This is a genomic window from Nocardia sp. NPDC006044, assembly GCF_042871115.1.
Lineage (GTDB): Bacteria > Actinomycetota > Actinomycetes > Mycobacteriales > Mycobacteriaceae > Nocardia.
This window is the reverse complement of record NZ_JBIAID010000006.1, coordinates 1-353,398: the sequence shown is the minus strand read 5'-3', so window position 1 is coordinate 353,398 and position 353,398 is coordinate 1. Positions and strand designations below refer to the sequence as shown.

Annotated in this window: 341 protein-coding genes, 7 tRNA genes, 1 pseudogene and 2 riboswitches; of the genes and pseudogenes, 203 read left to right on the top strand and 146 right to left on the bottom strand. The window is 68.1% G+C overall.

Annotated elements, in window-relative coordinates; all coding sequences use genetic code 11:
* Positions 1-254 precede the first annotated feature (254 nt).
* The gene (gene bla / locus ACFYO1_RS40965; RefSeq protein WP_387244079.1) at positions 255-1,178 is read left to right on the top strand and encodes a class A beta-lactamase; all 924 of its coding nucleotides are present in this window, start codon (positions 255-257) and stop codon (positions 1,176-1,178) included.
* Positions 1,179-1,221: 43 nt separating this feature from the next.
* On the opposite strand, the gene ACFYO1_RS40960 is transcribed toward bla, so the two are convergent.
* Positions 1,222-1,662 (bottom strand): hypothetical protein, encoded by a 441-nt coding sequence (locus ACFYO1_RS40960; RefSeq protein WP_387244076.1) that lies wholly within the window; start codon positions 1,660-1,662, stop codon positions 1,222-1,224.
* Positions 1,663-2,360: 698 nt separating this feature from the next.
* Between ACFYO1_RS40960 and ACFYO1_RS40955 the strand changes: the two genes are divergently transcribed.
* Positions 2,361-3,587: a cytochrome P450 gene (locus tag ACFYO1_RS40955; protein ID WP_387244073.1), complete on the top strand. Its 1,227-nt coding sequence runs from the start codon at positions 2,361-2,363 to the stop codon at positions 3,585-3,587.
* A complete protein-coding gene (locus tag ACFYO1_RS40950) occupies positions 3,584-4,174 on the top strand; it encodes a TetR/AcrR family transcriptional regulator (protein ID WP_387244071.1) in 591 nt (196 codons plus the stop codon). Before ACFYO1_RS40955 ends, ACFYO1_RS40950 begins: the two co-directional genes overlap by 4 nt.
* A gap of 56 nt (positions 4,175-4,230) precedes the next feature.
* On the opposite strand, the gene ACFYO1_RS40945 is transcribed toward ACFYO1_RS40950, so the two are convergent.
* The 12 genes from ACFYO1_RS40945 to ACFYO1_RS40890 all read right to left on the bottom strand — a co-directional run bounded on the left by ACFYO1_RS40945 (position 4,231) and on the right by ACFYO1_RS40890 (position 19,886).
* Entirely contained in the window at positions 4,231-5,463 is a 1,233-nt protein-coding gene (locus ACFYO1_RS40945; RefSeq protein ID WP_387244068.1) for an FAD-dependent monooxygenase, read from the bottom strand.
* Between the two features lie 216 nt (positions 5,464-5,679).
* On the bottom strand, positions 5,680-7,431 hold the full coding sequence (atzF, locus tag ACFYO1_RS40940) for an allophanate hydrolase (protein ID WP_387244065.1): 1,752 nt from the start codon (positions 7,429-7,431) through the stop codon (positions 5,680-5,682).
* Complete coding sequence (gene uca / locus ACFYO1_RS40935; protein ID WP_387244062.1) at positions 7,432-11,088, bottom strand: urea carboxylase; 3,657 nt, start codon at positions 11,086-11,088, stop codon at positions 7,432-7,434.
* 26 nt (positions 11,089-11,114) lie between these two features.
* The gene (locus ACFYO1_RS40930; RefSeq protein ID WP_387244059.1) at positions 11,115-11,816 is read right to left on the bottom strand and encodes a GntR family transcriptional regulator; all 702 of its coding nucleotides are present in this window, start codon (positions 11,814-11,816) and stop codon (positions 11,115-11,117) included.
* A 94-nt stretch (positions 11,817-11,910) separates the two neighbouring features.
* Complete coding sequence (locus tag ACFYO1_RS40925; RefSeq protein ID WP_387244055.1) at positions 11,911-13,050, bottom strand: Fic family protein; 1,140 nt, start codon at positions 13,048-13,050, stop codon at positions 11,911-11,913.
* A 229-nt stretch (positions 13,051-13,279) separates the two neighbouring features.
* Positions 13,280-13,783: a GNAT family N-acetyltransferase gene (locus tag ACFYO1_RS40920; RefSeq protein WP_387244052.1), complete on the bottom strand. Its 504-nt coding sequence runs from the start codon at positions 13,781-13,783 to the stop codon at positions 13,280-13,282.
* A gap of 184 nt (positions 13,784-13,967) precedes the next feature.
* Positions 13,968-14,705 carry an SDR family NAD(P)-dependent oxidoreductase gene (locus tag ACFYO1_RS40915; RefSeq protein ID WP_387244049.1) on the bottom strand — a complete coding sequence of 246 codons (738 nt, stop codon included), beginning with the start codon at positions 14,703-14,705 and terminating at the stop codon, positions 13,968-13,970.
* Positions 14,706-14,788: 83 nt separating this feature from the next.
* Positions 14,789-15,979 (bottom strand): DUF418 domain-containing protein, encoded by a 1,191-nt coding sequence (locus tag ACFYO1_RS40910; protein WP_387244046.1) that lies wholly within the window; start codon positions 15,977-15,979, stop codon positions 14,789-14,791.
* A gap of 223 nt (positions 15,980-16,202) precedes the next feature.
* Positions 16,203-16,841, bottom strand: coding sequence for a Uma2 family endonuclease (locus ACFYO1_RS40905; RefSeq protein ID WP_387244043.1), 639 nt, complete (start codon positions 16,839-16,841; stop codon positions 16,203-16,205).
* A 137-nt stretch (positions 16,842-16,978) separates the two neighbouring features.
* Positions 16,979-17,052 (bottom strand) — tRNA-Pro (locus ACFYO1_RS40900).
* A gap of 78 nt (positions 17,053-17,130) precedes the next feature.
* Complete coding sequence (locus ACFYO1_RS40895) at positions 17,131-18,885, bottom strand: hypothetical protein (protein WP_387244040.1); 1,755 nt, start codon at positions 18,883-18,885, stop codon at positions 17,131-17,133.
* A gap of 38 nt (positions 18,886-18,923) precedes the next feature.
* A complete protein-coding gene (locus ACFYO1_RS40890; RefSeq protein ID WP_150400780.1) occupies positions 18,924-19,886 on the bottom strand; it encodes a metallophosphoesterase in 963 nt (320 codons plus the stop codon).
* 158 nt (positions 19,887-20,044) lie between these two features.
* Here ACFYO1_RS40890 and ACFYO1_RS40885 point away from each other — a divergent pair, with 158 nt between their 5' ends.
* Complete coding sequence (locus tag ACFYO1_RS40885; RefSeq protein WP_387244037.1) at positions 20,045-20,509, top strand: GatB/YqeY domain-containing protein; 465 nt, start codon at positions 20,045-20,047, stop codon at positions 20,507-20,509.
* A gap of 75 nt (positions 20,510-20,584) precedes the next feature.
* Here the strand turns inward: ACFYO1_RS40885 and ACFYO1_RS40880 are convergent, their stop codons facing one another.
* Positions 20,585-22,885, bottom strand: coding sequence for a penicillin-binding protein (locus tag ACFYO1_RS40880; RefSeq protein ID WP_387244141.1), 2,301 nt, complete (start codon positions 22,883-22,885; stop codon positions 20,585-20,587).
* A 431-nt stretch (positions 22,886-23,316) separates the two neighbouring features.
* Here ACFYO1_RS40880 and ACFYO1_RS40875 point away from each other — a divergent pair, with 431 nt between their 5' ends.
* Positions 23,317-23,640 (top strand): WhiB family transcriptional regulator, encoded by a 324-nt coding sequence (locus tag ACFYO1_RS40875; RefSeq protein WP_014981178.1) that lies wholly within the window; start codon positions 23,317-23,319, stop codon positions 23,638-23,640.
* 97 nt (positions 23,641-23,737) lie between these two features.
* Here the strand turns inward: ACFYO1_RS40875 and ACFYO1_RS40870 are convergent, their stop codons facing one another.
* Both ACFYO1_RS40870 and ACFYO1_RS40865 read right to left on the bottom strand, forming a co-directional pair.
* Positions 23,738-24,868, bottom strand: a complete 1,131-nt coding sequence (locus tag ACFYO1_RS40870) for an ArsA family ATPase (RefSeq protein ID WP_387244034.1) — start codon at positions 24,866-24,868, stop codon at positions 23,738-23,740.
* Positions 24,869-24,941: 73 nt separating this feature from the next.
* On the bottom strand, positions 24,942-25,961 hold the full coding sequence (locus ACFYO1_RS40865; RefSeq protein WP_387244138.1) for an ArsA-related P-loop ATPase: 1,020 nt from the start codon (positions 25,959-25,961) through the stop codon (positions 24,942-24,944).
* A 256-nt stretch (positions 25,962-26,217) separates the two neighbouring features.
* Between ACFYO1_RS40865 and ACFYO1_RS40860 the strand changes: the two genes are divergently transcribed.
* Genes ACFYO1_RS40860 through ACFYO1_RS40850 form a run of 3 tightly spaced genes read left to right on the top strand, consistent with a single transcriptional unit; the run spans position 26,218 to position 27,697 of the window.
* Positions 26,218-26,379: a DUF4177 domain-containing protein gene (locus tag ACFYO1_RS40860; RefSeq protein WP_150400783.1), complete on the top strand. Its 162-nt coding sequence runs from the start codon at positions 26,218-26,220 to the stop codon at positions 26,377-26,379.
* Between the two features lie 12 nt (positions 26,380-26,391).
* Positions 26,392-26,859: a RidA family protein gene (locus ACFYO1_RS40855; protein ID WP_387244027.1), complete on the top strand. Its 468-nt coding sequence runs from the start codon at positions 26,392-26,394 to the stop codon at positions 26,857-26,859.
* A 46-nt stretch (positions 26,860-26,905) separates the two neighbouring features.
* A complete protein-coding gene (locus ACFYO1_RS40850) occupies positions 26,906-27,697 on the top strand; it encodes an MBL fold metallo-hydrolase (protein ID WP_387244024.1) in 792 nt (263 codons plus the stop codon).
* An 83-nt stretch (positions 27,698-27,780) separates the two neighbouring features.
* Here ACFYO1_RS40850 and ACFYO1_RS40845 read toward each other — a convergent pair whose 3' ends face one another.
* Entirely contained in the window at positions 27,781-28,455 is a 675-nt protein-coding gene (locus ACFYO1_RS40845; RefSeq protein ID WP_019044571.1) for a Crp/Fnr family transcriptional regulator, read from the bottom strand.
* A 214-nt stretch (positions 28,456-28,669) separates the two neighbouring features.
* Positions 28,670-28,897, bottom strand: coding sequence for a hypothetical protein (locus tag ACFYO1_RS40840; RefSeq protein ID WP_014981184.1), 228 nt, complete (start codon positions 28,895-28,897; stop codon positions 28,670-28,672).
* A 106-nt stretch (positions 28,898-29,003) separates the two neighbouring features.
* On the opposite strand from ACFYO1_RS40840, the gene nth reads away from it, so the two are divergent.
* Genes nth through ACFYO1_RS40820 form a run of 4 tightly spaced genes read left to right on the top strand, consistent with a single transcriptional unit; the run spans position 29,004 to position 32,369 of the window.
* Positions 29,004-29,837: an endonuclease III gene (gene nth / locus ACFYO1_RS40835; RefSeq protein WP_387244021.1), complete on the top strand. Its 834-nt coding sequence runs from the start codon at positions 29,004-29,006 to the stop codon at positions 29,835-29,837.
* A complete protein-coding gene (locus ACFYO1_RS40830; protein WP_387244018.1) occupies positions 29,834-30,466 on the top strand; it encodes a TlpA family protein disulfide reductase in 633 nt (210 codons plus the stop codon). Before nth ends, ACFYO1_RS40830 begins: the two co-directional genes overlap by 4 nt.
* Positions 30,463-31,179: an NUDIX hydrolase gene (locus ACFYO1_RS40825; RefSeq protein ID WP_387244015.1), complete on the top strand. Its 717-nt coding sequence runs from the start codon at positions 30,463-30,465 to the stop codon at positions 31,177-31,179. Before ACFYO1_RS40830 ends, ACFYO1_RS40825 begins: the two co-directional genes overlap by 4 nt.
* On the top strand, positions 31,176-32,369 hold the full coding sequence (locus tag ACFYO1_RS40820; RefSeq protein WP_387244012.1) for a MarP family serine protease: 1,194 nt from the start codon (positions 31,176-31,178) through the stop codon (positions 32,367-32,369). Before ACFYO1_RS40825 ends, ACFYO1_RS40820 begins: the two co-directional genes overlap by 4 nt.
* Positions 32,370-32,436: 67 nt before the next feature.
* Here ACFYO1_RS40820 and ACFYO1_RS40815 read toward each other — a convergent pair whose 3' ends face one another.
* The 4 genes from ACFYO1_RS40815 to acs form a co-directional block, all read right to left on the bottom strand.
* The gene (locus tag ACFYO1_RS40815) at positions 32,437-33,372 is read right to left on the bottom strand and encodes an alpha/beta fold hydrolase (protein ID WP_387244009.1); all 936 of its coding nucleotides are present in this window, start codon (positions 33,370-33,372) and stop codon (positions 32,437-32,439) included.
* A gap of 46 nt (positions 33,373-33,418) precedes the next feature.
* The gene (locus tag ACFYO1_RS40810; protein WP_387244006.1) at positions 33,419-33,925 is read right to left on the bottom strand and encodes a phage holin family protein; all 507 of its coding nucleotides are present in this window, start codon (positions 33,923-33,925) and stop codon (positions 33,419-33,421) included.
* Positions 33,922-35,178, bottom strand: a complete 1,257-nt coding sequence (gene nhaA / locus ACFYO1_RS40805; RefSeq protein WP_387244137.1) for a Na+/H+ antiporter NhaA — start codon at positions 35,176-35,178, stop codon at positions 33,922-33,924. The genes ACFYO1_RS40810 and nhaA overlap by 4 nt, the downstream gene beginning before the upstream one ends.
* A gap of 180 nt (positions 35,179-35,358) precedes the next feature.
* Entirely contained in the window at positions 35,359-37,344 is a 1,986-nt protein-coding gene (acs, locus tag ACFYO1_RS40800; protein ID WP_387244003.1) for an acetate--CoA ligase, read from the bottom strand.
* A 413-nt stretch (positions 37,345-37,757) separates the two neighbouring features.
* On the opposite strand from acs, the gene ACFYO1_RS40795 reads away from it, so the two are divergent.
* The 5 genes from ACFYO1_RS40795 to ACFYO1_RS40775 all read left to right on the top strand — a co-directional run bounded on the left by ACFYO1_RS40795 (position 37,758) and on the right by ACFYO1_RS40775 (position 43,972).
* Positions 37,758-39,347: an ABC transporter substrate-binding protein gene (locus tag ACFYO1_RS40795; RefSeq protein ID WP_387244134.1), complete on the top strand. Its 1,590-nt coding sequence runs from the start codon at positions 37,758-37,760 to the stop codon at positions 39,345-39,347.
* Between the two features lie 62 nt (positions 39,348-39,409).
* Positions 39,410-40,336, top strand: a complete 927-nt coding sequence (locus tag ACFYO1_RS40790; protein WP_387244000.1) for an ABC transporter permease — start codon at positions 39,410-39,412, stop codon at positions 40,334-40,336.
* Positions 40,329-41,306, top strand: coding sequence for an ABC transporter permease (locus tag ACFYO1_RS40785; protein WP_387243997.1), 978 nt, complete (start codon positions 40,329-40,331; stop codon positions 41,304-41,306). The genes ACFYO1_RS40790 and ACFYO1_RS40785 overlap by 8 nt, the downstream gene beginning before the upstream one ends.
* A complete protein-coding gene (locus ACFYO1_RS40780) occupies positions 41,303-43,009 on the top strand; it encodes a dipeptide ABC transporter ATP-binding protein (RefSeq protein WP_387243994.1) in 1,707 nt (568 codons plus the stop codon). The genes ACFYO1_RS40785 and ACFYO1_RS40780 overlap by 4 nt, the downstream gene beginning before the upstream one ends.
* Positions 43,010-43,225: 216 nt before the next feature.
* Entirely contained in the window at positions 43,226-43,972 is a 747-nt protein-coding gene (locus ACFYO1_RS40775; protein WP_387243992.1) for an oxidoreductase, read from the top strand.
* Between the two features lie 502 nt (positions 43,973-44,474).
* On the opposite strand, the gene ACFYO1_RS40770 is transcribed toward ACFYO1_RS40775, so the two are convergent.
* Positions 44,475-45,281 carry an HAD-IB family hydrolase gene (locus ACFYO1_RS40770; RefSeq protein WP_387243989.1) on the bottom strand — a complete coding sequence of 269 codons (807 nt, stop codon included), beginning with the start codon at positions 45,279-45,281 and terminating at the stop codon, positions 44,475-44,477.
* A gap of 450 nt (positions 45,282-45,731) precedes the next feature.
* Here ACFYO1_RS40770 and ssd point away from each other — a divergent pair, with 450 nt between their 5' ends.
* The 7 genes from ssd (at position 45,732) to ACFYO1_RS40735 (ending at position 53,187) form a co-directional block, all read left to right on the top strand.
* Positions 45,732-46,844: a septum site-determining protein Ssd gene (gene ssd, locus ACFYO1_RS40765; RefSeq protein WP_387243986.1), complete on the top strand. Its 1,113-nt coding sequence runs from the start codon at positions 45,732-45,734 to the stop codon at positions 46,842-46,844.
* Between the two features lie 217 nt (positions 46,845-47,061).
* Positions 47,062-48,246: a TadA family conjugal transfer-associated ATPase gene (locus tag ACFYO1_RS40760; RefSeq protein WP_387243983.1), complete on the top strand. Its 1,185-nt coding sequence runs from the start codon at positions 47,062-47,064 to the stop codon at positions 48,244-48,246.
* An 844-nt stretch (positions 48,247-49,090) separates the two neighbouring features.
* Complete coding sequence (locus ACFYO1_RS40755) at positions 49,091-49,867, top strand: type II secretion system F family protein (RefSeq protein WP_387244131.1); 777 nt, start codon at positions 49,091-49,093, stop codon at positions 49,865-49,867.
* Between the two features lie 789 nt (positions 49,868-50,656).
* Positions 50,657-51,280 carry a type II secretion system F family protein gene (locus ACFYO1_RS40750; RefSeq protein ID WP_387243980.1) on the top strand — a complete coding sequence of 208 codons (624 nt, stop codon included), beginning with the start codon at positions 50,657-50,659 and terminating at the stop codon, positions 51,278-51,280.
* 853 nt (positions 51,281-52,133) lie between these two features.
* Complete coding sequence (locus tag ACFYO1_RS40745; protein ID WP_387243977.1) at positions 52,134-52,358, top strand: DUF4244 domain-containing protein; 225 nt, start codon at positions 52,134-52,136, stop codon at positions 52,356-52,358.
* A 53-nt stretch (positions 52,359-52,411) separates the two neighbouring features.
* A complete protein-coding gene (locus tag ACFYO1_RS40740) occupies positions 52,412-52,726 on the top strand; it encodes a TadE family type IV pilus minor pilin (protein WP_387243974.1) in 315 nt (104 codons plus the stop codon).
* Between the two features lie 56 nt (positions 52,727-52,782).
* Positions 52,783-53,187: an Rv3654c family TadE-like protein gene (locus ACFYO1_RS40735; protein WP_387243970.1), complete on the top strand. Its 405-nt coding sequence runs from the start codon at positions 52,783-52,785 to the stop codon at positions 53,185-53,187.
* Positions 53,188-53,501: 314 nt separating this feature from the next.
* Here the strand turns inward: ACFYO1_RS40735 and ACFYO1_RS40730 are convergent, their stop codons facing one another.
* Positions 53,502-55,868, bottom strand: a complete 2,367-nt coding sequence (locus ACFYO1_RS40730) for a DEAD/DEAH box helicase (protein WP_387243967.1) — start codon at positions 55,866-55,868, stop codon at positions 53,502-53,504.
* A 436-nt stretch (positions 55,869-56,304) separates the two neighbouring features.
* On the opposite strand from ACFYO1_RS40730, the gene ACFYO1_RS40725 reads away from it, so the two are divergent.
* The 3 genes from ACFYO1_RS40725 (at position 56,305) to ACFYO1_RS40715 (ending at position 60,310) form a co-directional block, all read left to right on the top strand.
* Positions 56,305-56,511 carry a cold-shock protein gene (locus ACFYO1_RS40725; protein WP_011206895.1) on the top strand — a complete coding sequence of 69 codons (207 nt, stop codon included), beginning with the start codon at positions 56,305-56,307 and terminating at the stop codon, positions 56,509-56,511.
* A gap of 322 nt (positions 56,512-56,833) precedes the next feature.
* On the top strand, positions 56,834-59,740 hold the full coding sequence (topA, locus tag ACFYO1_RS40720) for a type I DNA topoisomerase (protein ID WP_387243964.1): 2,907 nt from the start codon (positions 56,834-56,836) through the stop codon (positions 59,738-59,740).
* A 66-nt stretch (positions 59,741-59,806) separates the two neighbouring features.
* Complete coding sequence (locus tag ACFYO1_RS40715) at positions 59,807-60,310, top strand: DUF664 domain-containing protein (RefSeq protein WP_387243961.1); 504 nt, start codon at positions 59,807-59,809, stop codon at positions 60,308-60,310.
* A gap of 6 nt (positions 60,311-60,316) precedes the next feature.
* On the opposite strand, the gene ACFYO1_RS40710 is transcribed toward ACFYO1_RS40715, so the two are convergent.
* Positions 60,317-60,754, bottom strand: coding sequence for a DJ-1/PfpI family protein (locus ACFYO1_RS40710; RefSeq protein ID WP_387243958.1), 438 nt, complete (start codon positions 60,752-60,754; stop codon positions 60,317-60,319).
* On the bottom strand, positions 60,751-60,861 hold the full coding sequence (locus tag ACFYO1_RS40705; protein ID WP_387243955.1) for a DJ-1/PfpI family protein: 111 nt from the start codon (positions 60,859-60,861) through the stop codon (positions 60,751-60,753). Before ACFYO1_RS40705 ends, ACFYO1_RS40710 begins: the two co-directional genes overlap by 4 nt.
* Before the next feature lie 118 nt (positions 60,862-60,979).
* Between ACFYO1_RS40705 and ACFYO1_RS40700 the strand changes: the two genes are divergently transcribed.
* Complete coding sequence (locus ACFYO1_RS40700) at positions 60,980-62,185, top strand: DNA polymerase III subunit delta' (protein WP_387243952.1); 1,206 nt, start codon at positions 60,980-60,982, stop codon at positions 62,183-62,185.
* Positions 62,186-62,256: 71 nt separating this feature from the next.
* A tRNA-Thr gene (locus ACFYO1_RS40695) sits at positions 62,257-62,332 on the top strand.
* A gap of 47 nt (positions 62,333-62,379) precedes the next feature.
* Here the strand turns inward: ACFYO1_RS40695 and ACFYO1_RS40690 are convergent.
* Positions 62,380-62,595 carry a hypothetical protein gene (locus tag ACFYO1_RS40690; RefSeq protein ID WP_387243949.1) on the bottom strand — a complete coding sequence of 72 codons (216 nt, stop codon included), beginning with the start codon at positions 62,593-62,595 and terminating at the stop codon, positions 62,380-62,382.
* A 99-nt stretch (positions 62,596-62,694) separates the two neighbouring features.
* Between ACFYO1_RS40690 and ACFYO1_RS40685 the strand changes: the two genes are divergently transcribed.
* The gene (locus tag ACFYO1_RS40685; RefSeq protein ID WP_387243946.1) at positions 62,695-63,114 is read left to right on the top strand and encodes a YciI family protein; all 420 of its coding nucleotides are present in this window, start codon (positions 62,695-62,697) and stop codon (positions 63,112-63,114) included.
* A 15-nt stretch (positions 63,115-63,129) separates the two neighbouring features.
* Positions 63,130-64,413: an RNA polymerase sigma factor gene (locus ACFYO1_RS40680; RefSeq protein ID WP_387243943.1), complete on the top strand. Its 1,284-nt coding sequence runs from the start codon at positions 63,130-63,132 to the stop codon at positions 64,411-64,413.
* An 82-nt stretch (positions 64,414-64,495) separates the two neighbouring features.
* Here ACFYO1_RS40680 and ACFYO1_RS40675 read toward each other — a convergent pair whose 3' ends face one another.
* The 3 genes from ACFYO1_RS40675 to ACFYO1_RS40665 form a co-directional block, all read right to left on the bottom strand.
* Positions 64,496-65,002 carry a hypothetical protein gene (locus ACFYO1_RS40675; protein ID WP_387243940.1) on the bottom strand — a complete coding sequence of 169 codons (507 nt, stop codon included), beginning with the start codon at positions 65,000-65,002 and terminating at the stop codon, positions 64,496-64,498.
* Between the two features lie 229 nt (positions 65,003-65,231).
* Positions 65,232-66,362, bottom strand: a complete 1,131-nt coding sequence (locus ACFYO1_RS40670; protein WP_387243937.1) for an alpha/beta fold hydrolase — start codon at positions 66,360-66,362, stop codon at positions 65,232-65,234.
* 241 nt (positions 66,363-66,603) lie between these two features.
* The gene (locus ACFYO1_RS40665; protein ID WP_387243934.1) at positions 66,604-66,876 is read right to left on the bottom strand and encodes a hypothetical protein; all 273 of its coding nucleotides are present in this window, start codon (positions 66,874-66,876) and stop codon (positions 66,604-66,606) included.
* A gap of 75 nt (positions 66,877-66,951) precedes the next feature.
* On the opposite strand from ACFYO1_RS40665, the gene ACFYO1_RS40660 reads away from it, so the two are divergent.
* The 3 genes from ACFYO1_RS40660 to ACFYO1_RS40650 are packed head-to-tail and all read left to right on the top strand — an operon-like array spanning position 66,952 to position 68,081.
* A complete protein-coding gene (locus tag ACFYO1_RS40660; RefSeq protein WP_387243932.1) occupies positions 66,952-67,329 on the top strand; it encodes a glyoxalase superfamily protein in 378 nt (125 codons plus the stop codon).
* A gap of 43 nt (positions 67,330-67,372) precedes the next feature.
* Positions 67,373-67,837 (top strand): DUF2752 domain-containing protein, encoded by a 465-nt coding sequence (locus ACFYO1_RS40655; protein WP_387243929.1) that lies wholly within the window; start codon positions 67,373-67,375, stop codon positions 67,835-67,837.
* A gap of 55 nt (positions 67,838-67,892) precedes the next feature.
* A complete protein-coding gene (locus ACFYO1_RS40650; RefSeq protein WP_387243926.1) occupies positions 67,893-68,081 on the top strand; it encodes a hypothetical protein in 189 nt (62 codons plus the stop codon).
* A gap of 1 nt (position 68,082) precedes the next feature.
* On the opposite strand, the gene ACFYO1_RS40645 is transcribed toward ACFYO1_RS40650, so the two are convergent.
* From ACFYO1_RS40645 to ACFYO1_RS40635, 3 genes are all read right to left on the bottom strand, one after another.
* Positions 68,083-69,417: a M1 family metallopeptidase gene (locus ACFYO1_RS40645; RefSeq protein ID WP_387243923.1), complete on the bottom strand. Its 1,335-nt coding sequence runs from the start codon at positions 69,415-69,417 to the stop codon at positions 68,083-68,085.
* Positions 69,417-73,334, bottom strand: a complete 3,918-nt coding sequence (locus ACFYO1_RS40640) for a Pls/PosA family non-ribosomal peptide synthetase (RefSeq protein WP_387243920.1) — start codon at positions 73,332-73,334, stop codon at positions 69,417-69,419. Before ACFYO1_RS40640 ends, ACFYO1_RS40645 begins: the two co-directional genes overlap by 1 nt.
* 340 nt (positions 73,335-73,674) lie before the next feature.
* Positions 73,675-74,322 carry a LysE family translocator gene (locus ACFYO1_RS40635; protein ID WP_387243917.1) on the bottom strand — a complete coding sequence of 216 codons (648 nt, stop codon included), beginning with the start codon at positions 74,320-74,322 and terminating at the stop codon, positions 73,675-73,677.
* A gap of 159 nt (positions 74,323-74,481) precedes the next feature.
* Positions 74,482-74,595, top strand: a riboswitch (SAM riboswitch).
* A gap of 46 nt (positions 74,596-74,641) precedes the next feature.
* Here ACFYO1_RS40635 and ACFYO1_RS40630 point away from each other — a divergent pair.
* The 3 genes from ACFYO1_RS40630 to ACFYO1_RS40620 all read left to right on the top strand — a co-directional run bounded on the left by ACFYO1_RS40630 (position 74,642) and on the right by ACFYO1_RS40620 (position 76,666).
* Positions 74,642-75,961, top strand: a complete 1,320-nt coding sequence (locus tag ACFYO1_RS40630) for an aminotransferase class V-fold PLP-dependent enzyme (RefSeq protein WP_387243914.1) — start codon at positions 74,642-74,644, stop codon at positions 75,959-75,961.
* A 62-nt stretch (positions 75,962-76,023) separates the two neighbouring features.
* Positions 76,024-76,380: a type II toxin-antitoxin system RelE/ParE family toxin gene (locus tag ACFYO1_RS40625; RefSeq protein ID WP_387243911.1), complete on the top strand. Its 357-nt coding sequence runs from the start codon at positions 76,024-76,026 to the stop codon at positions 76,378-76,380.
* The gene (locus tag ACFYO1_RS40620; RefSeq protein ID WP_387243908.1) at positions 76,373-76,666 is read left to right on the top strand and encodes a helix-turn-helix domain-containing protein; all 294 of its coding nucleotides are present in this window, start codon (positions 76,373-76,375) and stop codon (positions 76,664-76,666) included. Before ACFYO1_RS40625 ends, ACFYO1_RS40620 begins: the two co-directional genes overlap by 8 nt.
* Before the next feature lie 4 nt (positions 76,667-76,670).
* Here ACFYO1_RS40620 and ACFYO1_RS40615 read toward each other — a convergent pair whose 3' ends face one another.
* From ACFYO1_RS40615 to ACFYO1_RS40605, 3 genes are all read right to left on the bottom strand, one after another.
* A complete protein-coding gene (locus ACFYO1_RS40615; protein WP_387243905.1) occupies positions 76,671-77,222 on the bottom strand; it encodes a flavin reductase family protein in 552 nt (183 codons plus the stop codon).
* Positions 77,223-77,410: 188 nt separating this feature from the next.
* Entirely contained in the window at positions 77,411-77,887 is a 477-nt protein-coding gene (locus tag ACFYO1_RS40610) for a YbaK/EbsC family protein (protein ID WP_387243903.1), read from the bottom strand.
* Positions 77,888-77,940: 53 nt separating this feature from the next.
* Positions 77,941-78,282: a 2-oxo-4-hydroxy-4-carboxy-5-ureidoimidazoline decarboxylase gene (locus ACFYO1_RS40605; RefSeq protein ID WP_387243900.1), complete on the bottom strand. Its 342-nt coding sequence runs from the start codon at positions 78,280-78,282 to the stop codon at positions 77,941-77,943.
* Positions 78,283-78,626: 344 nt separating this feature from the next.
* Between ACFYO1_RS40605 and ACFYO1_RS40600 the strand changes: the two genes are divergently transcribed.
* The 5 genes from ACFYO1_RS40600 (at position 78,627) to ACFYO1_RS40580 (ending at position 83,902) form a co-directional block, all read left to right on the top strand.
* Positions 78,627-79,448: a crotonase/enoyl-CoA hydratase family protein gene (locus ACFYO1_RS40600; protein WP_387243897.1), complete on the top strand. Its 822-nt coding sequence runs from the start codon at positions 78,627-78,629 to the stop codon at positions 79,446-79,448.
* A gap of 88 nt (positions 79,449-79,536) precedes the next feature.
* Positions 79,537-80,043 carry a MarR family winged helix-turn-helix transcriptional regulator gene (locus ACFYO1_RS40595; protein ID WP_387243894.1) on the top strand — a complete coding sequence of 169 codons (507 nt, stop codon included), beginning with the start codon at positions 79,537-79,539 and terminating at the stop codon, positions 80,041-80,043.
* Positions 80,044-80,116: 73 nt separating this feature from the next.
* Complete coding sequence (locus tag ACFYO1_RS40590; RefSeq protein ID WP_387243891.1) at positions 80,117-81,925, top strand: MDR family MFS transporter; 1,809 nt, start codon at positions 80,117-80,119, stop codon at positions 81,923-81,925.
* 88 nt (positions 81,926-82,013) lie between these two features.
* The gene (locus ACFYO1_RS40585; protein ID WP_387243888.1) at positions 82,014-83,270 is read left to right on the top strand and encodes a sensor histidine kinase; all 1,257 of its coding nucleotides are present in this window, start codon (positions 82,014-82,016) and stop codon (positions 83,268-83,270) included.
* Positions 83,258-83,902, top strand: coding sequence for a response regulator (locus tag ACFYO1_RS40580; protein ID WP_387243885.1), 645 nt, complete (start codon positions 83,258-83,260; stop codon positions 83,900-83,902). Before ACFYO1_RS40585 ends, ACFYO1_RS40580 begins: the two co-directional genes overlap by 13 nt.
* 41 nt (positions 83,903-83,943) lie before the next feature.
* Here the strand turns inward: ACFYO1_RS40580 and ACFYO1_RS40575 are convergent, their stop codons facing one another.
* Together ACFYO1_RS40575 and ACFYO1_RS40570 are read right to left on the bottom strand one after the other, a co-directional pair.
* Positions 83,944-85,455, bottom strand: a complete 1,512-nt coding sequence (locus ACFYO1_RS40575; protein WP_387243882.1) for an alpha/beta fold hydrolase — start codon at positions 85,453-85,455, stop codon at positions 83,944-83,946.
* Positions 85,456-85,513: 58 nt separating this feature from the next.
* Entirely contained in the window at positions 85,514-86,704 is a 1,191-nt protein-coding gene (locus ACFYO1_RS40570) for a serine hydrolase domain-containing protein (RefSeq protein ID WP_387243879.1), read from the bottom strand.
* A 463-nt stretch (positions 86,705-87,167) separates the two neighbouring features.
* Here ACFYO1_RS40570 and ACFYO1_RS40565 point away from each other — a divergent pair, with 463 nt between their 5' ends.
* Positions 87,168-90,212: a BTAD domain-containing putative transcriptional regulator gene (locus ACFYO1_RS40565; RefSeq protein ID WP_387243876.1), complete on the top strand. Its 3,045-nt coding sequence runs from the start codon at positions 87,168-87,170 to the stop codon at positions 90,210-90,212.
* Between the two features lie 54 nt (positions 90,213-90,266).
* Here the strand turns inward: ACFYO1_RS40565 and ACFYO1_RS40560 are convergent, their stop codons facing one another.
* Positions 90,267-90,758, bottom strand: coding sequence for an inorganic diphosphatase (locus tag ACFYO1_RS40560; protein ID WP_387243873.1), 492 nt, complete (start codon positions 90,756-90,758; stop codon positions 90,267-90,269).
* Positions 90,759-90,931: 173 nt separating this feature from the next.
* Here ACFYO1_RS40560 and dacB point away from each other — a divergent pair, with 173 nt between their 5' ends.
* From dacB to hpt, 4 genes are all read left to right on the top strand, one after another.
* Complete coding sequence (gene dacB, locus ACFYO1_RS40555; RefSeq protein ID WP_387244128.1) at positions 90,932-92,371, top strand: D-alanyl-D-alanine carboxypeptidase/D-alanyl-D-alanine-endopeptidase; 1,440 nt, start codon at positions 90,932-90,934, stop codon at positions 92,369-92,371.
* Between the two features lie 13 nt (positions 92,372-92,384).
* Positions 92,385-93,515, top strand: a complete 1,131-nt coding sequence (locus tag ACFYO1_RS40550; protein WP_387243870.1) for a zinc-dependent metalloprotease — start codon at positions 92,385-92,387, stop codon at positions 93,513-93,515.
* A gap of 251 nt (positions 93,516-93,766) precedes the next feature.
* Positions 93,767-94,735 (top strand): tRNA lysidine(34) synthetase TilS, encoded by a 969-nt coding sequence (gene tilS, locus ACFYO1_RS40545; protein ID WP_387243867.1) that lies wholly within the window; start codon positions 93,767-93,769, stop codon positions 94,733-94,735.
* A 118-nt stretch (positions 94,736-94,853) separates the two neighbouring features.
* Positions 94,854-95,405 (top strand): hypoxanthine phosphoribosyltransferase, encoded by a 552-nt coding sequence (gene hpt / locus ACFYO1_RS40540; RefSeq protein WP_150401002.1) that lies wholly within the window; start codon positions 94,854-94,856, stop codon positions 95,403-95,405.
* On the opposite strand, the gene ACFYO1_RS40535 is transcribed toward hpt, so the two are convergent.
* Genes ACFYO1_RS40535 through ACFYO1_RS40525 form a run of 3 tightly spaced genes read right to left on the bottom strand, consistent with a single transcriptional unit; the run spans position 95,402 to position 101,276 of the window.
* Positions 95,402-96,121 (bottom strand): cyclase family protein, encoded by a 720-nt coding sequence (locus tag ACFYO1_RS40535; RefSeq protein ID WP_387243863.1) that lies wholly within the window; start codon positions 96,119-96,121, stop codon positions 95,402-95,404. The two genes, hpt and ACFYO1_RS40535, sit on opposite strands and share 4 nt — an antisense overlap.
* Positions 96,118-98,715, bottom strand: coding sequence for a serine/threonine-protein kinase (locus ACFYO1_RS40530; RefSeq protein ID WP_387243860.1), 2,598 nt, complete (start codon positions 98,713-98,715; stop codon positions 96,118-96,120). Before ACFYO1_RS40530 ends, ACFYO1_RS40535 begins: the two co-directional genes overlap by 4 nt.
* Positions 98,712-101,276 (bottom strand): serine/threonine-protein kinase, encoded by a 2,565-nt coding sequence (locus ACFYO1_RS40525; RefSeq protein ID WP_387243857.1) that lies wholly within the window; start codon positions 101,274-101,276, stop codon positions 98,712-98,714. The genes ACFYO1_RS40530 and ACFYO1_RS40525 overlap by 4 nt, the downstream gene beginning before the upstream one ends.
* 180 nt (positions 101,277-101,456) lie before the next feature.
* Here ACFYO1_RS40525 and ACFYO1_RS40520 point away from each other — a divergent pair, with 180 nt between their 5' ends.
* Positions 101,457-102,935, top strand: a complete 1,479-nt coding sequence (locus ACFYO1_RS40520; RefSeq protein WP_387243854.1) for an amidase — start codon at positions 101,457-101,459, stop codon at positions 102,933-102,935.
* Here ACFYO1_RS40520 and ACFYO1_RS40515 read toward each other — a convergent pair whose 3' ends face one another.
* The 3 genes from ACFYO1_RS40515 to ACFYO1_RS40505 all read right to left on the bottom strand — a co-directional run bounded on the left by ACFYO1_RS40515 (position 102,936) and on the right by ACFYO1_RS40505 (position 106,750).
* A complete protein-coding gene (locus ACFYO1_RS40515; RefSeq protein ID WP_387243851.1) occupies positions 102,936-103,829 on the bottom strand; it encodes a LysR family transcriptional regulator in 894 nt (297 codons plus the stop codon).
* A 438-nt stretch (positions 103,830-104,267) separates the two neighbouring features.
* Entirely contained in the window at positions 104,268-105,101 is an 834-nt protein-coding gene (locus ACFYO1_RS40510; RefSeq protein ID WP_387243848.1) for an SDR family oxidoreductase, read from the bottom strand.
* Positions 105,098-106,750, bottom strand: coding sequence for an aldehyde dehydrogenase family protein (locus tag ACFYO1_RS40505; RefSeq protein ID WP_387243845.1), 1,653 nt, complete (start codon positions 106,748-106,750; stop codon positions 105,098-105,100). Before ACFYO1_RS40505 ends, ACFYO1_RS40510 begins: the two co-directional genes overlap by 4 nt.
* A gap of 158 nt (positions 106,751-106,908) precedes the next feature.
* On the opposite strand from ACFYO1_RS40505, the gene ACFYO1_RS40500 reads away from it, so the two are divergent.
* Entirely contained in the window at positions 106,909-108,213 is a 1,305-nt protein-coding gene (locus ACFYO1_RS40500) for a PucR family transcriptional regulator (protein ID WP_387243841.1), read from the top strand.
* 16 nt (positions 108,214-108,229) lie between these two features.
* On the opposite strand, the gene ACFYO1_RS40495 is transcribed toward ACFYO1_RS40500, so the two are convergent.
* A complete protein-coding gene (locus tag ACFYO1_RS40495) occupies positions 108,230-108,451 on the bottom strand; it encodes a DUF2277 domain-containing protein (RefSeq protein ID WP_387243838.1) in 222 nt (73 codons plus the stop codon).
* Between the two features lie 134 nt (positions 108,452-108,585).
* Between ACFYO1_RS40495 and ACFYO1_RS40490 the strand changes: the two genes are divergently transcribed.
* Positions 108,586-109,422 carry a DUF1266 domain-containing protein gene (locus ACFYO1_RS40490; RefSeq protein WP_150401012.1) on the top strand — a complete coding sequence of 279 codons (837 nt, stop codon included), beginning with the start codon at positions 108,586-108,588 and terminating at the stop codon, positions 109,420-109,422.
* Between the two features lie 30 nt (positions 109,423-109,452).
* Here the strand turns inward: ACFYO1_RS40490 and ACFYO1_RS40485 are convergent, their stop codons facing one another.
* A complete protein-coding gene (locus ACFYO1_RS40485) occupies positions 109,453-110,307 on the bottom strand; it encodes a hypothetical protein (RefSeq protein ID WP_387243835.1) in 855 nt (284 codons plus the stop codon).
* Positions 110,308-110,911: 604 nt separating this feature from the next.
* On the opposite strand from ACFYO1_RS40485, the gene ftsH reads away from it, so the two are divergent.
* The 21 genes from ftsH to ACFYO1_RS40380 all read left to right on the top strand — a co-directional run bounded on the left by ftsH (position 110,912) and on the right by ACFYO1_RS40380 (position 131,904).
* Positions 110,912-113,317 carry an ATP-dependent zinc metalloprotease FtsH gene (gene ftsH, locus ACFYO1_RS40480; RefSeq protein WP_387243832.1) on the top strand — a complete coding sequence of 802 codons (2,406 nt, stop codon included), beginning with the start codon at positions 110,912-110,914 and terminating at the stop codon, positions 113,315-113,317.
* 174 nt (positions 113,318-113,491) lie between these two features.
* Positions 113,492-114,145, top strand: a complete 654-nt coding sequence (gene folE / locus ACFYO1_RS40475; RefSeq protein WP_387244125.1) for a GTP cyclohydrolase I FolE — start codon at positions 113,492-113,494, stop codon at positions 114,143-114,145.
* A gap of 11 nt (positions 114,146-114,156) precedes the next feature.
* The gene (gene folP / locus ACFYO1_RS40470; protein WP_387243829.1) at positions 114,157-115,053 is read left to right on the top strand and encodes a dihydropteroate synthase; all 897 of its coding nucleotides are present in this window, start codon (positions 114,157-114,159) and stop codon (positions 115,051-115,053) included.
* Positions 115,050-115,484 carry a dihydroneopterin aldolase gene (folB, locus tag ACFYO1_RS40465; protein WP_387243827.1) on the top strand — a complete coding sequence of 145 codons (435 nt, stop codon included), beginning with the start codon at positions 115,050-115,052 and terminating at the stop codon, positions 115,482-115,484. Before folP ends, folB begins: the two co-directional genes overlap by 4 nt.
* The gene (folK, locus tag ACFYO1_RS40460; RefSeq protein ID WP_387243824.1) at positions 115,481-116,035 is read left to right on the top strand and encodes a 2-amino-4-hydroxy-6-hydroxymethyldihydropteridine diphosphokinase; all 555 of its coding nucleotides are present in this window, start codon (positions 115,481-115,483) and stop codon (positions 116,033-116,035) included. Before folB ends, folK begins: the two co-directional genes overlap by 4 nt.
* Positions 116,032-116,502, top strand: coding sequence for a DUF3180 domain-containing protein (locus ACFYO1_RS40455; RefSeq protein ID WP_387244122.1), 471 nt, complete (start codon positions 116,032-116,034; stop codon positions 116,500-116,502). The genes folK and ACFYO1_RS40455 overlap by 4 nt, the downstream gene beginning before the upstream one ends.
* Positions 116,503-116,572: 70 nt before the next feature.
* Complete coding sequence (locus ACFYO1_RS40450; RefSeq protein ID WP_387243821.1) at positions 116,573-117,550, top strand: DUF6779 domain-containing protein; 978 nt, start codon at positions 116,573-116,575, stop codon at positions 117,548-117,550.
* A 359-nt stretch (positions 117,551-117,909) separates the two neighbouring features.
* Entirely contained in the window at positions 117,910-118,821 is a 912-nt protein-coding gene (locus tag ACFYO1_RS40445; RefSeq protein ID WP_387244119.1) for a Rossmann-like and DUF2520 domain-containing protein, read from the top strand.
* Complete coding sequence (panC, locus tag ACFYO1_RS40440) at positions 118,821-119,750, top strand: pantoate--beta-alanine ligase (RefSeq protein WP_387243819.1); 930 nt, start codon at positions 118,821-118,823, stop codon at positions 119,748-119,750. Before ACFYO1_RS40445 ends, panC begins: the two co-directional genes overlap by 1 nt.
* Before the next feature lie 27 nt (positions 119,751-119,777).
* Positions 119,778-120,197 carry an aspartate 1-decarboxylase gene (gene panD, locus ACFYO1_RS40435; protein ID WP_387243816.1) on the top strand — a complete coding sequence of 140 codons (420 nt, stop codon included), beginning with the start codon at positions 119,778-119,780 and terminating at the stop codon, positions 120,195-120,197.
* Between the two features lies 1 nt (position 120,198).
* Positions 120,199-120,996, top strand: coding sequence for a type III pantothenate kinase (locus tag ACFYO1_RS40430; RefSeq protein ID WP_387243813.1), 798 nt, complete (start codon positions 120,199-120,201; stop codon positions 120,994-120,996).
* A 182-nt stretch (positions 120,997-121,178) separates the two neighbouring features.
* A complete protein-coding gene (locus ACFYO1_RS40425) occupies positions 121,179-121,799 on the top strand; it encodes a cysteine dioxygenase (RefSeq protein WP_387243810.1) in 621 nt (206 codons plus the stop codon).
* A gap of 8 nt (positions 121,800-121,807) precedes the next feature.
* Complete coding sequence (locus tag ACFYO1_RS40420) at positions 121,808-122,230, top strand: rhodanese-like domain-containing protein (RefSeq protein WP_387244117.1); 423 nt, start codon at positions 121,808-121,810, stop codon at positions 122,228-122,230.
* Between the two features lie 262 nt (positions 122,231-122,492).
* On the top strand, positions 122,493-123,992 hold the full coding sequence (gene lysS, locus ACFYO1_RS40415) for a lysine--tRNA ligase (protein WP_387244114.1): 1,500 nt from the start codon (positions 122,493-122,495) through the stop codon (positions 123,990-123,992).
* A 115-nt stretch (positions 123,993-124,107) separates the two neighbouring features.
* The gene (locus ACFYO1_RS40410; RefSeq protein WP_029900677.1) at positions 124,108-124,467 is read left to right on the top strand and encodes an Lsr2 family protein; all 360 of its coding nucleotides are present in this window, start codon (positions 124,108-124,110) and stop codon (positions 124,465-124,467) included.
* A gap of 281 nt (positions 124,468-124,748) precedes the next feature.
* Positions 124,749-125,312, top strand: a complete 564-nt coding sequence (locus ACFYO1_RS40405; RefSeq protein WP_223884889.1) for an FHA domain-containing protein — start codon at positions 124,749-124,751, stop codon at positions 125,310-125,312.
* A 129-nt stretch (positions 125,313-125,441) separates the two neighbouring features.
* Positions 125,442-126,026, top strand: coding sequence for a DUF1772 domain-containing protein (locus ACFYO1_RS40400; protein WP_387243806.1), 585 nt, complete (start codon positions 125,442-125,444; stop codon positions 126,024-126,026).
* Positions 126,027-126,120: 94 nt separating this feature from the next.
* Complete coding sequence (locus ACFYO1_RS40395) at positions 126,121-127,062, top strand: esterase/lipase family protein (protein ID WP_387243803.1); 942 nt, start codon at positions 126,121-126,123, stop codon at positions 127,060-127,062.
* Positions 127,063-127,338: 276 nt separating this feature from the next.
* Positions 127,339-129,900, top strand: a complete 2,562-nt coding sequence (locus ACFYO1_RS40390) for an ATP-dependent Clp protease ATP-binding subunit (protein ID WP_387243800.1) — start codon at positions 127,339-127,341, stop codon at positions 129,898-129,900.
* 211 nt (positions 129,901-130,111) lie between these two features.
* The gene (locus ACFYO1_RS40385; RefSeq protein ID WP_387243797.1) at positions 130,112-130,978 is read left to right on the top strand and encodes a type IV toxin-antitoxin system AbiEi family antitoxin domain-containing protein; all 867 of its coding nucleotides are present in this window, start codon (positions 130,112-130,114) and stop codon (positions 130,976-130,978) included.
* Positions 130,975-131,904, top strand: coding sequence for a nucleotidyl transferase AbiEii/AbiGii toxin family protein (locus ACFYO1_RS40380; RefSeq protein ID WP_387243794.1), 930 nt, complete (start codon positions 130,975-130,977; stop codon positions 131,902-131,904). The genes ACFYO1_RS40385 and ACFYO1_RS40380 overlap by 4 nt, the downstream gene beginning before the upstream one ends.
* Positions 131,905-132,103: 199 nt before the next feature.
* Here the strand turns inward: ACFYO1_RS40380 and ACFYO1_RS40375 are convergent, their stop codons facing one another.
* Both ACFYO1_RS40375 and ACFYO1_RS40370 read right to left on the bottom strand, forming a co-directional pair.
* Entirely contained in the window at positions 132,104-132,895 is a 792-nt protein-coding gene (locus ACFYO1_RS40375; protein ID WP_387243791.1) for an LLM class flavin-dependent oxidoreductase, read from the bottom strand.
* Positions 132,892-133,158 carry a hypothetical protein gene (locus tag ACFYO1_RS40370; protein WP_387243788.1) on the bottom strand — a complete coding sequence of 89 codons (267 nt, stop codon included), beginning with the start codon at positions 133,156-133,158 and terminating at the stop codon, positions 132,892-132,894. The genes ACFYO1_RS40375 and ACFYO1_RS40370 overlap by 4 nt, the downstream gene beginning before the upstream one ends.
* 122 nt (positions 133,159-133,280) lie before the next feature.
* On the opposite strand from ACFYO1_RS40370, the gene ACFYO1_RS40365 reads away from it, so the two are divergent.
* Complete coding sequence (locus ACFYO1_RS40365) at positions 133,281-133,928, top strand: VWA domain-containing protein (protein ID WP_387243785.1); 648 nt, start codon at positions 133,281-133,283, stop codon at positions 133,926-133,928.
* Here the strand turns inward: ACFYO1_RS40365 and ACFYO1_RS40360 are convergent, their stop codons facing one another.
* Together ACFYO1_RS40360 and ACFYO1_RS40355 are read right to left on the bottom strand one after the other, a co-directional pair.
* The gene (locus ACFYO1_RS40360; protein ID WP_387243782.1) at positions 133,929-134,594 is read right to left on the bottom strand and encodes a response regulator; all 666 of its coding nucleotides are present in this window, start codon (positions 134,592-134,594) and stop codon (positions 133,929-133,931) included.
* A gap of 11 nt (positions 134,595-134,605) precedes the next feature.
* Entirely contained in the window at positions 134,606-136,054 is a 1,449-nt protein-coding gene (locus ACFYO1_RS40355) for a sensor histidine kinase (protein ID WP_387243779.1), read from the bottom strand.
* A gap of 220 nt (positions 136,055-136,274) precedes the next feature.
* Between ACFYO1_RS40355 and ACFYO1_RS40350 the strand changes: the two genes are divergently transcribed.
* Both ACFYO1_RS40350 and ACFYO1_RS40345 read left to right on the top strand, forming a co-directional pair.
* Positions 136,275-137,177: an ABC transporter ATP-binding protein gene (locus ACFYO1_RS40350; protein WP_387243776.1), complete on the top strand. Its 903-nt coding sequence runs from the start codon at positions 136,275-136,277 to the stop codon at positions 137,175-137,177.
* Positions 137,174-138,025, top strand: a complete 852-nt coding sequence (locus ACFYO1_RS40345; protein ID WP_387243773.1) for an ABC transporter permease — start codon at positions 137,174-137,176, stop codon at positions 138,023-138,025. The genes ACFYO1_RS40350 and ACFYO1_RS40345 overlap by 4 nt, the downstream gene beginning before the upstream one ends.
* A gap of 44 nt (positions 138,026-138,069) precedes the next feature.
* On the opposite strand, the gene ACFYO1_RS40340 is transcribed toward ACFYO1_RS40345, so the two are convergent.
* Positions 138,070-138,672, bottom strand: a complete 603-nt coding sequence (locus ACFYO1_RS40340) for a TetR/AcrR family transcriptional regulator (RefSeq protein ID WP_387243770.1) — start codon at positions 138,670-138,672, stop codon at positions 138,070-138,072.
* Positions 138,673-138,783: 111 nt separating this feature from the next.
* On the opposite strand from ACFYO1_RS40340, the gene ACFYO1_RS40335 reads away from it, so the two are divergent.
* The 3 genes from ACFYO1_RS40335 (at position 138,784) to ACFYO1_RS40325 (ending at position 140,344) form a co-directional block, all read left to right on the top strand.
* Positions 138,784-139,431, top strand: a complete 648-nt coding sequence (locus ACFYO1_RS40335) for an FMN-dependent NADH-azoreductase (protein ID WP_387243768.1) — start codon at positions 138,784-138,786, stop codon at positions 139,429-139,431.
* Position 139,432: 1 nt separating this feature from the next.
* Positions 139,433-139,753, top strand: a complete 321-nt coding sequence (locus ACFYO1_RS40330; RefSeq protein ID WP_387243765.1) for a DMT family transporter — start codon at positions 139,433-139,435, stop codon at positions 139,751-139,753.
* Positions 139,754-139,903: 150 nt separating this feature from the next.
* Positions 139,904-140,344 (top strand): OsmC family peroxiredoxin, encoded by a 441-nt coding sequence (locus ACFYO1_RS40325; protein WP_387243762.1) that lies wholly within the window; start codon positions 139,904-139,906, stop codon positions 140,342-140,344.
* Between the two features lie 59 nt (positions 140,345-140,403).
* On the opposite strand, the gene ACFYO1_RS40320 is transcribed toward ACFYO1_RS40325, so the two are convergent.
* From ACFYO1_RS40320 to mhuD, 4 genes are all read right to left on the bottom strand, one after another.
* Positions 140,404-140,895 (bottom strand): hypothetical protein, encoded by a 492-nt coding sequence (locus tag ACFYO1_RS40320; protein ID WP_387243759.1) that lies wholly within the window; start codon positions 140,893-140,895, stop codon positions 140,404-140,406.
* 35 nt (positions 140,896-140,930) lie between these two features.
* A complete protein-coding gene (locus ACFYO1_RS40315; RefSeq protein WP_387243756.1) occupies positions 140,931-141,719 on the bottom strand; it encodes a CbtA family protein in 789 nt (262 codons plus the stop codon).
* 44 nt (positions 141,720-141,763) lie between these two features.
* On the bottom strand, positions 141,764-141,958 hold the full coding sequence (locus tag ACFYO1_RS40310) for a CbtB-domain containing protein (RefSeq protein ID WP_387243753.1): 195 nt from the start codon (positions 141,956-141,958) through the stop codon (positions 141,764-141,766).
* Positions 141,959-141,984: 26 nt separating this feature from the next.
* A riboswitch (cobalamin riboswitch) is annotated at positions 141,985-142,140 on the bottom strand.
* A 78-nt stretch (positions 142,141-142,218) separates the two neighbouring features.
* Complete coding sequence (gene mhuD / locus ACFYO1_RS40305) at positions 142,219-142,533, bottom strand: mycobilin-forming heme oxygenase MhuD (RefSeq protein ID WP_378719923.1); 315 nt, start codon at positions 142,531-142,533, stop codon at positions 142,219-142,221.
* Positions 142,534-142,626: 93 nt separating this feature from the next.
* Between mhuD and ACFYO1_RS40300 the strand changes: the two genes are divergently transcribed.
* Positions 142,627-143,385 carry an alpha/beta fold hydrolase gene (locus ACFYO1_RS40300; protein WP_387243749.1) on the top strand — a complete coding sequence of 253 codons (759 nt, stop codon included), beginning with the start codon at positions 142,627-142,629 and terminating at the stop codon, positions 143,383-143,385.
* A gap of 14 nt (positions 143,386-143,399) precedes the next feature.
* Here ACFYO1_RS40300 and ACFYO1_RS40295 read toward each other — a convergent pair whose 3' ends face one another.
* On the bottom strand, positions 143,400-144,296 hold the full coding sequence (locus tag ACFYO1_RS40295; RefSeq protein WP_387243746.1) for an A/G-specific adenine glycosylase: 897 nt from the start codon (positions 144,294-144,296) through the stop codon (positions 143,400-143,402).
* Positions 144,297-144,386: 90 nt separating this feature from the next.
* On the opposite strand from ACFYO1_RS40295, the gene ACFYO1_RS40290 reads away from it, so the two are divergent.
* Both ACFYO1_RS40290 and ACFYO1_RS40285 read left to right on the top strand, forming a co-directional pair.
* Positions 144,387-145,010, top strand: a complete 624-nt coding sequence (locus tag ACFYO1_RS40290) for a carbonic anhydrase (RefSeq protein ID WP_387243743.1) — start codon at positions 144,387-144,389, stop codon at positions 145,008-145,010.
* A 122-nt stretch (positions 145,011-145,132) separates the two neighbouring features.
* A complete protein-coding gene (locus ACFYO1_RS40285) occupies positions 145,133-145,825 on the top strand; it encodes a hypothetical protein (protein WP_387243740.1) in 693 nt (230 codons plus the stop codon).
* A gap of 25 nt (positions 145,826-145,850) precedes the next feature.
* On the opposite strand, the gene radA is transcribed toward ACFYO1_RS40285, so the two are convergent.
* Both radA and ACFYO1_RS40275 read right to left on the bottom strand, forming a co-directional pair.
* Complete coding sequence (gene radA / locus ACFYO1_RS40280) at positions 145,851-147,263, bottom strand: DNA repair protein RadA (RefSeq protein WP_387243737.1); 1,413 nt, start codon at positions 147,261-147,263, stop codon at positions 145,851-145,853.
* 129 nt (positions 147,264-147,392) lie between these two features.
* Positions 147,393-148,124 carry a hypothetical protein gene (locus tag ACFYO1_RS40275; RefSeq protein ID WP_387243734.1) on the bottom strand — a complete coding sequence of 244 codons (732 nt, stop codon included), beginning with the start codon at positions 148,122-148,124 and terminating at the stop codon, positions 147,393-147,395.
* Between the two features lie 345 nt (positions 148,125-148,469).
* Between ACFYO1_RS40275 and carD the strand changes: the two genes are divergently transcribed.
* From carD to ACFYO1_RS40245, 6 genes are all read left to right on the top strand, one after another.
* On the top strand, positions 148,470-148,958 hold the full coding sequence (gene carD, locus ACFYO1_RS40270; RefSeq protein WP_011206964.1) for an RNA polymerase-binding transcription factor CarD: 489 nt from the start codon (positions 148,470-148,472) through the stop codon (positions 148,956-148,958).
* Between the two features lie 2 nt (positions 148,959-148,960).
* Positions 148,961-149,686 (top strand): 2-C-methyl-D-erythritol 4-phosphate cytidylyltransferase, encoded by a 726-nt coding sequence (gene ispD, locus ACFYO1_RS40265; RefSeq protein WP_387243731.1) that lies wholly within the window; start codon positions 148,961-148,963, stop codon positions 149,684-149,686.
* Between the two features lie 23 nt (positions 149,687-149,709).
* On the top strand, positions 149,710-150,177 hold the full coding sequence (ispF, locus tag ACFYO1_RS40260) for a 2-C-methyl-D-erythritol 2,4-cyclodiphosphate synthase (protein ID WP_387244109.1): 468 nt from the start codon (positions 149,710-149,712) through the stop codon (positions 150,175-150,177).
* 64 nt (positions 150,178-150,241) lie between these two features.
* On the top strand, positions 150,242-151,672 hold the full coding sequence (gene cysS, locus ACFYO1_RS40255; protein ID WP_387243728.1) for a cysteine--tRNA ligase: 1,431 nt from the start codon (positions 150,242-150,244) through the stop codon (positions 151,670-151,672).
* On the top strand, positions 151,672-152,652 hold the full coding sequence (gene rlmB / locus ACFYO1_RS40250; RefSeq protein ID WP_387243725.1) for a 23S rRNA (guanosine(2251)-2'-O)-methyltransferase RlmB: 981 nt from the start codon (positions 151,672-151,674) through the stop codon (positions 152,650-152,652). Before cysS ends, rlmB begins: the two co-directional genes overlap by 1 nt.
* 81 nt (positions 152,653-152,733) lie before the next feature.
* Entirely contained in the window at positions 152,734-153,012 is a 279-nt protein-coding gene (locus tag ACFYO1_RS40245; RefSeq protein WP_387243722.1) for a DUF4190 domain-containing protein, read from the top strand.
* Here the strand turns inward: ACFYO1_RS40245 and ACFYO1_RS40240 are convergent.
* Entirely contained in the window at positions 153,009-153,818 is an 810-nt protein-coding gene (locus ACFYO1_RS40240; protein WP_387243719.1) for an enoyl-CoA hydratase/isomerase family protein, read from the bottom strand. The two genes, ACFYO1_RS40245 and ACFYO1_RS40240, sit on opposite strands and share 4 nt — an antisense overlap.
* Positions 153,819-153,872: 54 nt before the next feature.
* Positions 153,873-155,045, bottom strand: coding sequence for an acyl-CoA dehydrogenase family protein (locus ACFYO1_RS40235; protein WP_387243716.1), 1,173 nt, complete (start codon positions 155,043-155,045; stop codon positions 153,873-153,875).
* A 206-nt stretch (positions 155,046-155,251) separates the two neighbouring features.
* On the opposite strand from ACFYO1_RS40235, the gene ACFYO1_RS40230 reads away from it, so the two are divergent.
* The gene (locus ACFYO1_RS40230) at positions 155,252-155,842 is read left to right on the top strand and encodes a dihydrofolate reductase family protein (protein WP_387243713.1); all 591 of its coding nucleotides are present in this window, start codon (positions 155,252-155,254) and stop codon (positions 155,840-155,842) included.
* A gap of 36 nt (positions 155,843-155,878) precedes the next feature.
* On the opposite strand, the gene ACFYO1_RS40225 is transcribed toward ACFYO1_RS40230, so the two are convergent.
* The 5 genes from ACFYO1_RS40225 to kstR form a co-directional block, all read right to left on the bottom strand.
* Positions 155,879-156,715 carry a metal ABC transporter permease gene (locus tag ACFYO1_RS40225; RefSeq protein ID WP_387244106.1) on the bottom strand — a complete coding sequence of 279 codons (837 nt, stop codon included), beginning with the start codon at positions 156,713-156,715 and terminating at the stop codon, positions 155,879-155,881.
* Between the two features lie 29 nt (positions 156,716-156,744).
* Positions 156,745-157,581, bottom strand: coding sequence for a metal ABC transporter ATP-binding protein (locus tag ACFYO1_RS40220; protein WP_387244103.1), 837 nt, complete (start codon positions 157,579-157,581; stop codon positions 156,745-156,747).
* A gap of 80 nt (positions 157,582-157,661) precedes the next feature.
* A complete protein-coding gene (locus ACFYO1_RS40215) occupies positions 157,662-158,546 on the bottom strand; it encodes a metal ABC transporter solute-binding protein, Zn/Mn family (RefSeq protein WP_387243710.1) in 885 nt (294 codons plus the stop codon).
* Positions 158,547-158,733: 187 nt separating this feature from the next.
* A complete protein-coding gene (gene otsB / locus ACFYO1_RS40210) occupies positions 158,734-161,304 on the bottom strand; it encodes a trehalose-phosphatase (protein ID WP_387243707.1) in 2,571 nt (856 codons plus the stop codon).
* Between the two features lie 375 nt (positions 161,305-161,679).
* Positions 161,680-162,336, bottom strand: coding sequence for a cholesterol catabolism transcriptional regulator KstR (gene kstR, locus ACFYO1_RS40205; RefSeq protein ID WP_387243704.1), 657 nt, complete (start codon positions 162,334-162,336; stop codon positions 161,680-161,682).
* A 140-nt stretch (positions 162,337-162,476) separates the two neighbouring features.
* Between kstR and ACFYO1_RS40200 the strand changes: the two genes are divergently transcribed.
* The 6 genes from ACFYO1_RS40200 to ACFYO1_RS40175 are packed head-to-tail and all read left to right on the top strand — an operon-like array spanning position 162,477 to position 169,423.
* The gene (locus tag ACFYO1_RS40200) at positions 162,477-164,630 is read left to right on the top strand and encodes an acyl-CoA dehydrogenase family protein (RefSeq protein WP_387243701.1); all 2,154 of its coding nucleotides are present in this window, start codon (positions 162,477-162,479) and stop codon (positions 164,628-164,630) included.
* Positions 164,631-164,656: 26 nt separating this feature from the next.
* Positions 164,657-165,721, top strand: coding sequence for an acyl-CoA dehydrogenase family protein (locus ACFYO1_RS40195; RefSeq protein WP_387243698.1), 1,065 nt, complete (start codon positions 164,657-164,659; stop codon positions 165,719-165,721).
* A complete protein-coding gene (locus ACFYO1_RS40190) occupies positions 165,706-166,866 on the top strand; it encodes an acyl-CoA dehydrogenase family protein (RefSeq protein ID WP_387243695.1) in 1,161 nt (386 codons plus the stop codon). Before ACFYO1_RS40195 ends, ACFYO1_RS40190 begins: the two co-directional genes overlap by 16 nt.
* A gap of 34 nt (positions 166,867-166,900) precedes the next feature.
* Positions 166,901-167,836, top strand: coding sequence for a bifunctional MaoC family dehydratase N-terminal/OB-fold nucleic acid binding domain-containing protein (locus tag ACFYO1_RS40185; RefSeq protein ID WP_387243692.1), 936 nt, complete (start codon positions 166,901-166,903; stop codon positions 167,834-167,836).
* Positions 167,833-168,258: a MaoC family dehydratase gene (locus ACFYO1_RS40180; protein WP_387243689.1), complete on the top strand. Its 426-nt coding sequence runs from the start codon at positions 167,833-167,835 to the stop codon at positions 168,256-168,258. Before ACFYO1_RS40185 ends, ACFYO1_RS40180 begins: the two co-directional genes overlap by 4 nt.
* A complete protein-coding gene (locus tag ACFYO1_RS40175) occupies positions 168,245-169,423 on the top strand; it encodes a lipid-transfer protein (protein ID WP_387243686.1) in 1,179 nt (392 codons plus the stop codon). The genes ACFYO1_RS40180 and ACFYO1_RS40175 overlap by 14 nt, the downstream gene beginning before the upstream one ends.
* Before the next feature lie 4 nt (positions 169,424-169,427).
* On the opposite strand, the gene ACFYO1_RS40170 is transcribed toward ACFYO1_RS40175, so the two are convergent.
* The gene (locus tag ACFYO1_RS40170) at positions 169,428-170,567 is read right to left on the bottom strand and encodes an agmatine/peptidylarginine deiminase (protein WP_387243683.1); all 1,140 of its coding nucleotides are present in this window, start codon (positions 170,565-170,567) and stop codon (positions 169,428-169,430) included.
* A 93-nt stretch (positions 170,568-170,660) separates the two neighbouring features.
* Here ACFYO1_RS40170 and ACFYO1_RS40165 point away from each other — a divergent pair, with 93 nt between their 5' ends.
* The 10 genes from ACFYO1_RS40165 to ACFYO1_RS40120 all read left to right on the top strand — a co-directional run bounded on the left by ACFYO1_RS40165 (position 170,661) and on the right by ACFYO1_RS40120 (position 177,934).
* Positions 170,661-171,236 carry a TetR/AcrR family transcriptional regulator gene (locus ACFYO1_RS40165; RefSeq protein ID WP_387243680.1) on the top strand — a complete coding sequence of 192 codons (576 nt, stop codon included), beginning with the start codon at positions 170,661-170,663 and terminating at the stop codon, positions 171,234-171,236.
* Positions 171,237-171,284: 48 nt separating this feature from the next.
* The gene (locus tag ACFYO1_RS40160; RefSeq protein ID WP_387243677.1) at positions 171,285-171,749 is read left to right on the top strand and encodes an NUDIX domain-containing protein; all 465 of its coding nucleotides are present in this window, start codon (positions 171,285-171,287) and stop codon (positions 171,747-171,749) included.
* 52 nt (positions 171,750-171,801) lie between these two features.
* A complete protein-coding gene (locus ACFYO1_RS40155) occupies positions 171,802-172,059 on the top strand; it encodes a type II toxin-antitoxin system Phd/YefM family antitoxin (protein ID WP_387243674.1) in 258 nt (85 codons plus the stop codon).
* Complete coding sequence (locus ACFYO1_RS40150; RefSeq protein WP_387243671.1) at positions 172,059-172,490, top strand: type II toxin-antitoxin system VapC family toxin; 432 nt, start codon at positions 172,059-172,061, stop codon at positions 172,488-172,490. Before ACFYO1_RS40155 ends, ACFYO1_RS40150 begins: the two co-directional genes overlap by 1 nt.
* 88 nt (positions 172,491-172,578) lie before the next feature.
* Entirely contained in the window at positions 172,579-173,577 is a 999-nt protein-coding gene (zapE, locus tag ACFYO1_RS40145; RefSeq protein WP_387243668.1) for a cell division protein ZapE, read from the top strand.
* A gap of 173 nt (positions 173,578-173,750) precedes the next feature.
* Positions 173,751-174,671, top strand: a complete 921-nt coding sequence (locus ACFYO1_RS40140; RefSeq protein ID WP_387243665.1) for a DUF4129 domain-containing protein — start codon at positions 173,751-173,753, stop codon at positions 174,669-174,671.
* On the top strand, positions 174,668-175,165 hold the full coding sequence (locus ACFYO1_RS40135; protein WP_387243662.1) for a hypothetical protein: 498 nt from the start codon (positions 174,668-174,670) through the stop codon (positions 175,163-175,165). The genes ACFYO1_RS40140 and ACFYO1_RS40135 overlap by 4 nt, the downstream gene beginning before the upstream one ends.
* A 29-nt stretch (positions 175,166-175,194) precedes the next feature.
* Positions 175,195-176,157, top strand: coding sequence for an AAA family ATPase (locus ACFYO1_RS40130; protein ID WP_387243659.1), 963 nt, complete (start codon positions 175,195-175,197; stop codon positions 176,155-176,157).
* 38 nt (positions 176,158-176,195) lie between these two features.
* On the top strand, positions 176,196-177,470 hold the full coding sequence (locus tag ACFYO1_RS40125; RefSeq protein ID WP_387243656.1) for a DUF58 domain-containing protein: 1,275 nt from the start codon (positions 176,196-176,198) through the stop codon (positions 177,468-177,470).
* The gene (locus ACFYO1_RS40120) at positions 177,467-177,934 is read left to right on the top strand and encodes a hypothetical protein (RefSeq protein ID WP_387243653.1); all 468 of its coding nucleotides are present in this window, start codon (positions 177,467-177,469) and stop codon (positions 177,932-177,934) included. Before ACFYO1_RS40125 ends, ACFYO1_RS40120 begins: the two co-directional genes overlap by 4 nt.
* Positions 177,935-177,964: 30 nt before the next feature.
* Here ACFYO1_RS40120 and ACFYO1_RS40115 read toward each other — a convergent pair whose 3' ends face one another.
* On the bottom strand, positions 177,965-178,828 hold the full coding sequence (locus ACFYO1_RS40115; protein ID WP_387243650.1) for a MaoC/PaaZ C-terminal domain-containing protein: 864 nt from the start codon (positions 178,826-178,828) through the stop codon (positions 177,965-177,967).
* Positions 178,828-180,546 carry a 3-oxosteroid 1-dehydrogenase gene (gene kstD, locus ACFYO1_RS40110; protein ID WP_387243647.1) on the bottom strand — a complete coding sequence of 573 codons (1,719 nt, stop codon included), beginning with the start codon at positions 180,544-180,546 and terminating at the stop codon, positions 178,828-178,830. The genes ACFYO1_RS40115 and kstD overlap by 1 nt, the downstream gene beginning before the upstream one ends.
* Positions 180,547-180,650: 104 nt before the next feature.
* Between kstD and ACFYO1_RS40105 the strand changes: the two genes are divergently transcribed.
* The 4 genes from ACFYO1_RS40105 to dmpG are packed head-to-tail and all read left to right on the top strand — an operon-like array spanning position 180,651 to position 185,075.
* Positions 180,651-182,285 (top strand): FAD-binding protein, encoded by a 1,635-nt coding sequence (locus tag ACFYO1_RS40105; RefSeq protein WP_387243644.1) that lies wholly within the window; start codon positions 180,651-180,653, stop codon positions 182,283-182,285.
* The gene (locus ACFYO1_RS40100) at positions 182,286-183,071 is read left to right on the top strand and encodes a 2-keto-4-pentenoate hydratase (RefSeq protein WP_387243642.1); all 786 of its coding nucleotides are present in this window, start codon (positions 182,286-182,288) and stop codon (positions 183,069-183,071) included.
* Positions 183,072-183,081: 10 nt separating this feature from the next.
* On the top strand, positions 183,082-184,026 hold the full coding sequence (locus ACFYO1_RS40095) for an acetaldehyde dehydrogenase (acetylating) (RefSeq protein ID WP_387243639.1): 945 nt from the start codon (positions 183,082-183,084) through the stop codon (positions 184,024-184,026).
* Positions 184,027-184,037: 11 nt separating this feature from the next.
* Positions 184,038-185,075 (top strand): 4-hydroxy-2-oxovalerate aldolase, encoded by a 1,038-nt coding sequence (gene dmpG, locus ACFYO1_RS40090; protein WP_387243636.1) that lies wholly within the window; start codon positions 184,038-184,040, stop codon positions 185,073-185,075.
* Positions 185,076-185,180: 105 nt separating this feature from the next.
* Here the strand turns inward: dmpG and hsaB are convergent, their stop codons facing one another.
* The 4 genes from hsaB to hsaA are packed head-to-tail and all read right to left on the bottom strand — an operon-like array spanning position 185,181 to position 188,753.
* A complete protein-coding gene (gene hsaB / locus ACFYO1_RS40085) occupies positions 185,181-185,747 on the bottom strand; it encodes a 3-hydroxy-9,10-secoandrosta-1,3,5(10)-triene-9,17-dione monooxygenase reductase subunit (protein ID WP_387243633.1) in 567 nt (188 codons plus the stop codon).
* Between the two features lie 50 nt (positions 185,748-185,797).
* Complete coding sequence (gene hsaC / locus ACFYO1_RS40080; protein WP_387243630.1) at positions 185,798-186,703, bottom strand: iron-dependent extradiol dioxygenase HsaC; 906 nt, start codon at positions 186,701-186,703, stop codon at positions 185,798-185,800.
* The gene (hsaD, locus tag ACFYO1_RS40075) at positions 186,703-187,581 is read right to left on the bottom strand and encodes a 4,5:9,10-diseco-3-hydroxy-5,9,17-trioxoandrosta-1(10),2-diene-4-oate hydrolase (protein WP_387243627.1); all 879 of its coding nucleotides are present in this window, start codon (positions 187,579-187,581) and stop codon (positions 186,703-186,705) included. The genes hsaC and hsaD overlap by 1 nt, the downstream gene beginning before the upstream one ends.
* Positions 187,582-187,589: 8 nt before the next feature.
* Positions 187,590-188,753 carry a 3-hydroxy-9,10-secoandrosta-1,3,5(10)-triene-9,17-dione monooxygenase oxygenase subunit gene (hsaA, locus tag ACFYO1_RS40070; protein ID WP_387243623.1) on the bottom strand — a complete coding sequence of 388 codons (1,164 nt, stop codon included), beginning with the start codon at positions 188,751-188,753 and terminating at the stop codon, positions 187,590-187,592.
* A 198-nt stretch (positions 188,754-188,951) separates the two neighbouring features.
* Between hsaA and ACFYO1_RS40065 the strand changes: the two genes are divergently transcribed.
* From ACFYO1_RS40065 to ACFYO1_RS40055, 3 genes are all read left to right on the top strand, one after another.
* Complete coding sequence (locus ACFYO1_RS40065; RefSeq protein ID WP_387243620.1) at positions 188,952-190,172, top strand: Rieske 2Fe-2S domain-containing protein; 1,221 nt, start codon at positions 188,952-188,954, stop codon at positions 190,170-190,172.
* Complete coding sequence (locus ACFYO1_RS40060) at positions 190,172-190,501, top strand: hypothetical protein (RefSeq protein ID WP_387243617.1); 330 nt, start codon at positions 190,172-190,174, stop codon at positions 190,499-190,501. Before ACFYO1_RS40065 ends, ACFYO1_RS40060 begins: the two co-directional genes overlap by 1 nt.
* Positions 190,502-190,595: 94 nt before the next feature.
* Positions 190,596-191,531 (top strand): NAD(P)H-dependent flavin oxidoreductase, encoded by a 936-nt coding sequence (locus ACFYO1_RS40055; RefSeq protein ID WP_387243615.1) that lies wholly within the window; start codon positions 190,596-190,598, stop codon positions 191,529-191,531.
* A gap of 3 nt (positions 191,532-191,534) precedes the next feature.
* Here the strand turns inward: ACFYO1_RS40055 and ACFYO1_RS40050 are convergent, their stop codons facing one another.
* A complete protein-coding gene (locus ACFYO1_RS40050; RefSeq protein ID WP_387243612.1) occupies positions 191,535-191,945 on the bottom strand; it encodes a cupin domain-containing protein in 411 nt (136 codons plus the stop codon).
* Between the two features lie 78 nt (positions 191,946-192,023).
* On the bottom strand, positions 192,024-193,082 hold the full coding sequence (locus ACFYO1_RS40045; protein WP_387243609.1) for a saccharopine dehydrogenase NADP-binding domain-containing protein: 1,059 nt from the start codon (positions 193,080-193,082) through the stop codon (positions 192,024-192,026).
* A 94-nt stretch (positions 193,083-193,176) separates the two neighbouring features.
* Between ACFYO1_RS40045 and ACFYO1_RS40040 the strand changes: the two genes are divergently transcribed.
* From ACFYO1_RS40040 to ACFYO1_RS40025, 4 genes are all read left to right on the top strand, one after another.
* Positions 193,177-194,094: an AraC family transcriptional regulator gene (locus ACFYO1_RS40040; RefSeq protein ID WP_387243606.1), complete on the top strand. Its 918-nt coding sequence runs from the start codon at positions 193,177-193,179 to the stop codon at positions 194,092-194,094.
* A 27-nt stretch (positions 194,095-194,121) separates the two neighbouring features.
* Complete coding sequence (locus ACFYO1_RS40035; RefSeq protein WP_387243603.1) at positions 194,122-194,979, top strand: phosphotransferase family protein; 858 nt, start codon at positions 194,122-194,124, stop codon at positions 194,977-194,979.
* Positions 194,980-195,192: 213 nt separating this feature from the next.
* Positions 195,193-195,447 carry a type II toxin-antitoxin system Phd/YefM family antitoxin gene (locus tag ACFYO1_RS40030; RefSeq protein WP_387243600.1) on the top strand — a complete coding sequence of 85 codons (255 nt, stop codon included), beginning with the start codon at positions 195,193-195,195 and terminating at the stop codon, positions 195,445-195,447.
* Positions 195,444-195,710 carry a type II toxin-antitoxin system RelE/ParE family toxin gene (locus tag ACFYO1_RS40025; protein WP_387243597.1) on the top strand — a complete coding sequence of 89 codons (267 nt, stop codon included), beginning with the start codon at positions 195,444-195,446 and terminating at the stop codon, positions 195,708-195,710. Before ACFYO1_RS40030 ends, ACFYO1_RS40025 begins: the two co-directional genes overlap by 4 nt.
* 14 nt (positions 195,711-195,724) lie before the next feature.
* Here the strand turns inward: ACFYO1_RS40025 and ACFYO1_RS40020 are convergent, their stop codons facing one another.
* From ACFYO1_RS40020 to ACFYO1_RS39975, 10 genes are all read right to left on the bottom strand, one after another.
* On the bottom strand, positions 195,725-196,477 hold the full coding sequence (locus ACFYO1_RS40020; RefSeq protein ID WP_387243594.1) for a DUF427 domain-containing protein: 753 nt from the start codon (positions 196,475-196,477) through the stop codon (positions 195,725-195,727).
* 95 nt (positions 196,478-196,572) lie between these two features.
* Positions 196,573-197,820 (bottom strand): MFS transporter, encoded by a 1,248-nt coding sequence (locus ACFYO1_RS40015; protein ID WP_387243591.1) that lies wholly within the window; start codon positions 197,818-197,820, stop codon positions 196,573-196,575.
* An 11-nt stretch (positions 197,821-197,831) separates the two neighbouring features.
* On the bottom strand, positions 197,832-198,275 hold the full coding sequence (locus ACFYO1_RS40010) for a MarR family winged helix-turn-helix transcriptional regulator (protein WP_387243588.1): 444 nt from the start codon (positions 198,273-198,275) through the stop codon (positions 197,832-197,834).
* 124 nt (positions 198,276-198,399) lie between these two features.
* Complete coding sequence (locus ACFYO1_RS40005; protein WP_387243585.1) at positions 198,400-198,816, bottom strand: type II toxin-antitoxin system VapC family toxin; 417 nt, start codon at positions 198,814-198,816, stop codon at positions 198,400-198,402.
* A complete protein-coding gene (locus ACFYO1_RS40000) occupies positions 198,813-199,076 on the bottom strand; it encodes a hypothetical protein (RefSeq protein ID WP_387243582.1) in 264 nt (87 codons plus the stop codon). Before ACFYO1_RS40000 ends, ACFYO1_RS40005 begins: the two co-directional genes overlap by 4 nt.
* A gap of 91 nt (positions 199,077-199,167) precedes the next feature.
* Positions 199,168-200,223, bottom strand: a complete 1,056-nt coding sequence (locus ACFYO1_RS39995) for an acyl-CoA dehydrogenase family protein (RefSeq protein ID WP_387243579.1) — start codon at positions 200,221-200,223, stop codon at positions 199,168-199,170.
* Positions 200,220-201,233, bottom strand: a complete 1,014-nt coding sequence (locus ACFYO1_RS39990) for an acyl-CoA dehydrogenase family protein (protein WP_387243577.1) — start codon at positions 201,231-201,233, stop codon at positions 200,220-200,222. Before ACFYO1_RS39990 ends, ACFYO1_RS39995 begins: the two co-directional genes overlap by 4 nt.
* Positions 201,230-202,372 (bottom strand): acyl-CoA dehydrogenase family protein, encoded by a 1,143-nt coding sequence (locus tag ACFYO1_RS39985; protein WP_387243574.1) that lies wholly within the window; start codon positions 202,370-202,372, stop codon positions 201,230-201,232. Before ACFYO1_RS39985 ends, ACFYO1_RS39990 begins: the two co-directional genes overlap by 4 nt.
* On the bottom strand, positions 202,373-203,254 hold the full coding sequence (locus ACFYO1_RS39980) for an enoyl-CoA hydratase (RefSeq protein ID WP_387243571.1): 882 nt from the start codon (positions 203,252-203,254) through the stop codon (positions 202,373-202,375).
* On the bottom strand, positions 203,254-204,807 hold the full coding sequence (locus ACFYO1_RS39975; protein WP_387243568.1) for a FadD3 family acyl-CoA ligase: 1,554 nt from the start codon (positions 204,805-204,807) through the stop codon (positions 203,254-203,256). The genes ACFYO1_RS39980 and ACFYO1_RS39975 overlap by 1 nt, the downstream gene beginning before the upstream one ends.
* Before the next feature lie 79 nt (positions 204,808-204,886).
* Here ACFYO1_RS39975 and ACFYO1_RS39970 point away from each other — a divergent pair, with 79 nt between their 5' ends.
* Entirely contained in the window at positions 204,887-206,098 is a 1,212-nt protein-coding gene (locus ACFYO1_RS39970) for an acyl-CoA dehydrogenase family protein (RefSeq protein WP_387243565.1), read from the top strand.
* Positions 206,098-206,892: an SDR family oxidoreductase gene (locus ACFYO1_RS39965; RefSeq protein WP_387243563.1), complete on the top strand. Its 795-nt coding sequence runs from the start codon at positions 206,098-206,100 to the stop codon at positions 206,890-206,892. Before ACFYO1_RS39970 ends, ACFYO1_RS39965 begins: the two co-directional genes overlap by 1 nt.
* A 6-nt stretch (positions 206,893-206,898) precedes the next feature.
* Here ACFYO1_RS39965 and ACFYO1_RS39960 read toward each other — a convergent pair whose 3' ends face one another.
* Entirely contained in the window at positions 206,899-207,351 is a 453-nt protein-coding gene (locus ACFYO1_RS39960; RefSeq protein ID WP_387243560.1) for a hypothetical protein, read from the bottom strand.
* Between the two features lie 388 nt (positions 207,352-207,739).
* Between ACFYO1_RS39960 and ACFYO1_RS39955 the strand changes: the two genes are divergently transcribed.
* The 3 genes from ACFYO1_RS39955 to ACFYO1_RS39945 all read left to right on the top strand — a co-directional run bounded on the left by ACFYO1_RS39955 (position 207,740) and on the right by ACFYO1_RS39945 (position 210,368).
* The gene (locus tag ACFYO1_RS39955; protein ID WP_387243557.1) at positions 207,740-208,468 is read left to right on the top strand and encodes a hypothetical protein; all 729 of its coding nucleotides are present in this window, start codon (positions 207,740-207,742) and stop codon (positions 208,466-208,468) included.
* A 73-nt stretch (positions 208,469-208,541) separates the two neighbouring features.
* Entirely contained in the window at positions 208,542-209,165 is a 624-nt protein-coding gene (locus ACFYO1_RS39950; RefSeq protein WP_387243554.1) for a TetR/AcrR family transcriptional regulator, read from the top strand.
* A 9-nt stretch (positions 209,166-209,174) separates the two neighbouring features.
* Entirely contained in the window at positions 209,175-210,368 is a 1,194-nt protein-coding gene (locus ACFYO1_RS39945) for an acetyl-CoA C-acetyltransferase (protein ID WP_387243551.1), read from the top strand.
* 73 nt (positions 210,369-210,441) lie between these two features.
* Here the strand turns inward: ACFYO1_RS39945 and ACFYO1_RS39940 are convergent, their stop codons facing one another.
* From ACFYO1_RS39940 to ACFYO1_RS39920, 5 genes are all read right to left on the bottom strand, one after another.
* Entirely contained in the window at positions 210,442-210,771 is a 330-nt protein-coding gene (locus tag ACFYO1_RS39940; protein ID WP_387244100.1) for a YbjQ family protein, read from the bottom strand.
* A gap of 223 nt (positions 210,772-210,994) precedes the next feature.
* Complete coding sequence (locus tag ACFYO1_RS39935) at positions 210,995-212,056, bottom strand: NAD(P)H-dependent flavin oxidoreductase (RefSeq protein WP_387243548.1); 1,062 nt, start codon at positions 212,054-212,056, stop codon at positions 210,995-210,997.
* Positions 212,057-212,153: 97 nt separating this feature from the next.
* On the bottom strand, positions 212,154-212,912 hold the full coding sequence (locus ACFYO1_RS39930; protein WP_387243545.1) for a CoA-transferase subunit beta: 759 nt from the start codon (positions 212,910-212,912) through the stop codon (positions 212,154-212,156).
* Positions 212,909-213,793 carry a CoA transferase subunit A gene (locus ACFYO1_RS39925; RefSeq protein ID WP_387243542.1) on the bottom strand — a complete coding sequence of 295 codons (885 nt, stop codon included), beginning with the start codon at positions 213,791-213,793 and terminating at the stop codon, positions 212,909-212,911. Before ACFYO1_RS39925 ends, ACFYO1_RS39930 begins: the two co-directional genes overlap by 4 nt.
* An 88-nt stretch (positions 213,794-213,881) precedes the next feature.
* On the bottom strand, positions 213,882-214,646 hold the full coding sequence (locus ACFYO1_RS39920; protein WP_387243539.1) for an enoyl-CoA hydratase family protein: 765 nt from the start codon (positions 214,644-214,646) through the stop codon (positions 213,882-213,884).
* A 99-nt stretch (positions 214,647-214,745) separates the two neighbouring features.
* Between ACFYO1_RS39920 and ACFYO1_RS39915 the strand changes: the two genes are divergently transcribed.
* The 5 genes from ACFYO1_RS39915 to ACFYO1_RS39895 all read left to right on the top strand — a co-directional run bounded on the left by ACFYO1_RS39915 (position 214,746) and on the right by ACFYO1_RS39895 (position 219,237).
* The gene (locus ACFYO1_RS39915; protein WP_387243537.1) at positions 214,746-215,531 is read left to right on the top strand and encodes an SDR family oxidoreductase; all 786 of its coding nucleotides are present in this window, start codon (positions 214,746-214,748) and stop codon (positions 215,529-215,531) included.
* Positions 215,532-215,563: 32 nt separating this feature from the next.
* Positions 215,564-216,475 carry an SDR family oxidoreductase gene (locus ACFYO1_RS39910; protein ID WP_387243534.1) on the top strand — a complete coding sequence of 304 codons (912 nt, stop codon included), beginning with the start codon at positions 215,564-215,566 and terminating at the stop codon, positions 216,473-216,475.
* Positions 216,476-216,807: 332 nt separating this feature from the next.
* The gene (locus tag ACFYO1_RS39905) at positions 216,808-217,692 is read left to right on the top strand and encodes a hypothetical protein (protein WP_387243531.1); all 885 of its coding nucleotides are present in this window, start codon (positions 216,808-216,810) and stop codon (positions 217,690-217,692) included.
* A gap of 10 nt (positions 217,693-217,702) precedes the next feature.
* Complete coding sequence (locus ACFYO1_RS39900; protein WP_387243528.1) at positions 217,703-218,230, top strand: ImmA/IrrE family metallo-endopeptidase; 528 nt, start codon at positions 217,703-217,705, stop codon at positions 218,228-218,230.
* Entirely contained in the window at positions 218,227-219,237 is a 1,011-nt protein-coding gene (locus ACFYO1_RS39895) for a hypothetical protein (protein ID WP_387243525.1), read from the top strand. Before ACFYO1_RS39900 ends, ACFYO1_RS39895 begins: the two co-directional genes overlap by 4 nt.
* A gap of 302 nt (positions 219,238-219,539) precedes the next feature.
* On the opposite strand, the gene ACFYO1_RS39890 is transcribed toward ACFYO1_RS39895, so the two are convergent.
* Entirely contained in the window at positions 219,540-219,956 is a 417-nt protein-coding gene (locus ACFYO1_RS39890) for a helix-turn-helix domain-containing protein (protein ID WP_011207048.1), read from the bottom strand.
* 362 nt (positions 219,957-220,318) lie between these two features.
* The gene (locus ACFYO1_RS39885; protein ID WP_387243521.1) at positions 220,319-221,482 is read right to left on the bottom strand and encodes a steroid 3-ketoacyl-CoA thiolase; all 1,164 of its coding nucleotides are present in this window, start codon (positions 221,480-221,482) and stop codon (positions 220,319-220,321) included.
* Between the two features lie 139 nt (positions 221,483-221,621).
* Here ACFYO1_RS39885 and ACFYO1_RS39880 point away from each other — a divergent pair, with 139 nt between their 5' ends.
* On the top strand, positions 221,622-222,881 hold the full coding sequence (locus ACFYO1_RS39880) for a cytochrome P450 (RefSeq protein WP_387243519.1): 1,260 nt from the start codon (positions 221,622-221,624) through the stop codon (positions 222,879-222,881).
* 90 nt (positions 222,882-222,971) lie between these two features.
* Here the strand turns inward: ACFYO1_RS39880 and ACFYO1_RS39875 are convergent, their stop codons facing one another.
* From ACFYO1_RS39875 to ACFYO1_RS39855, 5 genes are read right to left on the bottom strand one after another with little or no spacing between them, the layout of a single operon-like run.
* Positions 222,972-223,388 (bottom strand): nuclear transport factor 2 family protein, encoded by a 417-nt coding sequence (locus tag ACFYO1_RS39875; RefSeq protein WP_387243516.1) that lies wholly within the window; start codon positions 223,386-223,388, stop codon positions 222,972-222,974.
* Entirely contained in the window at positions 223,385-224,275 is an 891-nt protein-coding gene (locus ACFYO1_RS39870) for a TIGR03619 family F420-dependent LLM class oxidoreductase (RefSeq protein WP_387244097.1), read from the bottom strand. The genes ACFYO1_RS39875 and ACFYO1_RS39870 overlap by 4 nt, the downstream gene beginning before the upstream one ends.
* A 5-nt stretch (positions 224,276-224,280) precedes the next feature.
* Positions 224,281-225,447, bottom strand: a complete 1,167-nt coding sequence (locus ACFYO1_RS39865; RefSeq protein ID WP_387243513.1) for a thiolase domain-containing protein — start codon at positions 225,445-225,447, stop codon at positions 224,281-224,283.
* Complete coding sequence (locus ACFYO1_RS39860; protein WP_387243510.1) at positions 225,444-226,475, bottom strand: thiolase domain-containing protein; 1,032 nt, start codon at positions 226,473-226,475, stop codon at positions 225,444-225,446. Before ACFYO1_RS39860 ends, ACFYO1_RS39865 begins: the two co-directional genes overlap by 4 nt.
* Before the next feature lie 10 nt (positions 226,476-226,485).
* A complete protein-coding gene (locus ACFYO1_RS39855; protein ID WP_387243507.1) occupies positions 226,486-227,427 on the bottom strand; it encodes a Zn-ribbon domain-containing OB-fold protein in 942 nt (313 codons plus the stop codon).
* 133 nt (positions 227,428-227,560) lie between these two features.
* Between ACFYO1_RS39855 and ACFYO1_RS39850 the strand changes: the two genes are divergently transcribed.
* Positions 227,561-228,598, top strand: a complete 1,038-nt coding sequence (locus tag ACFYO1_RS39850) for an LLM class F420-dependent oxidoreductase (protein ID WP_387243505.1) — start codon at positions 227,561-227,563, stop codon at positions 228,596-228,598.
* Between the two features lie 22 nt (positions 228,599-228,620).
* Positions 228,621-230,177, top strand: coding sequence for an acyl-CoA synthetase (locus tag ACFYO1_RS39845; protein ID WP_387243502.1), 1,557 nt, complete (start codon positions 228,621-228,623; stop codon positions 230,175-230,177).
* 49 nt (positions 230,178-230,226) lie between these two features.
* Here the strand turns inward: ACFYO1_RS39845 and ACFYO1_RS39840 are convergent, their stop codons facing one another.
* Complete coding sequence (locus tag ACFYO1_RS39840) at positions 230,227-231,225, bottom strand: sigma-70 family RNA polymerase sigma factor (protein WP_387243499.1); 999 nt, start codon at positions 231,223-231,225, stop codon at positions 230,227-230,229.
* Positions 231,226-231,415: 190 nt separating this feature from the next.
* Here ACFYO1_RS39840 and ACFYO1_RS39835 point away from each other — a divergent pair, with 190 nt between their 5' ends.
* Complete coding sequence (locus ACFYO1_RS39835; RefSeq protein WP_387243496.1) at positions 231,416-231,829, top strand: VOC family protein; 414 nt, start codon at positions 231,416-231,418, stop codon at positions 231,827-231,829.
* A gap of 53 nt (positions 231,830-231,882) precedes the next feature.
* Here ACFYO1_RS39835 and ACFYO1_RS39830 read toward each other — a convergent pair whose 3' ends face one another.
* Positions 231,883-232,665: a crotonase/enoyl-CoA hydratase family protein gene (locus ACFYO1_RS39830; protein WP_387243493.1), complete on the bottom strand. Its 783-nt coding sequence runs from the start codon at positions 232,663-232,665 to the stop codon at positions 231,883-231,885.
* A gap of 61 nt (positions 232,666-232,726) precedes the next feature.
* Here ACFYO1_RS39830 and ACFYO1_RS39825 point away from each other — a divergent pair, with 61 nt between their 5' ends.
* Positions 232,727-234,379, top strand: coding sequence for an acyl-CoA synthetase (locus tag ACFYO1_RS39825; RefSeq protein WP_387243490.1), 1,653 nt, complete (start codon positions 232,727-232,729; stop codon positions 234,377-234,379).
* A gap of 28 nt (positions 234,380-234,407) precedes the next feature.
* Positions 234,408-235,238, top strand: coding sequence for a thioesterase family protein (locus tag ACFYO1_RS39820; RefSeq protein WP_387243487.1), 831 nt, complete (start codon positions 234,408-234,410; stop codon positions 235,236-235,238).
* Positions 235,239-235,297: 59 nt separating this feature from the next.
* Here the strand turns inward: ACFYO1_RS39820 and ACFYO1_RS39815 are convergent, their stop codons facing one another.
* The 3 genes from ACFYO1_RS39815 to ACFYO1_RS39805 all read right to left on the bottom strand — a co-directional run bounded on the left by ACFYO1_RS39815 (position 235,298) and on the right by ACFYO1_RS39805 (position 237,419).
* The gene (locus ACFYO1_RS39815) at positions 235,298-235,651 is read right to left on the bottom strand and encodes a hypothetical protein (RefSeq protein ID WP_387243484.1); all 354 of its coding nucleotides are present in this window, start codon (positions 235,649-235,651) and stop codon (positions 235,298-235,300) included.
* Positions 235,648-236,112: a hypothetical protein gene (locus tag ACFYO1_RS39810; protein ID WP_387243481.1), complete on the bottom strand. Its 465-nt coding sequence runs from the start codon at positions 236,110-236,112 to the stop codon at positions 235,648-235,650. The genes ACFYO1_RS39815 and ACFYO1_RS39810 overlap by 4 nt, the downstream gene beginning before the upstream one ends.
* Positions 236,113-236,231: 119 nt before the next feature.
* Positions 236,232-237,419 carry an FAD-dependent monooxygenase gene (locus ACFYO1_RS39805; protein WP_387243478.1) on the bottom strand — a complete coding sequence of 396 codons (1,188 nt, stop codon included), beginning with the start codon at positions 237,417-237,419 and terminating at the stop codon, positions 236,232-236,234.
* A gap of 102 nt (positions 237,420-237,521) precedes the next feature.
* On the opposite strand from ACFYO1_RS39805, the gene ACFYO1_RS39800 reads away from it, so the two are divergent.
* A complete protein-coding gene (locus ACFYO1_RS39800; protein WP_387243475.1) occupies positions 237,522-238,109 on the top strand; it encodes a TetR/AcrR family transcriptional regulator in 588 nt (195 codons plus the stop codon).
* Positions 238,110-238,156: 47 nt separating this feature from the next.
* Here the strand turns inward: ACFYO1_RS39800 and ACFYO1_RS39795 are convergent, their stop codons facing one another.
* The 3 genes from ACFYO1_RS39795 to ACFYO1_RS39785 all read right to left on the bottom strand — a co-directional run bounded on the left by ACFYO1_RS39795 (position 238,157) and on the right by ACFYO1_RS39785 (position 241,330).
* Positions 238,157-238,705, bottom strand: coding sequence for a hypothetical protein (locus ACFYO1_RS39795; protein ID WP_387243472.1), 549 nt, complete (start codon positions 238,703-238,705; stop codon positions 238,157-238,159).
* 292 nt (positions 238,706-238,997) lie between these two features.
* On the bottom strand, positions 238,998-240,101 hold the full coding sequence (locus tag ACFYO1_RS39790) for an acyl-CoA dehydrogenase family protein (protein ID WP_387243469.1): 1,104 nt from the start codon (positions 240,099-240,101) through the stop codon (positions 238,998-239,000).
* A gap of 35 nt (positions 240,102-240,136) precedes the next feature.
* Positions 240,137-241,330: an acyl-CoA dehydrogenase family protein gene (locus ACFYO1_RS39785; RefSeq protein WP_150403810.1), complete on the bottom strand. Its 1,194-nt coding sequence runs from the start codon at positions 241,328-241,330 to the stop codon at positions 240,137-240,139.
* A 156-nt stretch (positions 241,331-241,486) separates the two neighbouring features.
* Between ACFYO1_RS39785 and ACFYO1_RS39780 the strand changes: the two genes are divergently transcribed.
* The 12 genes from ACFYO1_RS39780 (at position 241,487) to ACFYO1_RS39725 (ending at position 253,111) form a co-directional block, all read left to right on the top strand.
* On the top strand, positions 241,487-241,675 hold the full coding sequence (locus ACFYO1_RS39780; protein WP_150403811.1) for a ferredoxin: 189 nt from the start codon (positions 241,487-241,489) through the stop codon (positions 241,673-241,675).
* A 45-nt stretch (positions 241,676-241,720) separates the two neighbouring features.
* Positions 241,721-242,620: a 3-oxoacyl-ACP reductase gene (locus tag ACFYO1_RS39775; RefSeq protein WP_387243465.1), complete on the top strand. Its 900-nt coding sequence runs from the start codon at positions 241,721-241,723 to the stop codon at positions 242,618-242,620.
* 342 nt (positions 242,621-242,962) lie between these two features.
* On the top strand, positions 242,963-243,727 hold the full coding sequence (locus tag ACFYO1_RS39770) for an ABC transporter permease (protein ID WP_150403813.1): 765 nt from the start codon (positions 242,963-242,965) through the stop codon (positions 243,725-243,727).
* Between the two features lie 4 nt (positions 243,728-243,731).
* Complete coding sequence (locus ACFYO1_RS39765) at positions 243,732-244,583, top strand: ABC transporter permease (RefSeq protein ID WP_150403814.1); 852 nt, start codon at positions 243,732-243,734, stop codon at positions 244,581-244,583.
* 6 nt (positions 244,584-244,589) lie between these two features.
* A complete protein-coding gene (locus ACFYO1_RS39760; RefSeq protein WP_387243460.1) occupies positions 244,590-245,786 on the top strand; it encodes an MCE family protein in 1,197 nt (398 codons plus the stop codon).
* Positions 245,783-246,805 (top strand): MCE family protein, encoded by a 1,023-nt coding sequence (locus ACFYO1_RS39755; RefSeq protein WP_387243457.1) that lies wholly within the window; start codon positions 245,783-245,785, stop codon positions 246,803-246,805. Before ACFYO1_RS39760 ends, ACFYO1_RS39755 begins: the two co-directional genes overlap by 4 nt.
* On the top strand, positions 246,805-247,869 hold the full coding sequence (locus tag ACFYO1_RS39750; protein ID WP_387243454.1) for an MCE family protein: 1,065 nt from the start codon (positions 246,805-246,807) through the stop codon (positions 247,867-247,869). The genes ACFYO1_RS39755 and ACFYO1_RS39750 overlap by 1 nt, the downstream gene beginning before the upstream one ends.
* Positions 247,866-249,134: an MCE family protein gene (locus ACFYO1_RS39745; protein ID WP_387243451.1), complete on the top strand. Its 1,269-nt coding sequence runs from the start codon at positions 247,866-247,868 to the stop codon at positions 249,132-249,134. The genes ACFYO1_RS39750 and ACFYO1_RS39745 overlap by 4 nt, the downstream gene beginning before the upstream one ends.
* The gene (locus ACFYO1_RS39740; protein WP_387243448.1) at positions 249,131-250,375 is read left to right on the top strand and encodes an MCE family protein; all 1,245 of its coding nucleotides are present in this window, start codon (positions 249,131-249,133) and stop codon (positions 250,373-250,375) included. Before ACFYO1_RS39745 ends, ACFYO1_RS39740 begins: the two co-directional genes overlap by 4 nt.
* On the top strand, positions 250,372-251,799 hold the full coding sequence (locus ACFYO1_RS39735; RefSeq protein ID WP_387243445.1) for an MCE family protein: 1,428 nt from the start codon (positions 250,372-250,374) through the stop codon (positions 251,797-251,799). Before ACFYO1_RS39740 ends, ACFYO1_RS39735 begins: the two co-directional genes overlap by 4 nt.
* Positions 251,796-252,614, top strand: coding sequence for a hypothetical protein (locus tag ACFYO1_RS39730; protein WP_387243442.1), 819 nt, complete (start codon positions 251,796-251,798; stop codon positions 252,612-252,614). The genes ACFYO1_RS39735 and ACFYO1_RS39730 overlap by 4 nt, the downstream gene beginning before the upstream one ends.
* An 11-nt stretch (positions 252,615-252,625) precedes the next feature.
* Positions 252,626-253,111, top strand: coding sequence for a h domain protein (locus ACFYO1_RS39725; RefSeq protein WP_387243439.1), 486 nt, complete (start codon positions 252,626-252,628; stop codon positions 253,109-253,111).
* Between the two features lie 13 nt (positions 253,112-253,124).
* Here the strand turns inward: ACFYO1_RS39725 and ACFYO1_RS39720 are convergent, their stop codons facing one another.
* From ACFYO1_RS39720 to ACFYO1_RS39705, 4 genes are all read right to left on the bottom strand, one after another.
* The gene (locus ACFYO1_RS39720) at positions 253,125-254,582 is read right to left on the bottom strand and encodes a sensor histidine kinase (protein ID WP_387243436.1); all 1,458 of its coding nucleotides are present in this window, start codon (positions 254,580-254,582) and stop codon (positions 253,125-253,127) included.
* A complete protein-coding gene (locus tag ACFYO1_RS39715) occupies positions 254,579-255,316 on the bottom strand; it encodes a response regulator transcription factor (protein WP_150403823.1) in 738 nt (245 codons plus the stop codon). Before ACFYO1_RS39715 ends, ACFYO1_RS39720 begins: the two co-directional genes overlap by 4 nt.
* Positions 255,317-255,382: 66 nt before the next feature.
* Positions 255,383-256,939: a trehalose-6-phosphate synthase gene (locus ACFYO1_RS39710; protein ID WP_387244094.1), complete on the bottom strand. Its 1,557-nt coding sequence runs from the start codon at positions 256,937-256,939 to the stop codon at positions 255,383-255,385.
* Between the two features lie 91 nt (positions 256,940-257,030).
* Positions 257,031-257,201, bottom strand: coding sequence for a hypothetical protein (locus ACFYO1_RS39705; protein ID WP_014981427.1), 171 nt, complete (start codon positions 257,199-257,201; stop codon positions 257,031-257,033).
* Positions 257,202-257,366: 165 nt separating this feature from the next.
* On the opposite strand from ACFYO1_RS39705, the gene ACFYO1_RS39700 reads away from it, so the two are divergent.
* The 3 genes from ACFYO1_RS39700 (at position 257,367) to ACFYO1_RS39690 (ending at position 258,803) form a co-directional block, all read left to right on the top strand.
* Positions 257,367-258,200 carry an alpha/beta fold hydrolase gene (locus tag ACFYO1_RS39700; RefSeq protein ID WP_387243432.1) on the top strand — a complete coding sequence of 278 codons (834 nt, stop codon included), beginning with the start codon at positions 257,367-257,369 and terminating at the stop codon, positions 258,198-258,200.
* 172 nt (positions 258,201-258,372) lie between these two features.
* Entirely contained in the window at positions 258,373-258,615 is a 243-nt protein-coding gene (locus ACFYO1_RS39695; protein ID WP_011207082.1) for an MbtH family protein, read from the top strand.
* A 116-nt stretch (positions 258,616-258,731) separates the two neighbouring features.
* Positions 258,732-258,803, top strand: a tRNA-Thr gene (locus ACFYO1_RS39690).
* 61 nt (positions 258,804-258,864) lie between these two features.
* On the opposite strand, the gene ACFYO1_RS39685 is transcribed toward ACFYO1_RS39690, so the two are convergent.
* Entirely contained in the window at positions 258,865-259,455 is a 591-nt protein-coding gene (locus tag ACFYO1_RS39685; RefSeq protein WP_387243429.1) for a hypothetical protein, read from the bottom strand.
* 148 nt (positions 259,456-259,603) lie between these two features.
* Between ACFYO1_RS39685 and ACFYO1_RS39680 the strand changes: the two genes are divergently transcribed.
* Positions 259,604-260,929 (top strand): DoxX family protein, encoded by a 1,326-nt coding sequence (locus ACFYO1_RS39680; protein ID WP_387243426.1) that lies wholly within the window; start codon positions 259,604-259,606, stop codon positions 260,927-260,929.
* 62 nt (positions 260,930-260,991) lie between these two features.
* On the opposite strand, the gene ACFYO1_RS39675 is transcribed toward ACFYO1_RS39680, so the two are convergent.
* Positions 260,992-261,417, bottom strand: coding sequence for an HIT family protein (locus ACFYO1_RS39675; protein ID WP_387243424.1), 426 nt, complete (start codon positions 261,415-261,417; stop codon positions 260,992-260,994).
* Between the two features lie 130 nt (positions 261,418-261,547).
* On the opposite strand from ACFYO1_RS39675, the gene ACFYO1_RS39670 reads away from it, so the two are divergent.
* Positions 261,548-262,615, top strand: coding sequence for an alpha/beta fold hydrolase (locus ACFYO1_RS39670; RefSeq protein ID WP_387243421.1), 1,068 nt, complete (start codon positions 261,548-261,550; stop codon positions 262,613-262,615).
* A gap of 25 nt (positions 262,616-262,640) precedes the next feature.
* On the opposite strand, the gene ACFYO1_RS39665 is transcribed toward ACFYO1_RS39670, so the two are convergent.
* Positions 262,641-263,018 (bottom strand): PH domain-containing protein, encoded by a 378-nt coding sequence (locus ACFYO1_RS39665; protein WP_150403830.1) that lies wholly within the window; start codon positions 263,016-263,018, stop codon positions 262,641-262,643.
* A 159-nt stretch (positions 263,019-263,177) separates the two neighbouring features.
* Here ACFYO1_RS39665 and purD point away from each other — a divergent pair, with 159 nt between their 5' ends.
* The gene (gene purD, locus ACFYO1_RS39660; protein ID WP_387243419.1) at positions 263,178-264,455 is read left to right on the top strand and encodes a phosphoribosylamine--glycine ligase; all 1,278 of its coding nucleotides are present in this window, start codon (positions 263,178-263,180) and stop codon (positions 264,453-264,455) included.
* Here the strand turns inward: purD and ACFYO1_RS39655 are convergent.
* Positions 264,448-265,461 (bottom strand): M23 family metallopeptidase, encoded by a 1,014-nt coding sequence (locus ACFYO1_RS39655; RefSeq protein WP_387243416.1) that lies wholly within the window; start codon positions 265,459-265,461, stop codon positions 264,448-264,450. The genes purD and ACFYO1_RS39655 overlap by 8 nt on opposite strands.
* Before the next feature lie 144 nt (positions 265,462-265,605).
* On the opposite strand from ACFYO1_RS39655, the gene ACFYO1_RS39650 reads away from it, so the two are divergent.
* From ACFYO1_RS39650 to ACFYO1_RS39625, 6 genes are all read left to right on the top strand, one after another.
* Complete coding sequence (locus ACFYO1_RS39650; protein ID WP_387243413.1) at positions 265,606-266,724, top strand: pyridoxal phosphate-dependent aminotransferase; 1,119 nt, start codon at positions 265,606-265,608, stop codon at positions 266,722-266,724.
* A gap of 128 nt (positions 266,725-266,852) precedes the next feature.
* On the top strand, positions 266,853-267,497 hold the full coding sequence (locus tag ACFYO1_RS39645; protein ID WP_387243410.1) for a TetR/AcrR family transcriptional regulator: 645 nt from the start codon (positions 266,853-266,855) through the stop codon (positions 267,495-267,497).
* 6 nt (positions 267,498-267,503) lie between these two features.
* Positions 267,504-268,925 carry an adenylosuccinate lyase gene (gene purB / locus ACFYO1_RS39640; RefSeq protein ID WP_387243407.1) on the top strand — a complete coding sequence of 474 codons (1,422 nt, stop codon included), beginning with the start codon at positions 267,504-267,506 and terminating at the stop codon, positions 268,923-268,925.
* Positions 268,926-268,989: 64 nt separating this feature from the next.
* Positions 268,990-269,526, top strand: a complete 537-nt coding sequence (locus tag ACFYO1_RS39635; RefSeq protein WP_387243404.1) for a hypothetical protein — start codon at positions 268,990-268,992, stop codon at positions 269,524-269,526.
* 219 nt (positions 269,527-269,745) lie between these two features.
* Complete coding sequence (locus ACFYO1_RS39630) at positions 269,746-270,168, top strand: HIT family protein (RefSeq protein WP_387243401.1); 423 nt, start codon at positions 269,746-269,748, stop codon at positions 270,166-270,168.
* Between the two features lie 136 nt (positions 270,169-270,304).
* A complete protein-coding gene (locus tag ACFYO1_RS39625) occupies positions 270,305-271,264 on the top strand; it encodes an alpha/beta hydrolase (protein WP_387243398.1) in 960 nt (319 codons plus the stop codon).
* A 26-nt stretch (positions 271,265-271,290) separates the two neighbouring features.
* On the opposite strand, the gene ACFYO1_RS39620 is transcribed toward ACFYO1_RS39625, so the two are convergent.
* On the bottom strand, positions 271,291-271,956 hold the full coding sequence (locus ACFYO1_RS39620) for a response regulator (RefSeq protein ID WP_387243396.1): 666 nt from the start codon (positions 271,954-271,956) through the stop codon (positions 271,291-271,293).
* Positions 271,953-273,158 (bottom strand): sensor histidine kinase, encoded by a 1,206-nt coding sequence (locus tag ACFYO1_RS39615; RefSeq protein ID WP_387243393.1) that lies wholly within the window; start codon positions 273,156-273,158, stop codon positions 271,953-271,955. The genes ACFYO1_RS39620 and ACFYO1_RS39615 overlap by 4 nt, the downstream gene beginning before the upstream one ends.
* Positions 273,159-273,313: 155 nt before the next feature.
* On the opposite strand from ACFYO1_RS39615, the gene ACFYO1_RS39610 reads away from it, so the two are divergent.
* A complete protein-coding gene (locus ACFYO1_RS39610) occupies positions 273,314-273,559 on the top strand; it encodes a hypothetical protein (protein ID WP_387243390.1) in 246 nt (81 codons plus the stop codon).
* 103 nt (positions 273,560-273,662) lie between these two features.
* On the opposite strand, the gene ACFYO1_RS39605 is transcribed toward ACFYO1_RS39610, so the two are convergent.
* Positions 273,663-274,751, bottom strand: a complete 1,089-nt coding sequence (locus ACFYO1_RS39605; RefSeq protein WP_387243387.1) for an alkene reductase — start codon at positions 274,749-274,751, stop codon at positions 273,663-273,665.
* Positions 274,752-274,798: 47 nt separating this feature from the next.
* Between ACFYO1_RS39605 and ACFYO1_RS39600 the strand changes: the two genes are divergently transcribed.
* Both ACFYO1_RS39600 and ACFYO1_RS39595 read left to right on the top strand, forming a co-directional pair.
* Positions 274,799-275,182 carry a MerR family transcriptional regulator gene (locus ACFYO1_RS39600; protein ID WP_387243384.1) on the top strand — a complete coding sequence of 128 codons (384 nt, stop codon included), beginning with the start codon at positions 274,799-274,801 and terminating at the stop codon, positions 275,180-275,182.
* An 89-nt stretch (positions 275,183-275,271) separates the two neighbouring features.
* Positions 275,272-277,446, top strand: a complete 2,175-nt coding sequence (locus ACFYO1_RS39595) for a S9 family peptidase (protein ID WP_387243381.1) — start codon at positions 275,272-275,274, stop codon at positions 277,444-277,446.
* Between the two features lie 68 nt (positions 277,447-277,514).
* On the opposite strand, the gene ACFYO1_RS39590 is transcribed toward ACFYO1_RS39595, so the two are convergent.
* Together ACFYO1_RS39590 and ACFYO1_RS39585 are read right to left on the bottom strand one after the other, a co-directional pair.
* Positions 277,515-277,913, bottom strand: coding sequence for a PIN domain-containing protein (locus ACFYO1_RS39590; protein WP_387243378.1), 399 nt, complete (start codon positions 277,911-277,913; stop codon positions 277,515-277,517).
* Between the two features lie 8 nt (positions 277,914-277,921).
* Positions 277,922-278,320: a type II toxin-antitoxin system Phd/YefM family antitoxin gene (locus ACFYO1_RS39585; RefSeq protein ID WP_387243375.1), complete on the bottom strand. Its 399-nt coding sequence runs from the start codon at positions 278,318-278,320 to the stop codon at positions 277,922-277,924.
* Positions 278,321-278,513: 193 nt separating this feature from the next.
* Between ACFYO1_RS39585 and ACFYO1_RS39580 the strand changes: the two genes are divergently transcribed.
* Positions 278,514-279,215 carry a DUF2334 domain-containing protein gene (locus tag ACFYO1_RS39580; protein ID WP_387243372.1) on the top strand — a complete coding sequence of 234 codons (702 nt, stop codon included), beginning with the start codon at positions 278,514-278,516 and terminating at the stop codon, positions 279,213-279,215.
* Between the two features lie 125 nt (positions 279,216-279,340).
* On the opposite strand, the gene ACFYO1_RS39575 is transcribed toward ACFYO1_RS39580, so the two are convergent.
* A complete protein-coding gene (locus ACFYO1_RS39575) occupies positions 279,341-280,738 on the bottom strand; it encodes a glutamate decarboxylase (protein WP_387243369.1) in 1,398 nt (465 codons plus the stop codon).
* Positions 280,739-280,932: 194 nt separating this feature from the next.
* On the opposite strand from ACFYO1_RS39575, the gene ACFYO1_RS39570 reads away from it, so the two are divergent.
* On the top strand, positions 280,933-282,297 hold the full coding sequence (locus ACFYO1_RS39570) for a dipeptidase (protein ID WP_387243365.1): 1,365 nt from the start codon (positions 280,933-280,935) through the stop codon (positions 282,295-282,297).
* A gap of 18 nt (positions 282,298-282,315) precedes the next feature.
* Here the strand turns inward: ACFYO1_RS39570 and ACFYO1_RS39565 are convergent, their stop codons facing one another.
* Entirely contained in the window at positions 282,316-282,960 is a 645-nt protein-coding gene (locus ACFYO1_RS39565) for an MBL fold metallo-hydrolase (RefSeq protein ID WP_387243363.1), read from the bottom strand.
* Positions 282,961-283,054: 94 nt separating this feature from the next.
* Between ACFYO1_RS39565 and purS the strand changes: the two genes are divergently transcribed.
* A complete protein-coding gene (purS, locus tag ACFYO1_RS39560) occupies positions 283,055-283,291 on the top strand; it encodes a phosphoribosylformylglycinamidine synthase subunit PurS (RefSeq protein WP_150403849.1) in 237 nt (78 codons plus the stop codon).
* On the top strand, positions 283,288-283,965 hold the full coding sequence (gene purQ, locus ACFYO1_RS39555; RefSeq protein WP_387243359.1) for a phosphoribosylformylglycinamidine synthase subunit PurQ: 678 nt from the start codon (positions 283,288-283,290) through the stop codon (positions 283,963-283,965). Before purS ends, purQ begins: the two co-directional genes overlap by 4 nt.
* A gap of 67 nt (positions 283,966-284,032) precedes the next feature.
* Here the strand turns inward: purQ and ACFYO1_RS39550 are convergent, their stop codons facing one another.
* Positions 284,033-285,109 carry a substrate-binding domain-containing protein gene (locus ACFYO1_RS39550; protein ID WP_387243357.1) on the bottom strand — a complete coding sequence of 359 codons (1,077 nt, stop codon included), beginning with the start codon at positions 285,107-285,109 and terminating at the stop codon, positions 284,033-284,035.
* Between the two features lie 51 nt (positions 285,110-285,160).
* Here ACFYO1_RS39550 and ACFYO1_RS39545 point away from each other — a divergent pair, with 51 nt between their 5' ends.
* Positions 285,161-285,592, top strand: a complete 432-nt coding sequence (locus ACFYO1_RS39545; RefSeq protein WP_378720722.1) for a MarR family winged helix-turn-helix transcriptional regulator — start codon at positions 285,161-285,163, stop codon at positions 285,590-285,592.
* Positions 285,593-287,577: 1,985 nt separating this feature from the next.
* Here ACFYO1_RS39545 and ACFYO1_RS39540 read toward each other — a convergent pair.
* Positions 287,578-288,573, bottom strand: a complete 996-nt coding sequence (locus ACFYO1_RS39540; RefSeq protein WP_387243353.1) for an alpha/beta hydrolase — start codon at positions 288,571-288,573, stop codon at positions 287,578-287,580.
* A gap of 430 nt (positions 288,574-289,003) precedes the next feature.
* Here ACFYO1_RS39540 and ACFYO1_RS39535 point away from each other — a divergent pair, with 430 nt between their 5' ends.
* The gene (locus ACFYO1_RS39535; protein ID WP_387243351.1) at positions 289,004-289,393 is read left to right on the top strand and encodes a hemophore-related protein; all 390 of its coding nucleotides are present in this window, start codon (positions 289,004-289,006) and stop codon (positions 289,391-289,393) included.
* 163 nt (positions 289,394-289,556) lie between these two features.
* Entirely contained in the window at positions 289,557-290,852 is a 1,296-nt protein-coding gene (locus tag ACFYO1_RS39530) for a M18 family aminopeptidase (protein WP_387243348.1), read from the top strand.
* Here ACFYO1_RS39530 and ACFYO1_RS39525 read toward each other — a convergent pair.
* The gene (locus ACFYO1_RS39525) at positions 290,804-292,108 is read right to left on the bottom strand and encodes a glycosyltransferase 87 family protein (RefSeq protein WP_387243345.1); all 1,305 of its coding nucleotides are present in this window, start codon (positions 292,106-292,108) and stop codon (positions 290,804-290,806) included. The genes ACFYO1_RS39530 and ACFYO1_RS39525 overlap by 49 nt on opposite strands.
* A gap of 197 nt (positions 292,109-292,305) precedes the next feature.
* Here ACFYO1_RS39525 and purL point away from each other — a divergent pair, with 197 nt between their 5' ends.
* Both purL and ACFYO1_RS39515 read left to right on the top strand, forming a co-directional pair.
* Complete coding sequence (gene purL, locus ACFYO1_RS39520; protein ID WP_387243342.1) at positions 292,306-294,600, top strand: phosphoribosylformylglycinamidine synthase subunit PurL; 2,295 nt, start codon at positions 292,306-292,308, stop codon at positions 294,598-294,600.
* 110 nt (positions 294,601-294,710) lie between these two features.
* The gene (locus tag ACFYO1_RS39515) at positions 294,711-296,405 is read left to right on the top strand and encodes an alpha/beta hydrolase (RefSeq protein WP_387243339.1); all 1,695 of its coding nucleotides are present in this window, start codon (positions 294,711-294,713) and stop codon (positions 296,403-296,405) included.
* A gap of 62 nt (positions 296,406-296,467) precedes the next feature.
* Here the strand turns inward: ACFYO1_RS39515 and ACFYO1_RS39510 are convergent, their stop codons facing one another.
* Positions 296,468-296,758 carry a YiaA/YiaB family inner membrane protein gene (locus ACFYO1_RS39510; RefSeq protein WP_387243336.1) on the bottom strand — a complete coding sequence of 97 codons (291 nt, stop codon included), beginning with the start codon at positions 296,756-296,758 and terminating at the stop codon, positions 296,468-296,470.
* A 154-nt stretch (positions 296,759-296,912) separates the two neighbouring features.
* Here ACFYO1_RS39510 and ACFYO1_RS39505 point away from each other — a divergent pair, with 154 nt between their 5' ends.
* The 4 genes from ACFYO1_RS39505 (at position 296,913) to ACFYO1_RS39490 (ending at position 301,456) form a co-directional block, all read left to right on the top strand.
* Positions 296,913-298,649 (top strand): alpha/beta hydrolase, encoded by a 1,737-nt coding sequence (locus tag ACFYO1_RS39505; protein ID WP_387243333.1) that lies wholly within the window; start codon positions 296,913-296,915, stop codon positions 298,647-298,649.
* Positions 298,646-299,284: a CPBP family intramembrane glutamic endopeptidase gene (locus tag ACFYO1_RS39500; RefSeq protein ID WP_387243330.1), complete on the top strand. Its 639-nt coding sequence runs from the start codon at positions 298,646-298,648 to the stop codon at positions 299,282-299,284. The genes ACFYO1_RS39505 and ACFYO1_RS39500 overlap by 4 nt, the downstream gene beginning before the upstream one ends.
* Positions 299,285-299,500: 216 nt before the next feature.
* Entirely contained in the window at positions 299,501-300,961 is a 1,461-nt protein-coding gene (locus tag ACFYO1_RS39495; protein WP_387243326.1) for a serine hydrolase domain-containing protein, read from the top strand.
* 105 nt (positions 300,962-301,066) lie between these two features.
* Positions 301,067-301,456: a sterol carrier family protein gene (locus tag ACFYO1_RS39490; protein ID WP_387243323.1), complete on the top strand. Its 390-nt coding sequence runs from the start codon at positions 301,067-301,069 to the stop codon at positions 301,454-301,456.
* 9 nt (positions 301,457-301,465) lie between these two features.
* Here the strand turns inward: ACFYO1_RS39490 and ACFYO1_RS39485 are convergent, their stop codons facing one another.
* On the bottom strand, positions 301,466-302,743 hold the full coding sequence (locus ACFYO1_RS39485; protein ID WP_387244091.1) for a YhgE/Pip domain-containing protein: 1,278 nt from the start codon (positions 302,741-302,743) through the stop codon (positions 301,466-301,468).
* 234 nt (positions 302,744-302,977) lie between these two features.
* Between ACFYO1_RS39485 and purF the strand changes: the two genes are divergently transcribed.
* The 6 genes from purF (at position 302,978) to purM (ending at position 311,879) form a co-directional block, all read left to right on the top strand.
* A complete protein-coding gene (gene purF, locus ACFYO1_RS39480) occupies positions 302,978-304,594 on the top strand; it encodes an amidophosphoribosyltransferase (RefSeq protein ID WP_387243320.1) in 1,617 nt (538 codons plus the stop codon).
* 486 nt (positions 304,595-305,080) lie between these two features.
* Positions 305,081-306,697 carry an ABC transporter substrate-binding protein gene (locus tag ACFYO1_RS39475; RefSeq protein ID WP_387243316.1) on the top strand — a complete coding sequence of 539 codons (1,617 nt, stop codon included), beginning with the start codon at positions 305,081-305,083 and terminating at the stop codon, positions 306,695-306,697.
* A gap of 122 nt (positions 306,698-306,819) precedes the next feature.
* Positions 306,820-307,830 (top strand): ABC transporter permease, encoded by a 1,011-nt coding sequence (locus ACFYO1_RS39470; RefSeq protein WP_387244088.1) that lies wholly within the window; start codon positions 306,820-306,822, stop codon positions 307,828-307,830.
* A complete protein-coding gene (locus ACFYO1_RS39465) occupies positions 307,830-308,891 on the top strand; it encodes an ABC transporter permease (protein WP_387243313.1) in 1,062 nt (353 codons plus the stop codon). The genes ACFYO1_RS39470 and ACFYO1_RS39465 overlap by 1 nt, the downstream gene beginning before the upstream one ends.
* Positions 308,888-310,579 (top strand): ABC transporter ATP-binding protein, encoded by a 1,692-nt coding sequence (locus tag ACFYO1_RS39460; protein ID WP_387243310.1) that lies wholly within the window; start codon positions 308,888-308,890, stop codon positions 310,577-310,579. Before ACFYO1_RS39465 ends, ACFYO1_RS39460 begins: the two co-directional genes overlap by 4 nt.
* A gap of 223 nt (positions 310,580-310,802) precedes the next feature.
* Positions 310,803-311,879, top strand: coding sequence for a phosphoribosylformylglycinamidine cyclo-ligase (purM, locus tag ACFYO1_RS39455; protein ID WP_107653981.1), 1,077 nt, complete (start codon positions 310,803-310,805; stop codon positions 311,877-311,879).
* 150 nt (positions 311,880-312,029) lie between these two features.
* On the opposite strand, the gene ACFYO1_RS39450 is transcribed toward purM, so the two are convergent.
* The 4 genes from ACFYO1_RS39450 to ACFYO1_RS39435 form a co-directional block, all read right to left on the bottom strand.
* Positions 312,030-312,236, bottom strand: a complete 207-nt coding sequence (locus ACFYO1_RS39450; protein WP_150403870.1) for a DUF3073 domain-containing protein — start codon at positions 312,234-312,236, stop codon at positions 312,030-312,032.
* Positions 312,237-312,412: 176 nt separating this feature from the next.
* The gene (locus tag ACFYO1_RS39445; protein ID WP_387243306.1) at positions 312,413-313,366 is read right to left on the bottom strand and encodes an asparaginase; all 954 of its coding nucleotides are present in this window, start codon (positions 313,364-313,366) and stop codon (positions 312,413-312,415) included.
* Positions 313,363-314,097, bottom strand: coding sequence for an MOSC domain-containing protein (locus ACFYO1_RS39440; protein ID WP_387243304.1), 735 nt, complete (start codon positions 314,095-314,097; stop codon positions 313,363-313,365). The genes ACFYO1_RS39445 and ACFYO1_RS39440 overlap by 4 nt, the downstream gene beginning before the upstream one ends.
* A gap of 116 nt (positions 314,098-314,213) precedes the next feature.
* Entirely contained in the window at positions 314,214-315,326 is a 1,113-nt protein-coding gene (locus tag ACFYO1_RS39435) for a YgfZ/GcvT domain-containing protein (RefSeq protein ID WP_387243301.1), read from the bottom strand.
* A 172-nt stretch (positions 315,327-315,498) separates the two neighbouring features.
* Here ACFYO1_RS39435 and ACFYO1_RS39430 point away from each other — a divergent pair, with 172 nt between their 5' ends.
* The 5 genes from ACFYO1_RS39430 (at position 315,499) to cydC (ending at position 323,031) form a co-directional block, all read left to right on the top strand.
* Positions 315,499-316,419, top strand: coding sequence for an aminodeoxychorismate lyase (locus ACFYO1_RS39430; RefSeq protein ID WP_387243298.1), 921 nt, complete (start codon positions 315,499-315,501; stop codon positions 316,417-316,419).
* A gap of 329 nt (positions 316,420-316,748) precedes the next feature.
* The gene (locus tag ACFYO1_RS39425) at positions 316,749-318,239 is read left to right on the top strand and encodes a cytochrome ubiquinol oxidase subunit I (protein WP_387243295.1); all 1,491 of its coding nucleotides are present in this window, start codon (positions 316,749-316,751) and stop codon (positions 318,237-318,239) included.
* A 9-nt stretch (positions 318,240-318,248) separates the two neighbouring features.
* Positions 318,249-319,280 carry a cytochrome d ubiquinol oxidase subunit II gene (gene cydB / locus ACFYO1_RS39420; RefSeq protein WP_387243292.1) on the top strand — a complete coding sequence of 344 codons (1,032 nt, stop codon included), beginning with the start codon at positions 318,249-318,251 and terminating at the stop codon, positions 319,278-319,280.
* Positions 319,281-319,283: 3 nt separating this feature from the next.
* Positions 319,284-321,065, top strand: a complete 1,782-nt coding sequence (cydD, locus tag ACFYO1_RS39415; protein ID WP_387243289.1) for a thiol reductant ABC exporter subunit CydD — start codon at positions 319,284-319,286, stop codon at positions 321,063-321,065.
* 250 nt (positions 321,066-321,315) lie between these two features.
* Positions 321,316-323,031 carry a thiol reductant ABC exporter subunit CydC gene (cydC, locus tag ACFYO1_RS39410; RefSeq protein WP_387243286.1) on the top strand — a complete coding sequence of 572 codons (1,716 nt, stop codon included), beginning with the start codon at positions 321,316-321,318 and terminating at the stop codon, positions 323,029-323,031.
* Positions 323,032-323,400: 369 nt separating this feature from the next.
* On the opposite strand, the gene ACFYO1_RS39405 is transcribed toward cydC, so the two are convergent.
* From ACFYO1_RS39405 to ACFYO1_RS39380, 6 genes and pseudogenes are all read right to left on the bottom strand, one after another.
* The gene (locus ACFYO1_RS39405) at positions 323,401-324,108 is read right to left on the bottom strand and encodes an FABP family protein (protein WP_387243283.1); all 708 of its coding nucleotides are present in this window, start codon (positions 324,106-324,108) and stop codon (positions 323,401-323,403) included.
* 192 nt (positions 324,109-324,300) lie between these two features.
* Entirely contained in the window at positions 324,301-324,606 is a 306-nt protein-coding gene (locus ACFYO1_RS39400) for a DUF1416 domain-containing protein (RefSeq protein WP_040730884.1), read from the bottom strand.
* A 5-nt stretch (positions 324,607-324,611) separates the two neighbouring features.
* Positions 324,612-325,445, bottom strand: coding sequence for a sulfurtransferase (locus ACFYO1_RS39395; protein WP_387243280.1), 834 nt, complete (start codon positions 325,443-325,445; stop codon positions 324,612-324,614).
* Positions 325,446-325,566: 121 nt separating this feature from the next.
* Positions 325,567-326,043, bottom strand: a pseudogene (locus ACFYO1_RS39390) (DUF4395 domain-containing protein); the annotation flags it as partial.
* Between the two features lie 287 nt (positions 326,044-326,330).
* Positions 326,331-326,771: a thioredoxin family protein gene (locus ACFYO1_RS39385; RefSeq protein ID WP_387243277.1), complete on the bottom strand. Its 441-nt coding sequence runs from the start codon at positions 326,769-326,771 to the stop codon at positions 326,331-326,333.
* On the bottom strand, positions 326,768-327,577 hold the full coding sequence (locus ACFYO1_RS39380) for a DUF2993 domain-containing protein (protein ID WP_387243274.1): 810 nt from the start codon (positions 327,575-327,577) through the stop codon (positions 326,768-326,770). Before ACFYO1_RS39380 ends, ACFYO1_RS39385 begins: the two co-directional genes overlap by 4 nt.
* A gap of 331 nt (positions 327,578-327,908) precedes the next feature.
* Between ACFYO1_RS39380 and ACFYO1_RS39375 the strand changes: the two genes are divergently transcribed.
* The 6 genes from ACFYO1_RS39375 to pstB all read left to right on the top strand — a co-directional run bounded on the left by ACFYO1_RS39375 (position 327,909) and on the right by pstB (position 333,909).
* Positions 327,909-328,673 (top strand): winged-helix domain-containing protein, encoded by a 765-nt coding sequence (locus ACFYO1_RS39375; protein WP_387244085.1) that lies wholly within the window; start codon positions 327,909-327,911, stop codon positions 328,671-328,673.
* A gap of 205 nt (positions 328,674-328,878) precedes the next feature.
* Positions 328,879-329,799, top strand: a complete 921-nt coding sequence (mshD, locus tag ACFYO1_RS39370; RefSeq protein ID WP_387243271.1) for a mycothiol synthase — start codon at positions 328,879-328,881, stop codon at positions 329,797-329,799.
* Between the two features lie 243 nt (positions 329,800-330,042).
* Positions 330,043-331,158, top strand: coding sequence for a phosphate ABC transporter substrate-binding protein PstS (gene pstS, locus ACFYO1_RS39365; protein WP_387243268.1), 1,116 nt, complete (start codon positions 330,043-330,045; stop codon positions 331,156-331,158).
* Between the two features lie 94 nt (positions 331,159-331,252).
* The gene (pstC, locus tag ACFYO1_RS39360) at positions 331,253-332,224 is read left to right on the top strand and encodes a phosphate ABC transporter permease subunit PstC (protein WP_387243265.1); all 972 of its coding nucleotides are present in this window, start codon (positions 331,253-331,255) and stop codon (positions 332,222-332,224) included.
* Positions 332,221-333,123 carry a phosphate ABC transporter permease PstA gene (pstA, locus tag ACFYO1_RS39355; protein ID WP_387243262.1) on the top strand — a complete coding sequence of 301 codons (903 nt, stop codon included), beginning with the start codon at positions 332,221-332,223 and terminating at the stop codon, positions 333,121-333,123. The genes pstC and pstA overlap by 4 nt, the downstream gene beginning before the upstream one ends.
* A 9-nt stretch (positions 333,124-333,132) precedes the next feature.
* Positions 333,133-333,909, top strand: coding sequence for a phosphate ABC transporter ATP-binding protein PstB (gene pstB / locus ACFYO1_RS39350; RefSeq protein WP_387243259.1), 777 nt, complete (start codon positions 333,133-333,135; stop codon positions 333,907-333,909).
* Positions 333,910-334,075: 166 nt separating this feature from the next.
* Here pstB and ACFYO1_RS39345 read toward each other — a convergent pair whose 3' ends face one another.
* The 6 genes from ACFYO1_RS39345 to ACFYO1_RS39320 all read right to left on the bottom strand — a co-directional run bounded on the left by ACFYO1_RS39345 (position 334,076) and on the right by ACFYO1_RS39320 (position 341,378).
* Positions 334,076-335,575 carry a hypothetical protein gene (locus ACFYO1_RS39345; protein WP_387243256.1) on the bottom strand — a complete coding sequence of 500 codons (1,500 nt, stop codon included), beginning with the start codon at positions 335,573-335,575 and terminating at the stop codon, positions 334,076-334,078.
* Complete coding sequence (locus ACFYO1_RS39340) at positions 335,572-335,865, bottom strand: type VII secretion target (protein ID WP_387243253.1); 294 nt, start codon at positions 335,863-335,865, stop codon at positions 335,572-335,574. Before ACFYO1_RS39340 ends, ACFYO1_RS39345 begins: the two co-directional genes overlap by 4 nt.
* A 156-nt stretch (positions 335,866-336,021) precedes the next feature.
* Positions 336,022-336,684, bottom strand: a complete 663-nt coding sequence (gene phoU / locus ACFYO1_RS39335) for a phosphate signaling complex protein PhoU (protein ID WP_387243251.1) — start codon at positions 336,682-336,684, stop codon at positions 336,022-336,024.
* Positions 336,685-336,784: 100 nt separating this feature from the next.
* On the bottom strand, positions 336,785-339,082 hold the full coding sequence (locus ACFYO1_RS39330; RefSeq protein ID WP_387243250.1) for an LCP family protein: 2,298 nt from the start codon (positions 339,080-339,082) through the stop codon (positions 336,785-336,787).
* A gap of 190 nt (positions 339,083-339,272) precedes the next feature.
* On the bottom strand, positions 339,273-340,415 hold the full coding sequence (gene dusB, locus ACFYO1_RS39325; protein WP_387244082.1) for a tRNA dihydrouridine synthase DusB: 1,143 nt from the start codon (positions 340,413-340,415) through the stop codon (positions 339,273-339,275).
* Between the two features lie 96 nt (positions 340,416-340,511).
* A complete protein-coding gene (locus ACFYO1_RS39320) occupies positions 340,512-341,378 on the bottom strand; it encodes an SDR family oxidoreductase (protein WP_387243247.1) in 867 nt (288 codons plus the stop codon).
* Positions 341,379-341,572: 194 nt separating this feature from the next.
* On the opposite strand from ACFYO1_RS39320, the gene ACFYO1_RS39315 reads away from it, so the two are divergent.
* Positions 341,573-341,863 (top strand): hypothetical protein, encoded by a 291-nt coding sequence (locus ACFYO1_RS39315; protein WP_387243244.1) that lies wholly within the window; start codon positions 341,573-341,575, stop codon positions 341,861-341,863.
* 88 nt (positions 341,864-341,951) lie between these two features.
* Here the strand turns inward: ACFYO1_RS39315 and ACFYO1_RS39310 are convergent, their stop codons facing one another.
* The 3 genes from ACFYO1_RS39310 to ACFYO1_RS39300 all read right to left on the bottom strand — a co-directional run bounded on the left by ACFYO1_RS39310 (position 341,952) and on the right by ACFYO1_RS39300 (position 344,095).
* On the bottom strand, positions 341,952-342,923 hold the full coding sequence (locus tag ACFYO1_RS39310; RefSeq protein ID WP_378723030.1) for an acyl-ACP desaturase: 972 nt from the start codon (positions 342,921-342,923) through the stop codon (positions 341,952-341,954).
* Between the two features lie 356 nt (positions 342,924-343,279).
* Positions 343,280-343,870, bottom strand: a complete 591-nt coding sequence (locus ACFYO1_RS39305) for a DUF937 domain-containing protein (protein ID WP_387243241.1) — start codon at positions 343,868-343,870, stop codon at positions 343,280-343,282.
* A gap of 152 nt (positions 343,871-344,022) precedes the next feature.
* A tRNA-Lys gene (locus tag ACFYO1_RS39300) sits at positions 344,023-344,095 on the bottom strand.
* Between the two features lie 859 nt (positions 344,096-344,954).
* Between ACFYO1_RS39300 and ACFYO1_RS39295 the strand changes: the two genes are divergently transcribed.
* From ACFYO1_RS39295 to ACFYO1_RS39275, 5 genes are all read left to right on the top strand, one after another.
* The gene (locus tag ACFYO1_RS39295; protein WP_387243238.1) at positions 344,955-345,620 is read left to right on the top strand and encodes a TetR family transcriptional regulator; all 666 of its coding nucleotides are present in this window, start codon (positions 344,955-344,957) and stop codon (positions 345,618-345,620) included.
* A 95-nt stretch (positions 345,621-345,715) separates the two neighbouring features.
* A tRNA-Glu gene (locus ACFYO1_RS39290) sits at positions 345,716-345,788 on the top strand.
* 28 nt (positions 345,789-345,816) lie between these two features.
* Positions 345,817-345,890, top strand: a tRNA-Asp gene (locus ACFYO1_RS39285).
* A gap of 59 nt (positions 345,891-345,949) precedes the next feature.
* Positions 345,950-346,026 (top strand) — tRNA-Phe (locus ACFYO1_RS39280).
* Between the two features lie 1,161 nt (positions 346,027-347,187).
* Positions 347,188-348,021 (top strand): hypothetical protein, encoded by an 834-nt coding sequence (locus ACFYO1_RS39275; protein WP_387243235.1) that lies wholly within the window; start codon positions 347,188-347,190, stop codon positions 348,019-348,021.
* A gap of 54 nt (positions 348,022-348,075) precedes the next feature.
* On the opposite strand, the gene ACFYO1_RS39270 is transcribed toward ACFYO1_RS39275, so the two are convergent.
* On the bottom strand, positions 348,076-348,747 hold the full coding sequence (locus ACFYO1_RS39270; RefSeq protein WP_387243232.1) for a GntR family transcriptional regulator: 672 nt from the start codon (positions 348,745-348,747) through the stop codon (positions 348,076-348,078).
* A 224-nt stretch (positions 348,748-348,971) separates the two neighbouring features.
* On the opposite strand from ACFYO1_RS39270, the gene ACFYO1_RS39265 reads away from it, so the two are divergent.
* The 9 genes from ACFYO1_RS39265 to ACFYO1_RS39225 form a co-directional block, all read left to right on the top strand.
* Positions 348,972-349,430: a hypothetical protein gene (locus tag ACFYO1_RS39265; RefSeq protein ID WP_387243229.1), complete on the top strand. Its 459-nt coding sequence runs from the start codon at positions 348,972-348,974 to the stop codon at positions 349,428-349,430.
* A 166-nt stretch (positions 349,431-349,596) separates the two neighbouring features.
* Positions 349,597-350,367, top strand: coding sequence for a DUF2637 domain-containing protein (locus ACFYO1_RS39260; RefSeq protein WP_387243226.1), 771 nt, complete (start codon positions 349,597-349,599; stop codon positions 350,365-350,367).
* A gap of 10 nt (positions 350,368-350,377) precedes the next feature.
* Positions 350,378-350,680 (top strand): hypothetical protein, encoded by a 303-nt coding sequence (locus ACFYO1_RS39255; protein WP_387243223.1) that lies wholly within the window; start codon positions 350,378-350,380, stop codon positions 350,678-350,680.
* Entirely contained in the window at positions 350,680-351,009 is a 330-nt protein-coding gene (locus tag ACFYO1_RS39250; protein WP_387243220.1) for a hypothetical protein, read from the top strand. The genes ACFYO1_RS39255 and ACFYO1_RS39250 overlap by 1 nt, the downstream gene beginning before the upstream one ends.
* Complete coding sequence (locus ACFYO1_RS39245) at positions 351,009-351,227, top strand: hypothetical protein (RefSeq protein WP_387243217.1); 219 nt, start codon at positions 351,009-351,011, stop codon at positions 351,225-351,227. Before ACFYO1_RS39250 ends, ACFYO1_RS39245 begins: the two co-directional genes overlap by 1 nt.
* Positions 351,227-351,640 carry a hypothetical protein gene (locus tag ACFYO1_RS39240; RefSeq protein WP_387243214.1) on the top strand — a complete coding sequence of 138 codons (414 nt, stop codon included), beginning with the start codon at positions 351,227-351,229 and terminating at the stop codon, positions 351,638-351,640. Before ACFYO1_RS39245 ends, ACFYO1_RS39240 begins: the two co-directional genes overlap by 1 nt.
* Positions 351,640-352,935 carry an FtsK/SpoIIIE domain-containing protein gene (locus ACFYO1_RS39235; protein ID WP_387243211.1) on the top strand — a complete coding sequence of 432 codons (1,296 nt, stop codon included), beginning with the start codon at positions 351,640-351,642 and terminating at the stop codon, positions 352,933-352,935. Before ACFYO1_RS39240 ends, ACFYO1_RS39235 begins: the two co-directional genes overlap by 1 nt.
* The gene (locus ACFYO1_RS39230) at positions 352,932-353,165 is read left to right on the top strand and encodes a hypothetical protein (RefSeq protein ID WP_387243208.1); all 234 of its coding nucleotides are present in this window, start codon (positions 352,932-352,934) and stop codon (positions 353,163-353,165) included. Before ACFYO1_RS39235 ends, ACFYO1_RS39230 begins: the two co-directional genes overlap by 4 nt.
* Positions 353,166-353,186: 21 nt before the next feature.
* A partial coding sequence (locus ACFYO1_RS39225; protein WP_387243205.1) for a hypothetical protein occupies positions 353,187-353,398 on the top strand: 212 nt, incomplete at its 3' end.

Here is a 353,398-nt window from a genome sequence, read left to right as displayed (position 1 = left end):
GACCAGCTGCCGCGCACCCGCCCGCACCCGCCCGCCCCCGGGGCCCCCCAAACCCGGCGGGGCGGGGGGGGGGGGGGGGGGGGGGGGGGGGGGGGCCCCCCGGCGGCGGGCCCGGGGGGGGGGGGGGGGGGGGCCCGCCGGGGGGGGGGGGGCCCCCCCCCCCCCCCCCCCCCCCCGCCTCGGTCATAGCCGCAGGTCATGCGGACTGCGGTCCCGGTTTGCCCGGCCGTCGGCCCTCCTGCGAAAGTGATGGGATGTTTCGGCTGACGCGTGACTCCAAGGTGGCCTTGACCACCGCCGCTCTCGTCCTACCGTTGCTCGCCGCCTGCGGCACCGATTCCACTGCGACACCGGCCGACTCACCGGCCTCCAGCACCAAGGCCGACTCCGCGTCGGCAGTGGAGCTGGCCGCTCTGGAGAAGAAATACGAGGCGCGGATCGGAGTCTTCGCGGTCGACACCGGCAGCGGTAAGACGCTGACCGCGCGCGGCGACGAACGCTTCCCGTTCCTGTCCACCTTCAAGGGCCTGGCCGCCGGCGCATTGCTGAAGGCACATCCGCTCGACACCGGCTACTTCGATCGGGTCATCCACTACACCGACGCGGACCTGCAGAGCTATTCGCCGGTCACCGGCACCAAGGTCGCCGAGGGCATGACCATCGCCCAGCTCGCCGAGGCCGCGATCACCCACAGCGACAACACCGCGGGCAACCTCCTGCTCCGCGAACTCGGTGGCCCGCAAGGACTCACGGACTTCCTGCGCGGCATCGGCGACCAGGTGAGCCACCTCGACCGCTGGGAGCCGGAGCTCAATACCGCCATCCCCGGCGACGAACGCGATACCACCACCCCGGCCGCGCTCGCCGCCGACTACCGCGCGCTGGTGGTCGGCGACGCGCTCGGCGCGCCGGAACGAGCCCGGCTGACCGGCTGGCTGAAGGCTAATACCACCGGCGACAAGCGAATTCGCGCCGGTGTGCCGGCCGGCTGGAGCACCGGCGACAAGACCGGCACCGGCGACTACGGCTGCGCCCACGATGCGGCGGTCACCTGGCCGGACGGCTCGGCCGCGCCGCTGGTCATCGCGATCCAGACGTGCAAGTCGGTCAAGGACGCCGAATCGAGCAACGACGTGGTCGCCGAGGCGGCTAGGGTGGCCGTCGCGGCTGTGCGCTGACGCTGGTCGCCATTCCGGTTGTCGGACAGCGTTTCCGGTGTCGTCAGGCCACCGACCGACGGGCGCGCAGGCCGGCGAAGCCGAGCAGCAGATCGGCGATGATCTCGAAAATCGCCGCGAACCAAGAGAATCCGTTGACCCTCGCCGCGGCGGGCGGGTTGATGAAGCTGTCGCTGAGCGGGCCGAACCAGTCCGGGCACAGGTGCACCAGGATGAACCCGGCCGCGCTGACGAAGCCGATCGCGACCGCCGCGAGAGCTGCCCATCGATGACCCGTGAACACCAGCGCGATGGTCGCGACCCCGAGCATGAATTGCACTGTGCCGAGCACCATTACGGTGCTGGAGACGGTGTCCATCCCGCGGCGCAGGTGATCGGCGCCGTGGGTGAGCAGCGCCACCGCGAACAGCGCGGTAGCCCAGCGTAATTCGGAGAAGGATGGACCGGCGGCGAGATCCTGCCGTGCGGCTGTCGGGTGCGTCATCGTGACCCCCATCGGAGTAGACGCGGCGGCAATGGTGCACGCCAATCTACGACCGAGTGTAGTAGACCTGGCCCGTTCAGGCCAGGCTCCGGTTCGCGGTTACAGCAGGCCCCACCAATAGAGCACGCAGGCCAGCACCCAGACCACCACGGTTTCCATCGTCGCTCCCAATCTCCTTCACGCACCTGTCTCCATCATCCGCCATCCGGGATTGGTTGCTACAAACGCAGCCCATCTGTTGCCTAGGTGACGCCTTTACCTGCGGTTTTACGCCTGCAAGGTGTTCTTAAGTCCGTGCTAAGCCCGCGCAGGCATTGTTTGTCTCAACACCGAACGCTCCGGTTTGGGGGAACCGGAGCGTTCGGTGGGTCAGTCCACCACCGGGGGTGGGGAACGGAGCGCGACCTGTCTTCGAGGGGTTGACAGGTCGGGCTCCGGGGGAGAGTGCTTGCCGGGCCGGTCCACGAGGGGTGACCGGCCTGGCGGGCCACTCGGGACAGCGGACACGTTTTCGCAGGCTCTTCCGGGAGCTGACCGGCAACGGACACCGAAGTTGCCACTGCCGAAGGTAACCGCGGGTGCGCGGGCCATGATCCCGAGGCGAGGGGCGGCCGGACCGGTTTCGGAGGGTAATCGGCCCGGCGCCACGGGTAGAACTCGTTCTAGACACTTTTGTATATTTGTCTTACCGTCACTACATGTTGATCGACGCGTATCGGCCGGCTCCCGTCTTCGAGCTCCGCTCCGGCGCCACTTGGACGTCGCCGTGGGAGATGTATGCCGCGCTGCGCGAACAGGATCCGGTGCACCACGTGGTGCCGCCGGCTCGTCCCGGCAACGACTACTGGGTGCTCACCCGGCACGCCGACGTCTACGCGGCAGCCCGCGACAGCGAGACCTATTCCTCCCGCGACGGCCTGACCGTGGAGTACGGCGAGCTGGAACAGATCGGGCTGACCGGCAATCCTCCGCTGGTCATGCAGGATCCGCCGGAGCACACCGACTTTCGCAAGCTCGTCGCCCGCGGGTTCACGCCACGGCAGGTCAGCGAGGTGGAACCGGTGGTGCGCCGATTCGTCCGCGACCGCCTCGACCGGATCGCCGCGGACGGCGGCGGCGATATCGTCAAGCAGGTATTCAAGCCGCTGCCGAGCATGGTGGTGGCGTACTACCTCGGGGTGCCCGAGGAGGATCGGGCGCGGTTCGACGGCTGGACCGACGCGGTGGTCGCGGGCAGCATCGATCGCGCGCAAACCCAGGCGTTGCCGGCGTCGATGGAGATGATGGGCTACTTCGCCGAGCTGATCAAGCGGCGGCGGACCGACCCGGGGGAGGACACCGTGTCGCTGCTCGTGCAGGCGGGCATGGCCGCCGACGACGCGGATGTGCGTGGGCTGGTGCAGATTCTGGCCTACACCTGGACGATGGTCGCGGGTGGCAACGACACCACCACGGGGTTGCTCGGTGGTGCGGTGCAACTGCTGCAACAACATCCGGACCAGCGCGCCGAGTTGGCCGCGGACCAGGATCGAATCCGCACGGCGGTAGAGGAATTCGCCAGGTTGACCGCGCCGGTACAGGGTCTGGCCCGGACGGTGACACGTGCGGTCGAGCTGGACGGCAAGACGATTCCCCCGGGGCGCAAGGTATTGCTGGTGTTCGGCTCCGCCAACCGCGACGAACGCGCGTTCGGCGACGACGCGGCAGAGCTGAATATCGACCGGAATCCGCAGCGCATCCTCACTTTCGGGCACGGAGCACACCACTGCCTCGGTGCCGCTGCGGCGCGGATGCAAGCCCGGGTGGCACTGGAGGAGCTGCTCGACCGATTCCCGAACTATGCCGTGGATATCGACGCGGTCGAGTACGCGCCGGGGCCTTACGTCCGGCGGCCGACCACCGTCCCGTTCCGGTGCGTGGCATGACCGGGGACTGGCTGGCGGACGGGCGCGCGGAACTGGCGAGCGAACGGATCCTCGACGCGGTACGCGCGTTGTTCATCGACAAGGGCGTCGCCGGTGTCGGAATGGCCGAAGTCGCCGAGGCCGCAGGATGTTCCAGGGCGACGCTCTATCGGTATTTCGACAATCGGCAGGCACTGTACGTCGCCTTCGCCGGTCGCGAGGCTCGGCAGGTGGTCGAGCGGGTGTGGCGCGATCCCGCGGTCACCGCGGCCGCCGATCCCGGCGAGCAACTACTCGACGGCTTCACCGCGTTGCTCGCGGAGGTCCGTAAAACTCCGCACCTGGCCGTGTGGTTCGCGCCGGCCAATGCGGGAATCGTTGCCCAGCTGTCGAATTCGTCGGAGGTGGTGGACACCCTCGCCAGCGGCTTCGTCGGCGGCTTGCGGCCCGACCTGTCCGCTCCTGCCGCGCGCCGGCTCGGACAATGGCTGGTCCGGGTGATGGTGTCGCTGCTGACTCTGCCGGGTGCGGGCGAAGACGACGAGCGGGAGCTGCTGCGCCATTTCGCGCTTCCCTTCCTGCTCGACCAGCGGCTGGCCGTCGAATAGCCGTACACGGCAACGACCGGAGCCGTACTGGACGGCTCCGGTCGCTGCGGATCGGACTACTGGCTGAGCGCCTGCACCGAGTAGTCGGGCAGGTCGTAGGACTCGGTCTTGGTGAGCATCTTCATCATCAGCGGCTTCATCGCCTTCGAGGTCATCAGCTTGCTGACCGTGTGCCCCGCGCGAATGCCGAAGCTGGACTTGGGGGTCATGGCCTTCAGGCCACCCGGCGGGAGCTCCTGAGCCTTCGCGATGAACGGACGGAGCACCTCCTCGTAGCGAGCGGTCGCCAGTGTGAGATCGCTTGGGTGCGTGGCGATCTCACCGGCGAGCACGTACGCGCCGATCAGCGCCATCGCGGTGCCGTTGCCGGTGAGCGGTGAACCGCAGTAGCCGGCGTCGCCGAGCAGCACCACCCGGCCCTTCGACCAGATCGGCATGTCGATGCGGGCCAGCTCGTCGAAGTAGAAGTCGCTCGCCTCGCCCAGCGCGTCGGTGATGGTGGCCGCCTCCCAGCCGCCGCCGGCCAGCCGCTGCCGGATCAGCGCCTGCTGAGCCGGAACATCCCGGCGCAGTGCGGGATCCGCGTCGGTGCGGATGGTGATCAGGGCCTTCGAGGTTGCCGGATCGGCGTCGGGGCGCAGCCCGATATTGGTCGCGCCGACCATCGAGTGCATGGTGAACCAGTTGTCCTCCACGCTGTCCGGGGACGGCAGGGTGAAGAAGGACATGTAACCGCCGAGGTAGGTGGAGAACTGCTCCTCCGGGCCGAACACCATCCGGCGGGTGCCGGAATGCAGTCCGTCCGCGCCGATCACGAGGTCGAAGCGCTCCCGCGCGCCGGAGGCGAAGGTGACGTCCACTCCGCTCTCGTCCTGCGCGATCTCGGTGATCCACTCGCCGTAGCGGTAGTCCACGCCGCCCGCCTCGGCCAGCGCGTCGAGCAGCACCTGGTTGAAATCGCCTCGGGTCAGCTCGATTTCGGCCACGCCGCCCTTGCCCTCGAACAGCTCGGTCGGCATGCGCACGATGTCGCGGCCCGCGGCGTCGACGAACTTCATGCCGCGCTCGTCGAGCTGGTACTTGCGGATGCCCGGCATCAGGTTCATCCGCTCGGCGACGTCGACGCTGGGCCCGCGCAGGTCCACGGCCTGTCCGCCCGGCCGCGGCGCCTCGGCCCGCTCCACCACGGTGGCGCGGATGCCTGCGCGAAGCAGTTGCAGCGCGACCGCGTTGCCGCCGATGCCGCCACCGGCGATGAGGATGCGGGGCTGGGTGGAGTTCGTGCTCATGATCTGGTCCCTTGCTTGGTGCTGAATGTCTTAGACATATGTCTACAGCACACTTGCACAAATGTATAGTACATATGTTCAAGACAATCGTACGCATATCGCCCGCGTCCCCCTCCGGCGCGGCGACAGGCAAGCCGACGACTGGCCGCCGAACGACCGAAGGCGCCCTTCGGCAGCCTGGAGGGGCTGAAGGGCGCCTCCGGCTAGCGGGCGGCACTATCTGGATAGGTAGGACTTCCAGCCGCCGAACGAGGTGATATCGGTGGCGGTGCGGGCGGCGTCGTAGGTGCAGGTGAAGCCGATTACCGAACGGCCGTCGGACAATTCGATGCTGGTGAGTGCCATCGGGGCGGGCAGGGCGGCGAGGAAGCTGCCGAGTCCGGCTTCGGAGACGCGGAAGAGTTCGCCGAGAATGGGGGCGCCGAGCCCGTCGCCGTGGCGAACAAGTCCAGGTTTCGGGGGTGTGGTGTCCAGGGCGGCGAGGCGGTAGGCGTCGGTGGTGCGGATCTCTCCGGCGAAGCGGGCGCCGATCTGTTCGAGTTGCCAGTGCAGCGGTTGGCCGCGCAGGTGGGCGCCGAAGACAGCCAGGTCGACACCGCGTTCGACCAGCAGGGGCGCGGGTTCGGCGCCGACCGTGCGGGCGGCCAGATCGAGGGCGACCTGGTCGGCGAACGCGGGTGTCACCAGCATGACGCCGAACGGCGCACCCTCGGTGGTGGGTTCGCCGGGAATCGCGATCGATGCCATGTCGAGCAGGTTGCAGAAGTTGGTGTAGGTGCCGAGGCGCCGGTTGATTCCGATCGGATCCGCCTGCACCGCAGCGATACTCGGGTGCTCGGTGGTGGTCGGCAGCAGCAGGGCATCGAAACCACCGAGCAGTTCGGCGGCCGCCGCGCGGGCGCGGGCCAGGGTGTCGAGATCCGCGACGAACGCGGGACCCGTTGTAGCACCGGCCGATTCGATAATGGCGGCGACCGTGGGGTCGGCTCCGGCGGGCTCGGTTTCCAGGAAGGCGCCGACCGAGGCATAGCGTTCGGCGACGATCGCGCCGTCGTACAGCAGCAGTGCGGCGTCGAGCAGGCCGGAGATGTCGACCTCCTCGATCTTCGCGCCGGAATCCGCGACCGCGGCGGCGGTCCGCGCGAAGGCCTCCCGATACGGTTCGCTCAGCGCGACGAGGTCGGCGGCGCGCGGGATGGCGATTCGCGCGGCCAGGGGCGCCGCCAGGCGGACGTCGGCCGGCCAGGTGCGACTGCGCGGATCGCGCGACTCCGGCCCGGCCATCACCGCGGCGGCCGCCACCGCGTCGGCGAGCTCGGTGGCGAAGACGGTGACCGCGTCGTAGTCCACGCAGGCGGGCACAACTCCGTGCGCCGGGATGATGCCCAAAGTGGCCTTGATGCCGACGATTCCATGCAGGGCGGCGGGCACCCGGCCGGAACCGGCGGTGTCGGTGCCGATTCCGATATCGGCGATGCCCAGCGCCACCGCCGCCGCCGAGCCCGAACTCGAACCGCCGGAGATCAGCTCGGGATCGAACGCGTTCCGCACGGCGCCGTACGGGCTGCGCGTGCCGACCAGCCCCGTGGCGAACTGGTCGAGGTTCGTCTTGCCGAGCACGATCGCGCCCGCCGCGACCAGACGCTCGATCGCGGAGGCGGTCACCTCGGCGGTATAGGCGAATTCGGGACAGCCCGCGGTCGTCGGCAGCCCGGCGACGTCGATGTTGTCCTTGACCGCCACCAGCACACCGGCCAGCGGCAGCGAGGCGCCGTCGGCGAGGCGCTGTTCGACGGCCGCCGCCTCGGCGGCGACCTCGCGCTCCGGGCGCAGCGTGATCCACACCTCGGGCCGATCCACCTCGGCGATCCGCCGGTACGCGGCGGCCACACGTTCGGTGGGTCGTGTCAGGGTGCCGGAGGAAACGGCAGCCGGTGGGGTGGGTAGGGAGAGCTCGCCGGTGGCCATTCAGTCGACTCCGATTACTGCTAGTGGGGTTCCCGGTTCTACCTTGGCGCCTGGCGTGGCCAGGACCTTCAGTACGGTGCCGGCGCCCGGGCTGTGCACCGGCAGTTCCAGTTTCATCGCTTCCAGCACGGCGATCGGCGCTCCGGCCGTAAGACGTTGTCCCGCTTCGACTTCGACTCGCCAGACATTGCCGATCATGGGTGCCGTCACCACCGTCGCGCCGGGCGGCAGGCCGGCCAGCGGATCGTCGGCGAGTTCGGCGACGGGTGCGGTCGCGGCGGGCCGGTCGAACTCGCCTGCCGCGCGCCAGGCGGCCTTCTCCGCCTCGAACGCCGCGGTCTGCCTGGTCGTGAACTCGGCGATCGAATCGGCCTCCGCGCGCAGCAGCGCCAAGTGATCGGCCAGCGCGAAGGTGCCGTCGCTGACCTCCGCGTCGAACCGGCCTGCCTTGGCCGCCGCACGGTGGTCGAGCAGTTGTTCGGCGCTCACCGGCTCCCAGACGATGCGGTCGAAGAACCGGAACAGCCAGGGCGTGCCCGGCTCGAACGGTGCGGACTGCCGATAGCTGGACCAGATCGGCACGGTCCGGCCGATCAGCTGGTAGCCGCCGGGCGAGGCCATCCCGTACACGCACAGGTACTTGCCGCCGATGCCGACCGCGTCCGACGGTGTCCAGGTGCGGGCCGGGTTGTACTTGGTGGTGACGAGGCGATGCCGCGGATCGAGCGGAACCGCCAGCGGCGCACCGAGATACACGTCACCGAGGCCGAGCACGAGGTATTCCGCGTCGAACACGGTCGCGCGGACGTCGTCGACGCTGCCGAGTCCGTTGATGCGGCGGATGAACTCGGTGTTCGACGGCAGCCACGGTGCGGTGTCGCGAACACCGCTGCGGTAGCGGTCGATCGCCTCGGCGATGGACGGATCGTCGAACGAGAGCGGCAGCCGGATGGTTCGGCTCGGCACCACCAGATCGGTGGTCGCCGGCAGGGCGAGTTCGATCTCTTGCAGCGTGCCGAGCAGCCGATATTGCGGCAGCACGTCGGGATCGAAGTGAATGTGCAGCGAGCGAACGCCCGGCGTGACATCGAGGATGCCGGGCAGGCCGGTGCTCGCCAGCGCCTCGGCGAGCGCGTGTACGCGCATGCGCAGGCCCAGATCCAGCACCATGTCGCCGTATTCGACCAGAACGTTGTCGTCACCGCCGCGCAGATAAGCGACGCGGGGCCGATCGGCGTCGCCGGTATCAGACCCTAGAATTCCGCGATCACGCAGTGCGGCAAGCGGATTCGGGACGATGTCATGCGCGCGGGCGGTATTCGACTCGCGCAGCAGTACGGCCTCGTCGTCGGTGACGGGCACGAACCGGAGCGTGTCGCCGGGGCGCAGCTGGCCGAGTTTCCAGCGGTGGGCCGAGATCACGGTCAACGGGCAGGCGAAGCCGCCGAGGCTGGGGCCGTCGGGACCGAGCAGGATCGGGGTGTCACCGGAGACGTTCAGTGTGCCTACGCTGTACGGGTTGTCGTGCAGGTTGGACGGATGCAGACCGGCGTCGCCGCCGTCGGTGCGTGACCAGGTCGGCCTGGGGCCTTCGAGCCGGATGCCGGTGCGGTTGGCGTGGCTGCCGACTTGCCAAGCGTGGGTGTAGAACTGGGTCATGTCGTCGTCGGTGAAATAGGCGGGGGAGGTCTGCGGTCCCTCGCCGACGGCGAGCTGCCAGTCGTGGGTGAAGTCGGGTCGCTCGTGCTCCGGCACCGCGGCGGGGGTGCTCAGGGTGTGCTCATCGGTCGGCGCGATGCCCAGAACATCGCCTGCCACAACGGCTTTGCCGGTCACACCGCCGAAACCGCCGAGGGTGAAGGTGGCGGCGCTGCCGTGGTAGAGCGGGGCGTCGATGCCGCCGCGCACCGCCAAGTAGGTGCGCAGGCCGGCGTCGGCCGGCGCGCCGATGTCGAGTACCGAACCGGCCGGCACGGTGATCGGCTGCCACATGGGTGCGGGTTGCCCGTCGATCGTGATCGGGGTGGGTGCGCCGGTCACGCAGACCACCGCGGGGTCGGAGAAGCGCAACTGCGGGCCGTGCAGTGTGCACTCCAGCGCGGGCACGCCCACCGGATTGCCGACGGCGGTATTGGCGAGGGTGAACGACAGGTCGTCCATCGGGCCGGACGGTGGAATGCCGACCTGCCAGAGGCCGATTCGGCCCGGGTGGTCCTGCACCGTCGTCATGGTGCCGCCGCGCAGTACGTCGATGCGGCGGCCGATCGGACGGATGTCGGCCAGCGTGGTCGTACTGTGCTCCGCGCGCAGCACGCGCGAATCGCTTGCCGCCTGGCGCAATTGCGGCAGGTTGGTCTGCACGCCGTAGATGTGGGAGTCCGTGAGTGCGCGGGTGAGGCGCGCGAAGGCGTGGTCGCGGCTGTCGCCGGTGGCGATCACCTTGGCCAGCAACGGGTCGTAGTACGGGCTGACCTCGGTGCCGGTGCCCACCCAGGTATCGACGCGGAGGCCTTGCGGCGCGGCGCCCGAGGTGGTGGCGCCGGTGCCGGTCTCGACCGGGAACGCCGCGGCGGTGATCAATCCGGCGCTTGGCCGGTAGTCGTGGCCCGGATCCTCCGCGTACACCCGGGCTTCCACGGCCCAGCCGGTGATCGGCGGGCCGCTCTCCGGCTGCTCGTCCACCATCGAGGTGTCGCCGCCGGCCAGGCGCAGCATCCAGGCGACCAGGTCGACGCCGGTCACCGCCTCGGTGACCGGATGTTCCACTTGCAGACGGGTATTCATCTCCAGGAACGAGGCGGTGCTGTGGTCGGTGTCGTAGACGAACTCCACCGTTCCGGCCGAGCGGTAGCCGACCGATCGGGCGAGTTCTCGTGACGCCGAGAGCAATTGATCGGTCAGCTCAGCGGTAAGACCGGGGGCGGGCGCTTCTTCCAGGACCTTCTGGTTGCGTCGTTGCAGCGAGCAGTCCCTGGTGCCCAGGCTGACCACCCGGCCGTTGCCGTCGCCGAACAGCTGCACCTCGATGTGCCTGGCCCGCGCGACGAAACGTTCCAGGAAGACGCCGGTCGAGGCGAAATTCGTCGCGGCCAAGCGCTGTACGCGCTGGTAGGCGGTGCGCAGTTGATCCGGGTCGAAACAGGCCTGCATGCCGATGCCGCCACCGCCGCCGACGGCCTTGAGCATCACCGGGTAGCCGATCCGGGTGGCCTCCTCAATCGCGTGCTCGGCCGAGTCGAGCAGGCCGCTGCCGGGGATGAGCGGAACGCCGACGGCCCGGGCCGCTTCGCGCGCCGTGTGTTTGTCGCCGAACACGCGTAGCTGCTCCGGTGTCGGGCCGACGAACCGCAGACCGGCCTCCGCCACCTTCGTGGCGAAATCGGCGTTCTCCGAGAGGAATCCGTAGCCAGGGTGAACAGCGCCCGCGCCGGTCGCCAGCGCGGCCTCGATCACCAGATCCGCGCGCAGATAGGACTCGGCGGCCGGGCCGGGGCCGAGACGCACCGCGACATCGGCGATTTCGACATGGGCCGCGCCGATGTCCGCATCGGAGTAGACGGCGACCGTCTTCAAGCCCAGCGCCTTCGCGGATCGCATGATGCGGCAGGCGATCTCGCCACGATTGGCGACCAGCACCGTATCGAATTCCAGCCTCACGTGTTTCTCCCTATTCAGTTGGCGGGTTATTCGGCGGCCATCGCCGCGATGGCGCGGGTGACTCGTTCGAGCACCACGTCGAGTGATTCGCCGATATGGGTGTGCAGCAGCCGGTAGGCGAGCGGAAGATCCTCGGCGAGAACGGCATCCAGAATGCCCAGGTGCTCGGCAATGGTGGTCTCGATGCGGTTGTTGACCATGAAGTCGTACATCCGGACGTGCCGGATGCGGGAATTCACCGCCTTCAGCGCGCGCACCATCTCGGCATTTCCCGCGGCGGTGAGCAAGATGACGTGGAATTCCTCGTCCCGCACGACGAATCCGGGCTCCTGCACCGGCGGGTCGGCCCGCAACGCCAGCCAAGCGTCGCGCTCGGCCTCGAGCAACGCCCGGTCGTGGGTCACCGCGGGGTTTGTCATCGCCCGCTGAATCCCGCCCAGCTCCACCGTGATTCGCAGCTCGTACAGGTCCCGGATCAACGGAATGCTCGGCCGCACCGGGCTGAACCCGTACTCCTCGCGCTGCAGCAAGCCGTCCGAACACAGCACGGTCAACGCTTCCCGGATCGGCGTCCGCGAAATCCCGAACCGCGCCGACAATTTCGGCTCCGTCAGCCGCTCCCCGAACTTGATGTCCCCATTCATCAGCTCGCTACGCAACGCCGCGTAAACCACGTCCCGCAACGGCTTCCCCGCCGCATCCTCCACTGTGGCCAACCGTGTCGACATACCTGTATACGCTATGGAGCTCGCGTTTCATCGATGTGACAACAGGTTAGCAAGGCGTAAGAGTCTCCTCACCGCACGAATTGGGCCTCCTCGTTCACCGCGTCAGCAATTCGGCCCTGAGGCCGGGATACGGATCGACTATGTGCCGCGGCACTTCCTGACGAAGGACAGATCGGAGTTCCATGAGCTGTGCTCCGGCCACATAGTGGCGGCCGCGCGTCTCCCCGCGCGCGGCGAGCAGCCCGAGGTCGGTCAGTGCCTTGAGGTCACGAGAAGCGGTTCGTTCATCGATCTGGGCACGGGTGAGGTATCCATGCCGGCGGATGCGAAACCCGATCAGAGCGTCGTACAAGATGTCGACGGACCGCTCCGGCAGTTTGTGGGTGCCGACGAGTTCATCGAGGCGCGACCACGCGCGCTCGGTGCGATGCATCCGGCCCTCGACGGTCTGGGCCTGGATGTCGTGCGCGCGCAGGTTGAACTTCAACCACAAGCCGGCGTCGCGCTCCGGTGACCAGGCGCCCGCTCCGGTCGCCGCCAGGATCCGGTAATAGTCGTCGGTGTTGACGCCGAGCCATTCCTCGATGCTGCAGAAGGTCGGCTCGGCGATGCCGCCGCGGGATACGACCAGGGTCTGTAGTGCGCGCGCCATCCGGCCGTTGCCATCGCGAAAAGGGTGGATCATCACCAGATTCAGGTGCGCCATCGCGCCGGCCACGATCGGGTCCGTGTCGGACTCGAGTGCCTCGGCGAGTTCGGCCATCAATCCGGGTACCAGCGCTGAGCCGGGACCCTCGTAGACGGTGTCGCCGCTGGTGTCCTCGCGCACATAGATCGGGCCGGTGCGGTATTGGCCGGGACTCTTCGCGAGGTCGTGCCCGAGAAGCATGAAATGCAATGCCCTGATGGTGGATTCGTCGACCGGTGCCGCACTCTGGGCAACTGTCAGTACGTACCCGAGCGCCTGCCGGTAGCCGCGGATTTCGGCGAAGGTCCGCTCATCGGCGGTGAGTGCTTCCTCGTAGTCGACCGCGGCGGCCGCGTCGTCGGTCTCGACCCGGTACCCCTCGATGCTGTTCGAGCCCTGGATGGCGCGGGCCATCAAATTGCGCCGCAGCAATCCCGGCCAGCGTTTCGGCACCCGCATGGCTGATGCGAGTCTGGCGCGTCGGCGATAGATGCCGCTCAGCACCGCATTGTCAGTGGAGTCGAGTTCGGGTGTCGCGTACAGCACGGGTCGGCCTCCGATGTCCTGATGTCTCTAATCTTAGGACAAAATCCTGATTATGTCTCTAGTTTAGAGACAGCGGGACAGTCGACGTTGTGCGGGGGTTGCTCGAAGACACACGAGCTGGAAGAGACTCTGATCCAGCGGCTGCGAGTTGCTCGGTGGGGCAGGTTGTCTCGTGGTGTTCCGGTCGAGCGTGATCGGAATGCCCCTGTGGTGCAGGGATATTGATCGATCAGATGTTGGCTAGCTTGTATTCCAGGATGTCTCGGGGTTCGCCTGCGCCGAAGTAGCGTTCCTCGTAGCCGGTCCAGGCGAAGCCGATGCGGCGGTAGAGGTTGTAGGCGGACTGGTTGGTGGGGCGGACGGTGATGAGGACGCTGCGCATCGCCTGGCGGCGGCATAGGTTGATCGCCTCGGCGAGCAGGGCGGATCCGTAGCCGCGACCGCAGCTGTGCGCGCGGACGGCGAGGCTGAGCAGCCAGCCGCGGCGGTCGGGGGTGAGCGCGACCAGGACATGACCGACGACGAGGCCGCCGACCTCGGCGATCAGCCAATTTGCGCCGTGCAAGTCGAAGAGTTGGCGCAGCACGAAGTACGGATAGGCCTGATCGCCGAAGCGTTCGGCCTCGATCGCCGCGACATCGGCGAGATCGGAAAGTTCGGCATTCCGATACACGGGCGTCGATGACGTCGTCGCGCTGTCCACTGTGCTCGCTTGCGCGGTAACACGAGTCATATTTCACAGCGTAAGCGTTTGCTCGCTCGGTCGCGGCGAACCCGGTGTGCACGATCCGGATCGAGATCGTTCACCCGGAGTCTCGCGGTCGCGCATAACGCTTCGCTGACCGGCCGATCAGGCGCGGCTGAGCGGCCCGCGTTGCCCGAGTTTCACCGGCAGTTTGCCTCAGTCATGGGATGTTTCAGGCGGTCGCGGCCTTGACCCGAATGTGCTGCGCGGTCACCGATTCTGCCTCGTCGCTCACCAGGAAGGCCACCGCGTCGGTGAGCTCGGTTGCCGCGCCGAGCCGTTCGGAGATGCCAGTCCCCATGACGTAACTCGGTTCGTGCTCGCCCTTGGCCGGGCCGCCGTTGTCCGCGCCTGCCGCCCCGGGGCTGACCGCGTTGACCGCGATGCGCCGTTCGGTGAAATCCGGGGCGAGCGAGCGGGTGAACTCCGCGATGGCCGCCGTCGCGGCGTTGTCGACGGCGTTGCCGGGCGCCGCCGGAGCGCCGACGGTGATGATGCGACCCCCGTCGGCGAGATGGACCGCGGCCAGCTGGATCCCGTTGAACACGGCCTTGGCCGGCGCCGCGAAGCCGAGATCGAACTCTTCGGCGGAGATCTCGCGCAGCGGCGTGGTGATCGCGCCCCCGCCGGTGTGCACCAGCGCATCCCAGTGCCCGCATTCCTCCAGCAGCGCCTGGACCAGCTCCGCGTATTCGTCCCGGTCGCCGATATCGGCGGCCAGGGCCAGCGCCGAACCGCCGGCGTTGGTGATCTCCTTGACCACGTCGGCAGCCGACTCGGGGCTGTGCGGGTGCTGGATAACCACCTGCGCGCCCTGTCCGGCAAGGGTTTTGGCGATGGACTTGCCGATTCCGGTGTCCGCGCCGGTGATCAGGGCGGTCTTGCCGGCAAGCGGGCCGGTCGGGTTCATGGCCTAGCCTTTCCGTGTTCGCCGCTGGGTGCCCAGCAGAGGCCCAGTATGCCGTCCCCGTCCGACCGAAATCGACCGCTTCGCTATACCGTCCGGCTTTCCAGCGCGCGCCAGGCGGGGCGGCGGCCGTTGGTGACCCAGCGCAGCAGCCACTCCGCGGGTCCGTATCGGTACCGGCGCAACCACACTGCGCTGACCGCCAATTGGGCCGCGAAGACGAGCAGGGCGACCGCGAAGGTGGCCAGCGGTGACAGGGCGCCCGCCGCGCCGAATCCGACGCCGGTGAACAGGATCAGCCCGATCGCGGATTGGCCGAGGTAGTTGGTCAGCGCGATCCGGCCCGCGGGTGCGAGCGCGGTGCGTATCCAGTTCGTGCGTGGACTGTGCATCAATCGCAACAGGGTTGCAACGTACGCGGCGGCGAGGGCGGGCGCGGTGACGACGCTGACCGCGACGGGCAGGGCCGTGCCGGTGCCGCCGCCGAGGGTGTAGATCACGCTGCCGGCCAAGCCGATCGGGAAACCGATCCATTGGATGCGGCGCAGGATCGGTTCGTCGCCGCGCACCTGAGCCAGCAGCTTCCGTCGCCCCGCGACCATGCCGAGCAGGAACATGGCGAGCGCGGTCGGCCCTTGCATGGTGACCGCCTGCAGGACGAGCAGCGGCAGTCCGGCGAGGTGTTCGCCGATGACGTCGCTCCACCCGCCGAGCATCGCCGCCGTCGCTTGCCGGCCGTTCTCCTGGGCCTCGGCGGTCGACGGCAGGATCGCCGACGTGTTCATGAGCAGACCGCTCAGCAGCAGGCCCGCCAGGACGAACCCGTACAGCCAGGCGGCCACCTTCAGCGCCGTGCGATCCCCGACCCCGCGCATCCAGAACAGCACCAGGCAGGCGACCGCGTAGGTGGTGAGCACGTCGCCGCCGTAGAGGAGCACGATGTGCAGCACCCCCAGGACGAACAGTCCCGCGATCCGCCGCAGCATCCGTGGCTCGAACGCCGCGCCCGCGCGAGCCGCCGCGGTCATCTGCAACGTGAAGCTGTAGCCGAACAGGAACGAGAACAGCAGATAGAACTTCATGTCGACGAACACCGAGGACAACGCGCGCACCAGATCATCGAGCGGTGAGTCGAAGGCTGGATCGGTGACCAGATTGCCCGGATACCCGGACGACATGAAGGTGATGTTGACGATGAAGATCCCCAACAGCGCAAACCCACGCAACGCGTCTACGTCGTAGATCCGCCCCCGAGGCGCAACCAGCTGATCGGTCATAGGACCCGACTTTCAGTCATTGAGACGAGAATAAGTATGTGAGGGATACTATATGACAGATACTAATTCCGCTCGCCGAGCGTCCACCCTGGTCTGATGGGTAGTGAAAGGCTTCGGAAACGGGTCTGCCCCCTGCCGGTGAGGGCAGGGGGCAGACCCGTTCCACCCAAGAGTCGCCGGCGCGGGGCCGGTTCGTCCGGTGGATTCGGACGGGGTGGCGGGATCAGTCCACGCCGAGGTCGAGGTCTTCCCAGGTGATCCGGACGTCTAATGGGCTCAGCGTCTCGATCGCAGTGTCGAGCGGTTCTGTACGGGTCCGGTGACCGCTCGGGACGTACCTTCCCTCGGAGTTCAGCACGAGCCGCTCGACCGAGATCGCGGGGCCGTCGTCATTGGCCATGCGCACGATCCAGTAGTGCTCGATGCCGAAGCGAGCGTATTCCGCACGCTTATCGATCATGTCCGCCGTTACGGTCGTCGGAGAGACCACTTCGACGACCAGGACGGTATCGGCAATGGTCGGCTTTTGCTTCCAGCGCCCGCGAGGCTGGTCGACGCAGTGGTACAGGATGACGTCGGGGCGCTTGTAGTGCAGCGGCACCTCTGAGACGAGCATGTCCACGTCGCGATTGATCCGAAGGCAGGGCTCGGTCGAGCCGCGTTTCGCTTCCGCGTCGAGCAATGCTCTTTCGATATTGCGTGCGACGGCATTGTGGTTGGGCGTGGCGGATTCGCAGAAGACGACCATCCCGTCCTGGACCTCGACGTTGCGAGCCAGATCCTCCGGCATCGCCAGATAATCGTCGATGTCGACGGGAAAGATGTAGGTCTTCGGCGAAGACCAGTCGAACGCTTCCGACACGATGACCGTCCTTCAGCTGGTAGTCGCTGCAATCGTAAGTCACGGCCAGCCTCGGACGTCTTTCGTGAAGGGCTCCGGAAACGGGTCTGCCCCCTGCCGGTGAGGGCAGGGGGCAGACCGTTCGTCTCAACCACGAGTCGGGGTGACAGGATTTGAACCTGCGACCTCTTCGTCCCGAACGAAGCGCGCTACCAAGCTGCGCCACACCCCGTGAATCGAACCTGGACTACCTTACAACAAGGACGGTCCAGACGTTAAACCCACTGGTCAGGAAGGGTATTTCAGAGGGTCAGCCGTCGTGCGGACGGATGCTGGTGAAGATGCGCTTGGCGGTGTCCGCGTCGACGGCGTTGGGGACGCCGGTGTCGGCGGCGATCACCATGACGAAGCTGCCGTTGTCGGTGGGGAAGGCGGCGGTGTAGACGGAGTACGCGGTGGCGCAGCCGGGCTTGGCCTGGGTGACGGTGCCCTTGGTCTCGACGAACATGCCGCGCTGCGTGCCGTCCAGCGATTCGAGCGGGACCGGCGGGGCGGGGTGGGCGTCGGCGGAGGCGGTGTAGGCGAGCTTGGCCGTCCTGGTGCCGAGTTCGGTTGCGGCGGTACCGGAATCGGCGTCCTTCGAACCGGTCAGGAAGGACGCGGTGCGGGTCGAGCCGGGGCAGTAGCCCTTGCCGTCGCTGGCATAACCCTTGCCCGCGACCGCGTTCGGTGGCTCGCCGTACCCGCCGATGGCGGTTTCCGGCGCGATGGTCCAGCCGGGGGGAACGTCGTAGGCCGCGCCGCGATCGGGCGCGACGACGACCTGATAGCCCGGGACGACCGGCGTCTCGTGCCGACCCGAACTGCTCGGTGTCGGGGAGGTCGTGCCGGACTTCGACGGAGTCGGCGCGCCCTCGCTGGTGGTGAGCGCGCTCACCATGGAAGGCGAGTTGCGTTGCGAGTCGGCGTTGTTGGCGCCGCGCTTGGCCAGGGTCACCGCGGTGACCGCGCCGCCCGCGACCAGCAGCACCACGAGCCCGATCAACAGCGCCGCTTTTCCGCGCCCGCTGGGCGGTGGGCCGCCCACACCGTGGCCGGGTGGCATCTGGTGCGGCGGCGAGCCGCCGAACCCGCTCTGCGGCGCGTACGCGCCGCCTACGGGCTGTCCGTAAACCGGCGGCGCGGTATAGGCGGGCACCGACTGCCATTGCGGCGCGGGATCGGGCTGGCCTAGTCGGGTGGCGTTGGGATAGCCGAGCATGGTCGGCGCCGCTTCGCTCGGCGTGTTCGGGCTCGGTTCCGGTGTGCCCAGGCTCGGCTGCCAGAGACCGGCTGGCTCGCTGCGCGCCTGCGGCTGAGCCATCAGGGTCGGATCGGCCTGCCCCGCGGGCGGCTGCCATTGCTGCTGCCCGCCGGATACCTGCTGCGCCAAGAGCGTCGGGTCGGCTCGGCCGGCCGTAGGCGCTTGCCATTGCTGCGGCTGCCCGTCGGACACGGGCTGTGCCATGAGCGTCGGATCGGCCTGCCCGGGTGCCTGCCATTGCGGCACCTGGGGCTGAGCCATCAGCGTCGGGTCCGCTTGCCCGGGCGTCTGCCACTGGGTGGCTTGCGGCTGGGCCATCTGCGTGGGGTCGGCTTGTCCGGGTGCCTGCCACTGCGGTGCTTGTGGCTGGGCCATCTGCGTGGGGTCGGCTTGCCCAGGCGCCTGCCACTGCTGACCGCCCGGCTGTCTCTGGGGCGCTGCCTGCCACTGCGAGTTCGTCGCGGCGGCACCGGGACTCGGCTGCCACTGATAGCTCGGCGGCGCGGGTGCGGCCGGCCCACCTTGCTGCCACTGAACGGTCGGATCAGGCTGCCCGGCCCCCTGCGGCGGCCATTGCACCTGCTCGTGGAACCCCGAATCGCGCTTCCAGGGCCGGGCGGGGGCGGGCTGCTCAGCGGTCTCGGCGTCCGACCCGGCCTGGTCGAATTGATCTGCGCCGTTTGCCGGTTGCTGATACGGGTGCGCCGCACCGGGCCGGCCCAGAACGGTCGGGTCGTTGCGCCGGTCGTCGAATCCACTCACAGTTGTCCCCTGCCTGACACACGTCTCGGCACGCGACCTTAGCGGGCGACGGCCTCCGAGGTGGACACGCCCTGGCCGCTGTCCGCGGACGGCCGCTTCGGCGGCGCGGCGACCAGCGTCAACAGGGTCGCCTCGGGCCGGCAGCAGAACCGGTACGGCGCCCACGGCGAGGTGCCCACGCCCGCGGAGACGTGCAGCTGGGTGTGCTCGCCCCACTTGGACGCACCCTTGACCCGGGACCGGTCGATGCCGCAGTTGGTGACCAGCGCGCCGTATCCGGGCAGGCACAGCTGACCGCCGTGCGTGTGCCCGGCCATGACCAGGTCGTAGCCGTCCTCGGCGAAGCGGTCGAGCACCCGCGGCTCGGGCGAATGGGTCAGGCCGATCCGCAAGTCGGCCAACGGGTTCGGCGCGCCGGCCACGGTGTCGTAGCGGTCGCGGTGCAGGTGCGGGTCGTCGACGCCGGCGGTGGCGATCCGGATGCCGGAAACCTCCAGGTCCCGGCGGATATGGGTCAGGTCGAGCCAGCCGCGCTCGGTGAAGGCCGCCCGCAGGTCCTTCCACGGCAGCGGGGCGCCGTAGACCCGGCGGTGATCCTTCTTGAAGTACTTCATCGGGTTTTTCGGCACCGGCGCGAAGTAGTCGTTGCTCCCGAAAACGAAAAGCCCCGGGCGGGAAAGCAATCCGCCGAGGGCCTGGACTACCGCGGGTACCGACTTCTGATGCGAGAGGTTGTCGCCGGTGTTGATCACCAGGTCCGGCTCCAGCCGGTCCAGTTCCCGCAGCCACTGCTGCTTGCGCTGCTGGCCGGGGGTCATGTGCAGATCGCTGATGTGTAGCACCCGCAGCGACGACGAACCCGGCGCGAGAACCGGCATCGTGGCCTCCCGCAGAACGAAGGCGTTGCGTTCGACCAGCGAGGCGTAGCCGATTCCGGCCACGGCCGCCCCGGCGGCTCCCAACGCGGTCGTGCGGACAGCAGAGGTCGAGATTACGGGCATTTGCCCAGCATAGGTGACCCCGTTGCGGAACGCCGAGTGTGTTTACGCACAACCGCTTGCATTCTCGTCGAGGACCGCCCCGGAAAACCGGGCCGGGATCTGCCGCAGCAGCGCAAATGTGGTGGGCGGGTCGCCGGGGACCGGCTACCGTGAGCCTCATGTCGGAACTCAAAGCGCAACTGCGGACGGACATGACCGCCGCGATGAAAGCCAAGGACACGCTGCGTCTCGCTACGCTGCGGATGCTGCTCGCCGCCATCCAGACGGCCGAGACCGCAGGCTCCGAGGCGCGCGAACTCACCGATGCCGACGTGATCGCCGTGCTGCAGAAAGAGGCGAAGAAGCGCAGCGAGTCGGCCGAGATCTACACCCAGAACGGGCGCGGAGAGCTGGCCGCCAACGAACACGCCGAGGCGCGGATCATCGACGAATACCTGCCCACCCAGCTGAACGAGGCGGAGGTCGCCGATGTCGCGGACACCGCGATCGCGCAGGTCGCCGAGGAGCTCGGCGAGCGGCCGGGCATGCGGCAGATGGGCCAGGTGATGAAGGTCGCCACCGCGCTGGCCGAGGGCAAGGCCGACGGCTCGCGCCTGTCCGCCGCGGTGAAGGCCCGGCTCTGACGCAGCCGCCGGGGTAGCCGCGTCCATACGCAACGCGAAAGGCCCGCGAACCTGATTGGTTCGCGGGCCTTTTCGTCAGCGTGGGATCGGGATCGGAATCGGGATCGGCGGCAACAGCGGGGGCGGCGGTGGCAGCCCCGGAAGTCCCGGCAGCCCCGGCGGCGGGCCCGGCGGCGGCGCGGCGCGCTGGGTGCCGTCGCTGATGTAGAGCGTGATCACCGAACCGGGGATCGCCGATCCGTTCGGCGAGGTGCCCATCACGGTGCCCTTGGCCTGCGCGCCGGGACCGGTCACCGGCGTCACCTGGAATCCGGCGGCGACGAGCGCGGCGGTCGCCTGCCCTTGGGTCTGCCCGGTCACGTCCGGCACCTGCGCGTTGTTCGACCCGCGGACGTACTTGTCGTCCAGCGGCGGCAGGGCGGGCGGCGGGAATCGGTTGAGCACCGGCTTGATCGAGTTGAACCAGGTGCGCGCGGGCTCGTTACCGCCGAACAGGTTTCCGTCGCCGCAGTTGCGCAGCGGGAACGAGCAGATCTCGCCGGGCGTCGGGCTGTCGCCGTAGACGTAGGTGGCGGCGGCCAGTGAGTTGGTGAAGCCGACGAAGGCCGAGGAGCGGTGGCTCTCGGTGGTGCCGGTCTTGCCGGACAGCGGCGCGTTCCAGCCGGCCGACTGGGCGGCGCCCGCCGCGGTGCCGCTGACGTCGTCCTTGCTCATCGCGTTGGCCAGGGTGTTGGCCAGGCCGGGCTCGATGACCTGCTCACACGCCTGCTGGGTGAGCGGCACCTGCTTGCCCGACCGGTCGACGACCTCCTTGATCGGGTTCGGCGGGCACCACTTCCCGCCGGAACCGAGGGTCGCCGCGACATTGGACAGTTCGAGCGGGTTGATCGCGACCGGGCCGAGGGTGAACGAACCGAGGTTCTGTTCCTTCATCATGTCGGCGAGGCTCTGGTTGCCGTGGCCCGAGCTGCCCGGCTCGGTGTAAGAGCGCATGCCGAGCCGGACCGCCATGTCGACGGTCGGCGTGACGCCGACGGCCTGGATGAGCTTGACGAACGCGGTGTTCGGCGAGGTCGCGAGCGCCTCGGTCACCGACATCGGCGACTTGTACTTGCCCGCGTTCTCCACGCAGTAGGTGGCGGCCGGGCAGCCGCGGGCGCCACCGTTACCCATCCCCTTGGCCTCGAACCGGGTCGGCACGTCGAGCTGGGCGTTGATGCCGAGACCCTTCTCCATGGCCGCGGCGGTGGTAAAGATCTTGAAGATCGAGCCGGCGCCGTCGCCGACCATCGAATACGGCTGCGGCTGCACGGTTTCGTTCGCGTCGCGGTTCAGGCCGTAGGTGCGGCTGCTCGCCATGGCGAGCAGCGGATGCGAATCCTGCCCCGGCGCGACGACGGACATGACCTGCGCGATGTTGTCCAGATTCGGATTGGCCGCGTCGGTCACCGACCGCTTCACCGAGTCCTGCACGGCCGGATCGAGCGTGGTCTTGATCAGGTAGCCGCCCTTGTCGATCTGCTCGCGGCTGATGCCCGCGTTGGCCAGATACTGGATGGCGTAGTCGCAGAAGAAGCCGCGGTCGTTGGCGGCGATGCAGCCGCGCGGCAGGCCCTTCGGCTCCGGCAGCACACCCAGCGGCTTGGTCTTGGCCTCGCGGAACTCCTCGGCCCGGCTGGGGATGTTCTGGATCATCGTGTCCAGCACGGTGTTGCGCCGGGCCAGCACGCCCTCGGAGTTGCTGTACGGGTTCAGCTTCGACGAGCTCTGCACCATGCCGGCCAGCATCGCGGCCTGCGACACGTTCAGCTCGGAGGCGTCCACGCCGAAGTAGGTCTGCGCCGCGTCCTGGATGCCGTAGGAGGAGTTACCGAACGGGACCAGGTTCAGGTACCTGGTGAGGATCTCGTCCTTGGTCAGCTCCCGGTCCAGGGTGAGCGCCATCCGGATCTCCCGGATCTTGCGGGCGGGGGTGGTCTCGATGGCGGCGCGGCGTTCGGCATCGGTCTTGGCCACGACGAGCAGCTGGAAGTTCTTCACGTACTGCTGGTCGAGCGTCGACGCGCCCTGCTGGACCTCGCCACTGCTGGTGTTGGTCAGGAACGCGCGCAGCGTGCCCTGCCAGTCGACGCCCTCGTGCTCGGCGAAGCGCCGGTCTTCGATGGAGACGATGGCCAGCTTCATGTCGTTGGAGATCTTGTCGCTGGGAACCTCGAAGCGCCGTTGCTCGTAGAGCCAGGCGATCGGTGTTCCACTCGCGTCGACCATGGTCGAGACGGCGGGCGCGGTGCCCTCCACCAGTTCCGAGGACACGTTGTCGACGGCGTCGGCGGCTCGGTTCGAGACGAATCCGAAGCCACCTGCGAGCGGGAACATCAACCCGGCGACGAGCACGGCGGCCAGCGCGCAGCTGCCGGCCAGCCTCGCGAGCGTATGTGTGATCGGCACGATCCCCAGCCTACGGGGTGGGGTTCGAACCCTCTTCCGTGCGTTTACCGGAAGGCGATTCGCATGGGCGTTTGGGCGTGTCGCGAGGGCGAGTCTGGCGTGTCGCGGGACGGCGCGCCGCGAATATGCCGGACCCGTCGCCGCTCGCGGCATTTTGCAGGGACGGACGTACCAAAAATTCCGGGGGCGGTCTTGCGCTGGAGCCCAACCTTTACCTAGATTGAGAACCCAGTGTGATAGAGCTAACACTCAAAGTGGAATGTGGTGCAGAGCGCAGCGGGGTTTGGGTTGCTGCGACGCTGACACGCGATTCTGGAGCGCCGTTGACCCGGTGTTCGGACTGCAAAGGGGCACACCAAATGCACATGACAACCCCCATCGCTCGATTGGACGTGGAGCAGGCCGAAGCAAGGATTGCCTGGGTAGCCCAGGCCCGATGCAAGGAAGTGGATCCCGATCAGTTGTTCGTTCGCGGGGCTGCGCAGCGCAAAGCCGCGACGATCTGCAGGCACTGCCCGGTGCTGATGCAGTGTGGTGCCGACGCGCTCGACAATCGAGTGGAGTTCGGTGTGTGGGGCGGTATGACCGAGCGGCAGCGTCGTGCGCTGCTCAAGCAGCATCCCGAGGTGACCTCCTGGGCCGATTTCTTCCAGGCCCAGCGCCAGCACCAGGTGGCAATGTAGCCCCGGCGAACATTCGGAACTGAGCCTGCGAAAGCGGGCTCAGTCCCGTTTGGGGGCAATTACTTCCGTTTGGATCAATAGCCGATGCGTCTATGTATCAAGCCGAGGCGCGGTGTCCGGTGAGCTGGTCACCGACGGCGCGCAGCGCCTCCAGATCCGACACTTCGAACGGCAACGCGGTCACCGCCACGATCGGTACCCGCGGATGCGCGCCGGTAAACCGGTGCAGCAGATGCTGTTCGCGCTTGTCCGTGGCGACCCGCCTGGCGTGGATGCGCAACACGGCCGAAGTGAGCGGGTCGCTGTCGGCCAGTTGCCCGGCCGCGGTCAGCGCGTGATCGCCGGACAGCGAACTCAGTGCCGGATGCGTGCGGTTGAGGATCAGGCCGGCCAGCGGCATGCGCTCGGTGGACAGGCGATCGACGAAGAACGACGCCTCCCGCAGCGCGTCCGGCTCGGCCGCGGCCACCACCAGGAAGTGCGTGCCCGGCTTGGACAGCATCGCGTAGGTGCGATCCGCCCGATCCTGGAAGCCGCCGAACAACGAATCCAGCGATTGCAGGAAGTTCGACGCGTCCTTGAGCATCTGCCCGCCGACGATGGTGGACACCCCGCGCACCGCCAGGCTCATCGCGCCGGTGACCAACCGGGTGACGCCGCGACCCGGCGCCATGATGACCCGGATCATCCTGCCGTTCAGGAAGTTACCCAGCCGCTTCGGCGCGTCGAGGAAGTCCAGCGCGTTGCGCGACGGGGGAGTGTCGACCACGATCAGGTCCCACTCCTTGCGCCCGGCCAGCTGACCGAGCTTCTCCATCGCCATGTACTCCTGCGTCCCGCCGAACGACGAGGCCACGGTCTGATAGAAGGGGTTGGCGAAGATCTGCTCGGCCTTGTCCGGGCTGGTGTGCTCGAGCACCATGTCGTCGAAGGTGCGCCGCATGTTCAGCATCATCGCGTGCAACTCGCCCTTGGCGTCCGGGCCGAGCGGCACCCGCTGCGGGGTGTTGCCGAGGTCGGCGACGCCGAGTGACTGAGCCAGTCGTCGTGCCGGATCGATGGTGAGAACGACCACCTTCCGGCCCTGCTCCGCCGCGCGCAGTGCGATCGCGGCCGCGGTCGTCGTCTTCCCTACCCCGCCGGAGCCGCAGCACACCACCACCTTCGCGGTCCGGTCGTTGATGATGTCCGAAACATCAAGCGACGCGGCCACACTCGGCGTGCTCATGACTCCGCCCGGCCGGTGCCCGGCTCCGTCACGAGCATCCCGAGGGTGGTGGTGTCGTCGGTTCGCTCGCTCATTATCGGACCCCTTGTTTACTGAGATGTTCGGCCAATTCGTAGAGGCCACCGAGGTCCATGCCGTCCGGCAGGGCGGGCAGATACATGCGCGACACGTCGACCTTGCCGAGCTCGGCGGCGCTGTCGTCCTGTGCCTGCAAAGTCGCCGCGTGCTCGATGGTTTCGGTGATCAGCCCCTGGAAGTCCTTGTCCGCCAGTGTGATCCCCGCCGCAGCCAGGCCCGCGCGGACGGCGTCGGTGTCGACCTCGCCCCGCGCCGCCTCGGCCCGCAACGCCTGCGGCAGCTGACCCTCGGTGGCGCGATTCACGATCACCGTGCCGATCCGCAGATCCGCCGCCGTCAATTCCGCGACGGCGTCGGCGGTTTCCTGCACCGGCAGCGCCTCGAGCAGCGTGACCAGATGGATCATCGTCTGATCCGAGTGCAGCAGCTTGGACACGCCCTCGGCCTGCGAGGCGATCGGCCCGCCCTTGGCCACTTCCAGCATGGCCTTGGTGACGTCGAGGAAGCCGGCGATCCGCCCGGTCGGCGGGGCGTCCACCACGATCTCGTCGTAAACCCGCTTACCGGCCTTGTCCACCCGGACCGCGCACTCCTTGATCTTGCCGGTCAGGATGACGTCCCGCAGTCCCGGCGCGATCGTGGTGACGAACTCGATCGCGCCCATCCGGCGCATCGCGCGCCCGGCGAAGCCGAGGTTGTAGAACATGTCCAGGTATTCCAGGAACGCGTGCTCGATGTCGAGCGCCAGCGCGACCACCTCGCCGCCACCGTCGGCGGTGGCGATCCTGGTCTCGGTGGGCGGCAGCGGCGGCAGGTCGAACAGCTGCGCGATCGACTGCCTGCTCTCCACCTCCACCAACAGCACCCGGCGCCCACCCGCGGCCAACGCCAGCGCGAGCGCCGCGGCCACCGTGGATTTGCCGGTGCCGCCCTTGCCCGAGACATAGTGCAGGCGGGCCTGCTCCGCGCGCTTCGGCCACCCTGTTTCCAGTCCCGGCTCGGCCGAAAGAGGCACTGCTGTTGGTACTCCCACGCTCGCGAGCCTATAACCCGTTCTGAGATCGCGCCCGAGGGATCCGCCTAGTGCCTGGTCCAGCGCGTGTGTCTGTACCAGACAGCACCCCCGTTGCGCCCTGGACAACACAACGTAGTCATCTGTCCCACCGCCGAATTCACGACCGGACCACTCAGCAGCCCGTCGGTTTCGAGCGCAGCGAGACGAACACGCAGCGCCGCAGGCGCTGCCATTTGGACAGAGCTACGCTCACCCCATGAGTGAAGCGACCGTATGGGAGTACGCGACCGTGCCGCTGTTGACGCACGCGACCAAGCAGATTCTCGATCAGTGGGGCGCCGACGGCTGGGAGCTGGTCTCGGTGCTGCCCGGGCCGACCGGCGAGCAGCACGTCGCCTACCTCAAGCGCCCGAAGTAAAGGAGAAGGGGAATGACCGCAGTGACTGAGTGGGAGAGCAATCTCGCGAAGCTCGGGGTGACCCTGCCTCCGGTCGTGGCGCCGGTGGCCGCCTACATCCCGGCGATCCGCACCGGTTCGCTGGTCTACACCTCCGGCCAGCTGCCGATGGCCGACGGTCAGCTGACCGTGGCCGGCAAGGTGGGCGCCGAGGTGAGCACCGAGCAGGCGAAGGAAGCCGCGCAGTTGTGCGCGCTCAACGCGCTGGCCGCGGTGCACGATCTGGTCGGGCTCGACGCGGTGGTGCGCGTGGTGAAGGTGGTCGGTTTCGTGGCCTCCGCACCGGGATACAACGACCAGCCGATCGTCATCAACGGCGCGTCGGAATTCCTCGGCGAGGTTTTCGGTGACGCGGGCGTGCACGCGCGCTCCGCGGTGGGCGTGTCGGAATTGCCGAAGAACACCCCCGTCGAAGTAGAGATCATCGTCGAGGTGCAGTAAACAAAGTTAAGTCCCGGACTGGGATTCGATCGACTGGGGTACATCGATGACGCTGACTCATCCCGCGTACGGACAACTACGGCAGGTCACCCCGACGGCGGCGGTGCTGCTGGCGGACAACCCGGGCCAGATGACGCTGCAGGGAACCAATACCTGGATCCTGCGCGCGCCGGGCCGCTCGGATTGTGTGGTGGTCGATCCCGGTCCGAAGGACAAGGCGCACGGCGCCAAGATCGCCGAGGTCACCGGGGGCGAGATCGCGCTCACGCTGATCACCCATCGGCATCACGATCACACCGGCGGCATCGACCACCTGGTGAAGCTGACCGGAACCACGGTGCGCGCCAAGGACCCCGAGTTCCTGCGCGGTTCGACCGAACCGCTGGTCGACGGCGAGGTGATCGAGGCGGCCGGGCTGCGCATCACCGTGGTGGCCACGCCGGGCCACACCGGTGATTCGACGAGCTTCCTGCTCGACGACGCGGTGCTGACCGGCGACACGATTCTCGGCAGCGGCACCACGGTGCTCGATTCGAGCGACGGCACCCTCGCCGACTACCTCGCCTCGCTGGACCGGCTGGTCGAGATCGGCGCGGGTAAGGCGCTGCTGCCCGCGCACGGCCCGGATCACCCCGATCTGGAACCGGTGGCGCGGTACTACATCACGCATCGGCGGGAACGTCTCGATCAGGTGCGCGAGGCGCTGCGGGTGCTCGGCCCGAACGCGGGCGCGATGGCGGTGGTCCGGCGGGTCTACGCCGATGTGGACAAGCGGCTGTGGCTGGCCGCGCGCAGCTCGGTGCAGGCGCAGCTGGAATACCTCCGCGCCGAAGGCTGATCGGGAGCTGCCCCGGACACGACAACACGCTGGGCTCTAGGAGCTAGGAACCCAGCGTGTTGTTCGGTCTGTTCGGTTGACGCTCAGCGCGCGCGGCGGGCCAGGCGCTCGGAGTCGGAGATGAGCACGCTCTTGCCCTCCAGCCGCAGCCAACCGCGGTGCGCGAAGTCGGCCAGCGCCTTGTTCACGGTCTCGCGGGAGGCGCCGACCAGCTGGGCGATCTCCTCCTGGGTCAGGTCGTGGGTGACCCGCAGCGCACCGGCCTCCTGGGTGCCGAATCGCTGTGCCAGCTGCAGCAGCGCCTTGGCGACCCGGCCGGGGACGTCGGTGAAGATGAGGTCGGCCAGGTTGTTGTTGGTGCGACGCAGGCGACGCGCGAGCACGCGGAGCAACTGCTCGGCGATTTCGGGCCGCTGATCGATCCAGGCCTTCAGGGCGTCCCGGTCCATGGTGACGGCGCGAACCTCGGTCACCGTGGTCGCGGTGGAGGTCCGCGGTCCGGGATCGAAGATCGACAGCTCGCCGAACATGTCCGACGGGCCCATGATGGTCAACAGGTTCTCCCGGCCGTCCGGTGATCTGCGCCCGATCTTCACCTTGCCCGAGGTGATGATGTAGAGCCGATCTCCCGGCTCACCCTCGTTGAAGATGACATGGCCGCGCGGGAAATCCACCGGCTGCAATTGCTTGGCGAGGGCGGCCACCGCAGTGGGCTCGACGCCCTGGAAGATGCCTGCTCTGGCGAGGGCCTCGTCCACTTATGTGCTCCTTATGGGAAATGGCTCTGTACTGGACCGAAAGCGACTCGGCCAACAGCGCAGTCTACGCGGCATGATGACAGCGTAGTGACAGACACCACGTAACGTGTGGATTGCGTGGCGCAGCGAAGAACCGTACCAGTTTCTGATCTCGGTATTCGCGGGCACCGGTGTGGTTACCCCAGCTCTAGCCGCCAGGTCTGTCGGTCACGCGTCAGCTTGCCCGTGCCACATCCAGCTCTTCGCCGCGGGCGCGGCGTTTACGCATCCGGGCAACGGCCGCTGGCAGGCCGAGCCTCGTCAGCTCTTTCACTTCTGCGTTGCTTGCTTTGTCCAGGTACTGCTGAACCTCTTCGTCGGGTTCGAGAAGTTTGCGGAGCCGGTTCTCGACCCGCTCCATACCCAGTGCGAACAGCATCAACAGCACTGGGAAGAGCACCACAGCGAGTCCTTGCATACGGAGGAGTAAACACGGTCTAGGTCTCAGATGGAACACGGCAACCGAACTGGACGGGCAACGTTCGCCGATGGTTCCGTATGGTGGACGGGTGCGTGTCACCCCCTCCACAGCCGCCGGGAACGGGCGTGCCCCCGCCCCCGAGGCGACCGATGCGCAACCAGCTCCGGTCGCCGCTCCGAAACGGAAATCCCGCGCGCGACAGGCGGAAACTCAACTAGGACTGGTGCGCCGAGCCCGCCGGATGAATCGCATTCTGGCCGACGCATTCCCGGACGCGCATTGTGAGCTGGACTTCACCACGCCGCTCGAATTGGCGGTCGCGACAATACTTTCCGCGCAGTCCACGGATGTGCGGGTGAATCTCACCACGCCCGCCCTGTTCGCCAAGTATCCCGACGCCCGCGCCTACGCCGAGGCGAACCGCGCCGAGCTGGAGGAATACATCCGCTCGACCGGTTTCTTCCGGAACAAGGCCAACTCGCTGATCGGTCTCGGCCAGGCGCTGCTCGAACACCACGACGGTGAATTGCCTCACACCATGGACGAACTCGTGCAGTTGCCCGGGATCGGCCGCAAGACCGCCAACGTCATTCTCGGCAACGCGTTCGGCGTGCCCGGCATCACCGTGGACACGCATTTCGGCCGGCTGGTCCGGCGCTGGAACTGGACCACCGAGGAAGACCCGGTGAAGGTCGAGCACATCATCGGCGAGCTGATCGAGCGCAAAGACTGGACGATGCTCTCGCACCGGGTGATCTTCCACGGCCGTCGGGTGTGTCACGCGCGCAAGCCGGCCTGCGGGGTCTGCGTGCTGGCCAAGGACTGTCCGTCGTTCGGGGCCGGTCCGACCGATTCGGACGTCGCCGCCGAGCTGGTGAAGGGTCCGGAGCGGGAGCATCTGCTCGAGCTGGTGGGCCGGTGAGACAACTCCCGGTCGCCTGGCGATGGGCGCTGGCGGGATTGATCGCGGTGATCGCGCTGGCGGCCGCCCTGTGGCCGCGCGGCCGCGACACCGCAGCGGACAACCGGCAGGAGGCGCACGCGAGCGCCGGGGTATCCGAGCAGCAACGCGCCGCCGCGGACCTCGCGGCGTGCCCTCGGCCCTCGGCGGGCACCGCGGGCTCGGGTCCGCTGGCCGGCCTGACGGTCGAGTGCCTGGCCGACGGCGGTTCGGTCGACCTGGCCGCCGCGCTCGCGGGTAAGCCCGCGCTGCTGAACCTCTGGGCGTACTGGTGCGGGCCGTGTGCGCAAGAATTGCCGTATTTGCAGCAGTTCGCCCAGCGCGCCGGAAACGCGATTACCGTGCTGACCGTGCACAGCGACCCCGATACGGCCAAGGCGATTTCACGGCTGACTGGACTGAACGTGAAACTGCCCGGCGTGCTCGATGCCGCCGCGCGGGTGCGCTCGGCCGTCGGCGCCCCCGCCGTGCTGCCGATCTCGGTGCTGCTGCGCGCTGATGGTTCGGTCGCGCGGGTCGAGGTGCGCGCGTTCACCGGGGTGGACGACATCGCGAACGCGGTCGACCGGGAGCTCGGGGTGGCCGCGTGAGCATCCCGGTGCCCCAAGACGTTCCGAAGTGGCTGAGCAAGGCCACCGAACCCGCGTCGGACAGCTCGGACACGCTTACGCTGGCGCGCACCCTGCGCCGCGCGATGTCCATCACATCGACGCCCCGGCAGGCGGCGGTGCTGGTGCTGTTCGGCGGCGCACCCGAACCCGATTCGAACGCGCCGGGCGGTCTGCCCGCAGACGCGGAGGTGCTGCTGACCCAGCGCGCCGCCACGCTGCGGCAGCATCGCGGTCAGGTCGCGTTTCCCGGCGGCGCGGTGGATCCCGGTGACACCGGGCCGATCGACACCGCGCTGCGCGAGGCGTGCGAGGAGACCGGACTGGACCGGTCCGGCGTGGAACCCCTTGCGCTACTGCCGAAGTTGTTCGTGCCGCCGTCGCGTTTCGATGTGACCCCGGTGGTCGCCTACTGGCGCACGCCGAGCGAGGTCCGCGTGGTCGACCGGAGCGAAACCGAACGGGTGGTGCGGGTGCCGCTGGCCGATCTGCTCGACCCGGCGAACCGCTTCCTGGTCCGCAGCGGTCTCGGCTACCAGAGCCCCGCCTTCCAGGTGGACGGCATGCTGGTCTGGGGCCTGACCGGTGGCATACTCGCTGGCATCGTCAAAGCCGCTGGCTGGGAACAGGATTGGGACCACAGGGACGTGCGTGACCTAGAGACCGCCCTCGCCGACGTCGGTATGACGTTATGAGCACGTCGGCCTGGCTCGATATCGCGGTGGTGCTGCTCGCGCTGCTGGCCGCCTCCTCCGGATGGCGGCAGGGCGCGGTCGCGTCCGCTCTCGCGTTTCTCGGCGTGGTGCTGGGCGCGGTGGCCGGCATCCTGATCGCGCCGCACATCCTGATCCACGTCGACGAGGGCCGCGCCCGGGTGCTCACCGGCGTGCTGCTGATCGTGCTGCTGGTGATCATCGGCGAGGTCGCGGGCATGGTGCTCGGCCGGGCCGCGCGCGGCGGCATGCGGCATCCGTTCACCCGCAGCGTGGACAGCGTGGTCGGCGCGGTGCTGCAGGCGGTGGCCGTGCTGGTCACCGCGTGGCTGCTCGCGCTGCCGCTGGCCACCTCGTCGCAGCCGTCGATCGCCACCGCGATCAACGGCTCCCGGGTGCTCACCGACGTCAACGACGTCGCGCCGAACTGGTTGCGCCGCCTGCCCAACGAGTTCTCCAAGCTGCTCAACACCTCCGGCCTGCCGGACGTCATCGGCCCGTTCGGCCGCGCCCCGATCGCGGCCGTCGAGCCGCCCGATCCGAGCGTGTTGTCGAGTCCGGTCGCGGCATCGCTGCAGAGCAGCGTGCTGCGCATCCGCGGCGTCGCGCCGAGTTGCCAGCGCGCGCTGGAGGGTTCGGGTTTCGTCATCGCGCCCGAGCGGATCATGACCAACGCGCACGTGGTCGCCGGCACCACCAGCATCCAGGTGGACACCTCCAGTGGTCCGCTGGACGCGACCGTGGTGCTGTTCAATCCGTCGGTCGACGTCGCGGTGCTGGCGGTGCCCGGGTTGACCGCCGCACCGATCCCGCAGGCGCCCACCGCGGCGCGTTCGGGTGACAGCGCGATCGTGCTCGGCTACCCCGGCGGCGGGCGATACACCGCCAGCGCGGCACGAGTGCGGGAAACGCTGGACCTGACCGGTCCGAACATCTATCGCGACGGCACGGTGGAGCGCGAGGTCTACACCGTCCGCGGTGCGGTACGCGCGGGCAATTCCGGTGGGCCACTGGTGGACACGGAGGGTGAGGTCCTCGGCGTCGTCTTCGGTGCCGCGGTCACCGACGATGACACCGGCTACGTGCTCACCCTCGCCGAGGTCCGCGCTCAACTCGACGCCGCGTCCGGCTCCACCGTCCCCGTCGGCACCGGCGCCTGCGTCCTCAGCTGACCCAGACCCAACCGACCGAAGGCGCCCTTCACCCCGGCAGACGGGCCGGAGGGCGCCTTCGGTCGGGTCAGTTCAGGAGTTTGGCCAATTCGGCGGTGACCAGGTGCGGGTTTTCCTGGTGGGCATAATGACCGGCGGCGGGGATGGTGGTGAGTCGGCGGTCGGGTGAAAGGTGTTGTCCGCGACGAAAGGTGCTGGGCAGGATGTAGGGGTCCAGCTCGCCGCGCATGGCGAGGACGGGGATTCGGATCGGGTCGCGCATGGTGGCCATGAAGCGGCGGCCGTCCGGCCGCCACTGGCTACGGAAGGCCCAGCGCTGATACTCCAGCGCACAGTGCGCGGCGCCGGGAATCTGGATGGCCGAGCGCATGCGGCGCGCGGTGTCGACGAATTCGGTGGTACCGGACCAGGATCCGCTCACCCGCCGGCGCAGCATCCGTTCGACCTCGAAACCGTCGCCGGTGGTCAGCAGCCGTTCGCCGTAGCGGGGCAGCTGGTAGCGCAGGAAGTTGGGCAGCCAGGTCGCGCGCTGCCTCCGATTGCGCAGCACCGCGCTCTTGAGCGCCGCCGGATGCGGTGAACCCACCACCGCGATGGACCGGACCAGTCGCGGATGCAGCACCGCGGTCGCCCAGCAGACCAGGCCGCCTTCGGCGTGCCCGACCAGGGTCGCGTCGGTGTAGCCGAGTGCGCGGATGAGCCCGGCGATATCGCCGGCCAGGGTCCAGCCGTCGTAGCCGCGCGGTGGTTTGTCGCTGTCGCCGTAGCCGCGCAGGTCGACGGCCACCGCGCGGTAGCCGAGATCGGCGAGCCCGGTCAGCTGGTGCCGCCAGGACCACCAGAAGTCGGCGAAGCCGTGCAACAGCACGACCAGCGGGGCGTCGGTGCGCTCGGGCGCGGCATCGACGACATGGAATCGGATGCCGTTGGCATGAACGTCCCGATGCGCCCAGGGCCCGTCGAAACGGACACTGGACGGATCCGGAATATGGTGCAACGACACGCCGAGGCAGCCTAGTAGTTCGGGGTATCCGCGCGCGAGCGTGCGGTTACGAAGCGGGTTTTTCCAGCGAGCGGGGCTCTTCATGGGCGCCGGCGCCGAGCCCGTGCGGCAGCACCGCGCGAGCCTGCTTGAGCGAGTCGATCGTCTTCTCCGGCGCGCGCAGCTTCTTCACCCGCAGATAGCCGAGCAAGGCGAGCAGCGCGGTCGCGACGATCATCAGCAGGAACACGATCAGGAACGCGGCCCAGCGGGCCAGCCACACATCCAGCAGTTCGCCGAGGAAGAAGAAAAAGAAGAACGTGCTGAACAGCAGGACGGTCAGCGCGAGGATGAAATAGACGCTGCCCTGCAGTCCCTTCTTGATCTCGCCGGTGACCTCCGCCTTGGCCAGCGCGACCTCGGCGCGGACCAACGTGGACATCTGCTCGGTGGCGTCGCGCACCAGCGTGCCGAAGCTGGCGCTACCGCTGGGATTGGCGTCGGACAAGGGAATGGAGGTCACCGTACGACCGCGCTGTGCGTCGTTCCCGTTACCGCCGTTTGTGAAACTCACTTGGTAGACCCTTCTCCCTGTCCAGGCACTGCTGCATCCTCTTCTCGTTGTAGCGCACGAGCGTCCCGCCGCGCCTGGTGGACACGCCCACGCCGCAACAGTAGCGCCGAACCGGCGAGCGACGCCGCCATTGATGTCACCAACACAGCCGCCTTCGCCAATTCGACCGCGGACCCGTCGTCGACGTCGGCCAGCGCGAGTTCTGCCACCAGAAGGCTAACGGTGAACCCGATCGCGCCGAGCACCGACAGGGCGAACATGTCCCGATAGCCCAGTCCGGCCGGGCGCTTGGCCACGCCGAACCGGATTGCGAGCCAGCTGATCCCGAAGATTCCGGCGGTCTTGCCGAGCAGTAACCCGAGAATGATGGCCAGCGCCAGCCTGTCGCTGAACAACTCGCCGAACACCTTGCCGTCCAACGGAACTCCGGAGGCGAACAACGCGAACAGCGGCACGCACAGCCCGGCCGAGATCGGCTGGATCAGATGCTCCAGCCGGGTGGCGGGCGCCTCGTCTTCACCGGGGTCTGTTCGCACCCGGGTGAGCAAGCCGAGCGCCACCCCGGCCAGTGTCGGATGGATGCCCGCCTCGTGCAGCGCGTACCAGGCCACCAGCGCCAGCGGAAGATAGAGCCACGGCGTGCTGATCCGTTTGTGCTGGGCCAGCGCCCAAGCTGCGAAGCAGGCCGCAGCAGCGAGCAGCCACAGCAACGCCAGGGTCGTGGTGAACAGAACGGCGATCAGAATGATGGCCATCAGGTCGTCCACCACGGCGAGGCTGAGCAGGAACACCCGCGCGCTCGCCGGGATGCGCGAACCGGTCATGGCCAGCACGGCCAGCGCGAACGCGATATCGGTGGCAACCGGAATGGCCCAGCCGCGATCCATCCCCGGCACGCCCAGTCCGACCACCAGGGCGATCAGGGCCGGCGTGACCACGCCGCCGGTCGCGGCGATGATCGGCAGTGCGGCGCGTTTCGGATCGGCCAGTTCGCCCACGACGAGTTCGCGTTTGAGCTCCAGTCCGGCGACGAAGAAGAAGACGGCGAGCAGGCCGTCCGCGGTCCACTCGGCCAGGGTGAGGTCCAGGTGCAGCGGTGCGATGGCGAGCGTCGTCTGGGTCATCGTCGTATAGCTGTCGCCCCAGGGGGAGTTCACCCACAGCAACGCCGCGGCGGCCGCGATGAGCAGGATTGCGCCGCCGACGGTCTCGGTGCGGAGATAGCGGGACAGTTCCGAGCGCACTTGCGTGATCACGGGGAACCTTTCGGCAGGGTCGGTCAACGCTGCGACCACGCCATCCGCCGAGTCGGCTGTCAGGTACGCGACCGCATGCCGACCAGACTTCCCGGCACACCTTACGCAATCCTAACGGGTAGGGCCGGTGACGAATCACGCCACCGGCCCTACCATGCCGTGCCTATCGGTTCGGGGTTACGCCTTGGTCGCCCGGATCGCCTCGAAGACGTTGGGGTCGACCAGCGTCGAGGTGTCGCCGAGTTCCCGGCCCTCGGCCACGTCGCGCAGCAACCGGCGCATGATCTTGCCGCTGCGGGTCTTGGGCAGCTCGGGCACCACGTGGATCTCCCGCGGCCGCGCGATCGGGCTGATCGCGCGCGACACCTCGGCCTTCAGCTCGGTCACCAGCTCCGTGCCGGTGTCCTTGGTCTCCGCGGTCAGGATGACGAACGCGACGATGCCCTGGCCTGTGGTCTCGTCACTGGCCCCGACCACGGCGGCCTCCGCGACGCCGGAGTGCCCGACCAGCGCCGACTCCACCTCGGCGGTGGAGATCCGGTGGCCGGACACGTTCATCACGTCGTCCACCCGGCCGAGCACCCACAGGTCGCCGTCGGCGTCGAGCTTCGCGCCGTCGCCGGCGAAGTACCAGCCCTGCTCGGCATAGCGCTCCCAGTAGGTGGCCCGGTAGCGCTCCATGTCGCCCCAGATTCCGCGCAGCATCGACGGCCACGGCTGGTCGAGCACCAGGTAGCCAACGACGCCGGAGCTTGCTGCGTCGTCCGGCGAGCCGGCCTCGGTTTGCGCTATCTCGAGCGGCTTGCCCTCCTCGTCGACCACCTTCGCCGAGATGCCGGGCAGCGGGGCCATCGCCGCGCCGGGTTTGGTCGCGGTGACGCCGGGCAGCGGGGAGATCATGATCGCGCCGGTCTCGGTCTGCCACCAGGTGTCCACGATCGGGGTGCGGTTGCCGCCGATGACCTCCCGGTACCAGCGCCAGGCCTCCGGATTGATCGGCTCGCCGACGCTGCCAAGCAGCCGGATGCTGGACAGATCGTGTGCGGCCGGAATCTCGCGGCCCCACTTCATGAACGTGCGCACCAGCGTCGGCGCGATGTAATAGATGCTGACGCCGTACTTTTCGATGATCTGGAAGTGCCGGTGCTCGTCGGGCGAGTTCGGGGTGCCCTCGTAGACCACCTGCGTGGTGCGGTTGGCCAGCGGCCCGTACACGATGTAGCTGTGCCCGGTGACCCAGCCGATGTCCGCGGTGCACCAGTAAACGTCCTGTCCCGCTTTGTGATCGAAGACGTTGTGATGCGTGTAGGACGTTTGGGTCAGGTAGCCGCCGGTGGTGTGCAGGATGCCCTTGGGCTTTCCGGTGGTGCCGGAGGTGTAGAGGATGAACAGCGGATGTTCGGCATCGAACGCCTGCGCCTCGTGCTCCGGGGAAGCCTGCGCGACCGTCTCGTGCCACCACAGGTCGCGGCCGTCGGTCCACGGCACCTCGATCTCGGTGCGGCGCACCACGAGCACGTGCTCGACGGAATGCGGCACATCGCCGTTCGCGAACAGCGCCTCGTCCACCGCCTCCTTGAGCGGGGCGGACTTGCCGCGCCGCCACTGCCCGTCGGTGGTGATGATCAGCCGGGCGCTCGCGTCGTCGACGCGCTGCCGCAGCGCGGTGGGGGAGAAGCCGGCGAACACCACCGAGTGGGTGAGCCCCAGCCGGGCGCAGGCGAGCATCGACACGATGGCCTCGGGCACCATCGGCATGTAGATGGCGACGCGGTCGCCGGCTTCGAGACCGAGCTCGGTGAAGTAGTTCGCGGCGCGGCTGACTTCGGCCAGCAGTTCGCGGTAGGTGATCGCGCGGGAATCGCCCGGCTCGCCCTCCCAGTGGATGGCGACCTGGTCGCCGTGCCCGTCCAGCACATGCCGGTCGACGCAGTTGTAGGCGACATTCAGCTTGCCGCCGGTGAACCACTTGGCCACCGGTGCGTCGCTCCAGTCCAGCACCTGGGTCCACGGCTGATGCCAGTGCAACCGACTCGCCTGCTCGGCCCAGAACGCGTCGCGATCGGCCGCCGCCTGCTCGTAGAGAGCGGCGCCGGCGTTGGCCGCCGCGGCGAACTCCGCGCTCGGCGCGTACGAGTCCCTGTGGTCGGCGGTTTCGGTCATCTCGTTTCTTCTTTCCACGTAGCCTGAGCACACGATTCAAACGCAGCACGTTCGACAGTAATCAACTGTGACCTACGCCGCGTCCGGTCCGTTCACCGGGTTTCGGTCTCGACACGCCGTCGCGTAATCCGCAACGGAAGGGTCGGCCCCGGAGACACCGGACGGTCTCTACAGAGGCAATGTTCCGGCCGTTAGGTCATATTTGTGCGATGTTTTTCGTGTTTCGGGCATGTTGCCGGATTGGTAACAAGTGGAACGAACCTTGGTCAATCCGATGACAAGCCCGGCTCTGGTGGATAATCTGCGAGGCACCCAAGGCGGATTGTGCCGGCATGCGCCTGGTGACCTCATGCGCGTGCCAAGGATTCCGCCCTTCTCGAAATCGGGAGAACGCGTTGAGATTCAACAGAGCAATGGCGCTGACTGCGGCAGCACTGCTGGCTACGAGCCTCGGACTGTCGGCATGCTCGTCGGACGACAGTGCCGACGCGAGCATCGTCACCACGAACGGTGGTGAGCCGCAGAACCCGTTGGTACCCACCAACACCAACGAGAACATGGGCGGGCGTGTTGTCGACCGGTTGTTCGCCGGCCTGAAATATTACGACGGCAACGGTGTCGCGCACGATGAGTTGGCGCAGAAGATCGAGACGACGGACCGGAAGAACTACAAGATCACCCTCAAGCCGGATTGGAAGTTCTCCGACGGCTCGGCGGTGACCGCGAAGTCCTTCGTCGACGCCTGGAACTACGGCGCTCTCGGCACCAATGCTCAGTTGCAGAGCTACGCGTTCACCCCGATTGTCGGGTTCGACGACGTGTCGGCGGAAAAGCCGAAGGCACAGACGATGTCGGGCCTGAAGGTGATCGACGACAAGACCTTCACCGTCGAGCTCAAGTCGCCGTCGATCGACTTCGAGACCGAGCTCGGCTACGCGCCGTTCTACCCGCTGCCCGAGGCCGCGTACAAGGACATGAAGGCGTTCGGCGAGAACCCGATCGGCAACGGCCCGTACAAGTTCGCGAGCAACGGCGCCTGGCAGCACAACGTGCAGATCGACCTGGTGCCGAACCCCGACTACAAGGGTGGCCGCCCGCCGAAGAACAAGGGTCTGCGGTTCGTGATGTACCAGTCCTTCGACACCGCCTACGCCGATCTGCTCGCCGGCAATCTCGACACGCTCGACACCGTGCCGGACAGCGCGCTGGCGTCCTACAAGAAGGACCTCGGCGACCGCGCGATCACCAAGCCGACCGCGCAGAACCAGCACATCGGCATCCAGGCCAACGTTCCGCACTTCTCCGGTGAGGAAGGCGTGTTGCGCCGCAAGGCCCTGTCCATGGCGATCAACCGCGAGCAGATCTGCGAGAACATCTTCCACGGTTCGCGCAAGCCCGCCCGTGACTTCACCTCGGCCTCGCTGCCCGGCTTCGACGGGAACCTGCCCGGCTCCGAGGCGCTGAACTACAACCCCGAAGAGGCCAAGAAGGTGTGGGCCCAGGCCAACGCCATCTCCCCGTGGTCGGGTCGCTACGAGATCGCCTACAACTCCGACGGCGGCCACCAGGCCTGGATCGAGGCGGTGGCCAACAGCATCAAGAACACCCTCGGTATCGAGGCCATCGGCGCCCCGTACCCGACGTTCAAAAACATCCGCGACGAGGTCAACGCCAAGAGCATCGGCAAGGCCTTCCGCTACGGCTGGCAGGGTGACTACCCGACCATGCTCCAGTTCCTGACCTCGCAGTACTACAGCTACTCCGAGACCAACAACGTCGACTGGAACAACAAGGAGTTCGACAAGCTGCTCGACGCCGCGCTCGCCGCGCCGACGCAGGCGGAGTCCTACAAGCTGGTCGCGCAGGCGCAGACTCTGATGCTCAAGGAAATGGCCGACATCCCGGTGCTCGACTACATCGCCGACGCCGGTCGTTCGGACAAGGTGAAGAAGGCCGAGCTGGCCTGGAACGGTCTGTTCGACTTCGAGAACATCGAGAAGTAGCCGCTGATCGAGCCGCGCCGCCCTCGGGCAGCGCGGCTCGTCACTGAACCCAGGAGGCGTAAATGGCCTGGTATATCGTGCGGCGTCTGCTTCAAATGATCCCCGTGTTCCTCGGGGCGACGTTGCTCATCTATGCCTTGGTATTCCTCATTCCCGGCGACCCGATTCAGGCGCTCGCCGGCGACAAACCGATGACTCCGGCGGTGGAAGCCCAGCTCCGCGCTCGGTACCACCTCGACCAGCCCTTCTTCGTGCAGTACCTGCTGTATCTGAAGGGCATCGTCACGTTCGACTTCGGCACCGCCTTCTCCGGCAGGCCGGTGCGCGACGAGCTGGCGCGGGCCTTCCCGATCACCATCAAACTCGCCGCCATGGCGGTGTGCATCGAGGCCGTGTTCGGCATCATCTTCGGCTTGGTGGCCGGGCTGCGCAAGGGCAAGCTGTTCGACTCGACGATGCTGGTCGTCAGCCTGATCGTGATCGCGGTCCCGATCTTCGTCGTCGGCTTCCTCGCGCAGTACCTGCTCGGGGTGAAGTGGGGGATCGCACCGGTGACCGTGACCGGCAAGGCGAGTTTTACCGAATTGCTGGTCCCCGCTTTCGTTCTCGGCTCGTTGTCGTTCGCCTATGTGCTGCGGCTGACCCGGAACTCGGTGGCAGAGAACATGTCCGCCGACTTCGTCCGCACCGCGACCGCCAAGGGGCTGAGCAGGCCCCGGGTGGTGACCGTGCATATCCTGCGTAACTCGATGATCCCGGTGATCACCTTCCTCGGCGCCGAACTCGGCTCGCTGATGGGTGGTGCCATCGTCACCGAGGGCATCTTCAACATCCCCGGCGTCGGCGGCACGCTGTACCAGGCGATCACCCGCGGCGAACCGCCGACGGTGGTCTCGTTCGTGACCGTGCTGATCATCATCTTCCTGGTCTCGAACCTGGTCGTCGACCTCCTCTACGCCGCCCTCGACCCGAGGATCCGCTATGCCTGACCTCGACAAAGGAAAAGGAATCGACCTCGCGGAGAGCGCGGCTCGCGGCAGGCAGACCTACTTCGTGGCACCGCCCGACGAGGTCGAGGTGCTCGCCACCGACATGGTCGTCGACGCCGGCTCGCCGACCAGTATCTGGCAGGACGCATGGCGACAACTGCGACGCAACCCGATCTTCATCGTCGCCATGCTGATGATCGTGTTCGTGCTCGTTGTCGTCATCTGGCCCGGCCTGTTCACCAGCCAGGATCCGCGCTACTGCAACGGCGACTTCAGCATGGATCCGCGCGGTCCCGGTCATCCGTTCGGTTTCGACAAGCAGGGCTGCGACATCTACGCCCGGACCGTGTACGGCGCGCGGGCGTCGGTGATGGCCGGCGTCGGGTCGACCATCCTCTTCGTGCTGATCGGCGGCACCCTCGGCGCGCTGGCCGGTTTCTACGGGGGGCTGCTCGACTCGATCGTGTCGCGCGTCGCCGAGATCTTCTACGCGATCCCGCTGATGCTGGCCGCGATCGTGATCATGCAGCTGCTCGATTCGCGGACCATCTGGACCGTGATCATCATCCTGTCCGGGTTCACCTGGCCGCAGGCCGCCCGGATCGCGCGCAGCGCGGTGATCCAGTCGAAGAACAGCGACTACGTCACGGCGGCAAAGGCATTGGGCGTATCCCGAATACGCACGCTGATCCGCCACGTGCTGCCGAACGCGGCGGGGCCGCTGATCGTGGTCACCACGATCTGGCTCGGCGTCTTCATCGTCACCGAGGCCACGCTGTCCTACCTCGGCGTCGGGTTGCCGCGCACGATCGTGTCGTGGGGTGCCGATATCGCCTCGGGGCAGAAGGAGATTCGCACCTCCGCGATCCTGTTCTATCCGGCGACCGCCTTGGCGCTCACCGTGCTGAGCTTCATCATGCTGGGCGACGCGGTGCGTGACGCCCTCGATCCGAAGGCGAGGAAGCGATGAGCGAATTCCGCAGCGCGCAGTCGCCACTGCTCGAAATCAAGGACCTGAACGTCTGTTTCACCTCCGACGGCAAGAAGGTGCCCGCCGTCCGTGACGTGAATCTGTCGGTGTACCCGGGCCAGACCGTCGCGATCGTCGGCGAGTCCGGGTCGGGCAAGTCCACTACCGCGCACGCGATCATCGATCTGCTGCCCGGCACCGGACAGGTCACCTCCGGCAGCATCATGTTCGACGGCAAGGATTTGGCGAAGGCGTCCAAGAAGGACGTCGTCGCGGTGCGCGGCAGCGGGATCGGACTGGTGCCCCAGGACCCGATGTCCAACCTGAACCCGGTGTGGAAGATCGGCTTCCAGATCCGGGAGACGTTGGAGGCCAACGGGATCGCCAAGGGCAAGGCGGCCAAGCAACGCGCCATCGAGCTGTTGCACGAGGCGGGCATGTCCGACGGCGAGCGGCGGGTGAACCAGTACCCGCACGAGTTCTCCGGCGGTATGCGCCAGCGCGCGCTGATCGCCATCGGATTGGCCTGCCGTCCTAAGCTGCTGATCGCGGACGAGCCGACGTCGGCGCTGGATGTCACCGTGCAGCGGCAGATCCTCGACCACCTCGACGGCCTGACCAACGAGCTCGGCACCGCGGTGCTGCTGATCACCCACGACCTCGGTCTCGCCGCCGAACGCGCGGAGCATCTGGTCGTGATGTATCGCGGCCGCGTGGTGGAATCCGGTCCGGCACTGCAGATTCTGCGCGAACCGCAGCACCTGTACACCAAGCGGCTGGTGAACTCGGCGCCCTCGCTCGCCTCGCAGCGACTGTCCTCGGTGAAGCAGCGCATCGAGATTCGCGAGCAGGCGGTGCAGGTGGCCGAGCAGATCGCGGCCGCCGACACCGAGCTGGCCAACGCCCCGGATGACGTCGTGGTGGTCGACAACCTCACCAAGAAGTTCAAGATCCGCGGCAGTGCGCCCTGGAAATCGACCGACTTCGTTGCGGTGCAAGATGTTTCGTTCCGGCTGCGGCGCGGCACCACGACCGCCATCGTCGGCGAATCGGGTTCCGGCAAATCGACTGTCGCGCAGATGATCCTGGGCCTGCTCGAGCCGACCTCGGGTAAGGTCGTGTTCGACGGCCAGGAAGTGGCCAAGCTGGACAGCAAGAGCGCCTTCGCGTTCCGGCGCCGGGTGCAGCCGATCTTCCAGGACCCGTACGGCTCGCTGGACCCGATGTACTCGATCTATCGCACCATCGAAGAGCCGTTGCGCACGCACAACATCGGCACGGCGAAGGAGCGCGAGACCACGGTTCGCGAACTGCTGGACAAGGTGTCGCTGCCGTCCACCGTGATGCGGCGGTATCCGAACGAGCTGTCCGGCGGTCAGCGGCAGCGTGTCGCCGTGGCCCGCGCCCTCGCGCTCTCGCCCGAGGTCGTGGTCTGCGACGAGGCGGTCTCCGCGCTCGACGTGCTGGTGCAGGCGCAGATTCTGCGGCTGTTGAACGATCTGCAGGCCGAGCTGGGCCTGTCGTATGTGTTCATCACGCACGACCTGGCGGTGGTGCGGCAGATCGCCGACGACGTGCTGGTCATGCAGACCGGCAAGGTGGTCGAGGCGGCCTCGACCGAGCAGGTCTTCGACAGCCCGCGCGAGGAGTACACGCGCCGGCTGCTGGATGCCATTCCCGGCCGAGATCTGTTGGTGAGCTGAAGAAGTCGGCCTGCCGCGATTGCCGGCACGCTGAAGAATGTGGCGGCCATCCCGACCCCGCCGGGTCCGGATGGCCGCCTCTTTCGTGTTTCCCGGGGTCTTTCGCTGCGCCGCACCGTGATCCGGCGGCTCGGTCGCGCACGGCGGTCTGCCGGGTCGTGAGCAGGGGCAGGGCTGGATCAGGCGTCCGGGCGGGCGCAAGTAGCCTCGTGAATCGTGACCGATCCGCTACAGCCCCTCGTCGATCTGCCCGGCGTCCGCGCCGCCGCCGATCGCGCCCGCGACGCGCTCGCCGAGGTGCACCGGCACCGGGCGAATCGGCGTGGCTGGCCGACCACCGCCGCCGAGGCCGCGGTGCGTGCGGCCCGATCCTCGGCCGCCATCGACGGCGGCAGTACCGAGCTGCCCGCCGACGGGCAGGTCGGCGATCCGATCCTGGCCGGATCGTTGCGGGTCGGACAGGCGCTCGACGGCGACGCACTGCGCAATCTGGTGAGCACCTGGCAGCGCGCGCCCTTGCAGGCACTGGCCCGGCTGCACTTGCTCGCCGCCGCCGACCTGGTGACCGACGAGGAATCGCTCGGCCGCCCGCGGGCGGACGCCGGGGTGGCGCAACGGTTGGATCTGCTGGTGCAGGCGGTGCTCGGGTCGAGCGCGCCGGCACCGGTGATCGCGGCCGTGGTGCACGGGGAGCTGCTCGCGTTGCGACCGTTCGGGACCGCCGACGGCGTGGTGGCGCGGGCGGCGTCGCGGCTGGTGGCGGTGTCGAGTGGGCTGGACCCGCACAGTCTGGGCGTGCCGGAGGTTTTCTGGCTGCGCCGCCGCGCGGCGTATCTGGAGGCCGCGGCGGGCTTCGGCAGCGGTGCGGTGGATGCGGTCGGCAGCTGGGTGATGCTGTGCTGCGGGGCGCTGGAGGACGGCGCCCGGGAGGCCACGTCGATCGCCGATTCGGCGTCGGGATAGGTCCGGACATCAAAACGGGCGGCGTTGTCGTTGCCGACCTCGCCGCCCGCGTAGCACGGACTACCCGGTTACCAAGCGTGCTGAGTGGGTTGTGTTCTTGCGGCCTCGGCGATCATCCGAACTCCGCCGGTTCATCCCCGCAACCTGTGCGAGGCCCTCGCCGACGAAGACCCGGATTTCGCAGGCCCACAACGCTTCTGCCCTTGTCGCGGCGCGCTCCGCGTGGGTGCCTGGTGCCCGTGCTGGGAAGGATGGTTGGGAGACTGAACCTTCTCTTCCGGTCCTGCCTTGGCCTTCCGGCCTTCCGTAGTTACCTTTCTACCCTGTGACGGCCCTCACATCAAGAGGTGGTAAGACATTCTATTTTCGGCGTGTCGATCGGCGTTTCGTGGTTCAATGCCTGGTCGCGAGTTCTTCCGCGTTCCGTCAGCAAATCTCTCGGCAAGCACCCGGCTCTCGCTAGAGCAGGACGGGCCGATGCGTCTCGGGTCGTGGCAAAGACTCAGTTGCGCCGACGCAGCAATCTATAACTGATCGCGCCGGCCAGCAGCGCGCTCAGGCCGACCACCGCGGTCGCGGCAAGGGTGGTGGACGAGGGCGCCTGGAAGCGGGCCCACAGCGACACCGGATTCGAAAAGGTCAGGATCGGCCAGTGTTCGGCGATCGCCTCGCGGCGCAGGTTGCGATCCGGATTGACCGCCGTCGGATGGCCGACCGCGCGCAGCAGCGGCAGATCGGTCACCGAGTCGGAGTACGCGTAACACCGCGCGAGGTCGTATCCCTCACTGGCGGCGAGCTTTTCGATCGCCGCGACCTTGCCCTCCCCGTAGCAGTAGAACTCGACCTCACCGGTGTACTTGCCGTCCTCGACGACCATCCGGGTGGCCGCGGTGTGCGACGCGCCAAGCACCTCGGCGATCGGGCCGACGATCTCCTCGCCCGAGGCGGACACGATCACCACGTCGTGACCCCGGATCTTGTGGTCGGCAATGAGATCGGCCGCCTCGGCGTAGATCAGCGGGTCCACCAGTTCGTGAAGCGTCTCCGCCACAATGGTTTTCACCTGCTCCACGTCCCACCCGGCGCACATGTTCGTGAGATGCGCGCGCATCCGCTCCATTTGGTCGTGATCGGCGCCGGAGAGCATGAACAAGAAGTGGGCGTAGCTGCTTTCGAGCACGTCGCGGCGGTTCAGCAAGCCCTGCGCGTAGAACGGCTTGCTGAACACGAACGTGCTCGATTTCGCGATCACGGTCTTGTCGAGATCGAAGAAGGCGGCGACGCGTCCGTGCGCGGTGGGTGAGTCCACCCGACCAGCATAGGCGTACGCGCGTGTGTGCTCCGGCCGTGCGCGGGGTGCCGGTGTCCCGCGGGAGGAACTGGGGTCGACTGGGGACGGCGCGGCTGTCGATCGGGACGGCCGCCGACGCCGCGTTCGCGACCGCGAGCGGGGAGTTTGCCCCGCCGCCCCGGAGCCGGTAATCGCCGTAAAGTTCTGCCGCGACAGACTTGCGTTGTGGGCGGGGCTTGGGTGTAGTATTGCTGGCACCTGGACATAGTCCAGGCGCGTTCAGCCCGACCCCCCGGGGCTGAACCCGACGGCCCCAGCCTCCTCCCCCCCCGGCTGGGGCCGTCCTCTATTCAGGGGACGGTTCGGATTCCCTCCCGCGGCACTCAAAAGTTCTGCACACCCCCGAGTTATCCACAATCGGCGCATCGCCTCTTCTGCCGCCGCCCGATCTCCGCCACGCTCGGCCGCATGAATCTTGAAGTGGCGCCGGACAACAGCAGCCCGCCACCGGCCCTCGTGCTCCTGCACGACACCCGGCTGCGCGATGAAGTACGCCGCGTCGCCGCGGCGGCCGAACGCGGCCTGGACGAACGGGCACTGCCCGTCGGCAGGCACGCGTGGACCGCGGCACCCTTGGTGATCCTGGACACATCCACGGCGCGCGCGGCGGCCGAGGCCGGATATCTGCGCCGGATCGGGGTCGTCCTGGTCACCGAGGGCGAACCGAGGCTGCTCGACTGGCAGGCTGCCGCGGCCGCCGGCGCCGAGCGGGTCATCGCGTTGCCCGGGGGTGCCGAGGGACTTATCGAGATGTTTGCTGAGTATGGCGAACACCGCGCCGGAGACGGTGTCGTGGTCGCCGTGGCGGGCGCGGCCGGCGGTGCCGGAGCATCGACACTGGCCGCCGCACTTGCGCTGCGATCCGCCGCCGAAGGGTTCCGGCACGACACCGTCCTGGTCGACGGCGCACCCCTCGGCGGCGGTCTCGACCTGCTGCTCGGCATCGAATCGACGGCCGGCCTGCGCTGGCCCGACCTGGTCGTAGAAGACGGCAGGGTCTCCGCCGCCGCCCTGCACTCCGCCCTGCCCAGCGCGGCCCCCGGCCTGGCCGTGCTGGCCTGCGGGCGTTGCGGTGCGGGCCGGTTGCCACGCGAGATCGGCGCCGCCGCCGTACGCGCCGTGATCGAAGCAGGCCGCGCCGCAGGCGATTTGGTGGTTTGCGACATTTCCGGCGAACGGGGTCCGCACGCCGATCAAATGCTCGACTCCGCCGATCTGGTCGTCCTGGTGGTTCCCGCCCGGATCCGCGCCATCGCCGCCGCGGAATCCGTCTCCGCCCACATCGGCCGGCGAAATCCCAACCAGGGCTTGATCGTCCGTGGTCCGGCCCCGGGTGGATTGCGCGGTCCCGAGGTCGCCGAAGTACTCGACCTTCCGCTGCTCGCGGCCGTGCGTGCTCAGCCCGGCTTGGCCGCCCGCCTGGAGCGCGGCGGGCTGACTGTGCACCGGCGCGGGCCGTTGCGTGACGCGGCCGACGCGGTCCTCGGTGTGCTGAGTGCGCCGGCTGGACAGCGGCGATGAGCGGCGTAGCGGTGTATCCGCGATTGTCCGGTGAACTGGACCGTGTGCGTTCCTGCCACGACGGATCGGAGGGGGCGATGAGCGCCGGGCTGGCTCGCCGGTGTGGCATCCAGCATCGCGCGACAGCCAGGTTCGAGGCGATGCCGTGCGGTTGTCGAGCGTGGCCGAGTGACGAGAAAACGGGTCGTGTTCACCGGACTGTGGGGCAGCGGCCGCGATGAGTGCGTTGGTGACGTCCGAGTTGTTGGATCGGGTGCGGGAGCGGTTGTCCGGCGGGACAGGGGATCCGGACCCGGCGCAGGTCGCGGCCGCCATCCGGGCCGAGGCGGGTGGGGTGCTCGGGGATACGGACCTGCTGCGGGCGCTGCGGTTGTTGCAGACCGAGATGACCGGGGCCGGCGTACTCGAGCCGCTGCTGCACGATCCGCGGGTCGCCGATGTGCTGGTGACCGGTCCGGATGCGGTGTGGATAGATCGCGGGCACGGCCTGGAGAAGACCTCGATCACCTTCCCGGACGAGGCGGCAGTGCGCAGGCTCGCGCAGCGGCTCGCCCTCTCGGCCGGTCGGCGACTCGACGACGCGCAGCCGTGGGTGGACGGCAGGTTGTCCGGAACCGGAGCGGCGCTGGGTGATTCGTTCGGCGTGCGGCTGCACGCCGTGCTCGCCCCGGTGGCGCATGGCGGCACCTGTCTGTCCCTGCGCGTATTGCGCCCCGCCACTCAAGGTTTGGACGCATTGGCCGCGTCCGGCGCGGTGCCCGCCGACGCGAAACGACTGCTGGAGCGGATCATTGCCGCACGCCTGGCGTTCCTGGTGGTCGGCGGAACCGGCGCGGGCAAAACGACCCTGCTGTCCGGACTGCTCGCCAAAGTGGAACCGAGCGAGCGAATCGTGTGCGTGGAGGACGCCGCCGAACTCGCCCCACCGCACCCGCATGTGGTGCGACTCGTCGCCCGCACCGCGAACGTCGAGGGCGTCGGCGCGGTAACCGTCCGCGACCTGGTGCGCCAGGCCCTTCGCATGCGCCCGGACCGCATCGTCGTCGGCGAGGTCAGGGGCGCGGAAGTCGTAGACCTACTGACCGCGCTGAACACCGGCCACGACGGCGGCGCGGGCACCGTCCACGCAAACTCCCCGCAGGAAGTCCCCGCCCGCCTGGAAGCCCTTGCCGCCCTAGGCGGAATGGACCGCGCCGCCCTGCACAGCCAACTGGCCGCCGCCGTCCAGGTGATCCTGCACGTCCACCGCCGCCCCGACGGCTCCCGAGGCCTCCGTGAAATCGGCCTGGTCCACCGCACCGACCCCGGCCACGTCCACATAACCCCCGCCTGGCACACCTCCGCCCCAGCCCCCGCCGCCCCCGATTTGACCCAACTCCTCGACGAAAGGCTCACCCGATGACCGCCACGCCGACTGCGAAAACGCCGCGGGACCTCGCTGAACCGAGCGGGGTCGGCCGACAGCTCGTATCGGCTGCGTCGACGCGAATACCGCTGTATCGAGCGCTCATTGAGCCTGGCCTGGCTTCAGCACGCGATGGTCATCTGGCGACCACCGCGTCGATGGGCGCAACCCGGCCGGCGCAATCACGCTGCGGCCGGGTTGAACCGGAGGTCGGTGGTCGGCTCGAGCTCCTTCCAGCACGAATGTCATGGGTTCGAGTACTCGGTGCATCCAGGCTCGCTCGGCGACGCGACGGTCAGCGGGCGGCCACTGCATCGACGGGTGTGACTCGACACTTGCAATCAGGCTGCGGCCTGGTTGAACCGGAGGTCGGTGGACGGCTCGAGCTTCTCCCTGCGCGAATGGCATGTGTTCGCGTGCTCGGTGAGCCTGCTCTGGCTGTGCGATGCACAGGGCGACGGGTGACTGGTTCATCGATGGGTGCTATTCGGTGTGCGCGATCAGGCTGCTGCGGCCTGGTTGAACCTCAGGTCGGTGTTCGGCTCGAGTTTGTGCTGGGGCGAGTGTCTCGGGTTCGTGGGGGCGGTGGACCTGACCTCGCTGTGCGACGCGTTGGTCATCTGGCGACTGCCGGATCGATGGGCTCAGCGCCGTGTGTGCGTTTGCGCTGGGGGCTGGCCGAGCCACGCGAGGTCGGTCGCCGGCTCGGACCTCTGTCGGTTGCTGCATCGCGTCGGCTGTGGAGTCGAGGGGGCGCGATGTGGGTGCAGGTTTGTATGGATTCCCCTTGTACACAACGGAACACGATGGATCGGTGGGGCGGTCGGTGATCGCCGGGTTGATGTGTCTCGCGTTCGCTGTGCTCGTGGCGCCGGCAGCTGCGGCGCGTCGACGGTTCGAGGGATTGTTCGCTGAACCGGTTGCGGTGCGAATGATGCAGCGGAACAGAGTGCTTCGGCTCGCAGCCGGTTGCGGGGTGGTAAGCGTTCTGGTGTTCGGGGCCGGGGCGTTTCTTGCGGCGGCAATGGTGGCCGGGACGGTGGGGTTTCGGGTCCGGCGGGGACAGCTGGATCGGCGCCGGAAGGCCGAATGTGCCTATCTGCTGGACGCGTTGGAGGCGGTGATCGGCGAGCTGCGGGTCGGTGCGCATCCGAGCGCGGCCGCGGAGGTCGCGGCGAGTGAGGGGCGAGGCGAATCCGCACAGGCCTTCGCGGTGAGTGCTGGGCGAAGTCGGTTGGGTGGTTCGGCGGCGGCGGGGTTGCGGCAGCCGGATTCGATTGTCGCGGACGAGTTGTCGCGTATCGCCGACGCCTGGCAGGTGGCTGAACAGCACGGACTGGCACTGGCCGAACTGCTGTCCGCCGCGCGCACGGACCTGGTCGGCCGTATTCGTTTCCACGGTCGCACCACCGCGGCCCTCGCCGGTCCCCGCGCGACCGCTGGCGTCTTGGCTGCGCTCCCGCTGCTCGGCATCGGTCTCGGCCAACTGATGGGAGCCGCACCATTGCACGTGCTGTTCGCCTCGTCCGCAGGCACCCTCCTGCTGCCCCTCGGCGCCGCTTTCGCCTGCGTCGGCCTGCTCTGGACCGACACCATCACACGAAAGGTTCTGACATGAAACAACTTTGCGGCTTTCCACTTGCCCGCCCGACCGACCGGACCGACTCCTCATCCGAGATCGCATCGCCCACCTCGTCCGCAGGCACCTCCCTCTTGCCCCTCGGTGCCGCCCTCGCCTGCGCCGGGCCTGCTTTGGTCCGACGCCGTCACGCGAAAAGATTTCACATGAATCAACTTTGCGGTTTCCCACTTGCCTGCCCGCCCGATCGGCGAAACCACCTTCCCGGCCGAGATCGCATCGCCCATCGCGTCCGCAGGCACCTTCTTGTTGCCCCTCGGTGCCGCTTTCGTCCGCGCCGGCCTGCTCTGGTCCGATGCCATCACGCGAAAAGATCTCACATGGACCAACTTTGCGGCTTTCCATTTGGCTGCTCGCCCGATCGGCCGGACCACCTTTCCGTCCGAGATTGCACCGTCCACCTCGCCTGGCGATGGTGCACCAGTCGTCCGGCGGTCGAGCACTCCATTGCGCGCAAGGCACCCGTTGCGGGGCAATCGGACTCGGCCAAGGAAGTACCACCTGTCGTGGCAGATCCGGACTGTGGCCGCGCTCGGCCCCTGTGGTCAGGGAAGAGGCCCACCAGCGACAAAGGCGGCGGATACAACGGTGGATCGTGGCGTCGCGCCCGATGTCGCACGGATCACTGCCTGCCCACCGTCGCTTGGCACCAGGTGGCCAGGGCGAGTTCGGTAGATCCTTGGCGCACAACGGATATCGGTTCAAAAGGTTGGACTTGTTCTGCGTTCGAAGCACATTCATGTCGTGACATGTGTGAGGAGGTTCTGGGTGGAGTTGTCCGCGGGGTACCCGGCGCTGCCGACAGTTCTGATCGCGGTCGCACTGATCCTGTTGCCCGGCCGGGTCGCGGTGAGCCGCCGATTGCGGGCGCTTTGGCAGCCCGAGGCGGCGCGAGCGGCAAAGCCGGTATCGAAGCGGCAGATCGATCCGCTGGCATCGGCGTCCGTATTCGATTTGCTGGCCGCGTGTCTGCGCGCCGGACTGCCGATGGCGGGCGCGGCTCGTGCGGTGGCACCCGGCGCGCCGGAAGCGCTGGCGGAGGCGCTGCGGCGGGCCGCAGACCTGCTCGCGCTCGGTGCGGATGCCGCGACAGCGTGGGAGCGAGCGGCGGAGGACAAGGCCGGGCAACCGGGTGCCGAGGAGGTCGAGTCGTTGGCGCGGATGGCACGGCGGTCAGCGCGGTCGGGCGCCTCCCTGGCGATCGCGGTCGGCGAACTGGCCGAACAACGTCGGGCGGCGGTCGAGGACGCCGCTGCCGCACGGGCAGAGCGAGCCGGAGTGCTGATCGGCGGCCCCCTCGGCCTCTGCTTCCTGCCCGCCTTCGTCTGTCTCGGCATCGTCCCCGTCGTGATCGGACTGGCGGGCCGGGTGCTCGACGGTGGACTCCTGTGAACGACCTTCGACGAATAGGCCATCAGCCCTCGCGCATCGCCGGTGTCGAACGACGTCCAGGTGGACCCGTGTATCAACGAGTCGTTGCGGCCGGCGCACTGTGCGTACAGACTGCCGCACCTGACGCCCGGCAATCGCCTGCTGTGAACGACCATCGGTGGGCAAGTCGACAACCTTCGTGCGCGGTCAAGGCTCGCGGCACCGGGGATGTCCTGGACCAGGGAATCCGCCCGGCCCGATCGTTGCGCGTACGGGATGCGGTGTCGAGTGTCGGGCGATGGGCAGCCATGCGTGGACTCCCGAGACCGGCAGCCGCGCGTCATCTTCCGCGGCTGAACCCCTTGTGCGTGGACGAGCTGCGCGGCAACGAGGGAGTCCTGAACCAGGGGATCGGTTCGGCCCGATCGGTGCGCGTACTGGATGCGGTGTCGAGTGTCGGGCAATTGGCAGCAGTGCGTGGACTCCCAAGATCGGCGGCCGTGCGTGAACTTCCGCGACCAAACCGCTGTGCGTGGTCGAGCCGCGCGGCAACGAGGTGGAGTCATGGGTGAGGAGGTCGGCCCAGCCAGCATCGTGCCCAGATGGGCCGCCCGCCCGGGGTCCTGGGTGGTGAAGCGCTGGTGGCGAACTTCGAGCCAGGCCGACAGCGCTTGTGCCGGACGCAGCCGAGCGTGGACGTGGCAGGTCATCAGCGAGTCGGTTGGCAGGGAACGGAGCCGACCGCCGCTGGCAGGCAGTACGGAGGCGAGGGGGTGGGTCGTGCGCGCACGGCGTAGCAGGCCCGGCGGAACACACCTGTGCGGATCGGCCGTGCGGGGTGAGGTGAGAGGGGAATCTGGTGAGGATCGAGCGAATGGTGAGCCATGCGGTCCACGGATCGAGGGCTGTATATACGGAGCTGCGGTTGCGAGTCACGCATGTGGTGGTTGCGGAGGAGGGGATGAGTACGGCGGAGTATGCGATCGGGACCATCGCCGCCGCGGCGTTCGGGGCGGTGCTGTACGGAGTGGTAACCGGGGACAGCATTGTGAACGCGCTGACGAAGATCATCGATCGGGCGCTCAATACCGCTGTCTAGTGGGGTTGATAAACCGTTGCGGGGCAACCGGTCTCGGTGCTGACCGGGGCTCGGTGACGGTGGAGGCGGCGATCGCGCTCGCGACCCTGGTGGTCGCGATAGTGCTGTGCGTCGGTGCTTTGCTGGCGGCGTCGACGCAAGTGCGTTGTGTCGACGCCGCTCGTGAGGCGGCTCGGCTGGCGGCGCGCGGCGATGAATCGAACGCGATCTCGGCGGCGCGGCGGGTGGCGCCGCCAGCCGCGGACATCTCGGTGCGTAGTGAGAGCAATCACGTGGTCGCCCGGGTCACGACTCGTGCGCCGCTGCTACCGATGCTGACGCTGCACGCGGACGCCATCGCGTCCCGTGAACCAGGGACGCCTCTGTGAGGGAACCTTCGGGACGCGGCCGGCCGAATCGCGGCGGGACGGTGCGGGTGGCAGGGATGCGCACGGTGGCTTCGGCCGCAGAGCGCGGCCTGAGGTCCGATCCCACACCGAACCTGCGAGCTGACGACGGCGCCGCAACGGTGTTCTCCTGCCTAGCACTGGCCGGGCTCATCGTGGCGACCCTGCTGATCGGCCAGGTGGGTGTGGTGGTTGTCACCCGCCATCAGGCGCAGTCCGCCGCCGATTTGGCGGCGCTCGCGGCGGCGGGCGCACTGCCCGAGGGCGCCGATGCGGGATGCGCGGCTGCGGCGGAAGTCGCGCGCCGGATGAGAACGCGCATGCAAGAGTGCGAAGTCGCAGAGTGGGATGCCACTGTGATTGTTAACAGGAATGTACCAATGAGTCTGTTAGTCGTCAGTGTGGTGCGCGCAGTGGCCCGGGCCGGACCCGTTGAAAACTGAGAGAAACCTAAGTGCGGACGCACCCGGATGTCGTTGTCCCGAGTAGCGGAAATCGGCAATTGCCCTGGCCGTTTAATTTCAGACGGCACAATTGTCCGCAGGCGCGCGGATAAAGTATCCAATGAATGCGCATGTACGCAGGCGACGATGTGGCAATAGCGCAGTTAACCTGAATACATTCCTCTTTATTCGACCGCGACTCCTGGACCGACGTCCAGGCGACCCCCCTACGGCGACCGCCGCGTTCGCGCAGGTCAGGTCGACATCGGGTCACACGTCGAGCTCGGTCCCGTCACGAACCGAGCTCGGCGATGTCACCGGACCGACAACTCGGCCAGCACCGCGGTGAGTAATCGTGCGGCGCAGGCCTTGTCGAGCGGATGGTTCCCGTTCCCGCACTTGGGCGACTGCACGCAGGACGGGCAGCCCGCCGCGCACCCGCAGGACTCGATCACCGCGAGGGTCGCGGAAAGCCAGCGTTGCAGCTGAGCGAACCCCCGCTCGGCGAAGCCCGCACCGCCGGGTTGACCGTCATAGACGAATACCGTCGGCAGCCCCGTGTCCGGATGCTCGGCGGTGGACACGCCACCGATGTCCCACCGGTCGCAGGTCGCCACCAGCGGCAACAGCCCGATCGCCGCATGCTCGGCGGCGTGCAGGGCGCCCGGCACGTCCGCCGGGTCGATTCCGGCCAGCGCCAGCAACTCCGGGCTGACCGTGTACAGCACCGCCCTGGTCACCAGCGTGTGCTCGGGCATGTCGAGTTCGACCAGGTCGAGCACCTCGCCACTGACCAGCGTGCGCAGATATCCGACCACCTGGCTGGTCACCCTGACCTGCGCCAGCGCCGTCCCGACGCGGCCGTGAACGCGCTGCTCGGCCAACTCGTCGATGGCAATCGAGGTGACCGATCGGGCGCTGGTCGTCCACCCCGGCTCGGCGGCGTGCACGAACGCGACCCCGTCCTCGAGGTCCAGCTCATCGACCACAAAGGTCTCCCCTTGATGCAGATGAACCGCACCCTGATGCAGCGTGGCCGGCGCTCGCCCGGCATCGGCCGTGCCGAGCAATCGGCCCGTCTCCCCGTCGACGATGGCGACCGGAGTACCGATCCCACCGCGCACATCGACGGCGTCATGCGGCTGTGTCTCCGCGGTGACGTGCCAACGCCCTCGACCCTCGGCCCCCACCCGGCGTCTGATCAGCCCTTTCTCGGCCAGCCCGGTGAGCACCTCCAGCGCGCCGAGTTCGTCCACCTCGGCGTCGGTGAGCGGCAGTTCCAAGGCGGCACAGAGCATTTGCGGGCCCAGCACATAAGGATTACGCGGATCGGTGATGGTCGCCTCGACGGGCTTGTCCAGCAACGCTTCCGGATGATGCACGAGATAGGTATCCAGCGGATCGTCCCGGGCCACGAGCAGCACCAACGAGCCCTGGGTGCGCCGCCCGGCCCGGCCGGCCTGCTGCCAGAACGACGCGACGGTCCCGGGAAACCCGCAGATCACCACCGCGTCGAGCCCCGCGATATCCACCCCGAGCTCGAGCGCGTTGGTGGTCGCCGCCCCGAGCAGCGAACCATCCGACAACGCCGTCTCCAGCGCCCGCCGATCTTCCGCGAGGTACCCGGCTCGATAGGCGGCCACCCGCTCGGCCAGCTCCGGATCGACCTCGCTCAACAGCCGCCGCGCATCCATCGCGGTGAGCTCGGCGCCTCGCCGCGACCGCACGAAGGTCAGTGTCCGCGCGCCCTCGATGACCAGGTCCGCCATGATCCGGGCGGCCTCCGTGGTGGCCGCGCGCCGGACCGGCGCGCCGTTTTCCCCGGTCACCGTGGTGAGCAGCGGCGGCTCCCACAGGGCGACGGTGCGCGGCCCCTGCGGCGACCCGTCCTCGGTGACCGCGACGCACGGCGCCCCGATCAGCCGGGAGGCCGCGGCCGCGGGCTCGGCAGTGGTCGCCGAGCACAGCACGAACACCGGGTCGGCGCCGTATCGTGCGGCGATCCGCCGCAGCCTGCGCAGCACCAACGCCACGTGCGAGCCGAAAACCCCGCGATAGGCATGGCATTCGTCGACCACCACGTACTGCAGCCTGCGCAGCATCCGGGCCCAGCGCTGATGCGAGCGCAGAATCCCCACATGCAGCATGTCGGGATTGGTGAAAACCCAGCGGGCGTTGGCCCGCACCCACTGCCGGATCTCGGCCGGCGTATCGCCGTCATAGGTTGCTGGATGAATATCCCGCAGCGGCCCCTCGTGAGTCAGCGCACCCACGGCCCGCAGCTGATCGGCGCCGAGCGCTTTGGTCGGTGACAGATAAATAGCCGTGGCCCGCGGATCCTCGCGCAGCGCGGTCAATACCGGCAGTTGATAACCCATCGACTTGCCGGACGCGGTCCCGGTGCTGACCACGACGTGCGCGCCACCGTGGGCGAGGTCGGCGGTGCGGGTCTGATGACTCCACGGCGCGTCGATTCCGGTGTCCTGTAATGCCGAGATCACCTCTGGCGATGTCCAATCGGGCCAGGTGGTGACCTCGGCGGCGCGCGCCGGTAGCTCTACGACATGGGTGAGCCGGGGGTCATCGGACGGGTTGCCGGCTAGGACACGATTCAGCAACGATGTCCCGTAGCCCAGGCCGTTGTTCGGCGTTGTCCCGGCGGTCGAGTTCGCCGGATTCATGCGGCGCGCGCCGCGACACGCTGAGAAAGTGTGAAACGTGCGCGGTTAGGAAGCCTCACCTGCCAATTCGATACCCAATAGCGACCTGGGTCACAGGCTGTTTGCCATACGCGCACTCGGTTATCGGGAGGCAAACGAACCTCAAGTCTGGATTCTGGCATTGTGTCCCTCACCTGCGCATTCGCAAGATCAACTTTTTTGCAAATTGTCGGTAACTCGACTGTTGAATTGCTCGAAGACATGGTTCACTGGTTCCTGGTCGCAAGCTTCTGTGTTCGAGGGTCGGATCCAAAGTCCAAACCGTCAGCAGGATCGATGTTGCGAACGGTGTGCTTGGTGCTTTCCTGCAGGGGGAACCAACAGTACAGCGGTCGGAACGGGCCCGGTGGACGAACCCAGTTGTCCGCCGTTCCGGTAAGAAAAGAGAAGGAACAGAATGGCACAGGGAACTGTGAAGTGGTTCAACGCGGAGAAGGGGTTCGGCTTCATCGCGCCCGAGGACGGCTCCGCTGACGTCTTCGTCCACTACTCCGAAATTCAGGGGTCGGGCTTCCGTACCCTCGAAGAGAACCAGAAGGTCGAGTTCGAGGTCGGCCAGGGCACCAAGGGCCCGCAGGCCACCGGAGTTCGCGCGCTCAGCTGAGCGACGCAATCCAACTCTCGTCCCTCACCGCCGGTAACCCGGGGGTGGGGGACGAGCTATATCTAGGGCAAAGACACACCCAGGCGACTCGGGTCGGACGCTGGTGAACACGCCGTGGCACAGCCGGGGCCTGAACACAAGGCATACTGAGTCGCAGTGACGCGCGTACGCTCTGTGGTTCAAGTCGCAAGCACTCGACCACACGTAGCGTCAAGGTATAAACGTGTCTGGTGGCGACGCCCAGCCGTCGTCCCCGCTTGCCCCAGCCGCGCACAGCGCCGAAAAGCGCCCGCGCGGGTCGACAGGAAAGGTGTATTCGCCGGTGGCAACACGAGACCGCGGTGCAGCCGACCAGGGCCGTCCCCTGCGTCGTCTCGTGATCGTCGAGTCCCCAACCAAGGCCCGCAAGATAGCGCCCTACCTGGGCCGTAACTACACGGTCGAGGCCTCGGTGGGACATATCCGGGACCTGCCACGGGGAGCGGCGGACGTTCCCGCCAAATACAAGGGTGAGTCCTGGGCACGCCTCGGCGTCGACGTGGACCACGACTTCGAGGCCATCTATGTGGTGAGCCCCGATAAGAAGGCCAAGGTCGCCGAGCTCAAGAGCTTGCTGAAGGACGCCGACGAGCTCTATCTCGCCACCGACCCCGACCGGGAGGGCGAGGCGATCGCCTGGCACCTCCTGGAAACGCTCAAGCCCAAGGTCCCGGTCCGGCGCATGGTGTTCCACGAGATCACCGAGCCCGCCATTCAAGCGGCCGCGGCCGACACGCGAGACCTGGACAACGATCTGGTCGACGCGCAGGAGACCCGCCGCATCCTGGACCGGCTCTACGGCTACGAAGTCAGTCCGGTGCTGTGGAAGAAGGTCATGCCCCGGCTCTCCGCCGGTCGCGTGCAGTCGGTCGCCACCAGGGTGATCGTCCAGCGCGAGCGCGAGCGGATGGCCTTCCGTTCGGCCGAATACTGGGATATCGCCGCGAAGCTCGACGCGGGACCCGGTGAAGACGGCGACACGAGCAACCCGCGCACCTTCGGGGCGCGGCTGGTGAATGTCGCCGGCGCGCGCGTCGCGACCGGTCGTGACTTCAGCTCGGACGGTCAGCTCAAGACCGCGTCCGGCGTCGTCGTGCTGGACGAGGCCTATGCCCGCCGCCTGGCCCAGGCCCTCGACGGCGCCGACCTGGTGGTCTCCTCCGCGGAGGCCAAGCCGTATACCCGCAAGCCGTATCCGCCGTTCATGACCTCGACGCTGCAGCAGGAGGCCGGGCGCAAGCTGCGCTTCAACTCCGAGCGCACGATGCGGGTCGCCCAGCGGCTGTACGAAAACGGCTACATCACCTATATGCGTACCGACTCGACCACGCTGTCCGAGTCGGCGATCGCCGCGGCCCGGTCGCAGGCGACCCAGCTGTACGGCTCGGAGTACGTGCACCCGACCCCGCGGCAGTACACCCGCAAGGTGAAGAACGCGCAGGAGGCCCACGAGGCGATCCGCCCGGCGGGCGACACCTTCGCCACCCCGGGCCAGTTGCACGCGCGGCTGGACAACGACGAGTTCCGGCTCTACGAGATGATCTGGCAGCGCACGGTCGCCTCGCAGATGGCCGACGCCAGGGGCACCACGCTGACGTTGCGTATCACCGGCACCGCCACCACCGGCGAGGAATGCGTGTTCTCCGCCTCCGGTCGCACCATCACCTTCGCCGGCTTCCTCAAGGCCTACGTGGAGAGCGTGGACGAGGAGGCGGGCGGTCAATCCGACGACGCCGAATCCCGGCTGCCCGCGCTGGCCGCGGGCCAGGGCGTCACCGCGGTCGAGCTGAATCCCGATGGGCACAGCACGAATCCGCCCGCGAGATATACCGAAGCGTCGCTGATCAAGACGCTCGAAGAACTCGGCATCGGCCGTCCGTCGACCTACTCCTCGATCATCAAGACGATTCTCGACCGCGGTTATGTCTACAAGCGCGGTAGCGCGCTGGTGCCGTCGTGGGTGGCCTTCGCCGTAATCGGTTTGCTGGAAGAGCATTTCGGCCGATTGGTCGACTTCGACTTCACCGCGGGCATGGAGGACGACCTCGACGCTATCGCCGGCGGTCGCGAGCAGCGCGGAAGTTGGCTGTCCAGCTTCTATTTCGGCGGTGAGACCGGCGCGGAGGGTTCGGTCGCGCGTTCCGGCGGTCTGAAGAAGATGGTCGGCGAGCGGCTCGACGACATCGACGCGCGAGAAATCAACTCCATCAAGCTCTTTGCCGACAACGAGGGCCGCGATGTGGTCGTCCGGGTCGGCCGGTACGGGCCGTACCTGGAGCGCATGGTCATCAATCCCGATGACCCCGAAGGCAATTCGATTTCGCAGCGGGCCAATCTGCCCGACGAACTGCCGCCGGACGAGCTGACCATCGAGGTCGCGGAGAAGCTGTTCTCGACCCCGCAGGAAGGTCGCTCGCTCGGCATCGATCCGGCCTCCGGGCATGAAATCGTCGCCAAGGAAGGACGTTTCGGCCCGTACGTCACCGAGGTGCTGCCCGAGCCCGCGGCCGAGGAAACCGCGGCGCCCGCCAAGAAGACGGCGAAGAAGGCGGCCGCGCCCAAGCCGCGCACCGGCTCGCTGTTCAAGTCGATGGACCTGGCCAGCGTCACGCTCGACGACGCGCTCAAGCTGCTGTCGTTGCCGCGCGTGGTCGGCGCGGATCCGGCCTCCGGCGAGGAGATCACCGCGCAGAACGGCCGCTACGGCCCCTATCTGAAGAAGGGCACCGATTCTCGCTCGCTCACCAGCGAGGATCAGATCTTCGACGTCACGCTGGACGAGGCGCTGAAGATCTACGCCGAGCCGAAGCGACGCGGGCGTCAGGCCTCGGCCACGGCGCCGCTGCGCGAGCTCGGCAACGACTCCGCCTCGGGTCAGCCGATGGTGATCAAGGATGGACGTTTCGGCCCGTACGTCACCGACGGCGAGACCAATGCCACCCTGCGCAAGGGCGACGAGATCGAGTCCATCACGCCGGAGCGGGCGATGGAACTGCTCGCCGACCGACGGGCGCGCGGACCGGTGAAGAAGAAGGCGGCCGCCAAGAAGGCGCCCGCGAAGAAGACCGCGGCGAAGAAGACCGCGGCCAAGAAGGCTACCGCGAGCAAGTCGACGACCACCAAGACGGTCGCCAAGAAGACCGCCGCGCAGAAGACGGCGGCGAAGAAGACCGGCGTCGGGAAGTCCTGAGTTCGCGGGTCGGGCGGACGGCCGTAATCTACGGTCCGAATGCCCGACCCGCGAAAGGATTCACCCATGGCCGACCAGGAACGCGAAGACCTGATCAGCATCCTCGCCGACCAGCGCGACCTGTTCCGAATCACGGTGCGCGGCATCGACGAGGAGCAGGCGCGCCGGCGCACCACCGCCAGCGAACTGACCCTCGGCGGTCTGCTGCATCACCTGATCAGCTGCGAGCGCCACTGGACCACGGTGCTCGTCGAGCGGGATGAGACCGCAGCGCTCGACCCGGCGCAGTTCGACGGGGAGTACGTGATGGCCGAGGGCGAGACCGTCGCGGGGCTGCTCGCCGAATGGGACGAGGTCGCGGCGGCGACGGCGGAACTGATCCGCACGGTGGACAGCCTGGACACCTCGGTCCCGACGCCGACCGCCCCCTGGTCGCCGGAGCGGATCTGGTGGACTGTCCGCTACACGTTGCTGCACATCCTGCGGGAGATCGCGCACCATTCCGGGCATGCCGACATCATCCGCGAGGAACTCGACGGCGCGAACAGTACCTACTCGCGCAGCGCGTGAGCCGCGCTATTTGCCCAGCACCCTGAGGAATTCACGCATCCAGGCGGGATGATCGGGCCAGGCGCGGCCGGTGACGATGTTCTCGTCGACGTAGGCCTCGCTGTCCACGAACTCGGCCCCGGCCGCCTCGATGTCCGGGGCCAGCGCCGGGTACGCGCTGCACGAGCGGCCGGCCAAAACGCCTGCGGCAGCGAGGATCAGCGGTCCGTGGCACAGCGCGGCGATGGGCTTCCCGGCCTCCGCGAAGTGCCGGGCCAGGCGCCGGCAGTCCGGATTGTTGCGCAGGTACTCCGGCGCGCGGCCGCCCGGCAGCACCAGCGCGTCGTAGGTGGACGGATCGACCTCCGCGAACGCGACGTCGGCCGGCCAACTGTGCCCGGGCTTTTCGGTATAGGTATCGAAGCCGTCGACGAAGTCGTGCACCACGAACTGCAGCTTCTTCACGGCGGGGCCGCGATACGCACCTCGTGGCCTTCTTCGAGCAGACGCTGATACGGGTACATGACCTCGAGGTCCTCGGCCGCATCGCCGGTGATCAACAGAATTCTCACGGTGATTCCACCTCCTGCTCGAGGATCCGCCCGGCCGGCCGTGTGGTCAATACCGGTCCGCGCGTCGCCCGGACCCGACCGGTGATCCGTGTCGGTGCGGGCCGCTAGGGTGTACGGCGTGGCAGGTGTCTTCGATCGGTTGGTCGGCCAGGAGGCGGTCGAGTCCGCGCTCACGACTGCCTCGGTCGCGGCCCGCGCGGAGGTCGTCCAGGGAGCGATGACGCACTCGTGGCTGTTCACCGGGCCGCCCGGATCGGGCAGATCCGTTGCGGCACTGTGCTTTGCCGCCGCCCTACAGTGCACCGACCCGGGCACGCCCGGCTGCGGACGCTGCCATGCCTGCACCACCACCATGGCGGGTACCCACGGTGACGTGCGCCGGGTGATCCCGGAGGGGCTGAGCATCAGCACCAAGGAGATGCGCGAGATCGTGCAGATCGCCTCGCGCAGACCGAGCACCGGCCGGTGGCAGGTGGTCGTCATCGAGGATGCCGACCGGCTGACCGAGGCCGCGGGCAACGTGCTGCTGAAGGTGGTCGAGGAGCCGCCGGACCGGACGGTGTTCCTGCTGTGCGCGCCGTCGGTCGACCCCGAGGACATCTCGGTGACGCTGCGTTCGCGCTGCCGGCACGTGCACCTGGTGACCCCCTCGGTGCCTGCCATCGCGCGGGTGCTGCGTGAACAGGACAACCTCGACGAGAAAACCGCGAACTGGGCGGCCTCGATCAGCGGCGGACACGTCGGCCGGGCTCGGCGCCTGGCTACCGACGCGGAGGCGCGCGAACGTCGTCAACGCGCACTGGCCTTGGTCGCCGCGGCCTCGAAACCCGGTGCCGCCTACGCCGCCGCCGACGAACTGGTCAAGGCCGCCGACGACGAAGCCAAACAGATGAGCGCGGGCCGCGACGACCGCGAGCGCGAGGAACTGGCCACCGCGATGGGCGCGGGCGGCACCGGCAAGGGCGCCGCGGGCGCCACCCGAGGTTCAGCCGGCGTGCTGAAAGACTTGGAACGCCGCCAGAAATCCCGCGCGACCCGCACCGGCCGCGACTCGCTCGACCGCGCCCTCATCGACGTCGCCGGCGTCTATCGCGACGCCCTCGCCGTCCGCTTCGGCGCCGCCCGCAACGGCTCCGGCGTGGCCCTCACCCACCCCGACCTGTCCGACCAGATTTACGATCTGGCCGACCGTGTCCGCCCCGAGGGCCTGCTCAAATCCATCGACGCCGTCCTGGCCTGCCGCGAAGCCCTCGACGTCAACGTCAAACCCCGCTTCGCCCTGGCCGCCCTCGCCGCCGCCCTGACCGCCGCCCAATCCACCTGACCCCACCCCGGTGACCACCCGTTTTCGCGATCCACCCCCCGAGACGATAGACTCGCCACGCCGAAAGGCACGCCGCCTTAGCTCAGTCGGTAGAGCGCTTCACTCGTAATGAAAAGGTCGCGAGTTCGATTCTCGCAGGCGGCTCCAGTCCAATAAGCCCTGTATGCGGGTTCGCATGCAGGGTTTTTTCGTTGCTAGGTGGGGCCGGTCTTGCGGTAGTAGACCGTGATCGACGGCCACGGGCCGTCCGCCGTGTTCTCGGTGTGCAGGATCAGGTCGGCGATCGTGACGCGGCCTAGGCTTTCGATCGTCGACGCGACGGTGCGGAGCAGATTCGGGATATCCGCTTGGCCTGGGCCGGTGGGATTCGCCTGGGAGAAGTGCAGTGCCGGGTAGGCGGTTGAGGTCATGAAAAGAATTTTGCGGGGCGTGTCGATCTTCGGTGGCACCCGTTCGACCTAAGGGTGGAAGGGTCCAGAGGGGATCCGGAAGAACCGAGGAGACGAACCATGAAGTACATGCTGGTGATGCGCGCGACGGATGAGGCGTACGCGGGGATGGGGGAGGTCGACTTCGACAAGATGCTGGAGATCGTGGGGCAGTTCAACGAGGAGCTGATCCGGGCCGGGGTGCTGCTCGCCGCCGAGGGACTCACGGATCCGGCAGAGGGTGTGGTCGTCGACTACTCCGCCGAGCAGCCGATCGTCACCGACGGACCCTACGGTGAGACCAAGGAGTTGTTCGGCGGCTTCTACATTCTCAATGTGGCCTCGAAGGAGGAGGCGATCGAGTGGGCCAAGCGCATGCCGATGACCGGGCCCGGCTTCAAGACCGAGATCAGGCGGGTCGCCTCGATCGACGAATTCCCGCAGGACAACGAGTGGGTCAAGAAGGAACGGGAGTGGCGCGAAGCCACCGGCCAGCTCTGAGCGGGAGGGCGGGCGATGGCCGAGCACACCGGTCGTGAGGCCGTCGCCGCCGTCTGGCGGATCGAATCCGCGCGGATCGTCGGCGCGCTGGCGCGCTACACCGGCGACTTCTCGCTCGCCGAGGACCTCGCGCAGGAGGCACTGGCCGAGGCGCTGGTGACCTGGCCGCGCGACGGGGTGCCGAACAATCCCGCGGGCTGGCTGCTCACCGTCGGCCGGCGGCGGGCCATCGACGCGTTCCGGCGGCGCTCGGCGCTCGACGACCGGTACACGGCCCTCGCCCACAATTTGAGTGAAGGCGGTGCCGTGTCCGGTAGCGAACCGCCGGAGCCCACGGCGGCCGGTGACGTGCTGTGGGATCCGGACCAGATCGACGACGACATCCTCGCGCTGATGTTCATCTCCTGTCACCCGACGCTGTCCAGGGACGCCCGGGTGGCGCTCACCCTGCGCGTCGTCGGCGGTCTGACCAGCGACGAGATCGCGAAGGCGTGCCTGGTGCCGACGGCGACCGTGCAGGCGCGCATCACCAGGGCAAAGAAGACGCTGGCCGCGGCCAGGGTGTGGTTCGAGGTGCCGTCCGCGCAGGAGCGTGCGGCCCGGCTCGGTTCGGTGCTCAACGTGGTGTATCTGATCTTCACCGAAGGGTCCTCGGCCAGCTCCGGCAGCGAGTTGATCCGGTCCGAGCTGGCCGGCGAGGCACAGCGACTGGCCAGGGTACTCGCCCGGCTGGTGCCGAACGAGCCTGAGGCACAGGGACTTCTGGCGTTGCTGGAGCTCACCGCGGCTCGCTTTCCGGCGCGCACCGGACCGGACGGGCACCCGGTCCTATTGGCGGATCAGGACCGTCGTCGCTGGGATCGCGCCGCGATCCGCCGTGGCCGTGCGGCATTGGATCGTGCTGGGCGGGTCGGGCGAGGTCTCGGCGCCTACGGTCTACAGGCCGCGATCGCCGAATGTCACGCTGTCGCACCGTCGGTCGAGGAAACAGCGTGGGAGCGCATCGTGCTCCTGTACGAGGCCCTCGGCCGGCTGGCCCCCTCGCCGGTGGTCGACCTCAATCGCGCAGTGGCGGTGTCGATGGCGCAGGGCCCGGCGGCCGCACTCTCGATCGTCGACGAATTATCCTCCGCCCCAGAACTTTCCGGCACACACCTGCTACCGAGCGTACGCGGCGAACTACTGATCCAATTGGGCCGCAATCCAGAAGCCCGCACCGAACTCACCCGCGCAATCACCCTATGCGGCAACGCCCGCGAGCGCGCAGTCCTCACCGCCAAACTAGCCACCCTGACCTGACCACCGCCGCCCGTCCAACGGGACATGGTGGGGCTGACACGCCGCAGGAATCGCCACCATGTCCCGTTCGGTAGGAGCGGGGTCATCGGGGGCAGTGGACGGTGTAGTTCCAGTCGGTGCCGCCGGGGCCGGTGACGCGGACGAGTACGGCGGTCGCGGTGCCGGGCGGAATGTTGAGTACCGCTGAGCCGGTGCCCTCGTTGATGTCGTCGCCGACGTAGCCGGTGTTGTAGACGCGGGCACCCTCGTAGAAGACCTCGATCTGGTCGGGGATGTTGAAGGTTTCGTAGGACAGGACGAAGGAGGCCGGGCCGGGGCGGCCGAGCTGGTGCATCGTGTTGGTGACGCCGGCGCCGCCGGCCTGGGTCGATTGGTTGCACTGCTGGGTCGGCGGAGCGGGAGTGCCGGGACCGCTGCCGCTGCCGCGACTGCCGGGCCCGCCGCTGCTGCTGCCACTCCCGCTGCCACTGCTGCCCGACGACGGGGCCGCGGACACACCCCCGGCCGCCGCCAGGGTCACCGCTGCCGCCAGCACTGCCGCCGTTGCCGCCCTGCGAATACCGGAATATCGAAAACCTGAAGTGCTCAACGTATTTCCTTAACAAATTGCTTGGGGAATGTACGTTGAACACGATCCCATCGGGATCAATCGGCGAATATCCGCTGTTCAGGCGACAGTTGTTTGGACGACAGCCGGGGCTCAGCCGAAGGGCGGGCGTTCCTCGGTGACGGTGTAGTTCATGACCTGGGTGTGCCCGAGGTCGGGGGGTGTTGCTCCTGGGCCGGGCGCCGTTGACCGGCCCAGGAGAACGATCGGGTCAGCCCGCGACGGCCGTGCGTCGCGTGGCCTGTTGGGCGACCAGCTCGAGTTCGGCGTTGAAGCGGTCGGCGGCCTCGATATTGCCGAGATGGCCGGTGGGCCAGCAGTGGTAGGCGGTGAGGTGGCCGGTGCGGGACAGGGCGTCGGCGATCCGGCGGGCCATCCGTTCGGGCAGCAGCCGGTCGAAGCTGCCGGAGATGACCGTGGTGGGGATGGTCAGGTGCGCGGCGCCGTCGCTGACGTCGAGGTCCGCCAGGGCGGCGGCGTGCTTGCCGCGGGCCAGCGGACGACAGGAGCGGACGATGCCGAGGGCGAAGTTCACCTGGTCGGCGCTGGCGTGCTTGCTCATCACCCGGTCCTTGAGCACCGCGCCGACCAGCCAGCCGCCGGGCAGCGGGACCGGGCTGGTCAGCACGGTCTCGGAGAAGAAGGTCGGCAGGCGCAGCGGGGCGCCGAGCACCGTGACCGGCTTGTTCTGCACGGTGAGCTGCTTGTTCAGCAGGGGGAGCAGATCGGTGTCGTAGCGAATGTTGCCCGCGGTGGTGTTCAGCAGGATGGCGGCGGAGGCGCGGCGGGCGACCTGCTCGGGATAGCGAGCCGCCCACGCCTGCACGGTGATTCCGCCCATGCTGTGGCCGGCGAGTACGGCGCGCTGGCCGGGGCGCAGGGTCGCGTCGAGTACCGCGGACAGGTCATCGGCCAGGGTGTCGCGGCTCGGCATCCGCCGGCCGAGCTCGCTGGCGCCGTGCCCGCGCTGGTCGTAGCAGACCACCCGATACCGGTCGGCGAACGCGTTGATCTGCGGGTTCCAGTACTCGATGCTGCAGCTCCAGCCGTGGATCAGCACGATCACCTCGCCGTCGGCGGGGCCGTACGCGTGCACCCGCAGCCGGGCACCGTCCACGGTGGTGACGGGGATGACTTCCAAAGGAGCGGTAGGAGCGTTCAACGACGCGGTCCGGAAGGTTCGTGATCGCAATCCGGCACGGTAACCGGCGGTCAGGGCGCCATTACGCGCGTCCGCCAAAGTCTGCATCGACAAGGTTCGTGATCGCAATCCGGCACGGTAACCGGCGGTCAGGGCGCCATTACGCGCGTCCGCCAAAGTCTGCATCGACTTCACCAGCATCGGGCACTCCTTTGTGTCTGCCGCCACAGTACAGTGCAAGCTGAGTGCTTGCTAGTGCAAGCGCGCCGCAGCGGAACTTCTGGCTCAAAGGCTTGATTACCCGGAATTCGGTGCAGTGACACTGTCTGTTTTCACAAAGAATTAACGTCCGGATCGGGCCTCCGCTGTCTTCATCGCCAACGGCGCGAGAGCGCGTTAGCCCGCGAAAGTGGCGATCCGGTAACGGTTTCCGCACACCGGCTCAGTCGGTGGGGTCGAGCGCGGCGATCACGTCCGGGAGCACCAGGCAGACCTGGTCGTCCGGATGGAAATCGCTCGGCACGTCGCTGCGGTTGGGTGCGCGAACGAATACCACGACCGAGGAACCGTCGCCGGGATCGATCTCGACCGCGACCATCCGCTGGCCGTCGTCGTCGAGATCGCGCGGCATGGGTGCGGACCAGTGCCCCACATGCCCGAATTCGAGCTTGCGAGTCGAGTATCCGTCGAGCCGGGTAGAACCAGCGGCATCCACAGCAGAAATCCTACTCTACCTGCATAAATAGCAAATATATTCGATCTTGTCGGACCTCGGTGCGATGATCGGCGGGTGGCTTCCGACGAGATCGGCTTCGCAGCACCCATCCCCGTCCTGCGCATGTTCGACGTCGCCCGGGCGTACGAGTTCTATTGCGATTACCTGGGTTTCACCGTCGACTGGGAGCACCGGTTCGGCGCGGACTTCCCGCTCTACGCGCAGGTCTCCCGGGGCGCGGCGAAACTACACCTCAGCGAGCACCACGGTGACGGCACACCGGGCACTGTCGTGTGGATGGCGGTGGCCGACGTCAAGGCGTGGCAGGGCGAACTGGCGGGCAGGGAATACCGCTACGCCAAACCGGGTCCGCCCGAGGACGGCCCGGGCGGACTCGGCTTCGAGCTGATCGATCCGTCCGGCAACACCCTGCGCTTCGCCCAGCCCGAGTAGGACCTGTGGCGGCGAGCGGCGGCGCGCGGTTACCGTTGGTGCTGTGGACAGCACGCACGTGGCGCCGGAACCGGCTGCGCACCAGCACTCGGCGCCCCCGACCCGGCGGGGTCTGCGTGGCATAGGAGTTCCGCTGCTGGTGGCGGGGGTCGGCATCGGGATCGGCGTGCTGCTGCACGTGCGCGACCCGCACGTCGAAGGCTCCTACGGTGTCTGCCCGGTCTACGCGCTGACCGGATACTGGTGCCCCGGCTGCGGCGGCATGCGGGCCATCCACAACCTGACCGACGGCCATCTGCTGGATTCGTTGCACAGCAACGTACTTGCGATTCCGCTGGTGCTCGCGTTCGTCCTGTGGATAGCCGACTGGTCCCTGCGCAGCTGGCGCGGTCACCGGATGCGCCTGCCGTCGATCAGCCGGGCCACTATGTGGACCTTCTTCGCGCTGTTGACCGTCTACACCGTGCTGCGCAATACCCCGTGGGGAACCTGGCTCGCCCCGGTGTGATCAGACCCGGCGCGCCGGCCCGATTCACCCGCCGCGGACCGGGCAAGCTGAATCCATGAGTGATTCCCTGAAGGACCGGGTCCGCGCGAAGCTACTGCGCCAGCTCGCCGAAGACGGCGCACCGGATCCCGAACAAGAAGACACCCGTCAGCTCGCGGTCGAATCCGACCTCGGGGCGCTCGACAGCGTTCCCGACGACGACCCCCTGATCGAAGAACTCGCCGCGCGTTACCTGGTGTTCTGACCTACGCCGCGGACGGCGGCAACTGCGGCAACGGCTTGCCCGCCAGCCAGCTGTCCCACAGCGGTCGCAGCGGAATCCGGCTGTAATGCCCGGCCAGATCGGTGAATTCCTCCGTGCTCACCGACCCGTGCCGGTAGCGAATCGTCCACTCCCGCAACAGATCGTAGAAACCGTGATCGCCCAATTCCAGGCGCAGCGCATGCAGCGTGAGCGCACCGCGCTTGTAGACGCGATCGTCGAACATGTGCTGCGGACCCGGGTCGCCGACCGCGATGTCCTGCGGCTGCCTGGACAGATTGTGCCTGGCCGCACGGGCCAGCTGATCGGCCGTCGGCCCACCAGCCTCCTCGGACCAGATCCATTCGGCGTAACAGGCGAAGCCCTCGTGTAGCCAGATGTCGCGCCACTGCCGGATGGTCAGGCTGTTGCCGAACCACTGGTGCGCCAGCTCGTGTGCGACCAGACGTTCCGCGCCGCGCCTCCCGTCGCAATGGTTGGCGCCGAAGATCGAGATGCCCTGCGCCTCGATCGGGATCTCCAGCTCGTCGTCGGTGACGACCACGGTGTATCCCTCGAACGGATACGGCCCGAACCGTTCGCTGAACACCTCCATCATCCGCGGCTGCCGGGCGAAGTCGTGCTCGAAGTTGGCGCGCAGCCGGGCCGGTGCCACGGCGTGCATGGGCACCGAGTTGGCCGGCGCAACGATGCGGTGCTTCTGATACGGCCCGATCTGGATGGTCGCCAGGTAGCTCGCCATCGGTTCGGCCTGCTCGTACACCCAGGTGGTCTGGCTGGCCTTGACCTGCTTGCGCAGCAGCCTGCCGTTGGCCAGCGCGTAGTACGGACTGTCGGTGGTGATCGAAATCCGGTAGCTGGCTTTGGAACTCGGGTGGTCGTCGCACGGGAACCAGGACGCCGCGCCGTTCGGCTGGCTGGCCACCAGCGCGCCCTCGGTGAGTTCTTCCCAGCCGACCGCGCCCCACGGTCCGCGCACCGGGCGCGGGATGCCGCCGTACTGCACGACCAGCGAGAGCACGCCGCCCGCCGGAATCCGCTGCTGCGGCGTGATCACCAATTTGCCGCGCTGGTGGGTGTATTTCGCGGCCTTGGCGCCGTTGACGAACACCTTGGCCACGGTCAGCGCCTGGGACAGATCGAGCGCGAAGCGCGGCTGCACGGCGGTGGTCACCGCGGTGATCTCGGCGCGGCCGGTCAGCCGGTTGCCCGTGACCCTGTAGGTCAGGTCGAGCTCGTACCGCGATACCCGGTAGCCCCGATTTCCGTTCTGCGGCAGATATTCGTCGATCGGCGCTTCGTAGAACTTCCCCGGCATCAGCGGGCCGCTCCCGGGTCGCCTCCGAACCACGGCGCGATCGGGTTGCCCCACCAGCGGGTGGACGGGGGAACGGTGTCGCCGCGCATCACCAGCGAGGCGGGTCCGATGGTCGCGCCCTCGCCGATGGTGGAGGCGGGCAGCGCGACGCAGTGCGGGCCGAGGGTGGCGCCGGCGCCGAGGGTGACCGAGTCCATGGACATGATCCGGTCGTGGAAGAGATGGGTCTGCACGACGCAGCCGCGTTCCACGGTCGCGCCGTCACCGAGTGTCACCAGGTCCGCCTCCGGTAGCCAATAGGACTCGCACCATACCCCGCGGCCGATCTTGGCGCCGAGTCCGCGAAGCCACAGGTTCAGCACCGGAGTACCCGTCGCGGCGCGCGCGAACCACGGCGCGGCAACGGTTTCCACGAAGGTGTCGGAGACCTCGTTACGCCAGACGAACGAACTCCACAGCGGATGTTCCTCGGTGCCGATCCGGCCGACCAGCAACCACTTCGCCGCCACCGAGCTCGCGCCCGCGATCGCGCCGGCGGCCAGCAGCACCACGCCGCTGAGCAGCGCGGCGGGCAGGTGGCCGAGGCTCTGCGCGATCCAGGCCAGGGTGAACAGCACGCCGAGCCCGATGGCGAAGGTGACCAGCACCGGAACCAGGCGGCACGTCTCGACGACGGCGCGGGCGATCCGCAGCTTCGGCGGCGGATCGAAAGTGCGCGCGGTGTCCGAGCTTTCGGGTGCGCGGCGCAGGCGCACGGGCGGGCTGCCCAACCAGGACGAGCCCGCCTTGGACTTGGACGGCGCGGCCGAAAGAACCGCGACCAGACCGTTTTTCGGCACCCGGCGACCGGGCGCGGTCATGCCGGAGTTGCCGAGGAACGCGCGCTTGCCGACCTTCGCCTCGCCGATGCGCAGCCAGCCGCCACCCAGCTCGTAGCTGGCGATCATGGTGTCGTCGGCCAGAAACGCACCGTCGGCGACGACGGTGAACTTGGGCAGCAGCAACACCGTCGATGCCTCGACGCCCTGGCCGATCCTGGCGCCGAGCAGGCGCAGCCAGATCGGCGTCAGCAGGCTCGCGTACAGCGGGAACAGGAAGGTGCGCGCGGAATCCAGCAGGCGCTCGGTGGACCACACCTGCCAGCCGGTCCGGCTGCGCACGGGGTGATAACCCTCGCGCAACCGGAAGCTGAGCAGCCGCACCAGGATGATCGTGATCGCCGCGTAGACGGCGAGGCTGAGCAGCGTCGCGACCGGCAGGATCGCGAACGCGCGACCCAAACCGCCCGCGAGCGTGCGGGTATCGCGGATGAACCAGGCGATGAACAGTCCACCCGCGCCGAGACCGAGGATGGGCACCGCGGCCAGCGCCATCGAGGTAATGCCGAAGATCGCCACCCAGTGCGCCGCCCGATCCGGCGTGTGCGCGGGCCAGCGGTGCTGTGCCTTACCGATTTTCGCGGCGGGCGAGCCCGCCCACTCCTGCTCGGCCTTGACCTTGCCCGCGACCGCGGAACCCGGCGCGACCTCGGCGTTCTTGCCGATCCTGGTGCCGGGCAACAGGATCGACCGGGAGCCGACCACCGCGCCCGGTCCGACGGTGACCGGGCCGATGTGCACGACGTCGCCGTCGATCCAGTAACCGGACAGGTCCACCTCGGGTTCCACGCTGCATCCGTCGCCCAGTTCGAGCATGCCGGTCACCGGCGGCAGGGTGTGCAGGTCGACGCCCTTGCCGATCTTCGCTCCGAGCGCTCGGGCGAACGGCACCATCCACGGTGCGCCGGAAAGGTTTTCGGCGCCGCTGGCCTCGGACAGGCGTACCGCGGCCCACAGTCGCAGGTGCACCGGGCCGCCGCGCGGGTACCGTCCGGGCTCGACGCCGCGCAACAGCAACCGGGCGCCGGCCACGCAGATCGCCATCCGGCCGGGCGGCGAGATGAAGAGCAGGAACGCCGCGAGGGTCCACCACCAGGACAGGTGCGGCAGCCACGGCAGCGAGCCGGACCAGCCCGCGACATTGCCGACGATCGCCAGCCAGGTGAGCCATTGCAGGCCGGTGAGCGTGGTGAGCGGGATGGTGGCGAGCACCTGCGTCCACTGCGCGCGCCGTGGCGTCGGTTGTACGACGCGTTCCTCGACGGCGACGGCCGGTGTGCTCTGCTCCAGCAGTTCCACCAGCGCGCCGAGGCGGGGATGGTCGTAGAGGTCGGCGACGGTGATCTGCGGATAACGCGCACGCAGCGCGGTGACCAGCTGAGCCGCCGAGAGCGAGCCGCCGCCCAGGTCGAAGAAGTCGGCGTCGAGATCGGTGACCTCGCCGCCCAGCACCGAATCCCACAGTTGCGCAACCCATTGCGCGGTGCCGGTGAGATCGTTCTCGTTGTCGTCCTCGGTGCTGTTCGGCAGCGGCCAGGGCAGGGCGTTGCGGTCGACCTTGCCCGAGGTGCGGGTGGGCAGTTCGCCGACGATCGCCAGCCGGGGGACCAGCGGGGACGGAAGCTGTTCGGCGAGTTGGGCTCTGGCCGCCTTGGTGTCGAAGTCGGGGCCGGGTCCGGTGAGGTAACCGACCAGGATCTTGTTGCCCGCCTTGGTCGTTCGGATAGCCGCCGCCGCGCCGGTGACGCCGGGCAGGTGTTGCAGCGCGTTGTCGATCTCGCCGAGTTCGATGCGGCGCCCGCCGAGCTTGATCTGGTCGTCGGCGCGGCCGAGGAAGACCAGGCCCGCGCTGTCGTTGCGGACCAGGTCGCCGCTGCGATAGGCGCGATTCCAGCCGACCGAGGGCAGCGGCGCGTACTTCTCCGCGTCCTTCGCCGGATCGAGGTAGCGGGCCAGGCCGACGCCGCCGATCACCAGTTCGCCGGATTCGCCCTCGCCCACCGGGTTTCCGGCCGCGTCGATCACCACGAGGTCCCAGCCGTCGAGCGGCAGGCCGATCCGGATCGGCCACTCGCCGTCGAGCAGGGCGGCGCAGGCGACGACCGTTGCCTCGGTGGGCCCGTAAGTATTCCAGACCTCGCGATCTGTATGCCCTTTCCCGGCAAGGCGTTCCGCGAGTTCCGGAGGAACCGCCTCGCCGCCGAAGATCAGCAGCCGGACCGCGTCCAGCGCCTCGGCGGGCCAGGTCGCGGCCAGCGTCGGGACGGTGGAGACGATGCTGATCTCCCGGCGGACCAGCCACGGGCCGAGGTCGGCGCCGGTGCGCACCAGATCGCGCGGGGCGGGGACCAGGCAGGCGCCGTTGCGCCAGGCCAGCCACATTTCCTCGCAGGAGGCGTCGAAGGCGACCGAGAGTCCGGCCAGCACCCGGTCGCCGGGGCCGATCGGGGCGTTCGGCAGGAAGAGGTTGGCCTCGGCATCCACGAACGCGGCGGCGTTGCGATGAGTCACCGCAACACCTTTCGGCGTTCCGGTGGAGCCGGAGGTGAAGATGATCCAGGCATCGTCGGCGGGAGTCGGCAGGGTGCTCGTGCTGGCGTCGGCCGGATTGTCGGTGGCCGCGCGGATGCCCGCCGGGGTGGTCTGGATGCCCGCGCCGGTGACGATCGCGGTGACCTGTGCTTCGCCGAAGACCAGCTGGGCGCGTTCGTCCGGGTCGTCGGCGTCGACCGGCACGTACGCCGCGCCCGCGTAGAGGACGGCGAGGATGGTCAGGTAGAGCTCGTGCGAGCCGGACGGCATGCGCACGCCGACCCGATCGCCCGGCCGCACGCCCGCGTTGGCCAGCCGGGCCATGGTCTTCTCGATCTCGACGACGAGTTCGAGGTAGCTGAGCACGACATGGCCGTCGTCGATGGCGGGGGCATCGGGGTGGGTCAGCGCGGTCGCGGTCAGGATGTCGACGAGGGTCCGGGCCGGTGGCGTGTGCGCGGTCCGGAGCAGGGGATCGAGCTTCGCATCAACCTGTGGTTGGAGCATGACGCCCTGCCCACCTCCCATTCGACCTGCCTCGCACTTCCCTGATGTTGTTTGTGTCATAGCTGGGTTACCAGTTGGCAAACACTGTGGTGACCAGTTGTCCACGGTACTCGGGGTCGTCGACGTTTGTTGTTCACCGGCGCGGTTGCCTACGGCTCGCCGGCAGGCGGGGTTGTTGCAGGTCGTCGCCGTTTCTGCCGGACGAGCCGATGCAATGCCTGGTGGACGGGTCGCGCGGTGAGTTCGCTGGGCGATCGCTGCACCGCCGCGCTCAGCCCGGTGTGATTCCCCACATCAGCTGGTGATCTTGCAGCTCAGGGCATTTCGGGGGTGGGTCGGCTCAGGCCGCGGAGGCGGCGGTGCCGAGGCCGAGTGTGGCCAGGATGGCGGCGCTGACCTGTTCGAGCCGGTCCCGGAGCTTCGGGCGGCGCAGCAGCGCGACCGCGCGGGAGGCCGCCAGGGCCAGGAGCACCATCGCTACCGCGGCGATCGACGATTCGACGGCGCCGAGTACGAGCGTGTTGGCGAAGGTGACCTCGGTCAGGAACTGGGGCAGCACGGCGAGGTAGAACAGGCCGACCTTCGGGTTGAACATGCACGAGACGACACCTGCGGTGAACGCTGAGCGAACCGAGGTGCGGGTGCCGCGGCCGACGGCAGGCAGGTTCTCGGCGGCGCCGGCTTCCGCGGCTTCCCGGCGCTGCCGCCGCTGCTCGAGCAAAGCGCGAATACCCAAGTACACCAAGTAGATTCCGCCGATCAGCTTGAGCGTGCGGTACGCGGTGGCGGACTGCTCCAGCAGTGCGGCGACACCCGCCGCGACCACCACCGCCCACAGGATGCCGCCCAGCGCCGACCCGATCGCGGCGGCGATCCCCGGTCGCGCGTCCACCAGCGAGAACCGCAGCACGAGGAACGAATCCGGCCCCGGCGTGAGCGCCAGCAGCACGCACAGGCCGATGAAGCTGATCAGCAGCGAAAGTGACACCCCACGAATGTGAACCCATGTCGTCCGATTGGCAACGTATTTCCGCCATTTCCACCGCTCGACCGACACGCGCGGGTTTTGCGAGCGACACGCAGCGCCGCAGGCGCGGCAATCGAACACAGTTGACAGCCCGGGGGGACGTCTGCCAATCTCGGATCAGGTCATGAGTACCAGCGTTCAGCCCCGGCTTGCTGGTCGGCAACCCTCCTCCGCGGTGGGGTGCTCCGGGTGACGACCAGGCCGACGCCCGACCGGGTGCGGCAAGCGCGGACTCGACGAATCTCCTGATCACGAGTCCCAGAGCCGACGGGAATTCGTGATGACTGCTGTTGTGACCCAGGACTGTGCCCCCCTCGCCCGGGTTTCCGGTGATGACCTCCAGGTGCCGCTGGTCCAGGGTGGGACCACCACCTACGCCAACTTCGACTACGCCGCGAGCGCGCCGGCCTTGGCCCAGGTCACCGACCGGATCCAGCAGCTGTTGCCGTTCTACGCGAGCGTGCACCGCGGCGCCGGCTACGCCTCACGGATCTCCACCGAGTGCTACGAGGCCGCCCGCGGTTCGGTCTCGCGCTTCCTGGACGCGGCCGACGACCAGGTCGTCGTGTTCACCCGCAACACCACCGACTCGCTGAACCTGCTCGCCTCCTGCGTGCCCGGCGACACCGTGGTGCTCGACATCGAACATCACGCCAACTTCCTGCCCTGGACCCGGCACGGCCGCCGCGTCGTGCAGGCCGCGGCGACCGTCGAGGAGACCATCGGCCGGCTGGTCGCCGAGCTGTGCAGCAAGCCCGCCGCGCTGCTCGCGGTGACCGGCGCGTCCAACGTCACCGGCGAGGTGCTGCCGCTCGAGCGCCTGGCCACCATCGCGCACCAGTGCGGCGCCCGCATCCTGGTGGACGCGGCCCAGCTCGCGCCGCACCGGCGAATCAGCCTGCGCGACACCGGCATCGACTATCTCGCGTTCTCCGGGCACAAGCTGTACGCGCCGTTCGGCGCCGGTGTGCTGGTCGGCCGGCGCGACTGGCTCGACCGCGCGGAGCCCTACCTGGCCGGCGGTGGAGCGGTCCGCGAGGTCACCACCACCGGCGCCGAGTGGGCGCCGGCGCCGCAGCGGCACGAGGCCGGTTCGCCCAACGTGCTCGGCGCCGCCGCGCTGGCCGCCGCCTGTGACGCGCTCTGTGCGATCGATGCGGAAACCCTCGCCGCCATCGAACATCAGCTCGCCGATCGGCTCCGCACCGGCCTCGCCGCCATCCCCGGCGTCCGCCTGCTGAGCATCTGGACCGACGCCCCCGACACCGTCGGCATCGTCGCCTTCACCCTGGACGGTTTCGTCCCCGGCCACGTCGCCGCCTACCTCTCCGCCGAACACGGCATCGGCGTCCGCGACGGCCGCTTCTGCGCCCACCCCCTGCTCGCCCGCCTGGACCTCGACGGCGCCCTGCGCGCCAGCATCGGCCTCGGCACCACCCCCGCCGACGTGGACCGCCTCGTTCAAGCCATCGCCACCCTCGTCCACACCGGCCCCGCCTGGAACTACGCCACCACTCAGGGCCTCTGGAACCCCACCCCCGAAACCCGCCCCTTCACCTCCGAAGCCCCCACCGGCGCCGCCCCCTGCCTGATCGGCTAGTCCGCCTGCATTCCAGCCAAAACCACCACAGCAATACCTTCTTGCTATATAGCATCAACGCTATGGGATGGGGTATTGTTGAACTAGAACCAGAGGTGCGTGACTGGCTGGAAGGTCTTCCGTCAGGCATGTTCGCCAACGCAGCGTTCTATGTCGACCTTCTGGCCGACAACGGTCCGCTGCTAGGTGAGCCGTATACCCGCCAGCTGGACGGCAAGTTGCGGGAATTGCGCTTCTACCTCGACGGTTCCGCGTTTCGATTGACGTATTGGATTGCGCCTGATCGTCGAATCGTTCTGCTGACGGTGTTCGCCAAGACGCGAATGCGGGAGCGGGCACAGATCGAGAGAGCGCGGCGGGCGCTCCGCCGTTGCATGGCGGAGCTGCACACCGCCGAGGAGGATGAGAACTATGGCTGAGCGCGGCGACTGGGCAGAGATCAAGAACCGTCGGATGAAGGAGCCGGGGGCTGCGGAAGCTTATGAGGCTGCGCGGCTGGCATACGAACTCGGCCGGACGATTCGGCAGATGCGCGAAGAGCGCGGATGGAGTCAGACCAATCTGGCCGATGCGGCGGGTATGACGCAGTCGGCGGTCGCCAGGTTCGAAGCCGGTGGCACCGTGCCGAGTCTTCCTGTGCTCGAACGACTTGCGCATGCGCTCGACGCCGATCTGGTTGTCCAGGTGCGTCCGCGGGTCGCGTAGCCGTTCAGTCGCCGATTTTGGTGGGGCGGTGGTAGCGGCCGTTGTAGTAGAGGAGGGGGGCGGCGGCGGGGGATTGGTTGGTGTTGTCGTGGACTCGGGTGACCAGGCCTACGACGAGGGTGTGGTCGCCCAAAGGGATGAGTTGGTGGATGGTGGCGCGGAGCCAGATGGGGGTGCCGTGCAGGACCGGCTCGCCGGTGTCGAGGGTGGTCCAGAGGGAACGGTCGGTGAAGCGGTCGGCGGCGGTGCGGGCGAAGCGCTGGGCCAGGTCGTGCTGGTGTTCGCCGAGGAAGTGGATGACGACCGAGTCGGCGTCCAGCAGCGCGGTGAGGCTGGAGGAGGTGTGCGCGATGTTGAACGAGACCAGCGGCGGGGCCAGCGACAGGGACGCGAACGAGGTCGCGGTGAAACCGATCGGGCCGCTCGGAGAGTTCAGCGTGACGACGGTGACGCCGGCCGGGTAGTGGCGCATGGATGCGCGGAATTGCTCGGCGGTGATCCCGCTCAGATCATCGGGGACCTGGAAATCCGTGGCGGGCCGTTCTGCTTCGGTCACCACTCCAAACCTACGCTGTCCCGCCTCTCCGGGAATTCAGGCCAGACTTTGGTGCGGGGGGAGTGACGATGGCGGCCGGCGGTAGTGGAGGGGGTGGGTTAGCTCGTACCCGAGGAGTTACCCATGTTCTTGCGAGATCAGTGGGATTGCGGGCAAAAGGAAAAGATAGGACGAGGGTGACTGCGGTGTCAGTCGACGTCGATCGGGAGGCCCGCGGTGATCCGGACCAGTTCGTTGAAGGACGTGCGGAAGACTGTGTTCGGGTGTCCGCCTGCGGCCCAGACCTCGCGATGGTTCGACAGGGCGGTGTCTACCCAGGTGGGGAGGTTGGTGGGGTGGCCTACCGGGGCGACGCCGCCGAGCGGTTGGCCGGTGACCTCGCGGATCATGTCGGCCGGGGCGGGGGTGAGGGTGCCTTCGAGGCGTTTGCCGGTGGACTCCAGGTCGACCTCGTGGGCGCCGGAGACCAGCAGCAGCACCGGATCCTCGTCCAACAGAAACACCACGGAACTGGTGATGGCGCCCACGTCGACACCGAGGGTTCGGGCGGCATCCGCGACGGTGGGGGTTGGTGCCGGCTGGGTCACGATGACACCGTGATGGCCTCGGGCGATGAGGGTGTCCGCGACTCGGCAGGCGATCGGTGGCAATGTCGACCTGCGCATGCCACCAGAGTAGAGCGATTGCGGATGGTGCGCCGGGCTACGCGGCGAATGCGTCAGTATTCCGGATAGCCCTCGCTCGATTCCGGATAGCCCTCGCTCGGTCCGAGCATCCGCGCGATGCGCGTCCGCGTCATCTGCGCCAGCCCGGTCACGCTGCCGCCCGAGACCTGTTCGTGCACAACTGCTTCGAGCGCCCGATCCAGATCACCCTGGGACAGCGCGAGCAACTCGACATCGGCCGTGGCCAGCAGCGCGTCCCGATCCGGATACGGCCGGGCGTCGGCGAGCACGGCGGCCCAGGTGACATTGGCGCAGCAGGCGAAGAGCGCGTGAATCGCACGGGCCCGGGAGATTTCGTTGAACCGGTCGAGGCCGATTCCCTGATGCATCAGCATGATCGCCTCCGAATCGATGAATGAGGTTTGCTGACCGTCTCCATGATCCGTCCACGGACGAGCCGGGACCTAGTGCGCCGCACCGAATTTGCGCAGGTTTTACAGTGTTGTCGGCCGCGCGGGCGCGGCGTGTTCGTGGCCCCCGGGTGTCTCGCGTCCGAGCGGTCGAGACTCGCGCCTGCGGCGCATGCGCTTCGACCGCTCGGACGCGAGACGGGCCACGAACGGGTCGCTCGTAAGACTCGCTCCGTTGGGGATGCGTCGGGTGGGTAGGTATCGGCTGGTCTATGCCTATTTCCGGGATGGGGAGTATCGGGGGGCGGCATCCTCGATACGCTGTAAGAATGACTGATTGGCAGGCGTTCACCGTAGAAACGAAGGACCACGTCGCGCAGGTGACGTTGACCGGTCCCGGTAAGGGCAATGCGATGGGCCCGGATTTCTGGCGGGAGCTGCCGGAGATCTTCCAGGGGCTCGACGCCGACCCCGAGGTGCGCGCGATCGTGCTCACCGGTTCGGGCAAGCACTTCTCCTATGGGCTGGATCTGCCGGCCATGGCCGGCACGTTCGGCCCGCTGATGGCCGATCGGGCGCAGGCCGCGCCGCGCACGGAGTTCCTGGTGGAGTTGCGCAAGATGCAGGCGGCGGTGACCGCGGTGGCGGATTGCCGCAAGCCGGTGATCGCCGCGGTCTCCGGCTGGTGCATCGGCGGCGGGCTGGATCTGATCGCGGCCGTGGACATCCGCTACGCGAGCGCGGACGCGAAGTTCAGCCTGCGCGAGGCGCGGGTCGCCATCGTCGCCGACATCGGCTCGCTGCAGCGGCTGCCCGGCATCATCGGCGAGGGCCAGCTGCGCGAACTCGCCTACACCGGCAAGGACATCGACGCGGCGCGGGCGGAGAAGATCGGCCTGGTCAGTGATGTCTTCGAGGACCAGGAGGCGGTGCTGGACGCGGCCCACGCCACGGCCCGCGAGATCGCGGTCAATCCGCCGCTGGTGGTGCAGGGGGTGAAGGACGTGCTGGATCAGCGGAACAAGGACGAGGTGGCCGCCGGGCTGCGCTACGTGTCCGCGTGGAACTCCGCCTTCCTGCCGTCGGAAGATCTCGCCGAGGCGCTCAAAGCGGTGTTCGAGAAGCGGGCGCCGGAGTTCAAGGGCAGGTAAAGCTCGGTATATCACTTGCCCCAGTAGGAGGCTCGTCCGCATACTTGCATTGCGCAACTAATTGATTGATGCAAGCAAAGGTTTGGGTTTGGACGAGCAAACGGTCGACACGATCGCGATGCAGCTCTCCCGATTGCAGCGAATCCGTGACCGCACCGCGGCCCAGATCGGCACGTGGACCAAGGACGGTCTCGATCCCGCGGCATACGGCACATTGCTCCGGCTGTGCTGCGACGGTCCGATGCGATCGGGAGCGCTGGCCGGTGCGTTGCACTCGGACGCCTCGACGGTGAGCCGCCAGGTGGCACAGTTGGTCGGCAAGCAGTTGGTCGAGCGGCAGGCCGACCCGGCGGACGGCCGGGCCACGGTCCTGGCCGTGACGGAACGTGGCCGGGCGGTCGCCGAGGAGGTCCGCAGGCGGCGCAACGAGAACCTGTCCCGGGTGATGGCCGAATGGGCGCCGCAATCCCGGGCCGATTTCGCCGAATTGCTCCGGCAGTTCGTCGACGACTTCGAGCGCACCAGACCCGAGATGATCGCCGCGATGCGCCGCAATTGGGATCAGACCTTTACTGGGACGGAGAAAGACACGTGAGCGAGCAACGCGAGCGAACCGAAGACACAGCCGCCGTTGGCACGACGGAGCCGAGCGCTAGCGAGGCGCAGTCGTGACAACCGTGGAGAAGGTGGAGGCGCCACCCGCGTTCACTCATCGCCAGATTCTGGTGATCCTGAGCGGGCTGATGCTCGGGATGCTGCTCGCGGCGCTGGACCAGACGATCGTGTCCACCGCGATCCGCACCATCGCCGACGACCTGAACGGCTACTCGTTGCAGGCGTGGGCCACCACCGCCTACCTGATCACCGCGACGCTGGCCACGCCGCTGTACGGCAAGTTGTCCGACATGTTCGGCCGCAAGCAGTTCTTCATGCTTGCCATCGCGATCTTCATCGTCGGCTCGCTGCTGTGCACGATGGCCCAGTCGATGTATCAGCTCGCGGCGTTCCGCGCCGTGCAGGGCATCGGCGCCGGCGGTCTGATGTCGCTGGCGCTGACCATTCTCGGCGATATCGTCGGGCCGCGGGAACGCGCCAAGTACCAGGGCTACTTCCTGGCCGTGTTCGGTACCTCCAGCGTGATCGGCCCGGTGCTGGGCGGCGTGCTGGCCGGGCAGGACACCATCCTCGGGGTCAGCGGCTGGCGCTGGGTGTTCCTGGTGAACGTGCCGATCGGCCTGATCGCGCTCGCCGTGGTGTACCGGGTGCTCAAGCTGCCGAAGCGGCCGCACTCCACCGACCGGGTGGACTGGTGGGGCGTGTTCGTCCTCGCGGTCGGCCTGGTGCCGCTGCTCATCGTCGCCGAGCAGGGGCGCGAATGGGGTTGGGCCAGTGGGCGTTCCATCGCCTGCTACGTGATCGGCGTAATCGGCGTGATCGGCTTCGTGTTCGTCGAGAAGGCGCTGCGTGACGCCGCGCTGATCCCGCTGCGGATCTTCAAGAACAAGACCTTCGCGCTCGGCGTGGTGATCTCCTTCGTGGTCGGCGCGGGCATGTTCGGCGGCATCTCGCTGCTGCCGCAGTACCTGCAGGTGGTGCGCGGGGCCAGCCCGACGCTGGCGGGTCTGCAAATGCTGCCCATGGTGCTCGGTCTGATGACCGGTTCGGTCGTGTCCGGCCAGCTGATCTCGCGGACCGGCCGCTACCGCAGCTTCACCATCATCGGCGCGAGCATGCTGACGCTGGGCCTGTTCCTGCTGCACTTCCTGACCGCCGACACCCCGCTGTGGCTCGCGATGATCTTCATGGCGTGCACCGGTTTCGGGCTCGGCAACCTGATGCAGCCGCTCACCCTGGCGTTGCAGAACGCGTTGCCGCCCAAGGACATGGGCGTGTCCACCGCGGCCGCGACGTTCTTCCGGCAGATCGGCGGCACGCTCGGTGTCGCGGTGTTCCTGTCCATCCTGTTCGCCCAGCTGACCCCGAACATCTCCGACGAGATGCGCAGCGCGGCAGCCGATCCGCAGTTCCAGCACGCGGTGGTCGAGGGCGCGCAGAGCAGCAACCCCGCCGACGCCGCACTGGCGAAAGGCCTGCTCGCGCAGGACACTTCGGCCGCGGGTTCGGTGCTCAAGGACAGCTCGGTGATCCAGCAGCTGAGCCCGGATCTGGCCCGCCCGTTCAAGGTCGGCTTCGCCGAATCCATGTCGACGGTGTTCCTGTCCGCGACCGGTATCGCGCTGCTCGCGCTGATCCTGGTGCTGTTCTGGCGGGAGGTGCCGTTGCGCATGGTCAGCGGCATCCAGGCGGCCAAGGACGCGGCCGCCAGTGAGTCGGAGTCGGTGGTCGACGCCGAGGTGCGGGTGGTGGATCAGGCCGGGCTGCTGCTCGGCGGCGGCGAGGCGGTGAGCCCGCCGGATGGCACCGGCCACCGCGACGGCGCCGCGGGCAGATCGGCGGACGGTTCCGGCTCGGCGTGATCGCATCCGGTCCTGCCGCGCCCGGGTCGATGAGGGACCGGGGCGCGGCGGCGACCGGGCGGGCGGACCCGCCTGCCGTTCTGACAGCATGGCCAGGGTGATGGTGGTCCTGCGCACGGTGCGCGATCGATTGCGGCGCCTGCCCGGTGCGATCGGGTATCTGACGGTCGGCGCCGCGACGTCGGTGCTCGCCCTGTTCGCGGTGATCGGCCTGCTGCTGGTCGGCTCGTTCTGCTTGATCGGGGTGGGGATTCCGGCGCTGCCCGAGGCGGTCCGGCTGGTCCGGCCGCTGGTGGCGTTCGAACGCCGCAGGGCGGCGAAGCGACTCGGTGAGCCGATCATCGAGGCCTATCAACCCCTGACCGGCGGGTTGCGGCAGCGGGTGGCCACGGTATTCCTCGATCCGGCGAATCGCCGGGACTTCGCCTGGCTGGTCGCGCACGCGCTGACCGGAATCTATGCCGGGCTGTTCGCGATCGCGCTGCCGATCAGCGTTCTGGTCCAGCTGGCCACCCCCCTGATCTGGCAGCATGTCCCGCCCGGGCAGCTGACCAACTACGGATTCGAGGTCGGCTCCTGGCCGCGGGCGGCGCTGAGCTTTCTCATCGGGATCCTGGTCGGCTACATCGTTCTGCAGATCCCGCTGGCCGCGCGCTGGCAGGCGCTGCTGGCCCGCGCGCTGCTCGGACCCGCCGAGGGCGTCGTGCTCGCCGACCGGGTCGCCGCGCTGACCGCGACCAGGGCGGCCGCGCTGGACGCGCACGGCGCGGAACTGCGCCGGATCGAGCGCGACCTGCACGACGGCGCGCAGGCCAGGATCGCGGCGGTGATCATGCAGCTCGGCCTGGCCGATCAGCTGCGTGATCAGGATCCGGAGGCGGCGCAGGGCCTGGTGCGCAAGGCACAGGACACCGCGACGGCCGCGCTTGCCGAACTGCGGGACGTGGTGCGCAACGTGTATCCACCGGTGCTCTCGGATCGGGGCCTGGTGAGCGCCATCTCGGCGATCGCCGCGCGCAGCCCCATCCCGTGCGTGCTCGACTCGAGCGAAGCGGGCAGGCGGCCGGCCGCGGTGGAGGCGGCGGCCTACTTCGTGATCACCGAGGCGCTCACCAATGCCACCAAACATTCCGGCGCCGAAGGCCTTTCGCTGACCATCGGCGGCCCGCCCGAACTGCTGCGGATCGAGATCCGCGACGACGGCGTCGGCGGCGCGGTGGAGACCTACGGTGGCGGCCTGGCCGGCATCCGGCGCCGGGCCGAGGCGCTCGACGGCAGCATGGTGCTGACCAGCCCGCCCGGTGGCCCTACTGTGTTGCGGGTGGAGCTGCCGTGCGGGTCATGATCGCCGAGGACGACGCCCTTCTGCGGGAGGGTCTCGTGCTCTTGCTGAGCACCGCGGGCATCGAGGTGGTCGCCGCGGTGGACAACGCGGACGACTTTCTCGCCGCGGTGACCGCGGACCGGCCGGACGCGGTGGTCGTCGACATCCGGTTGCCGCCGACATTCACCGACGACGGGTTGCGCGCGGCGGTCAGCGCCCGCAAGGTGCACCCCGGCCTGCCGGTGCTGGTGCTGTCGTCCTGGGTGGAGGACAGCTATGCCGCCGAACTGCTCGGCGACGGCGCGGGCGGGGTGGGCTATCTGCTCAAGGAGCGGGTCGGCAAGGTCGATCGCTTCCTCGATTCGCTGCGCCGGGTCGCCGCGGGCGGCACCGCGATGGACCCCGAGGTGATCTCGCAGCTGCTGGTGCGCCGCAAGGCCGACGATCCGCTGGCGGCGTTGACCGCCCGCGAGCGCGAGGTGCTCGCGCTGATGGCGGAGGGGCACAACAACGCGACCATCGCCGAACGGCTGGTGGTCAGCGAAGGCGCTGTGCACAAACACATTCGGAGTATTTTCGCCAAGCTCGGGCTGTCCACCGAGGATGTCGGGCACCGCCGGGTGCTGGCGGTGCTCGCCTATCTGAACGCGTGAAAGGCCTGAACCCGTTGGGGCTCAGGCCTTTTACGCCATGCTCAATCCGCCTGGCAGGTGACGTCGGCGGCGGGCAATGTGCCGTCGCGGAAGTAGGTGTTCACCGCCGCGTAGGCGCACGAGTTCTGGTAGCGCCCGAAGATCCAGTGGATCGGGACGTCCTGCAGCGTGACCATGCGTGACGCGCTCATGTCGCGGTGCATGGCGACCGCGCCCGCGTAGGCGGTCCGGGTGTCGCCGGTGGACTGCACGATCAGGGCGGGCACCGAATTCCGCACCACGGTGGCGGGTTCGGCGGGCGGGGCCCAGAACGCGCACGGCGTGATGTTGTTGCTGAACGCGCCGAACACCGGTTGCGCGGCGCGCGCGGCTTCGATGTTGCGCCAATAGAATCCGGGGTCGCGCGGTGCGGCCACGTCGCCGCACATGATCGCCATCTGGGCCGAATTGTCCTGCGGCCGGGCCTTCAACGCGTACCCGAGGGTGGCGTCCAGCGTCGGGTCGACCTCGACCGGCTTGCCGTCGGCGGCGTCGGCGATCTTGCGGATCTGACCGGCCAGCATCTCGTACTGGTCCGGGGAGTCCAGCCCGACGAACAGCACCAGCGGTATCCAGTGATCGTCGATCTCGTACTCGCCCAACCGGATCGGCTTGTCCGCGCCCCGGCGGATCAGATCCTGCACCGCGCCGCGAACCTGGGCCCGGCTGGTGCCGAAGTGGTATTCGCCGTCGCGCGCGGCGACCCAATCCGCCCAGAGGTCGAGCGCGGCCTCGTTGGGCGGCCCCATCGCCTGCATCATGCCGACCGTCCCGTAGCTGTCCGGATCGGCCGCGCTGTCCAGCACGATCCGGTCGCTGCGTTCGGGGAACATCTGGGTGAACACCGCGCCCAGGTAGGTGCCGTATGACGTGCCGTAGAAGTTGATCCGCTCCTCACCGAAGATGCCGCGGATGACGTCCATGTCCCGCGCGGTGTTGCGGGTGGTGATGTAGGGCAGCCGGGCCGCCTCCGCGGTGGCGCAGCGAGCGGCCAGTTCGCCTTGCATCGCCACGGATTCGGCGAAGCTCGCCGCGTCGACGCCCGCCGATTGCAGGCCGATGCCGCGCGGCCAGTGGCACTGCACCGGGGAGGAGCGGCCGACGCCGCGCGGGTCCATGCCGATCAGGTCGTAGCGGGCGCGGACCTCGGGTGTCATCGCCTTGCCGACGGTGACCATGAAATCCAGTCCGGCGCCGCCGGGGCCGCCCGGGTTGGACAGCATGACGCCGCGCTTCTGCGCGGGATCGGCGGCCAGCCGGGAGATCGCGACGGTGAGGGTGGGCCCTTGCGGCGCAGCGTAATCGAGCGGCACGGTGACATCGGCGCATTGCGCGCCTGCCTCGTCGAGCGCCGGTTCCCCGCACGCCTTCCAGTCCAGCCGCTGGCTGTAGAAGCGGTCCAGCGCAGGCGGTTCCGCCTTCGCGGTGGGCCCCGCGCAACCGATCAGCCCGGCGCCTGCCACCAGGCTGGTGACCGAGGCCAGCACGGCCGTCAGCGCTCTTGTGCGTTTCACTGATGATCCTTCGAAGTCGTTCGGCCGCAACCGGTATCGGTGCGGCGAGGCGGGTGGGTCAGGCGGAGCAGAGCGCGGCATCCAGCACCCGGGTGACCGCGTCGGCACTCTCCTCGGAGGTCGGCAGCTGATTCACCGTGACGGTCACCGCGGTGCCGTCGGCGGTCACGCCGTTGCGCGTCTCGAAACCGGGGATGCTGCCGCCGTGGCCCCACACCTGTTTGCCGCACGGCGTGCTGCGCTGGATGAGCGCGAGTCCGTAACCGGCGCCGGGCATCCGGTCGAACGGCACGGTGCGCCGCATCTCGGCCAATTGCTCAGGGGCGACCAGCTTTCCGGCCAGCAACGCGGTGAAGAACCGGTTCAGGTCGGCCGGCGTGGCGACCATGTCGCCGGCCGTGCCGCCCCAGGACGGGTCGAGGTCGGTGAAGTCGACCGATTTGCCGTTCACGACGTGGTAGCCCTGCGGATGCGAGCCGCGGATGGTCATTTCGCGCGCGGCGGGCACGTAGGTGTCACGCAGGCCGAGCGGTTCGATGATCCGGCGGCCGATCTCCTCGGCGGCCGGACGCCCGGTCACCCGCTCGATCAGCAGGCCGGCGATCAGGTAGTTGGTGTTGGTGTAGACCGATTTCGCGCCGGGTTCGAAGTTCGGCGGCGCGGTCATCGCCCGGCGCACCAGCTCGGCCATCTCGAAATGCTGCCGGCGCAGCGCCTCGTCGTCCGGGTTCAGCTGCTCGGAATGTTCCCGCACGACGCCGTCGGCGGTGCCGTGGCCGAGGTAGTCGGGCAGGCCGCTGGTGTGCTGCAGCAACTGGCGCACCGAGATCCGGTTGCCGTCGTTGCCGCTGCCCTGCACCAGCCCGGGCAGGTAGCGTTCGATCGGCGCGTCCAGCTCGACCTTGCCCTCGGTCACCAGCTGCATGATCACCGTCGCGACGAATGTCTTTGTGTTGCTGCCGATCCGGACGCGACCGTCTTCCGGGAACGGCGCACGGCTGTCCAGGTTGCCCACGCCTGCCGTGAAGGTGCGATGGCCGCCGGGGCCGTCGATCACCACCTGCACACCGGGCGTTCCGGTGCGCACCACGTCGTCCATCGCGGTGCTGACCGCGACGGGTGCGGACTTCGCCGGATCCTTCGGCGCGGAATCCGAAGTGTCACCGCCACACGCGGATACGGCGAGTACCGCACCGGCCACCGCGGCCGAAAGGACCGCTTTCCCGCAGTTACGCCGAAATGGGTTCATGAGCAGTGATTTCCTCCTGTTCGAGCCGGAAGGCATGGGTGCGTCCCCGACGCTTCGAGCCTAGGAATCGGCGGCCGTCCGGCCCATGCCGCGCGCACCCGAATCCGGAGTATCGCCTGCGGGGGACGCGTGGTGGTGCTAGCACCACCACGCGACGTGATCCGCCGCGCGCCGGTGGCCGCCGCCGGGAGGGCATGCAAACATACGGTGACCGGGATCTGTACATCTGCAACCGATCTCGGCCCGGCGAGGGCGGGCATCATCCGTCCGCTCCCGCGCCCATACCAGCGCCCGATCAGTTGGTTGTCATGAAAACCTCATGAATCCATTGCTTGGATGTCTGAACAGTGACGTCGGATCAGCGATGGCTCATCGGTGACTTCGCCCGGGCCTGGTCGTCGAGACGTCCGACGATTGTCTACGTTCATCGGTGAACGACCGACGGTCAGAGAGAGAGGACCGAATGCTGAAGTTCGCTGTACTCGGCGAGGTGCGTGCGTGGCGCGATGAGCTGGAGCTCGATCTGGGCTCCAAACAGCGCAGAGCCTTGCTGGCGGCCCTGTTGCTGCGCAGCGGACGTTCGGCGACGGTGTCCGAACTCATCGACGGCGTCTGGGGCGAGCATCCGACGCCGAGCGCGATCGGCGCGCTGCGCAACCACATTCTGCACCTGCGCCGCGTGCTGGAGCCGGACCGGCCGACCGGCGCGGCCGCCACGGTGCTGGTCGGCTTCGGCGGCGGCTACGCGCTGCGGCTGGCCCCCGGCGTGGTCGATGTGGAACTGGTCGAGGACATGCTGCTCGACGTCCAGCCGGAGCGGATCGGCACCGAGCCGGCGCGTACGGTCGAGGCGGCGCGCGAACGCCTCGACGCCGCGCTGCGGCTGTGGTCCGGCACGCCGCTGGCCGGGCTGCCCGGTCCGTACGCCGAGCGCCAGCGCACCCAGCTGGTCGAACGGCGAATCGCGTTGCTGGAACAGCGAATCGAGCTGGATCTGCGCCTGGGCCGCTACCCCGAGGTGATCGCGGAACTCACCCCGCTGTGCGGCGAGCACCCGATGCGGGAGCAGATCCGCGGCCTGCTGATGACCGCGCTGTACCACGCCGGCAGGCAGGCCGAGGCGCTCGCCGTGTACGCCGACACCCGCAAGGTGCTGATCGAACGGCTCGGCATCGAGCCCGGTCAGCAACTCGCCGAACTGCACCAGCGCATCCTGCGCGCGGATCTGCGAGCGCCCCGGCGCGATACCGACAACGCGGGGGTCAGTGTGCGCCCGCCGCGGCGCACGGTCGGCCGGGTCGCCCAGCTGCCCGCCGATGTGGTCGACTTCACCGGCCGCGCGGACACGGTCCGGCAGATCAGCGAATGGCTCACCCGGGCAGACGGTTTCGCGGTGCCGGTGTGTGTGATCGCCGGCATGGGCGGGATCGGGAAGAGCGCGCTCGCGGTGCATGTCGGGCATCGGGTGCGCGACCAGTTCCCGGACGGGCAGCTGCACGTCGACATGCGCGGCTTCGCGCAGGCTCGCGGCCCCGCCGGGCACGCGGGCACCCCGGCCGCGGACACCCTCGGCGATTTCCTGCGCGCCCTCGGCATTCCGGAGGGTGAGATCGCGCCGACGCTGGCCGAGCGTTCGGCCCAGTTCCGCAGCTTCCTCGACGGCAAACGGATGCTCGTGGTGCTGGACAACGCCCGCGACGTCGACCAGGTGACCCCGCTGATCCCGGGCACGCCCGGCTCCGCGGTGTTGATCACCAGCCGCTCGTCCATGCCCGAATTACCCTGTGTGGTCGGCATTCTCGGAGTGCGGCTCGATGTACTGGACCGGGTGGAGGCGCGCACGCTGCTCGCCGGGATCGCCGGGCTGCGCCGGGTCGGCACCGAGCCGGCCGCGGTGGACAGCGTGCTGGACGCGTGCGGCGGGCTGCCGCTCGCGGTCCGGATCATCGGCGCGCGGCTGGCCGCCCGGCCCAACTGGAGCGTGGCCAGCCTGGCCGAGCGGCTGGCGGACGAGAAGCAGCGGCTCGGCACGCTGCGCAGCGGCGACCTCGCCGTGGAGGCGGCGTTCCGGCTCAGCTACGACCAGCTCGATTGCGCGCAGGCCAGGGCGTTCCGGATGCTGGCGGTGCCGGAGGTCGCGGAGATCTCCCTGGACGGCGCGGCCGCGATCCTCGGTTCGGATCGGATGCTGGTCGAGGAGCTCTGCGAGTCGCTGGTCGATCTGAACCTGATGGAGACCAGCGCGTCCGGGCGCTACACCTATCACGATCTGCCGCGGTTGTTCGCCCGCGAACTGCACCTCGGCCCGGACGCCGACGAGCCGGTGTCCGGCGCGCTGGCCCGCCTGCTCGACTTCTATCTCGCCACGATGAAAAACCTGATGGCAGTGTGTAATCCGGGATCGCGGTTACCGGAACACCTGGGCTCTACGGTGGCCGAGGGGCTGTCGTTCCGGGACAGCATCGCCGCGCAGTACTGGCTCGACGTCGAGCGGCCGAACCTGATCTCGCTCTACGAACAGACCGCGCGGGTAGGCGGTCCAGCCCTCGGACCCGCCGCCGATATCGCCTGGGCCACCGCGGAATTGATCGACGGTGGCCCGCACTGCCAGGAGCTGTCCCGGGCGCTGGACAAGCTGCTCGGCGCCGCCCTGCGGGCCGGTGACCGCCGGATCGAATGCCGGATCCGGGTGACGCTCGGCGCGATCTACAGCTATTCGCTCGGCACCCTGCGCCAGGGCCGCGATCATCAGCGGGTCGCCCTGTCGCTCACCCCCGATTCGGCCGCCGACGTGCGGCTGATCGCGTTCGCGGCGCAACTGCTCGCCTCCTCGACCAGGATGGGCACCGAGACCGCGGCCTCGCTCGGGCACGCCGAACGCGCGATCCGCCTGGCCCGGCGGGTCGAGGATCCGGCGGTCGAATGCGCCAGCCTGGTGCACATGGCCAAAACCCTCTCCGACGCAGGCAAATTCGCCGAGGCGCAGGACCGGGCGGCCGAGGCGAAGACCCTGGCCGCGAAGATCGGCAACGCCGCACTGGAGGCGATGGCGACCCACGAGCTGGGGGTGAGCCGCGGATTCCAGGGCGACCACACGGAGGCGATCGAGCTGTGCCGCGAGTCGCTGCGGCTGGCCCGGCTCAGCGGGGTGGAGCTGCGCGAAGGCTGGGCGCTGGCGCGGCTGGCGCACGTGCACATGATGGCCGGGCAGCTGGAACAGGCGGAACCGATCGCCGACGCGGCCGTCCGGATGCTCAACCGCGCCATCGGGCCGCTGTCGCGGGCCAGGGTGCTGGTGATGCACGGGCTGATCCTGCAGGCGCTCGGCCGGACCCATCAGGCCTACTGCGTATACCGTTCGGCGGCAGAGGCTTTCGCGCCGATGGAGGACGCGCACTTCACCCACGAACGGCTCGACGGTGAGGTGGAGGCGCCGATTCTCGCGCTGCTCGGCGAGCACCTCGATCAGGTGATCGCCGAACGCAATCAGCGGCGCGTGGCCGGATAGCACACGAAAAGCGGGAAGCCCGAACGGACTTCCCGCTTGTGCGCGCCGTACGGCTCAGTGGCCGCCGTTGTCCTTCAGCCGCTGGATCGAGGCGGTGATCTCCGTCTCCGCCTCGGCGCGGCCGACCCACTCCGAGCCCTTGACGTACTTGCCGGGCTCGAGATCCTTGTAGCGCTCGAAGAAGTGCTTGATCGCGGCCAGCTCGAACTCGGGCACATCCTTCAGGTCCTGGATGTGCTCCCAGCGCGGGTCGCCGGCCGGCACGCACAGCACCTTGTCGTCGCCGCCTGCCTCGTCGACCATCTTGTACATCGCCACCGGGCGTACCTCGATGAGGCAGCCGGGGAACACCGACTCGGGCAGCAGGACCAGCGCGTCCAGCGGGTCCCCGTCCTCGCCGAGGGTGTTCTCGATGTAGCCGTAGTCGGCGGGGTAGACCATGGAGGTGTAGAGGTGCCGGTCGAGCCGGACCCGTCCGGTCTCGTGATCGACCTCGTACTTGTTCCGAGAGCCCTTGGGGATCTCGATGGTGACGTCGAACTCCACGCCATCTCCTTCGGTGCATCTATGAGCATGAGCAGTCACGACTGCCGACTCGCCAGGTTGTTCGGGGGAACGGTTGCGCAACGAGGATAGTGTGGTCGGCGGGGACATGGGTGCGGCAGGCGGCTGCTGCGGAAATCAGTCGAGGAGAGCTGCGGGCTGTGGTTGGTAAGAACATCGGTGGCTTGGCCGCCCGGCGGCGCCGCAACATCTGGATCGGACTCGGCGTGACGCTGGCCGTCGTCCTCGCGGCGGGTGGGGGCGTGCTGCTCACGGTGAAGCCGTGGACCGAGGAATTCCGGCACGGCGGGCTGACCACGGCCGCGCCGCCGGCCCCGGTCCGGCCGTTCCCGCAGGTTGTCCCGGCGCCCTCGAACGCGCCCGCGCCGAGCCCGGCCGGCATCGCCGCCGCGCTCGCGCCGGTCATCGGCAATCCCGATCTGGGCGCGTTCTCCGGACAGGTCACCGACGCCGACAGCGCGACCGTGCTGTGGAGCGGCGACCCGGCCCGGCCGATGATCCCGTCGTCGACCGCGAAGATCCTGACCACGGCCGCCGCGCTGCTCACGCTGCCGGACAACCACCGGCTGACCACCAGGGTGGTGGCCGGGGCCGCGCCGAACGAACTGGTGCTGGTCGGTGGCGGCGATCCGACGCTGACCGCCGAACCGGAGGGCAAGGGCTATTACCCGCACGCCGCGCGGGTGTCCGATCTGGTGACCCAGATCAAGAATTCGGGGCGCGGCGTCGACACCATCGTGGTCGACACCTCCGCCTACACCGGGCCGAGCATGGCCAAGGGCTGGGATCCGGTGGACATCCACGACGGCTCGATCGCGCCGATGGAGTCGGTAATGATCGACGGCGGCCGGTTGCAGCCGCTGGTCGAGTACTCGCCGCGCACCCCGACACCGGCGCTCGACGCGGGGCGCAGGCTGGCCACCGAGCTCGGTCTCGATCCGGCCCGGGTGCGGATCGGCACCGCGGCGCCCGGCGCGGCCCAGGTGGCGATCGTGGAATCGGCGCCGCTGCGCGACCGGCTGCGCGACATGATGGTCTACTCCGACAACATCCTCGCCGAGGCGGTCGGACGGGAGATCTCGGTCGCGAACGGCGGTGAGGCCTCGTTCGCCGGCGCGGTCGACGCGGTGCGCACCGCGCTCGGCAAGGCGGGCTTCGACCTGGCCGGTCTGGACATGCAGGACAACAGCGGCCTGTCGGTGGACGACCGCATTCCGGCCAAGCTGCTCGACCGGGTGGTCGCGACCGCGGCCAAGCCGAACGCGTCGACCGCCGTGCAGCCGGCGAACACCATGGCCAGGCCCGAGAACGACCGCCTCGCATCGACTTTGGCGCCGCTGCTCGACGACCTGCCGATCGCGGGCGCGACCGGGTCGTTGACCAGCCGGTATGTCGAACGCAACCGGCAGGGTGCCGGGTTCGTCCGGGCCAAGACCGGAACTCTGTCGGTGTCCAGCGCGTTGGTCGGGTATGTGCTCGACGCCGATGGGCGGGTGCTGACCTTCGCGTTGATGTCGAACGATCGACCGCCGGAGGTGAGCAGACCGGCATTGGATGCGATCGCAGGCACGCTACGCAACTGTGGATGCTCGTGACGGGTGGTTGACAATGCACGGAGAAAGTTCCGACCCAGCTGATACCGGTACGGGTTCCGTCGTGCCCGCCGGTAACGGGGTGGTCGAGCAGTCCAAGAGCCGTTCGGGGTTCTCCGGTGCCGTCGACTGGAAGCTGGCCGCCAAGACCGGCGCGGCCCTGGTGCCGTCCGGGCCGCGGACCTCGCGCTTCTCGGCCGAGCAGGTGGTCGCCGAATTGGCCGACGCGTCCGTGCGCGCGGAGGGACCGGTCCGCGAGGTGAGCATGCTGCTCGACGACCAGCCGGTGCCCGCCGCCCGCATCGTCGACCGGCCCGGCTGGATCACCGCGGCCGCCGATTCGATGGGCCAGCTGACCGGTACCGGTAGCGATACCGCCGAGCGCGGGCTGCTGCAAGGCAAACCGGCCGGCGTGCAGGCGGGCGCGATGCTCGCCTTCCTGTCCACCGCGATCCTCGGCCAGTACGACCCGTTCACCGGGCCGGACGGCACGCTGCTGCTGGTCGCGCCGAACATCGTGGCGGTGGAACGCGCGCTCGGTGTCTCGCCGAGCGACTTCCGGCTCTGGGTCTGCCTGCACGAGGTGACCCACCGGGTGCAGTTCTCCTCGGCGCCCTGGCTGGCCGACTACATGCGGGCCAATGTCGAGGTGCTCGGCGAGGTCGGCGACGAGCCGCTCAACGAGATGCTGTCCCGATTGCTCGACGAGGTCCGCGATCGCCGCCGCGGCGGTCGTCCCGACGATCCCGCCGCCCGCGGCGTGGTCGGGCTGCTGCGGGCCACCCAGGCGCCGCCGCAGCGCGAGGCGCTGGACCGGTTGCTGATGCTCGGCACGCTGCTGGAAGGGCACGCCGATCATGTGATGGACGCGGTCGGCCCGGCGGTGGTGCCGTCGGTCGAACAGATCCGGTCCGCGTTCGATCAGCGGCGCAAGCGCCCGACCAACCCGTTGCAGCGGATCATGCGGGCGCTGCTCGGGGTAGACGCGAAGGTCGCGCAATACGTCCGCGGCAAGGCGTTCGTGGACGACGTCGTCGGCCGGGTCGGCATGGAACGTTTCAACACCATCTGGACGAACGCCGAAACCCTGCCTCGCACAGACGAAATCGAACGCCCCGAACTCTGGGTCACCCGCGTCCTCGGCTGACCCCGCGCGCTCGTTCGTCGGCCGCGCGGCGTAGGGCCGTCGGCACGGGTGGGTGCACCGCCCCGGTTGTCGGAGACGGCCGTGGCGCTCGCGGTGCGATGCTGCGGCAGAGCGGGCGCGAAGGGCCTCGGTAGGCTGCGGGAATGGGGCGTGCGCCGGGAGGGAGACCTCGGGTCTCCGGACACGGGGGTGAGCTGTCGCCGGGGGGCGGCGGATCATCCGGTCCGCGGCGACTGCCGGAGACGGCCGCCGTGCTCGAAGTGCGCCGCGCGGTGCGGGATTGGGTTGCCGCCTACGCGCCGAACAGCGATGCCGGGACAGCGGTCGCGGTCGCGCTGTCCGGCGGTGCGGATTCGCTGGCGCTCACCGCCGCGGCCGTGGTCGAGGTGGGCGCGGTCGATGCGCTGGTCGTCGACCATCAGTTGCAGGCCGGCTCGGATGTGGTCGCGGCCGATGCCGCGGCGGCCGCGCTGGCACTCGGCTGCCGCTCCGCTCGGGTGCTCCCGGTCGAGGTCGACGGCGACGGCGGGCTGGAGGCGGCGGCGCGGCAGGCTCGATACGCGGCGTTGGACGAGGCGCGCGACGGGCTGCCGGTTCTGCTCGGGCACACCCTCGATGATCAGGCGGAAACCGTATTACTCGGGTTGGCCCGCGGGTCGGGTGGACGGTCCATTCACGGGATGACCGAGTGGGCCGAGCCGTGGGGCCGGCCGTTGCTCGGGGTGCGGCGGACGGTGACCCGGCAGCTGTGCGCGGACGTGGCCGTGCCGCCGCACGAGGACCCGCACAACGCATCACCCGAGTTCACCAGGGTTCGGCTGCGCACCGAGGTGCTGCCGTTGCTGGAGGACGTGCTCGGCGGCGGCGTCGCCGCGGCGCTCGCGCGGACGGCCGGCCAGTTGCGCGAAGACGGAGCGGTGCTCGACGCCCTCGCGGGTGAGCTGCTGCACACCGCGAGTGATGGCGCGACCCTCTCGATCGAGACGCTCGCCACTGCGCCCGCCGCGCTGCGCCGCCGGGCGGTCCGGGCCTGGCTGCTGGCCGGCGGGGCGAAAGCGCTGACCGGCAAGCATTTACACGCGGTCGACGAGCTGATCACCGACTGGCGCGGACAGGGCGGTGTCGCGGTCGGCGGCGGCGGGCCGGGGAGCAGGTTGGTCGCGGCGCGCGAACATGGCAGGCTGACACTGCGGCGCGAGCGTCAGGCCCGGCGGCGGTAGCGAAGCGTGACCACGCAGGGCCGAGGGAACGCCGCCAGTGTTACTGCGTCTGCGCAGCGGCTGATGACACATAATGGATCGGCCGTCCGGGAGCGAAAACCAGAAGGGAACAGCTGACGTGTACGGGGACGACATCGCGTCTGTTCTGATCACCCAGGAAGAGATCGCCGCGAAGACGAAGGAGCTCGCCGAGCTCATCGCCAAGCGCTATCCCGCCGACGCCCCCGAGGGCGACCTGCTGCTGGTCGGAGTGCTCAAGGGTGCGATCTTCTTCATGACCGACCTGGCCAAGGCGTTGTCGATCCCGACCCAGATGGAGTTCATGGCCGTCTCGTCGTACGGGTCGTCCACCTCCTCCTCCGGCGTGGTCCGCATCATGAAGGACCTGGACAAGGACATTGCCGGGCGCAATGTGCTGATCGTCGAGGACATCATCGATTCGGGCCTGACCCTGTCCTGGCTCAAGCGCAACCTGTCCACCCGCAACCCCGCCTCGCTCGAGGTGGTCACGTTGCTGCGGAAGCCGGACGCGCTGCGCACCCACGTCGACGTCGCGCATGTCGGCTTCGACATCCCGAACGAATTCGTCGTCGGCTACGGCCTCGACTACGCCGAGCGCTACCGCGACCTGCCCTACATCGGCACCCTGGACCCGAAGGTCTACTCCTAGCGATCCGGCAGGATGCCGAAAATCGTTGCGGGGGAGCCTGAGGCGCCGCGGTAGAGCGGGCTGCCGACCAGGATCCAGGCGCCGGTCGCGGGGATCGCGGCCAGATTGGCCAGGCATTCCAGGCTGATCCGGTGCTCGCCGTAGAGCAGCCTGGAGACCGCGTACGTCTGGTCGGTGCCCAGGTCGGGACCGAAGGTGTCGATGCCGAGCGCGCCGCGGTGGCCGAGCCGGCCGGTGCGCAGCAGCCACTCGATGGTCTCCACCGCGAAACCCGGTTGATGGTCGGCGGATTCGGCCGTGCCGATGAATTCCGGTGTGCCCCACTTCGCATCCCAGCCGGTCCAGGCGATCACCGCCGCGCCGTTCGGGATGCGGCCGTGCCGTCCCTCCCACAGCTTCAGGTCGGCGACGGTGATCGCGTAATCCCGGTCGCGGGCGCACGGTTCGCGGACATCGATCTTCACCGCGGGCAGCAGCAGATCGTCCAGGTCGAGCTCGTCGGCGGCCAGGCCGTCGGAATGGAAGTGGATCGGTGCGCCCCAATGGGTTCCGGTGTGCTCGCCCTGCTGGATGTAGCGCAGGTAGTAGCCGTCGTTGGCGACCGTCGCGACGATGTCGACGCGGAACTCCGGATCGTCCGGATACAGCGGCGTGGTCGCCGGATCATGCACGTGCGACAGGCTCACCAGCCGCCCGAGCGGGCGCGGCGAGGTCATCGCTTCCGCTGCGGGATGGCCCGCGCGAGCGCCAGCAGGTCGGCCTCTAGCCAGCGGAACAACCGGTAGGTAACCACGAAAGCCAGAATGCCACCCACGCTGAGCAAGCGCACCGGAACGATCACCAACTCCAGATCGCCGGCGTCGACGAAGGTCGCGCCCGCCACCCCGAGCAGCGGCACCGACGCCGCGACGCCGAGGTAGAAGTTGCCGCGCCGGGCCAGGTTTCGCAGCTGGCGCTCGTCGCCCGGCCCGATGCCACCGCGCACCAGCAACTGTGGATAGATCGAGCGGACCGCGTAGACCATGATCGGGAAGAACGGATAGGCGAGCGCGATGGCGGCGCAAACCACCTGTGCCGCAAAGAAATGCAGGAAGGTCCTCGGCGGCAGGTCGACGCCGGTGAAAGCCAGCCCGAGCGGCCAGATCACGCCGGCGGCGAGCCAGAAACCGAAGGGCACCAACACCGCCCAGTCGCCCATCAGCAGGGTGTCGCGGCGGGCCTTGGCCAGCGTGCGCGCGGAATACTCGCGGCCGCGAGCCAGGCGGAAGCCTATGGTCAGCGGCCGGCGGGTGAGGAAGATCAGCAGTACGGCCGCGACCGGGAAGGCGATCAGATTGTTGACCAATCCGACCGTGGCGAACTTGGCCTGGTCGCCGGCCGACATCCGGTCGATGATCAGGGACTGGTTCAGCTGGATGTTGTACCAGCTCGCGAGCATGTTCGGCACGCCGATGCACAGGGCCGCGAACGGGATCAGCCAGCCGCGGGCCCGGTGGGCCAGGCTGGCCGGCGGCGGATCGGCCAGGTTGCGGGCGCGCGCGTCGAGGCAGAGGTCGAGCTGCCCGGCCAGCTCGGCGCCGTTGCGCCAGCGGCGTTTCGGGTCGGCGTGCAGGCAGTCGAGGAGGACTCGGCGCAGCGCTGCCGGGGTGTCCGCGGGCAGCTGGGCGAGCGCGGCTTCCGGTACGCCGGCGCGGCGAACGGCGAGCATGCGCGCATAGGTCTCGGCCGGTGCCTCGCCCGCCGATCGGGCGTCGTCGAACGGGTTTGCGCCCGTGAGCATTTCCCACAGGAATACGCCCAGCGAGTAGATGTCACTGCGGGTGCCCGGCGCGGGCCCGGCCGGGTCGAGGAGCCGGGCCAGCTGCTCCGGCGATCGATACGGCAGCGAATCGGCTTCGAGCTGAGCCGGATTCACCGCGGCCGGGCGCGGACCCGACTCGCTCAACGCGAAATCGGCCAGCTTGGGAATTCCCTCTGCGGTGAACAGCACGTTCGCGGGTTTCAGGTCGTGATGCAGGACCCCCTGGCGCTCCGCGTAATCCAGTGCGTCGGCCAGTCGCCTGCCGACCCAGGCCACCGTCTCCGGCCAGCTGAGCGTGGCGATCTCGGACCGCACGCTCGAATCCGACGGTCGGATCTCGCCTTTCGCCTCCATCGCCGCATCGATGGCCCGCAGCAGCAGCGCGCCGCCGTCGGATTCGGGTCCGGTGCGGCGCTGGTCGAGGACGCCGAGCGCGGTGCCGCCGGGCAGGTACTGCATGTAGACCAGACGCGGCGCGGCGGCACCGAGTAGCGAGTGCCCGAGCCCGGCGGCCGTGCCGCCCGAAACGCGGGCCGGCAGTTCGACTCTGGTAGGTCGCGGGAAGTCCGTGCTGCGGGTGCGTGGGCTGGCGACCGTCTGCTCGAGGGTGCCGTCGGCGTCGAGCGGTCGCGCGACGGTGGTGTCGCCGACGTCGGCCGGCGGGTTGTCGGCGCGCGCGGTGGCGTCGGAATCCACGTCGCGGGGCGCGGCGGCTGTGGCATCGTCCGGGATCGTCCGCTCCATGCTGCGGAAGCCGGCCGGTCGAGGGCGGGACCGCCCCGGTCTTTCGCCGGCGGCACGGACGGTATCGTCTGTCTCCCGGTCGAACGGCTCGTCGAAATCGGCGTCGTCGGCCGGGCCGGTGCTCAGCAGTCGCTGATCGAAGACGCGGACGATGTGCGCGTGATCGAGCTGCGCCATGGTGTGCGGCGCGCTCGCCCGCCCCGCCGAAAAGCGCACCGCGACAAGCCGTTGCATGGACCGCTGCCTGGCCAGGAAGACGCGGCCGAGCACCCCTGTGCCGAGATCGGTGATCAGGTCGAAGTCGTCGATCTGCCGGCCGGGCGCCAGATCGGCCAGTGCGGCAATGGCTTCGGTCGATTCCGCGGTGCCGAAGTCGGCGGTGCTGTCCTCGATGCCGAACGCGGCGAGGCGGTCCCGCACCTCGTCGGCGAGGTCGGGATACTCGGCGACGAACTCCTCGATGGGCAGCGGGGCATGGCGGCGGCGCGCGAGGAACTCTTCGCACAGCAGGTCGGCCAGCTCGGGACTGTGCTCGACCTCCGGAAACTCCTTGCGGTACTCGGCAATCCGCTTACCGAGCCCGGCGGCCATGGCCCACCGCTCGCGCAGATCGATGCGCAGCAGATCGGCCAGCACCGCGAGCCGCACCTGGGCGCCATCGGGCACGTAATCCGCCAGGCGCGGCGGGGTGAACGAGTCGGCCCGCAGGCGGCGGTGCCACTCCGCGGCGAATCGCGCGACGGCATCGGCGCGCGGGGAGCTCACGTGCGGGTCTCCACGGCGGTCTCGGTCTGGTCGAATTCGGACACCGCCGCAACGGTATTCGGTCCGGCCGAGTCCGGCGCGACGACGCGCTCCAGTGCGCGCAGATCGGCCTCGAGCGCACGGAACAGCAGGTAGGAGCCGACGAACGCGAGGATGCCGCCCGCGCACAGCACCCGGACCGCGAAGATCACCAACGGAATATCGGTCGGCGGCAGGAAGGTCACGCCCGCCACCGCGAGCAGCGGCACCGACGCCGCGACCGCCAGGTATCCGTTGCACCGCCGGTCCAGGCCGCGCAACCAGACCGCGTCCTCGGGACTGATGTCGCCGTGCCGCAGGAACAGCGGATAGATGCAGCGCACCATGTAAAACGTCAGCAGGAAGAACGGATACGCCACCGCGATCGCCCCGCACACCACCAGGGACGCGAGGAAGTGCACGATCGCCCGCGCGGGCAGGTCGCCGGTCACCAATTGCAAGGTGAGGGGGAAAGTAATACCGGATAGCACCCACAGCGAAAACGCAACGGCCACAGCGCGATCCCCGAGCAGCAGCGCGTCGCGCCGGGCATGGCGCAGCGTCTCCGGGTCGTATCGCCGCCCCTTGCGCAGCCCGCGCGGCACCGTCAGCAGCGACCGCGACATGTACACCACGATCGCGATGCCCGCCGGGAAGAACACCGCGTTCACCACTCCGGTGATCACCACGAAGCTGTGCTGGGCGTCCTCGTTCAGCCTGCTGATGATCAGGTGCTGGTTGTGCTGGATGTTGTACAGCGAGGCAAGCACATTCGGCAGTCCGACCGACAGCAGCGTGACCAGCACCAGCCACGGCCGCAGGCGCAGCCGCCAACTGGCCGGCGCGGGATCGACGAGCTCGCGGGCGCGCGGGTCCAGGCACAGCTCCAACTGCCTGGCCAGCACCGAGCCGTTCGCCCACCGGTTCGCCCGCTCCGGCGCCAGGCAGCTCAGCAGCACCCGGCGCAGCGCCGCCGGGCAATCGGCCGGAACCCGTTCCAGCGCCGCGGCATCCACGCCGGAGCTGCGCCGCTCCAGCATGGCCTCCAGGGTGGTGTCGTCACCGTGGTCGTCGGCGCCGGCGGTGCTGTCGTCGAACGGTTTGGCCCCGGTGAGCAGTTCCCACAGCACGACCCCGAGCGAATAGATATCGGCGCGGGTGTCCAGATCGGCGGCGCTGCGGCCGAATCCGGGATGACAGGCCTCCAGCTGCTCCGGCGACATGTACGCCAGCGAGCCGCCGAAATAGGACACCGGACTGGTGCCCTCGACATTGCGGCTGAAGCTGATGTTGAAGTCGGCCAGCTTCGGCACCGCCTCGGCGGTCAGCAGCACGTTGGCCGGCTTCACGTCGCGGTGCAGCACGCCGTGCGCCGACGCGTAGTCCAGCGCCTCGGCCAGCCTGCGGCCCAGCCAGGCCACGGTTTCCGGCCAGCTGAGCGCGGCGATCTCGGCGCGCACGCTGGAATCCGTCGGCCGGATCTCGCCCTTCTCCTCCATCGCCGCGTCGACGGCGTCGAGCAGCAGCTGGCCGCTGCGTTCGGCGGGCGGGGTGGCGCGCACCCAGCGCAGCACGCCGAGCAGCGTGCCGCCGGGCAGGAACTGCATGTAGAGCAGCCGCAGCCGGCGCGCGGCCGCGGCGCCGTCGTCGAGCACGCGCTGGTCGAAGACTCGCACGATGTAGTCGTGGTCGAGCTGGGCCAGGGTCTGCGGTTCGGTGCCGTGGTCGGTGGAGATCTTGACCGCGACGAGCCGTTGCAGCGAGCGCTGCCGGGCCAGGAAGACGCGCGCGAAGGCGCCGCTGCCCAGGCCGGTGAGCAGATCGAAATCATCGATCCGCTGGCCGATTTCGATGCGGTCGAGCGCGTCGAGGCGGCCCGGCCCGGTGCCGATCGTGGTGGGAATGGCTGTCGCCGTTCCCGTCAGATCGGTTGTGGTCGCTCGGGTCACTTCTGCACTACGAGTCGACTCGGCGGTTTGGTTCAATTCGTTATCCACGAAGGCCGCTCTGGTGCGCGCGAGCGCGGTCAGCGTGGAATCCTCGAGCGCCGCCCTGCGGGTGCTCTGATCGACATCGTCGGCGTTCAGCAGTGCGCGCAGTTCGCTCGCCTGATGTGGATATTCACGCAGACATTCGCGCGGATCGACGCGTTCGCCGCTGTGCCTGCGGATGACGAACTCCTCGTACACCAGCCCGGCGGGGATACTTCCCGGCTGAAGTTCGGGAAACTCGGCGCAGTATTCGGCGAGCCGTTTCCGGGTGTCCTGGCCCGCCGGGTGCGCGCCGAGCACGGTCCGGCGCAGCCAGCGATGGCGCAGGTCGACGCGGATCAACTCGAGCAGCGCCTCGGTGCGCAGGGTGTGCGCGTCGGGCAGGAACTCGGCGATCTCGGGCGGGCCCGCGGATTCGCCGGCGGCGTCTTCCCAGGCGGCGGAGAAGGCGGCGACAACGCTGAATTCGGCCCGCGGCGGGTGGTGGCCGAAACCAGCACTCGGGTCGAAACTCGTGGTGGATTCGGAACTTCTATCGGAGTCGGCACTCATTCTCGGACCTAGTGGCTTCGGCGGATACCCAAGAATCCGCACTGGTCGGTCGGTGGATGTCGCGGAGAATTTCCGCCACACCCGACGCCATCGTCCCCCGAGCAGTATTCGGAATGATAACTTGCGGCTTGAGAGCGATCACCCGAATTCGACAACGATGCGACGGGGGACGACCAGCACATGCAGATCAAGGCCACGGTGGTGGCGGACGCGGAGATAGTCGTCGCGCCACCTGTTCGATCGAACACCGAAGCGAGTGCGCCCGCTCAAGATAGTCCGCTGGGCGCGAACGACCAAATCCCCGCCGATTCCGCCGACAAGGACAGTGCGCGCGGTCCCGCCGCGACCATCGCGGCGGGCGTGCGCGAGGGTTCGCTGACCGCGACGGAGGTGGTCGAGACGACCATGGCCCGGATCGTGGCCGAGCACCGGAACACCAACGCGTTCAGCGTCATTCGTACCGAGAAGGCCAGAGCCGAGGCGGCCGCGCTGGAGCAGCGCGATCTCGACGTGCTGCCACTGGCCGGGGTGCCGATCGCGATCAAGCACAACATCGCGGTGGCGGGCGAGACCATGCGCTCCGGCTCGGCGGCCACCGACGCCCGCCCGGTCGCCGACGATCACCCGGTGGTGCGCAGGTTGCGCGCCGCGGGCGCGGTGGTTGTCGGCCTCACCACGGTGCCGGAACTCGGGCTGTGGGGGACCACCGATACGCCCGAGCGGATCACCGGCAATCCGTGGAATGTCGCGCGCAGCGCGGGTGGCTCGTCCGGTGGCGCGGCCGCGGCGGTCGCCGCCGGGCTGGTGCCGATCGCGCACGGCAACGACGGGCTCGGTTCGATCCGGGTGCCCGCGGCCTGCTGCGGGGTGTACGGCATCAAGCCGGGTCGCTACACGGTGCCCGCGGAGATCGGCGTCGACTCGTGGTCGGGCATGCTCGAAAACGGTGTGCTCGCAACGACAGTCGGCGACGCGGCGCTCGCGCTATCGGTGCTGGCCGCCCGGCCGGACCTAGCCGAGGTGGAGCCGCCCGGCCGACTACGCATCGGCCTAGCCGTGGCTTCGCCGCTCCGCTGTTTCCCGGTCGACCGGCACTGGACCAATGCCGCGCGCACCGCGGCCTCGGTCGCCGCCGCGGCAGGTCATCTGGTCGAGCCGACCGCCTTGCCCTACGGCGACGCGATGTTGTGGATCTGCTTGCGCTGGCTGGCCGTTGGCGCCCGGGACGCCGCCGCGCTACCGCACCCCGACCGCCTGCAACCGCGCACCCGCCGCCACCTCGCGCTCGGCCGCCTGGTGCAGCGACTACGCCTGGTGCGACCGGCCCAGATCGATCGGGTCGAGGCACGCCTGCTCGAATACTTCGAACGCTTCGACGTGGTGATCACCCCCACGCTCGCCTGCCCGCCGCCCAAGGCGCGGGCCTGGCATCACCGGGGCTGGTTGGCGAATGTGCTTGCCACCGCCCGGTTTTCCCCGTTCACCCCGCTGTGGAACCTGGTCGGCTGGCCCGCCGCGTCCATCCCGATGGGCATGCATCCCGATGTCGGGACGCCGGTGGCGGCGCAGCTCGCCGGTCCGCCGGGGAGTGAATCCAGCCTGCTGCGGTTGTCCGCGCAACTGGAAACCCTGCACCCGTGGCGGCGCACCATCAACTGATCAGGCGCTGATGGCGGGTTGCGGCTGCTGCTCGGCGAATCCGCCGTTCACCGCGCGCCCGGCGAATTCGAGGATGGTCGGGCGCTGGTCGTCGGCCCGCCACGCGACGGCCAGTTCGCACGGCGCGAGGCCGGCCACCGGTCGCGCGGTGAGACCGGGCCAGCGGTACATCGGCACATTGTTCTCGGCGAGCAGGCAGACACCGAGGCCGAGGCTGACCGCCTCCAGTTTGTCCTCGGGGGTCGCCGCCTCGGCGCCGATCTTCGGCTGGCGGCCGTTGCGCGCGTCGTTGCCGAGCCAGAAGTCGCGCACCGCACCGGCTTCGGTGGGCAGCGCGATGAACGGCTCGTCCAGCAGGTCGGCGAACTCGATGATCTCCCGATCGGCCAGCGGATGGTTCTCCGGCAGCAGCACCCAGCGCGGCTCGGTGCGCAGCACCTGCCAGCGGTAGCGGTTCGGGTCGGGCAGCGGCAGCCACACCAGCGACAGGTCCGCCTGCCGGCCGGACAGGCCGCTGGACGGGTCGGTCCACGAGGCCGCGTGCAGCGCGAGCCGGTGACCGCTCGCGCTTTCCAGATCGTTCAACAACCCACGGCCGAGCGCGGATTGGATGCCGACGCGCAGCACCTCGCCCGCCTCCTGCAGGGAGACGTTGGTGACCTCCCACAGCTCCAGGATCTTGCGGGCGCCCTCGAGCAGTTCCTTGCCAGCCACGGTCAGGGCGACGCTGCGCTGGTTGCGGTCGAACAGGACCACGTCGAGCTGGCGTTCCAGCTGCCGGATCTGACGCGACAGGGTGGGTTGAGCGATGTGCAGCCGTTGAGCGGCGTTGGTGAAGTGCAGTTCCTCAGCGACGGCGACGAAATACCGCAGGTCGCGCAAATGCGGGTCCATAGCCCCTTGCTATCAGAATCAGTCCTGAATTTCCAGCCTTATCAGGCCAGAAAGTTCGGATACGGGTACCAAAACGTTCTACAGGTTTGTTAGGGACAGCATATTGCTTGTGATGGTGGGATGCACCATCGACTCCGCGAATCTTCGGCATGCGACCGCCGCTCGGGGCGGCCTGGTTGACTTGGGCGCTTGACCAGCAATGATGCTCGCCGGCGAGCGTTAAGCCGCGCTGAAATCGGCGGCATCTTCGATTGCCGGTCGTCCGCTGGAGGGCCGCTTATGGTCGACCTGCGGTCATTTCCCGATGGAATAGTGATTTTCGTCACAATTTGGTTTGTATTGCTGTTTGGATCGCTTCCCGGCTACTCACGGGTCACGCAAAAGGGCGCTGCGGCCGGGACGAATCCCCGACCGCAGCGCCCGCCGTGCGACACCGATCTAGACGCTGCGCGCCCGATCCTCGTACGCCTTGCGCTTGTCCACGTCGACGTCGTCGAGGAACGCGTGGCCCGCGCCGAGCGCCCTCGCGATGCCGTCGCCGACCACATCCGGCAGCAGCCCGACCACCTGCGAGATGATCCCCGCGACCGCGGTCACCCTGACCTTCGACTTCGGCGCGACGATCAGCCCGACGATCGCGTCCGCGATCTCCTCCGGCTCGGCCGGGCGCAGCAGTTTCGGCGCGGTGACGCCGGCACCGAGTTCGGTGTTGGTCAGCGTGGGCAGCACCGAGGAGAACCGCACGCCGGAATCGCGGTACTCCTCGCGCAGCGTGTCGGTGAAGCCGAGCACCGCGTGCTTGCTCGCGTTGTAGGTAGCCAGGCCGGGGATGTGCGTCTCGCCGGCCAGCGAGGCGATGTTGATGACGTGCCCGCGCTTGCGCGGCAGCATCCGGGCCAGGCCGAGCTTGGAGCCGAGAATTACACCGTAGACATTGATGTCGAGGATGCGCCGGGTGATCTGATCCGGCTCGTCGACCAGCTTGCCGGTCGGCATGATGCCCGCGTTGTTGACCAGCACGTCGATCGGGCCGACCGTGCGCTCGACCTCGTCGAGGAAGCTCTCGAACGAGGCCGCGTCGGTGACGTCGAGCTTGCCGTAGAGCTCGAAGCCGCGGGCGGTACCGGACTCCTTGACCGTGGCCTCGTCGATGTCGCCGATGGCGATCTTCGCGCCGAGCGCGTGCAGCGCGGTGGCGGTAGCCAGGCCGATGCCGCGGGCGCCGCCGGTGATGACGACGACCTTGCCGCGAATCGTCGAAGTGTCCGTCATTTGTTGTCTCCCTTGAGTTTCAAAACGGCGGGCAGGTCGATGCGGCGCAGGCCGCGGGCGCCGGCGGCGCGCATGGCGCCGAGCGCGAAGAGCAGCTTCGGCATCGAGTACGGGTACCAGAACAGCTCCTTGTCCTGGGTCGGCAGCATCGGCGCGGTAATCGCCTGCTGCCTGCAGTACTTGCGCACACCGTTCGCGCCGCCCCAGCGCGCGCCGACGCCGGACTGGCCCCAGCCGCCCATCGGCAGCGCGAAGTTGAACAGGTTGCTGAAGACGTCGTTGATGTTCACCGCGCCCGCGTTCAGCTGCCGGGCGACCCGCTCGCCGCGGTCCTTGTCGCCGGTCCACACCGATGCGGACAAGCCGTAGATCGAATCATTGGCCAGCCGAACGGCTTCCGCCTCGTCGGCCACCTTCATCACCGGCAGCGTCGGCCCGAAGGTCTCCTCGGTTATGCAGGACATGGTGTGGTCGACGTCGACCAGCACGGTCGGCTCGAACGCGGTGCCGAACCCGGCCCGCTTGCCGCCGGTGAGCACCCGCGCCCCGGCCGCGACGGCCTCGTCGACGTGCCGCTGCACGATGCCGGTCTGGTTCTCGTTGGCCAGCGCGCCGACATCGTGCTTGGACTCGCGGCCGTCGATGCCCTGACGCAACGCCTTGACGTTCGCGGTCAGCTTGGCCACGAACTCGTCGTAGACCGGCGCCTCGACGTAGACCCGCTCCACCGAGATGCACACCTGGCCGGAGTTGAACATGCCGCCGAACGCGATGCCGTGCGCGGCCCGGTCCAGATCGGCGTCGGCCAGCACGATGGCCGGATCCTTGCCGCCGAGTTCCAGGCTGTACGGGACCATCCGCTCGGCGCAGGCCACGGCGATCTTGCGGCCGGTCGCGGTCGAGCCGGTGAACTGGATGTAGTCGGCGTGTTCGACCACCGCGCCGCCGGTCGCGCCCGCGCCGGTGACCACGGCGAACACCGGCGGAGCGCCGATCTCGGCCCAGCCCCTTGCCATTTCGAGCGCGGACAGCGGGGTCACCTCGGACGGCTTCAGCAGCACCGCGGCGCCGGCGGCCAGCGCGGGGATCACGTCCAGCGCGGGCATGGCCAGCGGGAAGTTCCACGGGGTGATCACGCCGACTACCGGGTACGGCCGGTACGCCGTGGTCAGCTTCTTCACCCGGGCGAGCGGGCTGTGCGGGGACGGGTGGTCGTCGGCGAGGAACTTGGCGGCGCGGCGGGCGTAGTAACCGACCAGGTCGGTCGCGAAGGCGGGATCGATGAGCGAGTCGACCCGCGGCTTCCCGGTCTCGGACTGCACCACGTCGGCCAGGGTGTCGGTGTTGTCGATCAGCCAGTCCTGGAACTTCAGCAGCCATTCCTTGCGTCCGTCCGGGCCGATGGCCTCCCACTCCGGCTGGAACAGCCGCAGTTCGCGGACCTTGGCGGCGACCTCGTCCGGGCCGGCCACGGGCACCGTGCCGACCAGCGTGCCGGTGGCGGGGTTGCGCACCTCGAGCACCGCGGGGGCGTCGGCGACCAGCTCCTGGCCGGCCGGCGTGGCGACTGGTGCGCTTGCCTTCTTCGCGGCCGTCTTCCGTGCGGGTGCCTTCTTTGCCGCGGCGGGCGCCGGGTCGGTATTGGTCACGCTGTTCTCCCACTGACGTTGTGCTGTGAACCGCATGGCTGACTGTTGTGAATCAGACCACTGAACTATGATCGTGACACAATGACCTGCGACTTTCTTGGCTCTTCAGGTCAACGGATTCGCCCTATTTTGTTCTCGAAGTACAAAACGGAGGAGCTGTGCGGGCTGCACCACCGGAACGGATCGGACCCGGCAGCGAAGTGGTCCGCGACTGGCTGGCCGAGTACGTCTACGAGACCATGCGCACCGAGCAGCTCGAGCAGATCGTGGACCGGCTCGACAACGCGATCATCGCCCGCGTCCCGGAGCTCGCCGACCGGGACATGCGCCGCGACCTGGCCGCCAGCACCCGTGCGCACGCGCGGGTGATGCTCAGCGGAATCACCAGCGACACCTTCGAATACGCGCTGCCCGAAGAGGCGCACGCGTTCGCGCGGACCATCGCCCGGCGCGGCTTCGAGTTGCGCCTGCTGTTGCGGACCTATCACGTCGGCATGGAGGCCGTGCTCGACTACATGACCGACACCATCGACCAGCGCCCCGCCCCACAGGAAATCGAGCGGGCGGTGATGCTGCGGCTGTTCGAGCGGGCGACGAAATGGGTCAGCCTGTCGGTCGAATTGCTCACCGACACCTACATGCAGGAACGGGAGCGGGTGCTGCGGGCCGCGCTGAACCGGCGCACCGAGACGATTCGCGCGCTGCTGGCCGGGGACGAACTCGACCTGGACCAGGCCTCGGCGCGGCTCGGCTACCGGCTCGGCCAGCGGCACCTCGCGTTCGTGCTGTGGACCGACGAGAGCGAATCCGGCGGCGGCGACGGCGAGGTGATCGGCCAGCTCGAGCGGGTCGCGACCCGGGTGGCGGCCGAACTCGGCACCGGCAGGCTGCTCACCGTCGCGTCCGGGTCGAGCGGCATGTGGGCGTGGGCCGGGCTGGACGATCTGCCGAGTGCCGACGTGACCCGGATCGAGCAGGAGTCCGGCGCGTTGGCACGGATCACCGCGGGGCTGGTCGAATCACCGGTCCGGATCGCCTTCGGCGTGCCCGCCGGACAGGTCGGCGGATTCCGGCAGAGCCATCGCGAGGCGGTCGCGGCGCGGCACGTGGCCGAACGCGGTGCGGCCACGACGACGCGGGTCATCGGCTATCGCGAGGTGGAGATCGCCTACCTGGCCGGCGCGGACGACGCGGCCATGCGCGGCCTGATCGGCCGGGAATTGCGCACACTGTCCGGCTCGGACCCGAACGCGGCGCGGTTGCGCGAGACGTTGCACGCCTATCTGAAGAGCCATCGCAGCCCGGAGGCCACGGCCAAACTGCTTGGGGTGCACAAGAACACGGTGCGCTACCGGATCCAGCGAATCGAGGAACTGCTCGGTCATCCGATCGAGCAGCGCAGCCTGCCGCTGGAGGTCGCGCTGGCCTGCGTCGCCGCCTACGGGGTGGACGCGCTGCCCTGAACCGGCGCGCGAGCGATCAGTCGGACCCGGCCGCGACCGGGCGATCGGGTAGATCCGCGAGTAGCTGGGTGGTGGCCGCGGCGATGGCCGTGACGGCCTTGTCGACCGCGGCCTTGGTCGTGGAGCTCAGGCCGGACACACCACCGACCGTGCGCACGTACTGCAGTGCGGCAGCATAGATTTCCTGCTCGGTCGGGGCAGGCTCCAGGCCGCGAAGGAGGGTGATGTTACTACTCATGCGAGCACAGTAGCTCTCCGGCGGGGTATGCGGCAGGGCAAGAAAAACTCCGAACCCCGCCGCGCCTGCGGGGACACGCAGAATTCGTCCCATTACACAGGCTCTTCCAAGATCTATGGTGAACAATCGAGGTCATGCCTGCCCGCGGTGTACCCACGTTGACAACCTTCCCGTACGAGGAACTGGATCAGCGCGAAGAGGACCACTGGTCCGGCGCGGCGGTCGCCGACGACGAACTGCGCGCCCTCGCGCTCGGCGCCTTCTACTCCGCGCGCTGGGACGCCTTCCACGACGCGCTGCTGCTCGGCCCGGAGCGCGAGCATCCACTCGGCGACCGCCGCGAGCTCGCCATCGACACGCTCACCGGCGCCTGGGGCATCACCGACGCGACCGAGGCGCAGGCCTCGATGGAGCAGCTACTCGACGGCATGCACGCGCCGTTGTACGCGCTGGTCCACCCGCTGGTGATGGCCTCGATCAACGCCAGCGAGCGAGACCGGTTCGGCGAGCGCGCCGATCGGCACCGGGCGTTCCTGCGGCAGGTCGGGTCGTTCCGCGGGATGGACAATCCGGAGGCCCTGGTCCGCGACTACGACATCTGGTCGCAGGCGATCAAGATCGGCTTCACCGATCATCTGGCCCGGCCGTTGCCCAGCGACATCCACGCGTGGGACCTGGCCCGGGTGGTCGCGGTCGCGCGGATGGCCTTCACCGCCGGATACCTCGACGCCGACCTGGCCTGGGACTACCTGGCCCGGGCCCTGCCCATCGCGCAGGCCAAGTACCGCAACTGGCGGCAGTTCGGCGACGCCTACCTGACCGGCTGGACCTACTGGCAGGCGTGCGAGGACCTCGCCGAGCTGAAGAACGGTGGCGTCGACCGCCGGATGGAACTGCTGCGGCTGTGGATGCGGCCGACCAGCCCGTGGCGGCGGATCAGCCTGACCGTGCCGCCGGTGGTACAGGCCTGAGCCGACCGCGCGGCTAGCTCTTCCGCTGAGCTAGCCGCCATCCGGCAGGGAACGCAGGATGCCGCGGCCGTAGCGCTGGAACTGAGCGTCGTCGACCATACCGAGCGAGTGCCGCTCGACCAGCAGCTCCCACTCCGAATACAGCTGGGCCACACCGGGATCGGCCGGGCCGGCGCCGCCGTCGGCGGAGTCGCGGCGGACCGCGAAATTCACCGCGAGCGTGACCCGTTCGGTGTCGGCGCGGTCGTTGCCGGTGAAGTGCAGGGTGATGTTCCCGTCGTGCACGTCCATGCCGGTCTCGCTGCGGGGCGCCCCGATCTCGCCCGCCATGGCCGGGGTGCCGTCGGTGTTGCGGGCCCACAGCACGGCCGGGATGGGCAGTTCGTGCGCGTAGCGGTCGCCCGTGCCGATCGAGATGAACAGCAGCCGCCCGGTGGTCGCGGCGAGCAGGCCGGGACCGGTGCCCGCGGGCGGCCGCGCGACGGCGATCGCGGTTTCCAGCACGTATTCGTCGGGCGTGACGTATCGGTGCAGCGCGGCGATGGCCGGTTTCGCTTCCTTGTGCGGCGCCATCCGGCGCACGGCACGGTCCACATCGGCCCGGGTCGGGCCGGATTTGCCCCAGGTCGGAGCGGGTGGGTTCAGGTCGGGGGCGGCCACGTCGATGCGCTGGGTGGCCAGGATCTGGCTGTTGATCCGGTCGACGATCTCGGTCGCGGCCGGAACGTCGTGCTCGGCGATCAGCACGGGCAACGGGGTGCGGTCGGCGGGCACACCGGTCAGCACGGGAGTCGGATATCTCAGGTATATCTCGATGACAACGGCGTCGTCGGCGCGTCGATTCAGCCGGACCTTCAGCAGGTCCGAGATCGGGACGTCGAGCACCCGCTCGCCATCGGAGCCAGGCCGCAGGACGATCAACCGCCCGCGCCCGTGACGCACTATCGCTGTGGGTGTCCGTAGCTCAACTATGTCCATACCCCCTGCGCTCTGTTCGATTTGCAGTACTCGCGGTGCCCTACGTGGTTTATGCTTCGCTGCCTCCTCGGGCATCCGCACTGCGGGTTCGATTTGCAGTACTCACGGTGCCCTTGCGTGGTTACGCTTCGCTGCCTCCTCCGGGCACGTCGCTCGCACTACGAGGTTGGGTTTACGGTGCTCGCGGGGCCTTTATCTGTTTACGCAAGCTACCGTCTCCGTGCCCGTCGCTCGCACCGCGGTGTTGTGTCGTCGCTCACGATAGGCGGAACATGCCATGATTGTGACCACTTGGAGTAACCCGGACCGGGGTCTTCGGGAACCACCGAGGTCCCTTGGCCGTTTACCCCTTTAACTGCACCTGCAGCCGAACTGCGCGATGTATCGACTAGACCGTACGCGGTAACGTGGCATGTCCGCATCCGAACCCTCCCGGAGCCGGACGCGCCCGACGCATCGCTAGCACGAACCGGAGACACCGGAAAGGACTGGCCGGACCGGCCGACGCTCTATGAACCGCAAGACTGTGTTTCGCACCCTGGCCATAGTCTCGGGCATCTTGCTCGTGATCTATGCGTTCAGCTATTTCGGCAACGACACGCGCGGCTGGAAGAGCGTCGATACGTCCGTCGCATTGAGCCAGCTGAACGACAAGAGCAACGTCAAGAATGTTCAGATCGATGATCGTGAACAGCAACTGCGCATCGAGCTGAAGAACGGCAACGACGCGACCGGTGGCCAGAGCAAGATCATCGCCAAATACCCTGGCGGCAGCGCGAGTTCCGGACAGGTCTTCGACGCCGTGAAGAATTCCGGCGCGACCTATAACACCGTGGTCAAGCAGGACAGCTGGCTGACCCAGATCCTGCTGTTCGTGCTGCCCATGATCATCCTGCTCGGCCTGTTCGTCTTCGTCATGGCCCGCATGCAGGGCGGTGGTCGCGGCGGCATGATGGGCTTCGGCAAGTCGAAGGCCAAACAGCTGTCCAAGGACATGCCGAAGACCACGTTCGCCGACGTGGCCGGTGCCGACGAGGCGGTCGAAGAGCTCTACGAGATCAAGGACTTCCTGCAGAACCCGGTGCGCTACCAGGCCCTCGGCGCCAAGATCCCGAAGGGCGTGCTGTTGTACGGCCCGCCCGGAACCGGTAAGACGCTGCTCGCGCGCGCCGTGGCCGGCGAGGCGGGCGTGCCGTTCTTCACCATCTCCGGTTCGGACTTCGTCGAGATGTTCGTCGGTGTCGGCGCGTCACGCGTGCGCGACCTGTTCGAACAGGCCAAGCAGAACAGCCCCTGCATCATCTTCGTCGACGAGATCGACGCGGTCGGCCGCCAGCGCGGCGCCGGCCTCGGCGGTGGCCACGACGAACGCGAGCAGACGCTGAACCAGCTGCTGGTCGAGATGGACGGTTTCGGCGATCGCACCGGCGTCATCCTGATCGCGGCGACCAACCGCCCGGACATCCTCGACCCCGCGCTGCTGCGTCCGGGCCGGTTCGACCGGCAGATCCCGGTCGGCAACCCCGACCTTGCAGGCCGCCGCGCCATCCTGCGGGTGCACTCGCAGGGCAAGCCGATCTCGCCCGACGCCGACCTCGACGGTCTGGCCAAGCGGACCGTCGGCATGTCCGGCGCCGACCTGGCCAACGTGATCAACGAGGCCGCGCTGCTCACCGCCCGGGAGAACGGCGCCGTCATCACCGGCGACTCGCTCGAGGAATCGGTCGACCGCGTGGTCGGCGGCCCGCGCCGCAAGAGCCGGATCATCAGCGAGCACGAGAAGAAGATCACCGCCTACCACGAGGGCGGCCACACCCTGGCGGCCTGGGCGATGCCGGACATCGAGCCCGTCTACAAGGTGACCATCCTGGCCCGCGGCCGCACCGGCGGCCACGCCATGACGGTGCCCGAGGACGACAAGGGCCTGATGACCCGCTCGGAGATGATCGCCCGCCTGGTGATGGCGATGGGCGGCCGCGCGGCCGAGGAGCTGGTGTTCCACGAGCCGACCACCGGCGCGTCCTCCGATATCGACCAGGCCACCAAGATCGCTCGCGCGATGGTGACCGAATACGGCATGAGCTCGCGCCTGGGCGCGGTGCGCTACGGCCAGGAGGCCGGGGATCCGTTCCTCGGCCGCTCGATGGGCCAGGCCTCGGATTACTCGCACGAGGTCGCCGGCGCCATCGACGAGGAGGTGCGCAACCTGATCGAGGCCGCGCACACCGAGGCGTGGGCCATCCTCAACGAGTACCGCGACGTGCTCGACGTGCTGGCGACGGCGCTGCTGGAGAAGGAGACCTTGCACCGCAAGGAGCTCGAAACCCTGCTCGCGTCGGTGCAGAAGCGGCCGCGGATCACCGCGTTCAACGACTTCGGCGATCGCGTGCCGTCGAACAAGCCGCCGGTGAAGACCCCGGGCGAGCTGGCGCTCGAGCGCGGCGAGCCGTGGCCGCCGGAGCAGATCCCCGCGCCGCTGCCCGCCGGCGTGGCCAGGGAGAACCAGCCCGCCAACGGCTACCCGGACACCGGCGCCTACGACGCGCCCCCGCAGTACGGCTACCCCGCGCCGCCCGCGACCGGGTACCCGGCGCAGCAGGGTCCCGCGCAGGGTGGTTACCCGCAGCGCGGGGGCACGCACGGGTCGCGACCGGACTACGGTGCTCCGGCCGGTTGGTCGGCCCCCGGCTGGCCGCCGCGGGACGAGCAGCAGCCGGGGCAGCCGCCCGGCTGGACCGAGCCGCAGCCGAACCAGGGCTACCAGCCGTCGTGGGGTCCGCAGGGCGCCCAGCCGGACGGTGGCTACGAGCGCGGCAACTACGGCGAGCACCCCGGATACGACGAGCCGGGTCGCCCGAACCCGAACGGCGACGGCGAGAACGGCGAGTGGGACAGGCCGAACAACGGCCGGCACTGAAGCCGGGCGGCGCTCGCGTGACCTGCGTGGTCGGGCGAGCGTCGCCTCCGGGCCGGTTGCTCGCATCGTGCGCGGTGACGATTAGGCTCGACCATCGGGGTGCCGAGTGATTGCCGGGACCCGAGATTTTGGAGGTGTCCTCGATTGTCGGCCAACAATCACATCGGTGGCCACGTGCTCGCCGATTCGGACGGTGTTGACGAGAACGGTTCCGGCAACGGCGTGACCGGCGAACAGCTCGTCGCGCTGGAGACCGGTCAACCGTTCGACCAGGCCAGGGCCGAAGCCGCGGTGCGCGAATTGCTGCTCGCGGTCGGGGAGGATCCGGATCGTCCCGGGCTGCTGGACACGCCCGCCCGGGTCGCCCGCGCCTACCGGGAGATGTTCGCCGGGCTCTACGTCGAGCCGGACGCGGTCTTGAACACCACGTTCGACGAGGGGCACCAGGAATTGGTGCTGGTCCGCGACATTCCCATGTACTCCACCTGTGAACACCACCTGGTGTCCTTCCACGGTGTCGCGCACGTCGGCTACATCCCCGGCAAGCACGGCCGGGTCACCGGGCTGTCCAAACTGGCCCGCGTGGTCGACCTGTACGCCAAGCGCCCGCAGGTGCAGGAGCGGCTGACCAGCCAGATCGCCGACGCGGTGATGCGCAAGCTGGACCCGCGCGGCGCCATCGTGGTGATCGAGGCCGAGCACCTGTGCATGGCCATGCGCGGGATCCGCAAGCCGGGCGCGAGCACCACCACCTCGGCGGTGCGCGGCCTGTTGCAGTCCAGCCCCTCGTCCCGCGCCGAGGCGCTCGATCTCATTCTCCGGAAGTGAACGAGGATCACATGACCGCAGATGGGAGCAGCTTCGCGCGTGGCGGTCGCTCCTGTGTGGTGATGGGCGTCGTCAACGTCACCAGTGATTCGTTCTCCGACGGCGGTCGCTACCTCGACCCCGAACTCGCCATCGCGCACGGCATCGAGCTGTACGCCGAGGGCGCCGACATCGTCGACATCGGCGGCGAGTCGACCAGACCCGGCGCGGTGCGCATCGACCCGGAAACCGAAGCCGCGCGGGTGGTTCCGGTGATCCGCGGTCTGGTCGCGGCGGGCGTGCCGACCAGCGTCGACACCATGCGCGCGAGCGTGGCCGAGGCCGCGCTCGCGGCCGGTGTCTCCGTGGTGAACGACGTGTCCGGCGGCCGCGCCGACCCGGACATGGTGAAAGTCGTTGCCGCCGCGGACGTCCCGTGGATCCTCATGCACTGGCGCGCGGGCGCCGACTACCGGCACACCGGGCCGGCCGACCACTACGACGACGTGGTCGCCGAGGTGCTCGCCGAGCTGAGTACCCAGGTGGACCTGGCCGTTGCCGCGGGCGTCGATCCGTCCCGCCTGATTCTCGATCCCGGCCTCGGCTTCGCCAAGAACGCCGGACACAACTGGGATCTGCTCGGCGCGCTGCCCGAGCTGATCGGCCAGGGACTGCCGGTCCTCGTCGGCGCCTCCCGCAAACGCTTCCTCGGCGCGTTGCTCGCCGACGAGTCCGGCCCGCGACCGCCCGACGGCCGCGAGATCGCCACCGCGACCGTCTCCGCGCTGGTCGCCATGCACGGCGCGTGGGGCGTGCGGGTGCACGACGTGCGCGCCTCGCTGGACGCCATCACCGTGACCGATGCCTGGCAGGTCGCCGCCCGGCACCGCACCGCCCAGCCGAGCCCGGTACCAGGAGCGCACCGATGAACCCGACCCCCGTCACCGCCGATCAGGCCGCGGCGCAGGCGAATCCGACGGTCCAGCGCGGCGCCGACCGCATCGAGCTGCGCGGGCTGCGTGCCTACGGCTATCACGGGGTGTTCGAACACGAGCGCCGCGACGGCCAGGAATTCGTCGTCGATCTCACCGTGTGGCTGGACTTTTCCGCCGCCGCGGCCACCGACGACATCCTCGCCACCGCGCATTACGGCGAACTCGCCGAAAACGCCGTGCGCATCATCCAGGGCACACCGCGCAACCTCATCGAGACCGTCGCCGCCGAGATCGCCGACGACGTGATGACCGATCCGCGCATCGCCTCGGTCGAGGTGGTCGTGCACAAGCCGTCCGCCCCGATCCCACACACCTTCACCGACGTCCGGGTGGTCACCTCGCGGCACCGCAAGGAACCGCTGTGACCCGCGCCGTGCTGTCGATCGGTTCCAACCTGGGCGACCGGCTGGCGCATCTGCGCAGCGTCGTGGCCGGACTCGGCGCCCGGGTCGTCGCCGTGTCCCCGGTGTACTCGACCCCGCCGTGGGGCGGGGTCGAACAGGACGACTACCTCAATGCCGTTGTCGTGGTCGATGATCCGGAGCGGGCCGCGATCGACTGGCTGCGCCACGGTCAGCGGCTGGAACAGGCCGCCGATCGGGTCCGCGAAGTGCGCTGGGGCGCACGGACCCTCGACGTCGACGTGATCTGGTGTGCCGACCGCGGGCACGACGAATGGATCGCCGTCAGCAGCGCGGATCCGGAACTGACGCTGCCGCATCCGCAAGCGCATCGCCGCGCGTTCGTCCTGATCCCGTGGCAGGACGTGGAACCGGACGCGACGCTCGAGGTCGACGGCCGGGCGCAGGCCATCACCGACCTGCTCGACGAACTGCCCGCCGCCGAACGCCTCGGCGTGCGACGCACCGAGCTGACCCTGTTGCACGACACCGAAGGTTCGGCGTCGTGCAGCTGAAACCCACGCGAATCCTGGACCTGGCCGCGAACGTGGTGATCGCCGCGATCGTCGCGTGGATCGCGACCCGGATGGCGTACAACAGTTTTCCGCCGATCTCCATCTACGCGGGGGCGTCGCTGTATCCGGTCGCCGTGCTGGAGGCGGTGCTCGGGTTCGTCATCCGGGCCAGGGTCAGCGACAACCAGCTCGGCAACGGCAGGCACCAGCTGCATCCGATCACCGCGGCCCGCGCGGTCGCGCTGGCCAAGGCGTCGCTGCAGGTCGGTTCGATCGCCGCGGGGGTGTGGCTCGGTTTCCTCTGCTGGGTCTTCCCGCAGCGCGGCACCCTCGGCGCGGCCGCCGCGGACAGTCCGGGCGCGATCGTCGGGATGCTGGCGGGGGTGGCTTTGGTTGCTGCGGCCCTGTGGCTCGAGTATTGCTGCCGGGCTCCTGAGGACCCAACCGACGATCCGGCAACCACTTAGCAAATATCGCCCTCGGAATTGCCGCACCGAGTTGTGGGCGCGCGGAGTCGATCAAGCTACCCTGGCTTGCATGGTTTCACCCTCCCGTACCAGCACTTCCCGTCGACGGCGGGACGACGCGGGAAAATTGTTCATCGGCGTATTGATTCTGCTCGGACTGGTTGCCAGCGTTTTCCTGGTCTTCAGCAACAGCTTGCAGTTCGTCCGGATCGGTTTGGTCGCGGCCCTGTGGGCGGCGGTCATCGGCGCATTAGCCGCGACTAGGTATCGCAAGGAAGCGACGATCGACAAGGCCAAGGTTCGCGACCTGCAGACCGTTTACGAGTTGCAGCTCGAGCGGGAGGTCACCGCCCGGCGCGAATTCGAGCTCGGCATCGAGGCGCGGGTGCGCGAGGAAGTCGGCGCCGACGCCACCGAACTGGCCGCGTTGCGCGCCGAACTCACCGTGCTCCGGACCAGTCTGCAACGCCTGTTCGACGGCGACCTGCCGATGGATCGGCCCGCCCTGCGCGCCGACGCGACCCGGGTTCAAGAGCTGACCAGCGCGGGTGGCGAGCCGGCGAACAATAGCTCCGCGAATGCCGGACCCTGGTCGGTCCCGTCGAACCAGCAACCGCGCAGCAGTGTGACCCCGGTGTTCGTGCCCGATCATCCGGAGCCGCCGCTCTTCGCCAGCCCCTTCGACGACCCGGTCACCGCCGAGACGTCGGCGGTCTCGCTGGAGGACGACGAGCCCGCCGAGGTCACCGATGCCGCCGGGACCGACGGCGATCCGGAGCAGTCCGGATCCGGCTGGGCCGACGCCTTCACCGAGGGCCCGGTCATCGAGCCGGCCCCCGCGCCCCGGCCGGCGCCCAAGCCGGCGTACCAGTCGACCCGCCCCTCGGCCTGGCCGACGACGGAGGGCCCGACGGTGGGCACGGCCAGCTCGCGCCGGCGGCGTCGCGCCGAGGCCGACGCGGATTCCGACGCACCCGAACGCCGGCTCTCGGTCGCCGAGATCATGGCCAACCTGCAATCGGAGGAGAAGAGCCGCGACCGGCGCTGACCGCCGCCAATTAGATGCGCGGTGTGAGCGACGGGCCCGGAGGCGGTAGCGAAGCGTGACCACGTAGGGACCCGCGAGCACCGCCAATTAGATGCGCGGTGTGAGCGACGGGCCCGGAGGCGGTAGCGAAGCGTGACCACGTAGGGACCCGCGAGCACCGCCAATTAGATACTGCGTTGTAAATCACTGCCCAGGGCCGTGGCACTGGCAAACATCGGGCCGATATTCTCGATGCCGTACGTCCGGTACCCGCACGGCGGGACTGGAACGAAATCGAGAGGACACTGTTGACCTCGAGAAGCGTGAATTCTGACGACGACGCGGCTTCGGTCCACCCCGTTTCGAACGATCCCCAGTCGGTGGTGGGCGGCGATCTCGCGCCCGCTCGGCTGACCGTCGGCATCGTCTCGGCGGGCCGCGTCGGCTCCGCCCTCGGCGCGGCACTGGAACGCGTCGGCCACGTGGTGTTCGGCGTCTCCGCGATCTCCGACGCCTCGGTCCGCCGCGCGCGGACCCGGCTGCCCGATTCCGAGATCCTGCCGGTCGAGGACGTGGCCGCCCGCAGTGAGCTGCTGCTACTCGCCGTGCCCGACACCGAGCTGGCCGGCCTGGCTCGCGGCCTGGCCGGCGCGAAGGTGGTCCGGCCGGGCACGATCGTCGCGCACACCTCCGGCGCCAATGGCGTCGGCGTGCTCGCCCCGCTGGCCGAGATCGGCGCCATGCCGCTGGCCATTCATCCGGCGATGACGTTCACCGGCCACGACGAAGACATCACCCGGCTGGGCAACGCGTGTTTCGGCATCACCGCCGCCGACGAGATCGGTTACGCCATCGCGCAGGCGCTGGTGATCGAGATGGGCGGCGAGCCGGTCCGGGTGCTCGAGCAGAACCGCGCGCTGTATCACGCGGCGCTCGCGCACGGCAGCAATCATCTGGTCACACTGATCGTGGATGCGGTTGCCGCGCTTCGGGTCGCACTGGAAGGACCCGGTCTGCTCGGGCAGCAGATCGTCGACGACCAGCCGAACGGCCTGGCCGAGCGGCTGCTCGCCCCGCTCGCCTCGGCCGCGCTGGACAACGCGCTGCGGCGTGGGCAGTCCGCGCTGACCGGCCCGGTCGCCCGCGGCGACGCGGATGCCGTCGCCGCACACCTGACCGCACTGGAATCCGTCGATTCCCGCTTGGCCGAGGGCTATCGCGCCCTGTCGCTGCGCACCGCCGAACGCGCGGGCACCAATCCCGCCGTCATCGAGCTGCTGAAAGGGCGCTGATGTTCGATCCGAAATTACGTGCCGCCTACCGGCCCGGTGAGCTGACCGTGCACCACGATCCCGCCGTGATCACCCAGGTGTCCACTGCCCTGCGCAGCGTCGGCCGCACCGTCGCGCTGGTGCCGACCATGGGCGCGCTGCACGAGGGGCATCTGGAGATCGTCCGGCTGGCCAAGCGGAACAACCAGGTCGTGATCGTCTCGATCTTCGTGAATCCGTTGCAGTTCGCCGCGAACGAAGATCTGGACAAGTACCCGCGCACCCTGGACTCCGACGTCGAACTGCTCCGGGCCGAGGGCGTCGGGCTGGTGTTCGCGCCGAGCGTCGCCGACATGTACCCGGACGGCCCGCGTACCACCGTGCAGCCGGGCCCGATCGGCGCCGAGCTCGAAGGGGCAAGCAGGCCAACGCATTTCGCCGGCATGCTGACCGTGGTCGCCAAGCTGCTGCAGATCGCGCGCCCAACCGAGGTGTACTTCGGCGAGAAGGACTACCAGCAGCTCACGCTGATCCGGCAGCTGGTCAGGGACCTGAACTTCGATGTGAAGATCAAGCCGGTGGCCACCGTGCGCGAGCACGACGGCCTGGCCATGTCCTCCCGGAACCGGTTTCTCGATGCGGCACAGCGGGAATCGGCGCTCGGCCTGTCCGCGGCGCTGGCCGCGGGCAAGCACGCCGGTGGCCTCGGGCCCGAGGCCGTGGTCGAAGCGGCCCGCCAGGTGCTGGCCGCGGTGCCCGGCCTCGACGTCGACTACCTCGAATTGCGTTCCACCAATCTCGGTCCCGCGCCGGAGACCGGCAATGCCCGGCTGCTGGTCGCGGCCAGGGTGGGCCCCACCCGGCTGATCGACAATGTCGCCGTCACTCTCGGCGCGCCGATCGACGGCCACCCCAACGCCTCCGTCCAGCGGACCTCCCAGCCCGTTTAGGCGACGAACCAACGAAAGGGCGACGCAATGCTGCGCACCATGATGAAGTCGAAGATCCACCGCGCCACGGTGACCCACGCCGACCTGCACTACGTCGGCTCGGTGACGGTGGACCAGGATCTCCTGGACGCCGCCGATCTGCTGGAGGGCGAGCAGGTCTGCATCGTCGACATCGACAACGGCGCGCGCCTGGAGACCTATGTCATCGCGGGCGAACGTGGATCCGGCGTGATCGGCATCAATGGCGCCGCCGCGCATCTGGTCCACCCCGGCGATCTGGTCATCCTGATCGCCTACGGCCAGCTGAACGAGCAGGAAATCGCGGAATACGAGCCGAAGGTCGTTTTCGTGGACGAGCGCAATCGTCCGGTCGAACTCGGCTCCGATCCGGCGCACGCGCCGGCCGGCTCCGGGCTCACCTCGCCGCGCTCGCTCTCGCTCGCCTGACATGCTGCTGACCATCGACGTCCGCAATACGAATATCGTGCTCGGCCTTTTCTCGGGTACCGGCGCGCATTCGAAACTGGTGCGGCACTGGCGAATTCACACCAATCCGCTGCTGACCGCGGACGAATTCGCGATGCAGGTGCGCGGGCTGGTCGGCCCGCAACTCGACCAGGTGGTCGGAGTTTCCGGGCTGGCCACGGTGCCGCCGGTGCTGCGTGAACTGCGCACGATGCTGACCCAATATTGGGGACACGTGCCGCACGTGCTGGTGGAACCCGGTGTGCGCACCGGAATTCCGCTGCTGGTGGATAACCCGAAAGAGGTCGGCGCCGACCGGATCGTGAACTGCCTGGCCGCCTATCAGCACTACAATTCGCCGGCCATCGTCATCGATTTCGGTACCGCCATCTGTGTCGACCTGGTCTCGGCCAAGGGCGAGTTCCTCGGCGGAATCATCGCCCCCGGCGTGGAGATCGCGACCGAAGCCCTGGTGGAGCGCAGTGCGCTGCGCCGGGTAGAGCTGGCGCGGCCGCGGTCGGTACTGGGGAAGAACAGTATGGAAGCCATGCAATCCGGCGCGGTTTTCGGTTTCGCCGGGATGGTGGACGGACTGATCGATCGGATTCGCGACGAGTTCGAGGCCTTTTCCGGCAATGACGTCGCGGTGGTCGCGACCGGCCCGACCGCGGCGCTGATCGTCCCGGAATCGGAGACCATCGACGATCACGACCCGTACCTCACCCTGACCGGGTTGCGGCTCGTATATGAGCGGAACCAGCGTCGCAAGGGCGCTGTCTGATTCTCGCCATGTCGGATTCGTCGCACCCATCGGCGCTTGCCTCCCCAGTGTCCGATGCTGATACACTCACCGCTGTGTATTTCCGCGTGCGCACCCAGGAGTGTTGTCGAGGCTGACCAAGCCTCGACCGATCGAGGCTGACCACCGCCCTCGACCGTTCGCGACCTCCTGGAGATTCGCTCATGCGTTCTTCCGTACTTTCCCTTTCCGTAGCCCGGGATGCCTTTCCGGCTACCCCGCCGCTCGAACGCGCCGTGGCCTCCGCATTGCCGACCCGCCTGCGTCCCGCCGATTTGCTGCGGCTGACCGACGAAGGCGCCGAGGATGTATTGGCCGGGCGGTACGACCATCTGCTGCCCGCGAACGGCGTGTGGCCCGCCGATGAACGGTGGGCGACCCGGCTGCTCACCGATGACGAAGTCGATGTCTGGCTGATCAGCTGGACACCGGGAAAATCCACCGAATTGCACGACCACGCCGGCTCGCTCGGCGCGTTGACCGTGCTCAGCGGGGCGCTTTCGGAATTCCGCTGGAACGGCAGCGAACTACGCCGCCGTGTGCTGTCCGCGGGCGATCAAGCGTCCTTTCCCATCGGCTGGGTGCACGATGTAATGCGGGCCCCGGCGCAGTCCGTGGCCGGCAGCGCCACCGAGTCGATCGACCCCGCACTGCTCGAACCGACGCTCAGCGTGCACGCCTATTCACCGCCGCTCACCGCCATGTCCTATTACGAGGTCACCGGCCACGGAAGCCTGCGGCGCACCCGAACCGTTCTCACCGACCAGCCCGAAGGTGATATGTAATGACTCGCCTGACCATCGATCAGATGCTCGACAACGCGCGGGCCCAACTGAACCGCATCTACGCCTTCGAATTGCCGCAGGCGCTCGCCAGGGGCGCGATTCTGGTGGACATTCGCCCGCAGGCGCAGCGGGTGCGCGAGGGCGCGTTGCCCGGAGCGCTGGTGATCGAGCGGAATGTACTGGAATGGCGGCTCGATCCGACCAGTTCGGCCCGCTTGGCCCTGGCCACCGACCACGATGTGGAATGGATCGTCGCCTGCTCCGAGGGCTATACCTCCAGCCTCGCCGCCGCGGCGCTGCAACAACTCGGGCTGCACCGGGCGACCGATCTGGTCGGCGGCTTCCACGCATTGAAGGCGGCCGGTCTGCTGCACATCGGAATCCAAGCGCCGCACTTCGCCCGCGAGGTCGACTCGCTCGCCTCGCTGTAATTACCCTGCATCACTTCCATCTCGAAAGATCCGGGCGCACAAGCGGTTTCGCGTCCGGATCGATGCATGCCCGCTATTTCCCCGGATAGCGGACCGTGCAAATCCGGCGAACAACGCGGGGACGGGCCGAGACCGTTTCGTTACTCCGGGAAGTAGGCCGGGCGGGCCGCAAAACGATTTCCGGTGCACGCTAGGGTTGTTGGATGTGAGCACCAGCGACACTTCCTCGTCCAGCGATCCCGCATCGGATTCGCGGCCTGCCGTGGCGCCCGACGCCGACGATGCCCCGGAGCAGATACGGATTCGCAAGGAGAAGCGGGAGCGGTTGCTCGCGGACGGCGGTGACGCCTATCCCGTCGTCGTGCCGCGCACGCATACCCTCGCCGAAATTCGTGCCGCATATCCGGATCTGGCCGCCGACACCCAGACCGGGTTGCAGACGGGTGTCGCTGGTCGCGTCATATTCATGCGTAATACCGGCAAGCTGTGTTTCGCGACGCTGCAGGAGGGTGACGGCACCAAGTTGCAGGCGATGATCAGCCTCAACGGTGTCGGCGCCGACGCGCTCGCGGCCTGGAAGTCCGATGTCGACCTCGGCGACTTCGTTTTCGTGCACGGCGAGGTGATCTCCTCGCGCACCGGTGAATTGAGCGTCATGGCCGATTCCTGGTTCATGGCGGCCAAGTCGCTGCGGCCGCTGCCGGTGGCGCACAAGGAGATGAACGAGGAGTCCAGGGTCCGGCAGCGCTATGTCGATCTGATCGTGCGTCCGGAGGCCAGGGAAATGGCCAGGACGCGCATCGCGGTGGTGCGTGCCCTGCGTAATGCGCTGGAACGGCGCGGCTTCCTCGAGGTGGAGACGCCGATGCTGCAGACGCTGCACGGCGGCGCCGCGGCCCGGCCGTTCGTTACCCATTCCAATGCCCTGGATATCGATCTCTACCTGCGAATCGCGCCGGAGCTGTTCCTGAAGCGCTGCGTGGTCGGCGGGCTGGAGCAGGTCTTCGAGATCAACCGGAACTTCCGCAACGAGGGCTCGGACTCCACGCATTCTCCCGAGTTCGCGATGCTGGAAACGTACGAGGCGTACGGCACCTACGACGACTCCGCGCGGATGACCCGGGAATTGGTCCAGGAAGTCGCCCAGGAGGTGTTCGGCACCCAGGTGGTCACCCTGGCCGACGGCACGGAATACGACCTGCGCGGGGAGTGGACGACGGTCGAGATGTACCCGTCGCTCTCCGACGCCCTCGGCGTCTCCGTGACACCGGAAACGTCGGTCGCGGAATTGCGCGCGCTCGCCGATCGGGTCGGTCTGGAAATTCCCGAGGGTAAGGGCTATGGCCACGGCAAACTCGTCGAGGAACTGTGGGAACACCAGTACGGCGACAAGCTCTACGCGCCGACTTTCGTGCGCGACTTCCCGGTGGAGACCTCGCCGCTCACCAGGCAACATCGGACCACGACCGGGGTCACCGAGAAGTGGGATCTCTATGTCCGTGGCTTCGAGTTGGCTACTGGCTATTCGGAGTTGGTGGATCCGGTGATCCAGCGCGAGCGCTTCGTGGATCAGGCGCGACTGGCCGCGCAAGGCGACGACGAGGCTATGGCGTTGGACGAGGACTTCCTTGCCGCGATGGAGCACGGCATGCCGCCGACCACGGGTACAGGTATGGGAATCGATCGTCTGTTGATGGCGTTGACGGGTCTCGGAATCCGGGAAACAATACTGTTCCCAATTGTGCGACCGGTCACTCGCTGACCAGCTGATTGCAAAATCTCGGCCTCGTCTTGGAAAATTTGGAATTCGAGGTATTCTTGCCTCGGGTAATCGGCCTAGTATGCGGGTCGCACGATTTCGAGAGGACGTTCATCTCATGGCAAAGAAGGTCACCGTTAGCCTGATCGACGATGTCGATGGGGAGTCCATCGCGGACGAGACCATCGAGTTTGCGATCGACGGTGTTTCGTACGAGATCGACCTGTCGTCGGCGAATGCCGCGAAGCTGCGCGACGGGCTGGAAGAGTGGGTTTCGAGTGCCCGCCGAGTGAGTGGCCGTCGCCGGGTCAAGGCCGCCGCGACCGCGACGGGTGCCCCCAAGAGCCGGGTCTCCATCGACCGCGAACAAAGTGCGGCAATTCGCGAGTGGGCTCGCCGGAATGGACACAAGGTGTCCGCGCGGGGACGTATCTCCGCGGACATCACCGACGCGTACAACAAGGCCGCGAAGGGTTAGTTTCATATTTTTCAGCCGCCGTCCCAGCGAATCGTGCGACGCCGGGGCGGCGGTTTTCTCTTTGTCCGGCGGCTCATAGGCTGCTGATATAACCGCGCGGCGCGAAGACACGCTGCTCGAAGTGGCGCGCGGATCGATCTTGCTCGTGGTTCCAGGACGCGGCACCATGGAAACGTGCGACGGTCACTGGCGGTATGGAGAGACGAGGTATCAGCGCAGTGACTGGATTCGTCGGATCATTTTTGCGATTCCAAGATGACACGGGTCGTCAGCAGGAACTCATGCTCAGCGCCGATCGCGAGCGGGTGACCATCGGCCGCTCGCCGCAGGCCGACCTCGCGCTGCCCTGGGACGCCGAGGTGTCCCGGCTGCACGCCGCGATCGAATATCTCGGCGCGCAGTGGACCATCGTGGACGACGGCCTTTCCCGCAACGGCACTTTCGTCAACGGCGACCGGCTGGTCGGCCGGCGCAGGCTGATGGCGGGCGACGTCATCCGGGTCGGCACCTCGCGGGTGTCCTTCCATGATTTCGGCGGCGTCGCCGACGACATCACCCGCGTCTCCAGCGGAACGGTGCCGCCGAGTTTCCGCTCGCTCACCGAAACTCAGCGTTCGGTGCTGATCGCGCTGTGCCGCCCGTACAAGAACGGCGCGGCCTTCGCGACGCCCGCCTCCAATCAGCAGATCGCCGAGGAATTGTTCCTCAGCGTCGACGCGATCAAGACGCATCTGCGCGCGCTGTTCGCCAAGTTCGGCGTCGAAGACCTGCCGCAGAACGCGAAGCGGGTCCGCCTCGCCTTCCTGGCGATTCAGAGCGGGCTCATCTCCGACCGGGATCTGTGACCCGCGCGTAGACGATCGCTTAGCCGGCCGAGTGTCTCGGCCATGGATAGCCGTGTCGGAACCGGCTTGACTTAGACACATCGAACCGGAGCGATGAGGGCTCCAGTCGGGTTTCACTCAGGAGGAATTATGACCGCCGCACGCCTGGCCGCCCTGGTCGCGGCCACCCTGGCCACCGGGCTCATCGCGGGTCTTTTCTACGGCTACGCGAACTCGGTGATGCCGGCGCTCAACCAGACCGACGATCGCACCATGATCGACGTGATGCAGAAGATCAACGTGGTCATCATCAACCCGGTGTTCATGATCGGGTTCATGGGCACCGTCGGGTTCTCGATTCTGGCCGCGGCGCTGCACCTGGGTAAGGACCAGCGCACCACGCTGATCTGGATCGGTGTCGGCCTGGTCATCAACATCATCGCCTTCGCCGTCACTTCCGGCCTGAACGTGCCGCTGAACGACCAGCTGGCCGCCGCGGGCGATCCGGCCCAGATCGCCGACCTGGCCAAGGTCCGGGCCGACTTCGAGGCCACCTGGGTGCGGTGGAACATCGTCCGCGCGGTGCTGCACACGCTGGCCTTCCTGGTGCTCTGCGGCGCGCTGTTCGCCTCCGGCGTCCAGCAGGGCAAGGCGAGCGCCGCGGCGCCCGGACCGCAGATGGCGCAGGGCCAGTTCCCCGGCCAGCCGGGTGCCCCCGCCTACCGGCAGGGCTAGACCGCAACGGGCACAACCAGTTTCGCGACTCGACCGCGCCTGGGACACGCCGCACGGTAGCTTTCTGGAACACGTTCCAGATTTGGAGGCTACTGTGCAGCGTGTTCCAGGCTTTTCGCTTCTCGTCGTCCTGTTCGCCGCGCTGTGCGCGCTCGCCTCGGCGCCGGCCCAGGCCGAGCAATATCCGGTCGACTACAACTTCTTCGCAGGCATCCCGAACGAACTGGCGAATCCGGGCGGTTCGCTGCCCGGCGCCAACGACTGGTCCTGCCGCCCGAGCGCCGCGCATCCGAACCCGGTGGTGCTCGCGCACGGCACCGGCGGTGGAGCACAGACGAATTGGGGCGTATACGCGCCGCTGCTGGCCGATCAGGGCTACTGCGTGTACTCGATGACCTACGGCGCCTACGACCTGCCCTGGCCGATCTCAGCCATCGGCGGCATGCTGCCGATGGAACAGAGCGCACCGCAGTTCGCCGCCTTCGTCGACCGGGTGCTCGCCGCGACCGGCGCCGCGCGGGTCGACATCGTCGGTCACTCGCAGGGCAATTTCATCGGCAACTATTTCGTCAAGCGGCTCGGCGGCGCGGCCAAAGTGGACAAACTGGTCGCCATCGCGCCGCCCTGGCTCGGCTCGAACGTCGCGGGGGCGGGTGAAATCGCCGCGTTCAGCCAGCGGCTCGGCGCCGGGCGCGCGTTCGACACGCTGGTCGGCTCGCTGTGCCAGGCCTGCCGTCAGGTCGTGGCCGGCTCGGACTTCCTCGCGGCGCTGAACGCGGACGGTGTCTACCACCCGGCGGTGACCTACACCAATATCGCCACCCGCCTCGACGAACTCGTGGTGCCCTACACGTCAGGCCTGGTGCCCGGCCCCAACGTGACCAACATCGTCGTCCAGGACGGCTGTGCCCAGGACTTTTCCGAGCACGCGGGCATCGCGGGCAGCCCACGCGCGGCCGCCTATGTGCTCAACGCGCTCGATCCCGGGCATCCGCACGAGGTGCCGTGCGGTTTCATCCCACCCTTCACGGGGTAGCACCCGGGCAACGGTCGCCGGGTGCGCCGGCGGTGTTCGCTGAGGGCAAAACCCATTCCGGAAACGAATCATGCAATGCTCACGTTATGAGTGAATGACCGTGCTGACGCTGGTCGCCAATAGGGTGGACTGGCGGCGGCAGCATCCCCCGCCAACTAGAGTGGAAGGCGGGGGCCACGACCCCCGGGCTTCATGGCAGGCTGACGCCCACGGTTGTTACACAGCACACTGCGGCGTCTGTTGCCAGAATGTCGGAAGCAGGAGAGTGAGGGAGCGATGTTCGAGAGGTTCACCGACCGCGCGAGGCGTGTCGTTGTCCTGGCCCAGGAAGAGGCCCGGATGCTCAACCACAACTACATCGGTACCGAGCACATCCTGCTGGGGCTGATTCATGAGGGTGAGGGTGTCGCGGCGAAGTCGCTGGAGTCGCTCGGGATTTCGTTGGAGGGGGTGCGCAGCCAGGTCGAGGAGATCATCGGTCAGGGTCAGCAGGCTCCGTCGGGGCATATTCCGTTCACGCCGCGGGCGAAGAAGGTTTTGGAGCTGAGTCTGCGGGAGGCGTTGCAGCTCGGCCACAACTACATCGGTACCGAGCATATTTTGCTGGGTCTCATCCGTGAGGGTGAGGGTGTGGCGGCGCAGGTGCTGGTCAAACTGGGTGCTGATCTCAATCGGGTGCGTCAGCAGGTGATCCAGCTGCTGTCCGGCTATCAGGGCAAGGAGCCCGTGGAGGGCTCCGGTTCGCGTGGTGAGGCGGGTACGCCGTCGACCTCGCTGGTGCTCGATCAGTTCGGCCGTAACCTGACCCAGGCCGCGCTCGAGGGCAAGTTGGATCCGGTGATCGGGCGCTCGAAGGAGATCGAGCGGGTGATGCAGGTGCTGAGCCGGCGCACCAAGAACAATCCGGTGTTGATCGGTGAGCCCGGTGTGGGTAAGACCGCCGTGGTGGAGGGTCTGGCTCAGGCGATCGTCAACGGCGAGGTGCCCGAGACCCTGAAGGACAAGCAGCTCTACACCCTGGATCTGGGTTCGTTGGTCGCGGGCAGCCGCTACCGCGGTGATTTCGAAGAGCGCCTGAAGAAGGTCCTCAAGGAGATCAACACTCGTGGTGACATCATTCTGTTCATCGACGAGCTGCACACGCTCGTCGGTGCGGGTGCTGCCGAGGGCGCGATCGACGCGGCCTCGATCCTGAAGCCGAAGCTGGCTCGCGGTGAGTTGCAGACCATCGGTGCGACCACGCTGGATGAGTACCGTAAGTACATCGAGAAGGACGCGGCGTTGGAGCGCCGGTTCCAGCCGGTCCAGGTCGGCGAGCCGACGGTCGAGCACACCATCAACATTTTGAAGGGTCTGCGCGACCGCTACGAGGCGCACCACCGGGTGTCGATCACCGACGGCGCGCTGGTGGCCGCGGCGACGTTGGCCGACCGCTATATCAACGACCGGTTCTTGCCGGACAAGGCGATCGATTTGATCGATGAGGCGGGTGCGCGGATGCGGATCCGTCGCATGACCGCCCCGCCGGATCTGCGGGAGTTCGATGACAAGATCGCTGATGCGCGCCGGGAGAAGGAGTCCGCGATTGATGCGCAGGACTTCGAGAAGGCGGCACGGTTGCGGGACAAGGAAAAGCAGCTCGTCGCCAAGCGTGCCGAGCGGGAAAAGCAGTGGCGTTCCGGTGATCTGGATGTGGTCGCCGAGGTCGATGACGAGCAGATCGCGGAGGTGCTGGCCAACTGGACCGGTATCCCGGTGTTCAAGCTGACCGAGGAGGAGACCACCCGTCTGCTCCGCATGGAGGACGAGCTGCACAAGCGGATCATCGGCCAGGAAGACGCGGTCAAGGCCGTGTCCAAGGCGATCCGCCGCACGCGTGCCGGCCTGAAAGACCCGAAGCGTCCGTCGGGGTCGTTCATCTTCGCCGGTCCGTCCGGTGTCGGTAAGACCGAGCTGGCGAAGTCGCTGGCGAATTTCTTGTTCGGTGATGACGACGCGTTGATCCAGATCGACATGGGTGAGTTCCATGACCGGTTCACCGCGTCGCGGCTCTTCGGTGCCCCTCCGGGCTATGTCGGGTATGAGGAGGGTGGTCAGCTGACCGAGAAGGTGCGGCGTAAGCCGTTCTCGGTGGTGTTGTTCGACGAGATCGAGAAGGCCCATCAGGAGATCTACAACACCCTGTTGCAGGTCCTCGAGGACGGCCGGTTGACCGATGGTCAGGGCCGGACGGTCGATTTCAAGAACACGGTGCTGATCTTCACCTCGAACCTGGGCACCTCGGATATTTCCAAGGCGGTCGGGTTGGGCTTCTCCCAGTCCAACATTCAGGGCTCGAACTACGAGCGGATGAAGCTGAAGGTCAACGACGAGCTGAAGAAGCATTTCCGGCCCGAGTTCCTCAACCGTATCGACGATGTCATCGTGTTCCATCAGCTCACGACCGAGCAGATCGTGCAGATGGTCGATCTGATGATCGGCCGGGTCGGTGTGCAGTTGAAGAACAAGGACATGTCGATGGAGCTGTCCGAGCAGGGCAAGGCGCTGCTGGCCAAGCGTGGCTTCGACCCGGTGCTGGGCGCGCGTCCGTTGCGGCGCACGATCCAGCGTGAGATCGAGGACCAGCTCTCGGAGAAGATCCTGTTCGGCGAGATCGGACCCGGCCAGACCGTGTTCGTCGACGTCGAAGGCTGGGACGGCGAAGGCACCGGCGAAGACGCCAAGTTCACCTTCACCGGCAAAACCAAACTCACCAAGGCCGACGACAAGGGCGACGAAAAGCCCGAGGTCGTCCTGACCGGCGCCACCGAAGGCACCGCCGAAGCCTCCGGCGAGTAACAGCACCACGCAGAAGGCCCGCCTCCGCAAGGGAGGCGGGCCTTCTGCGTTGTCAGCCACCTTCAGCCACCCGCGGGATGATTGTTTTCGCATAGCTGCGCCAAACTGCCTCGTGTTGGGTCGATCGACTGGGCGCGCCCAGTCATCTGGTAGCCGCCAAAAATATCGGCTTAAGTGATATTATTGATGCATAAAATGATATTATTGGTGTATGAATGACGGGCATCTACTCGACCTCGCCGACTTGGCTGAGGGGCAGTGGGGCCTGCTCACAACCAGCCAAGCTGCCACCAGAGGAGTCAGCCCGATGCAGCTCAAGCGCTACACCGATCGTGGGCTGCTTGTCCGGCTGCGTCACGGTGTGTACCGGCTCTCGGGCGCCCCCGGATCCCGGCACGAGGCACTCCGCGCGGAATGGCTTGCGCTGGAACCGAAACGAAGCGCGGCCGATCGGCTGGCGGACCCGGTGCCGATCGGGGTGGTCAGTCATCGCTCGGCAGCGGCCCTGCAGGACCTAGGCGATCTCGACGCCGACGTTCACACATTCACTGTTCCTCGGCGACGCAACAGCAGTCGCAATCCTGAGCTCGCCTTCCGTGTCGGCACACTCGAGCGTTCCGACTGGCACCGCGTCGAAGGCCTGCCCGTCACCCGCCCGTTGCGCACCGTCGTAGATCTCGCCGCCGCCCACACGGATGGCGGTCACCTCGCCACCGTCGTCCGGGACGCTATCCTCACCGGCGATACGACCTCCCACCAGGTCGCCGATGCGCTGCGTCCGTACGCACACCACTACGGCATGCGCCCCGGCGACGGCGACGGATTGGTCCGCGACTTCATCGCAGAAGCCGGCATCCCCGCCTCCGCCATCGATATGGCAGCCGTCCATGCCTCAGCATCCTCGATTCCGCCGGCCAAACTCGACGACATCAACGCGGCCGTGATCAGCGCCCTGACCTCCACCTCTGAATGGGCGGATCTGCTCGCGGATATCCGCGATACGGTCACCCGCGACTTCGGACAAGCGCCGAACCGTGCTGCTGAGCCAGAACCCGAGTACGACGCTGGGGAGTCATGAACCAGCCACATCGATCGGCGTCCGCCTTCCGAATGTCGCTCAACGCCAAGGTCAAACAGGTTGCCCGCGCCACCGGGCGACCACCCACGCAGATCCACCGCGAGTTCTACTTGCTCAGATTTCTCGGCCGCGTCTTCTCCGACGCCGGTAGCCCCTGGGTGCTCAAAGGCGGCAGCGGCCTGCTGGTCCGCATCGCCGATGGCGCTCGGTACAGCCGTGACATCGACATTCTGCGGACCGACGTCGACGCCGACCAAGCCGTGACCGAACTCCAGCAGCTCTGCGCTACTCCCAGCGATCTCGATCCATTGACTTTCGAGGTGCGCCGCGGAAAGAACGATCCTGCCACCTCGCACAGCGCGCAACTGGTGACCACGGTCTACTACGGCGTCACCGAACTCCACCATTTCCCCATCGATCTCTCGATCAGGCCCACCCTGGCTTCCGATATCGATCATGTCGAACCGGCAACAGTCCTGGAGTTCGACAACTTCGCCGATCTGCCGCCGTTTCGCTGCCTTTCTCTGGCCGATCAGATCGCGGACAAGATCGCCGCGATGTACGAAGTCCACGGCCCCAACGCCACGCCATCCACGCGCTGGCACGATCTGGTGGACCTGTTGCTCATCATCGACAGGTTCCCCATCGACGCCGCCAAAACCCTGCGAGCACTTCGGATTCAACAACAACGACGTGACCATCTGACCTTGCCTGGCGCCGTCACCCGACCTGGATCCGGATGGGATATGGGATACCCGCGCGAAGCCGCAGGCACCTCACTGCCGGCTGACCTGCACGACCTCGACGCCGCGCTGGTCGCGCTCGCCAGGTTCGCCGATCCCTTGCTCGACGGAACCATCTCAATCGGCACTTGGAATCCTGTTGACAGCCAGTGGATTACCGCCGCGCTTGGTGAAACTCAGTGACCTCGTCGGTTTATGAGCATCGGCCTCGGCCTGGCCGAATCTCATTCGATCCGTGACGATGCACCGCTGGCACGTCCTCCGGTCACGCTGTGCCCGCGATCGCCTGAGCGGTTTACGACACCGAGCAGAGATTCCTACTGTCGGCGTTCCGGTGCCGACTAGGTCGGCACCGGAACGCAGGTCAGTGGTCGCTGGTCGGTCAGAAGTGTGCGAGCACGGGGGCGAAGGGGGCGGACAGCTCGCCGGGGATGATCAGCTCGTCGATTCCGTACTTTTCTCTGCGGGTTTCGAGGACTTCCGCGGCGGCTGCGGGGTCGGCGTCGAGGACGCCCGCCGCGCCTGCCGCGCGCAACTCGTCGGCGGTGCGGCCGAGCCGGGTGCTGATCCAGTAGGGCAGCCGGTCGCCGATGCCGATCAGCTGATGGCTGAACCGGATGTCGCGGTCGGTGTTGTCCCGGACGACGCGGACCAGGTCGGCCAGCTCCGCCTCGGTCACCTCGGGGCCGGCGGCGAGCAGGATGCGGTCGGCGAATCCCGCTGCGGCGGCGAGCATTCGCGGGCCGCTCGCGGCCACGACGACCAGCGGGACCGGATCGACCGCCGCGCGCACCGCCGCGATCGTGTCCGCCAGCTGCGCGCGGCGTTCGGCCGCGGAACCCCAAGGCATGCCGAGCCGTTCGGCCTCCGAACCGGCATCCGGGCGGCCGGAGCCGATGCCGAGCTCGAACCGTCCGTCCGAAAGTAGTTGCAGCGCCGCGGTTTCCCGGATGGTCGCGGCAGCGGTGCGCAGCGGCGCGGCAAGCACATTGGGCCGCAACCGCACCGTGCTGGTCACCGCGGCCGCCGCGGCCAGCGCAGGGAACGGTGACGGGGTGTTCAGCGTGTCCGGCAACAGGATCGTCCGATACCCCTGCTGCTCGGCATCCTTTGCCGCACCGGCCCATTCGGCGCCGGAACGCGGGGTGAGGACAATGCCGAATCGCATGCTCATTTGGCCGGGCCCTTCGGCTCGCGCAGCACGGCGAGGCGGCTGCGGTACTGATCTTCGGTGATCTCGCCGCGGGCGAACGCGGTGCGCAGCGCGCCGATACCGCTGTCCCGGCCGGAGAACCGGCGCCGCGCGAAGAACGCCAGGACGATAAAGGTGGTCCAGAACAGCAGCGGGAAAATCCAGAAGAACGGCCAGGGATGCCAGCCACCGTCGTAATGGTCGGCGAGGAACGCGATGGCCTCGGGGTGCGTGGAAATGTTCATGCCGAAAGCCTGCGCCGCCGGCTTACCCCGGGACATCGGTCGCGCGGCGTTGCTCGCCGTACGCCGCAGCGCGTATGCCGGGGTAGGTTGGATGGGGTTCATCGAACCGACCGGGGGTGCTCATGACAAATCCAGATCTGACCCTGATAGCCGTACTGCTCGACCGTTCCGGGTCGATGCAGTCGATCAAGTCCGACACCGAGGGCGGGTTCAGCGCCTTCATCGAGGAACAGCGCAAGGTGCCGAAGACCATCGAGGTGACGCTGGCCAGGTTCGACACCGAATACGAATGCGTCTACGCGAACCGCCCGCTCGCCCAGGTGCCGCCGCTCGACCTGCAACCGCGCGGCATGACCGCGCTCTACGACGCGGTGGGCCGGCTGGTCACCGACGTCGGCGCAGAACTCGCGAAGCGACCGGAAGCCGAACGCCCGGGCACGGTCATCGTCGTGGTGCTCACCGACGGTCACGAGAATTCCAGCACCGAGTGGTCGCACACGGCGGTGAAATCGTTGATCACTCAGCAGCAGGACGTCTACGACTGGAATTTCCTGTTCCTCGGCGCGAACATGGACGCGGTCGCGATCGGCGCTCAGATGGGCTTCGACCCGGGCAACTCGATCACCTATGCCGCTGCGCCGCAGGGTGTTTCGGGAGTGTTCCGGGCGGCGTCGGCCAGCTCGGCCCGAATCCAGAAGTCCGCGCGCGGCGCCCGGGGTCGCGGATTCACCGACGCGGAGCGCGAACAGGCGAATCCGGGCGGCGCGTAGCTACTGCCAGCCCGGGCGCACCACGCCGGATTCGTATGCCATGACGACCAATTGAGTCCGGTCGCGGGCGCCGAGCTTCATCAGGATCCGGCTGACGTGCGTGCGGGCGGTGGCCGGGCTCATGAACAGCCGCTCGCCGATCTCGGCGTTGGTGAGCCCCTCGGCGACCAGCACCAGCACCTCGCGCTCGCGCTCGGTGAGCTCAGAAAGCGTTGCGGGCGGCGGGGTCTTGGCGTGCGCGGAGAATTCGGCGATGAGGCGGCGGGTGACGCCGGGGGAGAGCAGCGCGTCCCCGGCCGCCACCACCCGCACGGCGCGCACCAGGTCGGCCGGTTCGGTGTGCTTGACCAGGAACCCCGTCGCGCCGGCGCGCATCGCCTCGAAGACGTACTCGTCGAGCTCGAAGGTGGTCAGCACCACCACCTTCACCGCGGCCAGCCCGGCGTCCTCGGCGATCATCCTGGTCGCGGCGAGGCCGTCGAGGATCGGCATCCGGATGTCCATCAGCACCACGTCCGGGGTGAGGCTGCGGGTCATCCGCACGGCCTGTTCGCCGTTGTCCGCCTCGCCGACCACCTCGATGCCGTCCTGGGCCTCCAGCAGCGCCACGAAGCCGCCGCGCACCAGCGCCTGATCGTCGGCCACCAGGACCCGGATATTCGTCACGACGAGCCCTCCTACTGCGCCCCCGGCGCGCTGGACCGCTGCGCCTTGTCGCCGGGCCGGATCTGGCGCACGTTGTCGGGGCGGGCGGTGTCGTCGGCGCGGCCGGGCGCTGGCTTCGGTTCGCTCGGCTCCATCGGCCGCAACGGCAGTCGCGCCGCGACCCGGAAGCCGCCGCTCGGGCGCGGTCCCGCGGTGAGTGCGCCGCCGAGAGCGTGCGTGCGCTCGCGCATGCCGATGATTCCGTTGCCGCCGCCGGTGCCGGTCCTGGGCGCCGGTGCGGTCGGTCGAGCATTGTCGACGGTGATGTCGACCGATTGGGCCGCGTAGCGCACGCTCACCGTGGCCTCCGCGCCCGGCGCGTGCCGCACCACATTGGTCAGCGACTCCTGGATGATCCGCGCGGCGGCCACGTCGATCACGCTCGGCAGCTGCTGCGGTTCGCCGATGATCTTGGTGCTCACCGGCAATCCGGCCGCGCGGGCGCGCTGGAGCAGGGTGTCCAGGTCGCCGATGCTCGGTGCGGGGTTGCGCGGCGCCGCAGGCCGCGTCTCGGGCTCGGCGGATTCGCCCTCGGCCCGGTTCGATTCGTCGCCCGAAAGACGGTCGGTGCCAGCGGAATTGCGGCCACTCCAGCCGCGCGGGCGACGCCGGCTCGGCGCGGTCCGCTCGGCATCGCCGAATTCGCCGTCGGCACTGTCGGATTCGCCGGCCACGTTGCCGCCGGTGCGGATCGAGTGCAGCAGCGTATGCACCTCGGCGAGCGCGTCCCGGCTTGCGGTCTTGATCGCGTCCAGTGCGCTGGCGGCCTGCTCGGGTTTCTTGTCGAACAGTTCCAGCGCCACCGAGGATTGCACGTTGATCAGCGAAAGGCTGTGCGCCAGTACGTCGTGCAGCTCGCGCGCGATGGCCAGGCGTTCCTCGCTGGCCCGGCGTTCCCGCTGCGCCTCTTCGTCCCGGCGCGCGGCCTCGGCGCGTTGCCGGCGTGCCTGCAACACGGCCTTGCGCTGCCGGATGCCCTCCACCACGCACAGCAGCACGGTGAGCCAGGCCATCAGCGCGAAGATCTGCCACACGTTGGCGCCGCGGCCGAACAGCGCGGGCACCGGCCAGACCAGCACCAGGTAGCCGATCGGCACGAGCGGGTAAGTCCACCAGCGGGATCCGGAGCTCGCGGCGGTCAGGAAGGCGATCACCAGGGAGAAGAAGATCGGCCCATACCCGTAACCGAGCGCCAGGTAGGCCGCGCACGCGGTGAGCGCGACGAGCAGCACCGGCACCGGCTGGGCGCGTCGCCAGATCAACGCCACCGGACCGGCGAGTAGTAGCAGGTAGCCGAGGACGTCGAGCGAAGTGTCGCCCATCCTCTGGTTCGCGAATGTGCCGCCGACGATTTGCAGCGCGGCGACCACCAGCGCCACACCCCAGTCCCATCCGAGCGAGCCTCGACTCGAAATGCTCATCCGCCTCTCCGCGTATTCAGGCCATACACAAGTGCCGAGTCAGTCGAGTCGGCGGCTGCGGTTAGACAGTAGCGTCTTCGACGCCTTCGCGACCGCTGTCGTGCCGCGCCTGTTTCGACCATAACGGCCGTGCGGGTGCCGGTCGTCGTCCGCGGTACGTACTCCGGACGTCGCCGCGCGACGGATGTGGCGGACCTGGTCCTGGGCGGATTCTCGGTGCATGACAGATTCGATCGTGGTCACCCGCGGGTTGACCAAACGCTACGGCGCGCACACCGCCGTGGACGCCGTGAGCATGAGCGTCGCAGCCGGCGAGATCTACGGGTTTCTCGGTCCGAACGGCGCGGGCAAGACGACCACGCTGCGCATGCTGGTCGGGCTGATCCGGCCCAGCGACGGCACCGCGACGGTGGCCGGGCACGCGCCGGGCGATCCCGCGGTGGTCCGCCGGATCGGCGTGCTCATCGAGGGTCCCGGCTTCTATCCGTACCTGTCCGGCCGGGACAACCTGCGGGTACTCGCGAAGTACCGCGGCATCGGCAACACCGAAGTCGAGGAGGCGCTGGAGCGCGTGGGCCTGGCCGATCGAGCCGAGGACCGGTTCCGCACCTACTCGCTCGGCATGAAACAGCGGCTCGGTGTCGGCGCGGCCCTGCTCGGCCGGCCGGACCTGCTCATCCTGGACGAGCCGACCAACGGCCTCGATCCGCAGGGCATGGCCGAAATGCGGGAACTGATCACCACTCTCGCCGCCGACGGGCACACCGTGCTGCTGTCCAGCCACATGCTCAGCGAGGTGCAGGAGATCTGCGACCGGGTCGGCGTGATCTCGCGGGGCAAGCTGCTTGCCGAGTCGACGGTGGCCGAATTACGCGGTGCAGCATCGCTTCTGCTGCGGGCCGAACCGCTGGAGCTCGCGTTCCCGGCGGTACGCGAGGTGGTCGGCGAGCGGGCCGCGATGCTGACCGCGAGCGGCATCCGGATCGAGGCGGGCAACGGCACCGCGCCCGCGGTGGCGCGGGCGGTGGTCGCGGCGGGCGCCGATCTGCTGGAACTGCGGATCGACGAAAAGTCCCTGGAGGAAGTGTTTTTCGAAATGACGCAGCTGGAAGTGGCGAAATGACCATCGAAGACCTGTTGGCGAGCACGAGGGCGGAGGCGCTGCGGCTGCGTAAGTGGCCGGCGTTCTGGATCATCCTCGGCACCTGGATCCTGCTGAACCTCACCTTCTCCTACTTGTTCAACTATCTCGCCTACACCTCGGGCGAGTCGGGCCGGATGTCGAACGGCCTGCCGAAAGACGCGCTGCTGCACCAGATGCTGCCCGCGGCGGTGCCTGAGGTGTTCACCCAGGGCATGGCGATGTTCGGCGGGGCGCTGATGCTGGTGCTCGGCGCGCTGGCCACTGGCAGCGGATATGGCTGGGGCACTTGGAAAACCGTGTTCACCCAGGGACCATCGCGGATCAGCGCGGTCGGCGGGGTGCTGGTGAGCCTGATGGTCGTGGTGGCCGGGCTGGTGCTCACCGCGTTCGTCGTGGACCTCGGGGTGGCGTCGCTGATCGGCGCGACCCAATCGCAGACGCTGGCGCTGCCCTCGCCTCAGCAGTCGGCGCTCGGAATCCTCACGGGGATAGCGATTCTCGGCATGTGGACGTTGGCGGGTGCGTTGATCGGCGTCGTCGCGCGCGGTCCGGCGCTGGCCGTCGGGCTCGGCCTGGTGTGGGTGCTGGTGGTGGAGAACCTGCTGCGCGCAGTGGCGTCCATTTTCTCGCCGATCGCGGTGATCACCGATCATCTGCCCGGCACCGCCGCCGGTTCGATGGCGGGGGCGATGCGGACGGTCGGGGCGGGGACGCCGGGCGTGCTCGACATCCTGTCCCGGACCGAGGCGCTGATCGTGCTCGGGGTCTACATCGCGCTCTTCGCGGCGGGGACCGTATGGCTGATGCGCCGGCGCGATCTGGTGTGAGCGATCGATGCCGAAAGCCGTTGGCGCAGCGCCGCCGACGGCTTTCAGCGCGGCTTGCCGAGGACGGAGAGGGCGAGGTCGCGCAGGGCGTCGGCGATCTGCGCGGAGCTCAGCCCGCGACCGCGCTGATGCTGGTAGACCTCGGCGCCCAACGGCGCGAGCAGCGGATCGACCAGCGCGTCCGGCTCCCGAATACCGCCCGCCAGCAACAGCGCTCGTACATGGGCGAACCAGAATCCGTAGGACCCCGTCGCGAACCGGGCCCCGCCGATTTCCGCGCCGAGCACCAAATCGGCGTGCGCGTCCAGCAATTCGACCATCGCGGCGTAGAACGCGGCCAGCCGTTGCGCGGGCGGCGCGCCGGGGCCCAGCGGCGGTTCGCCACCGATCAACCGCGCCTGCAATGCCCGTTCGTGTTCGTCGAGCAGAGCGACGGCGATCGAATTCGTGTCCGGGTAGCGGCGATACAGCGTCCCGCGGCCGACGCCGGCGGCCTTGGCGATGTCGTCCATCGTCACGGTGCGCGGGTCCCGGGTGGCGAACAGTTCGGCGGCCGCGGCCAGCACCTTGGCCCGGTTGCGCGCCGCGTCCGCGCGCTCCGGCGGGGCGGCCGATTGCCCGCTCAGCAGATCCGTGTGCCTGGTCATGCCGCTGACTGTACCCGAGTTCGAGACTAAGTGGACAATGCGTCCAGTTGGCGATACAGTCGATCTCGTCGATAAATGGACGCAATGTCCAGTTAATCCGAGAGGTTCGTCATGACAACGTTGCTGCACCTGGACGCGAGCGCCCGTACCCGTTCGATCAGCCGCGAGCTGAGCGCCGTCTTCGCCGAGGCGTGGCGCGCGGAGAACCCCGACGGCGGCTACCGCTACCGCGATCTGGCGGCAGAGCCGGTGCCGTTCATCGGCGAGGCGTGGACCGAGCTGTGCGACGCGGTGCTCGCGCAGGCCACCACCGATCTGGACCGGCTCGGCGAGTTGGTGCGCACGCCGGAGCAGGCCGCCGCCTGGGCGATCGTCGAACCGCTGCTGGCCGAGTTGCTGGCCGCGGACGTCGTCCTGATCGGCACGCCGATGTACAACTACTCCATTCCGGCCGCGCTCAAGGCCTGGCTGGATCAGGTGACGTTCCCGCGAATGTCGCTGGGCCACCGCCGTTTCGTCGTCGCGACCGCGCGCGGCGGCGCGTACTCGCCCGGTGCGCCGAAGGCCGCGTTCGACTATCAGGAGCGCTTCCTGCGCGACTTCTTCGCCGGCCATTTCGCCGTCCACGACACGGTTTTCGTCAATGCCGAACTGGCCAATGCCCGGCAGGATCCCGCGCTGGCGCACCTGCGCGACAAGCACGACGAGTCGTACGCGCTCGCCCTCGAAACCGCTCGCGGTCTCGCGAAGGAGTACTGAGATGAACTGGGTCGTCCTCGGCATCGCCGGTCTGGTCGAGATCGTCTGGTCGCAGAGCATCAAACCGACGGAGAACTTCACCCGCCTGTGGCCGACCGTGCTCTGCTTCGTGCTCGGCGTCACCGCGGTGTACCTGCTGTCCAGGGCCATGCAGACGCTGCCGGTCGGCACCGCGTACGCGATCTTCACCGGCATCGGCGCGGTCGGCGCCATCGGCCTCGGCATCGTGTTCAACAAGGATCCGCTCAGCGCGGGGCGGGTGTTCGCGCTGTCGCTGATCATCGGCGGCATCGTGCTGGCCCGGGTCACCACTCCCGAGTAATCAAATGCGACAACTGATTTCGTATGAACATGGGTAACTCGCCGGGTACGGGGTAACGTGACCCGCGCCTCACTGTCGGCCGCCAGCGCACCCGCGGTGGCACCTGAATCTGGCCTGAATACTCGGAGAGGCGGACTAGGAAGGATCGTGATGCCTACACGTACCGCGCGTACTGCTTGGACCGGCACTCTGCAGGAGGGGTCGGGGCAGGTCGAGCTGGCCAGCTCCGGCGTCGGCAAGTACGACGTGTCGTTCCCGAAGCGTTCGGCCGACGACGCCGACGGCACCACCAGCCCGGAGGAGCTCATCGCGGCGGCGCACTCGTCCTGCTACGCGATGGCGCTCTCGGCGCAGATCGGCAACGCGGGCGGCACCCCGGAGAGCCTCGACGTGAGCGCCGACGTGACCCTCGGGCCGGATCCGGCCGGCGGCTTCCGGATCAGCGGAATCAAGCTGACCGTGCGCGGCAAGGTCTCCGGCATCGACGCCGACGCGTTCGCCGCCGCTGCCGAGGCCGCCAAGGCCGGGTGCCCGGTCAGCAAGGCCCTGGCCGGCGTCGACCACATCCAGCTGGACGCGGCCCTCGCGTAATCGCTTGGTTCCCCGCACATCCCCGGATGTGCGAGGAGCCATGTGATGATGCGAAATGTTCAGGCGCGGCGAAAGAATCGGCGCGCCGCCGGGTGATACATCGCCGGGACGGCGACCAGCACCGCGACCACGTGGATCGTGCGGAACCCGCCGATCACCACGGATTCGACGGTGAGACGCGCGAACAGGTCGCCGAACTTGTCCGCGGACAACAGTGCCGCCAGCGGTTCGATGATCAGCGAGAGCAGGCCGATCACGCCGATGCCGAAGGTCAGCAGGAGCCGCGCCCAGCGGGCGCCGTGCGTCATCCGGATCGCGACGACGAGCACGACCAGGTAGATCCCCAGCCGCACCGCGAGTCCGGTGGCCAGGCCGGCCATGTCGACCTCGTCGCGCTCCAGCAGCAGCGCGGCCTGTTCGACGGCCTCGGCCACGCCGGCCAGCAGCGCGACCACGAAGCCGACGAACGCGACGAGGACGGCGCGCGGTGGTTGCGCGGGTGCGCCCGAACGCAGCGGTGCGGGCCAAAGGGAAAGGACAGTGCCGGTCATGACACCGACACTGCCCCTCGTCTCGTGGATGCGGATCAGCCCGCGGTAGCGACCGACCCTCGTACCGGAGTATCACCGCGCGTGGCGAATTCGCTGAGCGCGGCGAAGCCGAGGGCCAGACAGGCCCACAGCGTGGCGGTCTCGCCGAGCGAGGCCGCCCGGAACTGCCACAGCAGCGTCGCCGGGAAGTCCGCCTTCACCTCGTTGACGCCGGGCAGCAGGACATAGCCCACGATGGTGACCAGAACGAACGCGGCCACCCCGCCGATCAGCCGCACGGTGCTCAGCTGACCGCGCAGCGCCTTGTAGACGTACACGCCGATACCGACGGCCGCCAGGCCGAGCAGCACCGCCGCCACCCAGAGCAGGGTGCGCTGATTGATCGTCTCCGGGTCACCCACCGCGGGCGGGTTCGCCGGGTACTTGAAGAACGGCACCGCCACGATCGCGGCCCAGCCACCCAGCCCGAGCGCGAGCGCGAGTTTCGGCCCGGACAGCGTGCTGTAGCGCCGGGCGACGTTCGCGACCGAGGCGAAGATCGCGCCGAGCGCGAGACCGGCCAGGCCGAGGGCGAGGAACTGTCCCGCCTTCTGCCCGGTGCGGCTCACCAGGGGTTCTTCCTCGTCGCCGTGCGAATGTCCGCCGCTCGCCTCCGCTTCCGCGCCGGGCGCGTGCTGCGCCGCCGCGGAATTGGCTTCCTCGATGGCGATCGCGGCGTTGATCTTCGATTCACCGACGAAGAAGCCGACCGACGCGGCCAGCAGGCCCGCGATGAGACCGGCCAGCAGACCGCGCAGCAGCAGGGTCTTCAGCGAACCGGTCAACGGGAACGCAGCGGGTGGATCCTGAGAAACGGCAGCCGACGAAGTCAGTGGCACGGAAGCCCCAGCAGGTGCCGTCCATCGTGCATCAGCTCGTGCAGGTACATCCCGCTGCGCGAGATGACGCCCTGATCGAAGCCGACCAGGTACAGCGTGAGCAGTGCGAGAAGAACGACGCCTACTGTGACGAGCACAGTGGCCAGAGTTTCGTTTGCCCGGCTCGGCGAATGCACGATAGCCATGCGGTCCTCCTAGGGATGCGCGTCCCGTCGAATGGGTGCGAAGATGCCGGTGTCTGGCTTTCCGGCACCCAGGGACCCGGTGCATGGAACACAGTGGCGCGACCGCTCCGGAATTTCACCGGATTACCGCATCACCCTCGCGTTTTGTCATTCGAACTGTGACACCTGGAGGCACCCGCCGTCAACACGACCAGCACGGTCGCGCCCCGGCGTCGGGCGAGTCGCCGGACGGTTCGGCCCGCCCGGCGTGGGTGGCCGGGTCAGCCCGCGGGCTTGGCCGCCACGTCCAGCACGACCTCGAACTCCAGCAGCGACGCACCGGTGGACACCGGCTTCTGCCGCTCGCCCGCGTGCGCTTCGCGCGCCGGGCCGTCCCGCCACGCGGCGAACGACTCTTCCGAATCCCACTGGGTGACAACGAAGTACCGGTTGTCCCCGGCGACCGGCCGGAGCAGCTGGAAACCGAGGAAACCCGGCGAGCCCTCCACCGCGTGCGCCCGGTGGGCGAACCGCTTCTCCAGCTCGGGGCCCGCGCCCTCGGGAACCTCGATCGCGTTGATCTTCACAACAGCCATGCGCTCGACAATACGACCCGCGCGCGAGTGCCCGGTATGGGCCGTATCGGGGGTTGTGCGCACCTGTCGGCGCGGCCCGGCAGAATCGGCGGAGTGTTGCATGACGAAGGCGGAGCGGGTGTGCCCATCCTGCTGTTGCACGGACTGATGGGCAGCGCCAGGACCTGGCACGACCAGCTGGACTGGCTGCGCGACTACGGCCACGTCTTCACCTTCGACGCGGCCGGGCACGGCAGGCCCGCCCCGGACGAGCTGACCACCGAGGCGTTCGTCGCCGATCTGGCCGCCGCGACCGCCGGCATCACCGAACCGATGGTGCTGATCGGGCATTCGATGGGCGCGCTGCACGGCTGGGTGTTCGCCGCGACGCACCCGGGCCGGGTGCGGGCGCTGGTGATCGAGGACATCGCCCCGGACTTCACCGGCCGGACGGCGACGGACTGGGCGGCGATGATCGAGGCGTGGCCGCAACCGTTCCCGGACGCGAACGCGGTGCTGAGATTCTTCGGGCCGGTCGCCGGGCGGTATTTCCTGAACTCGTTCGAGCATGGACCGGACGGCTACCGGCTGCATGGGTCGGTGACGACATTCCGCGACATCTCCGAGGAGTGGGGCAGTCGCGATTTCTGGCCGCAGTGGCACGCCATCCGGGTGCCCGCGCTGCTGCTCGAGGGCGAGCACACGATCACCCCGGCCGGCCAGATGCGGCAGATGGCCGAGACGCATCCCGATGCCGAGCACGTACTCGTCCCTGGCGCAGCGCATCTCGTGCACGACGACCAACCCGAGCAGTACCGCGCCGCCGTCGAGCGCTTCCTCGGCCGCGTACTCGCCGAGCCGCAGGCCTCTTGATCAGGGCCGGGTGATCAGGGAGCGGCGCAGCCTTCGCCCGCCAGGGCGAACAGGCCGTCGTTCGTCTGCTCGATCAGGCCGTCGACCAGCAGCGAGTCCAGCGCGCGGTCGCGCTGCCCGGGGTCGCGCGGCCAGGCCAGATCGAGTTGTACGCGCTCGACCGGACCCGTCGCACCCCGGAGCACGTCGAGCAGCCTGCCCCGCGCCTGCCGGTCGGTGCCCTCGTATTTCTGTGTGCGACGGACGATTTCGGCGACCGGACGCCCCGCCGTGACCCACGCGCAACTCGGCAGCGGACAACGCGAACAGTCCGGAGTGCGCGCCGTGCACACCGTCGCGCCCAGCTCCATCAACGCGGCCGAGAACACCGCCGCGCGATCGATCTGTTGCGGCAGCAGGGCTTCGGTCTCCGGGAGGTCCCGCGACGACGGATTCCCGGCCGCTGCCCGCCCGTGTACGGCCCGGGCGACCACCCGACGAACATTGGTGTCCACCACCGGAACTCGTTGCCCGTAGGCGAAACACGCGACCGCCCGTGCCGTGTACGCCCCGATCCCCGGCAGGCCGAGCAGCACGTCCACGTCGGCGGGCACCTCGTCGCCGTGCTCGGCGGCCAGCACCCGCGCGCATTCGTGCAACCGCAGCGCCCGGCGCGGATAGCCGAGTTTGCCCCAGGCGCGCAACACCTCGGCCTGCGAGGAGGCCGCCATGGCCGAGGGCACCGGCCAGCGCGCCACCCACTCCCGCCAGATCGGCTCGACCCGGACCACCGGGGTCTGCTGCAGCATGATCTCGCTCATCAGGATCTGCCACGCGGTGACCTCGCGGCGGCGCCACGGCAGGTCGCGCGCGGTCTCCGCGTACCAGTCGAGCAACACGTCGGCATCGATGCTGTTCGGTGCTTTCCTCACGATTCCTGCCCTACTGTCGCCAGCTGGTATTTGCCGACCTGTAACCAAACGAACTCGCTGGTAACCCAAGCCTTGTGCACAATGGTCGGTATGCCTGATTCAAATCCGGTCACTGCCTGGAAGTCTCTGCGTGAAGGCAACGACCGCTTCGTCTCCGGTGCGCTGCAGCATCCTAGCCAGGGCGCCTCCGACCGAGCCAAGCTCGTCAGCGGCCAGCACCCGTCCGCGATCCTGTTCGGCTGCGGTGACTCCAGGGTGGCCGCGGAGTTGATCTTCGACCAGGGCCTGGGCGACATGTTCGTGGTGCGCACCGCGGGCCACGTCGTGGACAGCTCGGTGCTCGGGTCGATCGAGTACGGGGTGGAGGTGCTGAACGTTCCGCTGATCGTGGTGCTCGGGCACGACAGCTGCGGCGCGGTGAAGGCCACCATCGACGCGCTGGACGGCGGTGAGGTGCCGGGCGGCTTCATTCGCAGCGTGGTCGAGCGGGTCACGCCGTCCATTCTGATCGGCCGCCGGGAAGGCCTGTCCACCGTCGACGAGATGGAGGCCCGGCACGTGGTGGAAACGAGCAGGCTGCTCATGCAACGGTCGATGATCATCTCGCAGCGGGTCGCGTCCGGTGAATGCGCGATCGCCTGTGTCACATACAAGCTCGCCGAAGGCCAGGTGAAGTTGCAGCGTGTCGTCGGCAACATCGGCGAGGTCGCCTGAGCCGCGGGCGTCGCTGTCAGCCCAGCGTGCGGGCCGGAATTGGATCGCCACGATCGCGTAATCCGGACCGACACGCCGGGCGTATGAGTCGTTGCGTCCGGTCGTGCCTTTACCGTTGAGGCGTGCTGGAACCGAATGGACCGCTGCCACCGGAGATCTATTGGCGTCGACGCGCATTGGCGATCGGCGCCCTGATCGTCGCGCTGGCGCTGGTCATCTGGCTCGTGCTCACGGTCGCGCGCGGCGGTGACTCGAAGCCCGACGACTCGAAGCCCGCCGCGGCCGGTTCGTCGTCCTCGACGACGAGCAAGCCCGCCGACGTCTCGCCCACCAAGGCGGCGGGCCCGGCCGAATCCAGCACCGCGGCGACGCCGAGCGTCGCTACGACCGCCTCGAACGAGCCCGCGACCGGGCCGGGGCAGTGCGCGGATCAGTCGCTGGCGATCAAGATCAGTGTGGACCAGCCGACCTACAAGGTCGGTGAGCAGCCGAACTTCCGCTTCGTCATCACCAACATCTCCAGCTCGGTGTGCCAGCGGGACATGAACCTGGCCCAGATCCAGGCGTCGGTGCTGTCGCTGGACGGTCAGCGCCGATTCTGGACGAGCTCGGACTGCTCGCCGGTCGACGAGTCGAACCAGCGGAACCTGAAACCCGGTGAGCAGGCGCTGTTCACGGTGCGCTGGTCCGGCACCACCTCGCAGCAGGGCTGCGTCGGCGAGCGCGTGCCGGTGCCGGCCGGGGCGTATCAGGTGATCGCGCAGTTCGGTTCGCTGCACAGCTCGCCGGAGCCGTTCAATCTGACGCCCGCCTGAGCCGTCCGGGATCCGGTGGGGCCGGTCAGAAATCGGGTGCCACTTCCTTGTCCTCCTTCGGCGCGCGCCGCTTGCGCGTGCCGGTGATGCGGATGGCCGAGCGCACATCGGCCACCTCGTGGATCTTCATGCCGCCGCGTTTGAACGGGGCGTAGCCGGGCGGCACCAGCGCGGTGGTGAAGCCGAGCCGCTCGGCCTCGGCCAGCCTGCGTTCCAGCCCGGTCACCTTGCGCACCTCACCGGCCAGGCCGACCTCGCCGAGGATCACCCAGCCCGCCGGAATCGCCACCTCGGAATTGGCGCTGGCGATGGCGAGCGTGATGGCCAGGTCGGCCGAGGGTTCCAGCAGCCGCATGCCGCCGACCGTCGCCGCGTAGACGTCGGACTTGCCGAGGAACACCTTGCCGCGGCTCTGTAGCACGGCCAGCACCATCGCGACCCGGTTGTAGTCGAGCCCGCTGACCGCGCGCCGCGGATTCGGGATCTCGGTCTCCACCGTCAGCCCCTGCACCTCGGCCACCAGCGGCCGCTTGCCGTCCATCGCGACGGTGACCGCGGTGCCCGACACCGAATCCGTGCGGTGATGCAGGAACAGCCCGGACGGGTCGTCGACGCAGGCGATGCCATCCTCGTGCAGCTCGAAGCAGCCGACCTCGTCCGCGCTGCCGAAGCGGTTCTTCAGGCCGCGCACCATGCGCAGCGTCGAGTTCTTGTCGCCCTCGAAGTGCAGCACCACGTCGACGAGATGTTCCAGGGTGCGCGGGCCCGCGACATTGCCGTCCTTGGTCACGTGCCCGACCAGCAGCACCGCGATCCCGCTCGCCTTGGCCAGCGAGGTCAGCGCGGAGGTCACCGCGCGCACCTGGGTGACGCCGCCGATCACGCCGTCCACCTCCGGCGCCAGCATCGTCTGCACCGAGTCCACCACCAGCAGCGTCGGCCGCACCTGCTCGACGTGGCCGAGCAGGACCGAGAGATCGGATTCCGCGGCGAGATAGACCCGTTCGTGCACCGCGCCGGTGCGGTCGGCGCGCAACCGCACCTGTCCGGCCGACTCCTCCGCGGTGACGTAGAGCGATTTCGCGTCGTTCTGCCTGGCCCAGCGGTGCGCGACCTCGAGCAGCAGGGTCGACTTGCCGACGCCCGGCTCGCCGGAGAGCAGCACCACCGAACCGGGGACCACGCCGCCGCCGAGCACCCGGTCGAGCTCGCTGACCCCGGTCGGCTTGGCCCTGGTGATCTGCGAGTCGATGGTGGATATCGGGGCGGCGGCGGTGCTCGGCAGCATCGCGCGCCGGGCGGGTGCGCCCGCGCCCGTCGCCGCGACGGCTACCTCGTCGACCGTGCCCCACGCGCCGCAATCCGGGCACTTGCCCACCCACTTGGCCACCTCGTGCGTGCAGGCGGAGCACCGGAAGATCGACTTGGTCTTGGCCACACGGGCACCTTACGTATCGCGTCCGACAAAACCGCCCGTCCAGGCCCACTGACAGCGCGGTGGCGGGATAAACGAACGGCTGCCACACCTGACAGGTGTGGCAGCCGTCTCCGTAAGGGGGCTAGACGCTCAGTGTCCGCCCTTGTGCTCGGCCTCGGTTGCGCCGGACTCGTCCGACTCCTGCCGGGCCGTGGAAGCGCCCGCGTCGACCGGCACCTGGATCTGCACGGTGCCGTTCTGCTTGAAGTTGAACGCCACGTTGTAGGTCAGGCCAGGCGTGATGTCCTTGGTCAGGCCCGTGATCTCGATCAGGATCGGGCGGGCCTCCGGATCGGCGGTGGCCTCGGCGACGTCGGCGTGGCCGGCGCCGTGCGCGTCCGGCTTGGCCGAGGTCGGCGCCGCCGAACTGGTCGGCGTGGCGCCGTGCGTGTCGGCGGCCGGCGCGGCCGCCTTGACCGGCTTGGCCGCCGCGACCACGGTTTGCTGGGGGGCCAGCTCGACCGTCGACTTGCCGGCCGCCGGGGTGATCTTCACGGTGCCGAGATCGGTGGTCAGGCTGGTCAGCTCGTCGGGCACCGACGGGCTGTTGTTGATGATGGACAGCGCGATGATCGCCTTGCCGCCCTTGGTGTTGTTGTATTCGGTGCCCTGGGCGGGGAAGACGATGTGCACGTTGCGCAGCGCGACCTTGCCGATGTCGGCGTGGTTGCCGTTGATCGCGGCCACCTGGTCCGCGGTCTGCGAGATCTGGCCCGAGCTACAGCCGGTCAGCGCGATGGCCGCGCCGGCGGCGAGTGCGGCCACCGGCACCATGCGACGTCGCGCCTTCTTCAGGGCGGTCACAGCTTTCAGGGCAGTCACGGGTTGTCCCTCCATGTCGACCGGGCTCATCTCCGTAGGGGAGAGTAGTAACTAGGCAGCGTAGTAGTTCCCGCTACGGACCGGGAGCCGGGGCTCGCGACGCGCGGGTCGGTTGGTAACAGATCGGTCGAGCACGGTCGGATCGCGAACGCACTGCCGCCTCGGGTCGGGGGGCCGGGACGGGGGCAGTGCGGGGAGGTAACCCGTTCTGGCACAACGTAATGCACACCGACCCCGTTCTGTCAAGCCCCACCGCTACCTCGTTGTGGCCCTGACCTGCACAGTTGATCGCGCCGTTACCGAGTCGCATGTTAAACTGTGAACATCGAAAGGGGCACGGGACACATGATTTTTAAGGTCGGAGACACCGTCGTTTACCCCCACCACGGAGCGGCGCTGATCGAAGCTATCGAGACTCGCACCATCAAGGGTGAGCAAAAAGAGTATCTGGTCCTGAAGGTCGCCCAAGGCGATCTGACTGTTCGGGTTCCCGCTGAGAATGCTGAATACGTCGGCGTACGTGATGTCGTCGGCCAGGAAGGTCTCGATCGAGTCTTCCAGGTGCTGCGCGCGCCGCACACGGAGGAGCCGACCAACTGGTCCCGCCGCTACAAGGCCAACCTGGAGAAGCTCGCCTCCGGCGATGTGAACAAGGTGGCCGAGGTCGTCCGCGATCTGTGGCGTCGAGAGCAGGACCGCGGCCTGTCCGCGGGTGAGAAGCGGATGCTTGCCAAGGCCCGCCAGATCCTCGTCGGTGAGCTCGCGCTCGCCGAGGGGACCGATGACGGCAAGGCCGAGACGCTGCTGGACGAGGTCCTCGCCGCGGCTTCCTGACCGTGAACAAACTCGACAACGGTGCTCGTCGTGCCGACGGAACCGTCGTTGCTCTGGTGCCTGCCGCCGGTCGCGGCGTACGCCTGGGTGAAGCCACGCCCAAGGCGTTCGTCCCGGTCGGCGGCAGCCCTATGGTCCGGCTCGCCGTCGAGGGCTTGATCGCCTCCGGCGCGGTCGACCGGATCATCGTTATGGTTCCCGCCGAATTCGTCGAGAGCGCCGTTGCCCTGCTGCCGCCCTCGGATTCGGTACACGTGGTCGTCGGCGGCGCCGAACGCATCGACTCGGTGCGGGCAGGCCTCGCCGCCGCACCCGAGGCCGCCTACTACCTCGTCCACGATGCCGCGCGCGCCCTCACCCCGCCCGAGCTCATCGCCAGGGTTGTCGCCGAGTTGCGCGCCGGCCACCTCGCCGTGGTCCCCGCGCTTCCGGTCGCCGACACGATCAAGTCCGTCGACGCGGCCGGCGCCGTCACCGGCACGCCGGACCGCGCCCAGCTGCGCGCCATCCAGACCCCGCAGGGCTTCGCCGCCGGGCTGCTTCGCTCGGCGTACCTCGCCGAGGGCGTGCACGCCACCGACGACGCCGGACTCGTCGAACTGCTCGGCACCCAGGTGCGCACCATCCCCGGCGACCCCTTGGCTTTCAAGATCACCACTCCGCTCGACCTGTTGCTCGCGCACGCGGTGCTCGACGGCGCGGACCTGCGCGGGGCGGTGGCCCAGTGACCGAGGGCGGCGCAGTCGCCGATATGCGCGTCGGCATCGGTAGCGACGTGCACCCCATCGAACCCGGCCGCCCCTGCTGGATGGCCGGGCTGCTCTTCGACGGTGACGACGGCTGCGCCGGTCACTCCGACGGCGACGTCGCCGCGCACGCGCTCTGCGACGCGCTCCTGTCCGCCGCCGGACTCGGCGACGTCGGCGCGGTCTTCGGCACCGGCCGCCCGGAATGGGCGGGCGTCTCCGGCGCCGCCATGCTGAAGGAAGTGCGCAGGCTGCTCGACGAGGCAGGCTTCGGGATCGTCAACGCGGCGGTCCAGGTGATCGGCAATCGGCCGAAGATCGGCCCGCGCCGCGCCGAGGCCCAGCAACTGCTCGGCGAGCTGCTCGGTGCCCCGGTCTCGGTCTCCGGCACCACCACCGACGGCCTCGGGCTGACCGGTCGCGGTGAGGGCGTTGCCGCGATGGCAACCGCTCTGCTGCGATCCTGTCGCTGACCCCGCTCCGACGGACCCGAGCCGGTCCGGGTACAGGTCTATCTACCAGCTAGGATCGAACGCCGTGACGCTGCGCCTCTTTGACACCGACACGCGAACCATGCGCGACTTCGCGCCCCTGGTTCCCGGCCGTGCCTCGGTGTACCTGTGTGGGGCGACCGTGCAGGGCGCGCCACACATCGGCCACGTGCGCAGTGGCGTCGCCTTCGACGTGCTGCGCCGATGGCTGCTCGCGCACGACTACGACGTGTGGTTCATCCGCAACGTCACCGACATCGAGGACAAGATCCTCACCAAGGCCGCCGAGGCGGGCCGGCCGTGGTGGGAGTGGGCCGCCACCTACGAGCGCGCCTTCGACAACGCCTACGAGACCCTCGGCGTGCTGCCGCCGTCCGTCGAGCCCCGCGCCACCGGCCACATCACCCAGATGGTCGACATGATGCAGCGGCTGATCGAGCGCGGTCACGCCTACGCCTCCGCGGGCAACGTCTACTTCGACGTGGTGAGCTACCCCGACTACGGCAGCCTGTCCGGCCACCGCCTCGACGACGTGCACCAGGGCGAGAGCGCGGGCGAGGGCAAGCGCGACCCGCGCGACTTCACCCTGTGGAAGGCCGCCAAGCCCGGTGAGCCCACCTGGCCCTCGCCCTGGGGTCCCGGCCGGCCCGGCTGGCACCTGGAATGCTCGGCGATGGCCGAGTTCTACCTCGGCCCCGAATTCGACATCCATTGCGGCGGTATGGATCTGGTGTTCCCGCACCACGAGAACGAGATCGCCCAGTCGAAGGCGGCGGGCGACGGCTTCGCCCAGTACTGGCTGCACAACGGCTGGGTGACCATGGGCGGGGAGAAGATGTCCAAGTCGCTGGGCAACGTGCTCTCCGTGCCGAACGTGCTCACCCACGTGCGCGCCGTGGAGCTGCGGTTCTACCTCGGCAGCGCGCACTACCGCTCGATGCTGGAGTACTCGGACAAGGCGCTCAACGACGCGGCCCAGTCCTATCAGCGCATCGAGGCGTTCATCCACCGGACCGCCGATCGCGCGGGCGACATCCCGGTGGGCAAGTGGACCGACGCGTTCGCCGCGGCCATCGATGACGACCTCGCCGTGCCGAAGGCGCTGGCCGAGATCCACCGCGCCGTGCACGAGGGCAACAAGGCGCTCGAATCGGGCGCGATCGACAGCGCGCGGGACCTGGCCGGACAGGTCCGCGCCATGCTCGGTATTCTTGGTGTCGACCCGCTGGATCCGCACTGGTTCACCCCACGCGACTCGTCGGCGGCACTGGGCGCGCTCGACGTGCTGGTGCGCGCCGAGCTCGACCGCCGTCAGCAGGCGCGAGCAGACAAGGATTGGGCGAGCGCCGATGCCGCCCGCGATCGATTGCAGGCAGCCGGAATCGAGGTCACCGACACGCAAAACGGTCCCGAATGGGCCCTTGGCGCTGCGCCGCTCGCGGCGCCGGACGCGCTACAACCTGGAAAGGCCAAGTAATGGCAGGCAATTCGCAGCGTCGTGGCGCGATCCGCAAGGGCGGGACCAAGAAGGGCGCCGTCGTCGGCTCCGGCGGTAAGCGCAGGCGCGGGCTCGAGGGTCGCGGCGCGACCCCGCCCGCCGAGGCGCGCACCAAGCATCCCGCGGCCAAGCGGGCCGCCGCCGCGGCGAAGGCCGCGGCCAAGGGCGGCGGCGGACCCCGGGGCAGCTCGGGCCGGGCCGCCGGACGCAAGGACGACGACAGCCCGGAAATGGTGCTCGGCCGCAACCCGGTGGTCGAATGCCTGCGCGCGGGCGTGCCCGCCACGGCGCTGTACGTCGCGCTCGGCGCCGAGAACGACGAGCGGCTGACCGAGAGCGTGAAGCTGGCCGCCGACGCGGGCATCTCCATCCTCGAGGTGCCGCGCGGCGACCTGGACCGGTTGAGCGCCAACGGCATGCACCAGGGCGTCGCCCTGCAGGTGCCGCCTTACCGCTACGCGCACCCGGACGACTTGCTCACCGAGGTGCGCAACACGGCGGAGCCCGCGCTGCTGGTCGCCCTGGACAACATCACCGATCCGCGCAATCTCGGCGCCGTCATCCGCTCGGTCGCCGCGTTCGGCGGCCAGGGCGTGTTGATCCCGCAGCGGCGCAGCGCCAGCGTCAGCGCGGTCGCCTGGCGCACCAGCGCCGGTGCCGCGGCCCGGCTGCCGGTCGCGCGCGCGACGAATCTGACTCGCACGCTGAAGGATTGGGCGTCGCAGGGCATCCAGGTGGTCGGTCTGGACGCGGGCGGCGACACCAACCTCGACGATTTCGACGGTCGCGAACCCACCGTCATCGTGGTCGGTTCGGAAGGCAAGGGCCTGTCCCGCCTGGTCCGGGAGAACTGCGACTCGATCCTGAGCATCCCGATGGCGGGCCCGGTCGAATCGCTCAACGCCTCGGTCGCCGCGGGCGTCGTGCTCGCCGAAATCGCTCGCCAGCGCCGCTACTGAACACCTCGCCGCACCGCGAAACGCTCCCCGGCACACGGCAATAGACGCGGCGGAGCGGGCGCGCACCGTAGAATTCGCGTCGTGGTCATACCGAACCAGCCCATCGGCAATCCGATCGAGCATCCGAACGCGACGGCGGTGCTGTGGCTCGGGGTGGCGAGCGTGCTGTGCTGCGGTGTGCTCGGTCCGGTGGCGTGGGCGATGGGCAAGCGCGCGCTGGATCAGATCGAGGAGTCCCACGGCGCCTACGGCGGCCGCGTTCAGGTGGTGGTCGGGTACATCCTCGGCATCATCGGCACCATCTTCATGATCATCTTCGCGGTGCTCTATCTGCTGATCCTGTTGGGCGGCAACGCTTAACCGAGGCTGGGCCGTTCCTGGTCTTCCTTGTCGTCCCAGGCCGGCCATTCCTCGCTGACGCTGCCGGTCCAGTTCGGTTGCCTGCGTTCCTTGAACGCCGCCATCGCCTCGCCGCCGTCGATGCTCTTGCTCACGTGCGCGTTCAGGTCGGTCTCCAGCTGCCCGACCATCGCCGGGCTCATCCCGAGACCTTCCCACAGCAGCCGCTTGGACATGGCCACCGGCAGCGGCGCCGACCCGTTGGCGATGTCGTGCGCGATCGCCAGCGCCATCGGCAGCACCTCGCCGCCGGGCATGCTGCCGTTGGCCAGGCCCATCGCCTTGGCCTCGTCGCCGTCGAAGGTGCGACCGGTCAGCATGATGTCCGCGGCGTTGGCCATGCCGACCAGGCGGGGCAGCGTCCAGTGCGCGTAGCCGTCGGCCACTACGCCGCGCCGGACCTGATTGAGCCCGTAGACCGCGTCCTGCGCCATGTACCGCAGGTCGCACTGCAACGCCAGGGCCAGCCCGATGCCGACCGCGTGCCCGTTCACCGCGGCGATCACCGGCTTGCGCACCCGCCACGGGGCCGGCTCGATGGTGGCGCTGACGTCGCCGACCCGGCTGGACAGGTCCGCCCCCGCGCAGAACGCGGGCGGCGTCCCGGTGATCACCACGACCCGGATGTTGTCCTCGTCATCGCAGCGCTGCAACGCGGCGCTCAATTCGGCGGCCAACGCCGGGGTGAAGGCGTTCTGCTGAGCGGGCCGATTGAGCGTGAGCACGGCGATGCCCGCGGAGACATCGACGTGCAGTTCCGAACTCATGCCAGCATGTTAGTCGAGGTCGCCCCGCCCTGACCCGGCCCCGAAAAACCTCGCTCAACCACGCAGTACTTTGCGCCCGATCGCGTACTTGTGCACCTCGGTCGGGCCGTCGTAGAGCCGGAACGCGCGGATGTCGCGGAAGATCATCTCGACCACCGTCTCGTCGCTGATGCCGATGCCGCCGAGCACCTGCACGCACCGGTCGGCCACCTTGAACAGCTCCTCGGAGACATACGACTTCGCGATCGAGCTCTCGTGCCGCGCCTTCTCGCCCTGGTCCATCAGCCAGCAGGTGTGCCAGATGGTCAGCCGGCACTGGTGCAGCGCGATCTCGTTGTCCGCCAACATGAACGACACCCCCTCGTGCTCGCCGATCGGCTTGCCGAACGCGGTCCGGGTGCGCGCGTGCGCGACCGCGATGCTCTGCGCTCGCTCGGCCGCGCCGAGCCAGCGCATGCAGTGCGTGAGCCGCGCCGGTGCCAGCCGCAGCTGGGCGTAGCGCAGCGCCTGGCCCGCGTCGCCGAGCAGCGCCGACTGCGGCAGCGTCAGGTTGTCGAACCGGACGACGCCGTGCCCGGCCACGTAGTTGCGGTCCATCGTGTTCATCGTGCGTTCGATGACGATCCCCGGCTGATCGCCGTCGGTGAGGAACAGGGTGGGGCCCGCGGGCAGGTGCGGGTTCTCCGCGAGCCGGGCCATGATGATCCACGTCTTGGCGCCGTTCGCCCCGGTGATCAGCCACTTGCGGCCGTTGACGGTGAAGTTCTCGCCGTCGAAGGTGGCGGTGGTGGCCAGCTGCGCCGGGTCCGAGCCCGCGCCGTCCGGCTCGGTCATGGCGAACACCGAGCGGTGCTGCCCGGCGACCATCGGCGCGAGGTGCCGCTCGACCTGTTCCGGGTTCGCCACCTTGGACAGCAGGAACATATTGCCCTCGTCCGGCGCCGCGCAGTTCATCGCGATCGGGCCCAGGGTGGACCAGCCGGCCGCCTCGTAGATCACCGCCTGCTCGAGGTGCGAGAGCCCGCGTCCGCCGAGCGACTCCGGCGCCTGCACGGTGAGCAGCTTCTCCGCCCTGGCCAGCTCGACCAATTCCTGGCGCAGTTCGTCGGTCGGACCGTGCGCGGTGAGCCGCGGATCCCGTTCGAACGGAACGATCTGGTCGATGACGAACCGTCGTACTCGATCGCGTTCGGCGGCGAGCTCGGCGGGCATCGAGAAGTCGATCATCGTTGGTCACCAATCGTTCGGAGGGTGCTTGGGTCGAGCATACGAAACCCGGATCGAGCGACTGAAGGCACCTGCCATCAAGGCGTCCGATGGACCGTTACCTGAACGTTATGCAACTCCTGCGGGAGATGCGTAGAGATCCGCGGCCATGTTCCGACCTGACAGTGCGCGCCACCGTGGCTCGCGACACCGGAAGGAACAAGCAGATGCGCAAGCTGATCGTCGTCAACGTCATGTCCCTCGACGGCTGCTACGAGGGCCCCGGCGGCAACGTCATGGCCATGCCGATGGACGCCGCCTTCGACGGCTACAACCTGGAGCGGATCAGTACCGCCGGCACCGTGGTGCTCGGCGGCAACTCCTACGGCCTGTTCCAAGGCTTCTGGCCGAGCGTCGCGGAGGACACCTCGGCCTCGGCCACGAATCAGGAATTCGCCAAGCGCTACAACGCCATCGACAAGCTCGTCGTCTCCGACAGCGCGACCCCGCCCGCCGCCGGGCACCCGTGGGCCGGCAACACCACCATCATCGGCCGGTCCGGCGCGTCGGCGGCGCTGCGCGCGCTGAAGCGGGAAAACGGCGGCGACATAGTCATTTTCGCGAGCCGGGTGCTGTGGAACGACCTGGCGGCACGGGGCCTGATCGACGAACTCCACCTGATCGTCGGCGCGACGCCGCTCGGCGCGGGTACCCCGCTGTTCGGGCCGGACTTGCCGGCCCTGCACCCCCTCGGCACCCGCACGTTCGACGACTCCGACAACATCCTCGTCCGCTATCGAGTCGACCAGCCCGCGTGAAACCCGTTGCGCGAGATCAGGGAACCGTCCCTGATCTCAGCGGGCGCGGGCGAGCCGGCGCCGCCGGGCACCGAGCACCCGGCAGACCAGGTAGATCAGAAACGAGATCGTCGTGACGAACGTCGACACCGGTACGCCGGGCGCCAGCGACAGCAGAATGCCGCCCACCGCGGCGATTTCGGCGAAGATCACGGCGAACACGGTGGCCCGCACCGGATTCGCGGTCAGCTGCGCGGCCGCGGCGGCCGGCGTGATCAGCAACGCGAGCACCAGCAACGCGCCGACGATCTGCACCCCGAACGCCGCGGTGATGCCGAGCAGCACCGCGAACACGATCGACAGCGCCCGCACCGGAACCCCGCGCGCCACCGCGACTTCCGGATCGGAGCTGGCGAACAGCAACGGCCGGTAGACGATCGCCAGCACCGCGAGCACGCCGACGGTGCAGGCCGCGAGCAGCGTGATCCCGCTGTTGCCGACGCTGACCACCTGCCCGGTCAGCAGCGAGAACTTCGACCCGGCCCGATCCGGACCGAGCCACAGGAACAGCACGGACAACCCGAGCCCGAACGACAGCACCACCGCGATCACCGAATCGCGTTCCCTGGCCCGCGTTCCCAGCAGGCCGAACAGCACCGCCGCCACCACCGACCCGGCGATCGCGCCGACGCCGACGCCGATCCCGGCGAGCAGCGCCGCGGCCGCGCCGGTCAGCGACAGTTCACTGGTGCCGTGCACCGCGAACGACATCTGCCTGCTGATGATCAGCGGCCCGATCACCCCGGACAGCAGTCCGAGCAGTGCGGCGGCCAGCACCGCCTGCTGGACGAAGTCGTAGGACATCAGGTTCGCGGTGGTGCCGAAGTCGAACATCTTGCCGAGCACCCCGGACAGTTTGTCGATCACGAGCGCACCACGCTCGCCTCCGGTGCGGCGACCGCCGGATTGTCCCCGTGGCAGTGCGCGCCGGCCGTGCCGAGCGCGTCCATGGTGTCCCCGGTGCCGACCACCACCAGCCGTCCGCGCACCCGCAGCACATCGACCTCGGTCTGATACAGCTCCGACAGCACCGCCGACGTCATGACCTCCGCCGGCGTGCCGATCCGGAACTTGCCGTCCACCAGGTACAGCACCCGATCCACCAGCGGCAGAATCGGATTGATCTCGTGCGTGACGAACAGCACCGCGGTGTCGTGGCCGCGCCTGCGCTTGTCGATCAGTTCCGCCACCAGGCGCTGGTTGGCCAGATCCAGGCTCAGCAGCGGTTCGTCGCAGAGCAGCACCTTCGGGTCACCGACCAGCGCCTGCGCCACCCGCAGCCGCTGCTGCTCGCCGCCGGACATGGTCTCCAGCGGCGCGTTCGCGAACCGCTCCGCACCCACATCGGCGATCGCCGCCGCGACCTTGCGCCTGCGCTCGGCCCGCGCGCGCAGCCCGAGTCCCCAGCGGTGGCCGTCATAGCCCAGGCCGACGAGGTCCACGCCGCGCAGCTGCACCCCGGCGTCGATCGTCTTCTGTTGCGGCACATAGCCGATATCCGGATTGCCGGTCCGCGCGGGCGCGCCGGCGATCTGCGCGGTACCGGCGCTGAGCCCGAGCTGGCCGAGCAGCACCCGCATGAGCGAGGTCTTGCCGGAGCCGTTGGGTCCGAGCACCGCGACGAATTCGCCCGGCGCGACCTCGAGATCCAAACCCTGCCAGAGTGTCCGGTCGCCGAACGACAACCGGGCCCCGTCCAGCCGGACCGCCGGAAGGACTTGCCGCCGTACCGTTTCCCTGTGCTCGTTCGACGCGACCCCCGGCGTCGTCACGGTCCCGCTCAACTCAACGCCGCGCTGAGCGCCTGCGCGTTCTTGGTCTGCCACTGCAAGTAGTCCATTCCGGCGGGCAGGGTTTCGGTCACCTCGACGACCGCCAGCCCGTTCGACTGCGCCACCGAGCGCAGGTCCTTGGTGATCTTGTCCTGGGTCTGAACGTTGTAGACGAGCGCGCGAACCTGCTTGCCGGTCAACAGTTCCCGGGTCGCCGCCACGGCGGCGGGCGCCGGATCGGTCTCCTGCTCGATCGCCTCCTGGAACTCGTGCGGCGTCTTGTCCTCCACCCCTGCGGCGAGCAGCAGGTAGTGGGCCAGCGGTTCGGTCTGCAAAACCGGTGTTTTCGGGTGCTCGGCGGCGAGTTTGCCTGCGATCGAGGTGATTCCGGCCAGCCCGGTCTTGAATGTGTTGGCTCGCTCAGTGAAGCCGCCCGCGGCGCCGGGTGCCAGCTCGCCCAGGCTGCTCGCGATCCGGTCCGCGACCGCCGCCACGGTCTTCGGGTCGTAGAAGACATGCTCGTTCTGGTCGCCCTTGTCCGGCCGGGATTCGAACGCGTCGACGGTGCGCTTGTTCCGCCCCGCGACCGCCTTTTCGGCGAACTCGTCGTAACCGCCGCCGTTGTAGACGACCAGGTCCGCGTCGCGCAGCTTGGCCGACTCGACGGCCGAGGTCTCGTGCGAGTGCGGGTCGGCGGACGGATCGCTGATGATCGACTCGACGGTGGCGTCCGGACCGGCGATCGTCGCGGCGATATCGCCCCAGACATTGGTGGACGCGATGACGGTCGGCTTACCCGAATCCTTCGTGTCGCCGCCGCAGGCGGTGAGCGAGAGTGCGGCGACAACCCCCACGGCGGCACCGGCGAACCGTATGGCAATGCTTGTCTTCACGCGGGGGCACTCCTGTGACGCTCAACAGCTGGTGACGCACTCGAGCGGGTGACACTACGCAGCTTAATGGAAATGGTTTCTGTTTCACTTTAGCAACCGCGTGCCGCCGAGACGAGTCCGGGCCCGCCGACCGGGACGCGCGGTTGCGCCTCCGTCGACGGGCCCGGAACGAACCCGGTGGACCCGGTTAGACGAGCACCTCCGCCGGCTGACCGAGCAGCTGGGCGCAGCGCAGCAGGCCGAGATGGCTGTAGGCCTGCGGGTGATTGCCGAGCGAGCGTTCGGCCACCGGGTCGTACTCCTCGCTCAGCAGCCCGGTCGGTCCGGCCACGTCCACCAGCTGGGCGAACAGCGCCTCGGCGTCCGAGCGCTTGCCGATCAGCAGGTACGCCTCGACCAGCCAGGCCGCGCAGAGGTGGAAGCCGCCCTCGCCGCCGGGCAGGCCGTCGTCGTGGTGGTACCGGTACACCGTCGAGCCGCTGCGCAGCTCGGCCTCGGTCGCGACGACGGTCGCGGCGAAGCGCGGATCGGACGGATCGATCAGCCCGCTCAACCCGATGTGCAGCGTCGCCGCGTCCAGATCGGTGCCGTCGTAGGCCGCGGTGAACGACTGGACCTCGTCGTTCCAGCCCTTCGACTTCACCTCCTCGGCGATGGTGTCGCGCAACACCGTCCAGGCCGGGTCGACCTCGCGGGCGAACTTCCGGGCCAGGGTCAGCGCCCGGTCCACGGTCAGCCAGCCCATCACCTTCGAGTACACGTGATGACGCGGGTTGCCGCGGATCTCCCAGATGCCGTGGTCGGGTTCCTGCCAGCGCCGCTGCACCGCGGAAACCATGGCGCGCACCAGTTCCCAGTCCGCGTCCGGCAGCGCCGCGGCCGGATCGGTGATGCCCTGGAGTTCCCGCGCGTGTGACAGGCTCGCGATCAGGTCGACGATCGGGCCGAACACGTCCAGCTGCACCTGCATGTTGGCCGCGTTGCCGACCCGGACCGGGCGCGAACCCGCGTAACCCGGCAGCTGATCGATCACGGCCTCGGGCGGCAGCGTCTCGCCGTACAGCGTGTACAGCGGGTGCAGGCGCTCGGGCCCCGGCAGGGTCTCCAGCACGCGGTGCACCCAGACCAGGAACTGCTCGGCTTCGTCGAGCGAACCGAGCGACACCAGGGCCTGCGCGGTGAGCGACGCGTCGCGCAGCCAGCAGTACCGGTAGTCCCAGTTGCGCACGCCGCCGATGTCTTCCGGCAGCGACGTGGTCGCCGCGGCCAGGATGGACCCGGACGGCGCGTGCACCAGCCCGCGCAGGGTCAGCGCGGAACGCTTCATCAGATCCGGCTTCAGCTGCGGCAACTGCAACGTGCCCGCCCACTGCGACCAGTAGCCCTCCGCGATCCGCCGCCGCTCCAGCTCGTCGGTCTTGGCCGGCGCGAGATCGGAGGTGCCGCAACGCATTTCCAGCACGATCGGCCCCTTGGCCGGGTCGACCACGGCGCGCGCGGAGTCGTGCGTGCCGTCGCTGGTGATCTCCCAGGTCAGTCCGGGGGAGCGCAGCACCATCGGATCGTTGGTGCCGAGCACCCGCAGGCCGTTCTCGGACGCCTCGATGCTCACCGGCACCTGGCCGAACTCCGGGCGCGGCGCGAAGGTCACCACGGCCTTGGCGTCGCCGGTGATCACCCGGGTCAGGTCGGTCCGGGTGGCTGCCACGTCGTGCGGCAGATAGTCCACCACTTGCAGCTTGGCCCAACGGGTTTCGACGGTCATGGTGCTGTCGATGTAGCGCTGCGACAGCGGCAGGCCCGGCCGTTCCGGCTCGATGGTGAAGTGCCCGGCCTGCGGTCCGCCGAGCAGGTGGGCGAACACCGCGGCCGAGTCCGGTTCCGGATGACAGAACCAGGTGACCGTCGCGTCCGGGGTCAGCAGCGCCACCGAGCGCGGGCTGGCCAGCATGGTCAGCCGCTCGATCCGGGGCGCGCTCGCGCCGGCCAGCCAGGTGCGCCGCTCCTCCAGCAGGAAGGCGAGGGCGCAGGACACCGCCTCGGTGCTGTCGACCCGGTACTTGGCCTGGCTGTCGCCCTCGCCGACCTTGATGCCGAGGTCGGGGCCGGACAGCACGCGGAAGGCCTTCTCGTCGGTCACGTCGTCACCGAAGAACACCGCGGCCGACGCGGCGGCCTGATGCCGGATGGTGTCGAGTGCGGTGCCCTTGTCGGTTTGCACCACGGCCAGTTCGATGACGGCCTTGCCCTCGGTCACCTGCACGCCGAACCACAGCGCCGGACCCTGCCGGACCTGGGTCAGCGCCCGGTGGCCGATCTCCGGGCCGGCGTTGCGCACGTGCAGCGCGACGCTGGCCGGCTTGATCTCGACGGTGACGCCCGGGTTCTCCGCGGCGACCTGGGTCAGCGCGGTCTGCACCTCTTGGAGCAGTTGTTTGGCGTCGTTGTCGATGGCGTGCACGAAGCCGACATCGAATTCCGAGCCGTGGCTACCGATGAGTTGTACCTCGACCGGAAGTCGCGACAAAGCGGCGAGGTCTCGCAGTGCGCGGCCGGAAATGACCGCGGCGGTGGTGCCGGTGAGTCCGGCGAGCGCGCGTAACGCACTCACCGATTCCCGGTGTGGAAAGGCCTTCGCCGGGTCGGAAACGATGGGCGCAAGCGTCCCGTCATAATCCGAGGCAACCAACAGTCTCGGCACTCGCGCGACTGTCGACAGTGCACGACGAAGTTCCAGTGGCAGATCCTGTGCGCTCACGCATCCAACCTAGTGATCGGAGGAGTTTTTTCATGGGCGGGCAGAACAATACTGGGTTAGATTTGCCGCACCGACGCCCGCCGCTATGCGTGCGCTGTGTCTGATTTTCCGCCTGTTCGCGCCGGAGTGCGCGGCGAGGGCCCGAACTCGGGTCCGAGCGGCCACAACCGGTCACTTCTTCGCGTGCGCTGCGATCATGCCGATGTGCCATGGGTAGTGCGGGGGTCGCGCAAAACTCGCGCTACCCGGTGACGCCGAGCGGCGGGCGCGGACGCGAATTGTGTGTGCCCGGCCCGCCTTCGGCCCGAATGTGATCTTCCGCACGAACCCGGCGCCGATCCAGGATTTGCCGGGTATGCGCTGGCTGTCCGAATGTCAGGAGCGGTCGCCGAGCAGCAGATCGACGGTCAGCTCGAGCCGCTCGGTCACGTCGGTCGCGGACGCGCGCCGGGTCAGCCACGCGACCAGGTTCGACAGCCACACATCGCTGATCACCCGCGCGATGGCCAGCTGACGCTCGTCCGGCTCGCCGTCGTTCATGGCGCGGGCGAACACCCGGTCCATCACCTTGCCGACCCGGTCGACCTCGGCGGCCGCCGACGCGTCGGCGAACATGAACGCCCGCGTCATGGCCTCGGTGAGCAGCGGGTCGCGCTGCATCATCCGGGTGATCTGCTGCAGCAGCAGGTGCATGCGCTCCTGCGGCGACTGCCCGGCAAGCGGCTTGCGCTTGCCCTCGATCTGCTCGAATTCGCGCGACAGCGCGGACACCAGCAGGTGCACTTTCGAGGGGAAATACCGGTACAACGTCCCGACTGCGACATCGGCGCGTTCGGCCACGGCCCGCATCTGCACCGCGTCGTAGCCGCCCTTGGAGGCCAGCGCCAGCGTCGCGTCGAGAATCCGCTTCCGCCGCTCCCGCTGCGCGGCCGAACTCAGCTCGTCCTCACTGAGCGTCGTAACGGTCGCGGTCGCCGTCGCTCGTGCCGCCGAATTGCCATCGGCCGGCTGCGATCGGGAGGGACTGGCCATCGGTGAGAGTCCTTTCCGGAGACGTCGTTGGTGTAACTGGCCCGAGTATCGGCTCGGCGGTCGTCTCTTGACTTCCGCACAGCTAGGATATTAGAACATGTTCTAGGTGTGGGAGTCACGCCGGGAAGGCGGTACGGAGTGTGACCATCGCCACCACTGACGAGCATAAAGCCGTCCAGGAGTCGATGCGTGGGTGGGCCGGATCGGTGCGTCCAATTGCAACAATGCGGACCGATCCGAGCGCCTTCTGGCGCGCGTACTGGCCCGGCCTCGCCGATCTCGGCATCTTCCGGGTCGCCGTGGCCGAGGACGCCGGCGGGGCAGGCGGTTCGGTCGCCGATCTCGCCGTGCTGGTCGAGCAGGCCGCGCACGATCTGGTCGGCGGGCCCGTGCTGGCCACGGCGCTGGCCAATCTGATCACCGCGGGACGGATCGACGAGCAACTACCGTGTGGCGTCGCGCTGGACTTCATTGTCGGCGCGCAGGTCAGCGTACCGGCCGAGGCCGGCGAGCTGTCGCTGACCGGTTCCTGGGACGCGGTCCTCGGCGCGGCGCCGGGAACCGCTGTGCTGCTTCCGGTTTCCACCCCGCAGGGGCAGCGCTGGATCCTGCTCGAGCCGGACACCGAAGGGCTTCGGGTCGAACCGCTTTCGCCGCTGGACCTGAGCACGCCGCTGGCCCGGGTGCACTGCGCCGACGTGCGGGTACCGGCCGGGCGGAGCTTCGTGTCGCCGCACGCGGTCGAGGATCTGGTCGTGGTGCTCGCCGCGGCCGAACTGGCCGGGCTGGCGGGCTGGTGCCTGGACACCGCGGTCGAATACGCAAAGGTCCGTGAGCAATTCGGGCGCAAGATCGGCTCGTTCCAGGCGGTCAAGCACATCTGTGCCTGGATGCTGTGCCGGGCCGAACTCATCCGGGCGGTGGCGGCCGACGCCGCGGCCGCCGTGGACGAGGGCGGCGCGGAGCTGCCCGTCGCGGCCGCGATCGCCGCCGCCATCTCGCTGGACGCCGCGGTCGACACCGCCAAGGACTGCATCCAGGTGCTCGGCGGCATCGGCTTCACCTGGGAGCACGACGCGCACCTGTACCTGCGCCGGGCGGTGGCCCTGCGTCAGCTGCTCGGCGGGTCGGCGCGCTGGCGGGCCAGGCTCACCGAACTGACCCGTGCGGGTCAGCGGCGCAGCACCGGCGCCGATCGCGTGTTCGCCGCCGAAGGTGTTGCGGCCGTTGACAACAACAGCGCCGACGAACTGTCAGCGGAGGTTTCCCGGATCGCCGCGCTGCCCGTCGATCAGCAGCGCTCGGCCCTGGTCGACGCCGGGCTGGCCATGCCGCACTGGCCCGCGCCCTACGGCCGCGGCGCGGATCCGATGACCGGGCTGCTGATTTCGGAAGAGCTGCGCCGGGCCGGCCTCACCGCGCCCGATCTGGCCATCGGCGGCTGGGCGGTGCCCACGCTGTTGCAGCACGGCACGCAGGAGCAGATCGATCGCTTCGCATGGCCGACCCTGCGCGGCGAGGTCGTCTGGTGCCAGCTGTTCAGCGAACCGGGCGCCGGGTCCGATCTGGCCGCGCTGCGCACCACCGCGAAAAAGGTGGACGGCGGCTGGGTGCTGAACGGGCAGAAGGTGTGGACGTCGCTGGGCGACCAGGCGAACTGGGCGATCTGCCTGGCCCGCACCGACCCCGACGCGCCGAAACACCGTGGCATCAGCTACTTCCTGGTGGACATGCACAGCGCCGGACTGCAGGTGCGTCCGCTGGTGCAGATCACCGGGGAGGCGCGATTCAGCGAGGTGTTCCTCGACGATGTCTTCGTCCCGGACGACGGCGTGGTCGGCGCATTGAGCAACGGCTGGAAGATCGCCAGGTCGACGCTGTCCACCGAGCGGGTGGCGATGGGCGCCAACGGCATCGGGCCGGTGCTGGAAGAACTCATCGCGAAATTGCCCGCCACCGGGCCCGGTTCGGAATTGACCAACGACCGACTTGGCGGATTTGTCGCCGATGCGATTGCAGGTTTGCTGCTCGAACAGCGCGCCGCCGTAAAAATGTTGGCAGGCGCCGATCCCGGCGCACAGAGCAGCGTACGCAAACTCGTCGGCGTCCGGCATCGCCAGGCGGTCGCGGAATTCGCCGCCGAGTCGGCAGGTCCCGCCGGTGCGCAGGACTCGGAAGTGGTAAAAGAATTCCTGCTCACACGCTGTTTATCGATTGCAGGCGGCACCGAACAAATCCTGCTGACCGTCGCCGGTGAGCGGATTCTCGGACTACCGCGCGACGCGGACAGCTAGCGACGAGTCGACTGGAGCTATTAAGCATGGATTTCACCAGGGACGAGGGCCAGGACGCGGTGGCCGAGGTCGTCGTGAGTTTATTGGAACGGGAACCGGCCCGTGATTTCGCCTTGTGGCCCAGCCTGGTCGAGACCGGGCTGCTCTCGGTCGCGCTGCCGGAGCGGTTCGGCGGCGACGGGATGGGGCTGTCCGAGATATCGGTGCTGCTGACCGAGCTGGCCACCGACGCGGTCGCGGTGCCCGCACTGCCGACGCTGGGCTTCGGGCTGCTGCCGCTGCTTTCGCTGCTGCCGGACAGCCTGGCCGAGCGGGTGCTGCCCGACGTGGCCGAGGGCGCGGTGCTCACCGCGGCGCTCAGCGAGCCGGCCGCGCCGTTCGCGGTCAAGCCGGAGACGGCGGCGGTCGCCGACGGCGATTCGGTGCGGATCACCGGGCACAAGATCGCCGTGCCGTACGCGGAGGAGGCCCGCTGGCTGCTGATCCCGACCAATTCCGGTATCGCGCTGATCGATTCGGACGCGAAGGGCCTGATCCGGGTGCCGTCACCGGTGTCCGGCGGCGGCCCCGAGTGCACCGTCCGGCTCGATCGGGTGCGCATCCCGGCCGACCAGCTACTACCCGGTGGCCTGGCCGAGCTGCACCGACTAGCGCTCGCGTCGATCGGCTCGGTCGCGGACGGACTGCTCAAGGGCGCGCTCGTGCTGACCGCCGAACACCTGCGCACCCGCCGCCAATTCGGCAGGCCGCTGGCCGAGTTCCAGGCCGTGGCCCAGCAGATCGCGGATCTGTACGTCGTCTCGCGCACCCTGCACGTGGCCGCCGTCTCGGCGAATTGGGCACTGGCGCAAGACGATTCCAGTCCGGAACACCAGGCGCGGATCGACGACGATCTCGACGTCCTGGCCTACAGCGTGGCCGCCGATCTGCCTGCCGCCATGCAGAAGTGTCATCACCTGCACGGCGGGCTCGGCGTGGACATCACCCACCCGATGCACCGCTACTACTCACAAGCCAAGGACATCGCTCGCTGGCTCGGCGGCGCATCGTTCCGACTAGATCGACTGGGGGCCAGATGTTCATCGACCTGACCACCGAGCAGCGTCAGCTGCGCGGCGAATTGCGCTCGTACTTCGCCGATCTCGTCACCGCGGACGAGGAAGCCGCGATGGCGGTGAACCGGCACGGCGACGCCTACCGCGAGGTGGTGCGCCGGATGGGCCGCGACGGCTGGCTCGGCGTCGGCTGGCCGAAGCAGTACGGCGGGCAGGGTTTCGGCCCCGTCGAACAGCAGATCTTCTTCAATGAGGCGGTGCGCGCGGACGTTCCGCTGCCGCTGGTCACGCTGCTGACCGTCGGGCCCACCCTGCAACAGTTCGGCACCGACGCGCAGAAGAAGCAGTTCCTGCCCGGAATCCTTTCCGGCGAAGTCCATTTCGCCATCGGCTACTCCGAACCGGAGGCCGGCACCGACCTGGCCTCGCTGCGCACCGCCGCGGTGCGCGACGACTCCGGCGACTGGGTGGTCAACGGCCAGAAGATCTTCACCACCGGCGCGCACGAGGCCGATTACATCTGGCTGGCCTGCCGCACCGGTTCGGTCGAATCGCGGCACCGCGGCATCACCATCCTGATCGTGGACACCAAGGATCCGGGCTACTCCTGGACGCCGATCATCACCTGCGACGGCGCCCATCACACCAACGCGACCTACTTCGACGACGTCCGGGTGCCGGCCGACATGCTGGTCGGCGAGGAGAACGGGGGCTGGCGGCTGATCACCACCCAGCTCAACCACGAGCGGGTCGGTCTCGGTCCGTCCGGCAAGATCGAGCAGCTCTACGACCGGGTGCGCGAGTGGGCGCAGCCGCGCGGCGTGCTCGGCGAGACCGATGTGCGCCGCTCGCTCGGGCGCATGCACGCCATGGTCCGGTTGAACGAGCTGTTGAACTGGCAGGTGGCCGCGACCGTCGATGGGGACCCGGCGAGCGTGATCGCCGACGCGTCGGCCACCAAGGTCTTCTCCACCGAGGCGCTGCAGGAAGCGGGCCGCCTCGCCGAGGAGATCGTCGGCCGCTACGGCGATCCCGCCGAGCCGGCCACCGCGGAGCTGCTCACCTGGCTGGACCGGCGAACCAAACAGAACCTGGTGGTGACCTTCGGCGGCGGTGTCAACGAGGTGATGCGCGAACTCGTCGCCACGGCCGGGCTGAAGCTGCCGCGAGTACCCAGATAGCCACCAGACAGTGCTAGTCGAGAAGGAGCCGCGCGTGCCGGAAACTACCAGTCCGGAAGCGATCGTCGCCGAGGCGGAACGGATCAAGGCGGCCGGTGATTGCACCCCCCGGTTCGGGCGTGACCCGGTGAACCAGCCGATGATCAACAACTGGGTCGAGGCGATCGGCGACACCAACCCCATCTACGTCGATGCGGAGGCCGCCAAAGCGGCCGGACATCCGGGAATCGTCGCACCTCCCGCCATGGCGCAGGTGTGGACCATGTTCGGGCTCAACGGCGTCCGGCCCGCGGACGATCCGATGGGCGACGCCACCGAACTGCTGGACGCGGCCGGATACACCTCGGTTGTCGCCACCGACTGCCAGCAGACCTATCACCGGTATCTGAATGTCGGCGAACAGGTCTCGGCGACCAGCAGGCTGTCGGAGATCCGTGGCCCGAAGCGAACGGCGCTGGGCGAGGGCTGGTTCGTCACCTTCCTGACCAGCTGGCACGTCGGCGACGAGCTGGTCGCCGAAATGCTGTTCCGGCTGCTGAAATTCGCGCCGGGTACCGCCGCGCCACCAGCGCCCGCCGGCGAGCGGGTCAAGCCGCTGGTCTCCTTGGATACCGAATTCTTCTGGGACGGAACGAAAGCGGGGGAGCTGCGGATCCAGCGACTGCCCGACGGCTCGCTACGGCACCCGCCGATCCCCGCCCTGTGGAAGGACAAATCGGAACAGACCGACTACGTCGTCGCCTCCGGGCGCGGCACCGTGTTCAGCTACGTCGTGCACCACGCGCCGAAAGTCCCCGGGCGGCAACTGCCGTTCGTGGTCGCGCTGGTCGAGTTGGAGGAAGGGGTGCGCATGCTCGGGGAACTGCGCGGGATCGATCCCGCCGAGGTTCAGGTAGGGCTGCCCGTCCAGGTGGAGTTCGAGAAGCTCGACGACGACGCGACGCTGCCGGTCTGGCAGGTGATCGCATGACGGCGACCGTCACACCGGCCACAGCGCGGGTCGGCACCGTGCTGCCCGAGCTGTCCATCCACGCCGATCCGACCTTCGTGGTCAGTACGGCCTTGGCCACCAGGGACTTTCAGGATGTGCACCACGACAGGGACAAGGCGATCGCCCGCGGTTCCAAGGACATCTTCGTCAACATCCTCACCGACACCGGCATCGTGCAGCGGTTCGTCACCGACTGGGCCGGGCCGCGCGCGGTGCTGAAGTCGATCTCGCTGCGGCTCGGCGTCCCGCTCTACGCCGGTGACACGCTCACCCTGTCCGGCACCGTGACCGCCATCGACGGCGACGACATCCACCTCGACATCGTCGGCAAGGACAGCCTCGGCGACCACATCACGGCGAAAGCCGTTATCGCATACCGGAGTTCAGATGAGCGAGCCTAGTATCTCGGGCCGCGCGGCCATCGTCGGCATCGGTGCCACCGACTTCTCCAAGGATTCCGGCCGCAGCGAATTGCGCTTGGCCGCGGAGGCGGTCACCGCGGCGCTGGCCGACGCGGGCCTCACCCCCGATGACGTCGACGGCCTGACCACCTTCACCATGGACACCAACACCCAGGCCGCCGTGGCCAGGGCGGTCGGCATCCCGCAGCTGAAGTTCTTCAGCCACATCGGTTATGGCGGCGGCGCGGCCTGCGCCACCATCCAGCAGGCCGCCATGGCGGTGGCCACCGGCGTCGCCGACGTGGTGGTCGCCTACCGTGCCTTCAACGAGCGGTCGGTGTCGCGGTTCGGCCAGTTCTCCACCGCGCTGGCCTCGGCTCCGACGTCGTCGGGCATCGACGCGGGCTGGTCCTACCCGCAGGGTCTCGGCACGCCCGCCGCGCAGGTGGCCATGGTCGCCCGGCGCTACATGCACGTATACGGCGCTACCAGTGCGGATTTCGGCCGCGTCGCGGTCGCCGACCGCAAGCACGCCGCGGTGAACCCGGAGGCCTTCTTCTACGGCAAGCCGATCACCCTGGAGGACCATCAGAATTCGCGCTGGATCGCCGAACCGCTGCATCTGCTCGACTGCTGCCAGGAGTCCGACGGCGGCGTGGCCATCGTCGTCACCAGCGTCGAACGGGCTCGCGACCTACCGCGGCGCCCGGCCGTGATCACCGCCGCCGCACAGGGTTCCGGCGCCGACCAGTACGTGATGACCAGCTACTACCGCGACGCGCTGTCCGGCCTGCCGGAGATGGGTCTGGTCGGCGATCAGCTCTGGGCCCAAAGTGGTTTGCGCCCGGACGATATGCAGGCCGCCATTCTCTACGACCACTTCACCCCCTTCGTCCTCATGCAGCTGGAGGAGCTCGGTTTCTGCGGTCGCGGCGAGGCCAAGGACTTCATCGCCGACGGCGCCATCGAGGTCGGCGGCAGGCTGCCGCTGAACACGCACGGCGGCCAGCTCGGCGAGGCCTACATCCACGGCATGAACGGCATCGCCGAGGCGGTACGCCAGATTCGCGGTACCTCGGTGAACCCGGTGGACAACGTGACGAACGTCGTGGTCACCGCGGGCACCGGCGTACCGACCTCGGGTCTGGTGCTCAGCGCCGGCTGAGCCGCTAGTGGATCGGCGCGCCCGGCTGGTCGTGCGTCGAGCAGTGGATGCCGCCGCCGCCCGCGGCGATCTCATCGATCGGGACCGGGACCACGTCCCGGCCCGGCAGGTGATCGCGCAGGATGCCCTGCGCCCGGTCGTCGGCCCGCCGGTCGCCGAACTCGGGCACGAACACCGCGCCGTTGGCGATGTAGAAGTTCGCGTAGCTGGACACGAATTCGTCACCCTCGCCGGTGATTTCGTCGGGATCGGGCTGCGGCAGGTCGATCACCTGCAACCTGCGTCCGCGTGCGTCGGTGGCCTCGGCGAGCACCCGCCGGGCCTGCTCGCTCGACCGTGACCACGAGTCCGCGGGCGAACCCGGAAACGCGGTGTCCAGCAACACGACCCCGGGCGCCACGTAGCGGACCAGGCAGTCGATGTGGGCATCGGTGATGTCCTCGCCGCGCACACCCGCGCACCAGATCACCTTCTCGATGCCGAGGGTCTGCTTCAACTCGGCCTCGAGCTGGTCGCGGCTCTTGCCCGGATTGCGGTTGTCGTTGACGATCGAGCTCTCGGTGACCAGCAGGGTGCCCTCGCCGTCGGTCTCCAGCGCGCCGCCCTCCGCGACGAACGGGGCCCGATAGCGCGGAATCTGATAGCGCGACAACAGTTTCTGACCGAGCGGACCGTCGTTGTCGTGGCGCTGCTTGTTGCCCCAGCCGTTGAAGCCGAGGTCCACGCCGACCACCTGGCCCGCCTGTTCGACGAAGACCGGGACGGTGTCGCGAGCCCAGAGGTCGTCCACCGCGAGCCCGATCACCTCGACGCCGCTGCCGCACGCGCGCTGCGCGGCATCGCGCTGATCCTCCCTGGCCAGCATGACGACGTACTCGTACTCGGCGATCTCCCGGGCCAGCCCGGCGATGTCCTTGCGCACGTCGCCGAGGTAGCTGCCCCAGATCGCCGCCTGGGCCGGCCAGGACATGAAGGTGCGCGCGTGGCTCTCCCACTCGGCGCCGAACCGGCCACCCGGCCCGGCCGGTGCCGGCGTGCCGGAACCGCTCTGGTCGCCGAGGCGGGACGGCTCCGCTGAGGCGCATGCCGAGACGCCTGCGGCGAGCAGGCCGGCGAGGACGCTGAAGGCAGATCGGCGGGACATGTGGTTCTCCATCACGGGGCTCCGATAGTCGATGATCCTGGCGAAAGATCCTGACTGAAATTTCAGTCAGGATTGCACGGTACCATGGTCGGCATGTCTCGTCGTGATTCGATCCTGGAGTCGGCCGCCCGCGTGGTCGCGCAACGCGGTATCCGCGGCCTACGGGTGGAGGAGCTGGCCGAAGCGGCCGGCGTCTCCACCTCGCTGATCTACTACCACTTCAAGGACCGGGCCGGCCTGCTCGCGCAGACCCTGGATTTCATCAGCACCCGGGCCGAGCGCTACACCGAATCCGAGGTCGACGCCGCCGCCGACCCGCTCGGCCACCTCCAGGAACTGCTGCTGCTCGAGCTCCAGGACGCCCCGCTGGTCGTCGAGAACAGCACCGCGTGGGGCGAATCCCGCGCCACCGCCGTCTTCCAGCCGGAACTGCGGGACCAGCTGCGCGACGCCACCGCGCACTGGACCGACCACCTGGGCGGATTGATCCGCAGCGCGCAGGACCGGGGCACCGTCCCCGCCGAGATCGCCCCCGCCGACGCCGCCGAACGCCTCACCGCACTGGTCGAAGGCGTCAGCATGCGCTGGCTCAGCGGCACCCTCGAACTCGACCGGGCCCGCGAATTGGTGCGCGGCGCAATCGCTCTCGAATTGGGCGTGCGGTCCTGAGCCCCGCGTAAGTTGGAATCGGCAAGATCGCCGCACCGGAGGAAACCTATGACCGCTCGGCACCTGGTCGACGTCCACGTCCTGCTCATCCGCGACGGCCGCCTGCTGCTCAGCAAGCGGCGCAGCGACGACGAATTCGACGGCCTCTGGCACCTGCCCGCCGGCAAACTCGAGGCGGGTGAATCCGCCACCGCCGCCGCGGTCCGGGAGGCCGCCGAGGAAACCGGCGTCCGCCTCGACCCGGCCGACCTGCGCCACATCCACACCGCCCACGTGGTCGGCTCCGGCCGCGACCCCCGCCTCGGCCTGTTCTTCGAGGCCCGCCACTGGACCGGCGACCCCACCAACCGCGAACCCGACCGCTGCCACGAACTGCGCTGGTTCCCCCTCGACGCCCTCCCCGACGCCATGATCGCCTACCCCGCCGCGGGCATCCGCGCCCACTTCACCGGCGCCACCTACAGCGAACGCGGCTGGTATGCCTCCGCGCCGACCCCGCCTGCTGGAGGTTGACAACCCTGCTCGGTAATGTAGTAACGTACCTACATAGCGTTTAGGAGGTCACATGACGGCCACCACCATGACGAGTCGTGAGTTCAACCAAGACACCGGTCGCGCCAAGCGGGCCGCGTCGAGTGGGCCGGTCATCATCACGGATCGGGGGCGTCCTGTGCATGTGCTGTTGAGTTACGCGGACTACGAGCGACTTACGGGGGGTGGCGTGACGATTCTCGACCTGCTCGGCCTGCCTGCGGGTGCCGAGGACATCGAACTGGACCTGCCCGCTCTGCGGGACCATGCCCAGGGCGCGGATTTCGACTGATGTTTCTACTCGACACCAATGTGGTCTCCGAACTCAGGAAGGCCGGATCCGGCAAGGTCGACGAGAATGTCTACGCATGGGCAGCCGACCACCCGGTCGCGGGCATGTTCGTCTCGGCCATCACCGTCCAGGAGTTGGAGATCGGTGTATTGCGGGTCGAGCGACGTGATCGCGCGCAAGGCGTCGTCTTGCGAAAGTGGCTGGAATCGCAAGTCCTGCCGTCGTTTGCCGAGCGGATCCTGCCGGTCGATGTGGCGGTGGCTCGACGCAGCGCCAAGCTGCATGTGCCCGACTCCCGGCCGGTGCGCGACGCGCTCATAGCTGCTACCGCGTTGGTGCACGGGATGACCGTGGCCACCCGCAATGTGCGCGACTTCGCACCGACCGGTGTGGCGGTCTTCGATCCGTGGATGCCGGCCGAACCGGCGTGATCTGAGCTGGTCGTCACGCTGTCGGCCTGGTCACCTTTGCTGGCTCCCGCCTTTCGCCGCCTACCAGCATGTAGGGGAGGAGGTGGTCATGGGGACTGGCGAGATCCAGCTGGACGCGGATCAGGTGCGGGCGGTGAGCCGGCTGGGGGAGCTGGTGGATCGACGGGGGCGGCCGGTGCGGCGGCATCGGGGGATTTATCTGCACGGCGGGCCGGGGCGGGGGAAGACCATGGTGATGGATCGGTTCTTTGCCGGGGTGGCCTCGGATCGTAAGCGGCGCTTTCACTTTCATCAGTTCTTTGTTCGATTGCACGCGGCCGCGCACGCGTCCGGTTCCATCGACAAGGCGGTCGCCGCGTTGCTCGGGGATGCGCGGCTGGTGTGCTTCGACGAATTCCATGTGCACGACATCGGTGACGCGATGCTCATCGCGCGAATGCTCGATGCTTTGTTCAAGCGTCAAGTGACGCTGGTGGTTACGTCGAATTACGCGCCCGCCGAGTTGTTGCCGAATCCGCTGTTTCACGAGCACTTTTTGCCGACAATCGCGCGGATCACCGCGAACCTCGACGTGATTTCGCTCGACGGGCCGGTGGACTATCGCACCCGGGCGGACCGGACGTCCCGCGGCCGAACAGGTTTCGCGGCCGGTCGGTATCTGGTCGATCCTCCGGATCAATCCGGGCAACCCCCGGCGTTGCGCGGTGGATCGAATCGCGACGCGGTCCGGATCCGGATCGGTCCCCGCCATTTGCTCGCCCGATCGGCCACCGACACCGCGCTCACCATCGAATTCGCCGCACTCTGCGGCACTCCCACCGCGGCCGCCGACTATGTCGAACTGGCCCAGCGCTTTCCGCGATGGACCATCGCCGACGTACCGCCGCTGCGCGCAGTGCCACCCGACTGGGCGATGCGATTCGTCAACGTGGTCGACGTGCTCTATGACGCGGATCGCGAACTCACCGTGCGGGCGCGAGCGCCTTTGGCGGACTTGGTCGACGGCGTCCGCGGCGTCCCGGATATCGCGCGCCTCGCCAGCCGACTTTGTGAACTGTCACAATTCGCGACCGCTCCCGTCGGATAGTTGTGCAAGCCACGGATCATCCGGCTCTGAGCGGTGCCATGCACGGTTTTAGCGGATGTATTCCGAAGTATTCGATTCCCGCTCGAGCGGACCGCCCGGCATGTAACTATGTGGCTGTTTTGTGCAGTACTCAGATTTGGTGGTAATCAGTGGCCCGGGCGCGAGCGCCGATAATGCGCGTGATCGTGCTGATCACGCTGCTGGCCCTTGCCGCGATCGCCCTGCGTGGATACATCCCAGGAGTGACCGAATCCCGCGATAATTCGTCCGCGCCCTCCGCATTGTCGGTGGCGTTGATGCCGGTGCTGCTCACCGTGTCCATGGTGATCCTGCTGGCCGGCGTGATCGCCAGCCAGCACCGCCTGCCGCTGGCCATGCCCGAACCCGACCGCGACGCCGACCGCCAGCAGTGGCGCCTCGGCCGCGCCGGGCTGCTGGTGCTGGCCGGCCTCGCCGTCGTCGCCCTCATCCTCGCGGTCGCCGCCGCGGTGTTCTTCGTCGGGACGGGCCAGGAAAACGCGCCCCCACCGCCGGCCTCGGCACCGGCCACCGGCCAGCCGCCGGCCGAGTTCGCCACCGGCGCACCGGATCCCGGCAGCACCCCCGCCGAACTCACCGGCACCGCCTTGCTGCTCACCGCCATCGCCGCCGCCGCGCTGGTCGGCGTGGCCATCGCCGGACTGCTCGTGGTCGCGGTGGCCGCCCGGCGCAGGCCCGCGCCGGCCCCGCTGCCGCTGGTCCCGGTCGCTCCCACCGCGGTGGACTCGCTGGCCAGAGCGGCCGAAATGGGCTTGGCCGCAATGAATGTGCCCGGCCAGGAGCCGCGCGCCGCGATCATCGCCTGCTACGTCGCCATGGAACGCGGCCTCGCCTCCGATCGGGCCGCCGCGCCGCTGGCGTCGGACACTCCGATGGAGGTGCTGGCCCGCGCCTTCGAACGCGGCGCGCTGCACGACGCCTCGGCGCGGGAACTGGTCGCACTGTTCGAGGAGGCCAGGTTCAGTCCGCATGCGATGCTCGAGTGGCAGCGGATGCGGGCCGAGCAGCTTTTGCGAATTGTCCTCGCGGACTTGCAGGGAGAGGCGGCAGCTTGAATCGAACGGCCATCGTCGTCAGTGCCGCGATCGTCATCGCGCTGATCGAGATCGTCACCCTGGACCGCGCGCGCGGGGTGCTGCTGTACGTCGCCGCGATACCCGTGCTGGTGGCCTTCGGCTGGCTGATCTGGTCGCTGCTCGAGCGGGCGGAGCCGCGCGGTTACCAGGACATCGACGAGATCGAGAACGGTCCGGCCGAGATGCTGCGCCGCTGGCACGCCAGGGCGCAGATGCTCGCCGACCGCGCCGATGGCACCCGCGCCGACTGGGACCGGCACCTGCGGCCGTTGCTGGCCAAGGAGTTCGAGCTGTCCAGCGGACAGCGGGTGACGAAGAACCGCAGGGCGACCGAGGCCGCCGGGATCCATCTGTTCGGGCCGGAACTGTGGCGCTGGGTGGACCCGGCCAACTCGGCATTGCGTGATCAAACCAGTAGGGCACCGGGACGGGCGGCGCTGGACGAGATCCTGAGCCGCCTGCAGAGAATGTGAAATGGGTTGAGGCAAGTGCGGGTACACACATGACGATGCCGATGGATGTCACGGTCCAGCGCAGCGATGCCGTGCTCCGGGAGCTATCCCGGGTCATCGTGGGCAAGCAGGAAGAAATGCGGTTGATCCTGATCGCCGTGCTGGCCGGCGGTCACGTCCTGATCGAGGACCTGCCCGGTCTCGGCAAGACGTTGATCGCCAGGTCGTTCGCCGCGGCGCTCGGCCTGCAGTTCACCCGCGTGCAGTTCACCCCCGACCTGCTACCCGCCGACCTGCTCGGCTCGACCATCTACGACATGACCTCGGGCCGCTTCACCTTTCGCCGCGGACCGGTGTTCACCAATGTGCTGCTCGCGGACGAGATCAACCGGACTCCGCCCAAAACCCAAGCCGCGCTGCTGGAGTCGATGGCCGAGGGACAGGTCAGCATCGACGGCGAGACCTTCCAGCTGCCCCAGCCGTTCATCGTGCTGGCCACCGACAACCCGATCGAGTACGAGGGCACCTATCCGCTGCCGGAGGCGCAGCTGGACCGGTTCGCCATCCAGCTCCGGCTCGGTTACCTGTCCGAGCAGGACGAGAAGCAGATGATCCGCCGCAGGCTGGAGCGCGGCGCGACGACGCCGCAGGTCACCCAGGTGGTGGACGCGAACGGGCTGTTGGAGATGCGCCAATCGGTCGAGTACGTCACGGTGCATCCGGACGTGGTGAGCTACGTGGTCGCGCTCGCCTCGGCCACCCGGGCGCACCCGCAGGTGGAGGTCGGCGCGAGCCCGCGCGCGGAGCTGGACCTGGTGCAGATGGCGCGCGCTCGCGCCCTGCTGCTCGGCCGCGACTACGTGATCCCGGAAGACGTGAAGGCCCTGGCGATTCCGGCCATGGCGCACCGGATCACCCTGCGCCCGGAGATGTGGGTGCGCCGGATCCGCGGCGAGGACGTGATCACCGAACTGCTGCGCCGCCTGCCTGTTCCGCGCGCCACGGTGACCTGAGTGAGCGTGACGGAGCCGGCCGCCGACAAGGCGCGGCCATGAGGCATCGGGACGCCAGCACCACGGTCGAGGCCGAATTGCGGTGGCGCCCGGCGCCGTTGGTCTTCATGCTGACCATCTGCGCCGCCGCGGCGCTGGTGCTCGCGGTCGTGCTCGGGCGGTGGCAGCTGGTCGTGTTCGCGGCGCCGCTGCTCGGCGTGCTCGCCACCGCGCCGTGGCAGCAGTCCTCGACCCGGATCCAGGTGGACGGCGGCGGGACGCTGCGCTGCTTCGAATCCGAAGAGGTGGTGCTGACCGTCGCCGCGTTCGTCGAGCAGGGGCACGCGCTGCTGCGGTTGAAGCCGGAAAGGGTTGCGGCGCTCGGCATCGAGGTGGAGGAGGCCAGCGACTCGGGCGCCGCGCCCGCCGGCCTGCGGCTCGCGCTTTCGGCGGATCGGTGGGGGCGTTATCCGGTGTCGGTGCGGGTGTCCGCGCTGAGCCCGGCGGGTCTCGCGGTGGCGAACGTCGTGCTGCCCGCCGGGCAGTTGTTCGTCTATCCGATCACCGATCCGCAGCGAATGCGGTTGCCGCGCACCGAACTTCCCGAGCGGCTCGGCACGCATCTGACCAGGCGGCACGGGCCCGGCGTCGAGTACGCCGATATCCGCGCCTACGCGCCGGGTGACCAGCTGCGCATCGTCAACTGGCCGGTGAGTGCGCGGCGCGGCCGGTTGTACGTCACCGAGCGGCTGACCAATCGTTCCGCGGACGTCGTTGTGCTGGTGGATACTTCACAACAGGCCCCCGGTCCCGCGACCGATTCTCTGGAACTCTCGGTGCGCGGCGCGGCGCAGGTGGTCCAGTCGACCTTGCAGGCCGGCGACCGGACCGCCGTCGTGTGTCTCGGCCACGCGCCGCGCTGGCTGCGGCCCGATATCGGGCGACGGCAGTTCTATCGAGTCGTGGACACCGTCCTCGGCGTCGGCGACGAGCACATCCCGACCACCGGCAGCCTGGCGCCGCATTCGGCCGTGCCGCTCGGCGCGATCGTGGTGGCGTTCTCCACGCTGCTCGATACCCAGTTCGCGCTCGCGCTGATCGATCTGCGCAAGCGCGGGCACGTCGTGGTAGTGGTGGATGTGTTGCGTGGCACGCCATTCCGGGGGGCGCTCGACCCGACCCTGGCCAAGATGTGGCAGCTCGAACGCGCCTCCATGTACCGCGACATGGGCACCGTCGGGGTCGATATCGTGGCCTGGCCCGCGGACACCCGGCTGGATCAGATCATGCGCGTGCTGCCCGAACACCGGCGTACCGTGCGGGTGCGCCGATGACCCGATTTCTCGCCGTCCTGTCGGGCGTACTGCTGGTGACGTCGGTGGCGCTGCTGGAGCCCTGGGTCGCCATCCCGGCTCTCGTCCTGGTCGCCCTCGGCTGGTGGTTCCGCCCGGTCGCGGTCGCGGCCGTCCTGCTCGCCGTCGGCGTGCTCGCCGTCGCGAATGCCGGTGTACTCGCCTCCGCCGCAATGGGATTGGTGGCGACCACCTACCTGCTCAACGCCGCCACCGTCACCGCTCCGCACGGCGTGGTGCCGACCACGGTGCCGTCGGTGACCGGCGCGGTCGGCTTCGCCGCGGTCGCCGTCGGCGCGGCCCTGCTCCCGTTGCGCCTGGCCTGGGCCCCGCTGGCCGCACCGGTCCTGGTGATCGTCCTGTACGCCTTGACAGTCCACGGCGCCGCGGTCCGCCGCGCCCGGACCGCCGAGCCACCCGGCGCCCCCCAAACGCACGCCTCTTGAAATCAGAAAGCGTGCGGGTGCTCGGGAACCTCAGGCGGAATACCGCAGGGTTACGTCGCCGAGCACCGGCGCGTCCTCGCGCTCGACCACCGTCGCGGCGATGGTCAGTTCGCCGTCCTGCCGCCAGATCCGGGTGCGGATCGTCTCACCCGGATAGAGGACGCCTGCGAACCGGGCACGAAATCCGGTGACCCGGCTCGTATCCGAGCCGAGCGCGGTGTCGGTGGCCGTCTTGCAGACGATGCCGTACGTGCACAACCCGTGCAGAATCGGCGCGGGAAACCCGGCGGCGCGGGCGAACTCGGGATCCGAGTGCAGCGGGTTGCGGTCCCCGCACATCCGGTAGAGCAGCGCCTGCTGCGGCAGCGTCGCCGTGGTCACGTCGAAATCCGGTGCGCGATCCGGCAGTTCGGATTTGGTGCTCGGCCCGCGCTCGCCGCCGAAACCGCCCTCACCACGCGCGAAGATGGACGAACGCGCGGTCCACAGCGGCGCACCGTCGGAACCGATGACCGTCTGCTCCTGCACGACCACCGCCGCGGAACCCTTGTCCCAGAGCTCGGTGATCCGCCCGGTGCTGGTCGCCTTGCCCGCGGCCGGAATCGGGCGGTGCACCTCCACCTCCTGATGGCCGTGCACCACCTTCGCCAGGTCGATGTCGATGCCGGGGAAGCTGACCCGCGGCGGCTCGGTCTCGTGCAGGGTCGGCGCGACGGTGGCGAACGTCGGCAGCACCTGCGGCCCGCGGTCGTCGAGATAGCGCAGCTCGGCCGGATCGGTCCAGCGCGTGCCCGCCCCGAGGCCGAGCTGATACAGCTGCACGTCGGACGGCGTCCAAGCGAATTCCCGGCTCGGAAGTTCGGCCCCGAGCGCGACTTTCGGATTGATCGGCATCAGGACTCCTTGCCGGACGGCATCGGACGGGTGGGCTGGGCCGCCTTCTTCTTGACGATATCGAGCACCGCCAGGTAACCGAAGGTGAGCGCGGGACCGATGGTGGCGCCGGGCCCGGCGTAGGTGTGACCCATCACCGGGGTCGAGCTGTTGCCCGCGGCATACAGTCCCTCGATCGCGCTGCCGTCCTCGCGCAGAACCCGGCCCGCGGTATCGGCGACCAGGCCGCCCTTGGTGCCGAGGTCGCCGGGCACCATTTTCGCGGCATAGAACGGACCTTGGACCAGCGCCGCGAGGCACGGGTTCGGCTTCACCGTCGGGTCGCCGTAGTAGCGGTCGTAGTGACTGTCACCGCGGCCGAAGTCCTCGTCCTTGCCGGTCTCGGCGAAGGTGTTGAACCGGGCGACGGTGGCGGCGAGCTCGGCCGCCGGAACGCCGATCCTGGTCGCCAGCTCTTCGAGGGTGTCCGCCTTGACGATGTTGTCGTTCTCCAGCCAGCGCGACGGAAAGCGCTGGCCCGGCTGCAATCCGGCGAAGATGTAGCGATTGCGGTAGCGCTGATCGAAGACCAGCCAGGCCGGAATGTTCTCGCCAGGACCCTCGCCCTGCCCGTACTCCCCGCCGTACATGGTGTGCACGGCCTCGACATAGGGTGCGGATTCGTTGCCGAATCGCTTGCCGGTGGCGTTGATCATGATGGTGCCCGGCAGGTTGCGCTCGGCCAGCGCGAACCACGGCCGCCCGCCCTTGAAAATGGTCGGACCCCACCAGGCGTCCTCCATGAAGCCGACGTCGCCGCCCGCCGCCATGCCCGCGACGATGCCGTCGCCGGTATTCGCGGCCGCGCCGGTGGTCCATTCGGTGGTGATCGGCTGGCGCTGGTACTTGGTGCGCAGCTCGGCACTGTGCTCGAAACCGCCGGTGCCCAGGACCACGCCGTAGCGCGCGGTGACGGTGACCGGCTGCCCCTCGTGCTCGGCCTCGACTCCGGTGACCACGCCGTTCTCCACCACAAGACCGGTCAGGGGGGTGTTCAGCAGCAGCGGAACGTTCGCGTCGAGCAGTCCCTTGCGCATGGCGGCGATGATCGCCTGGCCCATGCCGAGGATGTGCTTGCCGGTGAACTTGGCCCAGTAGGTGCGCGCGCCGACCCGCAGCGCGCGGGCCATGCCCTTCGGGTGCCTGCGGATCAGGTTGAGCCGGACGAAGTCGGCCTGCATGACCACCACGTTCAGCGGCGCCTTGGCATACGGCGGCTCCAGGTTGGCCAGCTCCGCGCCGAGCACCTTGGCGTTGAACGGGGCCGGTTCGCAGGAACGGCCCTCGCCCAGGCCGCCCGGCGCCTCCGGGTAGTAGTCGGAGTAGCCCGGCACCCATTTCATCTTCAGCGGGGTGTGGTCGAGCACGAAGTCGAACGCCTCCGGACCCCGGTCGATATAGGTGTCGATCCGCTCCTTGGGCACCACGTCGCCGATGATGCTGTGCAGGTAGGTGCGGGCCGCCTCGCGGTCGTCCGGTCGGCCGGACGCGCGCAGCGCCTTGTTGCCGGGGATCCAGACGCCACCGCCGGAGCGTGCGGTGGACCCGCCGTAGTGCGCGGCCTTCTCGATGAGCACCACGCTGAGCCCGTGGTGGGCGGCGGTGAGGGCGGCGGTCATGCCCGCAGCGCCGCTGCCGACGACCACCACATCGTATTCCCGATCAATCATGTAGAACACGTTATAGAATGATGCGGCCGTTGGTCTATGTTGTGTGGCAGAAGACTTACTCGGCTTTCCGCTAGCTGAGAAACTCGTTTCAGTTTCAGACCGGAGTGAAGTACATGGGGTTCGATTGGGACCTGGTTGCCGACGTGGTCGTCGTGGGTTTCGGCGCGGCCGGCGCCGCCGCGGCGCTGGAGGCGGCGGCCGACGGTGCGCAGGTGCTCGCGCTGGAGCGATTCGCCGGCGGCGGGGCGTCGGCGCTGTCCGGCGGGATCATCTACGCGGGCGGCGGGACGTCGGTGCAACAGGCGGCCGGTGTCACGGACACGCCCGAGGCGATGCTCGCCTATCTGGAGCGCGAGGTCGGCGACGCGGTGTCGCCGGAGACGCTGCGCCGGTTCGTCGACGGCAGCCCGGCGATGATCGAGTGGCTGAAGGGCCATGGCGTTCCGTTCGAGGCGTCGCTGTGCCCGTACAAGACGTCGTATCCGAACGACAGCTACTACCTGTACTACTCCGGCAGCGAGATCTCGGGCGCGTTCCGGGACATCCCCGCCGCGCAGCGCGGGCATCGGGTCAAGGGCAAGGGTACCTCCGGCAAGCAGCTCACGGGTCCGCTCGGCGCGGCCGCGTCCCGGCTCGGTGTGCGGGTCGAAACGCTCACGCAGGCAACCGAACTGATAGTCGACGACGCGGGTTCGGTGATCGGGGTCGAGTGCCGGTCGCTGCGGGACGCACCGGGCCGGGTCCGTGATCGGTACACGCGCATGGCGAAAGTCGCGGCCAAGCCCGGCATCTACTACCCGCCGCTGCGGGCCGCGCTGGAGAAGCGCCTCGAACGGCTGGATCGCCAGTACGGCAAGCCGATTCGAGTGCTGGCTCGCCGCGGCGTGGTGCTCAGCGCCGGTGGATTCATCGCCAATCGCGCGCTGGTGCGCGAACACGCCCCGGCCTATCGCGGCGGCCTCGCGCTCGGCACCACCGGTGACGACGGCAGCGGCATCCAGCTCGCGCAGCGGGCCGGCGCGGCCACCGATCGGATGAGCAATGTCTCCGCGTGGCGATTCCTCCTGCCGCCCAGTGCTTTTACCGGCGCGATCCTGGTCGATGCCGCAGGCCACCGGGTCATCGACGAGACCAGGTACGGCGCGGCGGTCGGCCACGCGCTCATCACCGGACACGACGGCAAGGGCTGGCTGCTCGCCGACGACGAACTGATGCGGACCGCGATCGGCCAGATCGGCAAGCAGGGCGCGTGGTTCCAGCGCGGGCAGTTCGAGACGATGCGGCGCACCGCGAAGCGCGGCGCGACGCTCGAAGCTGTTGCGGCGAAGGCCGGTATCGATGTGACCGGGCTGCTGGCCACGGTGCACGCGCACAACGCCGCGATCGAGGACGGCGCACCGGACCCGGTCGGCAAGCCCGCCGAGTTCACCAGACCGCTGCGCACCGGTCCGTTCTGGCTGCTCGACGTCGGCATCAAACCTAGCCTGGCCAATCCGTGCCCGATGCTCACCCTCGGCGGCGTCGTCGTGGACGAACGCACCGGCGCGGTGAAATCGACTGCCGGAAACGACATTCCGGGTCTGTTCGCGGCGGGCCGGACCGCCGTCGGCATCTGCTCGGAGTCCTATGTCAGCGGGCTTTCGCTGTCCGACTGCATCTTCTCCGGTCGCCGGGCCGGTCGATCCGCGGCGGGGGAACAGGTGCTTTCCGAACAACTCGGGGCGCTCGATCGAATGGAAGGAAACTAGGTGCTGTCCGACACGGTACGAACCGCATTGGCCGACGAGCTCGAGCTCGCCGAACGCGACCGGGTGGCGATCGATCCGCTGGTCGCCCGGCATCCGGACATCGATGTGGTCGATGCCTACGAGATCCAGCTGATCAATATCCGGCGCAGGCTCGACAGCGGCGCCCGGATCGTCGGGCACAAGGTCGGCCTCTCGTCCAAGGCCATGCAGCAGATGATGGGCGTGGACGAGCCCGACTACGGTCACCTGCTCGCGGAAATGGAAGTCTACGAGGACGTTCCGGTCGAGGCCGCGCGCTACCTGTTCCCCAGGGTCGAGGTGGAGGTCGGCTTCGTGCTCGGCGCCGACCTGCCCGGCGCGGACTGCACCGAGGCCGACGTGCTCGCCGCGACCGTCGCCTTCGCGCCCGCGATCGAGCTGATCGACTCGCGGATCAAGGACTGGAAGATCGGCCTGACCGACACCATCTCCGACAACGCGTCCTCGGCCGGGTACGTGCTCGGCCCGGAGCGGGTGGCGCCCGGCGACATCGATATCAAGAAGATCGACGCGGTGCTCACCCGCAACGGCGAGGTGGTGGCCGAGGGGCGCAGCGACGCCGTGCTCGGCGACCCGGTGATCGCGGTGGCCTGGCTGGCACGCAAGGTCGCGAGCTTCGGGGTGCGGCTGAAGGCGGGCGACATCGTGCTGCCCGGCTCGTGCACCCGCGCCATCGACGCTCGTCCTGGCGACGCATTCCACGCCGAGTTCGCTGGACTCGGTTCTGTCCGTTTGCAATTCATCTAGGAGGCTTGTGGTGTCCGACAACGGGACCGTCACCGCCGCGATCGTCGGGTCCGGCAATATCAGTACCGATCTGCTCTACAAACTGCTGCGTTCGGAGGCGATCGAGCCGCGGTGGATGATCGGGATCGATCCCGACAGTGAGGGTTTGAAGCGGGCCCGCGGGCTGGGGTTGGAGACCTCCGCCGAAGGGGTGGACTGGCTGCTCGGCCGATCCGAGTTGCCCGACCTGATCTTCGAGGCGACCTCGGCGTACGTGCATCGCGCCGCCGCGCCGCGGTACGCCGAAGCGGGCATCCGCGCGGTGGACCTCACCCCGGCCGCCGTCGGCCCGGCCGTGGTGCCGCCGGTGAACCTCGGTGCGAACCTGGACGCGCCGAACGTCAACATGATCACCTGCGGCGGGCAGGCCACCATCCCGATCGTCGCCGCCGTATCCCGCGTCGTACCAGTGGTTTACGCGGAGATCGTCGCCTCGGTGTCCTCGGTGTCGGCCGGCCCCGGCACCCGCGCCAACATCGACGAGTTCACCAAGACCACCAGCCGCGGCGTCGAAACCATCGGTGGCGCCCAGCGGGGCAAGGCGATCATCATCCTCAACCCGGCCGAGCCGCCGATGATCATGCGCGACACCATCTTCTGCGCCATCCCCGAGGACGCCGACACCGGCGCCATCACCGATTCCATCCACCGGATGGTCGCCGACATTCAGCAGTACGTGCCCGGCTACCGCCTGCTCAACGAGCCGCAGTTCGACCCGCCGTCGGTGATTTCCGGTGGTATGGCGAAGGTCTCGGTCTTCGTCGAGGTCGAGGGCGCGGGCGACTTCCTGCCGCCGTACGCGGGCAACCTCGACATCATGACCGCCGCCGCGACGCAGGTCGGCGAAGTCATCGCCGGGCAGATCCGCAGCCGTGCGCAGCGCGGCGACCAATCAGACACCGCGGCGCGGGTGTAAGGAGCGAAAACATGGCTTACTCAGCAGAACTCGACATCCGCGTCACCGACACCTCGCTGCGCGACGGATCCCACCACAAGCGCCACCAGTTCACCGCCACCGAGGTCCGCGACATCGTCGCCGCCCTCGACGGTGCCCGGGTGCCGGTCATCGAGGTCACGCACGGTGACGGACTCGGCGGCTCCTCGTTCAACTACGGGTTCTCCAAGACCCCGGAGCAGGAACTGATCAAGATCGCCGCGGAGACCGCGACCCAGGCCAAGATCGCGGTCCTGATGCTGCCCGGCGTCGGCGTCAAGGAGGACATCAAGATCTCCCAGGACAACGGCGCCTCCATCTGCCGCATCGCCACCCACTGCACCGAGGCCGACGTCTCGATTCAGCACTTCGGCCTGGCCCGCGAGCTCGGCCTGGAAACCGTCGGCTTCCTGATGATGTCGCACTCCCAGCCGCCCGAGGTGCTGGCCAAGCAGGCCCGGATCATGGCCGACGCCGGCTGCCAGTGCGTCTACGTCGTCGACTCCGCCGGCGCCCTGGTGCTCGACCAGGTCACCGACCGCGTCGCCGCTTTGGTCGCCGAACTCGGCTCCGACGCCCAGGTCGGCTTCCACGGCCACGAGAACCTCGACCTCGCCGTGGCCAACTCCGTCTACGCCATCCGGGCCGGCGCCACCCAAATCGACGGCAGCGCCCGTCGTTTCGGCGCCGGCGCGGGGAACACCCCGGTCGAAGCCCTGGTCGGTGTCTGCGACAAGCTCGACATCAAAACCGGCATCGACTTCTACGCCATCGCCGACGCCGCCGAAGACGTGGTCCGCCCCGCCATGCCCCAGGAATGCCTCCTCGACCGCTCCTCCCTGATGATGGGCTACGCAGGCGTCTACTCCAGCTTCCTCAAGCACGCCGAACGCCAAGCCGAACGCTACGGAGTCTCCGCCGCCGAAATGCTCGTCCGGGCCGGCCAACGCAAGCTCGTCGGCGGCCAGGAAGACCAGCTCATCGACATCGCCCTCGAACTCCAACGCGAGCAGGAAACCGTCTCCGCCTGAACCGCGCTGATGTCGCGGTGGTCCACCGCGACATCAGCCCACGGGCGGCCAAACCGCGAAATGGCCGAGAAACCAGGGTTTCTCGGCCATTTCGTCAACTGTCCGCTACAACCAGGTGTCGAGGGTGGTTGTGGTGAGGAAGTGGTCGAGGTCGGCGCGCCAGGGGGCGGGGGTGGTCTTCTCGGGTTCTATGGCGGTGTATTGGCCGCGGTAGAAGAGGAGGGGGCGGCCGGAGGTGGTCGATTCGGTGAGGGCTTGGACTCGGCCGATGACTATGTGGTGGTCGCCGCCGGGGACGACGCTTTCCACCGTGCACTCGATGGTGGCCAGGGCGTCGTCGAGGACGGGGAGGGTGCGGGGGGAGGTGTGCCAGGGGGCGCCGGCGAACTTGTCGGGTTCGCGGGAACCGAAGCGGGCGCACAGTTCTCGTTGTTCCTCGGCCAGCACGTTGACGCAGAAGCGGCCGGCTTGCTCGATGGCCGCCCAGGACCGCGACGTGGTGGTGGGGCAGAACAGGACCAGGGGCGGGTCCAGGGAGAGGGCGGCGAAGGACTGGCAGGCGAAACCGATCGGTGCGCCGGCGTCATCGAAGGTGGTGATCACGGTGATGCCGGTGCAGAACTGGCCCAGCACATTGCGGAATGCCCGTGCGTCGATGTCGGGATGGGTCATTTCGCTCGCCTTCTGCTCACCCACCCCGCCATCTGCCGTCCCCTTGTCGGTCACTGCTGGCGCTGCCCGACCGTGAAGTCGTGGCCCCACAGGCTCACGGCCGTGGATTCGCGGGCAATCCAATCATCGTCGTCGACTTCGAGTCCCTCGCAGCCGAATTCGACATCGAAGCCGCCCGGCGTCTTCATGTAGAAGGAGAGCATCTTGTCGTTGACGTGCCGGCCGAGGGTCGCCGACATGCGCACCTTCTTGCGCAGCGCGCGGTCCAGGCAGAGCCCGACATCGTCGGCGTCCTCCACCTCGAGCATCAGGTGCACGATGCCGCTCGGCGTCGGCATGGGCAGGAACGCCAGCGAGTGATGCCGCGGGTTGCAGCCGAAGAAGCGCAGCCAGGCCGGGTCGCCGTCGGCCGGTCGCCCGACCATCTGCGGCGGCAACCGCATCGAGTCGCGCAACCGGAAGCCGAGCACGTCCCGGTAGAACTCCAGCGCGGCCTGATCGTCCTTGGTGCTGAGCACGACGTGCCCGAGCCCCTGCTCCTCGGTGACGAACCGGTGCCCGTACGGGCTCACCACCCGCCGATGCTCCAGTGCCGCACCGTGAAACGCCTCCAGGGTATTGCCGGAGGGATCATCGAATCGGATCAGCTCGTGCACCCGTCGATCGGCCAGTTCCGCGGCGGTGCCCTCCTTGTAGGGCACCCCCGCGCCTTCGAGGCGAGTCCGGATGTCTTGCAGCTCTTGCGCGTTGGCGGTCTCCCATCCCGAGATCTGCAATCGGTCCTGCTCGCCGGGCGAGATCACCAGCCGAGCCGGGAATTCGTCCATCCGCAGATACAGCGCGTCCGGATTCCCGCCCTTGCCTTCGATCATGCCGAGCACCTTGAGGCCGTACTCGCGCCAGGCGGCCATGTCGGTCGCCTCGATGCGCAGGTAAGCCAGCGATCGAATCCCCATCACTTCTCCTTGGAACCGGCGAGGAACTCGATTGTCAGCCGGTTGAATTCGTGGAACTTCTCCAACTGTGCCCAATGCCCGCACCCGCCGAACACGTGCAGCTGAACGCGCGGAATGAGTTTGGTCGCGACCAGCGCGCCGTCGAGCGGATTGACCCGGTCTTCCCGACCCCAGATCAACAGCACCGGCTGACGCAGTTTATAGGCGTCGCGCCAGAGCATGCCCTGCTCGAAATCCGCACCGGCGAACGACTTTCCCATCGCCTTGGCCGCGGCCAGCGATTCCGGCGTGCTCGCCGCGGCGAACCGCTGGTCGATCAGCTCGTCGGTGATCAGCGACTGATCGAAGACCATGATGCGCAGGAACGCCTCCAGGTTCTCCCTGGTCGGCTGGTAGCTGAACTTGCCGAGCAGCTTGACGCCCTCGGTCGGGTCGGGCGCGAACAGGTTGGTGCTCAACCCGCCCGGACCCATCAGCACCAGTTTCCCGGCCCGATCCGGATAGTCCAGCGCGAACCGCACGGCCGTGCCGCCGCCGAGCGAATTGCCCAGCAGGTGCACCCGCGAGGTGATCTGCAAGTGATCGAGCAGATCCTTCAGCGCCGAGGAGCTGTGCACGAAGTACTGGGGATGCTCGGTCGGCTTGTCCGACTGCCCGTATCCGGGCTGATCCACGGCGAGCACATGGAAGTTCTGGGCCAGCACCGTGATGTTGCGGGCGAAGTTCGACCAGGAGGACGCGCCCGGCCCGCCGCCGTGCAGCAGCACGATCGTCGGCCCGTTGCCGACGCCGGCCTCGTGATAGTGCAGCCGCAGATCCGGGCGCACCTGCGCGAAGCGGGAGGTCGATTCCGCGGTGAGTTCCACGGTAGACGTCACGGTTCCTCCTAGACCATCGCGTCGGCGACGGGCAGCCCGAACTCGTGCTGGCCGTACATCTGGTAAGCCCGTTCCGGATCGTTCGCCGCGTGCACCCGGCCCGCGTGCGCGTCGCGCCAGAACCTTTGCAGCGGAGTGCCGTTCGCCAGCGCGGTGGCCCCCGAGCTCTCGAACAGCTTGTCGATGGCGGCGATCGAGCGCCCGGTCGCACGCACCTGGTCGCGCCGCGCGCGCACCCGCAGGTCGAACGGAATCTCCTTGCCCGCCAACAGTAGCGCGTATTCGTCGGCGACATTGCCGGACAGTTGACGCCAGCCGGCATCGATGTCGCTGGACGCCTCCGCGACGCGCACCTTGGCGAACGGATCGTCCTTGGCCTTCTCGCCCGCGTATGCCGCGCGCACCCGCTTGCCCTGATGCTCGACGTGCGCCGCGTACGCGCCGTAGGCCATGCCGACGATCGGGGTCGCGATGGTGGTGGGATGAATTGTGCCCCAGGGCATCCGGTACACCGGGTCGGTGTTCTGCGCCAGGCCCGGCGCGGTCAGCTCGCTCATCTTGCGGAAGCTGAGGAACCGGTGCGTCGGGACGAAAACGTCCTTCACCACAACGGTATTGGACCCGGTGCCGCGCAATCCGACCACATTCCAGACATCGTCGATGCGGTAGTCGTCGCGCGGGATGAGGAAGCTGCCGAAGTCGACCGGCTTGCCGTCCTTGATCACCGGACCGCCGAGCACCGCCCAGGTAGCGTGATCGCACCCCGAGGACCAGGCCCAGGACCCGTTGACCAGATAGCCGCCCTCGACCACCGTGCCCGCGCCCATCGGCGCGTACGACGAGGAGATCCGCACCTCGGTGTCCTCGCCCCAGACGTCTTCCTGCGCCCGCTGGTCGAACAGCGCCAGATGCCAATTGTGTACGCCGACAATGCCTGCCACCCAACCGGTGGATCCGCAGGCGCTGGCCAGTTTGCGCACGGTGTCGTAGAAGACCACCGGGTCGGCCGCGTGACCGCCCCACTGCTTGGGCTGCAGCAGCCGGAAGAACCCGGTCTCCTGCAACGCCTTCATGGATTCGTCGGGAATGCGGCGTAGGTCCTCGGCCTCCTGCGCGCGCTCGCGCAGGCTCGGCAACAGCGCGTCGACCCGTTCGGTCACTTCTTGCGTCATCTCGGGACCTGCTCCTGCCTGGTCAGTTGGATAACCGGTACTCATTTGCTTCTGAGACTAGAACAGGTTCTTATTTCTGTCGAGAACGGGTGTCGATCGCGTGTCCTGGATGGACATGTGCAGGAAGTGGCGTGAATCGCTGGCGTGGAACGCCACATTTTTGTAACGTGTTCTAGTACAGAAGGAGGAGGATTCGCGATGGCAGTTACCCCACAGGGGAGCGGTGCGAAGGTCCGGGAGCTGGATGTCGGCACCGTGCCCACCCGCTATGCGAGGGGATGGCATTGCCTCGGTCTGGCCAAGTCGTTCCGCGACGGCAAGCCGCACGCGGTGAATGTGTTCGGCACCAAGCTCGTGATCTGGGCCGACAGCAACGACGAGCTGCGGGTGCTCGACGCCTACTGCCGGCACATGGGCGGCGATCTGAGCATGGGCGAGGTCAAGGGTGACGACATCGCCTGCCCGTTCCACGACTGGCGCTGGTCCGGCACGAACGGCAAATGCACCGCGATTCCGTACGGCAAGCGCGTGCCGCCGCTGGCGCGCACCCGCAAGTGGACCACGCTGGAGCGCAACGGCCAGCTGTTCGTCTGGCACGACGTCGAGGGCAGCCAGCCGCCGCCCGAGGTGACCATCCCGCATATCAAGGGCCCTTACACCGACGCGGACGGCAACCCGGTCGAGCAGATCGACAGCGGCTGGACCGACTGGACCTGGAACTCCATGTTGATCGAGGGCGCGAACTGCCGCGAGATCATCGACAACGTGGTCGACATGGCGCACTTCTTCTACATCCACTTCGCCTTCCCGACGTTCTTCAAGAATGTCTTCGAGGGACACATCGCCACCCAGTACTTGAACACCAAGGGCAGGCCGGACATCGGGATGGCCTCCAAATACGGCGGCGACACCACGCTGACCTCGGAGGCCTCGTACTTCGGGCCGTCCTACATGATCAATCCGCTGGTCAACCTGTACAGCGGCTACGAGGTCAAGAGCGTCCTGATCAACTGCCACTACCCGGTGACCCAGGACTCCTTCGTGCTGCAATGGGGCATCACGCTGGAGAAGCCGGAGGGCGTCGAGGGTGAGATGGCGGACAAGCTCGCCGCCAAGATGACCGAGGGCATCAGCGTCGGCTTCCTGCAGGACGTGGAGATCTGGAAGCACAAGTCCAAGGTTGAGAATCCGCTGCTATGCGAGGAGGACGGCCCGGTCTACCAGCTGCGTCGCTGGTACGACCAGTTCTACGTCGACCTCGCCGACGTCACCGACAAGATGACCCAGCGCTTCGAGTTCGAGGTGGACACCACCAAGGCGAACGAGGCGTGGGAGGCCGAGGTCGCGGAGAACCTGCGGCGCAAGCGGGAGGCCGACGAGGCTGCCGCCGCGGCCAACCAGGCGGAGGCCGGAGTCTGATGGCCACCTGGGCGAAAGCACCCGACTTCGCCGACCAACCGGCGCGGCAGGCCGAAGTGCGCGCCCAGACCGTGGTCGACAAGCAGCGCTATCTGGAGCAGGGCCTGACACCGGTGTCGTGTCAGGCCTGCCGGAGCCGGGTACTGGTGCGCAAGAGCAGTTCACACCAGACCTCGGTGCAGTGGACCGAGCCGCCGCAGACGCACTGCCCGGTCTTCGCCGAACTGAGCCGGAACGGGGGCGGTCTCGGCCGTCCCGACTCCTGCCCCCAGTTGGAGAAGACGATCAAGTGGGCCGTCGACGAGGGCCTGGTCGAGGTCCCGGAGTAGCCGCCCGAGGGCGAGGTGACAAACCGGGCGGGCGTCGTATGGGCAGTTCGCCAACCGTTTTTCGATGTCGCGCGGGCTGCTCTATTGTCCGGACATGGCGCAGACCGGATTCACCGAACTCACGGCACGGCTGACGGTTCCGTTGATCGCCGCGCCGATGTTCCAGGTCTCCGGGCCGGAGTTGGTGATCGCGGCCTGCCGGGCCGGCGTGATCGGCGCGTTCCCGACGGTGAATGCCCGTACGCCGGAACAACTGTCGGAGTGGTTGTCCGCGATCGATGCGGCGCTGGCATCGGATAGCGGGGCGCGGCCCGCCCCGGTCGCGGCGAATCTGATCGTGCACCCGGGGAACGCGCGGCTGCTGCCCGATCTTCAGGTGTTGCGCGAGCAGCCGACGGAGATCGTGATCACCTCGGTCGGGAACCCGCGCGCGGTGGTCGGCCCGTTGCGCGAGGTGGGCTCGCTGGTCCTCGCGGACGTGGCGTCGGTGCATCACGCGGTGCGGGCGGTCGAGTGCGGGGTCGACGGGTTGATCCTGCTCACCGCCGGCGCGGGCGGGCAGACCGGCTGGGCGAACCCGTTCGCGTTCGTCCGCGCGGTGCGCGAATTCTTCACCGGGCCGGTCGTTCTGGCCGGCGGCATCGCCGACGGTGTCGCGTTGCGGGCGGCGATCACCCTGGGGGCGGACCTCGCCTACATGGGCACCAAATTCCTCGCCACCGCCGAGAGCTTGGCCGCGCCCGCGCACAAGGACCTGATCGCCGCGTCCAGCCTCGACGACGTGGTGCTGACCTCGGCCTTCACCGGCTTGCCGACCAACATGCTGGCCGGCTCGATGCGATCGCTCGGCATCGACGTCGCCGCCCTGCGTGCCGGAACATTCGACACCGCAGCGCATTTCGCCGACCCTGGCGCACCGAAGAATTGGTCGGACATCTGGAGCGCGGGCCACGCCGCGTCCGGGGTCAGCGAGGTGCTCGGCGTCGCCGAACTCGTGGAACGGACGCGGCGTGAGTACGCCGGGGCGTGAGGCTCAGTCCATCCGGAAGTCGGCGAAATCGAAACCGGGCGAGACGAAGCAGCTGACCAGCACGTATTCGTCGCCTGCGGGTCGCGCCGCTTGACTGACCCCGCCCGGCACCACGGCCTGCAGCACCTGACCGTGCTCGACATCGGGCCCGAGCACGATCTCCTCGCCGCCGATGTTCAGCACCAGCGGGCCGCCGCGATGCCAGAGCCACAGCTCGTCGGAGCGGACCGTGTGCGGCGCGGACTGCTCGCCGGGCAGCAGCAGGAAGTGGATCGCGGTCGCGCTCGACCGTGCGCCGTCGTAGCCCTCCGGCTTGAATTCCACGGCGCTGCGCCAGGTTTCGCGGAACCAGCCACCCTCCGGATGCGGTGACAGGTCGAGGGCGGCGGCGAGCTCGGGTCGATTGTCGGTCATCTCTCGACTATGCCTGATCCGCATAGGGCAGTGCCGGACGTTCCGGGTTCGAGTCCGGTCACTCACCCCAACGCTCGTTCAGAGCTCCGCGATGTGCCAAGTGATGCCGAAAGGCGCCAGCGCGTCCAGGAATTCGCCCGCCTCGAACGCTTCGGCAGGCGCGAGCGCACCCGGCTCGGCGGTGCCCTCCGCCGGCCGAGCGGCGACCGCCACCGCCATCAGCGCCGAATCGCGGTAGGAGTGCACGCCGCTCACCACGACGCGGACCGCGCGACCGTCCACGCCGAACGCGTCGACGACCAGGTCGTAGCGCAGATCGGCGCTCGGCGCGCCAGGTAGCGAGTCGATGATCTCCGCGGTGAAGCCGCTCAGGGTGTCCAGGATCGACGTGGCAAGCACGCCTTCGACATAGGAAACATCGGAGTGCCGCGGGATCGTGAGGACCGGCGGCTGCGGGAATTTCGCCACCGCGGTCGGCGCGGTCATCCCGGGGAAGGTCATCGAGTCGTGCCGGGCCGTTGCGCCGGTGCGCAATTCACCGTCCGCGTAGTGCCAGCCGCCGCCGCGGAACCAGTCCAGGCTCGCCAGCACCGTCTTCGCACTGCCTTTGGAACCGTTGCCGCCGCTCTTGCTCAGATGGCTGACCACGACCTCGGCCGGGCCGCTCACCCGGCGGGTGGTGAGGTAGCCGAGCAGGTCACCGGGCAGATTGCTGTCGGTGACGCCGGCGACCAGGCTCACCCCGGCCGCTGCGGCGCGCGGGCCGAACTCGTCGAACACCTGCTTCAGGAACAGCTGCTCGCCGGACATGTCGGTGTAGTGCGCCCCCGCGTCGATCGCTGCGGCCAGGACCGCCGCGCCGTGCTCCACATAGGCGGGCAGGCTGCTGATCACCACGTCGGCGCCGGCGAACGCGGCGACCAATGCGTCGTGATCGGAGAGGCCGGCGATGCGGATCTGCGCGCTCGGGAGGCCGGCGGCGATCGCGGCGGCGCGGACGCGGGTTTCGTTGCGGCCTACCAGGATCGGCGTGTGGCCGCGGCGGCGTAGTTCGGTGAGGACGTAGCCGCCGGTGATGCCGGTGGCGCCGTAGACGGCGATGTGCTTGCTGGATCCGGTGGGGCCCGTCGATGTCATGGCTCAAATCTAAGAGCGCTGCATGAGTTGACCAATGGTTGCTTTGCTCGCCGCTATATCTCAAACACTCACTATGGAGCGCTATGGTGATCAAGTGGACGTTCTCAGTGAAACCATCGCCGTCATCCGCACGGGCAGCCCGACCTCCGGGATGTTCATCCGGCACGCCCCGTGGGGACGCGACTATCCGGTCGTGCCCGGGGCCGGTTTCCATGTCGTGTTGCAGGGCTCGTGCTGGCTGCTGCCGCCGGGCGGCACCCCGATGGCGCTCGGCGCCGGTGACGTCGTGTTCATGCCGCGCGGCGCCGACCATGTGCTGATCGACAGTCTCGACAGCCCGGTCACCGAGAAAGCGCAGGCGGGGGAACCGAGGGAGATCACCGGGCCCGGGGTGCGCACCGCATTGCTTTGTGGCGCATACGAACTCGGCAAGCAACGCAGTCATCCGCTGCTCGACGAGCTACCGGAGTTCATCCATCTGCCCGCCCGGCCCGGCCGGCACCCGGCGCTGCGCGGCGCGGTCGACCTGCTCGCCGCCGAAATCGCCGAACCACGCCCGGGCAGCGACGCCGCCGTCCCGGCCATCCTGGAAACCCTGCTGCTCTTCGTCCTGCGCGCGTGGTTCGACGAGCAGTCCACCGCGCGATCCACCGGCTGGGCAGGCGCTTTCGCCGATCCCGCGGTGGCCGCGGCCCTTCGAGCCGTGCACGAACACCCCGCCCGATCCTGGACCGTCCCCGACCTCAGCAACATCGCCGGCGTCTCCCGCGCCACCCTCGCCCGCCGCTTCGCCGCCACAGTCGGCGAACCACCGCTCGCCTACGTCACCCGCTGGCGCATGCTCACCGCCGCCCGCCTCCTCCGCGACACCGACGCCCCCCTCGGCACGGTTGCCCGAAAGGTCGGCTACACCTCCGAATTCGCCTTCGCCAAGGCGTTCAAGCGCGAATACGGCCTGGCCCCAGGCCGATACCGCCGGGCCGAAGACCAGCCCCCACTCGTCGCCGTCTGACCCAGCGTGCGGCGGTAGGTTCGGGGGATGCAGGCACGGGTGCTGGAGGTGTACGGGGAGGTGCTCGACCGGTTGCTTCCTGGGGATCGGCCGGCCGAGTTGGTGGTGCGGGAGGGGCAGTTTCATTACGTGGTCGTCGGGTCCGAGCGGGTGGTCAGCTTTGCGCGGACCGAGGCCGCCGCGCAACGACTACCGGCGCGTGGCGCGGTGTTGCGGGCGCTGGCCGGTATCGATCTCGGCGTAGCCGTACCGGAGTACCTGCCGATCGTCTCGCCGAGCGGGGACTACCTGGTCATGACCAGGGTTGCGGGTGCGCCGCTGGACGAGGAGTCGCTGCGCGGTCCCGGGGCGGCGGAAGCTGTTGCGCGGCAATGCCACGACCTGTTGGCGAGACTGTCGATCGCAGGAAGTGACCGACGAGTCCGCGAGGCACTTCCGGCCGCGCCCGCGGACCGCTGGAGCCGGTTCGCCGAGGACGTGCGCATCGAACTGTATCCACTGATGAATATCGCCGGTCGAGATCGGGCCGACCAGGAACTCTCCGCACTAGCCGCCCTGCCGCACCTGACCGACGCCCTGGTGCACGGAGATCTCGGCGGTGAGAACCTGTTGTGGGACAACGCATCTGGGTTACCGGTGCTGCGTGGCGTCGTCGACTGGGACAGCGCTTGCCTCGGCGACCCGGCCGAGGACTACGCCGCGCTCGGTGCCGGATACGGCGCGGACGTCCTCGACCGGCTGCTGGCACTCGCCGATCCCGCAAACAACGACCTCGCCCCCCGAATAGCCACCATCCAAGGAACTTTCGCCCTCCAACAAGCCCTCGACGCCCACCGCGACGGCGACCCCGAGGAACTGGCCGACGGCCTGACCGTCTACCGCTGACTCAGCTGAACGGCGACTTCGGCCGCTCCTGCAACTCCCCGTCCAGGTAGATATCGACCTTCTCGTTGTAGAGCAGACCAGCCCCGCGACCTTCTGGCTCTCCGGCAGCGCTAAACCGGACGTAATCTTGTCACCCCGCTGTCGCCGATACGGACTGTCCAATAGTCGCGGCATCAGCACTGTTGTGTACACGGTTGTGTGTACACTCTCTGTATGAGCGAGATCAGCACCCGCGAACTACGCACCAACCTGGCGAAGTACATCGATGCCGCCGAGTCTGGTGAGCAGGTGATCATTCTCCGCGACGGCACTCCCGCCGCCGCGTTGGTTCCCTTGTCCGTGGTCGAAGCGGTCGATGACGCCGAAGACGAAATGCTGGCGCGCGAGGCCGTCGCACGGCTCGCCGCCGGTGAAAAGACCTCCAGCATGGCCGAGGTGCTCGCAGACATATTCGAGTCGCGTAAGTGAAATATACGTTTCAGTTCCTCGAGTCGGCCCGGCGTGAACTGCGAGACCTGGAACAACGAGACGCGATGCGCATCCTCACCGCGCTCACGGTCCTCGGCGACGATCCTTACGCCCCAGGGTTGGCTGTCCGCAAGCTGGTGAATGTGGACGCATACCGGCTGCGGGTCGGCCGCTTTCGCGTCGTATACCAAGTGAAAGACGACGTGTTGGTGATCCTGGTAGTCAAGGTCGGGTGGCGTCGTGACGTGTACCGCGATGTCTGACCGCTATCGCTGACTCAGCTGAACGGCGACTTCGGCCGCTCCTGCAACTCCCCGTCCAGGTAGATATCGACCTTCTCGTTGTAGAAGCAGAGCAGCCCCGCGACCTTCTGGCTTTCCGGCAGCGGTGTGCGGTAACCCCACACGTAGTCCTGGTACTCGTTGTCGCCGATGCGGACTGTCCAATAGTCCGCGGTGCCCTTGTATGGGCAGCTGGTGTGGGTGTCCGAGGCGTGTAGGAGGTCCATTCGGACGTCGGTCATCGGCAGGTAGTACCTGGCCGGCAGGCCGGTTTCGAAGAGGATGCGGGGTGTGTGCGAGTCGGCGACGGTGACGCCGTCTATCTCGACCCGCACGTGCCGGGAGCTGCCGAGGATGTCGACCCGGGTGTACGGACTGCGCGGGTGGACGTAGACCGGCTCGTCCTCCTCGAACCACTCGTCCATCTTGTTCCAGTCGAGCCGCACCAGATCGTTCAGCTCGGCCAGCGGTGAATCGTGATAGCGCAGCGCGGCGGCGGTCGCGGTGGCGCCGTCCACCACCACGTCGTACTCCGTCGCATCACCGCGGCTGGGGGAGTGGTGGGAGTGGCCGGTCGGCTCGAGTTTCGCCTGGAGATCCGCGGCCCGGATGTAGTAGGCCGGATAGTGCGGGCCCTCCCACACCAGCACCGGCTGCGTCGTGTCGGCCACGACCCGGCCACCGAGAAATGCCCGGACTCGCTTCTGACTGGTCTCGATCTTCACCCGCCCGCGCTGCGCATCGCCCATGACATCCGACGGTACTCGCGACCAGCGGCTCGAGCATGGGTCGCACACAGCACAACTGCCTGGACCCTCAGCAGGTCCAGGCAGCAGTCCCGGGTTCAGTCGCCGACGGTGATCGCTTGCGCCTCGGCGACGCTGTGCGGCGCCGGGTCGTGGTCGTCGATGTGCGCGAGGGCCGCGCGCCCGGCCAGCAGCACCAGTACCGCACCCGCGGTACAGGCGGCGCCGACCCAGAACGGCAGCGCGATGCTGTGCTCGCCGAGCTTGCCGGCCAGGTAGGGCGCGGCCGCGCCACCGGCGAAGCGGACGAAGCTGTAGGCCGCCGACGCGGTCGACCGCTCGACCGGCGCGGAGATCATCACGGCCTCGGTGATCAGCGTGTTGTTCACGCCGAGGAACAGCCCGGCCAGCACGGTGCCGGCGATCAGCACCGGCTTGTGCTCGGCGAACGCTGCCATCACCGCGAGGTCCGCGGCGAACAGCGCGATGGACAGGCTCATCATCGGCAGCGAACCGAACCGCCGCTGCAACCGCGGCGCCAGGAACACCGAGGAGAGCGCGAGCAGGATGCCCCAGCCGCAGAAGATGAAGCCGATCGCGTAGGTGCCCATGTTCAGCGGGAACGGGGTGTAGGCGAGCAGCGTGAAGAAGCCGAAGTTGTAGAGCAGCGCGGTGAGGCTGACGGTCAGCAGGCCGCGGTGGCGCAGCGCGCGGAACGGCGCGGCGATCGAGGTGTGATGCGTCGGCTTCGGGCCTTCGGGCAGCAGCACGACGATGCTCACCAAGGCCACGGCCATCAGCACCGAGACGCCGAAAAACGGTCCACGCCAGCTGATTCCACCCAGCACGCCGCCGAGCAACGGCCCGGTCGCGATGCCGATGCCGAGCGCGGCCTCGTAGAGGATGATCGCCCGCGCGACACCGCCGCTCGCCGCGCCGACGATGGTGGCCAGCGCGGTCGCGATGAACAGGGCATTGCCCAGACCCCACCCGGCGCGGAACCCGACGATCTGCGTGACGGTGTTGGACAAACCGGCCAGCGCGGCGAACACGATGATGATGGCCAGGCCGGCCACCAGCGTCTTCTTCGCGCCGAACCGGCTGGACACCACACCCGTGATCAGCATGGCCACGCCGGTCACGAGCATGTAGCTGGTGAACAGCAGCGACACCTGCGACGGCGAGGCGTGCAGTTGTTCGCCGATCGGTTTCAGGATCGGGTCCACCAGCCCGATGCCCATGAAGGCGATCACGCTCGCGAACGCAACGGCCCAAACGGCTTTCGGTTGCCGATGGCTTGTGGTGGGTTCCGCGCCGGTGGCGCGATCAGGAGCCAAGGTGCTCATCGATCTTCCCTTTATATCGGATGATGCTGTGGCGTAGCCGTTTTCAGGGCCTCCAGCAGTTCGTTCAAATCGGTGTCCATGCGGGCGAGGCGTTCGGTATCGAAGCCGGTGAGCCGCGTGGTAAGCGCGGCGGCGAACGCCTGCCGCGCCTGGGTGAGCCGGTTGCGTCCGGCCGGGGTGAGTTCGACGACGACGGCCCGGGAATCGGCCGAGTCCTTGCGCCGGGTCGCGAAACCATCCGCGACCAGCCTGCCGATCAGCGTCGTTGCCGCCGGCTGCGAACATCGGTCGATCCTGGCGAACTCGCTGACCCGTACGGCGCCGTGTTCGTCGAGCACCGCAAGTGCCCGCAACACCGCCCGCGGCAGATCATCGCCGCTGATCACCCCGGCCAGCCGAGTGAGCCTGCCCGCGGTTACGAGTAGATCGACGACAATGTCATCCGCTGTGTTCACCTGAGCCTGCTGCACCCACATATTATTACATAAGCTAACTATATATGTCCCGTGAACTCGGTCACGAACACACCAAAGCCCCGGTACGCAACGCATACCGGGGCTCTGACCAGGCGATTCGGAGTTAAGGCAGCAGTGCGAACGACCCCGCGTGGGATGGGCGGACCACGCCGAAGTGCTTTCGGTCGAGCGTGGCAACCCTGTCGGTGTCGAACCGCTCGGCGACGGCGACGGCGACGACCGACGCGTCGACCGTGCCCAAGGGGAAATCGGCATATTGACGCACCAGCTCGGCGATCCGGCCGACGTCTGGTTTCGTGAACGAGACCAGCTCGAAGACATCCTCTTCGACCCTGTCGAGGAAGGCGGCTTCGATATCGGGACGTTCTTCCAACAGCCAGCAGACCTCGATCATCACTGATGCGGGTAACAAAAGCCTGCCGCGCAAAGTCGAGAAGAAGTGGGCGCATTCGGCGTGCCGGTTGTCACTGCGATCCATCAGAGCTACCAGCGGACCGGTGTCCAGCACGGTGGTGGTCACTGCCATTCGTCGCGCCGCTGACGCAGGCGTTCACGGATGTAGTGGTCATGGCGCTCGGCAGCATCGGTCCTGCCGGAATCCCAGATCCCGGCGAGTGATCGCAGGCTTTCGGACCGGCCTCGGTGCTCGTTGTCCTCCGCCGCAGCTGTGGTGGACAACTCCGGGTCCTCCGACACGAGCAGGCGGAGATGCCGAGCCTGGGCCGGAGTGAGCCGGTCTACCAGGTGATGTAGCTCCTCGTAGTCGTGTGCGGAGGTCATAGCCGTCAGTTTAGGGACTGTCGAGTGCGACTTGCTAGACCAGGTCATCCTCCGTAAACGATGTCTGCGACTTTGAGACGTACAGGGTGCCTTATGCCGATGTAGTCACCGGGCGGCGTGGTGTGCCGAAGAGGTGGGTGTTGCCGTGGGCGCGTTTGAAGAAGAGGTGGGCGTCGTGTTCCCAGGTGATGGCTATGCCGCCGTGTAGTTGGACGGTTTCGGCGACGATGGTGGTGAGGGCGTCGGAGCAGTGCAGGCGGGCGACCCAGACGTCTTCGGGGGCGGTGGGGGCGTGCTCGGCTACCGCGAGGGTGGCGGCGGCGGAGGCGGACTTGGCCGATTCGAGGAGGACGTACATGTCGGCCATGCGGTGTTTGAGGGCCTGGAAGCTGCCGATGGGGCGGCCGAATTGGACCCGGGATTTGGCGTATTCGACCGTCATGTCCAGGCAGTGTTCGGCAGCGCCGACCTGTTCGGCGGCGATTGCGGCCCAAGCGATTTCGCGTAGACGGGTGATAACCGGTTGCGGATCGGCCGTGCCGAGGCGGCGGGCTTCGACGGTGACGAAGGTGATTTCGGTCAGTTTGCGAGTCGGGTCCATGGTCGGCACGACGCGCCGGGTGACCCCGGTCGCGGCGGGGTCGACCTCGAAGAGCCCGGTCGGCGTGACCACGATCAGGGTGTCGGCGATGCTGCCGTCGAGCACGTATCGGGCTGTGCCGGTGAGGGTTCCGTTCGTCTCCTGAACTCCCGGCTCGTCCCAGCCCTTGTCGCCGGCCCAGCACACCGCGAGGGTGCGGGTACCCTCCGCGACCTCGGGGAGCAACCGCGCGCACGCCTCCTGGTCGGCCGACAGCAGCACGGCCTGCACCCCGAGTACGGCGGAGCCGAGCATCGGCACGCCGGCCAGGGTGCGGCCGAGTTCACCGACCACGAGCAAGGATTCGACCAGGCTCGCGCCGATGCCGCCGTATTCCTCGGGAATGGCCAGCGCCGCGACGCCGATCTGCGCACACAGCCGCTGCCACAGCGCCTGGTCGTAGCCGAGTTCGGTATCCATCGCGGTACGCACCGCGGCCGATCCGGTGTGCTTGGTGAGCAATGCGCGCACCGAGGCGGTGAATTCCTGATGTTCGGTGCTGGTCATGCCGTCCCTCGAAGTTGCCGGTCGGCGCGCAGCGCCTGCGCGATCCGGGCCCGGTGCAGATCCGGTGTGCCCCAGGCGGAACGGAGCGCGGTGACCTTGGTCAACCACAGTGACAGGTCGTATTCGGCGGTGTAGCCGATCGCGCCGTGCACCTGTAGCGCCGCCCTGGCCGCCCGGTAGGCGGCGTCCCCGCAGGCGACCACGGCGGCCGAGACGTCGCGGCCGCGGGTCGGCTCACCCAGGGTGAGCGCGGCCCGGTAGAGCAGGGGTTCGGCCAGATCCAGGCCGATCAGCACGTCGGCGAGTTTCTGCTTGACCGCCTGGAATTCGCCGATCGGCTTGCCGAACTGCTTGCGCTGCTTGGCATATCCGGTGGTGGAGTCCAGCAGCGCGCGGCCCGCGCCGAGCAGTTGTGCCGCGCACGCCAATGCACCGGTGTCGAACCCGGTGGCAACCGCGTCGGCGACACCCTCGGCGACGGGCTCGTCGGTGGCCACAGCGAACAGCCGGCGCGCCGGATCGATCGACCGCACCAGCCCGGTCCGGTGGCCGACGTGCACTCGACCGCCATCCGCGATCAGCACGACCTCGGCATTGTCGGCATCCAGTGCCACCGGACTGTGCTCCGCTGCCGCGAAAGCGATGGTGCCCAGCTCGGCGCCTTCGGCGAAGCCGGGCAACCAGCACGCCGCCAGTTCTTTGTCCGGAAGCGCTTGCAGCAGTGCGGGTATCGCGGCGGCGGTCTCCACCAGCGGACCCGGCGCCGCAGCGCGCCCGAGCTCGATGAACGCGACCACCAGATCGATCGGCTCCGCGCCGACCCCACCGTGCTCGTCATCGATGGCCAGGCCGAGCACTCCCGCACCGGCCAGCTGGCGGATCAGCCCGCGTCCGGGCCGCGGATCCCCGCTCGCCCAGGCGCGCACCGCCGCGGGCGTGCGTCCCGCGTCGAGCAGCTTGCGCACGCTGGTACCGAAGTCGAGTTGTTCGGGACTGAGCGCGAACCTCATCGGCTGCTTCCTCTCGGTAGTCCGAGCAGCCGCTCGGCGATGATGTTGCGCTGAATCTCGTTGGTGCCCGCGTAGATCGGCCCGGACAGCGAGAACAGATATCCGTCGGTCCACGACCCGGACCGTTCGGCACCGGCGCCGAGCACCTCGAGCGCGGTCTCGTGCATGGCGATATCGAGTTCGGACCAGAACACCTTGGTGATGGAGGATTCCGCGCCGAGTTTGCCGCCCTCGTTGAGCCGGGTCACCGTGCCGAACGTGTGCAGTCGGTAGGCCTCACTGCCGATCCAGGCGTCCACCACGGCATCTCGCTGCCCGGTGTTCGCCTCGTCGCCGGTGTCGAGCCACAGATCGATCAACCGCTGCGAGGTCGCGCTGAACCGTCCCGGGCTGCGCAGCGACAGGCCGCGCTCGTTGCTGGACGTGCTCATCGCCACCCGCCAGCCCTCACCGGGCGCACCGATCACATCGCGATCGGGCACGAACACCTCGTCGAGGAAGATCTCCGCGAAGCCGGGCTCGCCGTCCAGCTGCGGAATCGGCCGCACCGCAACCCCATCCGCGGACAACGGGAACATCACATAGGTCAGTCCCTTGTGCCGCTCCGCCTCCGGGTCGCTGCGGAACAGCCCGAAGGCCCAGTCCGCGTAGGCCGCTCGTGAACTCCAGGTCTTCTGGCCGCTCAGCAGCCAGCCCCCGTTGGTCCGGCGCGCGGTCGACCGGATGCCGGCCAGGTCGCTGCCTGCCTCCGGCTCCGACCAGGCCTGCGCCCAGATGTCCTCGCCGCGCGCCATCCGCGGCATGATCCGGGCGAGTTGCTCGGGTGTGCCGTGCTCGAAAAGCGTTGGCGCCAGCAGGAAGATGCCGTTCTGGCTCACCCGTCCCGGCGCGCCCGCGGCGTAGTACTCCTGCTCGAACAGCACCCACTCCAGCAGCGAGGCATCGCGACCGCCGTATTCCGCCGGCCACGCCACGACGGAGAGCCGTGCGTCGGCGAGGGTGCGCTCCCAGGCGCGGTGCGCCTCGAACCCGGTCTTGGTGTCCATCGAGGGCAGCGGCTGCGCGGGCTTGTTGGCCGCCAGGAACTCCCGGACCTCGGTCTGGAATTCCTGGGTCGCCTGGTCGATCTCGAGATCCACTTACTTCGCCCCGTTCTCGCCGGCGGAGGCCGCCTGCGCCTTCATCGACTTGGCGTTCATGCCGCCCAGCGAATCGGCGCCGACCTCGGCATTGTGCGCGTGCGCGAAATGATGCAGCCCGAACACCGAATCCATCCCGGTGCGCATGCCCATCTGGTCCTCGGCCTGGTTGACCGCCTTCTTGGTCAGCGCGAGCCCGAATTGCGGCATGGTGCCGATCTTCTCGGCCAGCGCGAGCGTCTCGGCCTCGAGTTCGGCGCGCGGCACCACCCGGTTGACCATGCCCCACTCCTTGGCCTGCGCCGCCCCGAACCGGTCCCCGGTGAACAGGAACTCCTTGGCGGCCCGCGGCCCCATCACCCACGGATGCGCGAAGTATTCGACGCCCGGAATGCCCATCCGCACCACCGGATCGGAGAAGAACGCGTCGTCGGCGGCGATGATCAGATCGCACACCCAGGCCAGCATGAGCCCGCCCGCGATGCACGCGCCCTGCACCATCGCGATGGTCGGCTTGGGAATCTCCCGCCAGCGCCGGCACATGCCGAGGTAGACCTCGAGCTCGCGGGCGAAGCGCTGATCGCCGCCGACCCGGTCGACGTGGTCCCACCACAGCGCGGCCTTGTTCGGGTAGCGGATGTGATGATCACGGCCCGGGGTGCCGATGTCGTGCCCGGCGCTGAAGTGTTTCCCGTTGCCCGCCAACACGATCACGCCGACCTCGGGGTCCTCGACCGCCCGCTCGAAGGCGGCGTCGAGCGCATAGGTCATCACCGAGTTCTGCGCGTTGCGGTAGTCCGGCCGGTTCAGCGTGACGATCGCCGTGCGGCCGCGCACCTCGTACGTGACGACGTCACCCTCGTCCGGGATCGGTTCCGACATTAACGAATCTCCTCACGTAGTTGACGCTTGAGCACTTTCCCGGCGGCGCTGTAGGGCAGCTCGTCGCGGAATTCGATGAACCGCGGCACCTTGAAGTTGGCCAGCACGGTGGTGGCATGGGCGAGCACCTGCTCCGCGGTGAGCTGCGCGCCCGCCTTGCGAACCACATACGCCTTGCCCACCTCGCCCATCCGGGTGTCCGGCACGCCGATTACCGCGGATTCGGCGACGCCGTCCAGCCGCGCGAGCGCCTGCTCGATCTCGGCCGGATACACGTTGAACCCGCCCGAGATGTACATGTCCTTGAGCCGGTCGGTGATCTTGAGATTGCCCCGCTCGTCCACCGTGCCGATGTCGCCGGTGTGCAACCAGCCGTCGGAATCGATGGTCGCCGCGGTGCTTTCGGGATCGTCGAGGTAGCCGAGCATCACGTTCGGCCCGCGCAGCAGCACCTCGCCGTTGGGCGCGAGCCGCAGCTCGAAATCGGCGATCGGTCGGCCGCAGGTGCCCGAGATGGTCTCGGCGTCGTCGTCCGGGCGGCACATGGTGCCGAAGCCGGCCGCCTCGGACAGGCCGTACGCGGTGATGACCACCTCGAAGTCCAGCTCGGCGCGCATCCGCTCGACCAGCACCACCGGCACGTTCGCCGCGCCGGTCACCGCGACCCGCAGGGTGCCGAGGTCGAACTCCGCGCGGTCCGGGTAGTCGAGCAGCGTCTGATAGATGGTCGGCGGCCCGGGCAGCACGGTGATCTTCTCCTCGCTCGCCAGCCGCATGGTGGCGGGCACGTCGAACACCGCCTGCGGCACGATCGCGGCCCCGGTGACCAGGCAGGCGAGGATGCCCGCCTTGTAGCCGAAGTTGTGGAAGAACGGGCTGACCACCAGATACCGGTCGGCACGGGTGAGCGTCGCGCATTCGGCCCAGGCGCGCACCACCGACAGCGCCTGCCGGTGCGCGACCACGGTGCCCTTGCTGCGTCCGGTGGTGCCGGAGGTGAACAGGATGTCCGAGGTGTCCTCGGGACTAACCGCCGCGGCGCGCGCCTCGGCTTCGGCGAGCGTGGCCTTTTCGGCGACGTCGGCCAGTTCGGACCAGTCGAACGCGGTCTCGTCGCCGGTCTTCGTGCCCGGCTCGACCGGGATGACGACGACCGTCTCGATATCGAGTTCCGGTGCGGCCTTGCGTAATTCGGCCAGCCGATCGCGGCCGAGGAAGGTCCCGGCGATGAACAGCGCCCGCGCGTCGACCCGGACCAGCACGTCGGCGGCCTCGTCGGCGACATAGCGGGTGTTCAACGGGACCAGCGACGCCCCGGCATAGTGCGCGGCCAGCGCCGCGACCACCCAGTGGTGGGTGTTGGGCGCCCACATCGCGACCCGGTCGCCCGGCTGCACGCCGCGCGCGATCAGCGCCCGCGCCACCTCCTGGACCGCCGCCAGCAGCTGGGCCCAGTCCAGTCGCACCGGGCCGTCGGCCAGGGCGGGCGCGGTGCCGAACGTGCGGGCGGCGTGTTGCAGCGCCAGCGGTGTCGTCAGTGCAGGGGTTGTCACGGTTGTCCTTACCGTCCGGGTGTCGAGCACTTGTACGAGCGCCCTACAAAGCAAGTGCTTGGTAGGTTATCCTACCGGCGTGGGTGCGATCCAGACCTCAGAATCCGACACCGCCGCGCAGGACGGGCGGTTTTCCGCGACGCAAGACGCGCAATTCGCCGCCGACGTGCGCGAGTGGCTGGCGGAGAACCTGAACGGCGAATTCCGCGAACTGCGCGGGCTCGGCGGTCCAGGCCGCGAACACGAGGCGTTCGACGAGCGCCTTGCCTGGGACCGGCACCTCGCGGCGGCCGGCTGGACCTGCCTCGGCTGGCCGAAGGAGTACGGCGGTCGCGAGGCGACGGTGCGCCAGCAGGTGATCTTCCACGAGGAGTACGCCAAGGCGAACGCCCCGGCCCGGGTCTCGCACGTCGGCGAGGAACTGCTCGGCCCGACCGTGCTCGCCTTCGGCACCCAGGCGCAGAAGGACCGCTTCCTGCCGCGCATTCGCACGGTGAGCGAGCTGTGGTGCCAGGGCTATTCGGAGCCGGGCGCCGGATCCGATCTCGCCGCGATCACCACCGCGGCCCAGCTCGACGGCGACGAGTGGTCGATCAACGGCCAGAAGATCTGGACCTCGCTGGCCCACGTGGCCGACTGGTGCTTCGTGATCGCCCGCACCGAGCGCGGCTCGCTGCGCCACAAGGGCCTTTCCTACCTGCTGGTACCGATGAACCAGCCGGGCATCGATGTGCGCCCGATCATCCAGCTGACCGGCACCTCGGAGTTCAACGAGGTGTTCTTCGACAACGCGCGCACCGCCGCCGATCTGGTGGTCGGCGCGCCGGGCGAGGGCTGGCGCATCGCCATGGGCACCCTGACCTTCGAGCGCGGCATCTCCACGCTCGGCCAGCAGATCAGGTTCGCCCGCGAACTCGCCGACGTCGAGGCGCTGGCCCGCCGGACCGGCGCCGCCGACGACCCGCTCATCGCCGAGCGGATCGACCGGGCCTGGGTCGGCCTGCGGGTGCTGCGCGCGCACGCCATCCGCACCATGGAGGGCGCGGGCGTCGACGACGGCGGACAGGCCTCGGTGGCAAAGCTGTTGTGGGCCAACTGGCATCGCGGCCTCGGCGAGCTCGCGATGGCGGTGCTCGGCCCGGCCGGCCTGGTGGCCGAGGAGAACGACCTGAACGAATGGCAGCGGCTCTACCTGTTCACCCGCGCCGACACGATCTACGGAGGTTCGAACGAAGTGCAGCGCAACATCATCGCCGAGCGCGTGCTCGGCCTGCCGCGGGAGGCCCGCTGATGGGCGATCTTTCTGTTGCCCCGCAGCCGGTCCCCGGGCACGGCCTGCTGACCGGGCGTGCCGCCGTCATCACCGCGGCGGCGGGCACCGGCATCGGCTCGGCCACCGCGCGCAGGCTGCTCGCCGAGGGCGCCGATGTGGTCGTCTCCGATTGGCACGAGCGGCGTCTGGCCGAGACCGCGACCGAACTCGCCGCCGAGTTCCCGGAGCGCAAAGTCGCCACGATCGCCTGCGACGTGCAGCACACCGATCAGGTGAACGCGCTGGTGCGCGGCGCGGCGGAGGCGATGGGCCGGATCGACATCATGGTCAACAACGCCGGCCTCGGCGGCGAGACCCCGGTGGTCGACATGACCGATGAGCAATGGGATCGCGTCCTCGACATCACGCTCAACGGCACCTTCCGCTGCACCCGCGCGGCGCTCGGCTATTTCCGCGACGCGGGCCACGGCGGCGTGATCGTCAACAACGCCAGCGTGCTCGGCTGGCGCGCGCAGCACGGCCAAGCCCATTACGCCGCAGCCAAAGCCGGCGTGATGGCGCTGACCCGATGCAGCGCGGTCGAGGCCGCCGAGCTCGGCGTGCGGATCAACGCGGTCGCGCCGAGCATCGCCCGGCACCCGTTCCTGGACAAGGTCAGCTCGACCGAACTGCTCGACCGTCTTTCCGAGCGGGAAGCCTTCGGCCGGGCCGCCGAGCCGTGGGAGGTTGCGGCCACCATCGCCATGCTGGCCAGCGACTACACCTCGTACCTGACCGGCGAGGTCGTCTCGGTCAGCAGCCAGCGCGCCTGAGCCGATTCAGTTTCCGTAGTCCGGCATCTGCCACCGGCCGTGGGCGGGCGCGGGAACCGACGCGGCGTCCAGCGTGAAGGTCACCTCGACGTGGCCGGGTCCCGGATACAACCGGGGCTCGGCGCCGTAGTGGTGATAACCCGGTCCGGTGATCTCCTGACTGACCATGCCGCTGCGTCCGTTGTCGGTGTTGGTCCACTGGGCGGTGATGGTCACCCGGCAGTCCCCGATGCCCCACAGCGTGGCCTGAAAGTTGAACAGGGCACCGCCATTGGGGAGACCGCCGTGCCCGATGCTCGGGTCGATCCGGCCGACGCAGAGCCCGGATCGGGCCGTCGTGAAAATCGTGTCCCAGGATTCTCCGGGCGGTGCGGCCGTGGCCGGGGCCGCGGCGGCGAGCATCGGCAGCGCGACCGACGCGGCGACCGCGAGCAGTCGCGGTGTAGTGGCGATACGCATGGATATCCCTTCGTGGCGAACTCGGTCGGCGGCCCGCGCGCGGCGGCTCGGGCGGGCACCGCACTCGGTCGGGTGATTCTCCGCGATCTTCGCGCACCACGGGTGGCGCACACGCGAAATTCGGCGATCCGACGTAGGCCGCAACATCTTTCGCTAACGGTTGCTCGAATCTCTTTCGCGTTGCCCGTCGTTGGCTACGCGCCGCGATTGCCCGGCCGCGACAGACTGGACGGACGGCCGAGCGCGCCAGAGTGCGATCGCCTTCCAGCTTCCGGCGCATATCGAGCAAATGGGCGGCTGATCAGGTAGAAAAGGCAGCGCCAGATGCCCCCGGGGTGTGCCATGCTGGTTTAGATCGGATCCCGCACTCTCCAAAGGGGCGATGGCTATGGGCCTGGATAGCCCAGCTGCCCGCGAACAACTGGAACTCGAATTGGTGCGCGAAGTGGTGCTAGCCAGGCGCAGGCTGGACAGCATGGTGCTCGCCGCGCTAACCCTTGGCGCCGAACTCATGGAGCACACCTCCGAATGTGCGACCGCGACGCGCGCGGTCCAGATCCTCGAGCAGTACGCCGTCGACGAGCGCGAGGTGGCCCGCGACCCGCGGGGCGCGCTACGCGCCGATATGGCGCGAGATCAGGAGCGGGCCAAGCAGATCGGGCTCGGCGCCGATCCGGCGGAGAGCGAGCAGGACCGGCGCAGGCATCGGCAGTCCGCGCTGCTGTGCGAGGTGCGCGCGGATCTGCTCGACGTGGTGGCGAAATGCCGCAAGTTCCGGTTCGATCGGGTGGCCTTCGACGAGGAGATCGCGCAGGGCCTCTGCGCCGCCACCGACAAGCTGGTGGTCGGCGCGGACATGGACACCTATCAGGCCTGGCAACGCGGCATGGTGCTCAAGTTGATCGAGGAGCCGATGGCCTACGGTCCGCCGCGGGTGATGGCGACGGTGGACGCCGGGCCGGGGCGCGGCCAGCTGACTGTCGAATGGGACAGCTGCGAACGCCGGCTCGCGCTGGTGGCCCGGATGGCCAGGGCGGGCATCGCGCCGGTGGTGATCTGCGACCGGCTGCTAGCGGACCTATCGGTGTCCTCGCCGCTGCGCTATTCGGTCCGCTGAACAGACGTATCGCCCGGCCTTCGGCACGCACAATGACGCGCCACCCTGTACCAAGCAAATGCTTGGTTGTATTATGGCCGATGTGACCGCACCCGAACCTTCGAAATCCGCACGGCGCAATGAACTGCTCACGCTGGCGGCCGAACTGTTCGCCGAGCGTGGCCTGCGCGCCACCACCGTGCGCGACATCGCCGACGCGGCCGGAATTCTATCCGGGAGCCTCTACCACCACTTCGATTCCAAGGAGTCGATGGTCGACGAGATCCTGCGCGGCTTCCTCGACGAACTGTTCGGGCACTACCGGGAGATCGTCGGCGCCGGGCTCAGCCCGCGAGACACCTTGGAAGCGTTGGTGATCGCGTCCTACCAGTCCTTCGATCGCCATCACGCCGCGGTGGCGATCTACCAGGCCGAGGCCAAGCGCCTGCGCACCGCCGAGCGGTTCGCCTACATCGCCGACTACAACCGCGAATTCCGCGAGCTCTGGCACCGGGTGCTGACCAACGGCGTGACCGACGGCAGCTTCCGGCCCGAGATCGACGTCGAACTGGCCTACCGGTTCCTGCGCGACACCGTGTGGGTCGCGGTGCGCTGGTACCAGCCGGGCGGCCCCATCACCGTGGACAACCTCGCCAAGCAATATCTGACCATCGTGCTCGACGGCCTCACGCTTTCCACGGCCGAGCACACCACGTAGGAGTTCTAGATGTCTGCACCTTCCGCACCCCGTCGCCCCTACACCCCGCTGCGGGACGCCTACGTGATCGACGCGGTGCGCACCCCGGTCGGCAAGCGTGGCGGCGCGCTGGCCGCCGTGCACCCCGCCGACCTCGGCGCGGCCGCGCTGCGCGGGCTGCTGGACCGCAGCCCGATCGACCCGGGCAACGTCGACGACGTGATCGTCGGCTGTGTCGACAATGTCGGGCCGCAGGCCGGAAACGTCGGGCGCACCGCATGGTTGGCCGCGGGCTATCCGGAGGAGGTGCCCGGCGTCACCGTCGACCGCCAGTGCGGTTCCAGCCAGCAGGCGATCAACTTCGGCGCGCAGGCGATCATGAGCGGCACCGCCGAGGTGATCGTCGCGGGCGGACTGCAGAACATGAGCGCCATCCCGATCTCGGCCGCCATGTACGCGGGCAAGGAGTACGGCTTCGACTCGCCGTTCGTCGGTTCCGCAGGCTGGGATCATCGCTACGGCACCGCCGAGGTCACCCAGTTCCGGGCCGCGCAGCTGATCGCGGAGAAGTGGAACATCAGCCGAGAAGACATGGAGCGCTGGGCCTTGCGCAGCCATGAGCGGGCGCGCGACGCGATCAAGAACGGCCGCTTCGACAAGGAGATCGTGCCGGTCGGCGACTTCTGGATCGATCAGGGGCCGCGCGAGACCAGCCTGGAGAAGATGGCGTCGCTGCCGCCGCTGGCCGAGGGCAGCCCGCTGACCGCGGCCGTCGCCAGCCAGATCTCCGACGGCGCGAGCGCGACCCTGCTCGCCTCCGAATGGGCTGTCGAGGCTTACGGTTTGACGCCGCGGGCCCGCATCCACCACGTCAGCGCGCGCGGCGCCGACCCGATCTTCATGCTCACCGCGCCGATCCCCGCGACCAAGTGGGCGCTGGAGCAGACCGGCCTGAGCATCGATGACATCGACGTGGTGGAGATCAACGAGGCGTTCGCCCCGGTCGTGCTCGCCTGGCTGAAGGAAACCGGCGCGGACCCGGAGCGGGTCAACGTCAACGGCGGCGCGATCGCCCTCGGCCACCCGCTCGGCGCCACCGGCGCAAAGCTTTTCGCTTCGCTACTCAACGAATTGGAGCGTGTCGGCGGCCGCTACGGCCTGCTCACCATCTGCGAGGGCGGCGGCACCGCCAACGTCACCATCATCGAGCGCCTCGGCAACTGACGTAACCGGGCAGGCGGGCGGCGCGGGTCGGCGAGATCAGGCCGGGCAAGCCGTCCGCCGACCCGGCGTACGGCTACACCTTGTCGGCGGGCTCCAGGAGCACCGCGGTCCCGTAGGCCGCGACCTCGCTCATGGTGTTGGCGATCTCGTTGCAGTCGAAGCGCATGGCCAGGATGCCGTTCGCGCCGAAAGACATGGCGTGCTGACACATTCGCATGATCGCTTCGTGCCGGGACTGGTAGAGGAGGTGGGTGTACTCGGTGATCTCGCCGCCGCCGAGCGAGCGGAAGCCCGCCGCGAGGTTGGAGCCGAGCCCACGGCTGCGCACGGTCAGGCCCGCGACCTCGCCGAAGACCCGCACGACGCGATGCCCCGGCACGTCGTTCATGGTGGAGACGAGGATGGGGAACTGCGGGGCGGGCTGAGGTTGCGGTTGCTGCTGGTACCCCGGCGGCGGCTGGTGCTGGAATCCGGGCTGCTGCTGCGGATATTGCGGCTGTTGCGGGGGCATCGGCTGGTTCATGAGCGGGATGCTACGGGCACGGCAACGTGCGCGGCGACCGTAGTTCGCTGAGCGAAAATGCCCCGCCCCCGGAACTGGGGGCGAGGCATCTGCGCGGGCGGACTCAGAGATTCTTCTGCAGCGCCTCGATCCGGATGATCGCGTCGGCGACGATGCGATCGATCAGCTCCCGGCACGTGGGTAGATCCTCGATGATGCCGGTGACCTGTCCGGCCGCCAGCACGCCGGCCTGGGTGTTGCCCTCGACCAGACCGGCGCGCAACAGCATCGGCGTATTGGCGGCCATGACGACCTGGGACCAGGTGAGGTCCTTGGTCTTTCGCATGGTCAGTCCGTCGCGCACCAGGGTGAACCACTTCATCCCGGTCATGTTCTTGAACTTGGCGGCATTGGCCACCGCGGCGGCCAGGCCCCGGGTGCGGCCCGAATGTTCCAGGCGCTGCACGAGTTCGGTGTTCAGCACCCGGTGCGGCATGCCGTCGACCTTGGTGGAGACCACCGTGTCCTGGAGCTGCCTGCGCAGGTACTCCTGCTTGACCGCCTCGGGCACGGTGCTCTCCTGGGTGAGCAGGAAGCGGGTGCCCATCGCGACACCCGCCGCACCGTAAGCCAACGCGGCGGCCAGGCCGCGCCCGTCGAAGAAGCCGCCCGCGGCGACCACCGGGATGTCCACCGCGTCCAGCACCGAGGGCAGCAGCAGCGTGGTGGCGACCGGACCGGTATGCCCGCCGCCCTCGCCACCCTGCACGATCACCGCGTCGGCGCCCCAGGACGCGACCTTCACCGCGTGCTTGGCCGCGCCGATCGACGGAATCACCACCACGCCCGCGTCTTTCAGCTTGGCGATGAGGTCCTGCTTGGGGGCGAGCGCGAACGACGCGACCGCCACCTTTTCCCGGATCAGCAGGTCGATGCGTTCGGGCGCGTCCGAGGCGTCGGCGCGGATGTTCACGCCGAACGGTTTCCCGGTGTGCGCCTTGGTCTTCGAGATCGCCGCCTCGAGTTCCGGGTAGGTCATGGTGGCCGAGGCCAGGATGCCGAGCCCGCCCGCCTCGGCGGTCGCCGCGACCAGGCTCGGGCCGGCCACCCAGCCCATCCCGGTCTGCACCACCGGATGTTCGATCCCGACCAGGTCGGTCAGCGCAGTCCGCAACCGCACGCTCATACCAGCACACCCTTCCGGCCGGCGGAACCTGCCGACCGAGAGGCACTTCCGGTCGGGTAGACGGGGCGAGGGGGACCTTCGACCGGACCGGGGCGGTTCATGCGGGCACCTCGGTATCGCGGATGCGGTTGGGGTCGAGGATGTCCCGGATCAGGCGCAGTTCCTCGGGTGTGGGCAGGCGGGATTCGCCGGCGTCGGTCAGTCCGTGGATCTCGAACGAGGTGTTCTCGGCGACCTCGGCGGCGGTGACGCCGGGATGCAGGCTGCGTGCCCGCATGGTGTGGTCGGGTCCCTCGAAGTCGAAGACGCCGAGATTGGTCACCACCCGGTGCAGGTGATGGAACCGGAAGGCCGGGTCGGCCGGATCGACCTTGTCGTATCCGACGCCGGAGACGATGTCGACCCGCTCGGTGAACACCCGGCTGGTGTGCCGCGAAACCCAGTAGCTGGTCGCGTGATTGATCGTGTTACCCGGGGCGCCGCGGACGCCGAACATCTGCCGGGTCGGTTGCTGCAACGCGCCGAAGGCGGACAGGTTCTGATTGCCGAAGCGGTCGATCTGGTTGGCGCCCATCACCACGTGCCGCCGGCCGGAGGCCACCACGTCGAACACGCGGCGGAACGGAATCCAGCCCTCGATCGGCGCCTTGCCGCCCAGCGGGGGAGTGTCGGCGAACAACAGCGCCTCGCCGTCGGAGAGCAACAGGTCCGGTTCGGTGGTCAGCTTGGCCAGGCGCGCGCCGATGATCGACATCGGCGACATCGGGCTGGCCATGATCTCGCCTGCGCCACTGAAGATCTCGGCGCAGGCGACCGCGCACACCTCGGCGCGGGTAATGGTTTCGGTGGTGGTCATCGCGCAGCCTCCTGGGCGAACTCGCGGACGGCGGCCTGGTACTCGTCCTCGGAGACGGCCAGATACGTGTCGACGAACTGCTGCCACGTCTCGGGCGTCTTCGCCGACTGGACGTAGTGTTTCTGGAACTTCTCGTCCCGGCCGTAGCTGTCCCCGGCCAGGGTGAAGTGCGCACCGCCGGGTGCCTCGACGACGCCGTCGACCATCATCCGGTTGAGCAACAGCGATTGCAGCGGAACGGTTTTCACCAGTTCCTCGGTCTCGGCTATGCGTTCGACCGAGACGTACCGGCGCTCGGCGGCCAGGCAGTACAGGTCGTCGAAGTACGGGTCGACGCCGGTGTAGGCGGCGTTGCCGTGCCGGTCGCCGATGTTCAGATGCACCAGCGCCGCATCGAGATTCAACGCGGGCATCGCGATCAGCGTCTCGGTCTGACCGTCGGCGGTAGGGTAGGGCGAAGCGACCGTGCGCAATTCACCGTCCCAGAAGTTCGGCACGTCCGAGCCGAGCCCGGCCCGGATGGGCAGGAACGGCAGGCGCGCCGCCGCCGCCTCCAGCCCGCATTTGAGCATGCCCTCGTCCATCTCCCGCGCGATCAGCGCGCCCGAGGTCCTGGCCTTGGCGAACCACGGGTCGTAGAACGGCGCCGAATCCAGGGACACGAAGCCGTAGTACGCCTTGCGCACCTTGCCCGCCGAACACAGCAGCCCCAGATCCGGTCCGCCGTAAGTGACCACGGTCAGATCGGTGAGATCCGAGCGCAGGATGGCCCGCACCAGCGCCATCGGCTTGCGCCGCGAACCCCAGCCGCCGATCCCGATGGTCATTCCGCTGCGCAACTCGCCGACGACCTCGTCGAGCGACATTCGCTTGTCTCGCATGACTTCCGATCCGTATCTACTTGGCGGCGTTCTCGGTCCCTCCGTGGTTACGCAGGCTGCCGCCTCCGGGCCTGCGCTCACGCCGCCGTTACTTCTCGGCCTTGCGCGCGGCCAGATCCTCGTCGAACCGGGCGCGGATCTCGTCGGCGACACCGGCGAGATTGAGCTCGAAGGTGAATCCCTGCTCGTAGCGGTAGCTGCGGTGCACGTCCTGCGCATCGATGCCGTTGAGCGCCCGCTTCGCCGCGCGGATCACCCGGCCGTCCTTGGCCGCTATGTTCTTGGCGACTTCCATTGCCGCGGCGTCGAGTTCGGCGCGCGGCACTACCTGATACACCGACCCGAAGTGGTGCAACTGCTGCGCGGTGATGGTGCTCGCGGTGTAGAACAGCGCCCGCATCAGATGCTGCGGCACCAGCCGGGACAGGTGGGTGGCCGCGCCGAGCGCACCGCGATCGACCTCGGGCAGGCCGAAAGTGGCGTCGTCCGAGGCGATCACGACGTCCGCGTTGCCGACCAGGCCGATCCCGCCGCCGAGGCAGAAGCCCTGCACCACCGCGATCACCGGCACCGGGCAGTCGTACACCGCCGCGAACGCCTCGAAGCAGCCGTGATTCGCGTCGATCAGCGCCTGATGACCCGGCTTGCTCTGGATCTCCTTGATGTCGACCCCGGCATTGAAACCGCGATTCTCGGCGCGCAGCACCACGACCCGGGTTTCCTTGTCCCGGCCCGCTTCCCGGATCGCGTCGGCGATGTCGAACCAGCCGTCCGTCGGTATCGCGTTGACCGGCGGGTAGTCGACCGTGACCACGGTGATGCCGGTTGATTCGGAGTGACGGTTGATCCCCATCGCCCTATCCCTTCATGGAGGCCGCGGCCCGTCGGATCGACCCGGCCCGGCCTGAGCTCAGCATTGGCAAAGCAAGCAGTTGCTTGGTAGGTTAGCACGGTGGCACTCGAAATCGATCTGGCCGACCGCGTCGTTCTGGTGACCGGCGGCGTCCGCGGCGTGGGTGCGGGTGTGAGCAGGGCCTTCCTCGCGGCCGGCGCGACCGTGATCGCCTGTGCCCGGCGGCCCGCCGAGGCTCCGGTCGAGGCCGACGGCCGCGCCATCGACTTCCTGCCCTGTGACATTCGTGACGCGGACGCGGTGCGCGAACTGGTCGAGACCGTCGTCGAGCGGCACGGCCGCCTCGACCACCTGGTCAACAACGCGGGCGGGGCCCCGTTCGCCCTCGCCGCCACCGCGAGCAAGAACTTCCACGCCAAGATTGTCGAACTGAATCTGCTTGCCCCGCTGCTGGTTTCACAGGCCGCCAATGCGGTGATGCAGCAGCAGGCGGACGGCGGCTCGATCGTCAACGTCTCCAGCGTGAGCAGCACCCGGCCATCGCCGGGCACCGCCGCCTACGGCGCCGCCAAGGCCGGGATCGACAGCCTGACCTCCTCGCTCGCGGTCGAATGGGCGCCGAAGGTGCGGGTCAACTCACTCGTCGTCGGCCCGGTCGTCACCGAACAGAGCCAGTTGCACTACGGCGACCAGGCCGGCATCGACGCGGTGGGGGAGACCATTCCGCTCGGCCGGATGGCCGAGCCGGACGACGTCGGCCGCTGCGCGGTCTTCCTCGCCTCCCCGCTGGCCGCCTACGTCAGCGGGGCCGCCCTGTTGGTGCACGGCGGTGGCGAGCGCCCGGCCTTCCTGGCCGCGTCCACCGCGGTCGGTCAGCAGTCCTGAATACAACGGACACCCACGAAGAGGACAGAGGAATGGACACCGAGCAGATCTGCGCAGGCCGCACCGTCATCGTCACCGGCGCGGGCCGCGGCATCGGACGCGCGCACGCGCTCGCCTTCGCCGCGGCCGGGGCGAAGGTGGTGGTGAACGACCTCGGCTCCGCGCTCGACGGCGCCGCGACCGGCGAGACCCCCGCCGAACAGGTCGTCGCGGAGATCGAGGCGCTCGGCGGCAGCGCCGTGGCCAACGGCGACGACGTCGCGGACTGGGAAGGCGGGCAACGACTCGTCCGGCAGGCCGTGGACACCTTCGGCGGACTGGACGTGCTGGTCAACAACGCCGGCTTCGTCCGCGACCGGATGCTGGTCAATCTCGGCGAGGACGAGTGGGACGCGGTGATCCGCGTGCACCTCAAGGGCCACTTCGTCACCATGCGGCACGCGATCGAGTACTGGCGCGGCGAATCCAAGGCGGGTCGTCCGGTCGACGCCCGGGTCATCAACACCAGCTCCGGCGCGGGCCTGCAGGGCAGTGTCGGCCAGGGCAACTACGGCGCGGCCAAAGCGGGCATCGCCGGATTGACGCTGACCGCGGCCGCGGAGTTCGGACGCTACGGCGTGACTGTGAATTCCATCGCACCCGCGGCCCGCACCCGGATGACCGAGACCGTGTTTGCCGACACGATGGCACGGCCGGAGGACGGCTTCGACGCGATGGCGCCGGAGAACATTTCGCCGCTGGTCGTGTGGCTCGGCAGCGCGCAATCCGCAGCGGTCACCGGACGCATGTTCGAGGTAGAAGGCGGGAAAGTGGCCCTCGCCGAGGGCTGGCGGCACGGGGTCGCGGTCGACCGTGGAGCGCGGTGGTCACCCGCCGAACTGGGCCCGGTAGTAGCTGACCTGATTGCCAAGGGGATGCCACCCGAACCGGTGTACGGGGCCTGACCAAGCTTCCGACCTTCTTCCTGCGCACGTAACGATAGGGGTTTACTATGGCCCCCATCCGTTAAAAGTCCCGTGTGAGAGTGGCGACCGGGTGAGATCTGCGCTTTACGAATGAGGGGAAGGCTCGGCGCATGGCCGTTGGTCGCACGTTCCGCGTGGTTGCAGTAGCTGGGACTGTGGCCGGCTTTGCGCTACTCGGCCCGGTGGCCGCGCAGGCGCAACCCACAGAGCGGTGCCCCGGGTGCGCTGTGGACCCCGCTCCGCCCCCGTATGACACCGGAGATCCCTGGTACCCGCTGTCGGTGCCAGGGCAGCCGTCAGATGTCAGTGCGGTGCCGACCAATCCGGCGATCGGTTCGGGCTCGGCCGCCGGGTCCGCCGCCGCCGGTTCGGCCGCGGCCGGTGGCTCCGCCGCCGCGGGTTCCGCGGCGGCCGGTGGCTCGGCCGCGGCGGGCGCCGCCGGTTCCGCCGGGCTCGGCGCGGTTCTCGGTACCGGCTCGGCCGGACTCGGCCTGACGCTCGGATCCGGTTCGGCCGGACTCGGTCTCGTCCTCGGTTCGGGCTCGGCCGCGCTCGGCATCACCGGTTCCGCCGGGGTCGGCGCGTTGGCCACCGGTTCCGCGGCCCTCGGTTCGGCCGGAATCGGAGTCGGCGCAACAGGTTCCGCCGCTGTCGGCTCCGCCGGCGTCGGCTCGGCGGCGGTGGGTTCGGCCGGTGTGGGTTCGGCAGGCGTCGGCTCCGCCGGGGTCGGTTCGGCCGGAACCGGTTCTGCCGCAGTCGGTTCCGCCGCGGTGGGTTCGGCGGCCGTCGGTTCGGCCGCGCCGTTGCTGCTGCTTTTGATCCCGATCCCGGCGCCGCCCGTGCCGCCCGCGGTGCCGCCGATCGCGATCCCGCCGGTGCCGTCCCCGGTGATCCCCGCCATCCCGGCGCTGCCGGTGCTCGTGCCCGCACCCGCCGCGGCTCCGGCGGCCGTGCCCCCGCCACCACCGCCGCCACCGCCCGCCCCGGTGCAGGCGGCCCCCGCCAAGCCCAACCCCGACGTGCGCCCGACGAGTGCGAACGACGGCCTCCCCAAGCCCAAACTGCTGTCGGTGATCGGTGGCCTGCTCGCCCTCGGGCTGGCCGGAGCCGGTTCCGGCGCAGTCAGTTTCCAGGGTGCCTCGGCCGCAGAGGCCCGAGTCGACGCCGCCCGCGCCATGTTCTTCCCGAGGCCGTGAGGGGTGTGGCATGAGTGAGCGAAGCGAACGAATCAAGACGCAGAGCAGCTCGCGGTCGTACCGCCGGGTCGCGGCCGCGGTCGATGCCGTGTGTGCGGTGGCCGCGGACTCGGACGCCACCACGCTCGACGAGGTGGTGCTCGCCATCGCCAGCGAGCGGCGGCGCGAAATCGAAATCGCCAGTGCGGAATTGGGGCCCGGCGTGTGCGGGCAGCGCCGGCTCTACCCGGATCGCGACGTGATCGTGCTCGCCCAGTCACTGCCGAGTAGAGAGCACACCCTGGCACATGAGCTGGGGCATATCGTGTTCGACCACGAGGGCGCGCCCGCACCCGAGGTGACCCTCGAGGCCAGCGACGATCTGATCGCCTACATGCTGAGCCAGCGGGCGCACCAGCAGATCGTCGACGACGGCGCGGACGAACTCGCCGAGTGGGAGGCCGAGACCTTCGCCGCGATGCTGATGACCCGGCTCCGCGTGTTCAACAGTCGAGGCGCAGGCGTCTCGGTCCTTCGATTCGATGAGGCTCTGGGATGACCCTCTGGTTGACGGCTCTGCTGGTCTGGATGGCGGCAGGCGCCCGAGTCGGCCGCGTGCTGGTCAAGCCGGCGACGACGGCCCGGGTGGCCATCGTGGTCGCGGTCGCCGCCGTCGCGCTGGCTGCCACCGTCGCGATTCCCGAGATCGCCGTGGCCATCGACAACCTGCGCCCGAACGGCGTGCACGCCGGCTGGCTGTCCGACGCTGTCGTGGTCTCGGCCTGGATCGTTTTCGTGGCCGCCACCTCGGTGGTTGCCTCGGCCGCCTGGCCGGTCGTCTCCCGGCAGAATCTGCGTCAGGTCGCCGTGGTGATCTACAGCATGGGCCTGGTCGCCGTGGCGGCCACCATCGCCTGGTCGTTCACCCTCGGCTGGGAGGTGGTCGCGTTCGGTGCGGTGTTCATCGTGATCACCGGTCTGCGCAACCTCGACTGGACCACGCTCGGGCGCGGAATCGCCATCTACACCACAGGTTCCGCGGTCGTCGCGGTGCTCGCGGTGCTGGAGGTCCGGCGTGCGTTCACCGACCCGGCGCCGGTGCCGCCGGACCAGCCGAACTGGGCGTGGCCGGCCTGGGAGGTCGCCGCCCTGCTCGTCGCGTTCGGCGCGGTGTGGATCGTGGTGGAGCTGTGGGTGCGAGCGCGCCTGCTGCTGCGCCAGATTCGGCTGCTGCACCGGATTCTGGTCGGCCGCTTCCCCGAGGTGGTCGCGCACGACCAGACCGGCACCTCGACGCAGCTGAAGGCATCCGACCAAGTGGCGCAGATCATGGACGCGCTGTACCTGCAGTCCGGCGGCGGTGTGGTGCTCGCCACGGTCGCCCCGCCGCCGCGGTCGGTCGCCGAGCGGGCGGACACCGTGGCGCAGTGGGCGAGAAACCCGTTGGGCGACGTGGCGGTCGACGCACGATGGATTGCTCCGCCGGAGGGGATTAGTCCGCGCGGCTGGGTTCAGGCCATCGCGCGGGCGTATGACGCGACATCTCTGGAGCACGTCCGAAATTGAGCTAGCGGTGTTCCGCTCCGCCGAGTATTCGGCGCACTAGTACGTACCACGAGATCTTGTGCTGCGGGGCTGCGGCGTCGGCGCCCGCGGAGTTCTGCGCGCCCGATGGTTTACCCACGGGCGCAAGAATCTGTTGTCCGAGAATTGTCGAATGTGTGTGCATCTGAGCGTGTTCGGGCCTCGGCGGCAGGCCTGCCCCTATTTTTCCGGGCATGCCCTGTTCCACTGTTCACATTGACACACACATAACACAGCACAGTGCGACCCGGACGGGTCGCACTGTGCTTGACGTGCAAGCGAACCTATTCGGTGCCATCCGGAGGAATTTCGGGCAAGCCTTCACTTGCTCGCAACTTCTCCGCCATGGACGTGAGTAGGTTCTGAGATTCTTCGGACAGGTCGAACGCTCTACTCGACAGCCGTCGCAGTCCGTAGCCCTGCAGCTGGGACAGCAACTCCAGATCATGATCGATCTTGGCGGCATAGATGTCGTTGAAGAAGTAGTCCGGCTTGACCTTGAAGAACTTCGCCAGGGCGGCCACCGTCTCATCGGACGGGTTCGTCCGTTGTCCCGACCGCAACTGCGACAGGTACGGTTTCGAGATCGGATGTCCGGAGGCCGTCAGTGCAGCCGCAACCTCTGCGTTGGTGTGCGGCTTACGCCCCGGGGGATGCACGGTTTCGAACAGCTTGTTCAGCCGCGCCGCGAAATCAGCCATTGTGAGCCGCCCAATTCCCTTCGCTGTACTAACAGTCGTTATCTCGGATACGTATCATTGATATTAGCGGCTCAGTAACTGAAAACCTACGCCTGATTCCGGATTTCCTTGAAGCTTCTAGGTGCCGCTCCGGCGAAGGTACTGGGACCGTCGCGTTTGCGGGTCACCCCAACGGCTCTCGAGAAGCCGAGGTACGGACCGGTTCTGGCCCGTCGCGGAGGTCTTCCCCGACGCGGTCCTGATAGCGGAAAGATAGCTGACGTCTCATCTAGTTGCAAGTCGTGGCTGGCATGTGGCGTACGACACGTTTCCGGCCCTGGGGGATGAACGTTCAACAATCCGGTTTCCGGGGGTCGAAGGCCCTAAATCCGTTCGATGATGGTGCCTGTCGCCAATGCGCCACCGGCACACATCAGCACCATGGCGGTGCTGCGGCCGGTTCGCTCCAGCTCGTGCAAAGCCGTTGTGATGAGCCGGGATCCGGTCGAGCCCACCGGATGGCCGAGCGCGATCGCGCCGCCGTTGACGTTCACCCGGTCCATGTCCGGCTGATGCACCGAGGCCCAGGACAGCGCGACCGAGGCGAACGCCTCGTTGATTTCGAACAGATCGATGTCCGAGATGGTCATACCCGATCGCTCCAACAGGCGCGAGCACGCCTGAACCGGACCGTCCAGATGGAACGCCGGCTCCGAACCGACGAGCGCCTGGGTGACGATCCGCGCCCGCGGCCGCAATCCGGCTCGCTGCGCGGCCTTTTCGTCCATCAGCAGCACGGCGGCCGCGCCATCGGAGATCTGCGACGAACTGCCCGCTGTGTGGATGCCGCCGTCGAGGACCGGCTTCAGCTTGGCCAGTCCCTCGGCGGTCGTCTCGCGCAGGCCTTGGTCGCGGGACACGTCCAGCTTCTCGCCGGTCGGGTTTCCCTCCTTGTCCACGGCCGGCGCGGTCACGGTCAATACTTCGCGGTCGAAGCGGCCCTCGGCCCAGGCCTGCCCGGCCAGCCGCTGCGAGCGTGCGCCGAACGCGTCGACGTCGGCGCGAGTGATGCCGCGCCGCTTGGCAATCCGCTCCGCCGCCTCGAACTGATTGGGCAGGTCGATGTTCCAGGAGGCCGGCCTGCGCGGTCCGGCGTGCTCGCCGACGTTGGCGCCCAACGGGACTCGGCTCATCGCCTCGACGCCGCAGGCGACGCCGATGTCGATCGCGCCGGCCGCGATGAGCCCGGCGATGAGATGGTTGGCCTGCTGCGCCGAGCCGCACTGGGCGTCGATGGTGGTCGCGCCGACCTGCCAGGGCAGTCCGGCGTGCAGCCAGGCGACCCGGGTCACGTTGTTGGACTGCTCGCCCGCCTGGGTGACGCAGCCGCCGATGACCTGCTCGACCTGGGCCGGATCCAGGTGCGCGCGCTCGAGCAGTCCGCGCTGGGCCAGGCCGAGCAGCTCGGCCGCGTGCAGGCCGGACAGCCAGCCGCCGCGCTTGCCGATGGGGGTTCGAGCGGCCTCGACGATGACGGGTGTGCCCATGTCCAACCTTTCGTTTGATACAAAAATTGAAACGAGTTCAGGTAGCTCTGGGGCGGTTCTGTCCGGTTTCTTTCCTGATCCGGCCGCCTATGCTTCAATGATTATAGAACGTGTTTCAGTTTGTCGAAGGAGACATCTGGTGGTAGACCCTCGGAATATCCGGCCGAATCTGCCGGACGGATTCGACGTCACCGACCCCGGCATCTATGCCGAGCGGGTCCCGGTCGAGGAATTCGCCGAGCTGCGCCGGACCGCCCCGGTCTGGTGGAACCCACAGCCCGCCGAGGTCAGTGGTTTCCATGACGAGGGCTTCTGGGTGGTCAGCAAGCATGCCGACGTCAAAGAGGTGTCGCGGCGCGGCGAGGTGTTCTCCACCTACGAGAACACCGCCATCCCGCGGTTCAACGACGACATCACCCGCGAGCAGATCGAATTGCAGCGGTTCGTCCTGATCAACAAGGACGCACCCGAGCACACCAAGCTGCGCAAGATCATTTCACGCGGTTTCACCCCGCGGGCGATAAACGGTCTGCGCGCGGAACTTTCGGCGCGGGCGGAGTCGATCGTCAAGGCGGCCGCCGAGTCCGGCTCCGGTGATTTCGTCACGCAGATCGCGTGCGAACTGCCGCTGCAGGCGATCGCCGAACTGATCGGTGTTCCGCAGGAGGACCGGATGAAGGTCTTCACCTGGTCGAACGACATGACCGGGTACGACGACCCGGACAACGATGCGGACCCGGTGCTGGCGTCCGCCGAAATCCTCGGCTACGCATACCAAATGGCCGCGGCGCGCAAGGAATGCCCGGCCAACGATCTGGTGACCACGCTGATCGAGGCCGACCTCGACGGGGACAAACTCAGCGAGGAAGAGTTCGGCTTCTTCGTCATCATGCTGGCGGTGGCCGGGAACGAGACCACCCGCAACGCCATCACGCACGGCATGAACGCGTTCATGGAGCACCCGGAGCAGTGGGAGCTGTTCAAGAAGGAGCGTCCGGCCACCGCCGCCGACGAGATCATCCGCTGGGCCACCCCGGTCACCTCGTTCCAGCGGACCGCGCTGGAGGACACCGAACTCGGTGGTGTGCAGATCAAGAAGGGTCAGCGGGTGATCATGCTCTACCGTTCGGCCAACTTCGACGAGGACGTCTTCGAGCACCCGGAGAAGTTCGACATCATGCGGAAGAACAACCCGCACTTGGCCTTCGGCGGTACCGGCGCGCACTTCTGTGTCGGCGCCAACCTGGCCAGGCTGGAAGTCGAGCTGATCTTCAACGCGATCGCCGACCACCTGCCGGACATCACCAAGATCGGCGATCCGAAACGGCTGCGGTCCGGCTGGCTGAACGGGATCAAGGAGTTCCCGGTCGACTATCGGACGTGCCCGGTCGCGCACTGAGAGTCGCGCCGGCGCACCGAGCAACGGCAAAGGCCCTCGAACCGGTAGTCCCCACTTCCGGTTCGAGGGCCTTTCGCCGGTTGGTCCAGCTCAGCCGAGCTTCTTCGCGGTCGCCATCGCGCGGTCCACTTCCCAGAAGGCGCGCAGAGCGGCGATCTTGCCGGAATCGTCTACCCGGTAGGTGAATACGCCCTCGGCGTCGATCTGATGGCCGCCGAGCGTGCTGCGGATGGTGCCGGTGAACGCGATCTCGTTCCCGCAGGCGAACGAGTCGCCGAACCGGAACTCGATCAGTTCGGTCTGTGCGATCGCCTTGTCCCAGAACGCCGCGATCGCCTCCTTACCGCGATGTCCCTTGCCCTCGGGGTCGAAACCCGAAGGGCCGATGGGATCTTCGACGATGCCGTCCTCGGCGAACAGCGCGACCCACGCGTCTTTGTCCCTGGCCCGCACCGCGGCCTGCGAGGCGAGCCCGGCGGTCCGGGCCGGATGATCGGTGGTTGTCATGCAGAACCCTCCGCGACGATCGGATCTTCGATGTTCGCCGCGGCGAATCGGCGCAGCGAGTCCTGTTTGGCGGCGAGGTCGCCGTCGAAGCCGATGCCGTCGAAGAGCCAGGGGACCACGATGGCGTCGGTGACGCCCGCATTGGCCAGGTCCTGGTAACCGGAGCGGCCGAACCGGTCGATGCACACCGCCTGGATCTCGAACGGTGCCTCGCCGCGGCCGAATTCGGCGCGCAGCGCGTCCAGCTTGCCGATGGTGCGGCACAGCTCGTCGTAGGTCATCATCGCCGAGGTCCAGCCGTCGCCCACCCTGGCGGCGCGGCGCAGCGCCACCTCGGTATGCCCGCCGATATAGAACGGCACCGGCTCGGTCGGCGCGGGACTGACCTGGAGTTCGTCGAAATCGAAGAACTCGCCATGGAATTCGACCATGCCGCCGCCGAGGACCAACTTGATGACTTCGATCATCTCGTCGACCCGGGCGCCGCGCCGCGCGTACGGGACCCCGCACCACTCGAATTCCTCCGGAGCCCAGCCGATCCCGACGCCGAAGCCGAACCGGTTGCCGGACAGATTGGCCACCGAACCGACCTGCCGGGCCAGCAGCAGCGGATTGCGCGAACCGAGCTTGAGCACGTTGGTGTAGAACCGGATCCGGCTGGTCACCGCGGCCATTGCCGTCGCGCCGATCAGCGGATCGACCCAGGGGGTCTCCGGCCCCCAGAACCGGCTGCCGTCTGCGGTATACGGGTACTTCGCCGCGGCGGACTTCATATAGAACAGCGAGTCCGGCAGCGCGACCGACGAGAATCCGCACTCCTCAGCGGTTTTCGCCAGCTCCGGCAGCTGCTCCAGCGGGCTCAGCGCGATGCCGAGGGTGAACTGCAGCGGGCTCATCGCTTTTCCGACCCGACTACCCACATCGAGAAGTACTGGGAGCCACCGCCGTAGGCGTGGCCGAAGGCCTTGCGCGCTCCCTCGACCTGGTAGGCCCCGGCCCGGCCCATGACCTGCTTGGCCGCCTCGGCGAAGCGGATCAGCCCGGAGGCGCCGATCGGGTTGGAGGAGAGCACGCCGCCGGACGGGTTGACCGGAAGGATGCCGCCGATCTCGGTTTCGCCCTTGTCGGTGAGTTTCCAGCCGTCGCCCTGCGGCACGAAGCCGAGGTTCTCCAGCCACATCGGCTCGAACCAGGAGAACGGCACGTAGATCTCGGCCACGTCGATCTCGTTGAGCGGGTCGGTGATTCCGGCCGCCTGCCACAGCGCGGCGGCGGCGTCCTGGCCTGCCTGCGGGTTCACCTGATCGCGGCCGGCGAAGGTGGTCGGCTCGGTACGCATCGCGGTGCCGTGCACCCATGCGACCTTTTTGCCAGTGGCCTCGACCGCGGCCGCCGCCTCTTCGTCGCCGATCACCAGAGCGCACGCGCCGTCGGAGGACGGGCAGGTCTCGTCGAAACGGATGGGATCCCACAGCATCTGCGAGGCCAGCACCGATTCCAGCGTGATGTCGGGCTGTTTCAGGTGCGCCAGGGGGTTCTTCGCGCCGTTGCGGCGATCCTTGACCGCGACCATCGCGCCGATATGGCTCGGCGCGTTGGAGCGCCGGATGTAGGAGCGCACGTGCGGGGCGAAGTAGCCGCCGGCGCCCGCGCCGACCGGCATGGTGAACGGCACCGGAATCGACAACGCCCACATGGCATTCGACTCCGACTGCTTTTCCCAGGCGATCGCGAGCACCCGCTTGTGCACCCCCGCCTGCACCAGATTGGCGGCGACCACGCCGGTGGAGCCGCCGACCGAACCGGCGGTATGCACGCGCAACAGCGGTTTTCCGGTGGCGCCCAACGCATCCGCCAGATACAGCTCGGGCATCATCACGCCCTCGAACAGATCCGGCGCCTTGCCGACCACTACCGCATCGATATCGGCAATGGTGAGACCGGAGTCTTCGAGCGCGCGATCGATGGCTTCGCGGCACATGCCCGCCATCGATACATCGGTTCTTTTCGTCACGTGATGGGTTTGTCCGGTGCCGAGCACCGCGGCCGGGACACTCATCGGCTCGCCTCCGAATTCAGAACTGTCACAAGGTTTTGCTGCAACGCGGGCCCGCTGGTGGCATGGGCGAGGGCGCGATTCGCATCGCCCGCCATGATGGCCTTCGCGGCGAAACCGATGCGCTCCAGGCCGGCCGAGAACATCGGGTTCGCGGCGAGCGCGCCGCCCGATGGGTTCACCCTGGTGCCGTTCTTCAGGCCGATCGCCTCGGCCAGAATCAGCTGTTGATGACTGAACGGCGCGTGCAGCTCGGCGAGGTCGAACGTGCTGTCGCCGCCGGTAACCGCCTGCGCCGCAGCCGAAGTCGACGGCGAGACGGTCAGGTCGCGCGCGCCGAGCACCGGGGTGTCCACCCGGTGCGCGATGCCGGTGATCCAGGCCGGGCGCTCGCAGAGTTCGCGCGCCCGGTCGCCGACCGCGAGCACGATCGCGGCCGCGCCGTCGGTGATCGGCGCGACGTCGTGCGCGCGCAGCGGGTCCGCGACATAGGGTGCATCGAGCAGGCTTTCGACATCGCCGCCGTCACCCGCGGCCACCGCCGCCATATCGCGTTCGGTCCAGCGACCCGCGTCGAGCCCGGCCCTGGCCTGCAGGCCCGCGATGGACCAGGCGTCCGGCCACAGCGGAGTCACCAGATACGGATCGAGCTGCATGGTGAGCACCTGACGCAGCGTGCCCGCCGAGGACTTGCCGAATCCGTACACCAGCGCGGTCGTCGCCTGTCCCGAGCGCAGTTTCACCCACGCCTCGTACAGCGCCCAGGCGGCGTCCATCTCCACGTGCGACTCGTTGATCGGCGGCACCGCGCCGATCGCGTCGATCGCCGAGATGAACGAAAAAGCGCGTCCGGCAAGGTAATCGGAGGAGCCGGAGCACCAGAAGTCGATGTCGGACTTGGTGATGCCGAGCTGACTGTAGAGCTGCTGGAAGCAGGGCACCAGCATCTCCACACCATTGGTGGTGCCGAAGGTCTCCGGCACGTGCGGCGCGTGAGCGAAACCCACGACCGCGATGTCGTTGTCAGTCAACGTGCGCCTCTCAGAGGTGATGCTTGTAGGTGTCGTACTCGGCGTCGGGCTCGCCGGAGGGACGGAAGTGGTCCACGTTCTCCAGGCCGAAGCCCCACTCCTCGCGCGGCTTCCACACCGCTTCCACCCGCATGCCCATCCGCACTTCGCTTGCCTCGCAACCGAGTACGAGGTGCAGCACCGGGATGTCCGCGCCGTCCAGCAGCACATAGGCGGCGACGTAGGGCGGCTTGATCCGCTGACCGAGGAACGGCACGTTCACGATGCAGAACGTGGTGACCGTGCCGCGGTCGGGCAGTTCGACGACCTCGTCGGTGGGCCTGCCGTCGGTCGGGTTGGCGCCGCGCGGCGGGAAGTACACCTTGCCCGCGGCGTCGGTGCGCCCGCCGAGCAGCTTGCCCTCGGCGAGTCCGCGCAGGTAGACGGTCTCCTGCGGCGAGGCGGTGTGCTTGTAGCTCAGGTCCACCGGCGTGGTGATCACCGTGACCGGTTCGCCGTCGGCCGCGGCCACGGCCGCCTCGGATTCCTCGCCCGGCACGAACGAGGCGATGTCGTGGATGCTGCCGGTGGTCTCCGCGGCCCACTTGACCCGCACGCGCAGGCCGGTATGGATGTCCTCGGGTGCGGCGACATCGACCGCGTGCAGCAGCGTGGTGTCCGCGCCGTCCAGCCGGATCAACGCCCAGGCGAACGGCCGGTCGAACGGCTGGCCAGGCAACGGCTCGCGCACCCAGGTCCAGGTTTCGACGGTGCCGGTTTCGGCGACATCGACGAACTCGGTCAGCGGTTCGGCGGTCACCGGATCGTATTCCGGCGGCGGCACCAGCACTCGCCCGTCCGAGCCGCGCACCCCGACGAGCTTGCGGGCGCGCAGATTGGTCAGAAAATTGCCGATCGTCGGTCCGGTGGACCGGGTGTAGTCGAATCGCACCCGAAGGGGCGCGCTGAGCACATCGGGCACGGTATTCAAATCCGACCCTCTCCCATCCGCGATTACGCCGGATGCAGTATTCCCCTGAGTCACAATGTCGAGTAGAACAGGTTCTTATTCTGCTGGCAAGCAGTTGGCTCGGAAAGGGTGTTCCATGAAGTTCGGACTGCAACTCGGGTACTGGATGGCGCAGCCGCCGCGGAATGCGGGGGGGTTGGTGGTCGCGGCCGAGGAGGCCGGGTTCGACGCGGTCTTCGCCGCGGAATCGTGGGGATCGGACGCGTTCGGCCCGCTGACCTGGTGGGGATCGTCGACCGAGCGGGTGCGCCTCGGTACGTCCGTGGTGCAGATGTCGGCCCGCACGCCGGCCGCGACCGCGATGCACGCGCTCACGCTCGATCATCTCAGCGGCGGCCGGGCGATCCTCGGGCTCGGGGTGTCCGGGCCGCAGGTGGTGGAGGGCTGGTACGGGCAGCCGTTCGCCAAGCCGTTGCAGCGCACCCGGGAATACGTCGGGATCGTCCGGCGCATCCTCGAGCGCGAGGCGCCGGTCACCAACGACGGGCCGAACTACCCGCTGCCCTACACCGGCCCGGGATCGACCGGACTCGGCAAGCCGCTCAAGCCGATCGTGCATCCGCTACGTGCGGATTTGCCGATCTGGCTCGGCGCGGAAGGGCCGAAGAACGTGGCCCTGACCGCGGAAATCGCCGACGGCTGGCTGGCCATCTACTACGCCCCGCGGCTGGCGAACATGTACAACGACTGGCTGGACGAGGGGTTCGCCCGGGCCGGCGCGCGCCGCTCGCGCGCGGACTTCGAGATCGCGGCGAGCTGCCAGGTGGTGATCACCGACGACCCGGCGAGCGAGCTGGAGAAGATGCGCTGGATCATGTCGCTCTACATCGGCGGCATGGGTGCGCCGGAACAGAATTTCCACGCGCAGGTCTATCGGCGGATGGGTTACGAGCGCGAGGTCGACGAGATCGGCAGGCTGTTCCTGGCGGGCAAGAAGGCCGAGGCCGCGGCCGTGGTGCCGGACGAGATGATTCTGGATACCGCGATCGTCGGCGACGAGGAGCACGTCCGCAAGCAACTCGGGGTCTGGTCGGCGGCCGGCGTCACCATGATGTTGGTGTCGGCTCCGGATGTCGAACAATTACGTCGGCTCGCACCCCTTGTCGATATGTAGAACACGTTCTAGATTCAATAAGATGACGACGCAGGAGTCAGTAGAAATTCTCGGTCTCTGGAACATCGCCGAAGCCGAACCCGATCGGATCGCCATGGTCGATCCGGTGGGCCGGGAGGTGACATATCGCGAATTGGCCACGCTGGCCAATCGCTATGCCACCGGCCTGCGCGGGCTCGGCCTGGAAACGGGCGACGTGCTGGTGAGCATGGTGCACAACTGCGTCGAGGCGATCGCCGCCTACTTCGCGGCGTACCAGGCCGGGCTGTACATCGTCGCGGTGAACTGGCATCTCACCGGCCCGGAGGTCGCCTACATCCTGCAGGACAGCGAGGCGAAGGCGTTCCTGGTCAGCGATCGGTTCGCGGCCACCGGGAAGGCCGCCGCCGACGAGGCGAATCTGCCTGCTTCGGCGCGCTTTTCGGTCGGTGAGATCGAGGGCTTCAAGTCGGTGGCCTGGCTCGGCGCGGCGGACACCGGGCGCCCGTCCGATCGCAGCACCGGCGCGCCGATGCTCTATACGTCCGGAACCACGGGGCGGCCCAAGGGTGTTCGCCGTCCGCTGACCGGCGCCGACCCGGATGTGGTGCCGCCGCATACGACGGCGTTCTTCGGCCTGTTCGACCTGGCGCCGTACGACAACCACGTGCACATCTGTGGCTCGCCGCTTTATCACACCGCGGTGCTGAATTACGCGACCATCTCGATTCAGCTGGGGCACAAACTCATACTCATGGATCGCTGGGACGCCGAGGACATGCTGCGGCTGATCGACAAGTACCGGGTGACGCACAGCCACATGGTGCCCACCCAGTTCCATCGGCTGCTCGCGCTGCCCGAAGAGGTGCGGGCCAAGTACGACGTGTCCTCGTTGCGCAGCATGATTCACGGCGCCGCGCCGTGCCCGCCGGAAACCAAGCGGAAGATGCTGGAGTGGTGGGGCCCGACGGTCACCGAGTACTACGCGGCCACCGAGGGTGGCGGCACGGTGATCAACGGGACCGAGTGGTTGCAGAAGCCCGGCTCGGTCGGCAAGGCGTGGCCGTGGTCGGTGATCAAGGTGCTCAGCGAGGAGGACGGCTCCGAACTGCCCGCCGGCGAGCCTGGCCTGGTCTACATGCGCATGGGCGCTTCGAGTTTCGAATACCACCACGACAAGGCCAAGACCGAGGATTCGCGCGTCGGCGACCTGTTCACCGTGGGCGACATCGGCCACCTCGACGAGGACGGGTATCTCTACCTGCACGATCGCCGCTCCGACCTGATCCTGTCCGGCGGCGTGAACATCTACCCGGCCGAGATCGAGAACGTGCTGGTCACCCATCCGAAGGTCGCCGATGTCGCGGTGTTCGGTATCCCGCACCCGGATTGGGGCGCCGAGGTCAAGGCCGTGGTGCAGCCCGCCGAGGGCATCGAGGGCGGCGACGAACTCACCGCCGAGCTACTGGCCTTCGCCGCAACACAATTGGCGAAGTACAAGATGCCGAAGTCGGTGGACTATCTGGCCGAGCTGCCGCGTGACCCGAACGGAAAGCTGTACAAGCGCAAGCTGCGCGAGCGGTACGTGCCCGCGTCGTAGGACCGTCGAAGGCGACCTCCGGACCGTGGAGGTCGCCTTCGCTGTGCCGTCAGACCGGTTCGCGCAGTTCCGGGGGCAGGCCGAAGAGGGGGAACAGCTTCTCGGTGTCGAGGAAGAAGCACATGTTCGACACCGCGCCGCCGTCCAGCTCGAGCACGATGACCGACCAGGGGATCCAGACGCCGGGCTCGTCGCCGGGCTTGTACTGGCCGAACGCGGGCTCGCCGTTGGCGCCCTCCAGCCGGATCATGCGGGAATTACGGCAAGCGCTGCCGTGACCGAGCATGAACGCGGTGACGTCGGCCGGGCCGGAGACCCAGAACTCGAGCGGCGGCATGGACAGCGACACATCGGTTTTCAGCAGCGTGGTGAGGGCGTCCATATCGTAGGCCTCGAACGCCTCGACGAAGTTGTCGATCAGCTTGCGCTGATCCTCGTTCGACTCGTCGTAGGTATCCGTGGCGGCCGGCTGCACCTTCGACATGGTGGCCCTGGCCCGTTGCAGCGCGCTGTTGACCGACGCGGGGGACATGGTGAGCGCCTCGGCGGTCTCGTTGGCGGAGAACCGCAGCACCTCGCGCATGATCAGGATCGCGCGCTGGGTCGCGGGCAGGTGCTGACAGGCCGCGACGAACGCCAGACGCAGGGTGTCCTTGGCCGAGGCGTGGTCGGCCGGGTCGGCGCCGAAGGCCAGCGCGTTCGGGATCGGCTCGATCCAGACGTAATCCGGCTGGGGCGCGGGTAGCGGCGAATCCGGTCGCGACGGTCCGGACAGGTCCATCGGCCTGGCCCGGCGCTGCGGTCCGTCGAGCATGTCGAGGCAGACGTTGGTGGTGATTCGATACAGCCAGGAGCGCAGGCTCGCGCGGCCCTCGAACGAGTCGTAGGACTTCCACGCGCGGGTGAAGGTCTCCTGGACGGCATCCTCGGCCTCGAAGGACGAGCCGAGCATGCGGTAAGCGTAAGCGCACAATTCCCGGCGGTGTTTCTCGAAGGATTCGAGCACGTCGGGAGCGAGGCCGGCGGTCTGGCCGGACAAGTCGTTCATGGGTGTCACCCTGCCACAGCCCACCGACACATTCGAGACCCAAAAGTCCGCTACCAGCACCATCAAGATCATCGGGCGGCCCGCCGCAGTGGGTGCGGTCACACCGTGTGGGCGAGCGATTAGTTCGGCCGCCGGGATTCGTCTCTATTGATGCGCAACTAAACAGGCGGACTACGAAAAGGTGCCCGACATGACCAGCCGGATGATTTTTCTCAACCTACCCGTCGCCGAGCTGAATCGGTCGAAGGATTTCTACGAGGCACTCGGCTGGAAGGTCAACCAGGAGTTCACCGACGACAACGCGGCCTGCATCGTCATCGACGACAACATCTGCCTCATGCTGCTGACCACCCAGTTCTTCACCACCTTCTGCCGGCGCGAGGTCGCCGACACCGGCGAGAAGGTCGGCGCCACTTACGGATTGGCGCTGACCAGCGCCGCGGAGGTGGACGCGCTCGCGACCGCCGCGCTCGCCGCGGGCGGCACCGAGGAGATCAACGCGGACAAACGCGCGCAGGAGGAGCAGGTCGGCATGTACAGCCGCAGCTTCCTGGATCCGGACGGCCATCAGTGGGAGCCGTTCTGGATGGATTACACCGGCTGAGTCCTCGGCAAGCGCCGCCCCCGGTACCGGAAGGCGCCGGGGGCGGCTGTTCGTCAGCTGCCGGTAAACGTCGGCTTGCGCTTCTCCGCGAAGGCCTTCGGACCCTCTTTGGCATCGGTCGACCGGAAGACGGCCATGCCGAGCTTCGCGTCGATCTGGAAGGCCTCTTCCTCGTGCATGCCCTCGGTGTCCCGGATGGTGCGCAGGATGGCCTGCACCGCCAGCGGGCCGTTCGCGGCGATCAGCGCGGCCAGCTCGAGCGCCTTGTCCAGCGCGCCGCCGTCCGGCACCACATGCCCGATCAGCCCGATTTCCTTGGCCTCGGCGGCGGTGACGTGCCTGCCGGTCAGCAAGATGTCGGCGGCCACGGTGTACGGAATCTGCCGGACCAGGCGCACCGCGGACCCGCCGAGCGGGAACAGTCCCCAGCGGGCCTCGGACACACCGAATTTCGCGCTTTCGCCGGCCACCCGGATGTCGGTGCCCTGCAGGATCTCGGTGCCGCCCGCGATGGCCGCGCCCTCGACCGCCGCGATCAGCGGCTTGGTCAGCCTGCGGCCCTTGAGCAGCGCCTCGATCTTGGACAGGTCCCAGCCGCCGCCCGCGAACGAATCGCCGGGGTGCTGGGCCGTCATCGCCTTGAGGTCCGCGCCCGCGCAGAACGCGCCGCCGGCGCCGGTCAGGATCGCCACCCGGATGTCCGGATCGCTGTCCACCTGGTCCCAGGCATCCCGCATGATCGCCATCATTTCCGCCGACAGCGCATTGCGCGCCTCGGGGCGATTCATCGTCACGATGAGGACATGGTCGCGCTTCTCGACGAGGCAGTGTGGCATTGACGAATCTCCTGACGTTCGCACCCTTGCCAGGAACAGTAACACGTTCTATTTTTAGCCTGTGAGCTACAACATAGCGGACCTTGTCGAACACTCCATCGACCTGATGCCCGACCGCGTCGCGCTCGCTGACGACGGCCGCGAGGTGACCTACGCACAGCTGGAGGAGCGTGCCAACAAGTTGGCTCACTACCTGCTCGAACACGGTGTCAAGCCGGGTGACAAGGTAGGCATCTACTCGCGCAACACGATCGAGGCCGTCGAGGCGATGGTCGCGGTGTTCAAGGCGCGCGCGGTGATGATCAACGTGAACTTCCGATACGTCGAGAACGAGTTGCAATATATCTTCGACAATTCGGACATGGTCGCGCTGATCCACGAGCGCCGCTACAGCGATCGGGTGGCCGCGGTCCGGCCGAAGACACCGCTGCTGAAGACGGTTCTCGTCGTCGACGACGATACGACCGGGACGATCCCGACCGCAGCGGATTCGGTGGAATACGAGACGGCGCTCGCGCAGTCCTCGGGCGAGCGGGACTTCGGTGAGCGTTCCCCTGACGACATCTTCATGCTCTACACCGGCGGCACCACCGGCCTGCCGAAGGGCGTGATGTGGCGGCACGAGGACTGGTGGCGGGTGCTCGGCGGCGGCATCAACTTCATCACCGGCGAGCCGATCGAGGACGAGTGGCAGCAGTCCAAGGTGGGCGCGGCCAACAACCCGAGCATGGTCCGGTTCCCGATTCCGCCGATGATCCACGGCGGTTCGCAGACCGCGACCTTCCACAGCCTGTTCGACGGCGGCAAGGCCGTGATGCTGCCCGAGTTCAGCGGGCACGGCGTGTGGCAGGCGATCGACCGGCACAAGATCAACCTGATCTTCATCACCGGCGACGCGATGGCGCGGCCGATGCTGGACGCGCTGATCGAGGGCAACCCGGAAACCGGTCAGCCCTATGATCTTTCGAGCCTGTACGTGATGGCCAGCAGCGCGGCGCTGTTCTCGCCCGCGCTCAAGGACCAGTTCCTGGAGTTGCTGCCGAACCGGATGATCTCCGATTCCATCGGCTCCTCGGAGACCGGATTCGGTGGCCTGTCCATCGTGGCCAAGGGCGTCAACCACACCGGCGGGCCGCGGGTGAAGATCGACGGCTCCACCGAGGTGCTCGACGAGGACGGGAACCCGGTGCGGCCGGGTTCGGGCGTGGTCGGAATTCTGGCCCGGCGCGGGCACATTCCGCTCGGCTACTACAAGGACGAGGCGAAGACCGCCGCGACGTTCAAGGAGTACAACGGAATTCGCTATGCCATCCCCGGCGACTACGCCCGGGTCGAGGAGGACGGCACGGTCACCATGCTCGGCCGCGGTTCGGTCAGCATCAACAGCGGCGGCGAGAAGATCTACCCCGAAGAGGTCGAGGGCGCGCTGAAGACGCACCCGGAGATCTTCGACGCCCTGGTGGTCGGCGTCGAGGACGAACGCTGGGGTCAGCGCGTCGCCGCGGTCGTGCAGTGCCGTGGCGAAAACCGGCCCACCATCGATGATCTGCGCCCTTTCCTCACCAAGGAGATCGCCCCCTACAAGCTGCCCCGCAGCCTCTGGTTCGTCGACGAGATCAAGCGCTCCCCGGCGGGCAAGCCCGACTATCGTTGGGCCAAGGCACAGACCGAGGAGCGTGCCGCCGACGAGCACTCCGAGGCGAGCCGCAAGTAGGTCCATCGGAAACAGGGGGAAATCGACAGTGGATGTCCGCTTCGGGTACTTCGAGGCGACCGCGCACGGCTTCGAGCCGTTGCCGTTCGCCGCGAGTGCCTGGTCGCCCACGATGATCAACGGGCCCGCGGTCTGTGGACTGATGGCCAGAGCGCTGGAACAGCAGCACTGTTCGGCGGGTTTCGTTCCCGCCCGGCTGACCGTAGACCTGTTCCGGCCCACCCTGGCCAAACCGGTGACCGTGGTGACGGAACTGGTCCGGGACGGCAGGCGGATCCGCGTCGCCGACGCCGCGCTGATGCAGGACGGCGTCGACGTCGCCAGGGCGACCGTCGTCTTTCTCAAGCGCTCGATCCAGCCGCCCGGACAGGTGTGGACGCGCACGGAGCTTCCGCAGCCGCCGTCCGTGCCGGTCGCCACCGAGGTCACGCGCCCGCTCTTCGGCAGTGACGCACACGCCGACGGCTGGTCCGCCGCGATCGGCGAACACCAGAACGACAGCCGAAAGCGCATGTGGCAGGTGCCGCTACCGGTGCTGGAAGGCGAACCGCCCTCACCCTTCGTCGGTGCCGTGGTGCTCGGCGAGGCCACCAGCCTGATGACCAACTGGGGCAGCGCCGGCGTCGGCTTCATCAACACCGACATGACCCTGGCACTGGCGCGCACCCCGGTCGGCTCCGAGATCGGCGTCGAAGCCGACAGTCACCTCAGCGCCGACGGCGTCGCCGTCGGCAGCGCAACCCTGTTCGACCGAACCGGCCCCTTCGGCACCTGCGTAGTCACCGCCCTGTCCAACGCCGAACGCCAGGTCGACTTCACCGACGGCGACCTTTCCCTCGCGAAAGCCGTTATCCAGTAACACCTTTCGCGTATGTCGGAGTTCCAGATACGTTCGATTCCGGCGGTGCCGGGCCTCCTCTAGCGCCGACGGTCGGTCTGCCGGGGATGTCCGGTACCGGCAAGCGTCAGATAAAGAGTGCGTTCCGCGTCATCGATGGCGTACCAGATTCGGCCACCGCCCGTGATCTCGTACTGCCATTGTTCGAGTTCGTTGCCACCCAGCTTGATCGACTTCAGGTCGTATTTGAGTCGGTGTTGCCGGGATGGATTCGCGACGCTGCGTGGGTCGCTGGTGATCTCGACCCAAGCGCGATCAAGGTTGCCTGGTGCCTGGGCAAGCAATTCGGCCCATCCGCGTCCGGCATTGAGGTTGTGTACGACCACCCGCCAAGGTCGCGGCCGGGGAACTTCTTCACCTTTGCGCAGCTTCATTTGCCACCGCCGGGGCGGACCACCTCGGTGAAGTCGTCGCGGTCGAAGGTGCCGGTTAGGCGCTCGACCAGTTCTGGCTGGGCGTAGATCTCGGCGGTGTGTTGCCATGCGACGAGGTCGCGGGCGAATGGGGTGAACAGGCCGGTGTCGGCGCCGGCGATCAAATGCTCCAGTAGTTCCTTGACCGCCTCGGTGCGTCCGGTTTCCGGCAGCCACCTCAACCAGGGCAGCTCCTCCGAGAAGACTTCCTCGGCCATGCTCCGGTTCGTCCTTGCGATGATCGCGATGGCCCGGGCCAGCAGGCGGATCGCGGTTTCCTTTGCTTCGAATCGCTCGGACCGCGACAGCACCAGATTCTCGGCGTCGCGGCGCTCGAGAATCACGTCGGCATCGTCGAGCGCCGGGAACACCGAGGTCTGCTTGCGAACCAGGTCGCTGAAGGGGAAGGACTTCGAGCTCATGCCAGCCATCTTACGGGAAGTGCTGAAGTAGTTCAGTGATCTTTTGCCCAACGATTGGCGAGTTCGGAGATGCTGACCACCTGGCCCAACCGGATGCCTCCTCGGGTGCCATCGTCAGGTCAGCGGTTGGCGAGTTCGGCCAGGCGGTAGGCGAGGGCGTTGCGGACGTTGGGGATTCGGGTGAGGGTGGACATGGCGAGGTTGCGGAGGGCGCGGGCGGGGCGGGGGGTGAGGGTGGCCATGCGGGTCATGCGGTCGGTGAAGGCGACTACGTCGAGGGCGATCGGGCGCCTGGTGGTTTCGTAGGTGTCGAGCAGGGTGTCCGGCTCGCCGGCGAGGACTCGGGCGAGCAGTGGGCCGAGGGTGGCGGCGTCTTGGATTCCGGTGTTCATGCCCTGGCCGCCTGCCGGGCTGTGTACGTGGGCGGCGTCGCCGGCCAGGAGGATCCGGCCGGCGCGGTAGTGGTCGGCGACGCGGTGGTGGACGCGGAAGCGTGAACTCCACAGCACCTCACGGACTTTGATGTCGCTGCCGGGGCCGCGGGTGTCGAGGATGGTCTGGATGTCGTCGCGGGTGGGGTGTTCGGGAGCCTCGTCGACGGTGGCGACCACGCGGTAGCGGTTCGGCTCGGATTCGTCGGGCAGGGGAGCGACGACGGTGACACCCTCCGGTGAAAGATGCAGTGCCACTTCGTCACGGGCGATCGGCCAGTCCATGCGGACGTCGGCGAGGACGAAGGAGGCGGGGTAGGTGTCGCCGGTGAATCCGATGCCCGCCTGCTCGCGGACGACGCTGTGCATGCCGTCGGCGCCGATGACGTAGTCGGCGCGCAGGGTACCGGTGGTGCCTGCGGCGTCGGTGTATTCCACAGTGACGCCGTTGTTTTCGTCGGCGACCCGGGTCACCTGATACGGCCGGTGGACGTCGCCGCCCGCCTTGCGCAGCCGCGCGAGCAGCACCGCCTCGGTAGTGTCCTGCGGCGCCATGAGGGTGTACGGGTACCGGGTCGGCAGGCTGTCGAATCGGATGGTGGCCAGGGTGCGGGCGCCGTCGTGCACCGTGAATCGCGGCACCACAAGGCCTTTGGCGACGAGTTCCTCGGCGATGCCGAGTTCGTGCAGGACCTCGAGGGTCCTGGCGTGCACGACGGCGGCGCGAGAGGTGTTGGCGCCCTCGGCGAGACGGTCGAGCAGGACGAAGTCGACTCCGGCGTCGGCCAGGGTGATCGCGGCGGTCAAGCCTGCGGGGCCCGCGCCGACGATCACGACGGAGGTGGTGTCCGGGAGCGGGTTCTGGATGGTGTTCATTCGAACTCCTGACGGTCAACAACTGTAGGCCAACGCCTGTTGGCATAACCGTAGCCTGGTGCGCGTTGCAAAGTCAACAGTTGTTGGCCTACATTCGTTGGCATGACGATCGAGCCTGATCAACAGCCTGCGCGCCGCTCCGACGCCACGCGCGCGGCGATCCTGGACGCCGCCCGTACCCGGTTCGCCGCCGAGGGATACGGCAAGGCGACCATTCGCGCCATCGCGGGGGACGCGGCCATCGACCCGTCCATGGTCATGCGCTACTTCGGCAGCAAGGACGGACTGTTCGCCGCCGCGGTCGACATCGATCTGGCGCTGCCCGATCTCGCCGCCGCCGACGAGGGCGAGGTCGGCGAACTACTGATCCGCCGTTTCCTCGCCCTCTGGGAAGAGCCGCCGGGCAACGCCGTTCTGCTGACCTTGCTGCGCTCGTCCATCACCGACGAAGCCGTCACCGAACGCTTCCGCAATGTCTTCGCCCAGCAGGTCTTGCCCGCCGTCCTGCGCTTCGGCGATCCCGCCGACGGCCCCCGCCGCAGCGGACTGGTCGTCACCCAGCTTCTCGGCATAGCGCTCTGCCGCTACATCCTGCGCATCCCTCCGGTCGTCGCGTTCACCCGCGACGAGCTCATCGCCGACATCGCGCCGACCCTTCAGCACTACCTGACTTCGACCGCTCCGAGCTGACTTCGACTGGCTGAACGCGACCGGCTCGATCCTGGACCGGCCGGCGGCTAGCTGGCGCTGACCCACTCGACCTTGGTCGCGGTCGTGCCGAACGCGACCGCGCTGGCCGCGAGGGCATTGTTCTCCGCGGTCGCGGCGGCGTTGGCGAGCGCGATATCGGTCGGTGTCGCCGCGGCCTTGTCGGCGGCCCGCTTCGCCACCGCCGCGGTCAGCTGGACGTCCTTCGGTGGGTGCGGCAGCTTTTCAATGCTGATGAGGGCGGCGGTCGCGGCCTTGGCCGCCACTACCGTCGCCTTCTGTGCGGCAGGCAGGAACGGCCGGAACTGGATGAATTGGGCGGTGTCGTGCGGCTGGATCTCCACGTCGGCCGGGTCGCTCGGCGCGGTTCCCGGCTCATTGGTGGTGACGGTGGCCACCGCCGCGAGCGCGGATGCGCCGCGTGCCTTGGCGCTGGCGGCGCGGGCGCCCGCCTGCGTGATCAACGCGGTGAGGTCTGCCGCCGGTATCGCGGTCTCGGTACCCTGCCCGTTGGCCGGAGCGTCGGGGCGGGCGTCGGCCGCTGGACTGGCACCGGCGACGGCCAGGAGGCCGAGCACGGCGACCGAGATGCGGGCGAGGGCGGAACGTACGGCTGGAATAGCGTCCTCCGGAATATTCGATGCGCGGTGCGCACGTCGGTGTCACGCGGGCTGTTGCCCGGGACATGCCCGATATTCGGTGCCGGCACGTGCGCGGATGGCTTCGTTCTTCGGCCGCTGCCGATCCGGTGCGCGGCGGGTTGCCGACGCAAATAGCTTTGCCCGCAGTGCAATTGCCGACGCGCCGCTCGCGTCGGCACAACAAAAAACGCCCCGCCGGCACCAGCGGGGCGTTCTTGTTCGGAACAGATCAGGACGGTCCGGCCGCCAGCAGCGCGCCGAGCGCGCGAAGGTGGTCGGTCCCGCCGCCGAGCGCGAACTCGTTGTGTTTGGCGGCGGTGAAGTAGTTGTGCACGATGTGATCTCGGTCGATGCCGACGCCGCCGTGGATGTGAACGACGGTGTGCGCCACGCGGTGACCCGCGTCGGCGGCCCAGAACTTGGCCGTGTGCACGGCCTCCCCGCTCGGCAGATCCTCGGAGATCTGCCAGGCAGCCTGGGTGACGGCCAGCCGCAGGCCCTGAACATCGATGTAGGCATCGGAGAGGCGCTGTGCCACGGCCTGGAAGCTGCCCACCGCCTTGCCGAATTGCTCACGCTCGCGGGCATATTCGGCGACCAATTCGAGGGCGCGCTCCAAGGTGCCGAGCTGTAGGGCGCTGAGCCCGAGCCAGGCGCGGGTGAGCAGCCAGTCGAGGATCTCGGCGCCTTGCGCGACGGTGCCGACCAATTCGGCGGGCGCGTCGGTGAGTTCGATCGCGTACTCCGGCGTGTGGTCGACCACCTCCTGTGCGGTGACCGTCACCACCGACGGATCGACGAGGAATACCGCGGCCGCCCCGGAAACCGTGGCCGGCACCAGGATTCGGTCGGCCCGCCCGGCGAACGGCACCGTGATCTTGGCGCCGGTCAGCCGCCAGCCGCCGTCCGCCTCGACGGCGGTGGTCGTGGGCTCGGTGGGCTCCCAGTTGCGCGCTTCGCTGAGCGCGGCGGTCAGGATCACCTCTCCGGCGCCCGCCCGCGTGGCCCGATCCTGTTGTGCCGCATCGCCGAACCGGGCCAGTGCTCCGGCACCGACCACGATCGACCACAGATACGGCACCGCCGCCAGATGCTTGCCGAGCTCACGCAGCACCGCGGTCTGTTCGAGCACGCCGAAGTCGTTGCCGCCGACAGTCTCCGGCAGCGCCGCCGCGAGCACGCCGGTCTCGGCCAGCGATCCCCACAGCGTCTCGTCGAATCGTTCGGTCGCGGTGTCGAGTTCGCGCAGCCGATCGGCGGTGACGAGCTTGCCGCATACCTCGCCGGTCAACCGGCCCAGATCGAGCTGTGCCTCGGTTGGCCTGAAATCCATGTCTGCTACCTGCTTTCTGGTGGTGCGAGCACAGCTCAGCGCGCCGCGGCGGGCTGCTTGAGGGCGGTCATGGCGATGATGTCGCGCTGCACCTCGTTGGTGCCGCCGCCGAAGGTGAGGATCAGGGCCGCCCGGTGCATCCGTTCGAGCCGGCCGCGCAGTGCTTCGCCGTGCGAGTCCTGGCGCAGATACGCCTGCGGGCCGAGGACTTCCATGAGCAGCCGGTACGCCTCGGTGGCCAGTTCGGTGCCGTACACCTTGCAGGTGGAGGCATCCCACGGCCGCGGCGCCGCGTCACCGCCCGCGTCGGCCCGGCTGGCGATCTCCCAGTTGAGCAGCTTCAGGTACTCGACCTTGGCGTACACCCGGGCCAGGTTGAGCTGCACCCATTCCTGGTCGATCACCCGGGAGCCGTTGCTCGCCTTGGTGTTGCGCGCCCATTCGACGGTCTGGCTCACTGCGAGACCGAGCGGCCCGGCCGAGGTCAACGCGACGCGCTCGTGGTTGAGCTGGTTGGTGATCAGCGACCAGCCGCCGTTCTCCTGGCCGACGAGCGCGCTCGCGGGCACCCGGACGTCCTGGTAGTAGGTGGCGCTGGTGTCCGGCCCGGCCATGGTGTGCACGGGCGTCCAGGAGAACCCCTCGGCCGTGGTCGGCACGATGAGCATGCTGATGCCCTTGTGCTTCTTGACGTTCGGGTCGGTGCGCACCGCGAGCCAGATGTAGTCGGCGTACGCGATCAGGCTGGTCCACATCTTCTGACCGTTGATCACGTAGTCGTCGCCGTCGCGCACCGCGCTGGTACGCAGGCTGGCCAGGTCGGTGCCCGCGCCGGGTTCGGAGTAGCCGATCGCGAAGTGCAGCTCACCGGCCGCGATCTTGGGCAGGAAGAAGCGCTTCTGCTCCTCGCTGCCGTAGTGCATGATCGTCGGCGCGACCGAGTTGATGGTCAGGAACGGCACCGGCGCGCCGGCGATCGCGGCCTCGTCGGTGAAGATCAGCTGATCCATGGTCGGCCGGTCCTGGCCGCCGAACTCCTTCGGCCAGGCCAGGGTCAGCCAGCCGTCGCGGCCCATCTCCTGCACGACCTCGCGGTAGACGTTGCCCTGGCCGTACTCGCCGGTCTGCGCGCTGAGCGCAGCCCGGCGCTCGGGGGTGATGAGTCGCGCGAAGTAGTCGCGCAACTCCGCGCGTAGCTCCTCCTGCTGCGGCGTGTACGCAATGCGCATGGCAAATACCTCAGGCCTTCGTCGATGTGGGTTCACCCGATCATTGCATATGGACTGAAACATGTTCCAGTATTGAGGGTGAATCGGGCCGATGCCGCCACCCGCGGCGGCGCCGGCTTGTTAGGCTTCGGCAAGGATCGCGGTAAAGGAGTTCTCATGAAGGTCAGCGTCGATCTGGACCAGTGCGAGGCGAACGGAATCTGTGTCGGAATCGCCCCCGACGTGTTCGAACTCGATGATGACGACCAGCTGCACATCCTCGCGGCCGATGTCCCCGCCGACCGGCTGGCCGACGTCGAGGACGCGGTGGCGCAGTGCCCGAAAGCCGCGCTGCGGCTCCAGTGACGCCGACCCTTGCCATAGAATGGAACACGTTCTAGGGTCGGGCTCGTGATTGATGTGAGTCTTGCGGGGCGGGTGGCGATTGTTACGGGAGCCGGCGCGGGGCTGGGGCGGGCAGAGGCGCTCGCACTGGCGGCGGCCGGCGCCTCGGTGGTGGTGAACGACCTGTCGGAATCCGACGCGGTGACCGACACCCTGTCGGAGATCCGCGCGCTCGGCGCCAAGGCCGAATTCGTCGCGGGCAGCATCGCCGAACGGGCGACCGCGGACGCGTTGATCCGCACCGCCGACGAAGCCTTCGGCAGCGTCGACATCGTGGTGAACAACGCGGGCATCACCAGGGACCGGATGCTGTTCAACATGACCGACGAGGACTTCGACGCCGTTGTCGCGGTCCACCTGCGCGGTCATTTCCTGTTGTCCCGCAACGCCGCAACGTACTGGCGCGGTAAGTCGAAGGCGGCCGGCGCGCCGGTCTACGGCAGACTGATCAATACGTCCTCCGAGGCCGGCCTGCTCGGCCCGGAGGGGCAGGCCAACTACGGCGCGGCCAAGGCGGGCATCACCGCGCTGACCCTGTCCGCCGCGCGGGCGCTGTCCCGGTATGGCGTGCGCGCCAACGCGATCGCGCCCCGCGCGCGCACCGCGATGACCGAGTCCGTGTTCAGCGCCGCGCCCGAGGGTGAGGTGGATCCACTCTCGCCCGATCATGTGGCCAGGCTGGTCGCCTACCTCGCCTCGCCCGCCGCCGATTCGGTGAGCGGTCAGCTCTTCGTGGTCTACGGCGGCATGGTGGCGCTGATGGCCGCCCCCGTCGTCGAGCAACGATTCGACGCCACCGGTGGGCAATGGTCCGCCGACGACCTCGCCGCGACCCTCGGCGGCTATTTCGCCGAACGCCCTGCCGGGCAAACATTCTCGGCCTCGGCGCTGCTCGATCTCGGCTGAGCCTCGTTCGGTGGAACTCCTCCGGCGAATCGTGCCGATCGAGGACTGACATCTGCAAGACCCGCTGACAATGAACTGCTGATCAGCCGTCCAGCTGTTGATCAAGGGTCGGGCAGTTGGTAGACATTGGAGTGTGAGATGTGTGCCGCCTCACAAAGGTGGGATCAATCTCCTGGCACTCGTTCCACATTCATATGCCGATGCAAAGAAAAAGTGCAGTTCAAAAGTGTCAAACATCTTCCGGCGACGCAGTGAACGTGTTCTAATCGTGGAGGCGGTGCGGCCTCGGTGAAGAATCGTGCCGTGAGTCGTACGCGCAGATTTCAGCAAGGAGGTTCAAAGATGAACGAGGTCCTTGCTGTGCCATTGCGCGCAGTGGGCGGGTTCTTCGAACTGACGGCCGAAGTCGCGCGTTCCAGTGTGCGCAGACCATTTCAAGGTCGCGAGTTCATCGACCAGTCCTGGTTCATCGCACGCGTTTCCATCGTGCCGACACTGTTGGTCGCGATTCCATTCACCGTTTTGGTGAGCTTCACGCTGAACATCTTGTTGCGCGAGATCGGCGCGGCCGATCTCAGCGGGGCGGGCGCGGCCTTCGGCGCGGTCACCCAGGTCGGCCCGATCGTCACCGTGCTGATCGTCGCCGGGGCCGGTGCCACCGCAATATGCGCTGACCTGGGCGCTCGCACGATTCGCGAGGAAATCGACGCGATGCGGGTGCTCGGCATCAACCCGGTGCAACGCCTGGTGGTGCCGCGGGTACTGGCGTCGATGTTCGTCGCGCTGATGCTCAACAGCCTGGTCTGCACCATCGGTATCGTCGGCGGATTTCTGTTCTCCGTCTTTCTGCAGGACGTGAACCCGGGCGCGTTCGTCAACGGCATCACGCTGCTGACGCATTTGCCCGAATTGGTCATCTCGGAGGTGAAGGCCGGATTGTTCGGGCTGATCGCCGGGCTGGTCGCCTGTTATCTGGGCCTGAATGTCAAAGGTGGTCCGAAGAGTGTCGGTGATGCGGTGAATCAGACCGTTGTCTTCGCCTTTATGGCCTTGTTCGTGGTCAACGTGGTGGTCACCGCGGTCGGTATCAAGTTCACGGCGCGGTGACCGCATGGCCTTCGTGATCGAATCCCGCTTCCCGCGTACCGTGCGACGAGTGCGTCGGATGTCGGACTCGCTCGATTCTGTTGGTAAACACGCTGTGTTCTATGCACAGGCCCTGGGGGCTATTCCGCGTGCCCTGACGCACTATCGCACCGAAACCATTCGCCTCATCGCCGAAATCAGCATGGGCAGCGGTGCTTTGGCGGTGATCGGCGGCACCGTCGTCATCGTCGGCTTCCTGACGCTGTTCGCCGGCGGCACCATCGCCGTGCAGGGCTACAGCTCGCTCGGCAATATCGGGGTCGAGGCGCTCACCGGCTTCTTCGCCGCCTTCATCAATGTCCGCATCGCCGCGCCGGTGATCTCCGGCATCGGCCTGGCCGCCACCATCGGGGCCGGGTCGACGGCGCAGCTGGGCGCCATGCGGGTGGCCGAGGAAATCGACGCGCTGGAGTCGATGGCGATCCGGCCGGTGCCGTATCTGGTCGGTACCAGGGTGCTCGCCGGGATGATCGCGATCGTGCCGCTCTACGCCCTCGCGGTGATCGCGTCGTTCCTGGCCAGCCGGTTCGCCACGGTGGTCATCTACGGGCAGTCGGCGGGCGTGTACGACCACTACTTCTCCACCTTTCTCATTCCGAGCGACATCCTCTGGTCGTTCGCCCAGGCGATCTTCATGGCCCTGGCGGTCATGCTGATCCACACCTACTACGGCTTTCATGCCGCGGGCGGACCGGTCGGGGTCGGCGTCGCGGTCGGCAACGCGGTGCGCGCCTCCCTGGTCGCGGTGGTCACGGTGACCCTGCTGATCTCGCTGGCCATCTACGGCACCTCCGGCAACTTTCACCTCTCCGGGTAACGCGATATGGCGGATTCGAACAAAGTGCGCGCAGCAGTGGGTTACAAGTTGGCCGGCTCCGCGATGGTGCTCGCGCTGGTCGCGATCGTCGCCGTCGCCATGGTGATGTTCGTCGGCGGGTTCACCTCGACGGCCACCGTGACCATCGACGCGCCGCGCAGCGGGCTCGTCCTCGACCCCGACGCCAAGGTGAAGGTGCGCGGCGTGGAGATCGGCCGCGTGGTCTCGATCGATCAGACCGCCGATGGCGCCAGCCTGAAGCTCGCGCTGAATCCCGAACAGCTGAAGCTGGTTCCGGCCAACGCGGGCGTGGATATCCGTTCCACCACCGTCTTCGGCGCGAAGTACGTGAACTTCACCGTGCCGCAACAACCTTCGTCGGCCTCGCTGCAACCCGGCGCGCGGGTGACGGCTCAGCACGTGACCGTCGAATTCAACACGCTGTTCCAGCATCTGTCCGACGTGCTGGCCAAGGTGGAGCCGGAGAAGCTGAACGCGACGCTGTCCGCGCTCGGCACGGCGCTGCAGGGCCGGGGCGAGAAATTGGGCGACCTGCTCGCCCGCAGCGACGCCTACCTGCGCGACATCAACCCGTATCTGCCCACGCTGCAACAGGATCTGGTGCGCACCGGCCAGGTCACCGACCTGTACGCGGACACCGTCCCGGACCTGTTGCGCACCGTGGACAACGCCACCGTCACCAGCCAGACGCTGGTCGACGAGCGGCAGAGCCTGGACGATGTGCTGGCCAACCTGATCGGCCTGGCCGACACCACCGGTTCCGTGCTGCGGGAGAACGAGGGCAATTTCAGCACCGCGCTCGATCTGCTGCGCCCGACCACGAGCCTGCTGTTCGAATACGCGCCCGCGCTCAGCTGCATCATCAACGGCCTCGGCCCGATGATGCCGCTGGCCGAGGAGGTGTTCGGCGGCAAGCTGCCCGGCATCGGGATGAACACCAACTTCATGTTCGGCGCGCAACCCTACAAGTACCCCGACGACCTGCCGAAGGTGAACGCGACCGGCGGCCCGCACTGTGAGGGCGTGGTCGATCGGGTGCCGGGCAGCCACGCAGGATACGTCGTCACCGACACGAACGAGGGAGCGCCGTACGTGCCGAACACGGGTTTCACCAAGCCCAACGAGGCGCCGAAGGTGTTCCAGCTCCTGTTCGCCGGACTGCCGGGGGTGGGCTCGCTGTGAAGAACACCGCGACGACGGTAAAGCTGCTCGTCTTCACCCTGGTGATGGCGCTGATCTTCGCCGGACTGGTGATCGTGTTCAGCCAGATGCGGTTCGCCAGGGAATACGGGTACCACGCCGTGTTCACCAGTTCGTCCGGGATGCTGCCCGGATCGAAGGTGCGCATCGCCGGCGTGCCGGTCGGCTCGGTCTCCTCGGTGAAGGTGGGCGAGGACCATCTCGCGCACGTCGAGTTCGACGTCGACCGCAAGTACCGGCTGCTCACCAGCACCCGCGCCACCATCCGCTACGAAAACCTGGTCGGCGACCGGTATCTGGAGTTGCTGGAGGGGCCGGGCACGACCGAGGCGCTGCGCGACGGCGGCACCATCGGCAAGGACAAGACCGCGCCCGCGCTGGACCTGGACATGCTGCTCGGCGGGTTCCGCCCGCTGCTGCGCGGCCTGGACCCGGCTCAGGTGAACGATCTGACCAGCGCGCTGTTGCAGATCTTCCAGGGGCAGGGCGGCACCTTGGTCTCGCTGCTCAACAGCGGCGGGTCGTTCGCCAAGACCCTCGCCGACCGCGACGCGCTGATCGGCACCGTGATCAACAACCTGAACACGGTGCTGCAGACCATCGATCAGCGCGGCGACCAGTTCGCCGCCACGCTCGACGAATTGCAGCGGCTGGTCAGCGGTTTGGCCGCCGACCGCGACCCGATCGGCGACGCGCTGCCCCGGATCGCCGGCGCGACCCGCGACCTGACCGGACTGCTCCAGCAGGCGCGACCGGACCTGCGTTCCACCATCGAGCAGACCGGGCGGCTGTCCACCAATCTCGACGAGGGCTCCGACACCATCCAGTGGGTGCTCGACAAGCTGCCCGACACCTACAAGAAGCTGATCCGCATCGGCGCCTACGGCTCGTTCCTGCAGCTCTATGTCTGCGGGACCAACCTGGTGGTGGACGGCCCGAACGGGCAGCCGATGCAGGTGAACCTGCCGGGTAAGCAGACGACCGGAAGGTGCACGCCCTGATGAACGAGCGATCACGCGCCGTCACCATCGGCATCGTCGGGATAGTCGTCGCGGCGTGTGTTGCCCTGTCCGCCTTGCAGTTCGACCGGTTGCCGTTCATTCGCAGCGGTGCGAGCTACACCGCCTACTTCGCCGACGCGGGCGGGCTGTTGCCCGGCGACCCGGTCCAGGTGGCCGGTGTGCGCACCGGCCGGGTGGACGATGTGCGGCTGGACGGCGCGAAGGTGCTGGTCCGGTTCACCCTCGACGAGTCGATCGTGCTCGGCCAGAAGACCTCCGCCGCGATCAAGACCAACACCGTGCTCGGCCGCAAGTCGGTCGAGCTGACCCCGACCGGATCGGGCGCGCTGCGCCGCGACGACACGATTCCGCTGGACCGCACCACCTCTCCGTACTCGCTCAACGACGCGCTCGGCGACCTCGGCCGCACGGTGCAGGGGCTGGACATGGATCAGGTGGACAAGACCCTGGACACGCTCTCGGCGACATTCGCCGACACCCCGGCCCCGCTGCGGGCGGCGCTGGACGGGGTCACCGCGTTGTCGCGCAGCATCAATGCCCGCGACCAGGCCCTGTCCGAGCTGCTGACCCGGGCGCAGAACGTCACCAAGATCCTGGCCGACCGGAGCAACCAGATCAACGCGCTGCTGCTGGACGGCAACAACCTGCTCGGCGAGCTGGACCGGCGCCGCGCCGCGATCGGGCAGCTGATCGTCTACGTGAACGAGGTGGCCAAGCAGCTGTCCGGCCTGGTCTCGGACAACGAGCCGATCCTCAAACCCGCACTGGACAAACTGAATTCGGTGCTCGGCCTGCTGCAACGCAACAAGCAGAACATCTCCGACGCGCTCGACAGCCTCGGCCCGTACGCCGCCGCGCTGGGTGAGCAGGTCGGCAACGGGCCGTGGTTCAACGCCTATGTCGTCAACGCCACCAGCACCGAATTGCAGCCGCTGGTCGACGCGCTGGTGTGGCCCGAGCATCTGCCCGAGGACCTGCGCAACATCTTCACCAACCCGGCACCGCCGTCGATCGGGCCCGCCCTTCAGGAGCCACCGCGATGAACATGCTGGACAGAGCTCGAAAACTACCGCGCTGGACGCTGCTGGTCGCCGGCGGACTGGTCGCCGCGCTGGTGCTGGCCGGCGTCTACGGCGGCGTAACCCGGATCGGGAAGACGAAGATCACCGCGTATTTCCCGTCGACGTCCGGGCTGTATCAGGGCGACGAGGTCCGGGTGCTCGGCGTGCACGTGGGTCGGATCGATTCGATCGAACCGGGCAAGGACCGGGTCAAGGTCGAGATGACCATCGACCGCGGCATCGATCTACCCGCCGACGCCCGCGCGGTGATCATCTCGCCGTCGCTGGTCTCCGCGCGGTTCATCCAGGTGGCGCCCGCCTACGTCAGCGGTCCGAAAATGCGGGACGGCGCGGAGATTCCGCTCGAGCACACGGCCGTGCCGGTGGAGTGGGACGACATCAAGGCCGAACTGTCCAAGCTGTCCACGACGCTCGGCCCGGTCGGCGACGACGCGCAGGGCTCATTCGGCCGCTTCGTCAACACCGCCGCCGACAATATGGACGGCAACGGGCAGAAGCTGCGCGACACCTTGCGCGAGCTGTCCGCGACCCTGAACACGTTGTCCGACGGGCGAACCGATCTGTTCGGCACCATTCGCAATCTGCAGAAGTTCGTCGATGTGCTCTCGGCGAGCAACGAGCAGATCGTGCAGTTCGGCGGCCGGCTCGCGTCGGTCTCCTCGGTGCTGGCCGGCACCGCGCAGGAACTCGGTGCGGGACTGGACAATCTGGATACCGCGCTCGGCGACGTGAAGCGGTTCCTGGACGGCAGCGGCGCCGAACTCACCGAGGGTGTGCAGCGGCTGGCCGAGGTCACCCAGCAGTTGGTGGACAAGCGGCCGGAGCTGGAGCGGGTGCTGCATTCGGGGCCGACGGCGCTGGTGAACTTCTACCAGATCTACAAGCCGGCCCAGGGCACGCTGGCCGGTGCGGTCTCGCTCAACAACACGGCCGATCCGCTCGGCTTCCTCTGCGGGTCGGTGCGGGCGCTGGAAACCAACGACTCGGATCGCTCCGCCGATCTGTGCGCGCAATATCTCGCGCCGGTGATCAGTTCGCTCGCCATGAATTACGCGCCGATCATGCTGAATCCGGCCACCGGCGTGCACGCGTTCCCGAACCAGCTGACCTACAGCCCGCCGAGCCTGGCCGGGCAGACCGCCCCGCCCGGGCCCGCGCCGGGACCGGCGCCGGTGACCGTGCCGAACGGCCTTGCCGGACTTGCTGTTCCAGGAGGAGGGCGATGAGGAAGCCGCGCCGGATGGCCATGCTGGTGGTGGGTCTCGCGATGGCGCTGGGCCTCTCGGGTTGTGAGTGGGACGGCTTGAACTCGCTGCCGATGCCCGGCACCGAGGGCACCATGGACGGCGCGTACAAGGTGCGCATCCAGATGCCGAATGTGACCACGCTGACCAGGAATTCACCGGTCCGGGTCGACGACGTCACCGTGGGAACCGTGTCGGGCATCGAGGTGGAGGGCTGGCACGCGCTGGTCACCGTCACGCTGAATCCGAGCGTGCGGCTGCCCGCCAACGCGGTCGCCAAGATCGGCCAGACCAGTCTGCTCGGCAGCAACCACATCGAGCTGGCGCCGCCGAGTGACGTTGTGCCGCAGGGGCAGTTGAAGGACGGCGACCTGATTCCACTGGAGCGGGCCGGCGCCTATCCGACCACCGAGCAGGTGCTCTCGTCGCTGTCGGTGGTACTCAACGGCGGCGGCATCTCGCAGCTGGAAACCATTACCCGCGAACTGAATTCCGCGCTCAGCGGCCGGGCGAACGACATCCGCGATCTGCTGCCGCAGCTCAACGAGCTGACCACCAACCTGGACAAGCAGCGCAACGACATCATCGCGGCGATGAGCGGACTGGACCGCCTGGGTGGCCAGCTGGCTCAGCAGCGCGACGTGGTCGCCGCCGCGATCGAGCGGATCCATCCCGCGCTCACCGTGCTCGCCGATCGCACCAAGAACATCACCGCGACGATCAACGCGCTCGGCGACCTCAGCGACGTCACCGACCGGCTCATCGCCAGCAGCGGCGACAACCTGAAGGCCAACCTGCGCAGCCTCGCCCCGGTGCTGCAGACGCTGGCCGACACGGGGAACAACCTGGTCGAATCGCTGAAGATCATCCCGACGTTCCCGTTCCCGATGAAGAACCTCGACAAAGCGATCATGGGCGACTACCTGAACCTGTTCATCACCGTCGACCTCACCGGAAAGCGGCTGGACAGCAACTGGTTGACCGGCACCCCGCTGGGCGGCCGATTCGGCGGCGTCGAGGGCGTGATCGGCAGTTTCGCGCCCGACACCGCCACGCAGAGCGGGAATCCGGCGACCGGACCCCTGCAAACCGGGCCTGCCCCCGGGGCCGGGCCGGCGCCGGCCATTCCCGGCCTGCCGCCGATTCCGGGTCTGCCCGCCATCCCCGGGCTGACCGTGCCGATGCCGGGAGACACTGCGCCACAAGGGGGTCCGGGCCGATGACGCTCACCCGATTCGTCCGCGTCCAGCTGTCCATCTTCGCCGTGCTCACGGTGATCGGCCTGGTGATCATGGGCGGGGTGTATGTGAAGGTGCCCGCGATGTTCGGCATCGGGCGCTACGACGTCACCGTGCAGCTGGAGGCGACCGGTGGTCTCTACCCGACCGCCAACGTCGCCTACCGCGGCACCAATGTCGGTGTGGTGCAAGATGTTCGGCTTACCGCCCGCGGGGTCGAGGCGAAGCTGTCCATCGACAGCGACTACAAGGTCCCGGCCGACGTCAGCGCCTGGGTGCGCAGCGTCTCGGCGATCGGCGAGCAGTACGTCGACCTGATCCCGCCGGACCACCCGGCCGGCCGGAACCTGGGCGACGGCGCGGTGATCCCGGTGGATCGCACCAAACTTCCGCAGGACGTCGGCACGCTGCTCGACCAGTCCGACCGGCTGCTGTCCAGCGTCGCCGACACCCGGCTGCGGCAGGTGATCGACGAGGCGTTCAAGGCGTTCAACGGTGCGGGCCCGGACCTGCAACGATTCATCGACTCGGCGTCGCTGCTGGTGCAGGAGGCGCAGAACAGCGCGGAACCGACCAAGAAGCTGCTCGATCAGATCGGACCGCTGCTGGACACCCAAATCGAGTCCGATGCGGCGATCCGGTCCTGGACCAGCGATCTGGCCACCGTCACCGACCAGCTGCGCGCGCACGATCCGTCGCTGCGCAACGTGCTGCGCGACGGGCCGTCCGCCATGCAGCGGGTCAGCGCCCAGTTCGAGTCGCTGCGCCCGACCCTGCCGCTGCTGCTGACCAACCTGGTCAGCACCGGACAGGTCGGCGTCACGTATCACGCTGGACTGGAACAACTCCTGGTCGTTTTCCCGCCGCTGATCGCGGCGCTGCGGACGATTATCCGCGGGCCGGTGGAATACGGCGCCATGGTCGACTTCATGGTGGTGGTCAACGACCCGCCCGCCTGCACGACCGGCTTCCTGCCTGCCAACGAACGTCGCTCACCGAGCGAGCTGGATTCCATCCCCTCCCCGCCCGGCCTGTACTGCAAAGTGCCGCAGGACTCGCCGGTGGACGTGCGCGGCATCCGCAACACGCCGTGCGCCGAATTCCCCGGCGTGCGAGCGCCGACACCCGAGCTCTGCCGGACCGGTTACGTCCCGGAAGGGGACAACCCCGCGTTCGGTCCGCCGCGACCGGTAGCCCCGGCCTCCGCGCCGGTCACACCGGGGACGACACAGGTGGCACCCGCCGCGTACGGCACCGGCACGCCCGCTGCCGCGAGATCCTATGACCCGTCCACCGGCCAGTACATCGGCCCGGACGGCCGCACCTACCGACAGGGCGATATCGGACCGGGCGGTTCGGGCACGGTACCGTCGAGCTGGCAGGCGATGCTCGAGGAGCAGCAACGATGAGCGAAAAGAAGGCAGATCAGCACCGGACGCGGCGACGCGCGGTGCGCTCGGTGGGTCCGCCGGTCGAGGAGACCGCGGGCCCGGCAGTGACATCGGTTCCGGTCGCCGAGACCGGTGCCGCGAAGACCACCGCGTCCACGGCGCTCGGCGGCACCACCTCGGATGCCGAAAACACGTCTGCGGTCCCGGCTTCCGTGCCGACGCCGATCGAGGCGAAAGTCGCGGCACCGGTGGTCGACGCCGAAGACTCGGCGGACAGCACTGTGGTCGACCTCGCCAAGGGCGCGCCGGCGACCGAACCGCAGGACGCCGATACCGCGCGGACCCGTCGCGGAACGTGGCGCGTCGTCGGCGTTGCCGCGGCGTCCGTCCTGGTGCTCGCGCTGCTGATCGGCGCGGGCTTCGCGGGCATGAAGGTGCGTTCGATCGACGCCCGCGACGACCGCCGCGGCGAGTACGAGCAGACCGCGCGGCAGGCCATCCTGAACCTCACCACCATCCGCGCCGATTCGGCCAAGGCCGACATCGACCGGATCCTCTCGGTCGCCTCCGGCAAGTTCAAGAACGAATTCGACGGGCGGGTCGACCCGTTCATGAATATCGTGCAGCAGGCGAAGGTGGTCTCCAACGGCGAGATCGTCGACGCGGCGCTGGAGAACGACAGCGACGACTCCGCGACGGTGCTGGTCGCGGCCAAGCAGTCGCTCACCAACGCGGGGCAGCAGGGCGAGCAGACCCGGTTCTACCGCTTCCGGGTCACCGTGAGCCGCGGCGACTCCGGCATGACGGTTTCCAAGGTGGAGTTCGTCGGATGACACTGCGTGCAATGACCAAGCGAGGCAAGATCTTCCTGGCCACCCTGAGCGTGCTCGCCGTCGCGGCGGTGGTGGTGCTCGGCGTCAGCGGCTACCGGATCTGGAACGACGACCAGGCCGAGCAGGCCCGCAAGGACGCGGTGACGGCGGCGAGCCGGACCGTTTCGGCCATGTTCACCTACGACTTCCAGACGGTGGACAAGGAACTGCCGAAGGCGGCCGACAACCTCTCGCCGAAGTTCAAGGACGACTACCTGAAGCTCATCCAGCAGGCGATCGCGCCGGGCGCCAAGGAAAAGCAGCTCAACGTCAAGGCGACCACCCAGGCGGGCGGCGTCGTGTCCGGCGACAAGTCGAAGGTCGTCGTGCTGCTGTTCCTGAATCAGGTGACCACCAGCAAGGATTCGCCGGAGGGCACCACCACGGGCAGCCGGGTCCGGGCCACGGTGGAGAAGGACGGCGACCGCTGGCTGGTCGACCAGGTCACCCCGGTCTAGTCGAAAACGGCTGTCACGCAGTCGTTTCGCGCGGTAGCCGGACGGTGAAGGTGGTGCCGGTCCCCTCGATGCTGCGCACATCGACCGAACCGCCGTGCGCGGTGACCAGCGCCTGCACGATGGACAGGCCGAGGCCGGCGCCGCCGCTGGTGCGGGCGCGGGAGTTGTCCGTGCGGTAGAAGCGTTCGAAGATGCGATCGGCCTCGTCGGCGGGCAGGCCGGGTCCGGTGTCGGCGACCTCGAGCAGAACCTCGTCGGCGGTGGGGGTGAGCCGGACCGCGACCGCGGCGTCCGGCGGGGTGTGCGTGAGCGCGTTGTTGAGCAGGTTGGCCAGCACCTGGCGCAGCCGGGTCTCGTCGCCGACGATCTCCAGAGTGCCCTCACCGGTTTCGATTTCGAGTTCGATGCGGCGGCTGGACCCGTCCGGATCTGCGGCCGCCGCCATCGCCCGCGCGCTGTGCACGGCATCGCTGGCGACCGCGAGCAGATCGACCTGACCACGCTCCAGCGGGCGCTGAGCGTCCAGCCTGGCCAGCATCAGCAGGTCCTCGACCAGGATGCCCATCCGCTGCGATTCGCGTTCGATGCGGTCCATGAAGAGGTCGGGATCGGTGGTCGCGCCCTGGCGGTAGAGCTCGGCGAAACCGCGAATGGTGGTGAGCGGCGTGCGCAATTCGTGGCTGGCGTCGGCGACGAACTGGCGCATCTTCGCCTCCGACCGCCTGGCGGCCGCCTCCGACGCCTCGGTTTTCGCGAACGCCTGCTCGATCTGGGTGAGCATGCCGTTGAGCGACCTGGACAGCCGGTCGACCTCGGTGTTGCTGCCGCGCACCGGAACTCGCCGATACAGGTCGCCACGGGCGATGGCGGCGGCGGTGTTCTCCACCCGCAGCAGTGGGCGCAGGCTGCGCCGGATCACGAAGTAGGCGGCGAAGGCCAGTGCGGTCAGCACGATCAACCCGACCACCAGTTCCAGCATCACCAGGCGTTGCACGATCTCCAGGTTCTGATTGAGCGGCAGCGCGACGGTGGTGGTGCCGTCCGGGACCCGGACGGTCAGGGTCCGCCACTCGATCGGGCCGCCGCCGGCCGAGCGCACGGTCAGCGGGCCGATCTGCGGTGCGTCCGGCAGTGCGGGTTCGGCGTCGAGGCCGAACGCCTTGATCACGTAGACCCGCCCGTCGTCCTGCGTCGAACGGACATAGAACTGGCTGGTGTGCCGCGGATCGCCGGGCAGGCTGGGCGGCGGGGGCACCCGGCGGCGGGACCATTCGATCGCGCCGTTGCGCAGCTGCTGATCGGTACGGTCGGTGAGCGAGCGTTCCAGGCCGGAGGTGACCACCATGCCGGAGATCAGCAGGCCGAGTCCCGCCGTGGCGACCAGGATCAGCATCAGGGTCACCCGCAACGGGATCGCCGACAGCACACCGGAGGTCTTGGCGCGCAGCGCCGCGATCCGGCCCTCGGTCATTTCCCAGCCGACCGGCTGCGACTCGGCGCGCGCATCACGTAGCCGACCCCGCGCAGCGTGTGGATGAGCCGCTCGTCGCCGGTGTCGACCTTCTTTCGCAGGTACGACACATAGGTCTCGACCACGCCGACCTCGCCGCCGAAGTCGTAGCGCCACACGTGATCGAGAATGCGCGGCTTGCTCAGCACCGTGCCCGCGTTGACCATGAAATAGCGCAGCAGGGTGAACTCGGTGGGGGAGAGCGCGACCGGCTCGCCCGCCTTCCACACCTCGTGTGTGTCGTCGTCGAGTTCGATGTCCTCGAACCGCAGCCGGGAGCTCTCCCGCTGCGGCGCGGCGTGACCCGCGCGGCGCAGGATCACCCGCAGCCGGGCGACGACTTCCTCCAGGCTGAACGGCTTGGTCACGTAGTCGTCGGCACCGAGGGTGAGACCGGTGATCTTGTCCTGTACCTCGTCGCGCGCGGTCAGGAACAGCACGGGCGAGTCGATGCCGTCGGCGCGGAGCCGGCGCAGCAGGCCGAAGCCGTCCATGCCGGGCATCATCACGTCGACGATCAGCGCCTGCGGCCGGAAACTGCGCGCCTTGTCCAGCGCCTGCGCCCCGTCGACCGCCGTGTCCACCGCGAAACCCTGGTAGCGCAGACTCACCGCGAGCAGCTCCACGATCATCGGCTCGTCGTCGACCACCAGCACCCGCGCCTCGGGTGCCTGCTCCGCAGGCGCACCACTCATGGGTTCATGGTCCGGCAATTCCCTGCGAACTTGCTGGACCAACCCTGGGTGATTCCTGTGAACGATTTACCGCGACGGCTCGCGCTCCTCGGGGTAGGTGTCGTCGTCGGTCAGCAGTGCGCTGCCCGCGACCTGGCCCTGGGCCAGCGCCTCGAGGAAGGCACGGGCCCAGCGGTCCACGTCGTGCGCGAGCACCTGGCGGCGCAGCGAGCGCATGCGGCGGCGCTTGGTGTCGCGGTCGTCCTCGATGGCGGAGACGATGGCGTCCTTGACGCTGTCCAGGTCGTGCGGGTTGCACAGGTAGGACTGCCGCAATTCGGCTGCGGCACCGGTGAACTCGCTGAGCACCAGGGCGCCGTTGAGGCCGCTGTGACAGGCGACGTACTCCTTGGCGACCAGGTTCATGCCGTCGCGCAGCGGCGTCACCAGCATCACGTCGGCGGCGACGAAGAAGGCGATCAGCTCGTCCCGCGGGATCGGGCGGTGCAGGTAATGCACCACCGGATAGCCGACCTGGGCGAACTCGCCGTTGATCCGGCCGACCTGGCGCTCGATGTCGCCGCGCATCTGGATGTAGCTTTCCACCCGCTCGCGGCTCGGCGTGGCCAGCTGGACCATGACCGTCTCGGACGGATCGATCCGCTGCTCCAAGAGCAGCTCTTCGAGCGCGTTCAGCCGGATGTCGATGCCCTTGGTGTAGTCCAAGCGGTCGACACCGAGCAGGATGTTCTTCGGATTGCCCAGTTCCGCACGGATTTTCGCGGCCCGCTCGCGGATCGAACGACGCCGGGAGTGCTCGTCGAGCTCGGCCGAGGAGATGGAGATCGGGAACGCGCCGACCCGGACCGTGCGGAACCCGACCTGCACGACGCCGAGCTTGGACCGCACGCCGACGGTGCCGCGCGAGGTCGGCTGACCGGCCAGCCGGCGAGCCAGGTAAAGGAAGTTCTGCGCGCCGCCGGGCAGGTGGAAGCCGATCAGGTCGGCGCCGAGCAGGCCCTCGACGATCTCGGTGCGCCACGGCATCTGCATGAACAGCTCGACCGGCGGGAACGGGATGTGCAGGAAGAAGCCGATGGTCAAATCGGGGCGCAGCATGCGCAGCATCTTCGGCACCAGCTGCAGCTGGTAGTCCTGCACCCAGACGGTGGCGCCCTCGGCGGCCACCTTGGCGGTCGCCTCGGCGAAGCGCCGGTTCACCGTGACGTAGGCGGCCCACCACTTGCGGTCGTAGACCGGGCGCACGATCACGTCGTGATAGAGCGGCCACAGCGTGCCGTTGGAGAAGCCCTCGTAGTAGTCGGCGACTTCCGCCGCGGTCAGCGGCACCGGGTGCAGCTCGAGGCCGTCCTCGATGATCGGATCGACGTCCGCGTCGGGGACGCCGGCCCAGCCGACCCACGCGCCTTTGTTGTTGCGCAGCACCGGTTCCAGCGCGGTGACCAGGCCGCCGGGGCTGCGCTTCCAGCGCGTCGTGCCGTCGGGCAGGCGTTCCAGGTCGACCGGGAGCCGGTTGGCCACGACGACGAAACCGGAGCCGGATTCGGACGGGCCGGTGACCGTCGGGGTGGTGTCGTCAGGTGGGGTGTCTAGGGCGGGGTCGGAGTCGTCGGACGATGTCATCTGGTCCACTCACGCATCCTTTGCGCGTCGCTGGGTCCCCCGGGGAATCGGGTGTAGTCGACGTCGCCGTTGGCGTCGAAAGGCTGGAGCTTTATTCGACCCGGGAGCTCGGTCCGATGCCGAGCATCGACAACAGCATCCGGCACTCGTCGGCGTCCTCGGCGTAGGCCGCGACAACGCGCTGGGCCTGACGTGCGGTTTCGTCGGCGAGTGGTTCCAGATCGTCGTCCGCGATGTCGTTCGCGCTGCCCTTCGCGGCCATCTTCAAGTCCTCCCGGTTCACTACGCTCGTACGTGCGAATAGTCAATGGTATCTGGCGTCGCCAGGCGCGGGTGGCACCCGCGTCAGACCGGCCCCCGGCCGGTGTGCCGACTCCCTCCCGCCCTATACCGTGGGACGGAGCATCAACTCCACGAAAGGGTCGATATGCCGCTGGCCACGGTGAACGGAATTTCCCTCAACTACCAGGTCAAAGGTGACCGCGCGCGGGGTACCGATGTCAAGGGTTCGGGGCCGCTTGTGGTCATGATCATGGGCACCGGTAGTCCGGGGCGGGTCTGGGAACTGCATCAGGTGCCCGCGCTGGTCGCGGCCGGTTACCGGGTGTGCACGTTCGACAACCGCGGTATCGCGCCGTCGTTCGAGGCCGCGACCGGGATGACCATCGACGAGCTGGCCGCCGACACCGCCGCGCTGATCGAGTTCCTCGACGAGGGGCCCGCGCTGGTCGTCGGCACCTCGATGGGCGCACGGGTCGCGCAGGAACTGGCGCTGGCCCGGCCCGAACTGGTGCGCAAGGCCGTCTTCATGGCCGGGCACGGACGCCTCGACCAGTTCCAGAAGACGCTCTCGCTCGGCGAGCACGAACTCGACGCCAGCGGGGTGAAGCTGCCGGAGAAGTACGAGGCGGCGGTGACCGCGGTGATGAACCTCTCGCCCGCGACGCTGGCCGACCCGAACTCGGCGCGCGACTGGCTCGATCTGTTCGAATTCACCGGCGGGCCGGTGACTCCGGGCATCCGGGCACAGCGCCGGATGGATCACGATTTCGACCGGGTGCAGGCTTACCGGGCGATCACCGTGCCGTGCCTGGCCGTCGGATTCGCCGATGACCGGATGATCCCGCCTTACCTGTCCAGGGAAGTCGCCGAGGTCATCCCCGGTGCGCGTTATCAGGAAGTGCCGGACGCCGGTCACTTCGGCTACCTCGAGCGCCCTGAGACAGTGAACAAGATTCTGCTCGACTTTTTCGCGAGCTGAGATTCTCCGGCCAGAGGTAACCGCCCAGGCGTAACGTCTCCCTTGCTAGGGTCGAAACAACGCTCGGGACACCAACGGCGCGCAAGTCCGTTGAACCCTCGGTTCGTCGGACCCGGCGCCGAAGGATCCACGAGCGCTCCCGTACATAGCGCCAGTATCCAGTGAGGTGAAATTGAGCACCAATCCCTTCGATGACGAAGACGGCCGCTTCTTCGTCCTGGTCAACGACGAAGAACAGCACTCCCTGTGGCCCGCTTTCGCCGAGGTCCCGGCCGGATGGCGGGTCGTGTTCGGCGAGGACAGCCGCGCTGCCTGCGTCGAGTACGTCGAGAAGAACTGGACCGATATGCGTCCGAAGAGCCTGCGCGACGCGATGGCCGCCGACGACGCGGCCCGTCAGGGCGCCCAGTCCTGATCCCGCGGTAGCTGAATACTGCGCCGGGACACCGTGCCGACTGCGTGATGCCGTAAACCCGGTGTCACGCAGTCGGTGTGCCCGGCTATGATGACAACCGCTTTCCCAAGGCACCCGCCTCCTTAGCTCAGTGGTAGAGCACCGCTCTTGTAAAGCGAAGGTCGTCAGTTCAATCCTGACAGGGGGCTCAACGATCCGTGACCTGCTGAACCAGCAGGTCACGGATTTCGTTCAGGCGGAGCACGCCGCTCACGGCTGCGCCGGCCGGACTTCGCTTGCCTTGCGGTACTTTCCGTGCCGGCCCTCACCGATGAGCCAGGTGACCGGCATGCCCGGCGCGATGCCTTGATCGTCGCCCCGGTATTCCCAGCGCGAGAACCACACGTCGTCACCGGAAGCATTGGCGATCAGACCGTCATAGCTGTGCGGGAACCACCATCGGACCACGCCGTCGAGGCTTGGATCAGGATCCGTGGCCGTATCGACCCGCCCATACGGAATCGACCCGCTCTGTCCGTGCCACCCGTCGAGGCCGGGGAGCAGCGGCTGGTCCCCACCCACGGGGTCGGCGGGCCAGATCTTTCCACTGCGAGCCAGAACATCGTCATGGATACGCCGAGCCAGTTCGCATGCCACACCGCCGGGGGTGGATTCGCTGGGCGTGCAGCCGATAAAGAAATTCAAGGCTGGGACAGTGAATTCGATCCACCATCCGGGCGAAGACGGTTGCCGGCGAAGGTGTTCGGGGATCGTTTCGTCGATGTGCACCTCCAGGCCGAGAGCCGACTCGATGTCGGCTGCCAGCAACTCGGCGCCTCGTCTCGATGTGTGCTGATCCATGTAGTGATCATCCTGAATAGGCGTATCCGGCGCAGCGGTCCGCCATGCGTCCGCGGCAAAGGCGTCGTTGTTAAGGCGGCTGACCGGTGCTCGTTAAGGGGGCACTTTTACTGTCGCGGCACAGAGTTCGCGAGTAGGGGAGGATCCGGTGGGGCAGGAGGATGGGGGTGGGGTTGGGGGGTGGCATCCGTTGACGCGCATCGGATTTCGGTTCGGGGTGTGCTATTTCGGAGCGGTCGGGGTGGCGGGGGTGTTGGGGCTGGTGCCGATCTTGCTGGCGGGGGTGGGGATCGAGACAGGCTCGGTGTTGAATTTGTCGAGCGTTGCTCGGCCGCCTATCGAGTGGACCGCTGCGCATGTGCTGGGTTTACGGGTGACCAGTGCGCAGGTGGGGAGTGACAGCGCGTTTCAGTGGACCGGGTTGTTTCTGCTGGTGGTGATGTCGGCGGTGGCTACGGCGGTGTGGTCGATGCTGGATCGCGGGCGGACGGGATATACCCGGTTGTTCGCTTGGACGCAGTTGTATCTGCGATTCGTGCTGGCGCTGGCGATGTTCTATTTCGGGATGGCCAAGGCGATTCCGACGCAGATGCCGTTCGTGCTGAATCGGCTGGTCGAGCCGTACGGGAATTTCAGCCCGGAGGGTGTGCTGTGGTCGCAGGTCAGTGTGTCGCAGCCGTACGAGATCGCGCTCGGCGCAGCGGAATTGCTGGCCGGGGTGCTGTTGCTGGTGCCGCGGGCGACCGCCGCGGGGGCGCTGCTGTGCGCGGTGGACATGACGCAGGTGTTCCTGCTGAACCTGACCTATGACATCCGGCTGAAGACGGTGTCGTCGCAGTTCCTGCTGCTGAGCCTGTTCCTGCTGGCGCCCTACGCGCGGCGGTTGCTGGCGGCGCTGTTCGCCGGCGCGCCCGCGCCCGCGATCCGGACCGTGCCGCTGTTCGGTTCCGCGCGGGCCAACCGGATCGCGCCGGCGGCACAGCTGGTGGTGGGCCTTGGCCTGCTCGCCGTGTTCGGTGCGCAGAACTGGCAGCAGTGGTCGAAGGAAACCCCGCACCTGTACGGCATCTACCGGGTGGACGGCTTCTCCTCCGAGGGTTACGCCCGCGACCCGTTGCTCACCGACGAATTACGTTGGCGCCGAGTCGTTATCGACCGCCCGTTCCACGTCTCGGACCCGATGGTGCTCACCATCCAGCACATGGACGACTCGTTCGAGGTGTACGGCGGCACCATCGATCCGAAGCGGCACATCATCGACCTGCACCACCGGATAGCGCTGGGCACCTTCGAGGAAACCCCGGTCCGGGTGCGGCTCACCTACTGGTGGCCGGCCCCCGGCCGCATGATCATCGACGCGGACGATTACGCCGGCCACCGCATCCACACCTCGTTCACCGAGGTCGATCCGAAGTCCTTCCCGCTGCTCGAGCGCGGTTTCAGCTGGGTCCAGGAACAGCCGTACAACCGGTGAACGAGAAGGGTGGCCCGAACGCCGCTTCGGCGCTGGGCCACCCTCGGTGCCGATCGGCGGACTCAGTCGGGGACGTTGGCTCCGTAGCCGAGGTCGCGCAGGGCCTGCTTGATCTTGGCCTGGGCCTCGTCCATGGATTCGGGGCTCGGGTCGGTGTCGGCGCCGGAGATGTCGAAGTCACCCATGGTGAACGCCGGGAAGACGTGCACGTGCAGGTGCGGCACCTCGAGTCCGGCGATCAGCAGGCCGGCGCGCGGTGCGTCCCAGGCGGCGCGCACGGCCTGGCCGATCTTCTGGGCCACGACGTTCAAGCGGGCGAAGGTGTCCGCGTCGACGTCCTGCCACTGATCGATTTCCTTACGGGGCACCACCAGGGTGTGCCCGGTGGTGACCGGTGCGATGGTGAGGAAACCGACGAATTCGTCGTCCTCCCAGACGAATCGACCTGGTAGCTGACCGGCGATGATCGCGCTGAAGACAGAAGCCATGCTCCGCAGGCTACGCGCCGCGGGTTGCGGTGGCCCGCTGGTATCGGCGGCGAGGTGGTGTTGCGCCGGATCGAAACTGCGTCTATCGTACACATATCAGTTTCCAGTGGACACAGTTTAGGAATCAGGCATGATCACGCTCATCACCGCCGCCGCAGTTTCCGCCGCTCCCGTCGGCCTGCTGGCCCATCGCCAGCTGCGCCGCCGCCGGGCCGCGGCGGAACTACGGATCGACACCCCGAACGGCGTCGCCGAGTCCGGCTTCGTGCGCATCGGCGGCATCGATCAGTGGATCGAGATCCGCGGCGAGGACCTGGCCAACCCGGTCCTGCTGGAACTGCACGGCGGCCCGGGCGTCACCAATACCTACTTCGCCAATCGAACCCGGGCATGGGAGCGGCACTTCACCATCGTTCGCTGGGATATGCGCGGCGCCGGGAAGACGTTCGGCCACGGCGAGCAGGGCGCGGTCACCTTCGACCAATTGCTCACCGACGCAGTGGAAGTCACCCGCTATGTGCACCGGCGGCTGGGCACCGACAAGGTGGTGTTGCTGGCCAACTCCTTCGGATCGGTGCTCGGACTTCGGCTGGCCCGCAGCCATTCCGAGCTGTACTCCGCCTACGTCGGCACCGATCAGAACATCGCCGGCGGCGAGCGGGACGACATCGCGTTCCACGCGTTGGTGCGCAGACTGCGTTCGGGCGGTAAGCGTTCCGCCGCAGCGAAATTGGAGCAGATCGGCCCGGACCCCACCACCTGGAGTGCCGCCGACTGGGGCCTGCACGCCAAGCTGGCGTCCAGTGTCGACCCGTTCATCGCGGCCATGATCAAGAAACTGATCCTGCCCGCGATGTGGTTCTCGCCGCAGCACCGGTTGCGCGACCTGAAGGCCGGCGCGGACGGCATGAAATTCTCCGAGCGGATCGGCGTCGAGTCCGTGCACTTCGACGCGTGGCGCGAGGGCACGCGATTCGAGTTGCCGTTCTTCATCTTTCAGGGCGAGCAGGACAGCCTGACGCCCGTCGCCCGCGCCCGGCGCTACTTCGATGACGTACAGGCGCCGCACAAGGAGTTCGCGCTGATCACCGACGCGACGCACTTCGCGTCGTTCTGGCAGCCTGCGCAATTCCTCGAGCTACTGCTGACCAGGGTGCGCCCGCTGGTGGTCGAGGCGGACGACCGCGCCGAGACCTGAGCGTCCACAGCCGAGGCTCGAACGTCTACACCGCGACGAAATGCGACAGGATGCCCTGCACCTCGTAGATGTCGACCTGGCGGTTGAACCGCTTCTGCAGCGGCTCGTGGCTGCCGGAGATCCAGATGTAGAGCTCGGCATCCAGGTCGAAGGTGCCCGCGGTCTCCACCGAGAAGTGGGTGATCGAGCGGTAGAGAATGCTGTGATAACTGACCTTGCGGCCGGTCATGCCCTGCTTGTCGACCAGGATCAGGCGCCGGTTGGTGAACAGGATGGCGTCGCGCACCAGCAGATACGCGGCATAGACCTGCTCGCCGTCGCCCATCAGTTTCGCGTATTCCTGTTGCGCCCGGCCGGGATCGATCCGCCCGGCATTGCCCATCAGTCCGTCGATCAGACCCATCGTGTGCACATCCTTCGCGCGGTGTGGGTGCGTGGCCCGGATGCGGTCTGCCCGAACCATCCCTTTCCATCATCCATGTCGCGAGACCGATATTCGATGGTCGTCTGCTGTTCATGAGTGAGCGCAGCTCGCCGCGGGCCTTCACCTAAGCTGTCTGCCGTGCGCGTACTCGTCATCGGTTCCGGAGCCCGTGAACATGCCCTCGTCCTCGCGTTGCGCCGCGACCCCGCGGTCAGCGCGATCGTCGCCGCGCCGGGCAACGCGGGTATCGCGCAGCACGCGACGACCAGGCCGGTCGATCCGTGCTCGGCGGAAGCGGTGGTCGCGCTGGCCACCGAGGCGGCGGCCGACCTCGTGGTGATCGGCCCCGAGGTGCCGCTGGTGCTCGGCGTCGCCGACGCGGTGCGGGCCGCCGGGTTCGCCTGTTTCGGGCCGTCCGCCGCGGCCGCGCGGATCGAGGGCTCGAAGGCCTTCGCCAAGGATGTGATGGCGGCGGCGGGCGTGCGGACCGCGCACAGCGAGATCGTGGACAACCCGGCCGACCTCGATGCCGCGTTGAGCCGGTTCGGCCCGACCTGGGTGGTGAAGGACGACGGGCTCGCCGCGGGCAAGGGTGTGGTGGTGACCGCCGACCGTTCGGCGGCCCGCGATCACGGTGCCGAACTGCTGGAGCAGGGACATCCGGTGCTGCTGGAATCGTTCCTGGACGGACCGGAGGTTTCGCTGTTCTGCCTGGTCGACGGGGAGACGGTGGTGCCGCTGCTGCCCGCGCAGGATCACAAGCGGGTCGGGGACGGGGACACCGGGCCGAACACCGGCGGCATGGGCGCCTACACGCCGCTGCCGTGGCTGTCCGGCGAAGCGGTGACCGCGATCGTCGAGGACGTGGTGAAACCCGTTGCGGCCGAATTGGTTCGGCGTGATTGCGCGTTCTCCGGGCTGCTCTACGCCGGCCTCGCGATGGGTGCCGCCGGTCCCGCCGTGGTCGAATTCAATTGCCGCTTCGGCGATCCCGAAACCCAGGCGGTGCTCGCACTGCTGGAAAGCCCGCTGGCCGAACTGCTCAACGCCACCGCGACCGGCACGCTGGCCGAGGTGGACCCGCCGCGCTGGCGGGACGGGTCCGCGATCACCGTGGTGATCGCCGCCGAGAACTACCCGGGCCGCCCGCGGATCGGCGATGTCATCACCGGGGCGGGCGACGGCGCGGTCGACGACTCCGCCGCCGTGCTGCACGCCGGGACGGCATTGCGCGAGGACGGCGCCCTGGTCTCCGCGGGCGGGCGCGTGCTCAACGTGGTCGGTATCGGCGCGGACCTCGCCGAGGCCCGCACCAACGCCTACGCGCGCATCGGCACGATCAAGCTGCCGGGCAGCCACTACCGCACCGACATCGGCCTCGCCGCCGTCGAGGACCGGATCGCCGTGCCTAGCTGAAGGTGAGCCCGTGCAGGGCCAGCCATTGCTGCGGATCGATGTGCTGGCCGCCGACGATCACCTCGAAGTGCAGGTGCGGGCCGGTGGAGTCGCCGCGATTGCCGACCCGGGCGATCTGCATGCCGGCCGGGACGCGTTCGCCGCGGGAGACGAAGAAGTCGTACATGTGGCCGTACACGGTGATGGTGCCGTCGTCGTGGCGGATCCGCACCCAGAGACCGAAGCCCTGCGCCGGGCCCGCGTCGATGACGGTGCCGTCGGCGACCGCGTAGATCGGCGTGCCGATCGGTGCCGCGATGTCGATGCCCGCGTGGAAAGTGCCCCAGCGCGAACCGAATCCGGAGGTGAAGGTGCCGCGCGCGGGCATGACGAAGCCGCCGAGGCCGGGCAGGATCGCGCCGGGTGTGGTGGTCGATGTGTTGCCGCCCATCCACGGTTGCCATTCGCCGGCCGCCGCGGCGGCCGCTTCGGCTTTGGCCCGTTCCAGCGTGGCGCGGGCGGCGGCCGCGACCACGGCCTGTTCGCGGAGGCGTTCGCCGTTATCGATGGCGTTCAACAGCCGGCGCACCGACGGCGGCGTGGACTGCAACTGCAGGGGATAGGCCACGGCGACGCGCTGGGCGTGGTCCGGGTCGGGGGTGCGATCGCTGATCGCGGCCGCGAAGGAGGCATCACCCGCGGCGAAGACGGCGGTGACCACCAGCGCGGCCAGCAGCACTCGATGCTTGCGCAGCAGGGCGAGGATCTTGTCGCGGTCGGGGCGTTTGTCCCACCGGTCGCGCAGCCGTTTGTCCCATCGGTCGCGCAGCTCGGAGCGCCGCTGCCACAGTTCCCGCGGATCGGGGCGGCGTCGCAGGAGTTCCTGGACGTTGCGCCGATCGAGCAGGGCCCGCAGGCCGCGCGCCGGTCGTTCCCGGAGCCGGGCGCGCCAGTCCGGCGGAATGACCCCGATGCCACCCACTCCGCGCACCCGGTCGAGCCCAGCTCGTCGAGCATCCTCGAGCATCAAGCCGACCATAACCCTGGTCGGAGTGGAGCGCACGACCAGGTGGAAAGGCGAGCGTCAGCGCAGTGCCGGGATGCGACACCGTCTACCGTCTGACGGGTGTGCAGAGAATCTCGCCGGTCGACCATTCCACCTTTCTACGTGATGGACGTCTGGAAAGCTGCCGCGCAACGGGCCAGAACGCACGGCGATGTGCTCGTGCTGGCCGCCGGACAGCCGTCGACGCCGGCGCCCGCCCCGGTGCTGCGCGCGACGAAGGCCGCGATCGAATCCGAATTGCTCGGCTACACCGAGACTTTCGGCATCCTGCCGTTGCGCGAGGCGATCGCGGGGCATCACACCGAGACCTACGGCTATGCCGTCGACCCGGACGACGTGGTGGTCACGACCGGCTCGTCGGGCGCGTTCTCGCTGATTTTCCTGGCCGCCTTCGACCCCGGCGACACCGTGGTGGTCGCCCGTCCCGGTTATCCCGCCTACCGGAACACGCTCACCGCGCTCGGTTGCCACGTGGTCGAACTCGATTGTGGCGCCGACACCCGCTTCCAGCCGACGGTCGCCATGCTGGACGCGCTGCCCGACCCGCCGGCCGGGCTGATCGTCGCGAGCCCGGCCAACCCGACCGGCACCATGATCGCCCCCGCCGAGCTGGCCGCGCTCGCCCGCTGGTGCGACGACCACGGCACCCTGCTCATCTCCGACGAGATCTACCACGGCATCACCTATCCCGGCTCCGACACCGCGACCTCCTCGTCCTGGGAGACCTCCCGCGAATCCGTCGTCATCGGCTCGGTGTCCAAATACTTCTCGATGACCGGCTGGCGGCTCGGCTGGATGTTGGCGCCCAGCGGATTACGCCCCGCGCTGCAACGGCTCGCCTCCAATCTCACCGTGTGCCCGCCCGCGATCTCGCAGTACGCGGCGCTGCACGCGTTCGGCGCGGAGGCCAAGGCGGAGCTCGACGGTCACGTGCGCCGCTACGCGATCAACCGGCAGCTGCTGCTGGACGGCCTGCCGAAGATCGGCATCACCGACCTGGCGCCGGCCGACGGCGCCTTCTACGCGTACGCGGATATCGGCCATCTCACCGATGACGCGCGCGCCTGGTGCGCGGACGTGCTAAACAACACCGGTGTCGCGCTCGCACCGGGCATCGACTTCGACACTGTGCACGGAAATCGGACAGTTCGGTTCTCCTTCGCGGGAGCCACCGCGGACATCGAGCAGGCCCTGGTTCGTCTAGGGCACTATCTGGGTGTTTGATCGTCGTGTCCGGCAACAACTTTCCGCAGTTCGGCACCGTGGCCGCGCGGATACGGTAAAACATCGATGGTTGCTTTTCCTCGCTGATTTCCCCTGGAAGAACTGATGACGACTGGCACGATGGCACGGTGATCACCGCGACGACCCCGAAAGGCGAACGGCGTCGCCAGGCTTTGGTAGCTGCCGCCGCCGAGTTGTTGCTCGAAGGCGGGTTCGAGGCGGTGCGGCACCGATCGGTCGCGACCCGCGCTGATCTTCCGCTGGCGTCGACCACCTACTACTTCGAATCATTGGAAGATCTGATCGCGCGCGCGGTCGAGTTCAGCGGCAACGTGGAACTCGAGGCGATGCGCCGCCGGGTCGGCGAGGTGAGCCACCGCCGCCGCGGCGCCGAGGCGACCGTCGACCTGGTGCTCGATCTGCTCGTCGGCGTCGACGGGCACTGGCACGACGAGGGTGCGCGCGGACAGTTGATCGCCAGGTACGAGCGGTCGGTCGCGTCCGCGCGGCACCCCGAGTTACGCGAAGTGCAGCTCCGTCTCCGAGCTCAGCTCGACGAGTTGCTCGCCGACGTGTTGCGCCGCTCGGACCGATTGGTGCGTCCGGAGCAACTGCGCAGGTTGGTCGCGGTGGTCGATGGCGCGGTGGTCGCGGCGCTCACCGAACAGGAGCCCGAACCGCGCCGAATGGCCCGTGGCGCGCTGCTCGAGGTGATCGACATCGTCGCACCGGCGACGCCCCAGCAAGTGGACCGTTTCCGCGCATTAGACTGATCAAACGTGAGCCTTGTCCCGAACGTCTTAGCCACCCGTTATGCCAGTCCGGAACTGGTGCGGCTGTGGTCGCCCGAACACAAGATCGTGCTCGAGCGGCGGCTCTGGCTGGAGGTGTTGCGGGCGCAGTCCGAGCTCGGCATCGAACTGCCCGCGGGCGTGCTCGACGATTACGAGCGGGTGATCGACCAGGTCGACCTGGCCTCGATCGCCGAGCGTGAGCGGATCACCCGGCACGACGTGAAGGCGCGCATCGAGGAATTCAACGCGCTCGCCGGGCACGAGCACGTGCACAAGGGCATGACCAGCCGCGACCTCACCGAGAACGTGGAGCAGCTGCAGATCCGGCTCTCGCTCGAGCATGTGCACGCGCACGGCATCGCGATCGCGGCCCGGCTCACCGAGCGGGCCGCCGAGTATCAGACGCTGGTGATGGCGGGTCGCTCGCACAATGTCGCCGCACAGGCCACCACCCTCGGCAAACGGTTCGCCTCGGCGGCCGACGAGCTGCTGATCGCGCTGACCCGGGTGCGTGAGCTGATCGACCGGTACCCGTTGCGCGGCATCAAGGGCCCGATGGGCACCGCCCAGGACATGCTCGATCTGCTCGGCGGCGATCCGGCCAAGCTGTCGACGCTGGAGCAGCAGGTGGCCCGGCATCTCGGCTTCGCGACCGTGCTCACCAGCGTCGGGCAGGTGTACCCGCGCTCGCTCGACCACGACGTGCTCTCCGCGCTGGTCCAGGTGGGCGCCGGCCCGTCGTCGTTCGCCCACACCATCCGGCTGATGGCCGGAAACGAGCTGGTCACCGAGGGCTTCCAGCCCGGCCAGGTGGGCAGCTCGGCCATGCCGCACAAGATGAACACCCGCTCGTGCGAACGGGTCAACGGCCTGCAGGTGGTGCTGCGCGGCTACGCGTCGATGGGTGCCGAACTGGCCGGCGCGCAGTGGAACGAGGGCGACGTGTTCTGCTCGGTGGTCCGTCGCGTCGCGCTGCCGGACGCCTTCTTCGCCATCGACGGCATGATGGAAACCTTCCTCACCGTGCTCGCCGAATTCGGCGCCTACCCCGCCGTCATCGCCCGCGAACTCGACCGCTACCTCCCCTTCCTCGCCACCACCCGCATACTCATGGCCGCGGTCCGGGCCGGCGTCGGCCGCGAAACCGCGCACGAGGTGATCAAGGAGCACGCGGTCGCCGTGGCCCTCGCCATGCGCGAACAAGGCCGCGAACCCGACCTCCTCGACCGCCTGGCCGCCGACGACCGCCTTCCGCTCGACCGCCCCGCACTGGACGCGGCGCTCGCCGACAAGTCCGCGTTCATCGGCGCCGCCGAAGCGCAGGTCTCCGACGTCATCGCCGCGGTCCAGAAATTGGTCGACCAGAACCCGGCCGCCGCGAACTACACACCTTCGCCAATCCTGTAGAGGGAGCGACCGTTTCGCCGCGAATTCGCTAGCAGGTGTCATAGCCGGACGGTATCGTCCGACGGTGACCATTCACGCCTTCGTGGACGAGTCGATTCGTCGCGACCGTTACCTGCTCTGCGCTGCTCTTATTCCGTCTGGACGGTTGTCCGACGCGCGAGGGCTGGTCCGCGGTTTGTGCCTGCCCGGCCAACGGCGCTGGCATTTCGCCAAGGAGCCGGACAGTCGACGCAGGTTGATTCTCGCCACTATGTCGAGGTTCGACGGTGTTCGCGTGGCGGTGTTCGTGGGGCGGGGTGTCGAGGTGCGTGCGCGGGACAACTGCATGGCGCGGTTGGTGACGCACTTGGTAGACGTGAAAGCGGAGCGGTTGGTCATCGAGTCGCGGGAGAGCCTCGACCAACGGGATCGGCATTGCATCGCCGGGGTGCTTCGCAAAGCATCGGCGGATCTGCCCTACGTGCACATGCTCCCGCACTGTGAACCCGGGTTGTGGTGGCCGGACGCTGTCGCCTGGGCATTCGGTGCCGGTGGGGTTTGGCGGGCGATGGTCGCACCGTTGGTGCAGGACGTCTACGACGTCGAAAGCATGTGTAGATAGCGCGAAACCCGACTGCTCACCGTCCGGAGAGGAGCCGGGTCCACTTCTCTCAGCTAGTGCCGAGAGCTGTCTCGATAGTACTGCATCTGATGTGCGATGGCTATGTAATTGCAGTGCAGCTACCTGCCGCCGACGGGGCCGGCGCGTACCCCGGATGTGGGGGTGGCTCGGTGGCGGTATCGAATTTCTGGGTGGGGGTGGCGGGCTAGGGTTTCGGGCGTGAATCCGTACACGATTTTTGCCGACATCGTTGCCGGGCGGGCCGAGGCCAGCCGGGTGTATGAGGACGATGATGTGTTGGCGTTCATGGATATTCGGCCGATGACGCCGGGGCATGTGCTGGTGGTGCCGAAGGTGGCGGCGCGGAGTCTGGCGGAGCTGGATCCGGTGGTCGGGGGAAAGCTGTTCCAGGTGGGGCAGCGGGTGGCGGCGGCGCTGCGGGCGAGTGAGGTGGGGTGTGACGGGGTGAATTTCTTTCTGGCCGACGGGGTGACGGCGGGGCAGGAGGTGTTCCATGTGCATCTGCACGTGATCCCGCGGACGCCGGGGGATGGGTTCGGGTTGCGCGGGCGGCCGACGAGTCCGCGGCGGGCGGATCTGGATTATCTGGCCGGCTCGATTCGAGCTGCGCTGGGCCGCTGAGCGGCGGTTTCGGCGGACGGCGCGGCACGTACCGGATGGTTTGCTGAATAAAAGCCGGAGAGCAATGTCACTTCCGCAATAATCCATGGTGAGCTACCTTTGAAAGCCGTTGTGATGCGGCGATGGAGGTGTGGTCATGCGTCGAACACCAGTTGCTGTGGCAGTGCTGACCATGGCGCTCGGGGTGGTGGGTCCTGCGGTCGCCGGGCCTGCGACGGCCTCGGCCGCGCAGATCGAGCGGGTGGACAACCTGACCCCTACGCGCGCCGCGGTGTTCATCGATTCACCGGCGATGGGCCGAACGGTGCAGGTTCAGGTGCTGCATCCGGCCGGCGGCGGCGCGCGGCCCGCGTACTACCTGCTGGACGGGCTCGATCCCGGCACCAGCCAGAGCACCTGGACCAACGCCACCGACGCGGAACGATTCTTCTCCGGCGCCGACGTCAATGTGGTGCTGCCGGTGGGCGGCGAGGCCAGCTACTACACCGACTGGGAGCAGGACGACCCGCAGCTCGGCCACTACCGGTGGGAGACCTTCCTGACCGAGGAACTGCCGCCGCTGATCGACGCCCGGTTCAACGGCAACGGCGTCAACGCGATCGGCGGACTCTCGATGGGCGGCAACGCGGCCTTCATTCTGGCCGCCCGCAATCCGTGGCTGTATCGCGCCGTCGCGGGCTACAGCGCCTGCCCCGACACCGGTCTGGCGATGGGTGCCGTGATGTTCTCGATCGCCAATCGCGGCGGCAACCCGCTCAATATGTGGGGTCCCCCTGGTAGTCCGGCCTGGGCCGAGCACGATCCCGCGCTGCTGGCAGAACGCCTGCGCGGCAAGACAATCTATCTGTCCAGCGGCACCGGCATCCCCGGCCCGCACGAGACGGAGATCAAACCCCAACTGGCGGAGAACATCTTCCTCGGCGGCCCGGTCGAGTTCGGCGTCAACGCCTGCGTGGTCTCGTTCGAGCAGCGGTTGCGCGGACTCGGCATACCGGCCCGAGTCGACTACAGCGCCACCGGAACTCACTCCTGGTCCTACTGGCAGGACACACTGCACGCGTCCTGGCCGACCATCGCGTCGGCCATCGGCGCATGAATCCATAACGGGCGCAGCAGGATTCGCTAGTCGCGTCCCGCGTTGAGCACGACAATCGCGATCTGGACCCGGTTTTCGGCGTCGAGCTTGCTGAGCAGCCTGCTGGTATACGACTTCACGGTGGCGACGCTGAGGTGCATCTCCTTGGCGATATCGGAATTGGACAGCCCGCGGCCGATCGCCTCGGCGATGTCGCGTTCCCGCTCGGTCAGCGTCGTGAGCGCGGTGCGGGCCCGTTCGCGGGCCGCGTCGTCCGCGCTCGGCCCGGCGGTGGCCACCGAAATCAGTTGCGCGGTAACGCTCGGCGAGAGCATCGGCCGCCCCGCCGCCACCTGCTTGACCGCCGCGACGATATCGGCGGGCGGGGTGTCCTTGAGCAGGAATCCGTGCGCGCCGATGCGCAGCGCCCGCAACACCATGTCGTCGGCGTCGAACGTGGTCAGCACCAGCACCCGGGGCGGGCCTGGCCGGCTCAGCAGTTCGCGCGTGGCGTCCAGCCCGTCGCGTACCGGCATCCTGAGATCCATCAGCACGATGTCGGGTGACTGTTCGGCGACCACGGCCAGCGCTTGTTCGCCGTCGGCCGCCTCACCGACCAATTCCAGCCCGGGATCGCCACCGAGGATCATCGTCAGCGCCGAACGAGCCAGCGGCTCGTCGTCGACGACGACCACGCGGATGCGTGCGGTCATCTGTCGCTCGTCGCGACGACGGCCGGCCACGGCAGCACGGCCCGCAGCCGGAAACCGCCGGTCGGATCGGGTCCGTAATCCAGTGTGCCGCCGACCAGTTCGGCCCGTTCGGCGAGTCCGAGCAGACCGTAACCGGAGGACGGCAGCCTGAGTCCCGGCTGTCGCGGGGCGGAGTTGCCGACGTCCACGATCAGATCCTGACCCGGTCCGCCTTCGATCCGCACGCGCACCGCCGCACCGGGAGAGTGCTTGCGCGCGTTGGTCAATCCCTCCTGGGCGATGCGATACGCGGTGCGCGCGCTGGTCGCCGGGAGATCGTCGGTGGTGGTGTCGGTGATCGACACGTCCATGCCCGCCGAGCGTGCCTCCTCGATCAGCCGGGTGAGGTCGGCCAGTGTCGGCTGTGGCGGTTCCGGGCTTGCGGTGAGCGAATCGTCGCTGGTGCGCAGCACTCCCAGCACCTCGCGCAGTTCCTGCAAGGCCAGATGCGCGTTCTCGGCGATGGTCTTCGCGGTCGCGGCGGTCTGCTCCCTGGTCAGATCGGTGCGGAAGCCGAGCGCGCCGGCGTGCATCGCCACCACCGAAATCCGGTGCGCCAGTACGTCGTGCATCTCCCGCGCGATCCGATTGCGTTCCAGCAGCCGCGCCTCGGCGGCGCGCGCGTGCTGTTCCCGCTCGGCGGTCTCCGCGCGAGAGCGCAACGACCACACCAGATCCCGCCGCGCGCCCACCGCGAAGCCGATCGCGACGATGGTCGCGATGGCGGCCGTGAGGACCGCCGTATCGATCCAATAGGGCTGCGACTCGGTCTGTTTCGGATAGATCACGCTGTCGGTGAGCAGCCCGGTGCCGATGCTGACGATGGCCAGCGCGGCGGTCTCGGCGTAGCGCCGCCGGGTGGCCAGCGAACACAGCACCAGCGCCGCCGCGCCGTTGGCGGTCACCGACGCCGTGGACGCCACCGTCACGATCGCCGCGATGGCCACCGGATACCGCCGCCGCAGCAGCGTGAGCAGCATGCACACCACGCCGAGCAACGGATCCCCGACCTGGAACCAGGTCAGCAGCGCACCGTCGATCGGTGCCATCTCGCTCTTCGTGGAGGACCACGCCAGCAGGCCGATGAGAATCACCGCCACCATCCGCCAGGCGTGCGACCACAGCCGAAGCGGCGGCGCCGACGAGAGCGGATCGGTGGGCATGACGCGACTTTAGGGGCCCGCGGACCGGCCGCGCATCGGCCTGCAGGGCGAATTCGGATCTACCAAAGGATGAACCGCTCGCCGACCGACGGCCGATGCGCGATGACCTGCCCCGGGGCAACCATGAGAGGCATCGCTACCGAACGAGGTCGGAAATGGAGAGTGTGATGGGCAAGAACGCGTGGATCGGACTGCAGATCGCCGGCATGGTCGTGATGGTCGCGTCGGCCCAGGCCGTCATCCGCCTGCTGATCGACCACCGCAAGTCCCAGGTGTGGGGCCTGCTCGACTGGGTGCCGGGGGGCTGGGGCGGTCAGCTCGCGGTGCTGGTCGTGCTTGCCGCGGCCGGCGGAGTGCTTGCCGAACGGTCGAACAACAAGGTCAAGTTGCTCGAAGCCTGAACCCCTGAGTCTCACTGCGGGTAAACCCCGAGGCCGCGCACGGATCGTCCTACCGCCGCAGCCGGCGATGCTGTACGCGGCAGGACGATTCGTGCGCACCGGATCAGTGCGCCGCAACGGTGGCGGGCTCCCACCGCGGGTAGTCGCTGTACCCCTCGGCGGTGCGTCCGTAGAGCAGGTCCTCGCGGATCGGGGCGAGGGGCAGGTCGTGGGTGATGCGATGGACCAGATCCGGGTTCGAGATGAAATGGCGACCGAACGACACCAGATCGGCGACACCGGAACGCAATACGCCCTCGGCCGCCTCCGCCGTTGTCGCCGCACGGTTTTCGCCGACATTGGCGATGAGGGTGCCGCGCCAGCGTGGCCGGAGATCGGCCAGTGCGCCGTAGGTGTCGTTGTCGGTCAGGTGCAGGTAAGCGAGGCCGCGACCGTCGAGCTCGGTGACCAGCGCGCGATACAGCGGTGCCGGATCGGCCTCGAACATATTGAACTGCGGGTTGCCGGGAGACAGCCGGATACCGGTGCGCCGCGCCCCGATCGCCGCGGTCACGGCATCGACCACGGCCAGCGGCAGCCGCATCCGGTTCTCGATCGAGCCACCGAATTCGTCGGTGCGCAGGTTCGTGTTGTCGGCCAGGAACTGATGCACGAAATAGCTGTTGGCCCCGTGGATTTCGACCCCGTCGAAGCCCGCGGTGATGGCATTGCGCGCGGCGCGGGCATGGTGCTCGACGGCCGCGTAGATGTCGGCCCGATCCAGCGCCGCCGGCATGATCGGGTCGGCCTTGCCGCCGGCGATCAGGTGCACCCGATCCTCGTCCAGCACCGCGGACGGACCGGCCGGCCAGGAACCATCGATCCGGGCCAGCGGGTGTCCTTTGCGCCCGCCGTGCATCAGCTGCGCGAAGATGCGCCCGCCCTTCGCGTGCACGGCCTCGGTGACCCGCGACCACGCCTCGACCTGGCGCTCGGTTTGCAGCCCGGGCACCCAGGCCTCGCTCTGCCCGGTCGAATGCGGCCAGATGCCCTCGGTGACGATGAGCCCGGCCGCCGCGCGCTGCGCGTAGTAGTCGGCGACATCGCGGGTTGGGGAGCCGTCGGGCAGCGAACGCAAGCGGGTCATCGGCGACATGACGATGCGGTTGGGCAGGGTACGGGCGGGAGTGCGGTATTCGGTCAGCAGCAACATTCCTGTACCGTAAAACCTGACATCAATGTCAGGTCAAGGAGCGATTTGTGCGCATCGGTGAACTGGCCGAGCGGACCGGCGTGAGCGTCCGGTCGCTGCGGTACTACGAGACCAAGGGGCTGCTCGCGTCCGAGCGGACCTCCGGCGGGCAGCGCGAGTACCCCGAGGCCGCGGTGGACCGGGTCCGGCGCATCCAGGAGATGTTCGCCGCCGGCCTGCACAGCGATACCGTCGGCGAGTTGCTGCCCTGCATCCACGACGTGGACGGCACGCCGAACGCGGCCGCCACGCCGTTCCTGGTGGAACGGCTCACCGGCGAACGCGAGCGGATCGAACAGGCGATGCGCGACCTGCAACGCACCCACGACGTGCTCGACAGCGTGATCCACGCGGCGTCCGGCGCCGTGCCACGCTCGGAGGGCAAGGGCTAGACCGGATTCGGCGAGGTGCGGCGGCTCGAGCAGGGGTGTTGCCGGGTCCTGGCGGGACGGGCGGGGCCCGCGCCGCTACGGTGGAGCCCATGGCTCTCGACAGCGGTACCGGAACGATCTCAGACCTCGACGGGGTGACGGCGCCGATCGCCAAGACGGTGCCCACCGAACGCGTGCATCACGGCGACGTGTTCGTCGACGAGTACGAGTGGCTGCGGGACAAGGAGAACCCGGAGGTCATCGCGCACCTCGAGGCGGAGAACGCCTACACCGAGGCGCAGACCGCGCATCTGGCCGGGCTGCGCGACTCGATCTTCGACGAGATCAAGGGCCGTACCCAGGAGACGGACCTGTCCGTGCCCACCCGCATGGGCGACTACTGGTACTACTCGCGCAGCTTCGAGGGCAAGCAGTACGGCGTGCACTGCCGCTGTCCGATCGCGGCCGACGCCGAGGGCATCGACGCCTGGACCCCGCCGCAGCTGGAGGCGGGCACCGAGGTGCCCGGCGAACAGATCCTGCTGGACAGCAATGTGGTGGCCGAGGGGCACGACTTCTTCGCACTCGGCGCGTTCTCGCTGAGCCACGACGGCAACCTGCTCGCCTACTCCGTGGACACGGTCGGTGACGAGCGGTACGTGCTGCGGTTCAAGGACCTGCGCACCGGCGAGATGCTCGCCGACGCGATCGCCGAGACGGCGCCCGGCGCGACCTGGTCGCTGGACGGCACGCACGTCTTCTACCAGACCGTGGACGAGTCCTGGCGGCCCGACACCGTGTGGCGGCACCGGCTCGGCAGCCCGACCTCCACCGATGTGAAGGTGTTCCACGAGCCGGACGAGCGCTACTGGGTGAGCATCACCTCGACCCGCTCGGAGAAGTACCTGATGATCTGGGTCGGTTCCAAGATCACCACCGAGGGCTGGGTGCTCGAATCCGACGATCCGGAGGGTGAATTCCGGGTCATCCTGCCGCGCCGCGAGGGGGTCGAGTACTCGGCCGAGCACGCGGTGGTCGGCGGCGAGGATCGGTTCCTGATCCTGCACAACGACGTGGTCGACGGGGTGAAGGCGGAGAACTTCGTGCTCGCCGACGCACCGGTCGCCGATCCCTCGGACCTGACCTTGCTGATCGAGCACCGCGACGACGTGCGGCTCGAGGATGTCGATGCCTACTCCGATCACCTGGTACTGAGCTACCGGCGCGAGGCGCTGACCCGGGTCGCGGTGTGGCCGCTGACCGACAGCGGCTACGGCGAACGGCGGGAACTGGACTTCGATCTGGAACTGTTCGCGGTCGGCGCGGGCGCCAACCCGGAGTGGGCGCAGCCGACCCTGCGCATCGGCCTGACCTCGTTCATCACGCCGGTTCAGGTGTTCGACTACGTGCCGGCCACCGGCGATCTGCTGCTGCGCAAGGAGCAGCCGGTGCTCGGCGGCTACGACGCGAACGACTATGAGCAGCACCGGGATTGGGCGGTCGCCGCGGACGGCACCCGGATCCCGATCTCGCTGGTGTGGAAGAAGGGGCTGGCGCTGGATTCGCCGAAGCCCCTGTTGCTCTACGGATACGGCTCCTACGAGGCGAGCATGGATCCGTCCTTCTCCGTCTCCCGGTTGTCGCTGCTGGATCGCGGCATGGTGTTCGCGGTCGCGCACGTGCGCGGCGGCGGTGAGATGGGCCGGCTCTGGTACGAGAACGGCAAGACGCTCACGAAGAAGAACACCTTCACCGACTTCGTCTCCTGCGCACAGCATTTGATCGATACCGGGAAGACCGCGGCGGACCGGATGATCGCCGACGGCGGCAGCGCGGGCGGCCTGCTGATGGGCGCGGTGGCGAACCTGGCGCCGGAGCTGTTCACCGGCATCCTGGCGAACGTTCCGTTCGTCGATCCGCTCACCTCGATTCTCGATCCGTCGCTGCCGCTGACCGTCATCGAATGGGACGAGTGGGGTAACCCGTTGGCGGACAAGGACGTCTACGACTACATGAAGTCCTACGCCCCGTACGAGAACGTCGAGGCCAAGGACTATCCGGCGATCCTGGCGATCACCAGCCTCAACGACACCCGCGTGCTCTACGTCGAACCCGCCAAGTGGGTCGCGAAGCTGCGCGCCACCAAGACCGGTGACTCGCAGCTACTGCTGAAGACGGAGATGAGCGCGGGCCACGGCGGCGTGAGTGGCCGGTACGAGAAGTGGAAGGAAGTCGCCTTCGAGTACGCGTGGGTGCTGGACCGGGTCGGCCTGGCAGACGCGTGAATTCCGCACGTGCGGCCGGTTCGACGACCGGCCGCACGTATCCGCGTCTGTTCGAGGGTTGAGCGGATTCAGAAGGTCGTACGCGCGTCGATTCCCGGCATTGCGATCGGAAGGCCCTGTTGCCGTGCGACTTTGGCCATCGTCTTGTCGTATGTAACCAAGGCGAGCAACTCGGATCCCAACTGTGTAGCACTGGCTACATGAATGGCATCCATCGACTTCAGTCCACGTGGTAGGTAGGCCGCGAGGTCGCGGATCCGGCCTGTCAGCGGAATATTCACATATTCATTTATCATGTCCCGCATCAGATTCGGATAGTCGCCGAGTCGGTCGCATTCACGCACCGACTCGACGAATCCGATACTGCTGGTTGCCGGTGCCGCCGCGGGATGCCGACCCAGAAAACGATCGAGCGCGTCCGCGTGTGCCCGGCCGACCACCTTCGTGATAATCGCGGACGCGTCCATGTACAAGATCATTTTTCGATATCCTCGTCGTCGGCGAGATCGGGAAAGGCATCCTCGAGCGTGGATAGGTCGTCACCAGTGATGATCCGGCGAAACAACTCCTCCTTCCGCTCATCGAGTCTGGCGCTGCGCCGTTCCCATGCGTCGATCCGGGTCTGGTCGACCTCTGTGCCTTTGTACGCCGCAAAAGTCCCGAGCATCTGCTCGACTGTGCGTGCTCCGCCTGGTGGTTCGACGATGACTCCTTGCGCTACCAACCTGTCGTATGTACTCATCTCCTCGAATGGTGGCGAGAGAACGGCAATGGTCTTACCGTGTTTGGTCACTTGGATCGTTTCCCCCTGCTCTACTTCGGCGAGTATCGCGCTCGGGTTGTAAGAGAATTCCCTGACAGAAACTGTCCGCATCCGAATAAATCCCCTCGATCGAGGGTCCAACGGGCTGAGTCGGCGAATGCCGCGCCCGAACGTGCTTACCTGAGGGTACAACGTGTAGGTACATCGGTGGAAGAGGTTTTCCGCGAGAACGTGTGCCAAGGTGTTCGTCGCCTGGCCATCCTGCCTGCACGCCCAGTACATCTGCCCCTGGCACCGTAAATTCATGAACGCTGAGCTGGTCGTATCCATTTCCGGGATCCGGGACACCACTCGGGACGCGGCGATCGAGTTCGCCGCGGAACTCGATCAGCGTGGTGTGCCACTGTCGCTGCTCGTGGCGCCCCGGTTGAAGGGCAAGTACAAGCTGGTCGAGGATCCCGCGACGCAGGCGTGGCTGCGCGGGCGCCGGGCCCGCGGCGACGCGATCGTGCTGCACGGCTACGACCAGGCGGCGACCAAGCCCAGGCGCGCCGAATTCGCCACGCTGCCAAGGCATGAGGCGCGGCTGCGGCTGATGGCGGCGGACCGGGTGATGGAGCGGGTGGAGCTGCGCACCCGGTTGTTCGCCGCGCCGCGCTGGGACGCGTCGGCGGGGGCGATCGAGGCGCTGCCCGAGGTCGGCTTCCGGGTGGCGCTCGGCCTGACCTCGATCCTGGACCTGGAACACAATGTGGCACAGAAGGTTCGGGTGTACGGGATCGGTGAGGGCTTCCGCGCCGAACCGTGGTGGTGCCGCGCACTGGTGATGGGCGCCGCCCGGACGGCGCGTCGCGGCGGCATGCTGCGGCTCGCGGTGTCGGCCGCGCAACTGGAACGTTCCGGACCGCGTCAAGCCATGCTCGACGCCGTAGACCTGGCCCTCTTCCACGGCGCGACCGGCGCCGTCTACCGCTGGGAGCCGCCCGCTATCGCGCGCGCGGCCTGAAAGACGCCCGCGCCGTGCCGCTTTCGAACAGCATGGCCGGGCTGGTTATCGGCGCCGCCGAGCGGGCCGATCGGCGCCGCCGCGCGGAAATGGCGTAAATCGGGCGACGGCGCCGCTCCGCTCGATCAAGCGGGCCCGGACTTCTCGCTCGGTACGGCGGCCCGCGCGCTGTGGGTGAAGCCGCCCGCTTCCTGCTGTGTGAGCGAGCTCGAAAACGGATGCCGCTCCAGCTGTTTCACGCACCGGTCGATATCGGCCAGCAGCAGATCGGCCAGGTCGACGGTGAAGCCGTGCCGGATCACCGCGCGCATGATCGTCTCGTCCTCCCGGCCCGCGGGCAGCGGATAGGCGGCGATCAGCCAGCCGCGGCTGCGCAGCCGATCCGACAGGTCGTACAGGTTGAATCCGGGATCACCGGTCAGCCGCCACGCCACCGCGGTGATGCCCCGGTGCGGATTGCCGTCGTGGATCAGCTCGAACGGCCCGAGCTCGCTCAGGCCCGCCGCCAGCTGCTTGGCCGCGCGATAGATGGCCGACTGCACGCGGGTGTATCCGGCCCGGCCCAGGCGAATGAACTCGTAGTACTGCGTGATCGCCTGCCCGCCCGGCCGGGAGAAATTCAGATTGAAGGTGCCGATGCTGCCGCCGAGATAGTCCACGTCGAAGACCAATTCGGCGGGCAGGTCGGCCGCCTCGCGCCAGATCGCCCAGCCCACACCGAGGGGCGCCAGGCCGGTCTTGTGCCCCGAGGCGTTGATCGACTTCACCCGCGGCAGCCGGAAATCCCACACCAGATCGGACGCGGTGAACGGGGCGAGGAAGCCGCCGCTCGCCGCGTCGACGTGGATCGGGATATCCAGCCCGCTGGCCTCCTGCAACCGATCCAGCGCGCCACTGATCGCCGCTACATCCTCGAACAGCCCGGTGAAGGTCTGGCCGAAGGTGGGCACCACCATGATGGTTCGCTCGTCGCAGTAGGCGGCCACGTCGTCCGGATGCATGGTCAGCCGATCCCCGCGCAGCGGAATCTGCCGGATCTCGACGTCGAAATACCGCGCGAACTTCTCCCAGCAGACCTGCACCGGTCCGCACACGAAATTGGGTGTGCCGGTGCCGCCGCGCTGCCGCCAGCGGAACTTGGCGGCGAGGCCGCCGAGCATCGCCGCCTCGCTGGACCCGGTGGTCGAGGTGCCGTGTGTACCGGCCGGATCGGGGGAGTGCCACAGGTCGGCGATCATCCGGACGCAACGCCGCTCGAGCTCGGCGGTCTGCGGGTACTCGTCCTTGTCCACGATGTTCTTGTCCAGTGACTCGACCATCACCCTGCGCGCCTGTTCGTCCACCCAGGTGGTGCAGAAGGTGGCCAGATTCATCCGGGAGACGCCGTCGAACATGAGTTCGTCGTGCACGATCTCGTAGGCGACCTCGGCGAAGAGTTCGCCCTGCGGGAACCCGCCTTTGGGCGCGACCCGGCTCATGCCGGGCAGGGCGAACAGGTCGTCGGGGTCTGCGCTTGGGGACATGGGATTACCTCCGCAGTGTCGGCTCGCGTGCTGGCGTCACCCCACACAACCACACCGGCCCGGTCCGGCCCGCGGAAGCCGGGCGACACGAACTGCTCGGTCGACTAGATTTCCACCGTTGTGCTGGACGGTTCGTGCCAGAGTGGATCAGCGGCGGGGGCGCCGCGCGACGACGAAGAAGTGAGGCGCTGGCAATGACCGACGATTCTCGCACCGCAGAGCTGCGCGCGAAGGTGGCCGCACTCATGCCGCAGGCGAAAACCGATCTGACGCAGCTTGTTTCGTTCAAGTCGGTGGCCGATCCACGGCAGTTCCCGCCCGCCGAGTGCGAGCGGGCCGCGCAGTGGGTGGCCGACGCGTTCGTCGCGGCCGGGCTGACCAGGGCGGGCCTGCACGAGACGCCGGACGGCAGCAAGGCCGTCATCGCCGCCCGGCCCGCGCCGCCCGGTGCGCCGACGGTGCTGCTGTACTGCCACTACGACGTGCAGCCGCCGCTGGACAGCGGCGCCTGGCGCACACCGGTCTGGGAGCTGACCGAGAAGAACGGCCGCTGGTACGGCCGCGGCGCGGCGGACTGCAAGGGCAACATCGTCATGCACCTGACCGCGTTGCGCGCGCTGGGCCCCGACCTGCCGCTCGGGGTCATGGTGGTCGCCGAGGGCTCCGAGGAGCAGGGCACCGGCGGGCTGGAGCGGTTCGTCGAGGCCAATCCGGACCTGCTGCGGGCGGACGCGATCGTGATCGGTGACTGCGGCAACTTCGCCGCGGGCGTGCCCACGCTGACCGAGACGTTGCGCGGCAGCGTGAATGTCGTGGTCACCGTGGAAACCCTGGCCGGCCCTTTGCATTCCGGCATGTTCGGCGGTCCGTCGCCGGACGCGCTGGCCGCGCTGATCCAGCTGCTGGCCACGCTGCGCGACGAGCACGGCAACACCACGGTGGCCGGGCTGCCCAATGATCAGCGCTGGTCCGGCGTGCAGTACCCGGAGGACCAGTTCCGCGTCGACGCGGGCGTGCTGCGCGGCGTCGAGCTGGTCGGCGACGGCACGGTCGCCGACATGCTCTGGGCGCGACCGGCTTTGACGGTGCTCGGCATCGACGCCCCGCCGGTGGTCGGCTCCACCGGCGCCGTCCAGCCCTCGGCGCGGGCCCGCTTGAATCTGCGCATCCCGCCGGGCACCGATCCGGAGCAGGCGCACAAGGCTCTCGTCGCGCACCTCGAGGCGAACACCCCGTGGAACGCTCAGCTCACCATCGAACTGGAAGGCATCGGCGCGGCGTTCCGCTCCGGCAACGGCGGTCCGGCGCGCGAGGCGATGGAGGCGGCGCTGGCCGCCGCCTACGGCCGCGCCGCGACCACACAGGGACAGGGCGGATCGATCCCGCTGTGCAATGTCTTCGCCGACACCTACCCCGACGCCGAGATCATGCTGCTCGGCGTCGAGGAACCGACGTGCCTGATCCACGCCCCGAACGAGAGCGTGGATCCGTCGGAGATCGAGCGGATGGCGCTGGCCGAGGCGCTGTTCCTGCTGACCTACGCCGAGCGGTCCGGCTAGGGCGCCGAGCCGGGAGACCTAGAACTCGCGCTGGTCTTCCGGTTCCACCACGGTGAATTCCGTGCCGGCCGGGCCCATTTCGGCGAACCGGCCGAAGTAGACGCCCTGCGCGGCCTGTTCGATGATGCCGTAGTGGATGGGCAGCGCGGTGCGTGGCGCGACCGCGCGCAGGTAGTCCACCGCCTCGCTGATCCGCATCCACGGCGCGGCGGCGGGCAGCGCGAGCACCCCGACCGGCACCGGCGGCACCCACAGCGAGTCGCCGGGGTGCACGAGTTCCGCCGGATCGTCGGCGGTGCCCAGCTGGAACACGGTGTTGTCGACTACCGGTATCTCCGGGTGGATCACCGCGTGCCTGCCGCCGCCCCCGGTGATCTGGAGCTCGCCCAGGGTGAGCACGTTGCCCGCGTGCACCGCCTCCCACTTCTCTCCGCGCTGCTGCGCGGTCTGCGGGTCGGACAGCAGCCGGGCGCCGGGATTCGCGTCGACCAGTGCCTCGATTCGGTTCGGATCGATGTGGTCCGGATGCTGGTGGGTGATCGCGATCGCGTCCAGGTCGGTGAGGCCCTCGAAGCCGTGCGAGAAGACGCCCGGATCGAAGAGCACCTTCTTTCCGTGCAGCTCGACGAGCAGACAGGAGTGGCCGAAGTGAGCTATGCGCATTCCGCCATGCTATTGCGCCACCCGGAGTCGGGCACGCCTGCCGAAACAACTACGCTGCTCAGGTAACCCCCCACCACCACATGAGGAGCAACGCGTGGCACGAGTCGTGGTCGAGGTGATGCCGAAGGCCGAGATCCTGGACCCCCAGGGACAGGCCATCGTCGGTGCGCTCCCGCGCCTGGGATTCGAGGGCATCTCGGATGTACGGCAGGGCAAGCGATTCGAACTCGATGTCGACGACAGTGTCGGTGACGCCGAGCTCGAGCAGATCGCGGAGGCGTTGCTGTGCAACACCGTGATCGAAGAGTGGAAAGTCACGCGGCTGTCATGACCGCGCGCATCGGAGTCATCACGTTTCCGGGCACGCTCGATGATGTCGACGCGGCCCGCGCGGTGCGCCTGGCCGGTGCCGAGGCCGTGAGCCTATGGCACGCGGACGCCGCTCTGAAGAATGTCGACGCGGTGATCGTGCCCGGCGGTTTCTCCTACGGTGACTACCTGCGCGCGGGCGCCATCGCCCGGTTCGCGCCGGTGATGGGCGAGGTGGTGCGTGCGGCCGAGACCGGCCTGCCGGTGCTCGGCATCTGCAACGGTTTCCAGGTGCTGTGCGAGGCCGGTCTGCTGCCCGGCGCGCTGACCCGCAACGAGGGTCTGCACTTCATCTGCCGGGACGAATGGCTGCGGGTGGAATCGGCGTCGACGCTGTGGACCTCGCGCTACGAGGCCGGTGCCCAGATCCTGGTCCCGTTGAAGTCCGGCGAGGGCCGCTTCCAGGCCTCGGCCGCCGTCCTGGACGAGCTGGAGGGTGAGGGCCGGGTGGTCTTCCGCTACGCCGGCGACAACCCGAACGGTTCGCAGCGGGGCATCGCGGGCATCGCCTCGGCCGACGGCCGCATCGTCGGCCTGATGCCGCACCCGGAACACGCCACCGAGGCACTGACCGGCCCGAGCGACGACGGCCTCGGCCTGTTCCTCTCGGTGCTGGACACCCTGGTCTCCGCGTAACCACCACGAGCCGCACACTTTTCGATCCACCGCGCCGTCGCGCGCGGGAGGGCGAAAAGGGTGCGGCCTAGGTGATTCGGGCGACTATGTCGAACCGGACGCCGTTCGCCCGGGCGATGTAGCCGTGCTGGATGGCCTGATTGCCCTGGAACGCGCGCTGCCCACCGGGGGTGTCCAGCAGCACGCCGTGGTCGATCGCGCCCAGCACGTCGGGCACCCGCAGCGAGCCCACCGCGTGGGCCAGCCCGGCCAGCGTGTGGATCGCCTCGTAGGTCATATTGCTGAAACTGGTCAGCGCGGGCGCGAATTCGCCGTGCAGCTTGCGATAGCGGTCGACCCGATCCCGCCCGTCCGAGCTGTGCTCGTCGATGAAGAAACTCGAGGCGACATAGAAGTTGTGATTGGCGCTCGCGCCGCCGGCCAGTAACACGTTCTCGTCGGCCGCGGGGCTGATCCGCAGCTGGTCGGCCGCCCGTCCGGTCGCGGCGAACTGCCGGTTGAATCGGGACACATCCGCGCCGACCATCAGGATCACCACGCCGTCGGCCTTATCCAGGGCCGGGTGGGACAGGAAGTCGCCGAAATCGGGCGCGCCGAGCGGGACGAATCGCTCGAGCACCACGTCACCGGGGTCGGCCAGGCTGTTGCGGATGGCCTTGGCCGACTCGCGCGGCCAGATGTAGTCGTTGCCGATGATGGCCCAGCGGCGAATACCGTGCTCGCGGGCGAGCCAGTGCAAAGCGGGCAACGTCTGCCCGGCCGGGTGCTCGCCGAGCATCAGGACGCCGGGTAGTTCGTCCGGTAGGCCCTCGTGTCCGGTGGCGAATAAATAGGGCACCCGGCTGTCGGCCGCCTTGGCCACCACCCGGCGCACCGCGGAGGTGTGCCACCCGGTGATCGCGTCCACCATGCCGGTGGCGAGGAGCGCGGAAACCTCGCTCGCCACCTCGTGCGGCGGGCGGCCGCCATCGATATTCGTAGTACGAATTTCGCGACCGAGAATTCCTGTGCCCCGGTTGATTTCGTCGACGGCAAGCGAAATCGCCGCGTCGCAGGAGGGGGCTACGATACCGCCAGGTCCCTGCATCGGGACTATGTTCAGGATCTCGATAGTGCCCTCTGGGCTCTCGCCGAACGCCGGCATTCGGTACTCTTCTTCTCGTTAGAGCGAAATTCATGGCAGGCAGGAATAACAATGACGACCATTGTAAGCGGATATTCGACGCTGCATGGTGCGCTGCGTGCCGCGGAACGCGGTTGGCTGCGTCACTTGGACGCCGCACTGTGTGCCAGGCAGCTGACACCCGACCAGTGGTCGATGTTGTCGAATCTCTCCAGTGAGACCGGCATCACCATGAGCGAGCTGGCGGCCAGGTCGCAGCTAGCTCCGTCCTCGGCCACCAGGCACGCGGACTACCTGGCCGAGCGCGGTTTGATCTTCCGGCTGGCGGCGCAGGACGACCGCCGGCGGATCCTGATCGGGCTGAGCCGGCTCGGCGCCGAACTCGTCGCCTCGGTGCGCGCCGAGGAGGCTCGGGCGGAACAGGAACTGCGGTCCCGGATCGGCGCGCGCCGGTACGCGGAACTGATGCGTTTACTGGAACTTGTTTCCGCGAACCCGGAGTAGCACGGATTCGCCGGACAAATGTCCCGAAAGTCCGATCTGTCGGTGATCGATGGATCGGACTGTTCGTTCTTTAATTCCGCGTGGAATTGACTGATCTTGAACTGTGCGGCAGATCAGAAGCGTAAATCTTTCTGATAGTGCGCGGTGATCGCGCGCGGCGTCCCGCCGGCGCGGTTCGTTCCGCTGATCCCGCGGTCTGTTCCGATGTCCAGCGGTTCGTTCCGGGACCCCATTGTCGGCCGTCGGACAAATCTGTTCGTTCCTGCGCTTTTGCGTATTGCGCGGGATAGATGGTATGGGGGCGTCCGCTGGGGGCCGCGTTCGATGGATTTGCTTGCGCCGGTTGAGCATTCGGCTGGTCGGACGATCGTCCAATTCGATTATTGAGCATTGGCGTCCAATTAAATTCGCCGCCCACAACGGGGGTGCCCCGGTCAATTTCCCGACACGCCGGGTCGGATTGCCCTTTGTTCCTTGACAGTTGGCATGATCACCAACGCTAAGTCATCCATGGATCGACCTACTATCAGGAGGAACAATGCTGCTCCCCGTGGTCGGAAGTATGGCCGGCGCCGCTGTTGCCGCGCTGACCGTGATTCTCGGCATCATCATCGCGGTCATCTAGTTTCCCGCTGACCGAGTTCGTCAAAAGCCTCCGATGTGAGGCAATGTCGGCTACTTTCTGATACGTCGAGGAAGTCGACAGTCTGAAATCGACAGCGACAAGCCGTCGCTGATCGATCCAATGGTTCGACCTACTATCAGGAGGAACAATGCTGCTCCCCGTCGTTGGAAGTATGGCCGGTGCCGCTGTTGCCGCTCTGACCGTGATTCTCGGCATTATCATCGCGGTCATCTAGCTTTCTGAGCTGATCGTGTTCGAGGTGCCGTCTCCGGTATGAGATGGCATCTGGCCGATTTTTCTATCGGCCGGGAATGATCTACAGTCTTCAATCGGCAGTTCGCGTGCACGCCGCTGCTCGATCAATTGATCAACCGACAAACAGGAGAAAAAATGCTGCTCCCCGGTGTTGGTAGTTTCCTCGGTGCTGCTGTCGCGGCCCTCGGCGTGATTCTGGCGATCATCATCGCCGTCGTCTAAATCGGTCGACTTCGGTCAACTGAGTTCTGCGTGCCTCCACGGTGAGGCGAAAACCTCGGCCTAGTTTCCGAGGTCGAGGCAGTGAGACACACTGATCACCAAGCTCGACCGACAAACAGGAGGAACTGTGCTTCTGCCCGGTGTTGGTAGTTTTCTGGGTGCTGCCGTTGCGGCCCTCGGCGTGATCCTCGCGATCATCATCGCCGTCGTCTAGCTAGAACCTCTCCGGCCTGCTGCGATCGAGATCGTGTCGGATACTCCGCGATATCGAGCGTCCAACTGGCAGTCTCCGCGCCGGCCGAGATCATGAACGCCTCCCGAGTGAGGTTGTTCGACATTCACCAGCCATACCTTGGCAATGCTGACCACTGCGCGTCGCAGTGGGTCAATCCATAAACAGGAGGAAGAATGCTGCTCCCCGGTGTTGGTAGTTTTCTGGGCGCTGCTGTCGCGGCCCTCGGTGTGATTCTGGCGATCATCATCGCGGTCGTCTAGTTTTGCACCCGCCCGGCTGGGCCCCTGCCTAGCCGGACAGCTCGAGATCGTGCCGGACGCACTGCAGGCGTCCGGCATGTCTCGTTTTCCGGATAGCCCTGTCGTGAATTGAACGGCACCAATGCATCGCCTTCGCGTCTGCGTGGCCGACTCTTGATGTAGTAGCTCGGAGAACCCGCCCGCGCGCACCCGGGGAACGGTCGCGGATCCGCGCCTCTCGGTCACCTCGAAAACGCCTTGTCGCACTACCGGGTAATGGTGCCCGTCTACGTACCCGCCTGCCCCGCACGGCAACTCGCACCGTAACGCACAAGGAGGACCGGGCGGCCGCTGTGCGCGGGCTTTACCCGGTCCTCCAGGACCGTCCTAACAGCTGGTCAGTACCCGATCAGGCAGGCAGGCCCATACCACGCGCGAGCACCGGCCAGGACGCCTTCAGCTCGTCCTGCCAGTAGCCCCACGAGTGCGTGCCGGAATCGCGCAGCGCGTAGGTCGCCGGGATGCCGAGTTCGTTCAGCCGCGTCCGCAGATTCTGCGCGCAATTGTTGGTGGCCGCCTCGATCATGCCGCCGATGATGATCTGATTCGCCAGCCCGCTCACGCCCGGCTGGGTATGCGGGCCGTCCAGGGTGTCGTACCGGCCCGGCAGGCCATTGCCCGAGGAGATGTACAGATCCGTGCCGCGCAGACCCTCGGCGTTGACATACGGATCATTGGCGAGCCATTCCGGCGATCCGGTCGGCCCCCACATGTTCTCGTGGTTGGCATTGCCATATCCGTCGACCACGAATTTCACGAACCGGGATCCGAGCGGATCGCTGGTCTGGGCGCAACCGCTGTACGCCGCGGCGGCTTTGTAGAGACCGGGCTTGGCGATCGGCAGGGCGAGCACCGTGGTGGCCGAGGTGGAGATGCCCGCGATGGAATTCACGCCGTTGGTGCCGAGGGCCGCGTCGATCAGCGGCGGCAGTTCCTCGGTCAGATAGGTCTTCCACTTGTTGCGCCCGAGTACCGGGTCATCCTTGATCCAGTCGGTGTAATAACTGAACATGCCGCCGATCGGCAACACCAGGTTCACGTTTTTGTCCGCCATGAACTCGCGGGCGTCGCTTTGCGCCTGCCAGGAGGCGATGTCGATCCCCCCGCCCGCGCCGCTCAGCAGATACAGCGCGGGGCGCGGTACCGAAGTATCGGCGGGCAGTTGGACCTCGACCGGAAACGTCTTGTCCATGGCCGCGGAATAAACCTGAAGTCGGATATTGCGATCGTCCATGGACTCTGTGCCGGTTATCCGGGAACCGTCCGGAGAACTGATCGAGGTGTTCACGAGTTTCGCATCGGCGCTCGGATCGGCCGCGGCCGTCGATACGCCCAGTGTGGTCATAGCGCAGGCGATCAGTCCGGACGCCGCGAGGGTGGCTACGGAACGTGATCTGCGGGAGTTGTGCGCTTCTGCGTTTACGCTCCAATTCATAGGACAAGCTTTTAGCACGTCGGAACTACGGTTCGTGCGGCGACACGATGTAATGTCCGAATTACGTAGAACGGCTTACGAACTGGTCGGTTGACATGCGGCGGTATCGGTTGCCGCCATGGGGCGCAACGATGTTCGACGCGCCAACGATCCCTGACCCGTCCGTACGGAAACAATTCGAGCGATTCGCCCATGTCCGGCGGGTAAATGGACCTCGGCGAATCCGGAGTGAACCTGCGCTTACCGGACGTGGCCGGAGGCCCGTGTAATTCCTTGGGTACCATCACCGCCGGGGTATTCAGCCCCGAACATCCGATCGAGCTCTCCGAAGGGTGAATTCATGAAGATGCTCAACCCGCGTTACGCCTTCGCCGCTCTCGCTGTCAGCGGGGTCGCGGCAGGTGCTTCGTTGTTCGGAACGGGAATTGCGTCCGCGGATATGATCGGCGATCTCGCGCCGCTGCTCACCTCGCAGTGCTCCTTCACGCAAATCGACGGCGCGATCCACACGGAGCTGCCGGAGATGGCCGCGCGCCTGGATGCCTCGCCGATGCAGAAGGGCATGCTGAAGATGGCCTACGAGGTCGCGCCGGAAATGCGGGCGAACACGCTGCAGCAGCTGGTCGGCCAGAAGGTGACCAACGGACTGGACCAGGCGCTGGGCGAGAGCCCGGACCTGGGCGCCAAGATGGGCCGGGTCGGCGCGACCTGCGGCACGTACGCCGAGTAGTTCAGCCCCACCAGTAAGTATCGGGCAGCAGCAGGATGACTTAGCGGATGACTTAGCAGGTAGTAGGTGGGCAGGTCGGCGTTCGCGCCTGGCGGGAACGCCACCGGCCCTGCCCTGATCCGCGCCTTCCGCGCCCGGGATCACCGGACCCTAGGATCGCAGCATGCCCGTTTCCACCACTGCTGCCACGGCCACCGGGTTGTGCGCGTTCATCGATGAGTCGCCCTCGCCCTTCCACGTCTGCCGCACGCTGGCCGCCGAACTGGACGCCAACGGTTTCACCCGGCTCGACGAATCGGCGCCGTGGCCTGCGGACGCTCCGAGCAAGCACTACGTGGTGCGCGGCGCCTCGCTGATCGCGTGGGCGACGGCGGACGCGGCGGGAGTGCGCCCGTTCCGGGTGGTCGGTGCGCACACCGACAGCCCGAATCTGCGGGTCAAGCAGCATCCCGATCTGACCTCGGCCGGCTGGCAGCTGGTCGGCCTGGAGCCGTACGGCGGCGCGTGGCTCAATTCCTGGCTGGATCGCGAGCTCGGCATCTCCGGCCGGCTCAGCGTGCGGGATGGAAACACCGTGCGGGAGAAGCTGGTTCGCATCGACGAACCGATCCTGCGGGTGCCGCAGCTGGCCATTCATCTGTCCGACGACCGCAAGGGCGTCACGCTGGATCCGCAGCGCCATGTCAACGCGGTGTGGGGCGTCGGCCGCGAGCCGCGCTCGTTCCTCGCCTTCGTCGCCGAGCACGCGCAGGTCGATCCGGCCGCGCTGCTGGGCTGGGAACTGATGACGCACGACCTGGCGCCGAGCCGGGTCATCGGCCGCGACCAGGATCTGGTCAGCGCGCCCCGGCTGGACAACCAGGGCACCTGTTACGCGGGCTTGCAGGCCTTCCTGGCCGCGAGTGCGGAACCGGGCGCGGCCATTCCGGTGTTCGCCACGTTCGACCATGAGGAGGTCGGCAGCCAGTCCGATCGCGGCGCCCAGTCCGATCTGCTGCCCGCCGTGCTGGAGCGCATCGTGCTGTCCCGCGGCGGCGACCGGTCCGAATTCTTTGCGGCGCTTGCCGGTTCGGTCTGCGCCTCCGGCGACATGGCGCACGCGACGCACCCCAACTACGCCGAGCGGCACGAGCCCGCGCACCGGATCGAGGTGAACGGCGGTCCGGTGCTCAAGGTCAACCAGAACCTGCGCTACGCCACCGACGCCGTCGGCGCGGGCGCGTTCGCGCTGGCCTGCGCGCAGGCGGGAGTTCCGTTGCAGCGCTACGTGCATCGCGCGGATCTGCCGTGCGGTTCGACCATCGGCCCGATGACGGCCGCGGGCACCGGCATGACCACGGTCGACGTTGGCGCGGCCCAGCTGGCCATGCATTCGGCCCGCGAGATGATGGGCGCCGCCGACGTCGCGGCCTATGCCGCGGCGCTGGCCGCTTTCCTCACACCTGTCGTCACCGGGTGATAGGTCGCCACCGCGATGACGAACACCGCGAGGGTGGCGATGACGTAACTGCTGCCGATGAGCTGCTGCCACCAGGCCCAGCCGAGTTCCTTGTCCTCGGAGTGCGGCAGCAGCCACTGCGGCCCGATGATGAACATGATGGTCAGCAGGCCGACCGAGCCGAGGAACAGCGGGCTGCGCCGGCCGCGCACGATCGCGTCCGCGGTCACCACCAGCGCGGGCGCGATCCACACCCAGTGGTGCGACCAGGAGACCGGCGAAACCAGCAGCACCGCCGCGGCATTCACCAGCAGCGCGGCCACGTTCGCGCCCGCCTCGATCAGCCTGCGCATCCAGATCGCGGCCAGCCCGATCGCCACCAGTGACAGCGCGATCCACAGCACGGTGGCCACCGAGTCGGCCACGCCGAGCCGGAAGGTCAGGCCTTTGATCGACTGGTTGCCGGCGAAGTACGGCGGCCCGATCCGGCCGGTGTCGGCCAGGGTGTGGAACCAGTACTCGGCCGAATCGCTCGGGAACAGCAGGAATCCCAGACCCACCGCGCCGATCGCGGAGACGATCAGCGTGCCCGCCGCCTTCCAGTCTTTGCGCAGCAGGAAGTACAGCAGGTACCCGCCGGGGATCAGCTTCACCGACACCGCGATGCCGATCAGCATGCCGCGCGGCCAGAATGGCTTGCGCACCAAGCAGTCCAGCGTGATGGCGGCCATCAGCACCAGGTTGATCTGGCCGAAACCAAAGGTCTGGCGCAGCGGCTCGAACGTCTGCAGCAGCGCGACCGCGCCGATCACGATCGTCACGACGGTGACCCGCGGCAGTTCGGGCCGGATCCGCGCGAGCACCACCCACAGCGTGGCGCCGAGGCTGGCCAGCGAGGTCACCAGCACCAGCACCTCGGCCACCGGCAGCGGGATCAGCGCGAGCGGCGCGAAGAACAGCGCGGCCAGCGGGGGATAGGTGAACGGCAGTCCGATGCCCGCGACCGGCGGCATCGGCCCGTACAGCTCGCCGTCGTCCAGCCAGACCCGGGCGCCGTTGCGGTACACCTGTAGATCGATATAGCCGGACCACCAGTGGACCGCCAGCGAAAGCACCGCCGACACGGCGAACAGGCCGATCGCGGCCAGCAGCCAGCGCAGTTGCTCGCGCGAGAGCGGAACGCGCCCGGCCGCGGCCGGTTCGGCGGCCGCGCCGCCGGTCAGGTTCTTCGAGGCAACCGGCTCAGCGGAATCCGCAACCCCCGATCGTTCGTTCACGGGCCCAGGGTATCTGTGACCGGTGGTGTGACCCGCGTCGGCGCGCGCGGTCCCGGGTGCGGCATGTGAGCCGGCGCACAGGAATCCGGCGAACCGGGCGGGATGCCGATGCGCCACGCTGCCCACCGAGGGCCACGGCTAAACTTCCAGGCGAATCCCCAGCTTCGCGCTCCGGCCCGAAAGGACCCAGGTACCCCGTGACTTCGCAGGTCGACACCGTCAGCGCAGCCGCAGCAACTCCCGACGTGCCGCAACCCTATAAAGAGCTGGGTCTGAAGGACGACGAGTACGCCCGCATCAAGGACATTCTCGGCCGCAGGCCGACCGACGCCGAGCTGGCGATGTACTCGGTGATGTGGAGCGAGCACTGCTCGTACAAGTCGTCGAAGGTGCACCTGCGCTACTTCGGCCAGACCACCACCGAGGAGATGCGCTCCTCGATGCTGGCCGGCATCGGCGAGAACGCGGGCGTGGTCGACATCGGCGACGGCTGGGCCGTGACCTTCAAGGTGGAGAGCCACAATCATCCGTCCTACGTGGAGCCGTACCAGGGCGCGGCGACCGGTGTCGGCGGTATCGTGCGCGACATCATGGCGATGGGCGCCCGGCCGATCGCGGTGATGGATCAGCTGCGCTTCGGCGCGGCGGACGCGGCCGACACCCGGCGTGTGGTCGACGGCGTGGTGCGCGGCGTCGGCGGTTACGGCAACTCGCTCGGCCTGCCGAACATCGGCGGCGAGACCGTGTTCGACCCGTCCTACCAAGGCAATCCGCTGGTGAACGCGCTGTGCGCGGGCGTGATGCGGGTCGAGGACCTGCACCTGGCCTTCGCCTCCGGCACCGGCAACAAGATCATTCTGTTCGGCGCGCGCACCGGCCTGGACGGCATCGGCGGCGTCTCCGTGCTGGCCTCGGACACCTTCTCCGGGGACGAGTCCGGCACCGGCCGCAAGAAGCTGCCGAGCGTGCAGGTCGGCGACCCGTTCACCGAGAAGGTGCTCATCGAGTGCTGTCTCGAGCTGTACGCGGCCAAGCTGGTGGTCGGCATCCAGGACCTCGGCGGGGCCGGGTTGTCCTGTGCCACTTCCGAACTCGCGGCCGCGGGCGACGGCGGCATGCACATCGACCTGGAGAAGGTGCCGATGCGCGCCACCGGGATGAACCCGGCCGAGGTGCTCTCCAGCGAATCGCAGGAGCGCATGTGCGCGGTGGTCACGCCGGAGAACGTGGACGCGTTCATGGCGGTGTGCCGCAAGTGGGACACCCTGGCCACGGTGATCGGCGAGGTCACCGACGGTGACCGCCTGGTCATCACCTGGCACGGCGAAACCGTGGTCGACGTGCCGCCGCGCACCGTCGCGCACGAGGGCCCGGTGTACGAGCGCCCAGTGCGGCGTCCGGACGAGCAGGACGCGCTGATCGCGGACAGCACCGACAAGCTGACCCGGCCGAAGACCGGCGACGAACTGCGCGCGACGCTGTTGCAGATGCTGGCCAGCCCGCAGCTGTGCAGCCGCAAGTGGATCACCGAGCAGTACGACCGCTACGTGCGCGGTAACACCGTGCTCGCCGAGCACGCGGACGCGGGCGTCATCCGGATCGACGAGGAGACCGGCCTCGGCATCGCCCTGGCCACCGACGCGTCCGGCCGCTACACCAAGCTGGACCCGTACACCGGCGCGCAGCTCGCGCTGGCCGAGGCCTACCGCAACGTGGCCACCACCGGCGCCACCCCGAAGGCGGTCACCAACTGCCTCAACTTCGGTTCGCCGGAGGACCCGGGCGTGATGTGGCAGTTCCAGCAGGCCGTGCGCGGCCTCGCGGACGGCTGTGTGGCGCTTGGTATTCCGGTCACCGGCGGCAACGTCAGCTTCTACAACCAGACCGGCCAGACCGCGATCCTTCCGACCCCGGTGGTCGGCGTGCTCGGCGTGATCGACGACGTGCACCGGCGCATCCCGACCGGCCTCGGCCTGGAGCCGGGGGAGACGCTGATCCTGCTCGGCGACACCCGGGACGAATTCGGCGGCTCCATCTGGTCGCAGGTCGTGCACGATCACCTCGGTGGCGTGCCGCCGGTGGTCGACTTCGCTCGCGAGCAGTTGCTGGCCGAGGTGCTCACCGCGGGCTCGCGCGACGGCATGATCAGTGCCGCGCACGACCTGTCCGAGGGCGGCCTGATCCAGACCGTGGTCGAGGCCGCGCTGGCCGGCGAAACCGGTTGCCGGGTCCTGCTGCCCGAGGACGCCGACCCGTTCGTCACGCTGTTCTCCGAGTCGGCGGGGCGGGTGCTGGTCGCGGTGCCGCGTTCGGAGGAGACCCGGTTCACCAAGATGTGCACCGCCCGCGGTCTGCCGTGGACGCGCATCGGCGTGGTCGACCAGGGCACGGATTCCATTGAGGTACAAGGACAGTTCTCCGTCCCCATGGACGAGCTGCGGGCCGCGCACGAGGGCACGCTGCCGAAGTTGTTCGGGGCAAGCGCGATCTGATGCATTCCCGCCTCTCCGCGTATTCAGGCCAGATCTAGGTGCGGGCGGCGCAGCGTTGGCGTCCGGCGGCCGGGAGCTGGCTGAGTCGGCCGGTACCCGGTGAGTTACCCATGTTCGTGCGAAATCAGTTGTCGGGTTCGCCTTTCGGGGTGGCGGTTGCCACGCTGTTCTTCTCGTTGTCGCTGACGCCGTCGCTGCTGCCCCGGGATTGGCTGTTCGAGGGGCTCATCGGCGGGGTCAACGCGGCCATCGGGTACGGCGTCGGCTGCCTGCTGGAATGGGCGTGGCGCAGCTGGGTCCGGCCGCGGCTACCCGCCTCCGTGACAAAGTTTTTCGCCGATCTGCCCACCTGGGTGCCCGGTGCGGTCAAGGCGCTGGTGGTGCTCGCCTGCGTGGTCGTCGCGATCGTGATGCTGATCCAGTCGGCGCGCTGGCAGCGCGAGATCACCGAGCTGATGGGCATGGACGACACGACGACCACCGGCTTCCTACGCACCGGTGCGCTCAGCGCGGCGGTGATCGCACTGGTGATCGGGGTGTTCCGCGCCGTGCGGTGGCTGGTGCGCTGGGTGGCCGGTGAGCTGACCGAGCGGGTGCACATTCCGCGAAAGTTCGCGCTGCCCATCGGGTTTCTGATCGTCACCATCCTCGCGGTCACGCTGTTCAACGGCGTGCTCGCGAAAGCCTTTTTCGCGGCGGCGAATTCGGCGTTCAGCGTGCGCAACAGCCACACCTCGCCCAATGCCGCACAGCCGCAGCTGCCCGAACGTTCCGGCAGCCCGGGTTCATTGGCCAAGTGGGAGACGCTCGGCTCGGAGGGACGCTGGTTCGTCTCGTATGTGCCGACCGCGGACGACATCGCCAGGGTCACCGGTAAACCCGCGCGCGAACCCATCCGGGTCTACACCGGTCTGGAATCGGCGGACGGCCCGGAGGCGCAGGCCGAGCTGGCCGTCGCCGAACTCGAACGCACCGGCGCGTTCGACCGGAAGGCGCTGGTGGTGGTGACCACGACCGGCACCGGCTGGGTCGACTCGACCAGCGCCGAATCCGTCGAGATGATGTACGGCGGGGACACCGCCATCGTCGCCACCCAGTATTCGTATCTGCCCAGTGTGCTGTCGTTCCTCTCGGACAAGGACAAGGCGACGCGGATGGGAAAGCTGGTGTTCGACAAGGTCTATGAGCACTGGTCGGCGCGACCGGCCCAGGCCAGGCCGAAGCTGCTGGTCTACGGCGAGAGCCTCGGTTCGCAGGGTTCGGAGGGCGCGTTCAACGGCCTGGCCGACCTGCGCACCAAGGCCGACGGAGTGCTGTGGGTCGGACCACCGAACTCGAACCGGCTGTGGGGCGAATTCGTCGCCCGCCGCGATCCGGGCTCGCCCGAGGTGTTGCCGACCTACGCGGACGGACTCGTGGTGCGCTTCGCCGACGGCCGCGGCGATCTCTGGCAGCCGTCGAGCACCTGGCTCACGCCGCGCATCGCCTATCTGCAGCACGCGTCCGACCCGGTGGTCTGGTGGTCGCCGGATCTGCTGTTCGACGAGCCGGATTGGCTGCGCGAGCCGCGCGGCTCGGACGTGTCGCCGACCATGGCGTGGTATCCGATCGTCACGTTCTGGCAGGTCGCGGCGGACCTGCCGAACGCGCAGGGCGTCAGCGACGGGCACGGCCATCGCTACGGCACGCTGGTGCTCGACGCCTGGGCCGCACTGGCCGAACCGCCGGATTGGTCCGCGGACCTGTCCGACCGGATCCGGAATTACCTGGAGCAGTCCGCGATTCGGGAACGCTCGCTCAAATGAGTTGGTAGGACGCCTACCTGGACGGACCCGGACCCCTCGCGCACCGAGCCCGCCCAGGCGAGTCAGGCCACGGTGTTGAACGGATCGTGCTCTGCGAGCAGCTTTTCCAACCGTGCCTGATCGATGCGACCGTGCACGGTCGCGGCCTCGTGCTGGTCACGCACCACCTTCGCCAGGGTGAAGGTGCTGGTCACCAGGAACAGCAGCGACATCGCGAGAAACCCGCGCTGCCACATGTCCAGTGGGAGATAGCAGATGCCGGCGCCGACCCCGAAGAAGCTGACGCCGAACGCGATCGCGGCCTGCGCGATGAAGGCCGAAGTGGTTTTCGACTGGGCGTTGGGAGTGCTCATACGCAGAAGTCTGCCGAGCCGCGCAGGCGCGCAACCGTGTACAACTACTCGAGCGGCCTGGGTAGTTGCCGGTCGGCGGTGATCTGTGTCTACGGCACCGCGTGGCGGCCAGGGCATCGCCGCGCCGGCGGTACCGGAACGCCATACTGTTCGGGTGCTCGAGTCCGCCTCCACCCTGACGAAGCTGCGTGCGCGCGGCGTCGTCATCGTGCGGCGCGCCGAGGACATCATCGACCTGAACTATGTCGGGCTGGTCTTCGCGACGGTGTTCTTCGTGCTGTCGGTGACGCCGTCGCTGCTGCCGCGGGACTGGCTGTTCCAGGGGCTGATCAGCGGGATCAACGCCGCGCTCGGTTACGGGGTCGGCTGTGTGCTGGAGTGGCTGTTCCGGCTGTGGGTGCGGCCGCGGCTGACCAAGATCGCGCCGCCGCCGACCTGGGTGCGTTACGCGGTGAAGTCCGCGATCCTGATCACCGCCGCGATCGGCGCGGCGCTGATGCTGGTCCAGTCGGCGCGCTGGCAGCGCGAGATCACCGCGCTGATGGGCATGGAAGGCACCACCACACCCGCCTACCTGCGCACCGGATTGCTGAGTCTGTCCGTGGGCATAACGGTCGTCGCGGTGTACCGGACGGTGCGCGAGATCATCCGGTTCCTCGCCCGCGTGCTCAACAAGTGGGTGCGGGTGCCGCGCGAACTAGCGCCGGCCGCCGGGTTTTTGGTGCTGGTCGTGCTGGTCGTGACCATCTTCAACGGCGTCGCCTCGCGGGCCTTCTTCGCGGTGGCCAACTCGGCGTTCAGCGTGCGCAACGACCACAGCTCGGCGAACGCGATCCAGCCGGTGCAGCCCGAACGTTCCGGCAGTCCGGCCTCGCTGGCCAAGTGGGAGACCCTCGGATACGAAGGGCGCTGGTTCGTTTCGCACGGCCCGACCGCGAGCAAGATCAGCGAGGTGACCGGTGCGCCGGCCCGCGAGCCGATCCGCGCCTATGTCGGTCTGGAATCGGCCAAGGCCGACCAGGAGCCGGCCGAACTGGCCGCCGCGGAACTCGAGCGCACCGGCGCGTTCGACCGGAAGGTGCTGGTCGTGGTCACCACCACCGGCACCGGCTGGGTGAACGGCATGGCGGCCGCCGCGCTAGAGTACATGTACGGCGGTGACAGCGCGATCGTGGCCTCGCAGTATTCGTATCTGCCCAGCGTGCTCTCGTTCCTCGCGGACCGCAGCAAGGCCGCGACCGCGGGCAAGGCGATGTTCGACGCGGTCTACGCGCACTGGAGCGCGCGGCCACCGCAGCAGCGGCCGAAGCTGCTGGTGTACGGGGAGAGCCTGGGCTCGCAGGGTTCCGAGGCGGCCTTCGACGGGCTCGCCGATCTGCGGACCAAGGTGGACGGTGCGCTGTGGGTCGGGCCACCGAACTCGAATCGACTATGGGAGCAGTTCGTTTCCCGGCGCGACCCCGGTTCGCGCGAGGTCGAGCCGGTGTACGCGGACGGGCTGGTCGTGCGATTCGCCTCGGACAGCGCCGATCTCGCGCGACCGTCCACCGAGTGGCGGCCGCCGCGGATCGCCTATCTCCAGCACGCGTCCGATCCGATCGTCTGGTGGTCGACGGATCTCATCTTCTCCCAACCGGATTGGCTGTCCGAGCCGCGCGGCGCGGACGTTTCCTCGCAGATGCGCTGGTGGCCGTTCGTGACCTTCTGGCAGGTCGCCGCCGATCTCACCAATGCGCAGGGCGTCACCGACGGGCACGGGCACCGCTACGGCAGCCTGGTGCTGGACGGGTGGGCGGCGATCGCCGCGCCGCCGGATTGGACCGCGGCGATGTCCGACCGGATCCGGGCGGAGATCGAGGCGGCCGAGGACTTCGAGCGGAAGACCAAATGACCAGAGTTCCGGAAGCTGCTGCCGCCGTGGCTATTCCGTTGACCTGGAGCGACTGGGTGCTGCCGCGGCTCGGGCTCGGCGTGCGCGGCCGGACCGCCGCCAACGCGGCTTTCGCCACCGGCTATGGCGCGGCGTTTCATGGATCGCCGAATTGGTTCTCGGCGAAGGGGTTTCGGTACGGTGCGGTAGCCGCGTCGCTGGTTGCCGCCGGTTACGGTGCGGCGCTGGCGATTCCGTCGGTGCGGAGCAGGTTATCCGAGTTCGGCGATCGCGGGCCGGAGGTATCGCCGGTCGAGTGGATCGTGGTGCATATTCCGGTCGGTACGGTCTACAGCGAAGAGCTGATCTTCCGTGCCACCCTGGACCCTTTGCTGGACAACATATTCGGCACCCGCGCCGGGGCGGTTCTCGGTGCCTTGACCTTCGGCCTCTGGCATGTGCGCCCGGCTCGCGCCGCGGGCGACGGCGTCCCGGTCACGGTTGCCGTGACAGCCGCGGGCGGGGTCGCGCTGGGCTGGCTGCGCCGGCGCACCGAAAGTGCCACCGCCCCGGCCTTGCTCCACCTCGCCCTCAACGTTGGTGGCGCGGTAGCGCCCCGCATTGCCCGGCTCTTCGGCCCGGCCGCGAAGCGGTAATTCCGCCGGGATCGTGCTGACGTCGGTCGGCGCGATTTGCGTTGCCACGCGTCTGAACCCGTCGATCCGGTGCCCTGAAGAGCTGCCGATACCCGTTTGATCAGCGAAGACGTGTGAGTACGCCACGTGCAGTTGCGCACACTGTTCCGTTGTGCGTACATTGTTCGCAATGGGGAACGACGTTCCCATCGATCGGATTCAGAGCAGGAGAAGACCATGTCGAGCAACGTGAACTGGAGCGCCCGGGGCGACTGGAAGGTGCGGGGCGAGTGGGGCGGCGCCGACTCGGCCGGGCGTGCGTTCGCCGTCGCGCGGTGGCAGCAGCGCCTCGACGAACTCCGGGTCGCAAACCAGGTGCCCGGCGCGGCGCTGGCCGTCCTGGTCGACGGCAAGGTCTACGAGATCGCCAGTGGCGTCCTGCATCGGGGCACCGGCGTTCCGGTCAGCACCGACTCGGTGTTCCTGTGCGGCTCGATCGCCAAGGTCTACACCGCCACGATGATCATGCGCCTGGTCGACCAGGGCAAGCTCGAACTGGACACGCCCGTGGTCGACGTGCTGCCCGAGTTCGCCACGCCGGACGCGGACGCCACCGAGGAGATCACGGTCCGCCGGCTGCTCACCCACACCGGCGGCGTGACCAACGACTTCAACTTCGACGGCGGCCGAGGCGACGACTGCCTGGCCGAATATGTCCGTGCGGCAAGGGAAGTCGCGCTGGACTGCAAGCCGGGCACGGCGATGTCCTACGGCGGACTCGGCTACATGGTGCTCGGCCGGGTCATCGAGGTGCTGACCGGCATGACCTGGGACGCGGCGGTGCGGCACCTGCTTGCCGAGCCGCTGGGCCTGGACCGCCTGGTGACGCTGCCGGAGCAGGCGCTGAAGTTCAGTACCGCCATGAGCCACCTCGGCGAACCCGGGCAGCACCCGGATCCGGCCCCGGAATGGGACATCATGCCGCGCGCGGTGGCGCCCGCGGCGCGGGTGATCAGCTCGGCCGGCGATATGGTCCGGTTCGCCCGCATGCACCTCGACGGCGGTCGCGCCGCCGACGGCAGGGCCGTGCTCGCGCCGGAAACCGTTGCGGCGATGCAACATCGGGAGATCGATGTGCCGGACAAGTGGACGGTCAGCGCGGACGGCTGGGGCCTGGGCTGGACCCTCTACGACTGGAACGGCATCAAGGGCTTCGGTCACGACGGCGCGGCGATCGGCCAGTACGCCTACCTGCGGGCCGTCCCCGAAGCCGGAGTAGCGGTCGCCCTGCTCACCAATGGCGGTGGCGCACGCAGGCTTTACGCCGCGCTGTTCGAAGAGCTGCTGGCCGAGCTGGCCGGCGTCGAGATGCCGGAGTCCTTCGCCCCTGCCGACCCGCCGGCTCCGGTGTCCATCGACCCGTTCGTCGGCGTCTACCGCCGGGCCGGTGTGGTCATTACGGTCAGTAAGCGGGACGACGGCTCCGCGCACATGCTGTACGAGTTCGTCGACGACATGAAGGACATGTCCCCGCCGTTGAGCATGGACCTGACCCCGGTCTCGGCAACGGTTTTCGCGGCCGCCGGTGCGGGCCCCTCGTTCAGCGAGGATTACATGCCGGTCGTGTTCGCCACCCTGGGCGACGGCACCGAAGCCTGCTACGTCGGGATGCGTGCCACGCCCAAGCACAACGACTGATCCCTCGAGCAGCCACGACGCCGCCGCGATGATCGGATCCCGCGTCGGGTCGGCCGCGCCTCCCGGTCGGCCGTGGACCTGCCCGAAACCGGTAATCTCGGCCGGGTGGCAAGACAATCGGTGAGTCCGGCGGAGCTGCGATCAGCGGTGAACGCGGTCGGCGACTGGCTCCGGGACGACACGGTGGCCGCCCCCGCGCGCACCGAACTCGCGGCCGCGGTCCGCACCACCGCGCGCACCCTGGCCGCCTCGGCGCCCGGCCATTCGGTGGAGGTCCGCGTTCCCCCGTTCGTCGCGGTCCAATGCATCGAAGGCCCGCGGCACACCAGGGGCACCCCGCCGAACGTGGTCGAAACCGACCCGCGCACCTGGCTTCTCCTGGCCACCGGCCTGCTGGAATTCGCCGCCGCGCTCGACTCCGGCGCGCTCACCGCCTCGGGCAGCCGCGCGGGCGAGGTCGCGCACTGGCTCCCGATCGCCCGCGCCGAGGACTGATCTGCCGGATCAGGCGGCGGCGGGGGAGTTGTTGCTGCCGCGGTGCAGGCCCTTGTAGTCGTAGAAGCGGGAGATCACGGCGCCGAAGATCAGGCCGATGGCGAGGCCGAGGACGGCCATCCAGACGCCGCGGCTGAGGCCGGCCTCGAAGCTGGCGTCGAAGTAGAGGATGGCGCGGATGCCGAGGAAGACCTGGTGCATCGGTTCGAACGAGGCGAGCCAGCCGAAGTACTGCGGTGTCGCCTCGATCGGCACGGTGCCGCCGGAGGAGGGCAGGCCGAGAATGATGAACAGGATCAGGTTCACCAGCAGGCCGGCCGAGCCGATGGCGGCCAGCGTGGACAGCCCGGTTACGCCGACGGCGATGATCGCCAGCGCGCTGTAGAGGAACAGGGCCAGCGGGTGGTCGATCGGCATGTCCAGGATCGTGCCGACGATCAGGAAGACGCCCGAGACGATGTTCGCGGTCACCACCATCACGCCCCACTTGATCAGCAGGGTGTGGAAGCGGGAGATCGGCGTCGGCGGATAGTGCACGAACCACGGCCCGTACTCGGTGGGGATGAACCCGAGCTGGGCGTCGATCATGGTGTGGATGACCATCGCGCCGACCACCCCGGCGAGCAGCAACAGCAACGCGTAGAAGAACGCGCTGAGTCCCTGGCCGGTGCCGTCGGGCAGCGGGTGGTACTGCTGGACAACGACTTTCACCGGATCGGCGAGCGCGACCCGGGCCGCGCCGGACAACTCGGGCGCGGGCGGCGCGCCGGGCTGCGGCTTGAGCTGCTCGGTCACCTGATCGGTGAGCTGCCTGCCGACCTGCTTGTTCACCTCGGTCAGCGCCTGATTGCCGACCCGCAGCACGATCTGGGTGCCGAACGCGCCGGTGCGCGGATTGGTCTGCATGGTGATGATCGGGCGTTCCATCTCACCGGGAATCACGCTGCCGACGCCGAGGATGCCGAGGCGCTTGCTGAAGTCGCTGGGGATGATCAGCGCGCCGTAGACCTTGCCGGCCTGCATCTGCCGCTCGGACTCGCTGATGCTGAGTACCCGCAGGTCGACCTTGTCCGCGGGCACCCCCTTCGCCAGCGCGTCGGTGATCTGGTTGCCGAAATTCACCTGCTGCTGACGATCGGCGGTTTTGATGACATCGCCCACATCTTGGTTCACCAGCGCGATCGGGAAATCGTGCAGATTCTTCTCCGGATCGACGACGTAATCCAGATACATGATGCTGAGCAACGCGGTCAGCAGGGTCAGCACGGCGATGGGAAACAGCACCATACGTGCCCATGGCCTGCGTGGCGGCGGGGTGGTCCCGGTGGTCGATCCCGTCCCGCTGCCTGAATCCGCGCTGTCGGTAGTCGTCACGGCTCGCACCGTAACAGCTGCCGCGGCCGAATTTCCCGGCCCGCTCGCCACGCCGATTGCTGCTCGTATGCGGTGGGGGTGATCGTGATCGAACTTTCACCCGTAGACTGGGTTCTGCCCCCAGCCCGCCCGAACAGGGAGCACACGGTGACCAAGGCCGAACTGCCGGTTGACGCTATTTCCGCCACCTCCGATCAGGTCGAGAACGAGCCACGCGAAGAGTGTGGCGTGTTCGGCGTCTGGGCGCCGAGCGAAGACGTGGCGAAGCTCACGTACTACGGTTTGTACGCGCTGCAGCACCGCGGGCAGGAGGCGGCGGGCATCGCGGTATCCGACGGTTCGCAGATCCTGGTTTTCAAGGATCTCGGGTTGGTCAGTCAGGTATTCGACGAGCAGACCCTGGCCGCCATGCCGGGCCACATCGCCGTCGGCCACTGCCGCTACTCCACGACGGGCGGCGTGACCTGGGAAAACGCTCAGCCCATCTTCCGCACCACCTCGGTTGGTTCCGGACTTGCCCTGGGGCACAACGGAAATCTGGTCAACACCGCCGAATTGGCAGGCCGGGCAAGGGAATACGGACTCATCGGCGCGACGGTGGCCAACGGCCGCCCGCAGCCGATCGCCGCCACCTCCGACTCCGACGTGATCACCGCCCTGCTCGCGCACGCCTCCGCCGACTCCAGCATCGAGCAGGCCGCGCTGGAATTGCTGCCGACGCTGAAGGGCGCGTTCTGCCTGACCTTCATGGACGAGCACACCCTTTACGCCGCGCGGGACCCGCACGGCGTGCGCCCGCTGTGCCTGGGCAGGCTCGACCGTGGCTGGGTCGTTGCCAGTGAAACCGCCGCGCTGGACATCGTCGGCGCCGCGTTCGTCCGGGAGATCGAACCCGGCGAACTGCTGGCGATCGATGCCGACGGCGTGCGGTCGATGCGCTTCGCCAACCCCGAGCCCAAGGGCTGCGTCTTCGAATTCGTCTATCTGGCCAGGCCGGACAGCACCATCTCCGGCCGCTCGGTGCACGCCACCCGGGTCGAGATCGGCCGACTATTGGCCAAGGAGCATCCGGTCGACGCCGATCTGGTGATCCCGGTGCCCGAATCCGGCACCCCGGCCGCGGTCGGTTACGCGCAGGGCTCCGGCGTGCCCTACGGCCAGGGTCTGATGAAGAACGCCTACGTCGGGCGCACCTTCATCCAGCCGAGCCAGACCATTCGCCAGCTCGGCATCCGGCTCAAGCTCAATCCGTTGCGCGAGGTCATCCGCGGCAAGCGGCTCATCGTGGTGGACGACTCGATCGTGCGCGGCAACACCCAGCGCGCGCTGATCCGCATGCTGCGCGAGGCCGGCGCGCTGGAGATCCACGTCCGGATCGCGTCGCCGCCGGTGAAGTGGCCGTGCTTCTACGGCATCGACTTCGCCTCGCCTGCCGAGTTGATCGCCAACGGCGCGGGAGCGGAGCCTGCGGAGCGACCAGATAACCTTGCGCCCGAGTCCGCTGCTTTCCACGAGATGGTGGAGGGGGTGCGGCGCTCGATCGGCGCGGACACCCTCGGCTACATCTCCACCGAGGGCATGATCGCCGCCACCGAGCAGCCGCGCTCGCGGCTGTGCTGTGCCTGCTTCGACGGCAACTACCCGATCGCGCTGCCCACCGAGGCGGCCATCGGCAAGAACGTGCTCGAGGGCATGCTCACCGGGCAGCCGGAGTCCCTGTTGCTCGGTGAGAACGCGAACGCCAGCGCGCTGAGCCGTCCCTGATCCAACGGGCGGTCGTGTTACACGGCCGCCCGTCGAGTGCCGGTATCTCCGACACATAGCTGTCGCGGTACCGAGCACATAGCCGTCCCGTTTTCGAGCACATCGTTGTCTCGATTTCGAGCGGATTCTTCGTCATCGTCGACACCCCTCCGGCGTGGCCGGGCATACCCAAAACATGGTGTGCGCACGGCGGGTCGATCGCGCGCGTCGCGGCCGCCCGCGCTATTTGGCTACCGACGTGCCGTGGCGTACTTGTGACACGTCAATCGCCGGGAGGGCGCGTTCCTGGACATTCGTCCGGTGATCTGGCCCCTGCGATGCGCAATTTGCAACGCGACTTAATCTTCCGATCATTTTTCTGTGAAAACGCAACGTGCCGGAAATGGTTCGTGGGTACGGTGCCCGTCAGATCGGAAGTTCATATGTGTCCGCACCTGTCCTGCGATCCAGGACACCGTGGTGCGGCGCTCGAGAAGTGGGGCCCTGATGTTGGTTTCTAGAACACCTGGGGGCCGGACCCGGACGCGAGCCATCGCGGCCGTCGGCCTGGCGACGCTGGTTGCGTCCGCCTTGGCCGGCTGCGGTTCGGGCCGGACCGGTGATGGTGGTGACGGTGGTGGCTTGGTGGCCGGCACCACGGACAAGATCTTCTCGCTCGACCCGGCGGCCGCCTATGACAACGGCTCCCTGGTCGCGGAAACGCAGTTCTACCAGTACGTGTTGAACTTCGCGCCCGGCGACGCGACGCCGAAGCCGGACGCTGCGGAGAAGTGTGATTTCACCTCCCCCACGGTGTACTCCTGCACCATGAAGGCGGGCCTGAAGTTCGCCAACGGCAACCCGTTGACGGCCAAGAGCGTCAAGTTCTCCTTCGACCGGATGCTCAAGATCAACGACCCGAACGGCCCCGCCTCGCTGCTCGGCAACCTGGAGAAGACCGAGGCCCCGGACGACCGCACGGTCAACTTCACCCTGAAGGTCGCCAACGACCAGACCTTCCCGGCGATCCTGCCGACCCAGGCCGGTCCGATCGTGGACGAGAAGGTCTACTCGCCGGACAAGGTGATGGCCGACGAGGACGTGGTGAAGAACAAGGGCTACTCCGGCCCGTACACCATCGCCAGCTACGACAAGAACAAGCTGGTCGAGTACACGGCGTTCCCCGATTACAACGGCATCCTCGGTACCCCGAAGACCAAGACGGTCTCCACCAAGTACTACGCCACCACCGACAACATGAAGCTCGACCTGCAGAACGGGTCGCTCGACGTCGGCTACCGGTCCTTCACCCCCACCGACATCGGCTCGCTGCGCGGCGACAACAAGGTCGCGGTGCACGAGGGCCCCGGCGGTGAGCTGCGCTACATCGTGTTCAACATGAACACCATGCCGGGCGGCACGCCGGAGCAGAAGCTGGCCGTGCGCAAGGCACTCGCCTCCACCGTCGACCGCGCCGCGCTGGCCGAGGGTGTCTACAAGGGCACCTACCTGCCCGCGTATTCCTCGATCCCGCAGGGCGTTCCGGGTGCGGCCGAGCCGTACAAGGACATCTACGGCGCGGGCCCGAGCAAGGAGAAGGCGGCGAAGTTCCTCGCCGACGCCGGCGTCGCGACGCCGGTCGAACTGAACCTGCAGTACAACCCGGACCACTACGGTTCGAGCAGCTCCGAGGAATACGCGGCGCTCAAGTCGCAGCTCGAGGCCAGCGGCCTGTTCCGGGTGAACCTGCAGTCCACCGAATGGGTGAGCTACCAGCGTGAGCGCGCCCGCGACTCCTACCCGCTGTACCAATTCGGCTGGTTCCCGGACTTTCCGGACCCGGACAACTACCTGACCCCGTTCTTCGCGCCGAACAACTTCCTGCAGTCGCACTTCGAGAACCCGGGCATCACCGCCCAGCTGCTCGCGGAGACCACGACGACGGACAAGAACAAGCGGCTCGAGATCCTCAAGGGTGTCCAGACGGACCTGGCGCAGAACTTCGTGCCGATCCTTCCGCTGCTGTCCGGCAAGCAGATCGCCGTCTCCGGCAAGAACGTGCAGGGCGTTGAACAGACACTCGACGCGTCCTTCAAGTTCCGTTACACGGTGCTGAGCAAGTGACATCCGGCGAAGCCGGGCCCGGGACGATAGCTGCTCCAGAAACGAAGCCAGCGCCGGCCCGGGCCCGGCGCTTCGGCGTGCCCCGACCAAAGAAGGGCGGCAGCGATTCTCGCCAGCTCGCCCTGCTGCGTTACCTCGGCGTGCGACTGCTGCTGATCCCGGTGACCGCGTGGATCCTGGCCACCGTCGTGTTCTTCCTGATGCGCGTGGCGGGCGATCCGATCAGTGCGGCCATGGGTGGGCGAATGACCCAGGAGCAGATCGAGATCCGTAAGGAGGCGGCCGGGCTGAACCGGCCGATCCTGTCGCAGTACTGGGACTACATCTCCGGGCTGCTGCGCGGGGATTTCGGTAAGTCGCAGGACAACCGCCAGATCAGCGACGTGATCACCACCTACGGCGCGGCGTCGGCGGAGCTGATGTTCTGGGCGCTCATCGTGGCCTTCGCGATCGGCATCCCGCTGGGCAGATACGCGGCGACGCACCGGGATTCGATCTCCGACACCGGTCTGCGGTTGTTCGCGATCCTGGCCTACGCGGCGCCGGTGTTCTTCGTCGGCCTGCTGCTGAAGCTGGTCTTCGCGGTGAAGCTGGGCTGGCTGCCGGTCGCGGGCCGGGCCAGCACGAACGTCGAGCTGCAACTGCAGCACGTCTCGCCGAAGACGAACGTCATGCTGATCGACGGATTCCTGTACGGGGACACCGATTACATCATCGATGTGCTCAAACACGCTGTCCTACCGGCGATTGCGCTCGGGCTGCTCACCGCGGGCATCTTCCTGCGGCTGGTGCGGATCAACCTTATCCAGACGCTGCGTTCGGACTACGTGGACGCCGCGCGGGCGCGTGGCCTCTCCCAGCGGGTGGTCACCGGACGACACGCGTTCCGCAACGCGATGATTCCGATCGTCACCGTGATGGGCATGCAGATCGCCATGATGCTCGGCGGCGCCGTGCTGACCGAGACCACCTTCGAGTGGAAGGGCCTCGGCTATCAGCTCGCGCAGTATCTGTCCGCCCGGGACTTCGTGGCGGTGCAGGGCATCGTCGCGTTCATCGCGATCTTCGTCGCGTTGATGAGCTTCCTCGTGGATACCCTTGTCGCACTGATCGATCCGAGGGTGAGGTTCTGATGACCGCACCGGAATTGCTGAACGAGCCTGTCGTCACGCCGGTGGTACCGCCGTCGGGCCGGCGCGGCATCCCCGGCCTCCGGCTGTTCACGATGACCGCGGGCCTGCAACGCGCGACGCTGATCCTCGGTCTGGCGCTGGTCGCCGTGTTCGTGCTCGCGGCCATCTTCGCGCCGCTGATCGCGCCCTACGGGTTCGCCCAAAGCGCCTCCGACGGTGTCGATTTCGTCCGTCAGCAGGCGCCGTCGGCGGACCACTGGTTCGGCACCTCGGTGCGCGGCGAGGACGTGTTCTCCCGGGTGATCTGGGGCGCGCGCACCGCACTGTTCGTGATCGTGATCTCGCTGGTGCTCTCGTTGTTCATCGGCGTGCCGCTCGGCCTGCTGTCGGGTTACCTCGGCCGCTGGTTCGACCGGGTGCTGGTGCTGTTCATGGACGCGATGTACGCCTTCCCGACGCTGCTGCTGGCGATCGTGGTGTCCATCGTGGTCGCCGGCGGCCGGTCGACCAGCCTGGGCGGCGTGCTGTCCGCGGCGGTGGCGATCACGGCGGTCTTCGTGCCGCAATACTTCCGGGTGGTGCGCAACGCGACCGTCTCGGTGAAGAACGAGCCGTACGTGGACGCCGCGCGGGTGACCGGCGCGTCCACCGCGCGAATCCTGTTCCGGCACATCTTCGCCAACGTCACCCAGTCGCTGCCGGTCATCGTCACGCTCAACGGGTCCGAGGCTATCCTGACCCTGGCCGGCCTCGGCTTCCTCGGGTTCGGCATCGAGCCGACCCAGGCCGCCGAGTGGGGCTACGACCTGAACAAGGCGCTCTCGGATGTCTCCAACGGCATCTGGTGGACCGGTATCTTCCCCGGTTTCGCCATCGTGCTGGTGGTGCTCGGCATGACGCTGGTCGGCGAGAGCCTCAACGAGGTGCTCAACCCGGTGCTGCGCACCCGGCGCGCGGTCGCCGTCGCGTCCGGCGACACGATCACCGTCGCGGGCGTGGAAACCGCTGAACCCGAGGTGGATCCGGCCAAGGACCGCACCGCGGGGAAGGAGACATCATGACTGAGCCAGCCGTGGTCACCGACCGCAGCAAGCCGGCCCTGTCCATCGAATCGCTGTCGGTCACCTTCGCCACCGACGCCGGACCCGTCTACGCGGTCACCGACGTCTCCTACGAGGTGTATCCCGGCGAGGTGCTGGCCATCGTCGGCGAGTCCGGCTCGGGCAAGTCGGTGAGCTCACGCACCGCGATGGGCCTGTTGCCGTTGACCGCGCGGGTGCGCGGCCTGGTCACGCTCGGCACCGAGGCCATCACCTCGATGAACGAGCGCCAGCTCACCGCGCTGCGCGGCGGCGCCATCTCCATGGTGTTCCAGGAGCCGGGCCTCGCGCTCGACCCGCTGTTCACCGTCGGCTTCCAGATCGGCGAGGCGCTGCGCGCGCATTCGCAGATGAGCAAGAAGGACGCCAAGGCCCGCGCGATCGAACTGCTCCGCATGGTCGGCCTGCCCGACCCGGAGCATCGGGTGGACTACTACCCGCACCAGCTCTCCGGCGGCCAGAAGCAGCGCGTGGTGATCGCCATCGCCATCGCCTGCGAGCCGAAGGTGATCATCGCCGACGAGCCGACCACGGCCCTCGACGTGACGGTGCAGGCGGAGATCCTGGAGCTGCTGCGGGATCTGCGCGACCGGATCGGCAGCGCCATCGTGCTGATCACGCACAACATGGGCGTGGTGGCCGACCTGGCCGACCGCGTCGTGGTGATGCGCAACGGCAAGGTGGTCGAGCAGGCGCCGGTGGACGAGCTGTTCGCCAGCCCGAAGCAGGACTACACCCGGGCGCTGCTCGCGGCCGTGCCCCACCTCGGCACCGAGCAGCTGGCGCACGGTCCGGCCGAGGAGGTGGCCTCGACCGCCGAGCCGGTGCTCGAGGTGTGCGACCTGGTCGTCGAGTTCCCCGGCTCGTTCGGTCGGCCCGTGTTCCGCGCGGTCGACGATGTCAATCTGTGCATCGGGCCCGGCGAAACCCTCGGCCTGGTGGGCGAATCCGGCTCGGGCAAGTCGACCATCGGCCGCTGCGTCGCCGCGCTGCAACGCCCGACCTCGGGCGTGGTGAAGATCCGCGGGCAGGACATCGCCGGCATGTCCGGGCGCAAGATGAAGCCGATTCGGCGGCGCTTCGGGTTCGTGTTCCAGGACCCGGCCAGCTCGCTGAACCCGCGGCTCACCGTGGGCGAGTGCGTGGCCGAGCCGCTGCTCGTGCACAAGATGGGCAGCGCGGCCGAGATCAAGGCGCGGGTGCGCAAACTGCTCGACGACGTGCAGCTGCCCGCGGGTACCGAACGCCGGTATCCGCACGAGCTGTCCGGCGGTCAGCGCCAGCGCGCGAGCCTGGCCAGGGCCCTGGTCCTGGACCCGGATCTGCTGGTCGCCGACGAGCCGACCAGCGCGCTGGACGTCTCGGTGCAGGCCGCGGTGCTGGAGTTGTTCGGGCAGCTGCAGCGCGAATGCGGCTGGGCCTGCCTGTTCATCAGCCACGATCTCGCGGTGGTCGACCAGCTGGCCGACCGGATCGTGGTGCTGCGCAACGGCGCGGTGGTCGAGCAGGGTGACCGAGATCGCATCCTGCGGGCGCCGACCGAGGAGTACACCCAGCGCCTGGTGGCCGCGGTGCCGGTGCCGGATCCGGTGGAGCAGCGCAGACGCCGGGCGGAGTCGGCGGCGTTGTTCGCCACGCAGGTCGGATGACGCGACAAGTGATTTCGTGAGCACCGGGGTAACTCGTCGGGTGCGCCCGGTACTCGGCGAGTTACCCAACCGGCAGCCCGGTTGTCAAGTCCTGCGGCACTGCACGACCGGCAAAAGGCGCGCAAAGGCCGGAAGGCGTCAATACCGGTGCGGGAGCGTTATCGGGTTCCGGTAGCGTGAGCAGGCATCTATCCGCCGATTCGGTTTGGAGCTTTCCCCGAAAATGACTGAACAGACCCCCAGTGGTGGTGCCTCTTACGCCGCGGCAGGCGTGGACATCGAGGCAGGTGACCGCGCAGTCGAGTTGTTCGGGCCATTGGCGAAGAAGGCGAGCCGGCCCGAGGTCCAAGGCGGCCTCGGCGGATTCGCCGGACTGTTCGCGCTGAAGGGCGGATACCGCGAACCACTACTCGCCGCGTCCACCGACGGGGTCGGCACCAAGATCGCGGTGGCCCAGGCGATGGACAAGCACGACACCGTCGGCCTCGACCTGGTCGCGATGGTCGTCGACGACCTCGTCGTGTGCGGCGCCGAGCCGCTGTTCCTGCAGGACTACATCGCCATCGGCAAGGTCGTCCCGGAGAAGGTCGCCGAGCTGGTCTCCGGCATCGCCGAGGGCTGCGTCCGGGCCGGCTGCGCGCTGCTGGGCGGCGAGACCGCCGAGCACCCCGGCCTGATGGACCCGGACGACTACGACCTGTCCGCGACCGGTGTCGGCGTGGTCGAAGCCGACGCGGTGCTCGGCCCGGACCGGGTGCGCCCCGGTGACGTGGTCATCGCGATGGGCTCGTCCGGCCTGCACTCCAACGGCTACAGCCTGGCCCGCAAGGTGCTGCTCGACATCGACCGGATGTCGCTCACCGGGCATGTCGAGGAGTTCGGCCGCACGCTCGGCGAGGAACTGCTGGAGCCGACCCGGATCTACGCCAAGGACTGCCTCGCGCTGATCGCCGAGACCGACGTGCGGACCTTCGCCCACGTCACCGGCGGCGGACTGGCCGCCAACCTGGGCCGGGTGCTGCCCGCGGGCATGGTGGCCGAGCTGGATCGCGGCACCTGGAACCCGGCGCCGGTGTTCAAGATGATCGCGCAGCGCGGCCGGGTCGAGCGGGTCGAGATGGAGAAGACGTTCAACATGGGCGTCGGCATGGTCGCCATCGTCGCCCCCGAGGACGTGGACCGGGCGCTGGCCGTGCTGACCGCGCGGCACATCGAATGCTGGACCCTGGGCACCGTGAAGAAGGCCAAGGATTCCGACGCCCTGCGTGCCGTTCTGGTGGGCGAACACCCGCGCTTCTGAGAAGCCCGTATCCGAACACACACCAGCGTCCCGCATCGCTCAGATGCGGGACGCTGGTGTGTTCTAAGCTTTTTCGGCGTTATCCGTCAACGCGCGGCAACGGCAGAAAGAGGAGGCACGTTGACCTCCCCTTTCGAACGTTACTTCGAGTCAGCGGCGCCAGTCGTCGTAGTCGTCCTCTTCGAATTGAGATGAGGACTTGTCCGCGTCGTGCTCATCGGACAGCACACCACTCCGTTGGGAGTGGGGGCTTCCCGAAAGCTCGCGCTGAAGGCTCGCGAAATCGCTCGGCGGGCTGCTGTACTTCAGCTCGCGTGCGACCTTGGTCTGCTTTGCCTTAGCCCGGCCACGGCCCATGGCTGACCCCCTCGCGTCACTGCGGGGCGGCCTGGGGTTTGGTTGGCGGCCCCGTTCGAATTAATACTCTTCCTGACAGACACTTTAGCGTGTGTCCGGCCGTCCCGCTTCCAGGAGTGGGTGAAGAACCTCCGAAGTGGTTCTGTTTGCCCGGTTGTCGCCCTCGGCCGGTCCGGCTAGAGCACCCCCGGGATCGCCCGGATCACGCCGACCCTGGCACCGCCGCCGAGCACCGCGGGGGCCGCCAGCTCGGTGTGCGCGTCGGTCCAGTCGACGCCGATCCGCTGCAAAATTGCCAGCGTCAGGGGGATTCGGGCCCGGTCGCTACCGTCCTCGATCTTGTACGCGAAGGCCGTTCCGTCGGGCAGCGCACCGGCGTGCACCCCATCCGCGCCGATCTTGCAGACCAGTCCGGGGGTGGCCTGCATGGTCAGCAGATCGGGTGCGTTGGTGCCCGAAATCACTCGCGGATGGGCGCGGATGGCGTCCGCGACGCGCCGCTCCGGCGCGTCGGAATCGGCGGTCGCCATGGTGGCGAACACCCGGGCGAGATTGACCAGCGACACCGGAATGATCGGCAGGCCACAGCCGTCGATGCCGAGATCGGTCTCCGGTTCACCGGTGAGATCGGCGATGGTGGCGATGACCGCCTGCTGCAGCGGATGCGCCTCGTCGAGGTAGCCCTCGGTCGGCCAGTCGTTGATCTTGCAGGTCGCCAGCATCGCGGCGTGCTTGCCCGAGCAGTTCATGTAGATCCGGCGCGGTTCGTGCGAACCCGAGAGCACGGCCGCGCGCGCCTTCTCGTCGACCGGCAGATCGGGCGGGCATTCGAGGGACTTCTCGTCGAAGCCGAAGCGGTCGAGCAGTCTGCGCACCAGCGCGACATGATCGGGCTCGCCGTAGTGCGAGGCGGTCGCGATGGCCAGCTCGGCGTCGTCGACCGGCTCGAATCCGTGGCGCAGCAGGGTGATCGCCTGCATGGGCTTGTTGGTCGAGCGGGGGAAGATCGGCAGGTGCACCTCGCCGAGGGTGAGCGTCGGCTCGCCCGCCGGATCGAGGATGACGGCTGAGCCGCGGTGCACGCACTCGCGGAAGCCGGAGCGGACTACTTCGACCAGTTCCACACTCACAGTTGCGCTCCCGTGTCGAGTTCGGTGCCACGTCGGGTGGCCGGTTGGGCGGATTCGCCGGCCCGTCGCCGGGCCGCGCGGTCGGCGTTGGCGTGCCTGCGGGCGTGCCGCTCGACCTGCCTGCGCACCTCGTCGGAGATGGTCGGCTCGGCGGCGAGCAGGATGGCGAGCAGATCGGGGTCGTCGCCGGTGAACAGATCACGGGCGGTGATGCCGTGGTCCGGGACGTGCACCACGGACACCCGGTCACCCGCGCCGATCGTGCCCTCGGTGAGCACGCGCAGGTAGGCGCCGGTGTCGGCCTGCAGGGTGAATCGCTTGACCCACTGGGCTTCTCCGCTCCAGTGCTGGAAGGTGGCGCACGGTACGCGCGGCGCGCTCACCTCGAGCAGCGTGTCGCCGATGGCCCAGCGCGCGCCGAGCACCGCGTCGCTCACCGCGAGGCCGGCGATGCGCAGGTTCTCGCCGAACCAGCCGGCGGGCAGCTCCCGATCGAGGGCGCTGCCCCAGCGCCGGGCGTCCTCGTCGGCGTAGGCGTAGACGGCCTGATGCACGCCGCCGTGGTCGTCGGTATTGCACACGTGATCGCCGTCGAGACCGAGTGCGCGCACCGCGACCCGGCCCGGCATCGGGCGTTTGTCGATCGCGGACCTGCCGACCCGGCCCGGCACGTCGAGCTCGGCGTGCACCACGCAGACGGCAAGGACCTCGCCGGAATCAGTGGTTCGCATCGGCGGCACTCCTCTCGTGGTGTCGTCGGGGCTGCGCCGGGAAGTTGGCGGCGGGGAATGGTTCAGCGCGAAACTCGGAGCGTGCGCCCCTTCGGTATTCGGCGGTCATGGTCGGGTCAGCGTCCGCGGAGCCGATCGACGGCGAGCCTGCCCGCCTGCGGTGAGTCGTCCGACGGCACCGAGTCCGGGTCGATGGCCGCGGCGGCCGGGCCCGCGGTCAGCGCGGTGTCGGCGGGGACGGTGCGTTTGATCAGCGCGAGCGCGATCGGGCCGAGCTCGTAGTGGTCGATGACGGTGCCGAGGCGGCCGATCGCGCGGCCGCCCGCGGTGACGTCGGCGCCGGTCTCGGGCCGCTCGTCGGCCGAGCCGTCCAGGTGCAGCAGCACCAGGTGCCGCGGCGGCTTGCCGAGATTGTGCACCCTGGCCACGGTCTCCTGGCCGCGATAGCAGCCCTTGTTCAGATGCACGGCGCCGAATTCGGCGGGCCCGCCGATCCAGCGGGCCTCGTGCGGGATGGTGCGCTCGTCGGTGTCGAGTCCGATCCGCGGGCGCACGGCGGCGACGCGCAGCGCCTCGAAGGTCCACATGCCCGCGGGTTCGGCTCCGGCCTCGGTCAGGCGGGTCCAGAACTCGGCGAGCCGATCGCGGGGGATGACCAGATCGAACGAGTCGGCGGTCGGCCACGGCATCCGGCGAACGAATCCGCCGTCCGGCAGCGCGACCGCCGCGTAGGCGCCGGGCACGGTCGTGACGCCGAGGGCGGCGAGCACGTCCGCCGCCTTCGGTCCGAGCAGGCTCAGTACCGCGTGATCCGCCTCGGCGGGCTGGGCGTCGGCCCAGAAGACCATCTTCTTCAGGAAGTCCAGCAGCGCTGGGCCGCGGTCGCCCTCGGTGTCGATCCAGACCGTGCTGTTCAGCTCGGTGAGTACGAAGTGGTTCAGCACCCGGCCGTTCAGATCGAGGTCGAGGTTCTCCGCCGACTGCCCGTCGCCCAGGGTGGCGATGTGCTGGCTGGAGATGGTGTGCAGCCAGGTCAGCCGCTCGTTGCCGGTGATCCGGAGGACGAAACGATGCGACCGATCGATGACCGCGGCGCGCTCCACCGCGGCCCGTTGTTCACCGAGCGGATCACCGTAGTGCCAGGCGACGGCGGCATCGGGCGAGCCCGGCGCTCCCGCGACGGCTCCCGAAACAGCGAGGATGGGGCTGGGCGCAACGACCACGGACACGTTTCCACTGTAGGCGGGGTCGCGCTCGGGTGCCCGAACCGGGGCTGCGGAGAGACGGTTGTGCCGTCGTCCGCGCGGCCTGCGCGTGAACCACGGACGGCGGCTTGTAAAAGATGCCGCGAAGTCTTCCGTGACCTAGGCGAGACATTGCCGAACCGCCTAGTCTCGACGCATGGTAGATCGGGTTCTTGTCTCACTCGACGGCGCGGTCCGGGACGCGGACGCGCCGTTGTTGTATGCGGACGATATCGGCGTATTGCGTGGCGACGGTATTTTCGAAACGGTGCTGGTGCGCGCGGGCAACGCGTGCGCGATCGAATTTCATCTAGGCAGGCTGCGTCGCTCGGCGCAGGCGCTGGATCTGCCCGAGCCAGAACTCGGCCGGTGGCGCGAGGCGGTCGAGCGAGCCGCGAAGGAGTGGGGAACCGATCGCGAGGGCGTGATGCGGCTGGTGCTCACCCGCGGCCGGGACAGCGAGCTGTCCGGGGTGGCGGAGAAGGTGACGTCCGGTGATCTGGCCGCCGCCGTTCCGGTGCCTACCGCGTACGTGCTCGTGCTGCCGGTGCCGGATCGGGTGCAGAAGGCGCGCGCCGAGGGCGTCTCGGTGGTGACGCTGTCCCGGGGCATCTCGATCGACCTGGCGCAGGCGGCGCCGTGGCAGCTGCTCGGTGCGAAGACCCTGTCCTATGCCTCCAACATGGCGGCGCTGCGGTTCGCCGCGCGGATGGGCGCCGACGATGTGATCTTCACCAGCACCGAGAACCGGGTGCTGGAAGGCCCGCGCTCGTCCGTGGTGATCGCCAGGGACAAGCAGCTGATCACCCCGCCCGCGAAAAACGGTGTGCTGCCGGGTGTCACGCAGCGCGCGCTGTTCGCCGAGGCGGAGAAGGCCGGGTGGGAGTGCGTGTACAAGTCGCTGTTCACCGCCGATCTGCTCACCTGTGACAGCGTGTGGCTGATGTCCAGCATCTCGCTCGCGGCGCGGGTGAATTCGCTGGACGGGCTGCGGATGTCGGCCCCGGACAACGCGCAGGAGATCATCGATCTGGTCGATCGGGGGATCGAGCGAGCGGGCGCCATCGGCGATTGGTGAGACTCCCGGGGGCTAATCGGCCTCCGGGGAGCATTCAGGCTGGACCCGTGTGCCTCGCCGGTGCCGTTGGTGGACCGGCGGCAGCGTCGTGGGCGAGTCGGCCGGTAGCCGGTGAGTTACCTGTGCGTCGGCGAAAGCAGCCGTCACTGCGTGATCTCGGTCCTATCGCCATCGATGCGAGAAGTAAACATGCTGGTAGCGGCCGAACTGATACGCGTGTCGTGGCGTAGGACTCATTGTTCTGGACCCTCCCGGACGTAGGATTACTACGTCATGTCGTAGACGACGAGGAGGTCGTGGCCGATGAGTGAGCGCAGTGAGGCGCAGTCATGAACGCCCTGGACATCTCGCGATGGCAGTTCGGCATCACGACGGTCTACCACTTCTTGCTGGTGCCGCTGACTATCGGACTTGCTCCGCTCGTCGCCGCCATGCAGACCGCGTGGGTCATCACCGGCAAGGATCACTGGCTGCGGCTGACCAAGTTCTTCGGCAAGCTGTTCCTGATCAACTTCGCGCTCGGCGTCGCCACCGGCATCGTGCAGGAATTCCAGTTCGGGATGAACTGGAGCGAGTACTCCCGGTTCGTCGGTGACGTGTTCGGCGCGCCGCTCGCGCTGGAGGGCCTGGTCGCCTTCTTCATGGAGTCGACGTTCCTCGGGCTGTGGATCTTCGGCTGGTCGCGATTGCCGAAACTCGCGCACCTGGCCGCGATCTGGATGGTCGCCATCGGCGTGAACGCGTCGGCCTACTTCATCGTCGCGGCGAACTCGTTCATGCAGCATCCGGTCGGAGCGCGGTTCAATCCGGAGACCGGGCGGGCCGAGCTCGACAGCATCGTCGCGGTGCTCACGAACAACACACTGCTGGCGGCCTTTCCGCACGTCGTCGCCGGATCCTTCGTCACGGCAGGCACTTTCGTGGCCGGCATCGCCGGCTGGTGGATGGTGCGCAAGGCGCGCAGCGGCGATGCCGCGCAGCTGACCGAGGCGCGCACCATGTGGCGGCCCGCGGCGCTGGCCGGCACCTGGGTGATGTTGATTTCGCTGGTCGCGCTGTTCTTCACCGGCGACACCCAGGGCAAGCTGATGTTCGAGCAGCAGCCGATGAAGATGGCCTCGGCGGAATCGTTGTGCCACACCGAAACCGACCCCGACTTCTCCATCCTCACCGTCGGCACGCACAACAATTGCGACAGCGTCACCCACGTGCTCGAGGTGCCGTTCGTGCTGCCCTACCTGGCCAAGGGTCAGTTCAGCGACGTCACCCTGCCCGGCGTGGTCGATCTGCAAAAGGAATACAACGAGAAGTACGGCGTCGGCGACTACCGGCCGAACCTGTTCGTCACCTACTGGTCCTTCCGCGCGATGATCGGCCTGGCCGCGGGCTCGGCGCTGCTCGCGCTCGCCGGACTGTGGCTGACCCGACGCGGCCGGGTGCCGAACGAACGCTGGTTCTCCTGGCTCAGCCTGCTGATGATCCCGACGCCGTTCCTGGCCAACAGCGCGGGCTGGGTATTCACCGAAATGGGCCGCCAGCCCTGGGTTGTCGCGCCGAATCCGACGGGTGACCTGAACCTGCGGCTGATGGTGCAGCAGGGCGTGTCGAACCATTCGGCCGGGGTCGTGCTGTTCTCGCTGATCGTATTCACGCTGCTGTACGGCGGATTGGCGGTCGTCTGGTTCTACCTGATGCGGCGCTACGTGATTCACGGACCGGACCCGGCGCCGGCGACCACCGACGGTCCCGGCGATACCGGCGATCCTGGTCGGCACCGCGCCGAAGAGCCTGCCGTCGAACAACTTTCGTTCGCCTACTAGGAGCCGACGATGAGTCTGCAAGAGTTCTGGTTCGTGCTGATCGGGGTGCTGTTCACCGGTTACTTCGTGCTGGAGGGCTTCGACTTCGGGGTCGGAATGCTGATGCCGATCCTCGGCCGGGGCTCCGACACGCGAAGGCGGGTGGTGCTCAACACCATCGGCCCGGTGTGGGACGGCAACGAGGTCTGGGTGATCACTGCGGGCGGCGCCATGTTCGCGGCCTTCCCGGAGTGGTACGCCAGCATGTTCTCCGGGTTCTACCTGGCGCTGCTGTTGCTGCTGGTCGCGCTGATCCTGCGGATCTGCGCGATCGAATACCGCGGCAAGATCGACGACCCGCGCTGGCGGGCGCGCTGCGACCTCGGCATCGGAATCGGTTCCTGGATACCGGCACTCGCGTGGGGCTGGGTGTTCGCCAACATCGTGCACGGGGTGCCGCTGAACGAGAAGAAGCAGTTCGCCGGGTCGGTGTGGGATCTGCTCGGGCCGTACGCACTGCTCGGCGGGTTGACCACCGGACTGCTGTTCGCCCTGCACGGCGCGGTGTTCCTCGGACTGAAGACCGGCGGCGAGGTGCGCGCCGACGCGCAGCGCACGGCCAAGCTGCTGCTGGCACCGACGGCGCTGGTCGTCGGCGGGTTCGGCCTCTGGACGCAACTGGCCTACGGCACCGGGTGGACCTGGATTCCGTTGGCGCTCGCGGTGATCGGGCTGGTGGCCGCCGCGGCCGCGGTGTTCGCCGATCGCGACGGATGGGCGTTCCTCGGCACCGCCGTCGTGGTGGCGGCGGCGACCGCGCTGCTGTTCGGGTCGCTGTTCCCGAATGTGCTGCCCTCCACCATCGATTCGGCGTTCGACCTGACCATCCACAACGCCTCGTCGACGCCGTACACGCTGAAGGTGATGAGCTGGGCGGCGGTGCTGGTCACCCCGGTCGTGCTGGTCTACCAGGGCTGGACGTACTGGGTGTTCCGCAAGCGGATCACCGTCGACCAGATTCCCGCACCGGTCGGCTTGCCGCTCGGCTCCGCGAAGGACTGAGTCATGGCTCGCCCGCCCATCGATCCGCGCCTGTGGCGGTACGCCCGCTCGGCCCGCCGCTACCTGGCGCTGAGTGTCGCGCTGTCCGTGGTGGTCACGGGATCGATCGTGGTCGCGGCGGTCATGCTGGCCCGGGTGCTGGCCGGGGTCGTCACCGATCCCGGCCGGCGCACGCCGGCCGGGTGGACGACGGAGCTGCTGGTGTTCGCGCTCGCCGTCGCCTGCCGGGTGCTCGCCACCTGGGTGCAATCGCGGTTGGCGCACCGGGCCGGCGCGGGCGTGGTGGCGGAGCTCGAGACCGCCGTGCTCACCGCGGGCGCGCGGTTGTCGCCGCGGGAACTCGAAAGCCGCAGAACCGAACTCGCGGTTGTGGTGGGTACCGGGCTGTCGGGGTTGCGCGGGTATCTGATCGGATATGTTCCCGCGCTGCTGCTTGCGGTGCTGGTCCCGCCGATCGTGCTGGCGGTCATCGCGATTCACGATCCGGTCTCGGGGCTGATCGTGGTGATCACGCTGCCGTTGATTCCGATCTTCATGATCCTGATCGGCCTGCTGACGCAGGGGCGGGCCGAGGCGACGCTCACGGCCACGACCCGGCTTTCGGATCAACTGCTCGATCTGTTCGCGGGAATGCCTACGCTGCGGGCCCTCGGCCGTGAGCGCGGTGACTCCGGGAGTTCTGCTGCGGGCGTAGCGGATTCGGCGGAGGCGCGGCCCGGCACGATGGCCGGGCGGGTGCGCGAGCTCGGTGACGGGTTGCGGCAGCGGACGATGCGGGCGCTGCGCATCGCGTTCCTGTCCTCGATGGTGCTGGAGCTGCTCGCGACCTTGAGCGTCGCGCTGGTCGCGGTGTCCATCGGCCTGCGGCTGGTGTTCGGTGAGATGAGCCTGTACGCGGGCCTGGTTGCCCTCGTGCTGGCTCCCGAGGTGTATCTGCCACTGCGGATGGTGGGGGAGCGGTTCCATGCCGCACAGGACGGAATGGCGGCCGCGGACAAGGCCTTCGCCGTACTCGAGTCCGAGTCGGGAGTGGCCGATTCCGGCGGCCGGACCTCCGAGGTCGCCGAGCCGTGGCGTTGCGGCGGACTCGTCCGACTGAGTGAACTGTCGGTCGCGACGCGGAACGGGTTTGCGCCCCGGGAATTGTCGGCAGAGCTGCGACCAGGTGCGCTGACCGTGCTCGCCGGACCGAACGGCAGCGGGAAATCGACGGCGGTACAGGCGATCCTCGGCCTGATCGCACCGGACCACGGTTCGGTGACCGTGGACGGTGTCGACGTGCGCGATCTGGATCAGGACGAATGGTGGGCACACCTCGCGTGGCTCCCGCAGCGTCCGGTGCTGGTGCCGGGCACCCTGCGCGAAAACCTGGAGCTGTTCGGCGCGCGGGCCGGGTCGCCGGTCGCGCACGGACCCGCCCGGGTCGTCGATGATCTCGAAGCCGCCTGTGCGGCAACCGGATTCGACACGGTCCTGGATGAACTGCCCGACCGCTGGGACACCCTGGTCGGCCCCGGCGGCGTCGGCCTCTCGCTGGGCCAGCGCCAGCGCCTCGCACTGACCAGAGTCCTCGCCACCGACCGCCAGATCCTGCTCCTCGATGAGCCCACCGCCCACCTCGATGCCGGCAGCGAGACCTCCGTCCTGGCGGCCTTGCGCCAACGCGCCCGCGACGGCGCCACCGTCATCGTGATCGGCCACCGCCCAACAGTTCTCGCCGCAGGCGACCACGTTGTCCAGGTGCGCGCCGAGGCCGGCGAACTGGCCGAGGTGACGATCCGATGAGCCGGCCAGCGACGATTCGACCGCATGGCGGCGACGGCCCGCTCGGCGTCGGCCGGCGGTCTCACCCGGCCGCGGCAGGCTCCGGTCGCGGGCGAACTCGGGGGATGAGTGCGATCGCGCGACGCGTGCCGACGCCCGGAAGCAGGCTCGGGTCGGTGGCGCTTGCCGAGTGGTGGACCGCTCGGGTGGTCCTGCGGCGGCGCATGGTTGCTGGGCGCGGCGCAACCGGCGGTTCAGGCATGGTGCGGCCATGACCGCGGCGGACGGGGGTGCTTCGGTGCGTGACGATGTGCGGCGGATGTGGGCGTTGCTCGAACTGTCCCGGTGGCGGGTGCTGGTGGCGATCGGGTGGGGCGTGCTGGCGCTCGGGAGCGGGCTCGGGCTGGCCGCGCTCGCGGCGTGGTTGATCGCCCGGGCTTGGCAGATGCCGCCGGTGCTGGATCTGAGCATCGCGGTGGTGACCGTACGGGCGCTGGGGATTTCGCGGGGGCTGGCGCGGTATCTGGAACGGCTGGCCACGCGTGATGTCGCACTGCGGGCGATGGCGACGGCGCGCACCACGGTCTACCGAACGCTGGCCGGATCGGACTTCTGGTTGCGCAGGCCCGCCGGTTCGCGCACGGCGGTCGACGGCGCGGACCGCTCCGGGGCCGACGGGCCGCTCCGTCGCGGCGACCTGCTCGTCCGAACCGGCAGCGACATAGACGATCTCGGCGCCGTGGTGGTTCGAGTATTCGTTCCGGTCGCGGTCGCCGCCGTGCTGTCCGCGGTGGCGATCGGTTTGCTCGCCACGATTTCGGTGGCCGCGGCCGCGATTCTGGCCGGGGCACTGACGCTGTCCGGGATTGTCGCGCCGTGGCTGTCGGCGAAGGCGGCGCGCGAGGCGGAACGAGCCGTGCGCGCGGACCGGGCGGAGTTCACCGCACAGGCCCTGACGGTGCTGGATCACGCGGCGGAACTGCGCGTCGCCGGTCGGCTGGACGCGGCCCTCGACGCCGCGACCAAGGCCGCTCGGCGCGCGGTCGCGGCGGAAGACAAGGCCGCCGCGCCGAGCGCGTGGTCGGCCGCGGCCACCCCGCTCTCGATCGGCGCGAGCGTGCTGGGTGCCCTGCTGATCGGCATCGCCCTTTACGGTCCGTCCGGCGGTGCACCGGGCGCGATGACACCGATGGCCCTCACCGTGCTCGTCCTGCTGCCGCTCTCGGCCTTCGAAGCGGTCGGCCCACTGCCTGCCGCGGCGCAGGCGCTGACCACCGCCCGCGCGGCCTTGCATCGGCTGATCCGGCTCGACGGCGGCGCTCGGGCGGACGATGCCGGCGAGCGCAGTGCAGCCTTCGAAGGCCCGCTGTCCCAACAGCTTCCGGAGATTCCCGCCGGCCGCCGGATCACAGTCGTCGGGCCGAGCGGCGCGGGGAAGACCACGCTGCTGATGACGTGGGCGGGTCTGTTCGGCACCCCCCGCACCGGTGTGACTTTCTTCGCCGAAGACGCCCACCTGTTCGGCACCTCGGTACTGGAGAACCTGCGCGTCGCCCGCGGCGACGTCACCGAGGAGGAAGCCGAAACCGCTTTGCGCACAGTAGGTCTCGGCGACTGGCTGAACTCCCTGCCGGAGGGCGTGCACACCGATCTGATCGGTGGCGCGGCCGCCGTCTCCGGCGGTCAGCGCCGCCGCATCCTGCTGGCCCGAGCGCTCGTGTCTCCGGCGCGGGTCCTGCTGCTCGACGAACCCACCGAACACCTCGAGGCCGAGGTGGGCGCAGACCTGTTGCGCGCCTTGCTCGATGCCGGCAGCGGCCTGGTCGCCCCGGATCGGACTGTGGTCGTCGTCACACATCAGCTGCCGCCGGGCAACCGGGCCGACGTGATCGTCCACATCGACGCATCAGCCCAGGTCACGGTCGATTTCGCGGGCGGCGGAGTCCCCACTTCAGCCCACCGAGAAATTCCGTTGCCGACCCGCTGAGTCGTGGCTAGATTCGTTGGTACACAAGGAAGGAGGTGGTTCGAAGAATGTATGTTCAAAGGACTCGTGAGGTGGCTGCGCGCTAGCGCCACCGCTGCAGGTGATTCGCCGCGCGAGCGTTAGCGAATTCCACGCAGTCACCCGGCCCCCGAGCCCCCGTTTGAGTCCGAACGGGACCCGTACGTCTAACCCACGTACCGGTAAGGCTCGGGGGCTGTTCCGCCTCTCCGGGTATTCAGGCCAGACTCGTGTGCCGCGGTGGCGCCGTTGGCGGCCGGCGGTGAGTTGGTTGCAGAGTTAGCCGGTACCCGGTGAGTTACCCATGTGCTCGCGAGATCAGTGGGCGAAAAGGGCGAAGAGGCCGGGCGGCTAGCCGATGTAGCGCTGGAGGCGAGCCGAGAGGCGGGGCTCGAGTGGGCCGTCGGCCACTACGCGCTCTTCTACGTAAGCCAGGTCGCCGCCCTCTACGATGCCGTAGAGGCGCTTGGCGCCGCCGACCACGATGCCGGACTGGCTGCGGATGACCACGTCGGTGGCGAGCTCCCAGGACGACTGGGTGAGCGCCTGGCCGTAGAACAGTTCGACGATGCCGGAGCTGTGCGTGAGCAGCAGCTCGATCACCTCGTCGTTGCCGTCGATGCCGACCCGCCAGAAACCGCTCTCGCGCAGATCCGGGCCGGAGTAGTTGCCCTCGGTGTCGAGGAACCAGGAGCGGGACTCCCAGGACAGGTAGTCGCCGCCGTCGTGCGCCACGACGATCTGCTGACCGAACCGGTAGTCGCCGCGCTCGGGGCTGTTGCCCTCGCCCTCGCCGCGCCAGACGCCGACCATGGGCAGCAGCGCGAGCATGGAGGAACTCAGGTCCGGCCCGAGCCGCAGGTTCGCGGTGTCCTCGGGCAGCGGTAGATCCGGCAGCGCCGGAATGTTGCGAACGCCGGTCGACTTCGCCCGCTCGACGGCCTCGGACACGGCCTGATCGCCGCTTCGGCGAGGAGCCGAATCGGCGGAGCCGTTGCCGTTCAGTTGTTCACTCGCTTGCTCGGCCGGATTAGAACCCTCGCTCGCGAGATCGCTCATGACTCGGTGAACAGCCGGTAGAAGACGTACAGGCCGAACCAGCCGATGAGGATGGCGACGGCCACCAGCAGAATCTCGAAGAAGAGGACCACATTTGGAGTCTAACGACAATCGCCCCCGGATACGCAGACGGCCCCGGTGCTTCCCGTCATAGTTGGGGAAGCCCGGGGCCGTCGGCTGCGTACGGTCGGCTTATTTGGCGACCGCGACGTCCACGGGATGGATGCCCGCGCCCTCCGGGCGAACCTCCGCCGAGCCGTTGCCGGCCGAGGAGAGCGCCCGCAGCGTCCACGCACCCGGCGCGGCGAAGAAGCGGAAGTCACCGGTGCCGGAGGCGACGACCTCGGCGGTGAAGTCACCGTTGCCGTCGAGCAGGCGCACGAACGCGCCGCCGACCGGCTGGCCGTCGGTGCTCAGGACACGGCCGGTGATGACCGTCTCCTTCTCCACATCGACGCCCGCGGGAATGGCCTGACCCTGGGTAGGTGCTGCGCACATGGTGTTTACGCTCCCAACTCGATCGGTGCACCGACGAGGGAGCCGTATTCGGTCCAGCTCCCGTCGTAGTTCTTGACATTGCTGTGGCCGAGCAGCTCCTGCAGCACGAACCAGGTGTGCGAGGAACGCTCGCCGATGCGGCAGTAGGCGATGGTCTCCTTCTCGCCGTCCAGGCCCGCTTCCTTGTAGATCTCGGCGAGCTCGGCGTCGGACTTGAACGTGCCGTCCTCGTTCGCGGCCTTGCTCCACGGCACGTTGATCGCGGTGGGGATGTGGCCGGGACGCTGGCTCTGCTCCTGCGGCAGATGCGCGGGCGCCAGGATCTTGCCGGAGAACTCGTCGGGCGAACGGACGTCGACCAGGTTCTTGGTGCCGATGGCGGCGATGACCTCGTCGCGGAACGCGCGGATGGTCACGTCGGGGGCGGCGGCCTTGTACTGGGTGGCCGGGCGGCTGACGCCGTCGGTGGACAGCGGGCGGCCGTCGAGCTCCCACTTCTTGCGGCCACCGTCGAGCAGCTTGACGTTGTTGTGGCCGTACAGCTTGAAGTACCAGTAGGCGTACGCGGCGAACCAGTTGTTGTTGCCGCCGTACAGGATCACCTCGTCGTCGTTCGCGATGCCGCGCGCCGAGAGCAGATCGGAGAACTGCTCCTGGTTCACGAAGTCACGACGAACTTGATCCTGCAGGTCCTTCTTCCAGTCGAGCCGGACGGCACCTTCGATGTGGCCACCGTCATAGGCGGAGGTGTCCTCGTCGACCTCGACGAAGACGATGCCGGGGGCGTTGAGGTTCTCTTCGGCCCAGTCCACGGAGACCAGGACATCGGAGCGAGCCATGTTGTTCCTTTCAGAGATGACTTGCGGATCAGTTCGGTGCCGGGGACCCGGCGGTGTGAACGTCAGCCCCGGAGGCGGTAGCTTGCGTAACCGCGGAGGGGTCGTGAACACCGCCAGTAGGAGCAGTCCGGCGGAAACGGGCTACCAGGGGATAGATCTGGCAGCCCAGGCAGATCCCGAACGCCGCGTTCAGGAAGGCGGCGAACAGGGCAAAGCCGGCGAAGACCGCGCCGACGACTGTGGAGCCGAGCGCGAAGCCCAGCAGGCTGACCGTCGCGAAGACCAGGCCGAGCAGCTGCGCGAACTTCAGCGGCGGCACGGGTTCGGTCTCGGTGGTCGGGGCCACCCGGGGCGCGACGAACTTCGCGTAGAGCCGGCCGTATGGATGCTTGCGCGGTCCGTAGGCGGCGCCGATCGCGAAGACGACGGCTTGGATGGCGATGAGCACCGCGGCGGCGATGGGGGAGAAGATGGCGGCGATCAGCACCAGGACGAGGACGGCGGTGGTGACCCACGCGGCGAAGCGGGGTCCGCGAACATCTACCTGCCCGTTGGCAATTGGCTGATTCTGCGAAGTTTTACCGATTTCGGTGGACATTGTGCGTACTCCTGCGCTGGATGCGACTGATGGCTGGAAAATTGCCAGTTCGCCGGGGGATCATGGAGATCACTCGCACGGCGGACAGAGGTCGGCGTCAGGAAATCTGGGAAAGCCGACCGCTCAGCGGCACAGGCAGCAACAACCACCGAGGCGGCACAGATCAACTGTGCGGCGTCGGGTGAGCATCAGCTCGTGGTTGTAAAGCACGAAAGCAGTTTACCTAATCGGGCGGGAGAAAAGGACCCCGGGTTGATCACAGCTGCCCGGGAATCCTGTCAAGGCGGCTAAGCGGCGACGGTCAGCGGCTCGAGCGCGGAACGCAGATCGGTCACCTTCGGCACGCCGGAGATCCGAAAGCGTTCGCGGCCTTCACTATCGAAGACGAACGTGGTCGGCAGCGAGAGCACGTTCAGTTCCTTGGCCAGCGCCGGCTCCGCGTCGATGTCGACCTCGATGTCCAGCGGCGGCTGCGCGGACTCGGCCAGCTGGCCGGTGACGTCGGCGACGACGCGGCGTACCGCGGCACAGGGGCCGCACCAGTCGGCGGAGAAGTGCAGTACCGCGGGCACCGATCCGGTCACGCCGACGGCGGCGAGCAGATCGGCCCGGGCCGAGGGGATTTCGATGACATCCGCCGCGCGGACTCTGCCCTCACGGCGGCGCAAGATGACACCCACCGCCAGCGCGGCGAGCAACATCACTGCCAGAATTGTGATTTCGATCATGGTCGCTGCAATCGGTCGAGGTCGATCGTCACGTTCACGCCCTTGCCCTCCACTACGATCCATCCGCCTTGCGCGCTCACCTTGGTGGGATGGACACCGAACGGCAATTCCTTGATGTCGATAGTACGGGTGAAGCGCGCGAGCACCGCCGAGCGAGTGGCCGCGGGAATGGCCTCCTCCGGGATGGTCTTGTCGTTGCCCGCCTGCGGGCAGAAGCCGGTCGCGACGACTTTCACCTGGTCACCGTCGAGGGACAGGTCGGCTTGGACGAAGACCTTGTCGGTGCCGTATTGCACACTGGCCAATTCCGGCAGGCTGCCGAACAGGCACAGCGGCTCGTCGTCGGCCGCGGTCATGCCGGACCCGCCGGAGCCGCCCGTGCCGTCGGACTTGTCCCGCTGCGGCGGGCCCTTCACCTGCAGGTCGGGGATGGTGAACAGGCGGCCGAGCTCGGTCGGCCCGATCCGCAGCGAGCTGGCGACCTGCTCCGCGGGCACGTCCTTCAGACTGCCGTCGACCAGATCGTGCAGCGGGATCCGCACCCCGGTCAGGTTCGCCTCGAATTCGTATTCCCCCGGCGTATGCGGCAGATTGCCGCTCGCCCTGATCCAGACATCGTCATAGCGACCGCCCGCCGCCTGCACGAGGAAGGAAACACCGCGGATCGCGACCGCGGGATCGGCGGGCAGATCGGTGCCCTGGCGTAGTGCGCGCGAGACCCGGTATTCCGAATAGGCGGCGACGCTGAAATCAATGACCACTGCCAGTCCCGCGAGAATCAGCAGCCCGATGATGAGCTTGCGCATTGCTGAACCTTATAGAGCGCTTGCGAGCCGCGAATGCGCGAGGCCGCATAGAGCGCTTGCGAGTCGCGAATGCGCGAGGCCGCATAGAGCGCTTGCGAGTCGCGAATGCGCGAGGCCGTGTAGCGGGGGTTGCGGGCGCCGTGGCATCGGAGGCGGGCGCGACAGTGCATTTCTGGTATCAGACATATCACTCGGCATGACTCGGCGACCCGGATGGCGAGGTCATCGGGGTCGACGCGCTAATCTTGCATCCGAATTACCTGTGATCAGCGACGTGGCCCCCGGCAGTGCGGCTGTTGTCCAACGGAGCTACGAGATGGGAGGAGAGCTTGTGGAGCTACTCCTGCTGACCTCCGACCCCAACCCCGACGCGGTGTTGCCCTCGCTGTCGTTGCTGGCGCACAACGTGCGTCCGGCGCCGACCGAGGTCAGTTCGCTGCTGGAGGCGGGCACCGCGGACGTCGCACTGGTAGACGCCAGGACCGACCTGGCCGCCGCGCGCGGCCTGTGCCGCCTGCTCGGCAGCACCGGGTCGTCGGTGCCGGTGGTGGCCGTGCTGACCGAGGGCGGCCTGGTCGCGGTGAACGCCGACTGGGGACTCGACGACATCCTGCTGCCCGGAACCGGGCCGGCCGAGCTGGATGCCAGGCTGCGCCTGCTGGTCGGCCGCAACGGCGGCGTGGCCAGCCCGGAGAACTCCGGCAAGATCACGCTGGGCGAGCTGGTGATCGATGAGGGCACCTACACCGCCCGGCTACGCGGCCGTCCGCTCGACCTGACCTACAAGGAATTCGAGCTGCTCAAATACCTCGCTCAGCACGCGGGCCGGGTGTTCACCCGGGCCCAGCTGCTGCAAGAGGTGTGGGGCTACGACTTCTTCGGCGGCACCCGCACGGTCGATGTGCATGTCCGGCGGCTGCGCGCCAAGCTCGGCAGCGAGTACGAATCGCTCATCGGCACCGTGCGCAACGTCGGCTATAAAGCGGTGCGCCCGTCGCGGACCGCGGCCAAGGGCGAATCGGCGCCCGTTGCGGAGGACGAGCCGGAGGGCACCGACGACGCGCCGCTCGCTCCGGTCAACGGCTCCGTGCAGTGAGTTCGGCGGGTCCGCCGAACAATCCGAAACGCCGTCGCGTCATTATGTGTTCGCGTCGCGTTCAGCGCGCCGGGCGCGGTGTCCGGCGCGCCGCGGCCGGGACGTGGATCGGCCGCGGCCGGTCGCGAAATGCGGGGCCGCGCAATGACGTTGTCCGGGTAGGGCGCCCACTCGGGATGCCGCGGAACGCGAGGAATGGAGCCCGATGAACGGCGTCGCAACAGAGTGGACCGAGCGGCTGGACGCGGCCACCGCCGCGGATGTCCGGCAACTACTCGAACGCGCGGTCGCCGCCGATGGCGTGGCCCCGATTTCCGAACAGGCCGTCCTGTCGCTGAGCGCGGGCGATGGCCCCGCGGTGCGGCATTTGATCGCCGTGCGCGACGACGCGATCGCCGGTTACGCGAATCTCGTTCCGGCCCATGGCGAACACCCGGCGATGGCCGAGGTCGTGGTCGATCCGCCGGCCCGCGGGCACGGCATCGGCAGCGGTGTGGTCGCGACGGCACTCGCCGAGGGCGGACCGGGCACCCGGGTCTGGGCGCATGGAAATCTGCCCGCCGCCAAGGCGGTCTCGGCCCGGCTCGAACTGATCACCGCGCGCGAGCTGTGGCAGATGCGCCGCCCACTGGCAACGCCCGAGCTACCGGAAATCACCGCCCGTGGCCGAGTGGCCATCCGCACCTACGCGGGCCCCGCCGACGACGCCGAGATCCTGCGGGTGAACAACGCCGCGTTCGCCTGGCATCCGGAGCAGGGTGGCTGGACCGAGCGCGATATCGAGGTGCGCCGCGCCGAGTCCTGGTTCGACCCGAAGGGCCTGTTCCTCGCGACGGACACCGCCGATCCCGGGCGCGTCCTCGGATTCCATTGGACCAAGGTGCATTACGACGAAAACCCGGCGGTCGGCGAGGTCTACGTGGTCGGCATCGACCCGGCCGCGCAGGGGCGCGGACTCGGCCGGCTGCTGACCCTGGTCGGCCTGCATTATCTGCGCGAACGCGGCCTCGCCGAGGTGTTGCTCTACACCGAGGCCGACAACACCGCCGCGGTGCACACCTACACCCGGCTCGGGTTCACTCCGGCGCACATCGATGTCGCCTATTCGGCGGCCTCAGCTGAATAGCAGGGGCCGCTGCGGGGGTGTCTGAGTAAAACTGCGGCAAATGTCACACATAACGGGCTTAATCGCGCTTGCCTGTTCACCCGCCGTTCACTCAGGTCGGTCCAACTGTCAACCACGTGACTTTACGTTGATTGGTGGGCAGCCCACGGCTGCCTGGTGCGCGAGTTCCCCGCGAACAGCACCACATCACCCGTCCGGGCCAGGTGAGGGACCGGACGAGTAGGACGCCTTTCCGGAGGAATAGTGAATCTCAAGCGCAGCAGCGCCCTCGTTGGTGTGCTGGCCGTCGGTGCCATGACGCTCGCCGCCTGTGGCAGCGACGACAACACCACGGCCGGCAACGACGGCACCACTGCCAAGTCGGACATCGCCTGCGGTGGCAAGAAGGCGCTCAAGGCGAGCGGCTCCTCGGCGCAGAAGAACGCGATGGACCGCTTCGTCGCGGCCTACGAGGCCAACTGCGGCGGCAGCACCCTGAACTACACGTCGAGCGGCTCCGGCGCGGGCGTCAACGAGTTCCTCGGCGCCCAGACCGATTTCGGTGGCTCCGACTCGCCGCTCAACGCGAAGAAGGACGAGATCACCAAGGCGCAGGACCGCTGCGGCGCGCCCGCCTGGAACCTGCCGACCGTCTTCGGCCCGATCGCCATCACCTACAACATCGACGGCGTCACCGACCTCGTGCTGGACGGCCCGACCGCCGCCAAGGTGTTCAACGGCACCGTCGCCACCTGGGACGCCCCGGAGATCAAGGCACTCAACCCGAACGCCAAGCTGCCCTCGGACAAGATCTCGGTGATCTTCCGCAGCGACGAGTCGGGCACCACCGACAACTTCCAGCTGTACCTGGACGCGGCCTCCGACGGCGCGTGGGGCAAGGGCGCGGGCAAGGCGTTCGCCGGCGGTGTCGGCGAGGGCGCGAAGGGCAACGAGGGCACCTCGGCCGCCATCAAGAGCACCAAGAACTCGATCACCTACAACGAGTGGGCGTTCGCGAAGTCGCAGAACCTGTCCATCGCGCAGATCATCACCTCGGCGAGCAAGGACCCGGTCAAGCTGACCGCGGCCTCGGCGGGCAAGTCCATCGACGGCGTGAAGGTCAAGGGCGAGGGCAACGACCTGGTGCTCGACACCAGCTCGTTCTACAAGCCGACCGAGGCCGGCGCGTACCCGATCATGCTCGCCACGTATGAGATCGTCTGCTCGAAGTACAAGGACGCGGACACCGCCAAGGCGGTCAAGGCGTTCCTGACCTCGGCGACCACCAACGGCCAGAAGGGGCTCGACGAGGCCGGGTACGTTCCGATCCCGGACAAGTTCAAGACCCGCCTGACCACCGCGATCAACGCCATCTCCTGATCGCACTGTTGTAGCCATGACCGTGCACCCTGAGGTGACCGCCGCGGGCTCGTCGGATTCGACGGGCCCGGGGGCGGCCGGAGACATTCCCCCTATGTCGAGTGAACCTGGCACCGAGCCGGCCCAAAAGGCTCGTCCCGCCCATAGCAACCGGGCCGAGATCATCTTCCGGTCTCTGGCCACCGCTTCGGGCGCGACCATCGTCGCCGCTATCGCGCTGATCGCGTTGTTCCTGTTGATCCGCGCGGTGCCCTCGGTCATGGCGAACGAGGCCAACTTCTTCACCAGTTCCGAGTTCAAGACCGGCGATGCCGACCATCTGCGGTTCGGCATCAGGGACCTGTTCATGGTCACGGTGCTGAGCTCGGCGTTCGCGCTGGTCATCGCGGTCCCGATCGGTGTGGGGATCGCGCTGTTCCTGACCCACTACGCGCCGAAGGCCCTGTCGCGGTCGTTCGCGACGCTGACCGATCTGCTGGCCGCGGTGCCTTCGATCGTGTTCGGCCTGTGGGGGTTCCTGGTCCTCGCGCCGCATTTGAAGCCGGTGCAGCAGTTCCTCAACGACAACCTCGGCTGGTTGTTCCTGTTCTCCGACGGCAATGTGACCATCTCCGGCGGCGGCACGATCTTCACCGCCGGCGTGGTGCTGGCGGTCATGATCCTGCCGATCATCACGTCGGTCTCGCGTGAGGTGTTCGCGCTGACGCCGCCCGCGCACATCGAGGCGGCGCATGCGCTCGGCGCGACGAAGTGGGAGATGGTGCGGATGACCGTGCTGCCCTACGGCCGCAGCGGTGTGATCGCAGGCTCCATGCTGGGGCTCGGGCGCGCCCTCGGTGAGACCATCGCGGTCCTGGTCGTGCTGAAGACCTCCGCGCAGGCGGGCGGCTGGTCGCTGTTCGACGGCGGTTACACCTTCGCCTCCCGGATCGCCGCCTCGGCGTCGGAATTCAGTTCACCGCTGCCCACGGGTGCCTACATCGCCGCCGGTTTCGTGTTGTTCGCGCTGACCTTCGTCGTCAACGCCCTGGCACGGCTCGCGGCAGGCGGAAGGGTTAACGGATGACCAGCACAACGCTCGACCAGCCGATCAAGGCGCCGACCTTCCGTGACGTGAGCTTCGGCCGCAAGATTCGCAACAACATCGCGACCGTGGTGGTGTGGCTCTGCTTCGCCATCGCCCTGGTGCCACTGGCCTGGGTGCTGTTCACGGTGATCAGCAACGGCATCGAAGCGGTCGCGTCGCTGGACTGGTGGCAGAAGTCGCAGAAGGGCATCCTGCCCGAGCAGACCGGTGGCGGCGTCTACCACGCCATCTACGGCACCATCGTGCAGTCCGCGGTGGCCGCGGTGATCGCGGTGCCGATCGGCGTCATGGCCGCGGTCTACCTGGTGGAGTACGGCCGGGGCAGGCTGGCCAAGGTGACCACCTTCATGGTCGACATCCTCGCGGGCGTGCCGTCCATCGTCGCGGCGCTGTTCATCTTCGCGCTGTGGATCGCCACCCTCGGCTTTCCGCAAAGCGCTCTGGCGGTGTCGTTGGCAATGGTGCTGCTGATGTTGCCGGTCGTTGTGCGCAGCACCGAGGAAATGCTGAAGCTGGTCCCGGACGAACTGCGCGAGGCCTCCTACGCGCTCGGCATTCCCAAGTGGAAGACCATCGTCCGGATCGTCGTGCCCACTGCGCTGCCGGGCATGATCAGCGGCATCCTGCTGGCGCTGGCCCGGGTGATGGGCGAGACCGCGCCGGTGCTGGTGCTCGTCGGCTACAGCAAGTCGATCAACACCAACCTCTTCGACGGCAACATGGCCTCGCTCCCGCTGCTGATCTACCAGGAGCTGGCGAACCCGGAGGCCGCCGGTCGCGAACGCGTGTGGGGTGCGGCCCTGACGCTGATCCTGCTCATCGCGCTGCTGTACGCGGCGGCCGCGGTCGTCAACAAGCTGCTCACGCGGAATCGATAGGAAACTCAGATGGCCAAGCGGATCGACGTCAAAGACCTGAACATCTTCTACGCAAAGTTCCACGCGGTCGCCGACGTGGACCTGACCGTGCTGCCGCGCAGTGTCACCGCCTTCATCGGCCCGTCGGGTTGCGGTAAGTCCACCGTGCTGCGCTCGCTCAACCGCATGCACGAGGTGACGCCGAACGCCCGCGTCGAGGGCGCGGTGCTGCTCGACGGCGAGGACATCTACGGCTCGCAGGTCGACCCGGTGGGCGTGCGCCGCACCATCGGCATGGTGTTCCAGCGCCCGAACCCGTTCCCCACCATGTCGATTCGGGACAACGTGGTGGCCGGGCTGAAGCTACAGGGCGTGCGCAACAAGAAGGAGCTCGACGAGGTCGCCGAGCGTTCGCTGCGCGGCGCGAACCTCTGGAACGAGGTGAAGGACCGCCTGGACAAGCCGGGTGGTGGCCTGTCCGGCGGTCAGCAGCAGCGACTGTGCATCGCCCGCGCGATCGCGGTGTCGCCGGACGTGCTGCTGATGGACGAGCCCTGTTCGGCCCTGGACCCGATCTCCACGCTGGCGATCGAGGACCTGATCACCGAGCTGAAGAAGGAATTCACCATCGTCATCGTCACCCACAACATGCAGCAGGCCGCCCGCGTGAGTGACCAGACCGGCTTCTTCAACCTGGAGGCCCAGGGCAAGCCCGGCCGCCTGGTCGAGATCGACGACACCGAGAAGATCTTCTCCAACCCCGGCAAGAAGGCGACCGAGGACTACATCTCCGGCCGCTTCGGCTAGTCCGCGCTGCCGACGAAAAAGCCCCGGTGCCAGACCCTTCGGTCGGGCACCGGGGCTTTTCTATCTGCCCGTTTCGATGTACCGAGCTTTCCGTGACCATCGCGGGACGGCCCGCCGATTGGCCGATCTCGTCGGCAGTCGTCGAGAAAAGCCTGGGCGCGGTTGACTATTGCTGGGTTGGTTCGGGTTCGGCCGTTTGGATCACATAGTTGTTCGGGCGATGCTCGCGCTCGGATTCGTTGCCGCGGGTCGGTGAGGGGAGGCCGAAGAGGCTGCTGCTCGCGGGGGATGTCGGGGCAGGGTTCCCGGTGTAGGTGGCGGTGTTGTTCGGCGCGGGGGCCTGCTCGGCCGATTGGGTGTGCGTGTTGGCCTGTGGCGTTTGTGGTTGTCCGGCCTGAGTGTTGGCCGGTGGTGGCTGCGGCTGTCCGGCTTGGGTATTGGCCGGCGGGTTTTGTGGTTGTCCGGTTTGAGTGTTGGCCAGCGGGGTTTGTGGCTTGTCGGTGGTGCCGGGGTGGGCGCTGTCCGGAGTGCCTGGTGCGCTGGGCTTCTGCGGTTCGGCGGGGGTGTTGTCGACGGCGTGATCGACGCTGGTGATTATTTTGTCCGCGGCACTGGCGAACTTCTCGGCTGCGTTGCCGCCCGCGTCGATGAGGTTCTTGCCTGCCTCGCCGCCGGCCTTGATGATGTCGTCCCAATTGTCGTCGAGCTTGGCGATCGAGTCGATCAAGGTGGGCACGCTGCCGGTGATCCCGCCGACCGTGCTGATCAGGTTGATGACGTTCGTCGGTGTCCAGGAATTCGGATCGTTGGCCGAACCGGACCCAACCTTGGTGGTGTCGGTATTGGCGGGTTGCTTGTTCTCGGTTTTGGCGGGTTGTTCTTTGTTCTCGGTTTTGGCGGGCTGTTCTTTGTTCTCGGTCTTGGCCGGTTGTTCCTTGTTCTCGGTCTTGGCCGGAGCCGCCGCACTCGGATCGCCGGCCTTTTCGTCCGCGACACTCTTCGGACTGCCCGCCACGGGCACCTGCTGGTCCTTCGCCTTTTCCTGAGTCGCCGCGGGAACCGTGTTCGCCGGCTGGTCGGCGCTGATCTCCTGCGCGGTGAGCGTCGACTTCGGCGAGCCGGTGACCGTGTCGATCGGATCGCCCTCGCCGAGCGCCGAGCTTTGGGTCTGCACCGCGGTGTTCGCCTGCTCGATGGCGGTGACGATGCCGGCCTGGGTGCCGACCATCTCGTTGAGCGCGGTGGTGATCGCCGTCTGATGGGTGTGCAGGTCTTCCTCGCTGGAGCCGTCACCCGACGCGGTGACCTGCCAATCGTCGGAGACCTTGAATCCGGCGGTGGTGGCCTCGGTGACCTTGTCCAGCAACGACTGCCGGTATCCGGTGAGCGTATTGCCGCCGTTGATCAGGGCATTGGCGAGTTCGGTCGTCTCCTGTGCCATCTTGTTGGCAGTGTCGCGGTCACCGGCTATCCGGTCGTAGGCCGCGTAATAGGCGTCGCCGCTCCAATGCGAGCCGGCGTCCCTGATCTGGGTGACCGTCTGGTCGATCAGCGTGCCGAACTCGGTATTGCGTGTCTTGATTTCCTCGCCGGCCTCGTTGAGTTTCCAAGGCTGCCATTGGTTTTGGACCTGGCTGAGGGTGGGGGTCTGGTCGCCGCTCTTCATTGCCCGCCGCCCAGCTTCTTCAGGCTGGCCTGGAAGTCGGTGTCCGTCACCTCGTAGTTGGCGGCGCCGCCCTTGGCGATATTGGATATTGCCTTGCCGCGCTGTGCCATTCGCAGCCAACCGGCCTCGATGGTCGCGCCGGCCGTGGTGCAGGCGTCGGTCACGGTGGAGCCGGGCAGCGCGGCGCTCAGCGCGTTGACGGTCGTGCTCACCTTCAGCGCGGCGATCTCGCCACTGATCTTGTCCATCGACGCGGCCAATGCGCGCAGCTCGGTAGGATCGACCTTCATTCCGCCCCCTCTGCCGAAACTCCCATAACGGCATCCGCGTAGCGAGTCATCCACCGCTCAGCTACCCGGCCAATCTTTCATCCCCGGCCCGCGAGACGTCAAGCCCCGCAACGTCGAACTGCCTGCCATCTTATGCGGACGGCAGGCAGTTCCGGACTATGACTCGGAGTCCGGATCCGGCGGCAACACGCCCGTAACCAAGAAGATGACCCGGCGGCCGATCTCCACGGCATGGTCGGCGAAGCGCTCGTAGTAGCGGCCGAGCAAAGTGACATCGACGGCCGCGGCGACGCCGTACTTCCAGTCGCGGTCCATCAGCAGCGTGAACAGGTGGCGATGCAGATCGTCCATCGCCTCGTCGTCCTCGTTGAGCTGCGCGGCGCGCTCCGGGTCGCGGGTCTCGAGCACCTCTTTGGCGCCCGCGCCCATGTTGACCGCGATGCGGCCCATCTCGGCGAAGTAGCCGTTGACCGCCTCGGGCAGCGCGTGGTTGGGGTGGCGCCGACGGGCCACCTTGGCCACGTGCAGCGCGAGCGCGCCCATCCGGTTGACGTCGGCCACGATCTGGATCGCGCTCACCACCTGCCGGAGGTCACCCGCGACCGGCGCCTGCAGCGCGAGCAGGGCGAACGCCCGTTCCTCGGCATCCTGGATCAGCTCGGCGATCCGGTCGGACTCGGTGATCACCTGCTCCGCCAGAGCGAGGTCGGCCTGGAGCAGCGACTGGGTGGCACGGTCCATGGCCGAGCCGGCCAGTCCGGCCATCTCGCCCAGGAGGTGGGCGAGATCGGCCATTTGCTCGTTGTAGATGACACGCATAAAACCAGACATTAGTTCCCAGGGCTGACCAAGTCACCAACGGAGGGTGAATGACCGGTGTTGAACGGTAGCGCCGGTGTTGCCGCAGGTCCGGTCCCCGCTACTTGCAGGTCTCGTCGGCCGCGTTGACGTGCTCCAGATCCGACGGCAGGGTGACCGGCGTCGCAGGGGCCATCGAGGGCACGTTAGAGATCGGGTCGCCGACCGGCGTCGGCGTGCGCACCGTGCCGTTGAAGTCGCCGCCGATGACCACCTCGACAATGCCGCCGAGATCGCTGGCCGACTCCATCAGCGCGCCGGGGATCGCGCTGGCCACCGTGGCCGCCGCGGCCTCCTGCCCGGCCCCGTACCGGACCTTCGAGGTGACCTCGCTGCCGCCGGAGTAGTTGCCGATGTTGAAGATGCCGAAACCCTGGTTGCCGAGCTTGGTCGCGGCCCGCTGGGCCAGGCCCGAGGTGCCGGAACCGTTGGACACCAGCAGCGACACCGTGCTCGGGTCGACGGCGGTCAGCTTGGGCGGGGTCGCCGGCGCGGACGGGATCGAACCGGGGGCCGGGGTGATCTTCTTCTCGCCGGGCAGCGGCTGATCGTCGCGGATCGCCTTGAAGATCGCCTTGATGTCCTGCTCGCGCGGGATCTCGTTGCCGTAGGAGGTGGTGCCCGCGGTCGGGATGGTCAGGAAGGTGACCGTGCCCGCGTCCAGTTTCTGCAGCGAGCGGCCGAGGGTGAGCAGGTCCTGGGGGGTGACCCGGTCGACCGAGGTGTGATTGGTGAACGCGTTGATGAAGCCGTTCAGCTTGCCGGGATCGAAGAGCACCTTGCTGGAGAGCGCGCCGCGCAGCAGCGAGGCCATGAAGCGTTGCTGCCGGTTGATCCGGTCGTAGTCGCTGCGCTCTTCGCCGTAGACATGCCGGGCGCGCACGTAGTTCAGCGCGGTCGAGCCGTTGACCTTCTGCTTGCCCGGGGTCTCCAGCACGGTGCCGAGGATCTCGTCGTTGATCGGCTTCGGCGAGCACACCTCGACGCCGCCGATCTGATCGACCATGGCCTCGAAGCCGGCGAAGTCGACCGCGATGAAGTGATTGATCGCGCTGCCGGTCATCCGCTGGATCGTGGTGAACAGGCACTTGGGCCCGCCGAGCGCGTAGACCGCGTTGAGCTTGTCGCCGATGGCCGACGGGAAGGTCTCGGCGGTGTACTGGGCCTTGTCGTTGTCCCAGCCGTTGCACTGCGGCCGGGTGACGTCGAGGTCGCGCGGGAACGAGACGACCACGACCCGTGAGCGATTCTTCGGAATGTTCACCAGCATCACGGTGTCCGCCCGGGAACCCTCGGCGTCGTCGAGCGTGCCCGCGCCGACCTGGCTGTTCACCCCCGCGCGGGTGTCGGTTCCGACGAGCAGATAGTTCTCGTCACCGAGCTGTGCGTCCGAGTCGACCACGTCGTCGCTGTTGTCGTCGATCGCCGAGATCTGGGTGAAGTTGTTGCCGGTGGAGCGCAGGTAGCTCCAGCCGCCGCCGGTGACGAGCAGGCACAGCACCGCGAACATGGTCAGGGCGCTGCGGCCGGCCAGGCGCAGCCGCTTGTTGCGGCGCTGCTTGCTGGCGGCCAGCCGGGACAGCGGCGCGGCGCCGACCGACTTGGGTTGCGCGGCACCGGATTCGTCGTTGGTGGGCCAGTCCGTCTGCTTGCGCTTGGCCCGGGTGGTCTCGGCCAGCGGCGGCAGGATGTCGGTGACCTCTTCGGCCGTCTCCTGCTTCGCCCTGGCGGCCGCCGGGGCGGATTTGCGGCCGTCCTCGCCGCGCCGGTTGGGCGTGCGGGCCGGGGGTGCGCCCGCGATGTCCTGGACGACCGGTGAGCCCGCGGTGCGGGTCGGGGATTCGGCGGGCCGCCGGGGCGGTTGCTCGGGTGGGCGTCCCGCGGCGGGCTGGCGACGGGTCGGCTCGCTCTGGCGCCGGGCGGGCTGGTCCGGCTGGCGCGGTGGATCTTGACGGCGCGCCGGTTCGGCCGGGCGACGCTGTGTGGATTCCGCCTGGTGTCGCTGTGTGGATTCCGCCGGGCGGCGTGGGGTCGATTCCGCCGGGCGGCGTGGGGTCGGCTCGGCGGGGCGCGCGTCGGGTCCGGCGGGTGCGGCCTGGCGCGGGCCGCGACTCGGCGCCGCACCGGTTTCCGGCGGCTGGGCGGCGCGCCGGCCGCGTCGGCCGGAACGCTCGTTGTCGACCTTCTGGACCAGATCCTGCACGGTCAGCGGGGCGGAGCCCGCGTCGGCGGTGGCGTCGGTATGCCGGGATCGCCGGGACGACCGGGAGCCGTCTCGGTCGTTGTCCTCCGTGGGATAGCGCTCCCACGGGGCGCGATCTCCGGGCCGTGGCGAACGCCCGTGCCGATCGTCACCCACCAACGAACCTCGCTTTTCGTCTACGTCGCCGCCTCGGGCCGTACTCGACCGGCTTGACCGATTCCGCAATGATAACGATTCCGCCACGGCGAGCCACCTGAGTGCGAAATCGAATTTGCCACACGGTGGTCTGGATACCCGAACCGGCGTCGCTTCGCCGGGGTGTCAGCCGTGCGCTATCGTCCGGTTCTCAGCCGCCACTGTGCATTACGTCGGCGGCGTGCGGTACGGCCGGGTCCTGCGGGTCGTCCAGCCAGCCGTGCGGCAGCGCGACTTTGCCTGGGGAGCCTTGTCTTCCGCGCGGACCCTCGGCGTCCCTGGGGAACGGCGCGGTCGGATCCAGCTGTCCGACAAGGTCTTCCAGCTCGGTGAGCCGCGACACCGTGGCGAACGCGCGGCGCAGTTCGGCGCCGACCGGGAAGCCCATCAGGTACCAGGCCATGTGCTTGCGTAAGTCACGCATGGCCTTGTCCTCGCCGAAATGCTCGGACAGCAGCGCACCGTGCCGGTACAGCACCTCGCCGACCTTGCCGAGGTTCGGCGGCGTGGGCAGCGCCTCCCCACGCAGCGCCGCCTGGAGCTCGGCGAACAGCCACGGGCGGCCGAGGCAGCCGCGGCCGACCACGACACCGTCGCAGCCGGTCTCGTCCATCATCCGGACCGCGTCGGCGGCGGAGAAGATATCGCCGTTGCCGAGCACCGGGATCGTGGTGACGGCATCCTTGAGCCGCGCGATCGCCGACCAGTCGGCCTGGCCGGAGTAGCGCTGGGCCGCGGTCCTGGCATGCAGCGCGACCGCTTGCGCCCCTTCGGCTTCCGCGATCCGCCCGGCGTCGAGATAGGTCAGGTGTTCGTCGTCGATGCCGATGCGGAACTTCACCGTCACCGGGACGCCCGCCGGTTCGGCGGCGGCCACCATGGCGCGCACGATCTGGCTGAACAGCGCCCGCTTGTACGGCAGCGCGGCGCCGCCGCCGAGCTTGGTGACCTTGGGCACCGGGCAGCCGAAGTTCATGTCGATGTGATCGGCCCAGCCCTCGCCGACGATGATCCGCACCGCCTCGCCGAGGGTGGCCGGGTCTACGCCGTAGAGCTGCATCGAGCGCGGCGACTCGTCCGCGTCGAACGCCATCATGTCCAGGGTCTTCTCGTTGCGCTCGACCACCGCCCGCGCGGTGATCATCTCGCAGACATAGATGGAGGTGGGGCTACCGAACTCGCGGCACAGCTTGCGGAACGCCAGATTCGTGATGCCCGCCATCGGCGCGAGCACCACCGCCGGATCGACCGGATACGGCCCGATCCGCAGCGCACTCTTCGCCCCGGTAGTCATCGTCACGCCGTCCAGTCTCTCATTTCCGCACGTAAGCGGCCTGTGCGGCCCCGGAACGGCCTGCTGGGACGCGAAAGTTATCGCGGCAGCGGGTATCTATTGACCGCGCAGCCGACGGTGATACCGCTCCCGGATTTCCGGATCGGGCTGCGCGTAAGCCGTTGTCGCCCCGGTGAATCGCGCGACCGCGAGTTGCGCGCGGTACGGCAGCAGCTGCGCGGTCTTGATGATCGCGGCCAGCCTGCGCGGCACCGTCACCATCGGCTTGCCCGTGACCACCGTCCGCACGATGGCCTGCGCGACATCCTCGGGATCGACGGTCGTCATCGGCTCGATCCAGCCCGGCATGTTCGCGCCGGCCGACAGCTCGGTGCGCACGATGCCCGGCAGCACGGCGGAGACCCGCACTCCGTGTTCCTTCAGTTCCAGATGCAGCGCCGAGGTGAAGCCGACCACCGCGTGCTTGGTCGCGCAGTAGGTGGCCAGCCCCGGAAACCCTTGGGTGCCTGCCAGAGACGCGATATTGATCAGATGCCCGCTGCCGCCCGCGAGGAACCGCTCGGTAGCCAGCCGCGACCCGGTGATCACCCCGCGCAGGTTGATGTCGACGATCCGGTCGGTCATCGCCTCCTCCTCGTCCGCGAACAACCCGGTCGGCATGATGCCGGCGTTGTTGACCAGGACATCCAGCGGCCCGAGGTGCTGTTCGAGCGCGTCCAGGAACGCGGCGAACGACTCGCGGTCGGTCACGTTCAGCGGCAGTCCGATGATCGTCGCGTCCGGGTCCGCGCCGAGTTCGACGGCAGTCTTGGCGACCAGCTCTACATCGATGTCTCCGATCGCGACCGCGGCGCCCGCGCCGAGGAACGCCTCCGCGGTGGCCCGGCCGATCCCGCGCGCGCCGCCGGTGATGGCGACGACCTTCCCGGTCAGTGGGGCGTCGCCATTGGGTGCACTGGTCATGTTCTCGGCCTTCCTGATTCGGCCGCCGAGACCGACCGGCCCCGAACGGCCGACCGGCGCGGCGCGATACCTCCAGTGTCGGCGTTGCGCGCGGGATCGCCGGCGGATTCGGCAATCACATGTAGTGCGCGATGATCGTGCTGTGTATCGGCCCCGGAGCCGAACACCTGTGCCGAATCCGATGACCGCAGCGCTTGCCCGCGGCGATATCGCCGATCGAATCGCGGCCGCAGCACGTCGAACAGATATCGGCCGAATACGCGGTCGGCCATCGCGACACCGAACTCGCAGGACATCAATGGTCGCGTGAACTGGGTAACGTCGAATACCGCTCCGCAGTTGACGAACATGGCGACATCGGCAAGGCGAATGTGTTCGTGAATGTGAACAGCGGTACCGCACAGAATCCTATTGCGGGGAGCACCACGTTTGAAGGTTTATTGCGTCGAAGTTTCGATCTTCGACGCAATAAACCTCAAAAGTAGGTAATTGCTGGGTACGGCGTTAGCCGGACATACGCGAGCCGCCGCCCGGGGCTCCGGACGGCGGCTCGTAGTCTATCGGGATGTGCGGTCAGCTCGCGGTGCTGCTCGCCATCTGGCGGTCGGCCTTGGCGGCCTCGCGGGCGAGCATGCGGTCGCGCTGCTCCTCGAACTTCAGCACGTCCTTGCCGAGCTTGTCGAGGTAGGCGGCGAGCCGCTCGCGGCAGGCCTCGCCGCGGCCGGTGAAGTCGTTGCGCTCGAAGATGTTCCACTTCTTGAGCACCGGCTGCACCACCTCTTCCATGTGCTGGCGCAGGTCGTAGATGCCGTGCTTGGCCATCAGCACGCCGTTGCGGCGGAAGTTGGGCATGCCCGCGCCGGGCATCTGGAAGTTCTCCAGGATCAGCGTGATGGCCTCGATCGCCTGGTCCGGAGACAGGTCGAGCGCGGCGGCGCACATGTTGCGGTAGAAGATCATGTGCAGGTTCTCGTCCGCGGCGACGCGCTGGAGCATGCGGTCGGCGATCGGGTCGTCACAGACCTTGCCGGTGTTGCGGTGGCTGACGCGGGTGGCCAGCTCCTGGAACGTCACGTACGCGACCGAGTGCAGGAAGCCGGCGTCGGCCTCGGTCGGCGACGCGAAACCGTTGGTCATGTGGATCATCCGCGCCTCTTCGAGGGCGACCGGGTCGACGCCGCGGGTGACCACCAGGTAGTCCCGCATCACGATGCCGTGCCGGTTCTCCTCGGCGGTCCAGCGGCCCACCCAGGTGCCCCAGGCGCCGTCCTGGGAGAAGTTCTCGGCGATCTCGCGGTGGTACGAGGGGAGGTTGTCCTCGGTCAGCAGGTTGGTGACCATGGCGGCCTTCGCGACCTCGCTCAACCGGGACTGCTCAGGATCCCAGTCGATACCCCCGAGTGCGGCGAAATTGCGGCCTTCATCCCACGGGACGTAGTCGTGCGGATGCCATTCCTTTGCCAAGGAGAGGTGCCGGTTGACGTTTTCTGCGGCAACCGGCTCCAACTCCGTAAGAAGCTCGAGTTGAGTCAGATCCCTTGCCATGTATGAACCCTTCAGTCTGTGCGTCCGGTCGAGCAGGTCATCCCCCCAAGGTAGACCGATGTCGTGCGGCCATACCTTACGGCACCGTAGGTGTGATGCGAAACGCATCCGAATGCCTGTTGATACCCCGTGATGCACGTCATACGCCGTCGTTGGCGTTCGGCGACCACAGTCGAGTGTATGGCTTCGGCCCGCAGCGAGGGGACTATCGCTACGGGCCGCGGAGTGTTAGCACCGGCGTGCTGCACTGCACAGAGTGCTTGGGAGTCGCGAATGCGCGAGGCCGCACAGAGCGCTTGCGAGTCGCGAATGCGCGAGGCCGCGCACGCCGGCGCGAATTGCCCGGTGTGCTCAGCTCAGCGTTTTCCGCCGAAGAGGCCGCCGAGCACGTTGCCCAGCGCGCTACCGGCGTTCTTGGCCAGGGCTTCGCCGATCGCGCCGCCGATGCCACCGCTCTTGCTGCTGCCGCCGAGCAGGCCGCCGAGGATGTCGCCGATGCCGCCGTTGCCGGCCGACTGGGTCTGCGGCGCCGCGTTGCCGCCGCCACCGGTCATCTGCTTGGCCAGGTAGGCGAGCACGATCGGGGCGAGGATCGGCATCAGCTTGGCGATCAGGTCGTTGCCGCCGGTGCCCTCGGTCGCGCCGAGGGTGCTGATCACCGTGTTCTTCTCCTGGCCGAAGACGTTCTCGACGATCTTCGAGCCGTCGGCTACGTCGACCTTGTCGATGTCGACCTGGCCCTCGCCTTCGACCAGGTCGCCGTGGTTGTCCAGGGCGCCGACCAGTGAGGCCGCGCCTTCCGGCTGGGTCGCGTTCGCCTGCAGCCCGCCGAGTAGGGTGGGCAGCGCGGCTTTGACCGCGTTGGTCGCGGTGCTCTCGTCGACGCCGAGCTTCGCGGCGATCTGGCCGATCGGCACCTGGGAGAGCAAATCATCGAAGGAAGTCATCAGCTCCGCCTTGTCGAGGGATGACCGGGATTGCCCGTGTCGCGCTCACAGTAGGGGAATGCCCGGTGGGAGTGTGGTGTTTCGAACCCGCGCGCCGTCGACAGCCCAGCTGAAACGAGAGCGGGCGCCCGGTAGACCGGGCGCCCGACGAGTGCCCCCAGTAGGGCTCGAACCTACGACCTGCGGATTAAAAGTCCGTAGCTCTACCAACTGAGCTATAGGGGCGCGGTGGGCCAGTGTAGTGGGCGCCGCGCGCTGGCCCAAATGGGGGAGCGGCGCGAGTCGCGGGCCGGCCGCGGCCCGGATCGCAGGGGTCGGCGAGTAGTGGCAATCTGACGCCGAGACTTGTTGTCGCGCCTGGTAACGCGGGATGTGTGGCCCGCGATCTTGCCGGTAAACATTTGGTACCCAACTTTGTTCATTGCGCCGAGAATTGGCTACCATCCAATCATGTTGGCTAGCAATGTCTTTGGATTTGCGGGGGTGAGGGGTCTGAGCTCGGGCGTGCATGGGGGTGGGGTGAGCGGGCGGGCTGCCCGCGATGGCCGGCGTTCCGGTCGGCCGGTCTCCTCGGGTGAACGTTGCTGGGACGCTGTCGAATTGGGGGAACGAGCACAGAGGGAAGCTTGGTTGCTTGATGTTTGCTGTAACAGTAAACCGAACCCGTCAGTTACCTGACTCGTCGGTTTGCCGCGTGTCGGAAGGGGATTCCGGGTACGGTGACGACTTGATGAATTCCGTAAGAATCGTCTACTCGTCCGGTGATTCGGAATTCGGCTTATCGTTGATGTGCCCGAACGTGTCGCGAACGGTCCGGCCGATCGTGACTTCCCTGGAGACAACGCCGCAGGAGGCAGATCCGAGACGAAGAAATACCCGGGTGCGCACCCCCTGCGGCGCACCCGGGCAGGAAAACTATACCAGCTGGTGTGTTTCAGGTTTTTCGCAAGTTTTCGTACCGAAAGTTTGAAACTGGGCGAAAACCCGGTTTGAAGTATTGATAAAACTCATAACTTCGCGCCAAGGGCCTGTTCCTTTGGGGGTGGCTGTTTGGCGGCGAGTAGGCTTCGGAGGCGTTTCGAGCATGGCACGGCAGCAAGAGCGGGCCCGCCGGACACGTGCGGCGATTATCAGGTCCGCCGCCGTTGAGTTCGGGAAGAGCGGCTATGCCGCTGCATCGCTCAACCGCATATTGGAAGGGTCGCGTGCCACCAAGGGCGCCATGTACTTCCATTTCGATTCCAAGGAAGATCTCGCGCGCGCCGTACTGGAGACGGCGGTCGAACGCTATCGCGCATCGGCCGAGCGTTGGCTCGGCCGAACGGATCTCGGACCACTGGACGTCATGCACGGCATGATCGACGAGATGGCATTGCGGCTCGAGCACGACATCATCGTGCAGGCCGAATACCGGTTGATCATCGAACCCGACTTCTATCGGGACGTGCAGACCGGCGGCGGGCGAATACTCGGGCGCGCCGTCCGCGCGCTCGCGGTCCGGTCCATCGACCAGGGGCAGTTGCGCGCCGACGCGGACGCGGACCGGTTCACCCGCACGCTGACCGCCGCGCTGGCCGGCCAGCGCTACATGGTCGACGCGCACGGCACCGGCATCGATCTGCGCGCGCGCTTCGAGGAGGCGCTCGAGGTGGTCATCGAGTCCATGTCCACCTCCGAGTGGGCGGAGAAGTTCCGCAACGACGGCTGGCGCACCCACGCCCGCCTCGAAGAGCTCAGTTTGGGACTCTGAACAGCCGATTTGGGAATCGAGTCCGGTCTGTCATAAGCTAACCGGGCTCCCAACGGAAAGCCGTTGAAGCCGGTTCCGGAGAAATCCGGAGGCGAGCCCCCTTCGTCTAGCGGCCTAGGACGCCGCCCTTTCAAGGCGGTAGCGCGGGTTCGAATCCCGTAGGGGGTACGGTCTTCGGACCGTTGGTAGTATGCAAGGCCCTGTGGCGCAGTTGGTTAGCGCGCCGCCCTGTCACGGCGGAGGTCGCGGGTTCGAGTCCCGTCAGGGTCGCAAGTGAGGCGCCGGAGCAATCCGGCGTTTCGCGTATGGCATTCAACTCGGGTGCCTGCGGCCAGGTAGCTCAGTTGGTACGAGCGTCCGCCTGAAAAGCGGAAGGTCGCCGGTTCGATCCCGGCCCTGGCCACCAAATCCCCTCGACATAACACCAGGTCGGGGGGATTTTTCATGTCCATACCCAGCAGGGGCATATCGCAGTCCTTGACCGTGGTTGACCGCCGGATACCCTGACTTAGGGCACGTGGGAGGCACGGCCTTTCCGGGCGACTTCACCTCCCCCTGCTTCCTCATACTGGCCATCCCTGAGCGGAGGGAGGTCGTGTCAAGGGCGCTCTTTCCCTTGACTCGGCCGAGTGAGGTCAGACACTTGGGCCATGAGGAGGCAGGGATTCACGCGACCCGTCGCCATCACCTCACCGCGGCTTGCATCCCGTCTCGCCTCGATCGACCTGGACCACAGCCAGTCACCCCGTACGGCGCCGGCCGATTCGTGATCGGCTGCGGAGGTAGGTCGGGGACGGCTCCGTCGTGCTCAGCACTACTCGGATATGCCCAAAGCGACCAATGAGCACCATGGAGCTGACCTTGTGGGCGCAACCGCGCCCGCCGACGAACTCGACGCGCCGGTGCGACGCCCCATCAGAACCGGTGCGCGTCGAGCGCGGCGGCGGGCGCGGTAGCGCCCGCCGTAGGCGCTCCTTGATCCTCAATGGCGGAATTCGGCAACAACTGTCGTAGTTGGCGCGCGAACCGTGGATGACGTGACCCGTAGCGGGCCGACCCAGCATGAGCCGACGCGTAGCGGGCCGACCCGTAGTGGTCGTCCGATGGCTTTCGCCGGAATCGACTGCGTTCCAACAGTTCCGGCCGGATGGCTGACGTAGGGTGGTGCCACCTCTTTCCGAGGGGCGATGGACATGGTCCACACATCGCGCCCAGGGAGGAGGTGGTGGGTTTGGCGAAACATCGCCGGAAAAAGCAAGAGACTCCGGTCGATTACGGCACCATCGTGGTGGTAGCTGCCGTGATCGCCGGAGCGCTCGTGCTGGTCCGCTGGAAGCGGGCTAAGTAACCCATCTGGTGGGGCGTCGCGCCAACGACGTCCCACCGCCCAGCATCACTTGCGTGATGTCCTCAACATTACCTTCACTATATAGGTTTTGTAAGTTGCGTATCGTGTCGCACCTACGCGCAGTCGATCGCGTCGCGGACAAGGGTGCGCGCCGCGCCCTCAATGTCGGAATTCGACAACAACACGCGGAAGTGGTTTGCGCCAGCGAGAATCGAGTACATGACTGGGCTCTCGTTGACGACTGAGCGACGGACGGAACTGGCAGCACTGCTGGACGACGAGCAGCGGCTTAAGCAGGAGTATCCGAAGGTCGCGGAGTACTTGGACACGGCACCGATGCTGCCGGGAACGGACGACCCGCACGCCGATTCAGCGTTTGATCTGAGGTTCGTGCACTACATGACGGGCGGCTCGTCGGAGTCCGGGAATCCGTACTGGGACATCGTTGCGCCCTCGGTTGGCGAGGATGCCGGGCGGCGGGTAGTCAACGGCGGCAGGCAGAAGGGCAGTGCTCGACTGGCGTTCGCGCAGACGATCCTGCAAGCGGTCTACGCCTACGCGGTGCCATCGCCGGAGACCGTGCGTTGGATTGCGGAGTTCAGTGCGGCCCGAAAGGTGCTGGAGTTGGGTGCTGGGCGTGGCTACTGGGCGGCACAACTGGCTGCGTCCGGCGTCGAGGTCGCCGCGTTCGATGTCGAGCCGCCGGACAGCACGGCGAATGTGTCGTTCCCCGGTGCGGCTGGACAGCTGGATGTGTGGCATCCGGTCGGAAGCACGGCGGACTTCAACTCAGCGCTCGACGGCGAATCCGTGCTGTTCCTGTGCTGGCCTCCGGGGTGGGGTGACCCGATGGCATCGACAGCGCTGGCAGAGTTCGAGCGCCAGGGCGGCAGCCGCCTGGTCTTCATCGGTGAGCCGAAGGGCGGGAAGACCGGTGATGATGCCTTCTTCGATCGACTTACAGAGGGCTGGGAGCTGGAATCGCAAGACAAACAACATGTGTCGTGGTGGAACTTGGGAGACATCGCCCAAGCGTGGACCCTACGAACGTAACGGTTCGCCCTGACCTGGTCGGCATTGCTGAATGGCCGACCAGGCACAGGGTCGTCAGGCCTGAGGGTTGAGCGTCATCCGGAACACGAAGGCGTCGTAGCGATCTCTCGGATACGACACATCGGAGATCATGAGGACACGACCCCCGCGGCTGAGGAAACGCTGGTGGACTGCCTTCACCAGTTCGCCTGAGGGAGTGCCCAGCCATTCGGCGTGTGCGACGGTCGGCGGACGATCAGCAACGGTTTCCTCCAGAACGTCAGCGGTAGCAATGTCCACGCCTGGCAGCTGGTAGGTGTCGGAGATGGAAATCGGCCGGCCACCTTCGGTCGCTCGGGTCACGACGTAGTTCACTTCGTCACCTGCGGGAATCTTGAGCGCCTTCGCGACTTCGGCTGTTGCTCCAACCTGCGACGAATCGCGCTCGATCACCACTTCGTCGCTGGATTCATTGCCGAAGGTGACCTCAGGGTCTTCCATCTGCCGTTCGGGCGAAACCCGGACAAGCGTCGGGCGGTCAGCTACGAACGTGCCTCGCCGTTCGACCGTATAGACGAGCCCTTGGCGCAGGAGCAAATCCACCACACGGCGGATCACAATCTCAGAGACGTTGTGCCGCTTGGCCATCTCGGAGTAGCTCCGTAGTTGCGTCCCGGGCGAGAGAACACCGCTGCGGATGTCCCGCGCGATCTCGCCTGCGATGGACACATAGGCCGGTTCTGCCATGGGCTCAGTCCCTCTCGAGGTGGGTTACTCGTTGCTGACAACGATGTTCAGTATACGCAGCTGCGTATACGCAACGATCACAGTACGCGACAAATTGCGCGCCAAACCTCCACGTCAAGCCCTATTTGCAGGTCTGTGTATACGCAGGCCTTGTGTGTATACGCAGTTGCGGATACGCTGTTGTGTATACGCAGCACTCGGACTGCTAGACAAGGAGAAATCTCATGGCTTTGAAGGATGTGTGGTTTACGCCGGAGTTCCGCGAGGCGTTCCCCAGGGGCTTGTTCCTGCTGGGTGAGATCTCGCCGGTGACTGAGTTCAATAGTGATCGCAACGCGCCGAAGATCCAGAAGCAGGAGTTGGACGAGGACGGTAACGGGACTGGTCGGCGGTTGTGGAAGGGCACGGTGACCGATCCGGATGCGGCCAACGCGCGCAATGCCAGCTATGACGTGATTTTCGCGTCGCCTGTGCAGCCGGTGCCTGCGGTGGCCGAGATCGTGCCGGGTATGACGCCGATCGAGCTGGAGGGCTTGCAGATCAAGCCGAAGGTCGTCGGTACGGGTGAGTTCAAGTCGATCGGCTGGACGATCCGGGCGTCGGGGATCAAGGGCGATACCTCGGGTGCGAAGCGGGCTCCGAACGATCCGGGTGCGTCCCGGCCGACCGGTAAGGCAGCCTGATGCCTGCCTGGTGGGCTGATCCGCGGCTTGTGATGATGGTGTCGGACGCGGTCGTGCAGGTGCTGGGCCAGTCGGACTGCGAGTGTGTCGGTCGCTACGCGTCGGTGGCGTGGTTCGAGCCTGAGCCCAGTGCGGTCAGCTGGCCTTCGCACGGCAAGGCGGCGTGATGAGGGCGGCGGATCAGTCGGCGGGGATGCGTTGGGCGCGCTGGTCCGCCGTGGTCATCATCGTGGTCATCGGGGCGGCTGCGTTCGTGCTCAGCTTCGCTGCGTTGCGTGATCTGGCGATTCTTGCCAACACTCCGAAGCGGTGGGCGTGGCTGTTCCCGGTGATCGTGGACGGCACCATCATCCAAGCGACCATTTCCGCGCTGGTGCTGGCGAAATCGCCGGAACGGAAATGGTTCCTGTGGGTCCTCGGTACCGGTGCCCTGGTCTCGATCGCAGGCAACTCGCTGCACGCGGTCGCGGCCGGCCGAATCCTCCCGTGGTGGGCCTCAGCCCTGGTCGCGGCAATCGCCCCGATTTCCCTGCTGGTCGACACACATGGACTGGCGATGTTGTTCCGTGCCGCACAACACGATTCGATCCCTGCGCCGGTCGCTGAGCCGGTGAGCGTTCCGGCCTCGGTAGAGGCTCCTGCTCGGCCTGCTCCTCGTCGTCGTGCGGTGTCTGGCCGTCGTGATCCGGCCACCGTGGCGCAGGCGGTCGCGATGCGTGCGAAGGGCAAGACGTATGCCGAAATCGGTAGGACGCTTGGTATTTCGCCTCGCACAGCGTCGAACTACGCGCCTTCACCCGCACCTGCCACCGCAACGGCCAAGCCTCGTCCGCTGACCCCGGCCGCTGCTGTTCCGGTGGCGTCGGTGCAACCCATTCATTCCTCGCGACCGGTGCAGCAGTTGCTGCCGATCGCTGTCCCTGTTGGGGGTAACTGACATGTCTTTCATGAGTCTGCTCACGAGTTCTGCCGATGGTGTGGAGGTCGGCTATCGCGCGACCAGCCCGTATCCCTACGGCGACTCGATGATTCCGGCTTCGGTGGATATCACGCTGACCGGTCCGGGCAGTTCCCGGCTGAATCTGTCGATTGCTGATGCCCGGTCGGTGCTGGCGGGCCTGCCGGTGGTACTGGCCGAACATGCTGCGGCCGAAGGCGATCCGGAGATGGCGGCGGCGTTGGTGATGATGGCGCGGCATCTGCGCTCGCTCAACGATATCGCCGCGGCTGATGTGAAGGCGGTCGCGTGATGACTGCCTCGACCAATCGTGTTGTGCACCCGCCGTTGCTGGCTGTCGTGCTGGGTGCGGGTGGGGTCGCGGTCATGGCCACAGCGGTGCTGCTGACCCACGACCGCACCCCGGCCCCCGCCCCTGCCCCTGCTCCTGCTGTGGTTTCGGTTCCGGCTGCGGTGTCCTCGCGGACGAGTGCCCGACCGGATGGGTGCGTCATGTTCTGTGATGACAAGCCGCTGTCGTCGTTCCGTGACGCGAACTGCGCGGATGGGCCGCCGCTGATCGGGTTCACGCTGTGGACCTGCGAGCACGTCACTGTCCCGGCGCCGGAGGGGAAGCGGTGATGAGTACTCCGATCGTCGGCGGTTTGCGTCACGTGAAATATGTTGCGGCGTCGCCGTTTCAGCCGGTCGAGTCTGCGGCTCGGATGTCGTTCCTCGTGGGCGGCACCGAGATCCGGTTGACGATCGAGGACGCGCGCATTCTGTCGGAGGTGCTGCCGAACGTGCTCGCGGAGCATTCGGTGTCGCTGTCGTTCGCACCGTTGCGGGGGTTGCTGTGATGCCGGACAACGAGATGGTGCAGGCCGAGAACTATTGGGTCTCGCGGGATCCTGGGTGCCGGGTGGCGTTCCAGGTCATGGGCACTGGGGTGAAGGGTCACGGCAGCACGGCTGTGCGGTATGTGCCTCAGGGTGCGTGCCAGTACACGGCCGAGGGCGAGTACGAGGGGTTGGTGTGGCTGACTCTGGGCGGGCATCACGGTGCCGGCCGAATGCCGCTGCTGATCATGAGCGTGGACGCGGCCGAGGAACTTGCGGGGCTGTTGACGGCGGCGGTGCGTGATGGCCGTATCGCCGAAGGGGCAGCGCTGGAACCGATTCCGCATCGCGATATCACCTGTGATCCGTGTGGCTGCTCGGAGTGTGATGCCGCGCTGGTGGCGCTGCTCGAGGTTGAGCTGGGTGATCGGTGATGTCACTGTCTGAACTCGCCCTCGCTGCTGGTGGCGCGATGCTGGGTACGGGTGGGCTGGTGTGGCTGCGGTCCCTCGGTGCCGGTGTCCGCCCGATCACCGCGGCTGATTTCGCCAGGGTGGCTCCGGCCGAATTGCGTACCGCTGTCACGATTTTGGCTGATCCGCACCAAACCAACATGATGCTCGCCGCCCTGGACCTGGGCTCCGTTGATACCGGCTTCCCGTACGTGGACGGCTGGGACTACGACGCGCACGGCCTCTACGCGGATGTGGTGATGCTGGGCGGTCAGAAGCTCAAGGACTGGAACAACGAAGACGTGTGCGCCCAGTTCGCGACTTACCTCGGCGTGCGTGAGGTGACAGTGTCGTCACCCGCGCCGTCCTGGGTTCGTCTTCAGGTGAGGGTGTTCGACACTCTCGCTGCTCCGGCAACGACGCCGGTCGCGGTCGCCGATGATGTCGACCTGGAGGCGGTCCCGGTCGGGATCACCGAAGACGGGGAGATCTGGACGATACCGGTGCCGGGCCACCACATCCTGATGGCTGGACGCACCGGGTCGGGCAAGTCCGGTGTCCTGCAAGCCCTGATCCACGGTATCGGTCCTGCTATTGCGTCGGGTCGGGTGGATCTGCGGGTGATCGACCCCAAGGGCGGTATGGAGCTGGGATTCCTGGAACCGCTGTGTACCCGCTTCGAGTGCACGATGCCGGAATCGATGATCGCGATGCTGGAAGAGACCGTGACCGACATGCAGGAGGCTGCACGCCGGTATCGGGGCAAGACCCGCAAACCCGTTCCCACAGTGGAGAATCCGCTCACGATCATCATCATCGATGAGGCTGCGACATTGTCGGCGTTCACCGATCCGCAGCTACGGCAGCGGTTCGAGCGTGCTCACGGGTTGCTGCTGTCGCAGGGTCGTGCTCCGTTGTTCTCGGTCATCGAAACCGTGATCGATCCGTCGAAAGACACGGTCCCGCAACGGCAGTTGTTCCCGTATCGGATCGGGCTCGGAATGGATGAGCCGACTCAGGTCGCGATGATCCACGGTGCCTCAGCAAGGGATCGGGGTTCGCGCTGCGACGAGATCCCCACCACGACACCGGGTGTCTGCTACGTCCAGGAGGACGGCAAAGCCGGTGTCACTCGTGCTCGGGCTTACCTGGTCACCGACGAGGATATCGACGCCATCGTGGCCGCCTACGCCCCGAGCAAGGTCGCTACCGCCCCGCAAGGCGATTACAGCGACTTCGACCCCGACGACCTCGGAGACGGAGAGGCGGCGGCATGACCAGCATGGCAGATATTCCGGCTAACCCGGTGGTGAGCCTGCGCGTGTGCGGCCCGGCGACCTACGTCAACGAGCTGCTGGCGCTGCTTCGCGAACTCGGGTTCGACCTGGAAACCAGCGGCACCTACCCGGCCCGGCACACCACCCGCGACGTGCGCGTGTACGCCTCGATCACCCCGCGGCTGCTGCGCCCCCTGCGCTGGCTCCCTACCGACTCCGAAGGGCGGTGAGCTGCGATGAAGCGAGGGTTCGTGACCGAAGCTCACGTGGTCGTCTACTGCGACATGTGCGGGGACGTCTACACCGAAAACACCGGCGAATCCATCTGTTTCGACACCGTGGCGCAGGCCGTGGACTACATCCAAGCTCGCGCGGCCGGCGTCGGCTGGATCTATGACGGTGACCGGATCTGGTGCGACGGCTGCATCGCCGCCGACCACTGCGACCGCACCGGCCAGCACCA

What these genes read in the sequence shown, in the direction of transcription:
- bla (WP_387244079.1), top strand. Translation starts at nt 255, where the DNA reads ATGTTTCGGCTGACGCGTGACTCCAAGGTGGCCTTGACCACCGCCGCT.
- ACFYO1_RS40960 (WP_387244076.1), bottom strand. Translation starts at nt 1,662, where the DNA reads ATGACGCACCCGACAGCCGCACGGCAGGATCTCGCCGCCGGTCCATCC.
- ACFYO1_RS40955 (WP_387244073.1), top strand. Translation starts at nt 2,361, where the DNA reads ATGTTGATCGACGCGTATCGGCCGGCTCCCGTCTTCGAGCTCCGCTCC.
- ACFYO1_RS40950 (WP_387244071.1), top strand. Translation starts at nt 3,584, where the DNA reads ATGACCGGGGACTGGCTGGCGGACGGGCGCGCGGAACTGGCGAGCGAA.
- ACFYO1_RS40945 (WP_387244068.1), bottom strand. Translation starts at nt 5,463, where the DNA reads ATGAGCACGAACTCCACCCAGCCCCGCATCCTCATCGCCGGTGGCGGC.
- atzF (WP_387244065.1), bottom strand. Translation starts at nt 7,431, where the DNA reads ATGGCCACCGGCGAGCTCTCCCTACCCACCCCACCGGCTGCCGTTTCC.
- ACFYO1_RS40930 (WP_387244059.1), bottom strand. Translation starts at nt 11,816, where the DNA reads ATGTCGACACGGTTGGCCACAGTGGAGGATGCGGCGGGGAAGCCGTTG.
- ACFYO1_RS40920 (WP_387244052.1), bottom strand. Translation starts at nt 13,783, where the DNA reads ATGACTCGTGTTACCGCGCAAGCGAGCACAGTGGACAGCGCGACGACG.
- ACFYO1_RS40915 (WP_387244049.1), bottom strand. Translation starts at nt 14,705, where the DNA reads ATGAACCCGACCGGCCCGCTTGCCGGCAAGACCGCCCTGATCACCGGC.
- ACFYO1_RS40910 (WP_387244046.1), bottom strand. Translation starts at nt 15,979, where the DNA reads ATGACCGATCAGCTGGTTGCGCCTCGGGGGCGGATCTACGACGTAGAC.
- ACFYO1_RS40890 (WP_150400780.1), bottom strand. Translation starts at nt 19,886, where the DNA reads ATGCCCGTAATCTCGACCTCTGCTGTCCGCACGACCGCGTTGGGAGCC.
- ACFYO1_RS40885 (WP_387244037.1), top strand. Translation starts at nt 20,045, where the DNA reads ATGTCGGAACTCAAAGCGCAACTGCGGACGGACATGACCGCCGCGATG.
- ACFYO1_RS40880 (WP_387244141.1), bottom strand. Translation starts at nt 22,885, where the DNA reads ATGTTCCCGCTCGCAGGTGGCTTCGGATTCGTCTCGAACCGAGCCGCC.
- ACFYO1_RS40875 (WP_014981178.1), top strand. Translation starts at nt 23,317, where the DNA reads ATGCACATGACAACCCCCATCGCTCGATTGGACGTGGAGCAGGCCGAA.
- ACFYO1_RS40870 (WP_387244034.1), bottom strand. Translation starts at nt 24,868, where the DNA reads ATGAGCACGCCGAGTGTGGCCGCGTCGCTTGATGTTTCGGACATCATC.
- ACFYO1_RS40860 (WP_150400783.1), top strand. Translation starts at nt 26,218, where the DNA reads ATGAGTGAAGCGACCGTATGGGAGTACGCGACCGTGCCGCTGTTGACG.
- ACFYO1_RS40855 (WP_387244027.1), top strand. Translation starts at nt 26,392, where the DNA reads ATGACCGCAGTGACTGAGTGGGAGAGCAATCTCGCGAAGCTCGGGGTG.
- ACFYO1_RS40850 (WP_387244024.1), top strand. Translation starts at nt 26,906, where the DNA reads ATGACGCTGACTCATCCCGCGTACGGACAACTACGGCAGGTCACCCCG.
- ACFYO1_RS40820 (WP_387244012.1), top strand. Translation starts at nt 31,176, where the DNA reads ATGAGCACGTCGGCCTGGCTCGATATCGCGGTGGTGCTGCTCGCGCTG.
- acs (WP_387244003.1), bottom strand. Translation starts at nt 37,344, where the DNA reads ATGACCGAAACCGCCGACCACAGGGACTCGTACGCGCCGAGCGCGGAG.
- ACFYO1_RS40795 (WP_387244134.1), top strand. Translation starts at nt 37,758, where the DNA reads ATGGCGCTGACTGCGGCAGCACTGCTGGCTACGAGCCTCGGACTGTCG.
- ACFYO1_RS40790 (WP_387244000.1), top strand. Translation starts at nt 39,410, where the DNA reads ATGGCCTGGTATATCGTGCGGCGTCTGCTTCAAATGATCCCCGTGTTC.
- ACFYO1_RS40785 (WP_387243997.1), top strand. Translation starts at nt 40,329, where the DNA reads ATGCCTGACCTCGACAAAGGAAAAGGAATCGACCTCGCGGAGAGCGCG.
- ACFYO1_RS40780 (WP_387243994.1), top strand. Translation starts at nt 41,303, where the DNA reads ATGAGCGAATTCCGCAGCGCGCAGTCGCCACTGCTCGAAATCAAGGAC.
- ssd (WP_387243986.1), top strand. Translation starts at nt 45,732, where the DNA reads ATGAATCTTGAAGTGGCGCCGGACAACAGCAGCCCGCCACCGGCCCTC.
- ACFYO1_RS40760 (WP_387243983.1), top strand. Translation starts at nt 47,062, where the DNA reads ATGAGTGCGTTGGTGACGTCCGAGTTGTTGGATCGGGTGCGGGAGCGG.
- ACFYO1_RS40755 (WP_387244131.1), top strand. Translation starts at nt 49,091, where the DNA reads ATGTGTCTCGCGTTCGCTGTGCTCGTGGCGCCGGCAGCTGCGGCGCGT.
- ACFYO1_RS40745 (WP_387243977.1), top strand. Translation starts at nt 52,134, where the DNA reads ATGGTGAGCCATGCGGTCCACGGATCGAGGGCTGTATATACGGAGCTG.
- ACFYO1_RS40735 (WP_387243970.1), top strand. Translation starts at nt 52,783, where the DNA reads ATGCGCACGGTGGCTTCGGCCGCAGAGCGCGGCCTGAGGTCCGATCCC.
- ACFYO1_RS40730 (WP_387243967.1), bottom strand. Translation starts at nt 55,868, where the DNA reads ATGAATCCGGCGAACTCGACCGCCGGGACAACGCCGAACAACGGCCTG.
- ACFYO1_RS40725 (WP_011206895.1), top strand. Translation starts at nt 56,305, where the DNA reads ATGGCACAGGGAACTGTGAAGTGGTTCAACGCGGAGAAGGGGTTCGGC.
- ACFYO1_RS40715 (WP_387243961.1), top strand. Translation starts at nt 59,807, where the DNA reads ATGGCCGACCAGGAACGCGAAGACCTGATCAGCATCCTCGCCGACCAG.
- ACFYO1_RS40690 (WP_387243949.1), bottom strand. Translation starts at nt 62,595, where the DNA reads ATGACCTCAACCGCCTACCCGGCACTGCACTTCTCCCAGGCGAATCCC.
- ACFYO1_RS40685 (WP_387243946.1), top strand. Translation starts at nt 62,695, where the DNA reads ATGAAGTACATGCTGGTGATGCGCGCGACGGATGAGGCGTACGCGGGG.
- ACFYO1_RS40680 (WP_387243943.1), top strand. Translation starts at nt 63,130, where the DNA reads ATGGCCGAGCACACCGGTCGTGAGGCCGTCGCCGCCGTCTGGCGGATC.
- ACFYO1_RS40670 (WP_387243937.1), bottom strand. Translation starts at nt 66,362, where the DNA reads ATGCTGGTGAAGTCGATGCAGACTTTGGCGGACGCGCGTAATGGCGCC.
- ACFYO1_RS40650 (WP_387243926.1), top strand. Translation starts at nt 67,893, where the DNA reads ATGAGTGATTCCCTGAAGGACCGGGTCCGCGCGAAGCTACTGCGCCAG.
- ACFYO1_RS40645 (WP_387243923.1), bottom strand. Translation starts at nt 69,417, where the DNA reads ATGCCGGGGAAGTTCTACGAAGCGCCGATCGACGAATATCTGCCGCAG.
- ACFYO1_RS40640 (WP_387243920.1), bottom strand. Translation starts at nt 73,334, where the DNA reads ATGCTCCAACCACAGGTTGATGCGAAGCTCGATCCCCTGCTCCGGACC.
- ACFYO1_RS40630 (WP_387243914.1), top strand. Translation starts at nt 74,642, where the DNA reads ATGACTGCTGTTGTGACCCAGGACTGTGCCCCCCTCGCCCGGGTTTCC.
- ACFYO1_RS40625 (WP_387243911.1), top strand. Translation starts at nt 76,024, where the DNA reads ATGGGATGGGGTATTGTTGAACTAGAACCAGAGGTGCGTGACTGGCTG.
- ACFYO1_RS40620 (WP_387243908.1), top strand. Translation starts at nt 76,373, where the DNA reads ATGGCTGAGCGCGGCGACTGGGCAGAGATCAAGAACCGTCGGATGAAG.
- ACFYO1_RS40610 (WP_387243903.1), bottom strand. Translation starts at nt 77,887, where the DNA reads ATGCGCAGGTCGACATTGCCACCGATCGCCTGCCGAGTCGCGGACACC.
- ACFYO1_RS40605 (WP_387243900.1), bottom strand. Translation starts at nt 78,282, where the DNA reads ATGCTGATGCATCAGGGAATCGGCCTCGACCGGTTCAACGAAATCTCC.
- ACFYO1_RS40600 (WP_387243897.1), top strand. Translation starts at nt 78,627, where the DNA reads ATGACTGATTGGCAGGCGTTCACCGTAGAAACGAAGGACCACGTCGCG.
- ACFYO1_RS40585 (WP_387243888.1), top strand. Translation starts at nt 82,014, where the DNA reads ATGGCCAGGGTGATGGTGGTCCTGCGCACGGTGCGCGATCGATTGCGG.
- ACFYO1_RS40570 (WP_387243879.1), bottom strand. Translation starts at nt 86,704, where the DNA reads ATGAACCCATTTCGGCGTAACTGCGGGAAAGCGGTCCTTTCGGCCGCG.
- ACFYO1_RS40565 (WP_387243876.1), top strand. Translation starts at nt 87,168, where the DNA reads ATGCTGAAGTTCGCTGTACTCGGCGAGGTGCGTGCGTGGCGCGATGAG.
- ACFYO1_RS40550 (WP_387243870.1), top strand. Translation starts at nt 92,385, where the DNA reads ATGCACGGAGAAAGTTCCGACCCAGCTGATACCGGTACGGGTTCCGTC.
- ACFYO1_RS40535 (WP_387243863.1), bottom strand. Translation starts at nt 96,121, where the DNA reads ATGACCTCGCCGCGCCCGCTCGGGCGGCTGGTGAGCCTGTCGCACGTG.
- ACFYO1_RS40525 (WP_387243857.1), bottom strand. Translation starts at nt 101,276, where the DNA reads ATGAGTGCCGACTCCGATAGAAGTTCCGAATCCACCACGAGTTTCGAC.
- ACFYO1_RS40520 (WP_387243854.1), top strand. Translation starts at nt 101,457, where the DNA reads ATGCAGATCAAGGCCACGGTGGTGGCGGACGCGGAGATAGTCGTCGCG.
- ACFYO1_RS40515 (WP_387243851.1), bottom strand. Translation starts at nt 103,829, where the DNA reads ATGGACCCGCATTTGCGCGACCTGCGGTATTTCGTCGCCGTCGCTGAG.
- ACFYO1_RS40510 (WP_387243848.1), bottom strand. Translation starts at nt 105,101, where the DNA reads ATGACGGACACTTCGACGATTCGCGGCAAGGTCGTCGTCATCACCGGC.
- ACFYO1_RS40495 (WP_387243838.1), bottom strand. Translation starts at nt 108,451, where the DNA reads ATGAGTAGTAACATCACCCTCCTTCGCGGCCTGGAGCCTGCCCCGACC.
- ACFYO1_RS40490 (WP_150401012.1), top strand. Translation starts at nt 108,586, where the DNA reads ATGCCTGCCCGCGGTGTACCCACGTTGACAACCTTCCCGTACGAGGAA.
- ftsH (WP_387243832.1), top strand. Translation starts at nt 110,912, where the DNA reads ATGAACCGCAAGACTGTGTTTCGCACCCTGGCCATAGTCTCGGGCATC.
- folP (WP_387243829.1), top strand. Translation starts at nt 114,157, where the DNA reads ATGACCGCAGATGGGAGCAGCTTCGCGCGTGGCGGTCGCTCCTGTGTG.
- folB (WP_387243827.1), top strand. Translation starts at nt 115,050, where the DNA reads ATGAACCCGACCCCCGTCACCGCCGATCAGGCCGCGGCGCAGGCGAAT.
- ACFYO1_RS40450 (WP_387243821.1), top strand. Translation starts at nt 116,573, where the DNA reads ATGGTTTCACCCTCCCGTACCAGCACTTCCCGTCGACGGCGGGACGAC.
- panC (WP_387243819.1), top strand. Translation starts at nt 118,821, where the DNA reads ATGTTCGATCCGAAATTACGTGCCGCCTACCGGCCCGGTGAGCTGACC.
- panD (WP_387243816.1), top strand. Translation starts at nt 119,778, where the DNA reads ATGCTGCGCACCATGATGAAGTCGAAGATCCACCGCGCCACGGTGACC.
- ACFYO1_RS40430 (WP_387243813.1), top strand. Translation starts at nt 120,199, where the DNA reads ATGCTGCTGACCATCGACGTCCGCAATACGAATATCGTGCTCGGCCTT.
- ACFYO1_RS40425 (WP_387243810.1), top strand. Translation starts at nt 121,179, where the DNA reads ATGCGTTCTTCCGTACTTTCCCTTTCCGTAGCCCGGGATGCCTTTCCG.
- ACFYO1_RS40410 (WP_029900677.1), top strand. Translation starts at nt 124,108, where the DNA reads ATGGCAAAGAAGGTCACCGTTAGCCTGATCGACGATGTCGATGGGGAG.
- ACFYO1_RS40405 (WP_223884889.1), top strand. Translation starts at nt 124,749, where the DNA reads ATGCTCAGCGCCGATCGCGAGCGGGTGACCATCGGCCGCTCGCCGCAG.
- ACFYO1_RS40400 (WP_387243806.1), top strand. Translation starts at nt 125,442, where the DNA reads ATGACCGCCGCACGCCTGGCCGCCCTGGTCGCGGCCACCCTGGCCACC.
- ACFYO1_RS40390 (WP_387243800.1), top strand. Translation starts at nt 127,339, where the DNA reads ATGTTCGAGAGGTTCACCGACCGCGCGAGGCGTGTCGTTGTCCTGGCC.
- ACFYO1_RS40385 (WP_387243797.1), top strand. Translation starts at nt 130,112, where the DNA reads ATGAATGACGGGCATCTACTCGACCTCGCCGACTTGGCTGAGGGGCAG.
- ACFYO1_RS40380 (WP_387243794.1), top strand. Translation starts at nt 130,975, where the DNA reads ATGAACCAGCCACATCGATCGGCGTCCGCCTTCCGAATGTCGCTCAAC.
- ACFYO1_RS40375 (WP_387243791.1), bottom strand. Translation starts at nt 132,895, where the DNA reads ATGAGCATGCGATTCGGCATTGTCCTCACCCCGCGTTCCGGCGCCGAA.
- ACFYO1_RS40370 (WP_387243788.1), bottom strand. Translation starts at nt 133,158, where the DNA reads ATGAACATTTCCACGCACCCCGAGGCCATCGCGTTCCTCGCCGACCAT.
- ACFYO1_RS40365 (WP_387243785.1), top strand. Translation starts at nt 133,281, where the DNA reads ATGACAAATCCAGATCTGACCCTGATAGCCGTACTGCTCGACCGTTCC.
- ACFYO1_RS40355 (WP_387243779.1), bottom strand. Translation starts at nt 136,054, where the DNA reads ATGAGCATTTCGAGTCGAGGCTCGCTCGGATGGGACTGGGGTGTGGCG.
- ACFYO1_RS40350 (WP_387243776.1), top strand. Translation starts at nt 136,275, where the DNA reads ATGACAGATTCGATCGTGGTCACCCGCGGGTTGACCAAACGCTACGGC.
- ACFYO1_RS40345 (WP_387243773.1), top strand. Translation starts at nt 137,174, where the DNA reads ATGACCATCGAAGACCTGTTGGCGAGCACGAGGGCGGAGGCGCTGCGG.
- ACFYO1_RS40340 (WP_387243770.1), bottom strand. Translation starts at nt 138,672, where the DNA reads ATGACCAGGCACACGGATCTGCTGAGCGGGCAATCGGCCGCCCCGCCG.
- ACFYO1_RS40335 (WP_387243768.1), top strand. Translation starts at nt 138,784, where the DNA reads ATGACAACGTTGCTGCACCTGGACGCGAGCGCCCGTACCCGTTCGATC.
- ACFYO1_RS40330 (WP_387243765.1), top strand. Translation starts at nt 139,433, where the DNA reads ATGAACTGGGTCGTCCTCGGCATCGCCGGTCTGGTCGAGATCGTCTGG.
- ACFYO1_RS40325 (WP_387243762.1), top strand. Translation starts at nt 139,904, where the DNA reads ATGCCTACACGTACCGCGCGTACTGCTTGGACCGGCACTCTGCAGGAG.
- ACFYO1_RS40320 (WP_387243759.1), bottom strand. Translation starts at nt 140,895, where the DNA reads ATGACCGGCACTGTCCTTTCCCTTTGGCCCGCACCGCTGCGTTCGGGC.
- ACFYO1_RS40310 (WP_387243753.1), bottom strand. Translation starts at nt 141,958, where the DNA reads ATGGCTATCGTGCATTCGCCGAGCCGGGCAAACGAAACTCTGGCCACT.
- mhuD (WP_378719923.1), bottom strand. Translation starts at nt 142,533, where the DNA reads ATGGCTGTTGTGAAGATCAACGCGATCGAGGTTCCCGAGGGCGCGGGC.
- ACFYO1_RS40290 (WP_387243743.1), top strand. Translation starts at nt 144,387, where the DNA reads ATGCCTGATTCAAATCCGGTCACTGCCTGGAAGTCTCTGCGTGAAGGC.
- carD (WP_011206964.1), top strand. Translation starts at nt 148,470, where the DNA reads ATGATTTTTAAGGTCGGAGACACCGTCGTTTACCCCCACCACGGAGCG.
- ispF (WP_387244109.1), top strand. Translation starts at nt 149,710, where the DNA reads ATGCGCGTCGGCATCGGTAGCGACGTGCACCCCATCGAACCCGGCCGC.
- rlmB (WP_387243725.1), top strand. Translation starts at nt 151,672, where the DNA reads ATGGCAGGCAATTCGCAGCGTCGTGGCGCGATCCGCAAGGGCGGGACC.
- ACFYO1_RS40240 (WP_387243719.1), bottom strand. Translation starts at nt 153,818, where the DNA reads ATGAGTTCGGAACTGCACGTCGATGTCTCCGCGGGCATCGCCGTGCTC.
- ACFYO1_RS40235 (WP_387243716.1), bottom strand. Translation starts at nt 155,045, where the DNA reads ATGATCGACTTCTCGATGCCCGCCGAGCTCGCCGCCGAACGCGATCGA.
- ACFYO1_RS40230 (WP_387243713.1), top strand. Translation starts at nt 155,252, where the DNA reads ATGCGCAAGCTGATCGTCGTCAACGTCATGTCCCTCGACGGCTGCTAC.
- ACFYO1_RS40225 (WP_387244106.1), bottom strand. Translation starts at nt 156,715, where the DNA reads ATGTTCGACTTCGGCACCACCGCGAACCTGATGTCCTACGACTTCGTC.
- kstR (WP_387243704.1), bottom strand. Translation starts at nt 162,336, where the DNA reads ATGGCCAGTCCCTCCCGATCGCAGCCGGCCGATGGCAATTCGGCGGCA.
- ACFYO1_RS40195 (WP_387243698.1), top strand. Translation starts at nt 164,657, where the DNA reads ATGGATTTCACCAGGGACGAGGGCCAGGACGCGGTGGCCGAGGTCGTC.
- ACFYO1_RS40190 (WP_387243695.1), top strand. Translation starts at nt 165,706, where the DNA reads ATGTTCATCGACCTGACCACCGAGCAGCGTCAGCTGCGCGGCGAATTG.
- ACFYO1_RS40180 (WP_387243689.1), top strand. Translation starts at nt 167,833, where the DNA reads ATGACGGCGACCGTCACACCGGCCACAGCGCGGGTCGGCACCGTGCTG.
- ACFYO1_RS40175 (WP_387243686.1), top strand. Translation starts at nt 168,245, where the DNA reads ATGAGCGAGCCTAGTATCTCGGGCCGCGCGGCCATCGTCGGCATCGGT.
- ACFYO1_RS40170 (WP_387243683.1), bottom strand. Translation starts at nt 170,567, where the DNA reads ATGTCCCGCCGATCTGCCTTCAGCGTCCTCGCCGGCCTGCTCGCCGCA.
- ACFYO1_RS40165 (WP_387243680.1), top strand. Translation starts at nt 170,661, where the DNA reads ATGTCTCGTCGTGATTCGATCCTGGAGTCGGCCGCCCGCGTGGTCGCG.
- ACFYO1_RS40160 (WP_387243677.1), top strand. Translation starts at nt 171,285, where the DNA reads ATGACCGCTCGGCACCTGGTCGACGTCCACGTCCTGCTCATCCGCGAC.
- ACFYO1_RS40155 (WP_387243674.1), top strand. Translation starts at nt 171,802, where the DNA reads ATGACGGCCACCACCATGACGAGTCGTGAGTTCAACCAAGACACCGGT.
- ACFYO1_RS40150 (WP_387243671.1), top strand. Translation starts at nt 172,059, where the DNA reads ATGTTTCTACTCGACACCAATGTGGTCTCCGAACTCAGGAAGGCCGGA.
- zapE (WP_387243668.1), top strand. Translation starts at nt 172,579, where the DNA reads ATGGGGACTGGCGAGATCCAGCTGGACGCGGATCAGGTGCGGGCGGTG.
- ACFYO1_RS40140 (WP_387243665.1), top strand. Translation starts at nt 173,751, where the DNA reads ATGCGCGTGATCGTGCTGATCACGCTGCTGGCCCTTGCCGCGATCGCC.
- ACFYO1_RS40130 (WP_387243659.1), top strand. Translation starts at nt 175,195, where the DNA reads ATGACGATGCCGATGGATGTCACGGTCCAGCGCAGCGATGCCGTGCTC.
- ACFYO1_RS40125 (WP_387243656.1), top strand. Translation starts at nt 176,196, where the DNA reads ATGAGGCATCGGGACGCCAGCACCACGGTCGAGGCCGAATTGCGGTGG.
- ACFYO1_RS40120 (WP_387243653.1), top strand. Translation starts at nt 177,467, where the DNA reads ATGACCCGATTTCTCGCCGTCCTGTCGGGCGTACTGCTGGTGACGTCG.
- ACFYO1_RS40115 (WP_387243650.1), bottom strand. Translation starts at nt 178,828, where the DNA reads ATGCCGATCAATCCGAAAGTCGCGCTCGGGGCCGAACTTCCGAGCCGG.
- ACFYO1_RS40105 (WP_387243644.1), top strand. Translation starts at nt 180,651, where the DNA reads ATGGGGTTCGATTGGGACCTGGTTGCCGACGTGGTCGTCGTGGGTTTC.
- dmpG (WP_387243636.1), top strand. Translation starts at nt 184,038, where the DNA reads ATGGCTTACTCAGCAGAACTCGACATCCGCGTCACCGACACCTCGCTG.
- hsaB (WP_387243633.1), bottom strand. Translation starts at nt 185,747, where the DNA reads ATGACCCATCCCGACATCGACGCACGGGCATTCCGCAATGTGCTGGGC.
- hsaC (WP_387243630.1), bottom strand. Translation starts at nt 186,703, where the DNA reads ATGGGGATTCGATCGCTGGCTTACCTGCGCATCGAGGCGACCGACATG.
- hsaA (WP_387243623.1), bottom strand. Translation starts at nt 188,753, where the DNA reads ATGACGCAAGAAGTGACCGAACGGGTCGACGCGCTGTTGCCGAGCCTG.
- ACFYO1_RS40065 (WP_387243620.1), top strand. Translation starts at nt 188,952, where the DNA reads ATGGCAGTTACCCCACAGGGGAGCGGTGCGAAGGTCCGGGAGCTGGAT.
- ACFYO1_RS40060 (WP_387243617.1), top strand. Translation starts at nt 190,172, where the DNA reads ATGGCCACCTGGGCGAAAGCACCCGACTTCGCCGACCAACCGGCGCGG.
- ACFYO1_RS40055 (WP_387243615.1), top strand. Translation starts at nt 190,596, where the DNA reads ATGGCGCAGACCGGATTCACCGAACTCACGGCACGGCTGACGGTTCCG.
- ACFYO1_RS40050 (WP_387243612.1), bottom strand. Translation starts at nt 191,945, where the DNA reads ATGACCGACAATCGACCCGAGCTCGCCGCCGCCCTCGACCTGTCACCG.
- ACFYO1_RS40045 (WP_387243609.1), bottom strand. Translation starts at nt 193,082, where the DNA reads ATGACATCGACGGGCCCCACCGGATCCAGCAAGCACATCGCCGTCTAC.
- ACFYO1_RS40035 (WP_387243603.1), top strand. Translation starts at nt 194,122, where the DNA reads ATGCAGGCACGGGTGCTGGAGGTGTACGGGGAGGTGCTCGACCGGTTG.
- ACFYO1_RS40030 (WP_387243600.1), top strand. Translation starts at nt 195,193, where the DNA reads ATGAGCGAGATCAGCACCCGCGAACTACGCACCAACCTGGCGAAGTAC.
- ACFYO1_RS40020 (WP_387243594.1), bottom strand. Translation starts at nt 196,477, where the DNA reads ATGGGCGATGCGCAGCGCGGGCGGGTGAAGATCGAGACCAGTCAGAAG.
- ACFYO1_RS40015 (WP_387243591.1), bottom strand. Translation starts at nt 197,820, where the DNA reads ATGAGCACCTTGGCTCCTGATCGCGCCACCGGCGCGGAACCCACCACA.
- ACFYO1_RS40000 (WP_387243582.1), bottom strand. Translation starts at nt 199,076, where the DNA reads ATGACCTCCGCACACGACTACGAGGAGCTACATCACCTGGTAGACCGG.
- ACFYO1_RS39995 (WP_387243579.1), bottom strand. Translation starts at nt 200,223, where the DNA reads ATGACCAGCACCGAACATCAGGAATTCACCGCCTCGGTGCGCGCATTG.
- ACFYO1_RS39990 (WP_387243577.1), bottom strand. Translation starts at nt 201,233, where the DNA reads ATGAGGTTCGCGCTCAGTCCCGAACAACTCGACTTCGGTACCAGCGTG.
- ACFYO1_RS39980 (WP_387243571.1), bottom strand. Translation starts at nt 203,254, where the DNA reads ATGTCGGAACCGATCCCGGACGAGGGTGACGTCGTCACGTACGAGGTG.
- ACFYO1_RS39965 (WP_387243563.1), top strand. Translation starts at nt 206,098, where the DNA reads ATGGGCGATCTTTCTGTTGCCCCGCAGCCGGTCCCCGGGCACGGCCTG.
- ACFYO1_RS39960 (WP_387243560.1), bottom strand. Translation starts at nt 207,351, where the DNA reads ATGCGTATCGCCACTACACCGCGACTGCTCGCGGTCGCCGCGTCGGTC.
- ACFYO1_RS39955 (WP_387243557.1), top strand. Translation starts at nt 207,740, where the DNA reads ATGGGCCTGGATAGCCCAGCTGCCCGCGAACAACTGGAACTCGAATTG.
- ACFYO1_RS39950 (WP_387243554.1), top strand. Translation starts at nt 208,542, where the DNA reads ATGGCCGATGTGACCGCACCCGAACCTTCGAAATCCGCACGGCGCAAT.
- ACFYO1_RS39945 (WP_387243551.1), top strand. Translation starts at nt 209,175, where the DNA reads ATGTCTGCACCTTCCGCACCCCGTCGCCCCTACACCCCGCTGCGGGAC.
- ACFYO1_RS39935 (WP_387243548.1), bottom strand. Translation starts at nt 212,056, where the DNA reads ATGAGCGTGCGGTTGCGGACTGCGCTGACCGACCTGGTCGGGATCGAA.
- ACFYO1_RS39930 (WP_387243545.1), bottom strand. Translation starts at nt 212,912, where the DNA reads ATGACCACCACCGAAACCATTACCCGCGCCGAGGTGTGCGCGGTCGCC.
- ACFYO1_RS39925 (WP_387243542.1), bottom strand. Translation starts at nt 213,793, where the DNA reads ATGCGAGACAAGCGAATGTCGCTCGACGAGGTCGTCGGCGAGTTGCGC.
- ACFYO1_RS39920 (WP_387243539.1), bottom strand. Translation starts at nt 214,646, where the DNA reads ATGGGGATCAACCGTCACTCCGAATCAACCGGCATCACCGTGGTCACG.
- ACFYO1_RS39910 (WP_387243534.1), top strand. Translation starts at nt 215,564, where the DNA reads ATGGACACCGAGCAGATCTGCGCAGGCCGCACCGTCATCGTCACCGGC.
- ACFYO1_RS39900 (WP_387243528.1), top strand. Translation starts at nt 217,703, where the DNA reads ATGAGTGAGCGAAGCGAACGAATCAAGACGCAGAGCAGCTCGCGGTCG.
- ACFYO1_RS39895 (WP_387243525.1), top strand. Translation starts at nt 218,227, where the DNA reads ATGACCCTCTGGTTGACGGCTCTGCTGGTCTGGATGGCGGCAGGCGCC.
- ACFYO1_RS39890 (WP_011207048.1), bottom strand. Translation starts at nt 219,956, where the DNA reads ATGGCTGATTTCGCGGCGCGGCTGAACAAGCTGTTCGAAACCGTGCAT.
- ACFYO1_RS39885 (WP_387243521.1), bottom strand. Translation starts at nt 221,482, where the DNA reads ATGGGCACACCCGTCATCGTCGAGGCCGCTCGAACCCCCATCGGCAAG.
- ACFYO1_RS39875 (WP_387243516.1), bottom strand. Translation starts at nt 223,388, where the DNA reads ATGACAACCACCGATCATCCGGCCCGGACCGCCGGGCTCGCCTCGCAG.
- ACFYO1_RS39865 (WP_387243513.1), bottom strand. Translation starts at nt 225,447, where the DNA reads ATGAGTGTCCCGGCCGCGGTGCTCGGCACCGGACAAACCCATCACGTG.
- ACFYO1_RS39850 (WP_387243505.1), top strand. Translation starts at nt 227,561, where the DNA reads ATGAAGTTCGGACTGCAACTCGGGTACTGGATGGCGCAGCCGCCGCGG.
- ACFYO1_RS39845 (WP_387243502.1), top strand. Translation starts at nt 228,621, where the DNA reads ATGACGACGCAGGAGTCAGTAGAAATTCTCGGTCTCTGGAACATCGCC.
- ACFYO1_RS39840 (WP_387243499.1), bottom strand. Translation starts at nt 231,225, where the DNA reads ATGAACGACTTGTCCGGCCAGACCGCCGGCCTCGCTCCCGACGTGCTC.
- ACFYO1_RS39835 (WP_387243496.1), top strand. Translation starts at nt 231,416, where the DNA reads ATGACCAGCCGGATGATTTTTCTCAACCTACCCGTCGCCGAGCTGAAT.
- ACFYO1_RS39830 (WP_387243493.1), bottom strand. Translation starts at nt 232,665, where the DNA reads ATGCCACACTGCCTCGTCGAGAAGCGCGACCATGTCCTCATCGTGACG.
- ACFYO1_RS39815 (WP_387243484.1), bottom strand. Translation starts at nt 235,651, where the DNA reads ATGAAGCTGCGCAAAGGTGAAGAAGTTCCCCGGCCGCGACCTTGGCGG.
- ACFYO1_RS39810 (WP_387243481.1), bottom strand. Translation starts at nt 236,112, where the DNA reads ATGAGCTCGAAGTCCTTCCCCTTCAGCGACCTGGTTCGCAAGCAGACC.
- ACFYO1_RS39805 (WP_387243478.1), bottom strand. Translation starts at nt 237,419, where the DNA reads ATGAACACCATCCAGAACCCGCTCCCGGACACCACCTCCGTCGTGATC.
- ACFYO1_RS39800 (WP_387243475.1), top strand. Translation starts at nt 237,522, where the DNA reads ATGACGATCGAGCCTGATCAACAGCCTGCGCGCCGCTCCGACGCCACG.
- ACFYO1_RS39790 (WP_387243469.1), bottom strand. Translation starts at nt 240,101, where the DNA reads ATGGATTTCAGGCCAACCGAGGCACAGCTCGATCTGGGCCGGTTGACC.
- ACFYO1_RS39785 (WP_150403810.1), bottom strand. Translation starts at nt 241,330, where the DNA reads ATGCGCATTGCGTACACGCCGCAGCAGGAGGAGCTACGCGCGGAGTTG.
- ACFYO1_RS39780 (WP_150403811.1), top strand. Translation starts at nt 241,487, where the DNA reads ATGAAGGTCAGCGTCGATCTGGACCAGTGCGAGGCGAACGGAATCTGT.
- ACFYO1_RS39770 (WP_150403813.1), top strand. Translation starts at nt 242,963, where the DNA reads ATGAACGAGGTCCTTGCTGTGCCATTGCGCGCAGTGGGCGGGTTCTTC.
- ACFYO1_RS39765 (WP_150403814.1), top strand. Translation starts at nt 243,732, where the DNA reads ATGGCCTTCGTGATCGAATCCCGCTTCCCGCGTACCGTGCGACGAGTG.
- ACFYO1_RS39760 (WP_387243460.1), top strand. Translation starts at nt 244,590, where the DNA reads ATGGCGGATTCGAACAAAGTGCGCGCAGCAGTGGGTTACAAGTTGGCC.
- ACFYO1_RS39750 (WP_387243454.1), top strand. Translation starts at nt 246,805, where the DNA reads ATGAACGAGCGATCACGCGCCGTCACCATCGGCATCGTCGGGATAGTC.
- ACFYO1_RS39745 (WP_387243451.1), top strand. Translation starts at nt 247,866, where the DNA reads ATGAACATGCTGGACAGAGCTCGAAAACTACCGCGCTGGACGCTGCTG.
- ACFYO1_RS39740 (WP_387243448.1), top strand. Translation starts at nt 249,131, where the DNA reads ATGAGGAAGCCGCGCCGGATGGCCATGCTGGTGGTGGGTCTCGCGATG.
- ACFYO1_RS39735 (WP_387243445.1), top strand. Translation starts at nt 250,372, where the DNA reads ATGACGCTCACCCGATTCGTCCGCGTCCAGCTGTCCATCTTCGCCGTG.
- ACFYO1_RS39730 (WP_387243442.1), top strand. Translation starts at nt 251,796, where the DNA reads ATGAGCGAAAAGAAGGCAGATCAGCACCGGACGCGGCGACGCGCGGTG.
- ACFYO1_RS39725 (WP_387243439.1), top strand. Translation starts at nt 252,626, where the DNA reads ATGACCAAGCGAGGCAAGATCTTCCTGGCCACCCTGAGCGTGCTCGCC.
- ACFYO1_RS39720 (WP_387243436.1), bottom strand. Translation starts at nt 254,582, where the DNA reads ATGACCGAGGGCCGGATCGCGGCGCTGCGCGCCAAGACCTCCGGTGTG.
- ACFYO1_RS39715 (WP_150403823.1), bottom strand. Translation starts at nt 255,316, where the DNA reads ATGAGTGGTGCGCCTGCGGAGCAGGCACCCGAGGCGCGGGTGCTGGTG.
- ACFYO1_RS39710 (WP_387244094.1), bottom strand. Translation starts at nt 256,939, where the DNA reads ATGACATCGTCCGACGACTCCGACCCCGCCCTAGACACCCCACCTGAC.
- ACFYO1_RS39705 (WP_014981427.1), bottom strand. Translation starts at nt 257,201, where the DNA reads ATGGCCGCGAAGGGCAGCGCGAACGACATCGCGGACGACGATCTGGAA.
- ACFYO1_RS39700 (WP_387243432.1), top strand. Translation starts at nt 257,367, where the DNA reads ATGCCGCTGGCCACGGTGAACGGAATTTCCCTCAACTACCAGGTCAAA.
- ACFYO1_RS39685 (WP_387243429.1), bottom strand. Translation starts at nt 259,455, where the DNA reads ATGGATCAGCACACATCGAGACGAGGCGCCGAGTTGCTGGCAGCCGAC.
- ACFYO1_RS39675 (WP_387243424.1), bottom strand. Translation starts at nt 261,417, where the DNA reads ATGGCTTCTGTCTTCAGCGCGATCATCGCCGGTCAGCTACCAGGTCGA.
- ACFYO1_RS39670 (WP_387243421.1), top strand. Translation starts at nt 261,548, where the DNA reads ATGATCACGCTCATCACCGCCGCCGCAGTTTCCGCCGCTCCCGTCGGC.
- ACFYO1_RS39665 (WP_150403830.1), bottom strand. Translation starts at nt 263,018, where the DNA reads ATGGGTCTGATCGACGGACTGATGGGCAATGCCGGGCGGATCGATCCC.
- ACFYO1_RS39655 (WP_387243416.1), bottom strand. Translation starts at nt 265,461, where the DNA reads ATGCTCGAGGATGCTCGACGAGCTGGGCTCGACCGGGTGCGCGGAGTG.
- ACFYO1_RS39650 (WP_387243413.1), top strand. Translation starts at nt 265,606, where the DNA reads ATGGACGTCTGGAAAGCTGCCGCGCAACGGGCCAGAACGCACGGCGAT.
- ACFYO1_RS39625 (WP_387243398.1), top strand. Translation starts at nt 270,305, where the DNA reads ATGCGTCGAACACCAGTTGCTGTGGCAGTGCTGACCATGGCGCTCGGG.
- ACFYO1_RS39620 (WP_387243396.1), bottom strand. Translation starts at nt 271,956, where the DNA reads ATGACCGCACGCATCCGCGTGGTCGTCGTCGACGACGAGCCGCTGGCT.
- ACFYO1_RS39615 (WP_387243393.1), bottom strand. Translation starts at nt 273,158, where the DNA reads ATGCCCACCGATCCGCTCTCGTCGGCGCCGCCGCTTCGGCTGTGGTCG.
- ACFYO1_RS39610 (WP_387243390.1), top strand. Translation starts at nt 273,314, where the DNA reads ATGGAGAGTGTGATGGGCAAGAACGCGTGGATCGGACTGCAGATCGCC.
- ACFYO1_RS39605 (WP_387243387.1), bottom strand. Translation starts at nt 274,751, where the DNA reads ATGTTGCTGCTGACCGAATACCGCACTCCCGCCCGTACCCTGCCCAAC.
- ACFYO1_RS39595 (WP_387243381.1), top strand. Translation starts at nt 275,272, where the DNA reads ATGGCTCTCGACAGCGGTACCGGAACGATCTCAGACCTCGACGGGGTG.
- ACFYO1_RS39590 (WP_387243378.1), bottom strand. Translation starts at nt 277,913, where the DNA reads ATGGACGCGTCCGCGATTATCACGAAGGTGGTCGGCCGGGCACACGCG.
- ACFYO1_RS39585 (WP_387243375.1), bottom strand. Translation starts at nt 278,320, where the DNA reads ATGCGGACAGTTTCTGTCAGGGAATTCTCTTACAACCCGAGCGCGATA.
- ACFYO1_RS39580 (WP_387243372.1), top strand. Translation starts at nt 278,514, where the DNA reads ATGAACGCTGAGCTGGTCGTATCCATTTCCGGGATCCGGGACACCACT.
- ACFYO1_RS39575 (WP_387243369.1), bottom strand. Translation starts at nt 280,738, where the DNA reads ATGTCCCCAAGCGCAGACCCCGACGACCTGTTCGCCCTGCCCGGCATG.
- ACFYO1_RS39570 (WP_387243365.1), top strand. Translation starts at nt 280,933, where the DNA reads ATGACCGACGATTCTCGCACCGCAGAGCTGCGCGCGAAGGTGGCCGCA.
- ACFYO1_RS39565 (WP_387243363.1), bottom strand. Translation starts at nt 282,960, where the DNA reads ATGCGCATAGCTCACTTCGGCCACTCCTGTCTGCTCGTCGAGCTGCAC.
- purQ (WP_387243359.1), top strand. Translation starts at nt 283,288, where the DNA reads ATGACCGCGCGCATCGGAGTCATCACGTTTCCGGGCACGCTCGATGAT.
- ACFYO1_RS39550 (WP_387243357.1), bottom strand. Translation starts at nt 285,109, where the DNA reads ATGCCGGCGTTCGGCGAGAGCCCAGAGGGCACTATCGAGATCCTGAAC.
- ACFYO1_RS39545 (WP_378720722.1), top strand. Translation starts at nt 285,161, where the DNA reads ATGACGACCATTGTAAGCGGATATTCGACGCTGCATGGTGCGCTGCGT.
- ACFYO1_RS39540 (WP_387243353.1), bottom strand. Translation starts at nt 288,573, where the DNA reads ATGACCACACTGGGCGTATCGACGGCCGCGGCCGATCCGAGCGCCGAT.
- ACFYO1_RS39535 (WP_387243351.1), top strand. Translation starts at nt 289,004, where the DNA reads ATGAAGATGCTCAACCCGCGTTACGCCTTCGCCGCTCTCGCTGTCAGC.
- ACFYO1_RS39530 (WP_387243348.1), top strand. Translation starts at nt 289,557, where the DNA reads ATGCCCGTTTCCACCACTGCTGCCACGGCCACCGGGTTGTGCGCGTTC.
- ACFYO1_RS39515 (WP_387243339.1), top strand. Translation starts at nt 294,711, where the DNA reads ATGTTCGTGCGAAATCAGTTGTCGGGTTCGCCTTTCGGGGTGGCGGTT.
- ACFYO1_RS39510 (WP_387243336.1), bottom strand. Translation starts at nt 296,758, where the DNA reads ATGAGCACTCCCAACGCCCAGTCGAAAACCACTTCGGCCTTCATCGCG.
- ACFYO1_RS39500 (WP_387243330.1), top strand. Translation starts at nt 298,646, where the DNA reads ATGACCAGAGTTCCGGAAGCTGCTGCCGCCGTGGCTATTCCGTTGACC.
- ACFYO1_RS39495 (WP_387243326.1), top strand. Translation starts at nt 299,501, where the DNA reads ATGTCGAGCAACGTGAACTGGAGCGCCCGGGGCGACTGGAAGGTGCGG.
- ACFYO1_RS39485 (WP_387244091.1), bottom strand. Translation starts at nt 302,743, where the DNA reads ATGGTGCTGTTTCCCATCGCCGTGCTGACCCTGCTGACCGCGTTGCTC.
- ACFYO1_RS39475 (WP_387243316.1), top strand. Translation starts at nt 305,081, where the DNA reads ATGTTGGTTTCTAGAACACCTGGGGGCCGGACCCGGACGCGAGCCATC.
- ACFYO1_RS39465 (WP_387243313.1), top strand. Translation starts at nt 307,830, where the DNA reads ATGACCGCACCGGAATTGCTGAACGAGCCTGTCGTCACGCCGGTGGTA.
- ACFYO1_RS39460 (WP_387243310.1), top strand. Translation starts at nt 308,888, where the DNA reads ATGACTGAGCCAGCCGTGGTCACCGACCGCAGCAAGCCGGCCCTGTCC.
- purM (WP_107653981.1), top strand. Translation starts at nt 310,803, where the DNA reads ATGACTGAACAGACCCCCAGTGGTGGTGCCTCTTACGCCGCGGCAGGC.
- ACFYO1_RS39450 (WP_150403870.1), bottom strand. Translation starts at nt 312,236, where the DNA reads ATGGGCCGTGGCCGGGCTAAGGCAAAGCAGACCAAGGTCGCACGCGAG.
- ACFYO1_RS39440 (WP_387243304.1), bottom strand. Translation starts at nt 314,097, where the DNA reads ATGCGAACCACTGATTCCGGCGAGGTCCTTGCCGTCTGCGTGGTGCAC.
- ACFYO1_RS39430 (WP_387243298.1), top strand. Translation starts at nt 315,499, where the DNA reads ATGGTAGATCGGGTTCTTGTCTCACTCGACGGCGCGGTCCGGGACGCG.
- ACFYO1_RS39425 (WP_387243295.1), top strand. Translation starts at nt 316,749, where the DNA reads ATGAACGCCCTGGACATCTCGCGATGGCAGTTCGGCATCACGACGGTC.
- cydB (WP_387243292.1), top strand. Translation starts at nt 318,249, where the DNA reads ATGAGTCTGCAAGAGTTCTGGTTCGTGCTGATCGGGGTGCTGTTCACC.
- cydD (WP_387243289.1), top strand. Translation starts at nt 319,284, where the DNA reads ATGGCTCGCCCGCCCATCGATCCGCGCCTGTGGCGGTACGCCCGCTCG.
- cydC (WP_387243286.1), top strand. Translation starts at nt 321,316, where the DNA reads ATGACCGCGGCGGACGGGGGTGCTTCGGTGCGTGACGATGTGCGGCGG.
- ACFYO1_RS39405 (WP_387243283.1), bottom strand. Translation starts at nt 324,108, where the DNA reads ATGAGCGATCTCGCGAGCGAGGGTTCTAATCCGGCCGAGCAAGCGAGT.
- ACFYO1_RS39400 (WP_040730884.1), bottom strand. Translation starts at nt 324,606, where the DNA reads ATGTGCGCAGCACCTACCCAGGGTCAGGCCATTCCCGCGGGCGTCGAT.
- ACFYO1_RS39395 (WP_387243280.1), bottom strand. Translation starts at nt 325,445, where the DNA reads ATGGCTCGCTCCGATGTCCTGGTCTCCGTGGACTGGGCCGAAGAGAAC.
- ACFYO1_RS39385 (WP_387243277.1), bottom strand. Translation starts at nt 326,771, where the DNA reads ATGATCGAAATCACAATTCTGGCAGTGATGTTGCTCGCCGCGCTGGCG.
- ACFYO1_RS39380 (WP_387243274.1), bottom strand. Translation starts at nt 327,577, where the DNA reads ATGCGCAAGCTCATCATCGGGCTGCTGATTCTCGCGGGACTGGCAGTG.
- mshD (WP_387243271.1), top strand. Translation starts at nt 328,879, where the DNA reads ATGAACGGCGTCGCAACAGAGTGGACCGAGCGGCTGGACGCGGCCACC.
- pstC (WP_387243265.1), top strand. Translation starts at nt 331,253, where the DNA reads ATGTCGAGTGAACCTGGCACCGAGCCGGCCCAAAAGGCTCGTCCCGCC.
- pstA (WP_387243262.1), top strand. Translation starts at nt 332,221, where the DNA reads ATGACCAGCACAACGCTCGACCAGCCGATCAAGGCGCCGACCTTCCGT.
- pstB (WP_387243259.1), top strand. Translation starts at nt 333,133, where the DNA reads ATGGCCAAGCGGATCGACGTCAAAGACCTGAACATCTTCTACGCAAAG.
- ACFYO1_RS39345 (WP_387243256.1), bottom strand. Translation starts at nt 335,575, where the DNA reads ATGAAGAGCGGCGACCAGACCCCCACCCTCAGCCAGGTCCAAAACCAA.
- ACFYO1_RS39340 (WP_387243253.1), bottom strand. Translation starts at nt 335,865, where the DNA reads ATGAAGGTCGATCCTACCGAGCTGCGCGCATTGGCCGCGTCGATGGAC.
- phoU (WP_387243251.1), bottom strand. Translation starts at nt 336,684, where the DNA reads ATGCGTGTCATCTACAACGAGCAAATGGCCGATCTCGCCCACCTCCTG.
- dusB (WP_387244082.1), bottom strand. Translation starts at nt 340,415, where the DNA reads ATGACTACCGGGGCGAAGAGTGCGCTGCGGATCGGGCCGTATCCGGTC.
- ACFYO1_RS39320 (WP_387243247.1), bottom strand. Translation starts at nt 341,378, where the DNA reads ATGACCAGTGCACCCAATGGCGACGCCCCACTGACCGGGAAGGTCGTC.
- ACFYO1_RS39310 (WP_378723030.1), bottom strand. Translation starts at nt 342,923, where the DNA reads ATGGCAAGGGATCTGACTCAACTCGAGCTTCTTACGGAGTTGGAGCCG.
- ACFYO1_RS39305 (WP_387243241.1), bottom strand. Translation starts at nt 343,870, where the DNA reads ATGACTTCCTTCGATGATTTGCTCTCCCAGGTGCCGATCGGCCAGATC.
- ACFYO1_RS39295 (WP_387243238.1), top strand. Translation starts at nt 344,955, where the DNA reads ATGGCACGGCAGCAAGAGCGGGCCCGCCGGACACGTGCGGCGATTATC.
- ACFYO1_RS39275 (WP_387243235.1), top strand. Translation starts at nt 347,188, where the DNA reads ATGACTGGGCTCTCGTTGACGACTGAGCGACGGACGGAACTGGCAGCA.
- ACFYO1_RS39270 (WP_387243232.1), bottom strand. Translation starts at nt 348,747, where the DNA reads ATGGCAGAACCGGCCTATGTGTCCATCGCAGGCGAGATCGCGCGGGAC.
- ACFYO1_RS39265 (WP_387243229.1), top strand. Translation starts at nt 348,972, where the DNA reads ATGGCTTTGAAGGATGTGTGGTTTACGCCGGAGTTCCGCGAGGCGTTC.
- ACFYO1_RS39260 (WP_387243226.1), top strand. Translation starts at nt 349,597, where the DNA reads ATGAGGGCGGCGGATCAGTCGGCGGGGATGCGTTGGGCGCGCTGGTCC.
- ACFYO1_RS39255 (WP_387243223.1), top strand. Translation starts at nt 350,378, where the DNA reads ATGAGTCTGCTCACGAGTTCTGCCGATGGTGTGGAGGTCGGCTATCGC.
- ACFYO1_RS39250 (WP_387243220.1), top strand. Translation starts at nt 350,680, where the DNA reads ATGACTGCCTCGACCAATCGTGTTGTGCACCCGCCGTTGCTGGCTGTC.
- ACFYO1_RS39245 (WP_387243217.1), top strand. Translation starts at nt 351,009, where the DNA reads ATGAGTACTCCGATCGTCGGCGGTTTGCGTCACGTGAAATATGTTGCG.
- ACFYO1_RS39240 (WP_387243214.1), top strand. Translation starts at nt 351,227, where the DNA reads ATGCCGGACAACGAGATGGTGCAGGCCGAGAACTATTGGGTCTCGCGG.
- ACFYO1_RS39235 (WP_387243211.1), top strand. Translation starts at nt 351,640, where the DNA reads ATGTCACTGTCTGAACTCGCCCTCGCTGCTGGTGGCGCGATGCTGGGT.
- ACFYO1_RS39230 (WP_387243208.1), top strand. Translation starts at nt 352,932, where the DNA reads ATGACCAGCATGGCAGATATTCCGGCTAACCCGGTGGTGAGCCTGCGC.